A 452372-nucleotide genomic window follows, 5' to 3' on the forward strand; every position below is an offset into this window, starting at 1 on the left:
CATGTCGACGGCATAGGGGAAGGCCCTTGGGCTGCCGCGGAAGAGGTTGATGATGACCTTCGCATCCTCGCCGACGGCCTCGGCCTCGGCGAGCGCATGGTAGCGCTCGGTATTGCCGCCGTTGATATGGCGCATCGTGGCGGGATCGGCCTCGATCACCGTGCCGAAGGGGGCGAAGGCTTCCTGGGTCAGCGGCCGGATCGTCAGTTTCTCAGCCATGAGACAGCCCTCCCGGGGAGAGGAAGGGCAGTCTTTGGTGGTCGGGCATGTTCATTCTCCGGGGAGAGCAGCGGTCAATCTGAGGAGCGCGATGCGCTCCACCTGGGTTTTCGCGGTTTCGAACTCCGCCGCCGCCGTGTTGCCGATGCGGGCCTCGAAGGCGGCCAGGATGTCGCCCTTGTTAAGCCCTTTCACCGCAATGATGAAGGGGAAGCCGAACTTTTCCGTATAGGCGGTGTTGAGCTCGGTGAAGCGGGCGTGCTCGGCCGGAGAGAGCCGGTCGAGGCCGGCACCGGCCTGCTCGTTGCGGCTGTCCTCCGTCAGCTCGCCGGCGATCGCCAGCCTGCCGGCAAGATCCGGATGGGCACGCAGCACGCCGAGCTGCTCGGCCTCGCTCGCCGTGCGGAAGGCCTCGACGAGCGCGGCATGCACGCCCGCTGCCGTCAGCGGCAGGGCGACGGTGCCGGCATCGAACGCGCGCTCGGCGATGAAGGGCGAATGCTCGAAGACGCCGCCGAAACGGGCGAGGAAATCGGCCCGGTCGATCATGCGCCCTTCCCCTTCGACGGGTGGTGGTTCTCGATCCAGTGGCGCGCGATGTCGATGCGCCGCGGGATCCAGACCTTCTCATGGCCGAGCACGTAATCGACGAAGCGGGCGAGCGCGGCGGCGCGGCCGGGCCGGCCGACGAGGCGGCAGTGCAGGCCGATGTTGAGCATCTTCGGGCTGCCTTCGGCACCCTCCTGGTAGAGCACGTCGAAGGCGTCCTTCAGGTAGGTGAAGAACTGGTCGCCGGTGTTGAAGCCCTGGGGCGTCGCAAACCGCATGTCGTTGGTTTCGAGCGTATAGGGGATGATCAGGAAGGGCTCGCCGTCGAGGCCCGGCACCCAGAAGGGCAGGTCGTCCGCATAGGAATCGGAGGAATAGACGAAGCCGCCCTCCTCCATGACCAGGCGCAGCGTATTGCCGGAGGGCTTGCCCTGGTACATGCCGAGCGGATGAGAGCCCGTCAGCTCCTTGTGCAGGCGCACGGCCTCGCGGATGTGCTCGCGTTCCTTCTCCTCGGAAAAATCCTTGTATTCCAGCCAGCGGTAGCCGTGGCTGGCGATTTCCCAGCCGGCTTCCTTCATGGCGGCGACGGCTTCCGGGTTGCGCGCCATGGCGAGCGTCACGCCGTAGACGGTGGTCGTGACGTTGCGGCTGGTGAACAGGCGATGCAGGCGCCAGAAGCCTGCGCGCGAGCCGTATTCGTAGATCGATTCCATGTTGAGGTTGCGCTGGCCCGGCCAGGGCTGCGCGCCGACGATTTCCGAGAGCAGGCACTCCGACGCCCCGTCACCGTCGAGGATGCAGCTTTCGCCGCCCTCCTCATAGTTGATGACGAACTGCACGGCGATGTTGGCATCGCCCGGCCAGCGCACCTTGGGGGGCGTGCGGCCGTAGCCGATCAGGTCGCGCGGATAGGTCTTCTCAGTCATTCGATCACCTCGACAATGGGCGGAACCGGTGCAGCGGACGGCCGGAAGCCGAATTGAATCCGATGCATACCCTCATGAAAGGAACCATTACCGCCTCGGCCCGTTTCCTGTCCATCACAAGCAAGGAGAAACACCTATGGCCATGCAGGATGCAAACATTCGCGAAACCCAGGATCTGATCGCCAGCGACAAGGTGGAGGGCACGAGTGTCTACGGGGCCGACGGCAAGCATATCGGCTCGGTGGAGCGTCTGATCCTCGACAAGCGCAGCGGTCACGTCTCCTACGCGGTGCTCAGCTTCGGCGGCTTCCTCGGCCTCGGCCAGGACCACTATCCTCTGCCCTGGGCGAAGCTGAGCTATGACGAAGGCCTCGGCGGCTATCGCGTCGACGTAACGAAGGAGCAGGTCGAGCGCGCACCGCACTATGAAAGCGATGCCGAATACGACTGGAACCGCCGCAATGGCAAGGTGATCCACGACTATTACGGCGTGCCGCCCTACTGGATGTAAGCACGGGTCACACCCGTCCGGCTTCCTCGAAGTGGGCCGCGACGGTGAACGAGGGCGGTACGCCAAGCGTGCCGCCCTTGATTTCGTCCAGCACCGCGCGCGCCAGTTCATGCGCCAGGCCGAAGCTCACCTTGAAGCCGCCGGTTATCAGGCTGACGGTCGGGTGATCGGGATGGCGGCCGACCATCGGCTCGCGGCCGATCGCCTTGGGCCGCAGCCCTGCCCAGCGCTCCACGACCGGCGCTTCCGCCAGAACCGGCGCCATCTGCCGTGCCCTGGCGATCAGCGCGTCGAGAAGCCCGTCAGTGCCGGAGGGATCGGCAAAGCTGTTTTCGCTGGTGCTGCCGATAGCGACGAGGCCGTCCTCATGCGGCACGATGTAAAGTCCGTCGGCAAAGATCACCGGCAATGCCGGATCGACGGGCGCCCGAAGCAGTGCCGCCTGCCCCTTCACCGCGCTCCCCACCGGCCTTGCCAGCGGGGGAACGAGCGGCGCGAGCAAGGCGAAGGTCTCGACGCCGGCCGCCAGCACGCAATGGCCGAAGGCCAGGCTGGCGCCATCCTCGAACCGGGCGATGCCGCTCGCCGGGTCCAGCGCGGAAAGCCCCGCGCCTTCGCGGATCGTGACATTCGGCAGGCGCGCGAGCGCGGCCCGCAAGGCGGCGAGCAGCGCGCGGGGCGCAAGGCGGGCGGCGAGATGATCATGGACGAGCCCCGAAGCCATCGCCGTTTCCGCCGGCCATCCCGCGACGGGGGACGCGTCCAGCACCTCGAAGGCGAAGGTGCGGCCGGGCATCGTCCAGACGGAAAGCGCATCCTGTGCATGGCCAAGCGCGATGGCACGGTTGTGGGGCTTAGGAAGGGGAATAAGGCGGCCGGTGCGGCGATAGCCGGCGGAGAGCCCGGTTTCGGCCTCCAGCGCCGCGATCTCCGCCTCGAGCGAAACCAGCGCGGAGAACTGGAAAGCCTTCTTGGCGTTCCAGCGGTCCGGCAGATGCGGCATCAGCGCGCCGAGCACGCCGCCGCTGGCGCCGGCGCCGATCGCACGCCGCTCGGCAAGATGCACGGACAGGCCCTGCCGGGCGGCAAGAAGCGCGGTCCACAGGCCCATCACCCCGCCGCCGGCGACGATGAGGTCCACGGCCGGTTGACCGGCGGCCTTCCCGCGATTATCGGCATTCGCCATGGCTGACCACAATCCTGAAAACACGCCGCAGACCGAAGCCGTCCTCGACTGGCACGACGGCGATATGCCCTATTCCCGGGCCTTTGACGACCACTTTTATTGCCGCAGCGACGGCCGGCTGGAATGCGGCCATGTCTTCCTCGCCGGCAACGGGCTGCCGGACCGCTGGCAACGGAAAGCACCTTTCCGCATCGCCGAACTCGGCTTCGGCACCGGCCTCAACCTCTGCGAGACCTGGCGGCAATGGCGCGGGACTGCGCCGGAAGGCGCAAGCCTCCACTTCACCTCCTTCGAGCGTTTCCCCATGGCGCGCGCCGATATCGCCCGGGCACTCGCGCACTGGCCGGAAATCGAGCACGAACGCACGATCCTTACCGACAAATGGCCGGATGCATCGGCCGGGCGTGTCGAGATCGACCTTGCGCCCGGTGTCCGCCTCACCGTGGTCTGCGGCGCGGCGCTGGAAAGCCTCGGGAGCGAGACGACACCCTTCGACGCCTGGTTTCTCGACGGTTTCGCGCCTGCGCGCAATCCGGACATGTGGTCGGCCGAGCTGATGGCGGCGGTCTTCCGGCTGACCGTTCCCGGCGGGCGCTTCGGCACCTATGCGGCGGCCGGCTTCGTGCGGCGCAACCTTGCGGCCGCCGGTTTCGTCGTGGAACGCCGGCCGGGTTTCGCGGGAAAACGGGAAATGCTGTGCGGGGAAAGACCGGTCGGCTGAACGCTCACGACAGCGTGCCGGTCACGGCGTCCCTGCCGCTGCGCTTCAGCCAGCGGTCGAGCTTTTCTTCGAGCTTCTCGATGCTGATCGGCTTCGTCAGGTAATCGTCCATGCCCGCAGCCAGGCAGTCCTCGCGATCGCCATCGAGCACATGGGCGGTGACGGCGACGATCGGCACCCGGCGGCCGGAGCCGCTTTCGATCGCGCGGATCGCACGGCTCGCCTGCAGGCCGTCCATCACCGGCATGGAGATGTCCATCAGGATCATGCCGGGGCGGGACGCGCGGAAAACCTCCACCGCCTCCTGCCCGTTTTCCACCAGCCGGAAGCGCAGGCCGGAGGCCATCAGCATCTGGGTGAAGAGGATCTGGTTGACCTCGTTGTCCTCGGCCACGAGGACATCGAGGATTTCGCCTTCGGCGGCCGCGACCCCGGAGGTGGCCGCATGCGGGCGCAGCGGCAGGACCTTGCCCTCGCCCGCGCCTTGCGCCGGAGCCTTCGTTCCGCGCATCGCCCGCAGCACCTCGGACACCGTCTCGCGCAGCAGGTCGGCCCGCACGGGCTTCATGAGATGGGCCTGGATATCCGGCGAGGCGAGCAGCCTGTCATCGGCCGGCAGGGTCATGGATGTGAGCATGATCACGGCGATACCGGCGGTTCGAGGCCCTTCCCGCAGCGCCCGCACGAAATCGAAGGCACGCTCCGGGTGGTAGTCGAGCAGGACGGCATCCACCGAGACGCCCATGTCGCCTGCCGCGGCGAGCACGGCAAGCGCCTCCGTCTCGGAGCCGACGGCGGTCGCGTCGAAACCCCAGTCGAGCAGCATGTCGTGCGCGGCCTTGCGGGAGAGGTCGTGCCCGTCGACGACGAGGATGCGCGCGCCCGGCGCCCTGGCCGGCACGATACGGGCCGGCAGGGCGGCGACGGCGAGCGCCATCGGCAGGCGCACGGTGAAGGCCGAACCGCTGCCGACCTCGCTGGTCGCCGTGAGCGTGCCGCCGAACAGGCGCGTCAGCCCGTCGGTGATGGCGAGGCCGAGGCCGGTTCCCTCGTGGCGGCGGGTCGAGGAAGCGTCGACCTGCGAGAACTTCTCGAAGATCGATTCCATCTTCTCGGCCGGAATGCCCGCCCCCGTATCCTCGACGCGGATGATGATCTCCACGCCGCCATCCCCGCCCGTCTGCGCGGAAAGATCGATGAGGACATGCCCGCGGTCGGTGAACTTGACGGCGTTGCCGACGAGATTGGTGACGATCTGGCGGAAACGGCCCGCGTCGCCCATCACCACGGCCGGCATGTTGGCAGCGCCGCGCACGACGAGCTCGATGTCCTTCTCCGCCGCCTTAGCCGACAGCAGCGTCGCAACGTCCTCGATCGCCTCCACCGGATTGAAAGCGGTGGCACGCAGCGTCATCTGGCCGGCATCGATCTTCGAGAAGTCGAGGATGTCGTTGATGATGGTGAGCAGCGCATTGCCGGACTTCACCATGATGTCGATGAAGGTCTTCTGCCGCGTATCGAGGTTCGATTTGGCGAGCAGCTCCGCCATGCCGAGCACGCCGTTCATCGGCGTGCGGATTTCATGGCTCATATTGGCGAGGAATTCCGACTTCGCCTTGTCGGCCGTCTCGGCGCGGGTAACGAGGCGGCGCAGCTCGTCCTCGCGGCTCTTGAGGTCCGTGATATCGGAAAAGACGATGACGTCGCGGCCGCGGCTCGTCGGGGTCACGTCGAGACGCAGCCAGCGCTGGTAGCCGCTGAAGACCGTCAGCGACGCCGGCTTGCCGGTGAAGAGGATTTCCCCGAACCGGCTGGCATCGACGGGCTCCTCGCCGAGGAAGCCGGCGATGTCGCGGTCGATGCAGCTTTGCAGAACGTCCTTGACGAGCGCGCCCGGCTGCAGCAGTTCGCGCGGCATGGCGATCATCGCGGACAGCGCCTCGTTGGAGAGCACCACCACGCCGTCCTCGATGATGAGGAGGCCCTGGCTCATCGAGGAGACCGCGTCCTTGACGAGGCTGCCGACCTCCTCGAGGGCGCTGCGGGTCTCCAGCACCTCGCGCTCGCGCTCGCGCCGCTCGGTGATGTCGATATAGGTCAGGAGGCAGCGGCCGCCGGAGATCGCACAGCCGGCCTCGATCACCGTCCGGCCGCTGGCATAGGCGACCTCGCGCGCTGGCGTCTCGCCGGCCCGGATACCGGAAATGCACGCCTCGTAGGCCTCGGCAAGCGTCCCCTCTTCCCCGTAGGCGCCGCCCTGCGCCTGCTGGAAGCGCAGGAGGTCGCCCAGCGGGCGGCCTTTCATCGGCGGCAGCGCGCCGTCCCACAGCTCCTCGAAGGCGCCGTTCACCAGTTCGATATTGCCGGCCACATCGACGACGACGATGCCGACAGGCAGCGATTCGACGATGCTTTCGAGGTCCGCCTTGGCGCCCTCCGCCTCGCGTTGGGCCTCGATCAGCTGGCCTTCGCGCTTCTTCAGCACCGTGGTGTCGGTGATCGAGCCGATGAGATAGCGTTTTTCGTCCAGCGTCGTGACGCGGCAGAGCCGCGAGATCGTCGGCAGCACCGAGCCGTCCGGCCGGACATGATCGATCTCGGCTTCAAGCAGTTCGCCGGTATCGAGCACGAGCTGGTTCTGCGCGTGGAACTTCTCGCCCTGCCCCGGAAACATGTCGAGCGTGGTGAGGCCGAGCAGTTCTTCCGGCTGCCGGCCCGTCAGCGCGACATAGGCGCGGTTGGCGAAGATCATGCGCTGGTTCTCGTCGCGCATGAAGCTTGCGACCGGCAGCTCGTCGAGCAGCGCCCGATAGAGGCTGATCTCCTGCGAATGCTGCTTCAGCCGCCCTTCGCTCTCCTTCAGCGCCGTCACGTCGAGGCGCAACGCAACGAAGGTGCCATCCGGCCGGCGCTGCGTGACGAGGCGGACCCAGCCGCCGGCAAGACGGACGACGCATTCGTGCAGCGGCAGGTCATAGCAGGCAAGCCGCGCGGCGACCCAGTGCTCGCGCTCGTCCTCGGACGTGTGTCCCACTTCGATATCGTGCAGCGCACGCGTGAGCGCGGCGAGGCTGACGGGGCCGTCCGCAAGCGTGCCGACGAGCAGCCGGTAGAACTCCCGCATGCTGCGATTGGCGTATCGCAACCGGTTGTCGGCCTCGAAGACGGCGACCCCCGCCCCAAGCGCATCGAGCGCATCTTCCACAGGCTCGCCAGACGCGGTATCGCCGCGCTCCCCGGCCGCGGCGTCCGCCAGCCGCGCCGCAACGCCATTCAGATTGGCGGCGGCACAGATCGTGGCGGCCGTCCCCTCGGCCGAGGGCGTGAAAAGGCCGACGAGCACCGAGAGGGTCGGGGAGATTCGCTCGCGCTTCATGGCGATATCGAAGCTGCCGCCGCCGAAGGGGTGCAGATAACGGGCCCGCTCGGGGTTTCCGAAGATCAGGCAGCGGCGTTCCGGATCGTCGCGGTCGCCATGGCCCGGCGCCTCGCCGCTTTCGTCGCTGCTAAGGCCGATCATCTCCGCGGGACCGTGGCCGAAGAGGCGCGCATAGGCCTCGTTCACCGCCAGATAGCGCAACTCGCTGCTTTTGACATATGCCGGATACGGGTGTTCGCGAACGCGCGCACAGGCCGCCACCAGCAATTCGTCTTGAGTTTCAGCCACGCCACGCGCTCCCCGAAGCAGGACGGAGGGAGAGATTCATACCCCTCGGGGGGTACCACTAATCCTTGAACGGATGGTTAACCTTTCGTTGCCGGAAGTGACGCATCCAGGAAGGCGCATCCCGAAACCGCTTATCCACCAGGGCATTTGGCTGTCGCAAATGGCGGGGCATGCCGTTGCAGGACATGCGACAAAGGCGCGAGGCAAACCAGACCGGGGCTGCGCTGCACATGGGCGACGTGATCAAACTCGAAAGTCACCTCGAACAACCGGAGGCGTCCGAGACGCCCGTCGAGCGCCGGCGCCGCAGCGGCGGGCGCAGCGCAGAGCGCATCCGCCGGCCGACGGCCACCTCCAGATACCTCAATCTCGTTAACACGACGGCTTCCTCCACGGTGCTTTCCGAGGATGCGCTGGAGGCCGTGCACCAGGCATCGCTCACCATCCTCGAAGAGATCGGCATGGACATCATCCTGCCGGAGGCGCGCGAGCGCATGAAGGCGGCCGGCGCCGAGGTGACGCCCGGCACGGACCGCGTGCGCTTCGACCGCGGGCTCATCCTGGACATGATGGCCTCCGTCCCGCCCGCCTTCACGATGCATGCGCGCAATCCCCTGCGCAATGTCGAGATCGGCGGCAACAACCTCGTCTTCGCGCAGGTTGCCTCCGCCCCCTTCGTCGCCGACCGCGACGGTGGCCGGCGCGCCGGCAACCAGGAGGATTTCCGCAAGCTGGTCAAGCTCGCCCAGTCCTACGACGTCATCCACACGACGGGCGGCTATCCGGTCGAGCCGGTCGACATCCACGCCTCCGTCCGCCATCTCGACTGCCTGTCGGACCTGGTGACGCTGACCGACAAGGTGTTCCACGTCTATTCGCTCGGCAGGCAGCGCAATCTCGACGGCATCGAGATCGCCCGCATCGGCCGCGGCATCTCGATGGAGCAGATGGAGCGCGAGCCCTCGCTCTTCACCATCATCAACACCTCCTCGCCGCTACGGCTCGACGGCCCGATGCTGCAGGGCATCATCGAGATGTCGTCGCGGGGCCAGGTCGTGGTGGTGACGCCCTTCACGCTGGCCGGCGCCATGGCGCCGGTGACGATCGCGGGCGCCGTCGTGCAGCAGAATGCCGAGGCGCTGGCCGGCATCGCCTTCACGCAGATGGTACGGCGCGGCGCGCCGGTCATGTATGGCGGCTTCACCTCCAATGTCGACATGAAGACGGGCGCGCCCGCCTTCGGCACGCCGGAATACATGAAGGCGGTGATCGCCGGTGGCCAGCTCGCCCGCAAGTACAACATCCCCTATCGCACCTCGAACACCAATGCCTCCAACACGCTGGATGCACAGGCCGCCTATGAATCCGCCTTTTCCCTCTGGGCGCTGACGCAGGGCGGCGGCAACTTCATCATGCATTCGGCCGGCTGGAGCGAGGGCGGCCTGACGGCCTCCTTCGAGAAGTTCATCCTCGACGTGGACATGCTGCAGATGGTGGCCGAATATCTGGCGCCGCTCGATGTCAGCCCGGACGCGCTGGGCGTTGAGGCCGTGCGGGACGTCGGCCCGGGCGGCCACTTCTTCGGCACGCCGCACACGCTCGCCCGCTACGAGACGGCGTTCTACGCCCCGATCCTGTCGGACTGGCGCAATTTCGAGACATGGACGGAAGCCGGCCGGCCGACCACCTACGATCATGCCAACCGGGTCTTCAAGGAAAAGCTCAACGCCTACGAGAAGCCGCCGCTCGACCCGGCGATCGAGGACGAACTGGAAGCGTTCGTCGCAAAGCGCAAGGAAGAGGGCGGCGTTCCCACGGATTTCTGAGGCTTTTTTCCTACGACCTCAGGCATCGAACATGATGGAGCGGACGGAGGAAATCAGCTTCTCCGTCGGCAGGTTGGAAAAGTTCTTGTCGATCTCGGCCATGGTCAGCGTGCGCGACTTGTCTGAGAGCTTGTTGCGCAGGTCGCCGAGCGTCTGCGGCGCGGCGCAGACCACGAGCCGGTCGAAGGCGCCTTCGGCGGCGTAGTCGTCGATGCGGCCGGCAACTTCCGCTGTGAACTTCAACTGTTCCTCCCGCACCGGATCGCTCGAATATTCCATGGCGGAACGGCCGGGACCGACCGAGGAATGGCTGCGGCCGGGCTTGTCGGCCATGATGTCCTGCGCCTTCTTCGGCTCCCAGCGAAAGACCTCCTGCTCCGGGCTCTGCTGGCCATCCTTCAACAGGTTCACCCCTTTGAGCAGGCGGGCCTGGTTGCCGTCAGCGGCGAGAATCCAAGTCGTAGCGGTCATGTTTCACTCCCGTAGCGAGGTTCATGGACAGGCAGACGAATCCGCCCTGCGCAACATCCAACAGGATTGTGGCAGGATGCGCGTTGATCCAACGCAACGGCCGGGCGCATGTTCCGGGTGGCATCGATAACGAACCTGTTGGAAAGCGGTGTCCGTCCCCTATCCCCGCGCCGCCATGGTTCGCTAGGGTACGGCAAAGGACAGGAGAACCCCGTGGCCGAACCGCTGAAGAACCTGCTGCATCCCGGACTGGTGAAGGAGATGGCGGAGCACGTCTCCCGCGCCGCGCCGGATTTCGACGCGGACCGCTTCACGCGGCTTGCCACGGACGGCATGGCGGCGCTGGAGCTGATGCAGCGCGCCGAACGGATCAAGGACGCGCTGGTACAGACGCTGCCCGCTGACTATGCGGCCGCTGCGAAGATCCTTCGAAGGGCACTGCCGCAGGAGGAGGGCCCGGGGCTTTCCGGCTGGGCCCTGCTGCCGGTCAACCAGTTCGTCGCGCAACAGGGCCTGCAGCATTTCGACCTGTCGCTCGCCCTGCTCAAGGCATTGACGCCGCATTTCACGGCGGAGTTCGGCATCCGCCGCTTCATCCACGCCGAGCAGGACCGGGCGCTTGCGGAAATCTCGGGCTGGACGGCCGATCCCGATCATCACGTCCGCCGGCTTACCAGCGAAGGCACCCGCCCGCGCCTGCCCTGGGCGATGCGCCTGCCGGCGCTGGTCAGGGACCCGGCACCGGTCCTGCCCATCCTTGTCTCCCTCCTCGACGATCCGGAAGACTATGTGCGCCGCTCCGTCGCCAACAGCCTCAACGACATCGCCAAGGACCATCCGGCCCTCGTCGTCGATTTCGTCGAGCGGCACATCGAGGGCGCCTCCGCCGAGCGCCGGCAGTTGCTGCGCCATGCCTCGCGCACGCTCCTGAAGAAGGGTGATGCGAAGGCGCTCGCCAATTTCGGCTTTGCGGCGGCCAGGGGCATCGGCGCGGCCCTCACCCTTGCTGCCCCCGCTATCGTCTTCGGCGACAAGCTCGGCTTTTCCATCGTGGTGACGAACGCGGATGCGGCGCCACAGCGGCTGATGATCGACTATGCGATCCACCATGTGAAGGCGAACGGCACGCTGGCGCCCAAGGTCTTCAAGTGGAAGCAGCTCGACCTGCCGGCCGGCGCCAGCCAGACGATCGGGAAGGATCATGCGATCCGGGCGATCACCACGCGGCGCTACTATCCCGGAAAACACCGCATCGAGATCCTGATCAACGGCACGGTTTGCGCCGCGGCCGACTTCGACCTGCACATGGCGTAGGGGCAACTCTTTTCGCATCTGCGAAAACTAAGGCTTGACTTTTCACCACAAAACAACGACATGAGCCGCAGCGTCGCCCTTCGGCCGCCGCGTGAGCGAGCCTGAGATTTCCCCGCAACGGGATACGAAGAAGGACAAGCGCAAGAGAACGATCCGCCTCCCATTTGCGGATGACTGCGCAGACGACTGCCAACCAACCCACAAGTTCCCAATTCACGCGGGGTTCTTGACGCCAGACGAAACCGGAAGCGCATGGTGCGGTTCCGGCCTGATGCAGTTCGAGCAAAAGCGTGACGCGATCTTGCGTCCGGAACTGCGGTCGGGACAGTCGCCTGGCGCCCCGAAAGGTATCAGACTTGACCACGTTCCACGACCTCGGCCTCTCGAAGACCATCGTCGCCACGCTCTCCGCCCTCGGCTTTGAAAAGGCAACGCCGATCCAGGAAAAGGCCATCCCGCTCGTCCTCGAAGGCAGCGACCTGATCGGCCTTGCCCAGACCGGCACCGGCAAGACGGCCGCCTTCGGCCTGCCGATGATCGAAAAGCTTCTCGCCGAGGCCCGTCGCCCCGACCCGCGCAACATCCGCGCCCTCATCCTCGCCCCGACCCGCGAACTGGTGAACCAGATCGCCGACAACCTGCGCGACTTCGTGAAGAAGACGCCGCTGCGCGTCGTCACCGTCGTCGGCGGCGCCTCCATCAACAAGCAGTCGGAAATGCTCTCGCGCGGCACCGACATCCTCGTCGCCACCCCCGGCCGCCTGCTCGACCTTGTCGCCCGCAAGGCCGTGACGCTGACGCAGGCCCGCTACCTCGTGCTCGACGAGGCCGACCAGATGCTCGACCTCGGCTTCATCCACGACCTGCGCAAGATCTCCAAGCTCGTGCCGAAGAACCGCCAGACGCTGCTCTTCTCGGCCACCATGCCCAAGCTGATCGCCGAGCTTGCCGGCGAATACCTCGTCAACCCGAAGAAGGTCGAGGTCACCCCGCCCGGCAAGGCTGCCGACAAGGTGGAGCAGTACGTGCACTTCGTGCCCGGCAAGGACCAGAAGACGCAAATCCTCAAGCAGACGCTCACCGCCAATCCGGATGGCCTGTCGCTCGTCTTCTCGCGCACCAAGCATGGTGCGGAAAAGCTGATGAAGCATCTCGACCATATCGGCTTCAAGGCCGCCTCCATCCACGGCAACAAGAGCCAGGGCCAGCGCGAGCGCGCCCTCAAGGCCTTCCGTGACGGCGAGATCCGCGTGCTGGTCGCCACCGACGTCGCCGCCCGCGGCATCGACATCCCGGGCGTCACCCACGTCTACAACTACGACCTGCCGGAAGTGCCGGACGCCTATGTCCACCGCATCGGCCGCACGGCGCGCAACGGCCGCGACGGCATCGCCATCGCCTTCTGCGCGCCGGACGAAGCGCATCTCCTGCGCGACATCGAGAAGCTGATGGGCATCAAAATCACGGTCGCCAGCGGCGAGGCCCCGGCCATCGTGACGGCCGGCCCCGGCGGCAAGTCGCGCAAGGGCCGCAACAATGGCGGCGGCCAGCGTTCCGGCAACGGCCGCGCTGCCCAGCGCCCGCAGCGCAAGCCCTTCGGCGATGGCACGCAGGCCGCCTCCGAGGGCGGCGCCCCGGCTGCCGGCAAGCGCGCCCATGGCGGCCGCCCACAGCAGAAGCAGGGCGAGCGCCAGAACCGCAACCACGGCGGCGGCAACGGCCAGGGCCGCCCGAACCACCACGGCAAGCAGCGCCGGCCGGAAGGCCAGCGCCGCGAGCAGGCGTAAGCAGGTTGAGCAGTAGATGAGCAAACGGCGGGCTTCGGCCCGCCGTTTTCGTTTGGGCCAACCATCGGCGTCGCGGGTGTCGCGTGGATCCTCGGCTCGCAGGCCGAGGATGACGGAGGGGAGGTGAGGCTGCCCGCCCGTCAAACCGTGCGGCATGCGGCTTCGTTGCCTTGAGCCTGCAAACCTCCCTTCTTTCGTCATCCTCGGCCTCCGAGCCGAGGATCCTGTGTGTTTGGTCTGATGTAAGATGGTTGCGGGAAGGAGGCCGAGAGGATCCAGGCCGCCGTTTGTGACGGCAGGCCGCGGCATGGCTTGGCCCCTTCCCGCTTCGCCCATCAACCTGAACAGTTGCACGGGGCTGTCGCCACAGACCCCGCACACAGGAGCAGGCGCCATGACGATACACCATACCTTCATCGGCTGCGACATCGGCAAGGACATGATCGACATCTTCGATCCGAAAACGGCCAGGTTCTGCCGCATCCCCAACGAGCAGACCGCGCTGTCCGCTTTTGCCCGTGGTCTCGACCCGGCCACCGACCTGGTCGTCTTCGAGGCGACAGGTCATTGCGACCGGCTGCTGCGCCTGTGTCTTTCGCAGGCCGGCATCGCCTTTGCCCGCGTCAACCCGAAGACGGCCCGGCGCTTTGCCGAAGCGCGGGGACGGCTGGCCAAGACCGACCGCATCGATGCCCGCTCGCTTTGCGAGATGGGAACCATGTTCGGCCTGACGGCCGAGGCGCCGCCTTGCCCGGTGCGCGAACGGCTGGCGGCCCTTGCCCGCCGCCGGGATCAGCTCGTCGATGCCCGTGCAACCGAGCGCCGGCATCTTTGCGATGCCTTCGATCCCGCCGTCCGCGCCGACATCGAGGCCATGATCGCCATCCTCGGCGAGAGGATCGCCTCGATTGAGGCTGCGATCGACGAGCAGATGAAGAATGGACATCTCGCTCAGCAGGCGCACCGCCTTACCTCCGCGCCCGGCGTGGGCAAGGTGACAGCCTTGACCCTGCTGGCCCATATGCCCGAACTCGGCAGCCTTTCGCCCAAAACAGCCGCAAGCCTTGCCGGCCTTGCTCCCTTCAATGACGATTCCGGCAGGAGATCCGGCCGCCGCCGCATCAAGGGCGGCAGGCCACGCGTGCGAAAGGCCCTCTACATGGCGGCCCTCGGCGCCATCAAGGCCTCAGCGCGCCTGCGCGCCTTCCATCAGGCCGTCTCAGCCAGAACAGGTTCCGCAAAGGCCGGCATCATCGCCGTCGCGCGAAAGCTCATCACGATCCTCAACGCAATGCAGCGCGACAAAACCAACTTCGCTTGAACACAGTTGCCACGCGACACCCGCCGACCGCCGCCTTATTCCGCCGGAGCGACATCCTTGCGGTTGGTGAGATAGACCCCGACAACGACGATCGCCGTGCCGAGGATCATCGGCACCGTCAATTCCTCGCCGAAGACGGCGGCGGCCTGGACGGCGGCGATCGGCGGCACGAGGTAGATGAGGGAGGCTGCGCGGGAGACCTGCCCGCGGCGGAGAAGGTAGAGCAGCAGCAGGACCGCCCCCATGGAGATGCCGAGCACCGACCAGGCGAGCAGCGCCACGAAAGCCAAGCCGAATTCGACGTGCAGGCTTTCCAGGCAGAGCGCGAAGGGCACGGTAACGATGAGCGCCCCGACATATTGCAGCGTCGCGATGGCCCGGATGTCGCCGGCCTGGAGATGCTGCTTCTGGTAGATCGTGCCGTAGGTGACGGCGGCCATGCCGAGCATGTTGACGACGATGGCGAAGGCCGGGATTGCCGCGGCCCCCTGGCCGAAGAATTTCGGCAGCACCGCCAGCAGCACGCCGAGGAAGCCGAGACAGAGGCCGGCCTTCTGCGTCGGGCTCAGCCGCTCGCCGATGAAGAAGGGCGCGGCCAGCGCCGTCATCAGCGGCTGGAGCGCCGCGATGATGGAGGAGAGCGCCGCCGGCACGCCCTCGCCGATCGCCCACCAAACCGCCCCGAGGTAGAGGCCGTGCAGGAAGGCGCCGGAGACGACGGCATGCGCGATCGTGCGCCGGTCGCGCGGCCAGGCGACGCCGGACGCAAGGCACAGGCCGGCGAACAGAATGGCGGCGGCGGCATAGCGGATGCTCAGAAACGTCAGCGGCTCGGAGACGATGGCGCCGAACTTCGCGACGACCCAGCCGGTCGACCAGAGCAGGACGAAGATGGCCGGAGCCAGGCGATCGAGGGACATGGGACTTCCGGCGAAAGGACAATCGGTGCGCGAGCGATAGGCGCCGCCTCCGCGATGGTCAAAGGAATTTCCTTGATGATTAGGTTCAACGAAAGATCGGGCGGAACGGCTTTTCGGCATCTGCCCATGTTTTCGGCAGAACCGGCCCCGGCGGCGTCCCGCGGTTCGGCACGGCGCGGGCAGCGGCATGTTTCCCTTGCAGAAAAACCGTCTTGCCGGCCGGTTTAGCCGCCTTCAAAGCGGTGTGAGAATTCTTTCCTGCTAATTGAGCATGGTTCTTGCATTGCCCGGGATGTTGTACTCAAATGGCGAGAAATGGGGAACACGCCTTTGGCATTTGATGAAATGATGAATGCGGACCAAGGTCCGCGGCAGCCATACGAAAACTACCATGACTGGTACGAAGGACAGGATCGGGCTCGCCTGATCGCCAAATCAAGGGACGCCGAGAACCTCTTTCGAAAGACCGGCATCACCTTCGCGGTCTACGGACACGAGGACAGTTCCGAGAAACTCATCCCCTTCGACATCATCCCCCGCATCATTTCCGGCCGAGAATGGCGCAGGCTCGCCCAGGGCATCGAACAGCGGGTCATCGCCCTCAACGCCTTCCTCGACGACATCTACCACAAGCAGGAGATCATCAAGGCCGGCCGCGTGCCGCGCGAACTGATCGAGCGCAACGAAGCCTTCCTGCCGCAGATGATCGGCTTCAAGCCGCCGGGCGGCGTCTATACCCACATCGTCGGCACCGATATCGTGCGCACCGGCGAAGACCAGTTCTACGTGCTTGAGGACAATGCCCGCACCCCGTCCGGCGTCAGCTACATGCTGGAGAACCGGGAAACCATGATGCAGATGTTCCCGGAGCTGTTCCACATCAACAAGGTGCGGCCGGTCGAGGACTATCCGAAGCTCCTGCGCCAGAGCCTCGCCTCGCTCGCCCCGCCCGGCTGTTCGGGCAAGCCGCGTGTCGCGGTGCTGACCCCCGGCATCTTCAACTCGGCCTATTACGAACACGCCTTCCTCGCCGACATGATGGGCGTGGAGCTGGTCGAGGGCTCGGACCTGCGCGTCGTCGACGGCAAGGTGAAGATGCGCACCACCCGCGGCTACGAGGCGATCGACGTGCTCTACCGCCGCGTCGACGACGATTTCCTCGATCCCCTCACCTTCCGGCCGGATTCCGCCCTTGGCATTCCCGGCATCATGGATGTCTACAAGGCCGGCAACATCACCATCGCCAACGCCCCCGGCACCGGCATTTCCGACGACAAGGCGATCTATTCCTACATGCCCGAGATCGTCGAGTTCTATACGGGCCGCAAGGCGATGCTCGAAAACGTGCCGACCTGGCGCTGCTCGGAAGAGGACAGCCTGAAATACGTGCTCGAGCACCTGAGCGAACTGGTGGTGAAGGAGGTGCATGGCTCGGGCGGCTACGGCATGCTCGTCGGCCCCACCGCCTCCAAGAAGGAGTGCGCGGCCTTCGCCGAAAAGCTGAAGGCCCGGCCGGCGAACTACATCGCCCAGCCGACGCTGTCGCTCTCCACAGTCCCGATCCTCGTCAACAAGGGCATCGCGCCCCGGCACGTCGATCTCCGGCCCTATGTGCTCGTTTCCGACAAGGTGCAGATCATTCCCGGCGGGCTCACCCGCGTGGCGCTGAAGGAAGGCTCGCTGGTGGTCAACTCCAGCCAGGGCGGCGGCACGAAGGACACCTGGGTACTGGAGGACTGAGCCGATGCTGGGACGAACTGCAAACGGCCTCTACTGGATGTTCCGCTATATCGAGCGGGGCGAGAACATCGCCCGCCTCATCGATGCGGGCCTGCGCATGGCGCTAACGCGCACCGGCTCCTCCGACGAGGACTGGGACGGCGTGCTGCAAAGCGCCGGCGTGCGCGAGGACTTCGACACCGTGCACGGCAAGCTGACGAGCACCGACGCGATCGACTACCTCCTGCGCGACCGCTCGAACCCGTCGAGCGTGATGTCCTGCATCGAATCGGCGCGCAACAACGCCCGCATGGTGCGCACGGCGCTGACCCGGGAGACCTGGGAAGCCACCAACGAGTGCTGGATCGAGTTCAAGGACATGCTCGCCAAGCGCATCCGCCCGGCGGAAATGCCCGAGGTGATCGACACGATCAAGCGGCGCACCGGCCTCATCCGCGGCGCCTTCCACGGCACCATGCTGCGCGACGACATCTACAACTTCTCGCGCATCGGCACCTTCATCGAGCGGGCGGACAACACCGCGCGTATCCTCGACGTCAAGTATTACGTGCTCCTGCCGGCGATCGCGAAGGTCGGCTCCTCGCTCGACAACATGCAATGGGAATCGATCCTGCGCTCGGTCTCCGCGCACCGCTCCTACAGCTGGGTCTATGACGGCGACTATTCCTCGACCAACATTTCCGACTTCCTGATCCTCAACGACCGCATGCCGCGCTCGCTCGCCTACAGCTACGACAAGATCGTCAGCAATCTCGGCTATCTTGCAAAGCTCTACGGCGACAACCACGCGGCGCACGAAACGGCCTCCGCCACGCTGATGCTGCTGAGAAGCCGCACCATCGACGACATCATGGAACAGGGGCTCCATGAGTTCATCGAGGAGTTCATCGTGCACAACAACCGCCTCGGAGAGGAAATCTCCGAAGGCTACCGCTTCTATCGATAGGGCTGGCGAGCGATGCGACTGAAGATCAGCCACACGACCGAATATCACTATGAAGATCCGGTGCAGTATTCCCTGCAGCGGCTTCGCCTGACGCCGAAGACGCAGCCGGGCCAGATCGTGCGCACGTGGGCGACCACCGTGCACGGCGCGCGGCTGGAGGCCGGCTATACCGATCACTTCGGCAATCATGTCGATCTCGTCAGCACCAATGCCGAGCAGGTGGCGATCCGCATCGTCGCGGAAGGCGAGGTGGAGACGGAAGACCGCGCCGGCGTCTTCGGACCGCACCAAGGCTTCGTGCCGCTCTGGCTCTATCTTCGCGAAACGCCGCTGACCAGGCCCGGCAAGCTGGTCCGCGACCTTGCCAAATCTGCCAGCGGCGAGAATGAGCTCGCGCACATGCATGCGCTGATGGCTGCCATCCACGAGACCGTCGCCTACAAGCCGGGCGAAACCGCCTCCGACACCACGGCCGAGCAGGCCCTGGAAAAGAAGCAGGGCGTCTGCCAGGACCACGCCCATGTCTTCCTTTCCGCCGCGCGCCATCTCGGCCTGCCGGCCCGCTATGTCTCGGGCTACCTGCTGATGGAAACGCCCGAGCAGACGGCAAGCCATGCCTGGGCGGAGGTGCACCTGCAGGGGCTCGGCTGGGTCGGCTTCGACGCGGCCAACAAGATCTGCCCGGATGCACGCTATGTGCGCCTGTCGACCGGCCTCGACTACAAGGACGCCGCTCCCGTTTCCGGCATGGTGCTCGGGCACTCGGCCGAAACGATGAGCGTCGCCATCACGGTGGCGCCCGCCGGACAGAGCCAGTCGCAGAGCCAGAGCTGACCGCCGGACTTGAATCAGGATGCGCAAAGCACGCCGTAAATCCCTGAATCGATTCACAGGCCCTTAAATCGAAATCGCTTTAAGGGCCTGTGCCGATGCTTTAACGCGCTGCCGTTTCGAGCAGGCGGCAGAGTTTCACCAGCGCCGCATCGTAACCATCGCTGGTGACGCCGCGGCAGCGCTTGATGAGCTGCATACGCTCGCCGCCGGAAAGCCGCGAGAATTCGCGCACGACGGTGCGGTCATCCGGATCGGTGCGCCACCGGTCGTCGTCGCCGGGCGTGCGCGGGTCGCGGCGATCCGGCCGGGTGAACGCGTCGTCGTCGCCGAGGCTGACATCGACATCCGCATCGACGAGGCCGCGCCCGCCCACCGTCGCACCGACCCCGGCCGCAAGACCGTCACGCCCGCCGACCGTTGCCCGGATATCCGCATCGGCAAGGCTGTCCGAGCCGCCGACATTGGCTTTGGCACGCGCGTTCACGCCGTCCCGCCCGCCGAGGCCCGCTTTCACATCTACATCGGCAAGCCCCCGGCTGCCGCCGACATTCGCCTTGGCATCGGCCTTGAGGCCGTCCCGGCCGCCGGCCCGCGCCCGGACATCCGCGTCGACGAGCCCCCTGCTGCCTCCGACCCGGGCATCGGCACCGGCCTTTATGCCGCCGACGCTGACACCGACGCCGAGCCCGAGGCCATCCCGCTTGCCGCGATCGGCCGCCTGCGCCGGCAGGGCAAGAACCGCCGCGATCAGCACACCGGCCGAGAGGCGGAGAAGCGATTTGCGATTTGACGTTCCAGACATGGGAACCTCCCTTTCCGTGACCGGCCCGGGAGTGGACCGGCCTTGCGAAACGAAGGTCGAACGACCGCGGGCAGTTCCGCGCGGATGCAACCGACGCGGTGCAAAGGGAAAGGAAACCTTGCGACAGGCGGGAAAACACGCCCAGGCGTGCCGAAATGAAACAAAGAGGGCGCGATCCGAGGACCGCGCCCGAAAAACTCAATGGCTGTCCTTGCCGACCGCGCTGCCGCGGCAGCCCTTGAGGAAATCGAGGTCGGCGCCGGTATCGGCACCCTGGACGTGCTGCTGGTGCAGCCAGGCATAACCGGAGGTGGGCAGGTCGTGGTTCGGCGTCCATGCGGCGAGCCGGCGCGCCAGTTCCTCCTCGGAAATGTCGAGATGCAGGCGCCGGTTCGGCACGTCGAGCTCGATCATGTCGCCGTTCCTGACGACCGCAAGCGGCCCGCCGACGGCCGCTTCCGGGGAGGTGTGCAGGACGACGGTGCCATAGGCCGTGCCCGACATGCGCGCGTCGGAGATGCGCACCATGTCGGTGATGCCCTTTTTCAGCACCTTCGGCGGCAGGCCCATATTGCCCACCTCGGCCATGCCCGGATAGCCCTTCGGCCCACAGTTCTTCATGACCATGACGCAGGTCTCGTCAATGTCGAGAGTGTCATCGTTGATCTTGGCCTTGTAGTCGTCGATGTCCTCGAACACGACCGCCCTGCCCCGGTGCGTCAGAAGATGCGGCGAGGCGGCCGAGGGTTTCAGCACCGCCCCCTTCGGCGCGAGATTGCCGCGCAGCACGACGATACCGCCCGATTGCGTCAGCGCCTTCTCCGCCGGCAGGATCACGTCCTCGTTCCAGTTGACGACGTCCTTGACCTCATCCCACATCGTCTCGCCCGATACCGTCAGCGCGTCCTTGTGCAGAAGGCCGGCCTCGCCGAGGCGCTTCAGCACCACCGGCAGGCCGCCGGCATAGAAGAACTCCTCCATCAGGTACTTGCCAGAGGGCATCAGGTTGACGACGGTCGGCACATCGCGGCCGCAGCGGTCCCAGTCGTCCAGCGTCAGGTCGACGCCGACCCGGCCGGCGATGGCGAGCAGATGGATCACCGCATTGGTCGAGCCGCCAATGGCCGCATTGGTGCGGATGGCGTTCTCGAAGGCGTCCTTCGTCAGGATGTCCGACGGCTTCAGGTCGTCCTTGACCATCTGGACGATGCGCCGGCCGGTAAGCTGCGCCATCACCCTGCGGCGGGAATCGACCGCCGGGATGGCGGCGTTGCCCGACAGCGCCATGCCCAGCGCCTCGGCCATGGAGGCCATGGTGGAGGCCGTGCCCATCGTGTTGCAGGTGCCCGACGAACGGCTCATCGACGCCTCGGCCTCGAGGAACTCGGCCTGCGTCATCTCGCCGGCCTTCACCATCTCGGAGAATTTCCACAGATGCGTGCCCGAGCCGACGCGCTCGCCGCGGAAATAACCGTTCAGCATGGGACCGCCGGTGACGACGATCGACGGCAGATCGACCGAGGCCGCGCCCATCAGGAGCGACGGCGTGGTCTTGTCGCAGCCGACCATCAGCACGCAGCCGTCCATCGGCTGGCCGCGGATCGCCTCCTCCACCGCGAGCGCGGCGAGGTTGCGGTACATCATCGCCGTGGGACGGAAGGTGTTTTCAGAGGCCGAGAACACCGGCACTTCGAGCGGGAAGCCGCCCGCCTCCCAGACGCCGGCCTTCACCTTCTCGGCGAGCTCGCGCAGGTGGCCGTTGCACGGCGTCATGTCCGACCAGGTGTTGAGGATGCCGATGACGGGACGCCCATCGAACAGGTCATGCGGGTAGCCCTGGTTCTTCATCCAGCCGCGATGGTAGATCACGTCGCGGCTGGTGCCGCCGTACCATTCCTGTGATCTCAGCCTGCGCGGCCATTCGGCTTTCTTCTTCATCTTTCCAGTCCTTGAAGGGGCCGTCCGGCACAGGGCACCGGCCGGCCTTTGTCTCACGCCAGGGTGTAGGCGGTCTTGACGGTTGTGTAGAATTCGCTGGCATAGCGGCCCTGCTCGCGCGGGCCATGGGACGAGCCCTTGCGCCCGCCGAAGGGCACGTGGAAATCGACGCCCGCCGTCGGCAGGTTGACCATGACCATGCCGGCCTCCGCATAGCGCTTGAAATGCGTGGCATGCTTGAGGCTGGTCGTGGCGATGCCGGAGGACAGGCCGAAGGGCGTGTCGTTGGCGACGGCGAGCGCTTCCTCATAGTCCTTGACGCGGATGACCGCGGCGACCGGGCCGAAGATCTCCTCGCGCGAAATGCGCATGTCGTTCGTCGCCTCGGTGAAGAGCGCCGGCGCGAGGTAGAAGCCGGGCGTGTCCCGCTTCAACAACTCGCCGCCGAAGGCGAGCCTTGCGCCTTCCTTTTGGCCGATCTCGATATAGTCCGTGTCCTGCTTGAGCTGGCTCTCGTCGACGACCGGGCCGATATGCGTGCCGGCCTTCAGGGCATCATCGACGACGACGCTCTTCAGGCGCTCGCCGACGGCGGCGACGAAACGGTCGTGGATGCCTTCCGTCACGATGACGCGCGAGGAGGCGGTGCAGCGCTGGCCGGTGGAGAAGAAGGCCGAGTTGACGGCGGCTTCCACGGCAACGGAAAGGTCCGCATCATCGAGCACGACGAACGGATTCTTTCCGCCCATCTCCAGCTGGTACTTGCGGTTATGCTCGACGGAGGCGAGCGCGACGCGTTTTCCGGTGCCGGTGGACCCCGTGAAGGTGATGGCGTTGACCTCGGGACTGTCGAGCATGGTCTGGCCGACGACGGAGCCCTTGCCCATGACGAGGTTGAGCACGCCCTTCGGCAGGCCGGCGCGCACGAGGATATCGACGATGGCCCAGGAACAGCCGGGCACCAGCTCGGCGGGCTTGAAGACGACCGTGTTGCCATAGGCGAGCGCCGGCGCGATCTTCCAGGCCGGGATGGCGATGGGGAAGTTCCAGGGCGTGATGATGCCGACGACGCCGACCTGCTCGCGAGTGATCTCGACGCCGATGTTCGGGCGCACCGAAGGCAACGTCTCGCCGGCAAGGCGCAAGGTTTCGCCCGCGAAGAAATCGAAGATCTGGCCGGCGCGTACCGTTTCGCCGATGCCTTCGGCCAGCGTCTTGCCCTCCTCGCGCGAGAGCAGCCGGCCGAGCTCGTCCTTGCGGGCCAAAATCTCGTCGGCGGTCTTCCTGAGGATGGCATGGCGCTCCAGGATGCCGGAGCGCGACCAGGCCGGAAACGCGGCCTTCGCCGCCGCGATCGCCGCCTTCGTGTCTTCGGCGGAGGCGCGGGCATATTCGCCCACCACGTCGTCCGTGTTCGACGGGTTGATGTTCCGGATCGCGTCCGAGCCGACCCATTCGCCGGCAATCAGGTTCTGGTGGAGCGTCATGGGCAAGGCCTCCTGTCTGTCCCGTCCCGCACGAAGGCGGCACATCCCTTACAATTGGCGGATTTCGATTTCTTCTTCCCTGGCAATCGCCAAGGGATTGCGCAGCGGCAGGCCGAAACCGTCGGCCCCGATCTCGAACATATCCCCCGCCTCGGTGCGGATGCCGTCGCCGAAGGAGAGCGTCGCCGTGCCGAACATATGAACATGGATATCGCCCGGGGCGCGGAACAGGCCGTATTTGAAATGGTGGTATTCGAGGTTGGCGAAGGTGTGGGACATGTTCGCCTCGCCGGAGACGAAGGGCTTTTCCCACAGAACCTTGCCGCCGCGGACAATGCGCGAGAAACCGCGGATATCGTCCGGCGCGGCGCCGACGCGGATCTCCGGTCCGAAGCTCGCCTGGCGAAGCTTCGAATGAGCGAGGTAGAGATAGTTGATGCGCTCTGTCACATGGTCGGAGAATTCGTTCGACACGGCAAAGCCGATGCGGAAGGGCGCGCCGTCGGCGGCGATGACATAGATACCGGCCATTTCCGGCTCCTCGCCGCCATCGAGCGCGAAGGAGGGCGAGGTAAGCCGGCTACCCGGCGCCACCGCCTGCGTGCCGTTGCCCTTGTAGAACCATTCCGGCTGCACGCCCTTTTCGCCGGGCTTCGGCTTGCCGTTTTCAAGGCCCATGCGGAACATCTTCATGGAATCGGTCAGGGTCTCCTCGGCCGCCTCCGCCGTCTTCTTGTGCATGGAATCGCGCGTGGCCGCGGAGCCGAGATGGGTGAGGCCCGTACCGGTCAGGTGGAGATGGGCGGCGTCCGGATGGGTGATCGGCGAGAGCAACCGGCCCGCGGCATAGGCCGCCTCCAGATCGACGGCCTCGCCGAGGCCCTTCGCGTCGATGACGGCCTTCAGGGACTGCCCGCTGTTGGCGGCTTCCATGGCGAGCGCGTAGACGCTGTCCGCCCCCTTCACCGCGCGGCCCTCGCCCCCATCCTCGCGCACGACCACCGTGATCGAGCCGTCGGCATTTGCGACCTGTGACATCAGCATTTTCGTTTCCTTCCTGAAGCCTGGACCCGGCCAAAGCTCCGCACCTGCGGGGACAGACGTCACCGCACTGGCCGCATCCGCAGCCGGTCAAACACGTTTGCAATCCTTGGGCGGGCCGGTGTTCCCCGGTCAGCCCTTGTTCTTGTTGTAGACGTCGAAGAACACGGCGGCGAGCAGCACCAGGCCCTTGATGAGCTGCTGGTAGTCGATGCCAATGCCCATGATCGACATGCCGTTGTTCATGACGCCCATGATGAAGGCGCCGATGACCGCGCCGGTGATCTTGCCGACGCCACCCGAGGCCGAGGCACCGCCGATGAAGCAGGCCGCGATGACGTCGAGCTCGAAGCCGACGCCAGCCTTCGGCGTCGCCGAGTTGAGGCGGGCGGCGATGATCATGCCGGCGAGCGCGGCGAGCGCCCCCATGTTGACGAAGGTGTAGAAGGTCAGCCGCTCGGTGTTGATGCCCGAGAGCTTCGCCGCCTTCTCATTGCCGCCCATGGCGTAGATGCGCCGGCCGATCGTCGTGCGGGTCGTGACGAAGGTATAGAGCGCGATAAGCAGGCCCATGACGACGAGAACGTTCGGCAGGCCGCGATAGGTCGAGAGCTGGAAGCCGAGAAAGATCGCCACCGCGCTGATGACCGCCATCTGCACGGCGAAGAAGGCGAAGGGCTCGTTCTCCGTCTCGTGCAGCGCATTCATGCGCCGCTCGCGAAGCCCGGCATAGATGGCATAGCCGACCAGCAGGATGACGACGAGGAGCGCGAAATAGTTCTTGATGAGGCTCGTCGCCGGGTCGGTGAGCGACAGGAAATCCGGCACGAAGCCCGTGGAGAGGATCTGGAACTCCTTCGGGAACGGGCCGACCGGACGGCCGCCGAGCACGACATAGGTCATGCCGCGGAAGACGAGCATGCCGGCAAGCGTGACGATGAAGGACGGGATCTTCTGGTAGGCGACCCAATAGCCCTGCGCCGCGCCCATCAGCGCCCCGACGAAAATGCAGAGCGGCACGACGATGATCGCCGGCATTCCCCATTTCACCAGCATGATCGCCGAGATCGCGCCGATGAAGGCGACGATCGAGCCGACCGAGAGGTCGATATGCCCCGCCACGATGATCAGCAGCATGCCCAGCGCCATGATGACGATGAACGAGTTCTGCAGCACCAGATTGGTGATGTTGACCGGGCGGAAGAGCACGCCCTGGGTAATGACCTGGAAGAAGATCATGATCACGACGAGCGCGACGAGCAGGCCGTATTCGCGGATGTTCCGGCGCAGGTAGTCTCCCACCGAAGGCTGGGTCGTCTTGGTCGCGGTATCGGTGGACATCAGTGTTTCTCCCCGGAGCGCATGATGGCGCGCATGATGGATTCCTGGCTTGCTTCCGCCTTGGAAAGCTCGGCCACGATGCGTCCTTCGTTCATGACATAGATGCGATCGCAGGTCCCGAGCAGTTCCGGCATCTCCGACGAGATCATCAGGATGCCCTTGCCCTCGGCGGCAAGCTGGTTGATGATTGTGTAGATTTCGAACTTGGCGCCGACATCGATGCCGCGCGTGGGTTCATCGAGGATCAGAACCTCGGGATTGGTGAAGAGCCATTTCGACAGCACGACCTTCTGCTGGTTGCCGCCTGAAAGATTGACCGCTTCCTGATAGATCGAGTGCGAGCGGATGCGCAGCTTCTGGCGATAGCCGGAGGCGACCTTTGCCTCCTGCCGGTTGTCGATGACCGTGGCCTTCGAAACGCCGCCGAGATTGGCGAGCGTCGTGTTGTGCATGATGTTGTCGATCAGCACGAGGCCGAGCTGCTTGCGGTCCTCGGTCACATAGGCAAGGCCGGCCTCGATCGCCTTCGGGATCGTGCTCACATCCACCGGCTTGCCGCGCATGAAGACGTCGCCGGTGATCTTGTGCCCCCAGCTCCTGCCGAAGAGGCTCATCGCCGTTTCGGTGCGCCCCGCGCCCATCAGGCCGGCAATGCCGACCACCTCGCCGGCGCGCACGGCGAAGCTGACGTCGTGCAGGAACTGCCGGTCGCGATGGTGCTGGTGGAAGACGTTCCAGTTCTTCACCTCGAGCAGCGTCTCGCCGATCTTCGGCTCGCGCGGGGGATAGCGGTCCTCCATCTCGCGGCCGACCATGCCCTTGATGATGCGGTCCTCGGAAATGTCCTCGTGATGACAGTCCAGCGTCTCGACCGTGCCGCCGTCGCGCAGGATGGTGATCTGGTCGGCGACCTTTTTGATCTCGTTCAGCTTGTGCGAGATGATGATCGAGGTCATGCCCTGGCTGCGGAACTCCATGAGCAGCTTCAAAAGCGCGTCGGAGTCCTTCTCGTTCAGCGAGGCGGTCGGCTCGTCGAGGATGAGCAGGCGCACCTTCTTGGAGAGCGCCTTGGCGATCTCGACGAGCTGCTGCTTGCCGACGCCGATATCGGTGATCAGCGTGCCCGGCGGCTCCCTGAGGCCGACCTTGTCGAGCAGTTCCTGCGTGCGGCGAAAGGCGAGCTTCCAGTCGATCACGCCGTTCGTCGCCACCTCGTTGCCGAGGAAGATGTTTTCCACGATCGACAGCAGCGGCACCAGCGCCAGCTCCTGGTGGATGATGATGATGCCCAGATGCTCGCTGTCGGAGATCGTGGAGAAGCGGCGGACCTCGCCGTCGAAATGGATTTCGCCCTCGTAGGAGCCGGCCGGATAGACGCCGCTCAGCACCTTCATGAGGGTGGATTTGCCGGCGCCGTTCTCGCCGACAAGGGCGTGGATCTCGCCTTCGCGGACCTTCAGGTTGACGTTGTCGAGGGCCTTCACGCCCGGAAACGTCTTCGTGATGCCGCGCATTTCGAGAAGGGTCTTGCTCATGTACCAGTTTCCAGCGGCCGGCCAACCCCATCGAGGGGAAAGCGAGCCTATTCGCTCTGCGATCCGGAGAAAAGAGGGTTCGCGCTGGTCGGCGCGAACCCGGAGTGGGAAGAAGAGATCAGTTCTTGATCTGGTCGGCCGTGTAGTAGCCCGAGTCCGTGACGAGGATCTGTTCCGCGTTGGACTTGTCGACGGCGACGGGCTTCAAGAGGTAGGACGGAACGACCTTGACGCCGTTGTCATAGGTCTTGGTGTCGTTCACTTCCGGCTCCTTGCCGTCGAGGATCGCGTTGACCATGCCGACCGTGACCTTGGCGAGTTCGCGCGTGTCCTTGAAGACCGTCGAATACTGCTCGTCGGCGAGGATCGACTTGACGGAAGGCAGCTCGGCGTCCTGGCCGGTAACGACGGCCATCGGCTGGTCGCCCGAGCCGTAGCCGACGCCCTTCAGGGCCGACAGGATGCCGATGGACAGACCGTCATAGGGCGAGAGCACGCCATCGACGCGGCCGTCGGTGTATGTCGAGGAGAGCAGGTTCTCCATGCGGGCCTGCGCGACCGCGCCGTCCCAGCGCAGCGTGCCGACGGTTTCCATGCCGGTCTGGCCCGACTTGATGACGATGTCGCCGCTGTCGATCAGCGGCTGGAGAACCGACATAGCGCCGTCATAGAAGAAGAAGGCATTGTTGTCGTCCGGCGAACCGCCGAAAAGCTCGACGTTCCACGGCTTGGTATCCGGGAACTTCGCCTTCAGGCCGTCGACGAGGCTGGTGGCCTGGAGGACGCCGACCTGGAAATTGTCGAAGGTGGCGTAGTAGTCGACATTGCCCGAATCGCGGATCAGACGGTCGTAGGCGATGACCTTCACGCCGGCATCGGCCGACTTCTGGAGGATGTCGGACAGCGTCGTGCCGTCGATGGCGCCGATCACGAGCACCTTGGCGCCCTTTGTGACCATGTTCTCGATCTGGGCGAGCTGGTTCGGGATATCATCGTCAGCGAACTGCAGGTCCGGCGTGTAACCGGCTTCCTTGAAAAGCTTTTCCATCGTCTCGCCGTCGGAAATCCAGCGGGTCGAGGTCTTGGTGGGCATGGAAATGCCGACCATGCCCTTGTCCTGGGCGAAGGACGGCGCCACGAACGACGCGACGCTGATGGCAGCGGCGGCGAGAAGCGAAGTGATCATTTTCATTGAAAGGTCTCTCCCTGGTGCGCACTGGCCGAAATTGCGGCCAGGCATTGTTCTGTGCACGGGCGGGGTCGCATTCAGACGACGGCCTGGACTGGAGGGCAGAAAGCCCACCGGTCCCCACTCCCAAGGACCCCAGCGCACATTGGCGCAACGTCCACCGAATTGCCATAACTGTCAAATGCAATGAGCTTCTAATTCGATATCAAAATTGGTATATAGTATCGGATATATACTATTTTTATCGATCGAGGTAACGATGCGTTTGGACGATGACGTCGACGAACAGCTTTTCCCCGGCGAGGGCGGCGGCGATCTCCAGAGCGTCGGCCTCCTGCGCAGCGGCCTGAAGCTCAGCCATCTGCGCATGATCGTCGCCATCGAGGAGCACAGGCAGGTCAGCGCGGCAGCCGATGCGCTGAACATCTCGCAGCCCGCCGCCTCCCGCATGCTGACGGAAATGGAGACCATCCTCAAGGCGCAGCTGTGCGAGCGCGTCTCGCGCGGCGTGGCGCTCACCGCCTTCGGCAGGGCTTTCGCGCGGCGCGCGCGCACCATTCTTCTGGAGCTGCGCGAAGTCGACCGCGAGCTGTCCGCCCTGAAATCCGGCACCGGCGGCTCGGTTTTCCTCGGCTCGGTGACCGCGCCGGCGATCAGCCTCGCCGTGCCGGCGATCCAGCAGGTCAGCGCCGCCTATCCCGGCATCGAGGTGAACGTGCGCGTGGAGACGAGTAACGTGCTCGCGCGCGAGCTGCTGGCGGCGCGGCAGGACTTCATCATCGCCCGCGTGCCCGACGATCTCAATCCGCGGCTCTTCAACGTCACCGAGATCGGCATCGAAAAGGCCTGCCTCATCGTGCGCAAGGGCCATCCGCTGCTCGAAAAGCCCGTCGCCAGCCTTGCCGATCTGCCGCACTACGACTGGGTCTTCCAGCCGGCCGGCACGCTTTTACGCCGGCGCATCGAGGAGCTGTTCCTCGCCGCCGGCGTGCCGCTGCCGTCCACCGTGGTCAACACCTCGTCCATCCTGCTGACGACCGCCATCGTCTGCGGCTCGAACGCGATCGCCCCCGTCGCCCGCGACATGGCCGTCTTCATCGCCGATGTCGGCGCGCAGGCGGGCGAAATCAGCATCCTCAACACCGATTTCGAGATCGACATCAAGCCGTACAGCCTTATCTCCGTCAAAGGCAGGGCGCTGCCGCCGAGCGCCAAACTGCTCTATGATCTGATCCTGCAACGCAGCCGGATGCTGGCGCCGGACTGAGGAGGCCTTTCATGTTCGGCATGACCGTGTTCGAATCCGTGCTGGAACGGCTGAAGGCCGAGGCGCGCCAGGCCGCCGGGGAAGAGGCGGAGGACGAAGCCCCCGACGACGACGTCCAGGCCGAGGTGCGCGGCCTGCCCTCCGGCTTCGCCGGCCTCGGCACGGGCGGCGCCTTCGTCTCCGGCTCCCAGGCCGCCGCCGCCTATCTCGATCTCTACGAGGAGCCCGCCCCGGTCGAGCCGGAGCAACCGGCGCCCGCCGAACCGCCTCCGCCCCCGCCGCATCTCCTGCGCATCGCGCCGGAGGAGGTGGCCAGCGACCTTGGCCTTGACGGCAGGGAGAGCGTGGACGAGCTGCTCGCCCGTAGGCGCGGCTTTGCCCGGGAAAACCATCCCGACCGCGCGCCGGAGGAACTGCGTGCCAATGCGACCCTGCGCATGAAGATCGCCAACATGCTGATCGACGAGACGATCCGGCGGATCAATATCGAAAGGAGCCTCGGCCTGTCGCGCTGAGCCCTGTCGCGAAAACCATCGCGATGCGCCTTAGCCCTTCGGCTCCTGTTCCGGCGGCTTTGTGGCCGGATCGGAGGGCTTGAAGAAGAGGATGAGCTGCGCGAAGGCATAGGCCGAGACGACGAGGAAGATCGTGCCCCAGGTCTGCTCGCCGTTGTAGAATTCCACCGCCGTCCAGGCAGCGCAGACCCCGACCAAAAGCAGCCGCCGCCAGAGCGGACGGTAGAACGGATGATCGGGATCGATGAATTTCATGAACGTCTCCTCACGCTTCAGCGCCTACATAGGCGGTTTTCCCGCGCGAGGGAACGGCTTTCAAGCATCGACCCGGTCCAGGAACGCCGAAAGCTCGGCCGGCGCGATGTCGACGAGGTGACCCTTTTCAGGATAGGCGCCCGAGCGCACGTCGTCGGCATATTCGCGGAAGGCGGCGATGCGCTCCTGCTGCAGCCGGTCGTATTCGGCGGCGAAGTTGCGGTAGACCTTCGCATGGCGCGGATAGTGCCCGCGGTTCTGGCCGAGCACGTCCTCGGCGAAGAGATATTGCGCATCGCAGCCCGTGCCCGCGCCCATGGAGAGCATGACGAGCCCCGTCCTCACGCTGATCGCCGCGGCGATCTCGTCGGGCACTACCTCGATCTCGGCCGCGAAGGCGCCTGCCTCCTCCAGCGCCTTTACCTGCCGGAAGATTTCCATCGCGCTCTCGGCCGTCTTGCCGACGGCGCGGAAACCGCCGGTCCAGGTGGCCTTGGAGGGGATGAGCCCGACATGGCCGCAGACCGGGATGCCCTCCTCGCGCAGGCGCCGGACGGTGGAAAGCCCGGCGGCGCAATAGACGGCATCGCCCCCCGCCTTCATCGCCTGGAAGGCGCCGCGCAGATAGTCGTCCGCCGTGACGAAATCGCCGTATTCCAGTCCCGGAAAGGCAAAGACCGTGGGCGCGGCCTCGCGGAAGGCCGGCCCCAGCAGCGCCGGCGGCACGGAGACGAGGTCGATGCCCGCCTTCTCGGCGGCCTCCGCCTCCTCCAGCGTCACGACGCGCAGCATGGTGAGCTGCCGCTTGCCCTTCATCGCCTTGAGGTCGGCAACGGTTGGTCTTTTGGTCTTCATCCTGTCCTCCGGACCGCCCTTCAGGCGGCAAGCAATGTCTTCAGTTTGGTTTCCGGCGCGGCGAGCGCGGCCGGATCGGGATGCCGGCGGGCGGCGATCAGCATCTCCGCAAGGCGGATGTCGCGGGCGACCGCATTGCCCTTGCCGATGCCGCTTGCCGCGATCAGCCGGCCTTCGGCATCGAGATGGAAGAGGAGGAAGGCGTCCTCGCCGAGGTCGCGCCGCACGGTCGTCGCAGCGCCGTCGGCCAGCCCCGCGATCTGCAGCGTCATGTCGTACTGGTCCGACCAGAACCACGGCACGACACAATGCGCTTCCCCGCCGCCGAGCATGTTGGCCGCCGCAAGCTGGCCCTGCTCCTGCGCATTGCGCCAGGATTCGAGCCGGACGCGCCGGTCGCCGTAGAGCGGCAGCGGATAGGACGTGCAGTCGCCGGCCGCGAGGATATCCGGATCGGAGGTGCGCAGCAGGCCGTCGACGGCGATGCCGTTGTCCACGGCAAGCCCCGCCGCCTCCGCCAGCTCCGTGTTCGGCACGGCGCCGATGCCGACGACCAGCAGGCTGGCCGAGACGACGCGGCCGTCCTCCAGCGTGAGGCGAACCTCGCCCGGCCGCTCCTCGATGCCGGCAACCTTCGCGCCGCACAGCACCTCGACGCCTTCGGCCGCATGGCGGCTGGCGACGATCGCGGCGATCTCCGCCGGCACGCCGCGGCTGAGGACGCGCGGCAGGGCCTCGACGAGCGTCACGCTCGCACCGAGCTTGCGGGCGCTCGCCGCCAGCTCCAGGCCGATGAAGCCGCCGCCGAGAATGGCGACGTGGCTTCCCTCCACGAGATGGGCGCGAATGCGCGTTGCATCGTCATGGCTGCGAAGGGCGGCGATGCGCCCGCCGCAGGCCATGCCCGGCAGCGTGCGCGGGCGCGCACCGGTCGCCAGCAGCAATTTGTCATAGGGAAGCGTCGTGCCGTCGCCGAGCCGTACCCGCCGGCCGGCCCTGTCTATCTCAAGGACCGTGCGGCCGGAAAGCACCGCGATACCGGCGGCGGCATAACGTTCCGCGTCCGCGACGAGTTTCGGGCCTGCGCCGGCGACCAGCGCCTCTTTGGAGAGCGGCGGACGCTCATAGGGCAGATGCGTTTCGCTGCCGATCAGGGTGATCGTGCCGTTAAAACCCTTTTCCCTGAGCGCGAAGGCTGCGCGCGCGCCGCATTCGCCGGCGCCGACGATGACGAAATCCGCCATGACGTGATCCTCCCGGGCGGTTCCGGCAGCCAGAACCGCGAAAACAAGAAAGCTAGAGCCCGATGAAGACCGTACCGCCCTCGACCTTGACCGGATAGGTCCGAAGGTCGACGCAGACCGGTGCGCCCTTGGCCTCGCCGGTCTTGTAGTCGAAGCGGCCGTTATGCTTGGGACATTCGATGATGTGATCCATCACCAGCCCGTCGGCAAGGTGGATCTTCTCGTGGGTGCAGAGCCCGTCCGTTGCGTGATAGGTGTCTTCCGGGCTGCGATAGATCGCGAAGGTGCGGCCTGCATGGTCGAAGCGGATGACATCCTCCTCGTCGATCTCGTCCGCTGCGCAGACCTCGATCCAGGTGTCGCTCATGGTCTCTCCTCCGATGATGTGCTGGTTTATTCGGCGGCCGCGACGGCCGGCTCGCTGTGGAATTCTTCCTTGTAGGGCCGCGCCGTCGCGGGCAGGTCGCGCTTGAGGAAGTAGTCCTCGTTGCGAAGCTGGCGCAGGAAGGCGGGGATCATCTCCCGGTAGCCGTGCCACATGGACGGGTTCGGCGCCGGCAGGTCATGCTTGATCATCGCATGCAGCCGCGGCAGCGCATGGTAGGGCACCATCGGGAACATGTGGTGCTCCACATGATAGTTCATGTTCCAGTAGATGAAGCGGCTGACCGGGTTCATGTAGACGGTGCGGCTGTTCAGCCGATGGTCGATGACATTGTCGGCAAGGCCGCCATGCTGGAGCAGTCCCGTCAAAACGTGATGCCAGGCGCCATAAAGCCGCGGCAGGCCGATGAGCATGGCCGGCAGGATCGAGCCGAGCGCGAAACAGAGGGCGATGGTCGCACCGTAGATGGCGAGCCAGATGCGGGCGATGCGGATCGCCTTCGGCTGCTCGGAGGCGGGGATGAAGGTCTTTTCCGCCGCGCTCATCACGCCCGCCGCATTGCGCAGCATGTCGATGACGGCATGCCAGGCATCGAGCAGGCCGAAGAAATTGAGCACGAGACGGGCGAGGTCCGGCGGGCGCATCACGGCGATCTCCGGATCACGGCCGACGATGACCGTGTCCGTGTGGTGGCGCGTGTGGCTCCAGCGCCAGGTCACCGGGTTGCGCATGATCATGAAGCAGGCGATCTGGTAGACGGCGTCGTTCATCCACATCGTCTTGAAGGCCGTGCCGTGGCCGCATTCGTGCCAGCGGCTGTCGGAGGCCGAGCCATAGAGCACGCCATAGACGAGGAAGAACGGCACCGCCCACCAGCTGCCCCACAGCCAGATGCCGGCAGCCCCGGTGACCAGCATGGTGCCGAGCCAGATCGCGGTGTCGCGGATCGCCGGCGCGTCGCTGCGCTGCATCAGCGCCTTCATGTCCTTGCGGGCGATTTCGGTGTGATACCACTCGGCCGCGGCCAGGCCATTGGCCACGGCGGCCTCGGCATCGCGGCCAAGAAGGCTGTAATCCCGCTTCGTCGGCTTCATCCCTCGTCTCCTCCCTGCGGCGGCGCTTGCAGGCACTCGCCTCGTCTGATGCACAAACGATACCGCCCCAGCTTGCATCTCTCAATCCTGCCATGATAGAATACATCAAATTCCATCATTCACTATCATTCCGCTTTGATGGAAAGATTTCAGGGAGGGGACCATGGCATCGCGACCCACCATTACGGATCTGGCGAAGGCCGCCGGCGTCAGCGTGGCGACGGTCGACCGCGTGCTGAACGGGCGCCACAAGGTGCGCGAGGAGACGGCGCGGCGCGTCTACGATGCCGCCAATGCGATCGGCTATCACGCGATCGGGCTCATCCGGCAGCGGGTCTTCGAGGACCTGCCGCAATACCGGCTGGGCTTCAGCTTCCAGCGCCCGAGCCAGGCCTTCTACCAGAATTTCGCGCGCGAGATCGAGATCGCCTGCAATGCCTGCACCACGGCACGCATCGTGCCGCAGGTCGACTTCATCAACGCGCAGACGCCGGCCGCGATGACGGACATGCTGCGGCAGCTCTCCGCCCGCAACCAGGCCCTCGCCGTTGTCGCCCCCGACTATCCGGCGACGACCGCCATGGTGGAGGACCTGAGGAACCGGGGCATTCCCCTCTTCTGCCTGCTCTCCGACTTCGCCATGGACGTGCGCCAGGGCTATATCGGCCTCAACAACATGAAGGTCGGCCGCACGGCGGCCTGGATGATCGCCCGCGGCGCCCGCCGGCCCGGCAAGGTGGCGATCTTCGTCGGCAGCCACCGCTTCCACGGCCACGAGCTGCGCGAGATGGGCTTCCGCTCCTTCTTCCGCGAGAAGGGCCAGGATTTCGAGGTGCTGGACACGCTCGTCAATCTCGACACCAGCGAGATCACCCACGAGGCGACCGCCAACCTGCTCGCCCAGCACCCCGATCTCGTCGGCCTCTATGTCGCCGGCGGCGGCATGGAAGGCGCGATTTCCGCCATCCGTGAAGAGGGTTACGGCGGGAAGATCCAGCTCATCGTCAACGAACTCACGCCCGAATCGAAGGCCGGCCTTGCGGACAACGTCGTCACCATGGCGATCAGCACGCCCCTGCCCGCCCTCTGCCGCGAGCTCGTCTCGCTGATGGTGACGGCCATCGAGAAGGGCGAGGCTGCCGTGCCCGGGCAGACGTTCCTGCCCTTCGATATCTTCCTTCCCGAGAACATCTGACAGGCTGGATGATGGTTTTCCATCATCCGCCCGATGAATCTGTCAGCAATGAGGGCGTGGCCGGCGCCTTCGGCTTTGACGCCCGTCAAGCGCTTCCCGATCCTCATGCGTGCATGCGAGGCCGCCCTGTCGGCGGCCCCCGAAGACCGGAGGACCTCCATTCCATGCCGCCCCTTGATTTCGCCCTCAACCACATGACGGCGCCCGCGCTGAACCTCGACGCCTTCTTCGCCCTCGCCGTCTCGCTCGGCATCACGAAGGTCGAGATCCGCAACGACCTTGACGGCAACGCCATCCTGGACGGCACCACGCCAGCCGAGGTGAAGGCGCTCGCCGCCCGCCACGGCGTCACGGTCATCTCGATCAATGCGCTCCAGCGCTTCAACGAATGGACGCCCGCCCGCGCTGCCGAGGCGAAGGAGCTCATCGACTACGCCGCGGCGGCGGGCGCCCGCGCGCTCGTGCTCGTGCCGAAGAACGACGGCACCGGCCAGGCCGACGGCGAGCGGCAGGCCAACCTTGCCGAGGCGCTGGCCGCCCTGAAGCCGATGCTGACTGCGGCCGGAATCATCGGCCTCGTCGAGCCGCTCGGCTTCGATATCTGCTCGCTGCGCTCCAAGCGCGAGGCTGCCGAGGCGATCGAGGCCGTGGGCGGGGAACAGACATTCCGCCTTGTGCACGACACGTTCCACCATCACCTCGCCGGAGAGCCGGAGCTCTTCGCGGCGCTCACCGGCCTCGTCCATATTTCCGGCGTCGAGGATGCCGATGTCACCGTTCCCGCCATGCGCGACGGTCACCGCGTCCTGGTCGGCCCGCAGGACCGGCTCGGAAACATCAGCCAGATCAAGGCCCTGGCTGCTGCCGGTTATGCGGGACCGCTCTCCTTCGAGCCCTTTTCGCCGTCCGTACACGACGTCATCGATCCCAGGGCGGCCGTGGCGCAGAGCGTCGCCTTCATCCGCGAAAACATCTAGGGCCGGCGGGGCCGGCGGCCTGTCCGCCGGCACTTTTCCCCAGGGCCTTGCGGGATTCCCGGTCCTGAAAAATGGAACGGGCTTGACGTCCCGAGCAGAAAATGGAATAAACATTCCGCAATACGGAATTCGCGGTTTGTTTATTCTGTTTTGGCCTCTTGCCTCCCGGGAGGAGCAAGGGGCCGGCTGCCCGCAAGGGCCAGCTGTCCGGACAATCGAGTGGCGCTGCCGGACGCCACGTTGAGGAGGAGAACGACATGAAAAAATTCATTCTGAGCTCGGCGCTTGCCGTGATGATGTCCACCGCCGCCCATGCCGAGACGATCGGCGTGTCCATGGCGCTGTTCGACGACAACTTCCTGACCGTCCTGCGCAACGGCATGTCCGACTACGCCAAGACGCTCGACGGCGTCGAGCTGCAGATCGAGGATGCCCAGAACGACGTGGCCAAGCAGCAGAGCCAGGTGCAGAACTTCATCGCCTCGGGTGTCAGCGCCATCATCGTGAACCCGGTCGATACCGACGCCACCGCCGCGCTCTCCAAGGCCGCGGCCGATGCGGGCATTCCGCTGGTCTATGTCAACCGCGAGCCGGTCAACGTCAACGAGCTGCCGGAAAAGCAGGCCTTCGTGGCTTCCGACGAAAAGGAATCCGGCACGCTGGAAACCAAGGAAGTCTGCCGCCTGCTGAACGGCAAGGGCAAGGTCGTCGTCATGATGGGCGAGCTTTCCAACCAGGCCGCCCGCGTGCGCACGCAGGACATCAAGGACGTCATCGCCACCGACGAGTGCAAGGGCCTCGAAATCGTCGAGGAGCAGACCGCCAACTGGTCGCGCACGCAGGGCTCCGACCTCATGACCAACTGGCTCTCCGCCGGCCTGGAGTTCGACGCCGTCATCTCCAACAATGACGAGATGGCGATCGGTGCCATCCAGGCGCTGAAGGCTGCCGGCCGCTCGATGGACAGCGTCGTCGTCGCCGGCATCGACGCCACGCAGGACGCGCTTGCCGCCATGGCGGCCGGCGATCTCGACGTGACGGTGTTCCAGGATGCCGCCGGCCAGGGCAAGGGCTCGGTCGATGCCGCGCTGAAGCTGGCCAGGGGCGAGCAGGTCGACACCAAGGTGTACATCCCCTTCCAGCTCGTGACCCCGGCCAACATCGCCGACTTCCAGTCGAAGAACTGACCGGTTCCCACCGGTCGCGGAAAACCGCTAGACTGCTGTGGACGCGCGCACGCAAGCGTGCGCGCGTCCGACCCGTTTCTGGTTGCTCCGGGAGGGAGGGGACGATGGTCAGTCCGACCACCATGGCCGCGGTTCGTGCAAGCGGCGCCATTCCGAATGCCGAATATCTGCTGTCCGCGGAAGGTATCCGCAAGGAATTTCCGGGCGTCGTCGCGCTTGACGACGTCGAGTTCAAGCTGAAGCGCGGCACCGTGCATGCGCTGATGGGCGAGAACGGCGCGGGCAAATCCACGCTGATGAAGATCCTCGCCGGCATCTACACGCCCGACCAGGGCGAGGTGCTGCTCAAGGGCCAGAAGATCCGCCTGCAATCGCCGCTCGACGCGCTGGAGAACGGCATCGCCATGATCCATCAGGAACTCAACCTGATGCCCTTCATGACGGTCGCCGAGAACATCTGGATCCGCCGCGAGCCGAAGAACCGCTTCGGCTTCGTCGATCACGGCGAGATGCACCGCAAGACGGCCGCGCTCTTCAAGCGCCTCAACATCGTGATGGACCCGGAAACCCAGGTGCGCGACCTCTCGGTGGCCAACCGCCAGATGGTCGAGATCGCGAAGGCCGTCTCCTACGAGAGCGACGTGCTCATCATGGACGAGCCGACCTCGGCGCTGACCGAGCGCGAGGTGGAGCACCTCTTCACCATCATCCGGGACCTGCGCGCGCAGGGCATCGGTATCGTCTACATCACCCATAAGATGAACGAGCTGTTCGAGATCGCCGACGAATTCTCGGTGTTCCGCGACGGCAAGTATATCGGCACGCATGCCTCGACCGACGTGACGCGCGACGACATCATCCGCATGATGGTCGGCCGCGAGATCACCCAGATGTTCCCGAAGGAGGAGGTGCCGATCGGCGACGTCGTCCTCTCGGTGAAGAACCTCACCCTCAAGGGCGTGTTCCACGACGTGTCCTTCGACGTGCGCGCCGGCGAGATCCTCGGCCTTGCCGGCCTCGTCGGCTCGGGCCGCTCGAACGTCGCCGAGACGATCTTCGGCGTGACGCCGGCGACCTCGGGCAGCATCGAGATCAACGGAAAGCCGGTGACCATCGACAGTCCGAACACGGCGATCCGGCATCGCATGGCGTTCCTGACGGAAGACCGCAAGGACACCGGCTGTCTCTTAATACTCGACATCCTGGAAAACATGCAGATCGCCGTCCTCCAGGACAAGTTCGTCAAGAACGGCTTCGTCGCCGAGGGCGAGCTGACCAAGGTCTGCGAGGAGATGAGCCGGAAGCTGCGGGTGAAGACGCCGAACCTTCACGAGCGCATCGAGAACCTGTCAGGCGGCAACCAGCAGAAGGTGCTGATCGGCCGCTGGCTGCTTACCCATCCGCGCATCCTCATCCTCGACGAGCCGACCCGCGGCATCGATGTCGGCGCCAAGGCGGAAATCCACCGCTTCGTCACCGAGCTCGCCCGCGACGGCGTCGCCGTCATCATGATCTCGTCGGAAATGCCGGAAGTGCTCGGCATGAGCGACCGCGTCATGGTCATGCACGAGGGCCGCGTCACCGGCATCCTCGACCGGGCGGAGGCGACGCAGGTCAAGGTCATGGAACTGGCTGCCCAGTGAAATCAGCCCAAGGAATATTCAGGGCCGCCGGGCGGCCGCAAGGGAGGTAATCATGAGCACGAATTCCGCCGCGCAGGCCCAGGCCGCTGCGCAGAAATCTGCCCGCCGGCTCCCGCCGGAACTCAACATCTTTCTCGTCCTGATCGGCATTGCGCTGGTCTATGAAATCCTCGGCTGGATCTTCGTCGGCCAGAGCTTCCTGATGAACCCGCAGCGCCTGACGATCATCATCCTGCAGGTCTCGGTCATCGGCATCATCGCCGTCGGCGTCACGCAGGTGATCATCACCGGCGGCATCGATCTCTCCTCCGGCTCGGTCGTCGGCATGACGGCGATGTTCACCGCCTCGCTGGCGCAGGCCTCCACCTGGCCGCGCGCGCTCTATCCCTCGCTGACGGACATGCCGGTCATCGTGCCCGTCGCGCTCGGCATCGGCGTCGGCCTGCTCGCCGGCTTCATCAACGGCCAGCTCATCGCCAAGACGAAGATCCCGCCCTTCATCGCCACCCTCGGCATGATGGTCTCCGCCCGCGGCATCTCCAAGTGGTACACCAAGGGCCAGCCGGTCTCGGGCCTGACGGAACAGTTCAACTTCATCGGCACCGGCATCTGGCCCGTCGTGATCTTCCTCGTCGTCGCCGTCATCTTCCACATCGCGCTGCGCTATACCCGCTACGGCAAGTTCACCTACGCGATCGGCGCCAACGTGCAGGCCGCCCGCGTGTCCGGCATCAACGTCGAATCCCATCTCGTCAAGGTCTACGCCATTGCCGGGGCGCTCGCCGGGCTTGCCGGCGTCGTCACCGCGGCCCGCGCCCAGACCGCCCAGGCCGGCATGGGCGTGATGTACGAACTCGATGCGATTGCCGCGACCGTCATCGGCGGCACCTCGCTTGCCGGCGGCGTCGGGCGCATCACCGGCACGGTCATCGGCACCGTCATCCTCGGCGTCATGACATCGGGCTTTACCTTCCTGCGCGTCGATGCTTTCTACCAGGAGATCGTCAAGGGCATCATCATCGTCGCCGCCGTCGTCGTCGACGTCTACCGGCAGAAGAAGCGCAAGACGTAGTTAAAAGAGCGAATAGGGAATGGCGAATAGCGAATAGTTCGCCAAAAATTTCTCCCTATTCGCTACTCCCTATTCGCTATTCGCTCCCCACATAACGAGGACAACATGACTGTAAGATTTGGTCTTCTCGGCGCCGGCCGCATCGGCAAGGTTCACGCCAAGGCCGTGACCGGCAATCCCGATGCCGTGCTCGTCGCCGTCGCCGATGCGTTCCCCGCCGCGGCGGACGCCATCGCCAGGCAATATGGCTGCGAGGTCCGCACCATCGAGGCGATCGAAGCGGCGAAGGACATCGACGCCGTCGTGATCTGCACGCCGACCGACACCCATGCCGACCTCATCGAGCGCTTCTCCCGCGCCGGCAAGGCGATCTTCTGCGAAAAGCCGATCGACCTCGACGTCGACCGCGTCCGCGCCTGCATGAAGGTGGTCGACGAGACCAAGGGCAAGCTGATGGTCGGCTTCAACCGCCGCTTCGACCCGCACTTCATGGCCGTCAGGCAGGCGATCGACGACGGTCGCATCGGCGATGTCGAGATGGTGACGATCACGTCGCGCGACCCTGGCGCCCCGCCGGTCGACTATATCAAGCGCTCCGGCGGCATCTTCCGCGACATGACGATCCACGACTTCGACATGGCCCGCTTCCTGCTCGGCGAGGAGGTCGTCTCGGTCTCCGCCACCGCCGCCGTGCTGGTCGATCCGGAGATCGGCAAGGCCGGCGACTATGACAGCGTCTCCGTCATCCTGCAGACCAAGTCCGGCAAGCAGGCCGTCATCTCCAACTCGCGCCGCGCCACCTATGGCTACGACCAGCGCATCGAGGTGCACGGCTCGAAGGGCATGGTGTCTGCCGAGAACCAGCGCCCGGTCTCCATCGAGGTCGCCAACGGCGACGGCTACACCCGCCCGCCGCTGCACGACTTCTTCATGACCCGCTACACCGAAGCCTATGCCAACGAGATCGCGGCCTTCATCGCCGCCATCGAGAAAGGCGCGACCATCTCGCCGTCGGGCGCCGACGGCCTCGCAGCCCTTGCGCTTGCCGATGCGGCCGTGACGTCGGTCGAGGAAAAACGCCAGATCTCCGTCGCCTGACGGAAACCGCCTCCCAAGCACCTGGCCGGGCGATTTTTTCGCCCGGTCTTTTTGTTTAGGCCCCGCCCGCCCCCTCCTCCGTCATCCTCGGGCTCGACCCGAGGATCCAGGCCACAAACTCCAGATTAGCGGTGATACGTGGATCCTCGGGTCAAGCCCGAGGATGACGGAGGAGAGTGGGGTGAGCGTCCAGGCATCAGGGCCATCCGATTACCCCCTCACTCTCCCACCGCCCTCGCAGCGATGACATCGTGGTCCATCTCCGCCAGCGCCCGGTCGAGATGACCCTCCAGCACCAGCGTCGCCTCCTCCGGCACGACGGAGATCGGCGGCGCGCCGAAGAGGCGGACCTGCTGGGATTGCGCCAGCCCCTCCTCCAGGCCCCGCTGGATGAGGTCGAAATAGCGCGTGCCGGGGCCGGTGATGGCGATCGGCATGTTCTCGTAGAGGCTCACCACGCGCGAAAGCCCCTGCCCCAGCGCCAGCCCGGCCTGACGGAAGGCATATTCCGACATGCGGTGGCCCTGGCGGGCGCGCAGCGCGATCTTATCCATCTCCGCCAGCGGCACGAACTTCGCCGGGATCGTGTCCGGCGGCACCTCGAAGGCCGTGCGCAGGATGCCGTAGAAGCCGGCGGAGGCCTCGATGCAGCCCTGCGCGCCGCAGCGACACAGCTTGCCGTCCGAGGAGTTCAGCATGTGCCCGAAATTCGGCGCCGTGACCGAGAGTTCCCCCGACCGGTCGAACCGCGCGATGCCGAGACCGATGCTGTGGCCGAGCGACAGCGCGGCTACAGCCCGCAGGTCGCGCACCCCCGCCTTCTCCATGCGCAGCGCCATGGCATGGGCGACAAGCAGCGTCTCGTTGCTGATGAGGATCTTCGCCCGCCAGGGCGGCTGGAGCAGCGCGGCGAAATCCACCTGCTGCGCGCCAAAAACCGGCGACCAGACGAGCCGTGCCGTCAGGGGATCGACAAGGCCCTTGCTGCTGATCGACACGACCAGCACCTGCCCGCGGTCGATCCGGGACCGGTCCGCCAGCCTGTCGAGCGCGGCGACGAAGGCTTCCGTGAAGGGCCGCGTCGCGGTATCGGCATGGTTGCGCGGCTCCTCGAAGCGGTCGAGCAGCGTGCCGCCGTAATCAGCGAGCGAATATTGTACCATGTCGGAGGAGATGCGCACGGTGGCGAGATAGCCGGCATCGCGCCGCTGGCCGAAGATGACGCGCGGCCGCCCGCGCGAGGCCGACGCCTGCTGTTCGCGCCGCTCCAACACCTCGGCCTTCTCCAGCTCCGCCGTGATCACCGAGACGGTCGCCGAGGCGAGCCCCGTGTGATGGGAGATGTCGGTATGGGCGAGCGGCCCGTGCCGGCGCAGCGAGGCGAGCACCAGCGCGCTGTTCTGCTGACGTACAAGCTCCGTGCTCGACTTGGTCAGCATCGTCGGTTTCCGCTCGCTTTCAAAGGATGCAACACATGCTCCTCCCAAAGCATCTGTCACGCCGTCGTTCAAGGCCTTCAAGCCGTGTTGACAGCCTACGAAACTTCTGACATTTATTTTCTCGACTGTCGAGAAAAAAGTCCCGGCACCGTCGGGAGGGGCATCGAGACAGTAGATCGTGGCCGGTCGTTGATTGGACGGGAGGTTCGTCCAGGCGGCCGGTGTTCACTTGGGAGGATATCATGAAGTTCGTTCTGAAGCTGATGGCAGGGGCTGCCGTCATCGTTTCCCTGCATTCCGTTGCGCACGCCAAGGACCTCGTGGTCGGCGTTTCCTGGTCGAACTTCCAGGAAGAGCGCTGGAAAACCGACGAAGCCGCCATCAAGGCAGCACTCGAAGCCTCCGGCGACAAGTACATTTCGGCTGACGCCCAGTCGTCCGCCGCCAAGCAGCTGACCGACGTCGAATCGCTGATCGCCCAGGGCGCAAACGCCATCATCGTCCTCGCCCAGGATTCGGAAGCCATCGGCCCGGCCATCGAAAAGGCCGCGGCGGAAGGCATCCCGGTCGTCGGCTACGACCGCCTGATCGAGAACCCGTCCGCCTTCTACATCACCTTCGACAACAAGGAAGTCGGCCGCATGCAGGCCCGCGAAGTGTTCAAGGTGAAACCGGAAGGCAACTATGTGTTCATCAAGGGCTCCTCGTCCGACCCGAACGCTGACTTCCTCTTCGCAGGCCAGCAGGAAGTGCTGAAGGAAGCCGTCGACGCCGGCAAGATCAAGAATGTCGGCGAAGCCTATACCGACGGCTGGAAGCCGGAAAATGCCCAGAAGAACATGGAGCAGTTCCTGACGGCGAACGACAACAAGGTCGATGCGGTCGTCGCCTCGAACGACGGCACGGCCGGCGGCGCGATCGCCGCGCTCGCCGCACAGGGCCTTGCCGGCTCCGTCCCGGTCTCCGGCCAGGACGCCGACCACGCCGCGCTCAACCGCGTCGCGCTCGGCACGCAGACCGTCTCGGTCTGGAAGGACTCGCGCGACCTCGGCAAGCGCGCCGCGGAAATCGCGGCTGAACTCGCCTCCGGCAAGACCATGGACGAGATCGAGGGCGTCACCACCTTCAACGGCGGCCCGAAGGGCGTCGAGATGAAGTCGGTCTTCCTCGCGCCGGTGCCGATCACCAAGGACAACCTGAACGTCGTCATCGAGGCCGGCTGGATCCCGAAGGAAACGGCCTGCCAGGGCGTCGCCGCCGGCTCGGTCGCGGCCTGCAACTGACGGGCAATGATCCGGTACTGACCTGACCATCACCAGGCGCCGCAACGGCTTCCGTTGCGGCGCTTGCGCAAGATGGACAGCGGGCGGAGGATGAGGCGGCGATACATCCTCGAAGCGGGATATCAACCGAGCGCCCGAACGACACGTTCAACAAAAGTGGGGGGACGGCAAAGCCATGGCCGACATCACGAATACCACGCATGCCAATCGCGCGCGATCGGCGAGCGAGAATCCGGTGAAGCGCTTCTTCCGCGCCACCGAGATCGACACGCGCCTGCTCGGCATGGTCGGCGCCATGCTGATCATCTGGATCGGCTTCAACATCCTGTCGGGCGGCCTGTTCCTGACGCCGCGCAACCTGTGGAACCTCTCGGTCCAGACCGCCTCCGTCGCCGTGATGGCGACCGGCATGGTGCTCGTCATCGTCACGCGCAACATCGACCTCTCCGTCGGCTCGATCCTCGGCTTCGTCGGCATGATCATGGGCGTGCTGCAGGCCGAGCTGCTACCGCAGCTTCTCGGCTTCAACCACCCCGCCACCTGGATGATCACCCTCCTCGCCGGCCTCCTGCTCGGCGCGGGCATCGGCGCCCTGCACGGCGCGATCATCGCCTTCCTCAGCGTGCCCTCCTTCATTGTCACGCTCGGCGGCCTGCTCGTCTGGCGCGGCGCCACCTGGTTCGTGACGAGCGGCCGCACGGTCGCCCCGATGGACGCGACCTTCCGCCTGATGGGCGGCGGCACGGAAGGCTCGATCGGCGCCACCGCCAGCTGGATCGTCGGCGTCATCGCCTGCATCGCCATCGTCGCGACGATCGCCAACTCCCGCAAGCAGCGCAAGCGCTTCGGCTTTCCGCTGCGCCCCATGTGGGCCGAATATTTCCTGACCACCGTCGGCTGCGCCCTCGTGCTCGGCGCCATCGCGGTCGTCAACAGCTATCCCTGGCCCGTCGCCATCGCCCGCAGATATGCCGACGCCAACGGCATCGCCTGGCCGGAAGGCGGCCTGTTCATCCCGCACGGCATCGCCATTCCCGTGCTGATCGCCATCGTGGTCGGCATCGTCATGACCTTCATCTCGACGCGCCTGCGCTTCGGCCGCTACGTCTTCGCGCTCGGCGGCAACCCGGAGGCGGCAGAACTCGCCGGCATCAAGACCCGCTGGGTGACGGTCAAGATCTTCGCGCTGATGGGCATGCTCTGCGCCATCGCCGCGGCGATCTCCACCGCCCGCCTCAACGCCGCGACCAACGCGCAGGGTGAACTCGACGAACTCTACACCATCGCCGCGGCCGTCATCGGCGGCACCTCGCTTGCCGGCGGCATGGGCACAATCGCAGGCGCCATGCTCGGCGCCCTCGTCATGCAATCGCTGCAATCGGGCATGGTGCTGGTCGGCATCGACACCCCGTTCCAGCGCATCGTGGTCGGCATGGTCCTTGTCGTTGCCGTCTGGCTCGACACGGTCTACCGCGCCCGCGCCAAGTAAGAGGAGCCCATAAAATGACGGACACCCGTACGCCCCTCGTGGAGATGAAGAACATCTCCATCTCCTTCGGCGGCATCCACGCCGTCGACAATGCCTCGGTCGATCTCTATCCCGGCGAGGTCGTCGCCCTGCTCGGCCACAACGGCGCCGGCAAGTCGACGCTGATCAAAATCCTCTCCGGCGCCTACAAGCGCGATGGCGGCGAGATCCTGATCAACGGCGAGCCGGCCGACATCAACAATCCGCGCGACGCCAAGAAATACGGCATCGAGACGATCTACCAGACGCTCGCCGTCGCCGACAATGTCGACGCCGCCGCCAACCTCTATCTCGGCCGCGAGCTCAGGACCCCCTGGGGCACGCTCGACGACGTGGCGATGGAGGCGAAGACCCGCGAGGTGATGGGCCGCCTGAACCCCAATTTCCAGCGCTTCAAGGAGCCGGTGAAGGCGCTTTCCGGCGGCCAGCGCCAGTCAGTGGCCATCGCAAGAGCGATCCTCTTCAACGCCCGCATCCTGATCATGGACGAACCCACCGCCGCCCTCGGCCCCCAGGAGACGGCGCAGGTCGGCGAACTGATCAAGCAGTTGAAGAAGGAAGGCATCGGCATCTTCCTGATCAGCCACGACATCCACGACGTCTTCGACCTCGCCGACCGCGTCTCGGTGATGAAGAACGGCCAGGTCGTCGGCCACGCCCGCACCGAGGACGTGACGAAGGACGAGGTGCTGGGCATGATCATCCTCGGCAAGGTCCCGGAAAAGGCCATCCCCGGCCCCGGCGCCATGCAGACCGCCTGACGAGGACGACCGAAAGCCGCCGGCCACCCGGCGGCTTCCTATCCCAGGCGGCCCAAAGCGCACAGCCGCCAGAACAGATTGCCCTTTCTGCATTTTCCCGATTGAAGCCCGCCCCCAGCTAGGCTAAGAACCCTCTCATCGGACAGGCGAGTCATCGCCTAGGCAAGCACCCGTAGCTCAGCTGGATAGAGTGTTGGATTCCGATTCCAAAGGTCACAGGTTCGAATCCTGTCGGGTGCGCCACCGAACTTATTGATTTTATTGACTTATCAGTCTTCGCTTGATCTCTGATATTCCAGAAATAAGCTAGCGCAGTCCTAGCCCAGTCGCATTTTTGCGTTGGAAAAAACTCAAACTTTTCAATGCCGGTGAAAACTGTGCGGGACGCCCGTTAGCACAGTCTTAGCGCAGTCGCGCTATCGTAGTAACACCATTGGAAACCGGGTTCATGTTACAGCGTACCAAGCAGCCATTCGTTCTTTTCCAGCGCCCAGGCACGAAAAACTGGTCCATGCGATACAGCATGGACGGCAAGCAGATCAAAAAATCCCTGCAAACGCCTGACGAAGCCGAAGCCTTGCGCCTCGCAAACCAGATCTGGCACGAGCAGACCTATCGGTTGAAACAGGGCCTCACCATCGACGAGCAACCTTTCTCCAAGGTGGCAGAGGAATTCATCAAGAAGGTCGAGTTCGAGGCTTCCGCCGACGAACGCAGCAAATACCACCCGATCTATTGGCCTCCGATCATCCGCCGTTTCCCGATGGCTTATTTCGGCGACAAGCCTATCGACACCATCACATCGGCCGATCTCGAACGCTATCTGCAATGGCGCAAGACCTACTGGACATCCGGCCCCGGAACGAAGATCGAGAAAATCCGCTGCGAGCGCAATGGTCGGATTTATAGCCGCGCTGCCCCCCGAAAGGTGGCCGCGCTCAGCACCCTCAACGGCGAGATGGTCATCATCCGCGGCATTTTCGAGCAAGCGGCTCGTTGGGGTTATTGTCAGCCGCTCGTCATGCCATCAACAAAAACCCGCAAGCGCGTGGATAACCGCCGCCCGAGCTTCACAGGCGCAGAGTACAACACATTGCTGCGAGTTTGCGAAAAGCGCATCTATGAGAGCTTTACGAGCGAAAGGCAGGTTCAGGCAAAGGACGGCAGAACGTGGAAGCTGCCACCGCCTAGCAAACACATCCGTGCGGATCGCATCCGGCTTTACGCCTATATCCTTCTCATGGGCAACACGGGCTTGCGACCGACGGAAGCCAAGAACCTGACTTGGGGCAACATCCTGCTTTTCCGTGAAACCCGTAACAAGCCCGATCATCAGCAAGACGCTCGATTACAGGTAAGAGGCAAGGGAAAGCACGGCATCAGCGTGCCTCTTCCCAGCGCGATCTACGCTTTAGGCATGTTGTGGGACCTGTTCGAGCAGGAGCTTAAACGCGAGCCGAACGACGACGATCCGCTCTTCGCCAATCATGAGGGAAAACGGATCAGTTCCTTCAAGCGTGGCTTTGCCGAAGCGTTAAAAGCGGCCAATCTGGAACGCGATCACCGTGGAGTGCGCCGAACACCCTATTCCCTTCGGCACTACTATATTTCGTCGCGCATCGAAGAAGGCGTTCCTGTCCACGACATCGCCCGCAACACGCGCACCTCGATTGCCATGATCGACAAGCACTATGCGCAAGTCAGCACGGAGCAAATCAAGGACAGTCTCCGTCGCGGATACGAAGATTGGTATAGCGAAGCTGAGTTTGATGCGGCAGATCGGGCGACCGACTACAAAGTTTCCGCTCTCGAAAGGCATTCGCGGAAATTGAGAAAAGGCGAAGATACAGGCAATCTGCATTCTTCCGAAAAACGCAAGACAGGATCGGAATAATAGCCGTCAGGCCGCAAACGCATCGAACCTGCGTTCAATCCGGCCGTCGCGAATGATGTAGGCCCTGATGCCGTTGGCGATGACAAGCATGGCGGTGTCACTGAAGCTGTCGAAAGTGACTTCCGTTAGGATTTCGCGAATAGCTGCATGAGCTTCTGAGCGCAATGCATATCGCTCGTCACTGTTGCTCGTCGTTTCCCATGCCTTTCGTAAAGCACCGAGGCGTTCATCGGCGGCAACAGGGCGATGCTGCTTGGCGACAAGTCTGTGCCGGTCCTGCTGGAGCCTGCCAATCTCGATTTCGATCGATTGCCGTTCCGCTTGCCGCACTCCCAGCAAGTCGAGGATCGTTTCGAGCGACTGGCCGTTGTCTTCCACCGCCTGAGCCAGCCGATGTTCCTTTCGGCGCAGCTCGTCACGTTTCATGATCATTTCCGCGAGCGTCTCGTCCAGCTTCGTGACTGCCTGTTCCTGCGTTGCCGTTTGCAACGTGGCCGCAAGGGTCAGTTCGCCATGCAGCAGGATTTCGCGACTGTCTTGCAGGATTCGATTAGCAAGGGCATTGGCCGTCTTGTGGATGCGGATATGAACGAGGCATCGACCCGGCTCAAGGCACTGCAAACACAGCAGCAGCTTGCCATCCAGTCCCTGTCTATCGCCAACACGAACGGCGAGAATATCCGGCAACTATTCCAGTAGGATCGGTAATCTTTGGTCGCTCTTTTGGCAGACGACTGTATCCCGAAGACACTTCAACGTTTTCGGAAAGGATTGCAGCATGTCGCACCTGAAGGCCCTCAAGCTCGCCAATGCAGAGCCCGCCCGTCCGTCTTCCGATCCGGTCGAACGGGCACGAGAAACCGTCATCGCTGCCCTTTCGGAACAGAAGGCGATGGCTGAGGCCAAGATTTCCGGCACCGAATACATCGCCGTCCACATCGTCACCCGCAAGGATGCAGCAGGAAATCGCGTTCGTGTCGAGGCGAAGAAGCGTCTTCGCCCTGGCTGGTTCACCGACAAGACCGGCAAGACGTTCTTCGCATTGCGCTATGCTGGCAAGGCCATCGAGTTCGCCAAGGACAAGAACGCCGTCGAGATCGGCGAATTCGGCGCGCTTCCCGCCGTTCTCGATACGCTTCGCGAAGCCACCCATGCAGGGGAACTGGACCAGCAGCTTCTTGCAGCGATGAATGCCCGGAAGGCAACGCGGCGCAAGGCAAGCTAAGCGTTTCCAATATAGCAGTTTCAGGGCGGGACATGTTCCCGCCCTTTTCGTTGCTCGAAGCGGGCTTCGGCAACCTCACCTCGCCCCGTAGAGGCTCATGGACGCCGGGTGCAGGCTGGAATGCTAGCTGAGGCTATCCCGCCCCTGCAAGCGCCCTGAGAGGCGCGCAATCCAATTCTCCGGCTCGCTCTTTGAAGGGACTGGCATTAGCTCCCGCTGCAACAAACGGAGCGCGGATGAGAAGAGGCGGAAACAGCAGGGACGAAGACGGACTTTCCCCCGAAGTTCGAGACCTTGCCCTCCTGTTCCTGGCGGACCTGCATATAGACGGCAAGTCGATCCATAAACTGAGAGCCAAGCGGCCGTTCCGCGTTCGATACGAACTCGACGGCCATATCCGGGATCAGGCATTTCTTTCCAGCCTGTCATGGAGAGCCGTGATGCTGTTTGCTCTGGAAGACCGAAAATGCCTGACTGTTCACGAGATGGACGAGACGGGCCGACTGGCGCAAACCTTCCCCGCGCACATCATGGCGAGGCTGGCGGAAAATGCGAGGAATGGCGGCGACGTCATTCCCGCGCTCCGTCTGGTCGATCCTGAACGCGGTGCATCGGCCATCGTCACCAGAAGTCGAGGTCGAGGCCATGCCGTCGATGTCCTGCATGATCTCGGCGGTTCTCCCGTATTCCAGCCCCTCTGGATTTCCGACCTGCTGCGCCTTGACGCCTTGATCGGCATCATGAAGCTGGTGAGAGACGAAGCCTTTGCGCCGACGATGCCGATCAGCACCTATCTCGAAGCTGCGGCCATGACGGGTAGGATCGTTGCTGAACCGGAACTGGCGACGATGCAGCTCACTGGCATCGTGCCCCGATTGCCTCAACCTCGTCCTCTCCCGGCGGTGCTGGCGATGTTTGAGGAGAGATGCAGAACGTTCCCGGCACTTGCAAGGCTCCGGGAACGCACAATTTACGACGAGTACAAACTTCGTGGTGCGACATAGGGTACAGGCTCGAGAACGACAAGAGGCTCCGACGGAGCCGGAGCCTCAGACGGCGAACCTGTTTCAGCCCGCCGCGCAAATTCGTGTAGACGAATTTTTAGATGACCCGCTCAAGCAGGTTGAACATGCTGCGATAGTCGAGCCGGTCACCCTGCGCCTTGGAAGCAAGAAGGCGCTCAAGCGTGTTCCTCGGCATCGTCTTCTTCTCAGCGGCAAGCACCTGAGACGCATACTCGACCATCTGCGACAGTGACGGGGCTTTGACATGAACCGACTGGCATCGGTTCTGGATCGCTTCGGGAACCCGGTTGAGATGATTCGTCGTCATGAAGAAGTAAATGCCGGCGTCGGCGCTGTTCGTCGTAAACTGTACGAGCCCCTTTAACGCGTTCATCGCTGGCGCGCTGAGACTATCGACCTCGTCGACGACCAGGAAACGGGTGCCGTCATCGTTCTGCGACACCGTCTTTACGAACCGCTCGAGCGCCTTGATTTCCCTTGCGGTCGGATTCGCGGTGGCGTCGAAGAACCGCACGTCACTGGCGGGGTCCACGCTGGGGGTGATCGCGTCTGGGAGCACCTTCGCCAGCGTCGTCTTGCCGGTACCCGGTTCGCCAAACAGAATTAGCGGAGTGTTGATCGCCCCCGACGTGTACCTCGCGAGCAAGGTACTAAGCGACTTGTCGAAAAGCTGGCACCCGAGGAGCTTGTCGGGAGCGTGGTTGAATCGAAAACTTTTAGCCATGAGAAATCCTTTCTAAAAAGACTAAAAAACTCTTTGGGGAGAGATCGGGCGGCCGAAGCCGCCCGTTTTTTGCCTGCAACCGTCAGGCGGCGTCGATGTTCTCGACGGTCTTGGTCGCATCAGCGATGGCTTCATCGACCTCGGCGTTATTGTCGTTGGCGGTCTTGGCTACCACTTTCGACACTTCGCTAACCGCATCGGACACCATTGCCGCCTTAAGCGCGAGGTTCATGGGCTGCATGACGGCCTCGGACTGCGTCACGAACATGATCGCGAAATCGCCCGAACTGGTCGCCTTGACCATAAGTGCGAACTCATCGCCCTTCATCGGAAGGTCCGCAGGCATCGCATCCTTCTCGATGACGAAGCCGCTCTTCCCGTTCGCCTTCAGGTTATCGAAGGCGGCGTCTACATCGGCAGCCGTCATCTTCACCCGAACACCGTCCTTGGTGTACTCCTGCTCGTCCGATGATCCTTCGGATTCGGACTTGACGTTGCGGATTTTTTCAATGCCGCCGTTCTCTTTGATCCAACCGACCATTTCGTCAGAAGAGATTTCGTTTGCAATGGCGATTCGGACCACCTTCGCGTAAACGCTAATCCTCTTTCTGAACTCTTTGTCGGTGGCCTTCTGGAACGCGATCTTTGTCGCGACCATAGCCGGATCGTCCGTCTTGCGGGGTTCTTCACCGAGGCTGGCCTGAAGGTCATTCTCGGTAAAGTCTTCCGTCAACTTCCGGATTATCGCGAGGACGTCATATGTACGGTGACGCAGAGTAACGTACATGCGTTCAAGCCGAACCACCTTGGCTTGAACTTCATTAATTCGGTCGAGGACCGAGGTTCCTTTTTCCATTCTACACTCCTTCGAGCTTTAAGTCGTGAGCGCCATTGCTCAGGACAAGAAGGAGAATAGTTCAGAGCATCGAACTGCTCTCTGACGCCGCGTTAATAATTATCGATAAAAATCAATATGTTGTTTAAATCCGGTTTTCACCCAACATTTTCTTCGCTTTTGCCGAACGGCGACGGAAGCAGAACAGAATGTAGTGGTGAGTAACTTTTCGCGAGAGCGTTTCATTATGGACGTACTCGCCACCAAGCCTGTCCGGGCGATCTGCACTGGTGATGGCAATAGCAAGCCGTCCGCCATGGGTAATAGCAGCACGTTTTGTTCTGGACACGAATAGCATGCCGACCTTGAAGCGTTCGGAGGAGCAAATAGTGTATTGGTCCTTTAAGTTCGCGTCGAACCAATCTGCTACGATTTGCAACGCATTACAGGCTTTAAGAATTTCGCGATCTCGCCATTGAATACGACTTCGGGCGTATGGCGACCTTGCATAGACCTTCTCCAGTTTCAGAGGAGTAGTGCGTTTACGCCCTAATGATTTCTCAGGCAGGCTCGGCAAACCTATTTGAGAAGCTGAGAGGTCCGCTCGCATTTTGGGGTTTAGGCTTGCATTGTGCTCGAGCGTTTCTCGTGAAAGCGCAGGATTTGGATCGATGAATAGCGGGTTTTCGTCCGAAATCACGGAGGTCCCGAAATTCTCGATGTCCCATCGCCGCAAAACACGGTTCAGCAATACTGTCCGATGATCCGCCCCAGTAGCGGCCAAAGCCAAGACATCCTGTTCAACCTGCGCAACCTTCTCTTCGATAGAACTCTCGTAATCGAAACCGCCTTCTCGAATATCCATCATATGGGATGGCATGGATAACGCCATTTTGACGGCATTATCTCTACGGTCTTCCCAAGTTTCATAGGCAGGAAGCCCAATTTTGAGGCGTTTCGGGTCTGGTTGCCCGAAATGCAGGGGCTTTTGGGCTTCGAGCAGTCGCTTTGTTTGCTCGTAGATCATCCCCATATCGTCAGTATCGAACGCCATGCGTCGGTCACGAAGGCGCTTTACCGCCTCGTATATGCTAAAGTCGTCATGATGAATATCTGTGAGGTGGTCAGTACCGGACATCAAGAGGCTCCTGCCTAGAAAAGCATGTCCTCACAACTAAACTAAAAATTCGTGTAAACGACATTTCTGAGACCAATAGGACTGGCCTCAGTCTTGACGCATCGCTCTAACGGCTATGCCAGTGTTCATCATCGCAGATGTCTATATGCTTCAAGTGCGCCGCGTCTTAAGCTGGTTTCAATGCTCGGGATTTGCTTTTTCCGATCACCTGCAACGGAAGCGCTATCTGGATAGTGCTGGTTCAGAAGACGATGAACCTCCACCAAGTCGTGCCCCGACGATCTCAATTGCGCGGCAAACCTGAAGAACCCGTCATTTCCTTCTCCAGCAGAGGTGGCTTTCCACGCCTCTAACGCCCGCTCGTAACCGTTCTTCTTGCGAGCTTCGGCACGAAGGAATTTGTCGCCATCGTCCTGACCGGCATCATGCAGCTTTAGCGCGTCGATCAGGGCGCGCAATTTCTCACCGTGGTTCATGACAACGTCGGCGTCGATATATTCTGGTGTCTCGGCTGGCATGCGGGAAATCCATTCGGCGGGTTGAAGGATCGGAGCTTCCCAGTTCGACAGCCAGAACGAATGCTGCTTCTTCGACGCCTGACTGGGCAGGTACATCCACGAAACCGGCGTCCTCTTGCTCATGTCGAGGCCGGAAGCCAATCCAGAATGACGGCCCGTTTTTCCAACGCTGTACCCGGCATCAACGACGCGAGCAGCAATGATGTCCCAGAAACCTTGGTAGATTTCGACGGTGACAGGGGAGGCAAGCGGAACGACGACGCGATAACGGAAAAGACCATCCCGACCGTTGTTGAAGCTGTTATAGGCGACATGCTTGATGTCGGAGAGCAGGAGCGCCAGTTCCCGCGGATCAAGCTCGCTGTCGTCGAAATCGAGCTGAAGCATGTGGCTATGGGTGAAATTGTCGAGCCCCTTGACGGTCTCGCCATCTCCAACCCGGAAAATTCCACCGTTCATGAGCAGGTTGTCGTGCTTGTCCTTGATGGTCAGGGACCAGACGTTTTCCAGAAGACGATACACCTCGTCCCATGTCTGGAAGGTCTCGGCAGCGATATTCCTGCTGAAGATGTTTTCCTCGAACGAAAGCTGGATCGGTGCATCGCGTTCGTCGGCAACGCCATGGATATTCCTGATGAGATGGCCAAGCTGTTCAAGGTCGCTCTTGCGTTGCACCTCTCTCTCGTAACGCTCCTTCGAGCGTTCCGTTGCCGTCTTGGCCGGAGCCTTGCTTGGCGTATTGCGTCTGTTTTCACCGAGTTCGCAAATGCCGAGATCGAGGAAGTTTTGTTTCGATCCGGGCAGCAGATCGCAAATGTAATCGGCAGTACGACGATCAGGAACGATGACCGTCACCTCTGCTACGCCATCTGCCTCACGCAGGTTCGTGCGCATGATCATCTGATAGGCGACTTCCTGAGCCTTCGCCTTGCTGAGTTCGCATGGCTCGATGCCCCACTGCTTCTGCATCCACGTAAAATGCGGATTGCAATCGTTCAGGGCCGCGAGAAACACCGCGCGGGTATGGTCCCGGAAGTCGTTCAAGCCATGAGCGACAGCAGGAAGCCGGGTTCCCTGTTCAAGCTTCCAGTGCCAGTCCTCGACATCCTTGTTGGCGACCCAGATATGCTGTCCGGGCACCGATGGCTGCAATGCGCCGGTAATCCTCGGCATGCCGATCTTGTCACGCAACGTCTTCGACCACCTGCGTTCGGTTATATAGAGAACGCGGCACCGACGTCCGGTTTCTTTCGTGTGGGTCGGCGCAGCAATATGGATCAGATCGTCAGGAACGAAACCGACGCCCTGCTCCGACCAGACCATGTGCATCAGGGAGTTCTCGAAGTTGGCCCCCATAATGGTGACGCGGTTCCAGCCATCGAAGATCGTCGGTTTCAGCCAGGAATGGGCTATCATCTGCGCCGTCCCTTTATACCCGGCCGTCTGCCAACTGCTACGGGTCATCACGGAAGACCAATGCGCATTGGCAAGGCGCTCCCATAGAGGCTGAGTAACCTTGATCACGTCATCGCCCGGTTCATTGTGGGCGTACGTCTCGACCAACGCATGCTGGCCGGCCTTGACGTGGACATCGAGCACATTGTCGCAAAGCTCGTTGTCCGAAACGTCGATGAGCGAGGTCCACCAGTCCCATGTTATGCTGAGATTGGCGCGGAAGGTTGCGTCGATTGCCGGGATTTCGTCCACGATCAGGTTCCAGCGGTGCTTTCCCGCAATGCGCCAGCACGACAATAATGTGGCGTGCGTGGTGATGATCGCCGTTTCTTCTTTGCTGCCGATTGCGGCGATGAATTCACTGCGGGCCTTTCCCGGATGCTCATCGCTGGTGATTGCGCGCCAATTGATTTGCGGATGCAGGGCGCGGGCTCGTTCCAGTGTCGAATGGACGAGAAGCTTGGTGGGCTGGGCGAGAACGAAGCGAAAGCCTGCTCGCTCGATACCGTTGCTGATTGCCTGAAGTGCCGCCGTTGTTTTTCCTGAGCCGGCGCACGCGCTCACGTAATTGATAATATCCATAGTCACTTCCAAAAAAATGTGCCGAACCTGCGTTGGGCGATCAGGTTCGGCAGTTCATTTTTTGGGAAGCCCACGAAGTCGAACCATCTGAACATCTCAGTCGCCCAACCTCGTGTTCCTTCTATTTATCTCCAGCGGTTCGCCCTGTTGCCGATTTCGAGGGTGCAGGTGAAAAAAGTTGCAGGAGTACAACGGACTTGTCAGGTACTAATGGTTCCCCTTGAGCTTGCGGGAGCCCATTTCTGCTTGCGTGTTCCCGACCAAGTTTTGTCTGGTTGCCACAACATAAGGGCCAATATCGCCTCCGGTTTAGGGGCGATAAAGTTTGCACGAAACGACCTTATATAAGGTCGTTTCGTGCGAAAGTAGCTTCTCCTAATGTAATACTTCTCGGCTTCGCCACTAACGCGAAGCTGCTTTATTAGGGGAAGACAGCAAGGCCGATGATGAAAGCCAACACGGATTTCGTCTGGTGCAGAGGCAAGCGAAATGTGGACCTCCAGCAAGCAAATGCAGGTGCTGTTCATGCTCAGAGGAAATTTTGCCTCCCAAAAGCAAGCAAAGCTTGACGAGGAAATACCTTGAGAGGTTCGCCATGCAGAAAGTCCGGTCCGTGTTCCTCCAAGAGGAAGATGTTGCTCTGAGAATGACCGTTCCCGCCGATCCTTAAATACGAATGCAGCAGCAAGCAGCACGTATGCACGCATAGGAAGGATCGAGCATGGAACGGAATTTAGAATTTATCAGTCGGGTGTATGACCGCATGAAGGAGATGGGTATCGTTGCCGGGCAAGCACAGTTTTCTGAGATGTGGCTGGGAAGAGGGCCAAGCTATCTCTCTTCCTCAAAAGCCAAGGGCCGCGCCGTCCCTGACAGGGTTATCGACCATTTCGAAGAGCAGATAAAAGAGCGGGCGAACAGAGCGAGGCGGATGCTGGACCTTTACACCGATCTCAGCCGGCACCAGCAGGAACTCCTAGCCATGGTCGATATTCATCGGCTTGAGAGGAAGCTACCGGATCATGGCGATGAGGGACACCTTGCAAACTGCAACCGTCAGCAACTGGAGGAGAGCCGACGTCCTGCCGAGCAAATTCGAGGTTTCCTCGACAAGCTGACGGCGTTCAAGGTTTTTTGATTATCGACAGCCCATTCCGTTCGGAATGGGCTCCCTTGTCGCCATTGGCGACAAGCCTATCCTAAAGCAGATCGACCGCCGCCTTCATCATGTCGTCCCGAACGTCGATATAGCGTTGCGTCGTCGTCAGGTTTCGATGACCGGCCAACGTCATGATCACCTTCGGGCTGACACCGGAATGCGCGAGCTTCGTGATGAACCAGCGCCGCCCGCTATGCGATGTCGCACCATCGAGACCGGCAAGCCGATATAGCTGTGCCATCAACTGGCAAAGCGTGTTCGGGCTGAACGCCGTTCGCTTTTGCGTCATCAACAACGGAGCATCATCATTTCCGCCCTCGGGCCAATCGGTTCGGTATCGTTCGATCTCCCGGCGGAGCCGTTCATTCAGGAAAACCGTTCGGGCATGGCCGCCCTTGGTGATCTCTGCTCGCAACCGCAATTGCTCCCGGACCTTGCCGTCGCCATCGACGACATCACGCACCGTCAAGGCCGCAATCTCACCAACGCGCAATCCTGCGAGATGGGACAGCATCAGGGCCAGCCGGTTCCTTCCCGCGTGCTTCATCTGCGCCACGACGGCCAGCAGCCGTTTGAATTCCGTTTCCGTCAACACGCGGGCCTGTTTCATGCAAACCTCACAAAAGGCAGGGGTTTCGTGCCTTTCGTTATGTTGCCGTCTGGCGAAAAGAGCGACCGGAGATTGGCGCGGAAAGAAGCTCTGCTAAATCAAGGTGTTCCTACCCGCCGTATCGAGAACGTCAGAAAATACGTGTTTTATGAGGTTTTCCTCACCGTCCTGGGAGAACGGCAGCTATGCTCCGATTCCTGCCGTTCAGGTTCTTTGAGACCATACCTCCAAGCCGCCAATCGCTTATTCATGGGAACGCCGTGAACGCCTCGTCTGCGGACGACTCAGTCATTCATGTTAACGCTGCGAATGCCGGAAAGGCTTGGCGCGATTTGAGCTATGTTCTACCCCTGATTAAGCGGGTCGAGGGGCGATTCGTTTGGACGCATTATTCGGGGTGGCGACGCCGGGGGGAGCAGTGGCAGCAACACTTAGATCAATACATATTGAAAACTTCAGATCCATAAAATCTGTAGACGCCGATCTTTCGCAATTGGCGATTTTCGTTGGCCGGAACGACTGCGGTAAATCAAACATCCTTCGGGCCCTGAACCTTTTCTTTAATGAACAGACCAATCCAGGCGTCGAGTTTGCATTCGCAGAAGACTATAATTTTTTCGCGCCGGTGCGAGCGCGTAAGGCGCGCGAGGTGCTTGTTCGTGTCGAGATCGCGCTGCCAGAAAGCTACCATGCGACCAACGGTCAGGTGATTATCTGGACCAAGCGTTGGCGCGAAGACGGGCTTTGGAGCGAGGAGTATGACTACTACGGTCAACGCATCTCAAAGGGAAGGCGGGGTCAGGAAATTCGAGAAGACGTCAAGATTCCAGAAAAATCGAACGTCCACGCGCTACTTCGTAAGATCGAGTTCGAGTACGTGCCGGCTATAAAGGATTCGGATTACTTCGATGACTTGCGGGGGCGGATTTACGGCATCATCTCGGAAGTCGCTGCCCGCACCTTCCATGAGTCCAGTACCGCGTTCGAACAATCGATTGGCGATCACCTCAACGAGTTGACGACGAGTATCTCGGCGTCTCTTGGCTTCGAGACGAAGCTGGCGCTGCCTAGGGACCTCTATCACATTTTCGAAAGACTTGACTTCCTCAGCGGAGAGAAATCGGTCTCGCTGAACAATCGGGGCGACGGGGTAAAGGCGAGACATATCCCACTAATTCTGCGCTTCATGGCGGAAAAGAAGGCGGCACTGCAAAAGAGAGGGGGCCCCCCAATTAGCAGCATTTGGGCGTATGAAGAACCCGAAAACAACCTAGAGATTGGAAGTGCCGTCCAGCTAGCGGACGAACTCCACCAATTGGCCAAGGCAGGCACCGCACAGATCCTCCTAACCACCCATTCGCCTGCATTTTACGATCTGGGCCAGCAAGAAAATGAGATCGCGCTTCATTTTGTAACGCGTGCCACCGACACGGACGGTACGATGACCAAGACCGGAGTAGAGGGAATCGATGAGAGCTTGGGTACGCTCGCCATGCTTGCGCCCCGTATTGCAGAAATGGTTGCACAAGTCCGGCAGCAGGAGGAGACGAAGGCCATTGCCGCCCAACTGGCAGAGGTAAATTGCCCTCGTATCTTTGTTGAAGGTGAGAGCGATCGTATCGTGCTGGCTCGGGCTCTTGAACTCTTTTTCCCCAAAGCGGTTGGGCAGGTCCGCTTCGAAACGAAACGGGATGGTGCCGGTCACACCTACGTCATCGACATGCTGGTCGGATGGCGATCCCAGCACAAGCATCACCCCGAGCGTCCCAAAGCGGTCGGCATTGTTGATGGGGACGCCGGCCAGGCAAAGGCCGCGTTCAACAAGCAACCTGATAACGTCAAGTCGGCAAAGTGTTTTGTCTACCCACCGCCAGCGAACTTGCAAGCCGCCCGCGCGGCTCATTTCGAGGTCTACGCGTCACTCGAAGCGCTCTATCCCCCGGATGTCTGGCGGGAGGCAGAGAAGAGGGAAAAATTGGAGAGGCGGGCCTTGGCGAAAGTCTGCCCACCAGACCTCGTTGACCAAATTTTGCTCGGCGAAACTACCTTCGAAGAAACCCTGGATCCTACTTGGGCGTATTTGGTCAAGTTCGACTTCGCTAATGAGCATAAGATCTCAACGGCCGAACGAGTGTGCAAGCAGGAAGACGCGAATTGTAAGACCACACTTGCTAATTTTGAGCCCTTGTTGAGAGACGCGCTTTCCTTCCTCGGCGTAGCCGATTGACGAGCGGCTTTGCGCCCCATTCTTGCCGTTCGCTGCCTCGTTATCAGTGCCATAAGCTGCTGAAGTCGAGACGATTGGGACGTGATGCTTTGCTGATCGTCACTAACGGTTTTATCGCTCCGCTACATGAGCGGCGCTCGGAGAATCCTCCGCAGGCGGCGCCTCTGGCGGGCGCATTGAACCGCACAGATTTAGTGCAGCTATAGCTACAACTCGGATCATTTTAGGAGCGTTTGCCGACGCCAACTTTCGACCGCCTTATCCAGCGCCGCAGCGGCTGCGGCATCGGCCCAGCGGTCCCAGAAATCGATCGTCCCGCTGAGCGGTTCATTGACTGGCTTCGCTATGCGGATGCGCGTCGGCAACAAGATAGCATCACCGACCACCAGCGCTTCGCCGGTGTCGAGCACCGGCAGCAGGTCGCCGAACCCACCCAAGCTGTCCGGCAGCAAGCGACGCACGACGGTCTGATCGTCACCGTTGGTCAGCCGCATGGCAATCAGATTGTTGCATTGGCTTACGACGGTTCGGTTTACCTCCGCGGGGCGCTGGCTGATCACCACCAGTCCAACGCCATATTTGCGGCCTTCCTTAGCGATGCGCTCGAAGGTCGCAATAGCATTCTCCGCTGCCCCGGATGTCACGTCCTGCGGAATGTAGAGATGCGCTTCATCGCAGAACAGCGCGACCGGATGCCGGGCGCCTTGGGCACTCCACTGCTGGACGTGGAATGCCATGCGCGCGACCATGCCTACGATCAGCGGCAGAATGTCCGAGGGCACCTCAGAGAAATCAATCACTTTCACGCCGCCCTTGCCACCCTTCGCAGCCCGCCCCCCGAGCAACAGCGTGACGGCTTCGTCCAGCCATTTGTAGCTGTCGGCGACGCCAGGCGCAGGAAACAGGAACCCGAGCCGGCGATCAGTGCGCTTACCTTCGAGACGCTGGATCAGGCGGCTGAGCTTCCCGTGGAAATCGCCCTGCTTTTCGGTCCGGGCGCCGGGCACCATCTCAGTGTTCAGCCGGTCCAGTTCGGCGAGCACGGATGCGATCGCGAACGGCACAGGACTGTCGATCGTGAAATTGGCGAGAACGTCAGTATGGCCGCCAGCCGTCAGGAAGCCAGTTTTGGCCTCGACGATGGCGCGAGACATAACCATCGCCTGATTGGGTGCGTTCTGGTCGCTGCGATCGACGAACATCGAGACCAGTGCCTCGTAGCTCATCAGCCAGTAGGGCAGATGAAGCACCCCGTCGGCGAGACCCTTGCCCGCCTCGATGTCACCAGGTCCCGCGACGCGGAGATGCACGAAGCCGTCGCCCGCCATGGAGGCGTATTCCCCGTGCATGTCGAAGACGATCGCATTGGCGCTCTCCAACTCGGCGACCTGTTCGAGCAGCCGGGCGGTCGTCCAGGATTTGCCGGAACCCGTGCTGCCGACGACGAGTGCATGGCGCTGAAAGAGCTTGTTGCCGTTGACATAGGCTTCGGCGTTGGGATCAAGCGTGTAAGCGCCGAGCGAAAGACGCTGGGCGCGCCCTGTTACCTCCGAAATCACGCCCATGAAGCGGGTCAGCCGCTCGCCTTCGAGTGCGAAGCAGCAGGCATCGATCTCCGGCACGGTTTCGAGGGTGCGGCGGAAGATGTTTGCGCGGCTCCCGTCGCGGTCGAGCAAGGTGCCGATCAACGTGATTCGGACCAGATTAACCTCGGGATGGGCTTCCTCGCCCCGTTCCACCTCCGCCACTTTCGCCTCTTCGAGCGCGGTGCGGGTGATCTTATGGATGACGCCGATGAGTTTGTGGCCGGCGAGGCTGCTCTGGAGCGCGACCAGCCGGTTGACCTGGAGGGCGCGCAGCGCCTCGACGTCGTCGACGCGAACGATAACTGTGGCGGTGTCTACTGATTGGACGCGCCCGAGCGCTTCTTCGTCGGTGAAATCGAGTATGCTCATGCCGGTGTCCCTGTTATGTGGTCGAGGAATCGGTCGAGCCGCCACAGCGGCTGGTCGAGATCGAAGCCCGTTGGCGCATCGTGCATATAGGCACGCGCTCCCGCTGGGCCGTCTTCAATGGCGAGAAACCGCCGACAACGGCCGCTCGTCAGAAAGGTCTTGGCGGTCGGCGTCAGCTCCTTGGTAATGACGACGAGTGGCGTGGAATCGCGGTCGCAGCGCTCGATGAGCTTGGTCTGGACATGCTCGTCATTGAAGCCGTAACCGACGCAAAAATATGCGCGGGCATTCTCCAGCGCGTTATCGCTGCACCCGAGGATCGTCCGGAAGGGTTCCCCGTGGGTCAGGCGATATTTGTCGATCCCTGGTGTGATCATGAGCGGCGCATAGTCGGGCGGGACGGCGAGGGCGCTGCGTATCCCGATGATTTGCTTTGCGGCGTCCTGGAACCAGTCGAGCGAGCCATGAACCTTCCAGATCGCGACCGTGCGCGTCTCGCGACCTCTGATCGTGATCCGCGTTCTGGGATCGCGCGCGCGCGATTGAAGATAGCCGTAATTGAACCCGGTGAAGGTGCCTACGTCCGCCGCATCGGCGGCATATTCGGCGAGACGATCGTAATTGGGTGTGACGACGTGGAGGGTCGTGTGGGTGCTGTCGAAGAGGTGCCTATAGAGCCTAGACAGAGGCAGATGGTGCCGGTCCGCCAGCAGCGTCGACAGCACGGCCAAGTCGGATGGCAGCAGGAATTCCCGCGTCGCGCTGGCGATGAAATGGGTCTGACGGTCGGTCGGCCGGACCGCCTGCAAAGAGCTTTCGAGATCGGTCCCAGCCTTGAGATGCGACAGGAAGGCATCCCATTCCCTGTTCTCCTCGACCGTCCATACAGGGGGCTGTGCCGCCCCCATGAGATGTGCCGCGAGCGCTCCCATGCCAGGGACGCCGTGGGCGGCTGATGCGCCGCTCCCGAGAATGATTACTGGGGTCGCACTTAGTGCACTTTGGGCAAACCCTTGCGCGATTTCGGCTGCGCTCTTGGCCGCCATATATGTGCCCCCTTGATCGATCTAAGCGAAACGAGATGCCGTCTGCATGGTCCGCAGTCAGCGCATCCATAGCGTTAAGTCGCGCTTCAAGGAGCGCGGTGCGCGCCCGAACGGTTTGCCAAACTGCGAGTCAGATGTGTGAATATACCGCATTACTTCCCCCCGCACTCACCATACGTCAAGGTTCGTCTAGCGAAAAGCGTCTGTTGCGGCGGAAACGTCGGCTAACGCGTCCCGCGCGCGTAAAAGGGGCGTGACAGAAAAAGGCACCCTGCGCGCTGGGAGCAATCTGCGCAGGCGGGGTTGGTAAAATTTTTCTGCAACAGAGGTATCATTCTGCTATTGCACGGAAAAACCTCGACGGGACTTATTCTGCAGGGTAGACGGAGTGGTCTATCGGGAGGGTTGCATGCGTCTTTCATGGAATGAAATACGATCACGAGCGGCTGCGTTTTCCCGGGAATGGGAGGGCGAAGGTTACGAGAAGGGACAGACCCAGCTTTTCTACCGGGATTTCTTCGAGGTCTTTGGCGTTCCAGTCCGCCGCGTTGCCAGTTTTGAAGAGCCGGTGAAGAACCTCGGCGAGAGGCGCGGCTTCATTGATCTGTTTTGGAAAGGCGTGGTTCTGGTCGAACAGAAGAGTGCCGGTCGCAACCTGAAGAAGGCAAAGACGCAGGCCCTCGACTATTTTCCTGGCCTGAAAAACGATGATCTGCCTCGCTACATCCTCCTAAGCGACTTTCAGACATTCGAACTCTACGACCTCGAAGAAGGAGACGAGCTGAAATTCCCCCTCGTAGATCTGCACAAGCACGTCCACAAGCTCGGGTTTATCACAGGTGTCCAGAAGAAGACCTTCAAGGATCAGGATCCGGTCAACATCAAGGCGTCCGAACTCGTTGGCGCGTTGCACGACGCCCTCGAGGACTCGGGCTACGTGGGCCACGACCTCGAGCGCTTCCTAGTCCGTGTCGTCTTCTGCCTCTTTGCCGATGACACCGGCATTTTCGAGCCCCGTGGCGCATTCGAGGAATTCATCGAGGGCCGCACCCGGGAGGACGGTTCTGACCTCGGCGGCTGGTTCGCAGCTCTGTTCCAAACTCTCGACACACCGGAGGAAAGGCGCGCCAAGACGCTGGACGAGGATCTTCAGCAGTTTCCTTACGTGAACGGCGAGCTCTTCCGAGAGAACCTGCGACTTCCGTCCTTCAACACCGAGATGCGCAACCGGCTTCTTGCGGCCTGCGGCTTTGACTGGTCAGGAATCTCACCCGCGGTCTTCGGATCGCTGTTCCAGTCGGTGATGGATCGCAATGAGCGACGCGAGCAAGGCGCGCACTACACGAACGAGACGAATATCCTGAAGGTTATCGAGCCACTCTTCCTGGATGCACTTAGGGACGAGTTCGAGCACTTGAAGGCACGCCGGGACAATCGGCGCCGGGCCGAGCTTGAGCGGTTTCGCGAGCGTCTTGGCCAGATGAAATTCTTTGACCCCGCATGCGGCTGCGGCAATTTCCTTATCATCGCGTATCGGGAGCTTCGCCTTCTCGAGATCGAGGTAGTGCGCGAGTTGATCGACTATCAGCGCGATGCCCACGGGCAGTTCATCGGGCTTCTGGACGCGTCTGACCTTTCGCGGATCAACGTCGACCAGTTCTATGGGATCGAGATCGGCGAGTTTCCCGCCAGGATCGCGGAAACCGCTATGTGGATGATGGACCACATGATGAACAACCGGCTGAGCCTCGAGTTCGGCCCGTATTATGTCCGCATACCACTCCGGAAGTCGCCGCACATTGTTGTTGGAAACGCACTCGACATGGACTGGGGCAGCGTTCTGCGGCCCACAGATTGCACGTTCCTGTTCGGCAATCCGCCATTCCGCGGCCACCAGTACAGGACGGCGGACCAGCAGGCGGACATGGCGCGCATTTGGGGGCGCCGAGGCCAGGTTAATCGGCTCGATTACGTCAGCTGCTGGTTCAAAAAATCAGTCGAGTACAGCTCGGCAAACAAGGCGATCAAGATCGCGCTCGTGTCCACCAACTCGATCACCCAAGGCGAGCAGTGCGGCATTCTCTGGCCGCAGCTTTTCAGCTTGGGCGTCTTGATTCATTTCGCCCACCGGACTTTCCAGTGGAACAGTGAGGCGCGTGGTAAGGCTGCGGTGCACTGCGTCATTGTAGGCATGACTTGGGGCGAGCCGAATGATCGGACCATCTTCGAGTACGATCATGTCCGAGGCGATCCTCACGCGTCCAAGGTCTCGCGTATCAATGGGTACCTGATCGACGGACCGCAGTACTCGGTCCCGGCGCGATCGCGGCCGCCGGACGGCCGTCTACGGATGCACAAAGGGAGCCAGCCAACCGACGGTGCGCGTCTTCGTCGGCCGGAGGGCGGTTACATCACTCATAGCAACCTAATCCTTGACGAAGCGAACCGTGCTGAGTTGGTGGCACGGGATCCAAATGCCGTAAAATGGCTCCGGCCTTACGTCGGTGGTGACGAACTGATCTCGGGACAGTGGCGGTGGTGCCTCTGGTTGAAGGATGCCGACCCGGCCGAGCTTCGTCGGTCCGCTGCGGTACAGGAACGCCTCGATCGCGTGCGCGCTGGGCGGCTGCAGAGTCCGACGGCCAGTGTTAGGGAGTACGCGAAGTACCCGACGCTCTTCACGCAGGACCGTCAGCCTGCGGAGCCTTACCTCGCGGTACCGGAAGTTTCCTCGGAGACAAGGGAATATATCCCCATGGCGGTTCTGCAGCCCGACGTGATCGCCTCAAACAAGCTGCAGATCATTGTCGGCGCACCGCTTCTGTACTTCGGAATACTTACCTCTGCGATGCATATGGCCTGGATGCGAACGGTCGCAGGACGGCTGGAAAGCCGCTACAGCTACGCGCCTGCCGTCTACAACTCCTTTCCGTGGCCCGAACTCACCCCAGCCAAAGAAATTCAAATCTCGACATTGGCGCAGGATGTGCTGGACGCGCGATCAAAATTTGCGCAGCTGACTCTTGACGATCTATATGACCCGGACGCTATGCCGCCCGTGCTGCGCCGAGCGCACGAAGCTCTCGATCGCGCAGTTGACCGACTTTACCGCCGATCTGGTTTTCGGTTTGAGCGAGAGCGCGTGGAGCACTTGTTCCAACTCTTCGAGAAGAAGGCTGCGCCACTCGATGCCACGCTCGCCGGGCGATCGCGGCGACGCAGCAGTTCAGTGACTAGGTAAAATGCTGCCATGATCTTCGTGCATGTTTGGTCGTGACGAATATCTTCCGCAAACCACGCGGGCCAGCTTGGCCTCGTGGCCCAATGAATCTTGGCTCAAGCGGGAAGCCGCAATTTCACTGCCGCGCGTCTGCTTCTTGCACATAGCTACGTGCTGGGATCCTAAATTTCGAGGGGTATAGCGTAGGCACAGCTTGTTTCGTCCGCTGCGGCCCGCTGGACGAGATTCGAGCCGTAATTGGGTAAAAGTCCGTTTCAGGGCCTCACTCTTTAAAAGCCGCCAGTCCGCTCACGGCTCCAAAGCGGCCATAGCAATTCACAACGCCAGAAGTTGCAATTTATAGGTTTATCGGTCGGTCATAGAGCTTCCAGAAGACTGCGGACACCCAACGGATTCGCGCTCCTTGAAATAATGCGCCTCTTGCACTATTTTTATGTTGTCATAGGAGATCGGGATGCCAACGCTTGTCATGCTCGGAAATCTGAAAATTCAGGTTTTCGCGGGCGACCACAACCCTCCCCATTTCCATGTCGTGTCACCGGATCGAGAAGCTTTGATCCGTATTGCAGATTTCGCAGTTATCGCCGGCGCATTGTCAGGCCGTGAATACAAGCTGGCGATCGAATGGGCATCGAGCAACAAGGAGCGTCTGGAGCATGAGTGGTATCGCCTCAATCCCTGACATCGGTGACGATGACATCATCACAGCCGGCCCCGCTCTGCCGCGCCTTGCGTCTGTCGTTCCGCTCAAAGGTCGCAAGCTGCACGTCCGCTTTGAGGATGGCCGAGAAAAAACCGTGGACCTTGCACCGGCACTGGAAAGCAGACGCTTCTACAAGCCGTTGCGTGGAGACGACACGCTGTTTCGTTCTTTCCGCATCAGCGAATATCGTAACGCGATTGAATGGAACGACGATCTCGATTTCTCCGCCGTCTGGCTGGAAGCTTTGCCGGACGCGGAGTTTTCAAACGAGGAGTTCCGCGCAGCGATGGACCGCATGGGTATGACGCTAGACGGAATGGCCGAGGCACTGGAGGTCTCCCGCCGCCTTATAGCCGACTATCGCAAGGACAAACGCATTCCTCGCCATATTGGCCTCGCTACCCGTTATCTTGTCGAGCACACGCCAAGCCAATGAGCGGCTTGGCTGCTGTGGTAACCCCCGTGTGAATGCAGCGCGAAGAAATGCTGTGGGCGTGTAAATTGTAGCGCAGTCCTAGCGCAGTCGAGACAACTAGCCAGTAAGATCAAAGGCCTATAACCAATTTCTACCAATTCCGATTCCAAAGGTCGCAGGTTCGAATCCTGCCGGGTGCGCCAATCTTTTTAGAGCGACATATATGAGCGGCTTTGTTCCGTTTAATCGAACGCTAGCGCTCACAAGAGCGGGTTCTTGGCGGCTTTCAAAGCATTTGTAAAAGCCAGAAGGCCTTGTATAGCGTTATTGCGATTTTACGCCGCAGAAGCGATCTCAGTATTGGCTTCCTATCTTCTCGTCATCTCACCCGCATCAAAGCCTGCCGCGTGGAACGCCTAGTGGCGGCCGTACCGCGGAAGGATTCGAGGCGATTTGTCGGATCGATATCTAAGCAACCTGTGTTGCAGAATTACAGATTTTCGGCCTTTTCGGCCGCTCAACTAGAAAGAGATCGCGATGAAAACTTTAAGTATTTTTTGAAAACTTACATCGAATTAATACATATAAACTATAAAATTAATACAATTCTGATCTTACCAAGCATGATCGCCAGAGGGGTCTGCGAGAAGGACTCGAGGTTGGGCCGACAGGATTCGCGAGTCACTCAACGAGAGATTGGGCAAATCCGCACAGGACGCCACTGTCAAGGTCTGCCACTACGACAACCTGAAAGCCTCAAAGCGCCCTCCTAACCTTCGTCATTAGTTACAGGTTCGCCAAACACCTCAAGGAATTACGAAAGCGAACGCTCTATCAGGCAATCTGCGATACTTGGAAAAGGACCCATAAGTCTTCAAAATCAACCTATACTACCTCATTCCGAGACCACGCACTAGCCTTTCGGTACACTTAGCAGCCCCCCAAGAACTGGTTGCGGTTGGCCTGCGATTTCTGAACTGCTAGGCTTATTCACCGCCTCGGTGAAATCAACACGATGTTGCGGTTGGCCTACGATTTCTGAACTGCTCGGCGTCATCGACTATGAGCGCGTCTTGTTGCGGTTGGCCTGCGATTTCTGAACTGCTAGGCTCGCGACGGTGAAGGAGGTCGCCGTATTCCAGTTGCGGTTGGCCTGCGATTTCTGAACTGCTAGGCTGGGGGCGCTAAGGTGCGGTACGGCTTACCGGTTGCGGTTGGCCTGCGATTTCTGAACTGCTAGGCTGCCGAGGGGGAAGTGCTCGGGCTCCAAATCGTTGCGGTTGGCCTGCGATTTCTGAACTGCTAGGCTTGAGGCCCTGATAGGCCGCGCCGAGCGCAGGTTGCGGTTGGCCTGCGATTTCTGAACTGCTAGGCTGGCGGGGTCGAACATCGGTGCGGCAAGAACGTTGCGGTTGGCCTGCGATTTCTGAACTGCTAGGCTGATGCGGCCAGCGACAAGCCCGAGGACGTCGTTGCGGTTGGCCTGCGATTTCTGAACTGCTAGGCTGTGGACGTTGATGCCTACTTCGCGATGCAGGTTGCGGTTGGCCTGCGATTTCTGAACTGCTAGGCTCCAGCGATACCTTGCCCGACGCCACGAGTTGTTGCGGTTGGCCTGCGATTTCTGAACTGCTAGGCTCGATACTGCCCCAAGCCCCTGTTTCGACAGTGGTTTTGGGGCTTTATCACGCTATGAAAGCGTCCATGGGCGCTAGAAAAGAGCAATCTGTTCGGGATTTTTCTTTCGGGCACGGCGGCTTTGATCGCTGAATCGGACGATATTTTCATACTGTCGGTCTGTAAATTGAAAGATGAAAACATCGCCCCGCTCCGGGAGGTTGGATCCGATTCGTCGCGTGTAGGTTTCAAACTGTTCCTGCCCGTTCACCAATCGAAGATAATTCGAAAGCTGGCTCATCTCAAAGCCCTGATCAAGCAGGAACTGGCGAAATTTCGTGGCGTCGGCGCGGTGTCTTTTCGTATCCACCGGCAGATCGAACGTGACGAGCATCCACATCATCCGATAAGCGGACATATAGGATGGTTTGGTCCGCTCTCCCCGTTTTTCCGTATGAAGCGTTGTCATTGCGTCTCGCCCTGCCGTGCAAGGCCAGATAACGTCAGCGGGTCAAGTGGCGAAGGCAGATCCAGGCCCACGTCCTCCTTATCAAAAAGCGCCGCCAATTGCTGTGCAAGTCGCGTTGCATGTGCAGCGGGCTCATGCCCTGCGGTGCCGGCAGATCCAGCGCCGTCAATGTCACCAGTGCAGTTTTCGCTTTGGGCGAAACCTCTCGCAAGCCATCCTGCACGAGATTGTAGACGGCCCTGTCAACGATCGGTCGATAAGGTTCCATCAGGTCATCCGCCAGGGCAAAGGCATTGGCGCGGTTGGAATGATGAAGCCCGATCGAGGGATGCAGACCGGCTGCACAAATGGCGCGGCTGATGATCGCGCGCAGCACCGTGTAGCCGTAATTCAAGAGCGCATTGACGCCTTCGCCGTCCTGATCGCGCCGGAAATCCGGCCCCATGAACGCTTGCCAGTAGCGCCGCGCCGCCTGCGCTTCCACATTGTCCGGATCGCCGGAGCGGACCTTGCGGGCGAGCATGTCGAATGCACCGGGCTCCGCCCCGACCGATGCCAGCACCGCGCCCTGCATCCGGATCTTCGCGACCACGATGTCGCGCCAGATGCGCTTGGCCAAGGGCCGCGAGGCGTCCACCTGGGCGTTCAGCCGCCTGCCCTGCAGATGATTGCCCTGCAGCGGCCAGACACACGCCACCGGCGCATGGTTCGCCGCGCACAGCACAACCGGCACCGCCCGCTCCGAAAGGCGAACGAAGACCGTATTCGACCATGTCAGCCCGTGCGCATGGGCGATAACGCCGCCGATGTCATCGAGCGCTACGCGGCCCATCTCCTCCCGATCCTTCGACACGGTAAGGAAGCCACGATGAACGGCCACATGCAGGCCGTCAGAGGAAAGATCAACCACACGCTGCATGACGGGAGACTAACTCAATCATGCCTCTTCGTCCGGCAAATCTTAATCTTTGGTTAACCGTCCTGCTTTTCCCACCACGGGCCGGGATCGAACACCTGACCGATCTCATCGATACGAACCTGCCTCGGCCTGTATTTTTTCAATGGGTTGGGCATCGGGCGAAGCGGCTTGTAGGTCTTCTCCTTTTCCCGCCTGTCGAGATTGCCCGCCTCGTTGTGCGGATCGAGATAAAGCTGCTTGTTGCGCTGGTCGAACTTGCGGACGATGGCGATGATACGTTTCCCGCTATCGGGGTCGTCATAGGCGACCATATCCCCCTTCTTCAAACTCATGATCTTGCGGGCATTGTGGTTTTCGAGCCGCATTCGGGGCACGAAGCCGGGCCGGTGCGCATCGAAGGTCGTCACCACCTCGGCATCCCATTTGCCGTCTGCCAGCTCCCAAACGTCGAAGCGATCGTTGCCGCCCGGCAGATAGCCCTTCCTGTACCGCCCGCCCCCATGCGTGATCCAGACGGGATTCGCCACCTCGGTGATGCGGACGTGGCGGATGCCCCTGAATTTCACATCGCCCTTGACGAAATCCAGCACCGCCTGTTCGAACGCCTTGCCCTCCAGCCCGCGTGTCGCCTCGTAAAGCCGGTCCCTGAGCTCCGAATGGCCGTGTGCATTGGTCCTGATCTTCATGATATCGGCGGGATTCCTGATATCGGTGATGGCAATGCGGCGCACGACGATATCGTTGCCGCTGGCGTCCTTTTCGCCAGTGTGCCCGTAGGCGGTATCGTTATGCAGCTTGCCCGCCGTCTGCCCGCGACCCCTTGCATAGCCTTCGCGGCTCACCGTTCCGTGATCCGGTTTGTGGCTGACGACGATGGCGCCCACCGCCGCACGGACATCCTCGCGGAAGCTGGACCAGGGCGGATCGATCCGCTCGACGACACGCTCGGCCCCGCGCTCCTCGGCCGCCGCGGAAGCCGTCGCCAGCCGCTGGATGAGCGCGCGCGAGGTGCAAGCGATGACAATGGCATCGATCGCGTGGTGGCGATGATCCAGCCGGTTCTTCGGCTTGGCCACGTCGCCTCCGATGAGATTATGGTCATGCAGCAATTCGTTGAGACCCCACTGGCGGCGCAGCATCTCGGTCATCCGCCCGGGCAAGGCACGCACGCGGGCGTGGCGCTTGTAGATACCGTCAAGATCCACTTCCTCGTAGTCGTAGAGATGGGCGAGATAGGTCAGTGCCAGCCGGGAAATATACTGCATGTCGGTCAATTGCCGGGCGAGAAAGCCCTCCTCCTCGCCGAAGCGTGTCATCGCGTCTTCGCCAAAGCGCCATTGCTTGGGTTTCGGAAGTGTCGTGACGCGCGCCAGGATCTCGCCATAGCGACTGCGCCACTGCGGCACGCTCGACGGAGGCCGGTTCTTTTTCTCGCGATTGCAGGACGTGCAGCACAGAATCCGGTTTGCCTTGCTGTCATCCAGCGTCTTCGAATAGGGCAGGATGTGATCGATATCCGTCTCGCCGTTGAAGAGCATGTGGCCGGCGATGGCCTTGCCGCAATAGATGCAGACGCGGTTTTCCGGCTTCTGGTTCAGGTCTTCCCACAATTCCAGCCGGAGGCGGTTGTAACCGGTGTCCAACTGCCGGAAGGTGTCGGTCAGCTTGCCCCCTCGTTCGATCGCCGCTTTCGTGTTCCGCGCGATCCGGCGATTGATCTCGTCGCGCTCCCTGTCGTTCATTTTCAGTTCGCGGCCAACCTCGATGGCGATCCGGTCCGGTTTGCCGTATGTCCGGATCAGCGCATTGACCACGCGGCGTAACTGATTGAGCGCGATATGAACCGTCGGGTTGGTGATGCGCCCCATGAAATCGTCATAGGGATCGTCGGGCTCGCCCGTTCCCGGAGGAATGTGGCGCGCCAGAACCTCCTGATATTTCGGCAGTTGGTCCACGCCCTTACGGTTCGGATCGGCTTCGGAATTGGTGCGGCCGTAAACCCGCTTCGCCGCCTCGGCCTCGGTGATGACGAAGCCGCCCTCACCCACTTCGTTCTCCAGCGCGTCGATGAGCGCGGTCAGCGCGGATTGCCCCAGCCTGCCGAAACCGTCCGGCACCGGTGTGTCGGCCACCGCCCGGGCATGCGCCTCGTCCAGCCCCGCCTCCGTTCTCAGCCAGTTCATGAGGGCGTTGTAGTCAGGCTCGGTGCGCAGTCTCTCGGTGATTGCCGCCTGCACCTCCACCGGCAGGTCCGCCCAGCGGTTGCCGAAGCATTCCGGGCGCGACATGCGAAAATAGATCACGTCGCCTTCGAGATCGCTGCGGTTGTCGGTCTCCTTGTTGAAGCGCACTTCCCGCCCGAGCTTCAGCGTGCTCCGCAACTTCGAGAAGGGCACCTTTCCCTGTTTGGTGAGGCTCGTCCGCAACTGAAGTGCCAGGGCATTGCGCTGCTCCGGCGTCAGCTTGATGTGTTTCTGGTCCTCCCCGACGATTTCCAGTTCGTTGAGTTCCTTGAGCAGCCGGAATTTCTGGAACAGGGGATGTGCCTTCGCCAACCGCTCCTCCAGCGGATTGTAGGAGCATTTCCCCGGCTTCACCGGTCTCAGCGGACGCTGGTGGAAGATCACTTCGCGCAGTTCCCGGATGACCGCATCGGTGAGCAGGTCGGGATGGAAAAGCGTCTGGCGGGCCATGATCCGGTCGAATTCGCGCTCAAGCGCGCCACGCGAGGGATAGAAGGCATAGCCCTCCCCGTCAGGCGCGATACGGGCACGGACCGGCAGGCCTTGCAGCCGGCGCATGTGCAGCCATTCGCCGATGGTCCGCGCGCCCGCCTCCGCCATCTTCTCATCGAGCGCGCGCATCCCCTCGGAGATCACGCCCTGTTCGGGGTCGTTGCTGTCGGCCTTGCGATTGCTCTTGAAGCCGCGGCGCTGGTTGAGGTGGAAAATCGCGCGGCCGATCTCATGGGGCGACAGCGCCTCGTCCAGCGCCCGCGCGCGCAATGCATAGACGGATGACGAGAGGTCGCCCGTCTTTCCATCGCCATGGTTCTTCACCAGTTCCGCGCGAGCAGCCTTGTCGGCGGGCATCAGCCCGAGATCGACCAGAAGGTCGACAAGACGCTCCCGCCGCTTCAGATAGCGATCCCGTCGGCGCCTGGCACCGCGCGCCTGACGCCGCGCCACGGCCAAGGAAGCCTTCGATTGCGGATCACGTCCCGCCATTTCGGATTGAGAGAAGATGCGCACACCGCTGGCGACGATGCGTCCCTCGTCATTTTCGCCCGGTTCACCGCGCGTTTCGATGATCGCCCAGCCGAGCGAGTTAGTGCCGAGATCGAGTCCAAGCGTCTTGATATATCCAGCCATAGCCACCTCTCCGCGAATGCTTGCAGCATTGACAATCAGGGCGAGCTAGGCAATATGCATATCGTTCAGAAATCGCAGTCCAGCCGTTAACAAGCTGAGATATGCACCAGATAAGGCGTCCGCTCCGGCGGACGCTTTTTCATTTTCCCGGATAAAAACTCTCTTCATGGTTGGACCCTCACCCGGCCAGTGGACGTGGCACGCGCTGCCATGCTCAGAGAGAGCGAATTCCCGTCGAAAAATCAACTCTCACGAGTGAAAGGCCTTCTTCACGGTAAAAAACAACGCTAGTCTCCCAGTGGGGGAGGCATACCGATGCAGACTGAAAGCGAAAGTAATTCGGAAGAATTCGATCCGAATATCAGCAACACCCGCGAAGGACCGGTGATCGTTGCCGATATCGCCGCGAGCTTCACTTACGTATCCTATCAGAATGCCATACCGGTTATTCGCTCCATTCTGATCGAGAACAGCAGCGACAGGCACTTTACCAACTGCAAGCTGGAATTGACCTCTTCCCCCTCGTTCCTGAGGCCGAAAACATGGACGGTCGATCGGCTCGTGCCGGGCGACAGACTTGCGCTGAGCGACAGGAAAGTGGAGCTCGACGCCGGCTATCTCGCCGGCCTCAACGAGGCGGAGCGCGGCGAGATCACGCTTCGTCTGTCATCGGCGGGAGACGTCCTTGACGAACAGCACCTTCCCGTAAGGCTGCTCGCCCGGGACGAATGGGGCGGCGTCGCCGACATGGCGCAACTGCTTCCGGCCTTCGTCATGCCGAACGATCCGAGCGTGGCATCCATTCTGCGCAATGCGGCAGAGCGGCTGGCCGCACATGGACATCAAAGCGGCCTGGATGGCTACCAGTCCGGCAGCCCGCAGCGGGCCTACCTGCTCGCTGCCGCCATCTACTCGGCGATTGCCGGCATGGCGCTGCATTACGCGGAACCGCCCGCCAGTTTCGAAAGCCGCGGCCAGAAGATCAGGCGCCCGAGCACGATTTCCGAGGAGCGGCTGGCGACATGCCTCGACACCACGCTTCTTTTCGCCGCGGCCCTGGAAGCTGCCGGATTGTATCCTGTCCTTCTGATGTTCCAAGGGCATGCGGCAGCCGGTGCATGGCTGGCCAAGAGAACCTTCGCCAACGCGATTGAGACGGACCAGATGGAGGTCCGCAAGGCGCTCGCATCCCGCGAGTTGATCGTCTTCGAAACGACCGGCGTAACGCATCGCCCCGCCATGACGATGGAGAGCGCACAACAGGTTCTCGATCATCGTCTCGGCGAGACCGAAGCCCATGCCTTCGTGGCGGCAATCGATGTCCGGCGGTCACGGAGCGGCGGGATCATGCCGCTTGCCTCGCACGAGCCGATTCGCCGCACCGTTCTCGATGAAGAGGTTACGCCCCTTGCGGACCTGCCTTTGCCCGTGGCGCCATCCTTCGGCGAATTGCCGGCCGAAACCATCGAAGTGAAGCCGACCACCGCTGCCGGCCGCATCGACCGGTGGCAGAAGAAACTGCTCGACCTCACTCTTCGCAACCGGCTCCTCAATTTTCCGGATTCAAGGAAGACCATCCCGTTTCTCTGCACGGACGTCGCCTACCTCGAGGATCGGCTGGCGGGCGGTGGTGCAATCCGGATCATATCTCTTCCCGAGCAAAATCCGCTCGGCGAGCGCGATGCCGCGCTATATCGCGACGTTCACGGCAGAGACCTGCAACGCGGCTTCGCGGCCGAAGCGCTGCTCAGGGATGAACTCTCCTCGACGCTCGGTGCATCCGAGCTTGAGGCACGGCTGATCGACCTTCACCGGCAGGTCCGAAACGACTTTGCCGAGGGCGGCGCGAACACCCTGTTCCTCGCCGTCGGGTTTCTGCGCTGGAAGAAGAAGCCGGAGGATGATCGCAGCTACCGGGCTCCCCTTCTGCTGGTCCCCGTGAAGCTTGAGCGCCGCAGCGCCAGCTCGCGTTTCACGGTCCGTTTCCACGAGGACGAGCCGCGCTTCAACGCCACGCTCCTGCAGTTCCTGGAGCGCGATTTCGATCTGAAGCTTCCGCAATTTTCGGGAGACCTTCCGCTCGACGACAACGGCATCGACGTTCCACGCCTTCTTGCCATGATGCCCAGGCGATCCGCGACGTTCCGGGGATGGAGGTCGTCGATGAAACCGCATTGTCGACCTTTTCCTTCGCAAAGTTTCTCATGTGGAAGGATCTGGTGGAGCGTACAGAGGCGCTCCGCGCGAACAAGGTTGTCCGCCACCTGATCGACACGCCTGAGCAAGCGTTCCAGGCGGGCGACGGGCAGCCACCGTTTCGCGAGGAACGCGAGCTCGATCGCGCCTATGCGCCGTCCGACCTCATCTGCCTTCTTCCATCGGATTCATCGCAGATGGCGGCGAGCCTTGCCGCCGCCGAAGGGCGGGACTTCGTCATCGTCGGCCCACCAGGCACCGGCAAGAGCCAAACCATTGCCAATATGATCGCAAGCTGCCTGGCTGTGGGAAAGACGGTCCTGCTCGTCGCCGAGAAGACGGCCGCGCTCGATGTCGTCTATCGCCGATTGCGCGAGCACGGCCTCGGTAATCACTGCATCGAGCTGCATTCGAACAAGGCCGATCGCCGCCATTTCCTGGGACAGCTCAAGGCGGCCTGGGAACAGGGCGGCGGGATCGATGTATCCGAATGGGTGGCGGTCAACGAGCGCCTACGGCTGCGTCGCGACGAGCTGAATGCCTATGTCGAGGCTTTGCACAGGCGCTACCCGAATGGATGGACGCCCCATCTGGCGCTCGGAATCGCCCTCAAGGCTACGGACAGCCCGGCACCAGGCCTTGCGTGGCCGGAGCGGGATGCCCATGACGCGCAAACGCTCCACGATCTGGAAGAGCTTGCCGGCGAGCTCGGCCTCGTTTTCGCTTCCGTCGAGCGTCAGCCGGCGCTGGATCTTGTCGATGTCGGTGACTGGAGCTCCGGCTGGCAGGAAAGCCTGCTTGCGGCGGCACAATCCCTAAAAGATGCGATCGAGGCGGTGAGGATCGCTGTCGAGGCCTATCTCGCAAGCCTTGGCCTCGGGTCGCAAGGCCGATCTTCACAAGCCGAAATCCAGGGGCTAGCCAACCTCGCGAGGGTGGTGCGGAAATGCCGGGGCCGCGACATCACCATCGTCTTCGATCGAGAGCTTCCGCAATGCGCCGGCGCACTGGAGACGCTCGCGAATTCCATCAAGAGCTACCGCGAAGCGGAGCGCGGACTTTCCGCCGCCTACGCCGTGACCGCAGTGCGCGACCTCGATCCCGATGCGCTGGACCGTCAGTGGCGGGAGGCGAACGCGTCATTCTGGCCCACGTCTGCGCTCGGCAAGCGCAAGGTCCAGAAGTTGCTGCAAAGCTACGCTGATGGAGGAACAGCAGAGCCGGAACGGGATATCCCGCTGTTGCGCCACATGAAGGAATGCCTGTCGGCGATCGATCGGAATCAATTGGCGGGCAAGCCTCTGCCGATCGAGGGTCTGGCGACCGACGTCGTCGCCGTCGCGGAAATCCTCGAACTCGCGTGGGAGTTTCGCGCCACCGTTCCAATTCCGGGGCGCAGCCAGGAAGAGACACGATCGATGCTCCGCTTCGTTGCCCCATGCCTGCGCGGGACGTCCGAGAATGACGGGGTCCGGCAGTCGGGAGACAGGCTTCTCACCGCGATCGAAGGTTTTCAGGCTGCACGTAAGCACTTCCGCGAGGTTTCCGGGCGAGAGATTTCAGCCGGATCGGACGGACCCGACCTCGCGACACTGAGCGAGAATCTCGGTGCTCTCGTGAATGGGCGGCATCTTCTTCGCGACTGGTCGGCCTGGTGCCGCATCAGACGCCGGGCGATGGCCTCCAGCCTTGCCCCTCTTGTCGAGCAGATCGAGAAGGGGATGGTCCGTCCCGAAGACGCGCGATCGGCGTTTCGACTGGGATACGCCAGATGGTGGCTTCCGAAGGTTCTCGACAGCGATCCTGTTCTGCGGGGTTTCCGGCGATTCCAGCACGAAAACGCTATCAAGGAATTTCGTGAGATCGACGATCTGGTGCGCTCGCACGCCACTCGCCGCGTGATCAGCGCAATTGCGCATGGACTGCCCGCCGTGCAGAGCGTTTCGCGCAATTCGGAGCTCGGGCTGCTGCGCCACCAGATGGAACTGCAGCGGCCGAGCCAGTCGATACGCGACATGATCGGCAAGATGCCGCAGAGCTTTCCCAAGCTAGCGCCCTGCATGCTGATGTCGCCGCTCTCCATCGCCCAGTACCTCCCGCCGGATCAGGCGCTATTCGATGTCGTGATTTTCGACGAGGCGTCCCAGATCACCACCTGGGATGCTGTCGGCGCCATCGCACGGGCACGCCAGACCGTCATCGTCGGCGACCCGAAACAATTGCCGCCGACGAACTTCTTCGGCCGCAACGAGGATGAGGATGAGATCGCCGATCACGAGAAGGATCTGGAAAGCATTCTGGACGAGGCGAAAGCGGCCGGCATTCTGGTACGGGATCTGAGGTGGCACTATCGCAGCCGAAGCGAATCGCTGATCGCCTTCTCCAATCACTACTACTACCAGAATCGTCTGGTGGCGTTCCCCTCCCCACTGGTCGAAGACCGTGCGGTGCGCCTGCATAAAGTGCCCGACGGTGTTTACGATCGCGGCAAGAGCCGGACGAACAGGATCGAAGCGGAAGCCGTCACGCGCGAAGCGGTTTGCCGCATGAAGGGCTGGCTGAAGCTGCCGGAAAAGGATCGCCCGACGCTCGGCGTCATCACCTTCAACGCCCAGCAGCAGTCGCTGATCCTGGACCTTCTCGACGCGGCGCGCCGGAACGACCCCGAGCTTGAATGGTTCTTCGCTGAAGAACGGGTCGAACAGACGATCGTCAAGAATCTGGAGAACGTGCAGGGTGATGAACGTGACGTCATCTTTTTCTCGATCACGTTCTGGAAGGACGCCGCCGGCAAGCTGACGATGGATTTCGGTGCGCTCAACCGCGACGGCGGAGAGCGGCGCCTCAACGTCGCTGTGACCCGCGCGCGCCAAGAACTGGTCGTTTTCTCCGGCTTCACGGCCGATCAGATCGATCCGGCGCGGACGAAGGCGCTGGCGGTGCAGCACCTGAAGACGTTTCTCGATTATGCCGAGCGCGGCGCGGTCGCGTTGCCCGCCCAGGACATCGGATCGGTCGGTGGCTTCGACTCCCCCTTCGAGGAGGCCGTCGCCCTGCAACTGGAGCGGCGCGGCTGGACGGTCGTGCCACAGGTCGGGATTTCCGGCTTCCGGATCGACCTCGGCATCCGCCACCCCGATCTTGCCGGCGCGTATCTCGCAGGTGTGGAATGCGACGGCGCCACCTATCACAGGTCGGCCACCGCACGGGATCGCGACAAGGTTCGCGAGCAGGTCCTGAAGGGGCTTGGCTGGAACATCCTCCGTGTCTGGTCGACGGACTGGTGGTTCGATGCCGCAGGCTGCGTCGAGAGGCTCCACGCCGGGCTGGAAAGTCTGCTGGAGGAAAGCAGGGCGCACAAGGCCGCCGAAAACGAGGACGTTGCCACTCATTGGGATATGGGACATGAGGTGGAGGGGATCGAGGAGATTCGCGATGACGGGGCTGCTCCTGCCGAGGAACCCGCGCCGCCGTCAGCGACCATTGAGACGGAACTCGTCTCGGCGGACGCACCAATGGTCTCCCGCGATATCGAAATAGCAATGCAGACGCCTACGTCTGCAACCGTAACCGAGGTCGCTGGGAAACAGGGATATCATGTCACCGATCTTTCCGGTTTTCCGGCCGATCCCGATCAGTTCTTCGAATTCGGCTATCGGGATATCTTGCGGAGGATGATCGAAGCCATCATCGAGACCGAAAGTCCCTTGCGCACCGACATCCTTGCCCAGCGGCTGGCCCGCGCCCACGGCTGGCTGCGGACAGGTGGACGAATCCGTGAAAGGATAGGCCTTCACTTGCGCGATCTGGACAGGACCGTGGAATCGAGCGGCGAGTTCATCTGGAAGAAGGGGGCCGTGTCGGATATCCTTCCGTATCGGCAGCCTGCAAGCGAGGAGGCGCGCAGGCCGATCGGAGACATCCCGCTCGCCGAGCTCACTGCCGTCGTGCTCGATAATCCCGACCTGCTGGACGAGCCCGACCCCGTGCGCGACCTCGCGCGTCTCCTGGGCGTCGAACGCCTCGCAGCCGTGTCTCGCGCCCGTCTCGACGAAGCGATCGCACAGGCCCGCAAGCATATCGTGAACATTCAACTGTCCGGATAAACCATGTTCCGTGAAACCGAAGCGCTCAACTTAGCGCCGGCAGGCGCTTGCCAATATATGGCATCTCCACCACACAGTTGTTTTCAGAATTTTTCTGGCTGCTCAACTTCCGCATTACAATTTGAGCCTGCCGCACTCATGAAGTGGTGCCAATGCTCCAGTTTTCATCTTCGCCATGCCGGGTACGCCATTTCTGCCTGATGCACAGACACAGCAAAGGACGCTCGGCTGTAGAGTTTAGACGCCGATGGCGACTTGCATGCCTTCCGGGGCGGCATACATTGCCATGTTCTTGCGCGACAGGTCGAGATGCGCGCGCACCAGCGCCTCGGCGCGGTCGGCGTCGTGATGGGCGATGGCGTCGATGATGTCGTCGTGCTGGCGGCAGGCCTCTTCCAGATTGTCCTGCATCTGCGCATTGGCGGGACGGTAGAAGATCTTTCCGATCCGCGCGTGATCGATCAGCAGCCGGCGCAGGCTCGGCAGCAGGTAGGGATTGTTCGCGACCTCGCCGATGCGCAGATGGAACTGGTCGTTGTAGAAGACGCGGCCATCGATATCGTCGCCTTCGACGGACTGGCGGAAGCTGGCCTGGATTTCCCGAAGACCCGCAATATCCGCTTTCGTCGCGGTTTCCGCGGCAAGCCGCGTGGTCGCGGCATAGATGAGCGGCGCCACCAGGAAGAAGTCGCGCAGCGACTGATAGCTCATGGAGGTCACGCGCGCGGGACGATTGGCCTCAAGCTCGATGAAGCCCTCGCCGGCAAGCTGCCGCATGGCTTCGCGAACCGGCGGCCGTGAAAGGCCGAATTCCTCGCTGAGCGCGATCTCGTCCAGAACCGAGCCCGGTGCGATCTGCATCGTCAGGATGCGATGGCGCAGGCTCGAACTGAGGGCGGTCTTGCGGTCGACCCCGGCGCCTGCCTCGGTCGGGATTTGCTCTGTGGCCATGACGAACTCCTTTGAGCGGCAATCTGTCTACAATCGATAGGCGGGTCAATGCGGACACCGCGGTTTTCGCCGGGCGCAAGCCGGCGCTACGGCCTCCTCCACAAGCCATTCGAAGCGAATTGCGCGGGCATGCTAGCATCATGCATATTGACAGTCTATCAATTGTCTACTTATTGTCTTTCAAAGATAGCCCTGCATGACATCCGGAGCCATCGGTGCATTACGCACCGCCGGCCTCATCCGATCCCGTCGAACCGCGGACCTGCTGCCATGACCGACTTCCCCTTTGCGGGCCTGAACCTTGCCATTGCCACGCCGTTCGACGCCGAGGGCCGCATCGACCATGCGCGGCTGGAACAGAACCTCGAACGCTACCTGGCGCTGGGCGTGCCTGGCTTCGTCCTCAGCTCCGGCACCGGCATGCATGTCTATCTTTCGCGGGAAGAGTCGGACGAACTCGTGCGGCGCGGATCGAAGATCATCAACGGACGTGCAAAGCTCATCGTCCAGACCTCCGCCCTTCTGACGGACGACGTCGTCGCCCGGACGAAGCATGCGGCCGATTGCGGCGCTGACGGCGTCATGGTGCTTCCGCCCTTCTTCGAGGGGCCGACCGACGACCAGGGCATCATCGATTTCTATACGGAGGTCGCAGCCGCCGGACTGCCGGTCATCGGCTACAACGTTCCCCATGCGGTGGGCGTCACGGTCACGCCGTCGCTGCTTGCGGACTTGTGCGCGATCCCGAACTTCTGCGCCGTCAAGGACAGCAGCGGCGACCTCGGCAGGCAGGCATCCCTCATCCGCACCGGCCTGCCCGTCATGAACGGCGCCGACAATCTCGTGCCCTTCGCGCTCTGGTCCGGCGCGAGCGGCCTGATCTGGGGTGGTGCGAACTTCGCGCCGCGCACCGCACTTGCCCTCGTCACAGCCGCAATGGCCGGCGACTGGTCGAAGGCACGCGCGATCTGGACGGTCCTCGAGCCTGCCATGTCCCTGATCTGGGAAGGCGACTACGTGCAGTCCGTCTACGCCGCCGCCGAACTCACCGGCTATGGCGCGGGCGCGCCGCGCAAGCCGCTCAGGGCCCTGTCGCCCGAGCGGATCGACATTCTCCGCACGGCGCTCGGCACCCTCGTCGAACGCGAAGCCTGAGCCGTGAACCGTCCCGCGAAAAAGGTCTTTGCCGCATCGAGGCTCCCGACGAACACGGGCGTCTCCGGATGGGTGGCGATGCTCCCTCCCCGCCAGGCGAAGCCCCGGCTCGCGGGCCGCTCCACCGCCGATGTGGTGATCATCGGCGGCGGCTTCGCGGGCCTCTCCGCCGCGCGCAGGATAGGGGATATCGATCGGGCCCTGCGGGTCGCGGTGCTCGAGGCCGGCGTCATCGGGGACGCGGCCGCCGGTCGCAACTCCGGCTTCATCATCGACCTGCCGCACGACGTCTCTTCCGAGGACTATGGTGGCGACACGATGGCCAAGAACCGCGAGGCCATCGAGATCAGCCGCACCGCGATTGCGCTGGCAAGTGCCGTCGCCGAGGAACAGCGCTGGGGACGCACGATCTTTGATCCATGCGGACGCTACAGCGTCGCCATCAGCGACGAGGGCGATCGGCACCTGGTCAAATACGCGGAAGGCCTGGCGGCGCTCGGCGAAGAGCATCAGTTGCTCGATGCGCGCGGGATCGCCGGTATAACGGGTGTCGAGACCTATACGTCCGGCCTCTTCATGCCGGGAACGGTGATGGTCCAGCCCGCTGCCTATATTCGCGGACTGGCCGACAGCCTGCGTGATCCGGTCACGGTCTATGAGAATTCGCCCGCGGTGCGGATCGAAGGCTGCGGCGGTGAATGGACCGTGACGACGCCGCACGGCGCCATCAGCACGGGCAGGATCATCCTGGCAAACAACGGCCACGCGGAAAGCTTCGGCTTCTTCGAAAGCCGCCTTCTCCACGTGTTCACATGGGCATCGATGACGCGCGCGTTCGATCCCGGCCGCCTTCGCGGGCAGAGGAACTGGGCGGCCACGCCGGCGCTGCCGATGGGAACGACGGTCCGCCGTATCGCGGGGGAGCGCGGCGACCGCATCCTCGTGCGCTCCCGCTACAGCTATCACGCGGGCATCGAGGCCGGAAACGGGACGCTTCGACGTGCCGGCGCGAAGCACGACCAGAAGTACAGCGCGCGCTTTCCCGCGCTTGCAGACGTCCCGATGGAATATCGCTGGGGTGGGGCGATGGCGCTCACATGGAACGCTGTGCCCGCCTTCGGCGAGATCGAGCGCGGCATCTTCGCGGCATGCGGCTGCAACGGCGTGGGCGCGACGAAGGCGACCGCCAACGGCATCGCCGCGGCCGACCTGATGCTCGGCCGGAAATCGCGGCTCACGGAAATCTTTGCACGCTTCGAGGCGCCCAGACCGCTCCCGATGCAGCCGTTCAGGACCATCGGCGCGAAGGCGAACCTGGCCTTCAAGGAATGGAGGGCAGGCGCGGAGTGATCCCGAAGCACCTGCCGGGCGCGGTGCGATCCATCGAAAAAGTTCACCATCAGGCCGGATCTCGCGGCGCTCCGGCGCATCTCAGCTTCGCCGCTAACACAAAGGGAACGCAAATGAAAATTCTGCTTGCATCAACCGCATTGCTCCTGGGCACCGTCGCCGGCGCGTCGCTGGCCAGCGCCGCCGAATGCGGCGACATCACCATCGCCAGCATGAACTGGCAGAGCGCCGAAGTGCTCTCCAACCTCGACAAGATCATCCTCAACGAAGGCTACGGCTGCAATGCCGAGATCACCATCGGCGACACGGTCCCGACCATCACCTCCATGGCCGAGAAAGGCGAGCCGGATATCGCGCCGGAAGCCTGGATCGACCTCTTGCCCGACGTGGTCAAGAAGGGCACGGATGAAGGCCGCATCGTGCAGGTCGGCTCGCCGCTTCCCGACGGCGGCGTCCAGGGCTGGTTCATTCCGAAATATCTCGCCGACGCCCATCCCGACATCAAGACGATCCAGGATGTGCTGAAGCATCCCGAACTCTTCCCGGATCCGGAAGATTCCAGCAAGGGCGCGATCTACAACGGTCCGCAGGGCTGGGGCGGCACGGTCGTCACCGCACAGCTTTTCAAGGCCTATGACGCGGAGGCGGCGAACTTCACGCTGGTCGATACCGGCTCGGCCGCCGGCCTCGACGGCTCGATCGCCAAGGCCTATGAGCGCAAGGAAGGCTGGGCCGGCTATTACTGGGAGCCAACCGCCCTCCTTGGCAAATACGAGATGGTGAAGCTCGGCCATGGCGTGCCCTATGACGCGGCCGAGTGGAAGCGTTGCAACACCGTCGCCGATTGCCCGGATCCGAAGACCAACGACTGGCCGGCCGACAAGGTCGTGACGCTCGTGGCAAAATCCTTCTCCGAAACGGCCGGCCCCGAGGTCATGGACTATCTGGCGAAGCGCTCCTGGTCGAACGACACGGTCAACAAGCTGATGGCCTGGATGACCGACAACCAGGCGAGCGGCGAAGACGGCGCAAAGCACTTCCTCGAAGAGAACAAGGACATGTGGAAGGCCTGGGTCTCCCCGGAAGCCGCCGAAAAGATCGAGGCTGCGCTCTAGGCCATGCCTTTGGGGGCGAGCAACAGCCGCCCCCCGCGAAAATCGGTGCGATGCGGGCCTGCGCGTCGCACCAATCCTGCCGGCAGAACAAGAAGAACACACGAGGTCGGCTCTTTGGAAAAGGGGAACGGAATGGACTGGTTTTTCAAATTCCCGCACATGGACGACAATTCGCTGCGGGACCTGAAAAAGGCCATCGACGATGGCTTTCGCGGCTTCACCCGCAGCTATGGCGATATCATCGAGGGCTTCTTCTCGCCCCTTCAGCATTTCCTCATCGCCTCGGAGCGCTTCATGCTGAAGACGCCGTGGCCCATCATCACACTGCTGATCCTCGCCATCGCCTATGCCGCGACGCGCAGCCTGCGCATCACCGCCGGTTGTCTCGCGACCCTCATGATCATCGGCTATTTCGACATGTGGGACGATACGATGCGGACGATCTCCATGATCTTCGTCTGCACGGTTCTTTCGATCGCCATCGGCATCCCGATCGGCATCCTCATGGCACGCTCCGACAGGATGCAGCGCGTCGTCAACCCGGTCCTCGACGTCATGCAGACCATGCCGAGCTTCGTCTATCTCATCCCCGTCGTCATGCTGCTCGGCATCGGCAAGGTGCCGGGGCTGATCGCCGTCGTCATCTACGCCATCCCGCCGATGATCCGCCTCACCGACCTCGGCATCCGCCTCGTCGACAAGGATGTTCTCGAAGCCGCCGACGCCTTCGGCGCGGACAACCGCCAGAAGCTCTTCAAGGTGCAACTGCCATTGGCCCTTCCCACCATCATGGCCGGCATCAACCAGACGATCATGATGGCACTCGCCATGGTGGTCATCGCCTCGATGATCGGGGTACAGGGCCTCGGCCAGCCGGTGCTCAAGGCCATCGCCAACCAGTATTTCACGCTCGGCATCTTCAACGGCCTCGCCATCGTCGGCATCGCCATCATGTTCGACCGCGTCAGCCAGGCCTATGGCAAGCGCCTGCAGAAGCACCGGGAGATCGTCCATGGCTGAGCACGCCTTCGGCGGCATCAAGATCCGCAACCTCTACAAGATCTTCGGCCCCAATGCGGGCGCCCATATCGAGGCCGTCAAGAACGGCCTCACCAAGGCGGAGCTCAACGCCAGATACGGCCATGTGCTCGGCCTCAGCGACATCAACATCGAAATGCCCTCGGGCTCGATCCAGGTCATCATGGGCCTTTCCGGCTCCGGCAAGTCGACGCTGATCCGCCACATCAACCGGCTGATCGATCCGACGGCCGGCGAGGTCCTGGTCGACGGCGTGGACGTGGTGACGATGCAGGAGGCCGAGCTCAGGGAGTTCCGCCGCCACCAGACGGCGATGGTGTTCCAGAAATTCGCGCTGCTGCCCCACCGCACCGTGCTCGACAACACGATCTTCGGGCTGGAGATCCAGGGCATGCCGCGCCAGAAGAGCCTCGACACAGCCATGCGCTGGCTCGAACGCGTCGGCCTCAGGGGGTTCGAGGAAAAATACCCCAACCAGCTCTCCGGCGGCATGCAGCAGCGCGTGGGCCTTGCCCGGGCGCTCGCCAACGATGCGCCGGTCCTTTTGATGGACGAGGCCTATTCGGCGCTCGATCCGCTGATCCGGACGGACATGCAGACCGTGCTGCTCGACCTGCAGAAGGAGATCAGGAAGACCATCGTGTTCATCACCCACGACCTCGACGAGGCGCTGCGCCTCGGCGACCAGATCGCCATCCTGCGCGACGGCGAGGTCATCCAGCAGGGCACCAGCCAGGATATCGTGCTGCGTCCCGCCGACGACTATGTCGCCAACTTCGTCAAGGAAGTGAACCGCGGACGAGTGGTGCATGTCGAAGCGGTGATGACGCCGGGTGCGGTACAGGCATCGGGCAAGCCGACGGTCATGACCGGAACGACGGTCGAAGACACCCTTCGGGTCCTCTCCCGCGAGGTCGCCGACGAGGGCGTCGTCGTCTCCTCGAGCGGCGAAACGCTCGGAGTGGTGACCGTGCGGCAACTCGCCGGCGCCATGGTGAATGCGGCGCGCTGAACCGCAAAGGAGATGACCGCCCGCCGGGCGGTCATCATACGTTCGATCAGGCCACGCGAGCTTCCTGCCCGCCCGCTGCGGCAGAGGGGATCGCCATGCCGGCGCGCCGGCCCTCGTAGAAGGCGTAGGGCGCCTGGCGCGGCGCGACGCCGTCGCCGATCTCGACGAAGGGAATGCCCAGTTCCGCCAGTTCCAGCGCCAGCCAGTTCGCCGCGACATTCGTCGTGGAGAAGACGAGGCTGTCGGCCTCGATCGTCTCGTTCCTTCCGGTGAGGTGCGAGACGAGTGTCGCGGCGTTGCCCTGCCAGCTCTCGATGCTCGTCTCCGTGCGGAACTGAACGCCGAGCCGGCTCAGCGTGCGCCGCAGGGGAACGTCGGCGGCGGTGCGCTGGAGTTCCTTGCCGACCAGCGCATCGGGCGTCACGAACGTCACCGCGTGGCCCTGCTCGGCAAGCTTCCAGGCCGTACCGCAGCCCTTCCAGCCACCGGTCTCGTCCAAGATCACGACGCGGCGGCCGAGCCGAGCCTGGCGGGCCATGACGCTTTCGGCGGAGAACACGTTGCCGCGCTCGACACCCGCGAGCGACGGATGGTCCGGCCGGGCTTTCTGAAAGCCGCTCTCAAGCGGCAGGGAGCCGGTGGCGAGGATGACGACATCGGCGCCGATCGCCGAGACGTCTCCGCCTTCCAGATAGCTGTTCAGCCGAACCTCGACGCCGAGCTTTGCGAACCGGGTCTCGTACCAGCCGATAAGGTCGAGGATCTGCGCGCGCCGCGGCTGTTCGCCGGCGATGCGGAAGGCGCCGCCGAGCCTGTCGGCGGCTTCCGCCAGCACGACGCGATGGCCCCTTTCCGCGGCGGCCCGCGCGGCCTCCAGCCCCGCCGGCCCGCCGCCGACGACCAGCACGGATTGCGGGGCCGCCACGCGCTCGAAGCGATCGCCGCCCCATTCGGCCTCCCGGCCGACCGAGGGGTTGATGAGACAGCTGATCCAGTAGTCCCGCGACCGCCGCCCCCAGCACATCTGGTTGCAGGAAAGACAGCCGCGGATATCTTCCGGCGTGCCGCTGCGCGCCTTGTTGGCGAGATGCGGATCGGCGATCTGGCCGCGCACGATGGAAACGAGGTCCGCCGATCCCTCGCCCAGCGTGATCTCCGCATTGTCAGGCGTGCGGATATGGCTTTCGGCCGTGACCAGGGCATGGCTGACGACCTTCTTCAGGCGTGCCGAAAGCTCGATCCCGAGCCGTTCGGGATAGAGGAAGGTCGGCATCAGGCTGCCATAGTCGAAATAGCCGCCGGACCCGCAGGTGACGTAATCGATCAGCCTGTCCGCATCGAGACCGGCGACGATCTCCGTGATCTGGTCGCGGGTAAGCGCGGTGGGACAGCCCGGCTCGTCGCTGACGGTCAGGCCGACGATGAAATCCGGGCCGCAGAGCCGCCGGATGCGGCTCAGGATCTCGCGCGAGAACCGTGTCCGGTTTTCCAGGCTGCCGCCCCATCTGTCCTCGCGCCTGTTGTAGAACGGCGTCCAGAACTGGTCGAGCAGGCCGCCATAGGCCGCCCAGACCTCCACGCCGTCGAAGCCCGCCGCCTGGCAGCGCCGCGCCGCACTGACGAAGGCTTCGATGGTCTCTTCGATCTCGGCCTCCGTCATCGCATGGGAGCCGTCGCTGTCGTGGTAGCTCGGCCCGCCGGAGGGCGACCAGTGCGCATGGAAGGACAGGTCGGAATCACCATGGCTGCCGACGTGATAGAGCTGCTGGAGCACGACCGCACCATGCCGCTTCACGCTCTCCGTCAGCCTGCTGAAGGCGGGGATGACGGAATCGTCGCAGGTGCGGAAATTACCGCGTGTCAGCACGGTCGCCGGATGCACAGGCATCGGCTCGACGACGATCATCGCCGCGCCGCCGATCGCCCGCTCGACATAGTAGGCGATCGTCTGTTCGCTCGGCAGTCCGTTGACGGACATGTTGGCCGTGTGCGCGCCGAAGACGATCCTGTTGCGCAGCGTATGGCCGGCGAGCTTGATCTCGGAAAAGGTCTTGGGAAAGGGGGGTGTCATCTTGGATCCTGGAAAGCTGCTGCGAGGCACAATGCAGTGGCGCGGGCCTCGAAAGACCCGCGCCGGAAGTTCAGAGGGCGGCGGCAATCTTGTCCGCGACGTCGGCGCCCAGCCAGGATTTCCAGAGGTCCGGGTGCTCCTTGAAGAAATGCGCCGCGCCATCCTCGCCGCTCGCCTGCGTATCGGTCATCCATGACATCACCGCGCTGACAGTCTGGTTGTCCCACGACCTCTTGCGAAGATAATCGATCACGCCGGCATTTCCACTATCGACGAGACGCTGCGAGACGAGCGTCACGACATTGTCCTTCGGCCATTCGTTCTTCTTCGGATCGGGACAATCGGCGACGGTGTTGCAGCGCTTCCATTCTGCCGCATCGTGGGCCACGCCGGCATCGAGGCGCACCATCTCGTATTTCCCAAGCAATGCCGTCGGCGACCAGTAATAGCCCATCCAGCCTTCCTTGCGCTCGTAGGCCTTGGCCATGGCACCGTCGAGACCGGCCTGCGTGCCGGGATCGACGAGGTCGAAACCCTTGGCCTCGCCGCCATAGGCCTTGAAAAGCTGCGCGCTGACGACCGAGCCGCCGGAACCCTGCGGGCCGTTGAACACCGCGCCCCGCGCGGCATTCTCCGGCGCCGGGAAAAGCTCGGGACGGGCGAAGGCGTCGTCGACCGTCCTGATGTCGGGATGGGCATCGACAATGAACTTCGGAATATACCAGCCCTGGATGCCGCCATCCGAAAGTGCCGGTCCGATATTTACAATCCTGCGCTCGTCGACGCCACGCTTGACGATTTCCGGAACGAGGTCCACCCAGGACTCGCCGGCAATGTCGGGCTGGCCTTTTTCGACCATGGAGGTGATCGTCGGCACGGTGTCGCCGGGCACGAATTCGACCTGACAGCCGAAGCCCTGCTCCAGGATGAATTTGTCGACATGTGCGAGAAGTTCACCGCTTTGCCAGTTCATGTTCGCCACCGTGACCGTGCCGCAGTCGGCATGGGCGCCGTGGGCGAAACCGACGGCCAGAACGACCGTCGAAAGTGCGAGAAGCTTGTTCATCCTGTTCCCCTGTTCGCATTTTTGATGGATCTGCTCGGCGGGGCGGGAACGGCCATTCCGGTGCTTCGGCACTGGACCTCCCCTTCCCTTACCAACGCAAATCAATGCTATTTGCCTTCATCGGCGCCGTATTGTACGTTTAGGACAATTTCGATGGCGCGGAGACCTGTCTTGCAGCGTGATTACGCCCCTCTGGGACCGAGCAAGCCGCCACCGGACATCACGGCGCCGCTCCGGATCGGCATTGTCGCCACCCCGAACTTCACGCTGATGCCGCTCGGCTGCTTCACCGATTTCCTGCGGCTGGCCGGGGACGAAAGCGACTACAGCCGACGGATCTATTGCGACTGGCATCTGTTGTCGCACACGCTCGATCCCGTGCGCGCGAGCTGCGGACTGGCCTTGACGCCCGGCCGGACCTATGGCGACCCACGCGACTATGACGTCATCGTCGTGCATGGCGGCATCCTTCATGGCGACCACCGAATCCCGCCGGAGCTCTACGACTTCGTGCTTTCCGCCGCACGAACGGGCGTTCCCGTTGCCGGCAACTGCTCGGGAAGCTTCGTGCTGGCGGAGGCAGGCCTTCTCTCCGGCAAACGGTGTGCGGTGCATTTCGCGCTGGCGGGCGTGCTGCGCCAGACCTTTCCGGATGTCATTCCCGTCACGGACCGGCCGGTCGTGGTCGACGACGGCGTCATCACCTGCCCCGGCGGCCTGGCCTCGATCAGACTCGCCATGTATCTCGTCGCCAATGCCTGCGGCGAATCCCGCGCCCACAAGGCCTTTCATTATCTTCTCGGCGATCAGGGCTTCGAGAAGGACGCGGCGGTCGAGGAGCAGGATATCGGCCTCAAATGCGAGGATCGTCGCGTGGCCAACGCCATCGGCCTGATGCGCCAGAAAATGTACGAACTCTGTTCCGTCGCCGAGATCGCCGCAAGCGTCGGCACGTCGGAGCGTGAACTGTCCCGCCTGTTCCAGAAACACCTGCAGGTCGCGCCCAGCCAGTACTGGCGCCAGATGCGGCTGAAGGCGGCGAAATGGATGGTGCTGAACAGCGATCGCTCCATTGCCCAGATCGCCTATGAATGCGGCTTCACGGACTGCGCCCACCTCGTGAACTGGTTCCGGCGCACCTACCACATCACGCCGGCGAAGCTGCGCCGCTCGCATCGCGAACTCGGCCTGCGCTGACCGGTTTTCCCGAAAATCCAAAGCCTTGGCGCCGGAACGCACGCGTCCGCGCGGGTTCCGGAAGCATGCGCTCAAGCTGAGTATTTTTATTGTAGACATTATGTCTTCTATTGAGCTACAGTATGTCTACTTCGATGGGGCCGATGAAAACGGAAACTTCCGGCTCGGCTATCGAACCGACAATCCCAGGAGGACTTCATGAATTTCGACGGCATCTACACGCCGGTGATCACGCCGCATCGCGACGATGGGTCGATCGACCGGGACGCGTTTGCCCGCATGATCGAGCACCTGATCGCCTCCGGCGTGCACGGCCTCATCAATGGCGGCTCGACGGGCGAGTATTACGCCCAGTCGATGGACGAGCGCGTGGAGATGGCCAGGTTCGCCAAAGAGGTGATCGGCGATCGCGTGCCGCTCGTGGTGGGCACCGTCGCCATCCGACTGGAGGATTCCATCACCATGGCCGAGACCGCGGCGAAGATCGGCGCGGCCGCCATCCTCGTCGGCTCACCGCCCTACTCCGTGCCGACCGAGCGGGAAAACGCGTTGAACGCGCTCGCCATCGACCGCGCCGCCGATCTGCCAATCATGCTCTACAACTATCCCGGCCGCATGGGCATCGACATGGGCGAGGAATTCCTCGACCGCGTCGGCCGCAGCCGGAATTTCTGTGCCATCAAGGAAAGCTCCGGCGACATCAACCGCGTGCACCTCATCGCCCGCGACTACCCGCATATCCAGATGTCCTGCGGCATGGACGACCAGGCACTGGAATTCTTCGCCTGGGGCGCGAGGAGCTGGGTCTGCGGCGGTTCCAACTTCCTGCCGGCGGAACATATCGCGCTCTACAGGGCCTGCGTCGTCGAAGGAAACTTCACCAAGGGGCGGCGCATCATGTCGGCGCTGATGCCCTTGATGCGCGTGCTCGAACAGGGCGGCAAGTTCATCCAGTGCATCAAATACGGCTGCGAGATGAACGGCTTTACCGCCGGCCCGCCGCGCCCGCCGCTAAAACCCCTGAACAAGGATGACATGCGGCAACTGGAACAGGTGGTGCGCGTCGTAAAGCGCACGATTGCACAGATCGAAGCGGAGGCATGAACATGGGCGATCTTCTGACACACGACGAATACAAGGCGATTGCCGCAGGCCTCGACTTCCCGACCCAGGCCTTCATCGACGGCGCCTTCCGGCCGGCGATCTCGGGCAAGACCTTCGAAACGACCAATCCGGCAACGGGCGCGGTGCTAGCCAGGGTCGCGTCCTGCGGCCCGGAGGATGTCGACTTCGCCGTCGCCAAGGCGCGGGACGCCTTCGAGGACGGCCGCTGGTCGCGTCTGCATCCGACGGTGCGCAAGGAAATCCTCCTCCGCTTCACCAGGCTCCTGAAGCGCAATGCCCGCGAGCTTGCGGTGCTGGAAAGCCTCGACAGCGGCAAGACGATCTACGACTGCGAGAATGTCGACGTTCCGGAAACCATCCATTGCCTGGCCTGGCATGCCGAACTCATCGACAAGATCTACGACCAGGTCTCGCCCGCCTCCGACAACCATATAGCCATGGTGGTGCGCGAGCCGGTCGGCGTAGTCGGCCTCGTGCTGCCCTGGAACTTCCCGCTCCTCATGCTCGCCTGGAAGATCGGCCCGGCGCTGGCGGCGGGCAACTCCGTCATCGTCAAGCCGGCCAAGGAAACGACGCTGACGGCGCTGCGGGTGGCGGAGCTCGCCATGGAGGCCGGCATCCCTGCCGGCGTGTTCAACGTGCTGCCCGGCGGCGGCGCGGATGTGGGCGAACCGCTCGGCAGGCACATGGATGTCGACATGGTGTCCTTCACCGGCTCAACCGAGACCGGCCGCCGATTCCCGCGCTATTCGGCCGAGTCCAACCTCAAGGAAGTCACCCTCGAAATGGGCGGCAAGAACCCGGCCGTGGTGCTCGACGATGCGGAGAACCTCGACCGCGTCGCCGCCCATCTCGTCAACGGCGCCTTCTGGAACATGGGCGAGAACTGCTCGGCCTCCTCGCGCCTGATCGTCCAGCGCGGCATCAAGGACGAACTGTTGAAGCGCATGGTGGCGCACGCCCGGGAATGGCCGATGGGCGATCCGCTCGCCCCGGAAAACCGCGTCGGCGCGCTCGTCTCCAAGGCACATTTCGAGAAGGTCGCCTCCTATCTCGAAAAGGGCCAGAAGATCGTGCTCGGCGGCAAGGCCAGGGACGGTTTCGTCGAGCCGACGATCATCGACGTCGCCGACCGCGACGCCAAGGTCGTGCGCGAGGAAATCTTCGGCCCGGTCCTCACGGTGCTGACCGTCGAGAGCTATGACGAGGCGATCGCGCTTGCCAACGACACCGAGTACGGCCTCGCCGCCTCGATCTACACCGCCAATGCCAAGCGGGCGATCCGCGGCGCCCGCGCCATCCGCGCCGGCACCGTGACCGTGAACTGCTTCGGCGAAGGCGACATCACGACGCCGTTCGGCGGCTTCAAGTCGTCCGGCTTCGGCGGCCGCGACAACGGCATCCATGCGCATGACCAGTACACGCGCATCAAGACGATCTGGATCGACCTTACCGACGACGTCGACGAGGCCGTGTCTTGATCAATCTTACGGCCGAAAGGCTGCCGGTCCATCGCGGGCCGGCAGCCTGGAGCGCGATCCTTCCCGACCAGCCGCCACCGGAAAGGCTCGAGGGTGACCTTGCCGTCGACGTCGCCATCGTCGGCAGCGGATTTGCCGGCCTCTCCGCCGCACGGCGGCTACACCAGATCGACTCGAAAATCCGGGTCGCCGTCCTCGACGCGGGACGGCTTGCGGAAGGCGCCTCGGGCCGCAATTCCGGCTTCATGATCGACCTGCCGCACGACGTCTCCTCGGAGGACTATTCCGGCAAGGAGATGAGCGCCGACCAGAAGACCATCGCGCTCAACCGCAGGGCCATTGCCTTCGCGCGGTCGGCCGTCGAGGAATACGGCATCGACCCGGCATTCTTCGATCCGGCCGGCAAGATCAACGGCGCGGCGAGCAGCAAGGCCCATGCGCTGAACGCCAGCTACGCCACCCATCTCAGGCATCTCGGCGAAGCGAGCGAGATGCTCGACGAGACGGCCATGCTGGAGGTCACCGGCAGCCGGCACTATCGCTCCGGCCTCTATACGCCGGGCACTGTCATGATCCAGCCGGCCGGCTACATCCGCGCCGTCGGCGCTGGCCTGCGCAAGGCCGGCGCCGGCGTTTTCGAGGGGACCCCGGTGGCGCGCATCGCCCGGAGCGGGCAAGGCTGGGCGTTGACGACGCCCCGCGGCACGGTCTCCGCCGCCAGGGTCATCCTTGCCAACAACGGCCATCTCGAAAGCTTCGGCTTCAAGCGCGGCCGGCTGATGCATATCTTCCTCTACGCCTCGATGACCGCGGACCTCGACCGCAGCACGCTGGCCAGGCTCGGCGGCCAGCCGCGCTGGGGCATCACGCCCTCCGACCCGATGGGCACGACCATGCGCCGCATCGATACCGCGCAGGGCGGCAACCGCATCGTCACGCGCACCGGCGCCACGTTCCTGCCCGGCATGGTGCCTTCCGAAGCGGCCCTCGCCCGCACGGCCCGCGTCCACCGCAAGAAGTTCGCCGACCGGTTCCCCGCCCTTGCCGGCGTGCCGATGGAATACAGCTGGGCCGGGCATCTGTGCCTGACATGGAACGGCGTCTCCGTGATGGGCGAACTGGAGCCGGGCCTCTACGCGGCCTGCGGCTGCAACGGCCTTGGAACGGTTCGCAGCACGCTGATGGGCATCGCCGTGGCCGACCTCGTTGCCGGCAGTCCTTCGGACATCTCGGCCCATTTCCTTGCCGAAGAAGAGCCGGCCAGGCTCGCCCCCCCGCCCTTCGCCGGGATCGGCGCGAACCTCTATCTCAAATGGCGGGAATGGCAGGCGCGCCGGGAATAGCACCGCCGCCGCGAAGGAAACGCAACGATGACCAAAGCCGCCCAGAACCCGCCGGCCTTGCGGATAGGCTTCATCCTTGCGAGGCGCTTCACCCTGTCGGCCATGGCGCTCTTTGTCGATACCTTGCGCCTGGCGGCCGACGACGAGGACGGCTCGCGCAAGATCCGTTGCAGCTGGGACGTGCTCTCGCATGCCCGCGGATTTGCGACATCGAGCTGCGGGGTGCAGGTCGCGTCTACCACCGAGCTGATCGATCCGCGCAAATACACCCATATCGTCGTTGTCGGCGGCCTGCTCGAGGTCGAGGAGCCGCTTGATGCCGCGGCGATCGCCTATCTCCGCAAGGCCGGACAGGCCGGCGTCGGCCTTGTCGGCCTGTGCACGGGGAGCTTCCTCCTGGCCGAAGCCGGGCTCTTGAAGAACCACACCAGCTGCGTCAGCTGGCTGCACCACAAGGCGTTCATGCGGCGCTTCCCGCATCTGAACGCGACGAGCGAGCAGATCTTCAATCTGGACGGCAGGATTGCGACATGCGCGGGGGGAAGCGCCTCGGCCGACCTCGCCGCCGCGCTCGTGCGGCGCCATGTCGGCGAGAGCGCCGAACGGAACGCCACGGAAATCCTGCAGATCTCCCACCGGCGCGAAGCGACCGAGGCCCAGGCGCGGAAACCGCTCGGCATCGAGATCGGCGACCGCCGCGTGCACCAGGCGCTCCGCCTGATGGAACAGCATCTGGAAGACATTCTGCCGGTCAGCGCGCTTGCGACGCTCATCGGCCTTTCGCGGCGCCAGCTGGAACGGCTTTTTCTCGAATGCCTCGGCACGTCGCCCAGTGCCATCTACCTGCGCCTGCGCCTGGAGAGCGCCCGCCGCATGATGGCCGAGGACCCGAAGCGACCGCTGATCGACATCGCGCTCGCCACCGGCTTTTCCGGGCCGTCGCACTTCTCCATCCGCTTCCGCGCGCATTTCGGCATCAGCCCGACGGAGGCGCGGCGCCTCGACGGCCAGCGGAAGGCGGGGCAGGCCGGCTGAGCCTGTGCTTTTGCGCCCGCCCCGGCCAAAACACCAAAAAAGCCGGGCGAGGCGGTCCAAGACCGACCTCGCCCGGCCGTCCGGGTAGGGCTAGTACGCGGACATCCTGATCATTCCAGTTCGCTTTTTACTTCGCGCCCTGCACATATCCCTGCCAGCGGGCCAGGAAATCGCTGCGCCCGGCGGCGGCTTCGGCCTCGTTGGTGGCGAAGATCTTGATCTTGTCGAGGGCCGGCAGGTCCACATGGTCGCTCACCACGATGTCGCTGCGGCTCGGGCGGCGGAAGGTGTTTTCGAGCAGCGCGATCTGCATGTCCTTGGAAAGCAGGGCGTCCATGGTGCGGCGGCCGAGATCGGCATTCGGCGCGCCCTTGATGAGGGCCATGAATTCCGGCGAGGTGAAGGTGCCTTCCTCCGGATAGACCAGCGCGATCTCGGCCTGGCCGCCGGCGACATAGGCATAGGCGTTCGCCTCGAAGGTAAGCCCGGCGACGAACTCGCCCTGTGCCACGCCACGCAGGATCGACGAGGCGGAGCTGTTGACCAGCACGTTGCCGGCGAGTTTCTCCAAGAATTCCTTGCCCATCAGCTGCTCGATGCCCCAGAGGATCGTGTAGGCGGTCGAGCTGTTGTTCGGATCGGCGATCGCCACCTTGCCCTTCCACTTCGGATCGAGGAAATCCTCCCAGCGCTTCGGCGCCGGGATATCGCCGAGGAGATTGCCGTTGACCATGGCGACCACGACATGGGTGATCGTCGCGCTCCACAGGTCTTCCTTCTGGTGCAGCGTCTCGGGGATCGCCGACAGTTCCTTCGAGCGGTAGGGCTCGAACAGCTGGCGGAAGGCACCGAGCGTATTCTCGCTCGAGCTCCAGAACACGTCGGCCTGCGGGCTGGCCGCCTCGGCCTCGATACGCCGCAGAAGCTGCCCGCTGCCGCCGGTGATGGTGCTGAGCGAGATGCCCGGCTCGATCTGGCGCAGGCCCTCGGTGACGGCGTCCACCACCTGCGCTGGATTGGGCGTATAGACGACGACCGTGCCGGAGGCCGACTGGGAGAAGGCGATTTTCGGCAGCATCGCCGCTGCAAGGCCGGCAAGCACGCCGCGTCGGGAAATCGTGAAGGTCATGTCGTTCCATCCTCTTTTTGGCTGCCTTTAGGGTTGGCTCCGGCCGCGGGGCAGTCGTCCACGGTCGCATGAATTCGGGTATGCGGGCGCGGGGCCGCAGCTCAGCCGGACGAGAACAGCTCCACCTTGAACACCTTCGTCGCGATGACGATCGGGATCAGGATCACCGCCAGAAGCAGCACGCCCATCGCCGAGGCCGAGGCCATCAGGTTGCTGTCGATCAGCTTGTAGATCTGGATCGGCATGGTCTCGCGACCGCCGGAATAGACGATGATCGACGTCGAGAGTTCGGAGACCGTGACGGCCCAGGTAAGCACCATGGCCGAGGCGATGGCCGGCAGCATCAGCGGCAGCACCACCTTGAAGAAGCTCGGCACCGGCGGCACGCCGAGGCTGATCGACGCCTCCTCGATGGAATCGGGGATGTTGTAGAGCGTCGAGGAGGCGTTGCGCATGGCGAACGGCAGGCGGCGGATGACATAGGCGAGCACGATGATCGCGCCGGTCCCCGTCAGCGGCAGCCAGCCGCTGTTGAAGGACATGGCGAGGCCGATGCCGATCGCGGTGCCCGAAAGGGCCAGCGGCAAGGTGCCGAGATAGTCGAGCAGCGGCGTGAAGGTGTTGCGCTTCTTGACGATCATGTAGCTGATGATGGTGCTTGCCATCATGCCGATGACCGTTGCCGTGCCGGCATAGAGAAGCGTGTTGAGGATCGGCGCGGGATTGGTGAGAAGCAGGCGCTCGAAATTGGCGAAGGTCCATTCGCCCCAGGCCATGACCGGGCCGCGGGCCCGGGTGAAGGCGCCGGCGACCAGCATGACGAGCGGCATCAGCGAGATGACGACCACCGCCCCCGCCGCCCCGCCGAGCAGCAGCGCCTGCCCGCCGGCGAGCGGAACCGGCCGGGCGCTGCGGCCCTGTACCACCTGATAGCGGCCGCGTGACAGGATCCAGCGCTGGCAGAACAGCACGATGACGATGAGGCCGACGGCGACGCTCGCCAGCGTGCTCTGCATGACCGGGTCGCTGCCGCCTTCGGCGACAGCCGCCTGGTAGGTCATGACCGAGAGCAGCTTGACCGGCCCGCCGAGGATCGACGACGTGCCGAAATTGCCCATAACCATGGTGAAGACCAGGAGCGCGCCGGCCATGACCGAGGGCAGGATGACCGGCACCAGAACCTTGAGGCGCGACTTGACCGGCGAGGTGCCGAGGCTTTGCGCGGCCTCCTCGAGCTGCACGTCGAAGCCGCGCACGGCGGCGAGCGTGCTGATATAGACATAGGCGTAATAGGTGAAGGTCAGCGAGACGATCAGCCCGTTCCAGCCGTAAAAGCTCGGCAGCGCAATGTCATAGGCGCGCAGCGCGCGGGTGATTACCCCGTTGTTGCCGAGCAGCATCAGCCAGGTCTGCGCCGTGATGACCTCCGGGATGACCAGCGTGATCAGCGGCAGCAGGGCAAGCGCCGATTTGCCCGGGAAGCTGTAGCGCGAGGCGAGATAGGCGAGCGGCACGCCGATGAGGACCGACAGCAGCGTCACCGCGGTGGCGAGGATGAGCGTGTTGCCGATCGCCTCCAGATAGGTCGTGTCGGCAAGGAGCTGCGCCCAGCCGTTGCGCCCGCCGCTGCCGAAGCTGCCGGTCAGGATGTTGAGCAGCGGATAGAGCAGGAAGACGGCCATGACGACGAGCATGGCAAGCGACAGCCACCACCAGACCGCGCGGGTTCCGGACGCGCCGCTCATGATGCCAGCACCAGGGTCTTTTGCGGATCGAAGCCGAGGTCGACGGCCGCGCCCGGCACGTGGCGGTCGTGGCCGTCGCCGTGGGTCTCGACGGCAAGAGTGATGCCCTCGCCGATCTCGACCACATAGCTGGTCTTGCCGCCGAGATATTGCCGGCCGGTGACGGTGCCCGCCACGCGGTTGCCGCCGCCCTCGCCGCGCGGGGCGAGCGAAATATCCTCCGGCCGCGCGACGAACATCGCCTTCGGCCCGGTGAGCGGTGCGGGAACGCGCGCCGCCATGGCATGGCCGGCAAGGCGGATGCTGGCGGTGCCTTGCACCGCGGTTCCGGCCGGCGCGTCGATCTCGATCGTGTTCGCCGCGCCGACGAAATCGGCAACATAGGCGCTGACGGATTCGCGGTAGATCTGCGACGGCGTGCCGACCTGCTCCAGCTTCCCGCTCTTCATCACGCCGATCCGGTCGGACATGGCGAGCGCCTCCTCCTGGTCGTGGGTGACGAAGACGGTGGTGATGCCGGCCTCGCGCTGCAGTTCGGTGATCGTGCCGCGCACCTGCAGGCGCAGCTTGGCGTCGAGGTTCGACAGCGGCTCGTCCATCAGCAGCACCTGCGGCTGGATGACCAGCGCGCGGGCAAGCGCCACGCGCTGGCGCTGGCCGCCGGAAAGGGCGGCCGGATGGCGCTCGCCAAGATGGCCGAGGCCGACCCGCTCCAGCGCCTCGCCGATCTTGCGCCGCATCGTGGCGCCCTCCTCGCCGCGGGCGCGCAGGCCATAGGCGACGTTGTCGTTGACGGTCTTGTCGGGAAACAGCGCGTAATCCTGGAAGACCATGCCGATGTTGCGGCGATGGGCGGGAAGCCGCGTCACATCCGACCCGCCGAACAGTATCCTCCCGGCGGAGGCGTCGATGAAGCCGGCTATGGTGCGCAGGAGCGTGGTCTTGCCGCAGCCGGACGGGCCGAGCAGCGTGAAGAACGAGCCGGGCTCGATCGCCAGCGACAGCCCCTCGATGACCCGGTGATTTCCGTAGGTCACACCGAGGTTCTCAATCTTGATTCCCATCTCGTCCTCCTCCCCTTTTCCGTCCGTCAGCCCATCGCGGCCTGAACGAGCGCCAGCGCATCGCGGTGGCGGGCCGGATCGCCGGCGGCCAGGATACGAGGGCCGCTTTCAAGCGTGATCGGCTTTCCGTCCCAATCGGTGACGACACCGCCCGCACCCGCGATGATCGGCGTATAGGGCGCAAGGTCGTGGATCTTGAACTGGGTGTCGATGTGCACGTCGGTCCGGCCGGAGGCGAGAAGGCCGAAGCTGAGGCACGCCCCGCCATAGATGCGCCAGGCCGTCGCCTCGCGCAGCGCGTTGAGCGCCGGGTGCTCGGAAAGATGGAAGAAATCCGGGTTGCAGACGGAGAGCATCGCGCTGCCGAGGTCGGGGCAGCCGCGCGTCCTGCACGGCGCGCCGTTCAAAAGCGTCTGCCGCCCTTCGACGCCGACCCAGCGATTGCCGCCCGACGGTTGGTCGATGATGCCGATGACGGGACGGCCATTGTGCATCAGCGCGACCAGCGTGCCGAAGACCGGCATGCCGGCGATGAACGGCGCCGTGCCGTCGATCGGATCGAGCACCCAGACGAACTCGGAATCGACCGATGCGCCGCCCTGCTCCTCGCCGATCACGCCATGGTCGGGATAGGCCTCGGTGATCAGCTCGCGCAGCCGCCGCTCGATCGCCAGATCCATATCGGTCACGAAGCTGCGGTCGGGCTTCATCTCGATGGCGCGCTGCTGCCCTATCACGTCGAGAAGCATCCGCCGGCTTTCGTCGGCGAGAACCCCGGCAAAGGCTGCCAAGCGATCGAGCACCGCATCGTTCAATGTATTCCCGCCCGTCGACATCCTGGCTCCTTCTCCCGATTTTCCACACCGCGAACGTTCATTCGCTCTTCTAACGGGGAATGTTGCATAATGTAGCAAATGCGTCAATCTGTAATTTGCGTGCGATGAGCGAAGGAGGATAATGGACAAAACGACAGGTCTGCACAGCAACGGGAAAAAACCATGTGGCAAGAGGAACGACACCAGAAGATCCGGGCTATGCTGACATCGTTCGGCCAGGTTTCGATCGATCGAATCGTGGAGAGTTTTGGCGTTTCGCGTCAAACTGTACGGCGCGACCTGATCGATATGGAACAATCTGGAATATTGCGCCGCATCCGCGGCGGCGCGGTTCCGGTCGATACCGAGGATATGGAGTTCAGCGTCCGCATCACGCAGCGGCTGCATGAAAAGCGCGCGCTCTGCGTCGCCGCGCTCCGGCTATTGAAAAGCCACCAGACCATCTTCCTGGACGCCGGCTCGACGACGACGATCATGGCGGAGGTCCTGGCGGGCCCGACCGGCCTCACGGATCTCACGGTCGTCACCAACTCCCTTGAGGCGGCCACGCGGCTTGCACAGGTGCCGAACAGCCAGGAGAACGGCATCCGCGTGCAGCTCCTGCGCGGACCGGTCAAGCGCGATCCGCTGGAAACCTGGGGCGGCGCCACGGTTGCCGATATCTACAGCTATCATGCGGACATGGCCCTGCTCTCGCCGCTCGGCATCGACGCCGCCTCCGGCGCGACCTACTATCAGCTTCACGGAGCCGAGATCGCGGAGGCGATGGCGCGCCAGGCGGCCAAGATCACCATTCTTGCCGATCATGCGAAAATCGGCGTGACCAGCCGGAAATGCGTCTGCCCGACGGGCGAGATCGACTATGTGGTCGTCGATTCCAAGGCGCGCGAGCGTCCCGGCTTCGCCGCGCTCGAGAGCACCGTCGCCGAGCTCGTCGTTGCCGAGGGCTGATCACGGCAGCGCCACGCCCTCGGCCTCTGAGCGAGCAAGCCGCGCAGCCGTTTCATCGGCTGGCGTTCCCGTTTTGGTCGAAGCGATGGATTCGCGTTTCGTCTGGCGTTAGGAAGACGGTGTCGCCGTGTGTTACGGGGAAGTCGCCGCCGGCGCGCACGGTGAGCATGCCGATGGCCTCGGCATTGACGTGCAGGAAGGTGTCGGAGCCGAGATGCTCTGCGACGCCGACGACGCCCTTCCAGGTGCCGCCCTCCTTGGACAGGCGGATATGCTCCGGCCTTATGCCGACGGTCGGGGCGTTCCAGGGCCTGGCCGCCTCGCCCTTGACGAAGTTCATGCGCGGCGAGCCGATGAAGCCGGCGACGAACAGGTTGTCGGGCTTGTTGTAGAGATCGAGCGGCGAGCCGACCTGCTCGATGTTGCCGGCGTTCAGCACGACGATCTTGTCGGCCATGGTCATCGCCTCCACCTGGTCGTGGGTGACGTAGATCATCGTCGTCTTCAGCTGGTGGTGCAGCTCGGAGATCTCCAGCCGCATCGTGCCGCGCAGCGCCGCGTCGAGGTTGGAGAGCGGCTCGTCGAACAGGAAGGCCGAGGGCTCGCGCACGATCGCCCGGCCGATCGCCACGCGCTGGCGCTGGCCGCCGGACAGCTGGCCAGGGCGGCGTTCGAGATAGTTGGTCAGGTTGAGCACGCGCGCCGCTTCCGCCACCTTCTTCTCGATGACGGCCGGATCGGTCTTGGCCATCTTCAGGGGGAAGGCGATGTTGTTCTTCACCGTCATGTGCGGGTAGAGCGCATAGGACTGGAACACCATGGCGAGCCCGCGCCTGGCCGGGGCGGCCGATGTCACGTCCTTGCCGTCGATCTCGATCGTGCCGCTCGTCGTGTCCTCCAGGCCCGCGATGAGGCGCAGCAGCGTGGACTTGCCGCAGCCCGACGGGCCGACGAAGACGACGAACTCGCCGTCCTCGATCGTCAGGTCGATGCCCGGAATGACCTGCGTGGCGCCGAAGCTCTTGTTGACCTTTTTAAGGATGATCTTGCCCATGATGGTCCCTCCCGTCTGTTTCGTTACTTCACGGCGCCGAAGGTGAGGCCGCGGACAAGCTGTTTCTGGCTGAACCAGCCCATGATCAGGATCGGGGCGATGGCGAGCGTCGAGGCCGCCGAGAGCTTGGCCCAGAACAGACCCTGCGGGCTGGAGAACGAGGCGATGAAGGCGGTCAGCGGCGCGGCGTTCGTCGTCGTCAGCCGGATCGTCCAGAAGGCCTCGTTCCAGGCGAGGATGATGTTGAGCAGCATGGTGGACGCAATGCCCGGCACCGCCATCGGGGTCAGCACGTAGACGATCTCGCCCCACAGCGACGCCCCGTCCATGCGCGCGGCCTCCAGGATCTCGCCGGGGATCTCGCGGAAATAGGTGTAGAGCATCCAGATGACGATCGGCAGGTTGATCAGCGTCAGCATGACGGTGAGCCCGACGCGGCTGTCGAGCAGGCCCGTGTCGCGGAAGATCAGGTAGATCGGCACCAGCACGGCGACGGCCGGCATCATCTTGGTCGACAGCATCCACATCAGGATGTCCTTGGTCCTTCTCGTCGGCGAGAAGGCCATCGACCAGGCCGCCGGCACGGCGATCAAGAGCGCCAGCAGCGTCGAGCCGACCGAGATGATCACCGAGTTCAGGAAGAACTTGAAGTAGTTGCTCTGCGCCTGCACGGCCGCGTAGCTCTCCACCGTGCCCGACGGCAGGATGTCGAAGCCCTGGATCGCCTCGGTCTCGGACTTGAACGAGGTGATGATCGTATAGAGGATCGGGAAGAAGAGGATCAGCGCGATGATCCAGGCGGCGATGGTGAAGACGGCGGTTCGTCTTGTCGAGACGGCTCTGGCCATGGTCTTGTCCTCCCTAAAGGCTGTTCCGGGACCGTGCGGAGCGGTTCCGTCCGGAACGGCGGTAAACTACTTGTCCAGGTTCTTGCCGACGGCGCGCATCAGGAAGAAGGCGACGATGTTGGCGAGGATGACGGCGATGATGCCGCCGGCCGAGGCGCCGCCGACGTCGTAGCCGAGCAGCGCCGTGCGGTAGATCAGGAACGGCAGGTTGGTCGAGGCATAGCCCGGCCCGCCGTTGGTGGTGACGAGGATCTCCGCATAGACGCCGAGCAGGAAGATCGTCTGGATCAGGATGACGACGGTGATCGAGCGGGAAAGGTGCGGCAGCGTCAGGTAGACGAAGCGGGAGACGAAGCCGGCCCCGTCCATCTCCGCCGCCTCCTTCTGCTCGCCGTCGAGCGATTGCAGCGCGGTCAAGAGGATGAGGGTGGCGAACGGCAGCCATTGCCAGGCGACGATGATGATGATCGAGAACAGCGGATACTGCGCGAACCAGTCGACCGGCTGCAGCCCGACGGCGCGGTTGATGTCCGCCAGCACGCCGTAGCCCGGATGCATGATCATGTTCTTCCACACCAGCGCTGCCACCGGCGGCATGACGAAGAAGGGCGAGATGATCATGATGCGCACGATGCCCTGGCCCCACATCGGCTGGTCGAGCAGCAGCGCGATGGCGATGCCGCCGACGACGGTGATCAGCAGCACCCCGCCGACGATCAGGAGCGTGTTCCAGATCGACTGGAAGAAGGCCGGGTCGGTGTAGAAATACTGATAGTTGAACAGCCCCGCCCAGCTGACATTGGCCGGGTTCAACAGGTTGTAGTTCTGGAACGAGAACCACAGCGTCATCGCCAGCGGAACGATCATCCACACCAGAAGCAGCCCAACTGAGGGCGCCAACATCAACCGCGCCAAACCACGCGTGTTCTCCGTCGCCATGAAATTCCCTCCCATTCCTCAGGCGGCGGCCTCATCCTGCCGCGCGCTTTTCTCCGTCACGGCCGATTGGCAGCCGCGCCGTCATAGATCGCCAGAACGCGGTCCACCGCGGCGATCAGGATGTCTTCCGCGCGGTCGGCCTCCTGCGGCGCGATCGTGGGCAGATACTGGTGCAGCACCGTTTCGGGAATGCGAACGCCGGAAAGCGCCGACAGCAGGGCCGCAACGGCGGCCTCCGCCTCCGGACGCGTCCAGTAGTAGCGGATGCGGTCGCTGTAGCTGAAATGGCGCTGGATCCTGAGCGCCGTCTCATCGCCGTGGTAATAGCCGCTCCAGGACCCGGGCACATCGACCATCAAGGCTTCCATCGCCCGTGCCAAGGGTCGGTCGCCATAGCCGGGCACGATGTCCGAGGCGACGAGATCGAGCGCATAGAGCGCCTCGCGGTAGGCAAAGGTGAGGCCCGGCCCGACCTTCAGGATGGGAAAACCATCGCCGACCAGCGCGGCCAACGCCTCTTCCGTCTGGTAATCGGTGGAATGCGCCTCGAAGACCAGCGCCGGCTCCTCGTCGAGCAAGGCGCTGAGGGCCGCGGCGCGCGGCGGATCGTAGGCGACGACATTGTCGCTGCCGAACTCCACGCCGGGCTGCACGACGAAGGCGATGACCCGCGCGAAGGCATCGGAAAGCCCTGCCTTACCGAAAGCGGCACGGTGCACGGCGATCGTCTCCCGCGCAGCGTCGGGCGCGGTCGGCTCGACCGTCGCCAGCGCATGGTCGGCACCGCCGGGCACGGGCACCTCCGTGCCGAGGATATAGGCGGGAGCGGGCAGGTTCCCGCGCCGGGCGGTTTCCTCCGCGACGGCGCAAAGAGCCGCGGCCCGTTCGGCAACGGTGCGGTCGTCCAGGGCGGCCGGCTCGCCGGCGCAGCCCATCGAGGCGTCGAGATGGATTTTCGTGAAGCCGGCCGCGACATAGGCCTCCACCATGCCGGCCGCTTTTTCAAGCGCGGCCGAAGCCTGCTCCCTGCGCCAGGGATTGGGCCCGAGATGATCACCACCGAAGATGATCTTGTCCCGCGCAACGCCTTCCTCGGCGGCAATCGCTTCGACGAAGGCGATGAAATCGGCGGGCGCCATGCCGGTATAGCCGCCGAACTGGTTGACCTGGTTGCAGGTCGCTTCGATCAGCACCGGCCCCTCGCCCTTCGCCGCCCGGCGCAACGCGGCACGCAGCACGGTCGGGTGGGCGGAGCAGACAGAGGCGATGCCATAGGGACGGCCCGCGCGGCGGGCCGCGGCCAGGCCCGCGAGGAAGCGGCTCATGCCCCTACCTCCCGGCCGGCGGCCGCAATGAATTGATCGAGCGCCTGCCGGCTGGACACGCCTTCCATCGGCCCCTGCCGGTTGACCGCGCACGCCCCGGCGGCATTGGCGTAGAGCAGCGCATGAGCCGGCGGAAGGCCAGCGCGGCGGCCGGTGAGATAGGTGGCTCCGAAACAGTCGCCCGCGCCTGTCGGATCGATCTCCTCCACGGCAAAAGCCGGGCAATCGATACGGCCGGAATCCCGGCTGAAATGGCTGGAACCGGCGCTGCCGCGCTTCAGCACGACCTCGCCGATGCCGAGGCCGAGCAGGCGCTCCACCGCGGCCTCCTCCGTCGCCTCGCCGGCCGCGACGAGCAATTCGTCTCCGGAGGGCAGCAGGAGATCGGTGACAGCTAGCATGTCATCGACGAGCTTGCGGCCCTCGCCGTCCTGCGCCAGCTCCTTGCGGATGTTCGGATCGAAGGAGACCGAGCCGCCTCGCGCCCTGACCGAAGCGACCGCCTTGAGGAGGAGGTCGCCGATACCGCGGATTGCGAAGGCGGACCCCATGACATGGACATGGCCGGCACGGGCGATGAGCGCGCGCGCCGCGTTCGTCATCGTCGTGTCGCCGGCCGCGGAATGGGCGATATTGTAGACGAAATCCCGCGAGCCATCCGCCCGATAGCGCACGAAGGCACTGCCGGTCGGCTTGCCGGGAATGACCGCGATGGCCGACACGTCGACGCCATCGGCGCGCAGCCGCTCCACGTTGAGCGTGCCGAAGTCATCGGCGCCGACCGCCGCCACAATGCCCGCCGCACCGCCGAACCGCGCCACCTGATCGATGAAGATCGCCGGCGCGCCGCTCGCAAACGGCCCGACGAGCGGCTGCGGCGCAAAGAACCCCGCCCCGACCGTCGTCGCCATGATCTCCACCAGGATCTCACCGACAGTCACCGTCGGCCCCAGGCCTTCCGGCGCCACTGCGCTCACTCTCATCAATGCACCCTCCCTGCGACGGAGCCCGAAAGCATACCGCGATCATTTCCCATTGGTGATAGCGGATCGACCCTGCAAAAGTCAACAATTTTTTACGTACGTAAATTTATTTATGTGAAATTCGATTGCAACCCCTCAAGAAGGCTGGAGAGAAAATCTACAGTTTCATATTAATTCCCCTTTTATTACAGCGCATTACCGGAAATCCTCGCCATTGCACCATCGCAATCGCAAAATTTGTCGCTTGACAACAATGGCTGCTTCACCACATAAAAACTTTACGCATGGAATTTTATGCGTAAACATCCGTAAAGGAGGAACGGACCCATGAGGAACATGACCCGCATTCTATCGTCGTCCGCCATCGGCCTTGGATTGCTGACCGGCCTCGCACAGGCCGAGGAAATCAGCATCGCCACCGTGAACAACGGCGACATGATCATCATGCAGAAGCTTTCCGGCGCCTGGGAAAAGGAAACCGGAAACAAGATCAACTGGATCGTGCTCGAGGAGAACGTGCTGCGCGAGCGCGTGACCACCGACATCGCCACCAGGGGCGGCCAGTTCGACATCATGACCATCGGCGGCTACGAGGCGCCGATCTGGGGCAGGCAGGGCTGGCTGGCGCCGGTCGACGACCTCGGCGATGACTACGACTACGCGGACCTGCTGGAGCCGATCAAGGCGGGCCTGACGGTCGACGGCAAGCTCTATGCCGTCCCCTTCTATACGGAAAGCTCGTTCACGCTTTACCGCAAGGACCTGTTCGATGCCGCCGGCCTTACCATGCCGGAACAGCCGACCTACGAACAGATCAAGGAATTCGCCGCCAAGCTGACCGACAAGTCCAAGCAGCAATATGGCATCTGCCTGCGCGGCAAGCCGGGCTGGGGCGAGAACATGGCGTTTGTCGGCACGATGGTGAACGCCTATGGCGGCCGCTGGTTCGACATGGATTGGAAGCCCCAGCTCAGTTCCGAGCCGTGGAAGAAGGCGATCACCGACTATGTCGCGCTGCTTTCGGACTACGGCCCGCAGGGGGCCACCGCCAACGGCTTCAACGAGAACCAGACGCTCTTTGCGACGGGCCACTGCGCCATGTGGATCGACGCGACGTCGGCCGCCGGCCGCGTCTACGACCCCAAGCAGAGCCAGGTCGCCGACAAGATCGCCTTCACGCGCGCGCCGATCGCCGAGACGGCGAACGGATCGAGCTGGTCCTGGTCGTGGAACCTCGCCATTCCGGCGACCACGCAGAAGGCCGAGGTCGCCAAGTCGTTCCTCAAATGGGCGACCTCCAAGGACTATGTGAAGCTGGTCGGCGAGAGCGAAGGCTGGGTCGCCGTGCCGCCCGGCACGCGCAAGTCAACCTACGCGCTGCCGGAGTACCAGAAGGCGGCCCCCTTCGCGGAAACCGTGCTTCAGGCCATCCTCTCGGCCGACCCGTCGAAGCCCACCAAGGATCCGGTGCCCTATACCGGCGTGCAGTTCGTCGCCATTCCCGAGTTCCAGGCGATCGGCACCTTCGTCGGCCAGCAGATCAGCGCGGCCCTTGCCGGCCAGCAGACGGTCGATGCGGCACTCGATGCCGCCCAGGTCCAGGTCGAGCGCGACATGACCCGCGCCGGCTACATCAAGTAAGGCTCCCGCCTGCGGGCCAAGCCCGCAGGCCTCCCAGGAGGGCCCGGCACTCCGGTGCCGGGTTTCCCGCACGACGAACATTTCCAACGAACGCATTTCGCGGCACCGGCTTTGCCCCGCAACGCATGGAGAAGAGACATGAAACTCAAGGACAAGGTCGCGCTCATCACCGGCGGCGCACGCGGCATCGGCCTCGGCTTTGCCGAAGCCTTCGTGGCCGAGGGCGCCAAGGTCGTCATCGCCGACATCAATCTCGCCCGCGCCGAGGAAGCGGCGGCGGCGATCGGCCCGGCCGCGGCAGCCATCAGGATCGACGTCACCAACCTTCAGGACATCGATGCGGTCGTCGGCAAGATCGACGCCGATTTCGGCGGCATCGACATCCTCGTCAACAATGCCGCGATCTTCGACATGGCGCCGATCCAGGCGATCACCGAGGAGAGCTACGACCGTGTCTTCGACGTCAACCTGAAAGGTCCGCTCTTCACCATGAAGGCCGTCGCCAACGTGATGATCGCCCGCGGGCGCGGCGGCAAGATCATCAACATGGCGAGCCAGGCCGGCCGGCGCGGCGAGGCGCTGGTAACGCTCTACTGCGCCTCCAAGGCCGCGATCATTTCGGCAACCCAGTCTGCAGCGCTCGCCCTCGTCAAATACGGCATCAACGTCAATGCGATCGCCCCCGGGGTGGTGGATGGCGAACACTGGGACATCGTCGACGCCAAATTCGCCGAATGGGAAGGCCTGAAGCCCGGCGAGAAGAAGGCTGCCGTGGCGAAATCCGTGCCGATCGGCCGCTTCGCCACGCCCGACGACATCAAGGGCCTCGCCGTCTTCCTCGCCTCCAGCGACAGCGACTACATTCTCGCCCAGACATACAATGTCGACGGCGGCAACTGGATGAGCTGAGCCATGGCGAACCGCATGAAAGCGATCCAGTTCACCGCCAAGGGCGAGGCAAGGCTCGCCGATCTCGGGGTCGGCGATGTTCCGGCCGGCCATGCCCTCGTCAAGGTCAAGGCGGCCGGCCTCTGCCACACGGATATCGACGTGCTGCATGCCCGCTACGGCGACGGCGCCTTTCCGCTCGTACCGGGCCATGAATATGCCGGCATCGTGGAGGCCGTCGCCGCTGACGTCACCGGCCTCCAGGTCGGCGCGCGCGTCGCCGTCGATCCGAACCTGCCCTGCGGCACCTGCCCCGCCTGCCGCAAGGGCCTGACGAACCTCTGCCGCGACCTGAAGGCCTATGGCGTTTCGCACAATGGCGGCTTTGCCGAATACAGCATCGTGCGCGCCGACCAATTGCACGGCATCGGCGACCTGCCTTTTCCCGTCGCGGCCCTTGCCGAGCCGCTCGCCTGCGTGGTGAACGGCCTCAACAGCGCGGGCATACGCGGCGGCGCACCGCTGCCGAACGACGCACTCGTCATCGGCGCCGGGCCGATCGGGCTGCTCCTTGCGCTGTCGCTGAAGGCGGAGGGCATCGAGACCGTGACGGTCGCCGATATCAACGAGAGCCGGCTCGCCTTCGCCGCCGGTCTCGGCCTCGGCGGCATCGTCTCCGGTTCCGATGAGCTTGCAGCCAAACGGCGAAGCTACGACTTCGTCGCCGACGCCACGGGCATTGCCAGCGTCGTCGAAGGCATGATCGATCTTCTCGCCGACGGCGGCACGGCGCTTGTCTTCGGCGTCTGCGCCCCGGATGCCCGCATCTCCGTGGCGCCCTTCGAGATCTTCCGCCGCCAGCTGAGGCTTGCCGGTTCCCATTCGCTGAACCGCAACATTCCCGATGCGCTCGATATCCTGAAGAAGGATGACGGCGGGATGGCGCGGCTCGTATCGCATCGGCTGGCGCTGGAAGAGGTTCTGCCCTTCTTCACGAGGAAGCCGACGGACCCCGCGACGATGAAGGTGCAGTTCGCCGCCGACTGATCACCGAACCGCCGATAGCCGGCCTCGATTTCGGCTTTTCCCGCGAAATGAGGCCGGCTAAGAAGGCGAACACCGGAACCGCAGGAGCACCGCTTGGCCAAGTCGATCAGAACAATGGAGGATTTTTCCGAGTTCGTCGGCCTGTCCCGGCCCACGGTGTCGAAATACTTCAACGACCCCTCCTCCGTTCGCAAGAAGACGCGGGACGCCATCGAGGAGGCGCTGAAAAAGTCCGGCTTCCGGCCGAACATCTTCGCCGTCAACCTCAACCGCCGTCGCAGCAACATCATCGGCATCGTCGTGCCGACCTCGATCGACCCCTTCTACATGGCGCTGACGCGGCGCATCGAGCTCATCGCCAACGAGGCCGGCTTCCACGCCTTCGTGCTTTCGGCGGATGGCCGCGCCGATATCGAGGACAACGCGATCAAGACGTTCAAGTCGATGAACGTCGCCGGCGCCATCATCGCTCCGCTCGGATCGGCCGCACGGCCGAAGACGCTGGAGCAGCTCGGCCAGTCCATCCCCCTTGTCTATGTCGACTCCCCGCTCAACGAGACCTCCGCCTTCGTCGGCACGGACAACCGCCAGAGCTTCGGCCTCATCGTCGATTACCTCTGCCGCTCCGGCGAGCCGCCCTGCTATCTGGGCATGCCGCATGTCAACACCAACGCGCTCACCCGCGAGACCGCCTATCTCGAAGCCATGGCGCGCCTCGGCATGGAGCCGCATGTCCTGCCGGTCTCGGAAGCCGCAAGCTGGGATTTCGAACGCTTCGCCTTCGAGGAAGCGAGCCGCCTGCTCGAAAAGCCGGCCGCACTCAAGAGCCGCACCATCCTGTGCGCCAACGACCGCCTCGCTTTCGGCGTCATCGCCGCCGCCTGGCAAAAGGGCCTGAAGGTCGGCCACGGCGCCGACTATGACCTGCGCATCGCCGGCCACGACGACCATCCCCTCTCCCAATACGCCTGCCCCCCGATCACCACCGTCGCCCAGAACTACGACGAGATCGGCCGGCTCGCGATCCAGCTCCTGCTGCACAAGCTTGACGAAGCGGACCACCCTGCATTGGGCAAGGAGCAGATCTTGCTGAAGTCGGAACTGATGCTGCGGCATTCGGCCTAAAGCCCTTGAACGGACCCGAAACGGCGGCAGCACATCGCTCCGCCTTCCTCAAACGGCCTTCAACCATTCCGCCCAGCGCGGATCGCTCATCACGAAGCGCGCCCGCATGTGCTTCCAGAAGCCGTATTTGAAGAAATCGAAATCGAGGCGGGAGATCCGGTTCTGCACCATCGCCCAGGTCGACCATTTGAGATCGACCAGCGCCTTGAACAAAGAGACCCGCGCCAGGAGAGCCGGATCGAGGCGGCCGTAATATTCCTCGATCATCTCCGCCTCCACCTCCGGCGAGAAGCACATTTCGCTGAACCACAGGGCAAGTTCGGCCGCCCGGTCGTTGGTCGAGGCATATTCGAAATCGACGAGCATGACCCGCTGGTCGGCATGAAGCAGGAAATTCCCGGCGAGCGTATCGTTCATGCAGGGGGCGAGATCGAGGCCGGACGCTTCCAGCGCCTGCCGCGCCTCACGGTAGCGCGCATTGAGCCAGCCGAAATCGCCGGGAAACTCGCCGCCCAGCACCAGGGCCTGCTCGAAATGCTCGTCGATCATGTCGAAGGTCGTCTTGCGCTGGGAGAGCGGCGTGCTGTCGTTGAAGGCCTTCAGGGCGCGCAGGCCGTTGAAGCGCACGACCGGATCGAGAAAGTCGGCATTGGTGGATGTGCGCAGCCCCTCGACGAACTCGCTGACCTCCACGCCGGTCTCGGGGAAGAAATCGATGATGCGCGCGCCGACGCCGGCGGCATGCGCCTTGCGGCCGGCCTCGTTCGCCGTCCGGCGGTCGATGAACATTTCCGTGCCTTCGCCCGGGATCTTGACGAAGAAGCTGTGCGGCGCGCCATCGACATGCACCCGCCAGTTCGGATTGCTGATGCCGCCGGGCACCGGCTCGTAGGAAACCGGCCGCTCCCGCCAATCCGCGACGGCGAGAATGGCGGCCTCGATCGCCCGCTCCGCCGGAGATACGCCTTCACCCAGGCTGCGTCGCATCCGCCCCTCCCTCAGACCTGTTTCAGCCACGTTTCGAAGCGCGGCCCCTCGATCACGGTCCGCGCCCTGAGCAGCCGCCATTCGGCATATTTGAAGAACTCGACGTGCTTTCGCGGCGAGCGCGCCGCACTGACGAAGCCCCACAGCGCCCACATCAGATCGTCCGCCGCGCCATAGAGGCGTGCGCGGGCAAGGATCTGCCCATCCGGTTTACCGGTCGCGATCTCGATCGCCAGCAGCGCCTCGCCATCGAAGGCAAGCAGTTCGGCAAGCACGGTTCCAAGATCATGGGCGGGATCCGCCTGTCGCGCCCATTCGAAATCGACCAGCCGGACGGCGTCTTGCGGCCCGACCATCACGTTCGACGACGCGCCATCGGCATGGCAGGCGACGCGATCGACGCCGGCCGCCGCGATCGCCGCGCCAATCCGCTCGACGGCCGCTGCAACGGTCCGCACCGGCGCGGGCAGGATCACGCCGGGCGCTTCGGCAAGCCTTCGATAGGCGGCGACGAGATCGAACACGCTGCGGTCTTCGGCGAGCGGTGCAGCCTCCTGGAAGCGGCGCTTGGCGGCAAGCAGGTTTTCGAGCACCGCGGGACGGCGAAGCACATCCGCACGGCCCCATGCCCATTCCTCGCCCAGCGCCTCGAACATGAGGACACCCCGCGCGGGATCGGCATGCAGCAGCCGGGGCGCGATACCGAGCTCTCCCGCCTTGCGGCTGGCCTCCGCAACGCGGTCCAGCGCGATGAAATCGGCCATGTCGTCGTGACGGTGCTTGAGGAAGACCGGCGGCCGGCCGGGCGCCGTGGCGAAAAGGCAGGTGTTCTCGACGGCCCGGTGAATGGGAGAAACAACGCCCCCGACCGGCGGAGAAAGCACCGCGCCAGACAGGCCGACGGCTGCGAGCGCGAGCAGGATCGCCTCATGGTTCTGCATGAAATCCTCCCTCGGCGAGCTGTCGCAACAGTGCTGTCAAAACCTTGAGACCCGCCTTCATATCCTCCGGATGGGTCAGTTCGTCGGGATGGTGCGCGATGCCGTCGACGCTCGGAATGAAGATCAGGGCCGAGGGAATGCCGGTATTTTGCAATGCGACGGCGTCGTGCCCGGCGACCGAGCGCATGACCAAGGGCTCGAAACCGCAGGCGCGCGCTATGTCGCCGGCAAGCGCCGCCAGACGGTCGTCCATGCTGGCGGGCGGGCGCAGCCCATCGGCGGCAATCTCCAACCGCGTGCCGGTTTCGAGCGCCGCCTTTTCGAAGGCCGCGATCACCGCCCGGCCAGCGATGTCGAGTTCGGCGACGTCGAGACCGCGCAGTTCGAACCAGACGGTCGCGCGCTCGGCCACGACGTTCGGCGAATTCGGCTCGATGACGAGGCGCGCAGCCGAGCGATGGAGGTGGGGATGATGCGCGGCGACAATGGCCTCGAAGGCCGTAATGCCCCGCGCGGCGGCGAGAAGCGCATCGCGCCGGTCCGCCATGGGTGTCGGTCCCGTATGGGCGGCGCGGCCGGTCCAGGCCGCGGTGATCTTGCGAGCCGCCCAGGTCCCCTCGACGACGCCGATCCGCCGCTCGGCCTCCGTCAGGACCCCGCCCTGCTCGACATGCAATTCGACATAGGCTTCGGGGCAAGGCGGAACGCTTTCGGTTTCGCCGGCCACACCGATCGTATCGAGGGCGTCGCGGAGCGCAATGCCGGCCCCGTCCTGGAGAGCAAGCGCATCGTCCAGCGGCAGGGCACCCGAAAAGACGCCGCTGCCGGTGAGGCTCGGCTGGTAGCGCGCACCCTCCTCGTTCGTCCAGTTGACGACGGCGAGATTGCGGCTTGGACGAAAGCCGCCGGCGCGGATTTCCGCATCGAGATCGAGCGCTGCGCAGCCCGCCGCGAGCACGCCGAGCGCGCCGTCGAAGCGGCCGCCGCGCGGCTGGGTGTCGAGATGCGACCCGGCAAAGACCCAGGAAGCCCCCTCACCCGCCCAGTCGAAACAGGCGAACTGGTTGCCGATCGCATCCTGCGCGATACGGGCGCCGCCCCTCGACATCCAGTCGGCAAAGAGGCGGCGCGCCGCGCCATCCTCGGCGCTCGCCGCCAGCCGCGTGATCCCAGCCCCGGGACGCGCGCCGATCGCGGACATCCGGTCGAAAACCGCCGCCAGATCGGAGCCGGCCATAGCCGCTGCGCTATCCATGGATGATCTCCAGTCCCTCGGCCTGGACGGCCGTGACGAGAGCGGGCGGAGGACGGCGGTCCGTCACCAGCGTATGAACCCGGCCGAAGGGCGCGGTGATGACGTTGCCGACCTTGCCGAACTTGGAGTGATCGGCAAGCATCACGCTTCGCGACGTCTGCTTCAGCAGCACCTGGCGGATGCGCGCCTCGTCCTCTTCGAAGTCCATGAAGCCGTAACCGGCATTCACGGCGGCCGCGCCCATGAACACCATGTCGAAATGGAACTGCTGGATATAGGCGATCGTGTCGTAGCCGACGAGATCCTGCTCCACCGGCCGCAGGTGCCCGGGCGTCATCAGCACCTGAACGCCGAAATGCTCGCAGGCCGCCTGCGCGATGCGCAGCGAGTTGGTGTAGAGCCTGAGTTTCTTGAAACCGACGAGCCGGCGGGCGAGCGCCAGCGTCGTCGTGCCGGTGTCGAGGAAGATGACGCAGTCGTCGACGATGAGATCGCGCGCAAGGCCTGCGACCTCGTCCTTCTCCAGCGCATTCAGCTTGATACGCTCGGTGATCGGCGTGTCGGCGGTGCGGCCCGCCGGAATGGCGCCGCCATGCACGCGCCGCACGGCGCCCTCGGCCTCCAGATCCTTGAGGTCGCGCCGGATCGTTTCACCGGAAACGCCGAATTCGGCCGAAAGCTCGAGCACGCTGACGCGCTGATCGCGGTCCAGGCGCTCCAGGATGACCTCCTTGCGGATCTCACTCGACATGAACGGCTTCCTCCTCATGCGGCGCCGCGTGCCGGTGCAGGCAGGCGGCGTAGTTGCCGCCGGCAAGGGCCAGCAGCGGCGGGTCGGTTTTCGCGCAGTCGCCCTGCGCGCGCGGGCAGCGCGAACGGAACGAACAGCCGAGCGGCAGATCGATCGGGCTTGGCGGCTCGCCGTCGAGCAGGTAGCGCGGGCGCGGAAAGCGGTTGTCCTCCAGCGTCGGCATGGCGCTCAGCAGCGCCCGGGTATAGGGGTGGTGTGGCTGTTCGAAAAGCGTGCTGTTGTCGGCCAGTTCCACGATGCGCCCGAGATACATGACGGCGATACGGTGGCACATCCGACGCACGAGCGCGAGGTCGTGCGAAATGAACACATAGGAAAATCCGTGTGTTGCCTGGAGCCGGTTGAAAAGGTCCAGAAGCTCGGCCTGCTCCACCTGGTCGAGCGCCGACAGCGTCTCGTCGAGGATGAGGAGGCGCGGCTTCAGCACCAGCGCGCGGGCGATGTTGATGCGCTGGCGCTGGCCGGCGCTCAGACCCACCGGCAGCCGGTCGGCAAGCTCCATGTCGAGCCCCACCTCGGCCATCGCCTCCTGTGCCCGTTTCCCCGCCTCCGCCCGGCCGATGCCGTGAATGAGCAAAGGCTCCTCGATCATGCGCTGGAGCGGCATGCCTGACGGCAGCGAACCGTAGGGGTCCTGCAGAAGCAGCTGGAAGGACCGGCGCATTTCCGTCAGCGAGCGGGCGGAAAGGTGCGAAAGGTCCTTGCCGAGGAAGGCGATGCGGCCGCCGTCCGGCTGCTCCAGCCAAGCGAGGAGGCGGGTCAAGGTGGATTTGCCGCAGCCGCTTTCGCCCACGATGCCGAAATTCTCGCCGGCCTTCACGGTGAAGGAGACGTCGCGCACCGCCTTCACCTCGTTATAAGCGTTGAAGGAGCCTCGCCGGCGCACGAGGTAGGAGCGCATGACGTTGTCGACGGTCAGCACCGCCTCGCCTTCCTGCGCCGCCGGGGCCGTCACATCCTTCCAGATCGAGGGGATGCGCGCGATGAGGGTGCGCGTATAGGACTGGCGGGGACGTGCGGCGAGCTCCGCCGTGCGCCCCTCCTCCACGATGCGGCCGCGCTGCATGACGAGCGTGCGCTCGGCGATCTGCGCCACCACCGGCAGCGACGACGAGATGAAGAGGAAAGCGGTATCGAGGCTCTGCCGCAGCCCGTCGATGAGACGGATGATCTGCGCGGCCACCGTCACGTCGAGCGGCTGGGTGATGTTGTCGGCGATGACCAGTGACGGATCGGAAACAAGCGCATCGACGATCATCACCCGCTGCATCATGCCGCCGGAGAACTGGAACGGCGCCTCGTGGAAACGGGCGCCCGGCGAAGGGATGCGCACGCGGGCGAGCAGGTCGAGCACCTTGTCGCGCGCCTCGGCCCGGCCGATCCCGGGCCGCACGCAGCGCAGCTTCTCGACGATCTGCTGGCCGATCGGCAGACGGGGATCGAGCGATCCCATGGGATTGGCGCCGATGAAACCGATGCGGTTGCCGCGGATGGCGGAGAGCGCGCGCGGCGGCAGCGACAGGATGTCCTTGCCCTCGAAGACGACCTTGCCGGCGGTTATTTCCAAGGGCGTGGAGACGGCGCACACCAGCGCACGGGCGAGCACCGACTTGCCGGAACCGGCCTCGCCGACGAGGCCGAGCACTTCGCCGGGCGCCAGGGCGAAGCTGACATCGTCGACGACGCGCCGGCTGCGCCCTTCACGCTCAAGATCGACGCTGAGATTGGAGACGGCGAGAATGGGACCGGCCATCACGCTTCTCCCCGCAGCACGGCATTGCGCGCGCGCTCCAGCGCCGATCCCATCAGGTTGAGGCAGGTGAGCGAAACCAGCATGAAGACGCCGGGCATGGTGGCGATCCACCAGGCGTTCAGAAGGTATTTTCGCGCATCGGCGATGACATTGCCGAAGGTTGGGGTCGGCGGCTGCACGCCGAGGCCGAGAAAGCCGAGAATGGATTCGAAGATCATCATGCGGGCGATGTCGAGCACCGCGACGAAGGCGATGGGCGGCAGAACGACCGGCGCGACGAAGAGCAGCATGATGCGCAAGTCCGAAGCCCCGAGCACCCGCTCGCCGAGCACATAGCCGCGGCTGCGCTCGCCGAGCGCCACGGAGCGGGCGACGCGGGCATAGAGCGGCCAGCCGGAAAGCCCCAGAACGAGGATGATCGCCGGCACCGTCGGGCGGGAAACGCCGAGAATGGTGATGGCGAGGATGATCATCGGGATCGAAAGCTGCGCATCGGTGAGCCGCATGATGACGGCATCGACCCAGCCGCCGCGGAACCCGGCATAGAGCCCGAGGCTGCAGCCGACGACGAACATCAGGACGACGGTGGTGATGCCGATCAGCAGCGAATAGCGCAAGCCCACCAGACAGCGCATCAGCACGTCGCGGCCGAGCTGGTCCGTGCCGAGCAGATAGGGCCACTTCCAGCCCTCGGCGGGGAACGGCGGCAGCAGCTTGGAACCGTAGGCGATCTTGATCGGATCGACCGGGCTCACCAGCGGCAGCAGGATCGCAAGGCCGACGAGCAAGGCAAAGCCGACGAGGCCGATGCGGAAATCCGTGCGCGCCGCGGCGATCTGGAGCATGCGCCGGGTGGGCGTGACGCCCCGTTTGGCCGCGGGGCGCGGGGCGACATTCTCATGTGCGATATCGGCCACGTCAGTACTCCAGTCTCGGATCGATGGTCATCGCGATGAGGTCGACGAGAACGTTGATCATCACGAACATCACGGAAATGAAGATCGCGATGCCCTGGATGAGCGGGAAATCGCGTTGCAGCACGGCATTGATCGTCAGGAGGCCAAGGCCGGGATAGTCGAAGATGAACTCGATGACGAGGACCCCGCCGAGCAGCATGCCAAGCTGCACGCCGAGCAGGTTGATGAGCGGGATCGCCGAATTGCCCAGCGCATGGGAGAAGATCGTGCGGCTGCGCGAAAGGCCGCGGATCGGCGCGAGCTGGATGAAATCCTCGCGCATCACCTGCGCCACCGAGACGGTGAGCGTGCGCAGGATGAACGGCACGATCTCCACCGCGAGCACGATCGCCGGCAGGATGGTGTAGCTGAAGCCGCGATAGCCGATGGCCGGAAGCAGTTTCAGCTTCACCGACAGGAACAGCGTCAGCACGATGCCGAGCCAGAAATTCGGCGTCGACACGCAGATGGAGCCGATCGCAAGCGCCAGCTTGTCCGGCCAGCGCCCCGGATAGAGCCCGCCGAGCGTGCCGAGCGGCGCGGCCACGAGCAAGGCGAGTGCCAGCGCCACCGCCGCAAGCTGGAGCGTCATCGGCAGGGTCGTGAGGATGAGATCCAGCACCTTGGCGCGCTCCTCGCGCGTCGCATCGTCGAAGGACGAGCCGCCGAGGCTTGCGCCGCTTTTCGGGCGCACGAAGGACGTGCCGAGATCGCCGGTCACGAGATCGCCGAGATAGGAGACGAACTGCACGGGAATGGGCCGGTCGAGGCCGAGTTCCTTCGCTTTCATCACCACCACCTCGTCGGGCGCCATGCCGCCGACAATGAGGCGTGCCGGATCGCCCGGCACCACACGCAGCAGCGTGAAGATGATGAAGGTCACGAGCAGGATGATGAGCGCCCCCTGCAGGAGCCGTCTCAACAGGAACGACAGGACGAACATGCGGTTTCCCTTGCGCTGATCGGTATGGAAGCGGCCGCCCTCGACGGCGGCCGCCGCTTGCCATCAGGCCAGGGTCGCCTTGTTCGCGTCCATCATGCCGTTCGGGTAGAAGTACATGCCGTCCAGCCCGTCGCGCATGGCGTGGATGAAGACCGAGGTGAACAGCGATAGCGCCGGCACCTTGTCCGCCAGCATCGGCATCACCTCGTTCTGGATCACCGCCTTGCGCTCCGCCGGATCGAGCGTGTTGCGCTCCTTGTCGAGAACCGCATCCAGATCCTTGTCCTCGATGCCGCAGATGCGCTTCGAGCTCGAATGGAAATGCGTGCGCAGCACGAGGTCCGGTTCCGGCGAGCCCGTCGACCAGCCGCAGTCGATCATGTGACCCGGCCCGCCGCCCGGCCGGTCATAGAGCCGCTCGTTCCAGGCGGCGACCTCCATGACATTGAGCTTCACGGGGAAACCCTGTTCCTGGAGCATCGCCGTGATGACCTCGCCATATTCCTTGGTCTTCGGATAGAAGCCGACCGAGGTGATGTATTCGAGTTCGGGCAGGCCCTCGCCCTTCGGGAAGCCGGCCTCGGCCAGAAGCCGCTGGCTTTCCTCCGGATCGTATTCCGGATAGTTCGGCGTATCGACATAGCCGAACTTCACCGGCGAGATCCACGCCTTGGATGCGTGGCCGGAGACGCCGAGAATGTCGAGCAGCACGGCACGGTCGATGGCATGGGCGGCCGCCTTGCGCACGCGCGGATCGTCGAAGGGCGGCTTGGAGCAGCGGAACCAGAGATATTTGTTCTCGACGGACACAGCCTTGCTCAGCGTGTAGCCGCCGGTCTCCTCGATGGTCTGGACCTGCTCGGCCTCAAGACGCTCGATGAGGTCCGCCTCCCCGTTGAGCAGCGCCAGCGTGCGGGTGGTCGCATCGCCGACGAAGCTGAAATTGATGCCGGGAATGGCCGGTTTGCCGAGATAGAAGCCGTCAAAGGCCTCCAGCACCGTCGTGTTGCCGTCCTGGCGGGCGAATTTGAAGGCGCCGGTGCCATTCGGGCGCGAGGACAGCGTCTTCGGATCGGCGACGTCCTTTGCGGACATGATCGGCAGGAAGGCCGACAGGAACCAGAAGAGGCTCGCCGGATAGCCGGCCTTGTCGGTCTTGATGCGGGCGACATGATCGCTCACCACCTCGACCTCGCAGGGGCCGGGATACCACGCCGCCGGCCGGTCGGGCTGGCTGGCATATTCGAAGGTCGCCTTCACGTCTTCGGCGGTGAAGGGCTTGCCGTCATGGAAGGTCACGCCCTCGCGCAGCGTGAACTCCAGCGTATGCTCGTCGACGAGCTTCATGTCGGTCGCCAGTTCCATCACCAGTTCGTCCGGATTGTCCGGCCGCATCGGCGCGCGGGTGAGATAACCGAAGACGAAGCTCTCCAGATTGATCTGGGCGAGCGTGGTGTGCGAGGACGGGTCCCAGTTGCCGGTCAGGTTCTCCGCCGACATGAAATTGAGGACCTTGCCCTCGGCGGCATGCGCCGGATCGACGAAAAAGGCGGTGTTGAGGACCGGAAGGCCGACGGCGACGCCAGCGAGCGCGGAACTCTTTAGGAATGCTCTCCTGTTGAATTGCATGACGATATCTCCGCAGTTGGATTGCTGGGTGTTCCCCACCCCGCTTTGCCGCCAGCAACGACAAGCGGAGGTATTTTATTGTGGAAAAGATGGTCTTCGGCCTGCTGGCAGAAGGCCATCACAAGCGCATCGGCATGCCGCCGGCCAACGACCTGAAGGCCGACCGGCAGGCCATTCGCCGTCAGCCCGCAGGGCAGCGAGGCCGCCGGGTTGCCCGACAGGTTGAAGGGATAGGTAAAGGGCGTCCAACTCGTCCAGGCCAGCACCTCGGACGGCGACGTGAACCCTTCCGGCGCCTCGCGGTCGGCGGCGAAGGGCTCGACCGGCACGGTTGGCATGAGCAGGAGGTCGATATCCTCAAAAAGCGCGTGGACGCTGCCGGCGAATTCGGCGCGCGCCTTTGCGGCCGCAAGATAGTCGGCGAGATCGTAGCGCGCCGAAGCCTCGACGAGACCGCGAAAACCGCTCCCAAAAGCCGAGAGGTCCGCCTGCGCGCCATAGGCGACGCCACGGCCGGCGACCCAAAGCGTTTCGAAAATCCCGATCGGGTCCTGCCAGTCGAGCACGACCGGGCGGATGTCGATGCCGAGCGCCGTGGAGAGGGTCGCAACGGCGTCCCGCACCACCCGCCCGATTTCGGGCGCGACGGAAAAGCCGAACAGGCTCGGGACGAAACCGATGCGCAACGACCCGAGGGATCGCGGCGCGGTGTAGTCGGCGCCGTCATCGGGCAGCGCCTGATGGTCGCGCGGATCCGGCCCCTTGAGGATGTTGAACAGGAGGGCGCTATCCTTCGCCGAAAGGCTCATCGGACCGGCATGGGAGAGCATTTCCGTTGCGCTCCACGGCCAGGCCGGTACGCGTCCCAGCGAACCCTTCATGGCGAAAATTCCACAAAAGGCTGCCGGGATGCGCACGGAACCGCCGCCGTCGGACCCCAGCGTGAAGGGAACCATCCGCGCGGCGAGCGCCGCACCGGAACCGGAACTCGAGCCGCCACTCGTCAATTCCAGATTCCAGGGATTGCGGGTCGGCCCGTAGAACTCCGAGCAGCCGGATCCGGACCAGCCCATCTCAGTCGTCGTCGTCTTGCCGATCATGATCGATCCGGCATCGATCATCCGCTGGACAATCGGTGCCGTCGCCTTGGGAGCGAAATTCCTGTAGGCGGCCGAGCCTCGCTGACAGAGCCGGTCCGCCACGAAGAAGAGGTCCTTCACCCCCATGGGGATGCCGTGCAGCGGGCCGCGCAGGCGCCCTTGCGCCCTCTCCCGGTCGCAGGCGCGCGCCTCCTCCAGGGCCTCCCTTTCGTAGACCTGGCTGAAGGCGTTGACGACCGGGTTCAATCGCCGGATGCGCTCCAGGCTTTCCTGCACGAGCGCCTCGGAGGTGAGGCTGCCGGAAGCAATTGCCGATCTGAGTGCAAGAACCGAAAAATCCACGACCTTCGTCTCCAGTTATGTGGATTTATGTTGATTTTGTGGAAATTGTCAATATGCAGAAAATCAACAAAACACAGCCAAACCGGCACGCCTTACGCACCGCACGGCAATCGCGTCGATTTGCAATGAGAACTCACCCGGCACTGCCCCGGTCAGCATGAAGTTGCGCGGCGAGGGCAAGGCAAGGCGGCACCCGCCGACCGCGACCGAAGCGTCCTTGCCGACCGATGGATTGTCAGATTATCTATAATCCATGAGCAAGACCGACAAGACACTCGCGATAACAATCGAGGCGACGCTTGCCGAGCGGATAATCTCGGGCCGGATACAACCCGGATCGCGCCTGCGCCAGGACCATGTTGCCGAGGAATTCGGGGCAAGCCATGTGCCGGTGCGTGAAGCCTTCCGGCGCCTTGAGGCCAGGGGGCTGGCTTCAAGCGAGCCCCACAAGGGCGTCCGCGTCACCTCCTTCGACGTGGCGGAGCTGCGCGAGGTCGCGCAGATGCGCGCGTCGCTGGAAGCGCTCGCCTTGAAGAATGCCGCCCCGAAACTGACCCGGGAACTGCTGCTGGAGGCGGAAAACGCAACCGTGAGGGCCGAAAATGCGCAGAATGTGCGGCAGTGGGAAGAGGCCAACCGCGCATTCCACCGCATGATCCTTGCTCCATGCGGCATGCCGCGACTGATGGCCGCGATCGACGATCTTCATCTCGCCAGCGCACGTTTCCTGTTTGCGGCCTGGCGCTCGGACTGGGAGGCCCGCACCGACTACGACCACCGCGCGATCCTCGCGGCCCTGCGCGGCGGGCAGGTGAACGCCGCCTGCGATGTGCTGGCGCGCCATGTGGGTTGGATGGGGCGTGGCGCCGGCGCGCGGCCGAGCGTGGAAACCCAGGTCGCTGAAAAGCTTCTTGGCTGATTATCTATAATCCGCATTGCGACCGGTGGAATTTTCTCGTTGTTATAGATTATCCGTAACAGCAGGAATGACATCATGCACCGATCCTCGCCGGCCAATATCGTCCCCATCGATCTTCTGCGCGCTTGCGGGCTTGTGATCGGGGCGGCAGTCCTGATTGCAGCCAGCGCCAAGGTGCAGATTCCGTTCTGGCCCGTTCCCATGACGCTGCACACGCTCGCGGTCCTGTCGTTGTCGGTCATCCTCGGGCCGCGCCTCGGCCTGGCGGCAATGGCGGCCTATCTCGGTGCGGGGCTCGCCGGCTTCCCCGTGTTCTCCGGGTCTCCCGCAAGGGGCATTGGAGCGGCCTATCTGCTGGGGCCGACCGGCGGCTACCTTCTCGGATACCTGGCGGCAAGCTGGCTCACCGGCCGGCTCGCCCGGGATGGCGGCGCTCTCCGCATCGCCCTGGCCATGCTTGCCGGCCTCTGCCTTGTCTACGCGGCCGGGCTTTCCTGGCTTGCCGGGTTCGTGCCCTCAAAATCCCTCGTCGCGACGGGCCTTGCCCCCTTCCTTCTGGCGGATCTGCTGAAGGTCGGGCTCGGCACAGCCATGATCTGCGGCTGGCGCAGCCTGCGCAGCGGGGCTGCGCGATGATCCGCACCGATTGGACCATTGAAGAGGCGCAGGCCATCCACGACCTGCCCTTCCCCGAGATCGTGTATCGTGCGCAGGACATGCACCGACGCAATTTCGATCCAACGGCCATCGAGACCGCAAGCCTGTTGTCGATCAAGACGGGAGGCTGCCCGGAAGATTGCGGATACTGTTCACAAAGCATCCACAACGATACGGGCGTCAAGGCGACCAAGCTGATGGAACTGGACGAGGTGCTGCGATCGGCCCGGCGGGCCAAGGCTTCCGGGGCACAGAGATTCTGCATGGGCGCGGCCTGGCGAAGCCCGAAGGACCGCGACATGGACAAGCTCTGCGCCATGATCAAGGGGGTCCGGGAGATGGGGCTGCAAACCTGCATGACCCTCGGAATGCTTTCGCCCGAACAGGTGGAGCGCCTCAGAGCAGCGGGGCTCGATTTCTACAACCACAATATCGATACCTCGCCCGAATATTACGGCGAGATCGCCACCACCCGGACGATGGAAGATCGCCTGGAAACCGTCGATCGCGTGCGCAAGGGCGGGATCAAGGTTTGTTGCGGCGGCATCCTCGGCATGGGGGAAGAGGCCGCCGACCGCATCTCCATGCTCGTGACGCTGGCGACCTTGCCCGTCCATCCCGACAGCGTCCCCATCAATCTCTGGAACGAGATCCGCAACACGCCGGTTGAGAAACGGGCAAAGCCCGTGGACCCGTTCGCCCTCGTCCGGGCGGTCGCCCTGGCACGGATCCTGATGCCGCGCAGCGTAGTTCGCCTGTCGGCCGGCCGGACAGGCATGAGCCAGGAACTCCAGGCGTTGTGTTTCGTCGCGGGCGCGAACTCCATTTTCGTCGGCGACGTGTTGCTGACAACGGAAAATCCGGCGGCCTGGCAGGATCGGGAGTTGATCGACAAGCTGGGGATGCGGTTTGCCCCGCTGCGGGCGGCAACCGTGCCAATCGCCGCCGAGTGAGGTCATGGCGCCGGCAGCGGCGCCACAATACACCGGCGCCGGCGGCAAGGCGGCGGGCCGCCCTCGCGTCAGTTCAGCAGATGCACCAGCCACAGTGAGATCGCCGGAAAGGCGAGGAGAACGACAAGACGGACGAAGTCCGCGATGACGAAGGGGAATACCCCGCGATAGGTGCTCACGATCGGAACGTCCCGGGCGATTTTGTTGATGATGAAGACGTTGAGGCCAATCGGCGGCGCGGTGAGGCCGATACCGACGACGACGAGCACCAGTATGCCGAACCAGATTGCGACATCCTCGGTCGGCATGCCGAAGTCGAGCGAGAGCACGACCGGCATGAAGACCGGCAAGGTCAGCAGGATCATGGCCAGTTCGTCCATCACCGCGCCGAGGACGATATAGGCCAGCATCATGCCGCAGATGGCGGCATAGGGCGGCAGGGACGATTCGCCGATCATCGAAGCGAGCGTCATCGGCATCTGGGTCAGCGCCAGGAATGCGCCGAAGACCTCCGCGCCCAGCAGGATGAGGAAGATCATGCCGGTCGTTTCCGCCGTCTGGAGGAAGCTGTGCCGGATATCCTCCAGGTCGAGGCGCCTCTGCGCAATGCCGACCGCCAGCATGATGGCGGCCCCGACGGCCGCTCCCTCGGTCGGCGTGAACACCTGACCGTAGATGCCGCCGACGACGACCACCGCGATGGCCGCCGCCGGAACAACGGCGAAATCGGCAAGGACCATGAGCAGGCCGAGGATCGCCAGCAGCACCCCGCCGACCGCGCCGAGATATCCCGCAAGCCAGGCGCCCGCGGCAAGGAGAACCAGCACGGCGCCCGCGGGGCGGGCCCATGCGGGGCGCGGGGTGGCTGCCGGCGGCGCGAATTCGATCGGCGGTGCCAGCTCGGGATTGCGCCGAACGGCAACGGCGATCGCGACGATGTAGAACGCCACCGCGATGAGCCCCGGGATCAGGGCCGCCTGGAAAAGCTTGGCGATGTTCTGCTCGGCGGTAATGGCATAGATGACGAGGATGACCGAGGGCGGAATGAGGATGCCCAGCGTGCCGCCGGCCGCGATGGTGCCCGTGCCGAAGCCCGGATTCACGTTCGCCCGGCGCAGTTCCGGCAATGCCGCCCTTCCGAACGTGGCGGTGGTGGCGACCGACGAGCCGCAGATGGCGCCGAAGCCGGCGCAGGCGGCAATCACAGCCATCGGCATGCCGCCCCTCAGGCGGCCAAGGCTGTGTTCCGCCGCGCGCAGGAGCGTTGCCGCGATGCCAGAGCGCTCCGCCAGCGCCCCCATCAGCACGAACAGCGGAATGACCGACAGCGTATAGCTGGCGAACTGGCTGTAGGCGTTGGTCTGCAGATAGTAGATCAGGGCGTGGGGGCTCGACAGCCATGCATAGCCGGCAGCGCCGACCACCAGCATGGCCAGGGCGATGGGCATGCGCGCCGCGATCAGCAGCAGCATGGCGCCGAACCCGAGCAGCGCGATGGAGAATCCGCTCATCTGCCGCCTCCAAGCTTGCGAAAGGCGACCGCGAGCGTGATCAGGCAGGCGAGCGCTGCGAGAAGGGCGCAGGTGACATAGACGGGCCAGATCGGCCAGGCGATCTGGATCAGCGTTTCGCCATAGGCGCGTGCGCTCAACCCTCCAGCCAGGAGCCCCCAGGAGAAGAAGCCGAGGAAACCCGCCAGCAGGAGGTTCCAGAGCCCGTCGACAACGGCATTCAAGCGCGATCGCAATTTGAGCGTGAAGGTATCGACGGCGATGTGGCCGCTCTTGGCAGCCGTATAGGCCAGAAAGGCGAACACCGCGGTTCCGACGCTGATCTCGACCAGCTCGTAGTCTCCCGGGATCGGTTTGTTGAACAGCCGGCGTCCGGCGACGCTGACCGTCACCAGCACGGCCGCAAAGCAGATGAGAATGCCGCCGGCCACGGCCAGCAGGCCGGCCAGGCGCTCGACCCAGCCCGCTCGATGATCCGGGCGCGGTTGTTCGACCTTTTCCATGAAAGGCTCCATAGCGATCGTGGAGGGATGCCCCGGAACGGCCAGGGCACCGTCCCGGCGGTCCTGGTCAGGCCTTGGCGTATTTCTGGATCGCGTCCTGCGCAGCCTTGAGAAGCGCCTCGCCGTCGAGCCCCTTCGCCTTCATGTCGGCGACCCACGTGTCGCGAACCGGCGCCGTGGCTTCGACCCAGCGCGCCCTTTCCTCCTCGCTGATCGTGGTGACCTTGTTCTTGCCGCCGGCCTCGACCTTGGCGCGAACCTCGGCGCCAACCCTGTCCCACATTTCACCGGCGGCGTTTGCGAAGGCAAGGCCGCTGTTGCGGTCCAGGATCTCGCGCAGTTCGGGGGCAAGGCCCTCATACCGCGCCTTGTTCATCGCCAGGAAGAAGGTCGCGGTATAGAGCGTCGGCGTGCCCGGTATTTCCAGATGATACGAGGTCAACTCGTCGATCTTGAGCGAGGGCACAACCTCCCACGGCACGACGCAGCCGTCGATGGCGCGCTGCGCCAGCGCTTCCGGAATCTGCGGGATCGGCATACCGACCGGTGTTGCGCCGAGCGCGCCAAGTGCTTCGCCGGCCAGGCGGGTCGGGTTGCGCAGCTTCAGTCCGGCAAGGTCTTCCTTCGTCCTGATTTCCGTGTTGCTGTGGATCAGGCCGTGGTCATGGGCCCAGAAGCAGAGGATCTTGGTATCCGTCACCCCCGGAACGACATGGGCCTGGGAATATTCCTCGCAGGCCGGCGCGTTGACCGACGCCTTCTGCGCGGCGACGAACGGCAGTTCGAAGACCTCCGTCGAGGGGAACCGGCCGGGCGTGTTGCCCGGCAGGGTCCAGACGATGTCGACGACGCCGTTGACCGCCTGGTCATAGAGCTGCGGCGGCTTTCCGCCGAGCTGCATGGCCGGGAAGATCTCGACCGTGAGCTTGCCGCCGCTCTCGTCGGCCAGCGTCTTGGCCCAGGGCATCAGCAGGTGCTGGTGGACATTGGCGGCCGGCGGCAGGAAGTGGTGCAGCCTGAGCGTGACGGCATCCTGAGCGCGTGCGATGGTGGACTTCAGGACAGCCGGGGCGGCAAGCGCAATCCCCGCGGTCGCCATGAACGTTCGCCTGGTGAATTCCATTCTCTCCTCCTTGGGTCCGGCCTCCCCGCCTGCTCCTCCTCGAGCAGACGAACGCCGGATGTCATGCTGGAAGCGGCCGCGCCACACCAGCATATTTAACATGCTAAGCAAATTATGCAGGTTTCACCCGATAATCAATAGGCGTGATCGCGGCCAGAACATTTACAGCCGAAGGCACATCGCTTCGACGCCATGCTCGCCCAGGATGGAGCCGCCCGCCCCAGCCGACGGCAGGGGGAGAAGGAACGTTATTCATGGCGGGGGATCACGGCTACAGTAGCGGCCCGACGATCGCGAGGGCATTGTTCCACAGGCGCCGCCCGACGCCCCAGGAGCCGACCTCCTCCGGCAGGATCCGCAGGCATTGCGTGAGATAGGTCTCCTGCCGGGCACGCAGGGTCGCCGTCAGGTCCGCGTCCTCGACGAGGATGTTGTTCTCGTAGTTGAGGTCGAAGCTGCGCCGGTCCATGTTGGCCGAACCGATCAGCGTGATTTCCCCGTCCATGGTCAGCGTCTTGGCGTGAAGCAGCCCGGCTTCGTATTCGAAGATCTTCACCCCCGCATGGAGAAGGTCGGAATAATAGCTGCGGCTTGCCGCCGCGACGGCGAAGTCGTCGTTGCGCGCGGGGAAAACGAGGGTGGTGTCGACACCCCGGTTGGCGCAGGCGCAGAGCGCCGCCTGCATCGCCGCGTCCGGCACATAGTAGGGCGTCGTGATAAACAGCGAGCGCTTCGCCGCATAGATGAGGCTCTCGAACATTTCCGGCATGGCCGAGTTGCGGAAGGTGGGACCGGTGGCGATCACCTGCGCGGTGAAACCGGGCTTCACCGCTTCCATCGGCCGGCGCAGGAGATCGCTGATATCGCCACCGCCGTTGCCCATCCAATCACTGGCGAAGAGATGCTGGTTCTGCCGCACCACCGGCCCCTCGAACCGCATCAGCACATCGACCCAGGGGGCGAATTTCCTCTTGGGCAGGAACTCGGGATCAGCGCAGTTCTGGCTCCCGCAATAGGTGATGCGGTTGTCGATGACCGCGATCTTGCGGTGGTTGCGCAGATCGATGCGGCCGGTAAGCGCGCAGGAGCGGGTTGCCAATCACCAGCGCCCGGCGGACCTCCGCCCCCGCCGCCGCCATGTCCCGCCAGAGCGGGCCACGCACGAGATCGCGCGAACCGAGATCGTCGACGAGGACCCGGCAGGCAACCCCGCGCCGCGCGGCACGCTGCACCGCCTCCGCCACCTTCGTGCCGTTGCGGTCGGCAAGCCAGATGTAGAACAGGAGATGGACATGGTCGCCCGCCGCGTCGATATCCTTGACCATCGCATCGATGGCGGCGTTCGAGTCCTCCATCAGGCGGGCACTGTTGCCGCCCACGGGCAGGTAGCCGCTGATCGACTGGCCGACGGCGAAGAGCGCCTCGTGCCTGTCCGGCGTCCGCGGCGCGGCATGCCAGCCCGGCGCATCCTGTGGCCGCGGCAGGCCAAGGAACGCCGCCTTCAGCCGTTCCACACGCTTGCGCCCGACATTCGTCCGCCCGACGAGAAGATAAGCCAGCGCGCCGAGATAGGGCAGCGTCAGGACGAGGACGAGCCAGGCGGCGCGCGATTCCGGCTGCCGGTGCGGACGCAGGAGGATATGCGCGGCAGCAACCGCGACAACGAGAATGTGCACGGCCATGAACACCATATTGCGCCTCCACCCGTCGCATTCCCTTCACCGATCCCGTACCATCCCGAAAACCCTTGGGAAAGGCGAGACCACCCATGCGCGCATTGCGTCGTATCGTTGACGATATCCGGGCGCTGGTCCGTGCCAGCAGCATCCCGCACTCCCACCTGCGCGACAGGCTGAGCGCCGCCCTCGCGCTGACCTTCCTCGTCGACATCGTCGCGAGCGGCCTTCTTTTCCTTCTGGAGAAAAACCATTCGCAAACGGACATCCATACCTTCTGGGATGCGCTGTTCTTCACCACCTCGCAGTTGACGACGCTCTCCTCCGCCATGGCAAACCCCGTCACCGTGCCCGGAAAGGTGCTGTGCCTGCTGATCGATATCTATGCGATCACCGTGGTCGCGACCGTGGCCGGCATGTTCGGCGCCTTTTTCTCCCACCGCAGCGCCGATATCGCACGAGACGGGCAGCGGGATGGCCCCGACAGGCCGGCGTGAGGGATGGCCGGCCCGCCCCTCAAGGGGCATGCCCGTAGAGAAGATCGAGCGCGGCGAGCACGATGAGAAGATAGGTGCCGTTGCCGGCGGCGTCCTCGTCTTCGGAAAGGTCGAAGCGTTTCCACGCGCCTTGCCGGTTGCCGGCCTCGTATTCGCGGATCACCGTCTCGGCGGTCTCACGGATCTCGGCGAACTGCGCGGGATCGAAATGCAGCCCCTCCCCGTCGGCGAAAAGACCGTGCGCCCTCAGAAAAGCCGCCATGGGCATGGACGTCCCGGAAAGATAGAACAGGAGGTCGCCGGCATCCATCGGCTGGTCCGCCGATTGGGGCACCAGGCCGGCACGGTCGGTCAGCAGACCGGCTTTCGCCTGGATGTCCTGCGTCAGTTGACGGGTCGTCACGAGGGTCATGACGTGCTCCCTTCGTCCTCGACGAGACTGAGAGCGCCGCCCTTGTGCGCGGCGATGTGGTCGGTCTTGTCGCTCTTGATCTCATATTGCGGATCATCGGGCGATGCCCGGTGGGTGTGGCCCTTGTAGTCGAAGTCTTCGGTATGGACGGCGATGATGGTGCCCGACACCCGGCCGGCCTCCGAATTCCAGGTGACATGGTCACCGACTGCAAATCGCCTGCTCACTCCGTCCTCCTTTCCTGCCGTTCCGCCTCACTCCGGCACCAGCGCCACTGCCGCTTCGGTCGTCAGCGTGCGGAAGGTCAGGCTTTCCTGCACATAGAGATCGACGGTCGTGGCCGAATGGCCGAGATAGCCGATGGAGAAATCCTGCCCGACGGTCAGCTCGAAATCGCCGCCGCGCAGCGACAGGACGAGGCCGCCTTCGATGGCCGGCGCCCAGACGATCCCGCCGTCGACGATCCGTTCGATATGGTGGAAGACCGGATAGCCATCGTCGCTGCCGCCGCTCGCAGCGATATAGGCGTCGCTGCCGAGCACCAGCGCATATGGCCCCTGCACGCCGGCAAGGCGAAGCTGGCCGACCGCCCGCGCCACCGCATCGGAATAACGCTTCACGCCGGCCGGCAGCGGCACGGCGGGATTGCTCGCGGCCGCGCGGATACCCTCGATGCCGGCGGCGGCATAGCCGTCGAACACGGCGCGGTCCTCGGCAAAGGCGATCGTACGCATCGCCTCCTTGACCGGCGACCAGTCGCTGTCGAGCGCGCCGCGCTCCACGTCGTCGATGGCGCTGCGCGAAAGCTGGAAGGGCACGCGAAGCTCGACCAGCGCCTTGACCTCGCGTTTCACCGACTGCACGCCTTCGGCAGGCGGCGCGATCGACATCACATGGCCCGTTCCGACCGCCGAAAGGCCGGAGCCGGAGGGGCCGACCATGTCGACCACCCGGCGGGCGGCAAGGTGACGCTTGAGCGTGCGCGACGCCTCATCCTCGATTTCCGCCCAGGCGGCCTCGGAGACGGGTGCAAGTGCGCGGTGCAGGTTATTCATGGGAAGCCCCTTTCCGGAGAGAGCCGATGCCGAGCGATCCGTCGCCGCGGCGCGAGGGTGGCGGGTCCGCCGCCGCCTCGGGCGCCGCAACGCCATCGGGCAGGACCGCGTCGAGGAAGGAGGCGGAGGGAATGAAGAACAGCGTGCCGGTGACCGCGCGGCTGAAATCGAGCAGCCGGTCGTAATTGCCCGGCGGACGGCCGATGAACATGTTCTCCAGCATCATCTCGATCCGCCGCGGCGAGCGCGCATAGCCGATGAAATAGGTGCCGAACTCGCCCTTGCCGACGCTGCCGAACGGCATGTTGTCGCGGAGGATCTCCAGCTGCTCGCCATCCTCCTCGATCGTGGTGAGCGCGTTGTGCGCGTAACTCGGCTTGGCGGCATCGGAGAGCTCGATGTCAGAAAGCTTTTCCCGGCCGATGATCCTCTCCTGTTCGCAAACCGGCACACAGTTCCAGGCGGCGAGGTCATGCAGGTATTTCTGCACGATCACATAGCTGCCGCCGGCAAAATCCGGGTCCTCGTCGCCGATGATCGTGGCCGCCACGGCAGCGCCGTCGACCGGGTTTTCCGTGCCGTCGACGAAGCCGATCAGGTCGCGGTCGTCAAAATAGTTGAAGCCGTGCACCTCGTCTTCCGTCGAAACGAAGCCGGTCAGCCGGCTCATGATCTGGCTCGCCAGCTCGAAACAGAGATCCATGCGCGCGGCGCGGATGTGGAACAGAAGATCGCCGGGCGTGGCGACCGCATGGTGCTGGCCGCGGATTTCTCGGAAGGGATGCAGCTCCTTCGGGCGCGGCGCGCCGAACAGCCGGTCCCAGGCATCCGAGCCGATGCCGAAGACGCAGGAGAGCCCGCCCTCCAGATCGCGGAAACCAACCGCCCGCAAAAGGCCGGACAGATCGGCGCAGAGCGCTCGAACCGCAGTCTCGGCCTCCCGGCCGGGCCCGAGCGTGACGACCAGAAAGATGGCTGCGCGCGTCAGCCGCGCCGCGACCGGCTGCGGGACGACGGAAGGGAGGACTGCATTCATGGGCGACCTGTTCGGCAATGGCGGGAAGAGACGAAGCCGGCTGGAAAGCCGGCTCAATCCATGTCGCGGAAGGCGTGTCCGTTTGCCTCGACCGCCTTCACCACATCGGAAGGTAGCGAGTCTTTTTCCACCGTGCCATCGAAAATCCAGTCCTTCGCATCGGCAATGTCGGGCAGGCCGGCGCCGGTGCGCACATAAAGGCCGATCGCCGGCTTTTGAGGGTTCAGGTAGAGATCGTAGTTTTCCATGAGGGCGCCCTGTGCTGGAGAAAACGGGGCGGCCGGAGGAAAGCCGCCCCGGAGCTGGTCAGAGGTCGACCGGACGGCCGGATTTTTCCTCTTCCAGCGTCACGGCGATATTGGCATTGGCCGACAGGCGCACCTTGTCGCCCTCGACGCCGGCCACGAAGCCCATCTCGATGTAGTGGTGGTGGCCTTCGTGATGGCCGAAGCTGTCGCTCTTCTTCAGCTTGATGCGGTTGCCTTCCACACGGTCGACCGTGCCCACATGCACGCCGTCGGCGCCAATGACTTCCATGTTTTCCCGGACCTTGTCGCTCATGCCATTTCTCCCTTTCGGATGATGTTCAGACCATGTCGAATTCGTCTTCATCGACGAATTCAGGCTTCCTGCCATTGAAGGTGATATCGCCATCGGCGGCGGAAACGCGAACGCTCGTTCCGTCGCGCACCTCGCCGGCGAGGATCATTTCCGCCAACGGATCTTGTACATAGCGTTGGATCGCCCGTTTCAAGGGACGGGCGCCGTAGGCCGGATCCCACCCCTTTTCCGCCAGCCAGTCGCGGCCGGCGTCATCGAGCGTGACCGCGATCTTGCGCTCTTCCAGCATGCGGGCGAGGCGCGCGAACTGGATGTCGACGATCTTGCCCATGTCGCTCTTCTGCAGGCGGTGGAAGAGGATCACGGCATCGATGCGGTTCAGGAACTCCGGCCGGAAATGCGCCCGGACCATCGTCATGACCTCATTACGCACGGCGCTGGTCTTTTCCCCCTCCGGCTGGTTGACGAGGAATTCCGCGCCGATGTTGGAGGTCATGATGATGAGCGTGTTGCGGAAATCGACCGTCCTGCCCTGCCCGTCGGTCAGCCGGCCGTCATCCAGCACCTGGAGCAGGATGTTGAACGTGTCGGGATGGGCCTTCTCGATCTCGTCGAAGAGGATGACCTGATAGGGACGGCGGCGAACAGCCTCCGTCAGCACGCCGCCTTCGTCATAGCCGACATAGCCGGGCGGCGCGCCGATCAGCCTTGCGACGGAGTGTTTCTCCATGAATTCCGACATGTCGATGCGCAGCATCGCGGTGTCGTCATCGAAGAGGAAGGCCGCGAGCGCCTTGGCAAGCTCGGTCTTGCCGACGCCCGTCGGGCCGAGGAACATGAAGGAGCCGATCGGCCGGTTCGGATCCTGGAGGCCCGCGCGCGACCGGCGCACGGCGGTGGAAACGGCACGTACCGCCTGCGCCTGCCCGACGACGCGCCTGCGCAGCGTCTCTTCCATGTGCAGCAGCTTTTCCTTCTCGCCCTCCAGCATCCGGTCGACCGGCACGCCCGTCCAGCGCGAGACGACCTCGGCGATATTGTCGGCGGTCACCGTTTCGCCGGCGGAGGAATGTTCGCCCTCCTCGATGGCCGCGAGCTTCTTTTCGAGCTCCGGGATCGTGCTGTAGGCAAGCTCCCCCGCCCGCTGGAATTCGCCCTTGCGCTGGGCGTTGGCGAGTTCCGTGCGCAGGTTCTCGAGCTCGCCCTTCAATCTCTGGGCGTCGGACAGCTTGCCCTTTTCCGCCTGCCATTTCGAGGTGAGATCGGCCGAGCGGCGCTCCATGTCCGCCAGTTCCGTGTCCAGCGCCTTCAGCCGGCTTTTCGAACCTGCGTCGTGCTCCTTCTTCAAGGCCTCCTGCTCGATCTTGGCGCGGATGATCTCGCGGTCGAGGGAATCCAGCTCGTCCGGCTTGGAATCGACCTGCATCTTCAGCCGCGCCGCCGCCTCGTCCATCAGGTCGATGGCCTTGTCCGGCAGGAAGCGGTCGGTGATGTAGCGGTTGGAGAGCGTGGCCGCGGCGACGAGAGCGGAATCGGCGATGCGCACGCCATGGTGCAGCTCGTATTTCTCCTTGAGGCCGCGCAGGATGGAGATCGTATCCTCCACCGTTGGCTCGGGCACGAAGACCGGCTGGAAACGGCGGGCGAGCGCCGGATCCTTCTCCACATGCTTGCGATATTCGTCGAGCGTCGTCGCCCCCACGCAATGCAGCTCGCCACGCGCCAGCGCCGGCTTCAGGAGGTTGGAGGCGTCCATCGCGCCGTCCGTCTTGCCGGCACCGATCAGGGTATGCATCTCGTCGATGAAAAGGATGATGCCGCCGGCCGCGGAGGTCACCTCCTGCAGCACGGCCTTCAGGCGCTCCTCGAACTCGCCGCGATATTTCGCGCCGGCGATCAAGGCCCCCATGTCGAGGGCCATCAGGGCCTTGTCCTTGAGGCTTTCCGGCACGTCCCCGTTGACGATGCGCAGCGCCAGCCCTTCCACGATCGCCGTCTTGCCGACGCCCGGCTCGCCGATCAGAACCGGGTTGTTCTTCGTGCGGCGGGAGAGGACCTGGATGGTGCGGCGGATTTCCTCGTCGCGGCCGATCACCGGGTCGAGCTTGCCGTCGCGGGCGGCGCGCGTGAGGTCACGGGCATATTTCTTCAGCGCGTCATAGGCGTTTTCGGCCGAGGCACTGTCGGCGGTGCGGCCCTTGCGCAGCTTGTCGATGGCGGCGGCGAGGAGCGCCGCGTCGAGCCCGCTGCGTTCCAGAAGCTTGCCCGCGTCGCTCTGCCTGTCCTCCAGCATGGCCTGGAGCAGGCGCTCGACCGTGACGAAGCTGTCGCCGGCCTTCTGCGCCAGCTTTTCCGCCGCGGACAGCAGCCGGGCGGCCTCCGAGGCGAGATAGACCTGGCCCGAGCCGCCCGTGACCTTCGGCAGCTTCGCCAGCTCCGTCTCCGTCACCGCAAGAAGGGTGCGCGCGCTGCCGCCGGCCCGTTCGACGAGGCCCGAGACCAGCCCCTCCTCGTCGTCCAGAAGAACCTTGAGCAGATGCAGGCTGGTGAATTGCTGGTTGCCCTCGCGCGTGGCCAGCGACTGTGCCGACTGAATGAAGCCGCGCGCGCGATCGGTAAATTTCTCGACGTCCATCGATCACCTCTCCCATGGGGCCGGCCTGCCGCCGTCCTGCCTCGGGAAAGGAATTGCAACGGGCATGCCAGTCCACATGGCGAGAGAAATCAAGGGCTTGCGCTGCAGATTGGCAGCCACTCAAGACAGAGTGTCGAAAAGCCCGCGGACATTCTGTCCGGCATTCCCGTCAGAAATCATCCTCTGTCGCCGGCAGCCAGACCTTGAAGGTCGTGCCTTCGCCGGGCTGGCTGCGGACCGTGATCTTGCCGCCGTGCTGCGACATCAGCATCTGGCTGATCGAAAGGCCGAGGCCGGTGCCTTCCCGGGATTTGGTAGTGAAGAAGGGATCGAAGATCCTGCCCATCACGTCCGGCGTCATGCCCGCGCCGGTATCGCTCACCTCGATCTCGACGCCGTCCACGCCGCCATGCGCGGCATCGACGGTGCGCAGTCCAAGGCGCCCGCCCCGCGGCATGGCATGGATGGCATTGACGATCAGGTTGACGAGAACCTGCTGAAGCTCCGTCCGGCTCATCCGGATCAGGCGCAGCGCGCGGTCCTCGCGCTCGACGGTGATCATCGTCTTCTTCAGGAGATGCTGCACCAGGGGCAGAGTGTCGGAAATGACATCGGCGGGGGCATAGTCCTCGGTGAAGCCGGCATATTCCTGCGGCTTGGCGAATTGCAAGAGCTTGGTGACGATCTCGGTGATGCGGTTCATCTGCTGGTTGATCAGGCGAAACTCCGTCTTCGCCTCCTCGGCGCCCGGCCCCATCATGTCGCGGATGATTTCGAGGTTGCCCTGCATGACGGCGATCGGGTTGTTGATCTCGTGGGCGACGCCGGCCGTGATCTCGCCGATGGCGGCGAGCTTTTCCGACATGACGAGCTGACGCGTCGTCGTCTCCAGGCGCGCGGCGGTATCGCGCAGTTCGAGCGCCCGCTGCTCCGCCCGCTGGCTGAGCTGGTCGTTCCACAGGCGAAGCTCCGCGTCACGCGTCTGGATGCCGTCGAGGAGCCTGTCCAGCTCGCTCGCCACGAGGCCGATCTCGTCGCGGTTTTCGACCGCCCCGGTCCGCGCCGCAAGGTCCCCGTCATCGACCCGCGCGATGGTCTCCTTCATGCGTTCGAGCGGCCTGAAGATGGTGCGGGCCCAGATGAGGAAGAGCGGCACCGTGGCGAGGACGGCAAGCAGGAAAGCGATGCCCATCGTCAGCCATGTCTCGTGTTTCGCCTTGGCGAAGGGCGCCTCGACGAAGCCGGCGTAAAGCATGCCCACCCGGCGGCCGTAGCTGTCCACGATCGGCTCATAGGCCGAGACATACCAGTCGTTGACGACGAAGGCACTGTCGAGCCAAATCTTGCCGTGGTCCAGCACCGTGCTGCGCACCTCTTCGGAAACGCGGGTACCGATGGCGCGCCGATCACCGAACAGGCGTACATTCGTGCTGACGCGTATATCGTCGAGAAAGAGCGTGGCGGTGCCCTGCGTGCCGTCGGGCTGCGTGGAGCCGTGGTAGATGAGATCGTTGATCGCATCGACGAAACCGAGGTTGCGGTTGAGCAGGATGCCGCCGACGAGCGCGGCGCGCCGCCCGTCCGGCAAAAGCAGCGTGGCGGCCGATTGGAGAACGAGCCCGCGCGTCTCGACGAGGCCGCCCGGCGCGCCGTCACGCACCACGGGCACGATCTCGACGCGCGCCCTCTCCGCCAGTTGCGGGGAGAGCGCCGAAAGCTCCGAACCGGCGAACACGTCGATCGCCGTCCTCGACCGGCCGGCAAGCGCCGAAACCACCACCGGCCAGTCCCAGCGCAGCGTTGCGGGCGTCGCCGCCTTGTCGCCGGCAAGGATCTCGCCATCGTCAGCAACCACATACAAGAAATCGAACCCGCCGCGCTGCGCGGTCGCCTCGAGATAGACCGGAAACGCCCGGTCCGACTCGTGCCCGGCGCGCAGCAGCTGGCGGAAGCGCTCGGATTCTCCGATGGCGACCAGCCTGTTTTCGGTGTTTTCCAGAATACGGGAAAGATATTGGCGTGCGATCGTCAGGTCGTCGTTCACCTTCGCGATCGTCACCGCGTCGAAACGATCGTTCCACCGGTCGATGCCGATCGCGAGCAGGACCGGCAGGACGACCAGCATCGGAACCAGCGCGATCGCCAGCAGGCGGTAGCGTACCGACCGCCGGAAGAAGCCCGATTTTTCGCTCGCCTCAGCCATACCAGCTTGCATATTTTCGATCGATGGTCTTGCGCGAAATGCCGAGGCGCCGGGCCGCCTCCTCCCGGTCGCCGCGCGCCTCCCGCAGCACGGCAAGGATATGCCGCCGCTCCATATCGGCAAGGTTCTCGCTGCGCGGCTGGTCATCATCGGCCGCGACAGGGCCGATGCTGGCGGGAAAGCCGCCGAGGATGACGCTGCGCTCGATCAGGTTGCGCAGCTCGCGAATATTGCCGGGCCAGTCGTAGCGGAGCATCGCGGCTTCCGCCTTCTCGTCGATGCGAACGGGCGGCATGCCGAGCTGCTGGGAGAGTTCCCGCATGAACATGTCCGCCAGTTCCAGCACGTCCTCGCCCCGGTCGCGCAGGGGCGGAAGATGGATCTGGATGACGTTGATGCGGAAATAGAGGTCCGCCCGGAAGGTGCCTGCCTCCACGCGCTTGGCGAGATCGGCATTGGTGGCGAAGATGAAGCGGGCATCGAAGGGAACCTCCCGCTCCGAGCCGACCGGCCGCACACGCCGGTCTTCGAGGACGCGCAGCAGCTTGGTCTGCAGCGGCAGGGGCAGCTCCCCGACCTCGTCGAGAAACACCGTGCCGCCATGCGCATGCAGCATCAGGCCTTCACGGCTGCGGCTGGCGCCCGTGAAGGCGCCCTTGAGGTGGCCGAACAGTTCGCTCTCGATCATGTCCGCCGGAATCGCGCCGCAGTTGATCGGCACGAAGAGCTTGTCGGCCCGGTCGGACAGCATATGCAGGGAGCGCGCCGCCACCTCCTTGCCGGTGCCCGACTGGCCGGTCAGGAGAACGGATGTCGGCAGCGGCGCGATACGGGCAATCGTCTCCCGGATGTGCTGGATGGCCTTGGACCCGCCGAGAAGCTTGTTGCGCAGGAGAAGCTGGTGCGACGGCGAGGTCAGTTCGTGGCGCAGCACGTCGTTCTCGCGCTGCAGCCGCTTGCGGTCCAGGCAGCGGGCAATGGCGTTGAGCAGCTGGTTCGAGCGGAAGGGCTTCAGGATGAAATCCACCACGCCGGCCCGCAGCGCATCGATGGCCGTGTCGAGGTCGGCATAGGCCGTCATCAGGATGACATCGGCAAAGAAGCCGATGGCGCGCTGCTCGGCCAGCCATTCGAGACCGGTCTGGCCGGGCATGATGTTGTCCATGATCACGACGTCGAAATTCTGCTCGTCGAGCTTGCGGGACGCCTCCACCGTATTGGCGGCGACATCGATCAGCCGGCAGCGCGGCCGCAGCGTCTTGATCAGGAAGTTGCAGATGCCGGGCTCGTCGTCGACGATGAGGATCGCGGCCTGGGCCAGCCATGGCCCGAACTCCGCAAGGCCGGGCGGCTCCGCCGCGCTTCTGTTCTGTCCCATCGTCCCGTCCTTTCCGTTTCCGCCGTCAGTCCCTGTTTTCGCCGACGTGCCTTCGCAGGGCGTCGAGCGCCTGGCGCATGCCGTGCAACTGGTCCATCAGGTGCAGGATGACGTCGATGCCGGCATCGTTCGCGCCGAGGCCCGCGCGCAGCTCCAGGATCAGACGCGCCCGGGCGATGTCGATCTCCCGGAACCGCGGGCCCGACGGCGTCTGCTCGGGCACCAGCCATTCCTGCGCGATCCACACGTCCACAACCGGCCCCTTCAGCCCGGCGCTCTCCAGGAACGCCTCCTTGCTCATCGCCATGATCACGCCTCCTCACGCGGATTGAACGCCTGCCCCTTCGCCCAGCCGGCCACGAAGGCCTCCAACGCCGGGTCCGGCGGGCTCGGCAGAACCACCTTCAGCCGCACCAGCTGGTCGCCGAAGCCCCCGCCCCGACGCGGCGCCCCCTTGCCCTTCAGCCGCAGCGTCGTGCCCGTGTTCGAGCCCTTCGGAACCGTCATCGTCACCGCGCCCGTGGCCGTCGGAACCCGCACCCGGCCGCCCAGAACCGCCTCGCCCAGCGAGACCGGCAGCTCGAGCGTGATGTCGTCGCCCTCCCGCGTGAAGCGCGGATCGGCCAGCACCTCCACCTCGATCAGCGCATCGCCCGCCCCGCCGCCGCCCGGCGCCCCCTTGCCCTTCAGCCGGATCACCTGGCCGCTGACCAGGCCCGGCGGGATCTTCACGTCCAGCGTGCCGCCGTCCGGCAGCGTGATGCGCCGCGTCGCCCCGGCGATGGAATCGGCAAAGGCGATCTCCAGCCGGTAGTGCAGGTCCGCGCCGCGCCGGTTCGCCCGCCCCTTCTGGCTGCGGCGCAGGAGGTCGGCGAAGATGTCGTCGCCGTCCATGAAGTCGGCATAGGCCGAGGCATCCGCATAGGGATGGTCCGCCGGCCCGCCGGCATAGTCGCGGTAATAGCCCTGGCGCGGCGGACGCTCGGCGCCGGCGGCGTCGATCTCGCCCGCGTCGAAGCGCTTGCGCTTGTCCGCATCGCCCAAGAGGTCATAGGCCGCGGCGACCTCCTTGAACTTGTCCTCCGCCGCCTTGTCGCCCGGATTGAGGTCCGGGTGCAGCTTCTTGGCAAGCTTGCGGTACGCACTCTGGATCTCGGCCGCCGTCGCGCCGGGCAAAACGCCGAGAACATCATAGGGACTTGTCACGACCGGCTCCAAATGCGGGTTGTGTCGATCATAATTAGGCCATGGCGGGCTTCCGGCAACGAGGCAGACTGCCCTGCCGCCGATTTTCCCCCATCATCCTCATTTGCGCTCGTCGTCGGGAACCTCGCTGAACTCCGCATCGACGACGCCGTCCTCCGCCGGGGCCGACGCCGCCGCACCGGCGGACGCGGAAGACTGGGCGAGCGCCGAGACCTTCGCCTGCAAGGCCTCCGCCTTCTCGCGGATCGCGGCCGCATCCTCGCCGCCCAGCGCATCGCGCACGGCCACCACCGCGGCTTCGACCGCCTGGCGGTCCGCAGGGGCGGCGACCGTCCCCTCTTCGGCAAGCGCCTTTTCGGCCGTATGCAGCACGGCTTCGGCGACGTTCCGCGCCTCGACGACCTCCTTGCGCTTGCGATCCTCGGCCGCATGCGTCTCGGCATCCCTGACCATGCGCTCGATATCCGCCTCGGAAAGGCCGCCGGAGGCCTGGATCTGGATGCGCTGCTCCTTGCCGGTGCCCTTGTCCTTCGCCGAGACGTTGACGATGCCGTTGGCGTCGATGTCGAAGGTCACCTCGATCTGCGGCACGCCGCGCGGGGCGGGCGCGATGCCCATGAGGTCGAACTGGCCGAGCATCTTGTTGTCGGCCGCCATCTCGCGCTCGCCCTGGAAGACACGGATCGTCACGGCGCTCTGGTTGTCCTCGGCGGTGGAGAAGGTCTGGCTCTTCTTCGCCGGCACCGTGGTGTTGCGCTCGATGAGGCGGGTGAAGACGCCGCCGAGCGTTTCAAGGCCGAGCGAGAGCGGCGTCACGTCGAGCAGCAGCACGTCCTTGACATCGCCCTGGAGCACGCCCGCCTGGATGGCCGCGCCGACAGCGACCACCTCGTCCGGGTTGACGCCCTTGTGCGGTTCCTTGCCGAAGATCTTCTGCACGGTCTCCTGGATCTTCGGCATACGCGTCATGCCGCCGACCAGCACCACCTCGGCGACATCCTTGGCGTCGAGGCCCGCGTCCTTCAGCGCATTGAGGCAGGGCTCGATGGTCCGCTGCACGAGGTCCTCCACCAGCGCTTCGAATTTCGAGCGGGTGATCTTCACCTGAAGGTGCTTCGGCCCCGTCGCGTCCGCGGTGATGAACGGCAGGTTGACCTCGGTCTGCGTGGAGGAGGACAGCTCGATCTTCGCCTTTTCCGCCGCTTCCTTCAGGCGCTGGAGGGCGAGCTTGTCCTTGCGGAGGTCGATGCCCTGGTCCTTCCTGAATTCGTCGGCGATGTACTCGACCAAGCGCATGTCGAAATCCTCGCCGCCGAGGAAGGTATCGCCATTGGTGGACTTGACCTCGAAGACGCCGTCGCCGATGTCGAGGATGGAAATGTCGAAGGTGCCGCCGCCGAGGTCGTAGACGGCGATCTTGGCCTGCTTCTTCTTCTCGAGGCCATAAGCGAGCGCGGCGGCCGTCGGCTCGTTGATGATGCGCAGCACCTCCAGGCCCGCGATCTTGCCCGCATCCTTGGTCGCCTGGCGCTGGGCGTCGTTGAAATAGGCGGGAACCGTGATGACCGCCTGCGTCACCGCCTCGCCGAGATTGGCTTCCGCGGTCTCCTTCATCTTCTGCAGGATCATCGCCGAGATCTGCGAGGGCGAGTAGGGCTTGCCTTCCGCCTCCACCCAAGCATCGCCATTGCCCGCCTTGACGATCTTGTAGGGCACCAGCCCCTGGTCCTTGGTCACGGTCGGATCGTCATAGCGCCGGCCGATCAGGCGCTTGACGGCGAAGATCGTGTTCGTTGGATTGGTCACGGCCTGCCGGCGGGCCGGCTGCCCGACGAGCCGCTCCCCGTCGCTGGTGAAGGCGACGATCGACGGGGTCGTGCGCGCGCCTTCCGAATTCTCGATGATACGCGCCGCCTTGCCGTCCATGACCGCCACGCAGGAATTGGTTGTCCCCAGATCGATACCGATGACCTTTGCCATTGCGAACTCCTCCTTGCTGTTGCTCTTCCGGTCGGCGGATGCCGTCGCCATCCGTTTTCTCAGCAATGCCCATGCCAGTTCGCAAGTCGCGGAAATTCAATCATTTAAGAGAAGGAAGGCCACCGTCGCTGACAAGCTGTCCGCCTTTCGGGGGACAATCTGTCGGCGTGGGGGCCGCCTCGACGCACAAATCGTTGATTTCGCAATCGCGGCCGCATGGCACGTTTGTTGCAGTCCGTTCGCCGGGAGGGCCGTGTGCGGTGACCTTCCGGCATGGCAGACAGCGAGGACAGCAGATGACGATGCTCGGAAAATGGCGCGCGGCAGCGCCATGCACAGCCAAGATGGGGCTCAGGGAGGCGCAGACCATCCTGCGCTCGCAAGCCGAGCCTGCCGGAACCGAACGGGTTCTGCTCGGCAATGCCGGCTTTCGCATCCTGGCCGAACCTCTTTTCGCCCGCATCGACTCTCCGCGCGAAACCGTCGCCGCCATGGACGGTTTCGCGGTGTCGGAAAAGGCCGTTCAGGCCGGCTGCCTCACCTTCGCGCTCGCCGGCGCCAGCTATCCCGGCGACAGCGCTCCTGCCGGCTGCGATCCCTCCGCAGCCGTACGGGTGACGACCGGGGCGCCGATGCCGCCGGGCAAGGACCGCGTCATCCCCTTCGAGCTCGTGGAGGAGACGCCGTCGACCATCCGCCTCGCCGGTCCGCTTCCCGGCGCACGCCATGTCCGCCTGAAGGCCTCGGGCTTCGAGGCCGGCCAGCCCGTCCTGCCGCGGGGTACGCTTCTCGACCCCGCAAAGCTCCTCGTGGCGGCGGCATCGGACAATGGCGACGTTCTCGTCCACCGGCGGCCGAGAGTGCGCGTCATCACGAACGGCAGCGAACTGGTCGGCGCGGGCCTTACCGCCGAGACCGGCAATCGCGTGCCCGACAGCCTTTCCCTGCCGCTGCTTCTGATGGCGCGGCAATGGGGTGCCGACGCCGTCGGCGGCATGCTCTGCCCAGATTATGCCGGCGCGATCCGCAAGGCCGTCCTGGCGGCGCTTGAGGATTGCGACGTGCTCGTCATCGCCGGCGGCGCCTCGAACGGCGATTGCGACCTCGCCCGTCCCGTCCTGCGCGCGCTCGGTCTCGTCCCCTTCTTCGCGGGCGTTTCGATCAAGCCGGGAAAGCCCGTCTGGTATGGCAAGGCCGGCGGCGTCCATGTCCTCGGCCTCCCCGGAAACCCCGCCGCCGCGATGACCATCGCCCGGCTTTTCCTCGCGCCCCTCCTCTCCACCCTTTCCGGCCGGCCTTTCGCGGCGGCGCTCGACTGGCAGGAGAAGCCGCTCGGCGCGGCCGCCGTGGCGGCGGACCCGATGCGCGACATGGCGCTGTTCGGCCATCGCGGCCCGGATGGCACCGTCACCATCCTGCCTCGCCAGTCGGCTTCCGCACAATTGCCGCTGGCGAAGGCGGAGTTGCTGGTGCTGCGCCCCGCCGGCGGACCGGCCCTGCCGGCAGGAGCGCCCGTGCCCGTGCTCGACCTGTAGGCGGCCGTTTCCACCGCCCTGCCCTGATCATCGTCCAAGGCCGCCTCGCACTTTGCCCGAAACGCCTAGCCGCCATCCGCCGCCGCCGGACCGCCCCGCGCCACCCCCACCTTCGCGGCCCGCAACGGGCGCGAGCCGATGGCATAACCCGGCGAGACGACCGTGCTGACGGTGCCGCTCGGCACCGAGGGATCGGCCACCTCGAACAGGGCCTCATGGAGGTGGGGATCGAACCGCTCGCCAAGCGGTTCGATCCGGCGAATGCCATGTTTCTCGAAAACCTGCATCAGGTGCTTGCCGGTCAGCGCAACGCCATCGGCAAGCGTCTTCAGCACGGCCGAGCCTCGCCTTGCCTCCGCCGGCACGCTGGCCAGCGCCCGTTCCAGATTGTCGGCGACGCCGACGAGGTCGGTCGCGAACTTGCTGACGGCATATTGCCGCGCATCGCTGACATCGCGCTCGGCGCGGCGGCGCAGGTTCTCCGTCTCCGCGAGCGCCCGCAGCAGACGGTCCTTGAGGTCGGCGACCTCCGCTTCCAGCCGCACGACGGCCTCGACGGCGGCTTCGCCGGGTTCCTCGCGGGGCGTCTCCGTTTCCACGTCGTTCGGAGTTGCGGGTTTGCTCATGATCTTCTCCTCGCTCTTCATCGTTGATGGCTACCGGCCGGATGCCGCCTCGCTGAACATCGCCGCGCTGCCCGTGAGCACGGCGGCGACGAGCTTGGTGACGGCCACGGCCACATTGCCGGCCAGTGCCGCATAGACCGAGGCATGGGCGGCATGCGGTGCCGGCGGGCGCGGATCGGAAAGTGCTGCGTTCAAATCCGTTCCTCCCTTGCCGCCGGCCGTCAGGCCCGTAGCCAGAACCGCAGGATCGCGGCGACGAGGCCGAGCACGGCGACGCTCGACAGCCAGATCAACAGCATCCAGCCGACCTGCCGCACGGTCGGCATCAGTGATATCCGTGGGTGCCGACCTTACCGCGGAACACCCAGTAGGCCCAACCGGTATAGGTCAGGATCAGAGGGATGATGACAAGCGCGCCGCCCAGCATGAAGCGCAGGCTTTCCGTCGGCGCGGCCGCATCGCGGATCGTCACGGCCGGCGGCACGACATAGGGGTAGAGGCTGATGCCGAGCCCGACGAAACCAAGCAGGAAGAGCGCCAGCGCCATCAGGAAGGGAAGCCGCTCATGCCCGCTTCGAAGGCTCCAGAAGAGGGTGGCCGCGGTGATGACGACAAGCAGCGGCACCTGCGCGGTCAGCAACACGCCCGGCATCTCGAACCAGCGCCGCCAGTATTCGTAGTGGAGGTAGGGCGTGGCGGCGCTGACGGCGGCAAGCGCAACCAGCGTCATGATGCCGAGCCTCCACGCCATCGTCTGCGCATGGCGAAGGCTCGACCCCTCCGTCTTCCAGACCAGCCAGGTGGCGCCCAGCAGCGCATAGCCGGCAACCACGGCAAGGCCGGTCAGCACGCTGAACGGGCTCAGCCAGTCCAGCCAGCCACCGGCATAGGCGTCGTTCTCCACCGTTATCCCCTGGAGGATGGCGCCGAGCGTCATGCCCTGCGCAAGAGCCGCGACGACCGAGCCGAGGCTGAAGGCGACATCCCAGACCGGGCGGTGGCGCGGATCACGCCAGCGGAATTCGAAGGCGACGCCACGGAAGATCAGGCCGAGCAGCATGGCGATGATCAGCGGATAGGTCGCCGGCAGCACGATGGCATAGGCGAGCGGAAAGGCCGCGAAGAGCCCGCCGCCGCCCATCACCAGCCAGGTCTCGTTGCCGTCCCAGACCGGCGCGATGGAATTCATCGCCTGGTCACGCTCCTCGCCCACCTGGAACGTGGGAAACAGGATGCCGATGCCGAGGTCGAAGCCGTCCATGACCACATAGGCCATGACGGCAAAACCGATGATGCCCGCCCAGACGAGCGTGAGGTCGAGGCTTTCCATGGCGCTTACTCCCTGCCCACCGTGCGGGCGGCGACACCCGAAGCGGGCGTGATGCCCGCTGCGCGCTGCGGCACCTTCTGCGGTTCGCTCTCGCCCGGCTCCGGCGGTTTGGCCATCAGGCGCAGGAGATAGTAGGTGCCTGCGCCGAAGGCGGCGAAATAGACGATCACGAAGGCGATCAGCGAAACGGCGACGGCGGGCGCAGCGAGCGGCGAATGGGATTCGGCCGTGCGCAACAGGCCGTAGACGGTGAAGGGCTGGCGGCCGACCTCCGTCGTCACCCAGCCGGCGATGACCGCGACGAAGCCGGACGGCCCCATGAGGACGGCGGCGCGGTGCAGCCACGGCCAGTCGTAGAGCTGCCGGCGGTAGCGCGCGAAAAGGCTCCACAGGCCGATGCCCAGCATGGCGAAGCCGAGGCCCACCATCAACCGGAACGACCAGAAGACGATCGGCACCGGCGGCCACTGGTCACGCGGGAAATCCGTGAGGCCCGGCAGCGGCGCGAACGGATCGTGCTTGAGGATGAGCGATCCGAGATGGGGGATCGACACCTCATAGCGCACGTCCGCGGCCTCGCTGTCGGGCCAGCCGAAGAGGATGAGCGGCGCGCCATTCGGGCTCGGGCGATAATCGCCTTCCATCGCCAGCACCTTGACAGGCTGGTGCTCCAGCGTGTTGAGGCCGTGCGCGTCGCCGGCAAGGATCTGGACCGGCGCGACGAGCGCGGCCATCCACATCGCCATCGAGAACATTTTTCGTGCCCCCGGATTGGCCCGATCCCTGAGCAGATGCCAGGCGCCGACGGCACCGACCGCAAAGGCCGTGGTCAGGTATGCGGCGATGACCGTGTGGACGAGGCGGAACGGAAAGCTGGCCGTGAAGACGATATCGAACCACGAGCCCGCCGGAATGAACTGGCCCTTGTCGTTGATGGCGAAGCCGGCCGGCGTCTGCATCCAGCTGTTGACGGCGATGATCCAGGTGGCCGAGATCAGCGTGCCGAGGGCCACCATCGATGTCGCGAAGAAATGCAGGCCCTTGCCGACCTTGTTCATGCCGAAGAGCATGACGCCGAGAAAGCCCGCCTCCAGGAAGAAGGCCGTCATCACCTCATAGGCCATCAGCGGCCCGATCACCGGCCCCGCCTTGTGCGAGAAGACGGACCAGTTGGTGCCGAACTGGTAGGACATGACCACGCCGGAGACGACCCCCATGCCGAAGACGACGGCGAAAATCTTCAGCCAGTAGCGGTAGAGGTTGGCGTAGACACCCTTGCCGGTCTTCAGCCAAAGGCCCTCCAGCACCATGAGATAGCTGGCAAGGCCGATGGAAAAGGCCGGGAAGATGAAATGAAAGGAGACGGTGAACGCGAATTGCGCGCGTGCCAGCACCACCGGATCGAGCCCATCGAACACTGCCCTTGCCTCCTGTTCCGGCAAGGCTCCGCCCTCGCCCGCCGGGGCGGCGGGCGGCGCCCTGCATCTCGATAATCGTTCAGACCCGCCTTCTATCCGGCGACCACCCGCACCGGTATGGACTTTGCCGCCGGCGTGCCGCTGATCCGGTCGTAATAATCGAGCGGCAGCAAGGGGTTGAGTTCCGGATAGTAGCCGGCGACCGCCCCGCGGGGCATCGGATAGTCGAGCGCCGTCAGGCCGTCGACGCGCCGCGCCATGCCGTCCGTGCTGATGGTTTCGAGCGCGATCCGCGCGCCGGAGGCAAGGCCCCGTTCCGCGAGGTCCTCGGCGTTCATGAACAGCACCATGCGGTCGTTGTAGACGCCGCGATAGCGGTCGTTGTTGCTGTAGATGGTCGTGTTGAACTGGTCGTGCGAGCGCACCGTGGCGAGCCGCAGCATGGCAGGATCGTCGACGACATCGTTCACCTCCAGCCCCGGCAGCAGCAGGAAATTCGCCTTGCCGTTCTCCGTCGGCCAGACGAGCCGGCGCGGCGGGATGTCGAGGTGGAACCCCTTCGGATTCTTGATGCGCTCGGAAAAGCCCGCATAGATTTCGGGATAGACCTCGGCGATCTTGTCACGGATGAGATCGTAGTTGTCGATATAGCTTGCCCAGGGCACCTTGCTGTCCGGCAGCGTGGCCATCGCCATGCGACAGACGATCTCGACCTCCGGCAGCACATGGGGGCTTGCCGGCGTCAAGACGCCGCGCGAGGCCGTGACGTTCGCCATGGCGTCCTCGATGGTGACGAACTGCTCGCCCGCCGCCGTGCGGATCCATTCCGAGCGGGCGACGACCGGCAGGATCAGCGCATCGCGCCCGTGCACCAGATGGCCGCGATTGAGCTTGGTGGCGATGCCCACCGTCAGCGCCAGCTTGCGCATGGCGGCGTAGGACCGGTCCGTATCCGGGATCGCGCGGACGAAATTGCCGCCCATGCCGATGAAAACCTTGGCCGTGCCGTTCTCCATCGCCTCGACGGATTCGACCGTATGGTGCCCGTGCCCGCGCGGCGGCTCGAAGCCGAAGACGTCGCGCACACGGTCCAGATAGTCCTGCGAGGGCTTTTCGTCGATGCCGACGGTGCGGTCGCCCTGCACGTTGGAATGGCCGCGGATCGGCGCGATGCCGGCGCCCGGCTTGCCGTAGTTGCCGCGCAGGAGCAGTAGGTTCGACACCTGCTGCAGAAGGCGCGACCCCTGCTGGTGCTGGGTGAGGCCCATGCCGTAGCAGATGATGCTGGCGCGCGAACGGATGTAGATCTCCGCGCACCGGCGGATCTGCGCCTCGTCGAGCCCCGAGACGCGGACGATCTCGGCCCAGTCCTGCGCCAGGGCGTCCGCGCGGATCGCCTCGATGCCCACCGTGTGCTTCGCGATGAAATCCGCATCGAGCACCCTTTCGCCGGCCGCCTCGCGCTCGAACATCACCTTCATCATGCCCTTGATGAGGGCAAGGTCCCCGCCGATCCTGATATGCACGAACTCGCTGGCGATCGGCGTCGAGCCGAAGGTCGCCATCTGCACGACGTCCTGCGGTTCGGTGAAGCGGATCAGCGCGCGCTCCGGCATGGGATTGACCGCGACGATGGGCGCGCCGCGCTTGCGGGCCTCGACCAGGTTGGTCATCATGCGCGGCGAATTGGTGCCGGTGTTCTGGCCGATGACGAAGATCGCCTCGGCATGCTCGAAATCCTCCAGCACGACCGTGCCCTTGCCCACGCCGATGGCCGGCGGCAGGCCGCGGCTCGTCGGCTCGTGGCACATGTTGGAACAGTCCGGGAAGTTGTTGGTGCCGAACGCGCGCACGAAGATCGAATAGAGGAAGGCCGCCTCGTTCGGCGTGCGGCCGGACGTATAGAATTCCGCCTCGTGCGGGCTCGACAATGCCCGGAGGTGCCGCCCGATCATCGCGAAGGCCTCGTCCCAGCTGCACGGCACATACCGGTCGCTCGCCGCGTCGTAGCGCATCGGCTCGGTAAGGCGCCCCTGCATCTCCAGCCAGTAGTCGGACTGCGCCATCAATTCGGTGACGGTGTATTTCTGGAAGAACTCCGGCGTGACGCGGAACTTCGTCGCCTCGTGGGCGAGCGCCTTGGCGCCGTTCTCGCAGAATTCCAGTGTCTTCTTGCAATCGGCATCCGGAAAGGCGCAGCTCGGACACTTGAAGCCGCCCGGCTGGTTCATCGCCAGGAGCGCGCGCGACCCCTTGGTGATGACGCTCTGCTCCATCAGCACCTTGGCGGTCGCGGCAGCGGCGCCCCATCCACCGGCCGGATGGTTGTAGGTCTTGTATTGCGGCTTCCCATCGGCCATGGCGGACACTCCCCGGATGCGACAGAAATCAAGTAAACCATGTTATATCATTGAAATCCATAGACAATTTGTCCGAGCAACCATGGACAAACTGTCCGAAGCCGCGCAATTGCCACAGCCAAGCCGTTGAGTTTGCTCAGCCCTCGCCGCTGGCACGCATCCTGCTAAGGGGGAAGAGGCGTGCACGCCGCCGCGCTGTCCCATCTTGCCGACACTCCAATGATCCTGCGTTCAAAACCGAGCTTCAAAGACATCATCTTCGCGATCAACGGCTCCATCCTGCCGAGGATCGCCTGGCACCTCGTGGCGATGACGGTCCTCTCGGTCATCGCGATCTTCGCCGCGCGGGAACATCCCGGGATCTTCGCGAGGATCAGCGCCATTCCCTTCACGCTGACCGGCATCGCGCTTTCCGTCTTCATGAGCTTCCGCAACAATGCGTGTTATGCGCGCTGGTGGGAGGGCCGGATCCTCTGGGGCGAGCTCATCATCGCCTGCCGGTCCTTCGCGCGGCAGACGGCGGCTCTTGGCGATGACGACCGCCGCTTCCTCCTCCATCGTCTGTGCGCCTTCACGGCGGGCCTCGTCGCACGGCTCCGCGGCGAGGACGAGCCGGACGCCATCCGCCGCTGGCACGATACCGACGTCGATGACCAAAGCCCCAACCCCACCAACGACGTCCTCGACGGCATCGGCCGGCACTGTCTCGCGCTGGTGCGCGAGCATCGGATCGGCGAGATCCACTATTCGGTGCTGGAGGGGCAGCTCGCGGCGCTCGCAAAGGTCCAGGGGGGATGCGAGCGCATCGCGCTGACGCCCGTTCCCTTCGCCTATTCATTGCTGCTCCACCGAACGGCGCTGGTCTTCTGCCTGATGCTGCCCTTCGCGCTGGCCGGCTCGCTGGACTGGTGGACGCTGCTTCCGGTGCTTCTCGTCGCCTATACGTTCTTCGGCCTCGAAGCGCTCGGCCACCAGCTGGAGGACCCGTTCGGCCTCGACCCCAATGCCCTGCCGCTGGAGGCGATGCAGCGCACCGTGGAGCGGGAGATGCTATCGGTCCTCGGGCATGCGGACCTGCCCGAGCCGATCCTGCCGCGCGACAACGTGCTGCGGTAGCGGCGGGCATTTCCGTCCATGCCGCGCTTCCGGCCGTCGGCGATCGTCTCCGCCCTCAGATGATTGTCGGCGGATCGGTTTTCGCGCGGGGAATGGTCGCATCAGTGGCGCATCGCAGCCATAGAGGCCTTCCACCAGCCCGGCTGAAGCCGTTCGAAAAATTTAGTTGAATAATTCAACTATTATGTCTAGCCTGATCTCGAAATTCCACGCATGGAAAGCAGCGGGGTTGCCGTCGATGAGCACGCGCAAGAGTCAGGAACTGGCGGCCCAGGTCGATCTGGGCGTGCTCGACGGCCTGCTGAGCTTCTATGTCCGCGTCTTTGAAATCGCCGTCAGCCGGCATCTCGACGACCGGCTCGCGCCCCTTGGCTTTACGGGGCGAAAGGGCACGATCTCCTCGCTCCTGCTGATTGCCCGCCACGCCGGCATCCGGCCGACCACGATCTCCACCCTTCTCGGCATAGACAAGTCGATCACCGTCAAAACCGTTGATGAGCTGCGGCGCGCGAAACTCGTCACCCGTCGCAGCGCGGCGGACGACAAGCGCGCCCAGGAGCTTTTCGTGACCCCGGAAGGGGCCGCGCTTGCGAACAAGGTCGAGACGCTGATCGTCGCGCATTCCGACGAGTTCTTCGCCGGCCTGATGACACGGGAAGAGCACGACATCGTCGTGAACATATTCCGGAAAGCCTTCAACCGGCTGCGCGAGGTGGGAGAATGAGCAAGGGTGTGGCGATGGTCTCGGGCGCGAGCCGGGGCATCGGAGCGGCGGTCGCGTCCCGCCTCGTTTCGGAAGGCTGGAAGGTTTCCCTCGGCGTGCGCGGAGGCAGGATGCCGGACTGGGCGGCGTCGCTGCCGGCGGAGAGCGTCCTTGCCTGCGCCTACGATGCGGCGGCCGGCAATGAAGAGGCGCGATGGCTTGCACAAACCCGCGCGAGCTTCGGCCCGGTCGGCTGCATCGTCGCCAATGCGGGCATCATGGTGCCGAAATCGGTCATCGAAGCCGAGGACGACGAGGTCGCTGCGATGATGGAGGTCAATGCCTTCGCGCCCCGCCGGCTTGTGCGGGCCGCCTGGCAGGATTTGCGCGCCAGTGGAAGGGGACGTGTCGTCATCGTCGCCTCTCTCTCCGGAAAACGCGTGAAATCGGCCCTTTCGGGAAGTTATTCCATGTCGAAATTCGCGGCCGTGGCGCTTGCGCACGGCATCCGCCATGCGGGTTTCGACGTCGGCATCCGCGCCACCGCGGTCTGCCCCGGTTTCGTCGCCACCGATATGGGGCTTTCGCTCTCGGGCCGGCCGGCCGAGGCCATGACGAAGCCCGAAGATCTTGCCCGCATCGTCTCCATGCTGATCGACCTGCCCAACGAGGCGAGTGTCGCCGAATTCGCCGTCAACTGCCAAGCCGAGGAATTCTTCTGATGCCCGGTCCCTTCGTCGTACCCGTCCCTGGCGACACCGAACTGCCTGCGGAGGTCGATGTGGTCGTCATCGGCGGCGGCATCATCGGCGTTTCGACCGCGCTGGAGCTTGCCGAGGCGGGCCAGCGCGTGGCCTTGTGCGAAAAAGGCGGCATCGGCCACGAACAGTCCAGCCGCAACTGGGGCTGGGTGCGCGTGGCGCGGCGCGACCCGCGGGAAATCCCGCTGGTGCTGGAGGCCCAGCGCATCTGGCAGGGCCTGAATGCCCGGACCGGGCGGGACACGGGCTATGCGCGGGCCGGGATCATCTTCAATGCCGAGAACGAGGCCGAGCAGGCCTTCTACGAGAAATGGCTGAAGCATCTCGATGGCCTCGGCGTGGATTGCCGGATGCTCACCGGCGCGGACTTCGCGGCGATGTTTCCGCAATCGCGCCTTCGCCCGCCGGCCGCGCTCTATTGCGCCGACGACGGCCGGGCCGAGCCGCAGAAGGCAGCCCCCGCGATTGCCGAGCGCGCCCGCGAATGCGGCGCCCATATCCTCACGGAATGTGCCGTGCGGGGCATCGAAACCTCCGGCGGCGCGATCTCGGCGGTCGTGACCGAGCGGGGCACGATCCGCTGCGGCGCCGTGGTGCTGGCAGGCGGCGCCTGGTCGGAGATGTTCACCCGCAGCCTCGATGCCGGCATCCACCTGCCGCAATTGAAGGTGAAGAACTCGGTCCTGCGCACCGAGCCGCACGATGCCGGCCCCGAACAGGCGATGTGGGCGGGCGACTTCGCCATCCGCAAGCGGCAGGACGGCGGCTACACCATCGCCTCGGGCCTCGGCAACATCGTCGACATCGTGCCGGCGTCCTTCCGCTATGCGCGCGACTTCGTGCCGGCATTGCGCGCGGAGTGGCGCTCGCTGATGCTGCGGGCCGGCTGGCGCTTCTTCGACGAGGCGCGCATGCCCGGTCGCTGGGACCTCGACGAGCCGAGCCCCTTCGAATATTGCCGCGTGCTCGACCCCAAGCCCAGCCGCAAGCTGGCCGACATGGCCATGGCCTCGGCGCGCAGGGCCTTTCCGGCCCTCGCCTCAGCAAAGGTCGTACAGCGCTGGGCCGGCTATATCGACGCCACGCCCGACGCCATCCCCGTCATTTCGGGCGTGGCGGCAATTCCGGGCTTCTTCATCGCGACGGGCTTTTCCGGCCATGGCTTCGGCATCGGCCCCGGCGCGGGCCGGCTCGTGGCCGATCTCGTGCTCGGGCGCAAGCCCGTCGTGGACCCCAGGGAATTCAGGATCGAGCGCTTCGTCGACGGTTCGAAGATCGAACTGCTCGCCGGATACTGAACCAACAAGAAGCCGGAACGGCCGACAAGGGAACGTCAACATTCACACCACCGGGAGAATGACATGTCTGAAAGGGATTTCCAGTTTACCCGCCGCCAGAGCCTGAAGTTCTTCGGCGCCGCCGGTCTCGCCGCCATGGCCCCCTCCGTTCTCGGCATGGGAGCGGCAAGGGCCCAGGATACGCCGAAGGGGCAGATCGTCGTCGGCTTCTCGCAGGAGCCAACGGTCTTCAATCCGCATCTCCTGCATATCGAGGTCGACGAGGGCGTGCATTTCGCGATCTTCGATCCGCTGTTCGACGTCGATGCCAAGGGCAATTTCTATCCGCTGCTCGCCAAGGAAGTGCCGACGGTGGAAAATGGCGGTGTTTCCGCCGATGGCCTGACCTGGAAGGTGACGCTGCGCGACGATGTGACATGGCATGACGGCACGCCGTTCACGGCCGAGGACGTGAAGTTCACGCTCGAGCTGCTGGTCAATCCGGATTTCCGCAGCTGGCGCCGCACGGGCCACAGCCTCGTGCGCGACATAACCGTCGTCTCGCCGACGGAAATCAGCTGGCGCATGGAAAGCGCGTTTGCGCCCTATACCGCGATCCTCGCCTCGACCTTCATCGTGCCCAAGCACGGCTTCGAGGGCGCCGATCCGAACAATGCGCCTTTCAACAACGCCCCGATCGGCACTGGCGCCTACAAGTGGAAGCAGCGCGTGGCGGGCGACCATATCGAGCTTGAGGCCAATCCCGGCTATTTCGGCGACGGGCCCTATCTCGAACGGCTCGTGCTGAAATACATTCCCGATATCACCGTGCTCTATACGCAGCTCAAGACCGGCGACATCGACGTGCTGGCGCTGCAGTGGATCTCGCCCGACAACTACGAGGAGGCGAAGACCCTGCCCGACCGCGTGGTGGAGGTCTTCGGGGCACCGTTCTTCGAAGGCCTCAGCTTCAATCTCCAGCGGCCGCAGTTCAAGGAGCGCGCCGTGCGGGAGGCGCTCTATTACGCCGTGGACAAGCAGACGATCATCGACGCACTCTACTACGGCGTGCCGCAGGCGACCGAAAGCTACATGCCGCGCGAATCCTACTACTACAACGCCAACCTGCCGGTGCAGGAATACAACCTCGACAAGGCGCGGGCGCTGCTCGACGAGGCCGGCTGGAAGCCGGGTTCGGACGGCATTCGCGAAAAGGACGGCGTCCGGCTTGCCTTTACCTGCTCGACGACCTCGGGCAACCATCTGCGCGAGCAGGCGCAGCAGTTCCTCCAGCAGTCCTTCCGCGAGATTGGCGTCGACATGCAGATCGGCAACCTGCCGCCGGCCGTCATGTGGGGCGACCACTGGATGCTATCGCAGTTCGACATGGCGCTGGCGGGCCTCAGTTGCCTGACCGGTCCCGACCCGGACACGTCCGACTACTTCCTCTCGACCTCCTCCCCGGCCAAGGGCGGCAACGGCCAGAACACCTGGGTCTACGAGAACCCCGAGGTGGACGAGCTGCTCAAGAAGGGCGGCGCGCTCGTCAGCCCTGAAGAACGGCTGCCGATCTACCAGCGCATCCAGGAGATCATGCGGCACGACCTGCCGTTCCTGCCGATCTTCCAGTACGCCAACATCCGCGGCTACAAGACCGGCATCCAGGGCGTCGAAGCGAACATCAACAACCGCATCGACACCTGGAACGTGCGCAGCTGGCGCTGGGCGTAACGTCCGTTTCCACCGGATCCGGGGTGGGTGTCCCCACCCCGGTCTGCATCGCCCTGCAGCAAGGACGTCCATCTCGCCCAGGGCCCGCATTCACTGCAAGGAACCGGAAAATGGCCCGATTTCTGATCGGCAGGCTTTGGCAGAGCATCGTCCTCCTGCTGCTCGTCTCGCTCATCGGCTTCATGGTGCTCAACCTCGCCCCCGGCGGCCCGCTCTCGCAATTCGCGCTGACGCCCGGCATGACGAAGGAGGCGCTGGACCGTATCGCCGAGCAGATGGGGCTCAACAGGCCGCTGCCGGTGCAATATCTCGACTGGCTTTGGAAGCTGGTGCAGGGCGACTGGGGCCGGAGCTTTCGCGACAACCGCCCCGTTCTGGAAGTGATCAACAGCCATCTCTTCGCCACACTGCTGCTCATGGGAGCTTCGACCTTCCTGTCGATGCTGATCGGGGGCTGGATCGGCATCCGCAGCGCGATCCGGCAGGGCTCCGCCTTCGACTACGCGATGACGGTCGCGTGCTTCGTCGCCCTCTCCATCCCGACCTTCTGGGTGGGTCTAGTGGCGATCTTCCTTTTCTCGCTGCGGCTGGGCTGGCTGCCGGCGGGCAACATGTACACCGTCGGCGACGGCTCCTTTTCGGACATCCTCGTGCATCTGGTGATGCCCGCCTGCGTGCTCGCGCTCGTCAACGTGGCGATCTGGGCCCGCTACATGCGGACGGCCACGCTGGAGGTCATCAACCAGGATTTCGTGCGCACCGCCCGCGCCAAGGGCCTGCCGCCGCGCCGCATCCTCATGAAGCATATCGTCGGCAACGCCCTTCTGCCGATGATCACCCTCGCCGGCATGCAATTGCCGACGCTGCTTGGCGGCGCACTCGTGACGGAGACGGTCTTCACATGGCCCGGCATGGGGCGGCTCTTCCTCGATAGCCTCGGCTACAACGATTATCCGGTCGTGATGGGGCTCCTCATGTTCTCGGCCATCCTCGTTCTTATCGGCAATCTCCTCGCCGATCTGCTGGTCGCCTTCGTCGATCCGCGCATTCGTCTTGAATAGGAGGCGTGAAAATGACATCCGCTTCTTCATCTCCCACTCTCCGCCGCCGCTTTCGCGACAATCGTGCCGTCCGCCGCTTCGCGCGCAACCCGCTGGCACTGCTCGGCCTGTTCATGGTGCTCGGATTGACGGTCGCCTGCTTCCTCGGGCCGCATCTTCTGCCCTTCGACGAGCTCTATATCGACCTGCGCGCCCGTTTCGCGCCGCCCCTGACGGGCGCCCATATCTTCGGAACGGATCCGCTCGGCCGCGATATCGCGGCACGGCTGTTCCATGCCGGGCAGGTTTCCATGACGGTCGGTTTCCTCGCCATGGTGATCTCCACGGTCATCGGCACGGTGGTCGGTGTCGTCGCCGGCTATCGCGGCGGCTGGACGGGAACGGTCCTGATGCGCCTCGTCGATGCCTTCCTGTCCTTCCCCTCGGTCTTCCTGCTGCTGACGCTCGCCGCCTTCATCAAGCCGAGCCCGATGACGATCACGCTCATCATCGCCTTCACGAGCTGGATGGAGGTGGCGCGCATCGTGGAGGCGGAGGTCAAGTCGTTGCGCGAGCGGGAATTCGTCATGGCCGCGCGCATGCTGGGCCTGTCGAACGGCTGGATCATGTTCCGCGAGATCCTGCCGAACGTGATGGGGCCGATCGTTGTCGCGGCAACGCTGACCGTGGCGCGGTCGATCCTGATGGAGGCCTATATCTCCTTCCTCGGCTACGGCATCCAGCCGCCGCTGCCGAGCTGGGGCAACATGCTCAACGGCGCGCAGCAGTATCTCGCGGCCGCTCCCTGGCTCGCCATCGTGCCCGGCCTTGCCATCACCATCGCCGTCACGGGCTTCAACTTCATCGGCGACGGCCTGCGCGACGCCCTCGACGTTCGTTCACACAATGGGTGACAGGATGACCAAGTTTTCCCCCTTCGACCAATCCTACTGGTTCGCTTCCGCGCCGCCACCGCCGGAAACCGAACGGCTTACCGGCGAGAAGGTCGTCGACGTCTGCATCGTCGGGGCCGGCTATACGGGGCTCACCACCGCGATCGAACTCCGGCGCAAGGGCGTTTCAGTCGCCATCCTCGAGCGCGAGGAAGCCGGCTACGGCGGATCGGGCCGCAATGCCGGCCATTGCAGCCCCACCTTCTCCTACTATTCGCTGGACAAGATCCGTTCGCTTCTCGGCCAGCCCTGGGCGGAACGCCTCATCCACCGCCAGACGCGCGCCGCCGATCGCGCCGCGGACTATATCCAGCACTACGGCATCGACTGCGAATGGGTGCAGAACGGCCTCGTCATCGGCGCGATGCGCCCCGGCCACCTGCCGCCCCTCGAACACAAGACCGAAAGCTACAACGCCGTGGGCGCGCGCACCCGCATGCTCGACCGGGACGAGATAACGCGCATCACCGGCAGCCCGCGCCTTTACGGCGGCTGGCTGCACGAGGAAGGCGCGCACATCCATCCGCTGAAATATGCCCGCGGCCTTGCGGCGGCGGCGATCAGCGAGGGCGCCACGCTCTATACCCGGTCGCCGGCAAAACGCTGCGAGAAGACCGGCGGCAAGTGGAAGGTGGTCGGCGAAGCGGGCCATGTCATCGCAGACAAGGTCATCTTCGCCACCGGCGCCTACACGGTGGAGGGCTGGCCCGATCTCGACAAGAGCTACCGCATCATGCCGGTCTATGTCTGCGCCACCAATCCGCTGTCCGATCGTGCCCGCGAAACGGTGCTGCCGCAGAACACGACCATGATCGACGGACGCGGCGACTTCTACTGCTACAAATGGACCGCCGACAACCGCATCGTCGCCTCCATGTTCCTCAAGGGGCCGCGCGGCCGCGACATCGCCTATTCGAAGACGGTCATGACCGACCGGCTGAAATGGCTGCACCCGCAGCTGACCGAGGCGGTGCGCTGGGACTACTTCTGGTTCGGCGAGCTGGACATGCAGTACCGCACCGTTCCCCGGCTCTACGGCCTTGCGCCGGGCGTCGTGGCCCTCACCGGCCTTTCCGGCCGGGGCGTGCCGACCGGCACCATGCTCGGCGGCATCCTTGCGGACTGGGCGATCGGCACGCCGGAACAGGATCTCGACCTCAAGGTCGAGCCCCTGCATCGTGCGCCGTGGTGGATGGACTACGGCCCGAGCTACAAGCTGCGCGAGATGCGCGCGGTCGACAATTTCATGAGCAAGCGGGGCGGCGTGGAGCTGCCGCCGCATTCTTGAGAAGGAGGACGAACCATGTCGATCTACTGGAACGTGAAAGACGATACCGGCCGCACCGAGGCGGCCGTGGCGGAAAACGGCGCGCAATCCTATCGGCGCATGATCTGGGAGGACGAGGGCGACAGCGCGGCTGCGGTCAAGGCTGCCGTCTGGATCGCCGAGCCCGGCATCTATCCCTACCCCGCCCGCGCGCTGGAGGAGACCTTCGTGGTGATCGAGGGCGAAGCCGATTGCCGCATCGGCGACGGTGAGAAACGGCGCATCGGGCCGGGCACGATCGTGGTCGTTCCGAAGGGAGAGACAGCCTGGCTGGACGTGCTCACCCCCTTCCGCAAATTCGCGATGGTCGTACCCAAGCCCTGACCCGCCTAACGAAGGGGAGCCCCATGACAGACCTTCACCGCAATCCGGCCGGAACGATTCTCGCAGTCCGCTCGCTCGACGTGAGCCTTCCGCGGAACATGGAACGCAGTCATGCGGTGGAGGGCGTCTCGCTCGATCTCAGGCAGGGCGAGATTCTCTGCGTCGTCGGCGAAAGCGGCTCCGGCAAGTCCGTGACCGCCAGCACGGTCATGGGCCTGCTGCCGCCCGCCATGCGGGTGACAGGCGGGGAAATCCTCTACAAGGGGCGCGACCTCCTCACCATGCCGGAGGCAGAGCGCCGCCAACTGCGCGGCAAGGCGATCTCGATGATCTTCCAGGATCCGCTTTCGGCGCTCAATCCGCTGATGACCATCGAGGAGCAGATCGACGAGGTTTTCGTCGCCCACGGCGTGACGAACCGCGCCGAGCGGGAACGTCGCGTGCTGGAACTCATCACCGAGGTCGGGCTTCCCGATCCCCCGCTGATCCGCAAGCAATATCCCTTCCGTCTTTCCGGCGGCCAGCGTCAGCGCGTGATGATCGCCATCGCGCTGGCCCTCGATCCCGACATCCTGATCGCCGATGAACCGACGACGGCGCTCGACGTGACCATCCAGGCGCAGATCCTCGACCTGATCCGCCGGCTGCAGGCGAAGAAGAACACGAGCGTCATGTTCATCACCCACGACTTCGGCGTGGTGGCCGACATCGCCGACCGGGTCGTGGTGATGGAAAAAGGGCATGTGGTGGAGGAAGGCACCGCCGATGCGGTGCTGCGCAATCCGCAGCATCCCTACACACGCCGGCTGATCGCCGCGGTTCCCCGCCTGCGTGAGGCGGAGAACGAGGTGAAGGCGGGCGAAACCGTTCTGGAGGTGCGCGGCCTCAGCAAGACCTATCGCAGCCATGCCGGCCTTTTCGGCAAGGTGCGGGTCGTTCCGGCCGTCGAGGACGTCTCCTTCACGCTTCACCGCGGCGAGACGCTGGGCGTCGTCGGGGAAAGCGGATCCGGGAAATCCTCGATGGGCAAGGTGCTCATGAAGCTCGTGGAGGCGGATGCCGGCGAAATCCTGCTCGGCGGTCGCGACATAAGGCCGATGGGCGAGGCCGAGTTCCGTCAGCTCCGGCCCCGCATCCAGATGATCTTCCAGGATCCCTTCGCCTCGCTCAATCCGCGCCTTACCATCGGCACGTCCCTGACGGTGGGTCCCGTCGCCCATGGGCTCGACCGGAAGGAGGCCCATCGCCGGGCGCTCGGCCTCCTGGAGCGCGTCGGGCTCGGCGCCGCCGCCTTCGAGCGCTATCCGCACGAGTTCTCCGGCGGCCAGCGCCAGCGCGTCGGCATAGCGCGTGCCCTGATGTTCGATCCGCAGATCATCGTCGCCGACGAGGCCGTCTCGGCGCTCGACGTCTCCATCCAGGCGCAGATCCTGCAACTGCTCGCCGAGGTACAGGCGGAAAAGCACCTCGCCATGATCTTCATCACCCATGACCTGCGCGTCGCCAGCCAGATCTGCGACCAGGTGATCGTGATGAACCGTGGCCGCGTGGTCGAGGCCGGCACGCCGATGCAGATCTTCCACAACCCGCAGGAAGCCTATTCGCGCCAGCTCATGCAGGCGATCCCGGGCACCGACCTGTAGCATTTGCCGTTGCTCTGCGGGGCATTGCCTGCTGAAGCCCTGCGATTGACGACACGCTACAGAAGTCTACCCTTGTCAGTCGATATCGGCACCAGCTCCATCGGCCGGTGCGTCTTGCCCTCGCCGAGAAGGGTGTCCGTGCGCATCTTTTCCGACGGACGCGTCCGCAGTCGAAAACCTCGCTCGCCGTCGCCCTTGGGTCAGGCTTGCGGCGGCGCCGGCTGATCCGTGCCCGCAAGGCCGAGGGCGGCGCGCAGCGTCGACTCGCTCTGCCGGGCGAACCGGTCGGCGGCCAGGCGGCCGCGGGCTTCGTCCCTCGGCGGCAGCGGGCCGGCCAGCCGCTCCGCGATCCCGTCCGCCGTCATCGGCACATGCGGGATGTTCTCGACGATGCACAGGCGATGGGCAACGGAACCGTAGCGCACGACGGCCGGGATTCCGAGCTGCGCGGCCCGTCCGAGAACGCCCGAGGCGTGGTCGCCGATGGGCGGATAGAAGCACCAGATCGCATCGCTCGCGGCATAGGCTCCGAGCAGTTCGGCATCCGAGACGCTGCGGTTCACCGCAACGCCGCCCGCCTCGCGGAAGGCCGCCGCATAATCGTCGACAGCCCGCTCGATCCTGCCGCAGGAAATGAACTGGAAGCGCGTCCTGAGGGCGGCAACGCGCACATAACTGTCGGTGAAAAGGTCGAAACCCTTGCGTCGGCTCTGCGTGCCGATCGCCGTCAGAACCAGGCGCGCACCCGGCTGCCGCTCGCTGCGCAGCAGTTCCACCGCCTCCCGCTCCTCGTCCGTCAGGTCCCAGAGCTGGAAATCGTAGATCCAGCCTTTCGCGATCGTAGAAAAGGCAGGGAATACGCTGAAGGGAAGGATGGTCAATGTGTGGATGGCGCGGAAACGCTTCAGCCACCGGAGGACGGCGCGTTTCCAGCGACAGGAGCGGCGGGACGAGACCGACAGCGGCATCGGCCGTAACAGCAGGCCCGCCGTCCGCCGCCCGGTGAGGGCCCGCAGCAGGCTGACCGCGACATAGAGCAGGAAGGCCTCCTCCACCATCAGGAACAGAACGGGCGCACGCGACAAAAGCACGGCGCGCAAACCGGCCCGGCGCGCACCGAAAAGCCGCTCCAGGACGCGCAGGTAGGACGGGCGGCGACCGCTCTCCCCCCTGGAATAGACGAGCGGCGCGCCCGTACGCCCCCGGACCCGCGCCCGCCGCGTCCGCCAGAGCCATCCACGCGCAGGTGTGCCGAGATTCTGTGCACCGAGATTTTGAGGCTGCAGATCCAATCGCGCAGACGAACCCGTTGCAGCCGGCAAGTCCGAGCCCGCCTGCATGACATTCCCCCGAAAATCATCGCCAAATGTCGTCCGGACCGTCCCGCCCGGGAAGAAGTGCAATGGCCGCCTCCGCCGCCATCACGGAAACATCAAAATCCTGGAGTGACGCTCGCCCCGCCACAACCCTTTCGTTAATATTTTCACTTTAGCGTGTCATTCTGGGAATTCAAGCCCAACCCCACAACCATAGCGGACGGTCGGCGTGCAAGGTCCGGCTTCACCGGGATATAAGCCCCAGCTTGCCGCCGCGTGCCGGAGGGGCCATAAAGGCCCGGAACAGACCGGCCGCGCCCAGGGACGAAGGATGAACCTCAAGGAATTTGCGGCCCGCATCGGCCTTTCGCAGACCACCGTCAGCCGGGCGATGAGCGGCTATCCGGAGGTGCGGCCCGAGACGCGGCGACGCGTGCTGGAAGCGGCGGAAAAGCTCGGCTACCGGCCGAACATCAGCGCGCAGCGACTGGCGACCGGCCGGGCCGGCGCGATCGGCATGGTCTTCCAGGGCGGCGGGCGCTTCGGGCCGCATTCCAGTGAATTCATGGGCGGGCTCTCGACCCGGCTGCAGGAGGACGGCATCGACATTCTCGTCTCGACCGTCGAGACGGAAGCGGAGGAGGCCGCCGCCTATCGCCGGCTGGCCGCCAGCAAGCGGGTGGACGCGGTGGTCGTCCACACGCCGGCCTGCGCGGATGCCCGCATCGCTCTTTTGCAGACCTTGGCGCTACCCTTCATCGTGCACGGGCGCAGCACGGCAGAACGCCCCTTCGCCTTTCTCGACATCGACAATTTCGGGGCGATCGCGACGGCGGCGGGCTATCTTGCCGATCTCGGCCACCGGCGCATCGCGCTCATCAACGGCGACACGACCAGCACCTATGCGCAGGACCGGAGCAGCGGGTACCGGACGACGCTCGAGGCACGCGGCCTCACCCTCGATCCGGCCCTTGTCGGCCATGGCGAGTTCACGGACGAGACCGGCTTCCGGCTGATGCAGGCTTTCCTCGCCCTCCCCGCGCCGCCGACGGCGGTCATCGCCGGTTCGATGATGTCGGCGCTGGGCGCCATGCGGGCGATCCGCATTGCGGGGCTTGCCGTGGGTGCGGATGTCTCGCTCATCGCGCATGACGACGTCTTCCCCTATCTCAGCCCGGACAACCTCGTGCCATCCGTCACGACGACGCAATCGCCGATCCGCGCGGCGGGCGAGCGCATCGGCGACATGGTCCTGCGGCTGTTGCAGGGCGAGGCGCCGGAGGCGCTGCAGGAGGTCTGGCCCGTCGATTTCCGCATTCGCGGCTCGACCGGCCCCACCCCGGCCTGAGGTCAGACCTTCAGCTCGCGGCGTTCCCTTTCGGTCTCGATCGCAAGGTCCAGAACCTTCTGCAGCTCGGCCGCATGGCGGAAGCCGGGCTCGACCTGCCGGCCCGCCATCACGGCGGCGGCGAAGCGCTCGTAGTTGGTCGGCACGGTGCCGGCATCGAGCTCGCGCCAGACGGCCTGCTCGACATCCTCCCCGAGGCACCCGCGAAGGCGCGACCCTGCGGGCGTGTGGATGACCTCCAGGGCGCCCCTGTCGCCATGCATGCGCAGGCGCAGCTCGTTGAGGTGGCCGGTCGCCCAGCGGCTCGCATGGATGACGCCGAGCGCGCCGTTGGAAAAATCGACGGTCATGGTGAAGCTGTCATTGGCGTCAAGGTCGTATTCGCCGATCCGGTTGTCGGGCGCCTTGTCGAAGGCCCGCAGCCGCGCGAAGACATGCTCCACATCGCTCGCCGCGCCATAGCTGGCGAAATCGAGGATGTGGATGCCGACATCGCCAAGCACGCCGTTCGAGCCGTGCCGGGTGGAAAGCCGCCAGAGCCACTGGCTTTCCGTCGCCCAGTTGCCCCAGGCCTTGGAGACGAGCCAGCTTTGCAGGTACGAGGCCTCGACATGGCGCACATGGCCGAGTTCGCCGGCCAGCACCATCGCCCGCGCCTTCTGCAGGGGCGCCACGTTGCGGTAGGTGAGGTTCACCATGGTGACGAGGCCTGAGGCCTCGGCGGCGCGCGCCATCTCGTCCGCCTTGGCATAGTTTTCCGCCAGCGGCTTCTCGCACATCACATGCTTGCCCGCCGCAAGCAGCGCCAGGGTGGTCGGGTGATGGGCGCGGTCGGGCGTCACGTTGGTGGCGGCATCGAAGCCGTTCCAGGTAATGGCGTCCTCCAGCGAGGTGAAGACGTTGGGAATGCCGTGCGTGTCGGCAAAGGCCTTGGCGCGCAGGGGGTCCACATCGACGGCGCCGACCAGGTCGACGCCATCGATCGCGGCAAAGTGCTGGGCATGGGTATTGGCCATGCCGCCGGTTCCAAGAACGAGCAGGCGCATTGTTTCCTCAGCGATATCCGGCTTCGCCGGCTTCATGCAGTTTCGGGCCGCGCTCGACGATCGGCTCCAGCGCCTTTTCGACCGGCACGTTCGGTGCGTCATGGATCGCCGTGTAGGTGCCCTGCGGGTTGAAGGCCCATTTCACGCCATTGGCGAGCACCTTCTGCACGGTGGCATCGTGATAGGTCGGATAGGTCTCGTGGCCCGGGCGGAAATAGAAAATGTTGCCGGCGCCGCGGCGCCAGGTCATGCCGGACCGGAAAACCTCGCCGCCGGCGAACCAGGAGATGAACACCGTCTCCAGCGGCTCCGGCACGGAGAACTGCTCGCCATACATCTCCTCGTTTTCCAGCACGAAGTTCTCGCCGAGACCCTCGGCGATCGGATGGCGCGGATTGATGACCCAGAGGCGCTCGCGCTCGCCGGCCTCCCGCCATTTCAGGGCACAGGGCGTGCCCATCAGCCGCTTGAAGATCTTCGAGAAATGGCCGGAATGGAGGACGATGAGGCCCATGCCTTCCCAGACCCGTCTCGCCACGCGCTCGACGACGTCGTCGCTGACGGCGCCATGGTCCTTATGCCCCCACCAGACGAGTACATCCGTCTCGGCAAGCCGCGCCTCGGCAAGGCCGTGCTCGGCTTCCTGCAGCGTCGCCGTGCCAGCGCTGATCGACGGATCCCGGTTCAGCGCCTCGGCAATGGTGGTGTGCATGCCGTGCGGATAGATCGAACGCACGATCTCGTTGGTCTGCTCGTGGATGTTCTCACCCCATACGATGGTGCGTATTGCCATGTGCCGTTCCTCTGAGCCAAAAATTGAAACCGCTTTCAATTCGGCGGAACCGATAGAGACAGACCCGATTCTTGGCAAGCGGGGGTCTTGTCGATTCCCGTCGTCTTTCAGTGGAATGTCGATTTGGAGAAAAGGTTCAGCACAAGCACGCCGGCAATGATGAGGCCGAGGCCGAGAACGGCGGCAAGATCGAGCTTCTGGCCGAAGACGAAATAGCCGACGAACGAGATCAGCACGATGCCGAGCCCGCTCCAGATGGCATAGGCGATGCCGACCGGCACATAGCGCAGGCTCCAGGACAGGAAGAAGAAGGCGATGGCGTAGCAGACCACCATCATGGCGGTCGGCACGACCCGCGTGAAATGCTGCGCGGCCTGCATGGCCGAGGTGCCCAGCACTTCGAAGACGATGGCGACGACGAGGGCGGCGTAGACGGAGGTGAGGTTCATGGCGTTTCTCTGGCGCCCGCGGGCGCAAATCGTATCGGGGATCAGGAGCGCGTCAGCGCCAAGAGCCGGTCCAGCATGGCCGCGCGGGTTGGCGCATCCATGGTCGGCGAGCCGAGAAGATCGGCAAGCCAGAGGCCGTCCACGGCGTAGCGCACCAGCATGGCGTCGAGCGCGGAATCCGTGCCGACATTTTCCGCAAGGTATCGCTCCACCCATTGTCGCCAGCGCTCGCGCAGGTGCGGCTCGGAAATGAGCGCGACGGTCAGCACCTTCCACTTCTCGCCGTCGGCCAGCCCCTCCGGCAGGAAGAAGACCGAGATATAGGCGCGGGTGAAGCGGCCCTTCGGCTCCGGGTCGTCCCGCATCCTGTCGGCGATCGCCCGGTCGAACTTGTCCGTCAGATCGGTGAACAGGCCGTCGAGCAGCGACAGCTTGTTCGGGAAATGGTGCAAAAGGCCACCCTTGCTGACACCCGCCGCCTGGGAGACCGCGTCGAGCGTCACGCTCGCCGGCCCCTTCTCCAGCGACAGCTTCGCCGCGACCTCCAGCAATTGCTGGCGGACGGCTTCCGGGTGCTTCTTGCGGTGGTGGGCCTTGCTCATGCCGTAAACATACCGTCTAGACGGTTTCTTGTCAATCACGCTGAAAATGCGGAGGACGGCGCGCTTCGTCGCAGGCGAATAGCCGGCATTGCCTGCCGCGAATGCGGGCGGTAAGACCGGGGAAACGGGAGAGACCCATGACGGACACGACCGACAACCAGCAGCGTCAGGGCGAGACGATCACCCTCTACGAGGCGATCGGCGGCGATACGGCCGTCAGGGCGCTGACGCACCGCTTCTACGTGCTGATGGACACATTGCCGGAAGCCGCGCGCTGCCGCGCGATCCACCCGCCGGACCTTTCCGGCAGCGAGGAAAAACTCTACGAATACCTGACGGGATGGCTCGGCGGGCCGCCGCTCTACACGGAAAAGCGCGGCCACCCCATGCTGCGCCGCCGCCATTTCGTGGCGCCGATCGGCCCGGCCGAGCGCGACGAATGGCTGCTCTGTTTCATCCGCGCGCTGGAGGAGACCGTGCCGAGCGAAGGCCTGCGCGCCATCATCCTGGAGCCCGTCACACGGCTCGCCCATCACATGCAGAACCAGGAATAGCCCGATGTCGTTTCCGCTCCGCTCCGCGAGCCTCTTCGTTGCCGGCCTGATGGGGCTGACAGGCGTCGTCACCGCCGCCGCGGCCTCGCATGGCAGCGATCCGCGCCTGATGGCCGGCGCCTCCGCCATGTGCCTTGCCCATGCCCCGGCGCTGGTGGCGCTTCATGCCGCCTGGCCAGGCCTGCGCACGGCGGCGCTTGCGTCCCTGCTGCTTGCGCTCGGCACCGCGCTTTTCGCCGGCGATCTCGTCCTGCGTCATTTCGCAGGGCACGGTCTCTTTCCCATGTCCGCCCCGACCGGCGGCGTCACCATGATGGCAGGGTGGCTGGCGGTGGCGCTCGGCGCCTTTCTGCCGCGCAGGGAGCGCTGAGATCAGCGCTTCGGAATGCGCCCGAAACGCAGGAGATTGCCGTGCGGATCGTGGATGTGGAACTCTTCCATATTCCACGGCCGCACCGTCATCGCCGACAGCGTCGGTACATTCCGGGCGCTGAACTCGCGATGAAGCTCGCCAATGCCGCCGCCGCGCAGATAGACGGAGGTGCGCTCGCAGAGCGTCCGGTCATCGGTGCGCCAAAAATGCAGCTCCATGCCGGGGCGTCGGACGATCAGGTAGTCGTCCGCCCGGTACACGACCTCACCGAAGCCCAGCAGCGTCGTGTAGAAGCCCCGTGTCTCGTCGATATCGAGCGACGGCAGGACCGGCAGTACCTCGATGCGGTCGGGATCATCGATCCCGCTCATGCGCCCTCGACGACGCTGAAGCCTTCGAATTTCGGCGGGCCGAGATAGATGCCCTTGTCGGCCGCGGCGCTCTTGTGCGCCTGCCGGAAGTTTTCCGATTTGGTCCAGGCGATGAAGTCGTCCTTGCTCGACCAGACCGAATGGGAGGCGAAGAGGGTGAAGCCCTCTTCCGCATTGGTGTCGCCCCTGAGGAGATGGAATGACTGGAAGCCCGGCATCTCGCCAAGGCTCGAATCGCGCCCCTTCCAGATAGCCTCGAAGGCCTCTTCGTGACCGATGGCGATCCGGAAGCGGTTCATGGCAAAGAACATGGAAAGACCTATCCTTTTCGACCGCGATCCCGGATGCAAGCCACTTTGCACATTTGCCGGAAAGGCGTCCTGTCAGAGCGAATCCCGCCGCAGGCGGCGCGGCTGCGGGAAGGCTACGACATTGTCGTTGCGCGCTTCAAGAGCCGGCGTGCCCTCAAAGCTTGCAGTGCGCGCCGGCGGGCGGGCGCTTGCCAGCGGGAATTCCGTGACATTCTCGCTTTCCAGCATATCCGCCCGACGCGTCAGGAGGGCATAGAGTTCCGGCACAAGGCCGTCGCCGTTCTGGGCGGCCAGCTTGTGCAGGCCGATCATCATGAAGGCGTCGGGTCTTTCTTCATTCACTGGGTGGTCTCTCCCTGGCTCATGCTCTGCAGGGCGCGCTCGAAGGAGGATTTGCTGCCGTTGCGCAGCGGCACGAAGGCCTTCTCCCACTTCTTGCAGCCCGTCTTCACGCGGATGCAGGCATCATGGCTGATACAGTCGATGGGGCAGAAGACGCAGTCGACCGAGGGCAGGACGTTGTCGATGCGGGAAACCGCCTCACGCAGGCCGCCGTCATGGTGGATGAGGTTGGCGCCATAGGAACTGGCGATCTGGCGCAGATGCGCCACCTGGCAGTCCCGGCCGCCGACATAGAGGAAGCTGCGCCCCTCGAGGCCTGCCTTGCCATCCGCCTTGTCAGCCGTTTCCGTCTGCTGACGGGCCTGCTGCTGCTGCCTGTGCTTCTCGCGCATCGCCTTCCTCTCCGCTTCGCCGGTCCGGCGCTTGATCTTGGTGACTTCCACGCTGCGGGGCGCCTGCGGCGCCCGTATCTCGACCCGCGGGGCCGCGGCCGGCGCGACCGCCGCCGTCGTCTCCTGCGGTGTCGCAATCTGCTTCTTGAGTGCGGCGACCTGGCGCTCCAGATCCGCAATGCGCCGGTCACGCTCGGCGATCATCGATTTCAAGACCGCTTCGGCGCGGCCTGCAGTCACATAGTTCATGCATGGTCCCCGTTGGCACTCCGCGTCGGCGGAGCCTCAGTTCGAGGGGCAACCTACAAAACTTGATTTTCAGAGTAAAGTATAAACATGACTATGAAAGTCATATTTTCGTGCAAAAAATTCCCGCCGGATGGATCACGACGGGAATGCGCGCCTCAGTTGAAGACGATTGGCACGTTGAAGGCCCAGGAGGATTTTCCGGCAGCCTCGGGAATCTTGGCGAAGGGCGCGGCGCGCTGCACCGAATCGACCGCCGCCCTGTCGAGCGCCGCGATGCCCGAGCTGCGCGCGACGCGGATGCCGCTCGCCGCCCCGCTGGCGCTGACGGTGAAGCTCACCACCACGCTGCCGCGGTCGCCGCCCGAGACGCGCCGCTTGGCGCGGTTGATCTTGTTGCGCACCTTGCCCGGATAGTTCGTGACGGCCGCGTTGCCGGCCACCGACGAATTGCCCTTCTTCTGGCCGCCGACCGCCGCGGACTTCACGTCCACCGAGCCGTCGACCTCGCCACGGGTGGCGTTCTGCTTCGCCTTGCCTTTCTCGCCGGCCTTGCGGACCGGCTTTTCCTTCGGCTTCTTGCGTTCGACCTCCTTGACCGGCTCTTCCTTCTTCACTTCCGGAACCGGCTTGATCTCTTCGTCCGGCTGGATCTCCGGCTTGATTTCCGGAACCGGAATCGCGGCGATCTCCACTTCGGACGATGGCACGACGAGTTCCTCGACCGGCTCGGAGGTGATCGGATCCGTCGGCGTCATCACCTCGGTCACTTCCGGCTCGATTTCGGTCGGCTGGATTTCCGCCACTTCCTGCGGCACCGGCTCGGTAACGTCGGGCTGGATCGTCTCGGGCGTGATCGTATCTTCGGGATTGCCGGATTCCACCGCCTCGAAGGCGCCGTTGCCCAGCATGGCCACTTCCGCGACGACACCGCCGGCGATCAGCGCCTGATCTTCCTCCGGCGCAGGCGCCATGGTGAGGATCGCGGCCGCGGTGGCATGCGCCAGCAGGGAAAGGGTCCCCGCGCCGAGCCAGAGCCACTTGCTTCCAGACATGATATCACCCGTCATTCCGTTTCATGCGTCGCAGCGCCTCATGCGCCGCGCTACCCGATACTCAACCTTCGAGGCTGGCCGTTGCCTTGCTGCGCGTCACGATGCCGTCCATGCAGCGCCCCTTCTCGATGCCCTCGCCCTCGCAGACCGGCGCGTCGTTGATCAGGAGGTTCTTCACCGTCTCGCACTTGATGCCCGGCACGTCGAACTGGCGCACCTTGGACTTGCCCGCCGGCAGGTCGCGGAAATCGAGCAGCGCCAGGCGCTCGACCGTGCCCTTGTCGTTGAAGATGACGAATTCGAAGGAGACCTTCGAGACGTCCTGCGCGAAACCGTTGGCGGCGACGAAGGTGAAGAGGCAGCCCTTCTGCGAGCCTGCAAGGGCGTTCAGTTCCACGTCCAGTCCCCTGGACGCTGCGGCCTCCTGGCCTGCGGCACTGGTGATGGCGGCAGCAGAAAGCATCGCGGAAAGAAGAAGGGTGCGTACGGTCATGAACTCGCCTGTTTCATATCGATTTGCTGTCGGCCGAGAACGACGGCCGCGGTCAGTCTAACCGGTGAGTGCCAGAATTAACATGACTTTATCGTACCGGTATTGCGTGCATAGATAAATATGAGTAATGAAGTCAAGATAGTAAACGCAAAATCCGCGTCAAACCCCTGTTCCTCCAACAAAATTTACCGGGACCGGAGCAGGCGACAGGAAACTCGATCAAGGCCGAGCCCATGACCAACACGACCCGACCGACCCCCGCCGAAATCCGCGCCTTCCGCGCCGAGAACCCGAAGATGCGCGAGCGCGACATCGCAGCCACGCTCGGCATTTCGGAAGCCGCGCTCGTCGCGGCCGAGGTGGGGCTGACGGCGGTGCGCATCGACGGCGACGCCAACCGCTTCCTCGAGCGTTCGGAAGCGCTTGGCGAGGTCATGGCGCTGACCCGCAACGAGAGCGTTGTGCACGAGAAGATCGGCGTCTTCGAGAAGATCAACACCGGCAAGCACGCCTCGATCGTGCTCGGCGAGAACATCGACCTGCGCATCTTCCCCGGCATCTGGGCGCATGGCTTTGCCGTGACCAAGACGGACGGGGAACAGGTGCGCCGCAGCCTGCAGTTCTTCGACAAGGCGGGCGTCGCCGTGCACAAGGTGCACCTGCGCCCCGCCTCCAACCTTCAAGCCTACGAGGCCATCGTCGCCGACTTCCGCCTGGAAGACCAGTCGCAGGACTTCGTCGAGGTCCTGTCCGAGAAGGTCGAGGAGACCGGACCGGTGGACGTGGCGGCCCTGCGTGAGAACTGGGCGGCGATGACCGACACCCACCAGTTCTTCGGCATGCTGAAGAAGCTGAAGATCGGCCGCCAGGACGCGGTGCGCAGCGTCGGCGAGGATTTCGCCCGGCAGGTCGCCGCCGATGCCGTCGGCCACCTGATGCGCGCGGCCGCCGAGCGCGACGCCGACATCATGTGCTTCGTCGGCAATCACGGCACGATCCAGATCCACACCGGCCCGGTGAAGAACATCCAGCCGATGGGCCCTTGGCTCAACGTCATGGACCCGACCTTCCACATGCACCTGCGCATGGACCACATCGCCGAGTGCTGGGTGGTGCGCAAGCCGACCATCGACGGCCACGTCACCTCGCTGGAGGCCTATGACGCCAGCGGCGAGATGATCATCCAGTTCTTCGGCAAGCGCAAGGAAGGCATGGCGGAGCGCGCCGACTGGCGCGAGATCCTCGACAGCCTGCCGCGCCCCGACAGCGTCGCGGCCTGAGACCGCCGCAGATAAAGACGAGTGGCGCGTTCCCGCGTTTTGCAGGGGCGCGCCGGTTACCCGCGAAGGACCACGATCATGAGCAAGAGCTTCGATTTCCGCCGCGCCCGCCCGTGGGAAGTGGCCCTCACCGTGTTCGCCCTCTCCGCCCCCCTGCTCCTGCCGCTCGCGGCGACGGGCTCGAACGGCTTCATCCGCAAGGCCGTCGCCCAGGAGATGCAGCAGGTCGACAGCTCGAAGCTGGTGGCCATCGGCGGCGCGGTGACGGAGATCGTCTACGCGCTCGGCGAAGGCGACCGCCTCGTCGCCCGCGACTCGACCAGCACCTTCCCCGAGGAAGCGCTGAAGCTCCCCGATGTCGGCTATATGCGCCAGTTGTCGCCGGAAGGCGTCATCGCCGTCAACCCGACGGCGATCCTCGCCGTCGAGGGCAGCGGCCCGCCGGATGCGCTCGCCGTCCTGAAGAGCGCCGGCATCCCCTTCGAGATCGTGCCGGAAGGCTATGACCGCGCGGCGATCCTCAAGAAGATCGACGTCGTCGGAAAGTTTCTCGGCGTGGCGGACAAGGCGAAGAAACTGGAGACGACGGTCGCCGCCGATCTCGACGCGGCCGTTGCCGATGCCGCCAAGCGGCCGGAAAGCGAGCGCAAGCGCGTGCTGTTCATCCTCAGCTTCCAGAACGGCAGGGTCATGGCGGCCGGCAGCCACACGGCAGCCGACGGCATCATCGGTCTTGCCGGTGCGATCAACGCGACGGAGGGCGCCTTCGAAGGCTACAAGCCGCTGAGCGACGAGGCGATCATCAAGGCCAGGCCCGATGTCGTCATGGTCATGACGCGCCCTGGCGCCGGCAGCAGCGACGAGGAAATCCTCGCCCATCCGGCGATCTCGGTGACGCCGGCCGCCGCCAGCAAGGCGGTCCTGCGCATGAACAGCCTGCATCTGCTCGGCTTCGGCCCGCGCACCGCCTCGGCCATCCGCGACCTCAACAAAGAACTTTATGGCAATGTCTCTCAATGACGCCGTGCGCGGCAAGGACGCACGCGGTTCCTTCCTGATGCGCTCCGTCCAGTCCCGGGCGGCCGGCGACCGCACGGCGATCGCGCGCCTGACGCTCGTCGCCCTTGTCGTCGTCTCGGCCGTCGCGCTCGCCCTGTCGATCGCCACCGGCGCCTCGGACGCCTCGGCCATCAACGTCATCGGCGCGCTCTTGAGCGGCGCGGAGGACACGGCGCTCAGCGTGCGCGACCGCATCATCGTCTTCGACATCCGCATGCCGCGTGCCCTGCTCGGCTTCCTCATCGGCGCGGCGCTCGCCATGTCCGGCGCGGTCATGCAGGGCCTCTTCCGCAACCCGCTCGCTGATCCCGCCCTCGTCGGCATCTCCTCCGGCTCCGCCCTCGGCGCGGTGCTGATGATCGTGCTCGGCGCGAGCCTGCCGGCGGGCGTGATGATCGCGCTCGGCGCCTTCGCCCTGCCGCTCGCCGCCTTCGCCGGCGGTCTTCTGACGACGCTGCTGCTCTACCGCATCGCCACGCGCGGCGGCCAGACCTCCGTCGCCACCATGCTGCTCGCCGGCATCGCGATTTCCGCGCTCGCCGCCGCCATCACCGGCATTCTCATCTACATGGCCGACGACAAGCAGCTGCGCGACATCACCTTCTGGAGCCTCGGCTCGCTTTCCGGCATGACCTGGGCGAAGCTCTTCGCCGCCGGGCCAATCATCCTGCTCGCGCTTCTCGTCGTGCCGTTCCTGTCGCGCGGGCTCAATGCCATCACCCTCGGCGAGGCGGCCGCCTTCCACATGGGCGTCAAGGTGCAGCGGCTGAAATACATCGCCGTCGTCTCCGTTGCCGCCGCGGTCGGCGCCTCGGTCGCCGTCAGCGGCGGCATCGGCTTCGTCGGCATCGTCGTGCCGCATCTCCTGCGCATCGTCATCGGCCCGGATCACCGGTACCTGCTGCCGGCCTCGGCCCTTTTCGGCGGCGTGCTGATGCTCGGTGCCGACATGCTGGCCCGCACCATCGTGGCGCCCGCCGAACTGCCGATCGGCATCATCACGGCGCTCGCCGGCGCGCCGTTCTTCCTCTGGGTGCTGCTGCGCGACCGCACGAGGAACGGCTGGTAAGAACATGATCACCGCAAGAAACCTCACGGTCAGCCTTTCGGGCAAGACAATCGTGCACGGCGTGTCGCTGGAGGCCAGGGCCGGCCAATTGACCGCCATCGTCGGCCCGAACGGCTCCGGCAAGACGACCATGATGAAGGCGGTCGCCGGTGAACTGCCCAGCAAGGGCGAGATCAGCATCAACGGACACGCGCTGGCCTCGCTGGAGCCCTGGCAGCTCGCCGTCAAGCGCGCCGTGCTGCCGCAGGCCGCCACCATCGCCTTTCCCTTCACCGTGCGCGAAATCGTCCGCCTCGGCCTCACCGTCGGCCCGAACCGCCATGCCGAACGTATCGACGCGATCACCGCGGAGGCGCTCGCCGCCGTCGATCTCGCGGGCTTTGCCGGCCGCTTCTACCAGGAGCTTTCCGGCGGCGAGCAGCAGCGCGTGCAGCTCGCCCGCGTGCTCTCGCAGATCTGGGAACCCGTGCTCGACGGCGAGCCCTGCTTCCTGATGCTGGACGAGCCGGTCTCCGCCCTCGACATCCGCCACCAGCTGACGATCATGACCCTCGCCCGGCGCTACTGCGAAGGCGGCGGCGGCGTGATCGCCGTCATGCACGACCTCAACCTCACCGCCATGTTCGCCGACCACATGGTGATGATGAAGAGCGGCCGCATCGAACGCGCCGGCCGGCCCGCCGAGGTAATGACCGACGATGCGATGGAGGCGGTGTTCGGCTGCCGCATGCGCATCAACGGCGTGCCCGCGACCGGCGTGCCCTTCGTTCTGCCGCACACCGCTTCGGCCTGATTTTCCAGCGTCTTACGGAACCTTTTGCTCCCGTCGCCGTTGTCTGCACGGAAAAACCGTTCCGCCAAGGGGGTGGAGCGCTGTTCGGCCCGCGCATCCGCGGGCGACCGCAAAAGGAGAAACGGCATGGCCACCGGACTGTTTTCATCGCGCAGCAAGAGCCTTCGCAACGGGCTTCATGACGAAGCCCAGGCCGTCGAGGAGCAGATCGCGGACCTGCGCGCGGAGATCGCCTCCCTCGCCAAGCTGCTCGCCGACGACGCCACGAGCGGGGCAAGCGGCATCCGCAAGAAGGCCCGTGCCGCAAGGGCCCAGGCGAGCGAAGCCGCGCACGACCTGAAGGATCGCGCCGAAGGCGACATCCGCGACATGATCGCCGCCGGCGAGGACATCCTTGCCGAGTTCCAGGAACGCTATCGCGATTCCGGCCGCCGCGCCCGCAAGGCGGTGAAGGAGCATCCGCTCGCGACGCTCGGTGTCGCAGCCGCTGCCGGCTTCCTCCTCGCCGCCCTCCTGCGGCGCTGATCCCATCCTCCCACGATCCCGGGACGCCGGCCGGCGTCCCTTCCTATGCGGAGCGTCAAAGGCATGCTTTCACTGGGGGCCATTCTCCTGCAAAACCTCGTCACCCGCGTCACCGACCGTGTCGACGAGACGATGGACGTCGCCAAGCGCAATGCGATCGCCGGCGCTGCGATCGGCCTTCTGCTGGTCACCGCCTATGGTCTCGGCGTTGTCGCCACCGCCGTGCTGCTCGCTCAGCGCCATGGCACCGTGCCGGCGCTCTTCGGCCTCGCCGGCGGCTTCCTGCTGCTCGCCCTTATCGTGCTGGCGGTCGTCGCCATGCGCAACAAGCGGGAGCGCGAGCTGCGCCGCATCCGCCGCCAGCAGCTGGCCGCGCGCCGCGACCTGATGGCGGCAGCCACGACCGTCGCCATGAAGAAGCCCTTTGCCGCGACCGCCGTCGCGCTCGCCCTCGGCTTCCTGCTCGCGCCGAAATCCCGCCGCGACGACGACTGATCTTCCCGATATTCGCGAAAGGGCATGCCGCTCAGAGCGGCATGCGGATGACCGCCGTCACGCCCTTCGGCAGATACTCGACATGCACGCTGCTGCCGAGGACCTTGTCGAGGCTGCGCTCGATCAGCACCGAACCGAAGCCGCGCCGTCCGTCCGGCTTGACCGGCGGGCCGCCGACCTCGTGCCAGGTCATGTTGAGCACGCGCTGGTCGTCTTCCTTCACCACGCGGGCGGTGATCACCACCTTGCCCGAGCGCACCGACAGCGCGCCATATTTGCGGGCATTGGTGGCAAGCTCGTGCAGGACGAGGCCGAGGCCGACCGCCTGGTCCGGCCCCAGCTCCACCTCGTCCTTGTGGATCTCGATCTGGCCGTCATAGTCGATCGCATAGGGCATGATCTGCTTTTGCAGCAGCATCTTCAGGTGGATGACGCCCCATTCGTGGTCGCTGAGCAGGCCATGCGCCTCGGAGAGCGATTGCAGGCGGCCGGCGAAGGCATCCATGAACTCGACCGGATCGCTCGTCTGGCGCAGGGTCTGTCGGGCGAGCGACTGCAGCATGGCCAGCGTGTTCTTGACTCGGTGGTTGAGTTCGCGCAGCAGGAGCCGCGTGCGTTCGGAGGCAAGCTGCCCGTCCGTGACATCGACATTGATGCCGAGGAACACCGTCGGCCGCCCGTCGGAATCCCATTCGTGCACCCGCCCGCGCCCGAGCAGCCAGCGACCGGATTTGGCGGCCCGGAAGAGACCGTCATATTCCTTGCCCGAGGCAAGCGCATCGCGCAGGCGGCCGATGGTGACCTTGCGGTCCCCCGGATGCACGGCGGTGAAGAACTTGCGCGCCCGCATAGGCTTGGCCGGCTTGACGCCGAGCATGCGATAGAAGGTCTCGTTGCCGGAGACCATACCCGTCGAAAGATCCCACAGCCAGCTTGCGACATTGGCCGCATCGAGCGCCAGGGCATGGCGCTTCTCGTCACGCGAAAGCGCCTCGGCGGCCAGCATGCGCCGCCGGGCCTCATCCTTCAGCGTGATGAGCGAACCGGCAAGCGAGGCCAGTTGCCTCAGCCGCAGCACGGGGTCCGGGGCGGTGCCTTCGCGCGGCCTGACGTCGAAGACGCAGACCGTGCCGATCGGCTGGCCGTCCACGATGATCGGTGCCCCGGCATAAAAGCGAAGATGCGGCTCGCCATTGACGCTCGGCAGCCGGGCAAAACGCGCATCCTTGCATGCGTCGGCGATGACGAGCGGCTCCGACGCGCTTTCGGCAATCATGCGCGCGCAGAAGGAATCTTCCGACGGCGCACGGATTTCCGGCGTTCCTTGACGCGAAAGGAACCATTGATCCGTGCGACCGAGAATGGTGACAAGAGAAATCGGCGCGGAAAAGAGCCCCGCCGCGAGGCCGGCGATGTCGTCGAAATCGGGATCGGGGCCGAGAAAGACCGGCACCGCGGCGTCGAGCGCCGCCAGGCGGCCTGGAGCGTCCAGAACCGCTGCAACATCGGACGATAATGTCAGAACGTTGTCCTTCATACGCCTTCGGTATGCGATTCCGCGCCCGGTTTCACCCTTGGCTTTCGCCGGTGGACGCTCTTCGCCCCAATCCCCCTCAATTTATCCCGCCGCCCGCAGGATCGCGGGCGGCAGATGTTCCGTCATGATGCGAAGGCGCGCGACGTGATCGGCGCCGAAACCGCATCCGGGCCATAGTCGCTTTCCCCGCTCACCTGCAAGAGCTCCTGCAGGCGCTGGCGGGCGCGGTTGACGCGGCTCTTGATCGTGCCGAGCGCGCAGCCGCAGATTTCCGCCGCCTCCTCGTAGGAAAAACCGGAAGCGCCGACGAGAATGATCGCCTCACGCTGCTCGTCCGGCAGCTTTTCCAGCGCCTTCTTGAAATCCTGCATGTCGAGCGAGCCGTACTGCGAGGGATGCTGCGCCATGTTCTCCGTGAAGAGGCCGTCCGAATCCTGCACCTCGCGGCCGCGCTTGCGCATCTTGCTGTAAAGCTCGTTGCGCAGGATCGTGAAGAGCCAGGCCTTCATGTTCGTGCCCATCTCGAACTGTTCCTGCTTGGCCCAGGCCTTCATGATCGTGTCCTGCACGAGATCGTCGGCCTGGTCGTGCCGGCCGATCAGCGAAATGGCGAAGGCACGCAGGCTCGGCAGGACTGCCAGCAGTTCCCGCTTGAACGTCGTCTGTTCCTGATCCATCGTATCCTCACTCGGCCCGTTGGACGCGGCTTTCCACAGCATCCAGTTTCTCGAGAAGATCCAGGAACCTTTGGGGAAGCGCCTCATCCTGTACCTGATGGTAGAAGGCGCGAAGCTTCATCGCAATCTGCGCATTGGGGTCTTCGCTCGCGGGGGATCGTTTCCCGCCTCTTTTCTTGTCCACGCTGTTCACAGTGCCACTCTCATCTTTCATCTGCGCCTTGCGACGAATTCGGCGTGAAAATGCCCGGCGTCAAAAAAAGTTCCCGGTACCGGAACCTTAATTTGGCTTCCGCGTTCAAACCGTCAACTGCCATTGCAACAATTTCTAAACAGGGGACCCTCATGCCGATTTCCGACCGTATCGGGCCGCACCTTCCGGCGCTTCGCCGCTATGCCCGCGCCCTCACCGGAACGCAGCCTTCCGGCGACGCCTATGTGGCAGCCACCCTCGAAACCATTCTCATCGACCCCTCCGTCATGCCGGAGGGCGAGGACGACAAGGCGAAGCTCTTCGGCCTTCTCAGCCGCATCATTTCCTCCCTGCCCGTTTCGGTGAGCCGCAGCACCGTCGCCATCACGCCCGGCACCGAGGCCCCGTTCGACCTTTCCGGCGTGCCCCCGCTCGGCCGCCAGGCGTTGCTGCTGGCGACGGTCGAAGGCTTTACGGTCGAGAAGACGGCGGAAATCCTCGACGCGGAGGTGAGCGCCATCCGCGCCCTTCTCAACGCCGCCTTCGCGGAAATCGCGGCACAGGCGGAGACCGGCATCATGATCATCGAGGATGAACCGCTGATCGCCCTCGACCTTGCCCACATGGTCAACGGCATGGGCCATCGCGTCACCGGCATCGCCCGCACGCAGGCCGAGGCCGAAATGCTCTGGAGCGACAGCCGGCCCGGCCTCGTCCTCGCCGACGTGAAGCTCGCCGACGGAAGCTCCGGCATCGATGCGGTCAATTCCATCCTCGCCCGCACGGACATTCCCGTGATCTTCATCACCGCCTATCCCGAGCGGCTGCTCACCGGCGAGCGGCCGGAACCGGCCTTCCTCGTTTCCAAACCGTTCAATCCGGAGCAGGTGAAAGTACTCATCAACCAGGCTCTCCTCTTCACCCCGCAAGCGCGCGCCGCGGCCTGATCTCGCTCCCGGACGGCCGCAGCGGCGGCGCGGCCGGCGGCGGTGGGAGGCACGCCCACCGCCGCCTTTATTTAACTGGATTCTGGGTCGGTGGGAGGCACGCCCACCGCCGCCTTTATTTATCTGGATTCTGGGGCAGCAGGACGCACTCTCGCCACCCTCGGGTTTCTCGCCCGGACTTCTCACGCGCCAAAGAAAACAGCCAGCGTCTGGGAGACACTGGCTGCTTGAGTATCCACGGACCGGAGGGGGACACGGTATCGTGGTCGATCACCGGTCGAGGGCCTCGCATTTGGGGGATATGCGCTGACCGGTGACGCAAGGAAAACCCGCAGCGCACGATTTGGTTCCAGCCGGTCGGAATTTTTTTCACGCCGCCGTCAGTCGATCGCTTCCAGCTCGGCCCTGTGCCGGTGGAGTGCGAGGAACCGGCGATAATCCCGGTCATAACCGGCCTTGCGGGCGGGATCAGGAAGAAGGGTACTGCTTCCCGGATACATCTGCCGTCCCGCGGCCGGCAGATCGGCATGGAGCCCGCCGGCAACCGCCGCCGCCATCGCCGTCCCGAGCAGCACCGCATCGCCGGTCTCCGGCACCACGACCCGGCAGCCGGTGACATCCCGGTAGAGCTCCATCAGCAGCGGATTGCGCACATGACCGCCGGTGACATGCAGCGTATCGAGCGGATAGCCGCCGGCGCCGAGCTTTTCGAGGATATGGCGGATGCCGAGCGCGATGGCGACCGAGGTCCGCCAGTAGAGACGGCAGAGCCCGTCGAAGGAGGCATCGAGCGAAAGGCCGCTGATCACGCCGAGCGCATGCGGATCGGCCAGCGGCGAGCGGTTGCCGTGAAAATCCGGCAGAACATGCAGCCGCGCGGCGAACGCCTCGCCCTCCTCCGCCTGCATTTCGCGAATGCGCGCGACGATGCGCGCATGGTTCGCCGCCGAAGGCTCGCCGCCCGCGCTGTGCGTGCGCACGATATGGTCGAGCAGCGCCCCCGTCGCGGACTGGCCGCCCTCGACCAGCCACCAGCCCGGCAGCACCGCCTCGTAGTAGGGGCCCCACATGCCGAACCCGAACCGCTTCTCGCGCGAGAAGGCGACGATGCAGCTCGACGTGCCGCCGATGAGGGCGAGCTGCCGCTCCAGCGCCTCCGGTGCGCCGGCAAAGGGGCCGAGCACGCCGAGCGTACCGGCATAGGCATCGATGAGGCCGGCCGCCACCACGCAGCCGGTATCAAGGCCAAGCTCCGCGGCCGCTTCCGGCGCAAGGCGCCCGACAGCCGCGCCGACCGCCAGCGTCTCCTGCGGCAGCGCGCCGCGTTCGCGCAGGTCCTCAAGGCCGATCGCCTTCAGGAAACCGTCGTTCCACGGCTGTTTTTCATGGGAGAGATAGTTCCATTTCGCCGTCATCGTGCAGCGCGAGCGGGCATTCACGCCCGTCGCCCGCCACGCCATGAAATCGGCGAGATCGAAGACATGGCCCGTCTTCGCCCATTGTTCCGGCCGGTGGCGCTTCAGCCACATCAGCTTGGGCATTTCCATTTCCGGCGACATGACACGCCCGGAATGGAGCAGCGCCGGATGCTCCGTCGCCGTGCAGAGGTCGGCCTCCTCCAGCGCGCGGTGATCGAACCAGGCGATCGTGTCCCAGCGGGCCTCCTCGCCGCCGGAGACGGCCAGCGGCCGCCCCGCCGTATCCCTGACGACGAGCGAGCAGGTCGCGTCAATGCCGAGCGCGGCGATACGGTCCACCTCGACGCCCGCAAGCGCGCGGGCCGCCCGGATCGCCGTGCAGGCCGCCTGCCAGATGTTCTCCGAATCATGCTCGGCGTGGTCCACGCTGGGCCGGCGCAGGGCGATCGGATGTTCGGAGCGTCCCAGCAGAGTGCCGCTCCGGTCGAATACGCCGGCCCGGGCACTGCCCGTGCCGATGTCCACCGCAACGATCAGATCGCGCATCAATGCTCTTTCCCGCCGGCCTCTTCCTTGCGGACAAACTGTAACAATTCCCGCATGTCGTCAAACAGGGCGTCGGGGCCGAGGCTCAGCAGCGCGTCGCGGTGGCGCGGCGTGCGCGCATGGGAGCCGCCGGTGAAGGCGACCACCCGCATGCCGGCGGATTTCGCCGCCGTGATACCGGCCGGGCTGTCCTCCACCACCACGCAATGGCCGGGCGCGACGCCCATGGCCGCGCTGGCATGCAGGAAGAGATCGGGCGCCGGCTTGCCGCGCGCGACCATGCTGGCGCTGAAGATGTTCGGCTCGAACCTGTCGATGAGGCCGGTGACGGAAAGCGACAGGCGGATACGCTCGAGCTGGCTGGAGGAGGCCACGCAATGGGCGATGCCGAGCCCGTCCACCGTTTCGGCAATGCCGTCGATGGGCTGCAGCTCGGTGCGGAACCGCTCGTAGAGCACTTTTCGCATCGCTTCCAGAAAGGCCGCATCGATCGCCAGACCGTAATCGGCATGCAGGATTTCCGACATGCTCTTGAGGCTGCGGCCGAGGAAACGCTCATGGGCCTCCTCCGCGCTCATCGCGACGCCCGCCGCGGCCAGCGCCTCGACCAGCACCGCAATCGAGATCGGCTCGCTGTCGACGAGGACGCCGTCGCAATCGAAGATCACCAGTTCTGTCTGTTTGGCGGCCATGACGTCCCGTTCCATTGTCAGGCCCCCGTGGTACTGTCTGCTCCCTTCGTTGGAAAGCCCCGGATGTGTGGGGATTTCCTCAATTCACCAGCCTGTCGTCCAGATAGGCCTTCAGCGTCGCCCGCGTGCCCTTCTGCTGGAGGGACCGGAGCGCATGGGCAAACCGCCCGGCGAAGAGGTCGGACGCGGCAACCGTGCCGAAGATGTCCTTCAGGGCGAGGAAGGCGCCCGGGTCGCTCTTGGCCGCCGTCGCCGCCGCGCGGACGCGCTCGATATTGGGATCGTTGAAGGCGATGTCCTTGCCGCTGTCCGTCGTGCCGGCGAGATAGTGGCACCACAGCGCCGAGACGAGCGAGAGGCCGATGACGTCCTCGCCGCGTGACAGCCGGTCGGCGGTGGAGGGCAGGATGAATTTCGGCTGGCGGTTGGAGCCGTCCTGCGCGAGCCGCGGGATCGTGTCGGCGATCTTGGGGTTGGAGAAGCGGCGTTCGATCAGCGAGAAATAGTCGTTGAGGTCCGTATCCGGCACGGGCGGGATGACGGGGATGATTTCCTCGCGCTCGAGCTTGGCAAGGAAGGCGCGGATGTCGGGATCCTCCATCGCCTCGTGCACGAAATGGATATCGAGCAGCGCCGCCGGATAGGCGATCGCCGCATGGCCGCCATTGAGGATGCGGATCTTCATGTGCTCATAGGGCGCGACATCGGGCACGAACTGCACGCCGACCTTTTCCAGCGCCGGGCGGCTTTGCGGAAAATGATCCTCCAGCACCCACTGCTTGAACTCCTCGCAGAAGACCGGCCAGGCATCGTCGATGCCGTACTCCTCCGCCACGATGCCGATCTCGCGCGGGCCCGTCGCCGGCGTGATGCGGTCGACCATGCCGTTCGGGAAGGCGACATTGGCGTCGATCCAGTCGGCAAGATCGGGATCGGAGAGGCGGGCGAGGCCGGAGACCGCCGCATGCGTCACCTCGCCATTGCCCGGAATGTTGTCGCAGGACATGACGGTGTAGGGCGCAATGCCCTTGTCCTTGCGTGCCTTGAGGCCGGCGAGGATGAGGCCGAAGACCGTTTTGGGATCCGACGGCTGGGCGGCATCGGCGGCGATCGCCGGATGGGCCGGATCGAAGACGCCGGAAGCGGGATTGATGAAATAGCCGCCTTCGGTGATGGTCAGAGAGACGATGCGGATCGCCGGGTCCGCCAGCTGGGCAATGGTCGCCGCCGCATTGCCGGGCGCGAGGTAGCCGATCATCGCGCCGGTGACGCGCGCGCCGGACCGGTTGTTGTCCTGCTCGACGACGGTGGTCAAGAAGTCCTGGCCGGCCAGCTTGTCGCGCATCGCCGCGTCGGACGGCAGCACGCCGGCGCCGATGATCGCCCAGTCATGATCGAGGCCGAGATTGAAGAGGTCGTCGAGATAGACCGCCTGGTGCGCCCGGTGGAAATTGCCGACGCCGAAATGCACGATGCCCGCGGCAAGGTCGCCGCGTCCATAGGCCGGAACGCCTGCGGTCTTTTCGACCGCATCGAGGGTGGCGAGCGACAGTTTCGTGGTCATGGTCCATTCCTTCCGGTTGTCCGGTCTATTGCGAGGCGAGGTCCGCGTGGCGGGCCTCAGCTCATCCAGTTGCCGCCGTCGACATTGTAGGTCTGCGCGACGATATAGTTGCTCTCCTGCGAGGCGAGGAAGATCGCCATTCCCGTCAGGTCGTCCGCCGTTCCCATGCGGCCGAAGGGCACTTCTTCGCCGACCAGCCGCTTCTTCTCGCCGAGCGGCCGGTTCTCGTATTTCGCAAAGAGCGCGTCGACGCCGTCCCAGTGTTCGCCGTCGACCACGCCGGGCGCGATCGCATTGACGTTGATGCCGTGCTTGATGAGGTCCAGCCCTGCCGACTGGGTGAGGCTGATGACCGCCGCCTTCGTCGCGCAATAGACGGCGACCAGCGCCTCGCCGCGCCGCCCGGCCTGGCTCGCCATGTTGATGATCTTGCCGCCGCGCCCCTGCGCGATCATCTGCCTTGCCGCCGCCTGGAGGGTGAAGAGCGTGCCGGCAACGTTGATCGAGAACAGCCTGTCGTAGCTCTCCCGCGTGATCTCGACGATCGGCGCGAGGTCGAACAGCGCGGCGTTGTTGACGAGGATGTCGATGCCGCCGGCCTCCTTCACGCAGGTCGCGATGGCCGCGTCGATCGACGCCTGCCGTGTCACGTCCATCTCGACCGCGTAGGCGGCCGGCCCGATCTCGCCTGCCGTCGCCTGCGCCCGCCCGATATCGATGTCGGCGATGGCGACCCGCGCGCCCTCGCGCATATAGGCCTCCGCGAAGCTGCGGCCGATGCCGCGCGCCGATCCCGTGATCAGCGCGCTTTTGCCCTCGAGCCGTTTCATCGGCTGGCGTTCCCGTTTTGGTCGAAGCGATGGATTCGCGTTTCGTCTGGCGTTAGGAAGACGGTGTCGCCGTGTGTTACGGGGAAGTCGCCGCCGGCGCGCACGGTGAGCATGCCGATGGCCTCGGCATTGACGTGCAGGAAGGTGTCGGAGCCGAGATGCTCTGCGACGCCGACGACGCCCTTCCAGGTGCCGCCCTCCTTGGACAGGCGGATATGCTCCGGCCTTATGCCGACGGTCGGGGCGTTCCAGGGCCTGGCCGCCTCGCCCTTGACGAAGTTCATGCGCGGCGAGCCGATGAAGCCGGCGACGAACAGGTTGTCGGGCTTGTTGTAGAGATCGAGCGGCGAGCCGACCTGCTCGATGTTGCCGGCGTTCAGCACGACGATCTTGTCGGCCATGGTCATCGCCTCCACCTGGTCGTGGGTGACGTAGATCATCGTCGTCTTCAGCTGGTGGTGCAGCTCGGAGATCTCCAGCCGCATCGTGCCGCGCAGCGCCGCGTCGAGGTTGGAGAGCGGCTCGTCGAACAGGAAGGCCGAGGGCTCGCGCACGATCGCCCGGCCGATCGCCACGCGCTGGCGCTGGCCGCCGGACAGCTGGCCAGGGCGGCGTTCGAGATAGTTGGTCAGGTTGAGCACGCGCGCCGCTTCCGCCACCTTCTTCTCGATGACGGCCGGATCGGTCTTGGCCATCTTCAGGGGGAAGGCGATGTTGTTCTTCACCGTCATGTGCGGGTAGAGCGCATAGGACTGGAACACCATGGCGAGCCCGCGCCTGGCCGGGGCGGCCGATGTCACGTCCTTGCCGTCGATCTCGATCGTGCCGCTCGTCGTGTCCTCCAGGCCCGCGATGAGGCGCAGCAGCGTGGACTTGCCGCAGCCCGACGGGCCGACGAAGACGACGAACTCGCCGTCCTCGATCGTCAGGTCGATGCCCGGAATGACCTGCGTGGCGCCGAAGCTCTTGTTGACCTTTTTAAGGATGATCTTGCCCATGATGGTCCCTCCCGTCTGTTTCGTTACTTCACGGCGCCGAAGGTGAGGCCGCGGACAAGCTGTTTCTGGCTGAACCAGCCCATGATCAGGATCGGGGCGATGGCGAGCGTCGAGGCCGCCGAGAGCTTGGCCCAGAACAGACCCTGCGGGCTGGAGAACGAGGCGATGAAGGCGGTCAGCGGCGCGGCGTTCGTCGTCGTCAGCCGGATCGTCCAGAAGGCCTCGTTCCAGGCGAGGATGATGTTGAGCAGCATGGTGGACGCAATGCCCGGCACCGCCATCGGGGTCAGCACGTAGACGATCTCGCCCCACAGCGACGCCCCGTCCATGCGCGCGGCCTCCAGGATCTCGCCGGGGATCTCGCGGAAATAGGTGTAGAGCATCCAGATGACGATCGGCAGGTTGATCAGCGTCAGCATGACGGTGAGCCCGACGCGGCTGTCGAGCAGGCCCGTGTCGCGGAAGATCAGGTAGATCGGCACCAGCACGGCGACGGCCGGCATCATCTTGGTCGACAGCATCCACATCAGGATGTCCTTGGTCCTTCTCGTCGGCGAGAAGGCCATCGACCAGGCCGCCGGCACGGCGATCAAGAGCGCCAGCAGCGTCGAGCCGACCGAGATGATCACCGAGTTCAGGAAGAACTTGAAGTAGTTGCTCTGCGCCTGCACGGCCGCGTAGCTCTCCACCGTGCCCGACGGCAGGATGTCGAAGCCCTGGATCGCCTCGGTCTCGGACTTGAACGAGGTGATGATCGTATAGAGGATCGGGAAGAAGAGGATCAGCGCGATGATCCAGGCGGCGATGGTGAAGACGGCGGTTCGTCTTGTCGAGACGGCTCTGGCCATGGTCTTGTCCTCCCTAAAGGCTGTTCCGGGACCGTGCGGAGCGGTTCCGTCCGGAACGGCGGTAAACTACTTGTCCAGGTTCTTGCCGACGGCGCGCATCAGGAAGAAGGCGACGATGTTGGCGAGGATGACGGCGATGATGCCGCCGGCCGAGGCGCCGCCGACGTCGTAGCCGAGCAGCGCCGTGCGGTAGATCAGGAACGGCAGGTTGGTCGAGGCATAGCCCGGCCCGCCGTTGGTGGTGACGAGGATCTCCGCATAGACGCCGAGCAGGAAGATCGTCTGGATCAGGATGACGACGGTGATCGAGCGGGAAAGGTGCGGCAGCGTCAGGTAGACGAAGCGGGAGACGAAGCCGGCCCCGTCCATCTCCGCCGCCTCCTTCTGCTCGCCGTCGAGCGATTGCAGCGCGGTCAAGAGGATGAGGGTGGCGAACGGCAGCCATTGCCAGGCGACGATGATGATGATCGAGAACAGCGGATACTGCGCGAACCAGTCGACCGGCTGCAGCCCGACGGCGCGGTTGATGTCCGCCAGCACGCCGTAGCCCGGATGCATGATCATGTTCTTCCACACCAGCGCTGCCACCGGCGGCATGACGAAGAAGGGCGAGATGATCATGATGCGCACGATGCCCTGGCCCCACATCGGCTGGTCGAGCAGCAGCGCGATGGCGATGCCGCCGACGACGGTGATCAGCAGCACCCCGCCGACGATCAGGAGCGTGTTCCAGATCGACTGGAAGAAGGCCGGGTCGGTGTAGAAATACTGATAGTTGAACAGCCCCGCCCAGCTGACATTGGCCGGGTTCAACAGGTTGTAGTTCTGGAACGAGAACCACAGCGTCATCGCCAGCGGAACGATCATCCACACCAGAAGCAGCCCAACTGAGGGCGCCAACATCAACCGCGCCAAACCACGCGTGTTCTCCGTCGCCATGCTTTCATCCTCCCGAAAGCCGGCATGGCCGGCCTGTACAATCGCTTTACGAATTTATGGCGCAGCCCGCCCCTCACCTGCCTGCCGGCATCCTCTCCCCGTAAACGGGGCGAGGAACGATGGGCGCGCCGTTTTCCTCCTTCTCCCCGCCTGCGGGGAGAAGGTCCCGGCAGGGGGATGAGGGGCGGACCCGGATCAGCACTCGTCTATCGGCTGCCCGGAGCGCGTCCGGGCAGCCTGTCCTTGGGGAGGAGGTAATTACTTGATGTAGCCGGCGCGGGTCATTTCGCGTGTCGTGACCTGCTGGGCCTGGGCGAGCGCGTCGTCGACCGACATCTGGCCGGCGAGCGCGGCCGAGAAGAGCTGGCCGACCGTCGTGCCGAGACCCTGGAATTCCGGGATCGCCACGAACTGCACGCCGACATAGGGCACCGGCTTGACGGCCGGGTTCTTCGGATCGGCGGCGTTGATCGAGTCGAGCGTCATCTTGGCGAAGGGCGCGGCCGCCTCATAGTCCGCATTCGCATAGAGCGAGGAGCGTGTGCCCGGAGGAACGTTCGCCCAACCTTCCTTCTCCGCGACGAGCTTGGTGTAGTCCTTGCTGGTCGCCCAGGCGATGAACTTTTCCGCCGCCTCGGCCTTCTGCGTGCCTGCGGGAATGGCGAGGTTCCAGGCCCAGAGCCAGTTGCCACGCTTGCCGAGGCCCGTATCGGGGGCGAGGGCATAACCAACCTTGTCGGCGACCGTCGATTCCTTCGGGTTCGAGACGAAGGAGGCGGCGACCGTGGCGTCGATCCACATGCCGCAATTGCCCTGCTGGAACAGCGCCAGGTTCTCGTTGAAGCCGTTCGAGGACGCGCCCTGCGGGCCGGCATCGTTCATGAGCTTGACGTAGAAATCGAGCGTGTTCTTCCATTCCGGCTGGTCGAACTGCGGCTTCCAGTTCTCGTCGAACCAGCGGGCGCCGAAGGCGTTCGCCGTCGCCGTCAGGAAGGCCATGTTCTCGCCCCAGCCGGCCTTGCCGCGAAGGCAAATGCCGTTGATGCCGGCCGTGCGGTCGGTCATCTTGCGGGCGGCGTCGGCGATGAACTCCCAGGTCGGCGCGTCGGGCATGGTGAGCCCGGCCTTCTCCATCAAGTCCTTGCGGTACATGACGAAGGAGGATTCGCCGTAGAACGGCGCGGCGTAGAGCTTGCCGTCCTCGCCCGTCAGACCGGCGCGGATGGCCGGCAGCAGGTCGTCGACGTCGTAGTCGGCGCCGAGATTGTCGAGCGCCACGAGCCAGCCCTGCTTGGTCCAGATCGGAACCTCATAGGTGCCGATCGTCATGATGTCGTACTGGCCGCCCTTCGTCGCGATGTCGGTCGTGACGCGCTCGCGCAGCACGTTCTCCTCGAGCGTCACCCAGTTCAGCTCGATATCGGGGTTCTTGGCCGTGAAATCGTCCGTCAGCCCCTGCATGCGGATCATGTCGCCATTGTTGACGGTGGCGATGGTGAGTGTTTCGGCATTGGCGAAACCGCACAGGAGCGCAGCCGAGCAGGTGCCCAGCAAAAGGGTCTTCAAATACATTATCTTCCTCCCAGAAAGGTATTGAGCATTTGCTTTGCTCATGAGCAATTACTCGCATATTGCCGCAACAAGTCAACGGCCAATCGTTGCTGCACCGCACAAAGCATGGCAGCGGCCGTTGAATCTCATAGAGAATTTTTACCGGGACAGCGGCTCGGATCAGGCCGAAAGCAGGTGGCGGGCGGTGGCTTCGTCGGTGATGACGCCGTTGATCATGCGCCCGCGAAGCGCCGCCAGAAGCGCCGCATACTTGCGCTTGCCCTTGGCAAGGCCGATGACGGTGGTGGTCTCGCGCGGCGGCAGCGGCACGGAGGCGACACGCTCGTTGATACTGCCTTCGAGCAGTTTTCCGTCCCGGTCGAACATCCAGCCGCAGATCTCGCCGGCGGCCCCCTCCTCCATCAGACGGGCCATCTCCTCCGGATCGAGGAACCCGTCGAGGCAGAGCGGCGCATCCGCGCCGAGCTCGCCGATGCCGACGAAGGCGACGTCGGCCTCGCGGCCGAGCTGCAGCGTCGATTGCACGAGGCTCTGCTTGTGCAGGAGGTCGCGCTCCTCCGTGGAGGAGACGAGAACCGGCAGCGGCATCGGATAATGCCGGGCCTTCACCGCATCGGCCATGGAGAAGATGACGTTGTAGTAGGCCGCCGAACCGTCCGGCCCGATATTGCCGGTCAGCGACATGATGCGGTGCTGCGGACATTCCATCGCCGGAAGCTGGTCGATCGCCGCCTTCAGCGTGCGCCCCGTGCCGACGGCGAGCACGATCGGCTCGGATTTCTTCAGCCAGCGCTCGATCTCCGCCGCACCTGCCTCCGCAATGCCGATCGTCGTGGAGGTGGAGCCCGGATCGCTCGGCACGATATCGACATGCACGAGGCCGAACTTCTTCTTCAGTTCCTCGCCAAGCTCCAGGCATTCGGCGATCGGGTGGTCGAGCCGCACCTTGATCAGCCGCTCGGCGACGGCGAGTGAGACGAGGCGCTGCGCCGACTGGCGGGAGATGCCCATGGCCGCGGCGATCTCGTCCTGCGTGCGGCCCGCGACATAGTAGAGCCAGCCGGCCCTTGCCGCATCGTCCAGCCGCCCGGTGGTTTCCGCCCGCTTCGCCATGGTTTTCCCCTGCTGTTCCAGACGATTTGCTGCATCTTTTCCGGCGACCTGTCAAACGCCATCTGATGGCGCAGCCGGAACAGCGCTCCGGAAAGCGGCAGAAAAACATAACCATAATTCTCATGTTTATTTTCGCTGGAAGCCCTGAAAAACCAGCCTTTCTTTTGAAATTTTACCGTTTGATAAAAAAATAAAGCTGGGTTACCGTTCTCTCATCGAAAAAGCCCACGCGAATGGGAGATAATCATGGGAACGACGCAATCTGGGATCCATCGGGGGCGTCTTGCGCCGGCCGAATACGAGACGAACTTTTCCGACCTTCATCCGCGCCTCGACGATCACGAGGCCTTGGTCGCCGCCGACCGCTGTTACTTCTGCTACGACGCGCCGTGCATGACGGCCTGTCCCACCTCCATCGACATTCCGATGTTCATCCGCCAGATCTCGACGGGCAACCCGATCGGCTCGGCCAAGACCATCTTCGACCAGAACATTCTGGGCGGCATGTGCGCCCGCGTCTGTCCCACCGAGACGCTCTGCGAGCAGGCCTGCGTGCGCAACACCGCCGAGCAGCGCCCGGTGGAGATCGGCCGCCTGCAGCGCTACGCGACCGATGTCGCGATGACGGAGAACAAGCATTTCTACGAGCGCGCCGCCCGCACGGGCAAGGCCGTGGCGGTCGTCGGAGCCGGCCCGGCAGGCCTCGCCTGCGCCCACCGCCTCGCCATGAACGGCCATGACGTCGTGATCTTCGAGGCACGCGAAAAGGCCGGCGGCCTCAACGAATACGGCATCGCCACCTACAAGGCGGTCGATGATTTCGCCCAGGCGGAAGTCGACTACGTGCTGTCCATCGGCGGCATCGAGGTGAAGAACGGCCTGAAGCTCGGCCGCGACTTCACGCTTGCCGACCTCACCGCCAATTTCGACGCCGTCTTCCTCGGCATGGGCCTTGCCGGGGTCAACGCGCTCGGCGCGGAGGGTGAGAACCTGCCCGGCGTGGTCGACGCGGTCGATTTCATCGCCGAGCTGCGCCAGGCGACGGACAAGGCGACCATCCCGGTCGGCCGGCGCGTCGTCGTCATCGGCGGCGGCATGACGGCGATCGACGCCGCCGTGCAGGCGAAACTGCTCGGCGCGGAAGAGGTGACCATCTGCTACCGCCGCGGCAAGGAGCACATGAACGCCTCGGAATTCGAGCAGGACCTTGCGGCCTCCAAGGGCGTGATGATCCGCCACTGGCTGCAGCCGAAGCGCGTCATCGCGCGCGACGGCCATGTCGCCGGCATCGAGGTGGAATATACCGAGATGCGGGACGGCAAGCTGACAGGCACCGGCGAGACCGGGGTGCTGGCCGCCGACCAGATCTTCAAGGCCATCGGCCAGACCTTCGAGGCTGGCGGTCTCGGTTCGCTCGCCATGGTCGGCAACCGCATCGCCATCGACGCAGAAAGCCGCACGTCCATCGCCAATGTCTGGGCGGGGGGCGACTGCGTGAAGGCCGGCGAGGACCTGACGGTCACCTCCGTCGCGCAAGGGCGCGATGCGGCCGATTCCATCAACCGCATGCTGGCCGCCGGTGCGCAGCCCGCCGTTGCCGTCGCTTGAAGGGGAGGATGAGACATGGCTGATCTTCGCAACAATTTCGTCGGCATCAAATCGCCCAACCCTTTCTGGCTGGCCTCCGCGCCGCCGACCGACAAGGCCTACAATGTCGAGCGCGCCTTCAAGGCGGGCTGGGGCGGCGTGGTCTGGAAGACGCTCGGCGAGGAAGGCCCGCCGGTCGTCAACGTCAACGGCCCGCGCTACGGCGCGATCTGGGGCGCCGACCGCCGCCTGCTCGGCCTCAACAATATCGAACTGATCACCGACCGCGACCTCTACACCAACCTGCGCGAGATGAAGCAGGTCAAGATGAACTGGCCGGACCGGGCGCTGATCGCCTCCATCATGGTGCCCTGCGAGGAGGAGAGCTGGAAGGCGATCCTGCCGCTGGTGGAAGAGACCGGGGCGGACGGCATCGAGCTCAATTTCGGCTGTCCGCACGGCATGTCCGAGCGCGGCATGGGCGCGGCCGTCGGCCAGGTGCCGGAATATATCGAGATGGTCGTGCGCTGGTGCAAGCAGTACACCCGCATGCCGGTCATCACCAAGCTGACGCCGAACATCACCGACATCCGCAAGCCGGCCCGTGCCGCCAAGGCAGGCGGCACGGACGCCGTATCGCTGATCAACACGATCAACTCTATCGTCTCCGTCGACCTTGACAATTTCGCACCGAACCCGACGGTCGGCGGCAAGGGCACCCATGGCGGCTATTGCGGCCCGGCGGTCAAACCTATCGCCCTCAACATGGTCGCCGAGATCGCCCGCGATCCGGAGACCTACGGCCTGCCGATCTCGGGCATTGGCGGCATCACCACCTGGCGCGACGCGGCGGAGTTCCTGGCGCTCGGCGCCGGCAACGTGCAGGTCTGCACGGCGGCGATGACCTACGGCTTCAAGATCGTGCAGGAGATGATCACCGGGCTCTCCAGCTGGATGGATGCCAAGGGCCACCGCAGCCTCGACGACATCATCGCCCGCGCGGTGCCCAACGTCACGGACTGGCAGTACCTCAACCTCAACTACATCGCCAAAGCCCATATCGACCAGGACGCCTGCATCAAGTGCGGCCGCTGCCACATCGCCTGCGAGGACACTTCGCACCAGGCGATCACGCAGTTCGTTGATGGCGTCCGGCATTTCGAGGTGATGGAGGACGAATGCGTCGGCTGCAACCTCTGCGTCAACGTCTGCCCGGTGGAGAACTGCATCACCATGGTCGGCCTGGAGCCCGGCGTCCTGGATCAGCGCACCGGCAAGCCGGTCGATCCGAACTACGCCAACTGGACGACCCACCCGAACAACCCGATGGCGCGGCAGGCCGCGGAGTAGACGGCGCAATTGCCCCTCACCCTAACCCTCTCCCCGCAAGCGGGGAGAGGGAACGTGCCCCACGAACCGGTAATGACCGAGGAAAACGGCGCGGCATATCTCCTTCGCCCCGCTTGCGGGGAGAAGGTGGCCGGCAGGCCGGATGAGGGGCTGTCCCATCACCCGAAGAAATGAAAACTCTGCCCCGCGCTATAGGCCAGAAACGCAAGCGCGGCGAAATAGACGATCGTCAGCGCCACCATCACGTAGCCCGCAAGCACCACCAGCCCGTCGCGCTGCGAAATGCCGGCGGCGAGCAGGAGGATGGCGACGCCGGGAAGTGTGTTGGAGAAGGGAATGAGCCCGAGCGGCGCCATGAGCAGCAGCCCCGCCCCCATCAGCACCAGCCCGTTGATGCGGTTCATAAGCGCGCCGGTCGTGAGCGCCGTCATGCGCGGCTTGAAGAACCGGTCGATCTTGCGCAGGAACGTCACCCCGCGCTCCAGCACGGGCCGGAGCTTGCCGCTCTCGAGCCGCCGGTCGGCGACCTTGCCGGGCAGCCAGGGCAGCCGGTTGAGCGTGATCGCCGCGCTGATCAGCACGATGCCGGCGCCGAAAACGGTGGAGACGCCGGGGATCGAGACCGGAAAGAGGAACGGCAGAGACAGGAAGGCGCAGAGCAGCAGCAGGCCGCTTTCGCCCATCATCGCGAGCAGGTCGCGCAGCGTGATGTGCTCGCCCTTGATCGACTGGATGATGTCCTCGAGCAGTTCGCTCGTCTTGCGGTCCGTGTCCTTGAAGCCGATGGCCGTCGTCATGCAATGTCCTCTCGCGTGCCGCCGGCCTATGGGCGGCGATTGCGGCTTTCCTGTGGGAGCGGCGCACCCCGATTTTTCGCACTTGCGGACAAAAGACCGCTGCGCACACTTGCCGGAATTGCTCTATGAGCATGCCGCGCCGCAGACAATAGGATGATTTTCTTGACGAAGCGTATGCCGGCCCCGGCAGGCCTTTCCATTCACGCCAAAGGCCACGAAAAGCTGAAGGGCCACCTCGCCATGCTGCTCTTTGCGGTGCTGATCGCCGGCTCCTTCTCCTTCGGGGGGCTTGCGGCGCGCGCCATGGAGGCCGAGCCGTTGATGCTCTGGCGCTATATCCTGACCGTCGTCGTGATGGCGGCGCTCGCCTTCGGCGCCTTCCGGATTCCGATGGCCCTGCCGAAGCAGGCCTGGCGCTTCCTGCTGCTCGGCGGGCTGATCGCCGTCTACATGCTCACCATGTTCATGGCGCTGGAATTCACCAGCCCCGTCGCCACCGGCGCGGTCTTCACGCTGATGCCGCTCCTGAGCGCCGGCTTCGCGCTGCCGGTGCTCGGGCAAAGGACCCGGCCCGGCGTGCTCGCCGGCCTTCTCATCGCCGCCGCCGGCGCTGTCTGGGTCATCTTCCGCGGCAATATCGAGGCTATCCTCGCCTTCGACATCGGCGCGGGTGAGATGATCTTCTTCGTCGGCGTCATCTGCCATGCGCTCTACGTGCCGCTGATCCGCCGCTTCGACCGGGGCGAGCCGGCCGTCGCCTTCGGCTTCTGGGTGACGGTGGGCGCGACGCTCTGGCTGGTGCCGCCCGGCATAGGCGGCCTCATCGAAACGGATTTTTCCGCCCTGCCCGTCGCCGTCTACGCCGCGGTCACCTATCTCGCTGTCGTCACCACGGCCGGCACCTTCCTGCTGCTGCAATATGCCTCGATGCGCCTGCCCGCCTCCAAGGTGCTCGGCTACGGCTACCTCACGCCGAGCTTCATCATCCTGCTCGAAGGGATTCTCGGCCATGGCTGGGCAAGCCCGCCGGTGCTGGCCGGTGCCCTCGTCACCGCCTGCGGCCTGGCGCTGATGGCGTGGCTGCCGGATTGATTTTTCCTGGAACGATCCGCCGCCTCATGCGTTGCCATCCCGTTGGGGCGTATCTTGAGTATCGGCGGAGCGCATATTTTGAAGCGATTTGAGATTATCGACGGCATGCGGGGCTACTTCCTCGTTTTCATGCTGATCAATCACCTCGTCTTTGTCGGCGGCTACTGGATGATGGAAGTGAACCATCGCCAGTTCGCCTTCGTGGAGGACGCCCAGGGCTTCGTGTTCCTCTCCGGCCTGCTCATCGGCATGGTCTATGCCCGCAAGATGCTGAAATACGGCTATGACACCGGCCGCCAGCTCATCCGCAACCGCGCCTTCGAGCTCTACCGCTACGCCATGGGCACGGTCATGGCAGTGCTCGTCGTGCAGATGTTCCTGCCCGACGCCTACCGGCTCTGGTACAACTGGCTCGGCTATACGAATTTCGACCAGCCGCTGCGGCTGGCGGCGATCGCCACCTTCCTGTTCCAGCCGACATTCATGGACATCCTGCCGCAATACATCGTCTACATGCTGTTCGCCCCGCCGCTCGTCTGGCTCTGCCTGAAGGGAAAGTGGGCGCAGGTGCTGGCCGGTTCGCTGATCGTCTGGATGGCCGCGCAGCTCGGCCTGCAACGCTTCGTCACCGATCCCCTGAACACGCTGTTCACCGGCTCCGACGACCAGGGCATCCGCGCGAGTTTCAACATGCTGGGCTGGCAGATCGTGTTCATCTCGGCCCTGGTCATCGGTGCGCTGACCGCGCAGGACAGGATCGACTGGAACCGCATCTTCTCCCCGGAAAAGACGCGGCTGCCGAAGGTCGCGCTCGCCATCTGCCTGTTCTTCCTGCCGCTGCGCATCGTCACGGCCTGGGACCTGTTGCCGCAATCCGTGCTCGACAAGTTCGCGACCATGGAGATCCGCGCCGATTTCGGTCCGGTCTACCTCCTGAACTTCGCGGCCGTCGCGACCGGCCTCGCCTGGCTCCTGATCGCCGGGCCGAAGCACCACAACCTGTGGGTCCGCAAGCTCGCGGGAATCGTTATTGGCGTCTTCACCCTGCGCTTCCTGCGCCTGCTCGGCCGCCATTCGCTGCAGGTCTATGTCTGGCACGTCGCCATCGTCTACGCGGTCTATTATGCGGACGGGCGCACGCCGGAACTCTCGCAGCTCACCAAGACGTCGATCGCCGTCGTCTGCATTGCGCTTCTCGCCCTGCCGGCCCTGTGGCGCGAACGCGAGCAGATCGCCGCCAGCCTCTTCGGCCAGCCCAAGGCGGAGCCGGCCAAGTCGAAATCTACGCCGGCTGCTCGCTGACATTGAGGCCGGTTAGGAACAGCTGCTCGAGGAAGCGCGCCGCATCCTCGAACCGCCCCTCGCCGGCCTGATTCTGCCCCAGCACGGCGCGCACCTGCACGTCGAAATCGGCATAGTGCTGGGTGGTCGACCAGATCGAGAAGATCAGGTGGTACGGGTCGCATTTGGCGATCTTGCCCGCTTTCGCCCAGGTGCGGATGACTTCCGCCTTCTCGTCGACGAGCGATTTCAGCGGCCCCTTCAGCTCGTCCTCGATGTTGGGCGCGCCCTGCAGGATTTCATTGGCGAACAACCGGCTCTCGCGCGGAAAATCCCGCGCCATTTCCAGCTTGCGGCGGATATAGCTGCGGATCTCCGACACCGGATTGCCCTCCGCATCGAATTCGCGCAAGGGATCGAGCCAGGTATCGAGCACCCGGGTGATCAGCGCCCGGTGCATCGCCTCCTTGGTGCGGAAATAATAGAGCAGGTTCGGCTTGGACATGCCGGCGACCTCGGCGATCTGGTCGACGGTGGCGCCGCGAAAGCCGTGCAGCGAGAAGACCTCCAGCGCCGCTTCGAGGATCTGCTCCTCCTTCGCCTCCTGGATGCGCGTGCGCCGCTGTGTCCTCGCCGCCCTTGGTAATGCCATCGTGCCCCCTCGGCCATCCCGTCGCCGGGAAAAGTGCCGCCAAATTCACCAGTTTAACCAGCCGCCATTTTCTTGGATGCAGCCCAAGTTTTTGGTTTTTCGGCTTGAGTGCCGCAACGGAAGCTGTAATGTTTACCAACCGGTCAAATTATCAGTCAGTTATCGCGCAAAGGCAACTGCTGATCGGAAGGCGCAAAACAACAAGGGCGCCGCCAGCCGGTGGGAACGAAAATGGGGCTGCAAAAGCCCGATGACATGGGAGCATAGACATGGCCGCACCCGGCGAGAACATGCGTGTCAACGCGGACCGCCTGTGGGATTCCCTCATGGACATGGCGAAGATCGGCCCCGGCATTGCCGGCGGCAACAATCGCCAGACGCTGACCGATTCGGACGCCGAGGGCCGCCGCCTGTTCCAGGCCTGGTGCGACGACGCGGGCCTTACCATGGGCGTCGACACGATGGGCAACATGTTCATGACGCGCGAAGGCACGGACCCCGACGCCCTGCCCGTCTATGTCGGCTCGCATCTCGACACGCAGCCGACCGGCGGCAAATATGACGGCGTGCTCGGCGTGCTGGCGGGCCTGGAGGTCGTGCGCTCGCTGAACGATCTCGGCATCAGGACGAAGCACCCGATCGTCGTCACCAACTGGACGAACGAGGAAGGCGCGCGCTTCGCCCCCGCCATGCTCGCCTCCGGCGTCTTCGCCGGCGTGCATACGCAGGATTACGCCTATGGCCGCAAGGACCCGGAGGGAAAAACCTTCGGCGAGGAACTGCAGCGCATCGGCTGGGTGGGCGACGAAGAGGTCGGCGCGCGGAAAATGCACGCCTATTTCGAATATCACATCGAACAGGGGCCGATCCTTGAGGCGGAAGGCAAGGATATCGGCGTCGTCACCCACTGCCAGGGCCTGTGGTGGCTGGAATTCACGCTGACCGGCCGCGAGGCGCATACCGGCTCGACGCCGATGACGATGCGCGTCAATGCCGGGCTCGCCATGGCCCGCATCCTCGAAATGGTGCAGGCGGTCGCGATGGAGAACCAGCCGGGCGCCGTCGGCGGCGTCGGCCAGGTGTTCTTCTCGCCGAACTCGCGCAACGTGCTGCCGGGCAAGGTCGTCTTCACCGTCGACATCCGTTCGCCGGACCAGGCCAAGCTCGACGGCATGCGCGCCCGCATCGAGGCGGAGGCGCCGAAGATCTGCGAGGCGCTCGGCGTCGGCTGTTCCGTCGAGCCGGTCGGCCATTTCGACCCCGTCATCTTCGACCCGACGCTGGTCGCCACCGTCCGCAAGGCGGCCGAGGACCTCGGCTACAGCCATAGGGACATCATCTCCGGCGCCGGCCACGACGCCTGCTGGGCCGCCCGGGTGGCGCCGGCCACGATGATCATGTGCCCCTGCGTGGGCGGCCTCTCGCACAACGAGGCGGAGGACATTTCCAAGGAATGGGCCGCCGCCGGCGCCGACGTACTGCTCCATGCGGTAATCGAGACGGCTGGGATTGCGGAGTGAGCGGATGCTTCCGGTCGTGACCACCCCCTCATCCGACCCTTCGGGCCACCTTCTCCCCCCGGGGGAGAAGGAGAGACTTGCTGCAACGCCTCTGCCCACGTCAGTGCCGCATACGCTGATCGGACGAAAAGAAGAAAACGGCGCCGCGAAATTCCCCTTCTCCCCCGGGGGGAGAAGGTGGCCCGAAGGGCCGGATGAGGGGGGTATGCCGAGCGAAGCCGACATAACCAAACGGCCCCCGGGCAAGACGCGGTATGCCCGAGGACTGCGGAAAAACGAAACCGAGGAAGAACGCCGCCTCTGGAGCGACCTGCGCGACCGCCGGCTCAACCGCTTCAAATTTTCCCGGCAAGTGCCGCTTGGAATCTACGTCGTCGATTTCCTTTGCCGCACGCGGCGCCTCGTCATCGAAATCGATGGCTTTCAGCATGCTGCGAAGCAAGCTGACGAAACACGGACCCGCTGGCTCAACGAACATGGCTATTCCGTTCTCCGCTTCTGGAACCATGAGGTCACGCGGGAACGACGTATGGTCCTTGAAACGATCCTCGCAGCGTTGAACGGCCAAATGACCGAACGCTGCCACATGGCGGGGTTTTATCCGGCCATTTTCGCCGAGAACCAAGAGACAGGGGAACGATCATGAGCACAGTCATCAAGGGCGGAACCGTCGTTACCGCGGACCTCACCTACAAGGCCGACGTAAAGATCGACGGTGGCAGGATCGTCGAGATCGGCCCGGACCTTTCCGGCGACGAGGTGCTGGATGCGGCGGGCTGTTATGTCATGCCGGGCGGCATCGATCCGCATGTGCATCTCGAAATGCCCTTCATGGGCACCTATTCGGCCGATGATTTCGAGAGCGGCACGCGGGCCGGCCTTGCCGGCGGCACCACCATGGTGGTCGATTTCTGCCTGCCCGATCCCGGCCAGTCGCTGCTCGACGCGCTGAAGCGCTGGGACAACAAGTCGACCCGCGCCAATTGCGACTATTCCTTCCACATGTCCGTCACCTGGTGGGGCGAACAGGTCTTCGACGAGATGAAGGCCGTCGTCGAGGAGAAGGGCATCAACACCTTCAAGCATTTCATGGCCTACAAGGGCGCGCTGATGGTGAACGACGACGAGATGTTCGCCTCGTTCCAGCGCTGCGCCGCGCTCGGCGCGCTGCCGCTCGTCCATGCGGAAAACGGCGATGTCGTCGCCGCCATGCAGCAGAAGCTGATGGACGAGGGCAATAACGGGCCGGAAGGCCACGCCTATTCCCGCCCGCCCTCCGTCGAGGGCGAAGCGACGAACCGCGCCATCATCATCGCCGACATGGCGGGCGCGCCGCTCTATGTCGTGCACACTTCCTGCGAACAGGCGCACGAGGCCATCCGCCGCGCCCGGCAGAACGGCATGCGCGTCTACGGCGAACCCTTGATCCAGCACCTGACGCTGGACGAGAGCGAATATTTCAACAAGGACTGGGACCACGCCGCCCGCCGCGTCATGAGCCCGCCCTTCCGCAACAAGCAGCATCAGGATTCGCTCTGGGCCGGCCTCGCCGCGGGCTCGCTGCAGGTGGTGGCGACGGACCACTGCGCCTTCACGACCGACCAGAAGCGCACCGGCGCCGGCGATTTCCGCAAGATCCCGAACGGCACCGGAGGCCTGGAAGACCGCATGCCGATGCTCTGGACCAACGGCGTCAACACCGGCCGGCTGACCATGAACGAGTTCGTCGCGGTCACCTCCACCAACATCGCCAAGATCCTCAACGTCTATCCGAGGAAGGGCGCGATCCTCGTCGGCGCGGATGCGGATATCGTCGTGTGGGACCCGAAGCGTTCCAAGACCATCTCCGCCAAGAACCAGCAATCCTCGATCGACTACAACGTCTTCGAGGGCAAGGAGGTGACGGGCCTGCCGCGCTATACCCTGACGCGCGGCGTGGTCGCGATCGAGGAGAGCACCGTGAAGACCCGCGAGGGGCACGGCCAGTTCGTCAAGCGCGAACCGTTTGCGGCCGTCAACAAGGCGCTGTCGACCTGGAAGGAGATCACCGCGCCGCGCAAGGTGGAGCGTAGCGGCATTCCGGCGAGCGGCGTATGATCCGCGCCGGCCGCCTCGCCCTTCTCCTCGGCATGGTTCTCGCCGGTCCGGCGGGGGCGGCGGCCGACATCGTCGATGGCAGCTATGGCGACGCGGAAGGCTGCCGCTACGCCGAGACGGGCGAATCCTCCGGCGCCGACTTCTTCTTCCTGTTGAACAAGGATGGCGTCACCACCGCCGCCTCCTATTGCGCGTTCAAGGGTGAAGGCAATCGGGTGGGCGGCGCGACGAAGGTCGCTGCTGAATGCCATGAGGAAGGATACGAGGAGACCACGCCCTACGAGCTGACGCTGACGCCCGACGGCGGCGGCTACACCGTGAGCTTTCCCGATGGCACGCGCTGGGGGCCGCTGATGCGGTGCAAGACGTGAGGAGCCTGCGAACAGCATTCACCCCCCTCTGTCCTGACGGACGTCTCCCCCTCAAGGGGGGAGATCGGAAGGCCGGTCCGTTTTCCCGGATCGCACAGGCATCGCTCGCGGCAAGAGCGCATCCTGGTTTGAGATATGGTCGGCGCTCCCAGCCGATCTCCCCCCTTGAGGGGGAGATGTCCGGCAGGACAGAGGGGGGTGCGTTCCCCCGCCGCCTAAATCACAACCAGCGCCTCGAGATGCGGCAGAAGCACCACGCTCTCCTGCTCGTGGGGATCTGTCCTGGCGATGACCGCCGAGGCGGGTTCGCCGGAGAGATTGGCCGGCAGGTGCGGCACGCCGGCGGGGATGTAGAACATCTCGCCCGCCTTGACGATCACGTGATTCTCCAGCCGCGCGCCGTACCAGGTATGCGCCTCGCCGGAGAGCATGTAGATCGCCGTCTCGTGGCTCTCGTGCATGTGCGCCTTCGCCCGCCCGCCCGGCGGGATCGTCAGGAGATGCATGCAGATGCCGGAGGCGCCCACGCTCTCGCGGGCGATGCCCTCGAAATAGCTGAACCCCTGTTTTCCGTCATAGGTGCTGCCCGGGCGAACCACCCGGCATTCGGCCTTCGTCTCCACCGCCATCGTCTCTTCCCCCGGTTCCAGCGTGAGAATTCCGTGCCCAAAGTGATACTGCAGACAATGCCGATTGCAATGCTGAGAATGGACATGCAGTCTGCCGCAACCCGCGCCGAAAGATGACCGCCATGTCCCATGCAACAGCCGCCAGCACCGTCGTGTCCGCCAAGGGCCTCGGCCTCACCTTCCAGACCGCCGATGGCCCGGTCACCGCGCTGACGGGCGTCGACCTTTCCGTCGAAAAGGGCGATTTCGTCTCCTTCATCGGCCCTTCCGGCTGCGGCAAGACGACCTTCTTGCGCGTTATCGCGGATCTGGAGAGGCCGACCTCCGGCACCATCACCGTCAACGGCATGACGCCGGAAGAGGCGCGCAGGCGCCGCGCCTACGGTTATGTCTTCCAGGCCGCCGCACTCTATCCCTGGCGCACCATCGAGAAGAACATCGCCCTGCCGCTGGAGATCATGGGCTATTCGAAGGCGGACCAGAAGGCACGCATCGAGCGCACGCTCGACCTCGTCAACCTTTCCGGCTTCGGCAAGAAATATCCCTGGCAGCTCTCCGGCGGCATGCAGCAGCGCGCATCGATCGCCCGCGCGCTCGCCTTCGACGCCGACCTGCTGCTGATGGACGAGCCCTTCGGCGCCCTCGACGAGATCGTGCGCGACCATCTCAACGAACAATTGCTGAAACTCTGGGCCGCCACGCGGAAGACGATCTGCTTCGTCACCCACTCGATCCCCGAGGCCGTCTACCTCTCGACGAAGATCGTCGTCATGAGCCCCCGCCCCGGCCGCGTCACCGACGTGATCGAATCGCCCCTGCCGAAGGAGCGCCCGCTCGGCATCCGCGAAACCCCGCAATTCCTCGAGATCGCCCACCGGGTGCGCGAGGGCCTGCGCGCCGGCCACAGCTACGAGGAGCACGCCTGATGAAGCTCTCCTACGTGCTCTGGCTCTTCGGCGCGACCACCGTCTTCATCGGTGCGGCGACCGCATCGCGTGCCTATATCGGCACGACGAACATCCTCTACCTGCTCTTCTCCATGGCGCTCTACATCGTCGGCAACCTGATGATGCTGAAGCTGATGCGCGAAGGGGGGCTGGGCATCGCCATTTCGCTGTCCGCCATCACCCAGCTGCTGCTGATCAACGTCATCGCCTTTCTCTTCTTCGGCGAACGCCTCAACAGCACCCAGCTTGCCGGCGTCGGTCTCGGCATCCTGGCGATGGGACTGATGCTCATGCCCGCCCCGGCAAGGAGCTGAGCCATGGGCAAGGCCAGCTTCCTTCGCGACCGCCTGCTGCCGATCGGCACCGTCCTCGTCGCGCTCGTCGCCGTCTGGTACGTCTTCGTCGTCGTGCTGAACGCCCCCTTCGAGCGCGACCAGGCGGCGCGCGCGGGCGGCACGATCGGCTTCATGGAGCTGCTGCCGAAGACCATGGCGCAGGAGCGGCCGGTATTGCCAGCGCCGCACCAGGTCTTCGCCGAACTCTGGGACACGACCGTCAACAAGGCGGTCACCTCCCGGCGCAGCCTCGTCTACCATGCCTGGATCACGCTGTCGGCGACGCTGCTCGGCTTTGCCATGGGTGCGGCGCTCGGCATCCTGCTGGCCATCGCCATCGTGCACAACCGGGCGATGGACCGCTCGCTGATGCCCTGGGTCATCGCCAGCCAGACGATTCCCATCCTCGCCATCGCGCCGATGATCATCGTCGTGCTGAATGCGGTCGGCATATCCGGCCTGATGCCGAAGGCGCTGATCTCGACCTACCTCTCCTTCTTCCCGGTGGTCGTCGGCATGGTGAAGGGGCTGCGCAGCCCGGAGCAGATCCAGCTCGATCTCATGCACACCTACAACGCGTCCTCCGCACAGACCTTCTGGAAGCTGCGCTGGCCCGCCTCCATGCCCTACCTCTTCACCTCGTTGAAGGTGGCGATCGCCATCTCGCTCGTCGGCGCCATCGTCGGCGAACTGCCGACCGGCGCCGTCGCCGGCCTCGGCGCGCGCCTGCTCGCCGGCTCCTATTACGGCCAGACGGTGCAGATCTGGGCGGCGCTCTTCATGGCGGCGGCAGTGGCGGCGCTGCTCGTCATCGTCGTCGGCTTCGCGCACAGCCTCGTCCTCAAACGCATGGGGGCGCGGGCATGAACCTTTCGATCCTGATATCCGCCATCGTCTTCTGGCTCGCCGCCTGGGCCTTCAACGAATGGCTCGTCCGCCGGAAATTCGCGAGCCCGGCCATGGACCGCGCCGCGCGCCTCGCCGTGCCGCTGGTCTTCGGCGTCACCATCCTCGTCATCTGGGAAGGCATCGTCAGGGGCTTCAGCATCCCCTCCGTGCTGCTGCCGCCGCCGAGCATGATCTGGGTACGGCTGATCAGTTCCATCCCGACGCTCTGGGCGGATTTCCGCCAGACGTTCCTCAAATCCGTGCTCGTCGGCTATGCGCTCGGCTGCGGCCTCGGCTTCCTCGTCGCGATCCTCATCGACCGCTCGCCCTTCCTGCAGAAGGGCCTGCTGCCGCTCGGCAATTTCGTCTCGGCGCTGCCGGTCATCGGCGTCGCGCCCATCATGGTCATGTGGTTCGGCTTCGACTGGCAGTCGAAGGTCGCCGTCGTCGTCATCATGACCTTCTTCCCCATGCTGGTGAATACCGTTTCCGGCCTTGCCGCGACGAGCCACATGGAGCGCGACCTGATGCGCACCTACGCCGCCGACTGGTTCCAGACACTCGTCAAGTTGCGCCTTCCCGCCGCTTGGCCCTTCATCTTCAACGCGCTCAAGATCAATTCCACGCTCGCGCTGATCGGTGCGATCGTTGCCGAATTCTTCGGAACGCCCATCGTCGGCATGGGCTTCCGGATCTCCACGGAAGTGGGCCGCATGAATGTCGACATGGTCTGGGCCGAAATCGCGGTCGCCGCGGTGGCTGGCTCCGCCTTCTACGGGATCGTCGCGCTCGTCGAGCGGGCCGTCACGTTCTGGCATCCGTCTGTCCGCGGTGGGCAGGCGTAAAATAAAGAAAAGAGGGAACTGACATGAAAACGAAGATCGCATCGCTCCTTTTGGCAAGCGCCTTCTCGCTTGCCGCGTTCCAGGCCGAGGCCGCCGACAAGGTGGCGCTCCAGCTGAAATGGGTGACCCAGGCCCAGTTCGCCGGCTACTACGTCGCGAAGGACAAGGGTTTTTACGAGGAAGAAGGCCTCGACGTGGAAATCAAGCCGGGCGGGCCGGACATCGCACCCGCCCAGGTGATCGCCGGCGGCGGCGCCGACGTCATCGTCGACTGGATGCCGTCCGCCCTTGCCACCCGCGAAAAGGGCGTGCCGCTCGTCAACATCGCCCAGCCCTTCAAGTCCTCGGGCATGATGCTGACCTGTTTGAAGGAATCCGGCGTCAAGGGGCCGGAGGACTTCAAGGGCAAGACGCTCGGCGTCTGGTTCTTCGGCAACGAATATCCCTTCCTCTCCTGGATGAGCCACCTGAAGATCCCGACCGACGGCGGACCGGACGGCGTGACCGTGCTGAAGCAGGGCTTCAACGTCGATCCGCTGATCCAGAAGCAGGCCGCCTGCATCTCCACCATGACCTACAATGAGTACGGCCAGGTCCTCGATGCGGGCATCAAGCCGGAGGATCTCGTCACCTTCAAGTACGAGGACCAGGGTGTGGCCACGCTGGAGGACGGCCTCTACGTGCTGGAGGACAAGCTCAAGGACGCCGCCTTCAAGGAGAAGATGGTCAAGTTCGTGCGCGCCTCCATGAAGGGCTGGAAATATGCCGAGGAGAACCCGGACGAAGCCGCCGACATCGTTCTCGAAAACGATTCGACCGGCGCCCAGACCGAAGCGCACCAGAAGCGCATGATGGGCGAGATCGCCAAGCTGACGGCCGGTTCCAACGGCGCGCTCGACGAGGCGGACTACAAGCGCACCGTCGCCTCGCTGCTCGCCGGCGGTTCCGATCCGGTCATCTCCAAGGAGCCGGAAGGCGCCTGGACGCATGAGATCACCGACGAAGCGCTGAAGTAGTCCTTCCGCCTGATCGCGCGACATGCGGGGCCTTAGGCCCCGCATGTTTCGTTTCGAGGGGCCGTACAATCGCGGCCCGGTTGCGACAGTCCGTCGTGATTGCCATCGAAATGCCAAACGCATAAAATAATGAGGCACCATTTCGTTGCCTCTTGCAAGGACAGGGCGCGCCGACTACATAGACCGCACAGCGGGAGCGTGGAGGAGCCGGGGAGCCGTTCCGTGTCCGCCATATTGCTAGGAAATAGGGTCCGGCAAGAACCTCAAGAACAGCGCCCGGGCCGAGATCATAAAGTCATGCTTTTGGGAAAGTTCGGCCTATGGCTTCTGGACGCAGGAAAGTTCTCTCTTTTTCCGTCGCGACATTCTTGACGGTGACGCCGCTTTTCGCTCTTGCCGCCGATCCGGCGGAGGGCGAGGCCGACAAGCAGCAGGCGCAAAACCTCCCGGCAATCGTCGTCACCGCCGCTGAAACGCGCACGCTGGTCGACCGCGTGGTTGCGACCGGCTCGGTCCAGGCGGTGGAGGACGTCTATGTCACCCCGCTCGTCGAAGGCCTCTCCATCCGCACGCTTGCCGCCGATGTCGGCGACCGGGTCGAGGCGGGCGGCACGCTCGCCACGCTGAACGACGATGCGCTGGTGCTGCAGAAGAGCCAGACCGAAGCCTCGCTTGCCAAGGCGAATGCCGCCCTCGCCCAGATTGAGGCCCAGCTCGTCGAGGCCAAGGCCAATGCCGATGAGGCCGTGCGCGTCCGCGACCGGGCCCAGCGGCTCGTCAAGTCCGGCTCGCAGTCGCAGGCCGCCGCCGACCAGGCCGTTGCCGCCGCGGATGCGGCGCTCGCCCGCGTCAATTCCGCCGAGCAGGCGATCGCCGTTTCGCAGGCCGATATCAAGGTCGCCCAGTCGCAGATCGACGACATCGACCTGAAGCTTGCCCGCACCGCAGTCAAGTCGCCGGTCGCCGGCATCGTCTCGGCCCGCACGGCCAAGATCGGCGCGATCGCGAGCGGCGCGGCCGCACCGCTCTTCACCGTCATTCGCGACGGCGAGATCGAGCTGAAGGCCGACGTCTCCGAGGACGGCATCCTCAAGCTCGCCCCGGACCAGAAGGCGACCGTCACGCTCGCCGGCGGGGCCGCCACGCTTACCGGCACGATCCGCCTCGTCGAGCCGACGCTCGACCCGCAAAGCCGCCTCGGCCGCGTCTATATCCGCTTCGACGAACCCGGCAAGGCACGCGCCGGCATGTTCGCCAGCGCGCAAATCGTCGTCGAGGAGAAGGAAGGCGTCGTGCTGCCGCTCTCCGCCGTCACGACGGCGGGCGGCAAGACGGTCGCCCGCAAGGTCGAGGGCGGCGTGGTCAAGCTGGTGCCGGTCGAAACCGGCATCCAGGACGGCCAGGTGATCGAGATCGTCAGCGGCCTTGCGGCCGGCGACGAGGTGGTCGCCAAGGCCGGTGCCTATGTCCGCGAGGGCGACCGCATCAATCCGGTGCATGCCGTGCAGGCCTCGGCGACGAAATGACAGGAGGGCTCCGCTGCGGCGGGGCCGCTTCCGCGCAAGGCGGGAGGCAATGCCGGGCTGGGGCGCCCGGTCGCATGGCGGGCGATCCGGGATTGGGCTGGATGCCTGGAGCAGGATCGGCAAGGGCGCAGCTTGGCTTGCGCCGCGGAACTGCGCCGAAACATACGGAAACGTCTGGTCTCTTATCGAGGACTTTGGGGACATGAATTTTTCAGCTTGGTCCATTCGCAATCCGATTGCGCCGCTGCTCGCATTTTTCCTGCTGATGTATGTCGGCATCCAATCCTTCTACGCCCTGCCGATCACGCGCTTTCCCAATATCGACGTCCCTCTCATCGCCATCAGCGTGGAGCAGAGCGGCGCCGCCCCGGCCGAGTTGGAGGTCCAGGTCACCAAGGAGATCGAGGACGCGGTCGCCGGCATAGAGGGCGTCGACCACATCATGTCGACGGTCACGGACGGCAGTTCCGTCACCTCCGTGCTTTTCGAGATCGAGAAGCCGACCAACCAGGCGCTGCAGGACGTCAAGGACGCGATCGACCGTATCCGCAGCGACCTGCCGGCCTCCGTGGAGGAACCGGTCGTCACCAAGATCGACGTGGAAGGCCAGGCGATCCAGACCTTCGCCGTCTCCTCGCCCAACATGACGCTCGAGGAGCTCTCCTGGTTCGTCGATGACAAGGTCAAGCGCGCCCTGCAGGGCCGGCCGGGCATCGGCAAGATCGACCGCTTCGGCGGCGCCGACCGCGAGGTGCGCATCGACCTCAATCCGGGCAAGCTCGATTCCTTCGGCATTTCCGCCGCCGACGTGAATCGGCAGATTCGCAGCATGAATGCCGATGTCGGTTCGGGCCGCGGCCAGGTCGCCGGCGCGGAGCAGGCGATCCGCACGCTCGGCGACGCCCGCTCCGTCGAAAAGCTCGAAAGCACGATGATCGCCCTGCCGAACGGCCGCTTCGTGCGGCTTTCCGAGCTTGGCACGGTCACCGACACCTACGAGGAGCCGCGCTCCTTCTCGCGCTTCAACGGCAACCCGGTCGTCACCTTCGCCGTCTTCCGCTCCAAGGGCGCCAGCGAAGTGACGGTCGCCGAATCCGTCGCGACATCGCTCGATACGGTGCGCAAGCAATATCCGGATGTCTCGATCGAACTGGTCGACGATGCCGTCTACTTCACCTACGGCAATTATGAAGCGGCTCTGCACACACTGCTGGAGGGCGCCTTGCTCGCCGTCGCCGTCGTGCTGCTCTTCCTGCGCAACTGGCGGGCGACGCTGATTTCGGCCGTCGCCCTGCCGCTTTCGGCGATCCCCACCTTCTTCGTCATGGACATGCTCGGCTTCTCGCTGAACCTCGTCTCGTTCCTGGCGCTGACGCTGGCGACCGGCATCCTCGTCGACGACGCGATCGTGGAGATCGAGAACATTGCCCGGCATATCCGCATGGGCAAGACGCCCTACCGGGCCGCGATCGAGGCCGCCGACGAGATCGGCCTCGCCGTCATCGCGACGACCTTCACCATCGTCGCGGTCTTCGTGCCGGTCTCCTTCATGCCGGGCATTCCGGGCCAGTATTTCATCCAGTTCGGCCTGACAGTCGCGGTGGCCGTGTTCTTCTCCCTTGCGGTGGCCCGCCTCATCACGCCTGTCATGGCGGCCTATCTCATGCGCTCCGGCGATGCGGACGGCCATGGCGAGGAGAAGGAAGGCGCCTTCATGCGCTTCTATACCTGGCTCATCGGCAAGACGACGGGCACCTGGTATGCGCGCTATGCGACGCTCTTTGCCGCCATCGCCTTCCTCATCGGCTCGGTGATGCTGCTTTCCACCGTGCCCGGAAGCTTCCTGCCACCGGAAGATGCGTCCCGCATCGTGCTGTCCGTCGAGCTGCCGCCGGATGCGATGCTGGAGGATACCGACCGCACCACCACGCAGATCTATGAACGGATCAAGGACATCGACGGCGTGGAAAGCGTCTTCGTGCTCGGCGGCTCCTCGCCGAAGGGCGACCTCGAACTGCGCCGCGCCTCGGTGACCGTCATCCTCGACAAGCTGGAGCATTCGCTCACCCACAAGCTGGTGAACGACGTGCTCGGCCGGATCCCCGTCGTCGGCGCCTATCTGCCGAAGATGGAGGCGAAGGGCCGCCTGCGTCCGCAATGGGATATCGAGCGGGAGCTCTTCGCCGACCTGCGCGACATTCCGGATGTGCGCGTCATCAAGCTCAACGACCGCGGCGAGCGGGACCTTGCCTTCAACCTCCTGTCCAACAACGAGGCAGACCTCGCCAACACCGTCGCCGTGCTGGAATCGAAGCTGCGCGCCGATCCGGTTCTGGCCAATGTCAGCTCCGAAGGCTCGCTGCCGCGGCCGGAACTGCAGATCCGTCCGCGCGACGACCAGATGGCCCGCCTCGGCATCACCACGGCGCAGATCTCGGAGATCGTGCGGGTCGCCACCATCGGCGACATCGATTCCCAGCTCAGCAAGGTCTCGCTGGACGACCGCCTGATCCCGATCCGCGTGCAGGTCGACCGAGACTTCCGCGCCGATCTCTCGGCCATCCGCAACCTGAAGATCCAGACGGCGGCCGGCCAGTTCGTGCCGCTGTCGAGCGTCGCCGACATCGATTATTCGGAAGGTCCGAGCTCGGTGAAGCGGCACAACCGCAACCGCGTCGTCTCGATCGGTTCGGACCTCAAGCAGGGCGTTGCGCTGGACACGGCGACCGCCCGCTTCAAGGAGATCGCGAACAGCATCGACATGCCGCCCACCGTGCAGTTCACCGAAAGCGGCGACGCCGAAGTGCAGACGGAAATGCAGCAGTCCTTCGCCAATGCCATGCTGCTCGGCCTGCTGCTCGTGCTGATGGTGCTGATCCTGCTCTTCAAGGATGTGATCCAGCCGTTCACGATCCTCCTTTCGCTGCCGCTCGCGATCGGCGGCGTGGCGGCCGGGCTGATCCTGACGCAGAACGCGCTGTCCATGCCCGTCCTCATCGGCATCCTGATGCTGATGGGCATCGTGACGAAGAACGCCATCCTGCTCGTCGACTTCGCCATCGAGATGATGCACCACGGCATGGAGCGGGTGCATGCGATGATCGAGGCCGGCCGCAAGCGCGCCCGCCCCATCGTCATGACCTCCATCGCCATGTCGGCGGGCATGCTGCCCTCGGCGCTCGGCGTCGGCGAAGGCGGCTCCTTCCGCTCGCCCATGGCGATCGCCGTCATCGGCGGCATCATCGTCTCGACGGTGCTCTCGCTCGTCGTCGTGCCGTCCTTCTTCCTCATCATGGACGACCTTTCCCGCCTGCTCGCCTGGACGTTCGGCCGCTTCGTCGGCAAGAAGGACGATGAGTTGCTGGCGATGGAGCCGGAAGCCCTGACCCGCCTTGCCGACCAGACGAGCCGCGATGTCGCCGATCTCGAAAAGCGCATCGAGACGCTCGAGAAGAAAAACGGCGAGCGAAAGCCGTTCAGCGTCGTGCACCACTCGCCCTTGGCCGCGGAATAGCCGCCGGATGAAACAAACGGCCGGCTCGACACCTGTCGAGCCGGCCGTTTTCGCGTTCATTGATCGAAATCAAATAAGACTTCCCCTTCCTCGACTATCGTTCTCCCATCGAAGACCGATGATGCCTGCGGGAGCATGGAGTGAGATCGATGAACAGGCTGATGAAACCCGGTGCCCGGGAACGGGAAACCCTGCTGAATTCCGGCCTCCTGTCCGCCCTTGGCGTGGAGAGCGTGGCGGCGATGATGGAGATAGCGGCCATCGGCAACCTGCCGGCGCGCCAGATGCTGTTTCGCGAGGGTGAGCCGGCGGACATGCTGCATTCCGTTCTCTCCGGCTATGTGCGCGTCTACAAGCTGGACCCGGACGGCCGGGAGGCGGATGTGGAGCTCTACGGTCCCGGCGACCTGATCGGCGCCAGCGTCGTGCTCGACGGCGGCCGCTACGGGGCGACCGCACAGGCGGCCGAGCCCTCCCTCATCGCCCGTTTCGACCTGAAGCGCGTGCGCGACATCGCCGGGCGGCGGCCGGACCTGGCGATGGCGCTCGCCAACGCGCTCTCCGGCCAGTTGGCGCGGGCCTTCGCCAGCCTTGCCGACGATCGCCTGCACACCGCACCGCAGCGCGTGGCGCGCTACCTGCTCGCCCAGTGCCCGGCGGAGGACAAGGCCACCAGCTTCCGCCTGCCCTACCAGAAGAGCCTGCTTGCCGGAAAGCTGGGACTGGCGCCCGAGGCACTGTCACGCGCCTTCTCCATGCTGCGGGGCCACAGCGTCAATGTCCGCGGCCGCCTCGTCCATATCGGCGACCCGGAGGCCCTGCGCCGGATCTGACGGCCCATATAGCCGGGGCGGGATCAGAGCCCGCCCTCGACGCGCAGGAAGTCGACGATGCGTCCGACGCCCTCCCCCCGCTTCATATCGGAAAAGACGAAGGGCCTAGCGGCCCGCATGCGTTCGGCATCGCGCTGCATGACATCGAGATCGGCCCCGACATGGGGGGCGAGGTCCTTCTTGTTGATGACCAGCAGGTCCGAGCGCGTGATGCCCGGCCCGCCCTTGCGCGGGATTTCCTCCCCCTGGCAGACCGAGATGACATAGATCGTCAGGTCCGCGAGGTCCGGTGAGAAGGTGGCGGCCAGATTGTCGCCGCCCGATTCGATGAAGACGACATCGAGATCGGGGAACCGCCGGTTGAGGTCGGCAATGGCCTGGAGATTGATCGAGGCGTCCTCGCGGATCGCCGTGTGCGGGCAGCCGCCCGTCTCCACGCCGACGATGCGGTCCGAGGAGAGCGCCTGCATGCGCACCAGCGCCTCGGCATCCTCCTTCGTGTAGATGTCGTTGGTGACGACCGCGACGGAAAAATGCTCGCGCATCGCCTTGCAAAGCTTTTCGGTGAGCGCCGTCTTGCCCGAGCCGACGGGGCCGCCGATGCCGACGCGCAGGGGACCATTCTTCGATATCATGGGAAGCCTCCGGAAGATCCGGGATGGCCGGTCGGGAACGCCGCCACCCCTTTATTGGAAATCTGCGCCGCGTTGCACGCAGCCGCAAGCGCCGTCATGAGCGGAACAGCCGCGTCGCCAGCGTCTCGTGCCGCAGGCTGGCGATATCCGCCCGGATGGCGGCCGAACCGAGATCGTCGAGCGTCGAGCGGGCCGCGGCCGCGGCGAGCGTGAGTATCTGCCCTTCCAGCTCCGCCAGCAGCGCCACGCCGTCCCGCTGGCCGATGACGCCGCAGCGGATGGCGACCGAGACGAGGTTCGAGGCAACGGCGTGCAGATAGGCGGCGAGCGCCGCCTCGGCCGCAATGCCGTGGCCGCCCGAAACAGCGCCGACGGCCACCGGATAGGCGGCTGCGCCGCCGAGCGCGGCCAGCACCGGATGCGGCCAGCTCGCCGCGGCGGCGAGGAAGGCCTCGCCCTGCAGCATGGTCTCGCGATGCCGCTCCGCCGAGCCCGACAGCGCCGCCGCGAGTTCAGCGACCGCCGCCAGCCGCGCCGCATCCCCGCAGGCCCGATGTGCCTCGGCAAAAAGCACCGCGTCGTTCCAGAGATTGCCATGCGCAAGAAGGCTCGAAAGCCAGGCGCCAAGGGTCTGCGCATCCTCGACATCCCCGTCGCTCACCACCTGTTCCAGGCCGCCGGAATAGGAGAAGGCGCCGACCGGAAAGGCTGGCGAGAGCCAGGTCATCAGGCGCACCAGGGCCGCGGGCGACGCCGTGTCAGCCATGGCCGTGATGGTGATGGCCGTGTCCCGTGCCGTGATAGGCGCCACGCAGCGGATGGAAGGGTTCGACGACGTCCCGCACCGCGGCGCCAAGCCCGATCAGCATGTCCCGGATGACGTGGTCGCGCAAGATGAGGATGCGGGCATCCTCGATCTGCGCCGGCAAGTGCCGGTTGCCGAGGTGCCAGGCAAGCTCGACGAGATGCAGGCGATCCTTCGGCGTCACCTCATGGAGCTCCTCCTCGGCGGCGATGACCTCGATCACCTCGCCCGCTTCGGTGAGCAGGAGGTCGCCATGGGCAAGCTGCACCGGCTCCTTGAGATCGAGCATCACGACATCGTCGCTGCGCATGTGCAGGAGCTTGCGGCGCACATGGCGCTGGTCGTGCGCCAGAACGACGGCATCGATGGGCGTGCGAATTCCGCCGGTTCCGCGCGGCAGGATTTCCGTGGAGCGATAGGGCAAGAGGCGGCCTCGGGTCTCGGTGGATCAAGTCCCGCCGACAAAAGCATGTTTGTCCTGTGAAGGAAACCGCCGAAGCACCGGCCTACGTCATTTGGCGTAGGGACGCCATCAGCGCCGGCGTCCGCCGGCCGCGACACGGCGGCTCGGCTCCAGCAGCCCCTCGCCCTCGTCCTCATGGATCGTCCGGTCGCGGCCGAGCGACTTGGCGAGATAGAGCGCCCGGTCCGCCGCCTCGAAGACCGCCTCGAACCGCCGGCCCACGGGGCGGTCGGCAATGCCGGCCGACAGCGTGACGCCGATCGGCCCCCTGTCGGTCTCGACCCGGCGCGCGGCCACGGAACGACGTGCCTCCTCCACCAGAAGGCTGCAATCCCCGCGATCGTCGTTCTCGATGAAGACGGCAAACTCCTCGCCGCCGAAACGCCCGACGAGATGGGGGGACGCGAACACCCGCTCCAGCTCCTCCGCGATGGCGACGATGACCGCGTCCCCCACCGCATGACCATGCGTATCGTTGACGAGCTTGAACCGGTCGACATCGAACAGCACGAAGAAACCGTTAACCCTTTTCTCCGCCATGTCCTCGACGAAGGCCCGCCGGTTGAGGAGGCCCGAGAGCGAATCCAGCCGGCTGAGCCGCTCGAACTCGGCGCGCGACAGTGCCATTCCGTGGATCGCTATTCCCAGGAGCCAGGCAATCAGGGCCGATACGCTCGCCGCGATCAGCACCGCCGTGGACGTGCCGAAACCGAGGGCGGAGGCAAAGGGATAGGGGAGAAGGTGAAAATTCGCGAGGATGGCCGCGACCATCAGATAGGCCGCGGTGGCGAGCGTGATGGCCACCAGCACGGTGTTCAGCACGAACATCGAAATATCGGCCCGCGTCTGGAAGACACCCGCCTCCCACTGGGCCCTCAGCCAAAGGGCCAGCCTGCCACGCATAAAACTCTCCACAATGAACAAGGAGACCCTACGGCACTTTCTTTCAGATTCAGCTAATGCCTTCGCTAGAAGTTTAACTGTCCCGTTTTGAAACTTCCGTTAAGGGATTTGCGGAAAGACGCGTGGCGGGCGGCCGTCTAGAAAAGGAAGTAGCGCTGCGCCATGGGAAGCACGGTCGCGGGCTCGCAGGTCAGCAGTTCGCCGTCCGCCCGCACTTCGTAGGTCTCCGGGTCCACCTCGATATGCGGCGTCAGGTCGTTCAGCACCATCGACGCCTTGGAGATGGCCCGGGTGTTGCGCACCGGCAGGAGCTGCTTGGCGACGCCGAGCCGCTCGCGCAGGCCGAGATCGATCGCCGCCTGCGAGACGAAGGTGACGGAGGAATTGGTGCGCATCTTGCCGAAGGCACCGAACATCGGGCGGTAATGCACCGGCTGCGGTGTCGGGATCGAGGCGTTCGGATCGCCCATCGGCGCCATCGCGATCACCCCGCCGAGCAGCACCATGTCCGGCTTCACGCCGAAGAAGGCCGGGTTCCACAGCACGAGGTCCGCCCGCTTTCCGACCTCGATCGAGCCGATCTCGTGGCTGAGGCCATGGGCGATCGCCGGGTTGATCGTGTATTTCGCGATATAGCGGCGGATGCGCAGGTTGTCGTTCTCGCCCGTCTCGCCGGCAAGGCGGCCGCGCTGGCGCTTCATCTTGTCGGCCGTTTGCCAGGTGCGGATCGCCACCTCGCCGACACGGCCCATCGCCTGGCTGTCGGAGGAGATGATCGAGAAGGCACCGATATCGTGCAGGATGTCCTCCGCCGCGATGGTCTCCTTGCGGATGCGGCTCTCGGCGAAGGCGATGTCCTCCGGGATCGACGACGACAGGTGATGGCAGACCATCAGCATGTCGAGATGCTCGGCGATCGTATTGACCGTGTAGGGCCGTGTCGGGTTGGTCGAGGACGGGATGACGTTGGCATGGCCGCAGACCTTGATGATGTCCGGCGCATGCCCGCCGCCTGCCCCCTCGGTGTGGAAGGCATGGATGGTGCGGCCCCTGATGGCGGCCATCGTGTCCTCGACGAAGCCGCTTTCGTTCAGCGTGTCCGTGTGGATCATCACCTGCACGTCGTAGTCGTCCGCGACGGAAAGGCAGCAGTCGATCGCCGCCGGCGTCGTGCCCCAGTCCTCGTGCAGCTTCAGCGCGGAAGCGCCGGCCTTCACCATTTCCTCGATGGCCGCCGGCAGCGAGGCATTGCCCTTGCCGGCGAGTGCCAGGTTCATCGGAAAGGCATCGAAGCTCTCGATCATGCGCTCGATATGCCAGGCGCCGGTGCAGGTGGTGGCAAGCGTGCCATGCGCCGGGCCGGTGCCGCCGCCGAGCATCATGGTGATGCCGCTCGCCAGCGCCTCCTCGATCTGCTGCGGGCAGATATAGTGGATATGGGCATCCATGCCGCCCGCCGTGAGGATCTTGCCCTCGCCCGCGATCACCTCCGTCGAGGGACCGACGATGATGGTGACGCCGGGCTGCGTATCCGGGTTGCCCGCCTTGCCGAGGGCGGCGATGCGGCCGTCCTTCAAGCCCACATCGGCCTTGAAGATGCCGGCATGGTCGATGACCAGCGCGTTGGTGATGACCGTATCGACGGCCCCTTCGGCACGCGTCGCCTGGCTCTGGCCCATGCCGTCGCGGATGACCTTGCCGCCGCCGAACTTCACCTCGTCGCCATAGGTGGTGAAGTCCTTCTCCACCTCGGCGAAGAGCTCGGTATCGGCAAGGCGCACCCTGTCGCCGACGGTCGGGCCGAACATGTTGGCATAGGCGGCGCGGGACATTCTGTAGGACATGGTCAGCTTCCCCGGGAGGCAGGAGTCTTGTTCAGATGGTCTGGAGCCTTGCCGGCCGGGGCGACATCGCTCCGGCGCCGGACAATGCGATAAAAACCCTCGGGCATTTCCCGCGAACCGGAGTTCACCGGACATGCTCCAGACGATCGAGACGACCAGCGGCGACCTGGGCATCCACCCAGCGCCGTTCCGTGGCAAAGGGGTGCCACTGCCAGCCCTCATGACCGAAACCGGCGATGGAGACGCGCCCGCCCGCCTTCGCGGCGGTGTCGAGCACATGGGCAATGACGATCAGACCGGAGCTCGGCACCACATAGGGCGGCGGATCGAAAGCGGCCAAGGCGGCATCGAGCGCGTGGTGCACCGCGGCCGGGATCACAGCGAGCCGCCGGCCGGTGGCGCGCGCGAACGTCTCGAAGCCGAGCGTGTAGTCGTCACAGAAATCGTCGAGATCGGGATGGCGCGCGGCAAGCGCCGGGCGCATGGCAGCGAACATCTCCGCCGTCCGCACGCACCAGATCTCGCGCGCCTGCCGCACGGCGGCGCTCGTCTTCCACCGTCCGCCGCCGAGCATCGCCAGGGCCGGGCGACCGGTGTTGCAGACGGCGACGATGTCGGTCTTTTCACCGCCACGCCCCATGGAGCGGCAGTCGTTGAAGCGGATCACGACATCGGCGGCATCGATAGCCTCCGCGAACCCTTCGGGCACGGGACCGTTTCCGACGATGATGATCCTGCGTGACACAGCCAGCCTCCTCAGTTTCCGGAGATGGCGGAGACGGCCTTCAGTTCGGCCGTGCGCTTGCGCGTCAGATCGGCAAGGCAGCCGGAGACCAGCATCGGCTCCATCGAGCCGCCGCGCGCCTCGAAGCCGGCCAGTTCGCACTGGCCGTCCCGGTAGCCGATCCAGGCGCGCTGGGCCCGCTTCAGCGCGTCGACGGCGCCGACATAGTGCTCGCCCATCTCCCCGGCCTGTTCGTCCATCTCGCGCGCCGCGGCCATGGCCGCCTTGTAGGCGGCATTCAGTTCGCCGTCGGCAGCCTGGTAGTCGTGGTCGGCGCAGATGTTCATCTCGATCTGCGCCTGGGCGTTTTCGCAATCGACCTCAGGCTCGCCATCCTGCGCGGCGGCCAGCGGGGCGGAAAGCAGAAGAAACGTCGCGGCGAGCATGAGGCGGGAACGCGTCATCATGTCAGAGCTTCCCCATAACGTTCTGGCGGAAACCGTAGATTTCGCGCTTGCCGGCAAAGGGGATGAGATGGACCGTGCGGGTCTGCCCCGGCTCGAAGCGCACCGCCGTGCCGGCAGGGATATCGAGGCGCAGGCCCCGCGTCTTCTCCCGGTCGAAGGAGAGGCCCGGATTGGTCTCGTAGAAATGGTAGTGGCTGCCGACCTGGATCGGCCTGTCACCGGTATTGGAAACGTCAAGGGTGGTGACCGGCAGGCCGGCATTGAGTTCGATATCACCTGGAGCGGCAATGACTTCACCGGGGATCATAGTGCCTTCCTCATGCTGCCGCGGCCGGTCCGCAGCCTTCGGCTTTCAGGACCCGCCTGGTGGATGCCGGATATCTTGCGAGCAGCGCCGCGGGCCGGATCGGCCGGCGCACGAATTCACCGCCGCAGTTCGGGCAGCTGCCGCCCAGGACGCCCGCCACGCAATCGGCGCAGAAGGTGCATTCGAACGTGCAGATCATCGCCTCCTTGCTTTCCGGCGGCAGGTCGCGGTCGCAGCATTCGCAGTTCGGTCGAAGGTCCAGCATGGTCTCACCTGATCGGTTCGTGCACGGTCACAAGCTTCGTGCCGTCGGGAAAGGTCGCCTCGACCTGAATGTCGTGGATCATCTCGGGAATGCCCTCCATCACCTGGTCGCGCGTCAGCACATGGGCACCCGCCTCCATCAGCTCGGCGACGGCGCGGCCGTCACGCGCGCCCTCGACGACGAAATCGGTGATCAGCGCGATCGCCTCGGGATGGTTGAGCTTCACGCCGCGCTCCAGCCGCTTGCGCGCCACGATCGCCGCCATGGCGATCAGCAGTTTGTCCTTTTCGCGGGGGGTCAGGTTCATGGGCGGTCCATCGCTTGATTCCTATCGTGCGATACTAAGCAGGGGTTTTGCGCGCACGACATACGCAAAACAGGAACCCGGCGCGAAACTGCGCGGATCAGAGAGTCCAGACTTTCGGTACGCCCGTGCCACCACGCAAGTGCGAAATGACCGGGATGAGCTTTTTTCTCAGCGCAAAGCCATCGGGCGCGACGAGGCGCAGGACGAGCTTGTCCTGCCACTGGCTGGCACCACCCTCCCCGTCCGCCAGCAGCCGGCGCAGCGGCTCCACATGCGCCTCGGCAGCGCGGCCGCAAAAGAGCACGGTGGCAAAGGCACGGGCGCCGGCCAGCACCGCCGCCTCGCCCGCCAGCGCCGCGACGCTGCCGGCAAGCGCCGTTTCCTCCGCATGGATCAGCCGTCCGGCGCGGCGGATGCGCCAGCGATCGCGGAAAAGGCCCGTCTCCATGCGCTCGCCCATCGCCTTGCGGCCGAGGAGGATGGCCTCGACCGCAAGGAACGTGGCGTCTCCGGCAAGGTCCACCTCCAGCCGGCGCTCGAGCGCAGCCTGGTCGAAAAGAATTGTCTCCTGCGGCAGCCAGTCGACCCGCGCGCCCGCGCCGACGGCAATGCGGGTCTCGACCGTCGCCGTGGATGCCTGCGCCTTGTAGGCCCGCTCGCAGGCCTGTGTCGTCGCAGTCAGGCGCGTTCCGCCACGGGCCTCGAGCTCCCAAGCGATGCGGTCCCCGCCGGTGAGCCCGCCGGCCGTGTTGATCAGCACCGCCTCCATCGTGCCGTCGAAGGTCTTCGGCAGGCGGATCTTGGCGCAGCCCTCCTGGAAGAGCACGTCGAGCCGCGTGCCATCGGCGGAGGCCTTCGCGGCAAGCCGCCCATGCCCGCGCGCGCGCTGAAGGCGCCCGGAAGGCGCCGCCTCTTCATGACCAGATTTCGCATAGACGTTCATGACAGTCGGTACCGGATGTCGGGACATGGGGAGGCAGCGCCCGATCCCTTGCTGCAGGTTCCACCAGGGCGCCTTGCCGCGCAAGTCCCCAACCGGGGCCACGCCGCCGCCGCGCCCCGTCGGCGACAAAAAAGCCCGGCGCGAAGGCCGGGCTCAAGGTCAGGCGGCCGGGCGGCGTGCAATGCGCCGCCCGTTCCGGCAGAACGACTACTCGTTCTGCACGTAGGTGTACTTGCCGTCTTCACCCTTCTTCCAGGTGTAGAGGACGTAGTCCGGACGGGTGATGTCGCCCTTCTCGTCGAAGCCGAGTTCGCCGATGGCGGTCTGGAACGGGCCCTTGGACTTGATGGCTTCGGCAATGGCCTGCGGGTCTACGCCGCCGGCAGCCTTGGCACCTTCAGCGATGACCTGAACGGCTGCGTAAGCATAGAGCGTGTAGGCTTCCGGCTCGAAGCCGGCAGCGCGGAACTTCTCGACGAGGTCCTTGGCGGCCGGGTTCTTGCGCGGATCCGGAGCGAAGGTCATCAGCGTGCCGTCGACGGCGTCGCCGGCGATCGAGGCCAGTTCGTTCGAGACGATACCGTCGCCCGAGATGAACTGGGCCTTCAGGCCCTGGTCGGCGGCCTGACGCTCGATGAGGCCGAACTCGGTGTGCAGACCGCCCCAATAGACGACCGTTACGCCGGCTTCCTTCATCTTGGCGATGAGAGCGGAGAAGTCCTTGTCGCCGACATTGACGCCTTCGTAGATGGCTTCGGTGATGCCGGCTTCGTTCGTCGCCTTCTTGGTTTCGTCGGCAAGGCCCTGGCCGTACGGCGTCTTGTCATGCAGGACGGCAACCTTGGCGTCCTTGAAGTTCGCCGCGATGAAGGCGCCGGCAACGGCACCCTGCTGGTCGTCACGGCCGCACACGCGGAACGTATTCCACAGGCCGCGCTCCGTGTAGGTCGGGTTGGTCGAGGCCGGGGAGACCTGCAGCACGCCGTTTTCGGCATAGATTTCCGAAGCCGGGATGGAAACGCCCGAGTTGAAGTGGCCAACCACGAACTTCACGCCGTCGGCAACGAACTTGTTGGCGACCGAAACGCCCTGCTTCGGGTCGGAAACGTCGTCGCCGAGCACGATCTTGACCTGCTCGCCATTGATGCCGCCGGCTGCGTTGATGTCGGCAGCAGCCTGCTCGGCACCCTTCTGGAGCTGCGCGCCGAAGGCGGCGTTCGGGCCGGTCAGCGGGCCGCCGACGCCGATCAGGATGTCGGCCCAGGCGCTGCCGCTGAAGGCGACCATTGCAGCCAAAGCAACAGCCGACATGAGAGACTTCTTCATATTGTTACTCCCAAATTTAAAAGCGGGCTCGTTTCAACCGGTCGCAACACCCGCATCATTGCGCCGATATCGTTATACCGCGACCGGAGGCCGGCCGCGGGCTTCCCTCTGGCTATTTGGCTTTCCAGGAAAAGGGCGATGCCTTTTCATAGAGCCAGTAGTAGTTGTTGGTCATCTGCCGCGTGCGGTAGTAGCGGTAGCCGAGCGTAGCAAACAACAAAAGCACGACCGTGTCCACGACATAGTATTGCACCGTCAGCATGGTGCCGTGGAACAGCGCGTGGTGAACGAAACGGATCGCCCCGCCGAGCAGAAGCACGTAGATGACCAGCGTGGCGTAGCTCTGCCAGTTCTCGGCAACGCTCTTGCCGGTGCGCCAGGCCGTCCAGCCGCCCATGATGACGGTGATGAACAGGAACTGCCAGATCGACGGTTCTTCGTAGAGAATTCCTTGCATAACACATACTCCCCTTACAGCACCGCGCGTCGTTCAGGATGCGCGACGGTCGCCGTAAATCCCAGGATCGGCGCAGGATCCTTGCGGGTCCTGCGCGGGACCATCCTCAGTGCCGGCCGCCTTCGAGATAGGCGGCACGCACTTCCGGATTGGCCAGAAGTTCCTTGCCCGAACCGCTCATCGTCACCTGCCCGTTGACCATCACATAGGCCCGGTCGGAGAGTTTGAGTGCGGCGAAGGCGTTCTGCTCGACGAGGAACACGGTGAGCCCCTCGTTCTGGTTGAGCTTCTTGATCGCGTCGAAGATGCCCTTGACGATCAGCGGCGCAAGGCCGAGCGAGGGTTCGTCGAGCAGCAGGAGCTTCGGACGCGCCATCAGCGCGCGGCCGATGGAGAGCATCTGCTGCTCGCCGCCCGAAAGCGTGCCGCCGCGCTGGCTCTGGCGTTCCTTGAGGCGCGGGAAGAGCGTGAAGATCTTTTCCACGTCCTCGTTGAAATACTTCAGATTGTCGAGGCTCGCCCCCATCTGGAGATTTTCATAGACCGTCATGCGCGGGAAGATGCGGCGTCCTTCCGGCGACTGCGCGATGCGGCGGCGGGCGATGAGATGCGTCGGCAGGCGGGTGATGTCCTCGCCGTCGAAGGTGACGGTGCCCGTACGGGCCTGCGGGCTGCCGCAGATCGTCATCATCAGGGTCGACTTGCCGGCGCCGTTCGCGCCGATCAGCGAGACGATCTCGCCCTTCTTCACCTCGACATCGACCCCGGCCAGCGCGCGGATATTGCCATAATAGGTCTGCACGCCCTGAACGCTGAGAAGTGTATCGCTCATCAGTGCGATCCTCCTTCAGTGCCTTCGCTCTCCGCGATCACCTCGATTTCCTCGATCACCTCTTCGACCTCATCATCTTCAACGCCGAGATAGGCCGCGATAACCTTCGGATCGTTCTTCACATGGTCCGGCGTGCCGTCCGAGATCTTCTGCCCGTATTCGAGCACGACCACATGGTCGGAGATCTCCATCACCACCGACATGTCGTGCTCGATGAGCAGGATCGACGTGCCGCTGTCCTTGCGGATGGAGCGCAGGAGTTCGTTGAGCGCCAGCGATTCGCGCGGGTTGAGGCCCGCCGCCGGTTCGTCGAGGCACAGGAATTCCGGCCCCGTGCACATGGCGCGGGCGATTTCGAGACGCCGCTGCGCGCCATAGGGCAGGTCGCCGGCCGGGTCGTCCGCGCGCTCGATGAGATGCGCCTTTTCCAGCCAGTGCTTGGCGATCTCGATCGATTCCGCCGAGGCGTGCTTGTAGGCCGGCAAGCCGAGCAGGCCGAGGATCGTATAGCCGGAGGCCTTCATCAGCATGTTGTGCTGGGCGACGAGCAGGTTTTCCAGGACCGTCAGGCCCGAGAAGAGCCGGATGTTCTGGAAGGTGCGCGCCACCTTCGCGTCACGGGTGATCTCGAAGTCGGCCATGCGTTCCAGAAGGAACTCCTTGCCCGCCTTCTGGCGCATGGTGATCATGCCCATGGTCGGCTTGTAGAAGCCGGTGACGCAGTTGAAGACCGTGGTCTTGCCGGCGCCGTTCGGGCCGATGAGGGCCGTAATCTCGCCGCGCTGCGCTTCGAAGGACAGATCGTTGATGGCCATGAGGCCACCGAAGCGCATCGACAGATGCTCGACCGTGAGGATGGGATCGTTCGTCATCGTGTTCGTCGCTACCGTGTTCGCACCGAGGGCCATCAGCCGTGCCCTTCCTTGGTGAAGCTGCCCGAGACCGCCTTGCGCTCCCTGAGGAAGGCGGTCGGCTCACGGCTTCCGACGAAGCCGCGCGGCTTCCAGACCATGACGGTGACCATGGCGAGACCGAAGATCAGCATGCGGTAGAGTTCTGGGGTGAAGTCGGGCCCGAAGATCTGCTTCAGGAAGGTCATCTCGCGCAAGAGCTCGGTACCGCCGACCATCACGGCCGCCGCAACGGCGATGCCGACGAGAGAGCCCATGCCGCCGAGCACCACGATGGCGAGGATGATCGCCGATTCGAGGAAGACGAAGCTTTCCGGCGAGACGAAGCCCTGGCGCACGGCGAAGAAGGAGCCGGCAAAGCCGCCGAACATCGCGCCGATGGAGAAGGCCGTCAGCTTGGTCGTCACCGTGTTGATGCCGAGCGAACGGCAGGCGATCTCGTCCTCGCGCAACGCTTCCCAGGCGCGGCCGATCGGCATGCGGCGCAGGCGGATCGTCACATAGGCGGTGAGCAGCGCCAGCGCCAGGATGAGATAGAAGAGGAAGATCTTGTAGTAGGCCGAGGACATCGGCAGGTCGAAGGCCTTGGCGAAGTTGTTCGGCGCGCTGACGTCGAACGACCAGATGCCGAAGACGGACGCCTTGGGAATGCCGGAGACGCCGAAGGTGCCGCGGGTCACTTCCGTCCAGTTGATCAGCACGAGACGGATGATCTCACCGAAGGCCAGCGTCACGATGGCGAGATAGTCGCCCTTCAGGCGCAGCACCGGGAAGCCGAGGATCATGCCCCAGAAGGCGGCAAGGATGCCGGCGAGCGGCAGCAGGATCCAGAAGGAGAAGCCGAACTGCTGCGAAAGGAGCGCATAGGAATAGGCGCCGACCGCATAGAAGGCGACGTAGCCGAGGTCGAGCAGGCCGGCAAGGCCGACGACGATGTTCAGGCCCCAGGCCAGCATCACGTAGATGAGGATCTGGATGCCGAAATTGTCGACCCATTTCAGCGAGCCCTGCACGCCGAAGAGCATGACCATGATCGGCGGGTAGAAGATCAGCGCGACGATGGCAATCTTGCTGAAATTGCGCTTGAAGAAGCTTTCCTCGCCTTCCGCCGGCTTGGCCGCGGCGGCCGCCTTGCGGGCGGCAAGCCAGGGCCGCAGATAGGCGACGGAGAGGAAGCGGCCGACGGCGGCGACGATCACGAAGATCGCGAGCAGCCCCCAGCGCTGGTTCAGCACGAGCTCGTTGCGGATGTTCTGCGTGGTCTCCAGACCGACGAAGAGGACGAAGAGGCCGAGCGAGACGAGGCCGGCGAAAAAGCCCTCGCGCAGAGCCTGCGCCGTCAGGTTCCCGCCGGCGCGCTCATGAGTGTTCGAAATGTTGGACATGGATCAAACCTTCTCGACTTCCGGTCGTCCGAGAATGCCGGACGGCTTGAAGATCAGGACGATGGCGAGGATGGAGAACGTCGCGACGTCCTTGTAGTCGATGGTGAAGTAGGCGGACCAAAGGCTCTCGATGAGGCCGATGAGCAAACCACCGAGCACGGCGCCCGGAAGCGAGCCGATACCGCCGAGAACCGCAGCCGTGAAGGCCTTGACGCCCGGAATGAAGCCGTCGGTGAAGACGGTCACGCCATAATACATCAGGTACATGGTGCCGGCGACGGCGGCGAGAGAGGCACCCATGATGAAGGTCACCGAGATCGTCCGGTCGACGTCGATGCCGAGCAGCGCCGCCATCTTGCGATCCTGTTCCGTCGCGCGCTGGGCGCGGCCGAGCGAGGTCTTGTTGACGATGTACCAGAAGGTAGTCAGCAGGATGACCGTCAGGAGCATGATGATCAGCTGTTTCAGCGAGATCGAGATGCCGAAGACGTTGTAGACCGACGACACCAGCGGCGGGATCGGCTTGTTGCGCGGACCCTGCGTGACCTGGATGAAGTTCGACAGCGCGATCGACATGCCGATTGCGGTGATCAGCGGCGCCAGGCGGAACGAGCCGCGCAAGGGCCGGTAGGCCACCTTCTCGATCGTCCAGTTCCACAGCGATGCGGTGAGCATGGCCGCGGCGATCATGACCAGCAGCAGAAGGACGACCGGAAGGCCGACGAACACGCTGGTGAGGACGAGGAAGATGATGAGAGCGGCGAATCCACCCAGCATGAAGATATCGCCGTGGGCGAAATTGATCATGCCGATGATGCCGTAAACCATGGTGTAGCCGATGGCTATCAAACCATAAATAGATCCAAGCGTCAGCCCATTGACGAGCTGCTGGACGAAATATTCCATTTGCTATCCCCCGGATGCGGTTCCTGAGGGCCGCATCTCTTGTTCTTGCCGCTCTTTTTCGAGCTTGTTAGACAGTCGGGATTCCATACCGCTTTCGATACAAAAGGGAAGCCCAAAAAGCCGGGATCGACAATTTCTTTAGCAAGGACGGTTAAATGGCGCATTTGACGCCACGCAAATCAAAAAATCGGCAGGAAAATCGGCGCTTTTGCCCAGAAAGATGCACGAAAGTCACAAACGGCGATGCCCCGATCCGGAGCACCGCCCAACGGGCCGGGACAAATCAGCCGCGCATGCGCGCACCGGACGGATCGAACAGCGGCTCGGCCTGCAGGCGCGCCGGCAGCATCTCGCCGAGAAGCTCGATCGACCAGCCGGTTTCGACATCGGCGATCTCCTTCGGCACGTAGCCGACAGCGACCGAAAGGCCGGCGGCATGGGCATAGCCGCCCGAGGTCACCCAGCCGCGCACCGCACCGTCGAGATAGATCGGCTCGTCGCCGATGACGTCGGCATCCTTTGCCGCGACGACGAAGGTGCGCAGCCGCAGCGCGCCGCCCGTTTCCCGCTCTGCCCTTGCCGCTTCCCTGCCGATGAAATCGGCCGCCTTGCCGACCGCTACGAATCGCTCCAGCCCCGCCTCGACCGGACCATAGAGCGGGCGATATTCGCGCGACCAGCTGCCGTAGGACTTTTCGAGACGCAGGGCATTGAGCGCCCTGAGGCCGAACAGGCGGATGCCGAATTCGGCCCCGGCTTCGAGAATGAGGTCGTAGAGATAACGCTGATACTGCGGCTTCATCCAGATCTCGTAGCCGAGATCGCCCGTATAGCTGACGCGCCCGACGATGGCCGGCGCCATGCCGAGATCCATCCGGCGCACCGCCATGAAGGGGAAGGCCTCGGTCGAAATATCCCGGTGCGTCAGCTTCGCCAGCACCTCGCGCGCCTTCGGCCCCGCGATGGCAAGGCCGACGAGGGAGAGGTTCAGCGCCTCCAGCGTGACGGAACCATCCCGCGGCAGGTGCGTCTCGAACCAGCGCATATGGTAGTCCTCGGCGATGCCCGAGCCGATCAGCAGGAAGTCCCCCTCGCCCAGCTTGGCGAGCGTGAAATCGCCGATGAGCTTTCCGTCGTCCTTCAGCATGGGCGCAAGCGTCATGCGCGCCGTTTCCGGCAGCCGGCAGGCGAGCAGCCGGTCGAGCCAGGCCGCCGCGCCCCTCCCCTTCACCGCATATTTTGCAAAGCCCGAGGTCTCCATCAGGCCGACGCCCTCGCGCACCGCGCGGGCTTCCGCGCCGACGGTCTCGAAATCCGTCGAGCGGCGCCAGGAGAACCGGTCCTCCACGCCATCAGGCGCGAACCACAGCGGCTGCTCCAAGCCATAGGACGCTCCGAAGACGGCACCAGCTGCCTTCAGCCTGTCGTAGATCGGCGTCGTCTGCAGCGGCCGGCCGGCCGGCAGCTCCTCGTTGGGATAACGGATGGAGAAGCGGCGCGAGTAGTTTTCCCGCACCTTGGCATTGGTGTAGGCGAGCGTCGCGTAGTCGCCGTAGCGCGCGACATCCATGGCGAAAACGTCGAAGCCGGGATCGCCGTCGATCATCCAGTTGGCAAGCGCCAGGCCCACGCCGCCGCCCTGGCTGAAGCCGGCCATGACGGCGCAGGCGGACCAGAAGTTCGTCATGCCGCGCACGGGCCCGACGAGCGGGTTGCCGTCCGGTGAGAAGGTGAAGGGGCCGTTGATGATCTTCCTGATACCGGCCTTGTTGAAGGCGGGGAAGTGCCGGAAACCGACCTCCAGCTCCGGGGTGATTCGCGCAATGTCCTCTTCCAGCAGTTCATGGCCGAAATCCCACGGCGTGGTAAGCGGCGACCAGGGCCGGCAGGCCTTTTCATAGGTGCCCATCAGCATGCCGTTACGCTCCTGGCGCAGATAGATCTCCCCGTCGAAGTCGACGCAGTGCATCAGCTCCTTGCCATGCGTCCGGTTGAATTCGATGACCTCGGGCATGTCCTCGGTGATGAGATACATGTGCTCCATGGCAAGGACAGGCAGTTCGAGGCCGACCATGCGGCCGATCTCGCGCGCCCAGAGGCCGCCGCAATTGACGACATGCTCGGCGACGATCTCGCCCTTGTCGGTGATGACGCGCCAGCTGCCGTCCTCGCGCTGCACGAGGTCTTCCACCTTGGTGTGGAGATAGATCTCCGCGCCGTTCCTCTTTGCCGACTTGGCATAGGCATGCGTCGTGCCATAGGGGTCGAGATGGCCCTCGACGGGATCGAACACCGCGCCGACGAACTGGTCGGGATCGAGCAGCGGCATCAGGTCGTGCGCCTCCTTCGGCGTGAGGAGATGCGCATCGAGGCCCATATAGCGCCCCTTGGCGAGGATCGACTTCATCCAGTCGAAGCGATCCTTGGTGGATGCCAGCATCATGCCCGAGGTCATGTGCAGGCCGATATCCTGTCCGGAATAGTCCTGGATCTCTTTATAGAGCTCCACGGTGTATTTCTGCAGCTTGGCGACGTTCGGATCGCCGTTGATCGTGTGCATGCCGCCGGCCGCATGCCAGGTCGAGCCGGAGGTCAGCTCCGAGCGCTCGACGAGCACGACATCGGTCCAGCCGAATTTCGTGAGGTGATAGAGGACGGAGCAGCCGACGACGCCGCCCCCGATAACGACGACCCTTGCATGGCTCTTCATGAAAACTCCGGCTTTTCCGGGTTGAAGGGAATTCGATGCGGCGCGGAATGCAGCCTATTGGGTTCCCCCGACGCCCGGCAAGCCCGAGGTGCGAAGCGCCATGTCGCTCCGGATGTTTTTGTCAGCGGGTGGCGAAATCGACGGAGAGATCATGGCTGCGCGCCATGACCTTGAGATCGGCGACCAGCGCCTCGGCAAAGCTGCGCATCACCACGAGATCGAAACGGTCGATGCCGGTGCGGGCGAGATTGACCGAAAGATGGTTGCACAGCATGGTCGCCGCGCGCCCGACGGCAAAGGCCTCGGAATGAAGATCGACGGCGATGCCGTTCGCGAGGATGCGCGCCGCGTCGGGGCCGGACAGCGTCAGCGCGACGCGGCCATGGCTCTGGTCGACCACAAAGGCGAAGGCGCCGAGCCGGATGGCCAGTTCGGCGGCGAGCGTTTCGGGCGCATGCACCTCCGACAGCACCAGCCATTCGCCCGGGCCGCAGAAGCGGGCCTCGAACGCGCCGTCCGCGACGAGAATGCCGGCTGCTTCGGCACCATGGCCGGGCGCCGCCAGCACCACGGCAATGGCCGTCGCGCGGTGGACGGCGAGGTGGTTGGCCCGCTGGCCGGGGACCGCCCCGATCGTGCCGTCCAGCGCATGCACTGCCTGATAGTCGTAAGCCATAGCCTTCACCTCACGCCATCAGCCTGCGGTTTTCCGGATCGACGAAGACCGGATCGCAGACTTCGGCAACTGTCTCCACGCCCCGCAACCGGTCCCACACGATAATCTTCTCGCCGTAGCGCTCGCGGCCCGACTTCAGGAAGGCAAGGGCGATATGGGTGCCGAGCGTCGGCGAGAAGCAGACGGAGCTGACCCAGCCCTGGTCGTTGACCGTCGAGGGCTTGGCACCGTCCTTGAGAAGGTGCGCGCCGGCGCGCATGTCCTTGTCCGCCTCCAGTGCCTTCAGGCCGACGAGCTGGGCGCGGTCGGCGGCCGTCAGGCCGAAGCGGGTGGAGAGCCACTTGCCGATGAAATCCGGCTTGCTGGTGCCCATCATGCGGCCGAGGCCGGCATCGTCCGGCGTCACGCGGCCATCGAGCTCGGCATGGGTGACATGGCCCTTCTCGATGCGCAGCACGTTCAGCGCCTCGACGCCATACGCGCAGAGGCCCTGCGGTTCGCCCGCCCGCATCAGCGCGTCGGCCACCGCTTCGCCATAGCCCGCCGGCACCGCCAGCTCATAGGCAAGCTCGCCGGAAAAGGAGATGCGGAAGAGCCGCGCCTTGAGGCTGCCCTTCAGGCGCACCTCGCGGGCGGCAAGGAACGGGAAGGCCGCATTCGAGAGATCGTCCTCGACGACGGCCTGCAGGATCGTGCGCGCCTTCGGCCCGGCGATCGACATCTGCGCCCATTGGTCGGAGACGGACAGGAAGCGCACGCGAAGCTCCGGCCAGAGCGCCTGCGCGGCAAACTCCATATGGGAGAGCACGCCGGCGGCCATGGCCGTCGTGGTCGTGACGAGGAAATGCGTCTCGCCCAGCCGGCTCACCGTGCCGTCGTCATAGACCATGCCGTCCTCGCGCAGCATCAGCCCGTAGCGGGCCTTGCCGACGGGAAGCTTCAGCACGGGATTGCAATAGAGCCGGTTCAGGAACTCGGCGGCATCCGGCCCGAAGACCTCGATCTTGCCGAGGGTCGAGACATCGCAGAGACCGGCATGTTCGCGCACGGTCCGGACCTCGCGGTCGACGCTTTCCCGCCAGGTCTTTTCCCCCGCCTTCGGGAACCAGGAGGAGCGATACCAGAGCCCGGCATCGATGAAGACCGCGCCGTGCCGCGCCGCCCAGCCATGCAGCGGCGAGCGGCGGACGGGCATGGCATGTTCGTCGCGCGAGGAGCCGGCGAGCGCGCCGAAGGAGACGGGCGTATAGAACGGCCGGAAGGTGGTGGTGCCGACCTCGGCAGGGCTGACGCCGCGCATGGCGGCGAGGATGCCGATGGCATTGACGTTGCCGAGCTTGCCCTGGTCCGTCGCCATGCCGCTCGTCGTGTAGCGCTTGGCATGCTCGACATGGCCGAAGCCCTCGCGAAGGGCAAGGCCGAGATCCTTGCCGTGCACGTCGTTCTGGAAGTCTACGAAGGCCTTGGACCTGGCGCCCGGCACATGCCAGAGCGCCGTGAAGGACGGATCGACCTCCTCGCCGACGACGGGGCGCTCGAAACCGGCGACGGGCCGGCCGAGCGCTTCCACGATGGCCGAAGCCTTGCGCGCGCCATCGTCGAGACATTCGGAAAGCCGGGAGTGCCCCGCCGCGGCGCCGGCCATGACGAGGCCGCCGCCGACCTCCGGTGCCAGGAACGCCTGCAGGGCCTGCGACCAGACCGGCCTGCCGCCGCGCTGGCAGGCAAGGTGGATGACCGGGCTCCAGCCGCCGGACATGGCCACGGCATCGCAGGCGATCATCTCCTCGAAGCCGCCGCGATCGGCAATGACGGCGCGGACGCGCTGGCGCCCCTTCGTATCGACGATGCCGCCGCCACGCACCACCCGCACGCCATCGGGTGCAAAATCCGACGCATCCGCGCGACTGTCGATCAGCGCCGCGATCTCCACGCCCCGGGCGGAAAGGTCCGCAGCCGTGCGGTAGCCGGACGAGCCGTTGGTGAAGATCGTCACCGACCGGCCGGCGGCGACGCCGAAGCGGTTGGCATAGGTGCTGGCGGCGCTCGCCATCATTATGCCGGGACGATCATTGCCGCCGAAGACCAGCGGCCGTTCCTCCGCGCCGGTGGCGAGGATCGCGTGCTTCGCCACGATGCGCCACAGGCGCTCGACCGGCCGTGCCGCGTCGATCGTGGCACTGTGCTTCTGCACCCGCTCGACGGCACCGAAGACATTGTCGTCGTACCAGCCGAAGACCGTGGTGCGCGGCAGCAGCGTGACGCCGGGATGGCCGTGCAGTTCGTCGATCGCGTGCCGGGAGAAGATGTACGGCGCCTCGCCGTCGAGCTTGGTCGTCTCCGAGAGAAGAGCCCCGCCGAGGGCGAAATCCTGTTCGGCGAGGATGACGCGCAGGCCCGAGCGGGCGGCGACCAGCGCCGCGGCGAGCCCCGCCGGGCCGGAGCCGACGACGAGAAGGTCGCAATGCGCCCAGCTCTTCTCGTAGGCGTCCGGATCGCGCGGAAGGTCCGTGCGGCCGAGGCCGGCGGCGCGGCGGATCAGCGGTTCATAGACCTTTTCCCAGAAGGCGGCGGGCCACATGAAGGTCTTGTAGTAGAAGCCGGCGGACAGGAAGCGCGACAGGCGATCGTTCACGGCGCCGATATCGAAGGCAAGGCTCGGCCAGCGGTTCTGGCTGGTGGCGGCAAGGCCGTCGTAGAGCTCGGCGACGGTCGCCTTCGTGTTCGGATCGCGCCGCGCGCCCGTGCCGATGGTGACCAGCGCGTTGGGCTCCGCCGGCCCGGCCGTCACGATGCCGCGCGGGCGATGGTACTTGAAGCTGCGGCCGACGAGCAGCCGGTCGTTGGCCAGCAGCGCCGAGGCGAGCGTATCGCCGGCATGGCCGGAAAGGCTCGCCCCGTCGAAGGTGAAGCCGATGGTGTTGCTGCGGTCGATGAGGCCGCCGGAGGGAAGGCGATAGGCGGTCATTGCGCGCCTCCCCGCGCCGCGGCGGCATCTGTCACGGAAAACACCTCATGGGTAAAGTTGTCCCGCTCGACCACCAGCCAGCGCCGGCAGCCGGCGACATGCTGCCAATGTTCGCGGATGCGCCCGCGCGGATTGGCACGGACATGGACATAGTCGTTCCACGCCTCGTCCGAGGCCATGGGCGCCGGACGGACCGGCGTCGCATCGCCGCGGATCGAAAACTCTTCCTTGGGCCGCACCCCGCAATGGGGACAGGAAATCAGGCTCGCCATGGCATCCTCAATGCAGGTTCGGCTGGGTGCCGGCACCCGCCTCGTCGATGGGGAAACCGCGCTCGAAACGATCGAGCCTGAGCGCGCGCGCCACATGGTGGCTCTCCCCCTTGGCGATGAGATGCGCAAAGCAGAAGCCGGAGGCGGGCGTCGCCTTGAAGCCGCCGTAGCACCAGCCGCAGTTGAGATAGAGGTTGTCGATCGGCGTGCGGTCGATGATCGGCGAGCCGTCCATCGACATGTCCATGACGCCGCCCCAGGCGCGCAGCACCCTGACGCGGGAAAGACCGGGGATCATCGTCACCCCCTCCTCCATGACATGCTCGGCGGTCGCAAGGTTGCCGCGCTGGGCATAGGAGGAATAGCCGTCGATCTCCGCGCCGAAGACGAGGCCGCCCTTGTCGGACTGCGAGATGTAGAAGTGCCCCGCGCCATAGGTGATGACGTGATCGATGCAGGGTTTCAGCCCTTCGGTGACGAAGGCCTGCAGCACATGGCTCTCGATCGGCAGCTTCAGCCCCGCCATTTCGCCGACGCGGGAGGTGTTGCCGGCCGCCGCGAGCGCCAGCCTGTTGCAGCCGATGAAGCCCTTCGTCGTCTCGACGCCGGTGACGATGCCGTCTTCCCGGCGGATGCCGGTGACCTCGCAGTTCTGGATGAGATCGACGCCGAGCCGATCCGCGCCGCGCGCAAAACCCCAGGCCACGGCATCGTGCCGCGCCGTGCCGGCGCGCCGCTGCAGGAGGCCGCCGATGATGGGGAAGCGCGCATGGTCGAAATTGAGGAAGGGCAGCATCTTCTTCAGCGTCTCGCGGTCGAGCTGCTCGGCCGCCACGCCCTCCATCATCATGGCATTGCCGCGCCGGACATAGTGATCGCGCTGGCCGTCATTGTGATAGAGGCTGATGATGCCGCGCTGCGACAGCATGACATTGTAGTTCAGCTCCCGCTCCAGCCCTTCCCACAGCTTCAGCGAGAACTCGTAGAACGGCTCATTGCCGGGCAGCATGTAGTTGGAGCGCACGATGGTCGTGTTGCGCCCGACATTGCCGGAGCCGAGATAGCCCTTCTCCACCACGGCGACGTTGCGGATGCCGAATTCCCGGGCAAGGTAATAGGCCGTCGCAAGGCCATGCCCGCCGCCGCCGACGATGATCACGTCATAATGCGGTTTCGGTTGCGGTTCCCGCCAGGCGGGCTTCCAGCCGAGGTTGCCGGCAAGGGCTTGCTTGAAGATCGAAAGGGCGGAGTAGCGCATGCGAAATCCCGGATCAGTCGCCCCACATTCGCATATGCAGCACAAACGGCAAGTCCGGCGTCATCTTGTCGCATCCGGGCCGGCGACTTTCCACATGCTGCCGCCATGATGTGGCGGCAGGAGCAGGCAGGGCATTTGCTTTCAGGCCGTCCCGCGGCTAAGGCATGCGCAGAAACAGCAGGACGACGACAGTATGCAGGCGAACGGAATGGAACTCGGGCAAGTCTTGGAGAGCGCGGCACTGGCCGCCGGCGCCGCCATCATGGCCATCCACAAGGCAGGAGCCGATGTCCAGTACAAGGCGGACCGGTCGCCGGTCACCGCCGCGGACGAGGAGGCCGAACGGCTGATCCTCGCCGCGCTTGCGCGCCATTTTCCGGAGGTTCCCGTTATCGCCGAGGAGGCTGTCGCGGCCGGCCGCGTGCCGGATATTTCCGGCGGCGTCTTCTTCCTCGTCGATCCGCTCGACGGCACGAAGGAGTTCATCGCCGGGCGCAGCGAATTCACCGTCAACATCGCCCTGATCCGCGACGGGGCTCCGGTCGCGGGCATCGTCTACGCGCCCGCGCTCTCGACCGGCTTCATCGCGGACGGCGAGCGGGCGGAACGCTTCGAGGTGCGCGGCGAGGCCACCATCGCAAAGCGGCAGTCCATCGGCTGCCGCAGCTGCGGCAGCGCGTTGACGGCCGTCGCCAGCCGCTCGCATGCCACGCCCGAAACGACCCGCTTTCTCGACGACCACGGCATCGACGCCTGCACGGCGATCGGCTCCTCGCTGAAATTCTGCCTTGTGGCGGAAGGACTTGCCGACGTCTATCCGCGCTTCGGCCGCACCATGGAATGGGACACGGCCGCCGGCGACGCGGTGCTGCGCGCCGCCGGCGGACAGACCCGCACGCTCGACGGCGCGCCCCTCCTCTACGGCAAGATCCGCCAGGCGCACGACGCGGATTTCGCCAACCCGAACTTCATCGCCTCGAGCACCGACTGGAGCAAGGGATCGGCGACGACCACAAAATGACCAGATTGCTCGACGAGGAATGCGCGTCGACCGGAAAGGGCGGGATGTTCCGCTCCCGTTCGCCCTGCGGGCGGCCTTCCCGGCCGCGGCATTTTTATTGTCTGTAAAGGCAATTTCGAATAAGTTGCGGCGACAAGCATTTAGGCGACGACCCCGTTTGCTGTTGGAAAGAGTGAGCCGACGTGAAAGATGAGAAAGCGCCCCTCCTGGCGGAGACCCCGACCCACGTCGCCGACAATACGAGCAGCCTGCTCGAAATCGCCAAGCGCCGCGCCCGCCAGCGCGCTGCAGAACAGAAAGTCGTGAAGATCAAGCAGGGTGCGGTCAAGCGCCCCGTCAATCCGGCTATCGATGACGACGAGAATCTCGGCTCGCGGGCCGAAATACGCGCGCGCAAGCCCGCCGACCTCGTCAGCACCGTCCTGACCCTGCCCGCGATGCCCAAGCAGAAGCGACAGCTTCCCTGGCCCATCATCTCCTTCGTGCTGGCGGCGATCCTGCCGACGATCCTGACGGGCCTCTACTATATCTTCATCGCCAGCCCGCAATATGTCGTCGAGACGCAATTCTCGGTGCGCGGCTCGAACTCCTCCTCGCTGAACGCCCTTGGCCTCACCGCGCTTGTCGGATCGAGCGCGCAGTCGGGCGATTCCTATGTGGTCGCCGACTACATCCAGTCTTCCCAGATCCTGCCGGACATCCAGGAGCAGACCGGCGTCGACATCCGCACCGTCTATTCCCGCCCGAACATCGATTTCCTCTATCGCGAGAACGAGAGCCGCCCGCTCGACGAGTTCCGCGACTATTGGCGGGACATGGTCAATGTCAGCTACAACTCCACGACCGGCAACGTGACGATGCGCGTCTTCGCCTTCTCGCCGTCGGATGCAAAACAGGTGGCCGACGCGGTCCTCACCGTCTCGGAAAACCTGGTCAACACGCTTTCGGAAAAGTCGCGCCGGCAGTTCATCGAGGTGGCCAACGTACAGGTCGCACGCTCGGAAGAGCGGCTGCGCAACATCCGCGGCCAGATCACCGACCTGCGCATCTCCGAACAGGCCGTCGATCCGACGGCGGTCGCGACCATGGAAGCGACGATCATCAGCTCGCTCGAGCAGGAGCTGGCCTCGCTTCGCACTCGTTACAAGGCGCTGGTCGATTCGGTCAGCAAGGACGCGCCCTCCGCCCGCGTCATCGAGCGGCAGATCGTTGCCCTGGAAAACCAGCTGGTCGAACAGAAGAAGCGTATCAGCGGCGACGGCGAGAACGATAACGACGCCAGCAACAAGACGACGCGCAGCGGCTTGGACGCCGGCCGGGCTTTGCCCGAAATGATCGACCGGTTCACCGAGCTCAGCGTCGAGCAGGAGTTCGCCGTCAAGGCGTATACGACCTCGCTCGCCGCATTGGAAACGGCCATGCAGGAGGCGCAGAAGCAGGAGCGTTACTTCGCCGTCTACGTGCAGCCGCGCGAGCCGGAAATCGCCCTCTATCCGCTGGGTGCGATCAACACGCTCATCATGCTCGCCGCGGCGTCGTGCCTTTGGCTCATCGGTTACTTCGCCTTCCGGTCCGTGAAGGATCACGCGATCTGATCGCGCTGATCGCGATGAGGAGAGAGTGGCGGAATGGCTCTGCTCGCTGAAAAACCCCTAAGCTATGCGCTGCGCGAAAACGCGCGGGTCATTTCCGCGCTCGTCGTACGCAGCGCGGTAACGCGTTTCGGGGAAAGCCGGCTGGGCTTCATCTGGATCCTCATCGAGCCCGCCGCCTATGTCGGCATCTTTCTTCTGATCCACACCCAGTTGAAGGCCCATGTCCCCTTCGGCGACAATGCGCTGCTGTTCATCCTGGCCGGTGTCTTCGGCTTCCGCATGACGCGCGGCATATCGCGCAAGACGGAGCGCGCCATCATCAGCAACCAGCCGATGCTGACCTATCCGCTGGTCAGGCCGCTCGATACGCTGGTGGCGACGTTCCTGCTGGAGACGACGATCTGGCTGATCATCTGCAGCCTGTTCATGGTCGGGCTTGCGATCTCGCTCGACCGTGACGTCATCGTCTATCCCGGCGAATTCGCCGAGGGCATGGCCGCGATCCTCTACTTCGCCTTCTCCTTCGCCGCGTTCAACGCGACGATGAGCGCGCTCGTGCCGCGCTACGATACCTTCCTCAGCATGCTGAGCATGCCGCTGATGCTGTTGTCCGGCGTCTTCTTCATGCCGGCGGAAATGCCGCCCGGCTTCCAGGCCGTGCTGTGGTGGAACCCGTTCCTGCACTGCGTCGAATGGTTCCGCACCTCGACCTATCTCGATTATCACGCGCTGCTGAGCAAGTCTTATCTGCTCGGGCTTTCCACCGCGCTGCTCACGGCCGCGCTCGTGCTGGAACGCCTCTTCCGCCGAAAGATCATAGACTGATGATCATCTTCGACAATGTCAGCAAGGCCTTCCCTCGCCCCGGCGGCGGCAAGAAGGTCATTCTGGACCGGTTCACGGCCGCCTTCCGGCCCGGCACCAATATCGGCATTCTCGGCCGCAACGGCGCCGGCAAGTCCACGCTGATGAGCCTGATCTCCGGCGCGGACATGCCCGATTCCGGACGCATCCTGCGCGAGGGCAAGATCTCCTGGCCGCTGGGCTTCAGGGGCGGCGTGCACAGCAAGCTGACGGGCGCGCAGAACACCCGCTTCATCGCCGACATCTACGGCAAGAACCGCAACAAGGTTCTGGATTTCGTCGCCGATTTCTCCGAGCTCGGCCCCTATCTCGACATGCCGGTGAAGACCTATTCGGCGGGCATGAAGGCGCGCCTCTCCTTCGGCATCTGCATGGCGATCGGCTTCGAATACTACCTGATCGACGAGGTGATCGCCGTCGGGGATTCCACCTTCAAGCAGAAGTGCAAGGACGTCTTCGACGAGCGGCGCGAGAACGCCACCCTGCTGCTCGTCTCCCACTCTTCCGGCCTGTTGCGCTCGTTCTGCGACATCGGCGGCGTCATGAACAACGGCCAGCTCACCTTCTACAACGACATCGAGGAAGCGATCGAGGTGCACGAGGAAATCCTTCGCACCTCCGCCAGCCAGCGCCGGTCCGCCTGATCCCCTAAAGTACGGGCAGTGGCCCACGCGCGCCCTCGGGGCGCACGATTATCCTAGCCGTCCTGAAAGCGGCGTGCCGCCCTTACTGCGACTGCGCCAGCAGCGGCATGACGTTGGACACGTCGGGCAGTTCCACCACGCGGCCCGCAGCATCCATGGCCCGGAGCTTTTCCAGCAGCGAATTCACCGCGATCTCGATGCCCTCATAGGCGTAGTAGTCGCCGGGATGCAGGCATTCCCGGGCAATCCAGTTCAGGTAGTCGCGCCGCTGCGCCGTCGGTGCGACATGGCCGGACGACCAGAAACTATCCAGCTCTATACCCTTGTTGACGCAGAAGGCGAGCGAGGGATGCCGGTAGAAGGCCTGGCCGAGAACGGCAAGCGGAATGCCGTGCTGGAGCGCCGAGAGGCCGGAGGTGCTGTTGATCGTCACCATGCCCGCGGCATGCCGCGTCATCAGGCCCAGCGAACCGCTGTCGAGGATGTGGATGCGCTCGGAGACATTGTTGAGCACGCCGACCTGGCGGATGAACTGCTTGTCCTGGCTGTGCCCGCGCTCCATGGGATGGATCTTGAACACCAGCTGGTGCGTCGGCGGCGCGTTTCGCGCGAAGGAAACGATGGTCTTCAGAATGAGCTTCTGATTGTTCCAGCCGCTCGCGGCCGCGCCGAGCTGGCTGTCGTCGTGCACCTGCAGCGGCACGATGTAGTACTTCTTGTCATGGTGCTCGAGCAGCCGCTCCATGGTGCGGTAATTGCTGCCGAGATTGCGGAACTTCCGGTAGTAGTTCTTGATCCAGTAGAAGGCCTCGGGTGCCAGCGAACGCTTGTGCTTGTGGAAGAGCTTGCGTTCGCTCAGCGTCGAAAAGACGCCGCGCACCGAAAAATAGATGAAGGCATAGGTCGCCATGGCACCGAAGGACGACGGGAAATTCGTCCCGCGCGGCCGCTCCCGGCGCTTCTCCTCGTCGTTGCCGGAAGGCAGAAGACCCGCGAGCGGCGAGCGCCAGTTGTTGCCGCCGACCTCCATCGTCACGAAGCCGGGGCGGATATATCCCTCCTCCAGGCTGAGGACGGGAATGTTGAGCGTGGCACATTGCTCGATCGCGATCTTGTGGACCTCGCGCTCGCAGCCGAAGAGCACGACATGGTCGAAGCCATGTTCGCCGACGATTTCGGTGAACCAGTCCCGCCAGACATCGGCCGTGCCGGAGAAATGCAGGATCTTGCCGCCCCGGGCAAAAAGCCGGTCGCCGGCGTTGAAACAGATGCGCCAGGCATCGAAACCGCTGTCATTGAGCAGCGCCTGGGCCTTGCGGAAGAAAGGACCGACCGGCCCCTGCAGAAAAAGCACGCGCGGCGCGCTCTTGGAGGGGAACCGCTTGGAAAGCTTGCGGCGCAACGCCAGATTGATCAGCCGGGACCCACGCGCGGAAGCGGCGCCTTCGGCGTCGGAGCGACCCGCCTTCAAATCGGTATCATGCTGTACGCTCATGACAGGTCGGCTCAACTCAAATTATGCTGCTGGATGGAATGGTATTCGCACAAAGGCGCCGTTTTAGCAACCGCATCTGCCATACTCCCCGATTTTGTCGCCGATCCCCCGGCATACGAATGACCGCTGCGCTCAAGATGGCGACTCGGCCCCGTTCCCATTTTTCTGGCCGCCTTTTACCGCAACCGCGAGTCGCGAAGCAACACCCCAACACGGTTGATTTGTTGCGCCGCACACAAAAAGACCTTCCGTCCGACTCCGGGCGATTTCATGGCGGTACCCGAAATTTCCTCAACCAAATCCTCCGGCCGACACGGTAAGCCACTGAGGGGATGGATATAAAGCGGATAGCAGATGAGACTTGCGGCCACCAGCGACTCAAGGTCGATGCGGCGCACACGGCGTGGAATGGGCAGGCGATCGTCCGTCAGGCCCCAGCCGGCATAGAACGGTGCCCCATGCACGCCGACGGCCTTGCCGCGCAACAACGCCTCGAAGCCGGCCAGCGAGGTCATCGTCTCGACCCGGTCGGCCCAGCCGATCCATTGCAGGATGTCGCCGCTGCGAACGATGAGATCGGCCTCCTGCGGCTCAACGCCGCCGTCGCGCACGCCGGACACGACGTCCGGATGCGCCTTGTAGACGATGAAGGCATCGGGAAAGAGCGCCCGCACAGCGCGCACGAGATCGGCATTGGAGCGCACCGCGGGGGAGCCGTAGCGAATGGAGGCGTCCTTCTCCACCTGCCCCGGCACCAGGATCTTCATCCGCCCGTCGGCAACCGCCGGCAGGTCGGCAGCCGTCCCGAGATTGTACTTGGACACGCCGCGCTCGACCAGCAGGCGCACGAGATCGCGCGCCCGCCGCCGCAGCCCCTCGTCGACCGTGCCATGCGCGATCAGCGCCTCCAGCCGGCTTTCACCCCGCGCGTCGTAATAGACATGCGCCCCGTCGAGCGCGACCGAGGACGGCATGGCGAGGTTGACACCCAGCCCGCGGGAGCGGATGAACCCGTCTTCGAGACGCATCGCCGGCACGTCGGCCGGCATCGCCGCATCGCTTCCCCAGAGCGCGACGACGCCGTTCGCCGCGCGTGCCGCCGCCGCCGCGGCCTCGAGCGAGCGGGCATGAACCGGATCGCCTGCCATGCCCTTCAGGAAGGGGGTCATGGCCCTGCGCTTCCACGGCGAGAAGCCGGCGGTGAACACCTTGCGCTCGATGCGCGCACGCTGGTCGCGCACCGTGATCGCCTGTTCCACCGCCCGTTCCGGCGTGCAAGGCGCACGCGTGTGCAGGTCGAGGTAATGCGAATAGTCGATATAGGCCGCGTGGAAAATCCGTTCGAGCGAGGCCGGCGGGCGGGCGGGCGACAGGCGCCCATGGTCGACGGTGAGGCCGCGGCCGGAATAATAGGTCGTCCCGAAACAATGGACGGGCCGCGCCGCCATCAGCGCCTCGAAGCCGAGCTGGCTCGACACCGTATAGACGCAGTCGGCCTCCTCCAGCAGCGGCCAGGGATTCATGCGCGCGGGCACCACGATCTCGGCCCCGATAGCGTTTGCCGCCTGCCGCAAGAGGCTGCGGTCGCCCGCCGCCGGATGGGTGCGCACGACCAACGTCTTCCCCGGATGGTGGGCGACCGCATGTTCCAGCATGGCGCGGAAGCTTGACGCGCTCGCCCCGGCCCCGGCAATGGAGGCATCGCCGGCCACCTGATCGACAAGCAGGACGAAAGGCCGGCCGTGCGGCACGCCAGCCGCCATCGGCGTCATCACCGGGCTATTGTTGTATTTCGACAGGCGCGCGCCGCGCAGTTGCGCCATCAGCCGGCCGGCGCGGCCGAGCGCGGCGGCATCTGTCACCGGTTGCGACAGCAGCCGGTCGAGATCGCTCGGCTGGAGTGCATCGAAATAGATGCCCTCCCGGTCGATCACATAGGAATGGCTCGGTTCCCCCCGCCCCGCCGCAAAGCCGCGCAGGAACCCGTCCTCAAGGGTGATGGCCTCCTTGCCGCCGCGTGCCGCAAGGCGCACAGCGCGACGGCCGGACGACCGGCGCCCCCAGCCGATGAACCCGTCGATCCGGCCGGGCAGCGCGAAGGGCCAGGCGACAATCTCGGCATCGAGCAGACGCGCGATATCCGCCCGTTGCTGCCAGAGACCGAAGGAAAGAAGCGCATAGGTTTTGCGTGCCTGGCCGGCCATGCAGTCCTCGAGAGCAATTCCGGCAGGCCCGCGCGCCGTCTGCCGCCGGCAGACCGGCCGCGAGTGGCGCCGGCATCACCGCGTCAAGCGGACCAGGGACCTGTCAGAGCAGGTCCGCGGTGCGCTGGATGTTGTAGGCCGCGCTCGCCCCGCTGGAAACGATCGTCAGGAACTTCGCAAGGTCCGTCGCCATATGACGCGCCAGATAGACCACGTCCTTGTTCCGCACCGGGAAAGTCTGCGCCACGATATAGCTCTGCGTCGCCGCCAGATCGAGCCGGTAGACGATCGGATAGCGTCCCTCCCCGTCCGGCATCATGCCGCGCGCGATCAGGTCGCGGAACCGGTCGTCGCCGACGACGCTGCGGTAGACGCCCTCGTCCTCGTAGCGGAAGACGAAATAGCCCTTCGGGTCCGCCGTCGCCACATTGCCGCCGCCGGCCAGCGCCGCCGCCTCCACCAGGCTCAGCCTGGCCGCGTTGAACGGGATCTTGCCCGTCTTGCCCGTCTGGCCGAGCGCCGCGAAGGTCTGCGGGTCGTAGCTCACATAGATCTGGTCGTCCGGCTTGACGTAGATGTCGTCCTTCGGATTGTCGATCAGCGACTGCAGCAGCACGCTGCGCGTCCGGCCGTCGCGCTTCAGGCTCACATAGGTGTCGTAGGGCGGCTTGGACGCGCCGCCGGCAAGGGCGATCACCTCGCTGAGATGCTGCCCGCTCAGCCCGAGCGGCAGGATGCCAGACCGGTTCACGTCGCCCTGGATCGACACCGTGCGCGAGGCATTGGTCGCCAGCGAGACGATGACGTCCGGCTCCACCGCCTTGGCCTTCAGCGCATCGACGATCGTCGCGCGGGCCGAATCGATCGTCATGCCGGCAAAGCGCACAGAGCCGACATAGGGGATCTGGCCATGGCCGTCCGGCTGCACGACGACGGGGATCGACGTCGATTTGCGCTCGGTGGTGGAGAACAGGCCATCCGGGCCCGCCTCGAAGATCGTGACCTCCAGCCGGTCGCCGACGCCGATGACCGGCGTGCCGCCTCCGCCGCCGAAGCCGAAGGTGCTGGAAAGACCGGGCCGCTTGCCCGCGCTGACGCGGCCGGCGACGCGCTGGTCGATGCTCACGACGTCGAAGACCAGCTTGGTCTGGGGAATGTCGTAGGACCTGCCGTCCGCGCCGGCCGAGAGGACCTCGTGGGTCAGCGGCCCGTCGCTCGGAACCATGCAGCCGGCCAGCGTCAACAGGGTGCCCGCCGCAAGAACCCGCGCCCATGCGCTCGAAAGCCTGCGCGGCCTGCCCCCATCTTCAATTGCGATCATCACGTAGCATTTCCCTTCGACCATGCCGCACAAGGCATGGGGCAAAAGCCGGTCGCCTGCTGCGACAAGGCGCCATAGGCATGCAGTTCCAATGTCTCGTCAAGTCCCATGACCAAACCTTGTCCCAAACCGGCACACCCCTGCGGCCCTCGCCGACACCATGGAGCAAGTTCCTTGCACATTCGTTACGCTCTGAAAAGCCGGCTGGCGCTTTGGCGTTGAAAATCAACTTTTTCCACCAGCTTTTTTCAGGGAGGGTGCGGCAAAAAGAACGCAACTTTCCTCCATCCGCCCCGCAACGAACGGGCCTGCGATCGCCCAGCCTGCCTACGCCTTGCCAAGACTCCAGCCCTCCGGAAGCGGCCTGTCGCTCAAAACGGCGGCGGGTGAGACGGGCAAAAATATGAGCCCTTTCCCTGCGCCTGCGCGGGGCGGTCCCGCCGCGCAGGCCCGGCCGGCGTCACGCCGCCTCGATCGGCTCGGGCGCCGGCGCCGCCTCTTCCGCTTCTTCCGGCTTGATGCGGAACCAGGCGATATAGAGCGCCGGCAGGAAGAGCAGGGTCAGCACCGTGCCGACGATGATGCCGCCCATCATGGCATAGGCCATCGGCCCCCAGAACACCTCGCGGGAAATGGGGATGAGCGCGAGGCTGGCCGCCGCCGCCGTCAGCATGATCGGCCGCATGCGGTGTTCCGTCGCCTCGCGCACGGCCGTCCAGGCATGCATGCCCTCGCGCCTCAGGTCCTCGATCTGCACGACGAGGATGACCGAGTTGCGGATGAGGATGCCGATCAGCGCCAGCACGCCGAGAATGGCGACGAAGCCGAGCGGCGCCCCGCTGCCGAGCAGCGCGATGACCACCCCGATGAGCGCCAGCGGCGCCACGGCAAAGACGAGGAAGAGCCGCGAGAAACTCTGGAGCTGGAGCATCAGGATCGTCGCCATGGCAAACAGCATGAGCGGCACGACCGCGACGATCGGCGCCTGGCTGTCGGCGCTTTCCTCCACCGTGCCGCCGACCGCGACCTCGTAGCCGGAAGGCATCTGCGCCTGGAAGGCGGCAACGTCCTTTTCCAGCTGCGAGACGATCGTCGCCGGCTGCACGCCGCCGGTGATGCTGGCCTTGACGGTGATGGTCGGCTGGCGCGAGCGGCGCCAGACGACCGGCTGCTCCATCTCGTAGCGGAAGTTCGCCACCGCGGCGAGCGGCACGGAGGTGCCGTTGGCCGTCGGCAGCTGGAGCTGGCGCAGCGTCTCGATGGATTCGCGCTCGGCGGCCCGCGCCCGGCCGATGACGTCGATCAGGTAGACGTCGTCGCGGATCTGGGTGACGGTCGTGCCGCCGACGACGCCGTTCAGGGCGGAGGCGATGTCCTGCGAGGTGACGCCGAGCTGGCGGGCCTTGTCCTGCAGCACGTCGACTTTCACCACGCGGGCCGGCTCGTTCCAATCGTAGACGACATCCCCGAGCCGGGTGTCCTTGCCGATGAGTTCGCCGAAGGCGAGCGCCTGCTTGCGCACCTCCTGGATATCCGGGCCGCTGACGCGGTACTGGATCGGCCGGCCGACCGGCGGGCCGATGTCGAGCAGCTTCACCAGCGCATCCGTGCCGACGAAGGTCTCGCGGAGATAGGCCTGGAGATCGGCCCTGAGGCGGTCGCGCGCCTCCAGGTCCTTGCTGACGATGACGGTCTGGCCGAAGGCGGGCGACGGCGGCTGCACGTCGAAGGACAGGAGGAAGCGCACCGCGCCCTGCCCGACATAGGAGGACCAGCGCTCGATATCCGGGTTGCCCTTGAGCTTCTCCTCTTCCAGCCTGGCGATCTGCGCATTGGTCTCGGCGATCGAGGCATTCTGCGGCAGCGACCAGTCGATGATGAGCTCCGGTCGGTCCGAAGACGGGAAGAACTGTTCCTGCACGAAACGCATGGCGAAGACCGATACGCCGAAGACCAGCACGGTCGCGACGATGGTCGTCCATTTCCAATGCATGCAGACATCGAGCAGGCGCGCGAAGCTGCGGGCGAACCAGCCTTTTTCCTCGTGATGCTTCTTCATCGTCTTCGGCAGGATCGTCACGCCGAGCAGCGGCGCGAAGATGACCGCGACGACCCACGAGACGACGAGCGAGATGGCGATGACGACGAAGAGGCTGAAGGTGAACTCGCCGGCCGCGCTGTTGTTGAGGCCGATCGGGATGAAACCCGCCACCGTTACCAGCGTGCCGGTGAGCATGGGGAAGGCGGTGGACGTATAGACATAGGTCGCCGCTTTCCTGAGCGAATCGCCCATTTCCAGCCGCGCCACCATCATCTCGACGGCGATCATCGCGTCGTCGACGAGTAGGCCGAGCGCGATGATGAGCGCGCCGAGCGAGATGCGTTGCAGCGATATGCCGTCGTAGTACATGAAGACGAAGGTGATCGCGAGCGTCAGCGGGATCGACAGCGCCACGACGAGGCCGGCGCGGATGCCGAGGCTGACGAAACTGACCGCAAGCACGATGACGACGGCCTCGAACAGCGCCCGCGTGAAGCCCGACACCGCCTCCTCGACCACCTTCGGCTGGTCGGAGACAAGGTGCACGTCGACGCCGACCGGCAGTTCATGGGAAAGCAGCTCGATCTCCCTTTCCACCGCCGCGCCGAATTCGAGAAGGTTCGAGCCCTGCTTCATGCCGATGGCAAGGCCTATGGCCTGTTCGCCGTTGAAGCGGAACAGCGCCGATGGCGGGTCCTCGTAGCCGCGGGTGATCGTGGCGATATCGCTGAGGCGGAAGAAGCGGTTGTTGACGCGCAGGTTGACGTCGCGCAGGCTCGCCTCCGAGCTGAACTGCCCGCCGACACGCACGCTGACGCGCTCGCCGCCGGCCTGCACCACGCCGGAGGGCGCCACGGCATTCTGCGCCTGCAGCGTGGACACCACCTGCTGGGTGGAAATGCCGAGCGCGGCAAGCTGGCGCGTCGAGAATTCGAGATAGATCACCTCGTCCTGCGCGCCGACGAGGTCGACCTTGCCGATATTGGGCACGGTGAGGATGCGCCGGCGGGCATCCTCGACATAATCGCGCAGCTGGCGCGGCGAGAGGCCATCGGCGGTGAAGGCGTAGATATTGCCGAAAACATCGCCGAAACGATCGTTGAAGGCCGGGCCGACGACGCCGGACGGAAACTCGCCCCTGATGTCGTTGATCATGTTGCGCACGGTCACCCAGGTGGGGGCGACGTCTCGCGCGCGGGTCGTCGGCTTCAAGTTGACGAAGATCAGCGTCTGGCCGGGCGTCGTGATGCTGCGGGTGAAATCGAGCGATTCCAGCTCCTCCAGCTTGCGCTCGATCCGCTCGGTCACCTGCAGCGTCGTCTCCTCCACGGAGGCGCCGGGCCAGGCGGCGCTGATCGTCATCGTCTTGATGGTGAAGGAGGGATCCTCCTCGCGGCCGAGATTCTGGTAGGTGAAGAAACCGAGCAGCGCGAAGACGATCATGAAGTACCAGACGAGCGATGCGTGATCGAGCGCCCAGTCCGAAAGGTTGAACTTCTTCATAGGCCTGCCTCGTCTTCAACCTTGATTTTCTGGCCCTCTTCGAGGCTGTTCACCCCGGCGGTGGCGATGCGGTCGCCGGCTTTCAGCCCGCCCGCGACCTGAAGGGCGCGGCCCACGGCGGGACCCGTCTCGATCGGCACCAGATGCACCTCGCCCTTCTCCCCATCGACCCGCCAGACATGCGGCTTGCCATCCTTCTGAAGCACGGCGGTCTGCGGGATCATGATGGCGGTGAGGTCCGGCCCCTCGAGCTCTGCGGTGATGGTCGTGCCGAGGCGGACCGTATCCGGCGGGTTTTCCAGCGCGATCTTCACCCGCCGCGTGCGCGTGGCGGCATCGGCCGACGGCGCGACCTCGCGCACCGCGCCCTTCACCGTGACGTCGGGATTGATCTGCAGGGACACGGTGAAGCGGCTGCCGAGCGCGATGGCCTCCGCCGTCTCCGGAATGTCGACCACGGCATCGCGCTCGTCGGGCCGCGCAACCGTGACGATCGCCTCGCCGGGCGAGACGGTCTGCCCCACCTCGGCGCCGGTGGCCACGACGACACCGTCGAATTCGGCGAGGATGCGCGTATAGGAAAGCTGTTCCTCCGCCTTGACGAGCGCCGTCTTCGCCCGCGTCAGGCCGGCATCGGCCGCCTCGCGCGATTGCTCGGCGCTCTCGACGGCGGCCCTTGCCGCGGCGTTCGACTGGAGCAGCGTCTTCTGCCGCTCCTCCGTGGCGATCGCGCTCGAAAGCGTTGCCTCGGCGCTGGAAAGCTCGGCCCGGGCCGAGCGCACGGCCAGCTCATAGGCCGTCGCATCGAGCACGGCGAGCTCGTCGCCCTTCTTCACGAGATCACCGACATGGACGGTGCGCGAGACGAGGCGGCCGGAAACGCGCGAGCCGAGCGCGGCCTGCACCTTCGCCTGCACCGTGCCGGCAAAGCGCGTGCCGGGCAGCGCCGTCGGGGCGACCACCATGGAGAGGACCGGGCGCGGCGGCGCGGCGGCTTCCTCTTCCTTCTTGCAGCCGGCCAGCGCCGCGGCGGCGATGGCGACCGTTGCGAACAGGACGGGTCTTCTCATCGGGCGGTTCCTTCGATCGCGCTGACGGTCTGGCCGGGCCGGAGCAGCTTCGTGCCGTCGGCGACATAGGTCTCCCCCTCCTCGATGCCGCCCGAAAGCAGCGCGGCGCCCGTCTCGAAGGAGAGCACCTCGACCGGGCGCAGGTCCACCGTGCTGTTCGCCTTGTCGACGATCCACAGCGCCGGCTTGCCGTCAAGGCCCGCCGACAGCGCCTGCCAGGGCACCACCGCCACCCGGCGCGGCGCCAACGCACCGACGCCGACGACCGAGGAGCCGAGCGTCATTTCCGGCGGCGTGCGGTCCATGGCGATCTTGACGCGCACCGTGCCGGTCTGCGCATCGATCGTCGGCGAGACCTCGCGCACATTGCCGGTCGTGCGCACCCTGTCGTCGCTGAGCAGGGTGACGACCACGCCGTCCTCCGCCGGCTGGGCGAAGAACAGCGATTCGTAGACATCGAAGACCGCGTCGCGCGGGCCGGTGTCGGCAATGGTGAACATGGTCTGCGCCGCCTGCGCCACCTGCCCCGTCTCGGCAAGGCGCACGGTGACGATGCCATCGGCGGGCGCGCGCAGTTCGGTATAGGACAGCACCTCCTTCGCCGTGTCGCGCTGGGCGATCGCCGCTTCGCGGGCGCTTTCCGCCGTGCGCAGCGCCGTTTCGGCGTCGTCGAAATCGCGGCGGGTGCTGATGCCGTCACTCAGCAGGGATTTCTGGCGGTCGAAATTGGCGCGGGCGAGCTTGAGCTGCGCTTCCGCCGCGCGCACCCCGGCTTCCGCCGCCTCGACATCGGCGTTCTGTTCCTCCGGATCGAGCCGCGCCAGCACCTGGCCTTCCTTGACCGCGCCGCCGACATCGACGAACCAGCCGGTGATGCGGCCCCCGACGCGGAAGGAAAGATCCGTCTCCACCCGCGCCACCACTTCCCCGGTTATGGTGACCGTCTGCTCGCGTTCTTCGAAATGCACGGCGGCGGTGTGCACCGGCCGCGCCGCGCTGTCGGCCCAAGCCGGCCAGGCGGCGGCAGAAAACGCCAACGCCGCCAGCAGAACCCCGCCTGCCCTGTTTCCCGCTGAGCTCATTGCCGTCTCCACCGTTGCAGAAAACCCATTTAGTGTGGGTCCTCATTATATCGCGAAGATCTGACTGGCAAGCCGCGTCCTTTGCGAGACGCGATCTTGCCGCGGGCGAGTGTGGCGGAGTCCTGCAAAAAAGCCAACCCGGGAAGATTACTTGATAGAGGAATATGATAAATCATATTTTTCAGCGCACTAACGGCAGCGGCCGTCCCCGCGCAGACAAGAAAGCCGCCGGCGGCCGCGAAACCTTTCCGGTTCCCACTGGGCTGCACGGCGGCTTTATCGGAGCGTCATTCGTTGGACGCTTCTCTTTCGGCCCCCTCTGGACCTGCAGAAGAGAAAGCAGAAAGCGTGCCAGATCGACAGGCGCACGAAATACAAAAATGATTTCATATTACTAAAGATACACCTAATTAAAATTCAGGGCGCACAGCCATGCCGGCATGGCCAATTTGTGTGCAACGCACAAACGTTGTGCGCCTTTTTCATCCAACAAAAAGGCGGCCCGTCCTATCGGGCCGCCTTTCGGGATGGTGCATCGGGAAGGCTCAGAATTCTTCCCAGTCCTGCGCCGCCGCATTGGCCGAAGCCGCCTGTCCGCCGCCGAAGGCGCGGGCCAGCGTGTTGCCGAGCGCCCGCGCGCCGGAGGCAGCCGGGCGATGCTCGGCAGCAGAGGCAACCACCGGGCGAACGGTCGTGCCGGTGCCGAGGCGGAACTGCGCGATCAGGCTGTTGAGTGCGGCGGCCTCGGTCGCCAGCGCATGGCTCGCCGCCGTCTGCTCCTCCACCATGGCCGCGTTCTTCTGCGTGCCCTGGTCGATGGAATTCACCGCCGCGCTGATCTCGTTGAGTCCCGTCGACTGCTCGCGCGCCGAGCGCACGATCGCCGCGACGTTCTGGTCGATCTCCTGCACCTGGTCGACGATCTCCGTCAGCGCCGAGCCCGTCTCCCCGACCAGCGCCACGCCGAGATGCACCTGTTCGCCCGACTTGGTGATGAGCGCCTTGATCTCCTTGGCGGCGTTGGCGGAGCGCTGGGCGAGCTCGCGCACTTCCTGCGCGACGACCGCAAAGCCCTTGCCCGCCTCGCCCGCCCGCGCCGCCTCGACGCCGGCATTCAGCGCCAGAAGGTTCGTCTGGAAGGCGATCTCGTCGATCACGCCGATGATGTTGGAGATTTCCCGCGAGGAATTCTCGATGCCGCTCATCGCATTCACGGCGCGCTGCACCACTTCGCCCGATTTTTCGGCGCCGAGGCGGGTCCGCTCGACGAGCTGGCCGGCATCCTCCGCCCGCTTCGTGGCGTCCTTGAGCGAGGTCGTGATCTCCTCCAGCGCCGCCGCGGTCTCCTCGACGGAAGCCGCCTGCTGCTCGGTGCGCTTGGCAAGATCGTCGGAGGCCGAGCGGATTTCCGCGGAACCGGCCTGGATGGCATTGGCGTTGCTGCCGACGGAGCGCAGCGCCGATTGCAGCTTTTCCACCGAGGCATTGAAATCGTGGCGGACGCGATCGAGCGAGCCGGCAAAGGCATGCTCGATGCGATGCGTCATGTCGCCGTCGGCGAGCTTCTGGAGGCCGTCGGCGAGCGCTTCGACGGCGATGCGTGTCTGGCGCTCGCGCTCGTCCGCTTCCTCGGCACGCTGGCGGCGCTCGTCTTCCGAAAGCGCGCGGTTCTGCTCCGCCTCGCCTTCGAGCCGGATCTTGGCGAGCGTGGCATCGCGCAGCACGGCAAGCGAACGGGCCATTTCGCCGATCTCGTCCTTGCGCTCGGATTCGCTGAGATCGACATCCGTGCGACCCTGCGCGATCTCGCTCGTCGCGACGATGACGGTTTCCAGACGCTTGCGGAAGCGGGCGGCAAGCAGCCAGCCGATGGCGATCATCAGGCCGGCCGCGATGGCGATCACGATGATCGAGGTGACGGCAAGCGCCGACAGATTGGCAAAGAGCACCGATTTCGGCACCGCGACCACCGTGTACCAGGTCGTGCCCGGCACCAGCGGCACGGGCACGGCGACCGCCATGGAGGTGAGGCCGTTGGCATCGGTGATTTCCATGGCCTTTTCCGGATTGGCGATCAACGCCTGCCAGGCCGCCGCGTCGAGGCCGGAATCGGCGAGCGCCTTGCCGAGCAAGGCCGAGTCCGGGTAGCTGACGATGCTGCCGCCCTGGCTGAGCAGCGCGACATAGCCCTCGCCGAGCGGCTTCAGCTTCGCCATGTCGGCGGCGAGCGCATCGAGCGCGATATCGACGCCGGTGACGCCCTTGAAGACGCCGTCGAAGGCGAGCGGCACCATGAAGGAGGTCATCAGCACGTTCTTGCCGCCGATGACATAGCTGTAGGGCTCCGTCAGCAGGTCCTTGCCCGTGGCTTTCGGCACCTGGTAGTAGTCGCCGGGGCCGGGCTTGTCGTAGTCGACGAGCGCGACCATGTCGACCTTGCCCTCGTTGCGGACGAAATAGGGAATGTAGCGGCCCGTGGCGTCGTGTCCGGGCTGGTTCACATAGTGCGCATCCTTGCCGTCGAAGGCATCCGGCTCCCAGCCGGTGCTGACGCCGAGCGCGAAGGGATTGTCGGCCATCAGGCGGTCGAAGATGCCGTTCATCGTCTCGCGGCTCGGGGCGTCCGTCGCCTTCACGGCATAGAGCGCCGAGCGCATGTTCCAGCTCAGCGCCTTGACCTGCGCAAAGTAGGTCTCCACCTCGCCGGCGCTCGCCTCCGCCGCGTTGACCATTTCCGAGATGGAACGCTCCTCCACGGCACGATAGGATAGAAAGAGCAGAACGCCCGCCGTCGCAACGGTCGTGGCAACGCCGGCCGCCACGATGGCGAGCATGTTTCGGGCAGTCGCAGTCTTCGGCAGCATGACGTCTCCTCCCATCCGCGCGGGAAAGTCCGCAGCGGCAGTCATCACAAATGGCGGAACATGCCGGCGGACGCGGCGAAACAGAGACGAAGTCATTTCGCAGGCCGGCAGCGTAAGCGAATGCTGGTTTATGAAAGGATAAAATTTGAACGAAGCGATCGAACCCGGCCTCGCCCGCCGGCCGGCAGGCGCGGCAATGGAGGTTGCCGTTCAGGATAAGTGAACGATCCGTTCGTCCGCCCCGATCTTCCGGCACCGCCCGCGAAGGGCGATATTCGCCTCAACGCAAGGCCTCGCAACGGGGCGGCACAGATATCCCGGACTGTCTCCGGGGAGAGGAGCTTCATCATGACCCTGCAGCTCACGGGCATCCACCATCTGACGGCGATCACCGCGAACGCGCCGGAGAACCTGCGCTTCTACACGCAGGTCCTCGGCCTGCGCCTCGTCAAGAAGACCGTCAACCAGGACGACACCAGCGCCTACCACCTCTTCTACGCCGACGGCCTCGCCTCGCCCGGCACGGACCTCACCTTCTTCGACTGGCCGGTCGGCCACGAGCGGCGCGGCACGCACAGCGTCTCGCGCACCGGCCTGCGCGTCGCCAGCCTTGCGACGCTCGAATGGTGGAAGGCCCGCTTCGGCGAGCTGAAGGTCAAAGCCGGCGAGATCCGTGATGTCGGCGGCCGCGCCAGCCTCGATTTCGAGGATGGCGAGGGGCAGCGTTTCCGCCTTGTCGCCGACGATGCCGGCGCGCCTGCCAATCCCTGGTCAAGAAGCCCGGTTCCGGCCGGGCACCAGATCAAGGGCCTCGGCCCCATAACGCTCAGCGTGCCGGATATCCGCAACACCGAAGCCGTGCTGGTCCAGGTGATGAACATGCGGGAGACCGCGACCTATCCCAATCCGGACGGCGCGGGCGATGTGCATGTCTTCTCGATGGGCGAAGGCGGCCCGGCGGCCGAACTGCATGTCGCCGTCGAACCGGACCTGCCGGTCGCCCACCAGGGTGCCGGCGCCGTGCACCACGTCGCCTTCCGCGCGCCGGACGAGGAAGCGCTGCATGCCTGGACGGAACGCCTGCGCGGCTTCCGCCTGCCCTCCAGCGGTGAGGTCGAGCGCTTCTACTTCCGCTCGCTCTATTTCCGCGAGCCGAACGGCATCCTGTTCGAGATCGCCACGGACGGCCCCGGTTTCGCCGTGGACGAGCCGCTTGAAACGCTGGGCGAGAGCCTTTCGCTGCCGCCCTTCCTCGAACCGCGCCGCGCGCAGATCGAGGCCCGGCTGAAGCCCCTGGTCTAGAACCGAAGAAACCCCGGCGTGACAAACCGTCCGCCGGGGTTTTTTATGCCCATGTTTTGGAAAGGAGAGTCGGGATGACGAAACTGGTGGCAATCTCGGGGAGCCTGCGCAAGGGTTCCTACAACACGGCGCTGCTGCGCGCCGCCCTCGCCATGGCGCCCGAAGGTGTGACGATCACCGAAGGCTCGATCCACGGCATTCCCCTTTATGACGCCGACGTGGAGGCAGAAGCGGGCCTTCCGGAAGCGGTGACACAGCTGAAGGACCTCGTGGCGGCGGCGGACGGCGTCGTTCTCTTCACGCCGGAATACAACAACGGCATTCCCGGCGTCTTCAAGAACGCCATCGACTGGATGAGCCGCCCCTCCTCCGACATTGCCCGCGTCTTCGGCGGCAAGCCCTTCGCCATCACCGGCGCCTCGCCCGGCAATTTCGGCACGATTCTGTCGCAGGAGGCCTGGCTGCCCGTCATGCGCACGCTCGGCACCGTGCCCTGGTTCGGCGCCAAGCTTCTGGTCTCGCGCGCCGGCAGCGTCATCGAGGACGGCCGGATCGCCGACGAGGCAACGCAAAAGAAGCTCGGTGATTTCATCGCCGGCTTCTCGGCCTTCGTGACGGAATACAAGCGATAAAAAGAAGGGGCGCGCCCTGCGACGCGCCCCTTTTCGTTTGCCCCGGCTTCAGCCGAGGATGCGTTCCCGGTAGGCCTTGGCGGCTTCCAGGTCCGCCGGGCCGATGTCGTGACCGGCGGCAAGCAGCCGGTTCTCGACCGATGCGCCGGCCGCCTTCAGATGTGCCTCGAGTTCGCCGGCATAGGCGCCGTAGGGATCCGACCGACCGGTGAGCATCAGCACGTTCGCCCCCGAAAGGTCCGCCTCCGGCACGGTTTCCAGCACGTTCATACCGCGCAGCAGTACCGCGTTGCGGATGATGCCGGGATGCAGCAGCATGATCGCGCCGATCATGTTCGCGCCGTTCGAATAGCCGACGAACAGCGTCCTGTCCGGGTCGAGCCCGTAGGCCGCGTTCGCCCTGTCCATGAAGGCCGCGAAGGCTTCCGCCTCTCCCGCAATGTCCCTCTGGTCGAAGGTCGTCACGGTCAGCCGGCGGAAGAAGCGCGGATAGCCCTCGTCGAGACTGCGGCCACGCGGGCTGAGCAGCACGGCATCGGGCGCGAGCTTCGTTCCGAAAGGCAGGAGGCTCGCCTCGTTGCCGCCGGTGCCGTGCAGGAGCACGACGGCGGTGCCATCATGGGTTTCCGGCCGGTGCACCCGGTGGATGAAGGGCAGGTCCCGCTCGCTCATGCGCTCTTCTCCCGGCAGGGAGAACTGGGGAAGCCGCGCCCGGACATCCTCCGGGTCGGCGCGAAAATGCCTGGGCACGAACAGTTTCTCGCCAAGCGCCTCCAGCGGTTCATCCACCGTCATGCCGGGGCCGTCCGTCGCATATTCGAGCAGCGCCCCACCGGGTTCGCGCACATAGAGCGAATAGAAGTACTTCCGGTCGTGCATGTTGGTCTCGCCCGCCCCTTCGCTGGCAAGCCGGTCGGCGAGCGCCTCCACGGCGGAGCGGTCCGGTGCGCGCAGCGCGACATGGTCGATCGTGCCGGTGCCGGGCGCGGACGTCCAGAAGCCGCTCGCATCGCGGATGTCGAGCACGTCGGCCGCTTCGCCCGAGAGCCGGGTAATGCCGTTCGCCGCCGCCACCGTCCGATAGCCGAAATGACCGGCGATGAAGGCTGCCGTCTCGGCCGGCTTCTCGGAGAAGATTGTCGCGCCGCGGATGCGCTGGACGGCATCGGCCGCCGCAATGTCCTTCGTGACATGGGGCGCCGGGCCGTCCACATCGGCCTCGCCGACGAGCTTGACGATGATGCCGTCCGGTTCCTTCAGCCGGAGCACGGGTTCGCCGAACTCCTGCGCCGGGCCGCTCGTCGCGATGTTCTGCGTCAGCGCGCGCGTCAGCCAGAAGCCGATCGCCTCCGGCTTGATGGCAAGGGCGATCTCGGCGGGCTGGCCGAGGCCGACGCGGCCGGGCGACCCGTCCTCCCAGGCAAGGAAGGTGACCAGCGAGCCGGGGCTGGCCGCCGCATCGCCATAGATGAGGTGAAGCTGGTCGGCGTCCTCGTAACCCGCCGTGCGCTTGACGAGGCGCAGGCCGAGAAAGCCCACGTAGAAATCGACGTTCGCCTGGATCTTCCGGGTAATCGCCGTGATATGATGGATGCCACTAACCATGGGGCACCTCCTTTCGCGGGCTACACAACCAGCATTCGGCGCCCCGCGCCAGCCGCCGCCCGGTGAATGCACTGTCCACAAAACGAAACCGGCCCCGCTGGCGGGCGGGGCCGGTGGATCCCGGTGCCAGGGACACCGGATCATCTGGATTGGGCTCAGGCGGCCGCGATACGGGCCGGCGACATCGCCCGCGTGGAGGCGGACGGATCGTTAAGGAGACGGCGGATCGCCACACGCGCCTCGTCTGCCGAGGAGAAGCGCTGGGAATCCAGATCCCACACGGAATATTTGACAGCCACGAACTTCAGCCGATCCTCATCGGGAACGACGACGCCGACGGCCTCACCACCGATTTCGATAACCTGCTTTTGCATAACAACTCCTGCCGCACCGAAGGCACAGCTCATTCAAATCTTGCGCTAAAATCGAAGAGGGACGTCAGATCACATTCGGCAGAGGGCCGTATGCGCTTTCCCTGTAATCGTTTCACGACAGGAGTACGCCACACGCACGGAGGCGATGCAGTTGATATCGTACATGACACACTCCCTCTTGTTGGCGCTGACGCTCTAAAATGGACGCGTCAGAGTGGACCGGGATAAAACGCATTCGGTCCTCATGCGATGCTCCAACACATAAGCGGCTCTTCCTTCCTTGTCAATGGAATCCGCAGAATTTTGGAATAAATTACTGCCGGATTTGTGTGACAATTCGAATCAGAAAATAATGTTCGCGCTCGCAGCATTTTTCAGGAAAATATGTCGCGAAGACGAGGATTCCGGGGAAATGCCGTGGCGCAACCTGATCGCGCAGCCACAACCACCCGCTTGCGCCTGACGAGCAAAGACGGGAGCCCTGGGCAAATGCTCCAGTTGCCCCGCGGACACACCTTCCGAATGAAGCGGGGAAAAAACGCTGTGGGACCATTCTTTTTTTAGGGGAAGGCTCGATCTTCCCTCCAAACATGAATAAAGAGTGAATCTCGATTTTGTTCTGTTAATAAGTACGCCACGAGCGCTGGCAGGGTAGGCCCATGAATTTCACCAGGACGCTTTTTCCGTTGAGCATGCTTCTCCTGTCCGGCTGCGTCGTCGGCCCCGACTATCAGAAGCCCGACACCGCCCTTCCTGCCAAGTTTTCCGAAAGCAAGGCCACGAGCGGCGAGAACGTGACGCTCAATCCGTGGTGGGAATCCTTCCGCGACAAGCGCCTCAACGATCTCGTCCATCAGGGCATGGCCGAAAACCTCACCGTGCTGCAGGCCCTGGAGCGCATCACGGCGGCCGAGGCGAATGTCATCGTCGCCGGCGCCGGCGCGCTGCCGAGCATCGGCGCTTCGGCGGAAGCCTCGGCAAGCGGCCAGGACGGCGACTACCTGCGCCGCACCTCGGGCCGCGATTCATCTTCCTCGAAGTCGCTGACTGCCGGTGCGAGCGCCTCCTGGCTGCTCGACTTCTTCGGCCAGTACCGCCGCTCGAAGGAAGCCGCCAACGCCTCGCTCGACGCCGCCTATGACGATGTCAACGTCGCGCGCCTCGCCTATCTCTCCGACCTCGTGTCGAGCTACGTCAATGCGCGCTACTACCAGGAAGCGCTGGCGCTCAACCGCAAGAACCTGGAATCGCGCCGCGAGACACTGAAGCTGACCAACGAGATCAAGGAGGCGGGCGCCGCCTCGAGCCTCGACGTGCTGCAGACCGAAGGCCTCGTCAACCAGACGCTGGCCGAGCTGCCCGCGCTTGAAACCGGCTTCCACCAGTCGGCGAACCATATCGCGACCCTGCTCGGCCTGCCGGCCAGCACGATCACCTCCAGCCTGATCAAGGGCGCGGCCCAGCCGATGCCGCGCTATGCGACGCGCACCGGCATTCCGGCGGACCTCATCCGCAACCGTCCGGACATCCGCGCGGCCGAGCGGCGCCTGCAGGCGGCAACCGCGCAGATCGGCGTGGCCGAGGCCGATCTCTATCCGAGCATCGAGCTCGGCGGCTCGATCGGCGCGACGCGCAACTTCACCAGCGCCGCCACCGGTAACCTGACGAGCTGGTCCTTCGGCCCGACGCTGTCGCTGCCGATCTTCAACGGCGGCTCGCTGAAGGCGCGGGTCAAGATCGCCCGTTCGGAAGCCGAGCAGCAATACCTGACCTGGAAGTCGACGGTTCTCAACGCCGTCGAGGAAGTGGAAAACGCACAGACGGCGCTGATCCGCGACGGCCAGACGGTCGCCGCGCTGCGCAAGGTCGTCAATTCCTACGAACAGACGCTGAACCTTGCCCGCGAAAGCTATCGCGGCGGCGCCAGCACCATCCTCGACGTGCTCGATGCCGAGCGCAACGTCGCCTCGGCCCGCCTGTCGCTCGCCTCCGCGATCCGCCAGCTCGCCCGCGACTACGTCGCCCTGAACGTGGCGATCGGCGGCGGTGCGGAAATCGGCTCGGCGACCGTCGCCAGCAAGTAAGGCGAAACGCTTCATCCAGGTCTTACCCGGTATCGAACGGGAGCGGCAGGCCTCGGCCTGCCGCTCCCGTCTTTATTCCGCTGTCCTGAACACGGGGCCGCACCAGAACGGTTCTAGACCGCAAAAAAGCCCTCGAGCGCCGCCGCGGTCCGGCCGTAATGGTCGCGCAATGCCGCGGCCGCGCCCTCGGCATCCCGCGCAAGCGCCAGTTCCATCAGCCGGCGATGCTCCCCCGCAACGTCCCGAGCGGTGCCGAGCAGGCTGACCGACAGGCGCCGATAGCGGTCGGCGCGCGAAAACAGCTTCTCGCAGATTTCCAGGAGGGCCGGCGAGCCGCAGGCCGAAATGAGCGCGGCATGGAAGGCGGCATGCCGCGCCTCCCAGTCCTCGCGCATCGCCGACGGGATATCCTCGCGCGCCTGCGGGATGCGCGCCATCAGGTGATGGGCGGCGATCACCCTTCCCTCCCAGTCGGCGTCCCCCCGCAGCACCGAAAACCGCAGCGCCTCCCCCTCGCAGAGCTGCCGCGTCGCCGTGATGTCGCGCAACTCCTCCAGCGACAGGCGCGCGACGCTGTAGCCGCGGTGGTCGTCCAGCACCGTGAACCCCTCCGCCGTCAGCCGCGCCAGCGCCTCGCGCACCGGCGTCACGCTCATGCCGCACAGCGCCTGGAGATCGGCAAAGCGCAGCCGGTCGCCGGGCTTGACCGCGCCCGTGCGGATCGCCTGCCGGATCGCCTCATAGGCGTCTCCCGCCAGGGTGCGCCCACCTACCTTCTTCTGCTCCATCACGCCTCGCCGAATTTATAAAAGTCGCAGGATTTTCGAAAATCATTGACTTGATGTAAAACCAAGGGAATGGTGCGCGCAACCGAAATCGGTGACATCCAACGGAGGTTCTCATGAAACTGGTGCGCTTTGGCGCGGCGGGCGCGGAAAAGCCCGGACTGATCGATGCGGACGGCAAGGTCCGCGACCTTTCCGGCCTGGTGCCGGATATTGCCGGCGACGTGCTCGGCCGCGAGGGCCTGAAGCGCCTTGCCGCCGTCGATCCGAAGAGCCTGCCGCTCGCGCCGGAAGGCAGCCGCTTCGGCGCCTGCGTCGGCCGCGTCGGCAATTTCATCGCCGTCGGCCTCAACTATGCGGACCATGCGGCCGAAAGCGGCATGGCCGTGCCGAGCGAGCCGGTGCTGTTCAACAAGGCCCCCTCATGCGTCGTCGGTCCCGACGATACGATCCTCATCCCCCGCGGTTCGGAAAAGACCGACTGGGAAGTGGAGCTTGCCGTCGTCATCGGCGAGCGCGCCTCCTATGTCTCGGAGGCCGATGCCCTCGACTATGTCGCCGGCTACTGCGTCTGCAACGACATTTCCGAACGCGCCTACCAGCTGGAGCGCGGCGGCCAGTGGACCAAGGGCAAGGGTTGCCCGACCTTCGGCCCGATCGGCCCCTGGCTGGTCACCACGGACGAGGTGGATACCGCCGATCTTGCCATGACGCTCAGCGTCAACGGCGAACTGGTGCAGAACGGCTCCTCGAGCACCATGGTCTTCAAGGTGCCCTTCCTCGTGCATTACATCTCGCAGTTCATGGCACTGGAGCCCGGCGACGTCATCACCACCGGCACGCCGCCCGGCGTCGGCATGGGCATGAAGCCGCCGCGTTACCTGAAGCCCGGCGACCGCATGGAAGTCTCCATTGCCGGCCTCGGCGTGCAGCGCCAGGTCGTCGCCGCAGGGTAAGTATTGTAGCGGATGGCCCAAAAGCGAGAGGGGCCTCAAGGGCCCCTCTTTCGTGTCGGCGATCAGTGCACCGTCGCGGGTGGGGCCTCGTCGCCGAGGATGCGGAAAGCTTCGTCCAGCGCCGCCACGAGGATGTCCGTCAGCTCATCCGCATCGTTTTCGAGGAGAAAGAGCGCGACCGTTGCATTGTCCGGATCGCTGTAGCGCTCGAGGTCGTTCGACATGTCATTGTCCCTTTCCAGCCGGCACCATCCCGGTTAACGGAAAGCATAGGGACGCAGGCTTGCGTCTGGCTTGTGCCGGAAAGGCACAGGTTGCGCAAGGCCGAATCCGTCAACCGCACCAGGATTGATGCTTGCCCGTCCAGGGCCTCGCAAGCCCTTCCGCGACCAGCCGCTGGCCGACCGACTGCCCGCCGCGCAGAACAAGATGCGGCGCCGCGCCAGCCTTGCCGGACGCCTCGCCCTTGGCCACCAGCGTGACATCGCCCTCGTTGAGGATCTCGCGCAGCCGGAGCTTCGCATCGCCCCCGCGCAGGCGCTCCGCATCGCAGCGCGCGCCGGCGATCGCCGGCGTGTCGACATCGGCAAGCCGCACCTTTCGGCCGGCATAGAGGATGGTGCTGCCGTCGAGCACGCAATAATCGGTCTGCGTCGTGCAGATGAACCATTTGCCCGAGAATGCCGGCAGCTTTTCCGGCATCGGCAGCGCCTGCTCCACGGCCTTTTCGGCCGGCCGCTGCTTCGGCCGCGCCAGCACCGCCTCGCGCTCGACCGTCTTTTCCTTGCGCTCGATCGAGGCCGTCTTGATCCCCGTCGCCGACGTTTCTGGCCCCGGCAGGCGGTTGTCCATGTAGAGAATGCCGCCGATCACCCCCGCGCCCAGCAAATACCAGTGCACCATGCCGCCGCGCCGCGTGGCCGCGGATCGCCGTGGTGCCGTTGTCTTTCTCCGCCTGCTCGTCTTCTTCGCCATACCCGGTCTCCTGGCCGGACAGTGCGACGATCTCATAAAGATATGGTTAGCAGGATATGAGGACGCCGCCCCGGCCTCGCTCAGGACCCCGGACAGCAACCGCAAGGCTCGCCAGCTCGCAGCACCGCCAGCCAAGTCTGCACCAGGAATATTCTACTAATCTAGTCAACTACGCAAAATTATCACAAGCTTTCTGGATACAGGGAACGATTCATACTACAGTTCTCCTGAATCAAGAAAGCGCCACGGGAAATTGCGCCTGACCATTCGCTTGAAAGAGCGAGCCGACATACTGAGTTTTGAGGAGACTGCCTTGGTCGTTACAGTGGATAAAATAAAAGTTGCTTATTTCCCCGTCCCAAAGGCAGCGAATACTTCAATGAAGCATCTCCTCCACAGCATCAAGACTGGAGAGGGATTTACAACCATCAAGGATGAGGCGACCGGGGCTATCCGGCATATTCATAAAGAGTATAAGACGCCCAAATTTTCGACGATCAATCCCGACGACTATCAGAAATTCTTCAGAATAGCGATCGTCCGAGACCCGGTGGACAGGGTAGTTTCCGCCTGGCGAAACAGGGTGATGCACCACAAGGAGTTGGAAGGCGAAAATATCGCCGAAAGGATGGCTTCTCTCGGTCTCAGAAAGACGCCAACACTTCAGGAATTCGTTGATAGACTTTCAGAATACAGAAACGTAAGCAAATCCATTTCGATTCATACAGACCCTCTTACAGATTTTCTTGGAAAAGATGAAAAATACTACAATCTCATTTTTAATATCTCCGATTCGCAACAGATAGAGGCTTTCTTTTCGACTCTCACAGGCGAGCAGAAAAAGCTCCCGCGCAAGCAAATGGGAGGACCACCGGCAGACAGAAGCGAATTGACGGGAGAACTGATAAAAAAGCTGGAAGAGATATACGGGGACGATTACAGGGTCTTCGGAAAATTTCTTTCAAACAAGACAGACATTGAAAAAGTTATTTACTTGGCAAGAAAACATAAGTCCTCTCTTAGAGGATTTTTTGGAAGATTGCGATTCTTATTGAAATAATCGGGGAAATACATTTTTTGAATCATCGCTAATATATGGCGGCATTCCGAAAAATACACATACCGCCATTGCGATTTTCGACGTGCATCCGCTTCCAAAAGGAATTTTTACCATGTCGTATCAAGCAACGCGCCAGCATGATTGACGGCGCATATACCACGGCGCAAGCGGAAGCTCAGATGTGCGGCGGTACTCTGCCCACAACCACCACATCATTCTACAATGTCCACCCACCGCTCCAAAGCTGCCGTGCTTTTCAGGCCATATCGGAAGAACCGACTACTCCGTAACCCTGCCCGGCAGAACTCGCGCTGGTCGCCACATCGACGTCCACGAAGAATGATGTCTCGTACCGCGAAATTGCATAAGAAGAATACGCTTGCCGGAAAGCAGAAAGCCGGCTGCTGGCGGAGGAAGCGCTCATATCAGACGCGATTCGTCTAAATATTTCAAACTATTAGAAATTCATAACATTCCAAGCTGCCAACAATACGTTTTCGCGTGCCACTTTCAACGCGACGGTAGAGTGCAGAGCACCATTTGATGTACCAGCGAACACCCATCGGCTACGCGGTGCATGGTGAAGTTGGCGTTCAGGCGCTCCTCGTCCCAGGCTGGGTACGGCCAAACCTGCAACAGCTCGATCTTGCTCACGGGGATTCTCAAGAGAATGTGGTGGCCGGATTTCGTGCTCACGCAGGATCAGGCGCTGGCAAGGGCGCTCTTTACCGCGGCCAGGCCGCGGCGCAGGAACGGATCGGAGTGGACGTAGAAGAACTGCACTCCTCGCTCGCGCCAGTGTAGGATTTCATCGAGCGTGGCGAGCGTGCCGGCCACCTTGCCGGCGGCGCGGATTTTTTGCACCGCCTCGGCGACCTTTTCCGTCACCACCGCCGGGCGCGGCTCGCCGAAAGGCGGGGCGGGCGCAAAGCCCATGTCCTGCGACAGGTCGCCGGGACCGATGAAGAAGACGTCGATGCCCCCGACGGCGAGCATGGCTTCGAGATTATCGATGGCGCGCACCGTCTCGATCATCGCGACGACGAGGCGCTTTTCATGGTCGGCCGGCAGGGCGTAGCGCACCGCCTCCACGATGGCGCGGGCCTCCTCCGCCGTGTCGACCATCGGCACCATGATGCCGTCCGCCCCGGCATTGAGATAGCGGATGATCAGCGGGCGCTCATGCGACTGCGGGCGCACGATCGCAGCGCCGCCGACGGAGCGGACGATCTGCGCCGTCATGCGCACGTCCTCAAAACTCCAGGTGCCGTGCTCGCAATCGACAAAGACGCTGTCCGCCCCGAGCTCCACCAGCCGGGCGGCAAGACCCGAAGAGGCGTGGTGCGGGGTGACCATGGTGACGGCCTCGCCGGCGGCAAGCCGCGCGCGCAGTTTCGCGCCGTTCATCGGCGTTTCTCCTTGGGAAGGTCCGGCGTATCGGCGGGGGCGCCGACCCAGCGCGCGGTCTCGATATCGGCGGAGGTGTCGCGCATGAATGTCGGGCAGATGTGCAGCTCGGGGATCATCGCGCCCTTTTGCAGGCTGGCGCAGAGCAGGATGGCGCGGGCGACGTCGTGCGGGTTCAGCATCACCGCGCGCTCGCTGTCGAGCGGCGGGCGGGCGCGGTTGTCCATGATCGGCGTGTCGGTCTCGCCGGGCAGGATCGTCGTCGCGCGGATACCCTGGTTGCGATAGGTGTTGTGCAGGAAGGTCATGAAGTTCTTCACGCCCGCCTTGGCCGCGCCATAGGCCGCCCCGCCGAGGAGGTTCGGATTGACCACGGCGAGCGAGGAGACGGTGATGATCGTTCCCCCGCCTTTGGCGATCATGTCCTCCAGCACCGCCTGGGTGAGGTTGAAGACGGCGGTCAGGTTGACATTGACCGTCGCATTCCACTCTTCCTCGCTGATGAAGCGGGCGTTCAGCACCTTGCTGGCGCTGCCGGCATTGTTGACGAGGATGTCGACCGGCCCGAGCGTCTCGCGCACCCATTCGACGGCGGAGAAGATTTCCTCCCGCGAGGCGATGTCGAGCGGGCGCACCGCCGCCTTGCCGCCGTGCGCGGCGATCTCGGCCGCCACGTCCTCGAGCGGCCCGGCGCGCCGGCCGGTCAGCACCACATGGGCGCCCTCGCCGGCCAGCAGCAATGCCGTCTCCCGGCCGATCCCCGTTCCCGCGCCGGTGACGAGCGCAATCTTCCCGTCGAGCAATCCCATCTTCATCTCCTCCTATTCGGCCGCCGCCCGTTCCTTATAACCGTAGCGGGTGCGCGCCGCTTCCGGCGTGACCAGTCCTTCAGCGAGATCCTGCGCGATCAGCTCGGCGCTGCGTTCGGCCGCCCGGCCCCAGCCGCCGCCGCCGGGGGTCTCGACCTCCAGCCGCTCGCCGGTCTTCAGCACGACCTTGCCCTTGGGAAACTGCGGCCGGCCTTCCTTCATCACCTTGCCGGGCGTGCCGCTCTCGCCCTCCACCACGCCGAAGCAGGGATGGCGCACGCGCTCGGAGGCGAGATAGATGCTCATCGGGTTGCGGCCGAGATTGCGCAGCACGACGCGCTGGCCGAGCCCGCCGCGATGCTTGCCCGCCCCGCCCGAGTCGGCGATCAGCTCCTTGCGCTCGGTCAGCACCGGCACGGCGATCTCGAACATCTCCACCGCCGTCACCTTGCAGTTCGACGGGAAGCTCAGCGTGTCGAGCCCGTCGAATTCCGCCCGCGCGCCCTGTCCGCCGTGAAAATTCTGCACGGAGCCGTATTGCGAACCGTCGTCGCGCTGGCCGACGCAATTGGCCGCCCAGATCGGCGCGCCGCCGCTGTCGCCCATCACCTTTTCCGGCACGACCTTCTCCAAAGCCCTGAAGATCAACGAGGGGATGACATGGCCGATCAGGTTGCGCGAATTGCCCGCCGTCCATTGCTGCGGATTGAGAATCGAGCCGAGCGGCGCCTCGTCGGTGATCGGCACGATGCAGCCCTCGTTGTTCGGCGTTTCCGGATCGAGCAGGCATTTCAGCGCATAGACCGAATGGGCATAGCGGTAGTTGGTGCGGCAATTGATCGAATGCAGCACCTGATCCGAGGTGCCGGCGTAGTCGACATGGATCGAGTCGTCCCTGACGATGACGGAGGCGCAGAGTTTTACGTCCGTATCGTAGCCGTCGAGCAGCACCTCGGCCGAATAGGTACCGTTCGGCCATTGCCGGATCGCCTTGCGCGCCTGCGCCTCGGAGCGCGAATGGATCGCCTCGGCGAGCCCGTCGATGTCGTCGAGCCCGTATTCGTCGAGGAACTTCACCAGCTCCCGGCCCATGACATTGTTGGCGGCGATCATCGATTCGAGGTCGCCCTTCACCTCCGTCGGCAGGCGCACGGAGGCGGCGATGATGTCGAAGACATCCTCGTTCGGCACGCCGGCCTTGAGCAGCTTGACGATGGGGAAGCGGATGCCCTCTTCGAAGATGTCGCTCGCCTCCGAATGCAGCGGCGCGCCGCCGATATCGGGGAGATGCGCGATGGAGCCGGCATAGGCGACGACCTTGCCGTTCTTGAAGATCGGCGTGATCATCGTCACGTCCGGAAGGTGGCCCGTGCCGATCTCCGGATCGTTGGTGGCGAGCACGTCGCCTTCCTGCAGGGTCTCGACCGGGAATTTCGGCAAAAAGTATTTCTGCGCGGCGACGGGCAGCGAGGTGATGAAGACGGGGATCGACCAGGTGCACTGGGCAAGTGCCCTGCCCTTGCTGTCCATCAGCACGGTCACATAGTCGTGGTTCTCGCGCACGATGGGCGAGAAGGCCGTCTTGCCGAGCACGGTATCGGCCTGGTCGGCGATGAAGATCAGGCGGTTCCACATCACCTGGAGATTGATCGGATCGTTGAAATCGGTAGCGGTCTTCGACATCTGCCGTCCCCTTAATCGATGTTGATGACGAGGTTGCCGCTGGCATCCACGTGGAAGGTGCTGGCCGGGCCGACGACCGCGGTCGATTCGCGCTGTTCGACGATGGCCGGTCCCTTGACCGTTTCGCCGACCGGCAGCTTATAGTGGTCGTAGACCGCCGTTTCCGTATAGGTCCCGATCTCCGAGAAATAGACCGGCCGGCTGCCCTTCTTCGCATCCGCCACCTCGGTGCGGTGCGGCCGCGTCACCTGGTCCTTCTCGCCGCTCGCGCGCAGCCGCCAGGTGATCGCCTCGACGGGCGCGGCGACGGTGCGGCCGAACAGCTCGCGATAAAGCTTGAAGAAATTGTCGAGGAGCTGCCGGCGGAACGCGTCCAGCGGCAGGCCGCGATCCGGCAGGGCGACGGTGATCTCGTGCCCCTGCCCGACATGGCGCATGTCGACGGTATAGCGGTTGCTAATCGTCGCCTTCTCGACGCCCGCCGCCGAGACGACTTCGGCGCCCTGGCCGGCGAGATCGTCGAGAATGGCGTTCATCGCCACCATGTCCCAGCTATCGACCGCCATCGGATGGCTGACGGAAAGATCGACCGCGACGGGCGCGATGAGGAGGCCGATGGCCGAGGTGACGCCCGCCCCCGTCGGGCAGATCACCCGCCTGATGCCGAGCTTGCGGGCGATGCCGTAGGCATGCACCGGCCCCGCGCCGCCGAAGGCGACCATGGGCAGCGAGCGCGGATCGACGCCGAGGTCGGTGGCATGCATCGCCGCCGCCTTGCTCATGGATTCGTTGACGAGGTCGTGGATGCCCCAGGCGCAACGCTCCACGGAGACGTTCAACGCCGTCGCGAGCTTGGCCATCGCCTCCTGCGCCGCCTCCTTCGAGACCTTGAACGAGCCGCCGACGAAGGAGCCGGTGCCCATGTAGCCGAGCAGGATGTCGGCATCGGTGACGGTCGGTTCCGTGCCGCCGCGCTGGTAGGCGGCCGGACCGGGCGCGGCGCCCGCCGAGCGCGGGCCGACATCGAGCAGGCCGAGCGGGTTCTTCGCCGCGATCGAGCCGCCGCCCGCGCCGATCTCGATCATCTGGATCGACTGGATTTTCAGCGGATAGCCGGAGCCCTTGCGGAAGCGATGATAGTGCGCCACTTCGAGGTCGGTCCCGACGGTCGGCTCGCCGTTCGGGATGAGGCAGAGCTTTGCCGTCGTGCCGCCCATGTCGAAGGAGAGGACGCTCTCCTCCCCGGCGATGCGGCCGAACTCCGCCGCCGCGACCGCGCCGGCCGCCGGGCCGGATTCGATCAGCCGCACCGGCAGTTCCGCCGCGCGCTGGCTCGGCACGAGGCCGCCGGAGGAGGTCATCCACAGCACCTGCCGGTCGATGCCCTTCTCGGCGAATTCGCGCTGGAGATGGGCGACATGGCCGGCCATCTGCGGGCGGGTATAGGCATTGACGACGGTGGTGGAGGCGCGGTCGAACTCGCGCATCTCCGGGCAGACCTCCGAGGAGAGCGAGACGAAGATGTCCGGGTCCTCCTCGCGCAGCAGCGCAGCGACGCGCTTCTCGTGCTGCGGATATTTATAGGCATGCAGCAGGCAGACGGCGACGGAGCGGATGCCCCTCTCGCGCAGCCGGCCGGCGATCTCGCGCACGCTCTCTTCGGAAAGCTCGGTCATCACCGCACCGTCGGCGGCGATGCGCTCCTCCGCGCCGTGGCAATTGGCGCGGGCGACCAGCGGATCGGGATACTTGATGTTGAGGTCGTAGAGGTCGTAGCGCCCCTCGTTGCGGATGCGCAGCATGTCCTGGAAGCCGGCGGTGGTGACGAAGCCGGTCTCGACGCCCTTGCGCTCCAGCACGGCATTGGTGACGACGGTGGTCGCGCCGAGCACCTGCAGGCCGGCGATGTCGATCGACCCGCCGTGCAGGTCGAGCAGTTCCGTGACGCCCTGCACCACGGCCTCGGCCGGGTTGTGCGGCGTGCTCAGCACCTTGTGGAGATGCAGCTCGCCCTTGTCGTCGAGAAGGGCGAAGTCGGTGAAGGTCCCGCCAGTGTCGAAAGCCAGTTTTGCCATGTTTCCCTCGGAGCGGTCGGATGGTTCGAGCCTCGAACCCGTTACTGCCCCGAAGGGTAGGAGACGGAAGCGCGCCTTGGCCAACACAACTACCGTCTGCCGCCATAGGGTTTGGTTATGGCCGTCCTGCTCCGCCACACCCCCCTCTGCCCTGCCGGGCATCTCCCCCTCAAGGGGGGAGATTGGATGGAGCGCCGTTTCGCCCATCTTTGACGTTGCTGATGGAGCAGGGTTTTCGCTTCTTGCCGATCTCCCCCCTTGAGGGGGAGATGCCCGGCAGGGCAGAGGGGGGTGTGGCGGAGCAGGACGGCCGATGCTTAAACCGGCCGAATCCCCTGATGATGACTGCTCATCAGCCGCGAAACGATCTCAAGCAGCACCGAGCGGGCGGCGATCGCCGGCTCCGACAGCGGCAGGTGGTCGGAGACGCAGAGCGATATGGTGGCGTCGATCACCGGCTTGGTCAGCGCCCGCACCTCCGCGCCGGCAAAGCCCGAGGTCTCGGTCACCACGGAGGCCGGCAGGATGGTCGAGCCGAGGCCATCGAGCACGGCGGCGCTGAGCGCAGGGACGGATTCGATCTCGGAGATGACCTCGGGCGAAACCCGCGCCCGGGCCAGCGCGTCGTCGATGAGGCGGCGGAGCAGGTGCGCCTTGCTGGGGAGCAGCAGGGGCACGTCCTGGAGCGCGGCGAGCGGCAGAGGGCGGCCGGGTTCGGCGGGGAACTGCGTGCCGGGCGGGGAGACGAGGAACATCTCCTCGCGGAACAACGGCTGGAGCGTCACGCCCTTGATGGGATTGGCGGCATAGATCAGCGCCATGTCCATCTTGCCGGTCATGATCAGCTCGGACAGGATATGGCCGAAGCTGTCGTTGACATGCAGGATGATATGCGGATGACGCGCCCGCATTTCCTTCAGCAGGGGAAGCGAAAGCGCGCTGGAGGTGGAGTAGGTGGCAAGGCCGATGGAGACGCGGCCGGCGACCGATTTCGCCGCCTGGTCGATGTCGATCTGCGCCTGGTCCAACTGCTTCAGCATGAGCTGGGCGTGACGGTAGAGGATCAGCCCCGCCTCGGTCGGCGCGATGCCGACATTGCTGCGGATCAGCAGCTTGTGCTTGAAATGGGTTTCGAGCGAGGCGATCTGCTGGGACAGCGCCGGCTGGGCGGTGCGCAGGATCGCCGCGGCGCGGGAAACGCTTCCCGTGTCGACGATCTTGACGAAACTCTTCAGCTTGCGGAAATCGACGCTCATGGTCCCTCCCTTTGCCGGACCCTAAGCGTTCGGATGGGCGGGGCGCAAGGGCCAGTTGCTTGTGGTTCGGGCATCACCCCCCTCTGCCCTGCCGGGCCTTGAGGTCGTTCTGCCCCTCACCCTAACCCTCTCCCCGCAAGCGGGGAGAGGGGACGTGCCCCACGCAAGGATATCGGGTTGGGGAAGCCGGCGCGGCATATCCCTTCTCCCCGTTTACGGGGAGAAGGTGGCCGGCAGGCCGGATGAGGGGCAATTGCCCGCACGATCCTCAACGGAGCGCCGCAACAGCCCTCTCGATACGATCGCACGCCTCCCGGATCGCCTCCATCGACGTGGCGATCGACAGCCGGAAATGGGGGGAGAGGCCGTAGGCGGCGCCTTGCAGGGCGGCGACGCCGACGCCGTCGAGGAGGTAGAGCACGAAATCGAGGTCCGTCTCGATGACCTTGCCCTCGGGCATGCGCTTGCCGATCACCCCGGCGCAGTTGGGGAAGAGATAGAAGGCGCCGTCCGGCACGGTGCAGGAGAGGCCCGGTATGGCGTTGAGCCGGGCGCAGGCATAGTCGCGGCGCTCCTTGTAGACCGCGACGCTGTCGCGCACGAAAGCCTGGTCGGCCGTCAGCGCGTAAGCCGCGGCGGCCTGGCTGACGGAGGACGGGCACGAGGACATCTGCGACTGGAGCTTGTTGATCGCGGCGACGAGCGGCGCGGGACCGGCGGCGTAGCCGATGCGCCAGCCGGTCATGGCGTAGGATTTGGAGACGCCGTTGGTCAGCAGGATGCGGTCCTTCAGGGCGGGGACGGCGGCGGCGAGCGTCGTCATCGGCTCGTCGCGGAACCAGACCTGGTCGTAAATGTCGTCCGACAGCACGAACACCTGCGGGTGGCGGAGGAGCACGGCGCCGAGCGCCTCCAGCTCGGCGCACGAATAGGCGGCGCCCGTCGGGTTGGAGGGCGCGTTGAGGATCAGCCACAGCGTCTTCGGCGTGATCGCCGCCTCCAGCGCCTCGGGCGTCAGCTTGAAGCCCTGCGCCTCCGGGCATTCGACGATGACCGGCGTGCCGTCATTGGCGATCACCATGTCCGGATAGGACACCCAGTAGGGCGCGGGCACGATGACCTCCGCGCCGTTCTCGACGCTCGCCATCAGCGCGAGGAAGAGGATCTGCTTCGCCCCGCCGCCGACGCAGATCTCGTTCTCCGCATAGTTGAGACCGAGGCGGCGCTTGAAGTCGCCGATGATCGCCCTGCGCAGGGCCGGCGTGCCGTTGACGGCGGTGTATTTCGTCTCGCCGCGGTCGATGGCGGCGTGGGCGGCGGCCTTCACGTCGTCGGGCGTGTCGAAATCCGGCTCGCCGACGGTCATGTCGACGATGTCGCGGCCGGCCGCCTTCAGGTCGCGCGCCCGGGCCGACGCGGCTGAGCTGGGCGAGACCTTTATGCGCGAGACGCGGGAGGCGGGGGTGAACGTGCTCATGAAAATGACCTCGATTGGTGGATCAATGCGGCGCCTCGGCTTCCCCGCGCATCTTGCCCGTCAGGAAGAGTTCGCCGAGTTCGTCATGGGTGATATCGGCCGGCCGCCCGTCCCAGATCACCTTGCCGAGCCGCAGGATGACCGCCCGCTCGGCGACCTCCATGGCCTTCTTGGTGTTCTGCTCGACGAGCAGGATCGTCTGGCCGGAGGCGTGCAGGCGCAGGAGCTCGTCGAAGACGATGCCGATGGCGGCGGGCGAGAGGCCCACCGAGGGCTCGTCCACCAGCAGCACCTTGGGGCGCTGGAGCACGGCCATCGCGACTTCGAGAAGTTGCTGCTCGCCGCCGGACATGTTGCCCGCCAGCGTCGTGCGGCGCTTCTTCAGGATCGGGAAGAGATCGTAGACATAATCCCGTTCGGCCCTCACCTTCTCGTCGCGGATCGTGTAGGCCGCCATCTGGAGGTTCTCGTCGACGGTCATCACCGGGAAATTGCAGCGCCCCTGCGGCACGAAGGAAATGCCCTCGCCGAGGATCGCCCGCGACTTGTAGCCGGCGATGTCTTTTCCACGCCAGTTTATCCTGCCGCCCTTGATGGTGGTCATGCCGTAGAGCGTCTTGAGCAGCGTCGATTTCCCCGCCCCGTTCGGCCCCATCAGCGCGACGAACTGGCCGGCCGGCACGTCGAGGTCGACGCCGTTGAGGATGTCGAGATTGCCGTAGCCGGCGCGAAGGCCGGCGATCGAAAGGTTCGTCTCAGCCGCCAAGATAGGCCTCCCTCACGCGCTGGTCCTGGATGATGTCCTGCGGCAGTCCCTCGGCCAGCTTCTGCCCCTGGTCGAGCACGATGACGCGCCGGCAGATGCTGGTGACCACGTCGATATTGTGCTCGATGACGAGGAAGCTGACGCCGAGCGAGGTGTTGGCGTAGAGGATGGTCTCCACCACCCGCTCGATGATCTTCGGGTTGATGCCGGCCATCGGCTCGTCGAGCAGGATGAGCTTGGGCTCCGGCATCAGCATGGAGGCGAACTGGATCAGCTTCTGCTGGCCGCCGGAAAGATTGCCCGCCGGCTGGTGGCGCACGTCCCAGAGGCCGGCCATCCTGATGAGCTCGCGGGCGCGCTCGCGCAAACCCGCGATGCGCTGGCGCGACAGCTTCCCGATGCTGAAGGTCGACAGGATCGACGGGAAGGTGAACATCTGCCCGGCGATGATCAGATTCTCCTCCACGTCGAGCGAGCGGAAGGTGACGGTCTTCTGGAAGGAGCGCAGCATGCGGCCCTCCCGCGCGATGCGGTTCAGCGACCAGCCGGTGATGTCCTGCCCGTCGAGCACGACCGTGCCGGTATCGGGCTTGGCAAGGCCGGTGCTGCAATCGAAGAAGGTCGATTTTCCCGAGCCGTTCGGCCCGATCAGCCCGGCGATCTCGCCGCGGTCGATATGCAGGCTGACATCGTTGACGGCCTTCACCGCGCCGTAGCTCTTGGTGAGGTTCCGGATGTCGAGAAGCGGAAGATGAGTCGTCATTTCGCGCCTCCGATGGCGTTCCACACCCGGTTGATGACCGGCGCGAAGCCCCGCTTGAACCAGAAGACCAGCACCAGGAGGCAGAGGCCGTAGGCGATCATGCGCAGTTCCGGCGTGATGCGCAGAGCCTCGGTGAGGCCGACGAAGAGCAGGCTGCCGAAGATGGTGCCGGAGATCATGCCCGCCCCGCCGCCGAGGACGATGATCAGCATGGTGGTGGAATAGTACATCTGGAAGGTGAGCGGGCTCACCACCGTCAGATAATGCGCATAGAGGCTGCCGCCGACGCCGGCGAAGACGGCACTGAGCATGAAGACGATCAGCTTGTAGTGCCAGGTCGGCACGCCGAGGGATTCGGCCAGCGTCTCGTTCTCGCGGATCGCCACCATGTTGCGGCCGGCCGGCGAGCGGACGACGGCGAAGACCGCGAGCGTCGCGAGAATGCCGATGGCGAGCGCCAGGTAATAGAAGCCGGTGGTGCCGCCCACGGTGAAGGAGAGCGGGCCGAGCTCGAAATAGGGTTTCGGGATGCCGGAAAGCCCCATGTCGCCGCGCGTCACCGAGATCCAGTTCTTGGCGATGGCCTGGCCGATGATGACGAAGCCGAGCGTGCACATGACGAAGGAGGTGGAGCGCAGGCGCAGCGCAGGCACGCCGAGCGGCAGCGCCACCAAGCCTGCCGCAAGGCCTGCAACGATCGCGTTGACGTAGAAGGGCGTGCCGTAGCCGATGGCGAGCAGTCCCGCCGCATAGGCGCCGATGCCGAAGAAGGCGGCCTGGGCGAGCGAGAGCAGCCCGGTATAGCCGACGAGCAGGTTCAGCCCGTGCGCCGGCAGCATGAAGACGAGCGCGATGACGAGCGCGTGGATGACGTAGCGGCTGCCGATGAAGGGCGCGGCAAGCGCCACGGCGAAGAGCAGGATGCCGAGCGGGATGCGATAATCGCGCCGGCGCGCCCGTTCGCTGGTTTGCGTGAGAGACATGTCGGGTCCCCAAAAGTTCGAGAGGAGTTTCACGCCCGGAGCGCCGAAGCGTTTTCCGCTTCGGCTGACTGCCCCTAGAAGCGCGCCTGCGTCGAGAACAGTCCGTGCGGCCGCCACATCAGCATCAGGATCAGCGTCGCAAAACCCACCGTGTCGCGGTATTGCAGGCCGACATAGGTGGCGACGAGGCTTTCGGCGATGCCGAGGATCATGGCGGCGAAGAAGGTGCCGCGCACATTGCCAAGGCCCCCCATGATGATGATCGGCAGCGTCTTGAAGGTGATGAGCTCGCCCATGCCACCATAGACGCTGACATTGACGGGCGCGGTGAGGACGCCCGAGAGCGCCGCCAGCGCCGCGCCGAGGATGAAGGTCCTCAGCACCACCTGCGGCACGTCGATGCCGACCACCTCGCAGCATTCGACGTTCTGCGACACCGCCCGCATAGCCTTGCCCATGCGGCTGTGCGTCACCATCAGCTCCAGCCCGATGAAGACGAGCAGGCAGACGACGAGGATGAGCACGCGCTGCTCGGCGAGCGAGAAGCCGAGGATCGAGACGGGCTCGATATAGCCGCCGGAGAAGAACTTGTAGCCGCCGCCGAAGACGAGGATGACGGTGTTCTGCAGGACGAGCGCGATGCCGAGCGTGGCGAGCACCCCGGATTCCGCCGGGGCCCCCACCATGCGGCGCATCACGAGCTGCCCCACCACATAGGCGATGACGATGGTCGAGAGGATACCGACGACGATCGAGGCCTCGTAGGACAGACCAAGATAATCGATGGCGAACCAGGCCCCGAAGGTGCCGAGCATGTAATATTCGCCATGGGCGAAGTTGATCGCCCTGAGCACGCCGAAGATCATCGTCATGCCGACCGCGACGATGGCATAGACCGAACCGGTCACGATGCCGTTGACGATCTGCTCGATAAGGGTCGAGACCATGGGCCTGTCCTCCCGACCGGCTCAGTTGGCAGGATACTGGATATCCGCCGTGAAGGCGCCCTTGATGCTCGGCTTGCCGTCCTCGATCTGCAACAGGATCATCGGCAGGCGGGCCTGATTGTGGTCGTCGAAGGTCACCTCGCCCACCGGGCTCTTGTACTTGATCTTCGACAGCGCGTCACGCACCGCCTCGCGCTCGACGCTGCCGGCCTCGCGCACCGCGGCGGCGAGCAGGTTCACCGTGTCCCAGTGGACATAGGCATGGTTGTTCGGCGCTTCATTGTAAGTCGTGGTGAACTTTTCGACGAAGGCCTTGCTTTCTGGCGAATCCCAGGCCGGCAGCCAGGCGGCGGCCTCGACGGCACCCTCAAGCGCCGTCGGCGCGGAGGCGATGGTCTTTTCGGTGTTGAACTCGCCGTTGCCGACCAGCGTCACCTTACCGGCAAGGCCGAGCTCGACCATCTGGCGGGCGATGATCGGCGTCGTGTCGGCAAGGCCGTACATGATGATCGCCTGAGCCCCGCCGTCGCGGATCTTCGCCAGCACGCTGCGGAAGTCGACCTCGCCTTCCTTGTAATAGTCTTCCGAAAGGATCTCACCCTTGAACTCGGGCAGGTATTTCTTGGTGAACTCGATGGCCGAGCGGCCGTAGTCGCTATCGACGGACAGCACGGCGAACTTGGTGAAGCCGCGCTGCTCGGCGGCGTATTTCGCCACGACATAGGCGCGGTTCTCGTCGGTCGGATAGTTGCGGTAGGTCCACTTGAAGCCGCCGACGCCCGCGCCGTAGGTGATCTTCGGGTTGGACGACGCGGCGTTCAAGAGCAGCACGCCGGCATCTTCCGCGACCGGCTGCATGGCGAGCGTCACGGAGCTGGAGACGTCGCCGATGACGAAATCCACCTCGTCCTGGTCGATCAGCCGGCGGGTCGCCGAGACGCCCTCGACCGGCGTGCCCTGGCTGTCGGCATTGTAGAGCTCGATCTTGTGGCCGTTGACGCCGCCGGCGTCGTTGATCTCCTTGACCGCCAGTTCCGCGCCATGCATCGAGAAGGCGCCGTAGCGGGCGTTCGGGCCGCTCATCGGCGCGACGATGCCGAGCTTGATCGGCGCTTCATCGGCCTTCGCCTCGCCGGCAAGACCCGGCGCAAGGGCGGCCACGGTGAGGAGGGCGGTGGAAAGGCAAAGCATTCTGCGGGTAAGCGTGTGTGTCATGTTCCCACTCCTGGTTCGGATATCCTCGTCCGGTCCATACCGCACGATCAAAGGCCGTTTTCCCGGCTCTTTTGGTCAGCCAGTCGCCAACTCCGGTCAGAGTAGGGTCATGCACGGGGCCTTGGCCAACACAACTCCATTCTGCCGCCATAGCGTTTCGCGATAGCAAACTTTAGGAGTCGCGTTCTTTTTCAGTGTCATGCAATTGGGGCATGCCTACGCTGCAGGCATGTGCATGTTCATCGGTCAGGAAGGCGTCTATATATTGTTCAACAAAAGGAGTTGATCATGAACCTCTTCGCAAAGCTCAAGAAATATGCCGCCGACCGCCGCGCCGTCCATGAGCTCGGCGCCCTGGACGACCGCGCCCTTCAGGATCTGGGCATCTCCCGCTCCCACATCCGCTCTGCCGTCACGGGCAACGGTCGCTAAGGCCGGACAGAATTATCGCAACCGGTTGAAGACAGCGCAAAGGCGGCCGCTTCTGCGCTATTTTCTTGTCTATCGGCAAGGAGTCGGACGTCTGAGCTAATGGCTCTGACGTGCTCCCCTGAAATATCCTCGGTTTGAGGTTAGTCTGTTCTCCGGAGATGGAGACAGAGAATGAATCGATCCCGTTTCGGCAACGTGAACTGGGCCATGAAGGAGAAGGCTATTCGCAGCACCACGCCTGCTGCCTAGTGGACATCGATCCACGCGTCTTCCGGTATCGGTCGACACGCGGCGATGATGCTGCCATCCGGGCGCGGCTGCAAGAGTTGGCCCGCGAGAGGCGCCGCTTCGGTTAGCGTCGCTTTCATATCCTGCTGAAGCGGGAAGGTGTCAAGGTCAACTGGAAGAGGCTCTATCGGCTCCACAAGGGAGCGGCTGACCGTACGCAAGCGCCGCGGCCGCAAAAGGGCGCTGGGAACGCGAGCGCCGATGGCAGCCCCACGGTGACCACCAGCGCTGGAGGCTGGTCTTCGTCTCGGATGTGCTGGTCGACGGTAGGCGCTTTCATGTCCTTGGCGTCTTCGATGACTTCAGTCGCAAGTGTCTTGCACCGTGGTCGACAACTCGCTGTCCCACCAGCGTGTCGGCCGTGAACTGGACAGGATCGCGCTCAGCACGGGTTATCCCTGCATGACTCAACGAACAGCTCTTCACCAGCTACCGCCATGCCGGAGAGATTATCGAAGACTGGAGAAACGACTACAACTTGAACAGCCCCCGTACGGGCCTCGGCGGCTTGACCCCTTATGAGTTCGCAACCCGGTCCAGACAGGACCAAACTCGAAAAGGGCTAACTTATAAACGCGGACAATCAGGGGAGCACGACACTTGCAGACCGACGACAGCGAGCGCCGGGAGGCGGCGAACGTCATCCGCTCGCTGGTCATGAGCATTGTCATGCCGCGCGAAGGACGGGGAGAACTGGAACTGGGGGCCTACGGCGCGCTAGCCGAGTTGCTCAACCTGTCGCACCGGAAAACGGGAGAGTTGCCACGCACTGCATTGATGGTAGCGGAGGTCCGTTCTGATCAGGACAGCCGACACCCTGAACGGACCGAGATCAGCCTGGGAACATGGCAGATACGGCTTGGCCGAGCGATGCGGGAATATCTGAAGATCCGGCCACCAGAGGCCGCAAACTCGGACGATGCTAGTATTGGAGGAGCCGCCTCGCTATTATCAACAGACAAAAAAGGGAATGGATGATCACCACCAACCTGTGGCACCTTGATCACCAGCACGACATGCTCATTGAGCTTGGGAGGCTGACGATCCGATGGGCGGAAGCAGACCGCCTTATGGTCGGCATTTTAGATGCCACCTTGGAGAACAGAGCCGCGGCTCAAAACATCGTCTTCGCAGGATCCAATGCCGGCCAGCAGCGCTTCAACGCTTTCGTTGAAACGATAGGAACATCGGGTCTCCCGCAAGAGGAGCGTCAGTCGATCATCAAACACATAGGGCGCCTGAAGAGTCTCTATGGCGCTAGAAACGCGCTGACCCATGAGCCAATATTTACGGACATTCGGTTTGATAACGGGAAGCTGAAGTTCGGAGCCCGGTCCCTGACCAGAGATGGATCGAGCCGCCCAATGGATGTTGCTAAGATCAAGGCTCATATCCGCAAGGTTGATGCGATTCTAAGCGACCTTGAGGACATCCACGACCAGATGGTCGCCGATAGACATGACCCGGATGATGAGCCGGTCTCGAGGTAGACGACATCCGTCACGGTTAGGACGTCCACCCGAACTTGATGAGAAGCCACTTCCCCGCCGTGGCGAGCGTGGCGCCGAACGCGGCAGCGACGAAGACGATCAGCATGCGCATGCCGATGAACCGCTCCTTCCACCGGTCGATTTCGGCCGTCGTCGTCTTCACCTGAGTAAGCTGGTCCTTCAGGTCTTCCGACTTCCTGTCCACGTCGTCGAGCCGGCGCTCAAGGTTCTCCAGCTTGGAATACTGCTGCTTGCGGTCGGATCGCGCCTGGTCCTGGTCGGCCAAGACACGGTCCATCTTGGCGTCGAGTGCGCCGAGTTGCTGATGAACCGCGGCGTCGATCTCCGGCGGACTCATTTCCAGCACCCCTGCCGGACACCGTGTGCATTGTGGCCGGCAACGCCATTGGCGAACTGGCGATCCATTGTGGCGATGTGAACAGCAGTCTCAAGGCTTGGCTGAAGCTTCCGCCAACCGTCGCAGGCATTCCCTTTCGTCGTCTCGGAGCAGCCCGAGATGACGGCACAGGCCAGCAAGATCGGAACGAGATATCTCATCGTCGGTAGCGCTCCTTTCGCGCAGGGCTTTGACGGATTGTTCAAGGGCGGCGACGGCGGCCTCCTGCCGCCCCTCTCGCTTGCCAAGGTAGTGCGCGGCCGGCGTGGCGATCAGCGCGCCAAGGGCGATACCGCCGGCAATCTTGGCCGCATCGAGGAGGCCGATCACGTCGCCCACCCGAGACGCTTTGCAGCGGCATAGGCCATTTCGACGCCCGCGCCGATGGCGAGGCCCAGAAGCATCAGGATATCGGGATCTGCGCCAATCTGGTTGCCGAGGTCAGCGTCCAGAAGCCCGGCTGTGACCAAGGCGGCCGCAAGATAGCGCAGGGCGATTCGAGCGATGACGGCGGTCATGGCTATTTCCTTCCGAACAGGCTGAGGATGGCGGCGACAAGAGCGGACAGGCCGGAGCGCGTCGGTGCGGGCGCTGGTTCGGCCACAGGAGGCGCAGGAGCGGGTTTGGGCTCTGGGGCAGACTGAGACGCCTTCTGGCTATAACCCGCGTCCCTGAGCGCCTTTTCGAACGCCTTGGCATAGGTGGCGATCTTCGCCCCATTGCCGGCCGTATCGCCGTTCACGATGGCGCGGGAATTGTAGTATTTGAAGCCCGGCACATCAGGGCTTCGGGTGACGAGATAGTCGTAGTCGGCGAGCTTTTTCCCGGTGAAGAGTCCCTTCTCCATCCCGTCGAACGTCGCGCGGACAGAGGTCTTCAGATCCAGCGCCGACTCTTTGGAGAGTCCCAGTTTGCGGTAGTTCTCTTCGTGAGTTACCTGGATCAGGCCCCTCCCGAACCATCCCTGACGCCAGTAGGGCTTTGATACCCAAGGCAACTGGCCCTTGGCATAGGCGGTATCGAGGCGCTTGATTACCGTGGCGTCGGACGGGTTGCGGTCCTTGCTGTGAGCGTAGACCGTTTCCTTCACCGGCTGCATCTGCCCGCCGGTCTCGTGATAAACCTCGGACAGGATGGCCGCGAGATGGAAGAGCGAGGTCCCTCGCCTCTCCGCCTCGTCAAGGATGGCCTCACAGCCGTTGACCTGGCCTTGGGTGAGCGAGGTGCCGAAGATGCCGGACGCGCGCTGGCGCACGCTGGCGTAAAACGCTGCGCGGTTCATGTGATGTCCTTTTCGATAAGAAGCGCCGCCTGCGCGGCTAGGTGCAGTCGCGCACGGAGGCGACGGGAGGGAGATGGAATTTCAAAACGCGGCGCGGTACAAAGGCGCTGCCGGGTGTTCCCCCAAAGTCCTCCCGGCGGGACCCGGTTGGGCGATAGGGCGCTTGGCCGGGTCTTTTGGTTTTAGTATCCTGAGTTGCATTCTCTTCTTCGGCATGCTTCATAAGCTGCTAACGAAAGGAGAGGCCCATGGAAGATAGCACAAACAAGGCTAGTGACGCGGACAAGAACGAACGCCCTTCAGAGCCGCCGGTTGTCGGCGAGGATGGCGATGTCTATTTCTTCAATCCATGGGACAAACATTTCGAAGCTGAGCAAAAGGCTCAAACGCACAAATTCGAGTTCTGAGCATCACCGCCGGCAGCGCTGCATGTTTTCATTCCGGCCCGTTCGAGCTAGACTTCAAACATGGACCTGTTCGCGCGGCTTGCATTGAGGATGGCATACTGGCTTCGCCATCCGCCGTCGCGCCAGCAGGTCTACGTGATGGCTATCGTCGTTGCCGTTGGCGCGCTTATCGTCACAATCGAATATCTCGGCTACTGGCCCGAATGGATGAGAGCGCAGCGCATGCCTCGTACTCCCATTTGAAGAAGCCTCCGTTGTCTCATCCAACCGGTTGATCCGGCCAGGCGGACATCAGATCAGCCCGTGCTTGGCCATAAGCCACGTCTCGATAGCGCCCCGCGCCGCCGCCTGATCGGCCGCACCAAGGTCGCGGTCGTAGAGGCAAACATCGCCGATCCAACCCTTGAAGTCCGGCGCGATGGTGAAGCCCGTGACATCGAGGGGCACGACGGTGGTCGACGAAAACGCCATCTGCACGCCATTGATCCTGATGCGCGATCCCGAAGGGCCGCGACTGAACACGCCCACGATCGTCTGATCCGCCCAGACGTTCGCGCCGGTCGAGATCTGGGCCGTGGCATCACCGCGCCGGATGGCCAGCGCCGCCTTGCCTTCCGCATTTGCGGTGGCGAGCGCGATGCGGACGCCGGCGCGGGAATCGGAGATGGAGGGCTCGGGCTGGATGATTGTCGTCGCACTCGCGCCCAGAGGCCACCTCATGGCAAGCGCGACCGACCATTCGGTGTTGTTTGCAACCACATTCGGCCGGTAGCGGATCGCCGTCGCTTCCGCCGTTCCCGTGTCGAACATGGGAGACGGACTGTCGGGTACCGTCACCACCGACCAGATGCGGCCGGTCGTGTAAGGCGTCATGGCCCCATCGGCTGACGCCCTGTTGGCGATCGCGCCGGAGGGAGAGATCAGCTTGTCGCCGGCCGAGGCGATAAGCCGCCAGGACGGGAGGCTCGCAACGGCAACTTCCCGCGGATCGACGGTGATCTGGCGCAGGCCGGCGCCGGCCGACAGGTCTACGGATTCGTGGGTGCGGACGATAACGGGCATCAGAGGCTCCTTTGCTGATGGACGGCCCAGTTGTGCAGCGGCGCGCCGGTATATGGATGGAGGCGGAGAAGGCCGGCGGAATCACGCACCGCCCCGCGCGGCACGGTGGCCTGCACGCGGCCGGAGCCGATGTTGTGGCCGTCGAGCGCATACTCGATGCGCTCCGCGCCGCCGGACGGAACGGCGGCGAGCGTCAGGCGGATCACGCCGGTCCGATCGCCGACACCATTGTCTATCACCGTTGCGTTCGACACAGCCGTCTCGGTCGATCCGGCGAAGAACCGGATGCCGAGCCTGTCGGCCGCGGCGGTGGCGTCGATGACCAGCGGCGGCGACGGGACATGATACGTGACATCGACCTGCGTTCCCGTCCGCACGGCGGACTTGATGCGCAGGCAGTCCCAGCCCTGCGCGCCCCAAAGACCGTCCGCCATCGCATCGCCGAAGGTCCAGCCGTTGGCGGCCGAGCCGGAGCCGTTGAGGTGCAGATAGTCCGAGGACCACGCATGCTGATAGATCGGGCCGGCCAGGACATGCGTGCGCTGATGGATCGGAAGGGCCAGGCTGGCCTCGTGCAAGGAAATCATCGCCAGCGTCGAGCGCCGATGCGCAACCGTGTTCCCGAAGTTGCTCGGTTGAGACAAGAAGAACGGCACGCTGGCCACCTGTCCGTTGATGGCCTTGAGGCGGGTTTCGATGTCGCCCTGCCACTCGATGAGCATGTCGCCATAGGTTGCCTCGGCCATATCGGCTTCCCCGTGTGCACAGGGCGCAGCGGCGAACACAACGCGCCAGCCGAGCGCATTGGCAAGCACGGCCGCACGGTTCGCAGCCGCGATTGCGTTCTCGAATGCAACGGTGCCCTGTTTAAGATTTGCATAGGACATACCGCTGGCGGCGCCGTTAATGACCAGCACGCGTGTTCGGGCCCTCGCAGCGTCCGCATGCTCCATCATGCGATAGGCGGACGCGGAAGCGGGATCCTGGCCGATCACAGCCTTAAGCGCGGTGAAGCCAGTCATCGTGGCAGGGTTAAGGACCGGGGGCGTCTCTCCACCCGGGACCCCGTCCGTAATGCGTACGGTCGTGCCGGGACCTCGGTCCAACATCAGCATGCGGTCAGGATGGGCGGGAGCGATCGTGACGAGCGGGTTCTGGCCCCAGCTGTACATATTGCTCTGACCGAGCGCGAGAATGATGTAAAGCGCCGTGTCGTTGGACCATGCGTAATGGCGGCCACCGAAGGCTGCCGCAAAGCTGGTCACGGCGGACAGCCCCGGCCGCGTCAGCGCCACACGGAAGCTGGCTTTGTCGATCCCGGCTGAAACCGCACGGGCAGCTTCGCCGGTGCGCATTGCCGGGACCGTGGCACCATCCGTCGCAGAGAGACTGCCATCGGGCAGGATGACAGCCATAGGCGCTTCAGCGGTCGCCTGATCCTCCGTCACCGCTTCGACGCGCACCGTGCCCCCCCGGTCGATCGTCTGGAATATACGGCCGCTGCGGTCGATATCGACGAGTGCCGGCGCGGGATCGGTCGACCAGCGCAGGACGGGCAGTCCGCCCTCGGGCGTCAGTTGGCGGGTGATGCCGAACTTGTCGACTTCGCGCACAACGGAAACGGGGCTTCCCTGCACGAGACCGGCGGCCTCGACATAGCCGCCGCCTGGAGAAATCGAGCTACGCAAGGCGGTTTTTGCCTCCAGCTTTTCGCGGGCGATCGCCTCGGCGGCCGCTGCGGTTTTGATTCCGGTTAGGTTCGTGGCGAGATCGGCGGCACCTTGCCGCGATGCGACAATCTCCGAGGCCAGGCCCTCGGCGTCGGCTTCCGGCAGAGGACCTATGCGCGCCCAGGATCCGGAACCGGAGGCGCCCGACTTCTTGTAGACGCCCCGGTTCGCAAGGTTCGTATCGCCCAGCACCTTGCCGACGCTGCCTGCCGGCCATCCGAGATCTGCGAAGAGCTGTATCCGCGTCTCGTAGCTCGGGCCGTTGATCGCTCCGAGCTGAGCGGAGAGGAGACCAGGCTCGATCTGCCGCGCACCACCACCGCGCACGACGATGACGCTATCGGCAAGGCTGGTGAGCGGAAGGTTGGTGGCTTTAACGCCCGGAAGGCTCATGTGTCATCTCCATCGGGATCTAGGTGACAGTCACGGTGATCGGCCCGAGGGCGGGTCCGGGAATGCCGTTTTCGTTCTGAGGCTCCAGCCAAATCCGGTGCGTACCCTGGCTGAGGCACTTGTTCGTCTCGACGAACAGCACGATGTCGTCGATCGAGCCGTCGAGGATGTCGACGCCATGGAAACTGAGCCGGTTCGTGCCGGTAACGGCCTGGAGCCGGTCGCGCTTGACGCCGTTCGTCGTGGCGGGTGTGCCGCTGACCATGCCGCCGCCAGTGAGCTGCGGCGTCACGCTGCCGGCGACCATGTTCCTGCAACGGTAGGAGATACGGCACCAGCGGCCGGCCGTGACGGCGATTTCCTGCGCGGCGTCTCCATCGAATTCGGGCCAGTGGTACAGGCGGCCATTGTTGACGTACCAGGACGAATGCAGTTCCCAGTTCGCGTCGCCGCTGGAGAAGGTGCCGTTCTCGATGAGGTTCTTGCGCGTGCTGTCCCCGACGACCAGGCTGTAGTTCTGGCCCGGCCGGGTGGGGACTGGATCGCCCACCGCGTCCGTTGCGCGATTGAGCGTCGTCGACGTCGAGCGGTAGACCTGCACCTGTGCCGTCTTGTCGTCGGCCGTCGCAGTCCATTTGACGGTGACAGCGCCAAGGCCGCCGACAACGTCGACCAGGTCGTTGTCGAGCAGTGTCGGCAGATCGCCGTCCTCGCTGCCGACGACAACGGTGACGGTGACCGAGTATTCGGACGGCGTGCCCTCAGCCGTGAGCGCCCGGGCGCGCACCTGCACTGTGTTGCCGCGCAGGTAGCCGTTAAGCGTGACGCCGCCGGCAGCAGGCGGCACGTTGATCGTCGTCCACGCTCCGGACGTGCCCAGGCGATGGTTGATCTCAATGCGGCTGGTCGGGACTGGCCCGCCGCGCGGCTGCACGAACACCACGATGCCGTCAAGCGACCCGGTGCCCTCGATGCCGGTCACCACCCGTGTGATGCGCGGTTTCTGCGGCGCATCAAGGTTTGGATCGATCTCACCGCCGACGCGGCCGTTCCACGGGGGCGGTTCCTCGGCGTCGGTCAACGTGTCGATGATCTCCGCCGCATCGATCATGTGGACGATGGAGGAAAATTCCGTGCCCGCCTCGACGCCGGTCACAATCAACGGCATGTCGAGCGTCGCCATCTCCCCGAAGTGCACAAGCTCGTCTATCGGCGGTACGTCCGAGCCCGTCATGTAGAGCACCGTCGTTCGGCCAGGCCGCGTCTCGACCTCGCGCACGATGCTGGTGCCGATCGGGTTTTCCGACGTCACGCCGACGCGCCAGCGCAAGGCGTAGGTCGCGCCGGCCGACATGCTGACCTGCTCGTCGATCTCGACCATCCGGCCCTCGGCCCAGCGCACGCGGCCGGCGAACTGTGTGCGGTTGATCACGTCCGTCGAGACCATGACCTTGTCGCCCCGCGTGACGACACGCGCCGGGCCTTCCTGCACGACGGAATAGCTGTCGGGCCGGTGCATGACCTCGTACATGCGGCGCCGCGCCTCGATCCAGACCTCGTCCGGGTCGGTCTTGCCCGGCAGCTCCAGTTCCTCGATTTCGGTGATGGGACCGACATGTCCAGGCCACGGGATGATGCGCTCGCCGAGCTGATAGTCGTTGGTGGCGTCGAGGAACTTGACCCTGAACGCATGCGGCAGGCGCAGGTACATCCGCGAAGCCTTGAACGAATGCGAGTTGCGCGGGTTGATATGGTCGACGATGAGCGTCTGCGGTCGATCGATCACGCCGCCCCAAAGGATGCCGTCATGCCGCTGGCGCGCCCGGCCCGCGGCGCAGATCTCGGCGAGCAGGTCTCGGAGTGAAATCTCGAAATCGATCACCCGGTCATACTTCAGGCCCTTGACCCGGCAGAAGTCGTGCCATTCCTGCAACCACTCCATGTCCATGGCATAGGCAGGCACCGGGCGGGCGAGCACGCCGCTCTCCAGCACGAAACGGTAGAGAGAAGCCGGATTGGAAGTCTCCCGAATGATCCATGTGCCGGAGGCGTGATCCCAATCCAGGCACCACCGGGAGCACATGGCGTTGATGGTATCGAGCGACCCGTTGAGCTGGTGCGTGGCCTTGACGCGGCCGGCGATCAGCGAAAGCGGCTGTGAGAAATTGAGGGGGTACTCGGATCGTATCGTCTGGAGCGCCGACAGCACCGACCGGCTCTGGATGCGGTCGGACGTGTGCTCGTCCGTCATCCGTGTGAATTCCACTTCCCACCGCCCGCGCGACGGGAACGGCCATTCATAGGAGACGTTGAAGCCCTCGGTCTGCCGGCGCTGGATCGAGCAGGTTTCGACCAGCTGCCATGTCGACGTTCCCGCCTTGCGCTGGCGGATGCGGATCAGCACCGTCATCGGGTGCTTTTTCCCCTTCTTGTCGAAGCTGACCAATCCGCTCGGGAAAGAGAAGATCGCGTAGGCGCTCGTGGCATCAAGGCCCGTGTAGCGCACGACAGGCGTCTCTTCGGCCGGCCCGCTGATGACCTTGCCGGCGTCGTCGCGCGGCAGCGGTCGCGTCAGTTCCGTGCCGATGTTCTCTTCGAAGATCTGCCGCGGATAGAGCGAGATCCTGCCATCGGCCGGCACGCCGTCGCGCAGCTCAAGATCGACCTCGTCGTATTCCTCAATCGCCGTCTCGCCGATGCGCAGATCCGAACAGACGACGCGGCCATAGCCGGCCGTCAGGAGGAACCGCACGTACTGTAGATCGCCCGAGATCTCGGAATAGCTGGACGAGGCGAACGGCGGCGCGTAGCGCACCTTGCCGAGCACCAGCGGCACCACGCCGTCCGGCCGCATCTCGTTGCGCATGCCGCTGATCTGGTAGCTCCGCCGCTCCTTGTCGGCCTTCACCGGCGGCACCAGGGCATTGATCAGCAACCCGCCGATCGCCGTCACGCCGAGGCCGATGATCCCCTGCCATGCCCCGGCCGACAGACCGAACGTGCCGGCGAGCCCGACGCCCCACCACTGGCCGAGCGCGACGGCCGCGATCGACACGACCACCTGCAGAATGGACCGGAGGCCGTCGTCGCCCGGCAACAGACGGATGACGACATGCACGCCCGGCCGGGGGCGGACCCGATGCCAGTGCCTCAACTCGACAACGATGCTGCCGGCGGCATTCACCAGCATCACGCGCACGCGCGGAAGGGCATCCTTCGCAAGCCCGGGCAGCGCGACGGCGACGATATCCGCGATGGTGGACGTCTCCGGCATCGTCAGCAGGCGCCGGCCAGCGCCCGCGTCGATCATCGGCGCGGCCAGAACGGGCACGAAGCCCGACCTTTGATTCATGTCTGGATTTCCCTGGAAAGGAGATCGGCGTGGCGGAACACACCCGTCAGCCGATGGCGCCAGCGCCCTTGTGAATATTGCTCATGCTTGGCCTGCTCGCGGGCCATGACGTGGAGCATCAAGCCCGCCTGCACGACGAGCCCGACATGGGTGTCGAGGCTGCCGCACCGGAAGACCAGGACATCGAAAGCCCGGGCGGATGCCGGTTCGATTGCGGACCAGATGCCGCCCCGAGTGACGTTCCCGATATGCGCCGAGACTTCCGCCTGCTCCGTGACGGACGCATAGGCGCCGACATAGGACGGCAGGTCGATGCCGAGCACGTCGGCATAGGCGAGCCGCACCAGCCCATAGCAATCCACGCCCCGGCGATCACGGCCGAGATCTGCCCACGGCGTGCCGACATAGTCGTTGCTCCACATCGCTACTTGTGCAGCCCCGGAAAGCTGTCCTTCGTCATCCGGCCCGCCGGGCACGGATCGTTCTCGATATCCGCCCGGGAGAAGGTCAGGATCACCTGGTCCGCGCCGATGTCATGCGACACGATATCGAGATCGCGGACCTCGTACTCGATCAGGTTCGGCGAACTGGCGAGGACCACGGCGATATGCACCGTCGGCACGGTCGAGACGGCGCGCACCGCCGTCACCAGCGCCTGGTCGACGAGCGCAAGGGCGATCTGGCCCGCCGCGGGCGCATCGTCCATGTCGGACGGCAAGACCGCCTCGGCGATGATATGCGCAAAGCCCTCGGTAATCGGGTTGCTGCCCATCCAGGTCGAGCGCGTGCCGCGGATATAGGGATCGAGCGACAATTCGTCCTTGTTGTCGGTCGAAAGCCGGATCGGCGAGGAAAGCTCCGGATGGGTGATATAGAACAGCACCACCTCGATTTCCGGCGAGGCCTGCGCATCCTGCATCTGCCGGGCGTTGAGCGAAACACGTCTGCTCATGGCATCACCACCAGAGAAAAGCTGATCCGAAAATCGATGCCAAGCACCGTGTCGGACGGCACCTGGTCACCGAATGAACAAAGCCACTGCTCCCCCAGGAGGATCGGCAGGCCGTCCCCCGTCAGGATGAATTCCGGCGTCTCGGTCAGCAGCCCCCAGCCATCCGTCACCGGGTCCGGCATCCAGAACAACGTTGATCCGCCATTCGTCGTGTCGTCATAGAACCGATCAAAGATCGCCTTCCCGTCGCGGCTGACGACCATGGAGAGCGACACGATCCGTCCCGTCGCGGAGAACCGGCGGCGGTAGCGGGGCGGGCCTGCGGCGCGCTGCGACCGCAGACGCCCGTCCTGCCGCGTGAAGTTCCATGTATCGCGCTCCGGCGGAGGCAGCGCCGCCGGCCAGGTCGCTATTGCCATTTGTTGTTCATCCGGCGCTTGACCCCGAACTGCTGCTCCATCTGGCGCGCCAGGGGGCTGCCCGGAGTGCCCATGGCTTCCGCCACAACGGAGCCGATGGTGACGATCTGCCGGCGACCGCCGCGACCGTCGGGCCGCTCCTCGGTCTTCACGGGCTCGCCGGAGTAATTGTTGATGACCTGGCTGAAGCCGCCGCCCTGCGAAACCTCGTTCCGGCCCGCAGCCGCAAGGCTTTCGGTCCGGTGGTTCGAAACGACCTGCGAGCCACGCGGCAGCCGCACGATCTCGCGGCCGCGCTCGCCCACCATGGCCAGTCCGCCCCGCGTCCATTCCGTCCCGTCGGCAAAGCCGTTGATCAGGAAGCTTCCGAGCGTGGTGTTCGGCGTGAAGCCGCTGAAGAGCGAGCCCCAGTTGAAGCCACCGCCCCCGGCACCGCCTCCGAGATTGATGCTCGAAAGCGCGTTGCCGAACTTGTCGAGACCGGTTCCGAAGGTGCCAAGCATATTCGTCGCCGAGCCCGCCGTTCCACCGAATTTCGCCAGCGCCTCATTCGCCCCATTCAAACGCCCGACGAAATTGTGCGCCCCCTCCGGATTTGCCCACGAAAAGCCGGAAGGGCGTTCGAAGCCGGCAAAAGCTGCCGTGGCGCTCCGGACGTCAGTCGAGTTTTTCAGCGCGGCCCAAGCCCGGCTCTCTGGGCCCATCAGTTCCGAATAGGCAAAACGATGCTGCGCAAGGGCGTCCGAGAGATTACCCTTCCCGCCGATTGCATCGAACAACCGGAAACGCCGGTCATTGTGCTGGTAGAGCCCGAACGCGTTGCCACCGTCGCCCACCGCCAGCGGATTGAAGGCACTCTCCGCTTTGATGTTGCCGAGGATGCCGGCCACCTGATGGTCCGCGAGGCCCTTCGATTTCCAGAAGTTCCAGGCAAGCGAGGCGCCCGAACCGCCGAGACCGGCGCTTCCCTTGGAGGCGCCGCCTGCGCCGAGCAGGTCGCCGAGCGTCGTCGTCGGCGAAAAGTTGTCATTGGCCGGACCAAATGGATTGCCGATCCCCGGCATCCCGCCGTTGACACTGACCGCCGTGGCCGTGACCGACATCGAGGCCGTCGACATTCCGCCGCCGAAGACCTTCGAGAACAGGCCGTTCAACCCACCGATATCGTTCAGCGTCTCGTGGTTCGTGCCGAGGAGGCCATTCTTGAGCGGATTGGCCACGCCCAGCTGGAGGATGGTCTTCGACCATTCCTTGGCTACATCCGCCAGGCCGCCAAGGGGATCGCCCTCGATGAAGCGGTCAAGAAGCGTGTCGATGCTTCCCTCGGCCGTGTCGCGCACGCGGCCCAACGCGGCCTCCTGCTTGCGCAGTTCGTCCGTCTGGAGCGCGATGTATTCCGCCTTGCGGAGATACTGCTCGGCCTCGCGGCTGCCGAGGTTGATCCCCATTTCCCGCAAGCGCATCTCCGCCTGCATCAGGGCGTTCGTACGGACCTGCGCAGCTTCGGACTGGCCGACCAGAGAAAGGCGTTGATTGATCGCGGCGATCTCACGATCCTGGCCGAGAAGGGCGCGCTGCGCGGCCATTTGCTCCGCCAGCCGGCCGTACTCGCTCGACTTCGCTCGAATGCGGCTGATCTCCTCTTCGTCGACGCTCGTATTGTTGCGCGCCGCCTCCGCCCGAAGCTCCGCTATGAGGCGGTGCTCCATCCGCAAGCGTTCCTGCTCGGAAATCGTCCTGCCGATCAGGGAAAGCTCGACCTGCTGCTGCGCCATCGATGCGTCCAGCGCCCGAGCACGGTCCCGACGGGCGTCAAGAAGCTGCCGTTCCGCCTGCGCCAGGGCAAGCGCACCGGCCTGCTCGATCCGCTGCCGCCGCACCGCGGCGGTCTCATTCATGTCGAAACGGGCGCCCTCCAACCGCCTTGCGGCTTCCGCTCTCTCTTGAGGGGAGCGAGCCGACAAGCCGTACATCTCGGCATCGAATGCCTGCTGGCTCAGATTCAGCGCACGACGGGTTTCTCGCTGAAGTTCCTCATATGCAGCCATATCCTTGCGTGAGATAAGTCCTTGGGACAGGAGCATAGGGTTTGTCGAGAGCGGGCCGACCGAATTGAAAAACCGGTCAGCCTCCTGGTTGGCCTTCTGCGCCGCCCGAGCGTATTCTTCGACGGGCTTCGTCGCAGCGACGATATCGTCGGCAAGCTTGCGGATACCGTTGTTCTGGCTGACCAGCGCCAGCTCCGAGATTTCTCGCTGAAGGTCAAAAATGTCTATGGCGAGTTTCGAAATATCTGGCGACGCACTGTTGGCGTGCTCCGTAAGGAGCCCGACTTTCTCCGTGAGGAGGCCGAACATCGGCTCGTTGCGGAATGCACGCGGATCAGCGCCTATCGCCTGACGATTGGCCGCAGCGGCGCTCGTGATGCTTTGCAGAATGTCGGGGATTTGCCTGCGCAGCGCATCCCTCATCTGAGCGCCACTCATCTCAACGCCTAAGCTGATGACCGCCGAGCTGCGCTGGCCGTACTGACTTTGCTTCTCAATGACGCCGCCCCACTGCTCAGCGAGATCCTTGAGGGTCTGCTGATGTCGCTTGAGGATGTTGTCGAAGTTTTCGGCTTCCTTGCTGGAGCTCAGGAGACCCGATCCAAACTGGATGGCTGCGGCGGCGGCCGTCGTCAGGCCGATCGCGATCAGCGAAACGGGATTGACCATGCCGGCAAGGCCCGCAAGGCTGGTGGAAAGCGCCTCGCGCCCAGACATGCCGGCATAGGCACCCGCGAGCTGGGAGCCCTGCTGAAGCCCGATCATGGCCGGGTTCATGCCCATCGCCGCCGTCATCGCAATATCTTGAAACTGGAACATCGCATTCGTCGCGGCGAAATTCCGTCCGCCGACGCCGCTGGCCGGCTCTGCCAACCGGCCACGGGCCATGGCCTGAGCCCGTGCCAGTTCGGTCGCGCTGATCTCGCCACGCTGCGCGAGGACTGCATACTCCGCGAGTTCGGCATTCACCCGTTCCTGTAGCGCTCGAACAGGATCGAGCTGCGCTCGCAAAAGGGCAGCCTTCTGTGCGTACCTCTCCGCCTCGCGCGCGGCCTCCTCGAACACGGCGGCGGATGCCCTGGCATCTGTCCCGAAACCTCCGATCCCGAGGCGGGTATTCAGATCCGACGCGAAATAGGACGAGCTTTGGGCGGACCGCATCTTGGCGATCTGCTCAAGCTGAGCGATGCGGGAAAACTCCGCTTCGAACACCGACGCCGAGGAGGCCGCCGCGCCGACGGGACTGATGCCCACGCCGAGGAACTGGTCAAAGCGACTGCGGTTCGCCTCCGCCGCCTGGGCCGCGCGCGCTTCAGCCGCCATGCGAGAATATGACGCTGTCAAATCCTCGACGGCGGAGGACTGCGAGGTCAGGCTCTCCATCGCCATGCGCGATGCGGCCGCGAGATTGTGGTTGCCCTGGGCAAGCCGCGATTGCGGGTCGATTGCCTGGCCGTATCGGCGGCTAAGGTTCTCGATCGCAACGGCGGCCTGCTCGGTGGTGAGCTTGCCCCTGTCCAACCCTGATCCGACGATCTTCAGGTTTCGCTCGAAATCGGCGGCCGCGGCATATCCCGTGACGAATTGGCGCTTCAACCTCTCGACCCCGTCGGACGCGCGGCTCAGGGAGGTCTCGGTGACGGTCGCCTGTGCCCCCACGCTCTGGATCGCGCTCGCCGCCTCTCTCGAAGATGCGACCATGGCGTCGTCGGCCGCCTTCTTCTGCTGCGCGCCACGAACATAGCCCGCCACGTTCATGTCGGCGGTCACAAGGAGTTGCTTCAGTTGAACCGTCATGCACGGGTCTCCCGGTCCTTTTTCAGCGCCTCTGCCTTGTCGGCTTCATCGCGCTGCATTTTCAGGTATTCGCCGTCGATCGCGTTCATGAACATATGAAAGAGACGCAGGTCGTCCCCTTCGATCCCATGGTCGCGGGCGTATTGGCTGAGGGCCTGGTAATAGATCGGCCCCTCGCCGCCCATCGAGCCGATGAAGCGGTCGTACTGCAGGGCGTCGAAGGCCACAAAGTACAGATCGTGCCAGGCGCGAGTTTCAAACTCTGCGAGAACACGAGCAGATTGCTGAAGCCACTCGACATCTGGCTCAGCAGCGGCGATTTCCGCCTTCCAGTCTTCCAGTTCGATCTCCTGCGCGGATTTGCCGGCTATTCGAAACTTTTCGCGGAAGGCGATGCGGAGTTTTTTACCTCGTCCCCCAGATACACCGCGTCCGTCAGAGAGATCATCGCCGCGGCGTTCTGGACCGATGCGATGAAGTTGCGCCCCTCCGGAACGCACAGCATTTCCGCCGCAGCCTCCTTGGAATAGGGCACGTCGAAACCGTCCCAGTCATGGAGGATGTGCTCGTACAGCAGCTTGCCGATGCCGACCGTACGGACATCGGCGGGCACCGGGTCCAGCTTGTATTTCCGGGCCCAACTCTGCTCCAGCAGATGGAGCGCGGTCTGGTACGCGGGCAGATGGAGCGATGAGACGAGGAAGCGCGCGCCCGGGAATTCCGCGCTGGGCATCCAATCGCCTTTGCGCTCACGGTCGAGGTCGACTTTCAGGGAGGAGAGCTTGATGGTCACTTAGAAATTCTCCATGCTCGCCACGGTGCTGATAACGCTACGTGGAGGGTGGGATGAACAGGCTCTTTTTGAGCGTGGCTATGGCGGCAGGCCTGTACGGCGCAGCCTATGCGGAAGACGGCACAAAGTGTGCCGCCGGCTCCCCTGACATCGTCAAAGTCGACTATTGGTCACCATTTCTGGCCGGCGTAATGGTGGATTACATCAATGCCACCGGACGGGAGATACAGATGATCCACGCGAAGGCGATCGTTACCGATGCGCTCGGCGCGGTTGTCGCTGAAGCGGAATTGCCGCCGGATGAGGCGCTCGGAGTGAAGGCGATGAGCTATGTAATTATTCTTGTCGACCCGAAGCGGAAGATTTCGAGCGACAATATTGGAAACTTTAAGGCCGTCGTTTGCACCACTTCCGTGCTTTACAAGGGTGGTGAAACGCAATCCTTTTAGATTCTCTATGCGCAGTCACGCCGACCTTACCCTGCCGCAGACTGCCGGGTCATTTTCGCATTGTCGATCCAGCCAGCAAACCCTTCGACCGGATCAGCGCAGCATACGCGGCGGGCACCGGAACGCTTTCGACGCCGGCCTGAAACTCCACCGGCGTCTTCCCGTCGGGATACCCCGTGAAGGAAACCGCCGGAACGAAGGTCTCGGTAGCCGGAGTGGCCGGCGGTGCATCGGAGGTCTTCTTCGTCATGGCGCCACCGCCCGGGTGATCGACATCGTCGCGGCCGACGTCGCGTCGTAGTAGGCTTGGAAAGGCACGTCCATGATCACGGCGTTGCCATTGCCCGTCCCGCGCGGCCCGCCGTCGAGAAGCTTCATCTTCGGCATGGCGATCGTGTACGAGTTGCCCAGCTCGTCGGTGAGCGGAACAGTCAGGCCGACGTCGTCATGGTCGAGGATCGCCTGATAGGCGTACAGGTTCTCGAAATATGTCGTCATGGTCCCGGTCACCTCGAAACGGCCGAGACCGTGGCCATAGGGCTCGTACTGGCCGAGCACGTCGTCCTGCCGGACATTGCCATTGATGCGCATCGTCAGCGCCTGCATCTTGGGCGAGGCCGTGACGCCGCCGAGCGCCAGTGCGCCGACATTGAGCGCGGCATTGAAGACCGGCGTCTCGGTCGGATTGGTATAGGTGGCGCCCGAGATGATGGCCGACGTCGGCGTCGGGCTGCCGATACCCATCACACCCCAGTTTGCCTGGACCGACTGCCGCGCGCGCAGCGTCAGGTCGAGCGTGTTCCAGCGGACCCCGTAGTACCGCAGGAAGCTGCTCGTCGCGCCATGCTTGAAGGTGTTCTCCAGCGTCCCCGTCTTGTCGAGCACGCTGTTCTTGAGGACGTCGCTCGACCATTCCGACCGGAACAGGCGAGCGAGCCAGGTGTCGAACGTGCCGAAGCTCAACAGCGTGTTGATGCTGCCGGCGACCGAGCGGCCGACATCGACGATGGACCGCACGTTCAGGTCGGGCGTGACCTCGTTCGGCACGTCCGTCTGCTTGGCGACGCGCAGGTCGGAATCGACGTAGCGCATCACCTGGAAGGTCGGGGTGGCGGGGATCGTGCCCGGCGTCGCTTCCGTGACGTCGGCAAGCCGCACCTGAGAGCCGTCAGCAACGGTCATGGTGGAAACTCCTTATCGTAGGTTAGGGATGTGACGGATCGTCAGGCTGTGGCTTCCCGCCGATGCCAATGGATGGCGGCGGTGAGAGCCCAGTAATTCGGAATGTCCTCGCCGGGCTCGCCGGCGCCGATGCTCATCTCCGGCATCTGCAAGGTCTCGCCGGTGGCGATATCGACAAGCACCGCCTGCTCGCGGAAGAGCGCCAGAAGATCCTTCGCCCAGACGCGTGCCTGCTTGCTACCGCCTCCCGAGGGGATCATGACGTGCATGAATGTCGAACCGCGCTCCAGCCAGAGGTTCGCGCCGGGCGCCCCGATGCTCTCCTGGTTGAATTCGTCACCGTAGATCTCGACGTAGACAAAGGGCTGGCCGGCCTCCACGAGATGCTGGCTAGGCTCGTTCTCGAAGGCGAGCGGCGTCGCGGTCCAGTTCTCGCGCAACCGCGCCTCGAAGGCGTCGTAGACTTCAGGGCTGGCCATGGATCACACCGCGTTGATAATGATTGCCGGATAGGTGATTGGCATCCCGGCCTGCCGGTCCTTCCGGCGGCCCTGACTGCGCTTCAGGATGTACGGCACGCCGGCGTGAAGTCCGGATGATGCGTTCAGGAACCTGACATCGAAGCTGAAGATGTCGCGATACCGGCGAGCGAGCGCGTTTTTCGCGTTCTGGAAATGGCGCCGGCCCGGCCCATTGGCCCCGACCTCCATCTTTCGTGTGTACGGCCGGACGTTGATGATCACGACTTCCGCCGTCGCCGGGATTGACTTGTATTCGGCAACCGGCCGCTGATCGGCCAGCACCATGAACCCGCTCGCATACCGCCCACTCTTCCGCGGCACCCGCTTTCGCAACTCGTCCAGCGCCTCGCGAATGACGACGGGCCAGTTGACGAACTGGTAGACGATCGGCCCTGGAGCGATGACGCTCTCCTCCGGCGCGCCCTGAACGCCGTTCACATAGCGCTCGTAGTTGGTCGAGGCCTGCCCGGAGGAGATGACGCGGCGCAGCTCCTGCTTGGCGAAGGCGGCGAGCGTGCGGTTGATCTCCTGCGGCTCCAGGCCGGCCGTCGCAAGCTTCAGGTCTCGCTCGAAGAATTCGAAGCCGGTCGCCACGGTCAATCGCCCTCGATGACCTTTACGACGCCGTGGCGGCGTTCGATCTTGGCGCATTCGCCGTCGAGCACGAGCCGACCGTCTTCGCCCTCGGCGTAGATATCGACATATCCTTCGTCGGTATCTACCTCCCGCACGCGCTTCATCTCGGCGCCGTCCAGAAAGACTCGCTGGTTGCGATAGTGCAGCCGCCAGTAACTCGGCGTCCATTCGTCGACGGTCAACTTCATCCTGCCACCACCATGTCGGAACGAACCCAGGCGCCATTGAGCAGCTTCGGTTTCGGTGCCTTGATTTCGCGCGGGCGCCCCTGAACCAAGACCTTGTCGCTCGATTTCGGAATGCGCTGGTCAACGTTGTTGCCGGCGATGATGTTCTCGTCCGTCCCCGGCCAGCCCGCGGCAACAATCTGTGTCGGCGAGATGATGACCTTTAGATCGTCAACGGTGATCTTGCCGGCGATCTCGTCGGCGGAGACGGCCCGCACAAAAGCACGGCATGTAACCGAAACGGTGACATTAACGCCGCCGCGCTTCACGACACGGCTGATGACGATGTCCTCTCCGTGTCGCGCAAGCTGCCGGTCGAGCATGGCGATAGCGGCATCGGGCGTCATGTGCGCGACACCTTGAGACCGCGAAGCAAGCGCTCGGCAGTGTTTCTGATGATGTTCCCTGCTTGCTCGCTGACGGTGTAGGTGGTGGTGCCGACACCCTCGACTTCCTCGGAGCGAAGGAAGAGGTTTTCAGCAGCGAGCGCCTTCATATTCTGCACCGACATGATCACCGCCTGCTTCACCTGAGGCGGGATCGGGCCGGTGTCGTCGGCTTCGCTGAACCCCGCTTCATATCGAATTCGAAGGCCGATACAGTGCCGAAACACCTGCGCACCCTGCTTGAACACGATGGTTTCCCGACGCTTGAAGTAATATCCGGCGTCGAGCTCCGTTTCGGTGCCAGTCGTGTCGGTGTAGTGCGCGCTGACAATGCGGATGATCGGCGGAAGCGGAAGGTCCACCCACCAACTCGACCAGAAGCCCGAGATTTCCAGCGTTTGCTTGCCGATCGAGCGGCGCAGCCAGCCGTAGGGACCGTCGATTTCCCCCACCGCAGCAGCGATCATCGCCGCAATGGCGGGATCGTCAGGCGCGTGAGAACCGGGGATGTCCGCCGGCGTCACGAATGGCTGCGGTGGGATGATGACGGTGATCATGGCTTACTTGCCGGCCTTGTCGGCGTCGGTGACCTTGGTGTTGACGCCCTGAGCGTTCAGCATGTCCGCGACGGCCTCGGCGCCCGACTTGTTCGGGTCGTTGAAGTCGATGCGGTTCTGATCGATGGAGGTCCCTTTGCGCGGGTCGGCATCGACAGCCGGATGCGTCATATCGACGTCCGGAACGATCTGCATCGGGGCGCCGGACGGATCAACTTCCGTGGCCGGGGGGATGTTCGCCGGCTTATCGCCCGCGTTCTCGGTGGGTTTGGTGTTTGCCATGTTCCTGTTCCTTTTGCTGTCTCAGGAGGGTGAACGGCGCCGAAAGGCGCCGTCCAGATGCGTCAGGCCGCAATCTTCAGCGCGCGCATAGGCTCGGGGTTGTAGACACCGCCGCCGACGCGCTTGGTCGTGTAGAAGTGCACGAACGGCTTGTTGGTGAAGGGGTCACGAAGAACGCGAATGCCCACACGGTCGACAACGAGATACGTCGCTTCCATGTCACCGTAGAGCGCAGCGATGTTGCCGGCCGCGATGTTCGGCATATCGGCAACCTCGACGATCGGAACGCCGGCGAGCGTGGACGGCTGTCCTTGGGCATAGCTCGGCTGCCAGAGGTAGTTGTTCTGGCCATCCTTCAGCTTGCGCATCGAGCCGATGCTCAGGCGGTTGGTGTAGAGCTTGGCATTGCCGGAGAACTGGCCCGGGAGATCGTAGAACAGGTCGATGAAGCCGTCGGAGGTCAGCGCGGCGGCAGCACCGCTGTTCTTTACCGCAATCGCGCCCCACGGATGGCGTGCGGCGTTTGCGGCGCCGGTGACATAGGTCAGGATGCCATGCGGCTTGTTGGTGCCATCGCCACCCACAAAGGCGATACCTTCCTGGCGCGCGAATTCGGTGTCAACTTCGTCGCCAAGCCAGACTTCCAGATCGATCGCCGAATCGTCGAGCATGCCCTGAGAAATTGCCGGGTTGGCGTAGATCTCGCCCGGGACGAAATCGAGCATGGCAAGCTGCGGCGTGCTCGTGGCCGGGCGCGACGCGGTTTCGCCGACCCAGCCGGAGCCGACCGCGCGATCCGTGAACAGCTTCTTGAAACCGGCGGTGGAAATCGAGATGACGCGCGAATTTGCGCGGATCGGCGAAATCACCTTGAGCTTGCCGGTGATCGTGCGGTCCCACTCGATCGGAGCGAGATAGCCGCCATCGGCGTCCGCGCTCTTCTGCATGGCGGCGGAGACGTCGCCGCGGCGCATATGGGCCTTGAAGTCCTTGATGTACTCGGGGTCACCCGGCAGATCGCCGATAACCCCGACGCCGGACGCCGCCGCCAGCTTGGCATTCAGATCGTCGACTGCCTTCTGGAAATTGGCCTCCATGTCGGAAATCGCCGTATTGATGCGCTCGACCTTCTCGGCGACGATCACGTCGGCCTTGCCCTTCAAGTTGTCGTCGTTCGCCTTCTTGAACTCTTCGAAGGCGGCCTTGATCTCGGCAAGCATGGCCGCCGGGTTGGAGGCATCGGCGCGGGGCATGGTGATCACGGCGCGCGGGCGTGCGAGGGCCATTGCGCCCTTTGCGAAATGCATGGTCATGGGATTTCTCCTATTTCGACCGGATTGAGGAAAGCAGGTCGGTCAGTCCCGACCAGTCGTCAGCGCCAGCGCCGGGCGTGGCTTCAAGGGCAGCGCCAGGCGTACCCTTGATCTTGTTGAGGCGGGCGCGCGCGTCACTGCGCTTCATGCCCGCCGACACGAGCGACAATTCCATCGCCCGGATTTCGTTGACCTCAGCGTCGCGCGCCTTGGCGTCCTCGTCGATTGTCATTGCATCAGCCGGCAGGAGGGCATCGGCAAAACCACGCTCAATCGCCTGCGAGCCAGACATATAGGTCTCGGCGTCCATCCACTTGGCGATAAACTTCGCATCCTTGCCGGTGCGGGACGCGTAGAGGTCGACCATCGCCTGGTCGAACGGCTCCAGCCATTCCGCGGTCTCGCGCATGTCGTGGCGGTTGCCCATAGCGAGCACCCAGCAGTTATGAATCATGAGGAAGGACGCCGCGCCGATCTCGATCGTGTCGCCGGCCATGGCGATGATCGACGCCGCCGAGGCTGCCATGCCCATGACCTTGACCGTCACCGGCTGAGGGTGCTCTCGGAGGATATTGAAGATCGCAATCCCTTCGAACATATCGCCGCCGGGGCTGTTGACGTGGACCTCAACAGGGCGCGGACCAATTGCCTTCAGCTGCGAAGCGACCTTCTTTGCCGTGACGCCACCGCCAGTCCAGAAGTCTTCGCCAATGGTCTCGAACATGGTGATGACGTTGTCGCCCTTCTCCAGCGCACGAACGCCGGCCGCGTCATCAGTCCACCGGTCGAAAACATTCGGCTTCGTGAAAGCGCTGACTTCTCGGTTCGCCGGCAGCGGCAGCGCGCCCGGACGCGTCCTGGCATTCGGCCTGCCGGTCGCACCACGGGGCGGCTTGGCAACCGAACTGCCGACGATCACCGCCGACGGCTTCGGCTTTGAAGCGGATGGGCTATGCGTCATCTTCGTCATCCTCAACAGGAGATTTCTTCTTCGGCGTTTTCTTCGGCTCAGGCTCCGGGTCATCGAGCCCAGGGCCACCGTTGTGGCCCATCATCGGGTTGACCGGCGCCTCACGCTCCGGCAGGTCCATCACGTCGCGGACCTCGTCATAGTGCATCCAGCCCTGATGACCGCCCGCCCCCATCGCCTTCGCGAAATAGTCGGCCTGGTCCTTGAGCGAGCCCCGCAGGAGTGCGCCTGGGTTGAATTTCGCCTCGTAGATTTCGGCCTCGTCGTCATCGAGGAGGCAGCGAGCAATTGACTGCTCCCAAGCCTCGAACCAGGGGCCGAGGGCGTAGGCGACGAAGAACTGGCCAAGCGCCTCGATGCCAGACCCCCAACTGGTCTCATCGACCATGAGAAGCGGGCGCGGCACACCGGTTACGCGGGCAATCTCTTCGACCTGAAGCTTGCGCAGCTCGGACATCTGCGCATCTCGGGCCGACGATCCGAGGATCTTGTACTGTGCCTTTTCAAGGATCGGCGTAGATCCGGCCTTGTCGGCGCCCGTGTGGCGTTCAGCCCAAGACGTTTTCAGACGCTCGTAGGCGTCTTCACTCATTTCGTCGGCGGATTCGATGACGCCATCGATGAATGAGCCGTTCTTGAAGATGCGGCCCGCCGCGAGCTCGGCAGACAGCGCAAGGCCGATCGCCTCGCGTGCCTGCTCGACGAGCGAGAACCCGTTGATACCGTCGAGCGACACGCCCCGAAGATGAAAGATGTCAGAGGCCTTGTATCGTACCCTCTGCCCCGTTACCGGCTGGTACACGTAATCGAGCGTCCAGTCCGGCAACATCTTCACCGTCATGCGGCGCGGGTCGAGCGGCACAAGCCCGGTGATGATCTTTTTGCCCGTCCGCAGGCTCGTGGACCGCAAGATCAACGCATAGGCGTTCTTGTGGACCAGCGCGCGAAGCTGCATGGTTGCCCGGAAATCGAACGCCGATTGGAAGCTGTTGGGCTTGCGGTGCAGCACCTTGAACAGCGGGTGCTCCGTGGCTTTCTTCTTGGTCTCCTGATTCTTCAGGTGGAGCGGGAGCATGCCCATGGAATTCGAGATGAGGCTGACGGCCCGAAACATGGCCGGGTTCTTCAGCGCGGTCTCGACGTTGACGGTGAATCCAGACGCCGCCAGAAGCCCGTCGCGAAGAAACGCGATGACGTTCGGATCTGACAGCGACATCGTCACGTATTCTTCACCGCTCGCGCGCGGCGACGATTTGCCGGCAGCTTTGCCACTACCCGGCCAGAAGCGCTCTAGAATACCCATCAGGTTATACCGTCCGGATTCCGCGTGTTGCGTAAGGCGATTTCTTCGCCTCTTCGAGCTCGTTGTCGGCCGCGCCGACGGCCATCGCGATCGTCACCATTCCGTCGATCCTTCCTCGGGAGCGGTTCTTGTCGAACGCGCGGTTATTCTGGCCATCGGTATCGACCGCCGCGTTGGCAGCGCAGGAGTAAGTCACGGGCGAATTGTCGATCGTGATCGTCTTTTTCAGTATGCGATCCTCAAGCTTTTCGATGGACCGCGGCATGGTAAGTTGCTTGTCCTCGAAGCGGACAAGCTTGCCCTGCGCGTGGCTGACGAGCTTCAGGCCGACGCCTTTCGCCTCCTTTGGCCCCTTGTATCTCCAGACCGGGAAACCGATGTCCTCGCAGGCCGCAATGAAATCGGCGATGCCGGCCGGGTCGAAGGCCATGAACTCGACCTCATGCTCAGCGCATATTCTTTTGACCTCTGCAGCGATGAAGGACTTGTCGATGACCGCGCCCGGCACCGCCGTCAGCGCAACGTCAGGATTTGCGGCCCAGGTCTCGTAGGGCGCATGGTCGGCAAGACCGCGCTCCTTCAGCCGGTCGTTCGTCGTCCAGTAGAACGTCTTGGCGTGAAGGTGGCCCTTCGCGTCGATCCAGACGACGGTCAGGGCCGTGAGGTCGTTTTTCTGCGACAGGTCGAGCGAGAGCCAGCACTTGCAGCCCTTCATCTTCTTCTCGTCGACTAACCCCTGCACCGCCGACCAGGCGTCTTCCGCAATCCAGAAATCGGTTGAGCCGATCGGGATGCCGAAATACAGCCTCTTGACCGAGAACGCCGTCGAAAGAAGCTGTTTGGCGGTGTTCACCCGCCCCTGAATGTTCTCCAGCGGGAACGTGACGCCCAGCGCCGGCAAGGCCTTCTGCCAAACCTCCGGTCGCTCGAAGACATCGGCTCGGTCAGCAACGTCAACGCGGGCCACGAAAGCAAAGGCCTCGTCGTCCTCGAATTCCCCTTTCGCGACCTTCTGATAGTAGTCGGAATATTCGGTTCCGACGATCTGGGTCGATGCCGGAGTGTTCGTGCCGAGCAGCATCAGCGCGTCGCCCGGCATCTTCGCAATTGCTTCTTTCCAGAGCTCAATCGAGGCGTTCGATTTGAACTCGTGGATCTCGTCTGCCGCTACCAGCGTCGGCTTCGGTCCAGACACCGCCTCGCCGTTCGCAAGCGACTGGAAGATCGAAACATTGTCGCCGTCGCCGGGGAACTCGATCTTCCAAGCGTTGTCGCCTTCGCCGCGAACAATCGCTTCACCTCGGGCGACCATCGTGTCGCCGTCCTCATGTCCCGGCGTCGTTGCCCGGCACATCGCCACGGCATCCTTGAATAGGACGTTCGCCGTGTTCTTGTCCTGGCCGATGGCGAAGACCTTGGCGCGCTCTATCCCGTAGAACCCGGCCATGTAGATGCCGATGCCGGCCATCAGCGGGCTTTTCGCCTGGCCCTTTCCGGTCTCCAGCCATCCGGACCGGAAGCGCATCCGCCCGCTCGCGCGCCGCCATCCGAAGAGCGACCCCGCGCAGAACACATGCCAGGGCAGCGGGTCAAATGGGTGCCCGACCTTGGCGCCCTCCGTGATCGACAGCATCGCCGGCAAGAAGCGCAGCGGGCGTGTTGCGGCTTCAACCGACCAATACAGGCCGCGCGACGGGCCATCCCGCAAATCCCGAAGATGCCTTTCCGCAGCCGCGGCGACGAGCTCGCCGACAACAATCTTCTCGTCGAGGGCGTCTTTCGCCCACGCCGTTACAGGATCATGAGCCCTTTCGCTTGGTGAACTCATCGGACGGCCGGGTCACTTTCGTTTTGCGCTCTGCCTTGGTGGCGGCCGACCGGCGCCGTGGCGAAAGGCCGAATTCTGCTTCGAGCACCGCGGCGTCCGATGCCATTTCGCGCATGGCAACGAAATGAGGGCTGGTGCGGGCTATTGCTTTCGGATTGCCTCGCTTCGGGCGAGTGACCGCGCCGTTTTCGGCGACCTCCCGCAAGGAGCGATCGTAGAGGACATACGCGACGACGAGACGCTGCAGCGCATGGGCATTGCCCGGTGACATCAGGGCCCGGTCCTTGAGCTCCGTCGTGATCCGACGCCAATGCTCATGTGCCTGGCCGATTTCGAGCACATCGTTGAAGACGCTTTCCCAATCCGGTTCGGCGACAATCTCACCGGTGCCATCAATTCCGACAACGTTCATGACAAATCACCCCTTCGGGGTGGCCCCAACTTTTTGTTCCAGTTTTGATCTCAGTGCGAACGCTGCCCCCGGCCGGTCCAGCCCCCGAGGCCACCTGGACTTTCGCACCCCCCGGGTTAGGGTGAAGGTTCTGCATCCAACGGGAGAACCATCAATGTTGATCCACAACTACGGCCTGTTCTGGCGTCGGAATGTCATTGCTTCAGACGGGCCGTGGCCGCGTTCTGGCGCCCTGTTAGGGATCGGAGTTAAGCAGAAGCGACGGGGTAAGGTGGACTTCAGTCGACAGCGGGGCATCTATGCGCTGTACGATGACAGCTTCAGGCTCATCTATGTTGGTCAGGCCGGCCGTGGAGATCGTCGCCTCTACGCCCGCCTCCGCGCCCACTCCATCGGCAACCTTGCTGAACGATGGAGCAGGTTCTCTTGGTTCGGTATCCTGCCTGTTGAGGTGGAGGCCAACTCCCAAATGCTTCGTCTCGTGGACGACCACCAACCAACTGCGCCTACGCGAGAAAATATCCTTGATCACATGGAGGCTATTCTAATCGCGGCGGGTGAACCAATCAGGAATGCCAAGGGAGGCGTATTCGGAAAGTCGGTTACGCTTTACCGGCAATCGAGCCCGATGGGGTCGTTAGGCGAAGACGATCTTGACGTCAACGAAGACTGACAGTGTTCCAGGGATGATCGGGATCGAGGGGGCGACCGTCTTCCCCCGTGCCGCTCCTCACTTTCCCGCGCTCCTCCTGCTGGATGCGGATATCGTGATGGTCGGGGCAGGCAACTTCCCAATTCGACCGGTCCCAGAACAGACGCCGGTCACCCTTGTGCGGGATGCGGTGGTTGACGACGAGGTGCATTCGACGAGGGTTCGTCTGCGCCGTTCCATCCATCCGCAGATTGCCAGCGTTCAGAAGGCCGGCGGACCTGCATCGCTCGCAGAATTGGTTCTCAGGTTCGGCAAGAAAGGACTTGCGGGCTTTCTCCCACTTGCTGTCGTAGCCGCGCTGGCGAGCTGACGGGCGATAGTCTGTCTTCATAGGATGCTCCCGCGCTGCTGCTGTCGGTCGCCTCGCATCGGCGGGCGATGGGCGGGAGGACGTGATGGCATCGCTACCCCTTGAATGCCTCCAGGCTTACTTGGGCGCCCGCGTCGGCCTTTTGGCTCAAAACGCAATCTCGCATGCAGCTGCATATCAAGACATGACAAAGGAAAGTGAAATTAACCTTCCTTATTATATATCATTTAAAAATGGCTGCGCCTTTCGCAAACTCCCTGAGTTAACCAATAAGATATTTCGAATTTGACGCTCACGTTTCAGGAAATTACATTTGCGAGAGGCTGTCATCTGCAAGAGCGAACATGTTTAATCTATCTTCCGACCAACTCTCCGAAATAGCCATTGTGCCGCACTTCAGTGAGGGGCACTATTCCTCTCTCGATATCGAGAGAACTATCGACTTCTTTTTTAGGTATTATATCCAGCCTTTGAAGCGAGTTCATGAATTCACCGCCGACACAGTAGTAGCCGACCTCGGCGCAGGATATGGCTGGCTGGCTATGGCATGGGCAATTCATACACCAGTACAACTAATTGCAGTTGATATGGATGCCGAGCGCCTCGAAGCGGGCCGCCGCATAGCAACCATTTTGGGTATCGGCGACCGTATCGACTGGCGCGTCGGCCGACTGGGCAATCTTCCACTGGAAGACGCTTCCGTGGATATCGCCTGCTGCATAGAAGTGCTGGAACATGTCTATGGCGATAAAGCAGCGGTTTCGGATCTGGGGCGGGTGGCACGGGACCTCATTCTCTTCACCACGCCCAATAAATGGTTTCCTGTAATTGCACACGACACGCGTTTGCCGTTCTGCCATTGGTTGCCGGTACGGCTTCGGGTTCTGTACGCAGCCGCAGTGAAGCGCGACTATAATGAGATTGACAATGTTTTCTGGTCGCCTGCAGACCTGAAAAAGCTCCTTCCTGGCTTTAGGCGGCTCAACGGGTTTATGCATTTCGAGGACTTCAAGAGCTACCTGAACGTGTTTCCGTACTATTTGCCGTATGGAAGTGGAAGCACCGTGTACAAGATCGGACTTCTTAAAAGACTCTACTTTAAGTTCGCCTCGAAGTTCGGCGCACACTCACAAACTATCCTCCCAAACCTTGCATCGGTTATGAAGAAACTTTGAGTTTATCGGATGCCTATAGGGCTGGAAGGCAGCCAGAAGCGATCCTCACTCAGTGGCCATCAGATTTACGCGGTCTCCGTTGCCGCTGGATTTCGATGGGCTTTGGAATGGCGCTGCAGCGTTACCTCGCGATCGTGATCCACAATCCCTCGGAACCATTCCAAACTGAATTTTGGTAAAGCTTCGCACTACGCTGGACGCGATTTCCAGCAGTGGCCCGGCGAGTGTTCCCTATGTTGAAGGTCCGGCGGCAGCCATTCGCGTGATTTGCGGAACCTAGCACTGCGCAGGAATATATTCAACACCTAGCTCGCTTTTGGGAATTTTTCCCCACCAGCCAGTTCACGAGGATCAAACGTCGCCAGCGTAGCGCGGCCGAAGAGATTGAGGAGCATTTCCACCATGCCTTGGTGCGTGACGTTCTCGATGACGCCGGAGAACCCAGCGAATGGACCGGACGATACACGCCCCTCCTCGCCCTTCGAGAATTGCATCGCGACGGTCAAGCGGCGCGTTTTCCCTTCTTCTTCGCGATAGATGCGTGCGACGCGAGTGTCATCAAACTGCATGTCGATCTCGGCAAGGTAGATGGTTTCCACGAGGTCGCTCGAAATACGGATCGGATCGCCATCGCCTCCGCTTCGCTTGCCAACATATCCACCGTTGCTCAGGACACCCTCGACGCCGAAGCAGTTGACAGCCCTGTACAGCGAGCCGGCGGTGCCGAGAAACAGGTACCCCGGCATCAACGCCCGTTCCTTCGTCGAGTAGGTATGCGTGCGCCTGTTCTTGCGCTCTACCCGCATCGTCGGAAGATAGACCTCGTACCCTGCCGTTCGCAGCTTGTCGGCCGCCCGCCACTCCATCAGGGGCGCGGTGCGGACGACATACCAGTCGAGCTTGTGATTGATGCCGGATTTCATCAGGCGGAGCCCCCCGAAGCAGAATACGGCGAGGCCTGCATTTTCTGCCTCTCTTGTCGGAAACTATCAAGAGCGCCTTCTGAAACCAGTTTCATCGTCGCTTCGAAATCAGGGAACTCGGCCTGCGCCGCCATGTGGCCGATAATCATGGAAAGCGCCACGAAAACGTGGACCGTCCGTTCGTCCTGGCGTACCTCCGCGATCCTGTTGGCGATGACCAGCGACCGGTCGGCTGTTGTTTCATATTCGGGCCTTTCGCTGCTGGTCATGCGACGTCTCCATCGGGATCGGGCCACCAATCACGCCGCTCCATCTCGCACTCAATTAGCGTGATCAACGCCTCATTCGCGGGGTTGATGACGTCATCGGGCGCTTCTTCGAGTACCCCGTAAGCCTTGGACCCGATCGCCTCCAATTCGTCATCGTTCATTCGGCGCAGAAGCTCGGTAACGCCGCCAAACGCCCAATCGGCACAGATGAGCGTATCAGCGATAATTCCCTCGTTGATCGCGGGGCGGTTTTGGTTGTCGGTGAACTTCACGACGTTGCTCATGGCCATTTCCTTTCCGTGCGTTGCTTGATGAGGGATCGACGCTCCGGGGTCAGCTTCACCCACGCCGGCCGCCAGCTTGTGATTGTCCGATAGACGCGTTCTGGTGGATCAATGCAGAACCAGGCGCCGGAAGCGTCGAGGAAGTATTGCAGACGGTCAGCATCGAAGCTGCCGACCATGTCGGAGAACAGGAGCTCGCAGATCGTGCCGTCCGGGCTGGCCTCCTTCATCGGGCGCCAGGGGTTGAGCCGGTCGTAGGCCTCTCGGGCTTTGCGCTCGGCGATGGTCATGCCGCCTCCATCAGATGGATTACGGTAGGGGCACCGAGATAAACGGCCGGGAAATCGCAGTCGTTGAAGTGATTGAACTGGTCACCCGTCGGATCGAGCACGCGCCCGTCCGCCAGCTTGATCCAGACGTGATTGCAGTGCCCGAGGTCACTTTCGACGCATTCGCACTCGACGCCTTGAAGGCGCAGCAATGGAGCAAGCGGCCAGCAGATCGCAGCGCACATCCAGTCGCTCGGCTTGCCGTCGAGAATTCCATCCCGGAAGTCTGCTGCGAATGCGATCAGCTCTTCGTCGGTCATGGCAGCTTCCACGCGAGCCAGAGGAGACCGATGCACGGCAGAACCGTGAGCCACGCAAGGATAGCAGTTGCGGCGATCCACGCGATCATCCCTTCGATACGGAAATAATACCTCACGCCGCCCTCCCCGCCGTCGCCGGCTTCGTCTTCTTCGTGTTGCGGAACCAGTGGATCGCCAGCGCCTTCCAGAACGGCCACTTGTGCGAAAGAGCGATCCGCTTGCCTTCGTCGTGATCGGTCAGCCACGAACCGGTGATCGCCTCCGTCAGCGCCTCGGGCGTGATGGAGTGACGGTACTCGTCATCGGTCAGCAGCAGCTCGACGGCCTTGATCTGCGGCGCGAGGATCGGCGCCATCTTCGCCTTGGCCAGCACCTCAAGGATAATCCGGGCCCGCATCGCGCCGCGCGCGTCGACCAGCTTGGCAATCGCGTTGATGGCCACCGTGTCGCCGGGCTCGAAGGTCTTGACGGAATACTGCAGAACCCGAACGCCGGCCTTGGTGCAAACCTGATCGATAGTGAGGGCATCTTCGTCCTGCGCGACAAGCGCGGCCTGGTGGAGCTGGAGCGGGGTAACGTTCAGGCGCTGCGTGTTCTGGCCGACGAACGCTGCCGCCTGGGCCGATGTCTCGCGGGCTTCACAGATCATCACCGGTATCCAGTCGATGTCGGGATGGCTGGCGGCGGCGATGGCCGTGTGCTGGCCGTCGAGCACCTTCAGGACCGTTTGCCCGTCGTGCTCGGCATAGGCGCAGATCGGCGGCTTGAAGCGGTTCCAGTCGAAGCACTCAAGGATTTGCCGGATCTGGCGAAGGCCGCGCTCACCAATATCGCGCTGATAGGATGGATCGACGAACAGGGTCTTGGGGTCGACGCGCTCGCAGATCGGTTCGCCATTCTGCGGTGCGCCGATGTCAAGGCCGGCAAGGTTGATAGGCTCGATGGCGCGCAGGCTTTCGACCGGCCGGAACGCGCCGGTGCGGATATGATCGTTCACCGCCTTGATGGCGTGTTTGATGCTCACCTCGTCCGCATCCGGGAACTCGGTCGCGATCAGCAGGGCGATGAACTGCGCGCGGTCCTCCTCGCTGGTCGGCATGCCCTTTCGGTGCAGCTCGTCGACGACGTGGGCGGCGATGTTGGCGGCAAGATCAGATGGGGCAGACATCGGCGCCCCCACTCGTGGTGGATCGAGTGGCAGAGTTTGCCACTTGCCCCTGCGGCTCGACCTCCTCCGCCAGGATGGCCGCAAGGAAGTCATAGGCCGGGGCAACCTTGCCGGCTGCCGTTGCTGCAAGCTCATTCTGAACGAAGCCGTGCAGTTGCCTAGCTTGTTCGTCACCGAGGTCCGCGCAGAACCTGCGAGCGATATGCTGCAGGTCATGGGCTAGGTTGCAGAATGCGACGTAATCCTGCTCGGTCATGCGCTTTCTCCTAGAATTCCAGGGTTTCAACAACGACCGGCGGCGTGAGTACGCGAACCGCGCTACCTGTCTGTGTTTTGAAGTGCAGATAGCTTCCGATCTCGCGGCCAATCTTTTCCGCCGCACTCCGATCCGTGACGGAGACCTCGACCTCGTAGCTTCCAGCGCCGACGCAACGGATGGCCTCTATTTCGGCACAAGTCTCTGGGCCGAGTGCCGCGAGAATGTCAGACAAATCATCACGGTCAGCGGCGCTGCTGCCGTGGTGTCCTATGCGAACATGCGCATAGTACTCGCGCTCCTCGTCGACGTTGACGAGCGGGTCCATGAAGCCTTCGATCTTGGAGAACTCGCGCAGCCACTCGTTGAGCAAACTGGCGTAGACGTTTGTCGGCGCGGCCAATACCGAGTCCTGTTCAAAGAACTCCCGAAAAACCTTCTCTGCGCTGGAGAAGCTTTGGAAGTCCCCAATCAGCGCGCCGGACGAATTTTCATAGGTCGCGCTCTTTCGATCACGATGCGGGTCGTCGATCGAAAGGACCAGAACATCCTTGCCGCGAGGGATGTCCGGATCAAAGTCATTCCAGTAGAAGCATGCCTTTTCGCGCGGGATTATCGCCGTATCCGTCATGCGTGTTCTCCTCTCGGCACATACTGCCGGTCCCAGTAGAAGCGGTTATTTGTGGTGTGGTAGCGGTAGGTTTCGCGATCGAACCAAAGGCCGATCTTTCCGTCGAAATCCCCATTTCGCTGCTTGGCGACGTTAAGGATAACACTCGGCTTCTCGTCGAGAACGTCGCGCTCGACATCGTTGTGCGCTTGCCGAACCTTCTCCTCGTGGGCCTTGTTGCGCCACACGCTGATGATGTTATGAACGTTGGCGCCGATCTCCATGGCGCCCTTCACGTCTTCGGTTTCCGGTGCGCCGGCCCTATCTCTGTCGCCCTTTTTCGCATGGGCAACGAGATGAAGGTGAACGGAATTGGCAACTGTCCAATCGACGATCTGGAACACCGCCTTTTCCTGACCGCTGTAGTCATCCGACCCCACTCCCAACCGCATGAGGGAGTCGACTACGAACTGGTCACACCCATAGCGGGCTCTGGCGTAATCGAAGACATCCAGAAGGGCCTTGATGTCGGTCTTCCCGACGTGGTCGTAGATCAAGAGACCATAGTCCAGCCAGGTCAGGATTTCCTTGATCTGCTGTGCGTTCGGGCGATCGAAACCGCCAACCTGCTTAACCAATCTTCGCAACTGCTGCGGGCCTGGCATTTCGAATGAGCCAATGCAAATGCGGCTGCCTTGCTGAATAAATCCTGCGATACCGTCGGAAATGATCTGGCTCTTTCCGTGCCCGACGGCGCCTGTCCAAAGCGTTACCTCACCGCGACGGCAGGCAAACTTCGTCAGCAATTTATCGTAGGGCAGTTCGTAACCGAGAGGCTCGCCAGGCGCCGGCCAAAACAGGTGAATGACCTTGTCGACATACTCGCTCGGACGCTTCAGGCCTGCTGGATCCAGGCTCCTTGCTTCCAGTAGGAACCGCTTCATATCGCCCGTGGAAACCTCGCCCTGAAGGCAGGAGTTGGCGTCCTTGTGCGGCAGTGAAACCCGGTAGCAACGATGGCGGCCAAGACGGCTTGCAATCTCCTCGGCGGCTTCGTCGCCGGGCTGGTCCATGTCGGTCGAGATATAGATTTTCTCGAATCGGTCGAGACGGTCGAACTCTCGTTCGATCCATTTTTGCTTGTCGCCCTTGCCGCCGCCGAACGGCACCGATACGGCCGGCATGCCGAAGCAGGCCCAAGACATGGCGTCGATCTCGCCTTCGGTGATGATCAGCGTTCGTGCGTTGGGGTCGATCGCCTGCCAGCCGAATAGGATCGGCTCGCAGTTCGCTGCGGTCGGAACCGGCTTGGCCCCGTCTTCGGCCTTGCGGGCCTTGGCCATCGCCAGTTCGCCGTTCGGAAGCAGGAACGGGAAAATGATATCCCCGCCGCGCTCGCCGATCTTGTAGGCCTGTAGCACGTCCTCGGAAATGAACCGGACGTCCATCAGGTATTCGCGGACCTTGCCCTTCGGCGGGCCGCATTTCGGCTTCTCCGGCCGGGTATAGCTCTGCTGAGGCTGCTTGAAGAACTCCGGCCGCTCGACGCCGAGCCAGTCGGAAATCTCAGTGAGCGCCGCCGACAGGTCGAGACCGCGGCACTCTCGCCACAAGTCGACGACGTCGCCGCCCTCGGTCCCGCTGAAATCTGACCAGACGCCCGTCTTCGGGCCAGTCAGCCGTACCCCGAGGCTATGCCCCTTCTCGCCGGAGGTGGAGCCGGCACGCCACTCCGCGCCCTCCTTGCGGCCACCCGGCAGCAGGTATTCGCAGACCGAGACGATGCGGTCGTTCAGCATCCGCTTGAGATCGAGGATATCAGCCATCACTCGACCCCTGCGTAAATCGGGTCGTCGCGCCAGTCGGGTTGCGCGGACCCGGCCATGGTCTCAGTCCAGCAATCGTTGTTCAGCCAGGTCGACGCGTTCTTCGTGTATTTCGGATCCTGCCCGGCACGTTGCGCTGCATAGACCTTGACACCAGCAAGGATTGTTTCCTCGCTCGCCCGCTTTACGGCACGGTCGTAGGATTTTTGTCCGGCGGGCTTGCTCGCCTTTTTCGGATAGATTTTCCAGAACTCTTCGAACCGGTTTTCGGCCTTCGCATGACGCGATTTCGAACAAGAGATAGATTTATCTATCTCTAATGTATTTAATGTATTTAATTCTTTCTTGTTTGCGTCGCTTGTGCGTCGGCCCTGCGTCGCTTCCGCGTCGCTTGTTTGCGTTGAAAGCTGATATTTGTCGTAATTACAAATAGTTATCTGCGTCGCATGTGCGTCGGTTTTGATATCAATCAAGCCCTGTTTTTCAATGCGTTTTAGGTACCTACGAACACGCGCTTCCGACCATTGCCACCGGTCTGCGAGGAACCTTGTCGACACGGCGCAAACGCCGCGCGAAAGGGCGATGACGGCCCTGCCGACCCGCACGGTACGGTCCTTCCAAGCGGCCTCGCGGATCAACCAGACCCAGGCCAAGCGCTCGCAATATGGTTCGTTAGCAAACACGGGATGATCCAACATTTCTCTGGCGATCAGAATGAAGCCGCTGTCATTCACGATGACCTCGCAGCAGTTTTCCGTCGTTCTGCCGCAGCAGCTTGCCGGCACGGACCAGCGTTTCGACGATCTTTTTGACGTCGGCGGGCCTGATCCGGCACAGCGCAGCAAAGCGCCGATTGTTCTCTTCTATCGGGCCGCCCTCGCACATGATGAGGCTGCACAGCATCCAATAAACACCCTGCTCGTCTGCGCGCAGAACGCCGCCGACGCCTGCGATATATTCATCAGGATAAAAGTCGACCCGCCGGGCCTTGCCCTTCGTCATGCGCGCCGCCTTCTCAAGGCCAACCAGCGGCCGAAAAGCGCGGCCACGAGGTAGGCGTCACGAAGCGACCGCGTGCGCCGCAGATCACCCCAGGCGTCGAGATAATCGTCCCAGGCATCCCGCTCGCGGTTACGCGCGTTGGAGCTGGAAAGGTGGGTTTCAGGAAAACCCGGCTTTTCCTGCCGTGGGGCTGCATCGGGGCGTCTTCCTGCCGTGGGGCTGCATCGGGGCGTCATGCATGCACCTGACGGTACAGTTTCATGCGCTTCGCCTTGTCGACCGCCTTCTTGGCCTGCCAGTATTTCAGGCTGAACCTGTGTACGAGCAGATCGGCCGGCTCGTCGGGCCAGCGGGCGATGTCGGCGAGCCATTGCGCGGCGCGGGTGATTTCGTCGGCCGGGAGGTCGGGGCGGCTCATACGGTCACCGATGCGCTTTGGTCCGACTGGAAAAGGTCGGGGCGCAACTGCGCCTTGGAAATCGCCCCGTTTGTCGCCTTGTCGATTGCGGCCGCCAAATCGCCCGATATCCGGCCGTTCCGCTTCGCATACCAAATGGCATTCTGCGAATAGCCCGCTTTAGCGCCGAGCTTGGCCTCCGATCCTGCGATTGTGATGGCTGCCTCGATGAGGCGGGTTACCTGCGAAGACGCTTTCTTTTTTCTCATATCCCTGTCCGGTCATATAAATCTTAACACATACGCAACACATTACTCGTTATTTTGTGTTTTACAAGACGTGTTTTTTGTTTCAGAGAGAGACCATGAGTGAAAAGCAGCTGCCCACCATCATCGAGATCATGCAAAAGCGATCGGGTGAGGAAATCCGAGAAGCAAGGAAAGCTCGCGGGTTGACGCAGGCGGAGGTGGCTGAGCTAGCTGGCACGAACCAGCAGACCGTCGACCGCATCGAAAGCGGGAAAACCCAGCGGTCCAAATTTTATGCCAAGATCGCCGAAGTCGTTGGCCTTGCGGGCATGGTCAACCTGGTAAACCCTCGCGACGTCAAGCCTCTGAGACTTGATCGAGAGGGGACCCCAGAGCAGCACAGATTTATGATAGGCCTACCGCAGGCTGGTGATTATTCTGGCATTCCGGTGTTTGCGCGCGGTTCGGGCTCACTGTACCTCACGAATATTTTGCCGCGCGCCTTCCCAGTGGAGATGGTCGAGGAGGCCTATGCCCTCATCGTCAACGAACGCGATATGTATCCAGCGGTAAGCCCTGGCGACATTGTCGTCGCGAACCCTCATCTGCCGCCACAGGACGGTGCAGATGTGGTGGTATCTTACGAAATCGATGCACGCCGCGTATTTCGTGTCCGCACACTCGTCGACCAAGACGAGGAAAACTGGCGGTTCAAAACGTGGGCCCCAGCCCACATGGAAACTTTTCCGAAGCTCGGTTCAACACTGGTGCATCCGATAGTCGTGAAATTTTCGAAGTTCAGATAACACAAATTTATGTGTTGTGTGTTGACGGCGATAATTTTTGTGTGTTATCTGTCGCGCCAGTTAACGAACTGGAGCCAGCATGCGCCCGACGTTCCCGCCGCCGACCTCTATTGCCGACTGGATCAAGGATATCCGCGATGCCGCAGGTCTCGACCAGACAGCGTTCGGCAAGACGTTCGGCGTGTCCCAGTCCAGCGTTGCGCGCTGGGAGGCCGGCGAAGCTGTCCCGGAGTATCCGCGGCGCCTCGCGCTTCAGAAAATCAGCGACATGTACGGCTTGGCGAGGCCTGGTCGGGCCAATCCCGCAGAGGGTTTTGGCTCAGCCTGCGCCAAAACCTATGAGCTTAGCGAGCAGATCGCGGAACTCCTCGACCTTCTGCATGCTCTCGACAAGATCGGGGATGGGATCGGCAGCGCCGACGGCTATGCCGTCTCGGCCGTGGCGCTCAGCGCGAAGTCGATCGCCGACAATGTTCTTGATGGGTTGAAGGCACTCTCCCGCGCGCCGCGCGCCACCCGCGCATACGCGTGCATGTGCGCGAGGGAAGTGGCATGATGCGTCAGTCTTCGGGGGGGACGAAGCGAGTGAACTTGCCATGATTGTAAGCATGCTCTTTCGCCGCTTCACGTTCCTCTGGCGACATCTCAGCAGAACGCGAGATGTCGAGCATGAGATGATCCAGATCATCGGCAAGCGACATCAGCAGGGTTTTGCCCTTGAATTTCTTAAGCATTGCAATGGAGGTTCGAACGTCCGCGACAACCTCCTCAAGGGAGATTGGTCGGGGATACGCTCCTTCGAGCGTAGTCACGATCTCAGCATTCATGCTTCGATTGTTCATCTCCGCTGCCGCTTTGATGCGGTCGCGCAGCCCGTCTGGCAGGCGCAGGACGAACTTGTCCAGGTCTTTCGCGAGTGTTTCCTTCATGGCCCCATCATCAGTAGTGGCAGTATGCCACGAAATAAATGGTGGCACGATGCCACCGCCTATTGCTTGGATGGTGGCAATGTGCCATCATCCTCTTAACGAAGGATGAAGAAATGAAAGAGGACGTCGTGAAATTGATGGTTCGCCTGCCGCACGACATCAAGTCGTTCGTGGCGCAGCAGTCGGATCGAAACGGAAGCTCGCAGAACAGCGAAATCATCCGCGCCGTGCGCGAACGGATGGAGCGGGTTCAGCGGGAGGAAATGCCGGCTCCGGCCGGAAACTGAAACGGCGGCATCGAAGTTCGAGCTTCGAAAGCCGCCGCTGAGACTGCCGTGTTCGAGCACGGAAATCCATTTGTCCAAGCCGTAGGAGGTTTTATGGACGCGCTGATGAATACCACGCCTGGCGGAGGCGGTAAACCCGTGCGCATTTCGACGAAGGAAATCGCCACCCTCACCGACAAAGAGCACAAGACGGTTCTGCGCGACACGCGTAGCATGCTCGTCGAGATCTATTGCGCTGATCTGGTTGGCGACTTCGCACCCGCCGGTGTTACCCGACGGGCCGAGACGATCAGGTCGAAGGCTGACGAGATTCTGATCAAGCAGTATGGCCCCGGTACCAATTGGTACCACCTCGGCTTTGAGATCGTTCGCAGCGGTAACGCGACGGTCGAAATCCTCCTCGACCGTGAGCATGCCATGACCCTCGTCACCGGCTACGACATCAAGCTTCGCAAGCGCGTCGTCGACAAGCTGTCCGAGCTGGAGCAGGTGCAGCCGTCCATTCCGACGACGGCCGAAGCCCTTGCCCAGGTCTTCCGCATGGTGGCCGACAGCGAGCGGCGGGAAGCGCAGCAGAACGCGTTCAACTCGCAGATCGTCGAGCGCGTCGAAATCGTCGAGCAGACGGCACCGCTGAAGGCGAAGCCGCAGAACGCGGAAACGAGGTCGGAAGCCCGCAGGCGCATGAACCGCGTGCATGGCTTGTCCGAAGCGATCGTCGATACGGTGCTCGATCATCCGGGATATGGCATCCGGCCGTTCGCGATGGTGAAGAACAGTCACGAAGAGGCCCAAGGCAGCAGCTACGGCGTCTACTGGATCCGCGATATCTCGGCGCTTTTCAAGCGGTTCGTCAGCGAGTGCACGCCGCACTCAGCAACGATGGTTCGGCACCCAATCATCAGCCGCCCCTTTAAGCTTTCGAAAGGTGGAGCGAAATGATCAGCGCCAAGAACATCATGGATCTTCTCGACATTGCCAACCGCGCGCTCGTCGTGGACACCTGCGAGCAGAAGCGCCGGAAGGCGCAACGGGACCTCAGCGCCGCCTACGATGCTTGGAAGACGGAGCATCGCATCCGGGATCACATGGAAGCGGGATCACCGGAAATGGAACGCATGCTCACGGCGACGGAGGCGGAATACGACCTCCTCACCGAGGCCAAGCGCGACGAGGCGAACGCCCGTAAGCGGCTCCAGTCGGCGATCCGCAAGTATCGCAAGCAAGGCTGACGGCGCCCCGCGCGCCTCGCCTCTCCCGATTTCACCTTTGAGGATTACCACCATGCCGAACACATCAGTTCAGGCCGCCGGCGAAGCCATGCCATCACGCTTCCAGGCGATGCGTTTCGTAGATATGCGAACCTTGTTCGACGGGCTGCACGCTGCTTATCACATCCTGCTGGCAAACGAGCAGGTTTGCGAGGGCACGTTGCTGACCGGCTCCTATCTCTGGTTCAAAGCTGAAGCAGAGCGGCTTAATGCGCTGATGCAGGAAATCGCGGACGCCGCCCTCTATCGCACACCTGAGGATAAGGACGACGAATATGAACGGGAGCATATCCTCGTTCGCGCGAAGCCCTCACGATCTGGTCGCCGTATCTATCGAACCACTACGGCAGTGGAGGTGCTGTGATGGCCGACGCTCCCAGCCGCACCATCCCCGAAATGTATGCCGAATGGCTCGCCACTCGTAACCGCCCCTCGACCGATAAGACGGACGAGGAGATGGACAAAGGCTCCACCGAATATCAGCGCCTCCAGGCGCAAATCATCGCTACGGAGCCGGCAACGCCTGCTGATGTCGCAATGATGTACCTTGTCGATACCGACTATGGCGACAGCTACCCTTCCGATACGTTCGAAGCTCGTGTTCGCGAGTTGGCCGGCCAAGGCGTCAATGCCGCTCCGCCGCCGTCGCCGCTCGATGTGCTGTTGCAGCAAAAACACGAGGCCGAAAACCTTCACGATCGGCAGATCAAGGAGACCGATGCCCACATTGAGGCTGGTACGGCGACCGATGATGTTTGGCAGGCGCAGTTTGATGCGTGCAACGTGGTGGACGCCATTGTCCTTGAGATTTGCGCCTATCGGCCCGCCAATGCGGCCGAGCAGGACCGCAAAGCACGTTTCCTGCTCGAATGGACCAAAGACACCGAGGCCAGCGAAGACGAGGTGAAGGCGCTTCTTACCTCGATGCTGCTTACCGTCGACGGGAGGGCATCCGCATGACGACCAACTTCCATCGCGGCCAGTTGGTCGAGTGCATCGACGACAGGCCAGGGCCGGTCGCAGACCCGGAGACTATTCCGGAAATGAACGGCCTTACACGCGGCCGAATCTACACGGTTCGCTGGGCCGGCCTCGCCTTGCACATGGGTGAGACCTTCGACGGCGTCCGCTTGGACGAAATATTGCGGGACAACGATGATCTCCCATATTTCGCGCATCGTTTCCGACCGGTCAGGCCCGAGCGGCAGGCAATTTTCCAAGCGCTTTTGCGCGTCGTGACGGAGGATGCGTGATGACCAAGACCGCCGCAACCAAGCTCGATGACGCGTTCGGAACTGCCCGGAGCTGCCTGCACGCCATGCGTCTGATGACCGAAACCATCTTCCAGGGCAGCGGGAAGGATTACTGCTCACTGCTGACAATGATCGATGGAGCAGAGCGCGCGATCAATGATGCGCAGGCCGTTGCCGACACGCTGCTGGAGGATCGCCGATGCTGACCTCCAACTCCCTCAACGGCTCCTGCGGAAGCTGCGGCCATATCTTTCTCGTCGCCCATCTACCGATGCCGATGGAGCGGGCGGCAGGTCTCGCCAGACGGGCAGCCTGCCCGAAATGCGGGGAGGCCGACAAGGTTTTCGTGACAACGAAACCGCCTGTGGAAACTGTGGATAGCGGGGAGAAGTCGCCATGACCGACACAAACCCGCTGATCGAACTCGTCAAGGCGCTTGCCAGGCGCAGGGCGCGCCTTGACGCCATTCCGCCCTCCCCGGCTAATCAGAACGACACCAAGCCCTCTGATAAGTCCGTGAGTGAGAAATGAAGCGCGCCGCGATCTATGCCCGGTACTCGACCGATCTTCAGAATGATCAGTCGGTCGAGGATCAATTCCGCCTCTGCAAAGCCCACGCCGGCCGGATCGGCGCCGAGGTGGTGGCGGAATTCTCCGATCGGGCCAAGTCCGGCGCCTCGATGTTCGGCCGGCCCAGCCTCTCCGCCCTCATGCAGGCCGCCGAGCGCGGCGAGTTCGATATCCTGATATCGGAAGCCCCCGACCGCATTTCGCGCGACATCGCCGATCTGGCGCACATCCACAAGACCCTAAAATTTCGGGGGATTGAGATGAACTGCGTCAACGGCGGCGTGATGGACACCGTGTCGATCGGCATGCATGGCGTCATCGGGCAGATGCAGAGGGAGGAAGGCGCAAAGAAGGTCCGACGCGGCATGGTCGGCGTGGTGCGCTCTGGCCGGAATGCCGGAGGCAAGGCCTACGGCTACCGCCCCGTGGCGGGGCAGAAGGGCGAACTGGAGATTGTCGAGGAGGAGGCCGCCGTGGTGCGCCGGATCTTCGAAATGTATGCCGGCGGCATCGGGCCGAGGATCATCGCTGGCGCACTCAACGACGATGGAGTGCCACCGCCGCGCGGGACACGCTGGAACGCGTCCACGATCAACGGGAACGACAAGCGGGGGTATGGCATCCTCCGCAATCCGCTTTATGTCGGGAAAATGGTCTGGAACCGCGTCCAGATGGTCAAGGACCCGACGACGGGCCGGCGCGTGTCGCGCGTGAACGACGACAGCGTCGTCGAGACCATGGACGCCCCTCACCTCCGCATCATCGAGGACAGCCTGTTTGAGGAGGCTCGGGCACGGAAGGAAGCCGTCGGCGGAAAGCACGCCAGAACGGCACCGAAGAACAAGCGCCTGCTGTCTGGTCTTCTCAAGTGCGCCGAGTGTGGCGGAGGCCTGTCGATCGTCGGCGCTGATCGCAGCGGGCCGCGTGTCGTCTGCAGCACGCACAAGGAATCCCGCAGCTGCTCGAACAATGCCCGGTACTACGTCGAGAAGATCGAGCGGGACGTGATCAACCGCCTGCGCGAGATGTTCGCCGACACCAGCGTCATCGACGCATACGTGAAGGAATACGAGCGCGAATCGAAGCGCATTGCCGTCGAGCGGAAGAACAGCCGGGCATCGCGCGAGGCCGCGCTGGCAGACGTGCAGGCGCGTATCGCCCGCGTCCTGGATCAGGTCTCGCGCGGAACGATCGAAGACGGCGAGATCCCGATCATGATGGCGCCGCTGCGGGCTGAAAGGGAGAGGCTGAAAGGGGAATTGGCTGCGGCCGAGCCGGTATCGAACATTATCGAGTTGAGGCCCAAGGCCGTCGACAAGTTCCGGGAGGATATCGAAGCGCTCGCGGATATCCTGAAGAACCGGGGCGCGGAGCCCACGCCAGAACTGGCGATAAGGTTCAGGGAGGTGGTTTCAAGCGTGACGGTTTATCCACGCCTGCCCCGTGAGGAATATCGCTATGAAATCAAGGGATGGCTGACCGCGATAGCCGGACCGGAGCTGTCGGCTGTTCTAGTGGTAGCGGAGGAGGGATTCGAACCCCCGACACAAGGATTATGATTCCTTATTTATTCGTTGTTTTTGTTGTGTAATTTGACGCTCGTGTTGCAATGTGTTGCATGTAGTGGGTTGTACTACGCGGAAATAAGTCGTTCCTCAATAGCCTTTGCGGCTGCGGAATCGTCGTCGCGAGCTTCGAAAAGGTATCCGTACCGGTCGAACGTTTGCTGAATGCTGGCGTGTCCCATGAGCACCTGAATGCGTTTCGCCGTCACGCCCTGATCGATCCACATAGCGGCGGCTGCGTGCCGGAGCGCGTGCAGGGAATACTTCGCGTCCAGCACCGGATTGCCGTCCTCGTCCTTAGCGCCCGTCGATACTGTAACCCCGGCCTCAACCTGGATTGGCCAGAAGACTCGATTGAGAAGGTTGGCGTGCGACTCCACGTTGCCTGCGCCGTTCGGGAATACGAGATCCAGCTCACCTTTCGGACAGACCTCTTTCCAGGCGCGCAAGATGGAGATGACCATTGGGCCGCAGGGGACCGTTCGAGTCCCAGCTTCCGACTTAGGCACGCCGAGTTTGTTGTAAGGGTCCGCGCGCCGCAAGACGTGCAGCACGCCACCATCTAGATCGATGTCCGACCACTGGAGCCCGCGTAGCTCTGAAGCCCGCAGGCCCGTGAAGGCGGCGGTATAGATGAATGGCTTGTGCTTCTCTGGCGTGGCCTTAAGGATCGCTCGCAACTCCGCCATCGTCGGCATTTCCGGCCGCCCTTTATCTCGCTTCGGCATTCGGACCTTTACAGCCGAGACGGGATTTTGTGCCGCCAGCCCGCGCCTTTGTGCTTCCGTAAAGATGGACGAAACCGACCCTAAGACCTTCTTGACCATCGCTCGGGAAAGGGTTTTCGCCAGTTCATCCGCGAAGCTCTGAACCCATGGCACCGTTGCGGCTGAAAGCTTTACCGCGCCAATGCGCGGCACAATGTGGATGTCTCGGTGCTGTCGATAGGAGGCGATCGTCGAAGCCTCGAGCTTCTCATTCTCGGCCCGCTCTATCCAAAGGTCAGCAGCCTTGGAAATCGTGATGGACTGGCTATCAGCCACATGGACGCCCGCCCTCACCTCACCCCGCGCTGTGAGGAGGAAATCATCGGCTTCCTTGCGTTTGGCAAACTGCTTCGAGCGACGCTTGCCTGCGCCGTCCCGGTAGTCCGCCTGCCATACAATCTTGCCTGATGGTAGTTCGCGTTTTCGTACTGTAGCCATGCAGCACTGATACCCGACAAAAGGAATATTTGCAACACGCTACAAATTATTCCCAGAGGGGTTGACAAATTTGTAAAACGGTACTATAGTAGCCAAGTCGAGACGAATTATGTGGGCTCGATGGCGGACTGGTATCCGCCGCAGGTGCGCTGATAGGTAAGTCGCACCGCGACAGCTAGGTCCCCCAGAGGGACGGCGCCGTGAATGGCGTGTTGCAACTCAACCCGGCCAGTCGTGCCGGCTACCAAAATCCGAAGCACCCATCAGAGTCAAATTGCGCCCGGAGTCCATCTGGGCTTTGCATGAGGAGGATCCATGCACGCGCACACGCCTGCGAATGACAATATTGCCGCCGACATTTTGAAAGGCGCCGAAGAAATCGCTGAGTACCTCGGCGAAGACGTCCGCGCGATCTTCTACGCCATAAAAAAGGGACGCATCCCGCACTTCCGAGTAGGGCAGAACATCCGCGCCAGGAAGAGCACGCTGACCGCATGGATTGCTGAGCAGGAATTGGCCGCTCGGAGGGCCAGCGCATGACCATAGCGATCGACAAGATGATGAGCGAACTGGCAGTGAAGATGCTTCGTGGCGAGGACATCTCGGATGACATCGCCAAGGCTTTTGCCAGCCTTTCCCCGATCGAAAAAAGGATGTTGGCTGTTGAAGGGCTGACACACGCCATCGAAGCGGTGGCGCAAGATGACCCAGACATGGAAATTTTCCAAAACGGTGACGGAAAAACCTGCATTCGGAGGGCGGCGTAATGGGAGAGGTTATTCAGGCCGACGTCGACGCAGCGCAGGCTGCGATGGACGAACTGAACGATCGGGCATGGAGGGAACTCGGCTACGAACGTCTGCCCACAGATGCGCCTGACGCGTGGCAGTCACATCCGACTTATGACAAGTATGAGCACTGGCAACTCGACAACGAGTATCGGCGCAAGCGCCAGACTCTCGAATGGGCACAACAAGGCATCCGCCTAGTCGCCCCTCGCCCACGCGGCTCCTGATCGCCCGCTTCGAAGCTGAGATGCTCTCGGATCATAAGACCCGAGAGCGGCATCAGTCAGGATCCAAAAAGATATCTTAGGGAAAGCATTAGGGTTTCGACAATAAGCCTCGCCGCTGCATTCTAAAATATTCTTTTATACATACCGTTACTCCTTGTTTTCTTGTTATTGGTATTCAGAAACCGAATACATTTGTAGAATATCAAGGCATGGAGATGAATGTCACTATTTTTTTGTAGTGGCTCAAGAAAAATTATCCGCCGACGCATGCCGGCGGGCAACACTATGGGGAATCAATGAACATCATCTCAATCAGACCCGCTCCGCCAGGGAGCGGGAAGCTTGTCGCACGCCTCGACGTCCAGCTAGACGGCTTGCGACTTTATAATCTCTCGCTGAAACAGACCGGCTGCGGGCCGCGCGTCTTTGCGCCGTCCGCTTTCGGTAGTGCCGTCGCCACCTTCACGCATGAAATCAATGCCGCGCTGGTCGCGCTGGCCATGGGAGAGCTTGACCGAAATGGCATCGATCTTAAAGCAGCTTGAGACCAACATCGACGAACTGCGGGGAATGTCCGCCCCACTCGCCACCAACGCAGACAGCCGCGAGAAACTCGTCTTCGGAGTTTATGACCGTCTGCTCGACCACGGCCACGCCGTGGTGAACGTGGTTTTGGCGCCCGCCCTACCTGACGGCTCGCCTGACTTCGGGCATGCCGACCCCACGAATCTCGAGGCGCTGCCGGACGATATCTGGCCGGACAAGCCGCAGGACGCAGAGCGCGTGAGCATTCTCGTCGATCAGATTGACGGCTGCTCCCCGGAAACCTCGATGCTGCTGTTCTTTACTGACTTCGGCGACCCCGTCTTGGAGCAGATCGCGGGCCCGGAAGCCGACGGCGACATCGCAATGCGGATCGTCGGTCGCGACATCGGCGCACGGCCACCGGAAAGCGCACCCACGCCATTGTCGCAATCGATGGCCAAGCTGCGGGAAGAACTCTTCCAGCCCGTCGCTGCCAATGACAACGTTGCGCCTGCTGCGAAGAAGCTGTTCACGGTCATCAGCCCGGCTGATTTTGCGGACGCGCCGGTTCCGTCGCGCAAGTGGTATATCGAAGAACTCATTCCGGCTCGAAATGTGACGCTACTCTCCGGGGATGGCGGTACGGGGAAATCGCTGGTCGCCTTACAGATTGCGGTCGCCGGTTGCCTCGGCGCCGAGACGCTAGGGCTCGCGCCTGCGTTCGGTCGCACGTTGGTACTGGCGGCCGAAGACGAGTGGGACGAACTGCACCGACGGCTTGATGACATCTGTGTAGCACAAGGGACGACCCTAGCGGCCCTCCGCGGTATGCGCGTCATACCAGCCGCAGGCCAGGATGCCGAACTCGTCAGGGCAGACGCCAAAGGCCGGATACAGTTCACCAACAAGATGGAGGCGCTCGTCGACGAAATCGTCGATTTCCGGCCGTCTCTGGTGGTGCTGGACACCTCTGCAGACCTCTTTGGCGGCAACGAGATTGACCGCAATCAAGTGCGGTTCTTCATCTCGGCCTTACGTGGTCTCGCAATGGAACTCGACTGCACTTTCCTCCTGCTGTCGCACCCGTCCGTAGCTGGCATGCAGACGGGCACGGGCATATCCGGCTCAACCGCTTGGAACAACTCAGTGCGCAGCCGGCTCTACCTCACGGCCGACAAGGAGGATGACGACGCCCGCGTGATGAAGGGAATGAAGGCAAATTACGGGCGCAAGGGCGGCGAGATCCGCATGCGGTGGCAGGGCGGCATATTCGTCCTTGACGACGGGCGGCCTGCTGCGGGCTCCGTATTGCTAGCGGCGCGTGCCGAGCGGGTATTCGTCGAAACCCTCGCGAAGCTCTTCCAGCAGGGACAGAGGCTCAGCCCGTCACCTTCCGCGACCTATGCGGTGAAGATAATTGCGGCTCATCCCGATGCCAAGGGCTTATCGAAGAAGGAACTGGTTGCGGCTCAACAGCGATTGCTCGACTCCGGGAGCGTGCGGATTGTTGAGGAGGGCTCGCCGTCACGACGGACGAAGCACCTTATAGTGGTCGACGACCAGCCTTCAGACTAGGGGTACAGACTACCTACAGACTACCTACAGACCCCTTCAGACTGGGGGTGCTCACACACCCCCTTATACCCCCTGAGAGTGCGAAGGGGTTCGCACCCGCCCTTGGTGGGCGGTGCACCCCTCCACACTTTAAAAGGAGAAAGCATGACCCACGCCGCCCTACACGCACTCGCCGACCGCCTCGAACGGCTGACGAGGTCATGCCAGCACGACCTCGTCGACCGGCTGGCACGGCCGCCACCGTCCAGCGTCACGCCACCATCCGCGGGGCGCGGCCCCTACACTATTTCCTTCAAAATAGCAATACCCCTCTTGACAAATTTGTAAAAAGAATCTATACTGTGAAAATCGGCGTTGAGCGCGCCGATTCCCGCACACATCAGATCTCTCTAATCACGAGGTGACGGCCTTGGATTCAGAACTTCCGGTATTCGACCGGCGCGACGCGCTGCCTGCAATTATCGACGAGGGCGACTGGGCGCCCGCTCGAACCAGAATAAAGACACGGGGCGTGTCGGTGCGAATGCCAGGCGATCCACCGCCTGCGCATTGGTGGGCGCTTGAGCCGGACGGGCAGAAGGAAGAGTGGATGCGGCGGTGGATCCGCAACGGCGCGGCCTGGTATTCCTCGCAGTGGACCTCCGGACAGGAAGCGAACGACAATGAAGACTGGCCGCTCCAAAAACTCTTGCGGACGGAGAAGAACGAACACTGCCTGGATATCGCCATCCGCTATCGGGAGCTTCATGACATGGCGCACATGCCAACCGCGCTCATAGGGCGTGAGCCGGAAGACCTCTATGAAGTGCAAAACCGTGACAAGCAAGGCCGCTGGAAGGGACCGAAGACAGTCAATAACAAGCGCGTCAATCCCGCCATTCCTCCGCAACGGGCCGTAGCCTCAACGGAAGAAACCAAGAAGCGGGCCGCTCCGGTACCTAAGAAGTGGAACGGCGACTGGCCAATCCTTGCCGCCATTGATGCCAAGCTGGAACTTGCAGTGGTTCGTGCCAAGCTGGCATATGTGCCGGCAATCCTAGATGCCTTTGAATGGTCAGTCGTCGACGGAGAAACGCTCGAGGAGATAGGCCGCCGCCTAGGCGCAGGAAGCAAGGGCGCAAAGGGTGAAGCCCGTGCACGCATCTTTGATGGCTTCGGAATCCTTGACCGATATTGGGGCCGCCAAGATCGGGCGGCCGCATAGGGTACCCCATTTCCCAACGCCAAAAGGTATATATGTCAGAGGGCCGCATCGCCGCGGCCCTTTCGCATTTCGGGATGGCCGTCACCGTCCTGAATAGTGGGCGGCCGCGCGTGGTCGCTCACTCCCAATTCCAATCGCGCCGTCGCCTTCATCCTTCGGCGCGGTCTCCGCGTCGAGCGCTCTCCAGCGCTCCGCGGCAAGTTTCCTATTGCGGCCGCCCAGCATCGGCCGCGATCGGCCCGACGCGTCGCGCTCCATCGGCGGCGTCGGGCACCCATCCAGTCGCGGGCTTCGGCCTGCGGCTTTTTTGTGCCGCCTTCAAATTCACGCCTGCCTATCAATCACCGCCAATGAGGTAACAAATGCCCCATACCGATCTTCCGACCTCAGAAATGGGGCGTTACATCACCTTTCACGAAATCTCAAGCACGACCCAGACGCCCGCGCCCACGGTAATGTCGTGGCACCGATATCTGCGCGCGGTGGGCCTGAATCTTGGCGCCAAGTTCAAGGGCGTCTGGAATTTCTCGCCGCATGAGTTTTTCCAGCTGAACCTGGCCGGCGCTCTGTCCCGCGCGGGATTCCCTGTCGACATTGAGGTGCTTCGCCAGCTTGTGGATGCGACCCGCAGCCCTGGTCGTCCGGAAAAGCCGATCTTCATCAAGACGGCCAGCACCTTCGCCATTGTGGCCGTGGATGCACCGGCCGTCTGGGATGCGGCTGCGCACATGCTGGAAAGGGCGGAGGCGAATTCAGATGCTTAATCGCCTCAAGAACTGGCTGTCCGGCAAGCGCAGCTACCAGGCGGCCGGCGGTGGTCGTCGTGGTGCCAGCATGCAGGCCATGCCCGCCCCGCTCATTTCCGCCTATACCGCACGCGGCCCGATCGCTTCCCGTGCTCGGTTTGCCGTAGGCAACAACCCGCTTGCGCAAGGGGCGGTACAGGCGTGGGTAACGCAGGCAATCGGCACGGGTATCAAGGCGTCGAGCAGGCATCCGGACAAGCCCGTCAAGGAAACGCTCAATGCGCGTTTCATGGCGTGGACCGATGAAGCCGACGACGAAGCCCGCACCGATTGGTTCGGCATCCAAGGCGCCTTATTCCAGTCTATGGTCGTGGCCGGCGAAGGCCTCGCTCTCATGCTCAACACGTCTGCCGGCCTGCGTATTCGCGTGCTCGACCCGGAACAGCTTGACGCCGCCTATAGCGCCACGCTCGCCAACGGTGCTCGGATCGTCCAAGGGGTCGAGTTCAACGCCGACGGGCAGCGTGTTGCGTACCACATCTTCAACCATGCCATTGGCACGGAGACTTCGCTCTTCCGTGAACGCAAGCGCATTCCGGCCGAAGATGTCATTCATGTCTATCGACAAGACTGGCCGGGCCAGTGCCGCGGTCTCTCATGGTACGCTCCGATCATGGTCCGGCTCGCTGATCTTGACAAATGGCGGGACGCGCAGCTAGCGCGCCAGGGCGTGGCAGCCATGCTCGCCGGCTTCGTCACGACGCCGAACGGCAGCGGCGAGCCCTTCGATGGCGAGCAGCAGGGCGCCACGCTGATCGGCGGCCTCGAGCCGGGAACCCTGAAGTTCCTCGATCCTGGTCAGGATGTGCGTTTTTCCGAGCCGGCCAAGATCGGGGCGGAAGTCGTTGACTTCGCCGTGACCTGCGAACGCGATATCGCCACGGGTATGGGTCTTCCCGCGCACGCCTTCGGCGACGTCACCAAGGCGAATTACTCGAGCCTCAAACAGGCAGCCACCGCGTTCCGAGCCCGCGTCGAGCAGGTTCAATGGCGGATTTTCATACCGCAGGTATGCGTTCCGGTCTGGCGCCGATGGGCCACGCTAGAGGTGCTGTCTGGCCGTATCAGCACCACGGTCGACAAGGCTATGCCGGTCAAACACAACACGCCGCTTTGGCCGGATCTAGAGCCGGTGAAGGCCGTGACGGCGCAGACCATGGAACTCGACGCCGGCCTGACCACGCGCACCGCGCTGCTTGCGGCACGGGGCGAAGACATCGAACAGATCGATGCCGAACTTGCCGAAGAACAGGCGCGGGCAAAAGCGCTCGGCCTTGTCTTCAACAGGCCTCAGCCAGGCAACGACAACGAACCGGCCGCTGAGGCCGACTAATCTTTCGGAGACATCATGACTGATACAACCGGCCCGTTGACGCGGGCTGCGCCTCTGCGCGCGTCTACATGGGACGCGGAAACACTGACCTTCGATCTTGTTCTCAGCGCCGGAGCTGCCGTCGAGCGTGGCGGTTTCGACGAGGTTCTGGATCTCTCCGGCGCCACATGGCCCGCCACGATTCCGCTCTTGGCTGACCATCGTGGCGACCTCGATAACGTCCTCGGCGACGTCAGTAACATCAGGCGTGAAGGCGACCAGATCGTCGGGACGGCTCACCTCTCCAAGCACTCAGAGAAAGCGAAGCGCATCGCGGCCGAGCTTTCCGATGGTCGCTCGTTCTCCGGCTCCATCGGCTACAAAGTCGACAAATGGGCCGAGACAAAAACCGCAGGGAAGCGAACGCTTACCGCGAAAACATGGCGGATCTTCGAGGCCAGCTTGGTCTCCATCCCCGCCGACCCCGCCTCCAAAATCAGGGAACTACCAATGACCGAATCCACCACCACGCCGGCTCCGGCCGCCATGACCCGCGCCCAGATCAACACCGAGATCCGCAGCATTGCGAAGACGGCTGGCCTTGACGCAGCCTGGGTCGACAAGCACGTCGACGCCGACGACGTCAACCTCGATGCCGTCCGTCAGGACGCCTTCGCTGCCATGCAGGCTCGCACGTCGACCACGTCGAGCGTCCGCACTATCTCCATCGGCCAGGACCACACGGACCCCGTCGAGATCCGCTCGGCGATGGCCGACGCACTGGCGCATCGCCTGGCACCGAACGCCGTCAAGCTTGAGGGCCGCGCCACCGAATTCCGCAGCCACCGCCTGCTCGATATGGCCGGCGACCTTGCCGTTGCCCGTGGCGAGCGTGTCAACCTTCGCGACACCGAAGGTCTGTTGCAGCGCGCAGTTGGCGCCCATAGCACCAGCGACTTCCCCGAACTCGTCTCGGCGGCCGCGAACAAGGCCCTGCTTGCACAGTACGCCATCGCAGCACCGACTTATAGGAAGTGGGCCGCACGAAAGCCCTTCGCTGATTTCAAAGAACATTCGTTCCTTCGCGTGGGTGATGTGCCCAAGTTCAAGGAGATCGTCGAGGGCGGCGAAACGAAGTATGGGGCCCTGTCTTCCAGCGCCGAAAAGGTCTCTGCGAAGGAGTACGGCACAGGCATCGCACTCGGACGTCGCCTGCTCATCAATGACGATCTCTCGGCACTGTCCGACTTCTCCAGCGGCATCGCTATCCGTGCGGCCAATGATGAGAACGCGCTCGCGTACGGCGTGCTGAAGTCGAACCCGACGATGGCGGACGGCAACGCTCTTTTCTCGGTCGCGCACGGCAACCTTCCGACCGCAGCCGCATTCGGCGCCACGACAATCGCCGCGATGGTGAAGGCACTCCGCGGCCAGACCAGCCTCGACGGCATGAGGCTGAACCTTCAGCCTGGTATGCTCGTCGTCGGCGTTGATCTTGAAGTCGCCGCCCGCACGCTGCTGACTGCAATCCAGGCGACGAAGACCAGCGACGTCAACCCGTGGGCGAACTTCGCCGAACTTGTCGTGGATTCGGAGCTTGGCGCGACCGAACATTATTTGTTCACGTCGCCGGCAGCCGCCCCGACCGTTGTCTACGGGTATGTCGGTGGTGCCGAAGGCCCGCAGATCCGCAGCGAACGGGATTTTGACACTCTCGCTCTCAAGATTGCCGCAAACCTGGACTTCGCGGTCGGCGCCATCGACCACCGAGGCGCTGTGAAGCAGGTAGGCGCCTAAGAAATGGATGAGCTCATCGCTCAGAGGGCGGCCCTGGTGGCCGCCCGATCCTCCGGCCACCTCGAAGTAGAATTCAATTCCGGCGGCACCCGGCATCGAATGATCTATCGCAGCATGGCCGACATCATAGCGGCAATCGCCGCCATCGACCGTGACATTGCCGCTCTGAGCGGTACGCGGCCGCGCACCTTCCTTCCTACTTTCAAGACGGGATTCGAATAAAATGAAATCGTTCATTCAGACCGGCGACTACCTCGAAGTAACCGCCCCTTATGACGTAACCAGCGGCTCCGGCGTCCTGGTCGGCAAGCTCTTTGGCATCGCCGCCACGACCGTGGCCTCCGGCGGCAAGGTCAACATCCTCCGTCGTGGCGTCTTCGACCACGCCAAGACCTCGGCGCAGGCATGGACCCAGGGCGCGGATCTTTACTGGGACGACAGCGCGAAGGTCTTCACGACCGTGTCCACGTCGAACACCCTTGTGGCGAAGGCCGCGGAAATCGCAGCCAATCCCTCGGGCACCGGTCGCGTAGTCCTGAACGGATGACCGTGGACTGGCAAGCAGCAAAGGCGGCCGCCATCGCGGCCGTCCACTCCGCCTTTGCGGAACCGGTGCGCCACAGCCCTCTGAAGAACGGCACGGCCGACCCATCGCGCCCGCTGACCGACCTCACGGCCATCCTGCATTCGCCCTCGGTCGACGGGTCGATCTCACTCGGAAACGGGATGATCACCACCGTCTCAGCCAGCGCGCACGCCTTGGTCATCAATCGCTCTGCATATCCATCAATCGCGCTGCGGTCGAAGGACAAGGTGCGCGCCACGTCTCGGCCCGGCCAGCCCTGGTTTGAGATTTCCAAAATCTCTGACCGGCACAGCGGCATCATCATCGTGGAGCTTACAGAAGCATGACCCAAGAACCCACCTGGCACCTCGAGGCTATCGAGGATGACAACGGCGCCATCCTCGAAGCCCTCCTGGACTTCCCCGACTCGGCTGTCGAAATCTCGGTGGCTGCGCCGGACATCATCGCCGCCGTGAACCGCTTCGGCGACCTGATTAATGGCTGGCGAAAGTACCTCCCCGAACCCGATCCGGAGGCCGTCGTCTACGATACGGCCACGATTGCACGCCTTCTCAAAGGAGAATCCGCATGAACGACGAAACCGTAACCTTCGCACTCTCCAAGCCCGTCGAGCACGGCGGCACGACCTACACCACGCTGACCCTTCGCGAAGCTCTGGCCGGTGATCTAGCCGCTGCAGACGCTGTGACCGGCGACATGAACAAGAGCTTCGCCATCATCGCCAGCCTCGCCGAGGTGCCCATCCAGGTCATCAAGAAAATCCGCGCTCGCGACCTCGGCCCGCTGATGGCGCAGGTGGCCCCCCTCTTGGGGGAGCCGGCAGCGGCGGCTGGACCGACATAATCTCGGTCGTCGCCTCCGAGCTTTCAACGCCTGTTCCGGTGGTCGAGTCATGGCCACCGGAAAAGGCAATCCGTTACTTCGGCGCGGCCGAAAAGCTGATCAAAGCAAAATCGGGAGCAGCCGATGGCGGTCCGTGAATCAAAACTCATTGTCAGTTTGCTGGACAAGCTGACCGGTCCATCGCGGGCGATCTCGTCCGCGATGGGTCGCATGAACGCCCTGGCCGCCACGAACGCCGCTCGACTCGATGCGGTCCGCGGCCAGATGATGGACGCGGTCGGTGCTGGTTATGCACTCTATAGGGGCCTGGCCGCGCCCGTAAATGCGGCCATCCAGTTCGAATCGGCGATGGCGGACGTCAGGAAGGTGGTCGACTTTCCGACGCCTGAAGCCTTCCAAAAGATGGGCGCCGACATCCGTGGCATGGCGCTCGAAATCCCGATTGCAGCCGACGGCCTGGCGCAGATCGTGGCGGCCGCCGGTCAGTCTGGCATCGCGACCAACGAACTCACGAAATTCGCCGAGATGGCCGCGAAGGTTGGTGTCGCATGGGACATCAGCGCTGGCGAGGCCGGCGAGTCGATGGCCAAGCTGAAGACCGCTCTGGGCCGATCGGTGGAAGACACCGGCCTGCTCGCCGATGCCATCAACCACCTCGGGAACAACAGCGCAGCCAGCGCACCGCAGATCTTGGACGTCGTCAAGCGCGTCGCCCCGATGGCAAGCCAATTCGGCATGACGGCCGAGCAGGTTGCCGCCCTCGGCGCGGCGATGACCGGTTCGGGTTTCGGCAGCGAAGTGGCGGCGACTTCAATCATGAATATGGGCCGCGCCCTCACGAAAGGCGGCTCTGCCACCGACCGGCAGGTCGCGGCATTCAAGAAGCTCGGGCTTTCGGCGAAGACCGTCGCGAAGACGATGCAGAAAGACGCCGTCGGGACGCTGCAGGACGTCCTGGCTCGCATCAACAAGCTGCCGGCTGAGACCCGCGCCGCAGCCATCTCCGACCTTTTCGGCGACGAAGCGCGCGCCCTCGGCCCGCTGATCAGCAACGGAAAGTTGCTGGCGGACACCCTCGCGCTGATCTCCGACGAATCGAAGTATGCAGGTAGCGCGGCGAAGGAATACACGGTTGCCAGCAAGCGGACCGCGAACGCTCTTCAGCTGTTCAAGAACCGTGTGAATGATCTTGGAATCAGCGTTGGCGATGCCTTGCTGCCGGCCCTCAACGCTATCCTGGAGAAGGTCGGCCCGATCGTTACCGACGTCTCGGAACTCGCCAGACGCTTCCCGGTGGCAACGCAGGCCATTGTTGGTATCACGAGCGCCTTTATTGCTCTCCGCGTCGCAGTGACCGCCCTTCGCTTCGCCGGCCTCTTCGCGTTCGGCTCGGTCCTGTCTGCTGGCATCGGCGCACTTGGCGGCGCTTCGGCCATCCTGACTGGCGTGTCGGGCGGCCTCACCGCGCTAGGCGCCGCAATCGCGACTGTCTCGGCGCCGGCGCTCTTCGCCATAGGGCTCGCGGTCGGTGCGGTGGGTGCGGCCGGTGCATGGCTCTACCGCAACTGGGATAGAGTCAGCAGTACCGTAATCGGTGTTGCGCGTGCGCTTGGGGACGAACTCAAGCCGGTTATCGACTTCCTTCAACCCGTCATTGACCCCTTCGCCCAATCGTTCAGCGCCCTCGGCGATGCGGCGCAATGGGCGTGGCAGCAGGTCAGAGAATTGTCGACGTGGTTCGGCTCATTGTTCCAGCGAGACGACCTGACGCGCCAACATGAGCTGATGCTGGAGGATTCGGCATACAGCACGACGCGGAAGATCATCGAGGCATTCAAGGCCGTGAATTCCGCCATGTTCCAGGCGGGCATGGATATGATCCAATCGGTCATCGATGGCGTCACGGCCAAGGCTACGGAACTCCTTAATTGGTTCCGGGATCTGCCCAGTAAGATCCGCGAGGCCGTCGGCCGGATCGACCTGTCGGGCATCATCAGTTGGCCCAATCTCAACCCGTTTGGCGGCGGCTCATCCGAGCCGGCAGTCGACGGTGCGCGAGCCAAGGGCGGGCCGGTCGGCGCAGGTAAAACGTACCTGGTTGGCGAGAAAGGCCCCGAGCTATTCAGCCCTGGCCGCTCCGGTGTCATTAGCCCGCACGCGGCCTATCGAGCCGCTTCGGCAGGTGCGGCGACCTCCAGCACAGCGACCACGCGCGAAGTGCATGTGCATGTCAACGTACCGGCCATCAACGTCTCCGGCGTGCAGGATCCGCGCACCGCCGCACAGATGACCGTGGCCGAACTCGGCGGGGCGATCAAGTCCGCCGTCGAAGCGGCCGATACGGATTAAGGAGCAAGCATGGCCATCAGCATCAAATGGGCGGACAAGCATCTAATGCAGTTCGCCAAGGACATCGATCGTCTCAGCCGCGAATTCCCGAAAGTCCTGCCACGCATCGTCAACCAGGTGGGCGACAAGGCTAAGACGCAGGTCATCCGCACGCTGACCAAGCAGACGGGCTTGGACCGTCGGGTTATCGTGGCGGCCATAGGCGATCCACGTCGCGCCCACGGTGGTAAGCTCTCATACGACATGATCACCCGTGGCGGTAACATCAGGGTGAAATACCTCAATGCCAAGGAGACCGAAGACGGTGTGGTCGCCAAACCATTCGGTCGGACGGCCACCTATGAGGGCGCGTTCATGAAGGGCGGGGTATTCCCCAACCGTACTGACGTGCCGCAGTTCGGGGGCCATGCCTTCTACCGCCTCAATCCAAGGGGCACCAAGATCACGTTCGTTCGATCGGGCGTCGTCATCCCTGATGAGATGACCACAGGTGCCACGGGTGCAGCCTTCGACAAGATCGCAGCGCCTCTCCTTCAAGAACGTGTCGACAAGGCCATCACCAAACTGTTGCGCTGATGTAACACCTATCCCCTTGCCAACGGGTCCTCCCCAGCGGCGGGGGGAGCGGGTGGGCGCGAGTGCCGAAAACCGCCATCCGCCGCAACACCTAAGGGGGTTCCGCCGCCAATGTCCGAAAACAACGTCAGCGCCAAGGCGCTCGGCGAATGGCTCGACACGTCCGAAAGGACCGTCCGCGAGTTGGCCGAAAGGGGCATCGCCGTCCGCGTTGGCCGGGGGCGCTATGACCTGCGGCAGTCCGTCATCAACCATGTCAGACACCTCCGCGAAGTCTCCGCCGGCCGCGGCGGAGAGAAGCAAATCCTTGATCTGACGGCCGAGCGCGCCCGCCTGGCGAAGGAACAAGCCGATGGTCAGGAACTCAAAAACGCGCAGTTGCGCGGCGAGCTCCTACACGTCGATGAGGTGGTTGCCAACTGGTCCGACATCTACCGCCGCTTCACCGCCCGACTGGTCGCCGTCAGCGACCGTATCACGGCCCGCATGTCAGTTCCTGCCGAGATCGCGCAGGAATTTGACCGCGAAATTCGAGAAAGCTTAAATGAGCTCGCCGACATTGAGGAAGGCTCGCCGACTGGCCGCAGCCAGCCTCCGGCCGCCGATGAAGTTGAGGCTGAGCCAGTGGGCTGAGCAGAACATCCGGCTTCCCGCCGGCACTGCTGTCCCAGGCCCGCTGCGCCTTTACGCCTACCAGCGTGGCATCGCCGACGCCATCACCGACCCGCAATACGAAAAGGTGTCGATCCTGAAGTCCGCACGCATTGGGTACAGTATGCTGCTGTCCGTCGCGATTGCGAACTTCGTGGTCAATGACCCGGCAAACGTTCTGTCGGTCTTCCCGACCGACGAGGCGGCAAGCCGGTTTGTTGTCTCCGACCTCGAGCCGATGTTCGCGGCTTCCCCCTCTCTTCGGAACGCATTCCACGCCGACAAGAGCCGGAAGAGTCGCAACCGCATCCTGGCGAAGCGTTTCCCAGGCGGCGAACTGCGTGCCGTTTCTGCCATTCCACGCCATTTGGACGCGCATACCAGCCGCATCGTCATCGCCGACGAAGCGGACCGCATGGAGCCCACCATCGAAGGCTCGCCGCTCGCTCTCGCGGAAAAGCGAACCCTGACCTTCCGGAATAGGAAGATTCTTGTCGGTTCGACGCCGAGGTTCACCCAGACCAGCTTCGTTATCGCCGCCTACAACGAGTCGGACCGTCGCGTGTACGAAGTGCCTTGCCCTGGCTGCGGAGACCACTGCGAAATCGAGTGGAAGGACATCAAGTGGCCGCCCGGGGAGCCGCACAAAGCGTTCTGGTGCACCCCATGCTGCGGTACGGTCGTCGAGGAGGATCAGAAGCTAGACCTCGTCGAGAAGGGCCGCTGGCGCTCAACCCGGCCGGAAGTCATCGGGCATGCCGGCTTCAAGGTCAACGCGCTGATCAGCCCTCTGCCCCAGGCCACATGGGCGAAGATTGCCACCGAATTCTTGCGGTGCGGCAAGGACCCGACCTTGCTGCAGGCGTTCTTTAACACGATCATCGGTGAAGGATGGGATGCCGCCCAAGGCGAAGGCGTTGACGAAACAGCGCTGTTCAACAGTCGCGAAGGCTTCGGCCTCGACGCCATTCCGGAAGACGTGCTCGCCATCGTTTGCGGCGTGGATGTGCAGCACGATCGTCTCGAGGTGACGCTGGTCGGATATGACCGGCACGGCGTCGCCTACGTCCTGGCGCACCAGATCATCTATGGCCGATGGGATGACAACGAGACGTGGGCCGACCTCGACGCGCTCCTTAAGACCCGTTGGAAACACCCGCTAGGCGGCTCCATAGGCGTCGATGCGGCCTGTGTTGACAGCTCAGACGGCACGACCATGGACCGCGTCTATGACTTCTGCTTTCCGCGGTATCGCCGAAAGGTCATGGCGATCAAGGGCCGCGCCGGGAACGTGCCGTGGATCGTTGCGCACGCGCAGCGCAAGCGCGCCGGCACGCTCTGGCAGGTCGGCGTCGACGGCATCAAGGGCGCCCTTTTCGAGCGCCTGAAAGCCGGCGGGTTCTATCGCTTCTCCGAAGACCTGGACCTCGAATTCTTTGAGCAGCTTAACGGCGAGCGCCTCGTCGAAAAGCGGAAGATGGGCGTCAAGGTGCTGGAGTTCGTGCCGGTCGCAGGGCGGCGCCATGAGGTGCTCGACTGCGTTGTCTATGCCATGGCCGCGCACAAGACCCTCAACATCAACTGGGATCAGCGAGCCTCCGAGCTCCGGCAAGAACCGCAGGCCACCCCAAGGCCGCGGGTGATTGAATCTGACTGGATAAAAGGAATGACAGGATGAAAATTGAACTGAAGAACTTCAAGCTCAACGGTGAGAAAGTCGGCTACGTCGCGCACTTCGACGTTCTACTAGACGATATAGTAATGGTGCGCGACCTGACACTGCAGCGGCCCGAAAAGTTTCCGGACGAAGCTTGGCTGCTCCTGCCGGCACTGGCGCGGGATGACCGTCGCTCGGCTTGGTTCGAAAACGACTTGCGCGCGGCTATAGGGCAGCGCGCTGCAGCGGCGTTCAGTGCTGTGACCGGTATTGATCTTGAATACGTAGCGCCGCGCCGTGGACGGCTGACCGAGGAGGAGGCCGTCGAGGAAGCGAAGAAGCCGGCCGGGAAGCCCAAGGCGGTCATCTCCAACTGGCTGGACCGGCATGAACCGGATGACGCTGGCCTGAAGCGTACAATCCGCATGGGAGAAGCAGCATGATGGTGGCGATCAAATCCATGGGCCTGACCCGCGGTGCCCTCCGCCAGGACGGTATGCGCATGCTGGCGGCATTCACCGCGACCATCGGCCCGATCGAACTGCATCACTGCACCATCATGCAGAAGCCGGACGGCCACCTTTCCGTCGGCACGCCGTTCGTCAAAGTGGCGAGGAAGAACGTATACGCGATCCGCGTGACCGACCGCGAGATATGGGACGAGCTCGTGCGGGTGGCGCTCGCCGAGTACCGCAAGCTGGTGGACGCGGAAACGGATGTGCCGCGCGTGCTGTGTGCCGGCGAGATGGAAGTGCTTGAGCGCGCGGGGATTTAGGATGGCCATCCCTGCCGCTGTACTGTCTATGCGTCTTCTGGGGGATCCGCGAAGTCGTAGATGCTGTCTATCTGATATTCCTCGGAGGGCTCTTCCTTTTTCACCTGCTTTAGGATGGAAATCGCGGCATCTAACTTTATCAGTTGATCGATGCGTTTTTCAGAGGCTGTCCTTGTTAGATAGTTGATTACGCTCCGACGTTCTTTAATAAGCGTCTGCAGCGCAGCTTCGGCGTCTTTCCGCGGGCTTATCGTTCGTGCCATTTCTACCTCTTCGTTTAAGTCGCGCCATCATCTCACCGCACGGCGTGGTTGTCGAGATGGGTGTCCCCAATTTCGGGGAGACCACTGAGCGCAATTTTGCGCCGAGTGAAATCAAGGGGATAGCACTGGGCTTGATTTTAAGCCGAGCGTTTTCAAGGGGATGGCGGCGGCCGACGCAAAATTGCGTTGGTCAAAACCGCAGCATGTTGCGGATTTTCCAAAGTTTTGAATTTGCAAAATTTGGGATTTCGCCGCCCCGCACCAAACGAAAAAACCGCCCGCCGGGTGAGGCGAGCGGCTGAGCCGGCGGGCGTTCCAGGGTTTGCGCATGGCGATCGGCCGGCTAATACCGTATGGGAGCGCCCCGTCTGATGTGGGCGACGGTGGTGATGGGCGCTCCCCGGTGTTCGAATAAAAGGCCGGGGCAGCTAAAGAGCGCCACCGGCAAAGGCCAGCCGGACAATGCGGCGAACGGCTGGCAGGAAACTTCTAGGCTGCTTCGGCTAGATCATCTTCCAATTCGACCACGGCGAGGGCTGCCATGTGCCTTCCCGCGGCCGCCCTCATCATGCCGGCGATCATCTCGAACCAAGCCGCGCCGCCTGAGATGTTTTCGATCAGATCAAAGCCGGCATCGGGTGTCGCTCGGTATCGGTCGACCATGGCGTCCTTGGTCTGGAACATCGATTTGTATGCAAAGTACGCGTAGACGAACGGCCCGTTGTTGGCGGCTTCAGTCAGGTTGGCCGGTGTCATCTCGGCCTCCATGCCCGGCACCCATGGCTGGAACTCGGTCGACGCCAGTTCGTGGAGCGTGGTGAGGGTTTCAGCGTCGTGGGTCATGCCGCCACCTGCATCTGCTCGGTGGCCTGAAGGCCGTCTTCCATGACGTGGCGCGTGCCGGGCTCACCGGCCAGCTGCACTGCGTACATCGCCCGGCCGGTTGCCGTTCTTAATCTGCGGGTGACCGTAGCCTGGAAGCCGCGGAGGCGGACATCCTGGCCGACGTGGAACTCAAACGGTCTTAATCTGGGTGCGGCAAGGGTCATGGCTGGTCTCCTCGTGTTGCGTTTGGGATGTGCATTTGTTACAACACGATGCAAAATACATTGTTTTGCGGATAAGTCAATACCTTTTGCGTAGGACGATGCAAAATGTCTATCTCTGCCGCTCAAAGCCGCGCCGCACGCGCACTCCTCAACTGGTCCCAGCAGCGCCTATGTGATGCCGCCGGTGTTGGCCGTGCCACTCTTACCAACTTCGAGGCGGAGAAATCCGTGCCTTATGAAAGGACACTTAGGGACGTTCGCGCCGCCCTGGAGGAAGCAGGAATCATCTTCATTGAAGAGGGAGAAGTGGCGACGGGTTCGGGCGTGCTGCTTCGGGATCAGCCGAGCGCGTGATTCCCGTGTTGCAGATGTGTTGCACGGAGTGATTTGCAGCACATGGTAACGCCTTGATTTTGCTGGACCCATGCTGCAACACGTTGCAACATCACGGGCGACGCTACCAAACCTCTAAATCGTTGATTTTGTTGAGGATTTTCTGGTAGCGGAGGAGGGATTCGAACCCCCGACACAAGGATTATGATTCCTCTGCTCTAACCTACTGAGCTACTCCGCCGCCCGAAAGAGGAACAGAACGATGTCCGTTGCCGTCCGGTGCGCGGCTTATAGGGTGCTGTTCCCGCGGGTGTCAAGCGGCGTTCGCACAAAAATCGCTTTGTCCGCAAAGGCCTTGGCGGATGCAGGTGTTCAGGCCGCCGCCGGGGTCGACAGAATGCGCCTGAGGGCGTCTTCGGCGGCCGGTTCCCGCTCGGAACGCAGGATAAAGCCGCCGCCATGAATGCGGGCGTCCTCGCCTTCGCCGGAATAGAGCGCGCAGGCCTGGCCGGGCGCAACACCCGGCTCTCCTTCGGCAAGCTCCACATAGAGGCCGCCGGGGCCGGACTTGAGGCGGGCGGGGCGCGGCGGGCGCGTCGAGCGGACCTTGGCGTAACAGTCGAAGCCCGCGGCGGCCACGGCCTCCAGGTCGCCGTCGCCGAGCCAGTTGATATCGCGCAGGTAGAGGCGGCGCGTTTCCAGCGCCTCCTTGGGGCCGACGATGACGCGGCGCGAGCGGGCGTCGAGATAGACGACATAGAGCGGCTCGCCCGTCGCGATGCCGATGCCGCGGCGCTGGCCGATCGTATAATGCAGGATGCCGTCGTGGCGGCCGAGCACGCGGCCGTCGATATGCACGATGTCGCCGGCAAGCGCCGCATTGGGCTTCAGCTTGTTGACGATGTCGGAATATTTGCCCTGCGGCACGAAACAGATGTCCTGGCTGTCGGCCTTCTTGGCGACGACGAGGCCCATCTCCTCGGCAAGCGCCCGCGTTTCGGCCTTCGAGAGATGGCCGAGGGGGAAGCGCAGATAATCGATCTGCTCCTGGGTCGTGGCGAAGAGGAAGTAGCTCTGGTCGCGCTCGGCATCGACCGGCCGATAGAGCGCGCGGCGCTGCGGCGCGTCCGGCGCCGGGTTCGGCCGGGAGCGGATGTAATGGCCGGTGGCGAGCGCATCCGCGCCGAGCTCCTTGGCCGTGGCCAAAAGGTCGGCGAACTTGACAGTCTGGTTGCAGGCGACGCAGGGGATCGGCGTTTCACCGGCAATGTAGCTTTCGGCGAAGGGATTGATCACCGTCTCGCGGAAGCGCTTTTCATAGTCGAGCACGTAGTGCGGGATGCCCAGCGTTTCGCAGACCCGGCGCGCGTCGTCGATGTCCTGGCCGGCGCAGCAGGAGCCGGCGCGGTGCACCGCGGCCCCATGGTCGTAGAGCTGCAGCGTGATGCCGAGCACGTCGTAGCCTTCGCGTTTCAGGATGCCGGCCACGACGGAGCTGTCCACGCCGCCCGACATGGCGACGACGACACGGGTATCTTCCGGCTTGCGATCGAAATCGAGACTGTTCACGCGAGGTCCGTTCCGGTGCTGCGGCGCTTGAAGGCCCGCCGCAGGGCACCTTTCACTGAGGTTTGCTTGACGCAAGGACGGCGCCCCGCAATCGGCGCGGCGTCTTTCGGGCGACATATAGAAACTTGCCGCACCGAGGGCAAGAGAAGGCCGGAACCGCGTCTTTCCGGCCGCGCATCGGCCCCGCCTTCCCGGTCCGCCGGCAAGGGCCTCGCGCCAAGGAAATCAGATGAGGCGCAGGCGCAGCGCGATGGCGATCGCCTGCATGCGGTTGACCGCCTTGAGCTTGCGGGTCGCGCTCTTGAAATAGCTGCTCACCGTATAGGCCGAGATGCCGAGGATGATGGCGATCTCGTCGCTGCTCTTGCCGGCCGCCGCCCAGCGCAGGCACTCGACCTCGCGGCTCGACAGTTTCTCCCGGCTCGCCGTGGCCGCCACGAAGGTCTTTTCAAGGCACTCGAAAAGCTGGAGGGCGGCGAAATGCAGGTCCGTCAGCTCCCGGCGCGCAAGCGGGGCCTGCGTGCCGGAAAAGGCCATCAGATAGGGATCCGATGTCGTGGAATGCAAAAGGAAGGCCGTCGAGGCGGCAAGGCCGTGGCTTTCGGCAAGCGCGATCGCCTCGCCGGCCTGGCCGTTCTCCCAGTCCGACGGGGCGAGGAGCGAGCTGTCGCCCTGCACGGGCAGCTTCGTCATGCCCGTCTCGATCGCCAGCCGGCTCAGATGGAAGAGGTTCATCGCATCGTACTTGCGCACGAGATCGGCCGGCCAGTTGCTGACGATCAGCCGCTCGGCAAAACGCTGCTGCTCGTTGGCCGGGAAGCGCGACACCAGGAAGTGACTGAAGCCGAAATGGGTGGCGCACTGGCGCATGAGGTGCAGGACCTCGTATTCGGTCTGCACGGATTCGATATTGGCCGTGGACAAGAATTCAGGCGACCAGGCCTGCTGCAGGAGCATGTTGTCTGGATCTTTCATTTTCCGTTTCCAACAGCCGGCGCGAAGGCCGGGCTCGGGTGCATTCTCGATCCGGAAAATTTAAGGCGCACCCCTTCACAAGAGCGGCGACGAAAAACGCCGCGGAAGCCATATCCCGACTGGGAACAGCTCGCGGAGGAAATTCATGGTGATGCATCCCAGGGCTTCCGGTGGCATCCATCGACGCCGCCCTTAAATTTGGGGGCGTATTAGCAGGATTTGAATAAAAGGGAAATGAAATATTTGCATGGCTCCCATGCGGGTGTTGCGCAGGGCGAGCATAGCAAACGTAAGGGAAGCCAGGGCTTCCAGCCCCGGGTACAACGGGCGAAGCCGCTCAAAAGATTAGAAAATTGTTAGTATGCGTTTAGGCAAATCTTAAATGTGGCGGGCTACAGTCCCCGGCATATGGTCTTGAGTTTATGTAGAGAGTCCAATGACCGATCTGATACGACCCCGCGTTAAATACGTCATCGGCCCCGATGGCAGCCCCCTGACGATCGCCGATCTGCCGCCGGCCAACACGCGGCGCTGGGTGATTCGCCGGAAGGCAGAAGTCGTCGCCGCCGTACGTGGCGGGCTCTTGAGCCTCGAAGAAGCCTGCGAGCGTTATACGCTGACGGTCGAAGAATTCCTCTCCTGGCAGTCCTCCATCAACGATCACGGCCTTGCCGGCCTGCGCACCACGCGCATTCAGCAGTACCGCCACTAACCGTTTCATTTCCGATCAAGACCCCTACGGCTGCGCCCCGCGCGGCCGTAGTTTCGTTTGAGGGGTCAAGCGCCGCGCTCGGCCGGGCGCAGCTTCATCTGCAGAAGGCCGGTCATGATCGCCGAGGCGGCGTAGAACCAGAGGCCGGGCTGGGTGAAGGCCGAGGCCATGCCGCTCGTCTTCGCCGCGACGATGACGAGCGCCACCAGCATCACATCCATCATCGACCATTTTCCAAGGATCGGCAGCAGCCGGGCGAGCCAGTTCGCCTTGCCCTCCGGCGGCGTCGGCGCGGTCGCCTCCAGCGCGATCGCGAAGAGCTTGATCACCGGAAAAACGATGGAGAACAGCGCGACGAGCACCGCAAGCCCCCCGCTCCCCTGCCCCCAGAGCGAGACGACGATATCGATCAACGAGGGCGTCTCGTCGAAGAAGTAGAGTTTTTCGAAACGCACGAGCGGCAGGACGAGGCCGAAGGCGAGGAACAGCGCGGAGAACACGAGAAGGGCGGGAACGACAAGGATCATGGCAGACCATCGCTGGTTTCGATGCCCCTGCATAGCACCGCGGCGACGCGGATGCAGCACGGTCTGTTCACATCCCGCACGGTTGCGGGAGGGCGCAGGACAGGAAAGGATGGCACCAAAGCAACGAGAGCGAGGGCCATCATGGACATCACCAGCGAAGAAACCGGCTCGAAGGGCCGCTATTCCGCCACCGTCGACGGGCACGAGGCGGAGGTGACCTATTCACGCGCCTCGCCGAAGCTCGTCATCGTCGACCATACCAGCGTGCCGGATGCGCTGCGCGGCAAGGGCGTCGGGCAAGCCCTGGCGGCCCATGCGGTGGAGGAGGCACACAAGGGCGGCTGGAAGATCATGCCGCTCTGCCCGTTCTTCCGCGCGCAGGCCATGCGCCACAAGGAATGGCACGACGTCGTCAATCTCTGACACGGCCTCCCCTCAAAAAAACGCGAAGAGCCCTCGTGAGCGGTCTTTCGGCCGCTCGCGAGGGTTCTTCAGAACCGGATCGGGTCAGGCGCGCAGCCGGACCGCGTTGTCGCGCTCTTCGAGCGCCGAAGCCTTGGCGAACTCCGCCTCCGCCTCTTCCAGCGCCAGTTCGGCCGTGTCCTGCTGCACCTTCAGTTCCCGGATCGAGACCTGGAGGTTGTCGGAACGCTGGCGCGCCGCCTTGGCGAAGGTGGGGTAAGCGAAGTGGTTGGGATCGGTGATCCCGGATTTCTTTTCCTCGATGGCGATCTGGCTTTCCAGTTCCTTCGACATCCGTTCGAATTCGGACATCATCAACTGAAGCTGGGCCAGCTGCCGCCTCTTCTCTTTCACCTGAAATTCCTTCAGGCGAACTAGGCTCTCACGCGACTTCATACGCAATACTCCCGTGGATAGCGAGACCCCGGCATTGGAGCGAACGACCGCCAAAACGCGGCAACCGTTCACCCGGCATTCCAAATCAGTGCCCGAAGCGCGGCGTTTCACCGCACGCCGGAGACCGGCATTGAGCCCGAAACCCGGCAAAACGCGCCGGGCCTGCGAAAAAATTCAGCGATATTAATAAAACCCTACCGCTGGTAACCTTTCGTTTACGGGCATCGTTAATCATAGGTGCGATGATTTAAGGCTCAGTAAATGCGGTTCGCTAAAAAACGGGTGCGTCACATTGATGAGTCGAAAGAGTCGGTTAACCGTGCTTCTTAAAGAGACAGTTTAAGAGTCACATTTCTGATTCATCCATGAAATCAGGGGGCTGCCTAAAATAATTAACAGATCGATACACCTTGCCAAAGGGAATCAGGATTTGTTAACCAATTCGTGGCAGCCTCCAAATCAGGCAACGACTGGATCCGTATCGCGTAGGGGGCCAGGTACCTTGAGCGGCGGAAAAGGGGACAGATATGCGGGTACTACTCATTGAGGACGACAGCGCGACGGCGCAGAGCATCGAACTGATGCTGAAGTCCGAAAGTTTTAATGTGTATACCACCGACCTCGGCGAGGAAGGTGTCGATCTCGGCAAGTTGTATGATTACGATATCATCCTGCTCGATCTGAACCTGCCCGACATGTCGGGTTACGAGGTTCTGCGCACGTTGCGCCTGTCCAAGGTCAAGACGCCGATCCTCATCCTCTCCGGCATGGCCGGCATCGAGGACAAGGTGCGCGGCCTCGGCTTCGGCGCCGACGACTACATGACCAAGCCGTTCCACAAGGACGAGCTCGTCGCCCGCATCCACGCCATCGTACGCCGCTCCAAGGGGCACGCCCAGTCGGTCATCTCGACCGGCGAGCTCATTGTCAACCTCGACGCCAAGACGGTCGAGGTCGGCGGCCAGCGCGTCCACCTGACGGGCAAGGAATACCAGATGCTCGAGCTGCTCTCGCTGCGCAAGGGCACGACGCTCACCAAGGAAATGTTCCTCAACCACCTTTACGGCGGCATGGACGAGCCGGAACTGAAGATCATCGACGTCTTCATCTGCAAGCTGCGCAAGAAGCTGGCGAACGCCGCCGGTGGCGCGAACTATATCGAGACGGTCTGGGGCCGCGGCTATGTGCTGCGCGAGCCCGACGGCGACTATCTCGAAAGCGCCTGACCCGGTTCTCCTCCCCTTTTTCGCTCAAGATTTCAACCCGCCGCTTGCCGGCGGGTTTTCCTTTGTTCGAGTTGGTCGTGGGCGGGGCGAGACATCGATAAACGAAAAACGCGGCCGGCTCCTCAAGAGCGGCCGCGTTGGTCAGTCCGGTGTCGTCGTCTCAGGCGGCGGCCGAGAGGCTGCCGAAGACCTGGGTCAGGATCTTGCGGTCGAAGGGCTTGAGCAGGAAGTCGTCCGCGCCGGCGCGTTTGCCCATCATCATCTTCTTCAGGTCCGCCTCGACCACGCAGTAGTAGATGCGCACCGACTTGCCCTGCGGCAGGTTGCGGACATTGCCGATGAGTTCGAGAGCCCCGTCCATCGTCGAATCGACGATGAGGATATTGGGCAGCTCCGCCTCGCAGCGCACAAGGGCTTCCAGCGAGCTCGACGCTTCCAGCACAAGGAAATCGAAACCGGAGAGAATACGTTTGCCGACCTTACGGACGACGTCGGAACCATCGGCGATCATCAACCGCTGCATTCGCTGCTCCTAGGTCTCCCGCCCGTTAAGCGGGAACAATACAAGGTGCAACTCTACCGCCGACTGGCAAACAAAGCGTTAGCGGCCATGGTTAACGGGCCATGGCCGCCATCGATCATTCCGAGGCCGGAACGACCCGGGCCGAGAAGACGATCTCCTCGGGGCTCACGGCGACGTCGAGCGCCATGCCCGCCTCATCGGCGAGCAGCACGGTGTAATAAGGCTGGATGGAATGGGCATCGACCGCCTCTTCCGGCGTGCCGGAGAGGATTTCCGTGAACTTCGGCGGCACGCGCAGCATACGGCCCCTGGCGACGAGCTTGAAGGTGGCGTCGAATTCCGGATTGTCGAGCGTCACGTCGATCGAGCCGCCGCGCGGAATGGCGCCATAGGCGACGAGGAACAGGTTGAGCAGCAGCTTGACCCGGTTCTTCGCGACGATGGCACGCGGCCCGGTCCAGGTGATCTCCGTCTTCTTCTCGGCGGCGGTGAAATCGCGCGCGGCCTTTTCCGCCTCGCCCGTGTCGATCGACGCACCGACCGAGCCGGAGGCACCGAAGGCAAGTCGCGCGAATTTCAGCCGGACGGAGGCATTGAGCGCGCTGGTGCGGATGAGGTCCATCGCGTCGGCATCGGCGCCACCCTCGTCAAGCAGCTCCAGCCCGTTGTTGATCGCCCCGACAGGCGAGATGACGTCATGGCAGACACGGCTGCACAGAAGCGCTGCCAGGTCGGGACCGGTCAGCGTAAGGTTCGGATTTTTCGCCATAAATTTCTCCCAGATCCACGCATCACTTCACGCGGACGGCCCTAGCATGGGCACATTCGCGGGCATCCTGCGCGACGCATAGCACGCGGGAATTGCGCGAGGCGTGCCCGATTTGAAGACAGCCATAATGACACCACATTTGGTAAACCGATTGTTAAGACGATCGGATCAAATTGCAGCATGGAACGGGGCCGATACATGAAGGAAGGCGAGCGGGACATGGGTGTTTCAAATCTGGTCACGATCGCGCTCAGGATCGTAACAGCGGCGATCCTGGCGCTTTTCACGGTTCTGCCGGCGCAGGCGCAGCAGAACGGCCAATATTCCATGCAGGAGATCGTCGACGCCGGCCACGGCTTCTTCGGCTCGACCTCGGGCGGCCTTGCCAAGGTGGTCGAACGCGCCTTCGAATCCTACGGCCTGCCCAACGGCTACATCCTCGGCCAGGAAGGGTCCGGCGCCTTCGTTGCGGGCCTGACCTATGGCGAGGGCACGCTCAACACAAAGAATGCCGGCCAGCATTCGGTGTTCTGGCAGGGCCCGTCGCTCGGCCTCGACTGGGGCGGCCAGGGCAGCCGCACCATGATGCTCGTCTACAACCTGCCCGACGTCAATTCGCTCTACGAGCGCTACGGCGGCGTTTCCGGCTCGGCTTATGTGATCGCCGGCGTCGGCATGCAGGTCAACGTCAACCGCGACGTCGTGCTCGTGCCGATCCGCACCGGCGTCGGCGCCCGCCTCGGCATCAATGCCGGCTACCTGAAGCTGACGCGCGAGCCGACCTGGAATCCCTTCTGAGAATGAAAGGGCGCCCTCGCCCGTCCGGTTAACCGAGAGTTGATTTCTGGTGGAGGACCCCTCCCGCAAGGTTGGACGAGCCGCTATAGTGGGCTCGTTCGAGCCCCGTTTGGGGCCAGTTTTGGAACGAGTGGACCCGTGATCGAGTATGCCCTTCTCTTCGCGCTCGGCTTTCTCGCCGCCACGCTGACCGGCCTGCTCGTCGCGCCGGCCGTCCAGAAGCGCATCGTCAAGTTCACCGAGAACCGCATGCGCGCCACCATGCCGCTGAGCCCGCAGGAGGTGCGCGCCCAGAAGGACATGGCCCGCGCCGCCTATGCCGCGGAAAACGCCCGCCTGTCGGAAGGGATACGCCGCGAACGGGAGAAACAAACGCTGGAAATGGTGCGCAACGAGAAGCTGCTGGCGCAGGCCGCGGCGATCGGCACGGAAAATGCCGAACTGCACGCCCAGATCGCCGACATGAACATTGAGGCCGGCGATATGCGCTCCGCCCTGCGGCGTGAGGAAATGAAGGGCGAGCAGCTCAAGGCGGCGCTCGCGACCGCGGACCGCGAAATCCGCGGCAAGGTGGCCGATATCGAGGCGCTTCACGCCCGCATCCACCACCTCGAAGCCGATCTCGACGCCATGAAGATCGATCTCGCCACCCGCGACACGACGATGGAAAACCTGAAGAGCCGCATCGGCAATCTGAAGGACGAGCGCGACAGGCTGCGCGAGGATCTCAAGACGGCGAACCAGAGCGCGAAGGCCCTGGAAGTGCGCCTGTCGCGCGAGGAGGGCCGCGTGCTCCAGCTCGAAACACGGCTGACGCGCGAGCTTGCCGGCAGTGCCGACAAGGACAATGCGATCGAACGGCGCATTGCGGAAATCAACCGCCTGCGCGACAAGGTGAAGACGTTGACAGCGGAAAACAAGGAAGCGGTGAAGGCCGTGCGTTCCACAGAGCTTGCCCGCACCATCGCCGCAAGCCGACCCTCGCCCCGGCGTACCGACAAGGTCGCACCCCCGCCGATCGACATCGCCGCGCTGGAAGAGGACGTGCGCAACCAGGGCACCGCCCTCTCCGAACGGCTGATGGCGGCGAAGACCGGCGAGAACGATGCGGCACTGCGCGAGGAGATGGCCGATCTCGCCAGCAAGATGATCGTGCTGACCGCTACCCGCGAGGGCGCCGGTTCGCCGGTGCACGATCTTATCGCCACGATCGACCCCGCCCTCGACGGCGATGAGCGCAGCCTTGCCCAGCGCGTGCGCGAGCGGATCGGCCGCGACGAGGCATAGCCTGTCGCGGCGGAGGAGCGCGAGATGAAGGCAGCAATCCTGGCCCTGCTCATCGGCGTCACCGGCGCGACGGCCCCCTCGCCCAGACAGGCAGCCAGCATCGACGGGCGCTATTGCGGCCGGCTGTGGAGCAACGGCGTGCTGGTCGAGGCGATCACGGTGCTGAAGCTTGCCGGCGACGGCCGGCTGGGCGGAACCTATGAATTCGTCGACGGCGGCGGCCGAACCTCGGGCACCCTGAGCGAGGATCCGCCCGGCGAGGGCCTTGCCCGTACGCTCGACTGGCAGGACATGTACGGCAGCGGCAAGCTCTCCATCACCCTCAGCCCGGATTTCAGCGGTTTCACCGGCACATGGCAGGACCAGACCGGCGGGCCGAACGAACTGTGGGACGGCGTTCGCTGCTGAGGGGCACTGCGAACAACGGAAGGGCCTGCGAGCGCCTACGCGAGACGCCCCATGGCAAGCGCGATCTGGTAGAGCGCGATGCCGCTCGCCGTCGCCACGTTCAGGCTGTCGAGCCCCGGCCGCTGCGGAATGCGCGCCGTGCGGAAGGAGGAGAGAATGGCCTCCGGCAACCCCTCGCCCTCCGTGCCGAGCACGAGCGCGATGCGCCGCGCAGCCGGGATCTCCGCCACCGGCACCGCACCGCGCGGCGAAAGTCCCCAGATCTCGAATCCTGCGTCCGCAAGGCCGGCGAGCATGGCCTCGGCGCCGGGGCCGCAGGAAAACGGCACGCTCAGCACCGAGCCGACGGAGACGCGGATCGCCTTGCGGTAGAGCGGATCGCAGGAGGTCTCGTCGAGGAACACCGCATCCGCGCCGAAGGCGGCGGCATTGCGGAAGATCGCGCCGACATTGTCATGGTTGGACAGGCCGCAGCCCGCAAGCACGAGGCTCGTTTCCGGCAGGCGGCCGAGAAGCGCGGCCCCCTGTTCCGGCGGCGGCTTGCGGCCGAGCGCCAGCACGCCGCGATGCATGTTGAAACCGGCGATCGCATCGAAGACCGCGGCCGAGGCGACATAGACCGGCACCGTCTCCGGGAAGGAGGCCAGCACATCGGCAACGCCTGCAAGGCGGTTTTCGAGCAGCAGGATGGCCTCGGCGGCAAACCCGTTCTTGCGGGCCGAAACCCCGCCGAGCATGCGCAGCACCACCGTGCCCTCGGCGATGAACAGCCCGTCCCGGCCCGTCAGGTCGCGCTCGCGGATCGAGACGAAACCCGCAATGCGCGGATCGGCGGGATCCTCGATCAGGGCTGGCTCCGCCGCCATGACCGATCAGTTGCCTGCGATGGCGACCTCGGCGACGATGCGCCCGGCCGCGATGTCGAAGAGGAACGCCTTACGCGCGCCGTCGGCCATCACGCCGTAGAACAGGATCTGGCCGCCGGAATTGGAGACCGCGGAGACGGCGAAGCCATCGGGCAGCGTCGCGGTCGCCTTGACCGGCGCGTCGCTCGGCACGGCCAGGGCGCCGCCGGACGAGGCGACGGCTTCCGGCTTGCCATCCCGCGCGTTGATCTTATAGACAATGGCCGCAAGCACCGCCATGAACATCAGGAGCATGATGCCGCCGGAGACCAGTTGCAGGCGCATCATCTTGCGACGAACATTTTCCATCACCGGGTCGAGCGGCTTGTCTTCCTGATCGTCGTTTTCGATGTTGGACATGGCAGGCGCCCTTCCGGCAATGAATGTAGTGAACGATGACCGACCCCTTTAAAGAAGCCGACGCCACAAGAAAAGTCCTGACGGTACCGGAAGACGCCGAAGGGCGCATCGACGCCTGGCTCGCCGCCACGCTTGCCGGCGATTTCTCGCGCAGCCGCATCAAGGCACTGATCGAGGAAGGAGCCGTTCACGTCAACGGCGCGGCCATCGGCGAGCCGAAGCGCAAGATCCATCCCGGCGACCGCGTCGAGATCGCCCTGCCGGAGCCGCGCGACCCCGAGCCGAAGGCCGAGGACATCCCGCTGGAGGTGCTCTACGAGGACGACGACCTGATCGTCATCTGCAAGCCGGCCGGCCTCGTCGTCCATCCCGGCGCCGGCAACTGGACCGGCACGCTGGTCAATGCGCTCATCCACCATTGCGGGACGAGCCTTTCCGGCATCGGCGGCGTGCGGCGCCCGGGCATCGTGCACCGGCTCGACAAGGAGACGAGCGGCGTCATGGTCGCTGCCAAGAACGACGCCGCGCACCGCCACCTCTCCGACCAGTTCGCCGATCACGGCCGCACCGGCCCGCTGGAACGCGCCTACCAGGCCGTCGTCTGGGGCCGCCCTCGCCAACTCAGGGGCACGATCGACGCCCCGCTCGGCCGCGGCATGGACCGCACCAAGCGCGCGGTGAAGCGCGAGGACGCCGACGATGCCCGCGAGGCGATCACCCATTACGAAGTGGTCGAGCGCTATGGCGAAACCGAGGACGGCACCAGCCTCGCCTCCCTCGTCGAGTGCAACCTCGAAACCGGCCGCACGCACCAGATCCGCGTGCATATGGCCCATATCGGCCACCCGCTGATCGGCGATCCGGAATATGGCGGCGCCTTCAAGACCAAGGCCAACCGGCTGCCGGAAGAGGCGCGCGACGTGGTGAACGGGTTCCACCGCCAGGCGCTGCATGCCTTCCTGCTGCAGTTCGAGCATCCCTCGACGGGCGAGACCCTGCATTTCGAAGCCCCGCCGCCGGCGGATCTGGCCCGCCTGATCGAGGCGCTGCGGGCCGTCTAGCACGCCGCCGCCCCTTGATTCCCGGGCGCTGGACCCCATTTGAGGGATGTGTCGCAAAATCCGTTCCGCCCGTCCCGCCTTCACGCAGCCGTGAAGCTTGCGGAGCCTTGAAACATTGTTTCGCCACACCTATCTGTAGGATCAGTGGGGTCGCCATGACCCACGGGGAGCATGGTTGCTGACGGGGATCCGGTTTCCAGGATCAGGCTCCGTACCAAGGCTTGCCGGAATGGAAGCCGTCTCAGAAAGGGGTGCTGAATGGCCCGCAATACGCTGCCGTCGATCACGGCCGGAGAAGGTGGTCTCAACCGCTATCTCGATGAAATCCGCAAGTTTCCGATGCTTGAGCCGCAGCAGGAATATATGCTCGCCAAGCGTTACCAGGAGCACGGCGACCGCAACGCCGCCCACCAGCTCGTGACGAGCCACCTTCGTCTCGTGGCGAAGATCGCCATGGGCTATCGCGGCTACGGCCTGCCGATCGGCGAAGTCGTCTCCGAGGGCAATGTCGGCCTCATGCAGGCCGTGAAGAAATTCGACCCGGAACGCGGCTTCCGCCTTGCCACCTATGCGATGTGGTGGATCAAGGCCTCGATCCAGGAATATATCCTGCGCTCGTGGTCGCTGGTGAAGATGGGCACCACCGCCAACCAGAAGCGGCTGTTCTTCAACCTGCGCCGCATGAAGGGCAAGATCCAGGCGATCGACGACGGTGACCTGAAGCCCGACCAGGTGAAGGAAATCGCCACCAAGCTGAAGGTCTCGGAAGAGGAAGTCGTTTCGATGAACCGTCGCCTCACCGGCGACGCCTCGCTGAACGCGCCGATCAAGGCCGGCGAGGGCGAATCCGGCCAGTGGCAGGATTGGCTCGTCGACGACCACGACAGCCAGGAACAGACGCTGATCGAGCAGGATGAGCTGGACACCCGCCGCGCCATGCTGGCGCGCGCCATGGGCGTCCTCAACGAGCGCGAGCGCCGCATCTTCGAGGCCCGCCGCCTCGCCGAAGACCCGGTGACACTGGAAGAGCTCTCCGCCGAGTTCGACATCAGCCGCGAGCGCGTCCGCCAGATCGAGGTCCGCGCCTTCGAGAAGGTACAGGAAGCCGTGCAGAAATACGCGGCCGAACAGGCCCGCGCCGTGCGTGTCATCGAAGACGCCTGATAGGCGGCCATCCGACCATGAACAGGCCCGGCAGCGATGCCGGGCCTTTTGCTTGAGGCTTGCCGCATCGGCGCTTCGCCGGTCCATCCTTCGGGCAGCGCATCACGGGGCGGGCAGCGCGCCGGATTTTGCCGTGCGTGGTATTGAAACTGGACATCGACAATGACCGAAGCCTATCGCCTGCCGGAAGAATTCACGACCGAACGCTGTCTGGTCCGCCGCATCCGCCCTTCCGATGCGCAGGCGCTCTTTTCCGGATGGGCGACGGATCCCGAGGTGACCCGCTACCTCACCTGGCGCCCGCATACGGACATGTCCCAGACGCAGGATTTAATCCGGCATGCCAGCCGGGAATGGCAGGCCGGTGCGAGCTTTCCGGCGGTGATAAGCCCCCGGCAGGCTCCCGGCGATCTCATCGGCATGGTTCATCCCCGCCTTGCATCGACAAAGGTGTCCTACGGCTGGCTTGTCCGCCGGGACCATTGGGGGCAAGGCGTCGCCAGCGAGATCGTTCGCTGGGTCGTCACGCATGCGCTCTCGCATCCGTCTATTTTCCGGGCGGAAGCGACGTGCGACAAAGCCAACACCGCTTCGGCGCGCGTGATGGAGAAGGCCGGCTTGGTACGGGAGGGGCTCTTGCGCCGCCACATGCTTCATCCGAACCTGTCGGACGAGCCGCGCGACAGCTTCCTCTATGCCCGGGTGCGGTGAGCACCGGCCGGGCATGAAAAAGCCCGGCAGAGCCGGGCTTTTGCCTTGACGGAAAATCGCCTTACTGGCTGCCCGGCGTGCCGAGCGTCGCCCAGGCCTTCATCACCTTGTCGAAAGCCTCCGCGCCGGCCGTGCCCTTGTCGAGCGTGATCAGCGCACGGCGGCCGTTGCGGTAGGTGATCGGGATGTCGATCCAGCTGCGGGTGCGCAGGAGGTCCGTGTTCTTGGCGATCGCCTCGGGGAAGTCGTTAAGCGCGATCATGTGAAAATCGTCGGTGATCTTCGCCGGCACGGCGATCAGGGCGTCGCCGCGATCCTGCTCGGTGCGCTTCATCGCCACGCGCTGCACGCTTTCGATGCCGCCGCCTTCGAAATTCTCCGGCAGCGAGAAGACAAGCTCCACCAGATGGCTCGCCGGCAGGGAGCGGTCACCGTTGCGGCGGAAGGTGATCAGCGCCGTCAGGCCCTTGGAGGGCACGTTGACCTGCGCGCGCACCACCGGCTCGTCCTTGGCGTCGCCGCCCGGCGATTCTTCCGCGCTCGACCAGGCCACCGTGCCTTCGATCGCCGTCGGCGCCGTCTGGCCGAGGCGCTCTTCGTAGAGGAACATCTTCTGCGTCACGCCGATCGCCGGCTGCTCGCCGGTGGCTGCGGGCGTACCGCCCTCCGTCGTGGTCGTCGCATCGCCCGTGCCGGCAGGCGTCTGTGCCGCGCCGTCGGTTTCAGGGGTCGCCTCGCCCGTCGTCGTGCCGCTGGCTGCCGCGGGACCGTCTTCCGTCGTCACGCCCGCCGTTTCCGGGGTCTGCGCGGCGACCGACTTGCCCTCTTCCGGCGTTGCGCCGTCGAGCGCGGCGGCCGGCCCCTCGTCCACTTCGGTCCCATCCGCCAGGAGGCGCTGCGTGAACTTGCCGGTACCGCTCGGGGTTGCCACGGCAACCTCGGTGTTCGTCGATGTGCCTGCCGCGGTGTCCGGCGTCTGGGCCGTCGCGCCCGAGGTGGTGTTCGCCGCCGGCAGGCTGCGGCTGCCTTCGGCGGTCTCGGCCGTCTGCGGGGTTTCTGCCGGCGTTTCGGTGGAGGGCGCGGTGAAGGCGGCGATCCGCTCGTTGACCCAGTCGTTCACCGTATCGCGGTTGAACCAGTAGGCAGCGCCGGCACCGCCGACAAGGGCGACCAGCGCCACCACGGCTGCGAGCGCCGCGACATTGAGGCGCGACTTGCGCGGCTCGGCGCGGAAGGAGCGCTGCGGCGCGCGGGCCGTTTCCACGGTCGGCGTGGAAGATGTCGCATCGGCAAGCCCAGCCTCTGCCATGGCGGCCGCACCGGCAGCGGCCGCACCAGCCTTCGGGCCGTGGCCGAGAAGTTCGTCGAGATCGCCCCAGTCGCGTGAAGACGCCTGTTCCGGCGTTGCCTCCGGCTGTGCGGCCTTCTCCTCCGGCCAGTCCCAGGCGAGCGGGTCGCTGGCGGTGGTGTCCGCCGGCTGGACATGGTTTTCCGCCGTCATATCGGCCGGGCTCGCCTCGTTCCAGTTCCACTGGGCCTCGGCCGAGGGCATGCGGGTGTCCGCCGCCGGCTCGGCGTCGGGCACCTGCTCTTCATGCACCGGATCGCCATGCACCGGATCGGCCTGCACCTGCGGCTCGGCGGCCTCGGCCGTCTCCTCCGCTTCCGCCTCGTGCGCAGGCTCCTGTTCCGGCTCCTGCCAGGAAGGCACATAGTCGTCAGCCGGTGCGGCCTCGACATGCCAGGACGGCTCGTTGTGCGCCTCGACGATGGCCGGCTGCTCTTCCTGCCCCGCAAGGTCTTCGGCGGGCGCGGCGTGCTCAGGCTCGGGCTCGGCATAGGCTTCGGCCGGCGGGGTATCCTCCACCGGCGGCTCGGCGGCCGGCTCCTCCTCGATCGCCTGTGCTTCTGCTTCATCGGCAGGCGCGTCTACGGCCTCGGCGACTGGCTCCTCATGATGCACCGGCTCGGTCTCGGCAACCGCTTCTTCAGCTTCGGGAACGGCGGCGGGTTCCTCCGCCACCGGCTCCGGCTGCAACACCTCTTCGGCGGGTTCCGGCGCGATGTCCTCGGCAGGCAGCGCCTCGGCATGGTCTATCTCGACGCTGTTGATCGCCGCCTCGAGCTTGTCGAGCTGACGCTTCACAAGGTCATCGGAAGGGCGCGGGTTCATGGATTCGAGCTGCCGGCGGACGGCGCCGCGGGCCTTCTCGTAAACCTTCTGCCGCATCTCGGCGTTGTTGTCCGAGAGGCCGTCCACGGCCCTTCGAATGACTGCTACAAAATCCGCCATCAGAACTTTCCGTCGTGTCCGCTCGCTATCTCATTGGAATACGTCACGGAACTGGTGTTGAGCTTGAGATTAGTCCTCAAACGGGTCGGTCACAAGTATGGTGTCGTCCCGCTCCGGACTGGTCGAGAGCAGGGCGACCGGGGCGCCGATCAGCTCTTCGACCTGGCGCACATATTTGATCGCCTGGGCCGGAAGATCCGCCCAGCTGCGCGCGCCGACGGTCGATTCCTTCCAGCCTTCGAGCGTGATGTAGACCGGCTCGACACGGGCCTGCTGGCCCTGGCTCGCCGGCAGGTGATCGATTTCCTTGCCGTCGAGCGTGTAGCCGACGCAGATCTTCAGTTCGTCGAGGCCATCGAGCACGTCGAGCTTGGTGAGCGCGATGCCGGTAATGCCGTTGGTGGCGACCGACTGGCGCACCAGTGCCGCGTCGAACCAGCCGCAGCGACGCTTGCGCCCCGTCACCGTGCCGAATTCATGACCCTTCTCGCCGAGGAACTGGCCGATCTCGTCGTTCAGCTCCGTCGGGAACGGGCCTTCGCCGACTCGCGTCGTATAGGCCTTGGTGATGCCGAGGATATAGCCCAGCGAGCCCGGCCCCATGCCCGAGCCGGCCGCGGCCTGCCCGGCCACCGTGTTCGACGAGGTCACGAACGGATAGGTGCCGTGGTCGATGTCGAGCAGCGAGCCCTGCGCGCCTTCGAACAGGATACGTGCGCCGCGGCGGCGCTCCTTGTCGAGCATCAGCCAGATCGTCTCGCGGAAGGGTAGGACGCGGTCGGCGACCGAGGTCAGCTCCTGCATGATCGCATCATGCGTGATTTCGCTTTCGCCAAGGCCGCGACGCAGCGCATTGTGATGCGTCAGCAGGCGCTCGACCTTGCCCGGCAGCGTGTCGAGATCGGCAAGGTCCATGACGCGGATGGCGCGGCGGCCCACCTTGTCCTCATAGGCCGGGCCGATGCCGCGGCGGGTGGTGCCGATCTTGACGCCGGAATTGGAGTTGGAGGCCGCGTCCTCGCGGATACCGTCGAGTTCGCGGTGCAGGGAGAGGATGAGGGTCGCATTGTCGGCGATGCGCAGGTTTTCCGGCGAGATCTTGACACCCTGCTTTTCCAGCTTGTCGATCTCGGCGATCAGCGCATGCGGATCGACGACGACGCCGTTGCCGATAACGGCCATCTTGCCCGGGCGCACGACACCGGAAGGCAGCAGCGAGAGCTTGTAGCTCGTGCCGTCGATGACGAGCGTATGGCCGGCATTGTGACCACCCTGGAAGCGCACGACAATATCGGCGCGTTCGGAAAGCCAGTCGACAATCTTGCCCTTGCCTTCGTCACCCCATTGCGATCCGATCACCACGACGTTCGTCATTTCATCTTTCCCGTTTTCGCGCACGAGCGCCTTGCTGTTACGCACGCATGCGCGCGCCTGACACAAACCCGCGCATCTATACTGTGTTGTCCTTGGGATTGCGACCCTGTTATGACGGCCGCAATCCGCTTTTTGCATGACATCTGGCGGTTTTTCACCTTATGTGGGCCACCCGCCGGCCCGCCTTGCATGCATCCTTCCACCTATCGGACCCAGCCGCCTTGAACAGCAGAGCCTATTTCTACCTGTGCGTCACCTCGCTTTTCTGGGGCGCGAACTCGGTGGCCGGCAAGCTTGCCGTCGGCCATGTCAGCCCGATGGTGCTGACCACCTTCCGCTGGACCATCGCGCTCGGCGTCATCCTGGTTCTCATGCTGCCGCAGGTGAAGCGCGACTGGCCGGCGATCCGCCGGCACTGGCTGCAGCTGCTTCTCTACGGCGTCTTCGGCTTCACCGCCTTCAACGCCCTGCTCTACACCGCGCTCGGCTATACCAGCGCCATCAACGCCGTCATCGAGCAGGCCGGCATCCCCATGCTGATCTTCGTCTTCAATTTCGCGCTCTTCCGCATCCAGGCCTCGATCGCGCAGGTTCTCGGCTTTACCGTCACGCTGGTCGGCGTTCTTGTAACAGCCGCGCATGGCGAATTCTCGGCATTGGCGGAACTGGAGTTCAACTTCGGCGATGCCCTGATGCTCGGCGCCTGCATCGTCTATGCCGCCTATACGGTCTCGCTGCGCTGGAAGCCGGAGATGCACTGGCAGAGCTTCATCGCCGCGCCCGTCTTCGGCGCGTTCCTCAGCGCCCTTCCGCTGCTCTTCTGGGAAGTGTCGCGCGGCGCCGCGATCTTTCCCGATACCACCGGCTGGATCGTCGTGCTCTATGCCGGCATCTTCCCCTCGTTGCTTTCGCAGGTGCTCTATGTGCGCGGCGTGGAGATGATCGGCGCCAACCGGGCCGGTCTCTTCATCAATGCCATCCCGGTCTTCGGCACCATCCTGTCCGTCGCGCTGATCGGCGAGACGATGCACCTGTTCCACATCGTCGCCCTTCTTCTGGTACTCGGCGGCATCGCGATTGCCGAATGGGGACGGCCGAAAGAGAAGAACAACTGACAAATGCAAGAAGTCACCCGCAAGAACCTGTATTCCATGAAGATCCACCCCTGATTCGGGCGCTTAAATCTTGTCTGGATTTTCAATGTTGCAGTCCCCTGCAACATGGTCTCTTCGAGTTCCAAGTCGTGAAACCGCCTGATCCCCGTGAATGCCGCCAGAGAAAAGGCCCGCCGGAGAGATCCGGCGGGCCTTTCTGTTCGTCTTGGGAGGACGAAGATCAGTCGACGTTGAAGACCAGCGACTTGACCTGGCGGATGGCCGGGTTGACGCGCAGCTTGTTCAGGACATCCTCGGAGACGGCGGCATCGACATAAAGCAGCGCGATCGCATCGCCGCCCTGCTTGTCGCGGCCGAGCTGGAAGTTGGCGATGTTGGCGCCCGCCTCGCCCAGCGTCGTGCCGATGAAGCCGATCATGCCGGGAACGTCGGTATTGGTGATGTAGACCATGTGGTTGCCGACGTCGGCATCGAGGTTGATGCCCTTGATCTGGATGAAGCGCGGCTTGCCGTCGGAAAAGACGGTGCCGGCAATCGAGCGGGTCTGGTTCCCGGTCGTTACCGTCAGGCGGATATAGCCGTCGAAGACGCCCGATTTGTCGCGCTTGACCTCCGACAGGATGATGCCCTTTTCCTTGATCATGACCGGCGCCGAGACCATGTTGACGTCGGCCACCTGCGGGCGGATGAGGCCGGCGAGCACCGCGCTGGTCAGCGCCTTGGTGTTCATCGAGGCCGTCGCGCCGTCGTAGAGGATCTCGATTTCCTTGATCGCGCTTTCCGTGACCTGGCCGACGAAGGCGCCGAGCACGTCCGCAAGGCGGATGAACGGCTTCAGGATCGGCGCCTCCTCGGCGGTGATCGACGGCATGTTGATGGCGTTGGATACAGCACCCTTGACGAGGTAGTCCGACATCTGCTCGGCGACCTGGAGGGCGACGTTCTCCTGCGCTTCCGTGGTCGATGCGCCAAGATGCGGCGTGCAGACGACGTTCGGCAGGCCGAAGAGCGGGCTTTCGGTGGCGGGCTCGACCTCGAAGACATCAAAGCCGGCCCCGGCGACATGGCCGGACTTCAGGGCTTCCGCCAGCGCCTTCTCATCGACGAGACCGCCGCGGGCGCAGTTGACGATGCGGACGCCCGGCTTCGTCTTGGCGAGCGCCTCGGCGTTCAGGATGTTGCGGGTCTTGTCGGTGAGCGGAACATGCAGCGTGATGAAGTCGGCCTTGGCCAGCAGCTCGTCCAGTTCGACCTTGGTCACGCCCATCTCCTCGGCGCGCTCCTTGGAGAGGAACGGGTCATAGGCGATGACGTGCATCTTGAGGCCGATGGCGCGCGAGCAGACGATGGAGCCGATATTGCCGGCGCCGATGACGCCGAGCGTCTTGCCGGTGATCTCGACGCCCATGAACTTCGACTTCTCCCACTTGCCGGCCTGGGTGGAGGCGTCGGCGGCCGGAAGCTGGCGGGCGACGGCAAACATCAGCGCGATGGCGTGCTCGGCCGTGGTGATCGAGTTGCCGAAGGGCGTGTTCATGACGATGATGCCGCGGCGCGAGGCGGCCGGGATATCGACATTGTCAACGCCGATGCCGGCGCGGCCGATGACCTTGAGGTTGGTCGCCGCCGCGATCAGCTTTTCCGTCGCCTTGGTGGCCGAGCGGATGGCGAGGCCATCATAATTGCCGATGATCTCGGCAAGCTTGTCCTTGTCCTTGCCGATCTTCGGCTGGAAATCGACATCGACGCCGCGATCGCGGAAGATCTGGACGGCGGTTTCCGACAGTTCGTCGGATACGAGTACGCGAGGTGCCATGAGAGGCCTCCTTCAATAGATCAGGGAGATGAGATCAAGGGTGGCTTCGCCCTGAGGACGAAGCCAGTCGCAAAATCAGGCCGCGGCCTTGGCGAGCGTCGCCTTCTGGGTCTCGAAGGCCCAGGAGAGCCACGGCATCAGCGCTTCGAGGTCGGCCGTGTCGATGGTGGCGCCGGCCCAGATGCGCAGGCCCGACGGGGCGTCGCGATAAGCGCCGATGTCGTAGGCGACACCTTCCTTGTCGAGGAGGGCGACGAAACCCTTGGCGAAAGCGGCCTGGGCGTCGGCATCGAGCGCCAGCACGTCCTTGTCGGCGATCGTCAGGCAGACCGAGGTGTTGGAGCGCGTCGCCGGATCCTTGGCGAGATTGGCGATCCACTCGTTCTTCTCGACGAAGTCGAAGATGACCTTGGCATTGGCGTCGGCGCGGGCCATCAGGCCCTTGAGGCCGCCGACCTGCTTGGCCCAGTTGAGCGCATCGATATAGTCCTCGACGCAGAGCATGGAGGGCGTGTTGATCGTCTCGCCCTGGAAGATGCCCTCGATCAGCTTGCCGCCCTTGGTCATGCGGAAGATCTTCGGCATCGGCCAGGAGGGCGTATAGCTTTCCAGCCGCTCGACGGCGCGGGGCGACAGGATGATGACGCCATGCGCGCCCTCGCCGCCCAGCACCTTCTGCCAGGAGAAAGTGACGACGTCGAGCTTGGCGAAATCGAGGTTCTGCGCGAAGGCGGCCGAGGTCGCGTCGCAGATGGTCAGGCCCTTGCGGTCGGCCGGGATGAAGTCGGCGTTCGGCACGCGCACGCCCGAGGTCGTGCCGTTCCAGGTGAAGACCACGTCACGGTCGAAGTCGATCATGGAAAGGTCGGGGAGAAGGCCGTAATCGGCCATGATCTTGCGCGTATCGGGGAGCTTCAGCTCCTTCACGACATCGGAAACCCAGCCAGAGCCGAAGCTTTCCCAAGCGACCATGTCGACGCCGCGCGGGCCGAGCAGCGACCACAGCGCCATCTCGACGGCGCCGGTATCGGAGGCCGGCACGATGCCGATGCGGTAATCCGCCGGCACTTCCAGGACGTCACGGGTGAGATCGATGGCCTGCTTGAGCTTGGTCTTGCCGATCTTGGCGCGGTGCGAACGACCGAGCGGAGCATCGGAAAGCGCTTCGAGCGACCAATTTGGGCGCTTCGAGCAAGGGCCAGAAGAGAAATGGGTATTGTTCGGACGCACGTCCGGCGGTGTGACGGTCTTCGTCATGATCGCTATCCTTCCAGATAGATAGCTCCTCGTTGGGGAGGAGTGTCCCGCCGCCGTGAATATGGAAGAGCCGTTTTCAAGTCAAGAGGATTATGTCGCGAACGAAAAATAATGCGGCGCAACGGAAACGGCGCGCCGGTTTCCCGACGCGCCGCCGCGCAAGCAAAGAAAGGGGTGTCACCAGGTGGTGACGCGGATACCCGCACGGAACTCATGCTTCTGGAAGCCCTCGTCCCGTCCCTTGACGCTGACCGAGCCGACGCCGGGCACCTCGGCCGTGCCGCCGAAGGCCTTGCCGCCCGCCATGTCGGAGAAACGATAACCGAGGTCGAGCTTGACGCGTTCGGTGAGGTCGATGGCGGCACCCGCCATCAGCGCATAGGTGAAGCGCCAGCTGTCGTCGCCCTTCACGCGGAGCTCGTCGAAGGTCGCACCTGCGCAGGAGCCCGTGTCGTTCTGGCAGTTCGCCTGGGTGCGGAAGCTGTCCCATTTCATGTAGGTCACGCCCGCACCTGCACCGACATAGGGCGTTATGCCGGCATAGGTTCCGAGATCCACATAGCCGTTTGCCAGGAAATGGGCCGCGCTGTAGTCCGCCTTCTGGCCGAGGCGGCAGGTCGTGCCCGCCGGGGCTGCGATGCAGGGCGAATCGAGGTTCGAGCTGCCGCGCAGCGAGCCGTTGAAGAAGTCCGTCGTCAGGTCGGCGCGCAGGAAATTGTTGAACTGGTAGCCCATGCCGACACCGTAGGAGATGGGCTTGGAGAAGCGGGCATTGTCGAAATCCCCGTCAGCAAAGGTCGCGCCGAAGGCATCGATCCTGTAGTTCGGCTTGTCGTGCTTGACCCAGCCGGAGTAACCGAGATCGCCGCGGATATACCAGCCCTCGGCCACCGTGCTGCCGGAGACGTCGATTTCCGGCGCGTTGATGATGTCGAGATCGCTCGCCGTCACGCTCGTCGCGACGAGGCCGGCAAGAATGGCAATACCAAGCGGTGCGATGCGGCGGAACATGGTCTCGATCCCTCAAGGCCGGGCGGGCCGGCGGTTGCGTGATCGGCGCAGGGCCTTGCATCCTTAAGAGATCGCCACCCTACACCGTTGGTTAACCATAAATCTTAAGGCATGAAGAAACGGTTAAGTGTCCGGATCTGCAACGCGTTCGGGAATGCGAAAAGGCCGCCCGGAGGGCGGCCTTGCAAGGCGGTCGGCAGTACGCCGCTTATTTGTAGACCGGCTGCTCGATCGGGATTTCGGCCGGCGGGATATAGGCCTGCTGCTCGCAGCCGTTGAAGGCGTAGCGCAGACCGGCGCGTGCCTCGTGGCTGTAGAAGCCCTTGTCGTAGCCCGGGCCGCCGCCGGCATTGAAGCCGAACATCTCGCCCTTGGTGACATGGCGGAAGCGATAGCCGAGGTCGGCCTTCAGGTTGCAGGTGACGTCGACGGAAGCACCGGCCATCAGCGCATAGGTGAAGCGCCAGCTCTTCCTGCCGCGATGTTCGAAGGTCGGGTCGCAGTTCGTCGGGTCGCCGGTTTCGCACGAGGTGTTCTTGAGGCCCTTCCAGTTCACATAGGTGCCGCCGATACCTGCGCCGACATAGGGCGTGACGATGCCGTAGGTGCCGATGTCGACATAGGCGTTGGCGAGCAGGCTGAGGGCGGTCAGCGAGGAGACGTCGGTGGAGGTGCAGTTCACGGCGACGCCGCAGCCGCCCGTCGTCGAGCCCTTGAACTTGGACTTGAACATGTAGTCGAGCGTCACGTCCGTGCGGAAGTGGTCGTTGATCTGGTAACCGACACCGCCGCCGATGGTGAAGCCGCTCTTCAGGCGCGTGGAATCGAAGCTGCGATAGGTGTCGTTCGAACCCTGGTAGAAGCTCGCGCCGCGCATCTTGTTATAGGACCAGCCCATGTCGCCGCGCAGGTACCAGCCGCCCGTCTCGATGACGGTTTCCTGCACCGGCGCCTCGATGACCTCCGGCTGGTAGACATCGGCCGCATAACCCGACGTGCCCGTCAGCAGGACGGCAACCACGCCACTCAAAACTTTCCTCATGGCCTTGCTCCAATAGGCTTTGCTTGGGATGGCCGGCGCGCCGGATTCCAAGTCCCTCGATCAGCCACGGATAATGGCGAGGAAAGGTTAAGGGGCGATTAACTACAAAGATTTACCGTATTTGTTAATGGTCGTTCACGAATTCGGTAAAGGATGAATAAATTGCCGAAAGCTTCCGGAAGAAACTTCGACGCGACTTGAGCGGAAAAGAAAAGGCCGAAGCAGAGCTTCGGCCTTTTCAAAAAATGCGTCGGGCGGGCTCAGGCGGCGTTGCGCACCGAGCCGATCACGCCCACCAGCTCATCGACGATGCGCTCCACCTGTGCCCGGTCGTCACCTTCCGCCATCACGCGGATCAGCGGCTCCGTGCCGGAGGGGCGGATGAGAAGGCGGCCGTTGCGGGCGAGCTCGCTTTCGGCATCGGCGATCGCCTGGCGCACCACGGCGTCCTCCAGCGGCGAACCGGCCTGGATGCGCACGTTCTTCAGCACCTGCGGCACCGGCTCGAAGCGGTTGCATACCTCACTCACCGTCTTGCCGCTGCGCTTGACGCAGGCGAGCACCTGGAGCGCGGCGACAAGACCGTCGCCGGTCGTGCCGAAATCGGACAGGACGATATGGCCGGATTGCTCGCCGCCGACATTGTAATCGTGCTGGCGCATGTGCTCGACGACATAGCGGTCGCCGACCTTGGTCCGCTGCAGGCCGAGGCCCTGGCCGGAGAGGAAGCGTTCGAGGCCGAGATTGGACATGACGGTCGCGACGATGCCGCCGCCGCGCAGCATGCCGTCCGCCGCCCAGCTTTCGGCGATGACAGCCATCAGCTGGTCGCCATCGATGATCTTGCCGTTCTCGTCGACGATCTGCACGCGGTCGGCATCGCCGTCGAGCGCGATGCCGATATCGGCGCGCACCTCATGCACCTTGCGCTGCAGGGCGTCCGGGTGGGTGGAGCCGCATTCGAGATTGATGTTGAGGCCATCCGGCTCGTTGCCGATCGTCACGACGTCGGCGCCGAGTTCCCAGAGGGCGGCGGGGGCGACGCGGTAGGCAGCGCCATTGGCGCAGTCGATGGCCACGCGCAGGCCCTTCAGCGTCGTGTCGCGCGGCAGCGTGCGCTTGGCATGTTCTATATAGCGGTCATGCACGCCGTCGATGCGCTTCGCCCGGCCGATATCGGCGGCCTTCGCGAGTTGCGCCGTGATGTCCCTGTCGATCAGCTCCTCGATTTCCATCTCGATCTCGTCGGAGAGCTTGTAGCCATCGGGACCGAAGAGCTTGATGCCGTTGTCGTAGAAAGGATTGTGCGAGGCGGAGATCATCACGCCGATATCGGCGCGCAGCGACCGCGTCAGCATGGCGACGGCGGGCGTCGAGATCGGCCCGAGAATGAAGGCGTCGATGCCGGCGGCGGTAAAGCCCGCCACCATGGCGTTTTCCAACATGTAGCCGGAAAGGCGCGTGTCCTTGCCGATCACCACGCGGTGGCGATGCGCGCCACGGCGGAAGATCGTACCCACGGCGATGCCGACCCGCATGGCAAGGTCCGGCGTCATCGGGAAAATGTTGGATTGTCCCCGAATGCCGTCCGTACCGAAATAACGACGCTTCATAGTCACTCCTGAAAATCGCTGGCCGGGCGGCACTCGTGCCGCGCCCGATCCTGATGCGTTCATCCTGCCACGCCCAGCCTTTAAGACGGGCCGCGGGGCGAAACTATTCTATAGCCGCCCCGTCGTTCAAACCTTAAACATCGTGCGGCCGCCCCATTTCCTTGCCACAAAAGCGAAAAAAGAGCATCCACCCGCGCATCAGAATTCGTTACAGACCGTTACCGAAAGAAACGGCCGGGAAAGACTTCCCGGCCGTCTTCGATTCTTTTTCGGCGGCTCGCCTTATTGCGGCTGCGGCTCCAGGCCGCCTTCCGCCTCGCCGCCCTTCTTGTGGCCGGCCTTCGGCACGGCGGAACCGCGATGCGGCGGCGTGTCGTCACCGAGATCGCGCGCCGGCTTCTCGCCGCGGATGAGCGCCTTGATCTCGTCGCCCGTCAGCGTCTCATATTCGAGCAGGCCTTCGGCAAGCGCCACGAATTCATGGTGCTGCTCGGTGATGATGCGCTTGGCCTCGGCATAGGCCTCGTCGATCAGGCGGCGGATCTCGTTGTCGATCTTCTGCGCGGTCGCCTCGGAGACGTTCTTCTGCTGCGCGACCGAATGACCGAGGAAGACCTCCTGTTGGTTCTCGCCATAGGCGACCTGGCCGAGCTGGTCGGAAAAGCCCCACTGGGTGACCATGGCGCGGGCGAGCTTGGTCGCCTGCTCGATGTCGGAGGAGGCGCCGGAGGTGATGTTGTCCTTGCCGAAGGTGATCTCCTCGGCGACGCGGCCGCCCATCATGATGGCGAGGCGCGAGACCATCCACTTGTAGCTCATCGAGTAGCGGTCGCCCTCGGGAAGCTGCATGACCATGCCGAGCGCGCGGCCGCGCGGGATGATCGTCGCCTTGTGCAGCGGATCCGCAAGCGGCACCTTGAGCGCGACGATGGCGTGGCCGGCCTCGTGATAGGCGGTGAGCTTCTTCTCCGCCTCGGTCATGGCCGAGGAACGGCGCTCGGCGCCCATCATGATCTTGTCCTTGGCGTCCTCGAACTCCTGCATGGTGACGAGGCGCTTGTTGCGCCGCGCGGCCATCAGCGCGGCCTCGTTGACGAGGTTCATGAGATCGGCACCGGAAAAGCCGGGCGTACCGCGGGCAAGGACCTTGAGGTCGACATTCGGGGCCAGCGGCACGTTGCGCACATGCACCTTGAGGATGCGCTCGCGGCCGACGATGTCGGGATTCGGCACAACGACCTGGCGGTCGAAACGGCCGGGACGCAGGAGCGCCGGGTCGAGAACGTCGGGCCGGTTGGTCGCGGCGATCAGGATGATGCCTTCATTGGCCTCGAAACCGTCCATCTCGACGAGAAGCTGGTTCAGCGTCTGCTCGCGCTCGTCATTGCCGCCGCCGAGGCCCGCGCCGCGGTGACGGCCGACGGCGTCGATTTCGTCGATGAAGATGATGCAGGGCGCGTTCTTCTTGGCCTGCTCGAACATGTCGCGCACGCGGCTCGCGCCGACGCCGACGAACATCTCGACGAAGTCGGAACCGGAAATGGTGAAGAAGGGCACATTCGCCTCGCCCGCTACGGAGCGTGCGAGCAGCGTCTTACCGGTGCCGGGCGGGCCGACGAGCAGCACGCCGCGCGGAATGCGCCCGCCAAGGCGCTGGAACTTCTGCGGGTCGCGTAGGAATTCGACGATCTCCTCGAGGTCCTGCTTGGCTTCGTCGACGCCGGCGACGTCCGCGAAGGTCACGCGGCCATGCGCTTCGGTGAGCAGCTTCGCCTTGGACTTGCCGAAACCCATCGCCCCGCGCGAGCCGCCCTGCATCTGGCGCATGAAGAACAGCCAGACGCCGAGGATCAGGAGCATGGGCAGCAGCGTGCCGATATAGCTGAGGAACCCGGACGAGCCATCCGTCTCCGGCCGCGCGCTGACGACGACGTTCTTCGCCTCAAGCCGCTGGACGAGCGAATTGTCGCCGGTCGGCGCATAGGTCTGGAAGGTCGCGCCGGTCTCGACATAGCTGCCGACGATCTTGTCGCCGGTGATGACGACTTCCTTCACCCGGCTCGAGTCCACCTCTTTCAGGAACTGCGAATAGGGGATTTCCCGCGAGCCGGTCTGCGCCGGGCTCGTCTGGAACATGCTGAACAGCGCGATCAGCAAGAGGGCGATAATCGCCCACAGGGCGAAGTTGCGGAAATTGGGATTCATCGAACGTTCCGGGCACTTTCCCGGCCGGAGTTTCCCGGCCGCTTCTCTGTCGCCTAACATAGGGTCGCCATGCGGCCTTGCCAAGGCAAAGCACACGGGACCAGGGCTTTTCTCTCAATATCGTCAACGACGAGGATGGCCCTGCGGCCGCCTGCCGTCGACATTGCCTCCATTCTACCACAACGCTTTCATGCGCGCCTTCATTCGTTCGGCGGAGACGAAAACGGCGCGCGCCCGAGAATCTCCGCGAGCGCATTGGCAAGCGGCAGGTCGAAGCGCGGCAGGAAACGGGCATAGGGCGCCACCAGGGGCTCGATGGCGGCAAGATTCGCAGGCACTCGCCCGCCATGCTCGAATTCCAGGCGCGGCGCGGCGCGGCTGGCGCGCAAGGCGGGTCCGCCCAGTCCGGCGCCGTCATCCCGCCCTCGCCCGCTGCCGGCAGCCGAAACCATGATCGTCCGGCCGGCACGGTTGGCGACATGGTATCGCCCGTCCCAGACGGCCGCCGCGCCTGCCGGCAGGGCAAGGGTCTCGATGCCGCGGCATTCGCGGTAGAGGAAAAGGCCGTCGCGCCGGCGATCGAAGACCACGCGGCCGGCGGTCAGCCGCGACAGTGTGCCGCTGGCAAGGAATCCCCGCAGGCGACCGGCCGACGCCGCCTCAAGGGCATGAACCCGCCCCCCCGCCACCGCCGCCAGCACCAGAAAGCCACGCCAGGCCGCCGGATCGGCAAGCAGGGTGCCGATGGCCGCGGGTGCCAGCGCGAAGAAGGCGCCCTCCGTCCGGACGTTTTCGGCCAGGAAGGCGGCCGCGCATCGGGAAAGCAAGACCCTGTCCCCGCCGGCAGGTTCGGGCAAAACGCCGCGCGCCCGGATGCGGCCCCGCTCGAAGCGGGGATTGTCGTTGCTTGGATCCTCGCGCCAGCCTTCGCCGCGCGCGGCGAGGAAGGCGCGGATGGCCGCCCGGTCGATGGCGAGGAAAGGCCGCAGCAGCCAGACGGCACCATGGAGCAGGACGGCATCCGCCATCCCGGAAAGGCCGATCCCTTCCGCCGACCGCGCAGCGCGCATCGCCACGGTCTCGTTCTGGTCGTCGCGCGTATGGGCAGCGAGAACGGCATCGGCGCCCATTTCCACGGCGACGTCGGCGAGGAGACCGTAGCGCCTGGCGCGGGCGGCGGCTTGCAGGCCGGAAACCGGCTTTTCGCCTTCCCAGCGGCGGATGACGTGCCTCACGCCATGGCGTGCGCAAAGGGCGCCGACCCATGCAGCCTCCCCGGCGGAGCCGGGCCGCAGGTCATGGTCGATCGTGCAGGCGGAAAGGGTGATGCCGGGATAGCGCCCGGCCGCGCGAAGCGTGGCAAGCGCCACGAGGAGCCCCGTCGAATCACTGCCGCCGGAAACGGCGACCAGCAGGTGCGCGGGATGCTTGAAACTCTTCAGGAAACGGCCGGCTGCCTCAAAAGCGGGATCGTCCGCATGGGCCACGGTGTTTCTTCCGTCCGCAATCAGCAGGACAGACGGCTCTGCTCGGACGAAACCTTGGTCTTCACGGCCTTGGAGGCGTTCGGGTAGCGCTTGTTCACTTCGCGCAGCGTCGCGCAGGCGGTCTCGCGGTTGTCGAGGGCGGCAAGCGACATGCCGAGCTTCAGCAGCATTTCCGGCGCCTTCTTCGACTTGCTGAACGTCTGGTGGGCGTTGAGGAAGGTCTTTGCGGCATCGTTGAAGTTGCCTTGCGAATATTGGGCCTCGCCCAGCCAGAAATTGGCGTCCGCCGCCTTCTCGCCCTTCGGGAAGATATCGAGATAGTCGCGGAATTCGCGTTCGGCGAGCTGGTAGTCGCCGGACAGAACATGGCCGTAGGCGACCTGATAGAGATCGTCGGGATTGTCGAGCGAGGCGGAAGACGACTGCGAGGCCTGCGGCAGGCCGTTCTCCACGCCCGGCAGCGAATTGTCGTTGCCGATCGAGGCGCTCTGGTTGTTCAGGTCCGGATTGGCGTCGGCACCGATCGGGTTGCCGTTCTCGTCGAAGCGGATCGAGCCCAGTTCCTGCGGCTGGGCACCGCCACCCGTGCCGAGCGTGTCGGTTCCGGCGGTGTCATCCGCCGGCCCCCTGTTCGTGGCGATCTGCTGGTCGGCAGTCCCGCCGTTCACCGGCTTGTCGAGGGCGCCGCTCTTGCCGGAGCCTCCGCTCTTGCCGCTTTCGAGATCCTGGAAACGGTACTCGTTGTCTTCCTGCGTCTTGCGAAGCTGCTCCTGCATCTGCAGGAGCTGGTAGCTCATTTCCTCGATCCGGCCGTTGAGGCTGCGGATCTGCTCTTCGAGCTGCCCGACGCGCGGATCCATGGCCTGTGCCAGGATCACGTTGCCCTTCTCTGCCCGCTCGCTTTGTGCCGGCAGGAAGCCGTTCGCAAGCGGGAAAAGCGGCGATGCGCTGATCGGCCCGACCATGCCTGCTACCGCTGCGAGACTGAGAACGCCTGCCGCGACAAGTTTCTTCATCTATCTTCGTCCTGTTGGTCCCATTGTACGCCGAAGCGCTGCCGAAGAGTTTTCCAAATACTCTCAAAAAGCAACGGAGTTCGGCCAAAGTGTGTTGAAAAAAGAAAGGCGGCCTCTCGGCCGCCTTTTCCGCATCCTTCCCTGGAAGGAATTACATGCCGGCGCCACCCAGAACGGTCACGGCGCGGCGGTTCTGCGACCAGCAGGAAATGTCGTCGCAGACGGCGACCGGCTTTTCCTTGCCGTAGGAGATCGTCTTCATGCGGTTTGCCGGAACGCCGCGCGAAGCGAGGTACTGGCGGGTCGCGGCAGCGCGGCGTGCGCCGAGCGCGAGGTTGTATTCACGCGTACCGCGCTCGTCGGCATGGCCTTCGATCGTGATGGCGTAGTTCGGGTAGCGCTGCAGCCACTGGGCCTGACGGTCGAGCGTCGCGGCAGCATCGGCGCGAACCGACGAGGAGTCGGTGTCGAAGAAGATGCGGTCGCCGACATTGACGGTGAAGTCCTGCTGCGAGCCCGGGGTCGCCGCGCCTGCGCCACCGTTGAGGCCGAGGTCGCCGGCATTGTTCGGCATGTTCTTCTTGGATGCGCAGCCGGCAAGCGCCAGCGTCATGAACAGGGCGATCATTGCCGGGTTGCGGGCGATGGTCTGCATGCGGCCAGCGGCCGGGGAATGAATGCGGCTCATGAGCCGGTCTCCTTGCATCAGTTCTTGCGTCAAGTTCGTTGAAGCGTCGGTTTCAATCAGGGTTGCCAGACTGTAACCGCGGTCGGTTAATCCGCGTTCAACGATTATGGTTAACGATTGCTTGTAAGACCGTCCCCGGCCCCCGGCATATCAAATGGAGACGGGCCTGCCGCGTCTCGCTGCCGCCTGATTTACAGGACTTTGCGGCAAGAACGCGGCAGGCCCGCCTTACGCGTGTCGATGCTATTCCAGAAGCGGCGACCAGGCCGGGTCGGAAGCAAAACCCTTCGTCTGCACGATCTGCTCGTTGTAGCCGGAAAGGTCGATCGAATAGATCTGCGGACCGCCGGCACCGGCGGCCTGGCGGAAGAACATCAGCACCCGTCCGTTCGGCGCCCAGGTCGGCCCCTCGTTGTGGAAGCCGGAGGTGAGGATGCGCTCGCCCGAACCGTCCGTCTTCATCACGCCGATCGAGAACTTGCCGCCCGACTGCTTGGTGAAGGCGATGAGGTCGCCGCGCGGCGACCAGACCGGGGTGGAATAGGAACCGTCGCCGAAGGAAATGCGGCGCTGGTTGGAGCCGTCGGCGCCCATCACGTAGAGCTGCGGCCTGCCGCCGCGGTCGCTCTCGAAGACGATCTGCGAGCCGTCCGGCGAGTAGGAGGGCGAGGTGTCGATCGCCGCCGTCGAGGTGAGCCGCGTCGTGGTGCGCGAGCGCAGGTCCATCGTGTAGATGTTGGAATTGCCTTCCTGCTGCAGGCTCATGATGACCTTCTGGCCATCCGGCGAGAAGCGCGGCGAGAAGGTCATGCCCGGGAAGTTGCCGACCACCTCGCGCTGCCCCGTCTCCAGCTGGAGCAGGTAAACGCGCGGCTGGTTGCCCTCGAAGGACATGTAGGTGATTTCCTGGCGGTTCGGCGAGAAGCGCGGCGTCAGGACCAGCTCGTTGGCGTTGGTGAGCGCGCGGGCGTTGAAGCCGTCCTGGTCCATGATGGCGAGCTGGCGCTTGCGAGCCGTCTTCGGGCCGCTTTCGGCGACATAGACGATGCGGGTGTCGAAATAGCCCTTCTCGCCGGTCAGGCTCTCATAGATCGCGTCAGCGATGATGTGCGCGACGCGGCGCCAGTTTTCCGGCTGGGTATAGAACTGCTGGCCGGTGATCTGCTTGCCGGCGAAGGTGTCCCACAGGCGGAACTCGGCGCGCAGGCGCCCGTCACCCTCCTGCGTCACGCGGCCCGTCACGAGGGCCTGTGCATTGATGACCTTCCAGTCATCGAAGCGCGGCGCCTGGTCGGGATTGGATATCTTCTCGATGAAAGCCTGCTTGTTCACCGGCGCGAAGAGGCCGGAGCGCTTGAGGTCGGCCGCAATCACGTCGGTGACGCGCTGGCCGAGATCGCCGCCGGCGATGAAATCGGTGACGGCGATCGGCAGCGGCTCGACATTGCCTTTGTTGATGTTGATTTCCACGAGCGCCCAGGCCTGCGGCAGGGACGCCGCAAGGCCGGTCAGCACGACCAGCAAACGGAGGAGAGTGCGTCTGAACATAAATCTAGGCCTTCCTAGTTTTATACCAAGTCTCGATGATAGGAACCCATAGGCTCCTATCATCGAGACTTGGTATTACATCATCTGGCTGGGGTCGAAGTTCACGACGACTTCGCTCCAGGCATCATATTTTTCCGGGGGTAGGCCCTTGAAGGGCCGCGATTTCATGATGGCGCGGCGGGCGCCGCCGGCAAGCGCGCGGCGCGCGGTATCCGAACCGCCCGTCGCGACCACTTCCGGCTCGCCGATGATGTCGCCGTTCTGGTCGAGCTGCATCGTGACCTTGATGCGCACGTCGGCGGCATCGGCAAGGCCAGGGATGATCGACCAGTTGTTCTGGATCTGGCCGCGCAGCGCGTCCATCTCGCTGAGCGACAGCTTGGTGCCGCTCGTCGTCTTCTTGCCGCCGAGCGCCGCCTGTTCCTGCGAGCGCTTCGCACCGCCGCCGGCCGCCTTTTCCTTGTTGAGGAGCGCGGAGATCTCGTCGGCGTTGAAGTCGCTGTCGTTCAGCGAGCTCGCCTTTTCCTGCTTCTTCTTCTGGTCCTTCTTGCGGTCCGGCGTCTTGGCGGTCTCGGCCTTCGCCGTCTCCACCTTCTTCTCGGCCGGCTTTTCCGCGGTCTCCGCCTTCTTCGTCTCGAGCTTCGGCTTCATCTCGGGAAGCGGGATCCTGTCCGGCAGCGCCTCGGCATCCTCGACCTCGGCCGGCTTCTCCTCGGAAGGCGTCGCCTCGGGCTTCGGGTCGGGCTTGACCTCCTGCCTGGTCTCGGGAAGCGCCGCAACCTCGGTCGAGGGTTCGCTCGCAGGCTCTTCCTGCTTGACGTCCTCGACGGGTTTCGTGTCCGGCGTCTGCACGACCTTCTCGGCCTTTTCCGGCGCGGCGGCGGTCTCGATGTCGCGCGGCTTTTCCTCCGGCGTCGGCAGGTTCTTCAGGTCGACGTCGTTTTCGCCGGCATTTTCCGCGTTCTCGACCGGCGTTTCCTTCTTTGTCGGGATAGGCGCGGCCTTTTCCTTCATTTCGGCCTTCTTGTCGCCCTGCTGGATCTGCGTCAGCTCCTCGATCGACACGATATCGACCGGCATGGCCTCGACATTGGCGACGTCGAAGCTTTCAGGACTGCCGAGCGAAACCAGCGCCCAGGTGAGAACCAGGGAGTGGATGACGGCGGATGTGGCGAGGCTGCCCTTCATGGCGTGCGATCACCTGTCCGGTTTCTGCTCGGTGACGAGGCCGATATTGGTGAACCCGCCGGCCTGGATGCGCGACATCACGTCGGCGATGACGCCATAGGGCGCCGTGCCGTCGCCGCGCACGAAGACGCGCTCCGTATAGCCCGTGGTCGCCACGGCCTGGAGCTTTGCGGCAATCTCGTCGATCGGGATCGGCGTTTCCTGCAGGTAGACCTGGCCGTCCGCCTTGACGGAAACGGTGATCGGCTGCGTGTCGGCGTTGAGAGCCTTCGCCTGCGTCTTCGGCAGGTCGAGCGGCACGCCGACCGTCATCAGGGGCGCCGCCACCATGAAGATGATGAGCAGAACGAGCATGACGTCGACGAACGGCGTCACGTTGATCTCGCTCATCGGGGCCCTCTTGCCTCCGCCGCGACGGCGACGGCCACCGCCTGCATTTTTCGCTCCGACTGACATGCCCATGGCATCGTTCTCCGTCTAAAGGCCGGTCACTGCGCCGCGGCGCGCGGCTGCAGCTTCTCGTCGATCTGGCGCGACAGGATGGCGGAGAACTCGTCCGCGAAACCTTCCATGCGCGCCGTCAGCTTGCCGGCATCGGCAGAGAACTTGTTGTAGGCAATAACCGCCGGAATTGCGGCAAGAAGGCCGATGGCGGTGGCCAGAAGCGCTTCGGCAATGCCGGGCGCCACGACCGCAAGGCTCGTCTGCTTGGAACCGGCGATCGCCTGGAACGAGGTCATGATGCCGACGACCGTGCCGAACAGGCCGACGAAGGGCGCGGCCGAACCGATGGTGGCGAGCGAGCCGAGCCGCGCTTCCAGCGTCTCCGATTCACGCGAGAGCGTCACGTCCATTGCCCGGTCGATACGCATCTGCAGGCCGATCGGCGAACGCGCGCCGCGCTCGAAGCTCTTCTTCCATTCGCGCATCGCGGCGACGAAGATGGCGCTCATGCCCGAGGTCTGGCGGTCAGAGAGCGTGCGGTACAGCTCCTCCAGCGACTGGCCCGACCAGAAGACCTGCTCGAAACTGTCGAGCTGGCGGCGCGCCTTCCCATAGCTCACCGTCTTGTCGACGACGATGGCCCAGGTCCAGACGGACGCGGCAATGAGGCCGAGCATGACCAGCTTCACGACGAACCCGGCCTGCATGAAGAGACCCCAAAGGGTCACATTCGCCGCCGCTTCCAAACCCACTTGTTCCATAGACCTATGTCCCCGAATCCAGACACCCGGCACGGGCCTTTGCGGCTCGAACCGGGTAACATTCACGCCGTTGCGGTCTCCTGGGAGGTGGTTCCCGCATCGGCATTCACAAACATGGCGTCGCTCGGAAGGATTTACTCCGCACCCGCTCCGCATGTCCGTCAAGAATGTCCGGTTGATGCCGCCGGCCGCCATGCCGGTCAAACGCTTACAACCTGCCTTCTTGACGGCAATTTTGGTTAAAGGATGACGTGCAGTGCACAAAATCCTCATGAAGCGAGTAAGACATCATTATGGTTAAGGGAGTGTTACTGCTAATGCGCGCCGGCAACGCGCCCTGCCCTCGCAAGGAACCGCGCCGCCAGCCCCTCCGGCAGCCGCCGCGGCCGGCCCGCCGCATTGATGACGGCGATGATGACGCGCGCCGCGATCAGCAATTGCTCGCCCCGGCGGATTTCCTGGTTGAGGATCATCTTCGCCCCGCCGGCCTTTTCGGTGGCGGTGAGGATCGTCAGGATATCGTCCATGCGCGCAGGCAGCCGGAAGTCGATCTCCATGCGATGCACGACGAAGACCAGTCCCTCGCGGTCCTCTTCCAGAATGAGGCTGCCCTGCTCGACCCCGAGCAGCCGCAGGTAGTCCGTGCGCCCGCGCTCCAGGAAATGCAGGTAGCGGGCGTGATAGACGACGCCGGAGAAGTCCGTGTCCTCGTAATAGACCCGCTGCGCGAGCCGATGGCCCGCTTCGCTCAGTTCGCCTGAAAGATGGTGGTCGAAATCCGTCATGGCCCTGCCCGGCAAGAATTTCCGCCTCTCTCCCGCAAAGCGCCGGCAATTGCAAGGGTTTCACGCTCAGCCGAGTTCGACGACCATGATTTCCGGGGGTGAGCCGAAGCGGATCGGCGCGATCGAGCAGCCGAGCCCGCCGGAGACGCAGAGGTGCCGACCGTCTTCGACGACATGACCGTAGGCATAGCGGTTGCCATAGGCGGAGGGAACCATGGGCGAGTAGCCGAAAAGGCGCACCTGCCCGCCATGCGTATGCCCCGAGAGTGTCAGGGAAACCCGGGACGGCACCCGCGGGAAAACATCCGGCTCGTGCGCCATGAGGATGAGCGGCGCGTCGTCCGTCACCTGCGCGAGCGTTCCCGGCAGGTCATCCAGCCCGACGAAGCCGCCGCGATTCCATTGCCGGCCCGGCCGAAGCGCGATCTGGTCCTCGAGGCCGGCGAGCCAGAACGCGCCCGTCATTGTCTCGATCCGCACGGCCCGGTTGGAATAGACCGCGATGCCGGCCTCGCGAAGCATGCGATGGCTGAACGTTTCCCCGCCGCCGGCCGCCTGCGCTTCCAGGTCGTCCCACCAGTCATGATTTCCAAGCACCGCGTGCACGCCGAGCGGAGCCTTCAGGATCGACAGCGCCGCGGCCCAATCGGCCGGCGGCACCTTACCCCAGACGGCCCGCATGCTCGAAAGGTAGTCACCGAGCAGCAGGACGATATCGCCGCCGAGCGTGTTGGCATGTTCGCAGATGCCGCGGATGCGCGCAGCGCTCATCCACGGCTCGCAGGCATGGATATCGGCAAGCGCGACGAGGCGCAGCGTCTGGCCTGTCGGCCAGCCGGGCGGCACGATCCGGTAGGTCACCGTGCGCAGCCGCAGCATCGGCTCGACGCCCACCGCATAGGCGGAGGAAGCAAACCCCGCTGCGATGAAGCCGCCAAAAGCCTTCAGCAAACCGCGGCGGGTGATCACTCAATCGTCCTCGGAAAACAGCCTGAACTGCGTCGCCTCCAGGTCTTTCGGCGGCGTCAGGCCCATATGTTTCCAGGCATTTACGGTCAAAACACGGCCGCGCGGCGTGCGCTGGATGAAACCCTGCTGGATCATGTAGGGCTCGATGATGTCCTCGATCGCGTCGCGCGGTTCAGAAAGCCCGGCCGCGATGGTCTCGATGCCGACAGGCCCGCCCCCGAAATTGTGCGCGATCATCGACAGATAGCGCCGGTCGAGCTGGTCAAGCCCCATATTGTCGACCAGCAGCCGCGTCAGCGCCTCGTCGGCGATCTTTTGCGTCACCGCCTCGGCCCGCGCCACTTCGGCAAAATCGCGCACTCGGCGCAGGAGGCGCCCGGCGATGCGCGGCGTGCCGCGCGCACGCCGCGCGATCTCGCGCGCGCCCTCTTCCGTCATGCCGAGGCCCATCAGCCGCGCGCCGCGGCGCACGATCAGCTCCAGTTCCTCGGCGGTGTAGAAATTCAGCCGCACCGGGATGCCGAAGCGGTCGCGCAGCGGCGTGGTGAGGAGGCCGAGGCGCGTGGTGGCGGCGACGAGGGTGAATTTTGACAGGTCGATCTTCACCGAACGCGCCGCCGGGCCTTCGCCGATGATGAGGTCGAGCTGGAAATCCTCCATGGCCGGATAGAGGATTTCCTCGACGGCCGGGTTGAGGCGATGGATCTCGTCGATGAAGAGCACGTCGCGCTCTTCGAGATTGGTGAGCAGCGCCGCAAGGTCGCCGGCCTTCGCGATAACGGGACCGGAGGTCGAACGGAAATTGACGCCGAGCTCCTTCGCCATGATCTGCGCCAGCGTCGTCTTGCCGAGGCCGGGCGGCCCGACGAACAGCACATGGTCGAGCGCCTCGCCGCGGTTCTTCGCGGCCTCGATGAAGATCTTCAGGTTGGCGCGCGCCTCCGCCTGGCCGGTGAAATCGTCCAGCGTCTGCGGCCGCAAGGCGGTATCGATGTCCTCGCCGCGCTTTTCCGGCGAAAGCAGTCTGTTCTCGTCGCTCATGAGCGCCTAATCCCATTGTCGGCCAAGGAAGGCAACCGCATCACCGCGACAATTCCTTGAGGCCGAGGCGGATGAGCTTGGCGCTATCGGCCTCCTCCCCGCCATTCTTCAGTGCCGCCGCGACCGCATTGGCCGCCTGGTCGCGCGAATAGCCGAGATTGGTGAGCGCCGAGACGGCATCGGAAACCGGCGCGGAGGCGACGCCCTCGCCGAGTTCCTGCTTGAGCCCGATCGAGGCGGACGCCTCCCCCGCGAAGGCCGGCGCCTTGTTACGCAGTTCCGTGATGATGCGCACCGCCACCTTCGGCCCGACGCCCGGCGCGCGCGACACCGCCGTCTTGTCCTGCAGCGCGATGGCGTTGGCGAGTTCCCCTGGCGTCAGGGTCGAGAGAACGGCCAGCGCCACCTTGGAGCCCACGCCCTGCACGCTCTGCAGCAGCCGGAACCATTCCCGCTCCAGCGCCGTCAGGAAGCCGAACAGCCTGAACTGGTCCTCCCGTACATAGGTCTCGATGAACAGCACCGCCGCCTCGCCGCTCGAACCGAGCTTGCCGAGCGTGCGCGCCGAGCAGAAGGCGACGTAGCCGACGCCGTGCACGTCGACGACCACATGGTCCTCGCCGATCTCGTCGATTGTGCCCTTGAGTTTGCCGATCATGAGAAAATCCGTCAGGGATGGGTTTCGGGAGAGATGATGTCGAGTGCGGGGAAATAGCTGCGATAGCGCGCGGCATCGCGGGTGAGCAGGCGATGGCCCCGCGCTTCCGCCTGCGCGCCGACCAGGAAATCGGGAAGCGTGCGCTCGCGCAACCCGCCAGCCCGGCGATAGGCATAATGCGCCTTGCCGGCGGCGAAGGCGGCTTCGTAGGACAGAGGTTCGCGCCGCATGCGCAGCCAGCCGAAGGCGAGGTTGAGTTCCAGTTCGCTGAGCGGCGAGGTCGCAAGCTCCGACCAGACGACGGGATTGAGGACCAGTTCCCCCTCTTCCAAGCATCGCTTCAGCGCGTTGAAGGACCAGTTCCGCTGTGGCCGATCCGGGCCCAGCATGTCGATGAGGATATTCGTATCAACGACGGTCGAGGTCATCACGCGGCCCCCGCAGCCATTCGAAATATTCGTCCGGCGTCATGCCGTCCAGATCCCAGGTGCCCTGGACACTGGCCGCCCAGGCTTCGAAATCATCAAAGCCGGGTTTGCCGTCGCCAACCTTGACGAGCATCACACCTTCATCCGACACGACGAAATCCACTTCCGAGCCGGGCTCGATGGCGAGCCGGTCGCGGATGGGTTTGGGGATCGTCACCTGGCCTTTTTCCGTCACACGCATGGTAATACCTCTGAGGTATTACTTAACGGCCAGACCGGAACAAGTCAAGAACAAATCAGCCCGCGAGCTTGGTGAGGCGGCCGGAGAGGCCCTGGCGGTTGTGGGCGTGGCAGATGGCAATGGCGAGCGCGTCGGCGGCGTCGTTGCCGGTGAAGGTCGCCTTCGGCATCAGCACCTTCAGCATCATGTGGATCTGCTGCTTTTCGCCGTGCCCGACGCCGATGACGGCCTTCTTCACCGCGTTCGGCGCATACTCCGCCACGCGCAGGCCCGCGCGCGCCGGCACCAGCATGGCGATGCCGCGCGCCTGGCCGAGTTTCAGGGTCGCCGTCGCATCCTTGTTGACGAAGGTCTGCTCCACCGCGGCCTCGTGCGGCTGATAGCCGTGCACGACCTCGGAAAGGCCGTCATGCAGCTGGCAGAGGCGGGAGGCAAGGTCCATGTCGCCATCGGAGGTCACGGTGCCGGACGCAACGAAGCGCAACGAATTGCCGAGCGTCTCGATGATGCCCCAGCCGGTGCGGCGAAGCCCCGGATCGATGCCGATGATGCGAATCGTTTCCTGCATGGCGAAACCCTAATCCCGTCGGCCGGACCCTGCCAGCGAAATGTGAACAAAACAAAAACAGACCGGCAATTCCATCCGGCGCCGCGAAAACCCTCGGGCCATCGCTTGGATTTCACGAAACTGAACCTACATGGGAGCACAATCAAATCCGCTTACAAAGAGGCCGCGGCCATGGTGCCCTTTTCCATCCTCGATCTTTCCCCGATCATCGAAGGCGGCACCGTCGCCCAGTCGCTCGAGAACTCCCGGCGCCTCGCGCAGGAAGCCGAAGCGCACGGCTACAAGCGCTTCTGGCTCGCCGAGCACCACGGCATGCGCGGCATCGCCAGCGCCGCCACGTCTCTGGTCATCCAGCACGTCGCCGCAGGCACGGAAAAGATCCGCGTCGGCTCCGGCGGCATCATGTTGCCGAACCATTCACCGCTCGTCATCGCCGAACAGTTCGGCACGCTCGCCGCGCTCTTTCCGGATCGCATCGATCTCGGCCTCGGCCGTGCGCCCGGCACCGACATGCGCACCGCGCAGGCGCTCCGCCGCAACCTCGACAGCGCCGCCAACAATTTCCCGCAGGACGTCGTCGAGCTGATGCAGCTGATGGGGCCGGCAAGCCCCGCGCAGAAGGTCGTCGCCATTCCCGGCGCGGACAGCAACGTGCCGGTCTGGCTGCTCGGCTCCAGCCATTATTCGGCGCATCTCGCCGGCATGCTGGGCCTGCCCTTCGCCTTCGCCTCGCATTTTGCGCCGGACATGCTGCTGACGGCACTCGAAATCTACCGCGAGCGCTTCGAGCCCTCGCAGCACCTCGACAAGCCGCATGTCATGGTCGGCGTGATGGGCACGGCCGCCGATACGGACGCGGAGGCCGATTATCTCTTCACGTCCATGCAGCAATCCTTCGTGCGCCTGCGCCGCGGCACGCCCGGAGCATTTCCGCCCCCGGTCGACGATATGGACCCGCATTGGAGCGGCGAGGAGCGCATCATGGTCGGGCACACGCTGCAATATGCGGTGGTCGGCGGGCCGGAGACGATCAGGCGCCGCATCGCCGATTTCCTAGCGCTGACCGGGGCGGACGAACTGATCGTGTCGATGCCGGTCTACGACATGGAGGCGCGGCTGAAATCGGTGCGGCTCTTCGCCGAGGCGCGGGAGGCGCTGGCTGAGGCGGTATAAGGAGAGAGCGTGGCGTAAAACCGCCCCTCATCCGCCTGCCGGCACCTTCTCCCCGCAGGCGGGGAGAAGGAAGGGATGCCCCCCTTTTCCAAGACAAACAGGTATCGCGTTTGAGGAAAGCCCAGCGGCTTGTCCCTTCTCCCCGCCTGCGGGGAGAAGGTGGCCGGCAGGCCGGATGAGGGGCAGCCGCGATTTCCTGTCTCGTCAAGCCGAAAGCTTGGCCATCACCTCGTCGGAGACCTCGAAGTTCGAATAGACGTTCTGCACGTCGTCATCGTCTTCCAGCGTGTCGATGAGCTTCATCAGCGACTGCGCCTTCTCCTCGTCGACCGGCACGGTGTTCTGCGCCTTCCAGATCGCCTTGACCGTCTCGGCTTCGCCGAGCTTGTCTTCCAGCGTCTTGGAGACCTCGCCGATATCCTCGAAGCCGCAGATGATCGTGTGGCCGTCCTCGTCGGTCGTCACGTCCTCGGCGCCGGCCTCGATGGCAGCTTCCATGACGGTGTCCGCGTCACCGGCCGACAGCTTGTAGGTGATCTCGCCGACGCGATCGAAGGAGAAGGAGACCGAACCGGTTTCGCCAAGCGCGCCCCCGGCCTTGGAGAAGGTCGAACGGACGGAGGAGGCGGTGCGGTTGCGGTTGTCGGTCAGCGCCTCGACGATGACCGCGACGCCGCCCGGGCCGTAACCCTCGTAGCGGACTTCCTCGTAGTTCTCGCTGTCTGCGCCGGACGCCTTCTTGATCGCGCGCTCGATATTGTCCTTCGGCATGGACTGCGCCTTGGCGTTCTGGATCGCCAGGCGCAGGCGGGCGTTCATCGCCGGGTCGGGCAGGCCCGTCTTTGCCGCAACCGTGATTTCACGGGCGAGCTTGGAGAACATTTTCGACCGCACGGCGTCCTGCCGACCCTTGCGGTGCATGATATTCTTGAACTGTGAATGGCCAGCCATGGCACCCCTGTCTCATCTGTTCGGCGCCCGTTTCTTCGGTCGCCGGCTGTGTGCGGAGCGTGTCGCCGCGGTAAAGCGTCGCCCTGCCGCCCCGATTTTCGGAATGCCGCCTTATAATTTCATTGCCGCCGCACGTCCAGCAGTCCGGCGAACAAAGCGACGGCCGGTTTCAGTCGGCGCGCAGGCGGGCACGGCTCAAGAGGAAGGAATGACCGTCATTGCGCTCGCAGGTCAGCCCCGTGCGCTCCGAATAGCAGGTGAAGGGACCGGCCGACCACGTTTCTCCATAGGGTATGGTCCTGTCACCGCCGCAGCATCCCTGGTCGCCGACATTGGTGCGCACCACCGCCTTGCCGCTCCGACCTAGCGTCGCGCGCACATATTTCGGCTCCACCCGGTCGCAGGAGAGTTCCGGGCCGCCATCGGCCGGCTGGTAGGTCTCCGTGCCGCCCTCGGGAATGTAGATGCAGCCGATATTGCCGGACGGCATGACAAAACTCTGCGCCACGCCGAAGGCGCGTGTGGGCAGCTTTTCCACCGGCTGGGTCACGATCTCCCGCGGCTGGCCCGATTCCGCACCGGGACCGCCCGGCGTCGGCGCGCTGCTTGCGAAGGCAAGGGCGGAGGAGAGCAGGACGGCGGGCACGGCAAGAAGGAAACGCATGAAAAACTCCGGGCATCAAACGCCGGAGAGAATATGAATCGTAGGCCGCTTGGGCAAGTTGCGGATCGACACGGTGACCGTCGCATCGTCATCGGTCACGGCATCGAAGCCCTCGCCGAACATGGAGAGGAACTGGCTGATCGGCGGCCCGCGGCGGTGCATCGGCAGGATCAGCGCCGAGCGCAGGCGCTGCACGACGCGGCTCATGCTCTCCGCGCCCATGGTCAGCCCGCCGTCCACCGGCACCATCAACACGTCGAGCCGGCCGATCTCGGCATATTGCTTCTCCGTCAGCTCATGATGCAGGTGGCCGAGATGGCCGATGCACAGGCCCGCCACCTCGAAGATGAAGATGGAATTGCCGTTCGGCTCCATCGCCCCGCCCCAGCCGCGGATATCGGTCGGCACGTTGCGGATATAGGTGTCGCCGACGACGACATCATGGTCCGCGCCCTTCTCCGAACCGTCCTGCCAGCCGTGCAGCACATATTCGATGCCCGGCTCCGGGTTCGTCGTATAGTGGCTGGAATGCGCCTTGTTCATTGTCACCACGGTCGGCAGCGCCGGCGGCTTGTACCAGCCGTTATAGTCCGTCGCGATCTTCACGCCGCCCGGCGTCTCGATGAAGAAGGTCGAATGGCCGACATAGGTGATGCGCACCTCCTCGTTCGCCTTCGCCTGAACCCGCAAGGCGGCGCTTGCCGAAAAACTGGCGAAGGTGACGGCGGGAAGCGAGCGCGCGATCATCTGGCACTGGCTGACCGGCGTTTCGGCCTGCGCGAGCGAGGCCCGCGGAGCGGCGAAGACCGCAAGGACGGCAAGGATCAACGGAATGAGCAGGAGATGCGGCATGGGCGGCTCCGTTCATTGGTCGGCGCGACTATGCGCCCGCCGGGCCGACGGGTCGAGATTGTGCGGCGGGCCGGCCGATCACAATCCGTTGAGCGCTTGTTGAGCGGAACCTTGCCCGCCGCCTCACGTTCCCCGTCCATCAATCCAACGATTGCGAGGAGCAACCATGTCCAACCTCACCCAGGCACGCGAAAACCCGAAGGAGCAGCTTTTCGACGAGATCGACAGGATCCATGCCGGCATGCTCGGTGTCGACGGAAGCCACATGCACATGCAGCCGATGGCCCCGCAGCTCGACCGCCAGACCGCCACCATCTGGTTCTTCACCAAGACCGATGCGGAGATCGTCGAGGCGATTTCACCGGGCGCACGCGCCCATTTCTGCGTGGTCGGCAAGGACCATGACTATCACGCCTGCCTTGCGGGCCGCATCTCCGTGCGCAAGGATCCGATCAAGGTCGACGAATACTGGAGCTCCATCGTCGAAGCCTGGTTCGACCATGGCAAGGACGATCCGAAGCTCACCATGCTGGCGCTGGAGATCGAGGACGCGGAAGTGTGGGCCTCGACGGGCAGCAAGCTGAAATTCGGCTGGGAGATCGCCAAGGCCAACTTCAACCCGGACGAGGAGCCGGATGTCGGCGTGAAGGCGCACCTGACCTTCACCGACGGCTCGGCCGATCACCTGCGCCACATGATCTGAGGTCAGAGCGTTTCCGCTTTTCCGGCGAAAACACTCAACCTCTTGTTTTGCCGTAATACCGGACGCAAAACCGCTTCGCACTTTTGCTGGAATTTCTCTAGGTCCAGAAATCCGGCAGGGTTTCGGCAAGGCGCGGGCCGAGGCGAAGCGGCGCGATCTTTTCGGCAAGGCCGGTGCGGTCGGAGATATCGACCGCCAGGCCGCAGATCGTCGCCGGCCCGGAGGCCGCCTCGAAGCGGCCTTTCGGCATTTTCGAGATGAAGCGGTTGAGCGGCTCCTCCTTCTCCATGCCGAGGGAGGAATCGTAGTCGCCGCACATGCCGGCATCCGACATGTAGCCGGTGCCGCCGTTGAGGATCTGGCAATCGGCGGTCGGCACATGGGTGTGCGTGCCGACGACGACGCTGGCGCGGCCATCGACGAAATGGCCGAAGCACTGCTTCTCGCTGGTCGCCTCCGCGTGGAAATCGAAGATCACCGCATCGGCCTGCTCGCCGAGCGGGCAGGAGGCGAGGATCGTCTCGCCCGCGGTGAAGGGGTCGTCGAGTTCCGGATGCATGAAGACCCGGCCCATGATGTTGGCGACGAGCACGCGCGCGCCGTTCCGCGCAATGAAGAGATTGGCGCCGCGGCCGGGCGTGCCGGCGGGATAGTTGGCGGGGCGCAGGAACTGGTCGTGCCGGCTGGCGAAGGTCACGGCCTCCTTCTGGTCCCAGACGTGGTTGCCGGTCGTCACGACGTCCGCGCCGGCATTGATCGTCTCGAGGAAGATGTCTTCCGTGATGCCGAAGCCGCCGGCCGCGTTCTCCCCGTTGACGACGACGAAATCCAGCTTGAGATCGCTGATCAGCCCCGGCAGGCGCTGCCAGACGGCGGTCCGCCCGGTCTTGCCCACCATGTCGCCGAGAAAGAGAAAACGCATCGAAGAACCTTACGAAACCTGTTGGAACAAACGAAGGCCGCTTTCGGTGAGGATCGCGTCCAGCGCGACGTCGTGCGGCTCCGCGGGTACTGATGCCACTTCCTGGCAATCGAAAGCAATGCCGATCAGTCTCGGCACACGGCCTTTTGCCTTGAGGCGATCGATCGCCCGGTCATAGTGGCCGGCGCCGTAGCCGATGCGGTGGCCTGCCCGGTCGAAGGCGGAGAGCGGCACGAGGAGGATATCGGGATCGAGCACCGCCGCCTCCGGCCCCGGCCCGGTCGTGCCGAAGCCGGTCTTGATCACCGGCGCGCCGATGGCCAGTTCCCGGAAGATGATCGTCTCGCGGTCGAGCACGACGGGAAGGCAAAGCCGCGCCCCGCGCGTGCGAAGATGCGCCATCAGCGGGCGGATATCGGCCTCCGAACGGATCGGCCAGAAACCCGAAATCACCGCGCCGGGCGCAAATGCGATGCGGTCGCCCGCAAGCTCCACCATGGCAAGGCTGCCCTCGATACGCGCTTCGGGCGCCATGGCATCGCGCAGCGCCAGCCGCTCGTTGCGGATCGCCGCCTTCTGTTCCTTCGGTGTCACTGTCGTCTCCAGCCTTGCTGCGCGTGGCTTACCAGCTAGCAGCGCCGGAAGGCAAATCCCCATCCCGGTTGCGACGGCGGGACGTCGCAGAAGCCGACTGGCACGCGGGAAAGGCGGCTGTGCCACATCGGGACAAGGCGGCGAAAAGCCGGGCCGGCCCGTTAAGCATTGGGACAGCTTGTGCTTTCGGCGGCAGACTGCAGCGTTTAAGCGGGGCGCATGTCCTCGGAAAACGATCTTTCCCCCCTCCCCGAGCTGACCGAGATCGAAAAGCGGTGCCTAGAACTTGCCGCCAACGGCAGGACGCCGGCCGATATCGTGCTCGAAACCGACATCGCCATGACGCGCGTGACGGACGCCATGCGCAGCGCCATCGAAAAGCTCGGCGCCCGCAACATCACCGGCGCGATCACCCGCGCCGTCCGCCTCAGGCTGATCTAGGGCCCTATGCGGCGGCGGAAGCCTCCGCCAGCCGCAGCATGGCGAGCGCCGCCCCCTCGTCGGTGATCAGCGTGTTGCAGCCGACCCGGCGGATGGTGGCGCGGATCGCCGGCGCGCGATGCGCGCCGCCCGAGACGAGCACGATATGACGCGCCTTGCTGACCGTGTCGAGGTCGATGGACATAACCCGATGGCGGATCGGATGGTCGATCGTATGGCCCTCGGCGTCGAGGAAATTGCACATCGTATCGCAGACGCAGCCGGCCGCGATCAGCTCCTCCAGCTCGTGGCGGGCGATGAAATCGCGCGAGAGCGAACTGGAACGCGGGCCGATGTCGCCGCAGCTGACGACGGCGATATCCATGTTCTCCGCCAGTTCGAACAGCGTCTTCAGGCCGCATTTCTCGATGAGACTGCGCTTGGTCTCCCGCGAATCGACAAGCAGCGGCGCCAGGAACAGGTAGCACTCCGCGCCGAGCTGGCTCGCCAGCCGCCAGGTGTATTCGATCGGGTTGATATGGTGCGCCTCGACGACCCCGCCGAGCAGCGAGACGACCTTCACCCGCTCGCGCCGCGCCGGGCGGAAGCTGGCGAGCGAGGCGGTGAGCGTGCGTCCCCAGCCGACGCCGATCGTGCAATCGTCCGGGATCGCCTCGGTGAGGAACTGGCCGAGCGCAAGGCCCACGCCCTTGGCGGTCGTCTCGGCGCTGTCGGCCGCCGGCACCACCACGGCCTCGTCGAGCCCATAGGCCTTCTCCAGCCGCACGGCGAGCTCGACGCAATCGGCGACACCCTCGTTGATCCAGATCTGCACCTCGGAGCGCTTCAGCGCCTCGTCCAGCATGCGGATGACCGTGGTGCGGCTGACGCCGATCTTCTCCGCCACGTCCTTCTGGGTGAGGCCTTGGTTGTAGTAGAGCCAGGCCGCCCGCAGGCGCAGTGCCGCCGATTCCGAATAGGCCGTATGTGTGTCGCGCCGGAGCCTTGCCACGTCGCCTCCATCTTTCTCTGCAATGTTCGATCGCACCATAACACAGGAAACAAAAAATGCGACATATGTTCAAGAGATTGGTCAAAAGTGCTTGACTTTTCCCCGCGGAAGCGATGATAGTCCGCGTCATATCGGCTGGCGGCATTCCGTCGGCAGATTGGTTGTGCCAGCCCGCACGGCGACTGAAACAGGAAGCACGGTCGCCGCGCGCGCTATCACAGGAACATGGAGGAGGGCCCGAGCGTTTCAGCGCCCGGCGGCCCAGCAACAACCATTCGGGATTTCGGATATGACGTCCAAGCTTGAACAACTTCGTGCGATGACGACCGTCGTGGCAGACACCGGCGACATCGAAGCCGTGCGCCGCCTGAAGCCGGTCGATTGCACCACCAACCCCACGATCGTCCTGAAGGCACTCGGCACGCCGATGTTCGCCGACACCGTCACGGAAGCCATCCGCTGGGGCCAGTCGCAGGGCGGCAACCGCGAGGGAGTCGTCTCGGCCGTGGCCGACCGCCTTGCCATCTCCGTCGGCGCGGCGCTTGCCGAACTCGTGCCCGGCCGCGTCTCGACCGAAGTCGACGCCGACCTCTCCTTCGACACCGAAGCCTCCATCGCCAAGGGCCGCGAGATCATCAAGGCCTATGAGGCGCGTGGCATCACCCGCGACCGCATCCTCATCAAGCTCGCCTCCACCTGGGAAGGCATCCGCGCCGCGGAAGTCCTCCAGAAGGACGGCATCGACTGCAACCTGACGCTGCTCTTCAACAAGGCCCAGGCCATCGCCTGCGCCGATGCCGGCGTCTTCCTCATCTCGCCCTTCGTCGGCCGCATCCTCGACTGGCACGTCAAGGCCAGCGGCAAGACCTTCACGGCGGAAGAGGATCCGGGCGTGCTCTCCGTCCGCGCCATCTACGACTACTACAAGTCGAACGGCATCGACACGATCGTCATGGGCGCCTCCTTCCGCAACACCGGCGAGATCGAAGCCCTTGCCGGCTGCGACCGCCTGACGATCAGCCCGGCACTGCTCGAAGAGCTCGACGCCGCCGAAGGCACGCTGGAGCGCAAGCTCTCGCCGGAAAAGGTCGCCAGGGTCTCGCCGATCAAGATCGACGAGAAGGCCTTCCGCTGGATGCTGAACGAAGACGCCATGGCAACCGAAAAGCTTTCCGAAGGCATCCGCGCCTTCGCCAAGGATCTCGGCAGCCTGCGCGCCATGATCGACAAGGAACTGAAGGCGGCGGCGTAAATATCCTCCGACAAAGGGAAACGCGACGGCCGCCCCTCGGGCGGCCGTTTTGTTTTGCGCTTTAACCATAACGTGAGCAAACGTTCTGATAGGACTCGCGACGCCGCCGACACACGCCTAGATTATATCAAGGCAGGATAGCGGAAGGGTTCCGGCATGAAGCATTTTTTGGCGACGGTCATTCTGCTTTATGCCGCGGGACTTGCCAAACCGGCGATGGCGGAGGACCGTTTTCATGGCGAATGGCAGCAGATTTTCTCCAATGCCGGTGCATGCACGACGTGCCGGATTACCATCCTCCAAAACGGCGCATCGCTTGAAATTCTCGCCAACAATGATTGGATAGCCATTGCCGAAACAAGAGACCGCCGAACCGCGAACGGCGCAGGATTCTGGAAACAGGGGACGCGTAAGACCTATGCGGGCAAAGCCTTCGACATCAGGTTGTGGCATAGCGGCTATGACGAGCTTGCTATGACCATGAGGATCGAAGCTGCACGCGGGAAATCCCACACGATCAAGGCGTTATTCAAGAGGATCGAACGCCGAAAAGTCTAGAAAGCACGATCCGCGACGACCGATGGAGAGTTACGATCCTGGGTGCCTACAAACGTAGGTGGGCACCGTGTGACCAAGCCCACGGGCCGGGTCAGGGACAGCTCCCTTTGGATCGAGTATGGCCCCAGGGATTGTGGTTCCTGTCGGGAAGCGCAGATCGCATCCGATATATAGGCGCAAACCGGCGTCTTCGCCAGTGGCAATTCTGCCGCTCAGTTGACCGGCGGCTTGCCGGACAGTTTCGCCGCCATGCCCTGGATCTGGCTGGTCAGCTCGCCGAGCGCCTGGGCGATCGCATCCTCGTTGCGGGAAACCTCGCTCATCACGCCTTCGCGGCCCTTGCGCAGGTCCTCGGTCTCCGCCTCCAGCTTGGTCAGCCGGCGCCTGACGTCGTTGAGTTCGTCCATGACCATGATGCCGGCCATGACGGTCAGGCGCAGGTCGCCGATCTCGCCGAACTGGCTCTTCAGGTGCCCGACATATTGATCGAAGCCGGAGGCGAGCTCTTCGAGATGCGCCTCCTGGCCCTCTTCGCAGGCCATGCGATAGGCCTTGCCATCGATCTGTACGGTTACCTGTGCCATGCGGATTTTCCTGATTGCGGGGACTAGCGGTCGAGCACGGCCCGGATGGTTTCCATGGCCGTGACGAGCCGCCGGGAGACCTCGCGGTTGACCTCCTCCAGGCGATTTGCACGGAATTCGGACTGGTCGAGCTCCTGGGCGAGCCGCGAGCGGTCGGCATTCACCCGACGCACCTCGCCTTCGACCTCGCCATGGTCGCGCTCGCGGTCGAAGCGCATGTCGAGCGCATTGTCGAGGCTGAGTATCGCCCTGCGAAGCTCCTCGATCGCCGCCCTGACTGTTTCCCCGTTCGTCATAAAGCCTTCACCGGCACTCTCAAAAAACGCGAATCGCCGCCGCCAGCGCCGGTTCTCTTGCGTTGACAGTATTCAACTGCGGGCCCGAGCGTCAACAGCGCGGCCGTGCACGCGGGAAAGCCCCTGTGGATCAGCGTTCCCGCAAGGAGCGTAGGCCCCCTCCCGCACCCTTTCGAAAACGCTAAAAAAGCCGGCGGAATCGGCCTTCAAAGGCCGGAAAAACCGCCGAATTCGTTGACTCCGACGGTGCACCTGCTATGTGTCACCCCGCTTCCTAACCGATGCCCGAAAGGGCAGCGGCCCTGAACCCCGAAGAATACGGAACAGTCATGATCTCTCGCGAAAAACACGACCGGATGGCGAACGCAATTCGCTTCCTTTCCATGGATGCCGTGGAAAAGGCGAACTCGGGTCACCCCGGCCTGCCCATGGGCGCAGCAGACATCGCAACGGTTCTTTTCACCCGCTTCCTCTCCTTCGATCCGAAGACGCCGTCCTGGCCGAACCGCGACCGCTTCGTGCTGTCGGCCGGCCACGGCTCGATGCTCCTCTATTCGCTCCTGTACTTGACGGGCTACGAGGACATCACGATCGACGAGATCAAGAACTTCCGCCAGCTCGGCGCCAGGACCGCCGGCCACCCGGAATACGGCCACGCCGCCGGCATCGAGACGACCACCGGTCCGCTTGGCCAGGGCATCGCCAACGCCGTCGGCATGGCGCTTGCCGAACGCAAGCTGCGCGACGAGTTCGGTTCCGACCTCATCGAGCACTACACCTACGTCCTCGCGGGTGACGGCTGCCTCATGGAGGGGATCAGCCAGGAAGCAATCTCGCTCGCCGGCCACCTGAAGCTCAACAAGCTGATCGTGTTCTGGGACGACAACAACATCTCCATCGACGGCCCGATCTCGATCGCCGACTCGACCGACCAGCACGCCCGCTTCCGCGCCTCGAACTGGAACACGATCGCCGTCGACGGCCATGATCCGGATGCGATCGCCGCGGCGATCGAAGTGGCGCAGAAGTCCGACAAGCCGACCATGATCGCCTGCAAGACGACGATCGGCTGGGGCGCCCCGAACAAGGCCGGCACGCACAAGGTGCACGGTTCGCCGCTCGGCGCCGAAGAGATCGCCGCCACCCGCAAGGCGCTGAACTGGGAATCGGAAGCCTTCGTCGTGCCCTCCGACGTGCTCGACGCCTGGCGTCTCGCGGGCCTGCGCTCGGCCAAGACGCACAAGGAATGGGAAGCGCGTCTCGAAAAGACGGACGCCGAGAAGAAGGCCCAGTTCGTCCGCCGCTTTGCCGGCGACCTCGAGAGCGGCCTCGAACCGGCGATCGCCGCCTACAAGAAGAAGCTTGCCGAAACCAAACCGAACCCGGCCACCCGCAAAGCTTCGGAAGACGCCCTGGAAGTCATCAACGGCGTTCTCCTCGAAACCATCGGCGGTTCGGCCGACCTCACCGGTTCGAACAACACCAAGACCAGCCAGACCAAGTCGATCACCCCGACCGACTTCTCCGGCCGCTACATCCATTACGGCGTGCGCGAGCACGGCATGGCGGCGGCGATGAACGGCATGGCGCTGCATGGCGGCCTCATTCCCTATTCCGGCGGCTTCCTGATCTTCTCCGATTACTGCCGCCCGTCGATCCGCCTTGCCGCGCTGATGGGCATCCGCGTCATCCACGTCCTGACGCACGATTCCATCGGCCTTGGCGAGGACGGCCCGACGCACCAGCCGGTCGAGCACATGGCGGCACTGCGCGCCATCCCGAACCTGCTCGTCTTCCGCCCGGCCGACGCCACGGAAACGGCCGAATGCTGGCAGCTTGCGCTGGAAAGCCACAACCGCCCGTCGGCCATCGCGCTGACCCGCCAGAACCTGATGCCGGTGCGTCTGGAATACGAGGAAGAGAATCTTTGCGCCCGCGGCGCTTACGATCTCGTCTCCGCCAGCGACGCGAAGGTGACGCTGTTCGCCTCCGGCTCGGAAATCGAGATCGCCGTCAAGGCCCAGCAGGCGCTGTCGGCCAAGGGCGTTTCGACCCGCGTCGTCTCGGTTCCCTGCGTCGAGCTCTTCGCCGAGCAGCCGGAAGCCTACCAGCAGGCGGTCATCGGCAACTCGCCGGTCAAGATCGCCATCGAAGCCGGCATCCGCCAGGGCTGGGATCATTTCATCGGCTCGGACGGCACCTTCATCGGCATGTCCTCCTTCGGCGCGTCCGGTCCCTACAAGGACCTCTACAAGCACTTCGGCATCACGCCGGAAGCCGTCGTCGCCGCCGCGGAAGCCAAGCTCGCCTGAGTGCGTAAGGCGCGGCCCGCCGCGCCCTACCCCGCCAAACGTTTATTGATAGGGAGAGACCCCACATGACTGTGAAAGTTGCCATCAACGGTTTTGGCCGCATCGGCCGCAACGTTCTGCGCGCCATCGTCGAATCCGGCCGCACCGACATCGAGGTCGTCGCCGTCAACGACCTCGGCCCGGTCGAGACCAACGCGCATCTCGTTCGCTATGATTCCGTGCACGGCAAGTTCCCGGGCACCGTCACCGTTTCCGGCGACACGATCGACGTCGGCCGCGGCCCGATCCGCGTCACCGCCATCCGCGACCCGAAGGAACTGCCCTGGGGCGACGTCGACATCGCGCTGGAATGCACCGGCCTGTTCACGACGAAGGAAAAGGCCGGCGCGCACCTCGCCAACGGCTCCAAGCGCGTCATCGTCTCGGCCCCGTGCGACAACGCCGACAAGACCATCGTCTACGGCGTCAACCACAACACGCTGACCAAGGACGACCTCGTCATCTCCAACGCCTCGTGCACGACGAACTGCCTTGCTCCGGTCGCCTACGTGCTCGACAAGGCCTTCGGCATCGAGAAGGGCTACATGACGACGGTTCACTCCTACACGGGTGACCAGCCGACCCTCGACACCATGCACAAGGATCTCTACCGTGCCCGCGCGGCGGCCCTGTCGATGATCCCGACCTCGACCGGCGCCGCCAAGGCCGTCGGCCTCGTGCTGCCGCAGCTGAAAGGCAAGCTAGACGGTTCGGCCATCCGCGTGCCGACCCCGAACGTCTCGGTCGTCGACCTGAAGTTCGTGCCGAAGCGCAACGTCACCGCCGAGGAAGTCAATGCCGCCATCAAGGAAGCCGCCGAAGGCGAGCTGAAGGGCATCCTCGACTACGTCACCGGCCCACTGGTCTCGATCGACTTCAACCACGACAGCCACTCTTCGAACTTCGCCGCCGACCAGACCAAGGTCCTCGACGGCAACCTCGTGCGCATCCTTTCCTGGTACGACAACGAGTGGGGCTTCTCGAACCGCATGTCCGACACGGCCGTTGCCCTCGGCAAGCTGATCTAAGGACGCCAAACATGTTCCCGCCCCTTGTCCTCAAGACGGTCCGCTGGCGTCCGTTGGAGGGCGAGGGGCTGGAACACCTGACCGTGCGCGCCGTCGATGGCGGCCTTCGGGCCGAAAGCACCGTGATCGGCGACCACGGCAACCGGCCCTTCGGCGTTCGCTACCGCATCGATCTCGATACAGCCTGGCGCGTCCGCGCTTTCCTCGTCGAAGACATGGCCGGCCGGCGCATCGCGATGACATCGGATGGCGAAGGCCGCTGGAGCGGAGAGGACGGAAAACCCTTTCCCGCCTTCGATGGCTGCATGGACATCGATCTCGCCGGCTCGCCCTTCACCAACACGTTGCCGATCCGGCGGCTGGGTCTTTCCGTCGAACATGGGAAGACGACGCTGGCCATGGTCTACGTCCCGTTCGATACGTTCATGCCCTTCGTGGACGGCCAGCACTATACCTGCCTCGCGCCGGCAAGCCGTTACCTCTATGAAGCGGCGGATCGCACATTCAGCGCGGAGCTTCCGGTCGATGCCGACGGCTTCGTGACCGACTACCCCACCCTATTTACAAGACTTTGACGGGAGCCCACTCCTCATGACCTTCAAGACCCTCGACAACCTCACCGACATCGCCGGCAAGCGCGTGCTCGTCCGCGTCGATCTCAACGTTCCGGTCAAGGACGGCAAGGTCACCGATGCGACCCGCATCGAGCGTGTCGCCCCGACCATCCGCGAACTCTCGGAAAAGGGCGCGAAAGTCATCCTGCTCGCCCATTTCGGCCGCCCGAAGGGTGAGGTCGTTGCCGACATGTCGCTGGAGCAGATCCTGCCCGCCGTCAACGACGTCCTCGGCAGGAAGGTCGGCTTTGCCGCCGATTGCACCGGCGAGCCGGCCGCCGCCGCCATCGCCGCCATGGGTAACGGCGATGTCCTGCTTCTGGAAAACACCCGCTTCCACAAGGGCGAGGAGAAGAACAACCCGGACTTCACCGCCGCTCTGGCCGCAAACGGCGACATCTTCGTCAACGACGCCTTCTCCGCCGCCCACCGCGCCCATGCCTCCACCGAGGGCCTGGCGCACCTCCTGCCCGCCTATGCCGGCCGCACCATGCAGGCCGAGCTGGAAGCCCTCGAGAAGGGCCTCGGCAACCCGGGCCGTCCGGTCGTCGCCATCGTCGGCGGGGCGAAGGTCTCCACCAAGATCGACCTCCTGATGAACCTCGTGAAGAAGGTCGACGCGCTGGTCATCGGCGGCGGCATGGCGAACACCTTCCTCGCCGCCCGCGGCACCAATGTCGGCAAGTCGCTCTGCGAGCATGACCTTGCAGACACCGCCAAGCAGATCATGATCGAGGCGGCGACCGCCACCTGCGCCATCGTGCTGCCGGAAGACGGCGTCGTCGCCCGCGAGTTCAAGGCCAATGCCGAGAACCAGGTGGTCGACGTCAACGCCATCCCGGCCGATGCCATGATGCTCGATGTCGGCCCGAAGACGGTCGAGGCGGTCAATGCCTGGATCTCGCGCGCCGCGACGCTCGTCTGGAACGGCCCGCTGGGTGCCTTCGAGATCGCGCCCTTCGACGCCGCGACGGTCTCCGCCGCCAAACACGCCGCTGCCCGCACCAAGGAAGGCAAGCTGGTTTCCGTCGCCGGCGGCGGCGATACCGTTGCCGCCCTCAACCATGCCGGCGTCGCCGACGATTTCACCTATGTCTCGACCGCCGGCGGCGCGTTCCTGGAATGGATGGAAGGCAAGCCCCTGCCGGGCGTCGACGTCCTGCACCAGCAGAAATAACGGCAGAACCCTTGCGCTTGGCGTCGGATCGCTTACATTCCTCTTATCGTCAACGTTGAGAAAGGAAGGTGATCCAATGTCTAATGAGATTTCGGTCTTGGCTTCGGGCATGGGAATTGTGGTGAACGCAACGAGGCAGCCCTCGTTCTGATCCCCGCCTTCCTTCGGGCCGCAAGGCCCGGGTCCGCACCGGACCAAACCTCATGGGGGCCACCTTCGGGTGGCCCTTTTGCGTTTCAGGATCCAGCCGCAACCCTCGCGCCATCCACTGCCGTCATCCTCGGCCTCCGAGCCGAGGTTCCACCACCGCGCCCGGAGGATAAATGGTCAGGTCGGGCCTAAATCATGACAAGAAGACGTTTGCGGCCTTCTGGTCGCGGCTGGTCCTGTTGGACAACATCTTGTTACGGCCGGATCAGCACGGTCAGCATCATCAAGGCGATGGCGACGACGGCGATCTTCCAGAAATCCGCGCGCCGTCTCAGCCCTGGCAGGCCGAGGGGCCGGACGAGATGCAGCAGCATGACGGCGAGAAGCAGGGCGGGCAGGATTTTCGACATGGCGGCCTTTCTCCGCCCTTCCTGTCACACCTCAGACACTTTTCCAAGCGATCAGCGTGGCGCCTGAAAATCGCTCGCCCGCGCGCTTTGCATCTGGCAATCGGTGGCAGGTACGCTATTCCTTACCCATTGGCGAAACTCACGAAAACCTCATGCGTAAAAACCTCATTTCCGTCTTCGCGCTTCTCATGGGCACGTTGTTCCTCTTCCTCGGGAACGGCCTGCACGGCCTGCTCCTGCCCATGCGCGGCGCCTTCGAAGGTTATGAGACGACGATGCTCGGCCTGCTCGGCACGTCCTGGGCATCCGGCTTCGTTCTGGGCTGCCTTCTGGCGCCCACCGTGGTCAAGCGCATCGGCCATGTACGCGCCTTTTCCGGCTTCGCCTCGCTGATCGCCATCATCGCGCTGCTTACCGGCATGCTGGTCGATCCGGTCTGGTGGATCGCGCTGCGCGCCGTCACCGGCTTCTCGATCGCCGGCACCTCGATGATCATCGAAAGCTGGCTGAACGAGCGCGCCACCAATGAAAGCCGCGGGCTGATCTTCTCGCTCTACATCGCCATCACCCTCGTCGGCACCGTCGGCGGCCAGATGACCGTGGCGCTGGGCGACGTCACGACGCCGATGCTCTTCATGTTCGCCGGCATCCTCTATTGCCTCGCCATGCTGCCGACGACGCTCTCCACCGCCGCCTCGCCGCAGCCGCTGAAGCAGGTCAGGCTCGACATCCCCGCCCTCTACCGCACCTCGCCGGTCGCGAGCGTCGGCATCGTGCTGATCGGCATCGCCAATGGCGCCTTCGGCACGCTCGGCGCGGTCTTCGGCGCCAATGCCGGCCTCACCTCCAGCACGATCGCCATCATGATGAGCGTCGCCATCTTTGCCGGCGCCGTCATGCAGCTGCCCGCCGGCCGCCTGTCTGACCGGGTCGACCGGCGCATCGTGCTCGCGGCCCTCTCGGCCATCGCCGCGGCGGCGGGCCTGTCGCTCTTCGTCTTCCAGCCGGCCTCCGTCATCGTGCTTCTGGTGCTGACGGCCCTCTACGGCGCGATGGCGAACGCGCTCTACCCCATCGCCGTCTCGCACGCCAACGACTTCGCCAGCCCCGAGGACTTCGTCAAGGTCTCCGGCGGCCTCCTGCTGCTCTACGGCGTCGGCACGATCATCGGCCCGACGCTCGGCGGCCCGATCATGTCCGCGGTCGGCCCCTATGCGCTCTTCATGGTCACCTGCTGTGCGCATATCCTCATCACCGTCTACGCCATCTTCCGCAGCCGCCGCCGCGCCGCGCTGCCGGCCGAGATGCGCGAGACCTACACGACCCTCAACCCCGGCACGCTCACCACGCCGGAAAGCCTACAGCTTTCGCCGCGCGCCCTCGCCCAGCCGCAGGCCGCCGACGAGCAACAGGAGGAGCGCCCCGCATGAGCTTTTTCGAAGACGACCGCCCCGTAAAGAAGATCGCCCATGAGATCGGCAGCGACCTCTCGCTGCTCTCCGTCGACGAGCTTGCCGCCCGAATCGACCTCCTGCGCGCGGAAATCGAACGGCTTGAGGCGGAGAAGCTGAAGAAGGGCGCGAGCCGCTCGGCGGCGGAAAACCTGTTCCGCTGAACCTGTGCCGGATTGCCGCAGCCTTGCCGAAAAGGCACAGGCACGAGCAAACCACCAATAAAGTTAACCGGCCATTAAGCCTTCCCTGTTATTACTTGTGCATCCGGTCCTTCCGGATTCAGACATTTTCACCCCCCGGGGTTTCGGTCTGATTTTTCTCCCTGTTTTACCTTGAGAGCCGCTTCCCGCGGCTCTTTTTTTGCTCGCCGCCACCCCACGCACGGCCTGTCCCGAAAGAATTGTGGAGATTAACCCTTTCTTAAGAATACCCTTGCGCGAATTGGGTTATGGGATCATCCTCACGACACAGACCGGCCGATTGGAACACCGCAGGCCGACCTTCCGTTACCTGCATGTGATGCGTTCAACAGGGATAAAACCATGTCCGAAAGAGGATTGAATACCGTCAGCTTCGCTGGCCACGTTGCGGCGTCGGCGCAATTCAAGTCCCTGTACGCCGAGGGCATGGGTCTGGTCGAGGAGACCGCGAGCTATCTGGACGGCGTCGGCCGCCAGGCCTCCAAGGTGCTGCCCCGCATGGCCTCGGTGCTCTATGCGGCCGAATCGATGCGCCTCACCACCCGCCTGATGCAGATGGCCTCCTGGCTGCTCCTGCAGCGCGCCGTCAACAATGGCGAGATGAGCCGCGACCAGGTGCTTTCGGAAAAGAACAAGGTCCGCCTCGACAGCTTCAACGTCGACAAGACGGCGCCCGGCTGGAACGACCTGCCGGAAGCCTTCCGCGACCTCATCGAACGCTCGCTGCGCCTGCAGAACCGCATCGCCCTGCTCGACCGCGAGATCTATCGCCCGCAGGACGTCCAGACCTTCGCGCCCGACAACCAGAACAGCGTACAGGCCCAGATCAACCTGTTGCAGACGGCCTTCGGCAGCAACTGAGCAGCCGCAAGCGCATCACACGAGACAACCCGGCTTCGGCCGGGTTTTTTGTTGCTTACGGCGCAGCTGATCGCCCCTCACCTGCCTGCCGGCATCCTCTCCCCGCAAGCGGGGCGAGGAAGGCTGGGCGCGCTGTTTGTCCGCAATCACTTACCCACAGAAGAAGGGAAACCGGCGCGACACCCCCTTCTCCCCGCTTGCGGGGAGAAGGTCCCGGCAGGGGGATGAGGGGCGGTTTCCGCACAACAAAAAACCCGGCCGAAGCCGGGTTTCTCAAACTCTTCCGAAGCAGGCGGATTAGAGGCCGAGGCCTTCGAAGCGCTTCTTGAACTTGGAGACGCGGCCGCCGCGGTCCATGAGCTGCTGGTTGCCGCCGGTCCAGGCCGGATGGGACTTCGGATCGATTTCGAGGTTCATCGTCGCGCCTTCCGAACCCCAGGTCGAACGGGTTTCGTACTCGGTGCCGTCGGTCATCACGACCTTGATGGTGTGGTATGCGGGATGAATATCAGCCTTCATGACAATTTTCCTGCCTGTTCCGGGGGCCAATTGTCGCAATGGATTGCGACAGCGGGGCCAAAGACGTAAATGAAGCCGCGGTCGGTCGGACCTACGGCTTCCCAATTCGATGGCGAGCCTATACATGAAGGCCGTCCGGATAACAAGAGCCGAAAGACAATTCGTGCCTGAAGGCGCTGGAAACGGGGGTATGGTGTCCACAGACAGAGAGAAGGGCGCGCAGGAAAAATCGGCGCGCCGCAACATTCGTCCGCTGGGCAGGCTTGCTCCCTATATCAGTCGCTATCGCGGCCTCGTCGCCGGGGCGCTGGCAGCGCTCGTCATGGCCGCCGTCACCACGCTCGCCCTGCCGCTCGCCGTGCGCCGCATGATCGACCACGGCTTTTCCGGCGCCGATGCGGGTTTCATCAACACCTACTTCACGATGCTCTTCGCGCTGGCCGGCCTGCTCGCGCTGGCGAGCGCCATGCGCTACTACTTCGTCATCACGCTCGGAGAGCGCATCGTGGCGGACCTGCGCCGCGACGTCTTTTCCCATGTGACGAAGCTCTCGCCCGCTTTCTTCGACGTCAACCAGTCCGGCGAGATCGTCTCGCGGCTGACGGCCGACACGACGCAGATCAAGTCCGCCGTCGGCGCCACCGCCTCCGTCGCGCTGCGCAACCTCATCCTCTGTCTCGGCGCCATCGCCATGATGGTCTATACCAGCCCGAAGCTCTCCAGCCTCGTCATCGCCGCCATTCCCATCATCGTCTTCCCGCTCGTCGCCTTCGGCCGCTCCGTGCGCCGCCGCTCGCGCGAGGCGCAGGACACGCTGGCGGCCGCCTCCGCCTATGCCGGCGAGGCGATCGGCGCCACGCGCACGCTGCAGGCCTTCAATGCGGAAGACGCCGCCCGCGCCCGCTTCTTCGGCGCGGTCGAGCAGGCCTATGGCGCCGCACGCTCCGCCATCCGCGCCCGCTCGCTGCTGACCGGCTTTGCCATTGCCATGATCTTCGGCTCGGTCGTCGCCGTGCTCTGGTTCGGCGCCCGCGACGTGCTGTCGGGCACGCTTTCGGCCGGCACGCTCGGCCAGTTCCTGCTCTATGCGGTCTTTGCCGCCGGCAGCCTCGGCGCGCTGTCGGAAGTCTGGGGCGAGCTTTCGCAGGCCGCCGGCGCGGCCGAGCGCCTGACCGAGCTCCTGGAAGAGCCGCCGGCGATCACCGCGCCCGCGAACCCCGTGGCCCTGCCGCTGCCCGCGCGCGGTGACCTGACCTTCAATGATGTGCATTTCGCCTATCCCGCCCGTCCCGGCTATCGCAGCATCAACGGCCTGACCTTTGCGGTGAAGCACGGCGAGACCGTTGCCATCGTCGGCCCTTCCGGCGCCGGCAAAAGCACGATCCTCTCGCTGGTGCTGCGCTTCTACGATCCCGATGCCGGCACCGTGCTTCTCGACGGCGTCGATCTTCGTGCCGCCGATCCGCACGAATTGCGCCGCCGCATCGCGCTCGTGCCGCAGGACGTCACCATCTTCGCAGCGACCATCCGCGACAACATCGCCTTCGGCATGTCCGGCGTCAGCGACGAGGCCGTGCGGGCCGCCGCAAGGGCGGCGCAGGCGGAAGAGTTCATCGAACGGCTCGACAGGGGCTATGACACCATGGTCGGCGAACGCGGCGTCACGCTGTCGGGCGGCCAGCGCCAGCGCATCGCCATCGCCCGCGCCATCCTCAAGGACGCCCCGCTGCTGCTGCTCGACGAGGCGACCTCCGCCCTCGACGCGGAAAGCGAGACGCTCGTCCAGAAGGCCCTCGACGGCCAGATGGGCAAGCGCACGACGATCGTCATCGCCCACCGTCTCGCCACCGTGCTGAAGGCCGACCGCATCCTCGTCATGGAGGCAGGCCGCATCGTCGAGGAAGGCACCCACCAGTCGCTCATCCGGCAGGACGGGCTTTACGCCCGCCTCGCGCGCCTGCAGTTCGATCATGGCGGCCAGGCCTTCTTTGGAGAGGACCGCGCAGCCGGCTGAACGCCGGCTCTTGCCTGACGGGCCGGGCGCCCTATCCTGAGGGGGCGGACTTCACGTCACCTCGGGAGGAAACAACGTGACATTTTCGACGCTCACCCGCCGGACCCTCATGGCCCTCGGCACCACCGTGCTCGCATCTCTGGCACTCGGCCTGCCCGCCAGCGCCCAGCAATTCCCCGACCGGACGATCACGCTCGTCGTGCCCTTCGCCGCCGGCGGCTCGACGGATGTCGTCGCGCGCATCATCGCGCAGAAGATGGGCGACATCCTCGGCCAGCAGATCGTCGTGGAAAATGTCGGCGGCGCTGGCGGCAGCCTCGGCGCCGACCGCGTGGCACGCGCCGAGCCGGACGGCTACACGATCCTGATGGCGACCGTCGCGACACACGCGCTGAACCCGCTTATCCTCAAGACCAAGCCCTACGATGCGGAGAAGGACTTCGCGCCGGTCTCGCTGCTCGTCATCGTGCCGAACGTGCTGGTGGTGAACCCGGAACTGCCGGCGAAGACCGTCGAGGAACTGCTGGCGCTGCTGAAGGCCGATCCGGAAGGCTACAGCTATGCCTCCTCCGGCAACGGCACACCGCTGCACCTCTCCGGCGAACTCTTCAAGTCGATGGCGGGCGTCAGCATGCAGCACGTGCCCTACAAGGGCTCCGGCCCGGCGCTGAACGACGTGATCGGCAACCAGATCCCGATCATGTTCGACAACCTGCCCTCCTCCTCCGGCCACATCAAGGCCGGCACGCTGCGCGCGCTCGCCGTCACCACGAAGGAGCGCGCAGCCTCCTTCCCGGATGTGCCGACGGTCGCCGAATCGGGCATTCCCGGCTACGAGACCTACACGTGGAACGCGCTCTTCGCCCCGGCCGGCACGCCGGACGAGGTCGTCGCGAAGCTGAACGAGGCGGCGAATGCGGCGCTGAAGGACCCCGCCGTCGCCGAACGCATGAAGGAGTTCAGCGCCACCATCGTCGGCTCGACGCCGGAGGAGCTGGGCAAGCACGTCACGGAAGAGCTTGCCAAATGGAAGCCGGTGGTCGAGGGCGCCAACATCCAGATGGACTGAGTTATCTTTCGGTGAGTTTCAGCTCGATGCGGCGGTTGGTTGCCCGCGCCGCATCGTCGCTGCCTTCCGCGATCGGCTGGAACTCGCCGAAGCCCGCCGCGACCAGCCGGTTGGCCGGCACGCCTTTGGAGATCAGGAACTTGACGACCGACGTCGCGCGGGCGGAGGAAAGCTCCCAGTTGTCGCGATAGCGGCCCGTGCCGGAAAGCGGCACGTTGTCCGTATGGCCGTCGACGCGCAGCACCCAGTTGATCTCGGAGGGAATCTCCCGGGCGAGATCGAGCAGCGCGGCGGCGAGCTTGCCCATCTCCGCCTGCCCCGCCTCGTTGAGATCGCTGCCGCCCGAGGGGAAGAGCACCTCCGACTGGAAGACGAAACGGTCGCCGACGATGCGGATGTTCTCCCGGTCGGAAAGAATCTCGCGCAGGCGCCCGAAGAAGTCGGAGCGGTACCTGTTGAGCTCCTGCACGCGCTGCGCCAGCGCGACATTGAGGCGGCGGCCGAGATCAGCGATCTTCGCCTGCGAGGACTTGTCCTTGGCCTCCGAAGCCTGCAGCGCCTCCTCGACGGCGGCGATCTGGCTGCGCAGCGCCGCGATCTGCTGGTTGAGCAGCTCGATCTGGCTCATGGCCCGCGCGCTCACCTGCTTTTCCGAATCGAGCTCGCCCTCCAGCGTCGTGACGCGGGCATTGGCGGCATCGGAAGCGCCGGCGCCGCTGTCGAGCAGTTGCTGGAGGCGGGTGCGGTCGCTTTCCGACTGGGCAAGCGAGGCCTGGAGATTGACGAGCGCATCCTCGAGGTCCTGCTTGCCGCTCTTTTCCAGCGCCAGGAGCTGGGTCAGCTCGTTGATCTGGCTCGTCAGCCGGTTGAGCACGTCGTCCTTGCCGGAAATCTCGCGGCTCAGGAAGAACTGCGCCAGCACGAAGACCGTGAGCAGGAACATGATGGCGAGCAGCAGCGTCGACAGCGCATCGACGAAGCCCGGCCAGTAGTCGACCGCGCGCTGGCTGCGCCGGTTGCGGGCGAGCGCCATCCCTATTCGCCCCCGGCCTTGTGGGCTTTTTCCGTCGCGCGCTCAGGCAGGCGCTCGACGTTCTTCTCCCCGCTGCGGGCGGCAAGCCGGTCGAGCGTGCGGCGCAGGGCCTTCGATTCCTCCTGCTGCGCCTCGATCCAGTCGCGCAGCATCTGTTGCTCGCTGCGCATGTTCTTCACGAGGCCCTGAATGCCCTCGGCAAGGCTCGCCATGGCCGCCGTCGAACGGCCGCCGCCGCCCTCCTGCGCCAGCTTCAGGATCTGCTGGGCGAGGGCCTGCACGTCGGTGGAGGAACTGGCCGCCATGTCGACGACCGGCTGCAGTTCCGGGCCGACATCGGTGACGGAGGAGAGCCAGTTCTCCAGCTCCGTATAGAAACGGTTCTGCGCACGGCCGGCCTGCAGGTCGAGGAAGCCGAGGATCAGCGAACCGGACAGGCCGAAGAGCGAGGTGGAGAAGGCGGTGCCCATGCCGTCGAGCGGCGCGGAAAGGCCTTCCTTCAGGGCATTGAGGATGTCATTCGCGGTGCCGCCGCCAGCATCGAGCGACTGGATGACCTGGCTGATCGAGCCGATGGTGCCGAGAAGGCCCCAGAAGGTGCCGAGAAGGCCGAGGAAGACGAGAAGGCCGATGAGGTAGCGGGACGTATCGCGCGATTCGTCGAGGCGGGTCGCGATGGAATCCAGGATCGAGCGCAGCGCGGTGGCCGAGAGCGCCACGGAATGCCGCCGGCCGATTAGCGCGCGCATCGGCGCGAGCAGCACGGGATCGCGCCCGACCTTCTCGGCGCTGCCGGCGGCGCGGAAGGAGTTGAACCAGCGCACTTCCGGCCTCAGCGCCAGCACATGGTTGAAGACCAGGAGGATGCCGATCAGCAGCACGCCGAGGATGAGGCCGTTGAGGCCCGGATTGCTGAGGAAGGCAGATTGCGCCTGGCGGAAGAGGATGGCGGCCACGAAGCCGACGATGATGAGGAAGATCACCATCGTCCAGAAGAAGGCCATGGGGCTTGAGAGTTTGTGGGGATAATCCTCCGCAGTCCCGGGCGACCCTCCCCAGCCCGACAGCCCAAGCTTCGCCATATCGTCGTCTCTCCGCTTCCTCGTCGGGCGGGAGACTAGAGGAAGATTGCGCCGAATTGAAGGGCTTAGCGGCAACAGCGGCGCCGAATGCGCCGCCCATTTCCGGGTCTTAGCGCGTCGGCACCGGACGGTGCACGACTTCGCTGAGCGCCTTGTGGATATATTCGTTGCCGGCGACGACCGTGCCGGTGTCGAGCATGGCACTGCCGCCGGCAAGGTCGGTTGCGTAGCCGCCCGCCTCGCGAATCAGGAGAATGCCGGCCGCCAGGTCCCACGGCGCGAGGTCGCGCTCCCAGAAACCGTCGAAACGACCGGCGGCGACATAGGCGAGATCGAGCGAGGCCGAGCCGAGGCGGCGCATGCCGGAGACTTCACCCATCACATGGCGCAGCTCGATGAGGAACTTGCCATGGTTGCCGCGGCCGAGATGCGGGACGCCGCAGCCGATGACGGCATCCGACAGGTTCTTGCGGGCCGCCACGCGCAGGCGCCGGTCATTGAGGAAGGCGCCGCCGCCGCGTTCGGCGGTGAACAGCTCGTCCGTCGCCGGATTCAGCACGACGGCGGCGACGATCTCGCCGTTCCGCTCCAGCGCGATGGAGATCGCAAAACAGGGAATGCCGTGCAGGAAGTTGGTCGTGCCGTCGAGCGGATCGACGATCCAGCGGTGTGCGCCGTCGGTGCCGATGATCTCGTCGGATTCCTCGCCGAGGAAGCCGTAGGTCGGACGGGCCTTCATCAGCTCCTCGCGGATCAGCTTTTCCGCCTTGCGGTCGGCCTGCGAAACGTAGTCGCCCGGGCCCTTCAGCGAGACCTGCAGATTCTGCACCTCGCCGAAATCGCGCGCGAGCGACTTGCCGGCCTTGAAGGCGGCCTGAACCATGACGTTGAGAAGAGCTGAACGAGCCATGTAGCAAAAATCCTTCGGGAGTGTCCGGCGCTTCGGAACGGCAGAGCCGCGGCGCGAAACGCGCCGGGTCCGGAATATGCGGCCTCAAAACCACAAATCCCCCGAAGTTTCAAGCCTCGCCCCCCTGCGTCGGCTGCAATGCAGGGCCCCCGTTGCTGCAAAGGGTAAACGGGGGCGGTCTCAGGAGCCTGAACGATACTTGTTGGCCGCGTCGATCGCCGCCTTCTGCTGCGCGTCGCTGAGGCCGAGATAGAAGTCTTCGAGCGAGGGATCGTTGAGCCCGGCGCGACGGGCGAGAACGAACCATTTGGCCGCCTCGACCGGATCGGGCCGGGTGCCGATGGCGTGGATATAGAGCTGGGCGAGCTTGCTCTGGGCCACGGCATTGCCGCCGCCGGCCGCCCGCTTCAGCCAATTGAAGCCGGCCTCGTAGTCACGCTCGCCGCCCGTGCCGTTGACCAGCCACATGCCGAGGTCGAGCTGGGCCGTGTCGAAGCCGGCGCGTGCGGCACGCAGCAGCCATTCCCTGGCGCGCCTCGTCTTCTCCTCCGGCAGGCCCTTCAGGCTGACATAGATCTGCGAGACGGCATATTGCGCATCCGCAATGCCCTGTTCGGCGGATTTCTCGTAGTAGGGCAGCGCCGCGCGCAGGCCCTTCTCCCCCGGGGAATCGGCCACCAGAACCTGCGCGTAATTGAACTGCGCGGAGGCATTGCCGAGATCGGCCGATTTCTTCATCAGCTCGTCGGCCTTGGCCCGGTCCTCCTTCGAGCGCGAGCGCTCCATCAGCAGGATCGCATATTTGAACATGCCGGTGGGATCGCCGCCATTGGCGGCCTGCTCGTACCAGAACATGGCCTGCTCGCGGTTCCGCTTGACGCCGAGGCCGCGGTCGAGGACTTCGGCCACCAGCGTCTGCGCGGCTGGGTCGCCAAGCTGCGCACGCGGCAGGGCCAGCTCCATCGCCGTCAGGTAGCGGCCACGCTGGAAAGCGCCATAGGCCTCGTCGATCTTGCCGGTGAAGGGCTTTTCCTCCGGCAGCGCCGGCAGGTCCGCGCCCATGCGGTCGAGCACGGAAAGGCCGGTCGACGGGCCGTCGGCGGGCTTGTCCTTCTCCGCGTCCGTTTTCGTGGCGGACTGGTCGTCGGCGGAAGCGGGCTCGATCTCGCCCGCCGGGTCCTTGGTGGTCGCCGCACTGCCCGCCGTCACGGACGGTCCCTTCTTCGCTGTTTCCGCCGAGGCGGGCGCGGCAACGAGGACGCCCGCGGCGAGAAGCGCCACCGGCACGATACGGCAAGCTTGGATGAGAACGGCCCTGATCATGAGCGCCTACTATTGCTCAAACCGTGGCGCTTTTTCGTCAAGAAGGGCATTGACCGCCGCCACCACATGCGGGGCCTGCGCCGGATCGGCGAAGACCGCCTTGTCGAGGGCCACGAACTCCGCGCCGGTCTCGGCCGCGGCCAATGCGGAGTGCGGATCCGTGCCGCCGAGCACGATGCAGGGAATCTCCACCATCGAGGCCCACCATTCGGCAAGCGCGAGGTTCTTCGGATGCGCCTCCGGCTTGATGTCGCCGCCGATCTTGCCGAAGAAGATATAGTCCGGCTGCACCTCGCCGATCTCCAGCGCCCTGTGCCGGTCCGTCGCGTTGCCGCCGCCGACGATGAGCTTCGGCGTGAACTTCTCGATCGTCTCGCCGAGCTCTTCGAGTCCCCCGGTGACATGGATGCCGTCGGCCTTCGCCCGGCCGGCAACGCGGGTATCGCCCGCAACGAGCGCCGCGGCGCCCGCCTGCTGGACGATCGGCACCAGGGTTTCGGCGTGTTTCTGGAACTGGCCGTCGTCCAGCCCGTATTGCGGCAGGATCACCGAGGCGACATCACCGCCCTTCAGCGCGCCTTCCAGCATCGCGGCGCGGGCGGAAAGGTCCTCGCCCTCGGGCAGGATCAACACCAGGCGGCAGCGGGTTTCGGCATCGGACATGGATGAACTTCCTTAGAATACGGCACTCGGGCTCGTCATAACAGATCAAAGCGGATAGACGGAAGGACGAACAGGATCAATCGCCCTTCATGTCCATCGACCCCGCCATCTACTATGCCGCCGTCCCCGCTGTCCTCCTGGTCGGCCTGACGAAGGGCGGCATGGGCGAGGCGCTGGCCCTGATGGGCGTGCCGCTGCTTGCCATGGCCGTTCCTCCGGTGCAAGCCGCCGCCATCCTGCTGCCCATCCTCGTGGTGATGGATTGCGTCTCGCTCTGGATCTGGCGCCAGCACAACGACCGCACGCTATTGAAGATGCTGCTGCCCGGCGCCCTCATCGGCATCGCGATCGGCTGGGCGACATCGGCCTATGTGCCGCGCGATGTGCTGCGCCTTATCATCGGGCTCATCACCGTTCTCTTCGTCGCCCGCTACTTCTACAACGGCTGGCGCGCGCGTCATGGTTACATCGTGCCGCCCAAGCCGCACCGGCTGCTGCCCGCCGCCTTCCTCGGCACGCTGTCCGGCTACGGCAGCTTCGTCGCCCATGCCGGCGGCGCGCCCTTCCAGGTCTACAGCCTGCCGCTGAAGCTGCCGCCGCGCGACTATACCGGCGCGGCCGTGCGCTTCTTCGCCATCCTCAACGTCATCAAGCTCGGCCCCTATTTCGCGCTCGGCCAGCTCGACACGACGAACCTGACGATATCGGCCACGCTCGTGCCGCTCGCCATCGTGGCGACGGCCATCGGCGGTTTCATCGTCAAGCGCATGAAGCCCGCCGTTTTCTATCCCTTCATGTATGCGATGGCCCTCATCGCCGGCGCGAAGCTGGCCTATGACGGCGTGGTCGCCTTTCTCTGAACCGGGTCGGGCCCTTCGCAGCGCACAAAACACTTGCCGCAAATGCTGCTTTGCCATAGCGTCCGCCCATGGCGCACCCGGACCCCTTCGCTGCGATTGCCGACCCCAACCGCAGGTTCCTGCTGGAGGAGCTGCGCCGGGCGCCGCGCACCGTCAACGAGCTTTCCGAAGGCCTGCCGATCAGCCGCCCGGCGGTCTCGCAGCACCTCAAGGCCCTGCTCGACTGCAATCTCGTCAGCGTGAAATCCCAAGGCACGAAACGCATCTACGCGATCAACGCGCGGGGCTTCGACCGGCTCAATCTCTGGCTCGACCAGTTCTGGTCCTGAGCCGGATGTCCCGTCCTGAGACAGAACGCCCCGGCGCGCCATCTTGGCGGCCAGGGCGTCTCGACATCTAAGGTTTTCGTGTACCGGGAGCGGTTTCGCGAAATGGGCTCCTACCCTGGTCCTCCCATACAGACCAACTGTTCCGCGACCCTCACCCCTTCCGTAACTTTGGAAAAATCCCTGTCTTTTCAGTGAGAGGAGCCGCGAAGGCGCTCGATCTCGTCCTTGATGCGCAACTTGCGACGCTTGATGTCCGCGATCGTCTGGTCCTCCGAGGACGGCTGATTCATTGCAGCGTGCAGCTCGGCTTCCAGAGCGAAGTGCTTCTTTTCGAGCGTGGCCAGATGAGCCTCAATCGTCATGTGACAGTTCCTTCCTTTTGCTTGCACCCGGTCATTCGCATGCCGGGTGGTCCAGGTTGCAACAGAACCAGTGTGCCATGTCATTTTTCATTTGTCGAAGGCGAAAACGTGGCAAGGGATAACTTCCCGTTACCAGGGGTTTCGTGGTAGGAGCAGCCTTCATACAAGCTGGAGGACCGCGGCTCGGCCGCACCGCCGACGACGGGGAAAGAAATAGCATGGCAGACCAGGAACAGGCTGAATTGCGGCTTGCCGTTGCACGGCTGCGCCAGGAGCACGAAGACTACGATGCCGCGATCAACGCCATGATCCAGATCGGCTGCGAAGCCCTCAGAATCCAGCGCATGAAGAAGAAGAAGCTGGTCCTCAAGGACAAGATCTCCAAGCTGGAAGACCAGATCATCCCCGATATCATCGCCTGAAAGCGGGAAAGACGCCTTGGACACGACAGAAACGCCCCCCGTCGCCATCATCATGGGAAGCCAGTCCGACTGGGAGACGATGAAGAACGCCGCCGATACGCTCGATGCGCTCGGCGTCGACTACGAGGCCCGCATCATTTCGGCGCACCGCACGCCCGACCGGCTGTACAGCTTTGCCCGCGGGGCGAAGGCGGAGGGTTTCAAGGTCATCGTGGCCGGCGCCGGCGGCGCGGCGCACCTGCCCGGCATGGCCGCGGCGATGACGCCGCTGCCGGTCTTCGGCGTGCCGGTCCAGTCCAAGGCGCTGTCCGGCCAGGACAGCCTGCTCTCCATCGTGCAGATGCCCGCCGGCATTCCCGTCGGCACGCTCGCCATCGGCAAGGCGGGCGCGGTCAATGCCGCGCTGCTCGCCGCCGCCGTGCTGGCACTGGGTGATCCGGAACTCGCCCACCGCCTCGATGAATGGCGGGAAAACCAGTCGAACGCCGTCGCAGAATATCCCGTGGACGGCCCGCTATGAGCGTCCGCACGATCGGCATCATCGGCGGCGGCCAGCTCGGCCGCATGCTGGCCATGGCGGCTGCCCGGCTGAACCTCAAGACCGTCATCCTCGAACCGCAGGCCGATTGTCCGGCCGCGCAGGTCGCCAACGCCCAGATCGTCGCGGCCTATGACGATGCGGACGCGCTTGCCGAACTTGCCCGCATCTCCGACGTCGTGACCTACGAATTCGAGAACGTGCCGGTTTCCGCCGCCGAGGCGCTCGCCACGGCCATCCCGGTCTATCCCCCGCCGCGCGCGCTGGAGGTCTCGCAGGACCGGCTCGTCGAAAAGCGCTTCATCCGCGACTGCGGCATCCTCACCGCCGATTTTGCCGCCGTGGACGACCAGGCCGACCTCGAAGACGCACTCGACCGCTTCGGCGGCGTCGGTGTCCTGAAGACGCGCCGGCTCGGCTATGACGGCAAGGGCCAGCGGCTCTTCCGTTCGCCTGCGGAGGATCGCGAAGGCACCTTCGAGGCGCTCGGCGGGGTACCGCTGATCCTCGAGAGCCTGGTGCCGTTCGAGCGGGAAATCTCCATCATCGCCGCACGCGACCGCGAGGGCACCATCGCCTGCTACGATCCGGCGGAAAACGTCCACCAGAACGGCATCCTGCACACCTCCACCCTGCCGGCCCGCGTCGGTGAGGCGACCGCCAACCAGGCCCGCAAGGCGGCCCGCGCCATCCTCGACCAGCTCGACTATGTCGGCGTCATCGGCGTCGAGTTCTTCGTGCTGCCGGATGGCGGGCTCGTCGCCAACGAGATTGCGCCCCGCGTGCACAATTCCGGCCATTGGACGGAGGCGGCCTGCGTCATCTCGCAGTTCGAGCAGCATATCCGCGCCGTCGCCGGCCATACGCTCGGCGATCCCCGCCGCCATTCGGATTGCGTGATGCAGAATCTCGTCGGCGACGATATCGAGGACGTCCCCGCCTGGCTCGCAAGGCCCGGCGTGCTCGTCCATCTCTATGGCAAGACGGAAGCCCGGCCGGGTCGAAAAATGGGGCATATCACCCAGATTCTGGACTAAGCGACGCTGGAAAACCGGTCCTTGCCGCGGAAAACCCGCTGCCGATGGTTGACAGCACAAAAGTGACAAGGTACATGCCTGCCAACCTGAAAGCGCGCCCGAAACGGCGCGTTTTTGATTGAGGAAATCCGGCGAACTCGAGTCGCCCTGCAATACGCGGATCAGAAAAATGAAGATCAAGAATTCGCTCAAGTCGCTCAAGGCTCGTCACCGCGAGAATCGCCTTGTTCGCCGTAAGGGCCGCATCTACATCATCAACAAGCAGAACCCGCGCTTCAAGGCCCGCCAGGGCTGATCAGGCGTCGCGGTCGCCTTCCCGCAAGCGGATCGCGGTGGTCGAAAAATATTGATTTGACGTTCGGCCATGGCGGTTTACCATAACCGCCATGCGCATTTTTACGCCTGCAGCACTCTGTCTTTCCCTCGTCCTGATCGGGGGCGCCCCGGCCATTGCGCTTGCGCAGACGGTCGACAAGGCATCCGTCGATCCCGCTTCCGGCGCCTTCACGACCCAGGCCCAGCGCCTCGAAAAGCTCTTCAGCGAGCTGAAGCGCGAAGGCAATCCGGATAAGGCTCGCGGCATCGCCGACCAGATCCGGCGGGAATGGCAGGATTCGGGCAGCGCCAGCATCAACCTTCTCATCCAATGGGCCGACAAGGCCATCGCCGAGGAAAAGAACGCCGCAGCGCTCGACTACCTCGACGAAGCGATTCGCCTGAAACCCGACTATGTCGAGGGCTGGAACCGCCGGGCGACGCTGCACTTCAAGATGCGCAACTACCGCAAGTCGATGTCCGACATCAACCAGGTGCTGGCCATCGAGCCCCGGCATTTCGGCGCGCTCGCCGGCATGGCGGCGATCCTTGCCCAGTCGGGCCGGGACGAGATGGCGATGAAGGCCTGGGAGAAATTCCTCGACATCTACCCGACCGAACGGCAGGCGCAGAAGGAAATGGGCGACCTTGCGGAAAAGCTGACCGGCCAGCGCACATAGTCTCCGGCATGGCGCCGACGGCATGGATCGGCTATCTCAACGGAAACCGGATCGTCCTTGCCCTTCCCTCTCCGTTTCATGCTGCTCGCCCTCCTTACCCTTCCTCTCGCCCTCGCGCTTGCCGGCTACGCCTTCACCGTCTGGAAGGCACGGGCGATCGAGCGGCAATTCCCGAACATCGGCGAACGGATCGATGTCGGCGGCGTCAGCCTCAACAGCGTGCTGGTGGCCGCCGGCATGAATGCCGACCTGCCGCCTCTCGTCTTCATCCACGGCGCCAGCGGCAATCTGCGCGACCAGATGCACGCCTTTCGGGACAAGCTGAACGGCCGCGCCGCAATGCTCTTCCTCGACCGGCCGGGCCATGGCTACTCCGATCGCGGCGGCCCGGAGAACGGCTGGCCGGACGGGCAGGCCCGCGCCATCGCGCGGCTGATGGAAAAGCGCGGGCTCGACAGGGCGATCATCGTCGGCCATTCCTTCGGCGGCGCCATCGCCGCCAGCTTCGCGCTGGAGCATCCGGAGAAGACGGCCGGCCTTCTCTTCCTGGCGCCGGCCACCCATCCCTGGCCCGGCGGTATCGACTGGTACTACGATATCGCGAAGATGCCCGTCATCGGCTGGCTCTTCACCCGCATCGTCGCGCTGCCCGCGGGCCTCCTGCGCATCGACCGCGGCACGCGCTTCGTCTTCGCGCCCAATCCGCGTCCCGACGACTATGTCGCCGCGACCGCCCCTGCCCTCGTGCTGCGCCCCGACGCCTTTCGCAACAACGCCGCCGACGTCGCCAATCTCCTGGAATACGTCCGCCGCATACAGCCGCGCTACCGGCAGATCCGCGCGCCGACGGTGGTCGTCACCGGCGATGCCGATGGCGTGGTCTACGAGGAAATCCATTCGCGCGGGCTGGCGCGCGACATAGCCGGATCGGAACTCGTCTGGATCCGCAATCTCGGCCACAAGCCGGACTATGTCGTGACGGACCTTGCCGTCGAGGCACTGGAGAAGATCGCCGGGAAGGTGCGCGACCTCCAGGAATCGGCAAGGCGGGCCGAGGCCCGCCTTGCGCAAGATCATGAAGAATAGGCCTAGACGCCGCTGACGCCGTCAGCGCCGATATAGGCGATGCGCAGCATGTTCGTCGCGCCCGGCGTGCGCAGCGGCACGCCGGCCGAGATGATGATGCGGTCGCCCGGCTTGCCGAATTCTTCGGTGACGACGATGCGGCAGGCGCGGTTCACCATGTCGTCGAGGTCCTCCGCATCGCCCGTGACGACGCAGTGCAGGCCCCAGACGACCGAGAGGCGGCGCGCCGTCTCGATGACCGGCGAGAGCGCCAGGACCGGCACGTCCGGCCGCTCGCGCGCGGCGCGCAGGCCCGTCGTGCCCGACGAGGTGTAACAGACGATGGCCGACAGCTTCAGCGTCTCGGCGATCTGGCGGGCGGCCAGCGAGATGGCGTCCGCGCCCGTGGCTTCCGGCGTCGAGCGCTGGGCATAGATGATGCCCGGATAGTGCGGGTCCCGCTCGACCTTGCTGGCGATCGAGGCCATGGTGGAGACGGCTTCGACCGGATAGGCGCCCGAGGCGGATTCGGCCGACAGCATCACGGCGTCCGCGCCTTCGAAGACGGCGGTCGCGACGTCCGACACCTCGGCGCGGGTCGGCACGGGAGCGGAGATCATCGATTCCAGCATCTGCGTTGCGACGACGACCGGCTTGCCCGCGCGGCGGCAGGCGCGGATGAGCTGCTTCTGCAGGCCTGGCACGGCTTCCAGCGGCATTTCCACGCCAAGGTCTCCGCGCGCCACCATGAGGGCGTCGGAAAGCTCGATGATCTCGTCGATGCGTTCGATCGCCTGCGGCTTTTCGATCTTCGACATCAGGCCGACGCGGCCGCGCGCGACCTTGCGCACCTCGGCAAGGTCCTCCGGACGCTGGATGAAGGAGAGCGCCACCCAGTCGACGCTGCCGGTCGCCAGCACCGCATCGAGGTCGATGCGGTCCTTCTCGGTCAGCGCGCCGACGCCGAGCAGCGTATCGGGCAGGCTGACACCCTTGCGGTCGGAGATCTTGGTGCCCGAGACGACGGTGCAGACGATCGCCGTGCCATCGGACGATTCGGCACGCAGATGCAGCTTGCCGTCGTCGATCAGCAGGCGATGGCCGGGCTTGACAGCCTCGAGGATTTCCGGATGCGGCAGGTAGACGCGCGTGTTGTCGCCGGGCACGTCCTTGTTGTCGAGCGTGAAGGTCTGGCCGGGCTTCAGCTCTTCCGAGCCGTTGGCGAACTTGCCGACGCGCAGCTTCGGGCCCTGGAGATCGGCGAGGATGCCGATGGGTCGGCCGCAACGGGCTTCCACGGCGCGGATGCGGCTGATCAGCGTGCGCATCACGTCATGGCTGGCATGGCTCATATTGATGCGGAACAGGTCGGCCCCGGCCTCATGCAGCTTCTGGATCATCTGCTCATCGGACGATGCGGGTCCGAGCGTGGCGAGGATTTTGACTTTTCTGTTCCGTCTCATCAGTTCTGGCTTTCCTGGGTCCCTGGCGTATCTGAGAGCTGCACCATCCAGCTCCCCTGTCGGCCCGTGTCGTATTCCTTGAAGCCCATGCGCTGGAAACCGCGGGCGAAGCAGTCCTGCACGCCGGTGATCTTGAACTCGTTCTCGGCGACGCACATGTTGACGTCGCCGGTCCAGCGGCCGCCGCGGGCGGCATCTTCGGCATAGAGGTAATAATAGCGCGACTGCAGCTCGCCCTCGATCAGCGTGGCGCAGGTGGTCGCGGGAACCTGCCACCAGCCCTCGGTCATCCAGCCTTCCTTGGCGCGATAGCCGATAGCGACGCCGACGAGGTTCTGCGTGCCGTTGCACACGCGAAAATCGGCTTTCGCCGTGTCCGGCACGGACAGGGCCGCAAAGCCGGCAAAGGCGAAAAGGCCGGCCTGGACGAGGCCGCGGGCTTTCGGGAAAAACGGGCGATGGCTCTTGGCTCTCACGGCTTCCGATGCAACTCCGTTGATTTGATCTCGCGCTTTCTTGCGACGGCGGGGCATGAATGTCAACGCAACACTACAGCGCCGCGCGTCGTTCACGACGTGCAAAAGGCGCCGTGGAATCTGAAATCGCTGCCCAACTCCGCTGCATCGTTTCAGATGCAACGGAGTTGGGCAGCGATCGTTTGCAATTTCACGGCGGGAGAAGGATTCTTTCCCGCAAGGCAGGGCTGCGAACCTTGCAGGCGCGATCGCCCCATGCGATCAGTCGGCATGAGCGATGCACATTCGGCTAAAGGCATGCAGGATCACGCCCCCTTCGAAATCATCGACGGCGATCTCGGTCTCGGGCTCGTCATCCTGGCGGACCACGCCACCAATCGCCTGCCGGAACGCTACGGCCGCCTCGGCCTGCCGGAGAGCGCCTTCCAACGCCACATCGCCTACGATATCGGCGTCGAGGGCCTGGTGCGCGGCCTTCATGCCCGGCTGAACGCGCCGGTCGTCATGAGCCGCTTCTCCCGTCTCCTGATCGACCCCAACCGCGGCGAGGACGATCCGACCCTGGTGATGCGCATCTCCGACGGCGCGATCGTGCCAGGCAACCACCCGATCGCGCCCGAAGAATGGCAGTACCGGCTGGAGACCTTCCATCGCCCCTATCACGATGCCGTGTCCCGGACGATCGGCGCCGTCGCCGACAGAACCGGCAAGGCGCCGCTCGTCCTCTCCATGCATTCCTTCACGCCGGCCTGGAAGGGTGTCGCCAGGCCCTGGCAGGTGACGGTGCTGTGGGACAGCGACCCCCGCGCCGTCCGCCCGCTGCTGGCCGAGTTCGAAGCGCCCGGCGACGTCGTGGTGGGCGACAACGAACCCTATGACGGGGCGCTGCGCGGCGACACGATGTTCCGCCATTGCATGAAACCCGGCATCCCCCATGCCCTCATCGAAATCCGCCAGGACGAGATCGGCGATGCAGCGGGCATTGCCCGCTGGGTGGAGCGGCTTGCGCCGATCTTCGCCCGGTTGAATGCGGACGAGACGCTGCACACCTATACCGTATTCCCCTCCCGCACGGGACCCTATTGAGGCCAAGACGATGACCGAGCTGACCAAGGAACAGCAGACCGAGTTCGAGGCGGCGGCCTTCCGGCGCCTCCTCGAGCATCTTCGCGAGCGCAGCGACGTGCAGAACATCGACCTGATGAACCTTGCCGGCTTCTGCCGCAACTGCCTGTCGAACTGGTATCGCGAGGCGGCGAACGCGGCAGGCGTGCCGCTCGACAAGGAGGCCTCCCGCGAGATCGTCTACGGCATGCCCTATGAGGAATGGCGCGCGCGCCATCAGCGCGAGGCGAGCGAGGCGCAGAAGGCGGCCTTCGAGGTGAACCGCCCGAAGGAATGAGCCTTACCCCCGTGAAAATGGCGGGACAGGCCTTGATCTTGCCGGAAGTTCGCGGCAAGTCACGGCCTTCGAATTTTATCCCATCCAAGGAGAAGACCATGTCGGATGCCCACGGCGTCGCCCGCGACCAGCTTCGCGCGTTCATCGAGCGGATCGAACGCCTCGAGGAAGAAAAGAAAACCATCGCCGACGACATCAAGGACGTCTATGGCGAGGCCAAGGGCGTCGGCTTCGACACCAAGATCCTGCGCAAGGTCATCCAGATCCGCAAGCAGGACAAGGACGAGCGCATGGAGCAGGAGGCCATCCTCGACACCTATCTCCAGGCCCTCGGCATGGTCGAGCTGCCGCCGGACGCGTGATGCGCTTCCCTCGCTTTCGTCATGCTCGGGTCAAGCCCGAGGATGACGACGGAGGGGAGGCAAGGTCAGAAGACAAAAAACCCGCCGGATCACTCCGGCGGGTTTTTTTAGGAATGAACCCAAATCTCAGTTCTCGGCGCTCTGGAACTTGCGCACTTCCATGAAGTTGACGGCGGTTCCGCTGAAGCGGCCGGCATCGACCGACGCATGGCCCTCCGGCTGGAAGCCGGCCATGTAGACGGTCGTCGGCGCGGCGCGCAGCGTGCGGCTGACGAAGCGCGGCGCCTTGACGGGCTTCGAGAGCGTCGCGACACGGCCCTGGGTCAACGCCCATTGCGAGATGATCTTCTGCGTCAGCTTCGGCTCGGTGCGGATGGCACCGCGGCTCGCCGCATCGGCATCCTTCTTCTTCGGGCGCCCGCCCTTGGAGGTCGATTCTTCCGCCGGCTTGCCGTCGAAGGCATCGAGCCCCGCCAGCGAACGCGTGCCGCCGGCATTGGTGGAGACGAGCGCCGCCATTTCGACCGGATTGCCGACAGTGCCGTCCGTCGTCGGATCGGCAAGCGCGGCAAGGCCGGTGCGGTCCGCAGCCGTCGGCAGCGCGACGTCGGCTTCCGCAGCGGCCATCAGCGCGGTCTGCGTCTGGTCAAGCGAGACCTCGGGGCGCAGGCCCGGCACCGGAACCATGGCCAGTTCTTCCGCATCCTCGACGGCCGCTTCGGCCGTCATGACCGCGCCCGGCTCCGCATCGCCGGGTTCGGTGCGCGCACCGAGCAGGACAGGAAGCGGAATCTTGTAGGCGGCAAGATCCTCGAATTCAGGCTTCTGCTCCTCGGCCGTCGCCGCTTCGAGCGCTGCAACCGCACCGCTCGTCGTCGGCGCGACTAGGGCAAGCTCGCTCGTCTCGGCAGCCTTGAAGGCAGGGCGGCTGCCCGGCACCGGCGCGGTGAAGGCAAGTTCCGTCTCGGCTTCCGCGACGACCGGCTTCTTCTCTTCGGCGACCTTCGCCTTCGCGCCTGCGCCCGAACCGCCTTCATCGAAGTTGTCGGCGATGGTGGCGCTGCTGGCGATCATTTCGGGTTCTTCATCCTCGTCGCCGCCGCCGCCGAAGAGGGCCGCGAGGAACCCGCCCTTGCGCTTGGACGCCGCCGGGGTGGAGCCGCCACCGGCCACCTGGATCGTGTCTGCGCCGACCCGGCGCTTGTAGTCGGCAACCGCCTGCTGGTAGCCCGGCAGCGGCTTGCCGTCGGTCGGAACGTGCATGGTCTTGCCGTCCGGGAAGAGGCGGGCGAGCTCCTGCCGGCTCATGCGCGGCCAGGCGCGCACGCTGCCGACGTCGAGATGCACGAAGGGCGAACCGGAGGTCGGATAGTAGCCGACGCCGCCGACTTGGAATTTCATGGCGGTGGCGCGCAGCGTCGCGAGCTTGACGCCCGGAATGTAGAAGTCCATCGCCTTGCCGAGCATGTGCTGGCTCTTCTTGGCGACGCCCTTGGAGCGCGAGCGCAGCATGCCGTTCGTTGCCGGCGAGCGATAGGCGGAAACGACGTTGATGTAGCCCTTGGCGCCGACCTTCTGGTAGACCTCCCACACGAGGTCGAGGAGCCGCGGATCCATCTTCGTCGGCTCGTTGCGGCGCCAGTCGCGCAGGAACTGGTTGATCTGCTTCAGGCCGCGCGCATCATAGCGCCCGTTGCGCTTGAAGGTGATCTCGGCCTTTTCCTTGGTGTGGATGAAATAGAGCTTCAGCGTGCGATTGCCGCTCTCGGCCTGGACCGTCGCGGGAATGGCCGTGGGCAGGATGAGGGCGGCAGACAGCACAGCCGTGGTCAAAGCCTTGGGCAGCTTTTGCAACACTGTCTTGCAGAGGCTGCCCAGGGATGCCCCGGGGCGCTTCATCGATGCGAACAAATTTGCCAACTCTTTCCCCGTCCGAAGGACAACGAACGTCCGTTATCCCAGATGACTGCCAATTGCGGTGAGAGCATGGCAAATACGCCACACTCGTCGTCGCGCACCCGTTATAGTGAACAATCCACTAACAGGGAATAAACGGCAATCGAGAAATCGCAAGTGGCCGGGATTCCAAGGGTTTTTACGCAGCTTCTTTCAACGGGTCGTCCGGGTCGATGCCATAATCCTTCAGTTTGCGATAAAGAGTCGAGCGGCCGATGCCCAATTTGCGGGCAACCTGGCTCATCTGGCCATGATAAAATTTCAAGGCGAAGCGGATCAGTTCCTCTTCGACATCGGCCAGCTTGCGCACATGGCCGCCCTTGTCGACGCTGGCGATGGCGTTTTCCGGGGTCGGATCGGCGACTGATTCGCTCGGGCGGAAATCCGGATAGACGCTCGGCAGGCGGCTTTCCGCGGCCGGTTCCGGGGTGCGGACGCTCGCCGCCTCCCAGGTGACGGCGCCGTCCTCGGCAAGGCCATAGCCCGGCACCTGCGCGGCGATCTGCGGGAAATCGGCGGCGGTGAGTTCCGCCCCCTCCGAAAGCACCACGGCGCGGAAGATGGCGTTTTCGAGCTGGCGGATGTTGCCCGGCCAGTCATAGGCCGTCAGCAACGCCATCGCCCCGGCGGAAACGCCAAGCGGGCGGGCGAGTTTCTGCTCGCCGGCAAAGCGCTGCACGAAAGCGCGCACCAGAACCGGGATATCCTCCTTGCGCTTGCGCAGCGCCGGGATCGTCACCGGGAAGACGTTGAGGCGATAATAAAGATCCTCGCGGAAGCGGCCCTCGCGCACCTCGTTGATGAGGTCGCGATTGGTCGCCGAGATCAGGCGGACGTTCACCTTCTGGGGGAACCGTGCGCCAATGGTCTCGATCTCGCCCTGCTGCACCGCGCGCAACAATTTCACCTGCACGTCGAGCGGCAGGTCGCCGATCTCGTCGAGGAACAGCGTGCCGCCGTCGGCCTCCATGAATTTACCGGTATGGCGCTCCGTCGCGCCGGTGAAGGCGCCCTTCTCATGGCCGAACAGGATGCTTTCGACGAGATTGTGCGGGATCGCCCCGCAATTGACGGTGACGAAGGGTTTCTGCGCCCGGTCGCTCGCCGCCTGGATGGCGCGCGCGACCATTTCCTTGCCGACGCCCGATTCGCCTTCCAGCACCACCGGAATGTTCGACTGGGCGGCGCGACGGCCAAGCTCAATGACACGCAGCATTTCGGGGCTCGCCGAAACGATGTCGTCGAAATGCACGGCCTCGCTGCGGTGGCGGCGCCCGCCCCGGCCGCGGCCTTCCCGCTGGTCCATCTTCAGCGCATTGCCGACGGCGACGTTGAGGCGTTCCGGCGAGACCGGCTTCACCACGAAATCGAAGGCGCCGGCGCGCATCGCCATGACGACCGTCTCGATGCCGCCCTGTCCCGTCTGCACGATGACGGGAATGGTGTTCTCCCGCTCGGCGAGCGCATCAAGGAAGGCCGAGCCGTTCATTTCCGGCATCATCAGGTCGAGCAGGATCACATTGATCAGGCCGCCCTTGCGATCGAGCAGATCGAGGCCCGCACGGCCGTTTTCCGCCATATGGGCGACATGGCCGGAGCGCTCGATCATGTTCTTCAACAGCCTGCGCTGGACAGGATCGTCGTCGATGACAAGAATATGGGCCGTCACTGGAACCTCCTTGCCTGAAGGCGCGCGTCATGCACGCCCTAGGGAACTCAACACCAGGGGACCATGGCAGAAAGGGTTGAACATGCCGTTTTGAGAAAGGCTTGCATTTTAACCATTGCCGACGCAAGCAAGGGGCCGATCCGCCCATCTGGAAGAGAGACAGACGATGACCCGACATTTCCAAGCCCCCCGCATCGCCCTCGCGCCGGCCGACGCCGCCGCAGCCGCCGCGCTGGGCGATCTTCCCGGCTGGAACCTCGCAGATCTCTACCCCTCGCAGGCCTCCCCCGAATTCCAGGGCGACATGAAGAAGGCCGAGGCGGACGCGCTCGCCTTCGAGGCGAAGTGGAAGGGCAAGCTGGACGCCGCGACGGAAAAGACCGGCGACGAGGGCATCGGCGCGGCCGTGCGCGAATTCGAGGCGCTGGAAGATGTGATGGGCCGCCTCATCTCGTTCGCGGGCCTCACCTATTTCACCAACACGACCGATCCGGCCAACGGCAAGTTCTACGGCGACGTGCAGTCGAAGCTGACCGACCTTGGCGCGCATCTTCTGTTTTTCTCGCTTGAACTCAACAGGATAGCGGACGAGCGCATCGAGGCGGCGCTGGTGAATGACGCCCTTGCGGCGCATTATCGCCCCTGGATCGAGGACCTGCGCAAGGACAAGCCCTACCAGCTCGACGACAAGACGGAACAGCTCTTCCTCGAAAAATCGATGACCGGCGCTGCGGCCTGGAACCGGCTCTTCGACGAGACGATGGCATCGCTCCGCTATACGATCGACGGCGAGGAGGTTCCGCTGGAAATCGCCCTCAACCAGCTCCAGTCGCCGAACCCGGACGACCGCCGCAAGGCCGCCGAGGCATTGGCGAAAACCTTCAGGGACAATATCCGCACCTTCACGCTGATCACCAACACGCTGGCCAAGGACAAGGAAATCTCCGACCGCTGGCGCGGCTTTTCCGACATCGCCGACAGCCGGCACCTTGCCAACCGCGTCGAACCGGAAGTCGTCGCGGCGCTCGCGGAAGCGGTGCGCGAAGCCTATCCGCGCCTCTCCCACCGCTATTATGCGATGAAGGCGAAGTGGCTCGGAATGGAGCAGATGAACTACTGGGATCGCAACGCGCCCCTTCCCGAGACACCCGACGCCGTCATTCCGTGGAACGAGGCACGCGACACGGTGCTCTCCGCCTACAGCGCCTTCGCGCCCGAAATGGCCGATATCGCCAGAAGATTCTTCGACAAGGGCTGGATCGACGCGCCGGTGCGCCCCGGCAAGGCGCCGGGCGCCTTCGCCCATCCGACCGTGCCCTCCGCGCATCCTTACGTGCTCGTCAACTACATGGGCAAGCCGCGCGACGTGATGACGCTCGCGCACGAACTCGGGCACGGCGTGCATCAGGTTCTGGCCGGCGGCCAGGGCGCGCTGATGGCGTCGACGCCGCTGACGCTTGCCGAGACGGCCTCCGTCTTCGGCGAGATGCTGACCTTCCGCAGCCTGCTCGACAAGACGAAGGACAAGCGCGAGCGCAAGGCGATGCTCGCCCAGAAGGTCGAGGACATGATCAACACGGTCGTGCGCCAGATCGCCTTCTACGAATTCGAGCGCAAGGTGCACACCGCCCGCAAGGAAGGGGAACTCACGTCCGACCGGATCGGCGAACTCTGGCTCTCCGTGCAGGAGGAAAGCCTCGGCCCGGCGATCCGGATTTCGGAAGGCTATGAGACCTATTGGGCCTATATTCCCCACTTCATCCATTCGCCCTTCTACGTCTACGCCTATGCCTTCGGCGATTGCCTGGTGAACTCGCTCTACGCCGTCTACAAGCAGGCGGAAGCCGGCTTTCAGCAAAAATATTTCGACCTGCTCAAGGCCGGCGGCACCAAGCACCATTCCGAGCTTCTGAAGCCGTTTGGCCTCGATGCGAGCGATCCGTCGTTCTGGAGCAAGGGACTGTCGATGATCGAAGGGCTGATCGACGAGCTGGAAGCGCTTGATAGGGCCTGACCTTAAAAGAAGAAGCCGCGCATGACCGACCGCGAACGCTTTGTGCTCCTCAGGGACGACCGTGAGGACCGGACGGTGGTTTTCGCCGATCCGCTCGCCGTCGTCACCGTGCGCGAGCGCGCCGGCTTCGAGCACGCCTTCGCGGCCCTGCAGGCGGCGCACGCGGAGGGCTACTGGATCGCCGGCTTCATGAGCTACGAGGCCGGCCATCTCTTCGAGGAGAAGCTCGCGCCCTTCGCGGTGGACAACCGCCCGACGCCGCTGATGAGCTTCGGCATTTTCGAGAAGCCGGCGGACGGCCACCCGCTGGCAAAACCCCGCCAGCGCACCGAGAACGAACCGTTCCTGACCGAGCCGAAAGCGGACTGGGATTTCGAGACCTACCGCGACCGCTTCGACCGCCTGCACCGGCATCTGAGGCAGGGCGACTGTTACCAGGCGAACCTCACCATGCCGATCCGCGCCCGCTGGACCGGGGATCCGCTCGCCGCCTTCTGGTCGCTGATCGAGCGCCAGCCGGTGCGCTACGGCGCTTTCGTCTCGCTCGACGGGCCGCTCCTCCTCTCCCGTTCGCCGGAACTCTTCTTCGATGTCGACAGGGACGGCTGGATCGAGACGCATCCGATGAAGGGCACCGCGCCGCGCGGCGGCACTGCGGCGGAGGATGCAAGGATCATCGCCGCCATGCAGGCCGATCCGAAGTCGCAGGCGGAAAACCGCATGATCGTCGACCTCTTGCGCAACGACATCTCGCGCATCACCGAGGTGGGCACGCTTCATGTGCCGAAGCTCTTCGCCGTCGAGACCTATCCGACCGTGCACCAGATGGTGAGCCATGTGCGGGCGAAACTCACGCCCGGCCTCTCGATCCGCGACATCTTCGCCGCCCTCTTCCCCTGCGGCTCGATCACCGGCGCGCCGAAGATGAGCGCCATGAAGATCCTGCACGACCTGGAGGACGGCCCGCGTGATGCCTATTGCGGCGCGATCGGCCTGATAGCCCCGGATGGAACGATGCGTTTCAACGTGGCGATCCGCACGATCTCGATCTTCGACGGCGGCGAGGCGGTCTTCAATGTCGGCGGCGGCATCGTCTTCGATTCGACCGCCGAGGCGGAATATGACGAATGCCTGCTGAAGGCGCGCTTCGCGGTGGGAGATCAATGGATATCTCGCTGATCGAGACCCTGCGCTGGGAGCCCGCCGCCGGCTTCGTGCGGCTGGAACGGCATCTGGCGCGGCTCGCGCGCTCGGCGGCGGCGCTTGGATTGGCGGGAAGCGAGGGGGCGGAGCAGGCGTTGTTCGCTGCGCTACCCCCCTCTGCCCTGCCAAGGGGGGAGATCGGCAGGGGGGCTGATCCTTGCTCCGATGCAGCGCTGGCGGTGGGCGAAACGCCGCTCCATCCAATCTCCCCCCTTGCGGGGGAGATGCCCGGCAGGGCAGAGGGGGGTAGCCCGCAAGGCACCCCTCTCCGCATTCGCCTCGAACTTTTCCCGGACGGCCGGATCGACATACAGATGGCCCCCTTCACCCCTCTCGCGCCGGATGCGAGGTGGCGCCTGAAGATCGCCGGCACACGCCTCTCCTCTGCTGACCCGATGCTCCGCCACAAGACATCCCGCCGCTCGGTCTACACCACGGCACGCGCCGAGGTTCCCGCAACGGAAGCGGAGGAGGTGATCCTCCTCAACGAGCGCGGCGAACTTTGCGAAGGCACCATCACCTCGCTTTTCCTCGACGACGGCACCGGCATCCTCAAGACGCCGCCGCTCGCCTCGGGCCTGCTCGCGGGCGTGCTGCGGGAAGAATTGCTCGGGACGGGCAAGGCGGTCGAAGAAATCCTCAGGCCGAAAGACCTTGCCGAAGGCACGGCCTTCGTCGGCAACTCCCTGCGCGGGCTGATCCGGGGCGAACTGACATGAAGCAGCCGGTCTATACGCCCTATGACGGCTCCGCCCGCCTCTTCACCATCGGCCTCGGCCCGCTCGATCCCGCTCGCTGGATCGAGCCGGACGGCGACCTGGAGTGCTACCTTCTCGAAAAGGATCGGCTGATCGCTGACTGTCCCGACATCGTCTTCGTGGAAGAGGCCGGGACGCGCGAAGCGCAGCGGGAAGTTCTCGAACTCCTCGCAGGACACATCACGGCCCAGCATCCGTCCTTCTATCGCCGTGAAGGATCAACGATCGTCGCCGGCACGCGCACCGTCCACCTCGACACCGCCGGCGCCCCGCTCGTCACCGCCGGCGGGCTGGTGCAGGACGACCTCGTGCTGATGCGCCGCGACGACAGCGGCTGGCGGCTCGTCGCCGGATACGTCGCGTTCCCCTCCTCCTGGTCGCTGCCGGAAAAGTTCGGCCGGCGGATGGAGGATATCCACGCGCCCGTGCCGGATTTCGGCGAGGGCACGCGCAATGCCCTCCTGATCAACCGCATGTTCGACAATCTCAAGGTCGAGCAACCGGTCTTCCGCTTCAACTGGTCGATCAACCCGGATGCCGACCTGCACTACCCCGCGTCCAAGGCACATGGCGCCCTGCCCGAGGGGCACGCGCTGTCACTGGAGACCACCTTCACCCGCGTCGAGCGCCAGACCCTGCGCAAGCTGCCGGTCTCCGGCGACATCCTCTTCACCATCCGCATCTACACCGATCCGCTCGCGGCGCTGCGCACGCTGCCCGAGGCGCGGAGGATCGCGACCGTCTTCGCCGACCAGCTCGAAGCGCTGAACCTGCCGCAGGCGACCTACAAGGGGCTTGCCACGAAAAGGGCGGCGCTGGTGGCGGAATTGCGGGCGGTTGCGGCCGGTTAAGAATATCACGACGGAAAACCGCAGCCACCCTTTATTGTGACAGAAAACTGTGCTCTAGCGCTGCCATATTATGCTATGGGGCCCGTCGAGACCCTGATTTTACAGCAAAAGCGGCCGTCCGCAGGAGAACCAAATGGCAGACAGCACCTATCCGGTTTATGGCGAGATCACCGGCCCGATCGTGATGATCGGTTTCGGCTCCATCGGGCGCGGCACGCTGCCGCTGATCGAGCGCCACTTCAAGTATGACCGGAACCGGCTGATCGTCATCGAGCCGCGCGAAGACGCCGCCGACACGGAAATCTACGCCCGCCACGGCGTGCGTCACATCAAGGCGCACGTCACCAAGGAGAACTACAAGGAGCTCCTGAAGCCGCTGCTCACGGAAGGCGACGGCCAGGGCTTCTGCGTCAATCTCTCCGTCGATACCGGCTCGCTCGACCTCATCAAGCTCTGCCGCAAGCTCGACGTGCTCTATATCGACACCGTCGTCGAGCCCTGGCTCGGCTTCTACTTCGACAAGGGCATGAAGAACGCCGACCGCACCAACTATGCGCTGCGCGAAACCATCCGCAAGGAGAAGGAAAAGCACCCCGGCGGCACGACGGCCGTTTCCACCTGCGGCGCCAATCCCGGCATGGTCTCCTGGTTCGTCAAGCAGGCGCTGCTGAACCTTGCCAGGGACCTCGGCATCAAGTTCGAGGAACCCGCGCAGGACGACCGCGAAGGCTGGGCCAAGCTGATGAAGAAGGTCGGCGTCAAGGGCGTGCACATCGCCGAACGCGATACCCAGCGCACCAGGAACCCGAAGCCGTTCAACACCTTCTGGAACACCTGGTCGGTCGAGGGCTTCATCTCGGAAGGCCTGCAGCCGGCCGAACTCGGCTGGGGCACCCACGAGAACTGGATGCCGAAGAACGCCAAGAAGCACAAGAAGGGCTGCAAGGCCGCGATCTACCTGGAGCAGCCCGGCGCCAACACGCGCGTGCGCTCCTGGTGCCCGACGCCCGGCCCGCAATACGGCTTCCTCGTCACCCACAACGAGTCGATCTCGATCGCCGACTTCTTCACGGTGCGCGACAAGGACGGCCACGTCACCTACCGCCCGACCTGCCACTATGCCTATCACCCGGCCAACGACGCCGTGCTCTCGCTGCACGAGATGTTCGGCAATGGCGGCCACCAGCAGCCGGTGCTGCACGTTCTCGACGAGAACGAACTGGTCGACGGCGTCGACGAACTCGGCGTGCTGCTCTACGGCCACGACAAGAACGCGTACTGGTACGGCTCGCGCCTTTCGCTGGACGAAACCCGCCGCCTCGCGCCCTACCAGAACGCCACCGGCCTGCAGGTGACCTCGGCCGTGCTCGCCGGCATGGTCTGGGCGCTGGAAAACCCGAAGGCCGGCATCGTGGAAGCCGACGAGGTCGACTACAAGCGGTGCCTGGAAGTGCAGACGCCCTATCTCGGCCCGGTGGAAGGCCACTATACCGACTGGACCCCGCTCGACGGCCGCCCGGGCCTCTTCCCGGAAGACCTCGACACGAAGGATCCGTGGCAGTTCAAGAACATCCTGGTCCGCTGAACCGGCCTTTGAACTGAAATGCACGACGCCCGCGGCCAGGCCGCGGGCGTCTCGATTTGATGACGACCCTCGCCCCGCCCGCCGTCGTCATCCCCGGCTCAAGGCCGGGCATGACGCAGGAGAGGTTTGGCGGACTTGCCAGTGGGTCTGAAACGCTTTCAATGGGATAATGCCCCTTGCCCCGGCGGCGCGTCTTGCTTTCGACGCCTCTTCGCGGCATGGTTCGCCGAATTGGACGGGTGGTTCGCGCCGCCGTGACCCTGGGAGACCCATATGAAGCCGATCACAGTCCTCAGCCTGCTGACCGCCGCCGTCGCGCTTGCCTCGTGCCAGTCCGAGCGCGCGCCGCGCGATTTGCCGGTGGCGCAGCGCCCCGTGCCGCAGGGTGTCGAGGGCGCCTGGGTGGACCCGAACGGCATCGTCTCCACCTTCCAGGGCGGCACGTTCACGACGCGCACGACCGACACGAACCAGCTCCTTGCCTCGGGCACCTATATCAACACCTCGCCGACGCTGGTCGAGATCAACATGACCTCGCTGGTGCGCAACACCCAGTCCAAGGTCAATTGCGCGCTGGTCAGCCAGCGCCAGCTCAACTGCACGACCGCCGAAGGGGCGCAGTTCTCGCTCGCCCGCCGCGCCTGAGCGCAAGCGCTGCCGACGGAAAGGGCCGCAAGGCCCTTTTTTCGTTTCAGCGCATAAACATGCATGGCCTTCGGCCCTTCGTCTTTTCGCTTGAACTCGCCCGCGACCGGTGAAAACATCCGCCGGCCGGCTGTCATGTCTCGCGCCTCCCCGCGAAGCGGACAGCCCTCCCGCGCCGTCGCGGGCAAACAAGGAGAAGAGGACCATGACGTTTTTCCGATCCGGCCTCCTGGCCGCCTCCATCATCGCGCTCTCCAGCGGCTCGGCGCTTGCCGATTACGAGCTGAACATCCTGCATATCAATGACCTGCATTCGCGCATCGAGGCGATCAACAAGTTCGATTCGACCTGCTCGGCCGAAGAGGAAGGCAAGGGCGAGTGCTTCGGCGGCGTGGCACGCCTGAAGACCGCGATCGACACCCAGCGCCAGGCGCTGGCCGGCAAGAACGTGCTGCTGCTCAATGCCGGCGACAATTTCCAGGGCTCGCTCTTCTACACCACCTACAAGGGCGCCGTGGAGGCCGAGTTCCTCAACCTCATGAAGTTCGACGCCATGACCGTCGGCAACCATGAATTCGACGACAGCGAGGATGGCCTCGCCACCTTCCTCGACAAGGTCGCGTTCCCGGTCGTCACCGCGAACGTCGTCGCCAGCGCAAGCTCGAAGATCGGCGACCGCATAAAACCCTTCATCGTGCTCGACCAGGGTGGCCAGAAGATCGGCATCGTCGGGGCGGTGGCGAACGACACGGCTGAACTCTCCTCGCCCGGCCCGAATGTCCTGATCGGCGATGACGTCGCCGACATCACGGCGGCCATCGGCGAGCTGAAGAAAGAGGGCGTCAACAAGATCATCGCGCTGACCCATGTCGGTTACCCGCGCGACCTTGCGGCCATCGCCAAGATCCCCGACGTGGACGTGGTGGTCGGCGGCCATACGAACACGTTCCTCTCCAACACCTCGGACAAGGCGGAAGGCCCCTATCCGACGCTGGTCGACAATCCCGGCGGCTACAAGGTGCCCGTCGTGCAGGCTGCGGCCTATTCCAAGTATCTCGGCAATCTCAAGGTCGTGTTCGACGATGCGGGCGTCGTGAAGGAATCCTCCGGCGAGCCGGTGCTGATCGATTCCTCCATCAAGCCCGACGAGGCCGTGCTCGCCCGCATCAAGGAGCTCGGCGGCCCGATCGAGGAGCTGAAGAACAAGATCGTCGCCGAGAGCGCCGCACCGATCGACGGCTCGCGCGAGGTTTGCCGCGCCGCCGAATGCGCCATGGGCAACCTGGTGGCCGACGCGATCCTCGACCGCACGAAGAGCCAGGGCATGACGATCGCCATCACCAATGGTGGGGGCCTGCGCGCCTCCATCGACGGCGGCCCGGTCTCCATGGGCGAGGTGCTGTCGGTGCTGCCCTTCCAGAACACGGTCGCGACCTTCCAGCTCAAGGGTTCGGATCTCGTCGCCGCCCTCGAAAACGGCCTCGGCCAGATCGAGGAAGGCGCCGGCCGCTTCCCGCAGGTCTCCGGCATGAAATATTCCTTCGACAAGTCGAAGCCGGCCGGCAGCCGCGTCGTCTCGGTCGAAGTGAAGGAGGGTGACGCCTTCGTGCCGCTCGACCCGGCCAAGACCTACGGCATCGCCTCGAACAACTACATGCGCGCCGGCGGTGACGGTTACTCGGTCTTCGCCACGGCCGGCATGAACGCCTACGACTTCGGCCCGAACCTTGAGCTGGTCGTCGCCGACTATCTTGCCGCGCACCGCCCCTACCAGCCCTATACGGATGGCCGCATCACGGAAGTTGCCGATGCCACGGTCGTCGAGACCCCGGCAACCACCGAGACCGGGACTGGGACCGGCACGAGCGAGACGGCGCCCGCGACGGATACGGCCGCCAAGTCGGCGGAAGACACGGCAACCTCCGGCGAGGCCGCGACTGGCACCGCCGCCACGACCACGACGACCGAAACCGCGACGGTCACGGCCGGCGGCACGCATGTCATCGTCCGCGGGGATACGCTTTGGGATATCGCCAAGGCCGCCTATGGCGACGGCACGCTGTGGCGCAAGATCGCGGAAGCCAACGGCAATCCGCGGCCGCGGGCCCTGCATGTCGGCACGGAGCTGTCCATCCCGACCAAATAAGGACAATTTGTCTCCACTATTTCTGCCGGTCCGGGCTTTTCCGGGCCGGCATTTCTTTTTAGAACGATTCTGAGCCAACCGGCGTCCGCCGCACGGAGCAATTGTCGCGAACGTGCATCGCGGCCTTGCGTCCGAACCTGCAAGAAGACAAAGCCGCAAAGTAATGAACGACACCCCGCACGCTGAGGACCGCACCATGCAGGACATCGCCGCCAAGCCCGCCGACCACGCGCCCGTCAAGAACGGCAAGGTCGGTGTGCTGCTGGTCAATCTCGGCACCCCCGACGGCACCGACTACACCTCGATGCGCCGCTATCTCAAGGAATTCCTGACCGACAAGCGCGTCATCGAATGGCCGCGGATCGCCTGGTACCCGATCCTTTTCGGCATCGTGCTCAACACCCGCCCCGGCAAGGTCGGCAAGGCCTATGACACGATCTGGAACAAGGAGAAGAACGAGAGCTTCCTGCGCACCTATACGCGCAGCCAGGCCGAGCTGATGGCGCAGTCCTTCTCCGATCATCCGGACGTCGTCATCGACTGGGCGATGCGCTACGGCCAGCCCTCCATCGCCTCGCGCATGGAATACCTGCAGAAGGCCGGCTGCGAACGCGTCCTCGTCTTCCCGCTCTATCCGCAATATGCAGCGGCGACCACGGCGACCGTCAACGACAAGGCCTTCGAGGCGCTCCTGAAGATGCGCTGGCAGCCGGCCCTGCGCACCGTGCCACCCTATCACGACGACCCGGTCTATATCGACGCGCTCGCCGTCTCGATCGAAAAGCACCTGGCGACGCTCGACTGGGAGCCGGAGCGGGTGCTCACCTCCTTCCACGGCATTCCCAAAAGCTATTTCGACAAGGGCGACCCCTATTATTGCCAGTGCCAGAAAACGGCGCGGCTCTTGCGCGAACGGCTCGGCTGGTCGAAGGAAAAGCTCGTCGTCACCTTCCAGTCCCGCTTCGGGCCGGAGGAATGGCTCCAGCCCTACACGGACAAGACCGTGGAAAAGCTGGCACAGGAGGGCATCAAGCGCATCGCCGTCGTCAATCCCGGCTTCGTCTCCGACTGCCTGGAGACGCTGGAGGAGATCGCCGAGCAGGCGGCCGAGAGCTTCCTGCACAATGGCGGCGAGAAATTCGCGCACATCCCCTGTCTCAACGATTCGCCCGAGGGCATGGCGGTGCTCGAAAAGGTCGTGCGCCGGGAGCTTTCCGGCTGGGTCTGATCCCGGATAAATCTTGCCTTCGTCCAAATAGACTGGCGTCGCGGGCCGTATTCCTTAAAGTGGCGCCGCGCCGCATTGTCTGATGGAGAGAAGAACTATGGATCTGGCCGGACTGGATATCGTCGTCATCGCCCTCGTTGTGCTGGTCATCCTGATCCTCTTTGCCGGGATCAAGACGATCCCGCAGGGGTATCAGTACACGGTGGAACGCTTCGGCCGCTACACGCGCACGCTGGACCCCGGCCTCAACCTCATCATCCCCTTCATCGACCGCATCGGCGCGAAGATGAACGTGATGGAGCAGGTGCTCGACATCCCGACCCAGGAGGTCATCACCCGCGACAATGCCAGCGTCGCCTCCGATGCCGTCGCCTTCTACCAGGTGCTGAACCCCGCCCAGGCCGCCTATCAGGTCGCCAATCTCGAACACGCCATCATCAACCTCACCATGACCAACATCCGCTCGGTCATGGGCTCGATGGACCTCGACGAACTACTCTCCAACCGCGACAAGATCAACGATCAGCTGCTGCGTGTCGTCGACGAGGCGGCCAATCCCTGGGGCGTGAAGATCACACGCGTCGAGATCAAGGACATCGCGCCGCCGAAGGACCTCGTCGATTCCATGGCGCGGCAGATGAAGGCCGAGCGCGAAAAGCGTGCGCAGGTGCTGGAAGCGGAGGGGTCACGCAACGCACAGATCCTGCGCGCGGAAGGCGCCAAGCAGTCCGCCATCCTCGAGGCCGAGGGCCAGCGCGAAGCCGCCTTCCGCGACGCCGAGGCACGCGAACGCCTTGCCGAGGCCGAAGCCAAGGCGACGAAGATGGTCTCGGAGGCCATCGCGGCGGGTGACGTGCAGGCGATCAACTACTTCGTCGCGCAGAAATATACCGAGGCCATGGCCGCGATCGGCAAGGCGCCGAACTCGAAGATCGTGCTGATGCCGATGGAGGCTTCGTCGCTCATCGGTTCGCTCGGCGGCATCGGCGCGATCGCCAGGGAGGTCTTCGGCAATGGCGGCGGCGCGCAGCTGGCGAGCACGCCCCGCACGCGTCAGTCGACGCCTGCCACGACGACCACCACCACGACCGCCTCGACGCCGGCCTTCCGCAACCCGTTCGAAACCCCGCCGCAGGGAAGCTGAGCATGATCCAGCGCATCGTCACGGAACTCGGCCCCTGGGCCTGGTGGGTGCTCGGCATCGTGCTCCTCATCCTCGAAGTGCTGATGCCCGGCGTCTTCCTCGTCTGGATCGGCATCGCGGCGATCGTCACCGGCGCCCTCTCGCTGCTGCTGTGGGAATCGGCATTCTGGACCTGGCATGTGCAATGGCTGCTCTTCGCGGTGCTTTCCCTGGTCGCCGTGGTGATCGGCCGCCGCATCGTCAGCGCGCGTGGCCCGGCCTCCGACCAGCCGCATCTCAACCAGCGCGGCCAGAGCCTCGTCGGCCGTACCGCGACGCTGGAGCAGCCAATCAGCGAGGGCCGCGGCCGCATCCGCCTCGATGATACGATGTGGAGCGTGCAGGGACCGGACCTGCCGGTCGGCGCGCGTGTGCGCGTCACGGCCAGCAACGGCCGCGATCTGATCGTCGAGGCCGTCTAAAGCAGTTCCAGCAAAAGTGCGAAGCGGTTTTGCATCCGGAATTGCGTTAAAATAAAAAGTGAGAGCGTTTTCGCGATTCGCGGAAAAGCGGAAATGCTATGCATCAAAACCCCGCATCTCGAAGAAATGCGGGGTTTTGCTATGAGCCGTGGAATGCGCGGATCAGGCCACGCCGATGCGCAGCAGATCGTGGAAATGCACGACGCCGACGGGGCGGAAGGTCTCGTCGGTGACGATCAGCGCGGAAATGTTGTACTGATTGAGCAGGCCGAGCGCGGCGGTCGCCAGCGTCGTCGGCTTCACCGTCTTGGGCGCCCGCGTCATGATTTCGTCGACGGTGAGTTCGGCAAGGTTGCGCGACAGGTTGCGCGCGATGTCGCCGTCCGTGACGATGCCGACGAGAATTCCTTCGTCATTGACGACGCCGACACAGCCATAGCGCTTCTGCGACAAGAGCAGGACGGCATCCGGCATCGACGTGCCGAGCGCGACGAGCGGCATGTTCTCGCCGCTGTGCATGATATCGCCGACATGCGAAAGGCTGGCACCCAGCTTGCCGCCGGGATGGAAGGTCTTGAAGTCGGTGGCGGTGAAACCGCGCGCTTCCAGCAGCGCAACCGCGAGCGCATCGCCGAGGGCAAGCTGCATCAGCGTGGAGGTGGTGGGCGCAAGGCCATGCGGGCAGGCTTCCTGCTCCTTCGGCAGCAGCAGCACGGTATCCGCCTCGCGGGCAAGGGCCGAGCGCTCGCCGGAGGTGATGGCGATCAGCGGAATGGAGAAGCGGCGGGAATAGTTGATGATGCCCTGCAGTTCGGCGCTTTCGCCGCTCCAGGACATGGCAAGGATCACGTCGTCGCGGCCGATCATGCCGAGATCGCCGTGATTGGCCTCCACGGGGTGCACGAAGAAGGACGGGGTGCCGGTGGAGGCGAAGGTCGCAGCGATCTTCGCACCGATATGTCCCGACTTGCCGATGCCGGTCACGATGACGCGGCCGCTGATATCGCCGATAAGGCGGACAGCCTCGCAAAACGCGTCGAAGAGCCGTCCCTCGAGCGCCGCGGAGAGGGCGGTAAGGCCGGCCATTTCCGTTTCAACGGTGCGGATCGCCGAGGTGATGGCGCCGGCACTGTCAACTTTTGCCTGTCTTTTGATCATGCGCCTCGTTAGCGCTTTTGCATTCCTCTGTCCATGCACGAAAGAACGCAGATTGTTACGGCGAGTGACTTTGCGGCCGGCAACCAAGCGTTAACCACAACGGTTTACGTTCGCTTAGGAAATCGAAAGGTTCGCGGGCCGCAGTCATGGCAGAAGAAAAGGCAAGGGATCGCGGGGCAAGGCTGCCCCGCCTGTCATGGCATCTGGCCAATCTTCTGCTTGCCGGCACGGTGCTTGCCGCCGCACCCGCCTTCGCCCAGCAGCGGACGACGAACGAGACGCCGACATTCCAGGAGCCGCTCGACCCTCTCGTCCGCAACACCGGGTACGCTGCCGACGCGACGCTGCCCGGAACCGAAACGACGGCGTCGACCGGGCCCGCCCTCACCGGCGACCAGGCCGAGGCGCTCTCCGAGGCCGTGGACGGCAACGCGGCCATCCGCCGTACCGAACGCGAAGGCGAGCGGCTGAACCTGCGCGAAGGCAGCACCGAAGCGGCAAGAAGCGATTTCGGCGACCCCTACCAGCCGACCGGCATCCGCGTCGGCACATTCGTGCTCAGGCCCTCGATCACCCAGAGCCTCGGGTACGAACGCACGAAATCCGGCGGCACAACGAGCCGCACCTATTCCCAGACCGGCTTTCGCGGCGTGCTGACATCCGACTGGTCGCGCCACCAGCTGACCATCGACGCCGAGGGCATCTACCAGCGCAATATCAGCGGCACGGGAGAGACGGAGCCGCAGGCACGCATCAACAGCGACCTGCGCCTCGACCTCAGCGACGACACGATCGCCAATCTCACCGCCGGCTACAGTTTCGAGCGCGAGGATTCCAGCGATCCCAACGCCGTCGACGGCGCGAGCGCCCAGTCGGGCGTGCACGGCTTTACCGCCGGCGCGCGCGTCCAGCGCGATTTCGGCGCGATCCGCGGCACGATCGGCGCCGAAATCGAGCGCGAGGCCTACGGCTCGGCAAAGCTCGCCAACGGCACGAAACTGCGCCTTTCCGACCGCAACTTCACGGAAGGCACCCTGACGGGGCGCATCGGCTTCGAGCTGTCGCCGGCGCTGATCCCCTATCTCGAGGCCTCCATCGCCCGTTCGATCTATGACGAGAAGCGCGATTCGCTCGGTTACGAGCGCTCGAGCTCGACGCTGGGCGGCCGCGCCGGCGTGGAGATCGATCTTGGCGAAAAGCTGCGCGGCGATCTCGGCATGGGCTACAAGCGGGCCGCCTTCGACGACAGCCGCCTGAAATCGATCGCGGCCCTGACGCTCGACGGTTCGGTCACCTGGTCACCGCAGCGCGGCACGGAGCTCCGGCTCGGCCTCGGCACGCAGATCGAACCGTCGACCACCGCCGGGCAAAGCGGCTACGTCGACTACGCGACCACCGCCGAACTGACGCATGAGCTGCGCGAAAACCTCGTCGCCCGGCTGAGCGGCGCCTATACTTGGCGGGATTTCCCCTCTTCCAGCGGCGCCGACCAGAATGTCTACCGTGTCGGCACGGGCCTTACCTGGGACCTCAACCGCTGGCTCGCCCTGACCGGCGACGTCTCCTACGAGCTGACCCGCCCGTCGCGCGGCACCGACACCGGCATCACGCGCGCCGGCATCGGTCTCGTCCTGCGCCGCTGAACCTTATTTCAGCTTGGCGACGAGTTCCTTCAGCGGCCCTTCGACGGTCGGGCGGATATCCGCCCGGGCCAGCGCGAAGGCGATGTTGGCGAGGATGAAGCCGTCCTTGGCGCCGCAGTCGTAGGTCTCGCCGCGGAAGTGGTAGGCGGCGAATTTCTGGCTGCCCGCAAGTTTTACCATGGCGTCGGTGAGCTGGATCTCGTTGCCGGCGCCGCGCTCCTGCGTGGAGAGGATCGGGAAGATTTCCGGCTGGAGGATATAGCGGCCGTTGATGAAGAAGTTGGACGGCGCGGTGCCCGGCGCCGGCTTCTCGACCATTTTGGTGATGGCAAACCCCTCGCCGATCGTCTCGCCGACGCCGACGATACCGTATTTGTGCGCCTGGTCGGGCGCGCATTCTTCGACGGCGACGATGTTGGCGCCGCTGTGCTCGAAAAGCTCCACCATGCCCTTCATGCAGCCCTTTTCCGCCTTCATGATCATGTCTGGCAGAAGCAGCGCGAAGGGTTCGTTGCCGACCAGCTCGCGGGCGCACCAGACGGCATGGCCGAGGCCGAGCGGCTCCTGCTGGCGGGTGAAGCTCGTCGAGCCGGCGACCGGCAGGATGCTTTCGAGCAGCGTCAGCTCCGCGGTCTTGTTGCGCTGGCGCAGCGTCTGCTCCAGCTCGACCTGAATGTCGAAATAGTCCTCGATGACCGCCTTGGACCGGCCCGTCACGAAGATCAGGTGCTCGATGCCGGCGTCCAGCGCCTCGTCCACCACATACTGGATGACGGGCTTGTCCACGACGGTCAGCATTTCCTTCGGCACGGCCTTTGTGGCCGGGAGGAAGCGGGTGCCGAGACCGGCCACTGGGAAGACTGCTTTGCGAACCTTGCGTGCCTGCGACATATTCACCTCGTTGCGCCCGTCGCCCTCATGGCCGGGCCGTATGTGTGCCGGAATAGAAGCCAATTGCTATTTTTTTTGCAAAGGAAGACTTTTTTGCGAAGGAAGACGGGGCAAAAGTTTGATGGTAAAGAATTTGTTGACTTCGTTTTTATAAGTTTTGCGTTCAGCCGGTGGTTCCACGCCATCGTACCGAAATTTGAGAAACGGACACGACAGCTGATGACACAGAATCTGAAAACCGTTCTGCGCCGATCCGCGCTCACTCTCCTCCTGTCGGCCGGGCTGTTCGCCCAGGCCACCGCTGCCCGCGCGGATGCCCGCTTCCAGCAGTGGATCGCCGATTTCTACGCGACGGCATCCGAAGCCGGCATCAGCAAATCGACCTACCAGAAGGCGTTTTCCGGCGTCAAGACACCCGATCCGGATGTCCTTGAAAAGGCCGCCTACCAGCCGGAATTCAAGCACAAGATCTGGGACTATCTCGATTCGCGCGTCAATCCTTACACGGTGCGCGTCGGCCGGGAGATGGCCGCGAAACATGCCCGCACGCTTGCAGCCGTCGAGCGGCATTTCGGCGTCGACCGCAACATCCTGCTCGCCATCTGGTCGATGGAATCGAACTATGGCGCGGTGCTGGAGAAGGACGACCGGCTGCACTATGTGCCGCGGGCGCTGGCAACGCTCGCCTATGCCGACAAGAAGCGCGCGAAATATGCACGCACGCAGCTGATCGCGGCGCTGAAGATCATCCAGCGCGGCGACATCGCGGCCGGCAAGATGACCGGATCCTGGGCCGGCGCCATGGGCCACACCCAGTTCATCCCGACGAGCTACATGATCTACGCCGTCGACGCGGACGGCAACGGCCATCGCGACATCTGGACCTCGGTGCCGGACGCGCTGGCGACCGCGGCGAACCTGCTTGCCAAGAACGGCTGGCAGTCGGGCAAGACCTGGGGCTACGAGATCGTCGTGCCGAAGGGCGGCAGCAAGTATTCGGGCCAGACGAAGACGCTTGCCCAGTGGGCGAAGCTCGGCTTCACGCGCCCGAACGGCAGCGGGTTCAAGAACGGTGCCGACCGCGCCGAGCTGAAGCTGCCGGCCAATGGCGGCCCCGGCTTCCTGATGACCAAGAACTTCTTCGTCATCAAGCGCTACAACGCATCGGACTCCTACGCCATGGGCGTCGGCATGCTGGCCGACCAGCTCGCCGGCTACAGCGGCGTCAAGCAGCGCTGGCCGCGCCCGGACGGTGCGCTCGACATCACGGAAAAGTTCGAGCTGCAGACCCGTCTCAAGGAGCTCGGCTATTACGAGGGCGAGGTCGACGGCAATTTCGGCTCCGGTTCCAAGGCCGCCATCCAGGCCTTCCAGAACCGCATGGGCCTTGCCGCCGACGGCGAGCCGAGCCAGCAGCTGCTGCGCGCGCTGCGCCGCTAAACCGCCTGGCAAGGACGAACAGGGGCGCTGCGGCGCCCCTTTTGCTGCCGGGCTTTCCCTTAGGCCCCGCATTTGCCATCATGCCGCCACCGGGATCCGGCAGGGTTGCGGACAAGACGGGAGCCCTCGCGATGAGCACGACGACGACCATGCGGATTGTGCGCCTCGGCCTTGCCCTTGTGACGGGGGTGAGCGTCGTGGTGACCGCCCTCCCCGCCGGCGCGCAGCAGCGCAAGGAGCGCAAGACCATCCTGGAGCTGCTCTTCGGCAAGCCGAAGCAAGAGGAGGTCGCACCCGAGCCGCAGATCAAGAAGCCGCGCACCGTCACGCGCAAGAAGAAGCAGGCGACCACGGTGGCCACCAAGCCGGAGCCGGCGGCGATCGAGAAACTGCCGGACGCCAAGGTCGTGCTCGTCGTCGGCGACTTCATCGCCGGCAGCCTCGGCGAGGGCCTCGTCGCCGCCTTCGAGGCAACGCCCGGCATCGTCGTCGAGCGCCGCACCAACGGCTCCTCCGGCATCGTGCGCGAGGATTATTACAACTGGCCGGCCTCCCTGCCCGGCCTGATCGCGGAAACCAAGCCCGCCCTCGTCGTCCTCAGCATCGGCGCCAACGACCGCCAGCAGATGTCGGTGGCCGGGGAGAAGGAAAAGTTCCGCTCCGAGGCCTGGACCAGGGAATACGAGGCGCGCGTCGAACGCCTGGCGATGCTCGCCCGCGACGGCGGCAAGCCGATGATGTGGATCGGCATGCCCGCCTTCCAGTCGTCGGCCATGACGGCCGACATGACGACGCTCAACAATATCTATCGTGCCGGCGTCGAGAAGGCCGGCGGCGAATTCGTCGATATCTGGGACGGGTTCGTCGACGAGAACGGCAAGTTCGTCATCTCCGGCTCGGACATCAACGGCCAGCAGGTGCGCCTGCGCGGCTCCGACGGCATCAACTTCACCAAGGCCGGAAAGCGCAAGCTCGCCTTCTATGTGGAAAAGGAAATCCGCCGCGTGCTGGGCGATGCCGCCGCCGACGGCCCCGGCCTGCAGGGCGACCTCAAGGACCTCGTCGTGACCGCGCCGGCGGAAGACACGGAAATCACCAAGACACAGCCGATCAGCCTCGCCGATCCGGCACTCGACGGCGGCACCGCGCTGCTCGGCGGCGCCGCCATCAAGGGCAACGGCAAGAGCCTGCGCGAGAAGCTGGTGGAAAAGGGCGAGATCGCCGACGCCCCCCTTGGCCGCGTCGACGACTTCCGATTGAACAAAATCGCGACCCCCTGACCGGTCTTCGCCACGATCCATTGGATCGGCGCGTTCGGCAAACCGCTCAGGCCACGATCCGCGGCAGCATGATGCGGGCGCAAAGGCCGGGCTGGCGGTTTTCCAGCATGAAGCTGCCATTCGCCTCCTCGACGAAACTCTCGGCAATGGCCAGACCCAATCCCGCGCCTTCGCTCGTCGTATCGAGCCGGCCGCCCCGTTTCAGCACGAACTCGATCTCCCCTTCCGGAATGCCCGGCCCGTCGTCAACGACCTCGATGATCGCCGCCGCACCTTCCGCCCGGGCGAAGATGCCGACGGTGGTCCGGGCGTAACGCGCGGCGTTTTCCGCAAGGCTGCCGAGGATTTCGGCGAGATCCTCCGCATCGATGCGCAGGATGAGGCCCGCTTCGATTTCCTGCTGCCAGTCGAGATCGCGGCCAGCCGGCGTCCGCGAGACGACGCTGACGACCTGCGCGGCGACACGGCCGAGATCGCTGCGCGCCGTGTGGCCGCGCTCGGCCTGGCGGGCGCGGGCCATCTCGTGGTCGACATGGCGGCGCATGCGCAGGATGATCGCCTCGATATCGCGGGCAACCGCCTCCTCACCCCGCTCGCGCAGGCGCAGCACGTCGCCGGAGAGGATCTGCAGCGGCGTCTTGAAGCCATGGGCGAGGTCCGCCGCCCGCTCACGCGCCTTGCGCAGCTGGTTTTCGCGCGATTGCAGCAGGGCATCGACCTCGCCGGTGAGCGGCAGGACCTCGTCCGGAAAATCGTTGCCGAGCCGTTCGGCCTTGCCGGCGCGGATGGCTGAAAGGCGTTCCGTCAACGTTGCCAGCGGGCGCAGGCCGACGAAGATCTGCACGAAGCTCGCCGCCAGCAGCAGCACGGCGAGCGCCTGCAGGTAGGGCAGAAGGTCTCCTTCGAATTGATCCGTCGCGCGCGAAATATCGGTGCGGTCGATGGCGACGGCGACGCGCAGCGGCCGCGCCCCAGCCCGCTCGCTGGTCACCACCTCGCGCTCGACGAGAAGCAGCGACGCATCTCCCGGCCCGGTGATGGTCGCGGTATGGACGCCGCCGGCCGGAATGTCCGGCAGGGTCAGCACATCGTCCCAAAGCGAGCGGGAGCGCAGGCGGCTGCCGTCGCCCTCGATCTGCCAGTAGAGGCCGGAGAGCGGCCGCTCGAAGCGCGGATCGACCGGCGGCTTGACGAGATGAAGCGACGCACCCGGCTGCTCGGCAAGGCCGGCGATCACCTGGTTGAGATGCAGCATCAGCTCGGCGGCGATGCGCCGCTCCACATGCCGCTCGAACAGCGTCGACAGAACGAAGAACGCCGCCACGAGGGCGGCGATGATGGAGGCGGCGCCGGCAAGCGCCAGGCGAAGGCGCAGCGAACGGCGCGTCACGGTGCGGTCTCGCCCATATAGTAGCCGAAGCCGCGTCGCGTACCGATGGCGACTGCGCCGAGTTTCTTGCGCAGCCGCGCGACGAGCGCCTCCAGCGCATTGGCATCCCGCGAGAAATCGTCGCCGTAGAGGTGCTCCTGCAGCTCGGTCGGGGGCACGATACGGTCGCGGTGATGGCCGAGATAGCTGACGAGCCGGTATTCGAGCGGCGTCAGCGACTGCGGCACGCCGTTGACGCTGACGCGCATGGCCCGCGTATCGATGGTGACGGCACCGATGGCGATCGTTGCGGCGCCATGGCCGACGGACCGGCGGATGAGCGCGCGGGCGCGGGCAAGCAGCTCCTCGAACTGGAAGGGCTTCGGCAGGTAGTCGTCGGCGCCGGCGTCGATGCCCTCGACGCGCTCGGCCCAGCTGCCGCGGGCCGTCAGCACCAGCACCGGCATGTGCCGGCCGTTGGCGCGCCAGCGCTTCAAGAGCGCCATGCCGTCCATGCTCGGCAGACCGAGATCGAGGATGATGAGATCGTAATCCTCGGTATCGCCGAGGAACCAGGCATCCTTGCCGTCCGAGGCGGTCTCGACGGTATAGCCGGCCCCCGTCAGCACGGCGGAAACATCGGCCGCGATGCGGGCGTCGTCCTCGACGAGAAGCAGGCGCATCAGTCGTCGTCGTCCTCTACGATCGCCATCGTCTTGGCATCGAGCTGCAGCTCGATGATCTGGCCGGACGGCTGGATGAATTCCAGCTCATATATATAGCGCCCGTTCTCGCGCTCAAGCTCCACTTCGATCAGGTCGCCCTCGACATGCTTGCGGGCTTCCACGATGATCTGTTCGAGCGGGCGCACGAGGCCCTGTTCGAGGGCGCGGCGGGCTTCCTCGTGCTCCACCGCGTCGTCGTCGTCATCCGCCTGCGCGCCCATCGGCGGCATCACGGAAAGAGCGACGAACAGGGCGAGCGCCAGCGGAAAAGGGGTCAATATCTTCGTGATCATGGGCCTACCTATACGCGTATCAAGCTGACAAATCGCTGACAGCGCCTGTCAGGCAAGCAACAGGCAGCCTATGCGAAACCTCCCCCCACAACGACAGGAAAGGATTTCGCCATGCGCCTCATCACGACCGGCCTTCTCGCCGCCGGCCTCCTCGCCCTCACCGTACCGGCCCTCGCCGAAACCGCCGCGGCGCCCGTGCGCAAGACGCTGGAGCAGGTCGCCACCGAGCTTTCGGCCAAGGGCTACGTCATCCGCGAGATCGAGATGGACGACGGCCACTTCGAGGCGAAGATCGTCGACACGAAGAACGTGGTCAGCGAAGCCAAGATCGACGGCTATACCGGCGAGATCCTGCGCCTCGAGCGCGAAGACTGATCCGCGCTGACCTTTCGCCTCTGAAGACCCAATCGAACAAGGACATTTCTCATGGTTAAGATCATCGGCACCTCTTCCGCCAACACGCTCAAGGGCCAGTCGACGGCCGACGACATCTACGGCAAGGGCGGCAACGACAAGCTCTTCGGCTACGGCGGCAATGACGACCTGGAGGGCGGCGCCGGCAACGACTGGCTGCACGGCGGCACCGGCAATGACGAGCTGAGCGGCGGCTCCGGCCGCGACACCTTCGTCTTCTCCAGCGGCCGCGACGAGATCGACGACTTCTCCACGAGCGCCGACAAGATCGTCATCGACAGCGCGCTCGGCGTGAAGAGCTTTGCGGAACTCAAGGCACTCGCCAGGACCGTAGACGGCGGTGAGGACGTGCGCTTCGATTTCGGCAACGGCAATACGCTGACGCTGGAAGACACCAAGCTGTCGAGCCTCAAGGCAAGCCACTTCTCCTTCAAGTCCGTCGATACCGACGAGCCGAAGGATCCCCTTTCCGGCGATGACGTGCTGAACGGCGACAGCAAGGCCAACACGATCTCCGGCGGCGACGGCAATGACCGGATTTCCGGCCATGGCGGCAACGACAAGCTTTCGGGCGATGCCGGCAACGACAGGATCTGGGGCGGCTCCGGCCATGACGACCTGGAGGGCGGCGCCGGCAACGACCGGCTCTTCGGCGGCTCGGGCAATGACGACCTCGAAGGCGGTGCCGGCAACGATCGCCTGGATGGCGGTTCGGGCAACAACGAGCTGGAAGGCGGCGCCGGCCGCGACACCTTCGTCTTCAAGACCGGCAGGACCGAGATCGAAGACTTCCAGACCAATTTCGACAAGATCGAAATCTCCAAGAGCCTCGGTGTTTCGAGCTTCGCCGACCTCAAGGACATCGCCCGCACGGCCGACGGCGGCAAGGACGTGGTGTTCGACTTCGGCCAGAGCGAACTGCGCCTCGACGACATCAAGCTCGCCGACCTCTCGGCGTCGGACTTCCTCTTCGTCTGAGGCGGGTATCGCCCCTCATCCCGCTGCCGCGACCTTCTCCCCGCAGGCGGGGAGAAGGGAGATGGGGCAACGCTTTGCCCGGATCAGGGTAGAACAGCGCAACAGGGTCCCTTCTCCCCGCTTGCGGGGAGAAGGTGCCGGCAGGCGGATGAGGGGCATTCAAAACGACAAAGGGCGCGCCGGTTTCCCGGCGCGCCCTTTCGCCATTTGCATGAATCTCAGCGCGGCAGCGTGGTCGAGCCCATCAGGGCCTCGTCGATGGCGCGGGCGGCCTGTCGGCCTTCGCGGATCGCCCAGACGACCAGCGACTGGCCGCGGCGCACGTCACCCGCCGTCCAGAGCTTGTCCACCGAGGTCTTGTAGTCGCGCTCGTTGGCGACGACGTTGGAGGAGCCGCGCTTGTCGGTGTTGATCGTCAGGCGCTCGCCGAGGTCCTTCAGCACGCCGTCCGTAAAAGGCCCGCGAAAACCGATGGCGATGAAGGCGAGGTCCGCCTTGATGATGAACTCCGTGCCGGGTATCGGCTTGCGGCGGTCGTCCACCTGGCAGCACTTCACGCCGGTGAGGACGCCGTCCTCGTCGCCGACGAATTCGAGCGTGCCGACCTGGAATTCGCGCACCGCGCCTTCGGCCTGCGAGGAGGAAGTGCGCATCTTCGTCGCCCAGAACGGCCAGACGGCGAGCTTGTCCTCCTTTTCCGGCGGCTGCGGGCGGATGTCGAGCTGGGTGACCTTCACCGCGCCCTGGCGGAAGGCGGTGCCGACGCAGTCCGAGGCCGTGTCGCCACCACCGACGACGACGACGTGCTTGCCACCGGCAAGGATCGGGTCGGACGGCCAGCCGACGCTGTCGATGTTCTCGCGGCCGACGCGGCGGTTCTGCTGGACGAGATAGGGCATGGCATCGTGCACGCCGGCGAAATCGACGCCCGGAATGCCGGCGTCGCGCGGGGTTTCCGAGCCGCCGCAATAAAGCACGGCGTCATGCTCGGCGAGCATCTCGTCCATCGGCTTGTCGACGCCGACATTGACGCCGTAGTGGAAGGTCACGCCCTCGCCGCGCATCTGGTCGACGCGGCGGTCGATGAAGTTCTTCTCCATCTTGAAGTCCGGAATGCCGTAGCGCAACAGGCCGCCGGCCTTGGATTCGCGCTCGTAGAGGTGAACCTCGTGGCCGGCGCGGGCAAGCTGCTGGGCGGCGGCCATGCCGGCCGGGCCGGAGCCGATGACCGCGACCTTCTTGCCGGTCTTCAGCGTCGCCGGCTGCGGCACGATATAGCCCATCTCATAGGCCTTGTCGGCGATCGCCTGCTCGACGGTCTTGATGGAGACCGGCATGTCCTCGAGGTTCAGCGTGCAGGCCTCCTCGCAGGGCGCGGGGCAGACGCGGCCGGTGAATTCCGGGAAGTTGTTGGTCGAATGCAGGTTGCGGATCGCCTCTTCCCAGTTGCCGTTGTAGACGAGGTCGTTCCAGTCCGGGATCTGGTTGTGCACCGGACAGCCGGTCGGGCCGTGGCAATAGGGAATGCCGCAGTCCATGCAGCGCGCGGCCTGCTTCTGGACCTCCGGGTCCGACATCGGGATGGTGAACTCGCGGAAATGGCGGATGCGGTCGGAGGCCGGCTGATACTTCATCACCTGCCGGTCGATTTCCATGAAACCAGTAACCTTGCCCATTGTGATATCCTGATTCTTATAACGTTTCGACGAGCGCTTCGGGCGCAAAAGGGAACACCGCGCGACAGGCATTGACGGGGACGACCCCACATCCCGCTGCCGCGACCTTCTCCCCGCAGGCGGGGAGAAGGCAGATGTCGCACCGCCTTGCCGCACATCCCTTCTCCCGTTCACCGGGAGAAGGTGCCGGCAGGCGGATGAGGGACTCCTTGCGGAGCCGGCCGCCTCACTCGGCAGCGATCCCCATCCTCATGCGCTCCATCTCTTCGAGCGCACGGCGGTATTCGACCGGCATGACCTTGCGGAATTTCGGACGATACTCGGCCCATTTGTCGAGGATCTCCCGCGCCCGCGGCGAGCCCGTATAGTGCAGGTGGTTCGTGACGAGCTGGTAGAGCCGTTCCTCGTCATGGCGCGTCATGTCGTCGGAGACATCGACCATGCCCTTGTGCATGAGGTCGCCGCCATGATGGTGCAGCTTCTCCAGCATATCGTCCTCTTCCGGCACCGGCTCGAGCTCGACCATCGCCATATTGCAGCGACGGGCGAAATCACCGGCCTCGTCCAGCACATAGGCGACGCCGCCCGACATGCCGGCCGCGAAGTTGCGGCCTGTCTGGCCGATGACGACGACGACCCCGCCCGTCATGTATTCGCAGCCATGGTCGCCCACGCCCTCGACGACGGCGACGGCACCGGAGTTGCGCACGGCGAAGCGTTCGCCGGCAACGCCGTTGAAGTAGCACTCGCCCGAGATCGCGCCGTAGAGCACCGTGTTGCCGACGATGATCGATTCATGCGGTACCGCGCGGTTCTCCGCCGGGGGACGCACGACGATGCGGCCGCCGGAAAGGCCCTTGCCGACATAGTCGTTGCCGGCGCCGATCAGGTCGAAGGTGATGCCGCGGGCAAGGAAGGCACCGAAGGACTGGCCCGCCGTGCCATGCAGCTTCACCGAGATCGTGTCGTCCTTCAGCCCCTTGAAGCCGTAGCGCTTGGCGACGGCCCCGGACAGCATCGCACCGGCCGAACGGTCGACATTCTTGATGTCGACCTCGAAGGCGACGGGCGTCTTCTTCTCCAGCGCGGGCTTCGCCTCTTCGATCAGCTTGCGGTCGAGGACGTCGTGGATCGGATGATCCTGCCGCTCGGTCCAGTAGGTCGCCTCCTTCGGCGCATCGACCTTGTGGAAGATGCGGGAGAAGTCGAGGCCGTTGGCCTTCCAGTGCGAGATCATCCTCTCTTTTTCGAGCAGCTCCGAGGCGCCGATGATCTCGTTCAGCGAGCGCACGCCGAGCGAGGCCAGGATTTCGCGCACCTCTTCGGCGACGAAGAAGAAGTAGTTGATGACATGCTCCGGCGTGCCCTTGAAGCGCTTGCGCAGGACCGGGTCCTGGGTCGCGACGCCCACCGGACAGGTATTGAGATGACACTTGCGCATCATGATGCAGCCGGCCGCAATGAGCGGAGCCGTCGCGAAGCCGAATTCGTCCGCACCGAGCAGCGCGCCGATGACGACGTCACGGCCGGTCTTCAGGCCCCCGTCGACCTGCAGCGCGATGCGCGAGCGCAGCTTGTTGAGCACCAGCGTCTGGTGCGTCTCGGCAAGGCCGATTTCCCACGGGGAGCCGGCATGCTTCAGCGAGGTGAGCGGCGAAGCGCCCGTGCCGCCGTCGAAGCCGGCGATGGTGATATGGTCCGCGCGTGCCTTGGCGACACCGGCGGCAACCGTGCCGACGCCGACTTCCGAGACGAGCTTGACCGAGATATCGGCCTCGGGGTTGACGTTCTTCAGGTCGTAGATGAGCTGCGCCAGATCCTCGATCGAATAGATATCGTGGTGCGGCGGCGGCGAGATGAGGCCGACGCCCGGGGTGGAGTGACGGGTCTTGGCGACCGTCGCGTCCACCTTGTGGCCGGGCAGCTGGCCGCCCTCGCCGGGCTTGGCGCCCTGCGCGACCTTGATCTGCAGCATGTCCGCATTGACCAGGTATTCGGTCGTCACGCCGAAGCGGCCGGAGGCGATCTGCTTGATCGCGGAGCGCTCGGGGTTCATCGAACCGTCCGGCAGCGGCATGTAGCGGTCGGCCTCCTCGCCGCCCTCGCCGGTGTTCGACTTGCCGCCGATCCGGTTCATGGCGACGGCGAGCGTCGTGTGCGCCTCACGGCTGATCGAGCCGAAGGACATGGCCCCCGTCGAGAAGCGCTTGACGATGTCGACCGCCGGTTCCACCTCGTCGATGGAGATCGGCTTGCGGCCGGCCGCTTCCGCGCCCTTGATCGAGAAGAGGCCGCGGATCGTGTTCATGCGCAGCGAGGAGGCATTCACCAGGTCGGCGAACTCCTTGTAGCGATCGGCCGCGTTGCCGCGCACCGCATGCTGCAGCGAAGCGACGACGTCCGGCGTCCAGGCGTGCTCCTCGCCGCGCATGCGGTAGGCATATTCGCCGCCGATATCCAGCGTGTTGGCGAGCAGCGGATCACGCCCGAAGGCCGCCTTGTGGCGGTTGAAGGTCTCCTTGGCGATCTCGTCGAGGCCGATGCCCTCGATGGTCGTCGCGGTGCCGAAGAAATATTTGTCGACAAGCTCGGAGGAGAGGCCGATGGCGTCGAAGATCTGCGCACCGCAATAGGACTGGTAGGTCGAGATGCCCATCTTGGACATGACCTTCAGGATGCCCTTGCCGATCGCCTTGATGTAGCGATAGACGATCTCCTCCGCGTCCACCTCCTTCGGGAACTCGCCGCGCTTGTGCATGTCGGTGAGCGTGTCGAAGGCCAGGTACGGGTTGATCGCTTCCGCGCCGTAACCGGCGAGAAGACAGAAATGGTGCACTTCGCGCGGCTCGCCGGTCTCCACGACGAGGCCGACCGAGGTGCGAAGCCCCTTGCGGATCAGGTGGTGGTGCACGGCGGCCGTCGCCAGGAGCGCCGGGATCGCCACGCGGTCCGGCCCGATCTGGCGGTCGGAGAGCACGATGATGTTGTAGCCGCTGGTGACGGCCTGCTCGGCACGCTCGCACAGACGGTCGAGCATTTCCGGCATGCCGTCCGCACCGCGCGAGACATCATAGGTGAAATCCAGCGTCTTGGTGTCGAAACGGTCCTCGACATGGCCGATCGAGCGGATCTTTTCGAGGTCGCCATTGGTAAGGATCGGCTGACGCACCTCCATGCGCTTGGCCTTGGCCGCGCCGCCATGGTCGAGGATGTTCGGGCGCGGGCCGATGAAGGAGACGAGGCTCATGACCAGTTCCTCGCGGATCGGGTCGATGGGCGGGTTCGTCACCTGCGCGAAGTTCTGCTTGAAATAGGTGTAGAGCAGCTTGGTCTTGTCGGACATGGCCGAAATCGGCGTGTCCGTGCCCATGGAGCCGATCGCCTCCTGCCCGGTGGTCGCCATCGGCGACATCAGGAGGCGGGTATCCTCCTGGGTATAGCCGAAGGCCTGCTGGCGGTCGCGCAGCGAGACGTCGCGGCGCAGCGCCCGCGGCTCGACCGGGCCGAGGTCTTCCAGGATGATCTGGGTGTTGTCCAGCCACTCGCGATAGGGATGCTTGGCGGCAAGCGCGGACTTCACCTCCTCGTCGGAAATGATGCGGCCTTCCTCCATGTCGATGAGCAGCATCTTGCCCGGCTGGAGGCGCCACTTCCTGACGATGCTCTCTTCCTTGACCGGCAGCGTGCCGGCTTCGGAGGCGAGGATGACGCGGTCATCGTCGGTGACGAGGTAGCGGGCCGGGCGCAGGCCGTTGCGGTCGAGCGTCGCGCCGATCTGCTTGCCGTCGGTAAAGGCGACGGCGGCGGGGCCGTCCCACGGCTCCATCAGCGCGGCGTGGTATTCGTAAAACGCCTTGCGCTCCTGGCTCATCAGCTGGTTGCCGGCCCAGGCCTCGGGGATCAGCATCATGACCGCATGGGCCATGGAATAGCCGCCGCGCACGAGGAATTCGAGCGCGTTGTCGAAACAGGCCGTATCCGACTGGCCCTCATAGGAGATCGGCCAGAGCTTCGTGATGTCCTCACCGAACAGCGGCGAGGAGACGGAGGCCTGGCGGGCCGCCATCCAGTTGACGTTGCCGCGCAGCGTGTTGATCTCGCCGTTATGGGCGACCATGCGGTATGGGTGCGCCAGCTTCCACGACGGGAAGGTATTGGTGGAGAAGCGCTGGTGCACGAGGGCGACGGCCGATTCGAAGCGCGGATCGGCAAGGTCCTTGTAGTAGGCGCCCACCTGATAGGCGAGGAACATGCCCTTGTAGACGATGGTCGTTGAAGACAGCGAGACGGGATAGAAATTGCTCTCCTCGCCCTCGTATTCGTCATAGATGCGGTTGGAGATCACCTTGCGCAGGGTGAAGAGCCGGCGCTCGAACTCGCCGTTCGTCGCGGCGTCGCGGCCGGCGCCGATGAAGACCTGGACGTGCCGCGGCTCGGTGGCGGCGATCTCGGGAGCCCTGGAAAGCGAGGAATTGTCGACCGGCACGTCGCGGAAGCCGATGAGGACCTGCCCTTCTTCGGCGACGACATCTCCGATGACCTTCTTGAAATAATCGACGAGCTTCTCGTCCTGCGGCATGAAGATGTGGCCGACGGCATATTCACCGGCCTTCGGCAGCGTGATGCCCTGCTTTGCCATCTCCTCGCGGAAGAAGCGGTCCGGAATCTGGACGAGGATGCCCGCACCGTCGCCCATCAGCGGATCTGCGCCGACAGCGCCGCGATGCGTCAGGTTCTCGAGCATGAACAGCCCGTCCTTGACGATCTGGTGCGATTTCTTGCCTTTCAAATGCGCCACGAAGCCGACGCCGCAGGCATCGTGTTCATTGCGCGGATCATAGAGTCCCTGTTTTTTCGGCAGGCCGGGATTGGAAGCGCGTGTCGTGGCGCCCGTCGCAGTCGCCTGCGCCCGGAACTGCCGCAAATCATGTGCTTGGGTCTTCACCATCATCTTCTTCCTCCTGTGGGCCCATCCTGCGGGCAGTCCTTTTCGCCCGTGTGACCCTTTTGCCTTGGGGCAGGGCCTCGCGAGCGGCTGTTTCCTGAACCTGATGTAACCGCAAAACGACGGCCGACCAGGAATGATCATCAGGACCGTCGTGGCAACCAGGTTTTCCGAAGGAGCGGTCCTCCCTCGCCTGGTGCCGTTTCGGCAGTTTCCGCGGTCGCGGAAGGCGCCTCTTCGGTCTCTTGACCGAAATAGGACAGCAAACCTGTCCTATTTCATGGGCTCTATGCCAGAAACACCCCCGGGCCGCAAGGCCATCATGCCAAATAATCACCACCCCATGAAGAAAAATTGCCTGCTCCGCCGCAAGCTTGAAATTAAATTACGACCACCCGGCCCATTGTTTCCATTCCTTTCATTCTCCAGGGGGATGGCACTTTCAGCCGTTTTCGGCGATTAATCGCCTTCATTTCTCCATTATGGTCCTCCCGCAGCCACATTCGCACTGGAAATCGCATGTTTTTCGCTTCCGACAACTGGGCCGGCGCCCATCCAGACATCGCACAGAGCCTCGTGACGGCGGCCGGCGGCTTCGCCTCGGCCTATGGCGCGAGCGACCTCGACAAGCATGTGGAAAAGACCTTTTCGCAGATTTTCGAGCGTGACGTCGCCGTCTTCTTCGTCGGCACGGGCACGGCGGCCAATTCGCTGGCGCTCGCCAGCTTCAACCGGCCCGGCGGCCAGGTCTTCTGCCACCACGAAGCCCATGTGAATGTCGACGAATGCAATGCGCCGGAATTTTTCGCTGCCGGGGCCAAGCTGGTGCCGATCGACGGTCCCGCCGGCAAGCTCTCCCCGGACGCCCTTGCCGCCGCCATAGGCCGCTTCCCGCCGGACTTCGTGCATGGCGGACAGCCGATGGCCGTCACCATTACCCAGGCCACCGAAGCCGGCACCGCCTATACGCTCGACGAAATCGCCGCCCTCTCGGAGGTCGCGAGGAAGGCGAGCCTGCCGCTGCACATGGATGGCGCACGTTTCGCCAATGCGCTCGTCCATCTTGACGCAACGCCGGCGGACATGACCTGGAGGCGCGGCGTCGACATCCTCTCCTTCGGCGGCACGAAGAACGGCTGCTGGTGCGCCGAGGCACTCATCCTGTTCGATCCGGGCAAGGCGCAGCAGATGCATTTCCTGCGCAAGCGCTCGGCCCAGCTCTTCTCCAAGTCCCGCTTCATCGCCGCCCAGTTCGACGCCTATTTCAAGGACGGGCTCTGGCTCAGCCTCGCCCGTCATTCCAATGCCATGGCAGCGCGCCTTGCGGCCGGTTTCGAGGCCTCCGACACGGCCCGCCTCGCCTGGCCGACGGGATCGAACGAGCTCTTCGTCATCATCCGCAACGATGCGATGAAGGCCCTGCAGGACAAGGGCGCCGTCTTCTACGACTGGCCCGCCGGCCCCGAAGTGAAGGCCAGCATGCGCGCGGACGAAACGCTGATCCGGCTCGTCACGAGCTTCGCCACGAAGCAAACCGACGTCGACGACTTCCTCTCGGCGCTCTGAGCGGCATCGCCGGACACAAAAAAAGCGGTGCCCTGCGGCACCGCCCTTCTTCATTCCGATCGAACGCGAAGCCGGATCAGTTGGTCTGCGCTTCGATCTGCTTGGCGTCGCGCTGGACGGCCGTGATCTCGATACGGCGCGGCTTGGCGGCTTCCGGGATCTCGCGAAGGAGATCGATGTGGAGAAGGCCGTTCTTCAGCGAGGCGGCGCGTACTTCCACATGATCGGCGAGCTGGAAGCGACGCTCGAAAGCGCGCTTGGCAATGCCGCGGTAGAGATACTGGCTGTCTTCGGCCGCGTCGTCCTTCTTCTCGCCCTTGACCGTCAGCGCGTGCTCGCGCGCCTCGATGGAGAGTTCACTCTCGTCGAAGCCAGCCACCGCCATGGTGATGCGGTAGGTGTTTTCGCCGGTGCGCTCGATGTTGTAGGGCGGGTAGCTCTGCGCCTGATCGGGCTGGCCGAGGCTGTCGAGCATGGTGAAGAGACGGTCGAAGCCGACGGTGGAACGATAGAGGGGGGAGAAATCGACGTGACGCATGGTGTCCTCCTTTAGAGCAACGGTTGCGATCTTTCTGAAGGCTGCCCCCGATTTCCGAAGGTGCAGCCCGGTTCATCCGGCCCCGTCCCATTCTGGCGACGGAAGCCTCGACGGACCCTGTTGGCGTCCGTGACGTTGAGATGGGAATGGAATTTCAGCCGTTCAAGAGGCCTGGCCGGCCGAAAAGGCGGGTCTCGGAAAAAATTTCGAGATGAATGGAGGATGAACGGCGGCTTCGGACAGCGTTCAGATTGGTCCTGCTAGAACGGCATCATCGGAAGCGAAAACTTCTGACGACCGGGGTGTAACGTCCCTTCCTTCCCGGTCAAATTACGCCGGACTGCATGTGAAGCCCCCCGTGCCCGCATGCAGCCGGCTTTTTTCTTTGACGGCACTGGCGCCAGCGCCTATCCATCGATCATCGACGCCCGCCGAGACCCGCCCGCGCCATGGATTCCATCCTCAACGCCACCGCCGACAATCCCGTACCGGAGAACCATTTCGCCGGTTTCCTGGAAGGCAATGGCGGCGTGAAGATCCGCTACGCGGTGTTCCGCTCGAACGAGCGCGAGGCCAAGGGCACGGTGGTGCTGCTGCAGGGCCGCAGCGAATGCATCGAGAAATATTTCGAGACGATCAGCGACCTCACCGCCCGCGGCCTCTGGGTCGCCACCTTCGACTGGCGCGGGCAGGCCGGGTCCGACCGGCTGATATCGGGCAGCCGCACCGGCCATATCCTGCGGTTTTCCGACTACGAGGCCGATCTTTCGCTCTTCCTGGAAAAGATCGTGCTGCCGGATGCCCGCCTGCCTTTCTTCATTGTCGCCCATTCGACCGGCGCGCTCGTCGCCCTCTCCCAGGCACCGCTGCTCGAAAACCGCATCGAGCGCATGGTGCTCGCCGCACCCTTCATCGCGCTCGCCGGCCAGTCGATGAGCCAGCGCAAGATCACCGTCATCGCCCGCCTGGCCTCGCTGCTGGGTCTCGGCAAGCACACCTTCCGCAAGGGCGATCCGCCGCTCGACTTCGCACATAATATCGTGACATCCGATCCGCGGCGCTTTGCCCGCAATGCCGCGATCTTCGCCGAACATCCGGAGCTTTCCATCAGCTGGCCGAGCGCCCGCTGGCTGAACGAGACGCTGAAGACCATGGCGCGCGTGACGCATCAGGACCACCTGACGCGCATCCGCATTCCCACCCTGCTGCTGTGCCCGACGCGGGACGCCCTCGTGCCGCGCAAGGCGATCGGCGATCTCGCGCGCATCTTCCGCGCCGCCCGCCTCATCGAGATCGACGGCGCGCGCCACGAACTGTTCCAGGAGGCCGACCGCTACCGCATGCAGGCGCTGGCCGCGATCGACGCCTTCATTCCGGGAAGCGACGCCGAGGAAACCAGCCTCGGCGCCTGAACGCAGGCCCCCTTTAATCGAGCTGGTTCAAGGAGGGGAATCGCGAAACGGATTCCTATCCGTTCAGCAGCGCCATCGCCTCGTCATAGACCTTGCGGCTGCCGGCCGCGATGATCTCGCCGCCCATTTCCGCCGGGCCGCCGTCCCAGGCGGTGATGATGCCGCCCGCCTGTTCGATGACCGGGATGAGGCCACCGACGTCATAGGGCTTCAGCCCGCATTCGACGACGAGGTCGACATGGCCGGCGGCGAGCAGCGCATAGGCGTAGCAATCGACGCCGTAGCGGAAGAGCCGCACCTTCTCCTGCACGGCTTCGAACCGGTCCTTGCGGCGTTCCGTGAAGAGGTGCGGCGAGGTGGTGAAGAGGATCGCATCGGACAGGCGGTTGCAGGGCCGCGTCGACAGCGCCTTGCTGCCATCCGGTCCGGCATAGTGGGACACGCTTCCGTCGGCGAAATAGCGCTCGCCGGTGAAGGGCTGGTCGATCAGCCCCATGACGGCCTCGCCGTTGCGGTAGAGGCCGATCAGCGTGCCCCAGACCGGCACGCCGGAAATGAAGGCGCGCGTGCCGTCGATCGGGTCGATGACCCAGACATATTCGCGGTCGAGGCCGACCGAGCCGTGTTCCTCGCCGAGGATGCCATGGCCCGGGAAATGCTGCTCGATCAGCGCGCGGATCGCCAGTTCCGCCGCCCGGTCGCCCTCCGTCACGGGGTCGAAGCCGGCAGCCTCCTTGTTGACGACATCGGCGCCGACGCGAAAGCGCGGCAGGGTTTCCTTCCTTGCGGCATCGGCAAGGCGGTCGAAGAAGGCGCGATCAGGCAACATGGGGGATCTCTCGGAGGGGCTGCGGATCGCCTCTCCTTACTGCATCGCCGCGGAAAACGGAACCGGATTGACGCAGAAGGCCGCGCGGAGCGGGCACAGGATGTTGCTTAACGGACCGCAAATTTGTCCCGCAGTTGCGCTTGACATTTGTGCAGCGCAATATTATTGTTTTCTTACAGTCATTCGTGGCTGTAAATACCCTCCTTGGGTGTTTCCTCCCTAGACTTAACCGCGCCCCAAGCGCGGTTTTTTTTGACGGGAGGCCGGCCTATTCGGCGGCGAGCGCCCGGTCGGCGGCATATTCCTCGACATGGTCGGAAAAGTCCTGCAGGAAAGCCGAGATCGCCGTCTGCAGCACCGCGAAGTCCGGCCGCTTGGCCAGCGTTGTCTCGTCGACATAGAGGCCGCGGTTCACCTCGATCTGCAACGCATGCAGCCCTTTGGCCGGCCGGCCGTAATGCTCGGTGATGAAGCCGCCCGCATAGGGCTTGTTGCGCACGACGGAAAAGCCCATGTCCTCCAGAAGCCGCATCGCCGTGCGCGAAAGCTCGCCCGACGCGCTCGTGCCGTAGCGATCGCCGATGATGAAGTCCGGCCGCATGCCCGTGCCGGAAACGCGGATGTTGCCCGGCATCGAATGGCAGTCGATGAGCACCGAGAAGCCGAAGGTCACATGGGTGCGCACGACGAGGCGGCGCAGGCAGGCATGATAGGGCTTGTAGACCGTCTCGACCCGCTCCAGCGCCTCTTCCACGGGAAAGCGATGGCGGTAGATCTCCATGTTCTCGGCGACCACCCGCGGCACGGTGCCGAGCCCGCCGGCGACCCGGATAGAATTGACGTTCGCATAGGAGGGCAGCGCCCCCTCGAACATGCGCGGATCGAGCTCGTAGGGCTCGCGGTTGACGTCGAGCCAGGCGCGCGGGAAATGCGCGACCAGCATCGGCGCGCCGAGCGCCGGCGCGACCGAGAACAGCTCATCGACATAATGGTCCTCCGAGCGGCGGATGGCGAGCGCATCGAGGCGCGACTGCGCCAGGAAGCCTTGTGGATAACGCCGACCGCTGTGGGGGGAATTGAAGACGAGGGGCACGCTCTGCGAAACCGGTTCCAGCACTTCGAAGTGACTGTTTTCGCTTGAGGCCTCCGCCATTGCCGTCCTTTACCATGCCTGAAAGTCATTGCGTCGGCCATGTTGCCAGCGGCCACACCCCGTGTCCATACTGAGAAACGAGGGATAAGGGCTTGCCCTCACCCATTCACCGGATATTTACCGGAATACGCTCTTGTAACAGAACCGCCCGTCCGCGGGCAGACAACCTTAGCAACGGTTCCCGAATTCCATGACACCCAAGATTCTCCTCGCAGAAGACGACAACGATATGCGCCGGTTCCTCGTGAAGGCGCTCGAAAAGGCGGGCTACCAGGTGCTGTCCTACGACAACGGCGCCAGCGCCTATGACCGGCTTCGCGAAGAACCCTTCTCGCTTCTCCTGACCGACATCGTGATGCCGGAGATGGACGGTATCGAGCTTGCCCGCCGCGCGACGGAACTCGACCCGGACCTCAAGGTCATGTTCATCACCGGCTTTGCCGCCGTGGCGCTCAACCCGGATTCCAAGGCCCCGAAGGACGCCAAGGTTCTGTCCAAACCGTTCCACCTGCGCGATCTCGTCGAGGAAGTCAACAAGATGCTGGCCGCCTAACCCTCGGAAAAGACCGCAAAATCGCCCCGTAAAAAAAGCTTCAAAAACCTATTGACGCGCCTCGGGGTTTTGTGGTCTATGCGCCTCATCGGATGGGCGTGTAGCTCAGCGGGAGAGCACTACGTTGACATCGTAGGGGTCACAGGTTCAATCCCTGTCACGCCCACCATTCGAATTCCAAAGGCCTTTCGGGAAACCGGAAGGCCTTTTGCTTTTCCGGCCTGCCGTCAAGGTCAGGGACCGCCGGATCAGGTCTCCGGTGGCCCGCTGCCTCGCTTCGCGCACGCAGCTTCCTGCGAGGTTCCGGCTTCCCGGCACAACGCCTCTCTCCAGGCCTGTTTCCCGCTCTTCCGGTGGCGGCGTGGAAATACACATATGCCGCGCAGGAAACAGTTGACGGCAGAGGGTGACTTGCGGTCAAATGAACGCTGGCTCACGTCGCATATCGGGCGCCGGATCGGCGCCAAACCGGTGGAATTCCAGCTGAATCCGGCAAGCCCCAGGCACGCGGCGGACCAGCTTCCTCGCAGGATTACCCCAGAAAATCGTAAAGTGTTTATCGCCGGGCTATGCTTGCGACCGTCTGTCGCTCTACCAAAGATGGCGCACCCCGTTGGAGGACGGGAATTCGGAAGGTCGATGGGATGGGAGGAGTATCCATGAGCGACGCATCCAGCATACACCCGGTGGACGAGAAACTGCCTGCGGGCAGGCTCGCGACGCTGGGCATCCAACACGTACTCGTCATGTATGGCGGCGCCGTCGCCGTGCCGCTCATCGTCGGACGCGCGCTGCAGCTCAGCCCGCAGGATGTCGCGTTCCTGATTTCCGCCGACCTCTTCGTCTGCGGTCTCGTCACCATCATCCAGTCGCTCGGCTTCGGCCGGCATGTCGGCATTCGCCTGCCCGTCATGATGGGCGTCACCTTCGCCTCCGTCGGGCCGATGGTCTCCATGGCCACCATGACGCCGGGAACGGAGGGCGCGCGCATGATCTTCGGCGCCATCATCGGCGCCGGCTTCATCGCTCTCCTGATCGCGCCCCTGATGGGCCGGTTGCTGCGCTTCTTTCCGCCCGTGGTGACGGGCACCATCATCCTCGTCATCGGCGTGTCGCTGATGCGCGTCGGCATCAACTGGACCTTCGGCAATCCCTTCGGCCCGACCGCGCCCAAGCTGATCGACCCGGCCCATGCCGAGTGGCTCGCCCAGATGAAGACGCTGGCGGAAAGCGGCGGCCCGGCGGTTCCGAGCGGCTTTGCCATCGCGCCGACCGTTTCCAACCCGATCTATGCCGAGCCGAGCCATATCGCGCTGTCGGCGCTGGTGCTCGTCTCGATCCTCGCCATCGCCCGCTTCGGCCGCGGCCTCATCAGCAACATCGCCGTCCTCAGCGGCGTCGTCATCGGCTGCGTCGCCGCGTCGATCCTCGGCATGATGCATTTCGACCGCGTGGCCGATGCCGGCTGGTTCGCCGTCGTCACGCCGCTGCGCTTCGGCATGCCGATCTTCGATCCCGTGCTGATCGCCACCATGACGCTCGTCATGATCGTCGTCATGATCGAATCGACCGGCATGTTCCTGGCGCTCGGGGAAATCACCGGCCGGCCGGTCTCCCAGCAGAACCTGACGGCGGGCCTGCGCGTTGACGGCATCGGCACGATGATCGGCGGCCTGTTCAACACCTTCCCCTATACGAGCTTCTCGCAGAATGTCGGCCTCGTCGGCGTCACCGGCGTGAAGAGCCGCTATGTCTGCGTCGCGGGCGGCATCATCATGATCGTCCTCGGACTGATCCCGAAGATGGGCGCCCTCGTCGAGGCCGTGCCGACCTTCATCCTCGGCGGCGCCGGCCTCGTGATGTTCGGCATGGTGGCCGCGACGGGCGTGCGCATCCTCACGACGGTGGACTTCAAGTCCTCGCGCAACAACCTCTTCGTCGTCGCCGTCTCCATCGGCTTCGGCCTGATCCCGCTGCTCGCCCCGAACTACCTGATGTGGATGCCGCATGCGATCCATCCCATCATCGAATCGGGCATCGTGCTCGCCTCCATCGTCGCCGTCCTGCTGAACGCCTTCTTCAACGGCGTGCGCTTCGAGCAGTCCGATGCCGTCGAGGCCGCCCGCATGGCCGACAGCCACTAAAAGCATGTCGCGCAAAAGTGCGCAGCGGCTTTGCGCCAACGACATGCGGAAAATCAAAGACCTAAAGCGCGAGGCACGGATCTGAAAGATCGCGGCGCGCTTTAGAAGCCATGCATCGAAGGAAAACCCGGCTTGCCATGTGCAAGCCGGGTTTCTTCGTGAACAACATCACAAGGACATTTTCCCGGGGCCGCTTACGGGGCATAGCAAGGAGGGGAGCGAATGCGCGTTCCCGAAAGGCAGCGGTTTCGGGAGCAGGCATGGCCGGCATCATCCATGGGCGCGAAGCGCTCGTCCTGGCCGTCACACTCTGGACGGCGCTCTTCATCAACGATTTCCTGCTGCTCTCGGGCGGTGCCCTGGTCCTTGCGCCCGGCTGGCTGAGCAGCGTCCTGCTGGCGCTGCTGCTGGCGCAGATCCTTCAGCGGCTGCACGGCCTGCCGCGGGAAAGGGCGCTCGGGCTCGGCGTTCTGGCCGTTCTGGTGGTTGCCGCCGGCCAGGCGGCCTTCGACGTCACGGCCATCGTGGCCCTCGGGCCGCACCTGCTGCCCGGCGGCCTCGGCGTGCCCGGCTTTGCGATCGCCGCGACGTTCGACGAAGCCATCCTGCAGTTCCGCATGAGCCTGCTGTGGAACGTCGCGACCTTCGGCTTCTATGCCGCCGCGCTCTCGCTGCTCAATGCCGAGCGGCGCAAGCTGGATGCGGAGATGCGGGCGCTGCGCTACGAGCTCAATCCGCATTTCCTCTTCAACACGCTGAATTCCGTCGCGGGCCTCATCGAGGAGGGATCGGCGGGGCGGGCGGACCGTATGGTCCTGTCCCTGTCGCGCTTCCTGCAGACGACGCTCTCGCTCGATCCGCTGCATGACGTGCCGCTGGCCGAGGAGATCGCCCTTCAGCGCGACTATCTCGAGATCGAACGCGAGCGCTTCGCCGATCGCATGCGGTTCGACATCCGCCTGCCCGATGAACTCGCCACCGCACTGGTTCCCAATCTCATCCTGCAGCCGTTGATCGAGAACGCCGTCAAGCACGGCGTCGCGGCATCGCGTAAACCGGTAACCATTGCGCTGGAAGCGCGCCGGGAGGGGGATCGCATGGTCCTCACCGTCGAAAACGACCTGCCGGAAGGCGGCGGCATGTCCCGCAAACCGCCGGGCATGGGCGTCGGCCTGCGCAACATCACCGACCGGCTGCAGGCGCGTTTTGCCAATCGATGGCGTTTCTCCTCAGGCCCGACGGCCGAAGGGCGTTACCGCGCCGCGATCGAGTTTCCGCTTCGGCAGGCCTGAAGCGGTTCGGTCTACATGAGAAAGGCGCAGTTCCCGCACCGGGCCGGAACTGCGCACGCGTGTCAGTTCAGCGGAATCTGCAGGCCGCTCGAGGCCGGCGGGCGGGCGTAGGTCGTGTTGTTCGCCGCAGTCGTGCTGCATCCTGCCAGCGACAGGACCGCGAGCGCGGCGACGACGAAACCGGTGATGGGGCGCATGAATCTCTCCTTTGCGGTGTGCCCGTATGACATAGGCATGACGAGGGCCTGCGTCCACCACGGCCAGGAAAGGAAAAAGTCCGGCGGATGGCCCAGCTCTCCGGATCGATGATGCGGCGGGCTCACCACTCTGCCACGCTGCCGTCTTCATGGCGCCAGACGGGGTTGCGCCAGCGGTGGCCCTCCTTTGCCCGCTCGATGACGTATTGCTCGTCCACCTCCACCCCGAGGCCCGGTCCCTGCGGGATCGACACGAAGCCGTCGGCATAGTGGAACACCGCCTTGTTGGAGATGTAGTCGAGGATGTCGTTGCCCG

General features: G+C 64.3%; 444 protein-coding genes, 3 tRNA genes, 1 other RNA gene, 2 pseudogenes and 1 CRISPR repeat array (2 of these 451 cut by a window edge). Of the genes and pseudogenes, 196 read left to right on the plus strand and 254 right to left on the minus strand.

Going from position 1 to position 452372, the window contains the following annotated elements; translation table 11 throughout:
• The 3 genes in view from WMC41_RS14650 to puuE are tightly spaced (at most 51 nt apart) and all read right to left on the minus strand, a layout consistent with a single transcriptional unit that may run on beyond the window.
• A protein-coding gene (locus WMC41_RS14650) for an ureidoglycolate lyase (RefSeq protein ID WP_272806137.1) crosses the window boundary here: on the minus strand, positions 1-219 show its 5' end (the start). Its footprint begins 276 nt before the window's first position; only the first 219 of its 495 coding nucleotides appear in the window; it begins with the start codon at positions 217-219; its stop codon lies off the left edge, out of view.
• Between the two features lie 51 nt (positions 220-270).
• Positions 271-768, minus strand: coding sequence for a 2-oxo-4-hydroxy-4-carboxy-5-ureidoimidazoline decarboxylase (uraD, locus tag WMC41_RS14655; protein ID WP_432344252.1), 498 nt, complete (start codon positions 766-768; stop codon positions 271-273).
• The gene (puuE, locus tag WMC41_RS14660) at positions 765-1697 is read right to left on the minus strand and encodes an allantoinase PuuE (protein WP_288083040.1); all 933 of its coding nucleotides are present in this window, start codon (positions 1695-1697) and stop codon (positions 765-767) included. Before puuE ends, uraD begins: the two co-directional genes overlap by 4 nt.
• 136 nt (positions 1698-1833) lie before the next feature.
• Between puuE and WMC41_RS14665 the strand changes: the two genes are divergently transcribed.
• Positions 1834-2208 (plus strand): PRC-barrel domain-containing protein, encoded by a 375-nt coding sequence (locus tag WMC41_RS14665; RefSeq protein WP_064330851.1) that lies wholly within the window; start codon positions 1834-1836, stop codon positions 2206-2208.
• 7 nt (positions 2209-2215) lie between these two features.
• Here the strand turns inward: WMC41_RS14665 and WMC41_RS14670 are convergent, their stop codons facing one another.
• Positions 2216-3394: an NAD(P)/FAD-dependent oxidoreductase gene (locus WMC41_RS14670; protein ID WP_432344257.1), complete on the minus strand. Its 1179-nt coding sequence runs from the start codon at positions 3392-3394 to the stop codon at positions 2216-2218.
• Here WMC41_RS14670 and mnmD point away from each other — a divergent pair.
• Positions 3393-4115: a tRNA (5-methylaminomethyl-2-thiouridine)(34)-methyltransferase MnmD gene (gene mnmD, locus WMC41_RS14675; protein ID WP_432344259.1), complete on the plus strand. Its 723-nt coding sequence runs from the start codon at positions 3393-3395 to the stop codon at positions 4113-4115. The two genes, WMC41_RS14670 and mnmD, sit on opposite strands and share 2 nt — an antisense overlap.
• 4 nt (positions 4116-4119) lie before the next feature.
• Here the strand turns inward: mnmD and WMC41_RS14680 are convergent, their stop codons facing one another.
• Positions 4120-7782, minus strand: a complete 3663-nt coding sequence (locus WMC41_RS14680; protein ID WP_432344261.1) for a PAS-domain containing protein — start codon at positions 7780-7782, stop codon at positions 4120-4122.
• A 230-nt stretch (positions 7783-8012) separates the two neighbouring features.
• On the opposite strand from WMC41_RS14680, the gene WMC41_RS14685 reads away from it, so the two are divergent.
• On the plus strand, positions 8013-9608 hold the full coding sequence (locus tag WMC41_RS14685) for a trimethylamine methyltransferase family protein (protein WP_432344263.1): 1596 nt from the start codon (positions 8013-8015) through the stop codon (positions 9606-9608).
• Positions 9609-9626: 18 nt separating this feature from the next.
• Here WMC41_RS14685 and WMC41_RS14690 read toward each other — a convergent pair whose 3' ends face one another.
• A complete protein-coding gene (locus WMC41_RS14690; RefSeq protein ID WP_244767115.1) occupies positions 9627-10079 on the minus strand; it encodes a host attachment protein in 453 nt (150 codons plus the stop codon).
• A 213-nt stretch (positions 10080-10292) separates the two neighbouring features.
• On the opposite strand from WMC41_RS14690, the gene WMC41_RS14695 reads away from it, so the two are divergent.
• The 3 genes from WMC41_RS14695 to WMC41_RS14705 all read left to right on the plus strand — a co-directional run bounded on the left by WMC41_RS14695 (position 10293) and on the right by WMC41_RS14705 (position 14501).
• Complete coding sequence (locus WMC41_RS14695) at positions 10293-11393, plus strand: DNA alkylation repair protein (RefSeq protein ID WP_432344265.1); 1101 nt, start codon at positions 10293-10295, stop codon at positions 11391-11393.
• 356 nt (positions 11394-11749) lie between these two features.
• The gene (locus tag WMC41_RS14700; RefSeq protein WP_432344267.1) at positions 11750-13180 is read left to right on the plus strand and encodes a DEAD/DEAH box helicase; all 1431 of its coding nucleotides are present in this window, start codon (positions 11750-11752) and stop codon (positions 13178-13180) included.
• 394 nt (positions 13181-13574) lie between these two features.
• On the plus strand, positions 13575-14501 hold the full coding sequence (locus WMC41_RS14705; RefSeq protein WP_432344269.1) for an IS110 family transposase: 927 nt from the start codon (positions 13575-13577) through the stop codon (positions 14499-14501).
• A 35-nt stretch (positions 14502-14536) separates the two neighbouring features.
• On the opposite strand, the gene WMC41_RS14710 is transcribed toward WMC41_RS14705, so the two are convergent.
• Positions 14537-15421: a DMT family transporter gene (locus WMC41_RS14710; RefSeq protein ID WP_432344271.1), complete on the minus strand. Its 885-nt coding sequence runs from the start codon at positions 15419-15421 to the stop codon at positions 14537-14539.
• A 345-nt stretch (positions 15422-15766) separates the two neighbouring features.
• Here WMC41_RS14710 and WMC41_RS14715 point away from each other — a divergent pair, with 345 nt between their 5' ends.
• The 3 genes from WMC41_RS14715 to WMC41_RS14725 are packed head-to-tail and all read left to right on the plus strand — an operon-like array spanning position 15767 to position 18941.
• Positions 15767-17161 carry a circularly permuted type 2 ATP-grasp protein gene (locus WMC41_RS14715; protein WP_244767168.1) on the plus strand — a complete coding sequence of 465 codons (1395 nt, stop codon included), beginning with the start codon at positions 15767-15769 and terminating at the stop codon, positions 17159-17161.
• Between the two features lie 4 nt (positions 17162-17165).
• Positions 17166-18107: an alpha-E domain-containing protein gene (locus tag WMC41_RS14720; protein WP_432344274.1), complete on the plus strand. Its 942-nt coding sequence runs from the start codon at positions 17166-17168 to the stop codon at positions 18105-18107.
• A gap of 12 nt (positions 18108-18119) precedes the next feature.
• The gene (locus WMC41_RS14725) at positions 18120-18941 is read left to right on the plus strand and encodes a transglutaminase family protein (RefSeq protein WP_272806147.1); all 822 of its coding nucleotides are present in this window, start codon (positions 18120-18122) and stop codon (positions 18939-18941) included.
• 100 nt (positions 18942-19041) lie between these two features.
• On the opposite strand, the gene WMC41_RS14730 is transcribed toward WMC41_RS14725, so the two are convergent.
• From WMC41_RS14730 to chvE, 7 genes are all read right to left on the minus strand, one after another.
• Positions 19042-19743, minus strand: a complete 702-nt coding sequence (locus WMC41_RS14730) for a hypothetical protein (RefSeq protein WP_432344278.1) — start codon at positions 19741-19743, stop codon at positions 19042-19044.
• A 198-nt stretch (positions 19744-19941) separates the two neighbouring features.
• On the minus strand, positions 19942-21681 hold the full coding sequence (gene araD / locus WMC41_RS14735; RefSeq protein WP_432344281.1) for an L-arabinonate dehydratase: 1740 nt from the start codon (positions 21679-21681) through the stop codon (positions 19942-19944).
• A 53-nt stretch (positions 21682-21734) separates the two neighbouring features.
• Positions 21735-23168 carry an aldehyde dehydrogenase family protein gene (locus tag WMC41_RS14740; protein ID WP_432344284.1) on the minus strand — a complete coding sequence of 478 codons (1434 nt, stop codon included), beginning with the start codon at positions 23166-23168 and terminating at the stop codon, positions 21735-21737.
• 48 nt (positions 23169-23216) lie between these two features.
• Positions 23217-24212, minus strand: a complete 996-nt coding sequence (gene araD1, locus WMC41_RS14745) for an AraD1 family protein (protein ID WP_432344287.1) — start codon at positions 24210-24212, stop codon at positions 23217-23219.
• A 129-nt stretch (positions 24213-24341) separates the two neighbouring features.
• Positions 24342-25550, minus strand: a complete 1209-nt coding sequence (mmsB, locus tag WMC41_RS14750; protein WP_272806152.1) for a multiple monosaccharide ABC transporter permease — start codon at positions 25548-25550, stop codon at positions 24342-24344.
• Positions 25550-27085, minus strand: a complete 1536-nt coding sequence (gene mmsA / locus WMC41_RS14755) for a multiple monosaccharide ABC transporter ATP-binding protein (RefSeq protein ID WP_432344291.1) — start codon at positions 27083-27085, stop codon at positions 25550-25552. Before mmsA ends, mmsB begins: the two co-directional genes overlap by 1 nt.
• A 118-nt stretch (positions 27086-27203) precedes the next feature.
• Positions 27204-28277, minus strand: coding sequence for a multiple monosaccharide ABC transporter substrate-binding protein (gene chvE, locus WMC41_RS14760; protein ID WP_244767127.1), 1074 nt, complete (start codon positions 28275-28277; stop codon positions 27204-27206).
• 256 nt (positions 28278-28533) lie between these two features.
• Here chvE and WMC41_RS14765 point away from each other — a divergent pair, with 256 nt between their 5' ends.
• Both WMC41_RS14765 and WMC41_RS14770 read left to right on the plus strand, forming a co-directional pair.
• Positions 28534-29541 carry a LysR family transcriptional regulator gene (locus WMC41_RS14765; RefSeq protein WP_432344294.1) on the plus strand — a complete coding sequence of 336 codons (1008 nt, stop codon included), beginning with the start codon at positions 28534-28536 and terminating at the stop codon, positions 29539-29541.
• An 11-nt stretch (positions 29542-29552) separates the two neighbouring features.
• On the plus strand, positions 29553-30056 hold the full coding sequence (locus tag WMC41_RS14770) for a hypothetical protein (protein ID WP_288083025.1): 504 nt from the start codon (positions 29553-29555) through the stop codon (positions 30054-30056).
• 30 nt (positions 30057-30086) lie between these two features.
• On the opposite strand, the gene WMC41_RS14775 is transcribed toward WMC41_RS14770, so the two are convergent.
• Genes WMC41_RS14775 through WMC41_RS14795 form a run of 5 tightly spaced genes read right to left on the minus strand, consistent with a single transcriptional unit; the run spans position 30087 to position 33889 of the window.
• Positions 30087-30311: a hypothetical protein gene (locus tag WMC41_RS14775; protein WP_432344297.1), complete on the minus strand. Its 225-nt coding sequence runs from the start codon at positions 30309-30311 to the stop codon at positions 30087-30089.
• A gap of 60 nt (positions 30312-30371) precedes the next feature.
• Positions 30372-31166 (minus strand): 3-methyl-2-oxobutanoate hydroxymethyltransferase, encoded by a 795-nt coding sequence (locus WMC41_RS14780; protein WP_432344300.1) that lies wholly within the window; start codon positions 31164-31166, stop codon positions 30372-30374.
• 20 nt (positions 31167-31186) lie between these two features.
• The gene (locus WMC41_RS14785) at positions 31187-32410 is read right to left on the minus strand and encodes an NAD(P)/FAD-dependent oxidoreductase (RefSeq protein WP_432344303.1); all 1224 of its coding nucleotides are present in this window, start codon (positions 32408-32410) and stop codon (positions 31187-31189) included.
• Between the two features lie 52 nt (positions 32411-32462).
• Positions 32463-32777, minus strand: coding sequence for a MocE family 2Fe-2S type ferredoxin (locus WMC41_RS14790; RefSeq protein WP_133032655.1), 315 nt, complete (start codon positions 32775-32777; stop codon positions 32463-32465).
• Between the two features lie 26 nt (positions 32778-32803).
• Positions 32804-33889: a fatty acid desaturase family protein gene (locus WMC41_RS14795; RefSeq protein ID WP_272806155.1), complete on the minus strand. Its 1086-nt coding sequence runs from the start codon at positions 33887-33889 to the stop codon at positions 32804-32806.
• Between the two features lie 163 nt (positions 33890-34052).
• Between WMC41_RS14795 and WMC41_RS14800 the strand changes: the two genes are divergently transcribed.
• The 6 genes from WMC41_RS14800 (at position 34053) to iolG (ending at position 41061) form a co-directional block, all read left to right on the plus strand.
• Positions 34053-35084 (plus strand): LacI family DNA-binding transcriptional regulator, encoded by a 1032-nt coding sequence (locus tag WMC41_RS14800; RefSeq protein WP_288083021.1) that lies wholly within the window; start codon positions 34053-34055, stop codon positions 35082-35084.
• Positions 35085-35248: 164 nt separating this feature from the next.
• The gene (locus WMC41_RS14805; RefSeq protein WP_432344308.1) at positions 35249-36061 is read left to right on the plus strand and encodes a TIM barrel protein; all 813 of its coding nucleotides are present in this window, start codon (positions 35249-35251) and stop codon (positions 36059-36061) included.
• Between the two features lie 257 nt (positions 36062-36318).
• Positions 36319-37248: a sugar ABC transporter substrate-binding protein gene (locus WMC41_RS14810; RefSeq protein ID WP_244767136.1), complete on the plus strand. Its 930-nt coding sequence runs from the start codon at positions 36319-36321 to the stop codon at positions 37246-37248.
• Positions 37249-37352: 104 nt separating this feature from the next.
• On the plus strand, positions 37353-38891 hold the full coding sequence (locus WMC41_RS14815) for a sugar ABC transporter ATP-binding protein (protein ID WP_272806159.1): 1539 nt from the start codon (positions 37353-37355) through the stop codon (positions 38889-38891).
• Between the two features lie 52 nt (positions 38892-38943).
• Positions 38944-39963 (plus strand): ABC transporter permease, encoded by a 1020-nt coding sequence (locus tag WMC41_RS14820; RefSeq protein ID WP_064330880.1) that lies wholly within the window; start codon positions 38944-38946, stop codon positions 39961-39963.
• A 105-nt stretch (positions 39964-40068) separates the two neighbouring features.
• The gene (gene iolG / locus WMC41_RS14825; protein WP_432344312.1) at positions 40069-41061 is read left to right on the plus strand and encodes an inositol 2-dehydrogenase; all 993 of its coding nucleotides are present in this window, start codon (positions 40069-40071) and stop codon (positions 41059-41061) included.
• Positions 41062-41279: 218 nt separating this feature from the next.
• On the opposite strand, the gene WMC41_RS14830 is transcribed toward iolG, so the two are convergent.
• On the minus strand, positions 41280-42500 hold the full coding sequence (locus WMC41_RS14830) for an ROK family transcriptional regulator (RefSeq protein WP_432344315.1): 1221 nt from the start codon (positions 42498-42500) through the stop codon (positions 41280-41282).
• 242 nt (positions 42501-42742) lie between these two features.
• On the opposite strand from WMC41_RS14830, the gene xylF reads away from it, so the two are divergent.
• From xylF to WMC41_RS14855, 5 genes are all read left to right on the plus strand, one after another.
• Positions 42743-43783, plus strand: a complete 1041-nt coding sequence (gene xylF / locus WMC41_RS14835; protein ID WP_245082689.1) for a D-xylose ABC transporter substrate-binding protein — start codon at positions 42743-42745, stop codon at positions 43781-43783.
• Positions 43784-43958: 175 nt separating this feature from the next.
• Positions 43959-45272, plus strand: a complete 1314-nt coding sequence (locus WMC41_RS14840) for a sugar ABC transporter permease (RefSeq protein ID WP_245082688.1) — start codon at positions 43959-43961, stop codon at positions 45270-45272.
• Positions 45273-45286: 14 nt separating this feature from the next.
• Positions 45287-46072 (plus strand): ATP-binding cassette domain-containing protein, encoded by a 786-nt coding sequence (locus tag WMC41_RS14845; protein ID WP_245082686.1) that lies wholly within the window; start codon positions 45287-45289, stop codon positions 46070-46072.
• 166 nt (positions 46073-46238) lie between these two features.
• Positions 46239-46315: transfer RNA gene (locus WMC41_RS14850), tRNA-Arg, on the plus strand.
• 205 nt (positions 46316-46520) lie between these two features.
• Positions 46521-47966 (plus strand): tyrosine-type recombinase/integrase, encoded by a 1446-nt coding sequence (locus WMC41_RS14855; protein WP_432344318.1) that lies wholly within the window; start codon positions 46521-46523, stop codon positions 47964-47966.
• A gap of 6 nt (positions 47967-47972) precedes the next feature.
• Here WMC41_RS14855 and WMC41_RS14860 read toward each other — a convergent pair whose 3' ends face one another.
• The gene (locus WMC41_RS14860) at positions 47973-48392 is read right to left on the minus strand and encodes a hypothetical protein (RefSeq protein WP_432344320.1); all 420 of its coding nucleotides are present in this window, start codon (positions 48390-48392) and stop codon (positions 47973-47975) included.
• Between the two features lie 108 nt (positions 48393-48500).
• Between WMC41_RS14860 and WMC41_RS14865 the strand changes: the two are divergent.
• From WMC41_RS14865 to WMC41_RS14875, 3 genes and pseudogenes are all read left to right on the plus strand, one after another.
• Positions 48501-48665, plus strand: a pseudogene (locus WMC41_RS14865) (flagellin); the annotation flags it as partial.
• A 79-nt stretch (positions 48666-48744) separates the two neighbouring features.
• Positions 48745-49191, plus strand: coding sequence for a DUF6641 family protein (locus WMC41_RS14870; protein ID WP_432344322.1), 447 nt, complete (start codon positions 48745-48747; stop codon positions 49189-49191).
• Positions 49192-49427: 236 nt separating this feature from the next.
• Complete coding sequence (locus WMC41_RS14875; protein ID WP_432344325.1) at positions 49428-50195, plus strand: DUF2958 domain-containing protein; 768 nt, start codon at positions 49428-49430, stop codon at positions 50193-50195.
• A gap of 97 nt (positions 50196-50292) precedes the next feature.
• Here the strand turns inward: WMC41_RS14875 and WMC41_RS14880 are convergent, their stop codons facing one another.
• The 4 genes from WMC41_RS14880 to WMC41_RS14895 all read right to left on the minus strand — a co-directional run bounded on the left by WMC41_RS14880 (position 50293) and on the right by WMC41_RS14895 (position 55468).
• Positions 50293-50940, minus strand: coding sequence for an AAA family ATPase (locus tag WMC41_RS14880; RefSeq protein ID WP_432344328.1), 648 nt, complete (start codon positions 50938-50940; stop codon positions 50293-50295).
• A gap of 82 nt (positions 50941-51022) precedes the next feature.
• Positions 51023-51796, minus strand: coding sequence for a hypothetical protein (locus tag WMC41_RS14885; protein WP_432344331.1), 774 nt, complete (start codon positions 51794-51796; stop codon positions 51023-51025).
• Positions 51797-51920: 124 nt separating this feature from the next.
• Entirely contained in the window at positions 51921-52913 is a 993-nt protein-coding gene (locus tag WMC41_RS14890) for a hypothetical protein (RefSeq protein WP_432344334.1), read from the minus strand.
• A 128-nt stretch (positions 52914-53041) separates the two neighbouring features.
• Positions 53042-55468: a DEAD/DEAH box helicase gene (locus WMC41_RS14895; RefSeq protein WP_432344337.1), complete on the minus strand. Its 2427-nt coding sequence runs from the start codon at positions 55466-55468 to the stop codon at positions 53042-53044.
• 721 nt (positions 55469-56189) lie between these two features.
• Here WMC41_RS14895 and WMC41_RS14900 point away from each other — a divergent pair.
• Positions 56190-56606 carry a hypothetical protein gene (locus WMC41_RS14900; RefSeq protein ID WP_432344340.1) on the plus strand — a complete coding sequence of 139 codons (417 nt, stop codon included), beginning with the start codon at positions 56190-56192 and terminating at the stop codon, positions 56604-56606.
• A gap of 61 nt (positions 56607-56667) precedes the next feature.
• On the opposite strand, the gene WMC41_RS14905 is transcribed toward WMC41_RS14900, so the two are convergent.
• Complete coding sequence (locus tag WMC41_RS14905; protein WP_432344343.1) at positions 56668-57237, minus strand: tyrosine-type recombinase/integrase; 570 nt, start codon at positions 57235-57237, stop codon at positions 56668-56670.
• A 418-nt stretch (positions 57238-57655) separates the two neighbouring features.
• Between WMC41_RS14905 and WMC41_RS14910 the strand changes: the two genes are divergently transcribed.
• Entirely contained in the window at positions 57656-59464 is a 1809-nt protein-coding gene (locus tag WMC41_RS14910; RefSeq protein ID WP_432344346.1) for an ATP-dependent nuclease, read from the plus strand.
• A gap of 218 nt (positions 59465-59682) precedes the next feature.
• Here WMC41_RS14910 and WMC41_RS14915 read toward each other — a convergent pair whose 3' ends face one another.
• Both WMC41_RS14915 and WMC41_RS14920 read right to left on the minus strand, forming a co-directional pair.
• On the minus strand, positions 59683-61419 hold the full coding sequence (locus tag WMC41_RS14915; protein WP_432344349.1) for an ATP-binding protein: 1737 nt from the start codon (positions 61417-61419) through the stop codon (positions 59683-59685).
• The gene (locus WMC41_RS14920) at positions 61416-62465 is read right to left on the minus strand and encodes an SIR2 family protein (RefSeq protein WP_432344352.1); all 1050 of its coding nucleotides are present in this window, start codon (positions 62463-62465) and stop codon (positions 61416-61418) included. The genes WMC41_RS14915 and WMC41_RS14920 overlap by 4 nt, the downstream gene beginning before the upstream one ends.
• Positions 62466-62874: 409 nt before the next feature.
• Between WMC41_RS14920 and WMC41_RS14925 the strand changes: the two genes are divergently transcribed.
• From WMC41_RS14925 to WMC41_RS14935, 3 genes are all read left to right on the plus strand, one after another.
• Positions 62875-65706 (plus strand): class I SAM-dependent DNA methyltransferase, encoded by a 2832-nt coding sequence (locus WMC41_RS14925; protein ID WP_432344355.1) that lies wholly within the window; start codon positions 62875-62877, stop codon positions 65704-65706.
• Positions 65707-66160: 454 nt separating this feature from the next.
• Positions 66161-66388: a DUF4160 domain-containing protein gene (locus WMC41_RS14930; RefSeq protein ID WP_432344357.1), complete on the plus strand. Its 228-nt coding sequence runs from the start codon at positions 66161-66163 to the stop codon at positions 66386-66388.
• Positions 66363-66845: a DUF2442 domain-containing protein gene (locus WMC41_RS14935; protein WP_432344360.1), complete on the plus strand. Its 483-nt coding sequence runs from the start codon at positions 66363-66365 to the stop codon at positions 66843-66845. Before WMC41_RS14930 ends, WMC41_RS14935 begins: the two co-directional genes overlap by 26 nt.
• Before the next feature lie 930 nt (positions 66846-67775).
• A CRISPR array of direct repeats spans positions 67776-68463; the repeat unit is 36 nt; unit sequence GTTGCGGTTGGCCTGCGATTTCTGAACTGCTAGGCT.
• A gap of 72 nt (positions 68464-68535) precedes the next feature.
• Here the strand turns inward: WMC41_RS14935 and cas2 are convergent.
• From cas2 to cas9, 3 genes are read right to left on the minus strand one after another with little or no spacing between them, the layout of a single operon-like run.
• A complete protein-coding gene (gene cas2 / locus WMC41_RS14940) occupies positions 68536-68910 on the minus strand; it encodes a CRISPR-associated endonuclease Cas2 (protein ID WP_245082684.1) in 375 nt (124 codons plus the stop codon).
• Positions 68911-68944: 34 nt separating this feature from the next.
• Entirely contained in the window at positions 68945-69829 is an 885-nt protein-coding gene (gene cas1 / locus WMC41_RS14945) for a type II CRISPR-associated endonuclease Cas1 (protein WP_432344364.1), read from the minus strand.
• A gap of 53 nt (positions 69830-69882) precedes the next feature.
• A complete protein-coding gene (cas9, locus tag WMC41_RS14950) occupies positions 69883-73200 on the minus strand; it encodes a type II CRISPR RNA-guided endonuclease Cas9 (protein WP_432344367.1) in 3318 nt (1105 codons plus the stop codon).
• A 315-nt stretch (positions 73201-73515) separates the two neighbouring features.
• Here cas9 and WMC41_RS14955 point away from each other — a divergent pair, with 315 nt between their 5' ends.
• Both WMC41_RS14955 and WMC41_RS14960 read left to right on the plus strand, forming a co-directional pair.
• Complete coding sequence (locus WMC41_RS14955; protein WP_432344370.1) at positions 73516-75468, plus strand: DUF4011 domain-containing protein; 1953 nt, start codon at positions 73516-73518, stop codon at positions 75466-75468.
• 125 nt (positions 75469-75593) lie between these two features.
• Positions 75594-79502, plus strand: coding sequence for a DUF3320 domain-containing protein (locus WMC41_RS14960; RefSeq protein WP_432348349.1), 3909 nt, complete (start codon positions 75594-75596; stop codon positions 79500-79502).
• A gap of 237 nt (positions 79503-79739) precedes the next feature.
• On the opposite strand, the gene WMC41_RS14965 is transcribed toward WMC41_RS14960, so the two are convergent.
• A complete protein-coding gene (locus tag WMC41_RS14965; protein ID WP_245082670.1) occupies positions 79740-80453 on the minus strand; it encodes a GntR family transcriptional regulator in 714 nt (237 codons plus the stop codon).
• A 270-nt stretch (positions 80454-80723) separates the two neighbouring features.
• Between WMC41_RS14965 and WMC41_RS14970 the strand changes: the two genes are divergently transcribed.
• From WMC41_RS14970 to WMC41_RS14990, 5 genes are all read left to right on the plus strand, one after another.
• Positions 80724-81608: a dihydrodipicolinate synthase family protein gene (locus WMC41_RS14970; RefSeq protein ID WP_288083012.1), complete on the plus strand. Its 885-nt coding sequence runs from the start codon at positions 80724-80726 to the stop codon at positions 81606-81608.
• 3 nt (positions 81609-81611) lie between these two features.
• Positions 81612-82958 carry an NAD(P)/FAD-dependent oxidoreductase gene (locus WMC41_RS14975; RefSeq protein WP_432344374.1) on the plus strand — a complete coding sequence of 449 codons (1347 nt, stop codon included), beginning with the start codon at positions 81612-81614 and terminating at the stop codon, positions 82956-82958.
• Positions 82959-83071: 113 nt separating this feature from the next.
• Positions 83072-84073 (plus strand): ABC transporter substrate-binding protein, encoded by a 1002-nt coding sequence (locus WMC41_RS14980; protein WP_245082659.1) that lies wholly within the window; start codon positions 83072-83074, stop codon positions 84071-84073.
• Positions 84074-84205: 132 nt separating this feature from the next.
• Positions 84206-85093, plus strand: a complete 888-nt coding sequence (locus WMC41_RS14985; RefSeq protein WP_245082656.1) for an ABC transporter permease — start codon at positions 84206-84208, stop codon at positions 85091-85093.
• Complete coding sequence (locus WMC41_RS14990) at positions 85086-86123, plus strand: quaternary amine ABC transporter ATP-binding protein (protein ID WP_245082654.1); 1038 nt, start codon at positions 85086-85088, stop codon at positions 86121-86123. The genes WMC41_RS14985 and WMC41_RS14990 overlap by 8 nt, the downstream gene beginning before the upstream one ends.
• A 46-nt stretch (positions 86124-86169) precedes the next feature.
• On the opposite strand, the gene WMC41_RS14995 is transcribed toward WMC41_RS14990, so the two are convergent.
• Positions 86170-88194 carry an FAD-dependent oxidoreductase gene (locus tag WMC41_RS14995; protein WP_432344377.1) on the minus strand — a complete coding sequence of 675 codons (2025 nt, stop codon included), beginning with the start codon at positions 88192-88194 and terminating at the stop codon, positions 86170-86172.
• Positions 88195-88264: 70 nt separating this feature from the next.
• Entirely contained in the window at positions 88265-89260 is a 996-nt protein-coding gene (locus WMC41_RS15000; protein ID WP_245082649.1) for an ABC transporter substrate-binding protein, read from the minus strand.
• Between the two features lie 171 nt (positions 89261-89431).
• Here WMC41_RS15000 and WMC41_RS15005 point away from each other — a divergent pair, with 171 nt between their 5' ends.
• The 5 genes from WMC41_RS15005 to WMC41_RS15025 all read left to right on the plus strand — a co-directional run bounded on the left by WMC41_RS15005 (position 89432) and on the right by WMC41_RS15025 (position 95441).
• Entirely contained in the window at positions 89432-90457 is a 1026-nt protein-coding gene (locus WMC41_RS15005; protein WP_432344380.1) for a GlxA family transcriptional regulator, read from the plus strand.
• 198 nt (positions 90458-90655) lie between these two features.
• Complete coding sequence (locus tag WMC41_RS15010; RefSeq protein ID WP_432344382.1) at positions 90656-91561, plus strand: dihydrodipicolinate synthase family protein; 906 nt, start codon at positions 90656-90658, stop codon at positions 91559-91561.
• 2 nt (positions 91562-91563) lie between these two features.
• Positions 91564-93063, plus strand: a complete 1500-nt coding sequence (locus WMC41_RS15015) for an aldehyde dehydrogenase (RefSeq protein ID WP_432344384.1) — start codon at positions 91564-91566, stop codon at positions 93061-93063.
• Positions 93060-94406 (plus strand): NAD(P)/FAD-dependent oxidoreductase, encoded by a 1347-nt coding sequence (locus WMC41_RS15020; protein WP_432344386.1) that lies wholly within the window; start codon positions 93060-93062, stop codon positions 94404-94406. The genes WMC41_RS15015 and WMC41_RS15020 overlap by 4 nt, the downstream gene beginning before the upstream one ends.
• A 27-nt stretch (positions 94407-94433) precedes the next feature.
• Complete coding sequence (locus WMC41_RS15025; RefSeq protein WP_432344388.1) at positions 94434-95441, plus strand: GlxA family transcriptional regulator; 1008 nt, start codon at positions 94434-94436, stop codon at positions 95439-95441.
• Positions 95442-95568: 127 nt separating this feature from the next.
• Here WMC41_RS15025 and WMC41_RS15030 read toward each other — a convergent pair whose 3' ends face one another.
• The 4 genes from WMC41_RS15030 to WMC41_RS15045 all read right to left on the minus strand — a co-directional run bounded on the left by WMC41_RS15030 (position 95569) and on the right by WMC41_RS15045 (position 100215).
• Positions 95569-96570 carry an ABC transporter substrate-binding protein gene (locus tag WMC41_RS15030; RefSeq protein ID WP_272806193.1) on the minus strand — a complete coding sequence of 334 codons (1002 nt, stop codon included), beginning with the start codon at positions 96568-96570 and terminating at the stop codon, positions 95569-95571.
• 101 nt (positions 96571-96671) lie between these two features.
• Positions 96672-98315, minus strand: coding sequence for an ABC transporter permease (locus WMC41_RS15035; RefSeq protein WP_288083004.1), 1644 nt, complete (start codon positions 98313-98315; stop codon positions 96672-96674).
• Complete coding sequence (locus tag WMC41_RS15040; RefSeq protein ID WP_288083003.1) at positions 98312-99379, minus strand: ABC transporter ATP-binding protein; 1068 nt, start codon at positions 99377-99379, stop codon at positions 98312-98314. The genes WMC41_RS15035 and WMC41_RS15040 overlap by 4 nt, the downstream gene beginning before the upstream one ends.
• Positions 99380-99405: 26 nt before the next feature.
• Entirely contained in the window at positions 99406-100215 is an 810-nt protein-coding gene (locus WMC41_RS15045; RefSeq protein WP_288083002.1) for an inositol monophosphatase family protein, read from the minus strand.
• 198 nt (positions 100216-100413) lie between these two features.
• Here WMC41_RS15045 and WMC41_RS15050 point away from each other — a divergent pair, with 198 nt between their 5' ends.
• Entirely contained in the window at positions 100414-101166 is a 753-nt protein-coding gene (locus tag WMC41_RS15050) for a DeoR/GlpR family DNA-binding transcription regulator (RefSeq protein ID WP_432344393.1), read from the plus strand.
• A gap of 52 nt (positions 101167-101218) precedes the next feature.
• On the opposite strand, the gene WMC41_RS15055 is transcribed toward WMC41_RS15050, so the two are convergent.
• From WMC41_RS15055 to WMC41_RS15075, 5 genes are all read right to left on the minus strand, one after another.
• A complete protein-coding gene (locus WMC41_RS15055) occupies positions 101219-102220 on the minus strand; it encodes an ABC transporter ATP-binding protein (protein WP_432344396.1) in 1002 nt (333 codons plus the stop codon).
• A gap of 23 nt (positions 102221-102243) precedes the next feature.
• Positions 102244-103068, minus strand: coding sequence for a carbohydrate ABC transporter permease (locus WMC41_RS15060; RefSeq protein ID WP_245083430.1), 825 nt, complete (start codon positions 103066-103068; stop codon positions 102244-102246).
• Positions 103069-103134: 66 nt separating this feature from the next.
• Positions 103135-104007: a carbohydrate ABC transporter permease gene (locus WMC41_RS15065; protein ID WP_272806198.1), complete on the minus strand. Its 873-nt coding sequence runs from the start codon at positions 104005-104007 to the stop codon at positions 103135-103137.
• A gap of 56 nt (positions 104008-104063) precedes the next feature.
• The gene (locus WMC41_RS15070; RefSeq protein WP_432344400.1) at positions 104064-105332 is read right to left on the minus strand and encodes a D-tagatose-bisphosphate aldolase, class II, non-catalytic subunit; all 1269 of its coding nucleotides are present in this window, start codon (positions 105330-105332) and stop codon (positions 104064-104066) included.
• Positions 105329-106315 (minus strand): tagatose kinase, encoded by a 987-nt coding sequence (locus WMC41_RS15075; protein ID WP_432344402.1) that lies wholly within the window; start codon positions 106313-106315, stop codon positions 105329-105331. Before WMC41_RS15075 ends, WMC41_RS15070 begins: the two co-directional genes overlap by 4 nt.
• A 336-nt stretch (positions 106316-106651) precedes the next feature.
• Between WMC41_RS15075 and WMC41_RS15080 the strand changes: the two genes are divergently transcribed.
• From WMC41_RS15080 to WMC41_RS15095, 4 genes are all read left to right on the plus strand, one after another.
• Positions 106652-107956, plus strand: a complete 1305-nt coding sequence (locus tag WMC41_RS15080; protein WP_432348351.1) for an ABC transporter substrate-binding protein — start codon at positions 106652-106654, stop codon at positions 107954-107956.
• Positions 107957-108094: 138 nt separating this feature from the next.
• On the plus strand, positions 108095-108865 hold the full coding sequence (locus tag WMC41_RS15085; RefSeq protein ID WP_432344405.1) for an L-iditol 2-dehydrogenase: 771 nt from the start codon (positions 108095-108097) through the stop codon (positions 108863-108865).
• A gap of 15 nt (positions 108866-108880) precedes the next feature.
• The gene (locus WMC41_RS15090; RefSeq protein WP_432344407.1) at positions 108881-109891 is read left to right on the plus strand and encodes a zinc-dependent alcohol dehydrogenase family protein; all 1011 of its coding nucleotides are present in this window, start codon (positions 108881-108883) and stop codon (positions 109889-109891) included.
• 114 nt (positions 109892-110005) lie between these two features.
• A complete protein-coding gene (locus WMC41_RS15095) occupies positions 110006-111016 on the plus strand; it encodes a LacI family DNA-binding transcriptional regulator (RefSeq protein WP_432348353.1) in 1011 nt (336 codons plus the stop codon).
• Between the two features lie 48 nt (positions 111017-111064).
• Here WMC41_RS15095 and WMC41_RS15100 read toward each other — a convergent pair whose 3' ends face one another.
• The 9 genes from WMC41_RS15100 to WMC41_RS15140 all read right to left on the minus strand — a co-directional run bounded on the left by WMC41_RS15100 (position 111065) and on the right by WMC41_RS15140 (position 121733).
• Positions 111065-112003: a phosphotransferase gene (locus WMC41_RS15100; protein WP_432344410.1), complete on the minus strand. Its 939-nt coding sequence runs from the start codon at positions 112001-112003 to the stop codon at positions 111065-111067.
• Positions 112004-112014: 11 nt separating this feature from the next.
• Entirely contained in the window at positions 112015-112944 is a 930-nt protein-coding gene (locus tag WMC41_RS15105) for a phosphotransferase (RefSeq protein WP_245082036.1), read from the minus strand.
• The gene (locus WMC41_RS15110; RefSeq protein WP_245082038.1) at positions 112931-114199 is read right to left on the minus strand and encodes a Zn-dependent hydrolase; all 1269 of its coding nucleotides are present in this window, start codon (positions 114197-114199) and stop codon (positions 112931-112933) included. The genes WMC41_RS15105 and WMC41_RS15110 overlap by 14 nt, the downstream gene beginning before the upstream one ends.
• The gene (locus tag WMC41_RS15115) at positions 114192-114950 is read right to left on the minus strand and encodes a DeoR/GlpR family DNA-binding transcription regulator (RefSeq protein ID WP_245082040.1); all 759 of its coding nucleotides are present in this window, start codon (positions 114948-114950) and stop codon (positions 114192-114194) included. The genes WMC41_RS15110 and WMC41_RS15115 overlap by 8 nt, the downstream gene beginning before the upstream one ends.
• The gene (locus tag WMC41_RS15120) at positions 114940-116763 is read right to left on the minus strand and encodes a dipeptide ABC transporter ATP-binding protein (protein WP_432344414.1); all 1824 of its coding nucleotides are present in this window, start codon (positions 116761-116763) and stop codon (positions 114940-114942) included. Before WMC41_RS15120 ends, WMC41_RS15115 begins: the two co-directional genes overlap by 11 nt.
• Positions 116763-117671: an ABC transporter permease gene (locus WMC41_RS15125; RefSeq protein ID WP_245082240.1), complete on the minus strand. Its 909-nt coding sequence runs from the start codon at positions 117669-117671 to the stop codon at positions 116763-116765. The genes WMC41_RS15120 and WMC41_RS15125 overlap by 1 nt, the downstream gene beginning before the upstream one ends.
• A 10-nt stretch (positions 117672-117681) precedes the next feature.
• Positions 117682-118662: an ABC transporter permease gene (locus WMC41_RS15130; RefSeq protein ID WP_432344417.1), complete on the minus strand. Its 981-nt coding sequence runs from the start codon at positions 118660-118662 to the stop codon at positions 117682-117684.
• 63 nt (positions 118663-118725) lie between these two features.
• Entirely contained in the window at positions 118726-120291 is a 1566-nt protein-coding gene (locus WMC41_RS15135) for an ABC transporter substrate-binding protein (protein WP_432344420.1), read from the minus strand.
• Entirely contained in the window at positions 120264-121733 is a 1470-nt protein-coding gene (locus WMC41_RS15140; RefSeq protein ID WP_288083716.1) for an amidase, read from the minus strand. Before WMC41_RS15140 ends, WMC41_RS15135 begins: the two co-directional genes overlap by 28 nt.
• 253 nt (positions 121734-121986) lie before the next feature.
• Here WMC41_RS15140 and WMC41_RS15145 point away from each other — a divergent pair, with 253 nt between their 5' ends.
• The 3 genes from WMC41_RS15145 (at position 121987) to bioB (ending at position 124262) form a co-directional block, all read left to right on the plus strand.
• Positions 121987-122652 (plus strand): GntR family transcriptional regulator, encoded by a 666-nt coding sequence (locus tag WMC41_RS15145; RefSeq protein ID WP_272806211.1) that lies wholly within the window; start codon positions 121987-121989, stop codon positions 122650-122652.
• Positions 122653-122727: 75 nt separating this feature from the next.
• Complete coding sequence (locus WMC41_RS15150) at positions 122728-123288, plus strand: biotin transporter BioY (protein WP_432344424.1); 561 nt, start codon at positions 122728-122730, stop codon at positions 123286-123288.
• The gene (gene bioB / locus WMC41_RS15155) at positions 123285-124262 is read left to right on the plus strand and encodes a biotin synthase BioB (RefSeq protein ID WP_432344427.1); all 978 of its coding nucleotides are present in this window, start codon (positions 123285-123287) and stop codon (positions 124260-124262) included. Before WMC41_RS15150 ends, bioB begins: the two co-directional genes overlap by 4 nt.
• Before the next feature lie 68 nt (positions 124263-124330).
• Here the strand turns inward: bioB and WMC41_RS15160 are convergent, their stop codons facing one another.
• The 5 genes from WMC41_RS15160 to WMC41_RS15180 form a co-directional block, all read right to left on the minus strand.
• Positions 124331-125773, minus strand: coding sequence for a TRAP transporter large permease (locus tag WMC41_RS15160; RefSeq protein ID WP_432344430.1), 1443 nt, complete (start codon positions 125771-125773; stop codon positions 124331-124333).
• Positions 125770-126276, minus strand: coding sequence for a TRAP transporter small permease (locus tag WMC41_RS15165; protein ID WP_432344432.1), 507 nt, complete (start codon positions 126274-126276; stop codon positions 125770-125772). The genes WMC41_RS15160 and WMC41_RS15165 overlap by 4 nt, the downstream gene beginning before the upstream one ends.
• Before the next feature lie 67 nt (positions 126277-126343).
• A complete protein-coding gene (locus tag WMC41_RS15170; RefSeq protein WP_432344434.1) occupies positions 126344-127399 on the minus strand; it encodes a TRAP transporter substrate-binding protein in 1056 nt (351 codons plus the stop codon).
• Between the two features lie 271 nt (positions 127400-127670).
• Positions 127671-128498 (minus strand): phospholipase D-like domain-containing protein, encoded by an 828-nt coding sequence (locus tag WMC41_RS15175; protein ID WP_432344437.1) that lies wholly within the window; start codon positions 128496-128498, stop codon positions 127671-127673.
• Positions 128389-129090: a PLDc N-terminal domain-containing protein gene (locus tag WMC41_RS15180; RefSeq protein ID WP_432344439.1), complete on the minus strand. Its 702-nt coding sequence runs from the start codon at positions 129088-129090 to the stop codon at positions 128389-128391. Before WMC41_RS15180 ends, WMC41_RS15175 begins: the two co-directional genes overlap by 110 nt.
• A gap of 77 nt (positions 129091-129167) precedes the next feature.
• On the opposite strand from WMC41_RS15180, the gene WMC41_RS15185 reads away from it, so the two are divergent.
• Positions 129168-129572 (plus strand): hypothetical protein, encoded by a 405-nt coding sequence (locus tag WMC41_RS15185; protein ID WP_432344442.1) that lies wholly within the window; start codon positions 129168-129170, stop codon positions 129570-129572.
• A 19-nt stretch (positions 129573-129591) separates the two neighbouring features.
• Here WMC41_RS15185 and WMC41_RS15190 read toward each other — a convergent pair whose 3' ends face one another.
• The 12 genes from WMC41_RS15190 to dnaK all read right to left on the minus strand — a co-directional run bounded on the left by WMC41_RS15190 (position 129592) and on the right by dnaK (position 142038).
• Positions 129592-129984, minus strand: a complete 393-nt coding sequence (locus tag WMC41_RS15190) for a hypothetical protein (protein ID WP_432344444.1) — start codon at positions 129982-129984, stop codon at positions 129592-129594.
• Positions 129981-130211, minus strand: coding sequence for a DUF2945 domain-containing protein (locus WMC41_RS15195; protein ID WP_245082093.1), 231 nt, complete (start codon positions 130209-130211; stop codon positions 129981-129983). The genes WMC41_RS15190 and WMC41_RS15195 overlap by 4 nt, the downstream gene beginning before the upstream one ends.
• A gap of 27 nt (positions 130212-130238) precedes the next feature.
• Positions 130239-131039: a family 1 encapsulin nanocompartment shell protein gene (locus WMC41_RS15200; RefSeq protein ID WP_432344446.1), complete on the minus strand. Its 801-nt coding sequence runs from the start codon at positions 131037-131039 to the stop codon at positions 130239-130241.
• A complete protein-coding gene (locus tag WMC41_RS15205; protein ID WP_432344448.1) occupies positions 131032-132075 on the minus strand; it encodes a Dyp-type peroxidase in 1044 nt (347 codons plus the stop codon). The genes WMC41_RS15200 and WMC41_RS15205 overlap by 8 nt, the downstream gene beginning before the upstream one ends.
• 53 nt (positions 132076-132128) lie before the next feature.
• Entirely contained in the window at positions 132129-132323 is a 195-nt protein-coding gene (locus tag WMC41_RS15210) for a hypothetical protein (protein WP_272806222.1), read from the minus strand.
• A 58-nt stretch (positions 132324-132381) separates the two neighbouring features.
• The gene (locus WMC41_RS15215) at positions 132382-132636 is read right to left on the minus strand and encodes a DUF2171 domain-containing protein (protein WP_245082102.1); all 255 of its coding nucleotides are present in this window, start codon (positions 132634-132636) and stop codon (positions 132382-132384) included.
• 25 nt (positions 132637-132661) lie between these two features.
• Positions 132662-135271 carry an ATP-dependent chaperone ClpB gene (gene clpB / locus WMC41_RS15220; RefSeq protein WP_432344451.1) on the minus strand — a complete coding sequence of 870 codons (2610 nt, stop codon included), beginning with the start codon at positions 135269-135271 and terminating at the stop codon, positions 132662-132664.
• A 169-nt stretch (positions 135272-135440) separates the two neighbouring features.
• Entirely contained in the window at positions 135441-137474 is a 2034-nt protein-coding gene (locus WMC41_RS15225) for a sensor histidine kinase (protein ID WP_432344454.1), read from the minus strand.
• A complete protein-coding gene (locus tag WMC41_RS15230; RefSeq protein ID WP_272806225.1) occupies positions 137467-138852 on the minus strand; it encodes a sigma-54-dependent transcriptional regulator in 1386 nt (461 codons plus the stop codon). Before WMC41_RS15230 ends, WMC41_RS15225 begins: the two co-directional genes overlap by 8 nt.
• A 25-nt stretch (positions 138853-138877) precedes the next feature.
• Positions 138878-139159, minus strand: coding sequence for a chaperone modulator CbpM (locus WMC41_RS15235; protein WP_432344458.1), 282 nt, complete (start codon positions 139157-139159; stop codon positions 138878-138880).
• A 2-nt stretch (positions 139160-139161) separates the two neighbouring features.
• Entirely contained in the window at positions 139162-140058 is an 897-nt protein-coding gene (locus WMC41_RS15240; protein ID WP_272806227.1) for a J domain-containing protein, read from the minus strand.
• Between the two features lie 99 nt (positions 140059-140157).
• On the minus strand, positions 140158-142038 hold the full coding sequence (gene dnaK, locus WMC41_RS15245; protein ID WP_432344461.1) for a molecular chaperone DnaK: 1881 nt from the start codon (positions 142036-142038) through the stop codon (positions 140158-140160).
• 296 nt (positions 142039-142334) lie between these two features.
• Here dnaK and WMC41_RS15250 point away from each other — a divergent pair, with 296 nt between their 5' ends.
• Positions 142335-143573, plus strand: coding sequence for a molybdopterin molybdotransferase MoeA (locus WMC41_RS15250; protein WP_432344463.1), 1239 nt, complete (start codon positions 142335-142337; stop codon positions 143571-143573).
• 65 nt (positions 143574-143638) lie between these two features.
• Here WMC41_RS15250 and grpE read toward each other — a convergent pair whose 3' ends face one another.
• The 6 genes from grpE to WMC41_RS15280 all read right to left on the minus strand — a co-directional run bounded on the left by grpE (position 143639) and on the right by WMC41_RS15280 (position 149307).
• Entirely contained in the window at positions 143639-144199 is a 561-nt protein-coding gene (gene grpE, locus WMC41_RS15255) for a nucleotide exchange factor GrpE (protein ID WP_432344465.1), read from the minus strand.
• A 30-nt stretch (positions 144200-144229) separates the two neighbouring features.
• A complete protein-coding gene (locus WMC41_RS15260; RefSeq protein ID WP_398433136.1) occupies positions 144230-144394 on the minus strand; it encodes a hypothetical protein in 165 nt (54 codons plus the stop codon).
• A 26-nt stretch (positions 144395-144420) separates the two neighbouring features.
• On the minus strand, positions 144421-144525 hold the full coding sequence (locus tag WMC41_RS15265; RefSeq protein WP_245082143.1) for a DUF2474 family protein: 105 nt from the start codon (positions 144523-144525) through the stop codon (positions 144421-144423).
• Complete coding sequence (cydB, locus tag WMC41_RS15270) at positions 144525-145529, minus strand: cytochrome d ubiquinol oxidase subunit II (RefSeq protein WP_272806231.1); 1005 nt, start codon at positions 145527-145529, stop codon at positions 144525-144527. Before cydB ends, WMC41_RS15265 begins: the two co-directional genes overlap by 1 nt.
• Before the next feature lie 5 nt (positions 145530-145534).
• A complete protein-coding gene (locus WMC41_RS15275) occupies positions 145535-146947 on the minus strand; it encodes a cytochrome ubiquinol oxidase subunit I (RefSeq protein WP_245082148.1) in 1413 nt (470 codons plus the stop codon).
• A gap of 92 nt (positions 146948-147039) precedes the next feature.
• On the minus strand, positions 147040-149307 hold the full coding sequence (locus tag WMC41_RS15280; protein ID WP_432344469.1) for an FdhF/YdeP family oxidoreductase: 2268 nt from the start codon (positions 149305-149307) through the stop codon (positions 147040-147042).
• A gap of 219 nt (positions 149308-149526) precedes the next feature.
• Here WMC41_RS15280 and WMC41_RS15285 point away from each other — a divergent pair, with 219 nt between their 5' ends.
• From WMC41_RS15285 to WMC41_RS15330, 10 genes are all read left to right on the plus strand, one after another.
• Positions 149527-150423 (plus strand): bestrophin family protein, encoded by an 897-nt coding sequence (locus tag WMC41_RS15285; protein WP_432344472.1) that lies wholly within the window; start codon positions 149527-149529, stop codon positions 150421-150423.
• Between the two features lie 238 nt (positions 150424-150661).
• The gene (locus WMC41_RS15290; protein WP_272806234.1) at positions 150662-151147 is read left to right on the plus strand and encodes a MarR family winged helix-turn-helix transcriptional regulator; all 486 of its coding nucleotides are present in this window, start codon (positions 150662-150664) and stop codon (positions 151145-151147) included.
• Positions 151144-151848: an SDR family NAD(P)-dependent oxidoreductase gene (locus tag WMC41_RS15295; protein ID WP_432344475.1), complete on the plus strand. Its 705-nt coding sequence runs from the start codon at positions 151144-151146 to the stop codon at positions 151846-151848. Before WMC41_RS15290 ends, WMC41_RS15295 begins: the two co-directional genes overlap by 4 nt.
• The gene (locus WMC41_RS15300; protein ID WP_432344477.1) at positions 151848-153185 is read left to right on the plus strand and encodes an NAD(P)/FAD-dependent oxidoreductase; all 1338 of its coding nucleotides are present in this window, start codon (positions 151848-151850) and stop codon (positions 153183-153185) included. The genes WMC41_RS15295 and WMC41_RS15300 overlap by 1 nt, the downstream gene beginning before the upstream one ends.
• A 63-nt stretch (positions 153186-153248) precedes the next feature.
• Positions 153249-154895, plus strand: a complete 1647-nt coding sequence (locus tag WMC41_RS15305; protein WP_245082165.1) for a peptide ABC transporter substrate-binding protein — start codon at positions 153249-153251, stop codon at positions 154893-154895.
• A 110-nt stretch (positions 154896-155005) separates the two neighbouring features.
• Positions 155006-155956, plus strand: a complete 951-nt coding sequence (locus WMC41_RS15310) for an ABC transporter permease (RefSeq protein WP_272806238.1) — start codon at positions 155006-155008, stop codon at positions 155954-155956.
• Between the two features lie 11 nt (positions 155957-155967).
• Entirely contained in the window at positions 155968-156849 is an 882-nt protein-coding gene (locus tag WMC41_RS15315) for an ABC transporter permease (protein ID WP_432344480.1), read from the plus strand.
• Between the two features lie 4 nt (positions 156850-156853).
• Positions 156854-158176 (plus strand): NAD(P)/FAD-dependent oxidoreductase, encoded by a 1323-nt coding sequence (locus tag WMC41_RS15320; protein WP_432344482.1) that lies wholly within the window; start codon positions 156854-156856, stop codon positions 158174-158176.
• A gap of 15 nt (positions 158177-158191) precedes the next feature.
• Entirely contained in the window at positions 158192-158539 is a 348-nt protein-coding gene (locus WMC41_RS15325) for a cupin domain-containing protein (RefSeq protein ID WP_272806241.1), read from the plus strand.
• Between the two features lie 23 nt (positions 158540-158562).
• Positions 158563-160182 carry an ABC transporter ATP-binding protein gene (locus WMC41_RS15330; RefSeq protein WP_432344484.1) on the plus strand — a complete coding sequence of 540 codons (1620 nt, stop codon included), beginning with the start codon at positions 158563-158565 and terminating at the stop codon, positions 160180-160182.
• Between the two features lie 200 nt (positions 160183-160382).
• Here WMC41_RS15330 and WMC41_RS15335 read toward each other — a convergent pair whose 3' ends face one another.
• The gene (locus WMC41_RS15335; protein WP_432344487.1) at positions 160383-161273 is read right to left on the minus strand and encodes a hypothetical protein; all 891 of its coding nucleotides are present in this window, start codon (positions 161271-161273) and stop codon (positions 160383-160385) included.
• A gap of 556 nt (positions 161274-161829) precedes the next feature.
• Between WMC41_RS15335 and WMC41_RS15340 the strand changes: the two genes are divergently transcribed.
• Entirely contained in the window at positions 161830-162846 is a 1017-nt protein-coding gene (locus tag WMC41_RS15340) for a LacI family DNA-binding transcriptional regulator (protein ID WP_432344489.1), read from the plus strand.
• 2 nt (positions 162847-162848) lie between these two features.
• On the opposite strand, the gene WMC41_RS15345 is transcribed toward WMC41_RS15340, so the two are convergent.
• The 4 genes from WMC41_RS15345 to WMC41_RS15360 all read right to left on the minus strand — a co-directional run bounded on the left by WMC41_RS15345 (position 162849) and on the right by WMC41_RS15360 (position 165736).
• Positions 162849-163892, minus strand: coding sequence for a Gfo/Idh/MocA family protein (locus WMC41_RS15345; protein WP_288083672.1), 1044 nt, complete (start codon positions 163890-163892; stop codon positions 162849-162851).
• A gap of 7 nt (positions 163893-163899) precedes the next feature.
• The gene (locus tag WMC41_RS15350; protein WP_245082187.1) at positions 163900-164685 is read right to left on the minus strand and encodes a ThuA domain-containing protein; all 786 of its coding nucleotides are present in this window, start codon (positions 164683-164685) and stop codon (positions 163900-163902) included.
• 107 nt (positions 164686-164792) lie between these two features.
• On the minus strand, positions 164793-165134 hold the full coding sequence (locus WMC41_RS15355; RefSeq protein ID WP_245082189.1) for an SMR family transporter: 342 nt from the start codon (positions 165132-165134) through the stop codon (positions 164793-164795).
• 41 nt (positions 165135-165175) lie between these two features.
• A complete protein-coding gene (locus tag WMC41_RS15360) occupies positions 165176-165736 on the minus strand; it encodes a TetR/AcrR family transcriptional regulator (RefSeq protein WP_272806247.1) in 561 nt (186 codons plus the stop codon).
• A gap of 137 nt (positions 165737-165873) precedes the next feature.
• On the opposite strand from WMC41_RS15360, the gene WMC41_RS15365 reads away from it, so the two are divergent.
• Positions 165874-166290, plus strand: a complete 417-nt coding sequence (locus WMC41_RS15365) for a group II truncated hemoglobin (RefSeq protein ID WP_245082195.1) — start codon at positions 165874-165876, stop codon at positions 166288-166290.
• 4 nt (positions 166291-166294) lie between these two features.
• Positions 166295-166660 (plus strand): DUF423 domain-containing protein, encoded by a 366-nt coding sequence (locus WMC41_RS15370; RefSeq protein ID WP_432344494.1) that lies wholly within the window; start codon positions 166295-166297, stop codon positions 166658-166660.
• Between the two features lie 2 nt (positions 166661-166662).
• Here the strand turns inward: WMC41_RS15370 and WMC41_RS15375 are convergent, their stop codons facing one another.
• The 6 genes from WMC41_RS15375 to WMC41_RS15400 form a co-directional block, all read right to left on the minus strand.
• Entirely contained in the window at positions 166663-167034 is a 372-nt protein-coding gene (locus WMC41_RS15375) for a bleomycin resistance protein (protein ID WP_272806249.1), read from the minus strand.
• Complete coding sequence (locus WMC41_RS15380) at positions 167031-167345, minus strand: antibiotic biosynthesis monooxygenase family protein (protein ID WP_432344496.1); 315 nt, start codon at positions 167343-167345, stop codon at positions 167031-167033. The genes WMC41_RS15375 and WMC41_RS15380 overlap by 4 nt, the downstream gene beginning before the upstream one ends.
• Positions 167346-167417: 72 nt before the next feature.
• The gene (locus WMC41_RS15385; protein ID WP_245082203.1) at positions 167418-167687 is read right to left on the minus strand and encodes a hypothetical protein; all 270 of its coding nucleotides are present in this window, start codon (positions 167685-167687) and stop codon (positions 167418-167420) included.
• The gene (locus WMC41_RS15390; protein ID WP_245082243.1) at positions 167684-168079 is read right to left on the minus strand and encodes a DUF2325 domain-containing protein; all 396 of its coding nucleotides are present in this window, start codon (positions 168077-168079) and stop codon (positions 167684-167686) included. Before WMC41_RS15390 ends, WMC41_RS15385 begins: the two co-directional genes overlap by 4 nt.
• A gap of 404 nt (positions 168080-168483) precedes the next feature.
• A complete protein-coding gene (locus tag WMC41_RS15395; RefSeq protein ID WP_432344498.1) occupies positions 168484-169380 on the minus strand; it encodes a TonB family protein in 897 nt (298 codons plus the stop codon).
• Positions 169381-169441: 61 nt separating this feature from the next.
• Positions 169442-169873 (minus strand): hypothetical protein, encoded by a 432-nt coding sequence (locus WMC41_RS15400; protein WP_432344500.1) that lies wholly within the window; start codon positions 169871-169873, stop codon positions 169442-169444.
• Between the two features lie 233 nt (positions 169874-170106).
• On the opposite strand from WMC41_RS15400, the gene WMC41_RS15405 reads away from it, so the two are divergent.
• From WMC41_RS15405 to WMC41_RS15430, 6 genes are all read left to right on the plus strand, one after another.
• Complete coding sequence (locus tag WMC41_RS15405) at positions 170107-171153, plus strand: hemin-degrading factor (RefSeq protein WP_432344502.1); 1047 nt, start codon at positions 170107-170109, stop codon at positions 171151-171153.
• A 78-nt stretch (positions 171154-171231) separates the two neighbouring features.
• Positions 171232-172173 carry a heme/hemin ABC transporter substrate-binding protein gene (locus tag WMC41_RS15410; protein ID WP_432344504.1) on the plus strand — a complete coding sequence of 314 codons (942 nt, stop codon included), beginning with the start codon at positions 171232-171234 and terminating at the stop codon, positions 172171-172173.
• Positions 172160-173281: a FecCD family ABC transporter permease gene (locus tag WMC41_RS15415; protein WP_245082217.1), complete on the plus strand. Its 1122-nt coding sequence runs from the start codon at positions 172160-172162 to the stop codon at positions 173279-173281. The genes WMC41_RS15410 and WMC41_RS15415 overlap by 14 nt, the downstream gene beginning before the upstream one ends.
• A gap of 4 nt (positions 173282-173285) precedes the next feature.
• Positions 173286-174074 (plus strand): heme ABC transporter ATP-binding protein, encoded by a 789-nt coding sequence (locus WMC41_RS15420; RefSeq protein ID WP_245082219.1) that lies wholly within the window; start codon positions 173286-173288, stop codon positions 174072-174074.
• Positions 174075-174200: 126 nt separating this feature from the next.
• Complete coding sequence (locus tag WMC41_RS15425; RefSeq protein WP_245082221.1) at positions 174201-174599, plus strand: glycine zipper domain-containing protein; 399 nt, start codon at positions 174201-174203, stop codon at positions 174597-174599.
• A gap of 63 nt (positions 174600-174662) precedes the next feature.
• On the plus strand, positions 174663-175094 hold the full coding sequence (locus WMC41_RS15430; protein ID WP_432344507.1) for a hypothetical protein: 432 nt from the start codon (positions 174663-174665) through the stop codon (positions 175092-175094).
• 31 nt (positions 175095-175125) lie between these two features.
• Here the strand turns inward: WMC41_RS15430 and WMC41_RS15435 are convergent, their stop codons facing one another.
• The 3 genes from WMC41_RS15435 to WMC41_RS15445 all read right to left on the minus strand — a co-directional run bounded on the left by WMC41_RS15435 (position 175126) and on the right by WMC41_RS15445 (position 177501).
• The gene (locus WMC41_RS15435) at positions 175126-176631 is read right to left on the minus strand and encodes a sensor histidine kinase (RefSeq protein ID WP_432344509.1); all 1506 of its coding nucleotides are present in this window, start codon (positions 176629-176631) and stop codon (positions 175126-175128) included.
• A 122-nt stretch (positions 176632-176753) separates the two neighbouring features.
• On the minus strand, positions 176754-177308 hold the full coding sequence (locus tag WMC41_RS15440; RefSeq protein WP_024270843.1) for an RNA polymerase sigma factor: 555 nt from the start codon (positions 177306-177308) through the stop codon (positions 176754-176756).
• A gap of 7 nt (positions 177309-177315) precedes the next feature.
• Positions 177316-177501 carry a NepR family anti-sigma factor gene (locus tag WMC41_RS15445; protein ID WP_245082244.1) on the minus strand — a complete coding sequence of 62 codons (186 nt, stop codon included), beginning with the start codon at positions 177499-177501 and terminating at the stop codon, positions 177316-177318.
• Between the two features lie 152 nt (positions 177502-177653).
• Here WMC41_RS15445 and WMC41_RS15450 point away from each other — a divergent pair, with 152 nt between their 5' ends.
• Positions 177654-178448 (plus strand): response regulator, encoded by a 795-nt coding sequence (locus tag WMC41_RS15450; RefSeq protein WP_272806258.1) that lies wholly within the window; start codon positions 177654-177656, stop codon positions 178446-178448.
• Between the two features lie 380 nt (positions 178449-178828).
• Here WMC41_RS15450 and WMC41_RS15455 read toward each other — a convergent pair whose 3' ends face one another.
• The 9 genes from WMC41_RS15455 to WMC41_RS15495 all read right to left on the minus strand — a co-directional run bounded on the left by WMC41_RS15455 (position 178829) and on the right by WMC41_RS15495 (position 188968).
• Complete coding sequence (locus WMC41_RS15455; RefSeq protein ID WP_288083680.1) at positions 178829-180412, minus strand: FGGY-family carbohydrate kinase; 1584 nt, start codon at positions 180410-180412, stop codon at positions 178829-178831.
• Positions 180412-181104 carry an HAD family hydrolase gene (locus WMC41_RS15460; RefSeq protein WP_272806260.1) on the minus strand — a complete coding sequence of 231 codons (693 nt, stop codon included), beginning with the start codon at positions 181102-181104 and terminating at the stop codon, positions 180412-180414. Before WMC41_RS15460 ends, WMC41_RS15455 begins: the two co-directional genes overlap by 1 nt.
• A gap of 79 nt (positions 181105-181183) precedes the next feature.
• On the minus strand, positions 181184-182668 hold the full coding sequence (locus WMC41_RS15465; RefSeq protein ID WP_432344513.1) for a mannitol dehydrogenase family protein: 1485 nt from the start codon (positions 182666-182668) through the stop codon (positions 181184-181186).
• Positions 182669-182724: 56 nt separating this feature from the next.
• Positions 182725-183498 carry an L-iditol 2-dehydrogenase gene (locus WMC41_RS15470; protein WP_245082233.1) on the minus strand — a complete coding sequence of 258 codons (774 nt, stop codon included), beginning with the start codon at positions 183496-183498 and terminating at the stop codon, positions 182725-182727.
• A complete protein-coding gene (locus WMC41_RS15475; protein WP_432344396.1) occupies positions 183495-184496 on the minus strand; it encodes an ABC transporter ATP-binding protein in 1002 nt (333 codons plus the stop codon). The genes WMC41_RS15470 and WMC41_RS15475 overlap by 4 nt, the downstream gene beginning before the upstream one ends.
• Before the next feature lie 23 nt (positions 184497-184519).
• Positions 184520-185344, minus strand: a complete 825-nt coding sequence (locus tag WMC41_RS15480; RefSeq protein ID WP_245083430.1) for a carbohydrate ABC transporter permease — start codon at positions 185342-185344, stop codon at positions 184520-184522.
• A 66-nt stretch (positions 185345-185410) separates the two neighbouring features.
• Positions 185411-186283, minus strand: a complete 873-nt coding sequence (locus tag WMC41_RS15485; RefSeq protein ID WP_272806198.1) for a carbohydrate ABC transporter permease — start codon at positions 186281-186283, stop codon at positions 185411-185413.
• 258 nt (positions 186284-186541) lie between these two features.
• Positions 186542-187855: an ABC transporter substrate-binding protein gene (locus WMC41_RS15490; protein ID WP_272806263.1), complete on the minus strand. Its 1314-nt coding sequence runs from the start codon at positions 187853-187855 to the stop codon at positions 186542-186544.
• A gap of 159 nt (positions 187856-188014) precedes the next feature.
• Positions 188015-188968 carry a sugar-binding transcriptional regulator gene (locus tag WMC41_RS15495; RefSeq protein ID WP_064330989.1) on the minus strand — a complete coding sequence of 318 codons (954 nt, stop codon included), beginning with the start codon at positions 188966-188968 and terminating at the stop codon, positions 188015-188017.
• A gap of 246 nt (positions 188969-189214) precedes the next feature.
• On the opposite strand from WMC41_RS15495, the gene WMC41_RS15500 reads away from it, so the two are divergent.
• Both WMC41_RS15500 and preA read left to right on the plus strand, forming a co-directional pair.
• The gene (locus WMC41_RS15500; RefSeq protein WP_432344517.1) at positions 189215-190576 is read left to right on the plus strand and encodes an NAD(P)-dependent oxidoreductase; all 1362 of its coding nucleotides are present in this window, start codon (positions 189215-189217) and stop codon (positions 190574-190576) included.
• Positions 190577-190591: 15 nt separating this feature from the next.
• The gene (gene preA, locus WMC41_RS15505) at positions 190592-191905 is read left to right on the plus strand and encodes an NAD-dependent dihydropyrimidine dehydrogenase subunit PreA (protein ID WP_432344519.1); all 1314 of its coding nucleotides are present in this window, start codon (positions 190592-190594) and stop codon (positions 191903-191905) included.
• 158 nt (positions 191906-192063) lie between these two features.
• On the opposite strand, the gene WMC41_RS15510 is transcribed toward preA, so the two are convergent.
• The gene (locus WMC41_RS15510; RefSeq protein WP_432344521.1) at positions 192064-192702 is read right to left on the minus strand and encodes an exopolysaccharide biosynthesis protein; all 639 of its coding nucleotides are present in this window, start codon (positions 192700-192702) and stop codon (positions 192064-192066) included.
• A 162-nt stretch (positions 192703-192864) separates the two neighbouring features.
• Between WMC41_RS15510 and WMC41_RS15515 the strand changes: the two genes are divergently transcribed.
• Positions 192865-193794: a DMT family transporter gene (locus WMC41_RS15515; RefSeq protein ID WP_432344522.1), complete on the plus strand. Its 930-nt coding sequence runs from the start codon at positions 192865-192867 to the stop codon at positions 193792-193794.
• Positions 193795-193872: 78 nt separating this feature from the next.
• Complete coding sequence (locus WMC41_RS15520) at positions 193873-195096, plus strand: OpgC family protein (RefSeq protein ID WP_432344524.1); 1224 nt, start codon at positions 193873-193875, stop codon at positions 195094-195096.
• On the opposite strand, the gene WMC41_RS15525 is transcribed toward WMC41_RS15520, so the two are convergent.
• The gene (locus tag WMC41_RS15525) at positions 195077-195727 is read right to left on the minus strand and encodes a TetR family transcriptional regulator C-terminal domain-containing protein (RefSeq protein ID WP_064330994.1); all 651 of its coding nucleotides are present in this window, start codon (positions 195725-195727) and stop codon (positions 195077-195079) included. The two genes, WMC41_RS15520 and WMC41_RS15525, sit on opposite strands and share 20 nt — an antisense overlap.
• Positions 195728-195996: 269 nt before the next feature.
• On the opposite strand from WMC41_RS15525, the gene WMC41_RS15530 reads away from it, so the two are divergent.
• Genes WMC41_RS15530 through WMC41_RS15545 form a run of 4 tightly spaced genes read left to right on the plus strand, consistent with a single transcriptional unit; the run spans position 195997 to position 199715 of the window.
• Entirely contained in the window at positions 195997-197247 is a 1251-nt protein-coding gene (locus WMC41_RS15530) for a Zn-dependent hydrolase (RefSeq protein WP_432344528.1), read from the plus strand.
• Between the two features lie 4 nt (positions 197248-197251).
• Positions 197252-197893, plus strand: coding sequence for an endonuclease domain-containing protein (locus WMC41_RS15535; protein WP_432344530.1), 642 nt, complete (start codon positions 197252-197254; stop codon positions 197891-197893).
• Complete coding sequence (gene hydA, locus WMC41_RS15540; protein WP_432344532.1) at positions 197890-199344, plus strand: dihydropyrimidinase; 1455 nt, start codon at positions 197890-197892, stop codon at positions 199342-199344. The genes WMC41_RS15535 and hydA overlap by 4 nt, the downstream gene beginning before the upstream one ends.
• A complete protein-coding gene (locus tag WMC41_RS15545; protein ID WP_432344535.1) occupies positions 199341-199715 on the plus strand; it encodes a hypothetical protein in 375 nt (124 codons plus the stop codon). The genes hydA and WMC41_RS15545 overlap by 4 nt, the downstream gene beginning before the upstream one ends.
• Positions 199716-199930: 215 nt before the next feature.
• Here WMC41_RS15545 and WMC41_RS15550 read toward each other — a convergent pair whose 3' ends face one another.
• The gene (locus tag WMC41_RS15550; protein WP_244768482.1) at positions 199931-200344 is read right to left on the minus strand and encodes a cupin domain-containing protein; all 414 of its coding nucleotides are present in this window, start codon (positions 200342-200344) and stop codon (positions 199931-199933) included.
• 122 nt (positions 200345-200466) lie between these two features.
• Here WMC41_RS15550 and WMC41_RS15555 point away from each other — a divergent pair, with 122 nt between their 5' ends.
• The 8 genes from WMC41_RS15555 (at position 200467) to WMC41_RS15590 (ending at position 210248) form a co-directional block, all read left to right on the plus strand.
• Positions 200467-201270: an ABC transporter ATP-binding protein gene (locus WMC41_RS15555; RefSeq protein ID WP_288082494.1), complete on the plus strand. Its 804-nt coding sequence runs from the start codon at positions 200467-200469 to the stop codon at positions 201268-201270.
• A complete protein-coding gene (locus WMC41_RS15560) occupies positions 201270-201605 on the plus strand; it encodes a hypothetical protein (protein ID WP_288082496.1) in 336 nt (111 codons plus the stop codon). Before WMC41_RS15555 ends, WMC41_RS15560 begins: the two co-directional genes overlap by 1 nt.
• 3 nt (positions 201606-201608) lie before the next feature.
• The gene (locus WMC41_RS15565) at positions 201609-202493 is read left to right on the plus strand and encodes an ABC transporter permease (protein WP_244768479.1); all 885 of its coding nucleotides are present in this window, start codon (positions 201609-201611) and stop codon (positions 202491-202493) included.
• Positions 202490-203359: an ABC transporter permease gene (locus WMC41_RS15570; protein ID WP_288082498.1), complete on the plus strand. Its 870-nt coding sequence runs from the start codon at positions 202490-202492 to the stop codon at positions 203357-203359. The genes WMC41_RS15565 and WMC41_RS15570 overlap by 4 nt, the downstream gene beginning before the upstream one ends.
• Positions 203360-203382: 23 nt before the next feature.
• The gene (locus tag WMC41_RS15575) at positions 203383-204375 is read left to right on the plus strand and encodes an ABC transporter substrate-binding protein (protein ID WP_432344539.1); all 993 of its coding nucleotides are present in this window, start codon (positions 203383-203385) and stop codon (positions 204373-204375) included.
• 320 nt (positions 204376-204695) lie between these two features.
• The gene (locus tag WMC41_RS15580) at positions 204696-205901 is read left to right on the plus strand and encodes an efflux RND transporter periplasmic adaptor subunit (protein WP_398433102.1); all 1206 of its coding nucleotides are present in this window, start codon (positions 204696-204698) and stop codon (positions 205899-205901) included.
• Between the two features lie 202 nt (positions 205902-206103).
• The gene (locus WMC41_RS15585) at positions 206104-209415 is read left to right on the plus strand and encodes an efflux RND transporter permease subunit (protein WP_432344541.1); all 3312 of its coding nucleotides are present in this window, start codon (positions 206104-206106) and stop codon (positions 209413-209415) included.
• A 149-nt stretch (positions 209416-209564) separates the two neighbouring features.
• Positions 209565-210248, plus strand: a complete 684-nt coding sequence (locus WMC41_RS15590) for a Crp/Fnr family transcriptional regulator (protein WP_244768474.1) — start codon at positions 209565-209567, stop codon at positions 210246-210248.
• Between the two features lie 23 nt (positions 210249-210271).
• Here WMC41_RS15590 and ureG read toward each other — a convergent pair whose 3' ends face one another.
• From ureG to WMC41_RS15700, 22 genes are all read right to left on the minus strand, one after another.
• Positions 210272-210883, minus strand: a complete 612-nt coding sequence (gene ureG, locus WMC41_RS15595; RefSeq protein ID WP_288082505.1) for an urease accessory protein UreG — start codon at positions 210881-210883, stop codon at positions 210272-210274.
• Positions 210884-210977: 94 nt separating this feature from the next.
• Positions 210978-211649, minus strand: coding sequence for an urease accessory protein UreF (locus tag WMC41_RS15600; protein WP_432344545.1), 672 nt, complete (start codon positions 211647-211649; stop codon positions 210978-210980).
• A complete protein-coding gene (gene ureE, locus WMC41_RS15605; protein WP_432344547.1) occupies positions 211642-212112 on the minus strand; it encodes an urease accessory protein UreE in 471 nt (156 codons plus the stop codon). Before ureE ends, WMC41_RS15600 begins: the two co-directional genes overlap by 8 nt.
• 108 nt (positions 212113-212220) lie before the next feature.
• Positions 212221-213054, minus strand: coding sequence for a GGDEF domain-containing protein (locus WMC41_RS15610; protein WP_244768471.1), 834 nt, complete (start codon positions 213052-213054; stop codon positions 212221-212223).
• 137 nt (positions 213055-213191) lie between these two features.
• Positions 213192-214898 (minus strand): urease subunit alpha, encoded by a 1707-nt coding sequence (gene ureC / locus WMC41_RS15615; protein WP_432344549.1) that lies wholly within the window; start codon positions 214896-214898, stop codon positions 213192-213194.
• Positions 214899-215022: 124 nt separating this feature from the next.
• Positions 215023-215649, minus strand: coding sequence for a Urease operon accessory protein (locus WMC41_RS15620; RefSeq protein ID WP_432348355.1), 627 nt, complete (start codon positions 215647-215649; stop codon positions 215023-215025).
• Between the two features lie 5 nt (positions 215650-215654).
• Entirely contained in the window at positions 215655-216086 is a 432-nt protein-coding gene (locus WMC41_RS15625) for a lysozyme inhibitor LprI family protein (RefSeq protein WP_432348357.1), read from the minus strand.
• 4 nt (positions 216087-216090) lie between these two features.
• The gene (locus WMC41_RS15630; RefSeq protein ID WP_288082512.1) at positions 216091-216396 is read right to left on the minus strand and encodes an urease subunit beta; all 306 of its coding nucleotides are present in this window, start codon (positions 216394-216396) and stop codon (positions 216091-216093) included.
• A 10-nt stretch (positions 216397-216406) separates the two neighbouring features.
• A complete protein-coding gene (locus WMC41_RS15635; RefSeq protein WP_432344553.1) occupies positions 216407-216661 on the minus strand; it encodes a DUF1272 domain-containing protein in 255 nt (84 codons plus the stop codon).
• A gap of 4 nt (positions 216662-216665) precedes the next feature.
• On the minus strand, positions 216666-216968 hold the full coding sequence (locus tag WMC41_RS15640) for an urease subunit gamma (RefSeq protein ID WP_064331014.1): 303 nt from the start codon (positions 216966-216968) through the stop codon (positions 216666-216668).
• A 97-nt stretch (positions 216969-217065) separates the two neighbouring features.
• Positions 217066-217911, minus strand: a complete 846-nt coding sequence (locus tag WMC41_RS15645) for an urease accessory protein UreD (protein ID WP_432344556.1) — start codon at positions 217909-217911, stop codon at positions 217066-217068.
• A 207-nt stretch (positions 217912-218118) separates the two neighbouring features.
• Complete coding sequence (locus WMC41_RS15650; RefSeq protein ID WP_244768465.1) at positions 218119-219237, minus strand: branched-chain amino acid ABC transporter substrate-binding protein; 1119 nt, start codon at positions 219235-219237, stop codon at positions 218119-218121.
• Positions 219238-219349: 112 nt separating this feature from the next.
• Positions 219350-219694: a DUF6867 family protein gene (locus WMC41_RS15655; protein WP_244768464.1), complete on the minus strand. Its 345-nt coding sequence runs from the start codon at positions 219692-219694 to the stop codon at positions 219350-219352.
• Positions 219695-219800: 106 nt separating this feature from the next.
• Positions 219801-220526 carry an ABC transporter ATP-binding protein gene (locus WMC41_RS15660; protein WP_398433110.1) on the minus strand — a complete coding sequence of 242 codons (726 nt, stop codon included), beginning with the start codon at positions 220524-220526 and terminating at the stop codon, positions 219801-219803.
• On the minus strand, positions 220526-221434 hold the full coding sequence (locus tag WMC41_RS15665) for an ABC transporter ATP-binding protein (RefSeq protein WP_432344562.1): 909 nt from the start codon (positions 221432-221434) through the stop codon (positions 220526-220528). Before WMC41_RS15665 ends, WMC41_RS15660 begins: the two co-directional genes overlap by 1 nt.
• A complete protein-coding gene (gene livM, locus WMC41_RS15670; RefSeq protein ID WP_432344565.1) occupies positions 221434-222822 on the minus strand; it encodes a high-affinity branched-chain amino acid ABC transporter permease LivM in 1389 nt (462 codons plus the stop codon). The genes WMC41_RS15665 and livM overlap by 1 nt, the downstream gene beginning before the upstream one ends.
• A gap of 3 nt (positions 222823-222825) precedes the next feature.
• Positions 222826-223728: a branched-chain amino acid ABC transporter permease gene (locus tag WMC41_RS15675; RefSeq protein WP_244768461.1), complete on the minus strand. Its 903-nt coding sequence runs from the start codon at positions 223726-223728 to the stop codon at positions 222826-222828.
• 283 nt (positions 223729-224011) lie between these two features.
• Positions 224012-226438, minus strand: a complete 2427-nt coding sequence (locus WMC41_RS15680; RefSeq protein WP_432344568.1) for a GcvT family protein — start codon at positions 226436-226438, stop codon at positions 224012-224014.
• 121 nt (positions 226439-226559) lie between these two features.
• Positions 226560-227114 carry a sarcosine oxidase subunit gamma gene (locus WMC41_RS15685; protein ID WP_432344571.1) on the minus strand — a complete coding sequence of 185 codons (555 nt, stop codon included), beginning with the start codon at positions 227112-227114 and terminating at the stop codon, positions 226560-226562.
• 10 nt (positions 227115-227124) lie between these two features.
• Entirely contained in the window at positions 227125-230082 is a 2958-nt protein-coding gene (locus WMC41_RS15690) for a sarcosine oxidase subunit alpha family protein (protein WP_432344573.1), read from the minus strand.
• Positions 230079-230354 (minus strand): sarcosine oxidase subunit delta, encoded by a 276-nt coding sequence (locus tag WMC41_RS15695; protein ID WP_432344576.1) that lies wholly within the window; start codon positions 230352-230354, stop codon positions 230079-230081. Before WMC41_RS15695 ends, WMC41_RS15690 begins: the two co-directional genes overlap by 4 nt.
• A gap of 7 nt (positions 230355-230361) precedes the next feature.
• The gene (locus WMC41_RS15700; RefSeq protein ID WP_244768456.1) at positions 230362-231612 is read right to left on the minus strand and encodes a sarcosine oxidase subunit beta family protein; all 1251 of its coding nucleotides are present in this window, start codon (positions 231610-231612) and stop codon (positions 230362-230364) included.
• A gap of 208 nt (positions 231613-231820) precedes the next feature.
• Here WMC41_RS15700 and cysQ point away from each other — a divergent pair, with 208 nt between their 5' ends.
• The 4 genes from cysQ (at position 231821) to WMC41_RS15720 (ending at position 235736) form a co-directional block, all read left to right on the plus strand.
• Complete coding sequence (cysQ, locus tag WMC41_RS15705; protein ID WP_432344579.1) at positions 231821-232633, plus strand: 3'(2'),5'-bisphosphate nucleotidase CysQ; 813 nt, start codon at positions 231821-231823, stop codon at positions 232631-232633.
• A 182-nt stretch (positions 232634-232815) separates the two neighbouring features.
• Positions 232816-234228 carry a hypothetical protein gene (locus WMC41_RS15710; protein WP_244768454.1) on the plus strand — a complete coding sequence of 471 codons (1413 nt, stop codon included), beginning with the start codon at positions 232816-232818 and terminating at the stop codon, positions 234226-234228.
• Positions 234229-234261: 33 nt separating this feature from the next.
• Positions 234262-235053, plus strand: a complete 792-nt coding sequence (locus tag WMC41_RS15715; RefSeq protein ID WP_244768453.1) for an ABC transporter permease — start codon at positions 234262-234264, stop codon at positions 235051-235053.
• Positions 235053-235736, plus strand: coding sequence for an ABC transporter ATP-binding protein (locus WMC41_RS15720; protein WP_244768452.1), 684 nt, complete (start codon positions 235053-235055; stop codon positions 235734-235736). The genes WMC41_RS15715 and WMC41_RS15720 overlap by 1 nt, the downstream gene beginning before the upstream one ends.
• Before the next feature lie 82 nt (positions 235737-235818).
• Here the strand turns inward: WMC41_RS15720 and WMC41_RS15725 are convergent, their stop codons facing one another.
• The 7 genes from WMC41_RS15725 to WMC41_RS15755 all read right to left on the minus strand — a co-directional run bounded on the left by WMC41_RS15725 (position 235819) and on the right by WMC41_RS15755 (position 249316).
• On the minus strand, positions 235819-237231 hold the full coding sequence (locus WMC41_RS15725) for a capsule biosynthesis protein (protein ID WP_244768451.1): 1413 nt from the start codon (positions 237229-237231) through the stop codon (positions 235819-235821).
• A 176-nt stretch (positions 237232-237407) separates the two neighbouring features.
• Positions 237408-239435 (minus strand): capsular polysaccharide biosynthesis protein, encoded by a 2028-nt coding sequence (locus WMC41_RS15730; RefSeq protein ID WP_432344584.1) that lies wholly within the window; start codon positions 239433-239435, stop codon positions 237408-237410.
• Positions 239436-239538: 103 nt separating this feature from the next.
• The gene (locus WMC41_RS15735; RefSeq protein WP_432344587.1) at positions 239539-240756 is read right to left on the minus strand and encodes a polysaccharide biosynthesis/export family protein; all 1218 of its coding nucleotides are present in this window, start codon (positions 240754-240756) and stop codon (positions 239539-239541) included.
• A gap of 460 nt (positions 240757-241216) precedes the next feature.
• Positions 241217-244300, minus strand: a complete 3084-nt coding sequence (locus tag WMC41_RS15740) for an efflux RND transporter permease subunit (protein WP_244768448.1) — start codon at positions 244298-244300, stop codon at positions 241217-241219.
• The gene (locus WMC41_RS15745) at positions 244297-245370 is read right to left on the minus strand and encodes an efflux RND transporter periplasmic adaptor subunit (RefSeq protein ID WP_432344590.1); all 1074 of its coding nucleotides are present in this window, start codon (positions 245368-245370) and stop codon (positions 244297-244299) included. Before WMC41_RS15745 ends, WMC41_RS15740 begins: the two co-directional genes overlap by 4 nt.
• Positions 245367-246452 (minus strand): efflux RND transporter periplasmic adaptor subunit, encoded by a 1086-nt coding sequence (locus tag WMC41_RS15750; protein WP_432344593.1) that lies wholly within the window; start codon positions 246450-246452, stop codon positions 245367-245369. The genes WMC41_RS15745 and WMC41_RS15750 overlap by 4 nt, the downstream gene beginning before the upstream one ends.
• Before the next feature lie 545 nt (positions 246453-246997).
• Positions 246998-249316: a methyl-accepting chemotaxis protein gene (locus tag WMC41_RS15755; RefSeq protein WP_432344596.1), complete on the minus strand. Its 2319-nt coding sequence runs from the start codon at positions 249314-249316 to the stop codon at positions 246998-247000.
• A 348-nt stretch (positions 249317-249664) separates the two neighbouring features.
• Between WMC41_RS15755 and WMC41_RS15760 the strand changes: the two genes are divergently transcribed.
• Both WMC41_RS15760 and WMC41_RS15765 read left to right on the plus strand, forming a co-directional pair.
• The gene (locus tag WMC41_RS15760) at positions 249665-250618 is read left to right on the plus strand and encodes a ring-cleaving dioxygenase (protein WP_432344599.1); all 954 of its coding nucleotides are present in this window, start codon (positions 249665-249667) and stop codon (positions 250616-250618) included.
• A gap of 74 nt (positions 250619-250692) precedes the next feature.
• Complete coding sequence (locus WMC41_RS15765) at positions 250693-251250, plus strand: NADPH-dependent FMN reductase (RefSeq protein ID WP_432344602.1); 558 nt, start codon at positions 250693-250695, stop codon at positions 251248-251250.
• 48 nt (positions 251251-251298) lie between these two features.
• On the opposite strand, the gene WMC41_RS15770 is transcribed toward WMC41_RS15765, so the two are convergent.
• Positions 251299-252855 (minus strand): VOC family protein, encoded by a 1557-nt coding sequence (locus WMC41_RS15770; RefSeq protein ID WP_432344605.1) that lies wholly within the window; start codon positions 252853-252855, stop codon positions 251299-251301.
• A 155-nt stretch (positions 252856-253010) separates the two neighbouring features.
• Positions 253011-253229, minus strand: a complete 219-nt coding sequence (locus tag WMC41_RS15775) for a hypothetical protein (RefSeq protein ID WP_272806300.1) — start codon at positions 253227-253229, stop codon at positions 253011-253013.
• Positions 253230-253921: 692 nt separating this feature from the next.
• Here WMC41_RS15775 and WMC41_RS15780 point away from each other — a divergent pair.
• Positions 253922-255313: an efflux transporter outer membrane subunit gene (locus tag WMC41_RS15780; RefSeq protein WP_244768507.1), complete on the plus strand. Its 1392-nt coding sequence runs from the start codon at positions 253922-253924 to the stop codon at positions 255311-255313.
• Positions 255314-255426: 113 nt separating this feature from the next.
• Here the strand turns inward: WMC41_RS15780 and WMC41_RS15785 are convergent, their stop codons facing one another.
• Positions 255427-256101, minus strand: a complete 675-nt coding sequence (locus tag WMC41_RS15785; protein WP_432344607.1) for a GntR family transcriptional regulator — start codon at positions 256099-256101, stop codon at positions 255427-255429.
• Positions 256102-256214: 113 nt separating this feature from the next.
• On the opposite strand from WMC41_RS15785, the gene WMC41_RS15790 reads away from it, so the two are divergent.
• On the plus strand, positions 256215-257054 hold the full coding sequence (locus WMC41_RS15790) for a fumarylacetoacetate hydrolase family protein (RefSeq protein WP_272806302.1): 840 nt from the start codon (positions 256215-256217) through the stop codon (positions 257052-257054).
• Between the two features lie 62 nt (positions 257055-257116).
• Here WMC41_RS15790 and WMC41_RS15795 read toward each other — a convergent pair whose 3' ends face one another.
• Positions 257117-257278 (minus strand): hypothetical protein, encoded by a 162-nt coding sequence (locus tag WMC41_RS15795; protein WP_244768438.1) that lies wholly within the window; start codon positions 257276-257278, stop codon positions 257117-257119.
• A gap of 109 nt (positions 257279-257387) precedes the next feature.
• Entirely contained in the window at positions 257388-258029 is a 642-nt protein-coding gene (locus WMC41_RS15800; protein ID WP_432344612.1) for a thermonuclease family protein, read from the minus strand.
• A gap of 313 nt (positions 258030-258342) precedes the next feature.
• On the opposite strand from WMC41_RS15800, the gene WMC41_RS15805 reads away from it, so the two are divergent.
• Positions 258343-259089 (plus strand): sulfotransferase family 2 domain-containing protein, encoded by a 747-nt coding sequence (locus tag WMC41_RS15805; protein ID WP_432344615.1) that lies wholly within the window; start codon positions 258343-258345, stop codon positions 259087-259089.
• Positions 259090-259791: 702 nt separating this feature from the next.
• Here the strand turns inward: WMC41_RS15805 and WMC41_RS15810 are convergent.
• The 11 genes from WMC41_RS15810 to WMC41_RS15860 all read right to left on the minus strand — a co-directional run bounded on the left by WMC41_RS15810 (position 259792) and on the right by WMC41_RS15860 (position 272470).
• On the minus strand, positions 259792-260496 hold the full coding sequence (locus WMC41_RS15810) for an HpcH/HpaI aldolase family protein (protein ID WP_432344618.1): 705 nt from the start codon (positions 260494-260496) through the stop codon (positions 259792-259794).
• Entirely contained in the window at positions 260493-261305 is an 813-nt protein-coding gene (locus WMC41_RS15815; RefSeq protein WP_432344621.1) for an SDR family NAD(P)-dependent oxidoreductase, read from the minus strand. The genes WMC41_RS15810 and WMC41_RS15815 overlap by 4 nt, the downstream gene beginning before the upstream one ends.
• Positions 261306-261317: 12 nt before the next feature.
• A complete protein-coding gene (locus WMC41_RS15820) occupies positions 261318-262988 on the minus strand; it encodes a hydantoinase B/oxoprolinase family protein (RefSeq protein WP_432344624.1) in 1671 nt (556 codons plus the stop codon).
• 11 nt (positions 262989-262999) lie between these two features.
• Complete coding sequence (locus WMC41_RS15825; protein WP_432344627.1) at positions 263000-265063, minus strand: hydantoinase/oxoprolinase family protein; 2064 nt, start codon at positions 265061-265063, stop codon at positions 263000-263002.
• A 317-nt stretch (positions 265064-265380) separates the two neighbouring features.
• Complete coding sequence (nac, locus tag WMC41_RS15830; protein ID WP_432344629.1) at positions 265381-266319, minus strand: nitrogen assimilation transcriptional regulator NAC; 939 nt, start codon at positions 266317-266319, stop codon at positions 265381-265383.
• 268 nt (positions 266320-266587) lie between these two features.
• A complete protein-coding gene (locus WMC41_RS15835) occupies positions 266588-267796 on the minus strand; it encodes an aspartate transaminase (protein ID WP_432344632.1) in 1209 nt (402 codons plus the stop codon).
• A gap of 22 nt (positions 267797-267818) precedes the next feature.
• On the minus strand, positions 267819-268562 hold the full coding sequence (locus WMC41_RS15840; RefSeq protein WP_432344633.1) for a branched-chain amino acid ABC transporter ATP-binding protein: 744 nt from the start codon (positions 268560-268562) through the stop codon (positions 267819-267821).
• Positions 268552-269325: an ABC transporter ATP-binding protein gene (locus WMC41_RS15845; RefSeq protein WP_432344635.1), complete on the minus strand. Its 774-nt coding sequence runs from the start codon at positions 269323-269325 to the stop codon at positions 268552-268554. The genes WMC41_RS15840 and WMC41_RS15845 overlap by 11 nt, the downstream gene beginning before the upstream one ends.
• On the minus strand, positions 269322-270308 hold the full coding sequence (locus tag WMC41_RS15850; protein WP_432344638.1) for a branched-chain amino acid ABC transporter permease: 987 nt from the start codon (positions 270306-270308) through the stop codon (positions 269322-269324). The genes WMC41_RS15845 and WMC41_RS15850 overlap by 4 nt, the downstream gene beginning before the upstream one ends.
• A gap of 74 nt (positions 270309-270382) precedes the next feature.
• A complete protein-coding gene (locus WMC41_RS15855; protein ID WP_244768426.1) occupies positions 270383-271255 on the minus strand; it encodes a branched-chain amino acid ABC transporter permease in 873 nt (290 codons plus the stop codon).
• 21 nt (positions 271256-271276) lie between these two features.
• Positions 271277-272470, minus strand: a complete 1194-nt coding sequence (locus tag WMC41_RS15860; RefSeq protein ID WP_432344642.1) for an ABC transporter substrate-binding protein — start codon at positions 272468-272470, stop codon at positions 271277-271279.
• Positions 272471-272758: 288 nt separating this feature from the next.
• Between WMC41_RS15860 and WMC41_RS15865 the strand changes: the two genes are divergently transcribed.
• From WMC41_RS15865 to WMC41_RS15880, 4 genes and pseudogenes are all read left to right on the plus strand, one after another.
• Positions 272759-272902 (plus strand): DUF1127 domain-containing protein, encoded by a 144-nt coding sequence (locus tag WMC41_RS15865; protein ID WP_244768424.1) that lies wholly within the window; start codon positions 272759-272761, stop codon positions 272900-272902.
• A 180-nt stretch (positions 272903-273082) separates the two neighbouring features.
• Positions 273083-273763 (plus strand): annotated as a pseudogene (locus WMC41_RS15870) (integrase core domain-containing protein); the annotation flags it as partial.
• A 27-nt stretch (positions 273764-273790) separates the two neighbouring features.
• Positions 273791-274168, plus strand: coding sequence for a hypothetical protein (locus tag WMC41_RS15875; RefSeq protein ID WP_432344646.1), 378 nt, complete (start codon positions 273791-273793; stop codon positions 274166-274168).
• A complete protein-coding gene (locus WMC41_RS15880) occupies positions 274165-274680 on the plus strand; it encodes a hypothetical protein (RefSeq protein ID WP_432344648.1) in 516 nt (171 codons plus the stop codon). The genes WMC41_RS15875 and WMC41_RS15880 overlap by 4 nt, the downstream gene beginning before the upstream one ends.
• Before the next feature lie 16 nt (positions 274681-274696).
• Here the strand turns inward: WMC41_RS15880 and WMC41_RS15885 are convergent, their stop codons facing one another.
• From WMC41_RS15885 to WMC41_RS15900, 4 genes are all read right to left on the minus strand, one after another.
• Positions 274697-275038, minus strand: coding sequence for a DUF1515 family protein (locus tag WMC41_RS15885; RefSeq protein ID WP_432344651.1), 342 nt, complete (start codon positions 275036-275038; stop codon positions 274697-274699).
• 90 nt (positions 275039-275128) lie between these two features.
• On the minus strand, positions 275129-275407 hold the full coding sequence (locus WMC41_RS15890; RefSeq protein ID WP_432344654.1) for a hypothetical protein: 279 nt from the start codon (positions 275405-275407) through the stop codon (positions 275129-275131).
• Positions 275404-275595, minus strand: a complete 192-nt coding sequence (locus tag WMC41_RS15895) for a hypothetical protein (protein WP_432344657.1) — start codon at positions 275593-275595, stop codon at positions 275404-275406. Before WMC41_RS15895 ends, WMC41_RS15890 begins: the two co-directional genes overlap by 4 nt.
• 2 nt (positions 275596-275597) lie before the next feature.
• On the minus strand, positions 275598-276359 hold the full coding sequence (locus WMC41_RS15900) for a hypothetical protein (protein WP_432344659.1): 762 nt from the start codon (positions 276357-276359) through the stop codon (positions 275598-275600).
• 248 nt (positions 276360-276607) lie between these two features.
• Between WMC41_RS15900 and WMC41_RS15905 the strand changes: the two genes are divergently transcribed.
• A complete protein-coding gene (locus WMC41_RS15905) occupies positions 276608-276766 on the plus strand; it encodes a hypothetical protein (RefSeq protein ID WP_432344662.1) in 159 nt (52 codons plus the stop codon).
• 60 nt (positions 276767-276826) lie between these two features.
• Complete coding sequence (locus WMC41_RS15910; RefSeq protein ID WP_432344664.1) at positions 276827-277009, plus strand: hypothetical protein; 183 nt, start codon at positions 276827-276829, stop codon at positions 277007-277009.
• A gap of 48 nt (positions 277010-277057) precedes the next feature.
• Here WMC41_RS15910 and WMC41_RS15915 read toward each other — a convergent pair whose 3' ends face one another.
• From WMC41_RS15915 to WMC41_RS15950, 8 genes are all read right to left on the minus strand, one after another.
• Positions 277058-277828: a hypothetical protein gene (locus tag WMC41_RS15915; RefSeq protein WP_432344667.1), complete on the minus strand. Its 771-nt coding sequence runs from the start codon at positions 277826-277828 to the stop codon at positions 277058-277060.
• Positions 277828-279951: a hypothetical protein gene (locus WMC41_RS15920; RefSeq protein WP_432344668.1), complete on the minus strand. Its 2124-nt coding sequence runs from the start codon at positions 279949-279951 to the stop codon at positions 277828-277830. The genes WMC41_RS15915 and WMC41_RS15920 overlap by 1 nt, the downstream gene beginning before the upstream one ends.
• Positions 279952-279970: 19 nt before the next feature.
• Complete coding sequence (gpJ, locus tag WMC41_RS15925; protein ID WP_432344671.1) at positions 279971-283303, minus strand: TipJ family phage tail tip protein; 3333 nt, start codon at positions 283301-283303, stop codon at positions 279971-279973.
• Positions 283300-283725, minus strand: a complete 426-nt coding sequence (locus WMC41_RS15930) for an NlpC/P60 family protein (protein WP_432344674.1) — start codon at positions 283723-283725, stop codon at positions 283300-283302. Before WMC41_RS15930 ends, gpJ begins: the two co-directional genes overlap by 4 nt.
• A 2-nt stretch (positions 283726-283727) precedes the next feature.
• Entirely contained in the window at positions 283728-284255 is a 528-nt protein-coding gene (locus tag WMC41_RS15935) for a hypothetical protein (RefSeq protein WP_432344676.1), read from the minus strand.
• On the minus strand, positions 284252-284674 hold the full coding sequence (locus WMC41_RS15940; protein WP_432344677.1) for a hypothetical protein: 423 nt from the start codon (positions 284672-284674) through the stop codon (positions 284252-284254). The genes WMC41_RS15935 and WMC41_RS15940 overlap by 4 nt, the downstream gene beginning before the upstream one ends.
• Positions 284665-288519 (minus strand): phage tail tip lysozyme, encoded by a 3855-nt coding sequence (locus WMC41_RS15945; RefSeq protein WP_432344680.1) that lies wholly within the window; start codon positions 288517-288519, stop codon positions 284665-284667. Before WMC41_RS15945 ends, WMC41_RS15940 begins: the two co-directional genes overlap by 10 nt.
• A gap of 367 nt (positions 288520-288886) precedes the next feature.
• Complete coding sequence (locus WMC41_RS15950; RefSeq protein ID WP_432344682.1) at positions 288887-289312, minus strand: hypothetical protein; 426 nt, start codon at positions 289310-289312, stop codon at positions 288887-288889.
• 53 nt (positions 289313-289365) lie between these two features.
• Here WMC41_RS15950 and WMC41_RS15955 point away from each other — a divergent pair, with 53 nt between their 5' ends.
• Positions 289366-289761 carry a hypothetical protein gene (locus WMC41_RS15955; RefSeq protein ID WP_432344684.1) on the plus strand — a complete coding sequence of 132 codons (396 nt, stop codon included), beginning with the start codon at positions 289366-289368 and terminating at the stop codon, positions 289759-289761.
• Positions 289762-289810: 49 nt separating this feature from the next.
• Here the strand turns inward: WMC41_RS15955 and WMC41_RS15960 are convergent, their stop codons facing one another.
• The 13 genes from WMC41_RS15960 to WMC41_RS16020 form a co-directional block, all read right to left on the minus strand.
• Positions 289811-290011 carry a hypothetical protein gene (locus WMC41_RS15960; RefSeq protein WP_432344687.1) on the minus strand — a complete coding sequence of 67 codons (201 nt, stop codon included), beginning with the start codon at positions 290009-290011 and terminating at the stop codon, positions 289811-289813.
• A complete protein-coding gene (locus tag WMC41_RS15965) occupies positions 290008-290943 on the minus strand; it encodes a phage tail tube protein (RefSeq protein WP_432344689.1) in 936 nt (311 codons plus the stop codon). Before WMC41_RS15965 ends, WMC41_RS15960 begins: the two co-directional genes overlap by 4 nt.
• 41 nt (positions 290944-290984) lie before the next feature.
• Positions 290985-291422, minus strand: a complete 438-nt coding sequence (locus WMC41_RS15970) for a phage tail terminator-like protein (RefSeq protein ID WP_432344692.1) — start codon at positions 291420-291422, stop codon at positions 290985-290987.
• Positions 291423-291425: 3 nt separating this feature from the next.
• Positions 291426-292058, minus strand: coding sequence for a hypothetical protein (locus tag WMC41_RS15975; RefSeq protein ID WP_432348359.1), 633 nt, complete (start codon positions 292056-292058; stop codon positions 291426-291428).
• Between the two features lie 2 nt (positions 292059-292060).
• Complete coding sequence (locus WMC41_RS15980) at positions 292061-292288, minus strand: hypothetical protein (protein WP_432344694.1); 228 nt, start codon at positions 292286-292288, stop codon at positions 292061-292063.
• Entirely contained in the window at positions 292285-292674 is a 390-nt protein-coding gene (locus tag WMC41_RS15985; protein WP_432344696.1) for a hypothetical protein, read from the minus strand. Before WMC41_RS15985 ends, WMC41_RS15980 begins: the two co-directional genes overlap by 4 nt.
• A complete protein-coding gene (locus WMC41_RS15990) occupies positions 292671-293270 on the minus strand; it encodes a hypothetical protein (protein WP_432344698.1) in 600 nt (199 codons plus the stop codon). Before WMC41_RS15990 ends, WMC41_RS15985 begins: the two co-directional genes overlap by 4 nt.
• Positions 293271-293273: 3 nt before the next feature.
• Entirely contained in the window at positions 293274-293552 is a 279-nt protein-coding gene (locus tag WMC41_RS15995) for a hypothetical protein (RefSeq protein WP_432344700.1), read from the minus strand.
• 62 nt (positions 293553-293614) lie between these two features.
• Complete coding sequence (locus tag WMC41_RS16000; protein ID WP_432344703.1) at positions 293615-294805, minus strand: phage major capsid protein; 1191 nt, start codon at positions 294803-294805, stop codon at positions 293615-293617.
• A 70-nt stretch (positions 294806-294875) separates the two neighbouring features.
• Positions 294876-295835 (minus strand): head maturation protease, ClpP-related, encoded by a 960-nt coding sequence (locus tag WMC41_RS16005; RefSeq protein WP_432344705.1) that lies wholly within the window; start codon positions 295833-295835, stop codon positions 294876-294878.
• The gene (locus WMC41_RS16010; protein ID WP_432344707.1) at positions 295816-297138 is read right to left on the minus strand and encodes a phage portal protein; all 1323 of its coding nucleotides are present in this window, start codon (positions 297136-297138) and stop codon (positions 295816-295818) included. Before WMC41_RS16010 ends, WMC41_RS16005 begins: the two co-directional genes overlap by 20 nt.
• A 4-nt stretch (positions 297139-297142) precedes the next feature.
• Positions 297143-298966, minus strand: a complete 1824-nt coding sequence (locus tag WMC41_RS16015) for a terminase large subunit (RefSeq protein ID WP_432344709.1) — start codon at positions 298964-298966, stop codon at positions 297143-297145.
• On the minus strand, positions 298938-299378 hold the full coding sequence (locus WMC41_RS16020) for a P27 family phage terminase small subunit (protein WP_432344712.1): 441 nt from the start codon (positions 299376-299378) through the stop codon (positions 298938-298940). The genes WMC41_RS16015 and WMC41_RS16020 overlap by 29 nt, the downstream gene beginning before the upstream one ends.
• A gap of 154 nt (positions 299379-299532) precedes the next feature.
• Here WMC41_RS16020 and WMC41_RS16025 point away from each other — a divergent pair, with 154 nt between their 5' ends.
• Positions 299533-300051 (plus strand): GIY-YIG nuclease family protein, encoded by a 519-nt coding sequence (locus WMC41_RS16025; RefSeq protein ID WP_432344714.1) that lies wholly within the window; start codon positions 299533-299535, stop codon positions 300049-300051.
• Here the strand turns inward: WMC41_RS16025 and WMC41_RS16030 are convergent.
• On the minus strand, positions 300038-300421 hold the full coding sequence (locus WMC41_RS16030; RefSeq protein ID WP_432344716.1) for a hypothetical protein: 384 nt from the start codon (positions 300419-300421) through the stop codon (positions 300038-300040). The genes WMC41_RS16025 and WMC41_RS16030 overlap by 14 nt on opposite strands.
• A 64-nt stretch (positions 300422-300485) precedes the next feature.
• On the opposite strand from WMC41_RS16030, the gene WMC41_RS16035 reads away from it, so the two are divergent.
• On the plus strand, positions 300486-300689 hold the full coding sequence (locus WMC41_RS16035) for a hypothetical protein (RefSeq protein WP_432344719.1): 204 nt from the start codon (positions 300486-300488) through the stop codon (positions 300687-300689).
• A 55-nt stretch (positions 300690-300744) separates the two neighbouring features.
• A complete protein-coding gene (locus WMC41_RS16040; RefSeq protein ID WP_432344721.1) occupies positions 300745-301575 on the plus strand; it encodes a class I SAM-dependent methyltransferase in 831 nt (276 codons plus the stop codon).
• Between the two features lie 305 nt (positions 301576-301880).
• On the opposite strand, the gene nusG is transcribed toward WMC41_RS16040, so the two are convergent.
• From nusG to WMC41_RS16105, 13 genes are all read right to left on the minus strand, one after another.
• The gene (gene nusG, locus WMC41_RS16045) at positions 301881-302498 is read right to left on the minus strand and encodes a transcription termination/antitermination protein NusG (RefSeq protein WP_432344723.1); all 618 of its coding nucleotides are present in this window, start codon (positions 302496-302498) and stop codon (positions 301881-301883) included.
• The gene (locus tag WMC41_RS16050; protein ID WP_432344725.1) at positions 302498-302767 is read right to left on the minus strand and encodes a hypothetical protein; all 270 of its coding nucleotides are present in this window, start codon (positions 302765-302767) and stop codon (positions 302498-302500) included. Before WMC41_RS16050 ends, nusG begins: the two co-directional genes overlap by 1 nt.
• Positions 302764-303051, minus strand: a complete 288-nt coding sequence (locus WMC41_RS16055; protein WP_432344728.1) for a hypothetical protein — start codon at positions 303049-303051, stop codon at positions 302764-302766. Before WMC41_RS16055 ends, WMC41_RS16050 begins: the two co-directional genes overlap by 4 nt.
• A complete protein-coding gene (locus tag WMC41_RS16060) occupies positions 303048-303341 on the minus strand; it encodes a hypothetical protein (RefSeq protein WP_432344730.1) in 294 nt (97 codons plus the stop codon). The genes WMC41_RS16055 and WMC41_RS16060 overlap by 4 nt, the downstream gene beginning before the upstream one ends.
• Complete coding sequence (locus WMC41_RS16065) at positions 303338-303640, minus strand: hypothetical protein (protein WP_432344732.1); 303 nt, start codon at positions 303638-303640, stop codon at positions 303338-303340. Before WMC41_RS16065 ends, WMC41_RS16060 begins: the two co-directional genes overlap by 4 nt.
• Positions 303641-303752: 112 nt before the next feature.
• Entirely contained in the window at positions 303753-304808 is a 1056-nt protein-coding gene (locus WMC41_RS16070) for a hypothetical protein (protein WP_432344734.1), read from the minus strand.
• Positions 304792-305064, minus strand: coding sequence for a hypothetical protein (locus WMC41_RS16075; RefSeq protein ID WP_432344737.1), 273 nt, complete (start codon positions 305062-305064; stop codon positions 304792-304794). Before WMC41_RS16075 ends, WMC41_RS16070 begins: the two co-directional genes overlap by 17 nt.
• A gap of 10 nt (positions 305065-305074) precedes the next feature.
• Positions 305075-305695 carry a hypothetical protein gene (locus WMC41_RS16080; RefSeq protein WP_432344740.1) on the minus strand — a complete coding sequence of 207 codons (621 nt, stop codon included), beginning with the start codon at positions 305693-305695 and terminating at the stop codon, positions 305075-305077.
• Entirely contained in the window at positions 305692-307500 is a 1809-nt protein-coding gene (locus WMC41_RS16085) for a toprim domain-containing protein (RefSeq protein WP_432344742.1), read from the minus strand. Before WMC41_RS16085 ends, WMC41_RS16080 begins: the two co-directional genes overlap by 4 nt.
• Positions 307500-308234 carry a hypothetical protein gene (locus tag WMC41_RS16090; RefSeq protein WP_432344745.1) on the minus strand — a complete coding sequence of 245 codons (735 nt, stop codon included), beginning with the start codon at positions 308232-308234 and terminating at the stop codon, positions 307500-307502. Before WMC41_RS16090 ends, WMC41_RS16085 begins: the two co-directional genes overlap by 1 nt.
• Entirely contained in the window at positions 308227-308502 is a 276-nt protein-coding gene (locus WMC41_RS16095; protein WP_432344747.1) for a DUF1376 domain-containing protein, read from the minus strand. The genes WMC41_RS16090 and WMC41_RS16095 overlap by 8 nt, the downstream gene beginning before the upstream one ends.
• Before the next feature lie 232 nt (positions 308503-308734).
• Entirely contained in the window at positions 308735-308920 is a 186-nt protein-coding gene (locus tag WMC41_RS16100; RefSeq protein WP_432344750.1) for a hypothetical protein, read from the minus strand.
• A complete protein-coding gene (locus tag WMC41_RS16105; protein ID WP_432344753.1) occupies positions 308917-309168 on the minus strand; it encodes a transcriptional regulator in 252 nt (83 codons plus the stop codon). The genes WMC41_RS16100 and WMC41_RS16105 overlap by 4 nt, the downstream gene beginning before the upstream one ends.
• Positions 309169-309263: 95 nt before the next feature.
• Here WMC41_RS16105 and WMC41_RS16110 point away from each other — a divergent pair, with 95 nt between their 5' ends.
• Together WMC41_RS16110 and WMC41_RS16115 are read left to right on the plus strand one after the other, a co-directional pair.
• Positions 309264-309953: a helix-turn-helix domain-containing protein gene (locus WMC41_RS16110; protein ID WP_432344756.1), complete on the plus strand. Its 690-nt coding sequence runs from the start codon at positions 309264-309266 to the stop codon at positions 309951-309953.
• 79 nt (positions 309954-310032) lie between these two features.
• Entirely contained in the window at positions 310033-310509 is a 477-nt protein-coding gene (locus WMC41_RS16115) for a helix-turn-helix domain-containing protein (RefSeq protein WP_432344759.1), read from the plus strand.
• A 4-nt stretch (positions 310510-310513) separates the two neighbouring features.
• On the opposite strand, the gene WMC41_RS16120 is transcribed toward WMC41_RS16115, so the two are convergent.
• The gene (locus WMC41_RS16120) at positions 310514-310882 is read right to left on the minus strand and encodes an Arc family DNA-binding protein (RefSeq protein ID WP_432344762.1); all 369 of its coding nucleotides are present in this window, start codon (positions 310880-310882) and stop codon (positions 310514-310516) included.
• Positions 310883-310995: 113 nt separating this feature from the next.
• Between WMC41_RS16120 and WMC41_RS16125 the strand changes: the two genes are divergently transcribed.
• From WMC41_RS16125 to WMC41_RS16165, 9 genes are all read left to right on the plus strand, one after another.
• Positions 310996-311169, plus strand: coding sequence for an Arc family DNA-binding protein (locus tag WMC41_RS16125; protein WP_432344765.1), 174 nt, complete (start codon positions 310996-310998; stop codon positions 311167-311169).
• A 93-nt stretch (positions 311170-311262) separates the two neighbouring features.
• Positions 311263-312111 carry a hypothetical protein gene (locus WMC41_RS16130; protein WP_432344768.1) on the plus strand — a complete coding sequence of 283 codons (849 nt, stop codon included), beginning with the start codon at positions 311263-311265 and terminating at the stop codon, positions 312109-312111.
• The gene (locus WMC41_RS16135; protein WP_432344770.1) at positions 312108-312401 is read left to right on the plus strand and encodes a hypothetical protein; all 294 of its coding nucleotides are present in this window, start codon (positions 312108-312110) and stop codon (positions 312399-312401) included. Before WMC41_RS16130 ends, WMC41_RS16135 begins: the two co-directional genes overlap by 4 nt.
• A gap of 52 nt (positions 312402-312453) precedes the next feature.
• Entirely contained in the window at positions 312454-312804 is a 351-nt protein-coding gene (locus WMC41_RS16140) for a hypothetical protein (protein WP_432344772.1), read from the plus strand.
• Complete coding sequence (locus WMC41_RS16145; protein WP_432344774.1) at positions 312804-313400, plus strand: hypothetical protein; 597 nt, start codon at positions 312804-312806, stop codon at positions 313398-313400. The genes WMC41_RS16140 and WMC41_RS16145 overlap by 1 nt, the downstream gene beginning before the upstream one ends.
• Positions 313397-313693 (plus strand): hypothetical protein, encoded by a 297-nt coding sequence (locus tag WMC41_RS16150; protein ID WP_432344776.1) that lies wholly within the window; start codon positions 313397-313399, stop codon positions 313691-313693. The genes WMC41_RS16145 and WMC41_RS16150 overlap by 4 nt, the downstream gene beginning before the upstream one ends.
• Positions 313693-313899: a hypothetical protein gene (locus tag WMC41_RS16155; RefSeq protein WP_432344778.1), complete on the plus strand. Its 207-nt coding sequence runs from the start codon at positions 313693-313695 to the stop codon at positions 313897-313899. The genes WMC41_RS16150 and WMC41_RS16155 overlap by 1 nt, the downstream gene beginning before the upstream one ends.
• 190 nt (positions 313900-314089) lie before the next feature.
• Positions 314090-314224, plus strand: coding sequence for a hypothetical protein (locus WMC41_RS16160; protein WP_432344780.1), 135 nt, complete (start codon positions 314090-314092; stop codon positions 314222-314224).
• Positions 314221-315822, plus strand: a complete 1602-nt coding sequence (locus WMC41_RS16165; RefSeq protein ID WP_432344783.1) for a recombinase family protein — start codon at positions 314221-314223, stop codon at positions 315820-315822. Before WMC41_RS16160 ends, WMC41_RS16165 begins: the two co-directional genes overlap by 4 nt.
• A gap of 74 nt (positions 315823-315896) precedes the next feature.
• Here the strand turns inward: WMC41_RS16165 and WMC41_RS16170 are convergent, their stop codons facing one another.
• On the minus strand, positions 315897-317033 hold the full coding sequence (locus WMC41_RS16170; protein WP_432344785.1) for a tyrosine-type recombinase/integrase: 1137 nt from the start codon (positions 317031-317033) through the stop codon (positions 315897-315899).
• A 315-nt stretch (positions 317034-317348) separates the two neighbouring features.
• Between WMC41_RS16170 and WMC41_RS16175 the strand changes: the two genes are divergently transcribed.
• From WMC41_RS16175 to WMC41_RS16270, 20 genes are all read left to right on the plus strand, one after another.
• Entirely contained in the window at positions 317349-317573 is a 225-nt protein-coding gene (locus WMC41_RS16175; protein ID WP_432344787.1) for a helix-turn-helix domain-containing protein, read from the plus strand.
• Positions 317570-317800 carry a hypothetical protein gene (locus WMC41_RS16180; RefSeq protein ID WP_432344789.1) on the plus strand — a complete coding sequence of 77 codons (231 nt, stop codon included), beginning with the start codon at positions 317570-317572 and terminating at the stop codon, positions 317798-317800. The genes WMC41_RS16175 and WMC41_RS16180 overlap by 4 nt, the downstream gene beginning before the upstream one ends.
• On the plus strand, positions 317800-318048 hold the full coding sequence (locus WMC41_RS16185) for a hypothetical protein (protein ID WP_432344790.1): 249 nt from the start codon (positions 317800-317802) through the stop codon (positions 318046-318048). Before WMC41_RS16180 ends, WMC41_RS16185 begins: the two co-directional genes overlap by 1 nt.
• 296 nt (positions 318049-318344) lie before the next feature.
• Positions 318345-318593 (plus strand): hypothetical protein, encoded by a 249-nt coding sequence (locus WMC41_RS16190; protein ID WP_432344792.1) that lies wholly within the window; start codon positions 318345-318347, stop codon positions 318591-318593.
• A complete protein-coding gene (locus WMC41_RS16195; RefSeq protein ID WP_432344794.1) occupies positions 318568-320148 on the plus strand; it encodes an AAA family ATPase in 1581 nt (526 codons plus the stop codon). The genes WMC41_RS16190 and WMC41_RS16195 overlap by 26 nt, the downstream gene beginning before the upstream one ends.
• Before the next feature lie 409 nt (positions 320149-320557).
• Complete coding sequence (locus WMC41_RS16200; protein ID WP_432344796.1) at positions 320558-321352, plus strand: hypothetical protein; 795 nt, start codon at positions 320558-320560, stop codon at positions 321350-321352.
• 362 nt (positions 321353-321714) lie between these two features.
• Complete coding sequence (locus WMC41_RS16205) at positions 321715-322116, plus strand: hypothetical protein (protein ID WP_432344798.1); 402 nt, start codon at positions 321715-321717, stop codon at positions 322114-322116.
• A complete protein-coding gene (locus WMC41_RS16210; protein ID WP_432344800.1) occupies positions 322109-323491 on the plus strand; it encodes a phage portal protein in 1383 nt (460 codons plus the stop codon). Before WMC41_RS16205 ends, WMC41_RS16210 begins: the two co-directional genes overlap by 8 nt.
• 15 nt (positions 323492-323506) lie before the next feature.
• Positions 323507-325267 carry a prohead protease/major capsid protein fusion protein gene (locus WMC41_RS16215; RefSeq protein ID WP_432344802.1) on the plus strand — a complete coding sequence of 587 codons (1761 nt, stop codon included), beginning with the start codon at positions 323507-323509 and terminating at the stop codon, positions 325265-325267.
• Between the two features lie 3 nt (positions 325268-325270).
• Positions 325271-325489: a phage head-tail joining protein gene (locus tag WMC41_RS16220; protein WP_432344805.1), complete on the plus strand. Its 219-nt coding sequence runs from the start codon at positions 325271-325273 to the stop codon at positions 325487-325489.
• 1 nt (position 325490) lies between these two features.
• Positions 325491-325814, plus strand: a complete 324-nt coding sequence (locus WMC41_RS16225) for a DUF2190 family protein (RefSeq protein WP_432344806.1) — start codon at positions 325491-325493, stop codon at positions 325812-325814.
• Entirely contained in the window at positions 325811-326179 is a 369-nt protein-coding gene (locus WMC41_RS16230; RefSeq protein ID WP_432344808.1) for a hypothetical protein, read from the plus strand. The genes WMC41_RS16225 and WMC41_RS16230 overlap by 4 nt, the downstream gene beginning before the upstream one ends.
• Entirely contained in the window at positions 326176-326424 is a 249-nt protein-coding gene (locus tag WMC41_RS16235) for a hypothetical protein (RefSeq protein ID WP_432344811.1), read from the plus strand. Before WMC41_RS16230 ends, WMC41_RS16235 begins: the two co-directional genes overlap by 4 nt.
• Positions 326421-326696 (plus strand): phage tail assembly protein, encoded by a 276-nt coding sequence (locus WMC41_RS16240; RefSeq protein ID WP_432344813.1) that lies wholly within the window; start codon positions 326421-326423, stop codon positions 326694-326696. The genes WMC41_RS16235 and WMC41_RS16240 overlap by 4 nt, the downstream gene beginning before the upstream one ends.
• Before the next feature lie 123 nt (positions 326697-326819).
• Positions 326820-329045, plus strand: a complete 2226-nt coding sequence (locus WMC41_RS16245; RefSeq protein ID WP_432344815.1) for a phage tail tape measure protein — start codon at positions 326820-326822, stop codon at positions 329043-329045.
• A gap of 9 nt (positions 329046-329054) precedes the next feature.
• Positions 329055-329621: a hypothetical protein gene (locus tag WMC41_RS16250; RefSeq protein ID WP_432344817.1), complete on the plus strand. Its 567-nt coding sequence runs from the start codon at positions 329055-329057 to the stop codon at positions 329619-329621.
• Positions 329622-329732: 111 nt separating this feature from the next.
• Complete coding sequence (locus WMC41_RS16255; RefSeq protein ID WP_432344819.1) at positions 329733-330254, plus strand: hypothetical protein; 522 nt, start codon at positions 329733-329735, stop codon at positions 330252-330254.
• Complete coding sequence (locus tag WMC41_RS16260) at positions 330166-331950, plus strand: phage terminase large subunit family protein (RefSeq protein ID WP_432344821.1); 1785 nt, start codon at positions 330166-330168, stop codon at positions 331948-331950. Before WMC41_RS16255 ends, WMC41_RS16260 begins: the two co-directional genes overlap by 89 nt.
• Entirely contained in the window at positions 331947-332372 is a 426-nt protein-coding gene (locus tag WMC41_RS16265) for a hypothetical protein (protein WP_432344823.1), read from the plus strand. The genes WMC41_RS16260 and WMC41_RS16265 overlap by 4 nt, the downstream gene beginning before the upstream one ends.
• The gene (locus tag WMC41_RS16270) at positions 332369-332704 is read left to right on the plus strand and encodes a hypothetical protein (protein ID WP_432344826.1); all 336 of its coding nucleotides are present in this window, start codon (positions 332369-332371) and stop codon (positions 332702-332704) included. Before WMC41_RS16265 ends, WMC41_RS16270 begins: the two co-directional genes overlap by 4 nt.
• 26 nt (positions 332705-332730) lie before the next feature.
• Here the strand turns inward: WMC41_RS16270 and WMC41_RS16275 are convergent, their stop codons facing one another.
• The gene (locus tag WMC41_RS16275) at positions 332731-332967 is read right to left on the minus strand and encodes a hypothetical protein (RefSeq protein WP_432344829.1); all 237 of its coding nucleotides are present in this window, start codon (positions 332965-332967) and stop codon (positions 332731-332733) included.
• Between the two features lie 56 nt (positions 332968-333023).
• On the opposite strand from WMC41_RS16275, the gene WMC41_RS16280 reads away from it, so the two are divergent.
• Positions 333024-333269 (plus strand): hypothetical protein, encoded by a 246-nt coding sequence (locus tag WMC41_RS16280; protein WP_432344831.1) that lies wholly within the window; start codon positions 333024-333026, stop codon positions 333267-333269.
• 187 nt (positions 333270-333456) lie between these two features.
• Here the strand turns inward: WMC41_RS16280 and WMC41_RS16285 are convergent, their stop codons facing one another.
• Positions 333457-333810: a hypothetical protein gene (locus WMC41_RS16285; RefSeq protein WP_432344834.1), complete on the minus strand. Its 354-nt coding sequence runs from the start codon at positions 333808-333810 to the stop codon at positions 333457-333459.
• A complete protein-coding gene (locus WMC41_RS16290; protein WP_432344836.1) occupies positions 333807-334016 on the minus strand; it encodes a hypothetical protein in 210 nt (69 codons plus the stop codon). Before WMC41_RS16290 ends, WMC41_RS16285 begins: the two co-directional genes overlap by 4 nt.
• 105 nt (positions 334017-334121) lie before the next feature.
• Here WMC41_RS16290 and WMC41_RS16295 point away from each other — a divergent pair, with 105 nt between their 5' ends.
• A complete protein-coding gene (locus tag WMC41_RS16295; RefSeq protein WP_432344838.1) occupies positions 334122-334370 on the plus strand; it encodes a helix-turn-helix domain-containing protein in 249 nt (82 codons plus the stop codon).
• 143 nt (positions 334371-334513) lie between these two features.
• On the opposite strand, the gene WMC41_RS16300 is transcribed toward WMC41_RS16295, so the two are convergent.
• The 3 genes from WMC41_RS16300 to WMC41_RS16310 form a co-directional block, all read right to left on the minus strand.
• Positions 334514-334590 (minus strand) — tRNA-Met (locus WMC41_RS16300).
• 131 nt (positions 334591-334721) lie between these two features.
• The gene (mnmA, locus tag WMC41_RS16305) at positions 334722-335918 is read right to left on the minus strand and encodes a tRNA 2-thiouridine(34) synthase MnmA (protein ID WP_432344840.1); all 1197 of its coding nucleotides are present in this window, start codon (positions 335916-335918) and stop codon (positions 334722-334724) included.
• A gap of 225 nt (positions 335919-336143) precedes the next feature.
• Entirely contained in the window at positions 336144-336893 is a 750-nt protein-coding gene (locus tag WMC41_RS16310; protein ID WP_244768365.1) for a helix-turn-helix transcriptional regulator, read from the minus strand.
• 436 nt (positions 336894-337329) lie between these two features.
• Here WMC41_RS16310 and WMC41_RS16315 point away from each other — a divergent pair, with 436 nt between their 5' ends.
• Entirely contained in the window at positions 337330-337605 is a 276-nt protein-coding gene (locus tag WMC41_RS16315; protein WP_023515011.1) for a DUF1153 domain-containing protein, read from the plus strand.
• A 65-nt stretch (positions 337606-337670) separates the two neighbouring features.
• Here WMC41_RS16315 and WMC41_RS16320 read toward each other — a convergent pair whose 3' ends face one another.
• Positions 337671-338132 carry a paraquat-inducible protein A gene (locus WMC41_RS16320; RefSeq protein WP_288079834.1) on the minus strand — a complete coding sequence of 154 codons (462 nt, stop codon included), beginning with the start codon at positions 338130-338132 and terminating at the stop codon, positions 337671-337673.
• A 141-nt stretch (positions 338133-338273) separates the two neighbouring features.
• Between WMC41_RS16320 and WMC41_RS16325 the strand changes: the two genes are divergently transcribed.
• Entirely contained in the window at positions 338274-338555 is a 282-nt protein-coding gene (locus tag WMC41_RS16325) for a GNAT family N-acetyltransferase (RefSeq protein ID WP_432344843.1), read from the plus strand.
• 84 nt (positions 338556-338639) lie between these two features.
• On the opposite strand, the gene WMC41_RS16330 is transcribed toward WMC41_RS16325, so the two are convergent.
• Complete coding sequence (locus tag WMC41_RS16330; protein ID WP_432344845.1) at positions 338640-338990, minus strand: flagellar export protein FliJ; 351 nt, start codon at positions 338988-338990, stop codon at positions 338640-338642.
• 527 nt (positions 338991-339517) lie between these two features.
• Between WMC41_RS16330 and ctrA the strand changes: the two genes are divergently transcribed.
• The gene (gene ctrA / locus WMC41_RS16335) at positions 339518-340216 is read left to right on the plus strand and encodes a response regulator transcription factor CtrA (protein ID WP_064331096.1); all 699 of its coding nucleotides are present in this window, start codon (positions 339518-339520) and stop codon (positions 340214-340216) included.
• A gap of 160 nt (positions 340217-340376) precedes the next feature.
• Here the strand turns inward: ctrA and WMC41_RS16340 are convergent, their stop codons facing one another.
• Both WMC41_RS16340 and chpT read right to left on the minus strand, forming a co-directional pair.
• Positions 340377-340739 (minus strand): response regulator, encoded by a 363-nt coding sequence (locus WMC41_RS16340; RefSeq protein WP_244768362.1) that lies wholly within the window; start codon positions 340737-340739, stop codon positions 340377-340379.
• Positions 340740-340854: 115 nt separating this feature from the next.
• On the minus strand, positions 340855-341508 hold the full coding sequence (gene chpT, locus WMC41_RS16345) for a histidine phosphotransferase ChpT (protein ID WP_432344848.1): 654 nt from the start codon (positions 341506-341508) through the stop codon (positions 340855-340857).
• A 219-nt stretch (positions 341509-341727) separates the two neighbouring features.
• On the opposite strand from chpT, the gene WMC41_RS16350 reads away from it, so the two are divergent.
• The 3 genes from WMC41_RS16350 to WMC41_RS16360 all read left to right on the plus strand — a co-directional run bounded on the left by WMC41_RS16350 (position 341728) and on the right by WMC41_RS16360 (position 344001).
• Positions 341728-342306 (plus strand): DUF1134 domain-containing protein, encoded by a 579-nt coding sequence (locus WMC41_RS16350; protein ID WP_244768360.1) that lies wholly within the window; start codon positions 341728-341730, stop codon positions 342304-342306.
• Between the two features lie 138 nt (positions 342307-342444).
• Positions 342445-343593 carry a hypothetical protein gene (locus WMC41_RS16355; RefSeq protein WP_432344850.1) on the plus strand — a complete coding sequence of 383 codons (1149 nt, stop codon included), beginning with the start codon at positions 342445-342447 and terminating at the stop codon, positions 343591-343593.
• 24 nt (positions 343594-343617) lie between these two features.
• Positions 343618-344001: a hypothetical protein gene (locus WMC41_RS16360; protein WP_272806427.1), complete on the plus strand. Its 384-nt coding sequence runs from the start codon at positions 343618-343620 to the stop codon at positions 343999-344001.
• 35 nt (positions 344002-344036) lie between these two features.
• Here the strand turns inward: WMC41_RS16360 and WMC41_RS16365 are convergent, their stop codons facing one another.
• The gene (locus WMC41_RS16365) at positions 344037-344867 is read right to left on the minus strand and encodes a TrmH family RNA methyltransferase (protein ID WP_432344852.1); all 831 of its coding nucleotides are present in this window, start codon (positions 344865-344867) and stop codon (positions 344037-344039) included.
• A gap of 6 nt (positions 344868-344873) precedes the next feature.
• Positions 344874-345266 carry a hypothetical protein gene (locus tag WMC41_RS16370; protein ID WP_288079830.1) on the minus strand — a complete coding sequence of 131 codons (393 nt, stop codon included), beginning with the start codon at positions 345264-345266 and terminating at the stop codon, positions 344874-344876.
• A 35-nt stretch (positions 345267-345301) separates the two neighbouring features.
• On the opposite strand from WMC41_RS16370, the gene WMC41_RS16375 reads away from it, so the two are divergent.
• From WMC41_RS16375 to WMC41_RS16385, 3 genes are all read left to right on the plus strand, one after another.
• Positions 345302-346327, plus strand: coding sequence for an RluA family pseudouridine synthase (locus WMC41_RS16375; RefSeq protein ID WP_432344856.1), 1026 nt, complete (start codon positions 345302-345304; stop codon positions 346325-346327).
• A gap of 258 nt (positions 346328-346585) precedes the next feature.
• A complete protein-coding gene (gene rpoH / locus WMC41_RS16380) occupies positions 346586-347491 on the plus strand; it encodes an RNA polymerase sigma factor RpoH (RefSeq protein ID WP_064331103.1) in 906 nt (301 codons plus the stop codon).
• A 162-nt stretch (positions 347492-347653) separates the two neighbouring features.
• Positions 347654-348202 carry a GNAT family N-acetyltransferase gene (locus WMC41_RS16385; protein ID WP_432344859.1) on the plus strand — a complete coding sequence of 183 codons (549 nt, stop codon included), beginning with the start codon at positions 347654-347656 and terminating at the stop codon, positions 348200-348202.
• Positions 348203-348263: 61 nt separating this feature from the next.
• Here WMC41_RS16385 and WMC41_RS16390 read toward each other — a convergent pair whose 3' ends face one another.
• Complete coding sequence (locus WMC41_RS16390) at positions 348264-350495, minus strand: hypothetical protein (protein WP_432344861.1); 2232 nt, start codon at positions 350493-350495, stop codon at positions 348264-348266.
• Between the two features lie 69 nt (positions 350496-350564).
• A complete protein-coding gene (locus WMC41_RS16395; RefSeq protein ID WP_244768352.1) occupies positions 350565-351869 on the minus strand; it encodes an adenylosuccinate synthase in 1305 nt (434 codons plus the stop codon).
• 221 nt (positions 351870-352090) lie between these two features.
• Here WMC41_RS16395 and WMC41_RS16400 point away from each other — a divergent pair, with 221 nt between their 5' ends.
• Entirely contained in the window at positions 352091-352984 is an 894-nt protein-coding gene (locus tag WMC41_RS16400) for a DMT family transporter (protein WP_244768351.1), read from the plus strand.
• A gap of 220 nt (positions 352985-353204) precedes the next feature.
• Here WMC41_RS16400 and serA read toward each other — a convergent pair whose 3' ends face one another.
• From serA to ruvC, 20 genes are all read right to left on the minus strand, one after another.
• A complete protein-coding gene (gene serA, locus WMC41_RS16405; protein WP_244768350.1) occupies positions 353205-354800 on the minus strand; it encodes a phosphoglycerate dehydrogenase in 1596 nt (531 codons plus the stop codon).
• A gap of 75 nt (positions 354801-354875) precedes the next feature.
• The gene (locus tag WMC41_RS16410; RefSeq protein WP_432344866.1) at positions 354876-356057 is read right to left on the minus strand and encodes a phosphoserine transaminase; all 1182 of its coding nucleotides are present in this window, start codon (positions 356055-356057) and stop codon (positions 354876-354878) included.
• 177 nt (positions 356058-356234) lie between these two features.
• Positions 356235-357068 carry an outer membrane protein gene (locus tag WMC41_RS16415; protein WP_244768348.1) on the minus strand — a complete coding sequence of 278 codons (834 nt, stop codon included), beginning with the start codon at positions 357066-357068 and terminating at the stop codon, positions 356235-356237.
• Between the two features lie 208 nt (positions 357069-357276).
• On the minus strand, positions 357277-358110 hold the full coding sequence (locus WMC41_RS16420) for an outer membrane protein (protein ID WP_244768347.1): 834 nt from the start codon (positions 358108-358110) through the stop codon (positions 357277-357279).
• Positions 358111-358370: 260 nt separating this feature from the next.
• Positions 358371-359723, minus strand: coding sequence for a phosphoglucosamine mutase (glmM, locus tag WMC41_RS16425; RefSeq protein ID WP_244768346.1), 1353 nt, complete (start codon positions 359721-359723; stop codon positions 358371-358373).
• A gap of 282 nt (positions 359724-360005) precedes the next feature.
• Positions 360006-361928 (minus strand): ATP-dependent zinc metalloprotease FtsH, encoded by a 1923-nt coding sequence (gene ftsH / locus WMC41_RS16430; protein WP_244768345.1) that lies wholly within the window; start codon positions 361926-361928, stop codon positions 360006-360008.
• A gap of 200 nt (positions 361929-362128) precedes the next feature.
• Complete coding sequence (gene tilS / locus WMC41_RS16435; protein ID WP_432344870.1) at positions 362129-363415, minus strand: tRNA lysidine(34) synthetase TilS; 1287 nt, start codon at positions 363413-363415, stop codon at positions 362129-362131.
• A 20-nt stretch (positions 363416-363435) separates the two neighbouring features.
• Positions 363436-364431 carry a tol-pal system protein YbgF gene (ybgF, locus tag WMC41_RS16440; RefSeq protein WP_244768343.1) on the minus strand — a complete coding sequence of 332 codons (996 nt, stop codon included), beginning with the start codon at positions 364429-364431 and terminating at the stop codon, positions 363436-363438.
• Between the two features lie 151 nt (positions 364432-364582).
• Entirely contained in the window at positions 364583-365119 is a 537-nt protein-coding gene (gene pal, locus WMC41_RS16445) for a peptidoglycan-associated lipoprotein Pal (protein WP_064331113.1), read from the minus strand.
• A 243-nt stretch (positions 365120-365362) separates the two neighbouring features.
• Positions 365363-366667 (minus strand): Tol-Pal system beta propeller repeat protein TolB, encoded by a 1305-nt coding sequence (gene tolB / locus WMC41_RS16450; protein ID WP_244768342.1) that lies wholly within the window; start codon positions 366665-366667, stop codon positions 365363-365365.
• A gap of 75 nt (positions 366668-366742) precedes the next feature.
• The gene (locus tag WMC41_RS16455; RefSeq protein WP_244768341.1) at positions 366743-367855 is read right to left on the minus strand and encodes a hypothetical protein; all 1113 of its coding nucleotides are present in this window, start codon (positions 367853-367855) and stop codon (positions 366743-366745) included.
• A 9-nt stretch (positions 367856-367864) separates the two neighbouring features.
• Entirely contained in the window at positions 367865-368317 is a 453-nt protein-coding gene (tolR, locus tag WMC41_RS16460) for a protein TolR (RefSeq protein WP_244768340.1), read from the minus strand.
• 26 nt (positions 368318-368343) lie between these two features.
• Entirely contained in the window at positions 368344-369060 is a 717-nt protein-coding gene (gene tolQ / locus WMC41_RS16465) for a protein TolQ (RefSeq protein ID WP_244768339.1), read from the minus strand.
• 314 nt (positions 369061-369374) lie between these two features.
• Positions 369375-369845, minus strand: a complete 471-nt coding sequence (ybgC, locus tag WMC41_RS16470) for a tol-pal system-associated acyl-CoA thioesterase (RefSeq protein ID WP_288079820.1) — start codon at positions 369843-369845, stop codon at positions 369375-369377.
• A 66-nt stretch (positions 369846-369911) separates the two neighbouring features.
• Positions 369912-370814: a metallophosphoesterase gene (locus WMC41_RS16475; protein WP_244768337.1), complete on the minus strand. Its 903-nt coding sequence runs from the start codon at positions 370812-370814 to the stop codon at positions 369912-369914.
• Positions 370815-371855, minus strand: a complete 1041-nt coding sequence (gene ruvB / locus WMC41_RS16480; protein ID WP_244768336.1) for a Holliday junction branch migration DNA helicase RuvB — start codon at positions 371853-371855, stop codon at positions 370815-370817. It abuts the gene before it with no gap.
• A gap of 40 nt (positions 371856-371895) precedes the next feature.
• On the minus strand, positions 371896-372513 hold the full coding sequence (gene ruvA, locus WMC41_RS16485) for a Holliday junction branch migration protein RuvA (protein WP_432344874.1): 618 nt from the start codon (positions 372511-372513) through the stop codon (positions 371896-371898).
• A gap of 11 nt (positions 372514-372524) precedes the next feature.
• On the minus strand, positions 372525-372941 hold the full coding sequence (locus tag WMC41_RS16490; RefSeq protein WP_432344876.1) for a type II toxin-antitoxin system VapC family toxin: 417 nt from the start codon (positions 372939-372941) through the stop codon (positions 372525-372527).
• A complete protein-coding gene (locus tag WMC41_RS16495; RefSeq protein WP_064331122.1) occupies positions 372922-373182 on the minus strand; it encodes an AbrB/MazE/SpoVT family DNA-binding domain-containing protein in 261 nt (86 codons plus the stop codon). The genes WMC41_RS16490 and WMC41_RS16495 overlap by 20 nt, the downstream gene beginning before the upstream one ends.
• 55 nt (positions 373183-373237) lie before the next feature.
• Positions 373238-373750 (minus strand): crossover junction endodeoxyribonuclease RuvC, encoded by a 513-nt coding sequence (gene ruvC, locus WMC41_RS16500; protein ID WP_432344878.1) that lies wholly within the window; start codon positions 373748-373750, stop codon positions 373238-373240.
• A 171-nt stretch (positions 373751-373921) separates the two neighbouring features.
• Here ruvC and WMC41_RS16505 point away from each other — a divergent pair, with 171 nt between their 5' ends.
• Entirely contained in the window at positions 373922-374923 is a 1002-nt protein-coding gene (locus WMC41_RS16505) for an LLM class flavin-dependent oxidoreductase (protein ID WP_432344880.1), read from the plus strand.
• 204 nt (positions 374924-375127) lie between these two features.
• On the opposite strand, the gene WMC41_RS16510 is transcribed toward WMC41_RS16505, so the two are convergent.
• The 3 genes from WMC41_RS16510 to WMC41_RS16520 form a co-directional block, all read right to left on the minus strand.
• The gene (locus tag WMC41_RS16510) at positions 375128-375874 is read right to left on the minus strand and encodes a YebC/PmpR family DNA-binding transcriptional regulator (protein ID WP_432344882.1); all 747 of its coding nucleotides are present in this window, start codon (positions 375872-375874) and stop codon (positions 375128-375130) included.
• A gap of 169 nt (positions 375875-376043) precedes the next feature.
• The gene (locus tag WMC41_RS16515; protein WP_432344883.1) at positions 376044-376538 is read right to left on the minus strand and encodes a hypothetical protein; all 495 of its coding nucleotides are present in this window, start codon (positions 376536-376538) and stop codon (positions 376044-376046) included.
• Positions 376539-376553: 15 nt separating this feature from the next.
• On the minus strand, positions 376554-377390 hold the full coding sequence (locus WMC41_RS16520; RefSeq protein WP_432344885.1) for an MBL fold metallo-hydrolase: 837 nt from the start codon (positions 377388-377390) through the stop codon (positions 376554-376556).
• A gap of 166 nt (positions 377391-377556) precedes the next feature.
• On the opposite strand from WMC41_RS16520, the gene WMC41_RS16525 reads away from it, so the two are divergent.
• Positions 377557-378093 (plus strand): pyridoxamine 5'-phosphate oxidase family protein, encoded by a 537-nt coding sequence (locus tag WMC41_RS16525; RefSeq protein ID WP_244768328.1) that lies wholly within the window; start codon positions 377557-377559, stop codon positions 378091-378093.
• A gap of 97 nt (positions 378094-378190) precedes the next feature.
• Here the strand turns inward: WMC41_RS16525 and WMC41_RS16530 are convergent, their stop codons facing one another.
• Positions 378191-379015, minus strand: a complete 825-nt coding sequence (locus WMC41_RS16530; protein WP_244768327.1) for a TIGR00282 family metallophosphoesterase — start codon at positions 379013-379015, stop codon at positions 378191-378193.
• A gap of 9 nt (positions 379016-379024) precedes the next feature.
• The gene (locus tag WMC41_RS16535; protein WP_432344888.1) at positions 379025-379609 is read right to left on the minus strand and encodes a 5-formyltetrahydrofolate cyclo-ligase; all 585 of its coding nucleotides are present in this window, start codon (positions 379607-379609) and stop codon (positions 379025-379027) included.
• A 219-nt stretch (positions 379610-379828) separates the two neighbouring features.
• Between WMC41_RS16535 and WMC41_RS16540 the strand changes: the two genes are divergently transcribed.
• Complete coding sequence (locus tag WMC41_RS16540) at positions 379829-380050, plus strand: LuxR C-terminal-related transcriptional regulator (RefSeq protein ID WP_244768325.1); 222 nt, start codon at positions 379829-379831, stop codon at positions 380048-380050.
• 4 nt (positions 380051-380054) lie between these two features.
• Here WMC41_RS16540 and WMC41_RS16545 read toward each other — a convergent pair whose 3' ends face one another.
• Complete coding sequence (locus tag WMC41_RS16545) at positions 380055-381041, minus strand: sugar-binding transcriptional regulator (RefSeq protein ID WP_244768324.1); 987 nt, start codon at positions 381039-381041, stop codon at positions 380055-380057.
• 289 nt (positions 381042-381330) lie between these two features.
• Here WMC41_RS16545 and tal point away from each other — a divergent pair, with 289 nt between their 5' ends.
• Positions 381331-382293 carry a transaldolase gene (gene tal / locus WMC41_RS16550; protein WP_272806449.1) on the plus strand — a complete coding sequence of 321 codons (963 nt, stop codon included), beginning with the start codon at positions 381331-381333 and terminating at the stop codon, positions 382291-382293.
• Between the two features lie 156 nt (positions 382294-382449).
• Positions 382450-382851, plus strand: coding sequence for a hypothetical protein (locus WMC41_RS16555; protein WP_432344892.1), 402 nt, complete (start codon positions 382450-382452; stop codon positions 382849-382851).
• Between the two features lie 3 nt (positions 382852-382854).
• Here the strand turns inward: WMC41_RS16555 and ssrS are convergent.
• From ssrS to WMC41_RS16570, 3 genes are all read right to left on the minus strand, one after another.
• Positions 382855-383013, minus strand: a non-coding RNA gene (gene ssrS / locus WMC41_RS16560) — 6S RNA.
• Positions 383014-383063: 50 nt separating this feature from the next.
• On the minus strand, positions 383064-383435 hold the full coding sequence (locus WMC41_RS16565) for a cell division protein ZapA (protein WP_244768321.1): 372 nt from the start codon (positions 383433-383435) through the stop codon (positions 383064-383066).
• Between the two features lie 23 nt (positions 383436-383458).
• Positions 383459-383731: a DUF4164 domain-containing protein gene (locus WMC41_RS16570; RefSeq protein ID WP_037408596.1), complete on the minus strand. Its 273-nt coding sequence runs from the start codon at positions 383729-383731 to the stop codon at positions 383459-383461.
• A gap of 329 nt (positions 383732-384060) precedes the next feature.
• Between WMC41_RS16570 and tkt the strand changes: the two genes are divergently transcribed.
• The 4 genes from tkt to WMC41_RS16590 all read left to right on the plus strand — a co-directional run bounded on the left by tkt (position 384061) and on the right by WMC41_RS16590 (position 388901).
• On the plus strand, positions 384061-386043 hold the full coding sequence (gene tkt / locus WMC41_RS16575; protein ID WP_272806451.1) for a transketolase: 1983 nt from the start codon (positions 384061-384063) through the stop codon (positions 386041-386043).
• Positions 386044-386108: 65 nt separating this feature from the next.
• Positions 386109-387110 carry a type I glyceraldehyde-3-phosphate dehydrogenase gene (gene gap, locus WMC41_RS16580; protein WP_272806452.1) on the plus strand — a complete coding sequence of 334 codons (1002 nt, stop codon included), beginning with the start codon at positions 386109-386111 and terminating at the stop codon, positions 387108-387110.
• Positions 387111-387121: 11 nt separating this feature from the next.
• Positions 387122-387685 carry a putative glycolipid-binding domain-containing protein gene (locus tag WMC41_RS16585; RefSeq protein WP_432344897.1) on the plus strand — a complete coding sequence of 188 codons (564 nt, stop codon included), beginning with the start codon at positions 387122-387124 and terminating at the stop codon, positions 387683-387685.
• A 16-nt stretch (positions 387686-387701) separates the two neighbouring features.
• Entirely contained in the window at positions 387702-388901 is a 1200-nt protein-coding gene (locus tag WMC41_RS16590) for a phosphoglycerate kinase (protein ID WP_432344899.1), read from the plus strand.
• A 404-nt stretch (positions 388902-389305) separates the two neighbouring features.
• Here WMC41_RS16590 and WMC41_RS16595 read toward each other — a convergent pair whose 3' ends face one another.
• Complete coding sequence (locus WMC41_RS16595) at positions 389306-389461, minus strand: hypothetical protein (RefSeq protein ID WP_244768316.1); 156 nt, start codon at positions 389459-389461, stop codon at positions 389306-389308.
• Between the two features lie 152 nt (positions 389462-389613).
• Here WMC41_RS16595 and WMC41_RS16600 point away from each other — a divergent pair, with 152 nt between their 5' ends.
• The 3 genes from WMC41_RS16600 to WMC41_RS16610 all read left to right on the plus strand — a co-directional run bounded on the left by WMC41_RS16600 (position 389614) and on the right by WMC41_RS16610 (position 391976).
• A complete protein-coding gene (locus WMC41_RS16600) occupies positions 389614-390891 on the plus strand; it encodes an MFS transporter (RefSeq protein ID WP_272806455.1) in 1278 nt (425 codons plus the stop codon).
• Entirely contained in the window at positions 390888-391076 is a 189-nt protein-coding gene (locus WMC41_RS16605; protein WP_064331139.1) for a DUF1192 domain-containing protein, read from the plus strand. The genes WMC41_RS16600 and WMC41_RS16605 overlap by 4 nt, the downstream gene beginning before the upstream one ends.
• A gap of 381 nt (positions 391077-391457) precedes the next feature.
• The gene (locus tag WMC41_RS16610; protein ID WP_272806456.1) at positions 391458-391976 is read left to right on the plus strand and encodes a DUF1465 family protein; all 519 of its coding nucleotides are present in this window, start codon (positions 391458-391460) and stop codon (positions 391974-391976) included.
• A gap of 297 nt (positions 391977-392273) precedes the next feature.
• On the opposite strand, the gene rpmE is transcribed toward WMC41_RS16610, so the two are convergent.
• Positions 392274-392495, minus strand: coding sequence for a 50S ribosomal protein L31 (gene rpmE / locus WMC41_RS16615; RefSeq protein ID WP_023516320.1), 222 nt, complete (start codon positions 392493-392495; stop codon positions 392274-392276).
• A 190-nt stretch (positions 392496-392685) separates the two neighbouring features.
• Between rpmE and WMC41_RS16620 the strand changes: the two genes are divergently transcribed.
• Both WMC41_RS16620 and WMC41_RS16625 read left to right on the plus strand, forming a co-directional pair.
• Positions 392686-394509 (plus strand): ABC transporter transmembrane domain-containing protein, encoded by a 1824-nt coding sequence (locus WMC41_RS16620; RefSeq protein ID WP_432344904.1) that lies wholly within the window; start codon positions 392686-392688, stop codon positions 394507-394509.
• A gap of 109 nt (positions 394510-394618) precedes the next feature.
• Positions 394619-395578, plus strand: coding sequence for a Bug family tripartite tricarboxylate transporter substrate binding protein (locus WMC41_RS16625; protein ID WP_432348361.1), 960 nt, complete (start codon positions 394619-394621; stop codon positions 395576-395578).
• Between the two features lies 1 nt (position 395579).
• Here WMC41_RS16625 and WMC41_RS16630 read toward each other — a convergent pair whose 3' ends face one another.
• From WMC41_RS16630 to WMC41_RS16650, 5 genes are all read right to left on the minus strand, one after another.
• The gene (locus tag WMC41_RS16630; RefSeq protein WP_432344906.1) at positions 395580-396611 is read right to left on the minus strand and encodes a peptidoglycan -binding protein; all 1032 of its coding nucleotides are present in this window, start codon (positions 396609-396611) and stop codon (positions 395580-395582) included.
• Between the two features lie 2 nt (positions 396612-396613).
• A complete protein-coding gene (locus WMC41_RS16635; protein ID WP_244768310.1) occupies positions 396614-397693 on the minus strand; it encodes a MotA/TolQ/ExbB proton channel family protein in 1080 nt (359 codons plus the stop codon).
• Positions 397694-397802: 109 nt separating this feature from the next.
• Complete coding sequence (locus tag WMC41_RS16640) at positions 397803-398603, minus strand: inositol monophosphatase family protein (RefSeq protein WP_432344909.1); 801 nt, start codon at positions 398601-398603, stop codon at positions 397803-397805.
• A 180-nt stretch (positions 398604-398783) separates the two neighbouring features.
• The gene (locus WMC41_RS16645; protein ID WP_432344911.1) at positions 398784-399926 is read right to left on the minus strand and encodes a tetratricopeptide repeat protein; all 1143 of its coding nucleotides are present in this window, start codon (positions 399924-399926) and stop codon (positions 398784-398786) included.
• 9 nt (positions 399927-399935) lie between these two features.
• Entirely contained in the window at positions 399936-400589 is a 654-nt protein-coding gene (locus WMC41_RS16650) for a thiamine phosphate synthase (RefSeq protein ID WP_432344913.1), read from the minus strand.
• An 89-nt stretch (positions 400590-400678) separates the two neighbouring features.
• Between WMC41_RS16650 and WMC41_RS16655 the strand changes: the two genes are divergently transcribed.
• Both WMC41_RS16655 and WMC41_RS16660 read left to right on the plus strand, forming a co-directional pair.
• Positions 400679-401449: a sulfite exporter TauE/SafE family protein gene (locus WMC41_RS16655; protein ID WP_272806464.1), complete on the plus strand. Its 771-nt coding sequence runs from the start codon at positions 400679-400681 to the stop codon at positions 401447-401449.
• A 68-nt stretch (positions 401450-401517) separates the two neighbouring features.
• Positions 401518-401778, plus strand: a complete 261-nt coding sequence (locus WMC41_RS16660; RefSeq protein ID WP_244768305.1) for an ArsR/SmtB family transcription factor — start codon at positions 401518-401520, stop codon at positions 401776-401778.
• Between the two features lie 188 nt (positions 401779-401966).
• On the opposite strand, the gene WMC41_RS16665 is transcribed toward WMC41_RS16660, so the two are convergent.
• Positions 401967-402140, minus strand: coding sequence for a YdcH family protein (locus tag WMC41_RS16665; protein WP_064496056.1), 174 nt, complete (start codon positions 402138-402140; stop codon positions 401967-401969).
• Between the two features lie 218 nt (positions 402141-402358).
• Here WMC41_RS16665 and WMC41_RS16670 point away from each other — a divergent pair, with 218 nt between their 5' ends.
• The 6 genes from WMC41_RS16670 to WMC41_RS16695 all read left to right on the plus strand — a co-directional run bounded on the left by WMC41_RS16670 (position 402359) and on the right by WMC41_RS16695 (position 406218).
• Positions 402359-402562: a YdcH family protein gene (locus WMC41_RS16670; protein WP_244768304.1), complete on the plus strand. Its 204-nt coding sequence runs from the start codon at positions 402359-402361 to the stop codon at positions 402560-402562.
• A 52-nt stretch (positions 402563-402614) separates the two neighbouring features.
• Entirely contained in the window at positions 402615-403082 is a 468-nt protein-coding gene (purE, locus tag WMC41_RS16675) for a 5-(carboxyamino)imidazole ribonucleotide mutase (RefSeq protein WP_244768502.1), read from the plus strand.
• Positions 403079-404137 carry a 5-(carboxyamino)imidazole ribonucleotide synthase gene (locus WMC41_RS16680; protein ID WP_432344917.1) on the plus strand — a complete coding sequence of 353 codons (1059 nt, stop codon included), beginning with the start codon at positions 403079-403081 and terminating at the stop codon, positions 404135-404137. Before purE ends, WMC41_RS16680 begins: the two co-directional genes overlap by 4 nt.
• Positions 404138-404306: 169 nt before the next feature.
• On the plus strand, positions 404307-404432 hold the full coding sequence (ykgO, locus tag WMC41_RS16685; RefSeq protein ID WP_024271182.1) for a type B 50S ribosomal protein L36: 126 nt from the start codon (positions 404307-404309) through the stop codon (positions 404430-404432).
• A gap of 82 nt (positions 404433-404514) precedes the next feature.
• Positions 404515-405132, plus strand: coding sequence for a hypothetical protein (locus tag WMC41_RS16690; RefSeq protein WP_432348363.1), 618 nt, complete (start codon positions 404515-404517; stop codon positions 405130-405132).
• A 78-nt stretch (positions 405133-405210) separates the two neighbouring features.
• On the plus strand, positions 405211-406218 hold the full coding sequence (locus WMC41_RS16695) for an alpha/beta fold hydrolase (RefSeq protein WP_432348365.1): 1008 nt from the start codon (positions 405211-405213) through the stop codon (positions 406216-406218).
• Positions 406219-406220: 2 nt separating this feature from the next.
• On the opposite strand, the gene pyk is transcribed toward WMC41_RS16695, so the two are convergent.
• Entirely contained in the window at positions 406221-407660 is a 1440-nt protein-coding gene (gene pyk, locus WMC41_RS16700; protein ID WP_432344919.1) for a pyruvate kinase, read from the minus strand.
• Entirely contained in the window at positions 407660-408049 is a 390-nt protein-coding gene (locus tag WMC41_RS16705) for a DUF1036 domain-containing protein (protein WP_306414950.1), read from the minus strand. The genes pyk and WMC41_RS16705 overlap by 1 nt, the downstream gene beginning before the upstream one ends.
• Positions 408050-408433: 384 nt before the next feature.
• On the opposite strand from WMC41_RS16705, the gene WMC41_RS16710 reads away from it, so the two are divergent.
• The 3 genes from WMC41_RS16710 (at position 408434) to WMC41_RS16720 (ending at position 409900) form a co-directional block, all read left to right on the plus strand.
• Positions 408434-409222, plus strand: coding sequence for an N-formylglutamate amidohydrolase (locus tag WMC41_RS16710; RefSeq protein WP_432344922.1), 789 nt, complete (start codon positions 408434-408436; stop codon positions 409220-409222).
• Positions 409223-409232: 10 nt separating this feature from the next.
• Positions 409233-409538, plus strand: a complete 306-nt coding sequence (locus WMC41_RS16715; protein ID WP_244768299.1) for a DUF1244 domain-containing protein — start codon at positions 409233-409235, stop codon at positions 409536-409538.
• A 98-nt stretch (positions 409539-409636) separates the two neighbouring features.
• Positions 409637-409900: a DUF2312 domain-containing protein gene (locus WMC41_RS16720; protein WP_064331154.1), complete on the plus strand. Its 264-nt coding sequence runs from the start codon at positions 409637-409639 to the stop codon at positions 409898-409900.
• 126 nt (positions 409901-410026) lie between these two features.
• Here the strand turns inward: WMC41_RS16720 and WMC41_RS16725 are convergent, their stop codons facing one another.
• Positions 410027-411820 carry a DUF882 domain-containing protein gene (locus WMC41_RS16725; RefSeq protein ID WP_432344926.1) on the minus strand — a complete coding sequence of 598 codons (1794 nt, stop codon included), beginning with the start codon at positions 411818-411820 and terminating at the stop codon, positions 410027-410029.
• A gap of 175 nt (positions 411821-411995) precedes the next feature.
• Positions 411996-413525, minus strand: coding sequence for a sigma-54-dependent transcriptional regulator (locus tag WMC41_RS16730; RefSeq protein ID WP_272806471.1), 1530 nt, complete (start codon positions 413523-413525; stop codon positions 411996-411998).
• A 166-nt stretch (positions 413526-413691) separates the two neighbouring features.
• On the opposite strand from WMC41_RS16730, the gene WMC41_RS16735 reads away from it, so the two are divergent.
• From WMC41_RS16735 to WMC41_RS16780, 10 genes are all read left to right on the plus strand, one after another.
• Entirely contained in the window at positions 413692-415539 is a 1848-nt protein-coding gene (locus WMC41_RS16735) for a M3 family oligoendopeptidase (RefSeq protein WP_432344930.1), read from the plus strand.
• 21 nt (positions 415540-415560) lie between these two features.
• Complete coding sequence (locus tag WMC41_RS16740; protein WP_432344932.1) at positions 415561-416718, plus strand: aminodeoxychorismate synthase component I; 1158 nt, start codon at positions 415561-415563, stop codon at positions 416716-416718.
• Positions 416703-417461 (plus strand): aminotransferase class IV family protein, encoded by a 759-nt coding sequence (locus WMC41_RS16745; RefSeq protein WP_432344934.1) that lies wholly within the window; start codon positions 416703-416705, stop codon positions 417459-417461. Before WMC41_RS16740 ends, WMC41_RS16745 begins: the two co-directional genes overlap by 16 nt.
• On the plus strand, positions 417458-418351 hold the full coding sequence (locus tag WMC41_RS16750; protein WP_432344936.1) for a heme-dependent oxidative N-demethylase family protein: 894 nt from the start codon (positions 417458-417460) through the stop codon (positions 418349-418351). Before WMC41_RS16745 ends, WMC41_RS16750 begins: the two co-directional genes overlap by 4 nt.
• A gap of 133 nt (positions 418352-418484) precedes the next feature.
• The gene (locus WMC41_RS16755; protein ID WP_244768293.1) at positions 418485-419936 is read left to right on the plus strand and encodes a homospermidine synthase; all 1452 of its coding nucleotides are present in this window, start codon (positions 418485-418487) and stop codon (positions 419934-419936) included.
• Between the two features lie 273 nt (positions 419937-420209).
• The gene (gene omp10 / locus WMC41_RS16760) at positions 420210-420581 is read left to right on the plus strand and encodes an outer membrane lipoprotein Omp10 (RefSeq protein WP_272806477.1); all 372 of its coding nucleotides are present in this window, start codon (positions 420210-420212) and stop codon (positions 420579-420581) included.
• A 205-nt stretch (positions 420582-420786) separates the two neighbouring features.
• Positions 420787-422727 carry a 5'-nucleotidase C-terminal domain-containing protein gene (locus WMC41_RS16765; RefSeq protein ID WP_432344939.1) on the plus strand — a complete coding sequence of 647 codons (1941 nt, stop codon included), beginning with the start codon at positions 420787-420789 and terminating at the stop codon, positions 422725-422727.
• 196 nt (positions 422728-422923) lie between these two features.
• Positions 422924-423955 (plus strand): ferrochelatase, encoded by a 1032-nt coding sequence (gene hemH, locus WMC41_RS16770; protein ID WP_432344941.1) that lies wholly within the window; start codon positions 422924-422926, stop codon positions 423953-423955.
• Positions 423956-424058: 103 nt separating this feature from the next.
• Positions 424059-425099: an SPFH domain-containing protein gene (locus tag WMC41_RS16775; protein WP_432348367.1), complete on the plus strand. Its 1041-nt coding sequence runs from the start codon at positions 424059-424061 to the stop codon at positions 425097-425099.
• Between the two features lie 2 nt (positions 425100-425101).
• The gene (locus tag WMC41_RS16780) at positions 425102-425560 is read left to right on the plus strand and encodes an NfeD family protein (RefSeq protein WP_244768289.1); all 459 of its coding nucleotides are present in this window, start codon (positions 425102-425104) and stop codon (positions 425558-425560) included.
• A 162-nt stretch (positions 425561-425722) separates the two neighbouring features.
• Here WMC41_RS16780 and WMC41_RS16785 read toward each other — a convergent pair whose 3' ends face one another.
• Positions 425723-426718, minus strand: a complete 996-nt coding sequence (locus WMC41_RS16785) for a KpsF/GutQ family sugar-phosphate isomerase (RefSeq protein WP_432344944.1) — start codon at positions 426716-426718, stop codon at positions 425723-425725.
• Positions 426719-426864: 146 nt separating this feature from the next.
• On the opposite strand from WMC41_RS16785, the gene WMC41_RS16790 reads away from it, so the two are divergent.
• Positions 426865-428361, plus strand: coding sequence for an outer membrane beta-barrel protein (locus WMC41_RS16790; RefSeq protein ID WP_432344947.1), 1497 nt, complete (start codon positions 426865-426867; stop codon positions 428359-428361).
• A 3-nt stretch (positions 428362-428364) separates the two neighbouring features.
• Here the strand turns inward: WMC41_RS16790 and galU are convergent, their stop codons facing one another.
• Complete coding sequence (galU, locus tag WMC41_RS16795) at positions 428365-429252, minus strand: UTP--glucose-1-phosphate uridylyltransferase GalU (RefSeq protein ID WP_244768286.1); 888 nt, start codon at positions 429250-429252, stop codon at positions 428365-428367.
• A gap of 219 nt (positions 429253-429471) precedes the next feature.
• Here galU and WMC41_RS16800 point away from each other — a divergent pair, with 219 nt between their 5' ends.
• On the plus strand, positions 429472-430692 hold the full coding sequence (locus tag WMC41_RS16800) for a lytic murein transglycosylase (RefSeq protein WP_244768285.1): 1221 nt from the start codon (positions 429472-429474) through the stop codon (positions 430690-430692).
• A gap of 131 nt (positions 430693-430823) precedes the next feature.
• The gene (locus tag WMC41_RS16805; protein WP_432344950.1) at positions 430824-431972 is read left to right on the plus strand and encodes an SGNH/GDSL hydrolase family protein; all 1149 of its coding nucleotides are present in this window, start codon (positions 430824-430826) and stop codon (positions 431970-431972) included.
• Positions 431973-432018: 46 nt separating this feature from the next.
• Here the strand turns inward: WMC41_RS16805 and WMC41_RS16810 are convergent, their stop codons facing one another.
• From WMC41_RS16810 to WMC41_RS16820, 3 genes are read right to left on the minus strand one after another with little or no spacing between them, the layout of a single operon-like run.
• A complete protein-coding gene (locus WMC41_RS16810; protein ID WP_432344953.1) occupies positions 432019-433362 on the minus strand; it encodes a sensor histidine kinase in 1344 nt (447 codons plus the stop codon).
• A complete protein-coding gene (locus WMC41_RS16815; RefSeq protein ID WP_244768282.1) occupies positions 433359-434024 on the minus strand; it encodes a response regulator transcription factor in 666 nt (221 codons plus the stop codon). The genes WMC41_RS16810 and WMC41_RS16815 overlap by 4 nt, the downstream gene beginning before the upstream one ends.
• Positions 434024-434359: a PepSY domain-containing protein gene (locus tag WMC41_RS16820; RefSeq protein WP_244768281.1), complete on the minus strand. Its 336-nt coding sequence runs from the start codon at positions 434357-434359 to the stop codon at positions 434024-434026. The genes WMC41_RS16815 and WMC41_RS16820 overlap by 1 nt, the downstream gene beginning before the upstream one ends.
• Before the next feature lie 111 nt (positions 434360-434470).
• Between WMC41_RS16820 and WMC41_RS16825 the strand changes: the two genes are divergently transcribed.
• Together WMC41_RS16825 and WMC41_RS16830 are read left to right on the plus strand one after the other, a co-directional pair.
• Positions 434471-434734 carry a PepSY domain-containing protein gene (locus WMC41_RS16825; protein WP_244768280.1) on the plus strand — a complete coding sequence of 88 codons (264 nt, stop codon included), beginning with the start codon at positions 434471-434473 and terminating at the stop codon, positions 434732-434734.
• 51 nt (positions 434735-434785) lie between these two features.
• On the plus strand, positions 434786-435751 hold the full coding sequence (locus WMC41_RS16830; protein WP_272806485.1) for a calcium-binding protein: 966 nt from the start codon (positions 434786-434788) through the stop codon (positions 435749-435751).
• 218 nt (positions 435752-435969) lie between these two features.
• Here WMC41_RS16830 and WMC41_RS16835 read toward each other — a convergent pair whose 3' ends face one another.
• Positions 435970-437427: a glutamate synthase subunit beta gene (locus WMC41_RS16835; RefSeq protein ID WP_432344959.1), complete on the minus strand. Its 1458-nt coding sequence runs from the start codon at positions 437425-437427 to the stop codon at positions 435970-435972.
• Between the two features lie 226 nt (positions 437428-437653).
• On the minus strand, positions 437654-442375 hold the full coding sequence (gltB, locus tag WMC41_RS16840; protein ID WP_432348369.1) for a glutamate synthase large subunit: 4722 nt from the start codon (positions 442373-442375) through the stop codon (positions 437654-437656).
• Positions 442376-442891: 516 nt separating this feature from the next.
• Here gltB and WMC41_RS16845 point away from each other — a divergent pair.
• A complete protein-coding gene (locus WMC41_RS16845; protein ID WP_432344961.1) occupies positions 442892-443938 on the plus strand; it encodes a threonine aldolase family protein in 1047 nt (348 codons plus the stop codon).
• Between the two features lie 76 nt (positions 443939-444014).
• Here the strand turns inward: WMC41_RS16845 and WMC41_RS16850 are convergent, their stop codons facing one another.
• A complete protein-coding gene (locus WMC41_RS16850) occupies positions 444015-444476 on the minus strand; it encodes an Hsp20 family protein (protein ID WP_244768275.1) in 462 nt (153 codons plus the stop codon).
• A 449-nt stretch (positions 444477-444925) separates the two neighbouring features.
• Between WMC41_RS16850 and WMC41_RS16855 the strand changes: the two genes are divergently transcribed.
• A complete protein-coding gene (locus tag WMC41_RS16855) occupies positions 444926-445888 on the plus strand; it encodes an alpha/beta fold hydrolase (protein WP_432344964.1) in 963 nt (320 codons plus the stop codon).
• Between the two features lie 55 nt (positions 445889-445943).
• Here WMC41_RS16855 and hisN read toward each other — a convergent pair whose 3' ends face one another.
• Positions 445944-446717 (minus strand): histidinol-phosphatase, encoded by a 774-nt coding sequence (gene hisN, locus WMC41_RS16860; RefSeq protein ID WP_432344967.1) that lies wholly within the window; start codon positions 446715-446717, stop codon positions 445944-445946.
• 268 nt (positions 446718-446985) lie between these two features.
• Positions 446986-447870 carry an N-formylglutamate amidohydrolase gene (locus tag WMC41_RS16865; RefSeq protein ID WP_244768272.1) on the minus strand — a complete coding sequence of 295 codons (885 nt, stop codon included), beginning with the start codon at positions 447868-447870 and terminating at the stop codon, positions 446986-446988.
• Positions 447871-448060: 190 nt separating this feature from the next.
• Here WMC41_RS16865 and cpdR1 point away from each other — a divergent pair, with 190 nt between their 5' ends.
• From cpdR1 to WMC41_RS16885, 4 genes are all read left to right on the plus strand, one after another.
• Positions 448061-448423, plus strand: a complete 363-nt coding sequence (gene cpdR1, locus WMC41_RS16870) for a response regulator CpdR1 (RefSeq protein ID WP_023512679.1) — start codon at positions 448061-448063, stop codon at positions 448421-448423.
• A gap of 94 nt (positions 448424-448517) precedes the next feature.
• Positions 448518-448592 (plus strand) — tRNA-Val (locus tag WMC41_RS16875).
• A gap of 490 nt (positions 448593-449082) precedes the next feature.
• Entirely contained in the window at positions 449083-450567 is a 1485-nt protein-coding gene (locus WMC41_RS16880) for a nucleobase:cation symporter-2 family protein (protein ID WP_244768271.1), read from the plus strand.
• Between the two features lie 260 nt (positions 450568-450827).
• Positions 450828-451859 (plus strand): sensor histidine kinase, encoded by a 1032-nt coding sequence (locus WMC41_RS16885; protein WP_432344970.1) that lies wholly within the window; start codon positions 450828-450830, stop codon positions 451857-451859.
• Positions 451860-451921: 62 nt separating this feature from the next.
• On the opposite strand, the gene WMC41_RS16890 is transcribed toward WMC41_RS16885, so the two are convergent.
• Positions 451922-452056 carry a hypothetical protein gene (locus WMC41_RS16890; protein ID WP_272806545.1) on the minus strand — a complete coding sequence of 45 codons (135 nt, stop codon included), beginning with the start codon at positions 452054-452056 and terminating at the stop codon, positions 451922-451924.
• A 122-nt stretch (positions 452057-452178) separates the two neighbouring features.
• Positions 452179-452372, minus strand: the 3' portion of a protein-coding gene (gene dgoD / locus WMC41_RS16895; RefSeq protein ID WP_432344973.1) for a galactonate dehydratase. The gene runs 955 nt beyond the window's last position; only the last 194 of its 1149 coding nucleotides appear in the window; its start codon lies off the right edge, out of view — the gene reads right to left on this strand; its stop codon occupies positions 452179-452181.

Origin of the sequence: Shinella yambaruensis, assembly GCF_050859155.1 — a bacterium.
GTDB classification, from domain to species: domain Bacteria; phylum Pseudomonadota; class Alphaproteobacteria; order Rhizobiales; family Rhizobiaceae; genus Shinella; species Shinella yambaruensis.

Excerpts from the sequence above, each read along its gene's own strand:
- uraD (WP_432344252.1), bottom strand. The coding sequence starts at position 768 with ATGATCGACCGGGCCGATTTCCTCGCCCGTTTCGGCGGCGTCTTCGAG.
- puuE (WP_288083040.1), bottom strand. The coding sequence starts at position 1,697 with ATGACTGAGAAGACCTATCCGCGCGACCTGATCGGCTACGGCCGCACG.
- WMC41_RS14665 (WP_064330851.1), top strand. The coding sequence starts at position 1,834 with ATGGCCATGCAGGATGCAAACATTCGCGAAACCCAGGATCTGATCGCC.
- mnmD (WP_432344259.1), top strand. The coding sequence starts at position 3,393 with ATGGCTGACCACAATCCTGAAAACACGCCGCAGACCGAAGCCGTCCTC.
- WMC41_RS14670 (WP_432344257.1), bottom strand. The coding sequence starts at position 3,394 with ATGGCGAATGCCGATAATCGCGGGAAGGCCGCCGGTCAACCGGCCGTG.
- WMC41_RS14685 (WP_432344263.1), top strand. The coding sequence starts at position 8,013 with ATGGGCGACGTGATCAAACTCGAAAGTCACCTCGAACAACCGGAGGCG.
- WMC41_RS14690 (WP_244767115.1), bottom strand. The coding sequence starts at position 10,079 with ATGACCGCTACGACTTGGATTCTCGCCGCTGACGGCAACCAGGCCCGC.
- WMC41_RS14705 (WP_432344269.1), top strand. The coding sequence starts at position 13,575 with ATGACGATACACCATACCTTCATCGGCTGCGACATCGGCAAGGACATG.
- WMC41_RS14710 (WP_432344271.1), bottom strand. The coding sequence starts at position 15,421 with ATGTCCCTCGATCGCCTGGCTCCGGCCATCTTCGTCCTGCTCTGGTCG.
- WMC41_RS14715 (WP_244767168.1), top strand. The coding sequence starts at position 15,767 with ATGATGAATGCGGACCAAGGTCCGCGGCAGCCATACGAAAACTACCAT.
- WMC41_RS14720 (WP_432344274.1), top strand. The coding sequence starts at position 17,166 with ATGCTGGGACGAACTGCAAACGGCCTCTACTGGATGTTCCGCTATATC.
- WMC41_RS14725 (WP_272806147.1), top strand. The coding sequence starts at position 18,120 with ATGCGACTGAAGATCAGCCACACGACCGAATATCACTATGAAGATCCG.
- WMC41_RS14730 (WP_432344278.1), bottom strand. The coding sequence starts at position 19,743 with ATGTCTGGAACGTCAAATCGCAAATCGCTTCTCCGCCTCTCGGCCGGT.
- araD (WP_432344281.1), bottom strand. The coding sequence starts at position 21,681 with ATGAAGAAGAAAGCCGAATGGCCGCGCAGGCTGAGATCACAGGAATGG.
- WMC41_RS14740 (WP_432344284.1), bottom strand. The coding sequence starts at position 23,168 with ATGACGCTCCACCAGAACCTGATTGCCGGCGAATGGGTCGGCTCGGAC.
- araD1 (WP_432344287.1), bottom strand. The coding sequence starts at position 24,212 with ATGCTGATGTCACAGGTCGCAAATGCCGACGGCTCGATCACGGTGGTC.
- mmsB (WP_272806152.1), bottom strand. The coding sequence starts at position 25,550 with ATGTCCACCGATACCGCGACCAAGACGACCCAGCCTTCGGTGGGAGAC.
- mmsA (WP_432344291.1), bottom strand. The coding sequence starts at position 27,085 with ATGAGCAAGACCCTTCTCGAAATGCGCGGCATCACGAAGACGTTTCCG.
- chvE (WP_244767127.1), bottom strand. The coding sequence starts at position 28,277 with ATGAAAATGATCACTTCGCTTCTCGCCGCCGCTGCCATCAGCGTCGCG.
- WMC41_RS14765 (WP_432344294.1), top strand. The coding sequence starts at position 28,534 with ATGCGTTTGGACGATGACGTCGACGAACAGCTTTTCCCCGGCGAGGGC.
- WMC41_RS14770 (WP_288083025.1), top strand. The coding sequence starts at position 29,553 with ATGTTCGGCATGACCGTGTTCGAATCCGTGCTGGAACGGCTGAAGGCC.
- WMC41_RS14775 (WP_432344297.1), bottom strand. The coding sequence starts at position 30,311 with ATGAAATTCATCGATCCCGATCATCCGTTCTACCGTCCGCTCTGGCGG.
- WMC41_RS14780 (WP_432344300.1), bottom strand. The coding sequence starts at position 31,166 with ATGAAGACCAAAAGACCAACCGTTGCCGACCTCAAGGCGATGAAGGGC.
- WMC41_RS14785 (WP_432344303.1), bottom strand. The coding sequence starts at position 32,410 with ATGGCGGATTTCGTCATCGTCGGCGCCGGCGAATGCGGCGCGCGCGCA.
- WMC41_RS14790 (WP_133032655.1), bottom strand. The coding sequence starts at position 32,777 with ATGAGCGACACCTGGATCGAGGTCTGCGCAGCGGACGAGATCGACGAG.
- WMC41_RS14795 (WP_272806155.1), bottom strand. The coding sequence starts at position 33,889 with ATGAAGCCGACGAAGCGGGATTACAGCCTTCTTGGCCGCGATGCCGAG.
- WMC41_RS14800 (WP_288083021.1), top strand. The coding sequence starts at position 34,053 with ATGGCATCGCGACCCACCATTACGGATCTGGCGAAGGCCGCCGGCGTC.
- WMC41_RS14805 (WP_432344308.1), top strand. The coding sequence starts at position 35,249 with ATGCCGCCCCTTGATTTCGCCCTCAACCACATGACGGCGCCCGCGCTG.
- WMC41_RS14810 (WP_244767136.1), top strand. The coding sequence starts at position 36,319 with ATGAAAAAATTCATTCTGAGCTCGGCGCTTGCCGTGATGATGTCCACC.
- WMC41_RS14815 (WP_272806159.1), top strand. The coding sequence starts at position 37,353 with ATGGTCAGTCCGACCACCATGGCCGCGGTTCGTGCAAGCGGCGCCATT.
- WMC41_RS14820 (WP_064330880.1), top strand. The coding sequence starts at position 38,944 with ATGAGCACGAATTCCGCCGCGCAGGCCCAGGCCGCTGCGCAGAAATCT.
- iolG (WP_432344312.1), top strand. The coding sequence starts at position 40,069 with ATGACTGTAAGATTTGGTCTTCTCGGCGCCGGCCGCATCGGCAAGGTT.
- WMC41_RS14830 (WP_432344315.1), bottom strand. The coding sequence starts at position 42,500 with ATGCTGACCAAGTCGAGCACGGAGCTTGTACGTCAGCAGAACAGCGCG.
- xylF (WP_245082689.1), top strand. The coding sequence starts at position 42,743 with ATGAAGTTCGTTCTGAAGCTGATGGCAGGGGCTGCCGTCATCGTTTCC.
- WMC41_RS14840 (WP_245082688.1), top strand. The coding sequence starts at position 43,959 with ATGGCCGACATCACGAATACCACGCATGCCAATCGCGCGCGATCGGCG.
- WMC41_RS14845 (WP_245082686.1), top strand. The coding sequence starts at position 45,287 with ATGACGGACACCCGTACGCCCCTCGTGGAGATGAAGAACATCTCCATC.
- WMC41_RS14855 (WP_432344318.1), top strand. The coding sequence starts at position 46,521 with ATGTTACAGCGTACCAAGCAGCCATTCGTTCTTTTCCAGCGCCCAGGC.
- WMC41_RS14860 (WP_432344320.1), bottom strand. The coding sequence starts at position 48,392 with ATGAAACGTGACGAGCTGCGCCGAAAGGAACATCGGCTGGCTCAGGCG.
- WMC41_RS14870 (WP_432344322.1), top strand. The coding sequence starts at position 48,745 with ATGTCGCACCTGAAGGCCCTCAAGCTCGCCAATGCAGAGCCCGCCCGT.
- WMC41_RS14875 (WP_432344325.1), top strand. The coding sequence starts at position 49,428 with ATGAGAAGAGGCGGAAACAGCAGGGACGAAGACGGACTTTCCCCCGAA.
- WMC41_RS14880 (WP_432344328.1), bottom strand. The coding sequence starts at position 50,940 with ATGGCTAAAAGTTTTCGATTCAACCACGCTCCCGACAAGCTCCTCGGG.
- WMC41_RS14885 (WP_432344331.1), bottom strand. The coding sequence starts at position 51,796 with ATGGAAAAAGGAACCTCGGTCCTCGACCGAATTAATGAAGTTCAAGCC.
- WMC41_RS14890 (WP_432344334.1), bottom strand. The coding sequence starts at position 52,913 with ATGTCCGGTACTGACCACCTCACAGATATTCATCATGACGACTTTAGC.
- WMC41_RS14895 (WP_432344337.1), bottom strand. The coding sequence starts at position 55,468 with ATGGATATTATCAATTACGTGAGCGCGTGCGCCGGCTCAGGAAAAACA.
- WMC41_RS14900 (WP_432344340.1), top strand. The coding sequence starts at position 56,190 with ATGGAACGGAATTTAGAATTTATCAGTCGGGTGTATGACCGCATGAAG.
- WMC41_RS14905 (WP_432344343.1), bottom strand. The coding sequence starts at position 57,237 with ATGAAACAGGCCCGCGTGTTGACGGAAACGGAATTCAAACGGCTGCTG.
- WMC41_RS14915 (WP_432344349.1), bottom strand. The coding sequence starts at position 61,419 with ATGAGCATACTCGATTTCACCGACGAAGAAGCGCTCGGGCGCGTCCAA.
- WMC41_RS14920 (WP_432344352.1), bottom strand. The coding sequence starts at position 62,465 with ATGGCGGCCAAGAGCGCAGCCGAAATCGCGCAAGGGTTTGCCCAAAGT.
- WMC41_RS14925 (WP_432344355.1), top strand. The coding sequence starts at position 62,875 with ATGCGTCTTTCATGGAATGAAATACGATCACGAGCGGCTGCGTTTTCC.
- WMC41_RS14930 (WP_432344357.1), top strand. The coding sequence starts at position 66,161 with ATGCCAACGCTTGTCATGCTCGGAAATCTGAAAATTCAGGTTTTCGCG.
- WMC41_RS14935 (WP_432344360.1), top strand. The coding sequence starts at position 66,363 with ATGAGTGGTATCGCCTCAATCCCTGACATCGGTGACGATGACATCATC.
- cas2 (WP_245082684.1), bottom strand. The coding sequence starts at position 68,910 with ATGACAACGCTTCATACGGAAAAACGGGGAGAGCGGACCAAACCATCC.
- cas1 (WP_432344364.1), bottom strand. The coding sequence starts at position 69,829 with ATGCAGCGTGTGGTTGATCTTTCCTCTGACGGCCTGCATGTGGCCGTT.
- cas9 (WP_432344367.1), bottom strand. The coding sequence starts at position 73,200 with ATGGCTGGATATATCAAGACGCTTGGACTCGATCTCGGCACTAACTCG.
- WMC41_RS14955 (WP_432344370.1), top strand. The coding sequence starts at position 73,516 with ATGCAGACTGAAAGCGAAAGTAATTCGGAAGAATTCGATCCGAATATC.
- WMC41_RS14960 (WP_432348349.1), top strand. The coding sequence starts at position 75,594 with ATGGCGGCGAGCCTTGCCGCCGCCGAAGGGCGGGACTTCGTCATCGTC.
- WMC41_RS14965 (WP_245082670.1), bottom strand. The coding sequence starts at position 80,453 with ATGGCCACAGAGCAAATCCCGACCGAGGCAGGCGCCGGGGTCGACCGC.
- WMC41_RS14970 (WP_288083012.1), top strand. The coding sequence starts at position 80,724 with ATGACCGACTTCCCCTTTGCGGGCCTGAACCTTGCCATTGCCACGCCG.
- WMC41_RS14980 (WP_245082659.1), top strand. The coding sequence starts at position 83,072 with ATGAAAATTCTGCTTGCATCAACCGCATTGCTCCTGGGCACCGTCGCC.
- WMC41_RS14985 (WP_245082656.1), top strand. The coding sequence starts at position 84,206 with ATGGACTGGTTTTTCAAATTCCCGCACATGGACGACAATTCGCTGCGG.
- WMC41_RS14990 (WP_245082654.1), top strand. The coding sequence starts at position 85,086 with ATGGCTGAGCACGCCTTCGGCGGCATCAAGATCCGCAACCTCTACAAG.
- WMC41_RS14995 (WP_432344377.1), bottom strand. The coding sequence starts at position 88,194 with ATGACACCCCCCTTTCCCAAGACCTTTTCCGAGATCAAGCTCGCCGGC.
- WMC41_RS15000 (WP_245082649.1), bottom strand. The coding sequence starts at position 89,260 with ATGAACAAGCTTCTCGCACTTTCGACGGTCGTTCTGGCCGTCGGTTTC.
- WMC41_RS15010 (WP_432344382.1), top strand. The coding sequence starts at position 90,656 with ATGAATTTCGACGGCATCTACACGCCGGTGATCACGCCGCATCGCGAC.
- WMC41_RS15015 (WP_432344384.1), top strand. The coding sequence starts at position 91,564 with ATGGGCGATCTTCTGACACACGACGAATACAAGGCGATTGCCGCAGGC.
- WMC41_RS15025 (WP_432344388.1), top strand. The coding sequence starts at position 94,434 with ATGACCAAAGCCGCCCAGAACCCGCCGGCCTTGCGGATAGGCTTCATC.
- WMC41_RS15030 (WP_272806193.1), bottom strand. The coding sequence starts at position 96,570 with ATGACCTTCACGATTTCCCGACGCGGCGTGCTTGCCGGCCTTGCAGCG.
- WMC41_RS15035 (WP_288083004.1), bottom strand. The coding sequence starts at position 98,315 with ATGAGCGGCGCGTCCGGAACCCGCGCGGTCTGGTGGTGGCTGTCGCTT.
- WMC41_RS15040 (WP_288083003.1), bottom strand. The coding sequence starts at position 99,379 with ATGGGAATCAAGATTGAGAACCTCGGTGTGACCTACGGAAATCACCGG.
- WMC41_RS15045 (WP_288083002.1), bottom strand. The coding sequence starts at position 100,215 with ATGTCGACGGGCGGGAATACATTGAACGATGCGGTGCTCGATCGCTTG.
- WMC41_RS15050 (WP_432344393.1), top strand. The coding sequence starts at position 100,414 with ATGCTGACATCGTTCGGCCAGGTTTCGATCGATCGAATCGTGGAGAGT.
- WMC41_RS15055 (WP_432344396.1), bottom strand. The coding sequence starts at position 102,220 with ATGGGCAAGATCATCCTTAAAAAGGTCAACAAGAGCTTCGGCGCCACG.
- WMC41_RS15060 (WP_245083430.1), bottom strand. The coding sequence starts at position 103,068 with ATGGCCAGAGCCGTCTCGACAAGACGAACCGCCGTCTTCACCATCGCC.
- WMC41_RS15065 (WP_272806198.1), bottom strand. The coding sequence starts at position 104,007 with ATGGCGACGGAGAACACGCGTGGTTTGGCGCGGTTGATGTTGGCGCCC.
- WMC41_RS15070 (WP_432344400.1), bottom strand. The coding sequence starts at position 105,332 with ATGAGCCGCTTCCTCGCGGGCCTGGCCGCGGCCCGCCGCGCGGGCCGT.
- WMC41_RS15075 (WP_432344402.1), bottom strand. The coding sequence starts at position 106,315 with ATGAGAGTGAGCGCAGTGGCGCCGGAAGGCCTGGGGCCGACGGTGACT.
- WMC41_RS15080 (WP_432348351.1), top strand. The coding sequence starts at position 106,652 with ATGACCCGCATTCTATCGTCGTCCGCCATCGGCCTTGGATTGCTGACC.
- WMC41_RS15085 (WP_432344405.1), top strand. The coding sequence starts at position 108,095 with ATGAAACTCAAGGACAAGGTCGCGCTCATCACCGGCGGCGCACGCGGC.
- WMC41_RS15090 (WP_432344407.1), top strand. The coding sequence starts at position 108,881 with ATGAAAGCGATCCAGTTCACCGCCAAGGGCGAGGCAAGGCTCGCCGAT.
- WMC41_RS15095 (WP_432348353.1), top strand. The coding sequence starts at position 110,006 with ATGGAGGATTTTTCCGAGTTCGTCGGCCTGTCCCGGCCCACGGTGTCG.
- WMC41_RS15100 (WP_432344410.1), bottom strand. The coding sequence starts at position 112,003 with ATGCGACGCAGCCTGGGTGAAGGCGTATCTCCGGCGGAGCGGGCGATC.
- WMC41_RS15105 (WP_245082036.1), bottom strand. The coding sequence starts at position 112,944 with ATGCAGAACCATGAGGCGATCCTGCTCGCGCTCGCAGCCGTCGGCCTG.
- WMC41_RS15110 (WP_245082038.1), bottom strand. The coding sequence starts at position 114,199 with ATGGATAGCGCAGCGGCTATGGCCGGCTCCGATCTGGCGGCGGTTTTC.
- WMC41_RS15115 (WP_245082040.1), bottom strand. The coding sequence starts at position 114,950 with ATGTCGAGTGAGATCCGCAAGGAGGTCATCCTGGAGCGCCTGGACCGC.
- WMC41_RS15120 (WP_432344414.1), bottom strand. The coding sequence starts at position 116,763 with ATGGCCGGTCCCATTCTCGCCGTCTCCAATCTCAGCGTCGATCTTGAG.
- WMC41_RS15130 (WP_432344417.1), bottom strand. The coding sequence starts at position 118,662 with ATGTTCGTCCTGTCGTTCCTGTTGAGACGGCTCCTGCAGGGGGCGCTC.
- WMC41_RS15135 (WP_432344420.1), bottom strand. The coding sequence starts at position 120,291 with ATGCAATTCAACAGGAGAGCATTCCTAAAGAGTTCCGCGCTCGCTGGC.
- WMC41_RS15145 (WP_272806211.1), top strand. The coding sequence starts at position 121,987 with ATGAGCAAGACCGACAAGACACTCGCGATAACAATCGAGGCGACGCTT.
- WMC41_RS15150 (WP_432344424.1), top strand. The coding sequence starts at position 122,728 with ATGCACCGATCCTCGCCGGCCAATATCGTCCCCATCGATCTTCTGCGC.
- bioB (WP_432344427.1), top strand. The coding sequence starts at position 123,285 with ATGATCCGCACCGATTGGACCATTGAAGAGGCGCAGGCCATCCACGAC.
- WMC41_RS15160 (WP_432344430.1), bottom strand. The coding sequence starts at position 125,773 with ATGAGCGGATTCTCCATCGCGCTGCTCGGGTTCGGCGCCATGCTGCTG.
- WMC41_RS15165 (WP_432344432.1), bottom strand. The coding sequence starts at position 126,276 with ATGGAAAAGGTCGAACAACCGCGCCCGGATCATCGAGCGGGCTGGGTC.
- WMC41_RS15170 (WP_432344434.1), bottom strand. The coding sequence starts at position 127,399 with ATGGAATTCACCAGGCGAACGTTCATGGCGACCGCGGGGATTGCGCTT.
- WMC41_RS15180 (WP_432344439.1), bottom strand. The coding sequence starts at position 129,090 with ATGGTGTTCATGGCCGTGCACATTCTCGTTGTCGCGGTTGCTGCCGCG.
- WMC41_RS15185 (WP_432344442.1), top strand. The coding sequence starts at position 129,168 with ATGCGCGCATTGCGTCGTATCGTTGACGATATCCGGGCGCTGGTCCGT.
- WMC41_RS15190 (WP_432344444.1), bottom strand. The coding sequence starts at position 129,984 with ATGACCCTCGTGACGACCCGTCAACTGACGCAGGACATCCAGGCGAAA.
- WMC41_RS15200 (WP_432344446.1), bottom strand. The coding sequence starts at position 131,039 with ATGAATAACCTGCACCGCGCACTTGCACCCGTCTCCGAGGCCGCCTGG.
- WMC41_RS15205 (WP_432344448.1), bottom strand. The coding sequence starts at position 132,075 with ATGAATGCAGTCCTCCCTTCCGTCGTCCCGCAGCCGGTCGCGGCGCGG.
- WMC41_RS15210 (WP_272806222.1), bottom strand. The coding sequence starts at position 132,323 with ATGGAAAACTACGATCTCTACCTGAACCCTCAAAAGCCGGCGATCGGC.
- WMC41_RS15215 (WP_245082102.1), bottom strand. The coding sequence starts at position 132,636 with ATGAGCGACAAGGTCCGGGAAAACATGGAAGTCATTGGCGCCGACGGC.
- clpB (WP_432344451.1), bottom strand. The coding sequence starts at position 135,271 with ATGGACGTCGAGAAATTTACCGATCGCGCGCGCGGCTTCATTCAGTCG.
- WMC41_RS15225 (WP_432344454.1), bottom strand. The coding sequence starts at position 137,474 with ATGGCTGAGGCGAGCGAAAAATCGGGCTTCTTCCGGCGGTCGGTACGC.
- WMC41_RS15230 (WP_272806225.1), bottom strand. The coding sequence starts at position 138,852 with ATGGGACAGAACAGAAGCGCGGCGGAGCCGCCCGGCCTTGCGGAGTTC.
- WMC41_RS15235 (WP_432344458.1), bottom strand. The coding sequence starts at position 139,159 with ATGGCGATGAGCAAGGAGGCGTTCCTGGAGAGCGCCGGGCTGAAGGGG.
- dnaK (WP_432344461.1), bottom strand. The coding sequence starts at position 142,038 with ATGGCAAAGGTCATCGGTATCGATCTGGGGACAACCAATTCCTGCGTG.
- WMC41_RS15250 (WP_432344463.1), top strand. The coding sequence starts at position 142,335 with ATGACGATGCTCGGAAAATGGCGCGCGGCAGCGCCATGCACAGCCAAG.
- grpE (WP_432344465.1), bottom strand. The coding sequence starts at position 144,199 with ATGAGCAAACCCGCAACTCCGAACGACGTGGAAACGGAGACGCCCCGC.
- WMC41_RS15265 (WP_245082143.1), bottom strand. The coding sequence starts at position 144,525 with ATGCCGACCGTGCGGCAGGTCGGCTGGATGCTGTTGATCTGGCTGTCG.
- cydB (WP_272806231.1), bottom strand. The coding sequence starts at position 145,529 with ATGGAAAGCCTCGACCTCACGCTCGTCTGGGCGGGCATCATCGGTTTT.
- WMC41_RS15280 (WP_432344469.1), bottom strand. The coding sequence starts at position 149,307 with ATGGCCGATGGGAAGCCGCAATACAAGACCTACAACCATCCGGCCGGT.
- WMC41_RS15285 (WP_432344472.1), top strand. The coding sequence starts at position 149,527 with ATGATCCTGCGTTCAAAACCGAGCTTCAAAGACATCATCTTCGCGATC.
- WMC41_RS15290 (WP_272806234.1), top strand. The coding sequence starts at position 150,662 with ATGAGCACGCGCAAGAGTCAGGAACTGGCGGCCCAGGTCGATCTGGGC.
- WMC41_RS15295 (WP_432344475.1), top strand. The coding sequence starts at position 151,144 with ATGAGCAAGGGTGTGGCGATGGTCTCGGGCGCGAGCCGGGGCATCGGA.
- WMC41_RS15300 (WP_432344477.1), top strand. The coding sequence starts at position 151,848 with ATGCCCGGTCCCTTCGTCGTACCCGTCCCTGGCGACACCGAACTGCCT.
- WMC41_RS15305 (WP_245082165.1), top strand. The coding sequence starts at position 153,249 with ATGTCTGAAAGGGATTTCCAGTTTACCCGCCGCCAGAGCCTGAAGTTC.
- WMC41_RS15310 (WP_272806238.1), top strand. The coding sequence starts at position 155,006 with ATGGCCCGATTTCTGATCGGCAGGCTTTGGCAGAGCATCGTCCTCCTG.
- WMC41_RS15315 (WP_432344480.1), top strand. The coding sequence starts at position 155,968 with ATGACATCCGCTTCTTCATCTCCCACTCTCCGCCGCCGCTTTCGCGAC.
- WMC41_RS15320 (WP_432344482.1), top strand. The coding sequence starts at position 156,854 with ATGACCAAGTTTTCCCCCTTCGACCAATCCTACTGGTTCGCTTCCGCG.
- WMC41_RS15325 (WP_272806241.1), top strand. The coding sequence starts at position 158,192 with ATGTCGATCTACTGGAACGTGAAAGACGATACCGGCCGCACCGAGGCG.
- WMC41_RS15330 (WP_432344484.1), top strand. The coding sequence starts at position 158,563 with ATGACAGACCTTCACCGCAATCCGGCCGGAACGATTCTCGCAGTCCGC.
- WMC41_RS15340 (WP_432344489.1), top strand. The coding sequence starts at position 161,830 with ATGAACCTCAAGGAATTTGCGGCCCGCATCGGCCTTTCGCAGACCACC.
- WMC41_RS15345 (WP_288083672.1), bottom strand. The coding sequence starts at position 163,892 with ATGCGCCTGCTCGTTCTTGGAACCGGCGGCATGGCCAATACCCATGCC.
- WMC41_RS15350 (WP_245082187.1), bottom strand. The coding sequence starts at position 164,685 with ATGGCAATACGCACCATCGTATGGGGTGAGAACATCCACGAGCAGACC.
- WMC41_RS15355 (WP_245082189.1), bottom strand. The coding sequence starts at position 165,134 with ATGAACCTCACCTCCGTCTACGCCGCCCTCGTCGTCGCCATCGTCTTC.
- WMC41_RS15360 (WP_272806247.1), bottom strand. The coding sequence starts at position 165,736 with ATGAGCAAGGCCCACCACCGCAAGAAGCACCCGGAAGCCGTCCGCCAG.
- WMC41_RS15365 (WP_245082195.1), top strand. The coding sequence starts at position 165,874 with ATGACGGACACGACCGACAACCAGCAGCGTCAGGGCGAGACGATCACC.
- WMC41_RS15370 (WP_432344494.1), top strand. The coding sequence starts at position 166,295 with ATGTCGTTTCCGCTCCGCTCCGCGAGCCTCTTCGTTGCCGGCCTGATG.
- WMC41_RS15375 (WP_272806249.1), bottom strand. The coding sequence starts at position 167,034 with ATGAGCGGGATCGATGATCCCGACCGCATCGAGGTACTGCCGGTCCTG.
- WMC41_RS15380 (WP_432344496.1), bottom strand. The coding sequence starts at position 167,345 with ATGTTCTTTGCCATGAACCGCTTCCGGATCGCCATCGGTCACGAAGAG.
- WMC41_RS15390 (WP_245082243.1), bottom strand. The coding sequence starts at position 168,079 with ATGCGCGAGAAGCACAGGCAGCAGCAGCAGGCCCGTCAGCAGACGGAA.
- WMC41_RS15395 (WP_432344498.1), bottom strand. The coding sequence starts at position 169,380 with ATGTCTGGAAGCAAGTGGCTCTGGCTCGGCGCGGGGACCCTTTCCCTG.
- WMC41_RS15400 (WP_432344500.1), bottom strand. The coding sequence starts at position 169,873 with ATGACCGTACGCACCCTTCTTCTTTCCGCGATGCTTTCTGCTGCCGCC.
- WMC41_RS15405 (WP_432344502.1), top strand. The coding sequence starts at position 170,107 with ATGACCAACACGACCCGACCGACCCCCGCCGAAATCCGCGCCTTCCGC.
- WMC41_RS15410 (WP_432344504.1), top strand. The coding sequence starts at position 171,232 with ATGAGCAAGAGCTTCGATTTCCGCCGCGCCCGCCCGTGGGAAGTGGCC.
- WMC41_RS15415 (WP_245082217.1), top strand. The coding sequence starts at position 172,160 with ATGTCTCTCAATGACGCCGTGCGCGGCAAGGACGCACGCGGTTCCTTC.
- WMC41_RS15420 (WP_245082219.1), top strand. The coding sequence starts at position 173,286 with ATGATCACCGCAAGAAACCTCACGGTCAGCCTTTCGGGCAAGACAATC.
- WMC41_RS15425 (WP_245082221.1), top strand. The coding sequence starts at position 174,201 with ATGGCCACCGGACTGTTTTCATCGCGCAGCAAGAGCCTTCGCAACGGG.
- WMC41_RS15430 (WP_432344507.1), top strand. The coding sequence starts at position 174,663 with ATGCTTTCACTGGGGGCCATTCTCCTGCAAAACCTCGTCACCCGCGTC.
- WMC41_RS15435 (WP_432344509.1), bottom strand. The coding sequence starts at position 176,631 with ATGAAGGACAACGTTCTGACATTATCGTCCGATGTTGCAGCGGTTCTG.
- WMC41_RS15440 (WP_024270843.1), bottom strand. The coding sequence starts at position 177,308 with ATGGATCAGGAACAGACGACGTTCAAGCGGGAACTGCTGGCAGTCCTG.
- WMC41_RS15450 (WP_272806258.1), top strand. The coding sequence starts at position 177,654 with ATGCCGATTTCCGACCGTATCGGGCCGCACCTTCCGGCGCTTCGCCGC.
- WMC41_RS15455 (WP_288083680.1), bottom strand. The coding sequence starts at position 180,412 with ATGCGCGATCTGATCGTTGCGGTGGACATCGGCACGGGCAGTGCCCGG.
- WMC41_RS15460 (WP_272806260.1), bottom strand. The coding sequence starts at position 181,104 with ATGGCCGCCAAACAGACAGAACTGGTGATCTTCGATTGCGACGGCGTC.
- WMC41_RS15465 (WP_432344513.1), bottom strand. The coding sequence starts at position 182,668 with ATGACCACGAAACTGTCGCTCGCCACCCTCGATGCGGTCGAAAAGACC.
- WMC41_RS15470 (WP_245082233.1), bottom strand. The coding sequence starts at position 183,498 with ATGAAACGGCTCGAGGGCAAAAGCGCGCTGATCACGGGATCGGCGCGC.
- WMC41_RS15475 (WP_432344396.1), bottom strand. The coding sequence starts at position 184,496 with ATGGGCAAGATCATCCTTAAAAAGGTCAACAAGAGCTTCGGCGCCACG.
- WMC41_RS15480 (WP_245083430.1), bottom strand. The coding sequence starts at position 185,344 with ATGGCCAGAGCCGTCTCGACAAGACGAACCGCCGTCTTCACCATCGCC.
- WMC41_RS15485 (WP_272806198.1), bottom strand. The coding sequence starts at position 186,283 with ATGGCGACGGAGAACACGCGTGGTTTGGCGCGGTTGATGTTGGCGCCC.
- WMC41_RS15490 (WP_272806263.1), bottom strand. The coding sequence starts at position 187,855 with ATGTATTTGAAGACCCTTTTGCTGGGCACCTGCTCGGCTGCGCTCCTG.
- WMC41_RS15495 (WP_064330989.1), bottom strand. The coding sequence starts at position 188,968 with ATGGCGAAGCGGGCGGAAACCACCGGGCGGCTGGACGATGCGGCAAGG.
- WMC41_RS15500 (WP_432344517.1), top strand. The coding sequence starts at position 189,215 with ATGGGAACGACGCAATCTGGGATCCATCGGGGGCGTCTTGCGCCGGCC.
- preA (WP_432344519.1), top strand. The coding sequence starts at position 190,592 with ATGGCTGATCTTCGCAACAATTTCGTCGGCATCAAATCGCCCAACCCT.
- WMC41_RS15510 (WP_432344521.1), bottom strand. The coding sequence starts at position 192,702 with ATGACGACGGCCATCGGCTTCAAGGACACGGACCGCAAGACGAGCGAA.
- WMC41_RS15525 (WP_064330994.1), bottom strand. The coding sequence starts at position 195,727 with ATGGCATTACCAAGGGCGGCGAGGACACAGCGGCGCACGCGCATCCAG.
- WMC41_RS15530 (WP_432344528.1), top strand. The coding sequence starts at position 195,997 with ATGGCCGCACCCGGCGAGAACATGCGTGTCAACGCGGACCGCCTGTGG.
- WMC41_RS15535 (WP_432344530.1), top strand. The coding sequence starts at position 197,252 with ATGCTTCCGGTCGTGACCACCCCCTCATCCGACCCTTCGGGCCACCTT.
- hydA (WP_432344532.1), top strand. The coding sequence starts at position 197,890 with ATGAGCACAGTCATCAAGGGCGGAACCGTCGTTACCGCGGACCTCACC.
- WMC41_RS15545 (WP_432344535.1), top strand. The coding sequence starts at position 199,341 with ATGATCCGCGCCGGCCGCCTCGCCCTTCTCCTCGGCATGGTTCTCGCC.
- WMC41_RS15550 (WP_244768482.1), bottom strand. The coding sequence starts at position 200,344 with ATGGCGGTGGAGACGAAGGCCGAATGCCGGGTGGTTCGCCCGGGCAGC.
- WMC41_RS15555 (WP_288082494.1), top strand. The coding sequence starts at position 200,467 with ATGTCCCATGCAACAGCCGCCAGCACCGTCGTGTCCGCCAAGGGCCTC.
- WMC41_RS15560 (WP_288082496.1), top strand. The coding sequence starts at position 201,270 with ATGAAGCTCTCCTACGTGCTCTGGCTCTTCGGCGCGACCACCGTCTTC.
- WMC41_RS15565 (WP_244768479.1), top strand. The coding sequence starts at position 201,609 with ATGGGCAAGGCCAGCTTCCTTCGCGACCGCCTGCTGCCGATCGGCACC.
- WMC41_RS15570 (WP_288082498.1), top strand. The coding sequence starts at position 202,490 with ATGAACCTTTCGATCCTGATATCCGCCATCGTCTTCTGGCTCGCCGCC.
- WMC41_RS15575 (WP_432344539.1), top strand. The coding sequence starts at position 203,383 with ATGAAAACGAAGATCGCATCGCTCCTTTTGGCAAGCGCCTTCTCGCTT.
- WMC41_RS15580 (WP_398433102.1), top strand. The coding sequence starts at position 204,696 with ATGGCTTCTGGACGCAGGAAAGTTCTCTCTTTTTCCGTCGCGACATTC.
- WMC41_RS15585 (WP_432344541.1), top strand. The coding sequence starts at position 206,104 with ATGAATTTTTCAGCTTGGTCCATTCGCAATCCGATTGCGCCGCTGCTC.
- WMC41_RS15590 (WP_244768474.1), top strand. The coding sequence starts at position 209,565 with ATGAACAGGCTGATGAAACCCGGTGCCCGGGAACGGGAAACCCTGCTG.
- ureG (WP_288082505.1), bottom strand. The coding sequence starts at position 210,883 with ATGATATCGAAGAATGGTCCCCTGCGCGTCGGCATCGGCGGCCCCGTC.
- WMC41_RS15600 (WP_432344545.1), bottom strand. The coding sequence starts at position 211,649 with ATGGCTGACACGGCGTCGCCCGCGGCCCTGGTGCGCCTGATGACCTGG.
- WMC41_RS15610 (WP_244768471.1), bottom strand. The coding sequence starts at position 213,054 with ATGCGTGGCAGGCTGGCCCTTTGGCTGAGGGCCCAGTGGGAGGCGGGT.
- ureC (WP_432344549.1), bottom strand. The coding sequence starts at position 214,898 with ATGTCCTACAGAATGTCCCGCGCCGCCTATGCCAACATGTTCGGCCCG.
- WMC41_RS15625 (WP_432348357.1), bottom strand. The coding sequence starts at position 216,086 with ATGACGCGTTCCCGCCTCATGCTCGCCGCGACGTTTCTTCTGCTTTCC.
- WMC41_RS15630 (WP_288082512.1), bottom strand. The coding sequence starts at position 216,396 with ATGATCCCCGGTGAAGTCATTGCCGCTCCAGGTGATATCGAACTCAAT.
- WMC41_RS15635 (WP_432344553.1), bottom strand. The coding sequence starts at position 216,661 with ATGCTGGACCTTCGACCGAACTGCGAATGCTGCGACCGCGACCTGCCG.
- WMC41_RS15640 (WP_064331014.1), bottom strand. The coding sequence starts at position 216,968 with ATGAACCTGACCCCCCGCGAAAAGGACAAACTGCTGATCGCCATGGCG.
- WMC41_RS15645 (WP_432344556.1), bottom strand. The coding sequence starts at position 217,911 with ATGAACGTCTATGCGAAATCTGGTCATGAAGAGGCGGCGCCTTCCGGG.
- WMC41_RS15650 (WP_244768465.1), bottom strand. The coding sequence starts at position 219,237 with ATGAAGAAGTCTCTCATGTCGGCTGTTGCTTTGGCTGCAATGGTCGCC.
- WMC41_RS15655 (WP_244768464.1), bottom strand. The coding sequence starts at position 219,694 with ATGCAAGGAATTCTCTACGAAGAACCGTCGATCTGGCAGTTCCTGTTC.
- WMC41_RS15660 (WP_398433110.1), bottom strand. The coding sequence starts at position 220,526 with ATGAGCGATACACTTCTCAGCGTTCAGGGCGTGCAGACCTATTATGGC.
- WMC41_RS15665 (WP_432344562.1), bottom strand. The coding sequence starts at position 221,434 with ATGGCCCTCGGTGCGAACACGGTAGCGACGAACACGATGACGAACGAT.
- livM (WP_432344565.1), bottom strand. The coding sequence starts at position 222,822 with ATGTCCAACATTTCGAACACTCATGAGCGCGCCGGCGGGAACCTGACG.
- WMC41_RS15675 (WP_244768461.1), bottom strand. The coding sequence starts at position 223,728 with ATGGAATATTTCGTCCAGCAGCTCGTCAATGGGCTGACGCTTGGATCT.
- WMC41_RS15680 (WP_432344568.1), bottom strand. The coding sequence starts at position 226,438 with ATGAAGAGCCATGCAAGGGTCGTCGTTATCGGGGGCGGCGTCGTCGGC.
- WMC41_RS15685 (WP_432344571.1), bottom strand. The coding sequence starts at position 227,114 with ATGGCTTACGACTATCAGGCAGTGCATGCGCTGGACGGCACGATCGGG.
- WMC41_RS15690 (WP_432344573.1), bottom strand. The coding sequence starts at position 230,082 with ATGACCGCCTATCGCCTTCCCTCCGGCGGCCTCATCGACCGCAGCAAC.
- WMC41_RS15695 (WP_432344576.1), bottom strand. The coding sequence starts at position 230,354 with ATGGCGAGCCTGATTTCCTGTCCCCATTGCGGGGTGCGGCCCAAGGAA.
- WMC41_RS15700 (WP_244768456.1), bottom strand. The coding sequence starts at position 231,612 with ATGCGCTACTCCGCCCTTTCGATCTTCAAGCAAGCCCTTGCCGGCAAC.
- cysQ (WP_432344579.1), top strand. The coding sequence starts at position 231,821 with ATGGAACTCGGGCAAGTCTTGGAGAGCGCGGCACTGGCCGCCGGCGCC.
- WMC41_RS15715 (WP_244768453.1), top strand. The coding sequence starts at position 234,262 with ATGGCTCTGCTCGCTGAAAAACCCCTAAGCTATGCGCTGCGCGAAAAC.
- WMC41_RS15720 (WP_244768452.1), top strand. The coding sequence starts at position 235,053 with ATGATCATCTTCGACAATGTCAGCAAGGCCTTCCCTCGCCCCGGCGGC.
- WMC41_RS15725 (WP_244768451.1), bottom strand. The coding sequence starts at position 237,231 with ATGAGCGTACAGCATGATACCGATTTGAAGGCGGGTCGCTCCGACGCC.
- WMC41_RS15730 (WP_432344584.1), bottom strand. The coding sequence starts at position 239,435 with ATGGCCGGCCAGGCACGCAAAACCTATGCGCTTCTTTCCTTCGGTCTC.
- WMC41_RS15735 (WP_432344587.1), bottom strand. The coding sequence starts at position 240,756 with ATGATCGCAATTGAAGATGGGGGCAGGCCGCGCAGGCTTTCGAGCGCA.
- WMC41_RS15740 (WP_244768448.1), bottom strand. The coding sequence starts at position 244,300 with ATGAAGAAGTTCAACCTTTCGGACTGGGCGCTCGATCACGCATCGCTC.
- WMC41_RS15745 (WP_432344590.1), bottom strand. The coding sequence starts at position 245,370 with ATGAGAAGACCCGTCCTGTTCGCAACGGTCGCCATCGCCGCCGCGGCG.
- WMC41_RS15750 (WP_432344593.1), bottom strand. The coding sequence starts at position 246,452 with ATGAGCTCAGCGGGAAACAGGGCAGGCGGGGTTCTGCTGGCGGCGTTG.
- WMC41_RS15755 (WP_432344596.1), bottom strand. The coding sequence starts at position 249,316 with ATGCTGCCGAAGACTGCGACTGCCCGAAACATGCTCGCCATCGTGGCG.
- WMC41_RS15760 (WP_432344599.1), top strand. The coding sequence starts at position 249,665 with ATGACCCTGCAGCTCACGGGCATCCACCATCTGACGGCGATCACCGCG.
- WMC41_RS15765 (WP_432344602.1), top strand. The coding sequence starts at position 250,693 with ATGACGAAACTGGTGGCAATCTCGGGGAGCCTGCGCAAGGGTTCCTAC.
- WMC41_RS15770 (WP_432344605.1), bottom strand. The coding sequence starts at position 252,855 with ATGGTTAGTGGCATCCATCATATCACGGCGATTACCCGGAAGATCCAG.
- WMC41_RS15775 (WP_272806300.1), bottom strand. The coding sequence starts at position 253,229 with ATGCAAAAGCAGGTTATCGAAATCGGTGGTGAGGCCGTCGGCGTCGTC.
- WMC41_RS15780 (WP_244768507.1), top strand. The coding sequence starts at position 253,922 with ATGCTTCTCCTGTCCGGCTGCGTCGTCGGCCCCGACTATCAGAAGCCC.
- WMC41_RS15785 (WP_432344607.1), bottom strand. The coding sequence starts at position 256,101 with ATGGAGCAGAAGAAGGTAGGTGGGCGCACCCTGGCGGGAGACGCCTAT.
- WMC41_RS15790 (WP_272806302.1), top strand. The coding sequence starts at position 256,215 with ATGAAACTGGTGCGCTTTGGCGCGGCGGGCGCGGAAAAGCCCGGACTG.
- WMC41_RS15795 (WP_244768438.1), bottom strand. The coding sequence starts at position 257,278 with ATGTCGAACGACCTCGAGCGCTACAGCGATCCGGACAATGCAACGGTC.
- WMC41_RS15800 (WP_432344612.1), bottom strand. The coding sequence starts at position 258,029 with ATGGCGAAGAAGACGAGCAGGCGGAGAAAGACAACGGCACCACGGCGA.
- WMC41_RS15810 (WP_432344618.1), bottom strand. The coding sequence starts at position 260,496 with ATGAACGGCGCGAAACTGCGCGCGCGGCTTGCCGCCGGCGAGGCCGTC.
- WMC41_RS15815 (WP_432344621.1), bottom strand. The coding sequence starts at position 261,305 with ATGGGATTGCTCGACGGGAAGATTGCGCTCGTCACCGGCGCGGGAACG.
- WMC41_RS15820 (WP_432344624.1), bottom strand. The coding sequence starts at position 262,988 with ATGTCGAAGACCGCTACCGATTTCAACGATCCGATCAATCTCCAGGTG.
- WMC41_RS15825 (WP_432344627.1), bottom strand. The coding sequence starts at position 265,063 with ATGGCAAAACTGGCTTTCGACACTGGCGGGACCTTCACCGACTTCGCC.
- nac (WP_432344629.1), bottom strand. The coding sequence starts at position 266,319 with ATGAGCGTCGATTTCCGCAAGCTGAAGAGTTTCGTCAAGATCGTCGAC.
- WMC41_RS15835 (WP_432344632.1), bottom strand. The coding sequence starts at position 267,796 with ATGAGCACGTTCACCCCCGCCTCCCGCGTCTCGCGCATAAAGGTCTCG.
- WMC41_RS15845 (WP_432344635.1), bottom strand. The coding sequence starts at position 269,325 with ATGACGACTCATCTTCCGCTTCTCGACATCCGGAACCTCACCAAGAGC.
- WMC41_RS15850 (WP_432344638.1), bottom strand. The coding sequence starts at position 270,308 with ATGTCTCTCACGCAAACCAGCGAACGGGCGCGCCGGCGCGATTATCGC.
- WMC41_RS15855 (WP_244768426.1), bottom strand. The coding sequence starts at position 271,255 with ATGGTCTCGACCCTTATCGAGCAGATCGTCAACGGCATCGTGACCGGT.
- WMC41_RS15860 (WP_432344642.1), bottom strand. The coding sequence starts at position 272,470 with ATGACACACACGCTTACCCGCAGAATGCTTTGCCTTTCCACCGCCCTC.
- WMC41_RS15865 (WP_244768424.1), top strand. The coding sequence starts at position 272,759 with ATGAACCTCTTCGCAAAGCTCAAGAAATATGCCGCCGACCGCCGCGCC.
- WMC41_RS15880 (WP_432344648.1), top strand. The coding sequence starts at position 274,165 with ATGATCACCACCAACCTGTGGCACCTTGATCACCAGCACGACATGCTC.
- WMC41_RS15885 (WP_432344651.1), bottom strand. The coding sequence starts at position 275,038 with ATGAGTCCGCCGGAGATCGACGCCGCGGTTCATCAGCAACTCGGCGCA.
- WMC41_RS15895 (WP_432344657.1), bottom strand. The coding sequence starts at position 275,595 with ATGACCGCCGTCATCGCTCGAATCGCCCTGCGCTATCTTGCGGCCGCC.
- WMC41_RS15900 (WP_432344659.1), bottom strand. The coding sequence starts at position 276,359 with ATGAACCGCGCAGCGTTTTACGCCAGCGTGCGCCAGCGCGCGTCCGGC.
- WMC41_RS15905 (WP_432344662.1), top strand. The coding sequence starts at position 276,608 with ATGGAAGATAGCACAAACAAGGCTAGTGACGCGGACAAGAACGAACGC.
- WMC41_RS15910 (WP_432344664.1), top strand. The coding sequence starts at position 276,827 with ATGGACCTGTTCGCGCGGCTTGCATTGAGGATGGCATACTGGCTTCGC.
- WMC41_RS15915 (WP_432344667.1), bottom strand. The coding sequence starts at position 277,828 with ATGCCCGTTATCGTCCGCACCCACGAATCCGTAGACCTGTCGGCCGGC.
- WMC41_RS15920 (WP_432344668.1), bottom strand. The coding sequence starts at position 279,951 with ATGAGCCTTCCGGGCGTTAAAGCCACCAACCTTCCGCTCACCAGCCTT.
- gpJ (WP_432344671.1), bottom strand. The coding sequence starts at position 283,303 with ATGAATCAAAGGTCGGGCTTCGTGCCCGTTCTGGCCGCGCCGATGATC.
- WMC41_RS15930 (WP_432344674.1), bottom strand. The coding sequence starts at position 283,725 with ATGTGGAGCAACGACTATGTCGGCACGCCGTGGGCAGATCTCGGCCGT.
- WMC41_RS15935 (WP_432344676.1), bottom strand. The coding sequence starts at position 284,255 with ATGAGCAGACGTGTTTCGCTCAACGCCCGGCAGATGCAGGATGCGCAG.
- WMC41_RS15940 (WP_432344677.1), bottom strand. The coding sequence starts at position 284,674 with ATGGCAATAGCGACCTGGCCGGCGGCGCTGCCTCCGCCGGAGCGCGAT.
- WMC41_RS15945 (WP_432344680.1), bottom strand. The coding sequence starts at position 288,519 with ATGACGGTTCAACTGAAGCAACTCCTTGTGACCGCCGACATGAACGTG.
- WMC41_RS15955 (WP_432344684.1), top strand. The coding sequence starts at position 289,366 with ATGAACAGGCTCTTTTTGAGCGTGGCTATGGCGGCAGGCCTGTACGGC.
- WMC41_RS15960 (WP_432344687.1), bottom strand. The coding sequence starts at position 290,011 with ATGACGAAGAAGACCTCCGATGCACCGCCGGCCACTCCGGCTACCGAG.
- WMC41_RS15965 (WP_432344689.1), bottom strand. The coding sequence starts at position 290,943 with ATGACCGTTGCTGACGGCTCTCAGGTGCGGCTTGCCGACGTCACGGAA.
- WMC41_RS15970 (WP_432344692.1), bottom strand. The coding sequence starts at position 291,422 with ATGGCCAGCCCTGAAGTCTACGACGCCTTCGAGGCGCGGTTGCGCGAG.
- WMC41_RS15980 (WP_432344694.1), bottom strand. The coding sequence starts at position 292,288 with ATGAAGTTGACCGTCGACGAATGGACGCCGAGTTACTGGCGGCTGCAC.
- WMC41_RS15985 (WP_432344696.1), bottom strand. The coding sequence starts at position 292,674 with ATGACGCCCGATGCCGCTATCGCCATGCTCGACCGGCAGCTTGCGCGA.
- WMC41_RS15990 (WP_432344698.1), bottom strand. The coding sequence starts at position 293,270 with ATGATCACCGTCATCATCCCACCGCAGCCATTCGTGACGCCGGCGGAC.
- WMC41_RS15995 (WP_432344700.1), bottom strand. The coding sequence starts at position 293,552 with ATGGCAAACACCAAACCCACCGAGAACGCGGGCGATAAGCCGGCGAAC.
- WMC41_RS16000 (WP_432344703.1), bottom strand. The coding sequence starts at position 294,805 with ATGCCCCGCGCCGATGCCTCCAACCCGGCGGCCATGCTTGCCGAGATC.
- WMC41_RS16005 (WP_432344705.1), bottom strand. The coding sequence starts at position 295,835 with ATGACGAAGATGACGCATAGCCCATCCGCTTCAAAGCCGAAGCCGTCG.
- WMC41_RS16010 (WP_432344707.1), bottom strand. The coding sequence starts at position 297,138 with ATGGGTATTCTAGAGCGCTTCTGGCCGGGTAGTGGCAAAGCTGCCGGC.
- WMC41_RS16015 (WP_432344709.1), bottom strand. The coding sequence starts at position 298,966 with ATGAGTTCACCAAGCGAAAGGGCTCATGATCCTGTAACGGCGTGGGCG.
- WMC41_RS16020 (WP_432344712.1), bottom strand. The coding sequence starts at position 299,378 with ATGAACGTTGTCGGAATTGATGGCACCGGTGAGATTGTCGCCGAACCG.
- WMC41_RS16025 (WP_432344714.1), top strand. The coding sequence starts at position 299,533 with ATGTTGATCCACAACTACGGCCTGTTCTGGCGTCGGAATGTCATTGCT.
- WMC41_RS16030 (WP_432344716.1), bottom strand. The coding sequence starts at position 300,421 with ATGAAGACAGACTATCGCCCGTCAGCTCGCCAGCGCGGCTACGACAGC.
- WMC41_RS16035 (WP_432344719.1), top strand. The coding sequence starts at position 300,486 with ATGGCATCGCTACCCCTTGAATGCCTCCAGGCTTACTTGGGCGCCCGC.
- WMC41_RS16040 (WP_432344721.1), top strand. The coding sequence starts at position 300,745 with ATGTTTAATCTATCTTCCGACCAACTCTCCGAAATAGCCATTGTGCCG.
- nusG (WP_432344723.1), bottom strand. The coding sequence starts at position 302,498 with ATGAAATCCGGCATCAATCACAAGCTCGACTGGTATGTCGTCCGCACC.
- WMC41_RS16050 (WP_432344725.1), bottom strand. The coding sequence starts at position 302,767 with ATGACCAGCAGCGAAAGGCCCGAATATGAAACAACAGCCGACCGGTCG.
- WMC41_RS16055 (WP_432344728.1), bottom strand. The coding sequence starts at position 303,051 with ATGAGCAACGTCGTGAAGTTCACCGACAACCAAAACCGCCCCGCGATC.
- WMC41_RS16060 (WP_432344730.1), bottom strand. The coding sequence starts at position 303,341 with ATGACCATCGCCGAGCGCAAAGCCCGAGAGGCCTACGACCGGCTCAAC.
- WMC41_RS16065 (WP_432344732.1), bottom strand. The coding sequence starts at position 303,640 with ATGACCGACGAAGAGCTGATCGCATTCGCAGCAGACTTCCGGGATGGA.
- WMC41_RS16070 (WP_432344734.1), bottom strand. The coding sequence starts at position 304,808 with ATGTCTGCCCCATCTGATCTTGCCGCCAACATCGCCGCCCACGTCGTC.
- WMC41_RS16075 (WP_432344737.1), bottom strand. The coding sequence starts at position 305,064 with ATGACCGAGCAGGATTACGTCGCATTCTGCAACCTAGCCCATGACCTG.
- WMC41_RS16080 (WP_432344740.1), bottom strand. The coding sequence starts at position 305,695 with ATGACGGATACGGCGATAATCCCGCGCGAAAAGGCATGCTTCTACTGG.
- WMC41_RS16085 (WP_432344742.1), bottom strand. The coding sequence starts at position 307,500 with ATGGCTGATATCCTCGATCTCAAGCGGATGCTGAACGACCGCATCGTC.
- WMC41_RS16095 (WP_432344747.1), bottom strand. The coding sequence starts at position 308,502 with ATGACGAAGGGCAAGGCCCGGCGGGTCGACTTTTATCCTGATGAATAT.
- WMC41_RS16100 (WP_432344750.1), bottom strand. The coding sequence starts at position 308,920 with ATGAGCCGCCCCGACCTCCCGGCCGACGAAATCACCCGCGCCGCGCAA.
- WMC41_RS16105 (WP_432344753.1), bottom strand. The coding sequence starts at position 309,168 with ATGAGAAAAAAGAAAGCGTCTTCGCAGGTAACCCGCCTCATCGAGGCA.
- WMC41_RS16110 (WP_432344756.1), top strand. The coding sequence starts at position 309,264 with ATGAGTGAAAAGCAGCTGCCCACCATCATCGAGATCATGCAAAAGCGA.
- WMC41_RS16115 (WP_432344759.1), top strand. The coding sequence starts at position 310,033 with ATGCGCCCGACGTTCCCGCCGCCGACCTCTATTGCCGACTGGATCAAG.
- WMC41_RS16120 (WP_432344762.1), bottom strand. The coding sequence starts at position 310,882 with ATGAAGGAAACACTCGCGAAAGACCTGGACAAGTTCGTCCTGCGCCTG.
- WMC41_RS16125 (WP_432344765.1), top strand. The coding sequence starts at position 310,996 with ATGAAAGAGGACGTCGTGAAATTGATGGTTCGCCTGCCGCACGACATC.
- WMC41_RS16130 (WP_432344768.1), top strand. The coding sequence starts at position 311,263 with ATGGACGCGCTGATGAATACCACGCCTGGCGGAGGCGGTAAACCCGTG.
- WMC41_RS16135 (WP_432344770.1), top strand. The coding sequence starts at position 312,108 with ATGATCAGCGCCAAGAACATCATGGATCTTCTCGACATTGCCAACCGC.
- WMC41_RS16140 (WP_432344772.1), top strand. The coding sequence starts at position 312,454 with ATGCCGAACACATCAGTTCAGGCCGCCGGCGAAGCCATGCCATCACGC.
- WMC41_RS16145 (WP_432344774.1), top strand. The coding sequence starts at position 312,804 with ATGGCCGACGCTCCCAGCCGCACCATCCCCGAAATGTATGCCGAATGG.
- WMC41_RS16150 (WP_432344776.1), top strand. The coding sequence starts at position 313,397 with ATGACGACCAACTTCCATCGCGGCCAGTTGGTCGAGTGCATCGACGAC.
- WMC41_RS16155 (WP_432344778.1), top strand. The coding sequence starts at position 313,693 with ATGACCAAGACCGCCGCAACCAAGCTCGATGACGCGTTCGGAACTGCC.
- WMC41_RS16160 (WP_432344780.1), top strand. The coding sequence starts at position 314,090 with ATGACCGACACAAACCCGCTGATCGAACTCGTCAAGGCGCTTGCCAGG.
- WMC41_RS16165 (WP_432344783.1), top strand. The coding sequence starts at position 314,221 with ATGAAGCGCGCCGCGATCTATGCCCGGTACTCGACCGATCTTCAGAAT.
- WMC41_RS16170 (WP_432344785.1), bottom strand. The coding sequence starts at position 317,033 with ATGGCTACAGTACGAAAACGCGAACTACCATCAGGCAAGATTGTATGG.
- WMC41_RS16175 (WP_432344787.1), top strand. The coding sequence starts at position 317,349 with ATGCACGCGCACACGCCTGCGAATGACAATATTGCCGCCGACATTTTG.
- WMC41_RS16180 (WP_432344789.1), top strand. The coding sequence starts at position 317,570 with ATGACCATAGCGATCGACAAGATGATGAGCGAACTGGCAGTGAAGATG.
- WMC41_RS16185 (WP_432344790.1), top strand. The coding sequence starts at position 317,800 with ATGGGAGAGGTTATTCAGGCCGACGTCGACGCAGCGCAGGCTGCGATG.
- WMC41_RS16190 (WP_432344792.1), top strand. The coding sequence starts at position 318,345 with ATGAACATCATCTCAATCAGACCCGCTCCGCCAGGGAGCGGGAAGCTT.
- WMC41_RS16195 (WP_432344794.1), top strand. The coding sequence starts at position 318,568 with ATGGCATCGATCTTAAAGCAGCTTGAGACCAACATCGACGAACTGCGG.
- WMC41_RS16205 (WP_432344798.1), top strand. The coding sequence starts at position 321,715 with ATGCCCCATACCGATCTTCCGACCTCAGAAATGGGGCGTTACATCACC.
- WMC41_RS16210 (WP_432344800.1), top strand. The coding sequence starts at position 322,109 with ATGCTTAATCGCCTCAAGAACTGGCTGTCCGGCAAGCGCAGCTACCAG.
- WMC41_RS16215 (WP_432344802.1), top strand. The coding sequence starts at position 323,507 with ATGACTGATACAACCGGCCCGTTGACGCGGGCTGCGCCTCTGCGCGCG.
- WMC41_RS16220 (WP_432344805.1), top strand. The coding sequence starts at position 325,271 with ATGGATGAGCTCATCGCTCAGAGGGCGGCCCTGGTGGCCGCCCGATCC.
- WMC41_RS16225 (WP_432344806.1), top strand. The coding sequence starts at position 325,491 with ATGAAATCGTTCATTCAGACCGGCGACTACCTCGAAGTAACCGCCCCT.
- WMC41_RS16230 (WP_432344808.1), top strand. The coding sequence starts at position 325,811 with ATGACCGTGGACTGGCAAGCAGCAAAGGCGGCCGCCATCGCGGCCGTC.
- WMC41_RS16235 (WP_432344811.1), top strand. The coding sequence starts at position 326,176 with ATGACCCAAGAACCCACCTGGCACCTCGAGGCTATCGAGGATGACAAC.
- WMC41_RS16240 (WP_432344813.1), top strand. The coding sequence starts at position 326,421 with ATGAACGACGAAACCGTAACCTTCGCACTCTCCAAGCCCGTCGAGCAC.
- WMC41_RS16245 (WP_432344815.1), top strand. The coding sequence starts at position 326,820 with ATGGCGGTCCGTGAATCAAAACTCATTGTCAGTTTGCTGGACAAGCTG.
- WMC41_RS16250 (WP_432344817.1), top strand. The coding sequence starts at position 329,055 with ATGGCCATCAGCATCAAATGGGCGGACAAGCATCTAATGCAGTTCGCC.
- WMC41_RS16255 (WP_432344819.1), top strand. The coding sequence starts at position 329,733 with ATGTCCGAAAACAACGTCAGCGCCAAGGCGCTCGGCGAATGGCTCGAC.
- WMC41_RS16260 (WP_432344821.1), top strand. The coding sequence starts at position 330,166 with ATGAGCTCGCCGACATTGAGGAAGGCTCGCCGACTGGCCGCAGCCAGC.
- WMC41_RS16265 (WP_432344823.1), top strand. The coding sequence starts at position 331,947 with ATGAAAATTGAACTGAAGAACTTCAAGCTCAACGGTGAGAAAGTCGGC.
- WMC41_RS16270 (WP_432344826.1), top strand. The coding sequence starts at position 332,369 with ATGATGGTGGCGATCAAATCCATGGGCCTGACCCGCGGTGCCCTCCGC.
- WMC41_RS16275 (WP_432344829.1), bottom strand. The coding sequence starts at position 332,967 with ATGGCACGAACGATAAGCCCGCGGAAAGACGCCGAAGCTGCGCTGCAG.
- WMC41_RS16280 (WP_432344831.1), top strand. The coding sequence starts at position 333,024 with ATGGGTGTCCCCAATTTCGGGGAGACCACTGAGCGCAATTTTGCGCCG.
- WMC41_RS16285 (WP_432344834.1), bottom strand. The coding sequence starts at position 333,810 with ATGACCCACGACGCTGAAACCCTCACCACGCTCCACGAACTGGCGTCG.
- WMC41_RS16290 (WP_432344836.1), bottom strand. The coding sequence starts at position 334,016 with ATGACCCTTGCCGCACCCAGATTAAGACCGTTTGAGTTCCACGTCGGC.
- WMC41_RS16295 (WP_432344838.1), top strand. The coding sequence starts at position 334,122 with ATGTCTATCTCTGCCGCTCAAAGCCGCGCCGCACGCGCACTCCTCAAC.
- WMC41_RS16310 (WP_244768365.1), bottom strand. The coding sequence starts at position 336,893 with ATGAAAGATCCAGACAACATGCTCCTGCAGCAGGCCTGGTCGCCTGAA.
- WMC41_RS16315 (WP_023515011.1), top strand. The coding sequence starts at position 337,330 with ATGACCGATCTGATACGACCCCGCGTTAAATACGTCATCGGCCCCGAT.
- WMC41_RS16320 (WP_288079834.1), bottom strand. The coding sequence starts at position 338,132 with ATGATCCTTGTCGTTCCCGCCCTTCTCGTGTTCTCCGCGCTGTTCCTC.
- WMC41_RS16325 (WP_432344843.1), top strand. The coding sequence starts at position 338,274 with ATGGACATCACCAGCGAAGAAACCGGCTCGAAGGGCCGCTATTCCGCC.
- WMC41_RS16330 (WP_432344845.1), bottom strand. The coding sequence starts at position 338,990 with ATGAAGTCGCGTGAGAGCCTAGTTCGCCTGAAGGAATTTCAGGTGAAA.
- ctrA (WP_064331096.1), top strand. The coding sequence starts at position 339,518 with ATGCGGGTACTACTCATTGAGGACGACAGCGCGACGGCGCAGAGCATC.
- WMC41_RS16340 (WP_244768362.1), bottom strand. The coding sequence starts at position 340,739 with ATGCAGCGGTTGATGATCGCCGATGGTTCCGACGTCGTCCGTAAGGTC.
- chpT (WP_432344848.1), bottom strand. The coding sequence starts at position 341,508 with ATGGCGAAAAATCCGAACCTTACGCTGACCGGTCCCGACCTGGCAGCG.
- WMC41_RS16350 (WP_244768360.1), top strand. The coding sequence starts at position 341,728 with ATGGGTGTTTCAAATCTGGTCACGATCGCGCTCAGGATCGTAACAGCG.
- WMC41_RS16360 (WP_272806427.1), top strand. The coding sequence starts at position 343,618 with ATGAAGGCAGCAATCCTGGCCCTGCTCATCGGCGTCACCGGCGCGACG.
- WMC41_RS16365 (WP_432344852.1), bottom strand. The coding sequence starts at position 344,867 with ATGGCGGCGGAGCCAGCCCTGATCGAGGATCCCGCCGATCCGCGCATT.
- WMC41_RS16370 (WP_288079830.1), bottom strand. The coding sequence starts at position 345,266 with ATGTCCAACATCGAAAACGACGATCAGGAAGACAAGCCGCTCGACCCG.
- WMC41_RS16375 (WP_432344856.1), top strand. The coding sequence starts at position 345,302 with ATGACCGACCCCTTTAAAGAAGCCGACGCCACAAGAAAAGTCCTGACG.
- rpoH (WP_064331103.1), top strand. The coding sequence starts at position 346,586 with ATGGCCCGCAATACGCTGCCGTCGATCACGGCCGGAGAAGGTGGTCTC.
- WMC41_RS16385 (WP_432344859.1), top strand. The coding sequence starts at position 347,654 with ATGACCGAAGCCTATCGCCTGCCGGAAGAATTCACGACCGAACGCTGT.
- WMC41_RS16390 (WP_432344861.1), bottom strand. The coding sequence starts at position 350,495 with ATGGCGGATTTTGTAGCAGTCATTCGAAGGGCCGTGGACGGCCTCTCG.
- WMC41_RS16395 (WP_244768352.1), bottom strand. The coding sequence starts at position 351,869 with ATGACGAACGTCGTGGTGATCGGATCGCAATGGGGTGACGAAGGCAAG.
- serA (WP_244768350.1), bottom strand. The coding sequence starts at position 354,800 with ATGGCACCTCGCGTACTCGTATCCGACGAACTGTCGGAAACCGCCGTC.
- WMC41_RS16410 (WP_432344866.1), bottom strand. The coding sequence starts at position 356,057 with ATGACGAAGACCGTCACACCGCCGGACGTGCGTCCGAACAATACCCAT.
- WMC41_RS16415 (WP_244768348.1), bottom strand. The coding sequence starts at position 357,068 with ATGTTCCGCCGCATCGCACCGCTTGGTATTGCCATTCTTGCCGGCCTC.
- WMC41_RS16420 (WP_244768347.1), bottom strand. The coding sequence starts at position 358,110 with ATGAGGAAAGTTTTGAGTGGCGTGGTTGCCGTCCTGCTGACGGGCACG.
- glmM (WP_244768346.1), bottom strand. The coding sequence starts at position 359,723 with ATGAAGCGTCGTTATTTCGGTACGGACGGCATTCGGGGACAATCCAAC.
- ftsH (WP_244768345.1), bottom strand. The coding sequence starts at position 361,928 with ATGAATCCCAATTTCCGCAACTTCGCCCTGTGGGCGATTATCGCCCTC.
- ybgF (WP_244768343.1), bottom strand. The coding sequence starts at position 364,431 with ATGAAGAAACTTGTCGCGGCAGGCGTTCTCAGTCTCGCAGCGGTAGCA.
- pal (WP_064331113.1), bottom strand. The coding sequence starts at position 365,119 with ATGAGCCGCATTCATTCCCCGGCCGCTGGCCGCATGCAGACCATCGCC.
- tolB (WP_244768342.1), bottom strand. The coding sequence starts at position 366,667 with ATGTTCAGACGCACTCTCCTCCGTTTGCTGGTCGTGCTGACCGGCCTT.
- WMC41_RS16455 (WP_244768341.1), bottom strand. The coding sequence starts at position 367,855 with ATGAAGGGCAGCCTCGCCACATCCGCCGTCATCCACTCCCTGGTTCTC.
- tolR (WP_244768340.1), bottom strand. The coding sequence starts at position 368,317 with ATGGGCATGTCAGTCGGAGCGAAAAATGCAGGCGGTGGCCGTCGCCGT.
- tolQ (WP_244768339.1), bottom strand. The coding sequence starts at position 369,060 with ATGGAACAAGTGGGTTTGGAAGCGGCGGCGAATGTGACCCTTTGGGGT.
- ybgC (WP_288079820.1), bottom strand. The coding sequence starts at position 369,845 with ATGACGGATTTCGACCACCATCTTTCAGGCGAACTGAGCGAAGCGGGC.
- ruvB (WP_244768336.1), bottom strand. The coding sequence starts at position 371,855 with ATGAGCGACGAGAACAGACTGCTTTCGCCGGAAAAGCGCGGCGAGGAC.
- ruvA (WP_432344874.1), bottom strand. The coding sequence starts at position 372,513 with ATGATCGGCAAACTCAAGGGCACAATCGACGAGATCGGCGAGGACCAT.
- WMC41_RS16490 (WP_432344876.1), bottom strand. The coding sequence starts at position 372,941 with ATGACCTCGACCGTCGTTGATACGAATATCCTCATCGACATGCTGGGC.
- WMC41_RS16495 (WP_064331122.1), bottom strand. The coding sequence starts at position 373,182 with ATGCGTGTGACGGAAAAAGGCCAGGTGACGATCCCCAAACCCATCCGC.
- ruvC (WP_432344878.1), bottom strand. The coding sequence starts at position 373,750 with ATGCAGGAAACGATTCGCATCATCGGCATCGATCCGGGGCTTCGCCGC.
- WMC41_RS16505 (WP_432344880.1), top strand. The coding sequence starts at position 373,922 with ATGGTGCCCTTTTCCATCCTCGATCTTTCCCCGATCATCGAAGGCGGC.
- WMC41_RS16510 (WP_432344882.1), bottom strand. The coding sequence starts at position 375,874 with ATGGCTGGCCATTCACAGTTCAAGAATATCATGCACCGCAAGGGTCGG.
- WMC41_RS16515 (WP_432344883.1), bottom strand. The coding sequence starts at position 376,538 with ATGCGTTTCCTTCTTGCCGTGCCCGCCGTCCTGCTCTCCTCCGCCCTT.
- WMC41_RS16520 (WP_432344885.1), bottom strand. The coding sequence starts at position 377,390 with ATGCCGCATCTCCTGCTCATTCCGTTGATCCTTGCCGTCCTTGCGGTC.
- WMC41_RS16525 (WP_244768328.1), top strand. The coding sequence starts at position 377,557 with ATGTCCAACCTCACCCAGGCACGCGAAAACCCGAAGGAGCAGCTTTTC.
- WMC41_RS16530 (WP_244768327.1), bottom strand. The coding sequence starts at position 379,015 with ATGCGTTTTCTCTTTCTCGGCGACATGGTGGGCAAGACCGGGCGGACC.
- WMC41_RS16540 (WP_244768325.1), top strand. The coding sequence starts at position 379,829 with ATGTCCTCGGAAAACGATCTTTCCCCCCTCCCCGAGCTGACCGAGATC.
- tal (WP_272806449.1), top strand. The coding sequence starts at position 381,331 with ATGACGTCCAAGCTTGAACAACTTCGTGCGATGACGACCGTCGTGGCA.
- WMC41_RS16555 (WP_432344892.1), top strand. The coding sequence starts at position 382,450 with ATGAAGCATTTTTTGGCGACGGTCATTCTGCTTTATGCCGCGGGACTT.
- WMC41_RS16565 (WP_244768321.1), bottom strand. The coding sequence starts at position 383,435 with ATGGCACAGGTAACCGTACAGATCGATGGCAAGGCCTATCGCATGGCC.
- WMC41_RS16570 (WP_037408596.1), bottom strand. The coding sequence starts at position 383,731 with ATGACGAACGGGGAAACAGTCAGGGCGGCGATCGAGGAGCTTCGCAGG.
- tkt (WP_272806451.1), top strand. The coding sequence starts at position 384,061 with ATGATCTCTCGCGAAAAACACGACCGGATGGCGAACGCAATTCGCTTC.
- gap (WP_272806452.1), top strand. The coding sequence starts at position 386,109 with ATGACTGTGAAAGTTGCCATCAACGGTTTTGGCCGCATCGGCCGCAAC.
- WMC41_RS16585 (WP_432344897.1), top strand. The coding sequence starts at position 387,122 with ATGTTCCCGCCCCTTGTCCTCAAGACGGTCCGCTGGCGTCCGTTGGAG.
- WMC41_RS16590 (WP_432344899.1), top strand. The coding sequence starts at position 387,702 with ATGACCTTCAAGACCCTCGACAACCTCACCGACATCGCCGGCAAGCGC.
- WMC41_RS16595 (WP_244768316.1), bottom strand. The coding sequence starts at position 389,461 with ATGTCGAAAATCCTGCCCGCCCTGCTTCTCGCCGTCATGCTGCTGCAT.
- WMC41_RS16600 (WP_272806455.1), top strand. The coding sequence starts at position 389,614 with ATGCGTAAAAACCTCATTTCCGTCTTCGCGCTTCTCATGGGCACGTTG.
- WMC41_RS16605 (WP_064331139.1), top strand. The coding sequence starts at position 390,888 with ATGAGCTTTTTCGAAGACGACCGCCCCGTAAAGAAGATCGCCCATGAG.
- WMC41_RS16610 (WP_272806456.1), top strand. The coding sequence starts at position 391,458 with ATGTCCGAAAGAGGATTGAATACCGTCAGCTTCGCTGGCCACGTTGCG.
- rpmE (WP_023516320.1), bottom strand. The coding sequence starts at position 392,495 with ATGAAGGCTGATATTCATCCCGCATACCACACCATCAAGGTCGTGATG.
- WMC41_RS16620 (WP_432344904.1), top strand. The coding sequence starts at position 392,686 with ATGGTGTCCACAGACAGAGAGAAGGGCGCGCAGGAAAAATCGGCGCGC.
- WMC41_RS16625 (WP_432348361.1), top strand. The coding sequence starts at position 394,619 with ATGGCCCTCGGCACCACCGTGCTCGCATCTCTGGCACTCGGCCTGCCC.
- WMC41_RS16630 (WP_432344906.1), bottom strand. The coding sequence starts at position 396,611 with ATGGCGCTCGCCCGCAACCGGCGCAGCCAGCGCGCGGTCGACTACTGG.
- WMC41_RS16635 (WP_244768310.1), bottom strand. The coding sequence starts at position 397,693 with ATGGCGAAGCTTGGGCTGTCGGGCTGGGGAGGGTCGCCCGGGACTGCG.
- WMC41_RS16640 (WP_432344909.1), bottom strand. The coding sequence starts at position 398,603 with ATGGCTCGTTCAGCTCTTCTCAACGTCATGGTTCAGGCCGCCTTCAAG.
- WMC41_RS16645 (WP_432344911.1), bottom strand. The coding sequence starts at position 399,926 with ATGATCAGGGCCGTTCTCATCCAAGCTTGCCGTATCGTGCCGGTGGCG.
- WMC41_RS16650 (WP_432344913.1), bottom strand. The coding sequence starts at position 400,589 with ATGTCCGATGCCGAAACCCGCTGCCGCCTGGTGTTGATCCTGCCCGAG.
- WMC41_RS16655 (WP_272806464.1), top strand. The coding sequence starts at position 400,679 with ATGTCCATCGACCCCGCCATCTACTATGCCGCCGTCCCCGCTGTCCTC.
- WMC41_RS16660 (WP_244768305.1), top strand. The coding sequence starts at position 401,518 with ATGGCGCACCCGGACCCCTTCGCTGCGATTGCCGACCCCAACCGCAGG.
- WMC41_RS16665 (WP_064496056.1), bottom strand. The coding sequence starts at position 402,140 with ATGACGATTGAGGCTCATCTGGCCACGCTCGAAAAGAAGCACTTCGCT.
- WMC41_RS16670 (WP_244768304.1), top strand. The coding sequence starts at position 402,359 with ATGGCAGACCAGGAACAGGCTGAATTGCGGCTTGCCGTTGCACGGCTG.
- purE (WP_244768502.1), top strand. The coding sequence starts at position 402,615 with ATGGGAAGCCAGTCCGACTGGGAGACGATGAAGAACGCCGCCGATACG.
- WMC41_RS16680 (WP_432344917.1), top strand. The coding sequence starts at position 403,079 with ATGAGCGTCCGCACGATCGGCATCATCGGCGGCGGCCAGCTCGGCCGC.
- ykgO (WP_024271182.1), top strand. The coding sequence starts at position 404,307 with ATGAAGATCAAGAATTCGCTCAAGTCGCTCAAGGCTCGTCACCGCGAG.
- WMC41_RS16695 (WP_432348365.1), top strand. The coding sequence starts at position 405,211 with ATGCTGCTCGCCCTCCTTACCCTTCCTCTCGCCCTCGCGCTTGCCGGC.
- pyk (WP_432344919.1), bottom strand. The coding sequence starts at position 407,660 with ATGAGACGGAACAGAAAAGTCAAAATCCTCGCCACGCTCGGACCCGCA.
- WMC41_RS16710 (WP_432344922.1), top strand. The coding sequence starts at position 408,434 with ATGCAGGATCACGCCCCCTTCGAAATCATCGACGGCGATCTCGGTCTC.
- WMC41_RS16715 (WP_244768299.1), top strand. The coding sequence starts at position 409,233 with ATGACCGAGCTGACCAAGGAACAGCAGACCGAGTTCGAGGCGGCGGCC.
- WMC41_RS16720 (WP_064331154.1), top strand. The coding sequence starts at position 409,637 with ATGTCGGATGCCCACGGCGTCGCCCGCGACCAGCTTCGCGCGTTCATC.
- WMC41_RS16735 (WP_432344930.1), top strand. The coding sequence starts at position 413,692 with ATGACCCGACATTTCCAAGCCCCCCGCATCGCCCTCGCGCCGGCCGAC.
- WMC41_RS16740 (WP_432344932.1), top strand. The coding sequence starts at position 415,561 with ATGACCGACCGCGAACGCTTTGTGCTCCTCAGGGACGACCGTGAGGAC.
- WMC41_RS16745 (WP_432344934.1), top strand. The coding sequence starts at position 416,703 with ATGGATATCTCGCTGATCGAGACCCTGCGCTGGGAGCCCGCCGCCGGC.
- WMC41_RS16750 (WP_432344936.1), top strand. The coding sequence starts at position 417,458 with ATGAAGCAGCCGGTCTATACGCCCTATGACGGCTCCGCCCGCCTCTTC.
- WMC41_RS16755 (WP_244768293.1), top strand. The coding sequence starts at position 418,485 with ATGGCAGACAGCACCTATCCGGTTTATGGCGAGATCACCGGCCCGATC.
- omp10 (WP_272806477.1), top strand. The coding sequence starts at position 420,210 with ATGAAGCCGATCACAGTCCTCAGCCTGCTGACCGCCGCCGTCGCGCTT.
- WMC41_RS16765 (WP_432344939.1), top strand. The coding sequence starts at position 420,787 with ATGACGTTTTTCCGATCCGGCCTCCTGGCCGCCTCCATCATCGCGCTC.
- hemH (WP_432344941.1), top strand. The coding sequence starts at position 422,924 with ATGCAGGACATCGCCGCCAAGCCCGCCGACCACGCGCCCGTCAAGAAC.
- WMC41_RS16780 (WP_244768289.1), top strand. The coding sequence starts at position 425,102 with ATGATCCAGCGCATCGTCACGGAACTCGGCCCCTGGGCCTGGTGGGTG.
- WMC41_RS16785 (WP_432344944.1), bottom strand. The coding sequence starts at position 426,718 with ATGATCAAAAGACAGGCAAAAGTTGACAGTGCCGGCGCCATCACCTCG.
- WMC41_RS16790 (WP_432344947.1), top strand. The coding sequence starts at position 426,865 with ATGGCAGAAGAAAAGGCAAGGGATCGCGGGGCAAGGCTGCCCCGCCTG.
- galU (WP_244768286.1), bottom strand. The coding sequence starts at position 429,252 with ATGTCGCAGGCACGCAAGGTTCGCAAAGCAGTCTTCCCAGTGGCCGGT.
- WMC41_RS16800 (WP_244768285.1), top strand. The coding sequence starts at position 429,472 with ATGACACAGAATCTGAAAACCGTTCTGCGCCGATCCGCGCTCACTCTC.
- WMC41_RS16805 (WP_432344950.1), top strand. The coding sequence starts at position 430,824 with ATGAGCACGACGACGACCATGCGGATTGTGCGCCTCGGCCTTGCCCTT.
- WMC41_RS16815 (WP_244768282.1), bottom strand. The coding sequence starts at position 434,024 with ATGCGCCTGCTTCTCGTCGAGGACGACGCCCGCATCGCGGCCGATGTT.
- WMC41_RS16820 (WP_244768281.1), bottom strand. The coding sequence starts at position 434,359 with ATGATCACGAAGATATTGACCCCTTTTCCGCTGGCGCTCGCCCTGTTC.
- WMC41_RS16825 (WP_244768280.1), top strand. The coding sequence starts at position 434,471 with ATGCGCCTCATCACGACCGGCCTTCTCGCCGCCGGCCTCCTCGCCCTC.
- WMC41_RS16830 (WP_272806485.1), top strand. The coding sequence starts at position 434,786 with ATGGTTAAGATCATCGGCACCTCTTCCGCCAACACGCTCAAGGGCCAG.
- WMC41_RS16835 (WP_432344959.1), bottom strand. The coding sequence starts at position 437,427 with ATGGGCAAGGTTACTGGTTTCATGGAAATCGACCGGCAGGTGATGAAG.
- gltB (WP_432348369.1), bottom strand. The coding sequence starts at position 442,375 with ATGGTGAAGACCCAAGCACATGATTTGCGGCAGTTCCGGGCGCAGGCG.
- WMC41_RS16845 (WP_432344961.1), top strand. The coding sequence starts at position 442,892 with ATGTTTTTCGCTTCCGACAACTGGGCCGGCGCCCATCCAGACATCGCA.
- WMC41_RS16850 (WP_244768275.1), bottom strand. The coding sequence starts at position 444,476 with ATGCGTCACGTCGATTTCTCCCCCCTCTATCGTTCCACCGTCGGCTTC.
- WMC41_RS16855 (WP_432344964.1), top strand. The coding sequence starts at position 444,926 with ATGGATTCCATCCTCAACGCCACCGCCGACAATCCCGTACCGGAGAAC.
- hisN (WP_432344967.1), bottom strand. The coding sequence starts at position 446,717 with ATGTTGCCTGATCGCGCCTTCTTCGACCGCCTTGCCGATGCCGCAAGG.
- WMC41_RS16865 (WP_244768272.1), bottom strand. The coding sequence starts at position 447,870 with ATGGCGGAGGCCTCAAGCGAAAACAGTCACTTCGAAGTGCTGGAACCG.
- cpdR1 (WP_023512679.1), top strand. The coding sequence starts at position 448,061 with ATGACACCCAAGATTCTCCTCGCAGAAGACGACAACGATATGCGCCGG.
- WMC41_RS16880 (WP_244768271.1), top strand. The coding sequence starts at position 449,083 with ATGAGCGACGCATCCAGCATACACCCGGTGGACGAGAAACTGCCTGCG.
- WMC41_RS16885 (WP_432344970.1), top strand. The coding sequence starts at position 450,828 with ATGGCCGGCATCATCCATGGGCGCGAAGCGCTCGTCCTGGCCGTCACA.
- WMC41_RS16890 (WP_272806545.1), bottom strand. The coding sequence starts at position 452,056 with ATGCGCCCCATCACCGGTTTCGTCGTCGCCGCGCTCGCGGTCCTGTCG.